390 protein-coding genes, 9 tRNA genes, 2 pseudogenes and 1 riboswitch (2 of these 402 running past the window's edge) are annotated in these 461373 nt (G+C 72.0%); of the genes and pseudogenes, 181 read left to right on the plus strand and 220 right to left on the minus strand.

The window, feature by feature from the left end; translation table 11 throughout:
- The 4 genes from AB0411_RS07680 to AB0411_RS07695 form a co-directional block, all read left to right on the plus strand.
- Positions 1-670, plus strand: the 3' portion of a protein-coding gene (locus AB0411_RS07680; protein ID WP_366416360.1) for an ABC transporter permease. The gene continues 149 nt to the left of window position 1, outside the view; 670 of the gene's 819 nt are visible here — the last part of the coding sequence; the start codon falls outside the window, past its left edge; its stop codon occupies positions 668-670.
- Positions 671-754: 84 nt separating this feature from the next.
- Positions 755-2107: a sensor histidine kinase gene (locus AB0411_RS07685; protein WP_366416914.1), complete on the plus strand. Its 1353-nt coding sequence runs from the start codon at positions 755-757 to the stop codon at positions 2105-2107.
- Positions 2108-2126: 19 nt separating this feature from the next.
- Positions 2127-2729: a response regulator transcription factor gene (locus AB0411_RS07690; protein WP_366416915.1), complete on the plus strand. Its 603-nt coding sequence runs from the start codon at positions 2127-2129 to the stop codon at positions 2727-2729.
- A 53-nt stretch (positions 2730-2782) separates the two neighbouring features.
- Positions 2783-2855: transfer RNA gene (locus AB0411_RS07695), tRNA-Gly, on the plus strand.
- 322 nt (positions 2856-3177) lie between these two features.
- Here the strand turns inward: AB0411_RS07695 and AB0411_RS07700 are convergent.
- The 4 genes from AB0411_RS07700 to purD all read right to left on the minus strand — a co-directional run bounded on the left by AB0411_RS07700 (position 3178) and on the right by purD (position 10294).
- Positions 3178-4077 (minus strand): phosphoribosylaminoimidazolesuccinocarboxamide synthase, encoded by a 900-nt coding sequence (locus AB0411_RS07700; RefSeq protein WP_366416361.1) that lies wholly within the window; start codon positions 4075-4077, stop codon positions 3178-3180.
- 827 nt (positions 4078-4904) lie between these two features.
- Positions 4905-6386: a N,N-dimethylformamidase beta subunit family domain-containing protein gene (locus AB0411_RS07705; RefSeq protein WP_366416362.1), complete on the minus strand. Its 1482-nt coding sequence runs from the start codon at positions 6384-6386 to the stop codon at positions 4905-4907.
- A 246-nt stretch (positions 6387-6632) separates the two neighbouring features.
- The gene (locus AB0411_RS07710) at positions 6633-8441 is read right to left on the minus strand and encodes a hypothetical protein (protein ID WP_366416363.1); all 1809 of its coding nucleotides are present in this window, start codon (positions 8439-8441) and stop codon (positions 6633-6635) included.
- 578 nt (positions 8442-9019) lie between these two features.
- Positions 9020-10294, minus strand: coding sequence for a phosphoribosylamine--glycine ligase (purD, locus tag AB0411_RS07715; RefSeq protein WP_366416364.1), 1275 nt, complete (start codon positions 10292-10294; stop codon positions 9020-9022).
- A gap of 513 nt (positions 10295-10807) precedes the next feature.
- Here purD and AB0411_RS07720 point away from each other — a divergent pair.
- Positions 10808-11572: an SLATT domain-containing protein gene (locus tag AB0411_RS07720; protein ID WP_366416365.1), complete on the plus strand. Its 765-nt coding sequence runs from the start codon at positions 10808-10810 to the stop codon at positions 11570-11572.
- A 295-nt stretch (positions 11573-11867) separates the two neighbouring features.
- Here AB0411_RS07720 and AB0411_RS07725 read toward each other — a convergent pair whose 3' ends face one another.
- The 4 genes from AB0411_RS07725 to AB0411_RS07740 all read right to left on the minus strand — a co-directional run bounded on the left by AB0411_RS07725 (position 11868) and on the right by AB0411_RS07740 (position 15802).
- A complete protein-coding gene (locus tag AB0411_RS07725; RefSeq protein WP_366416367.1) occupies positions 11868-12518 on the minus strand; it encodes a hypothetical protein in 651 nt (216 codons plus the stop codon).
- A gap of 95 nt (positions 12519-12613) precedes the next feature.
- Complete coding sequence (locus AB0411_RS07730) at positions 12614-13291, minus strand: GntR family transcriptional regulator (RefSeq protein ID WP_366416368.1); 678 nt, start codon at positions 13289-13291, stop codon at positions 12614-12616.
- Positions 13292-13455: 164 nt separating this feature from the next.
- Positions 13456-14826 carry an aspartate aminotransferase family protein gene (locus tag AB0411_RS07735; protein ID WP_366416369.1) on the minus strand — a complete coding sequence of 457 codons (1371 nt, stop codon included), beginning with the start codon at positions 14824-14826 and terminating at the stop codon, positions 13456-13458.
- 181 nt (positions 14827-15007) lie between these two features.
- Entirely contained in the window at positions 15008-15802 is a 795-nt protein-coding gene (locus AB0411_RS07740) for a VTC domain-containing protein (protein ID WP_366416370.1), read from the minus strand.
- A gap of 448 nt (positions 15803-16250) precedes the next feature.
- Between AB0411_RS07740 and AB0411_RS07745 the strand changes: the two genes are divergently transcribed.
- Both AB0411_RS07745 and AB0411_RS07750 read left to right on the plus strand, forming a co-directional pair.
- Positions 16251-17861, plus strand: a complete 1611-nt coding sequence (locus AB0411_RS07745) for a serine/threonine-protein kinase (RefSeq protein ID WP_403145439.1) — start codon at positions 16251-16253, stop codon at positions 17859-17861.
- Positions 17862-18080: 219 nt separating this feature from the next.
- Positions 18081-19892 (plus strand): serine/threonine-protein kinase, encoded by a 1812-nt coding sequence (locus tag AB0411_RS07750; protein ID WP_366416371.1) that lies wholly within the window; start codon positions 18081-18083, stop codon positions 19890-19892.
- A gap of 71 nt (positions 19893-19963) precedes the next feature.
- Here AB0411_RS07750 and AB0411_RS07755 read toward each other — a convergent pair whose 3' ends face one another.
- Positions 19964-21250, minus strand: coding sequence for an adenylosuccinate synthase (locus tag AB0411_RS07755; protein ID WP_366416372.1), 1287 nt, complete (start codon positions 21248-21250; stop codon positions 19964-19966).
- 206 nt (positions 21251-21456) lie between these two features.
- Here AB0411_RS07755 and AB0411_RS07760 point away from each other — a divergent pair, with 206 nt between their 5' ends.
- Positions 21457-22434, plus strand: a complete 978-nt coding sequence (locus AB0411_RS07760) for a hypothetical protein (RefSeq protein ID WP_366416373.1) — start codon at positions 21457-21459, stop codon at positions 22432-22434.
- A gap of 15 nt (positions 22435-22449) precedes the next feature.
- Here the strand turns inward: AB0411_RS07760 and AB0411_RS07765 are convergent, their stop codons facing one another.
- Positions 22450-23007 (minus strand): GbsR/MarR family transcriptional regulator, encoded by a 558-nt coding sequence (locus AB0411_RS07765; RefSeq protein WP_366416374.1) that lies wholly within the window; start codon positions 23005-23007, stop codon positions 22450-22452.
- Positions 23008-23100: 93 nt separating this feature from the next.
- Here AB0411_RS07765 and AB0411_RS07770 point away from each other — a divergent pair, with 93 nt between their 5' ends.
- The 3 genes from AB0411_RS07770 to AB0411_RS07780 all read left to right on the plus strand — a co-directional run bounded on the left by AB0411_RS07770 (position 23101) and on the right by AB0411_RS07780 (position 26420).
- Entirely contained in the window at positions 23101-24048 is a 948-nt protein-coding gene (locus AB0411_RS07770; RefSeq protein ID WP_366416375.1) for an ABC transporter ATP-binding protein, read from the plus strand.
- Positions 24045-25682: an ABC transporter permease gene (locus AB0411_RS07775; RefSeq protein ID WP_366416376.1), complete on the plus strand. Its 1638-nt coding sequence runs from the start codon at positions 24045-24047 to the stop codon at positions 25680-25682. Before AB0411_RS07770 ends, AB0411_RS07775 begins: the two co-directional genes overlap by 4 nt.
- 273 nt (positions 25683-25955) lie before the next feature.
- Complete coding sequence (locus AB0411_RS07780; RefSeq protein WP_366416377.1) at positions 25956-26420, plus strand: BP74-related protein; 465 nt, start codon at positions 25956-25958, stop codon at positions 26418-26420.
- Between the two features lie 76 nt (positions 26421-26496).
- On the opposite strand, the gene AB0411_RS07785 is transcribed toward AB0411_RS07780, so the two are convergent.
- The 14 genes from AB0411_RS07785 to AB0411_RS07850 form a co-directional block, all read right to left on the minus strand.
- Entirely contained in the window at positions 26497-27153 is a 657-nt protein-coding gene (locus AB0411_RS07785; protein ID WP_086717218.1) for a response regulator, read from the minus strand.
- Positions 27150-28517 (minus strand): sensor histidine kinase, encoded by a 1368-nt coding sequence (locus AB0411_RS07790; RefSeq protein WP_366416378.1) that lies wholly within the window; start codon positions 28515-28517, stop codon positions 27150-27152. Before AB0411_RS07790 ends, AB0411_RS07785 begins: the two co-directional genes overlap by 4 nt.
- Positions 28518-28585: 68 nt before the next feature.
- The gene (locus AB0411_RS07795) at positions 28586-29362 is read right to left on the minus strand and encodes an alpha/beta hydrolase family protein (protein ID WP_366416379.1); all 777 of its coding nucleotides are present in this window, start codon (positions 29360-29362) and stop codon (positions 28586-28588) included.
- Positions 29359-30705 (minus strand): kynureninase, encoded by a 1347-nt coding sequence (gene kynU, locus AB0411_RS07800; protein ID WP_366416380.1) that lies wholly within the window; start codon positions 30703-30705, stop codon positions 29359-29361. The genes AB0411_RS07795 and kynU overlap by 4 nt, the downstream gene beginning before the upstream one ends.
- Positions 30698-31606, minus strand: coding sequence for a tryptophan 2,3-dioxygenase family protein (locus AB0411_RS07805; protein WP_366416381.1), 909 nt, complete (start codon positions 31604-31606; stop codon positions 30698-30700). The genes kynU and AB0411_RS07805 overlap by 8 nt, the downstream gene beginning before the upstream one ends.
- Positions 31607-31837: 231 nt before the next feature.
- Positions 31838-32251 (minus strand): DUF3151 domain-containing protein, encoded by a 414-nt coding sequence (locus AB0411_RS07810; RefSeq protein ID WP_086717222.1) that lies wholly within the window; start codon positions 32249-32251, stop codon positions 31838-31840.
- Between the two features lie 201 nt (positions 32252-32452).
- Entirely contained in the window at positions 32453-34018 is a 1566-nt protein-coding gene (locus AB0411_RS07815) for an MFS transporter (protein WP_366416383.1), read from the minus strand.
- Between the two features lie 143 nt (positions 34019-34161).
- Positions 34162-35184 (minus strand): class II fructose-bisphosphate aldolase, encoded by a 1023-nt coding sequence (fbaA, locus tag AB0411_RS07820; RefSeq protein WP_086717224.1) that lies wholly within the window; start codon positions 35182-35184, stop codon positions 34162-34164.
- Positions 35185-35411: 227 nt separating this feature from the next.
- Positions 35412-35954 (minus strand): orotate phosphoribosyltransferase, encoded by a 543-nt coding sequence (pyrE, locus tag AB0411_RS07825; RefSeq protein WP_366416385.1) that lies wholly within the window; start codon positions 35952-35954, stop codon positions 35412-35414.
- A gap of 54 nt (positions 35955-36008) precedes the next feature.
- The gene (locus AB0411_RS07830; protein WP_366416387.1) at positions 36009-36872 is read right to left on the minus strand and encodes an aldose 1-epimerase; all 864 of its coding nucleotides are present in this window, start codon (positions 36870-36872) and stop codon (positions 36009-36011) included.
- 77 nt (positions 36873-36949) lie between these two features.
- Complete coding sequence (locus tag AB0411_RS07835) at positions 36950-37912, minus strand: SRPBCC domain-containing protein (RefSeq protein WP_366416388.1); 963 nt, start codon at positions 37910-37912, stop codon at positions 36950-36952.
- A gap of 160 nt (positions 37913-38072) precedes the next feature.
- Entirely contained in the window at positions 38073-39797 is a 1725-nt protein-coding gene (locus AB0411_RS07840) for a polyamine aminopropyltransferase (protein WP_366416389.1), read from the minus strand.
- A gap of 267 nt (positions 39798-40064) precedes the next feature.
- Complete coding sequence (locus AB0411_RS07845) at positions 40065-40586, minus strand: DUF2617 family protein (RefSeq protein ID WP_088798590.1); 522 nt, start codon at positions 40584-40586, stop codon at positions 40065-40067.
- A 322-nt stretch (positions 40587-40908) separates the two neighbouring features.
- Positions 40909-41178 (minus strand): hypothetical protein, encoded by a 270-nt coding sequence (locus AB0411_RS07850; protein WP_366416390.1) that lies wholly within the window; start codon positions 41176-41178, stop codon positions 40909-40911.
- A 197-nt stretch (positions 41179-41375) separates the two neighbouring features.
- On the opposite strand from AB0411_RS07850, the gene AB0411_RS07855 reads away from it, so the two are divergent.
- Positions 41376-42554 (plus strand): pyridoxal phosphate-dependent aminotransferase, encoded by a 1179-nt coding sequence (locus AB0411_RS07855; RefSeq protein WP_366416391.1) that lies wholly within the window; start codon positions 41376-41378, stop codon positions 42552-42554.
- Positions 42555-42597: 43 nt separating this feature from the next.
- Here AB0411_RS07855 and AB0411_RS07860 read toward each other — a convergent pair whose 3' ends face one another.
- The 3 genes from AB0411_RS07860 to clpB form a co-directional block, all read right to left on the minus strand.
- Positions 42598-42948 (minus strand): hypothetical protein, encoded by a 351-nt coding sequence (locus AB0411_RS07860; RefSeq protein ID WP_366416392.1) that lies wholly within the window; start codon positions 42946-42948, stop codon positions 42598-42600.
- A 106-nt stretch (positions 42949-43054) separates the two neighbouring features.
- Complete coding sequence (locus tag AB0411_RS07865) at positions 43055-43591, minus strand: YbjN domain-containing protein (RefSeq protein WP_366416393.1); 537 nt, start codon at positions 43589-43591, stop codon at positions 43055-43057.
- Between the two features lie 168 nt (positions 43592-43759).
- Positions 43760-46390 (minus strand): ATP-dependent chaperone ClpB, encoded by a 2631-nt coding sequence (gene clpB, locus AB0411_RS07870; protein WP_366416394.1) that lies wholly within the window; start codon positions 46388-46390, stop codon positions 43760-43762.
- Between the two features lie 485 nt (positions 46391-46875).
- Here clpB and AB0411_RS07875 point away from each other — a divergent pair, with 485 nt between their 5' ends.
- Positions 46876-47280, plus strand: a complete 405-nt coding sequence (locus AB0411_RS07875) for a pyridoxamine 5'-phosphate oxidase family protein (protein WP_366416395.1) — start codon at positions 46876-46878, stop codon at positions 47278-47280.
- Positions 47281-47761: 481 nt separating this feature from the next.
- Positions 47762-48166: a hypothetical protein gene (locus AB0411_RS07880; protein ID WP_366416396.1), complete on the plus strand. Its 405-nt coding sequence runs from the start codon at positions 47762-47764 to the stop codon at positions 48164-48166.
- Between the two features lie 123 nt (positions 48167-48289).
- Here AB0411_RS07880 and AB0411_RS07885 read toward each other — a convergent pair whose 3' ends face one another.
- The 4 genes from AB0411_RS07885 to dnaK are packed head-to-tail and all read right to left on the minus strand — an operon-like array spanning position 48290 to position 52468.
- Complete coding sequence (locus AB0411_RS07885; RefSeq protein ID WP_086720322.1) at positions 48290-48742, minus strand: heat shock protein transcriptional repressor HspR; 453 nt, start codon at positions 48740-48742, stop codon at positions 48290-48292.
- A 1-nt stretch (position 48743) separates the two neighbouring features.
- The gene (dnaJ, locus tag AB0411_RS07890; RefSeq protein ID WP_366416397.1) at positions 48744-49916 is read right to left on the minus strand and encodes a molecular chaperone DnaJ; all 1173 of its coding nucleotides are present in this window, start codon (positions 49914-49916) and stop codon (positions 48744-48746) included.
- A gap of 45 nt (positions 49917-49961) precedes the next feature.
- Positions 49962-50615 (minus strand): nucleotide exchange factor GrpE, encoded by a 654-nt coding sequence (grpE, locus tag AB0411_RS07895; RefSeq protein WP_366416398.1) that lies wholly within the window; start codon positions 50613-50615, stop codon positions 49962-49964.
- A complete protein-coding gene (gene dnaK, locus AB0411_RS07900) occupies positions 50612-52468 on the minus strand; it encodes a molecular chaperone DnaK (protein WP_159744689.1) in 1857 nt (618 codons plus the stop codon). The genes grpE and dnaK overlap by 4 nt, the downstream gene beginning before the upstream one ends.
- A gap of 289 nt (positions 52469-52757) precedes the next feature.
- Here dnaK and AB0411_RS07905 point away from each other — a divergent pair, with 289 nt between their 5' ends.
- The 4 genes from AB0411_RS07905 to AB0411_RS07920 all read left to right on the plus strand — a co-directional run bounded on the left by AB0411_RS07905 (position 52758) and on the right by AB0411_RS07920 (position 58191).
- On the plus strand, positions 52758-55025 hold the full coding sequence (locus AB0411_RS07905; RefSeq protein WP_366416399.1) for a (Fe-S)-binding protein: 2268 nt from the start codon (positions 52758-52760) through the stop codon (positions 55023-55025).
- 165 nt (positions 55026-55190) lie between these two features.
- Positions 55191-56513 carry an FG-GAP repeat domain-containing protein gene (locus AB0411_RS07910; protein ID WP_366416400.1) on the plus strand — a complete coding sequence of 441 codons (1323 nt, stop codon included), beginning with the start codon at positions 55191-55193 and terminating at the stop codon, positions 56511-56513.
- A 73-nt stretch (positions 56514-56586) separates the two neighbouring features.
- On the plus strand, positions 56587-57150 hold the full coding sequence (locus AB0411_RS07915) for a GNAT family N-acetyltransferase (RefSeq protein WP_366416401.1): 564 nt from the start codon (positions 56587-56589) through the stop codon (positions 57148-57150).
- A gap of 99 nt (positions 57151-57249) precedes the next feature.
- Positions 57250-58191 (plus strand): Yip1 family protein, encoded by a 942-nt coding sequence (locus AB0411_RS07920; protein ID WP_366416917.1) that lies wholly within the window; start codon positions 57250-57252, stop codon positions 58189-58191.
- Positions 58192-58303: 112 nt separating this feature from the next.
- Here AB0411_RS07920 and AB0411_RS07925 read toward each other — a convergent pair whose 3' ends face one another.
- From AB0411_RS07925 to AB0411_RS07940, 4 genes are all read right to left on the minus strand, one after another.
- Positions 58304-59788 (minus strand): ricin-type beta-trefoil lectin domain protein, encoded by a 1485-nt coding sequence (locus AB0411_RS07925; protein ID WP_366416918.1) that lies wholly within the window; start codon positions 59786-59788, stop codon positions 58304-58306.
- 311 nt (positions 59789-60099) lie between these two features.
- Positions 60100-60597 carry a phosphoribosyltransferase gene (locus tag AB0411_RS07930; protein WP_086719339.1) on the minus strand — a complete coding sequence of 166 codons (498 nt, stop codon included), beginning with the start codon at positions 60595-60597 and terminating at the stop codon, positions 60100-60102.
- Between the two features lie 84 nt (positions 60598-60681).
- Positions 60682-61257, minus strand: coding sequence for a dCTP deaminase (gene dcd / locus AB0411_RS07935; RefSeq protein WP_086719340.1), 576 nt, complete (start codon positions 61255-61257; stop codon positions 60682-60684).
- 185 nt (positions 61258-61442) lie between these two features.
- Positions 61443-61565 (minus strand): hypothetical protein, encoded by a 123-nt coding sequence (locus tag AB0411_RS07940; RefSeq protein ID WP_267908576.1) that lies wholly within the window; start codon positions 61563-61565, stop codon positions 61443-61445.
- A gap of 316 nt (positions 61566-61881) precedes the next feature.
- On the opposite strand from AB0411_RS07940, the gene AB0411_RS07945 reads away from it, so the two are divergent.
- A tRNA-Gly gene (locus AB0411_RS07945) sits at positions 61882-61955 on the plus strand.
- A gap of 248 nt (positions 61956-62203) precedes the next feature.
- Here the strand turns inward: AB0411_RS07945 and AB0411_RS07950 are convergent.
- A pseudogene (locus AB0411_RS07950) lies at positions 62204-62871 on the minus strand (response regulator).
- A 741-nt stretch (positions 62872-63612) separates the two neighbouring features.
- Between AB0411_RS07950 and AB0411_RS07955 the strand changes: the two are divergent.
- Positions 63613-63951 (plus strand): MerR family transcriptional regulator, encoded by a 339-nt coding sequence (locus AB0411_RS07955; protein WP_366416402.1) that lies wholly within the window; start codon positions 63613-63615, stop codon positions 63949-63951.
- A gap of 216 nt (positions 63952-64167) precedes the next feature.
- Here AB0411_RS07955 and AB0411_RS07960 read toward each other — a convergent pair whose 3' ends face one another.
- The 9 genes from AB0411_RS07960 to AB0411_RS08000 all read right to left on the minus strand — a co-directional run bounded on the left by AB0411_RS07960 (position 64168) and on the right by AB0411_RS08000 (position 76485).
- A complete protein-coding gene (locus AB0411_RS07960) occupies positions 64168-64476 on the minus strand; it encodes an SCO5918 family protein (protein ID WP_366416403.1) in 309 nt (102 codons plus the stop codon).
- A gap of 249 nt (positions 64477-64725) precedes the next feature.
- Positions 64726-66231, minus strand: a complete 1506-nt coding sequence (locus AB0411_RS07965) for a DEAD/DEAH box helicase (RefSeq protein ID WP_366416404.1) — start codon at positions 66229-66231, stop codon at positions 64726-64728.
- Between the two features lie 345 nt (positions 66232-66576).
- Positions 66577-66780 carry a cold-shock protein gene (locus tag AB0411_RS07970; RefSeq protein ID WP_006604711.1) on the minus strand — a complete coding sequence of 68 codons (204 nt, stop codon included), beginning with the start codon at positions 66778-66780 and terminating at the stop codon, positions 66577-66579.
- Positions 66781-67731: 951 nt separating this feature from the next.
- Complete coding sequence (locus AB0411_RS07975; RefSeq protein WP_366416405.1) at positions 67732-68061, minus strand: hypothetical protein; 330 nt, start codon at positions 68059-68061, stop codon at positions 67732-67734.
- A 461-nt stretch (positions 68062-68522) separates the two neighbouring features.
- Positions 68523-70031: a serine/threonine-protein kinase gene (locus tag AB0411_RS07980; protein WP_403145533.1), complete on the minus strand. Its 1509-nt coding sequence runs from the start codon at positions 70029-70031 to the stop codon at positions 68523-68525.
- Positions 70032-70451: 420 nt separating this feature from the next.
- Entirely contained in the window at positions 70452-73028 is a 2577-nt protein-coding gene (locus AB0411_RS07985) for an ABC transporter permease (RefSeq protein ID WP_366416407.1), read from the minus strand.
- Positions 73029-73104: 76 nt separating this feature from the next.
- Positions 73105-73887 carry an ABC transporter ATP-binding protein gene (locus tag AB0411_RS07990; protein ID WP_366416409.1) on the minus strand — a complete coding sequence of 261 codons (783 nt, stop codon included), beginning with the start codon at positions 73885-73887 and terminating at the stop codon, positions 73105-73107.
- A 209-nt stretch (positions 73888-74096) separates the two neighbouring features.
- The gene (locus AB0411_RS07995) at positions 74097-74795 is read right to left on the minus strand and encodes a response regulator transcription factor (RefSeq protein WP_366416410.1); all 699 of its coding nucleotides are present in this window, start codon (positions 74793-74795) and stop codon (positions 74097-74099) included.
- On the minus strand, positions 74788-76485 hold the full coding sequence (locus tag AB0411_RS08000) for a sensor histidine kinase (protein WP_366416411.1): 1698 nt from the start codon (positions 76483-76485) through the stop codon (positions 74788-74790). The genes AB0411_RS07995 and AB0411_RS08000 overlap by 8 nt, the downstream gene beginning before the upstream one ends.
- Before the next feature lie 279 nt (positions 76486-76764).
- On the opposite strand from AB0411_RS08000, the gene AB0411_RS08005 reads away from it, so the two are divergent.
- The 7 genes from AB0411_RS08005 (at position 76765) to AB0411_RS08035 (ending at position 84498) form a co-directional block, all read left to right on the plus strand.
- A complete protein-coding gene (locus AB0411_RS08005; protein WP_366416412.1) occupies positions 76765-77112 on the plus strand; it encodes a PadR family transcriptional regulator in 348 nt (115 codons plus the stop codon).
- Positions 77109-77441, plus strand: coding sequence for a hypothetical protein (locus tag AB0411_RS08010; RefSeq protein WP_366416414.1), 333 nt, complete (start codon positions 77109-77111; stop codon positions 77439-77441). The genes AB0411_RS08005 and AB0411_RS08010 overlap by 4 nt, the downstream gene beginning before the upstream one ends.
- A gap of 4 nt (positions 77442-77445) precedes the next feature.
- A complete protein-coding gene (locus tag AB0411_RS08015; RefSeq protein WP_366416416.1) occupies positions 77446-77853 on the plus strand; it encodes a hypothetical protein in 408 nt (135 codons plus the stop codon).
- A 610-nt stretch (positions 77854-78463) separates the two neighbouring features.
- Positions 78464-78763, plus strand: coding sequence for a WXG100 family type VII secretion target (locus AB0411_RS08020; protein ID WP_366416417.1), 300 nt, complete (start codon positions 78464-78466; stop codon positions 78761-78763).
- A 75-nt stretch (positions 78764-78838) separates the two neighbouring features.
- Positions 78839-79153, plus strand: coding sequence for a hypothetical protein (locus AB0411_RS08025; RefSeq protein ID WP_366416418.1), 315 nt, complete (start codon positions 78839-78841; stop codon positions 79151-79153).
- 31 nt (positions 79154-79184) lie between these two features.
- Positions 79185-79910 (plus strand): hypothetical protein, encoded by a 726-nt coding sequence (locus AB0411_RS08030; RefSeq protein WP_366416419.1) that lies wholly within the window; start codon positions 79185-79187, stop codon positions 79908-79910.
- 10 nt (positions 79911-79920) lie between these two features.
- Complete coding sequence (locus tag AB0411_RS08035) at positions 79921-84498, plus strand: DUF6531 domain-containing protein (RefSeq protein WP_366416420.1); 4578 nt, start codon at positions 79921-79923, stop codon at positions 84496-84498.
- Positions 84499-84622: 124 nt separating this feature from the next.
- Here AB0411_RS08035 and AB0411_RS08040 read toward each other — a convergent pair whose 3' ends face one another.
- On the minus strand, positions 84623-89002 hold the full coding sequence (locus AB0411_RS08040) for an FtsK/SpoIIIE domain-containing protein (RefSeq protein WP_366416919.1): 4380 nt from the start codon (positions 89000-89002) through the stop codon (positions 84623-84625).
- Between the two features lie 260 nt (positions 89003-89262).
- Between AB0411_RS08040 and AB0411_RS08045 the strand changes: the two genes are divergently transcribed.
- A complete protein-coding gene (locus AB0411_RS08045; RefSeq protein WP_366416421.1) occupies positions 89263-90204 on the plus strand; it encodes a hypothetical protein in 942 nt (313 codons plus the stop codon).
- Between the two features lie 3 nt (positions 90205-90207).
- Here the strand turns inward: AB0411_RS08045 and AB0411_RS08050 are convergent, their stop codons facing one another.
- The 3 genes from AB0411_RS08050 to AB0411_RS08060 all read right to left on the minus strand — a co-directional run bounded on the left by AB0411_RS08050 (position 90208) and on the right by AB0411_RS08060 (position 93074).
- Entirely contained in the window at positions 90208-90792 is a 585-nt protein-coding gene (locus AB0411_RS08050; protein WP_366416423.1) for a sigma-70 family RNA polymerase sigma factor, read from the minus strand.
- Between the two features lie 144 nt (positions 90793-90936).
- A complete protein-coding gene (locus AB0411_RS08055; protein WP_366416424.1) occupies positions 90937-91716 on the minus strand; it encodes a LamG domain-containing protein in 780 nt (259 codons plus the stop codon).
- Between the two features lie 278 nt (positions 91717-91994).
- A complete protein-coding gene (locus tag AB0411_RS08060; protein WP_366416425.1) occupies positions 91995-93074 on the minus strand; it encodes an alkene reductase in 1080 nt (359 codons plus the stop codon).
- Positions 93075-93376: 302 nt separating this feature from the next.
- On the opposite strand from AB0411_RS08060, the gene AB0411_RS08065 reads away from it, so the two are divergent.
- The 3 genes from AB0411_RS08065 to AB0411_RS08075 all read left to right on the plus strand — a co-directional run bounded on the left by AB0411_RS08065 (position 93377) and on the right by AB0411_RS08075 (position 97255).
- Positions 93377-93910: a MarR family winged helix-turn-helix transcriptional regulator gene (locus AB0411_RS08065; protein WP_366416426.1), complete on the plus strand. Its 534-nt coding sequence runs from the start codon at positions 93377-93379 to the stop codon at positions 93908-93910.
- 1058 nt (positions 93911-94968) lie between these two features.
- Positions 94969-96171 carry a hypothetical protein gene (locus tag AB0411_RS08070; protein WP_366416427.1) on the plus strand — a complete coding sequence of 401 codons (1203 nt, stop codon included), beginning with the start codon at positions 94969-94971 and terminating at the stop codon, positions 96169-96171.
- 397 nt (positions 96172-96568) lie between these two features.
- Positions 96569-97255 (plus strand): DUF4097 family beta strand repeat-containing protein, encoded by a 687-nt coding sequence (locus AB0411_RS08075; RefSeq protein WP_366416428.1) that lies wholly within the window; start codon positions 96569-96571, stop codon positions 97253-97255.
- A gap of 159 nt (positions 97256-97414) precedes the next feature.
- Here the strand turns inward: AB0411_RS08075 and AB0411_RS08080 are convergent, their stop codons facing one another.
- Positions 97415-97780, minus strand: a complete 366-nt coding sequence (locus AB0411_RS08080) for a hypothetical protein (RefSeq protein ID WP_366416429.1) — start codon at positions 97778-97780, stop codon at positions 97415-97417.
- Positions 97781-98608: 828 nt separating this feature from the next.
- Here AB0411_RS08080 and AB0411_RS08085 point away from each other — a divergent pair.
- On the plus strand, positions 98609-98839 hold the full coding sequence (locus tag AB0411_RS08085; protein WP_366416430.1) for a type A2 lantipeptide: 231 nt from the start codon (positions 98609-98611) through the stop codon (positions 98837-98839).
- A 117-nt stretch (positions 98840-98956) separates the two neighbouring features.
- On the opposite strand, the gene AB0411_RS08090 is transcribed toward AB0411_RS08085, so the two are convergent.
- Positions 98957-101071 (minus strand): TerD family protein, encoded by a 2115-nt coding sequence (locus AB0411_RS08090; RefSeq protein WP_366416431.1) that lies wholly within the window; start codon positions 101069-101071, stop codon positions 98957-98959.
- A 454-nt stretch (positions 101072-101525) separates the two neighbouring features.
- On the opposite strand from AB0411_RS08090, the gene AB0411_RS08095 reads away from it, so the two are divergent.
- Positions 101526-102494, plus strand: coding sequence for an SCO2400 family protein (locus AB0411_RS08095; RefSeq protein ID WP_366416432.1), 969 nt, complete (start codon positions 101526-101528; stop codon positions 102492-102494).
- A 69-nt stretch (positions 102495-102563) separates the two neighbouring features.
- Here the strand turns inward: AB0411_RS08095 and AB0411_RS08100 are convergent, their stop codons facing one another.
- From AB0411_RS08100 to AB0411_RS08140, 9 genes are all read right to left on the minus strand, one after another.
- Entirely contained in the window at positions 102564-104183 is a 1620-nt protein-coding gene (locus AB0411_RS08100; protein ID WP_366416433.1) for a protein kinase domain-containing protein, read from the minus strand.
- 178 nt (positions 104184-104361) lie between these two features.
- Positions 104362-105615, minus strand: coding sequence for a cytochrome P450 (locus tag AB0411_RS08105; protein WP_366416434.1), 1254 nt, complete (start codon positions 105613-105615; stop codon positions 104362-104364).
- 165 nt (positions 105616-105780) lie between these two features.
- Complete coding sequence (locus tag AB0411_RS08110) at positions 105781-106578, minus strand: ABC transporter permease (protein ID WP_366416435.1); 798 nt, start codon at positions 106576-106578, stop codon at positions 105781-105783.
- Complete coding sequence (locus AB0411_RS08115) at positions 106575-107573, minus strand: ATP-binding cassette domain-containing protein (protein WP_366416436.1); 999 nt, start codon at positions 107571-107573, stop codon at positions 106575-106577. Before AB0411_RS08115 ends, AB0411_RS08110 begins: the two co-directional genes overlap by 4 nt.
- Positions 107574-107631: 58 nt before the next feature.
- The gene (locus AB0411_RS08120; RefSeq protein WP_366416437.1) at positions 107632-108468 is read right to left on the minus strand and encodes a DUF4097 family beta strand repeat-containing protein; all 837 of its coding nucleotides are present in this window, start codon (positions 108466-108468) and stop codon (positions 107632-107634) included.
- 173 nt (positions 108469-108641) lie between these two features.
- Entirely contained in the window at positions 108642-109178 is a 537-nt protein-coding gene (locus tag AB0411_RS08125; RefSeq protein WP_366416920.1) for a hypothetical protein, read from the minus strand.
- A 91-nt stretch (positions 109179-109269) separates the two neighbouring features.
- The gene (locus tag AB0411_RS08130) at positions 109270-110658 is read right to left on the minus strand and encodes a glycosyltransferase 87 family protein (RefSeq protein ID WP_366416439.1); all 1389 of its coding nucleotides are present in this window, start codon (positions 110656-110658) and stop codon (positions 109270-109272) included.
- The gene (locus tag AB0411_RS08135) at positions 110655-111386 is read right to left on the minus strand and encodes a class I SAM-dependent methyltransferase (RefSeq protein ID WP_366416440.1); all 732 of its coding nucleotides are present in this window, start codon (positions 111384-111386) and stop codon (positions 110655-110657) included. Before AB0411_RS08135 ends, AB0411_RS08130 begins: the two co-directional genes overlap by 4 nt.
- A 41-nt stretch (positions 111387-111427) precedes the next feature.
- Positions 111428-112543 carry a glycosyltransferase family 4 protein gene (locus AB0411_RS08140; protein ID WP_366416441.1) on the minus strand — a complete coding sequence of 372 codons (1116 nt, stop codon included), beginning with the start codon at positions 112541-112543 and terminating at the stop codon, positions 111428-111430.
- A gap of 74 nt (positions 112544-112617) precedes the next feature.
- On the opposite strand from AB0411_RS08140, the gene AB0411_RS08145 reads away from it, so the two are divergent.
- Positions 112618-113442, plus strand: a complete 825-nt coding sequence (locus AB0411_RS08145; RefSeq protein ID WP_366416442.1) for a PIG-L deacetylase family protein — start codon at positions 112618-112620, stop codon at positions 113440-113442.
- Positions 113439-114473 (plus strand): lysylphosphatidylglycerol synthase transmembrane domain-containing protein, encoded by a 1035-nt coding sequence (locus tag AB0411_RS08150; protein WP_366416443.1) that lies wholly within the window; start codon positions 113439-113441, stop codon positions 114471-114473. The genes AB0411_RS08145 and AB0411_RS08150 overlap by 4 nt, the downstream gene beginning before the upstream one ends.
- Here the strand turns inward: AB0411_RS08150 and mptB are convergent.
- The 4 genes from mptB to AB0411_RS08170 all read right to left on the minus strand — a co-directional run bounded on the left by mptB (position 114406) and on the right by AB0411_RS08170 (position 119590).
- A complete protein-coding gene (gene mptB / locus AB0411_RS08155; RefSeq protein WP_366416444.1) occupies positions 114406-115863 on the minus strand; it encodes a polyprenol phosphomannose-dependent alpha 1,6 mannosyltransferase MptB in 1458 nt (485 codons plus the stop codon). The genes AB0411_RS08150 and mptB overlap by 68 nt on opposite strands.
- 98 nt (positions 115864-115961) lie before the next feature.
- Positions 115962-117467: an alpha/beta hydrolase gene (locus AB0411_RS08160; RefSeq protein ID WP_366416445.1), complete on the minus strand. Its 1506-nt coding sequence runs from the start codon at positions 117465-117467 to the stop codon at positions 115962-115964.
- Between the two features lie 127 nt (positions 117468-117594).
- The gene (locus AB0411_RS08165; protein ID WP_366416446.1) at positions 117595-118335 is read right to left on the minus strand and encodes a PP2C family protein-serine/threonine phosphatase; all 741 of its coding nucleotides are present in this window, start codon (positions 118333-118335) and stop codon (positions 117595-117597) included.
- 124 nt (positions 118336-118459) lie between these two features.
- Positions 118460-119590 (minus strand): site-2 protease family protein, encoded by a 1131-nt coding sequence (locus AB0411_RS08170; protein WP_366416447.1) that lies wholly within the window; start codon positions 119588-119590, stop codon positions 118460-118462.
- 175 nt (positions 119591-119765) lie between these two features.
- Between AB0411_RS08170 and AB0411_RS08175 the strand changes: the two genes are divergently transcribed.
- Together AB0411_RS08175 and AB0411_RS08180 are read left to right on the plus strand one after the other, a co-directional pair.
- Entirely contained in the window at positions 119766-120053 is a 288-nt protein-coding gene (locus AB0411_RS08175) for a hypothetical protein (RefSeq protein ID WP_366416448.1), read from the plus strand.
- 206 nt (positions 120054-120259) lie between these two features.
- Positions 120260-120658 (plus strand): hypothetical protein, encoded by a 399-nt coding sequence (locus AB0411_RS08180; RefSeq protein ID WP_403146136.1) that lies wholly within the window; start codon positions 120260-120262, stop codon positions 120656-120658.
- Positions 120659-120835: 177 nt separating this feature from the next.
- Here the strand turns inward: AB0411_RS08180 and AB0411_RS08185 are convergent, their stop codons facing one another.
- From AB0411_RS08185 to AB0411_RS08195, 3 genes are all read right to left on the minus strand, one after another.
- The gene (locus AB0411_RS08185; protein WP_313772086.1) at positions 120836-121207 is read right to left on the minus strand and encodes a hypothetical protein; all 372 of its coding nucleotides are present in this window, start codon (positions 121205-121207) and stop codon (positions 120836-120838) included.
- Between the two features lie 210 nt (positions 121208-121417).
- On the minus strand, positions 121418-122068 hold the full coding sequence (locus AB0411_RS08190; RefSeq protein WP_366416450.1) for a transglycosylase family protein: 651 nt from the start codon (positions 122066-122068) through the stop codon (positions 121418-121420).
- A 287-nt stretch (positions 122069-122355) separates the two neighbouring features.
- Positions 122356-123117 (minus strand): hypothetical protein, encoded by a 762-nt coding sequence (locus AB0411_RS08195; protein WP_366416451.1) that lies wholly within the window; start codon positions 123115-123117, stop codon positions 122356-122358.
- A gap of 362 nt (positions 123118-123479) precedes the next feature.
- On the opposite strand from AB0411_RS08195, the gene AB0411_RS08200 reads away from it, so the two are divergent.
- Positions 123480-124625 carry a sensor histidine kinase gene (locus AB0411_RS08200; protein ID WP_366416452.1) on the plus strand — a complete coding sequence of 382 codons (1146 nt, stop codon included), beginning with the start codon at positions 123480-123482 and terminating at the stop codon, positions 124623-124625.
- A 133-nt stretch (positions 124626-124758) separates the two neighbouring features.
- Positions 124759-125421 (plus strand): response regulator transcription factor, encoded by a 663-nt coding sequence (locus AB0411_RS08205; protein ID WP_366416921.1) that lies wholly within the window; start codon positions 124759-124761, stop codon positions 125419-125421.
- Between the two features lie 36 nt (positions 125422-125457).
- Here AB0411_RS08205 and AB0411_RS08210 read toward each other — a convergent pair whose 3' ends face one another.
- From AB0411_RS08210 to AB0411_RS08230, 5 genes are all read right to left on the minus strand, one after another.
- Positions 125458-127278 carry an FAD/NAD(P)-binding protein gene (locus AB0411_RS08210; protein WP_366416453.1) on the minus strand — a complete coding sequence of 607 codons (1821 nt, stop codon included), beginning with the start codon at positions 127276-127278 and terminating at the stop codon, positions 125458-125460.
- Positions 127279-127362: 84 nt separating this feature from the next.
- Positions 127363-127482 (minus strand): class III lanthipeptide, encoded by a 120-nt coding sequence (locus AB0411_RS08215; protein ID WP_208629161.1) that lies wholly within the window; start codon positions 127480-127482, stop codon positions 127363-127365.
- A gap of 528 nt (positions 127483-128010) precedes the next feature.
- Positions 128011-130740, minus strand: a complete 2730-nt coding sequence (lanKC, locus tag AB0411_RS08220; RefSeq protein ID WP_366416455.1) for a class III lanthionine synthetase LanKC — start codon at positions 130738-130740, stop codon at positions 128011-128013.
- A complete protein-coding gene (locus AB0411_RS08225; RefSeq protein ID WP_366416457.1) occupies positions 130737-131483 on the minus strand; it encodes a GNAT family N-acetyltransferase in 747 nt (248 codons plus the stop codon). Before AB0411_RS08225 ends, lanKC begins: the two co-directional genes overlap by 4 nt.
- A gap of 15 nt (positions 131484-131498) precedes the next feature.
- Positions 131499-132758, minus strand: a complete 1260-nt coding sequence (locus tag AB0411_RS08230; RefSeq protein WP_366416459.1) for a beta-ketoacyl-[acyl-carrier-protein] synthase family protein — start codon at positions 132756-132758, stop codon at positions 131499-131501.
- 540 nt (positions 132759-133298) lie between these two features.
- Between AB0411_RS08230 and AB0411_RS08235 the strand changes: the two genes are divergently transcribed.
- Positions 133299-133478: a DUF5708 family protein gene (locus AB0411_RS08235; protein ID WP_088798687.1), complete on the plus strand. Its 180-nt coding sequence runs from the start codon at positions 133299-133301 to the stop codon at positions 133476-133478.
- Between the two features lie 60 nt (positions 133479-133538).
- Here AB0411_RS08235 and AB0411_RS08240 read toward each other — a convergent pair whose 3' ends face one another.
- The gene (locus tag AB0411_RS08240; protein ID WP_366416460.1) at positions 133539-134786 is read right to left on the minus strand and encodes a helix-turn-helix domain-containing protein; all 1248 of its coding nucleotides are present in this window, start codon (positions 134784-134786) and stop codon (positions 133539-133541) included.
- Positions 134787-135159: 373 nt separating this feature from the next.
- Between AB0411_RS08240 and AB0411_RS08245 the strand changes: the two genes are divergently transcribed.
- Positions 135160-135813 carry a DUF1707 SHOCT-like domain-containing protein gene (locus tag AB0411_RS08245; RefSeq protein WP_366416461.1) on the plus strand — a complete coding sequence of 218 codons (654 nt, stop codon included), beginning with the start codon at positions 135160-135162 and terminating at the stop codon, positions 135811-135813.
- A gap of 14 nt (positions 135814-135827) precedes the next feature.
- Positions 135828-136664, plus strand: coding sequence for an ABC transporter permease (locus tag AB0411_RS08250; RefSeq protein ID WP_366416463.1), 837 nt, complete (start codon positions 135828-135830; stop codon positions 136662-136664).
- A gap of 282 nt (positions 136665-136946) precedes the next feature.
- Here AB0411_RS08250 and AB0411_RS08255 read toward each other — a convergent pair whose 3' ends face one another.
- Both AB0411_RS08255 and AB0411_RS08260 read right to left on the minus strand, forming a co-directional pair.
- Positions 136947-138671 (minus strand): thiamine pyrophosphate-binding protein, encoded by a 1725-nt coding sequence (locus AB0411_RS08255; protein ID WP_366416464.1) that lies wholly within the window; start codon positions 138669-138671, stop codon positions 136947-136949.
- Positions 138668-139909 (minus strand): aldehyde dehydrogenase family protein, encoded by a 1242-nt coding sequence (locus AB0411_RS08260; protein WP_366416465.1) that lies wholly within the window; start codon positions 139907-139909, stop codon positions 138668-138670. The genes AB0411_RS08255 and AB0411_RS08260 overlap by 4 nt, the downstream gene beginning before the upstream one ends.
- A 414-nt stretch (positions 139910-140323) precedes the next feature.
- On the opposite strand from AB0411_RS08260, the gene AB0411_RS08265 reads away from it, so the two are divergent.
- Positions 140324-141562 carry a helix-turn-helix transcriptional regulator gene (locus AB0411_RS08265; RefSeq protein ID WP_366416466.1) on the plus strand — a complete coding sequence of 413 codons (1239 nt, stop codon included), beginning with the start codon at positions 140324-140326 and terminating at the stop codon, positions 141560-141562.
- Here the strand turns inward: AB0411_RS08265 and AB0411_RS08270 are convergent.
- Complete coding sequence (locus AB0411_RS08270) at positions 141552-142121, minus strand: 4'-phosphopantetheinyl transferase superfamily protein (RefSeq protein WP_366416467.1); 570 nt, start codon at positions 142119-142121, stop codon at positions 141552-141554. The two genes, AB0411_RS08265 and AB0411_RS08270, sit on opposite strands and share 11 nt — an antisense overlap.
- Before the next feature lie 584 nt (positions 142122-142705).
- Positions 142706-142969, minus strand: coding sequence for an acyl carrier protein (locus AB0411_RS08275; protein WP_366416469.1), 264 nt, complete (start codon positions 142967-142969; stop codon positions 142706-142708).
- Between the two features lie 174 nt (positions 142970-143143).
- Between AB0411_RS08275 and fabI the strand changes: the two genes are divergently transcribed.
- The 3 genes from fabI to AB0411_RS08290 are packed head-to-tail and all read left to right on the plus strand — an operon-like array spanning position 143144 to position 145905.
- On the plus strand, positions 143144-143914 hold the full coding sequence (gene fabI, locus AB0411_RS08280) for an enoyl-ACP reductase FabI (RefSeq protein WP_366416470.1): 771 nt from the start codon (positions 143144-143146) through the stop codon (positions 143912-143914).
- 6 nt (positions 143915-143920) lie between these two features.
- Positions 143921-144409, plus strand: a complete 489-nt coding sequence (locus tag AB0411_RS08285) for a MaoC family dehydratase (protein WP_366416471.1) — start codon at positions 143921-143923, stop codon at positions 144407-144409.
- Positions 144406-145905 carry a class I adenylate-forming enzyme family protein gene (locus AB0411_RS08290; RefSeq protein WP_366416472.1) on the plus strand — a complete coding sequence of 500 codons (1500 nt, stop codon included), beginning with the start codon at positions 144406-144408 and terminating at the stop codon, positions 145903-145905. Before AB0411_RS08285 ends, AB0411_RS08290 begins: the two co-directional genes overlap by 4 nt.
- 509 nt (positions 145906-146414) lie before the next feature.
- Here AB0411_RS08290 and AB0411_RS08295 read toward each other — a convergent pair.
- The 5 genes from AB0411_RS08295 to AB0411_RS08315 form a co-directional block, all read right to left on the minus strand.
- Positions 146415-146987 carry a DUF6344 domain-containing protein gene (locus AB0411_RS08295; RefSeq protein ID WP_366416473.1) on the minus strand — a complete coding sequence of 191 codons (573 nt, stop codon included), beginning with the start codon at positions 146985-146987 and terminating at the stop codon, positions 146415-146417.
- A gap of 393 nt (positions 146988-147380) precedes the next feature.
- Positions 147381-147812, minus strand: coding sequence for a DUF5994 family protein (locus AB0411_RS08300; RefSeq protein ID WP_366416474.1), 432 nt, complete (start codon positions 147810-147812; stop codon positions 147381-147383).
- Positions 147809-148795 (minus strand): acyl-CoA desaturase, encoded by a 987-nt coding sequence (locus AB0411_RS08305; RefSeq protein WP_366416475.1) that lies wholly within the window; start codon positions 148793-148795, stop codon positions 147809-147811. The genes AB0411_RS08300 and AB0411_RS08305 overlap by 4 nt, the downstream gene beginning before the upstream one ends.
- Positions 148792-149007, minus strand: coding sequence for a hypothetical protein (locus tag AB0411_RS08310; RefSeq protein ID WP_366416476.1), 216 nt, complete (start codon positions 149005-149007; stop codon positions 148792-148794). The genes AB0411_RS08305 and AB0411_RS08310 overlap by 4 nt, the downstream gene beginning before the upstream one ends.
- 264 nt (positions 149008-149271) lie before the next feature.
- The gene (locus AB0411_RS08315) at positions 149272-149847 is read right to left on the minus strand and encodes a TerD family protein (protein ID WP_366416477.1); all 576 of its coding nucleotides are present in this window, start codon (positions 149845-149847) and stop codon (positions 149272-149274) included.
- A gap of 200 nt (positions 149848-150047) precedes the next feature.
- On the opposite strand from AB0411_RS08315, the gene AB0411_RS08320 reads away from it, so the two are divergent.
- The 4 genes from AB0411_RS08320 (at position 150048) to AB0411_RS08335 (ending at position 153525) form a co-directional block, all read left to right on the plus strand.
- Positions 150048-150563: a BlaI/MecI/CopY family transcriptional regulator gene (locus AB0411_RS08320; protein ID WP_366416922.1), complete on the plus strand. Its 516-nt coding sequence runs from the start codon at positions 150048-150050 to the stop codon at positions 150561-150563.
- Positions 150564-150566: 3 nt separating this feature from the next.
- Positions 150567-151529, plus strand: a complete 963-nt coding sequence (locus tag AB0411_RS08325; RefSeq protein WP_366416478.1) for a M56 family metallopeptidase — start codon at positions 150567-150569, stop codon at positions 151527-151529.
- 142 nt (positions 151530-151671) lie between these two features.
- Complete coding sequence (locus AB0411_RS08330; protein WP_366416479.1) at positions 151672-151920, plus strand: hypothetical protein; 249 nt, start codon at positions 151672-151674, stop codon at positions 151918-151920.
- A gap of 276 nt (positions 151921-152196) precedes the next feature.
- Positions 152197-153525 (plus strand): LCP family protein, encoded by a 1329-nt coding sequence (locus AB0411_RS08335; RefSeq protein ID WP_366416923.1) that lies wholly within the window; start codon positions 152197-152199, stop codon positions 153523-153525.
- A gap of 84 nt (positions 153526-153609) precedes the next feature.
- On the opposite strand, the gene AB0411_RS08340 is transcribed toward AB0411_RS08335, so the two are convergent.
- Positions 153610-153882: a DUF1876 domain-containing protein gene (locus AB0411_RS08340; protein WP_366416480.1), complete on the minus strand. Its 273-nt coding sequence runs from the start codon at positions 153880-153882 to the stop codon at positions 153610-153612.
- 234 nt (positions 153883-154116) lie between these two features.
- Entirely contained in the window at positions 154117-157719 is a 3603-nt protein-coding gene (gene cobN, locus AB0411_RS08345) for a cobaltochelatase subunit CobN (protein ID WP_366416481.1), read from the minus strand.
- Between the two features lie 56 nt (positions 157720-157775).
- A riboswitch (cobalamin riboswitch) is annotated at positions 157776-157848 on the minus strand.
- A 180-nt stretch (positions 157849-158028) separates the two neighbouring features.
- Between cobN and cobG the strand changes: the two genes are divergently transcribed.
- The 3 genes from cobG to AB0411_RS08360 are packed head-to-tail and all read left to right on the plus strand — an operon-like array spanning position 158029 to position 161760.
- Positions 158029-159387 carry a precorrin-3B synthase gene (gene cobG, locus AB0411_RS08350; RefSeq protein ID WP_366416482.1) on the plus strand — a complete coding sequence of 453 codons (1359 nt, stop codon included), beginning with the start codon at positions 158029-158031 and terminating at the stop codon, positions 159385-159387.
- 55 nt (positions 159388-159442) lie between these two features.
- Positions 159443-160120, plus strand: coding sequence for a precorrin-8X methylmutase (locus AB0411_RS08355; protein WP_366416483.1), 678 nt, complete (start codon positions 159443-159445; stop codon positions 160118-160120).
- Positions 160117-161760: a precorrin-2 C(20)-methyltransferase gene (locus AB0411_RS08360; protein ID WP_366416484.1), complete on the plus strand. Its 1644-nt coding sequence runs from the start codon at positions 160117-160119 to the stop codon at positions 161758-161760. Before AB0411_RS08355 ends, AB0411_RS08360 begins: the two co-directional genes overlap by 4 nt.
- A 120-nt stretch (positions 161761-161880) precedes the next feature.
- On the opposite strand, the gene AB0411_RS08365 is transcribed toward AB0411_RS08360, so the two are convergent.
- Both AB0411_RS08365 and AB0411_RS08370 read right to left on the minus strand, forming a co-directional pair.
- On the minus strand, positions 161881-162090 hold the full coding sequence (locus AB0411_RS08365) for a DUF397 domain-containing protein (RefSeq protein ID WP_366416485.1): 210 nt from the start codon (positions 162088-162090) through the stop codon (positions 161881-161883).
- Positions 162087-162911: a helix-turn-helix domain-containing protein gene (locus AB0411_RS08370; protein ID WP_366416486.1), complete on the minus strand. Its 825-nt coding sequence runs from the start codon at positions 162909-162911 to the stop codon at positions 162087-162089. Before AB0411_RS08370 ends, AB0411_RS08365 begins: the two co-directional genes overlap by 4 nt.
- A gap of 136 nt (positions 162912-163047) precedes the next feature.
- Here AB0411_RS08370 and AB0411_RS08375 point away from each other — a divergent pair, with 136 nt between their 5' ends.
- Positions 163048-163275, plus strand: a complete 228-nt coding sequence (locus AB0411_RS08375) for a hypothetical protein (protein WP_437041476.1) — start codon at positions 163048-163050, stop codon at positions 163273-163275.
- Between the two features lie 135 nt (positions 163276-163410).
- Here AB0411_RS08375 and AB0411_RS08380 read toward each other — a convergent pair whose 3' ends face one another.
- Positions 163411-164208, minus strand: coding sequence for a cobalt-precorrin-6A reductase (locus AB0411_RS08380; RefSeq protein WP_366416488.1), 798 nt, complete (start codon positions 164206-164208; stop codon positions 163411-163413).
- A 17-nt stretch (positions 164209-164225) separates the two neighbouring features.
- Between AB0411_RS08380 and AB0411_RS08385 the strand changes: the two genes are divergently transcribed.
- The gene (locus tag AB0411_RS08385) at positions 164226-165431 is read left to right on the plus strand and encodes a cobalt-precorrin-5B (C(1))-methyltransferase (RefSeq protein WP_366416489.1); all 1206 of its coding nucleotides are present in this window, start codon (positions 164226-164228) and stop codon (positions 165429-165431) included.
- A gap of 25 nt (positions 165432-165456) precedes the next feature.
- Here the strand turns inward: AB0411_RS08385 and AB0411_RS08390 are convergent, their stop codons facing one another.
- From AB0411_RS08390 to AB0411_RS08405, 4 genes are all read right to left on the minus strand, one after another.
- On the minus strand, positions 165457-165807 hold the full coding sequence (locus AB0411_RS08390; RefSeq protein WP_366416490.1) for a hypothetical protein: 351 nt from the start codon (positions 165805-165807) through the stop codon (positions 165457-165459).
- Between the two features lie 159 nt (positions 165808-165966).
- Entirely contained in the window at positions 165967-166758 is a 792-nt protein-coding gene (cobM, locus tag AB0411_RS08395) for a precorrin-4 C(11)-methyltransferase (protein ID WP_366416491.1), read from the minus strand.
- On the minus strand, positions 166755-168089 hold the full coding sequence (gene cbiE, locus AB0411_RS08400; RefSeq protein ID WP_366416493.1) for a precorrin-6y C5,15-methyltransferase (decarboxylating) subunit CbiE: 1335 nt from the start codon (positions 168087-168089) through the stop codon (positions 166755-166757). The genes cobM and cbiE overlap by 4 nt, the downstream gene beginning before the upstream one ends.
- Before the next feature lie 165 nt (positions 168090-168254).
- Complete coding sequence (locus AB0411_RS08405; protein ID WP_366416494.1) at positions 168255-168524, minus strand: hypothetical protein; 270 nt, start codon at positions 168522-168524, stop codon at positions 168255-168257.
- A 225-nt stretch (positions 168525-168749) separates the two neighbouring features.
- Between AB0411_RS08405 and AB0411_RS08410 the strand changes: the two genes are divergently transcribed.
- The 3 genes from AB0411_RS08410 to AB0411_RS08420 all read left to right on the plus strand — a co-directional run bounded on the left by AB0411_RS08410 (position 168750) and on the right by AB0411_RS08420 (position 171713).
- Positions 168750-169769, plus strand: a complete 1020-nt coding sequence (locus AB0411_RS08410; RefSeq protein ID WP_366416495.1) for a cation diffusion facilitator family transporter — start codon at positions 168750-168752, stop codon at positions 169767-169769.
- A gap of 124 nt (positions 169770-169893) precedes the next feature.
- Positions 169894-170556 carry a hypothetical protein gene (locus tag AB0411_RS08415; RefSeq protein WP_366416496.1) on the plus strand — a complete coding sequence of 221 codons (663 nt, stop codon included), beginning with the start codon at positions 169894-169896 and terminating at the stop codon, positions 170554-170556.
- A gap of 176 nt (positions 170557-170732) precedes the next feature.
- The gene (locus AB0411_RS08420) at positions 170733-171713 is read left to right on the plus strand and encodes a hypothetical protein (RefSeq protein ID WP_366416497.1); all 981 of its coding nucleotides are present in this window, start codon (positions 170733-170735) and stop codon (positions 171711-171713) included.
- Positions 171714-171720: 7 nt separating this feature from the next.
- Here AB0411_RS08420 and AB0411_RS08425 read toward each other — a convergent pair whose 3' ends face one another.
- Positions 171721-172662 (minus strand): NADP-dependent oxidoreductase, encoded by a 942-nt coding sequence (locus AB0411_RS08425; protein ID WP_366416498.1) that lies wholly within the window; start codon positions 172660-172662, stop codon positions 171721-171723.
- 211 nt (positions 172663-172873) lie between these two features.
- Here AB0411_RS08425 and AB0411_RS08430 point away from each other — a divergent pair, with 211 nt between their 5' ends.
- Positions 172874-173629 carry a response regulator transcription factor gene (locus tag AB0411_RS08430; RefSeq protein ID WP_366416499.1) on the plus strand — a complete coding sequence of 252 codons (756 nt, stop codon included), beginning with the start codon at positions 172874-172876 and terminating at the stop codon, positions 173627-173629.
- An 88-nt stretch (positions 173630-173717) separates the two neighbouring features.
- A complete protein-coding gene (locus tag AB0411_RS08435; RefSeq protein WP_366416500.1) occupies positions 173718-174875 on the plus strand; it encodes an ABC transporter ATP-binding protein in 1158 nt (385 codons plus the stop codon).
- Between the two features lie 138 nt (positions 174876-175013).
- On the opposite strand, the gene AB0411_RS08440 is transcribed toward AB0411_RS08435, so the two are convergent.
- From AB0411_RS08440 to AB0411_RS08450, 3 genes are read right to left on the minus strand one after another with little or no spacing between them, the layout of a single operon-like run.
- Positions 175014-175961 carry an ABC transporter substrate-binding protein gene (locus AB0411_RS08440; RefSeq protein WP_366416501.1) on the minus strand — a complete coding sequence of 316 codons (948 nt, stop codon included), beginning with the start codon at positions 175959-175961 and terminating at the stop codon, positions 175014-175016.
- On the minus strand, positions 175958-176632 hold the full coding sequence (locus AB0411_RS08445; protein WP_366416502.1) for an ABC transporter permease: 675 nt from the start codon (positions 176630-176632) through the stop codon (positions 175958-175960). Before AB0411_RS08445 ends, AB0411_RS08440 begins: the two co-directional genes overlap by 4 nt.
- Positions 176629-177378: an ABC transporter permease gene (locus AB0411_RS08450; protein ID WP_366416503.1), complete on the minus strand. Its 750-nt coding sequence runs from the start codon at positions 177376-177378 to the stop codon at positions 176629-176631. The genes AB0411_RS08445 and AB0411_RS08450 overlap by 4 nt, the downstream gene beginning before the upstream one ends.
- 311 nt (positions 177379-177689) lie before the next feature.
- Between AB0411_RS08450 and AB0411_RS08455 the strand changes: the two genes are divergently transcribed.
- Positions 177690-178559: a polysaccharide deacetylase family protein gene (locus AB0411_RS08455; RefSeq protein WP_366416504.1), complete on the plus strand. Its 870-nt coding sequence runs from the start codon at positions 177690-177692 to the stop codon at positions 178557-178559.
- Positions 178560-178645: 86 nt separating this feature from the next.
- Here the strand turns inward: AB0411_RS08455 and AB0411_RS08460 are convergent, their stop codons facing one another.
- Both AB0411_RS08460 and AB0411_RS08465 read right to left on the minus strand, forming a co-directional pair.
- A complete protein-coding gene (locus AB0411_RS08460) occupies positions 178646-179218 on the minus strand; it encodes a VanZ family protein (protein ID WP_366416505.1) in 573 nt (190 codons plus the stop codon).
- A 185-nt stretch (positions 179219-179403) separates the two neighbouring features.
- The gene (locus AB0411_RS08465) at positions 179404-180720 is read right to left on the minus strand and encodes an alpha/beta hydrolase (protein WP_366416506.1); all 1317 of its coding nucleotides are present in this window, start codon (positions 180718-180720) and stop codon (positions 179404-179406) included.
- Positions 180721-181534: 814 nt separating this feature from the next.
- Here AB0411_RS08465 and AB0411_RS08470 point away from each other — a divergent pair.
- The 3 genes from AB0411_RS08470 to metG all read left to right on the plus strand — a co-directional run bounded on the left by AB0411_RS08470 (position 181535) and on the right by metG (position 187043).
- Positions 181535-183355: a vWA domain-containing protein gene (locus AB0411_RS08470; protein WP_366416507.1), complete on the plus strand. Its 1821-nt coding sequence runs from the start codon at positions 181535-181537 to the stop codon at positions 183353-183355.
- 252 nt (positions 183356-183607) lie between these two features.
- Positions 183608-185197, plus strand: coding sequence for an MFS transporter (locus AB0411_RS08475; protein WP_366416509.1), 1590 nt, complete (start codon positions 183608-183610; stop codon positions 185195-185197).
- A gap of 127 nt (positions 185198-185324) precedes the next feature.
- Positions 185325-187043, plus strand: a complete 1719-nt coding sequence (gene metG / locus AB0411_RS08480) for a methionine--tRNA ligase (RefSeq protein WP_366416511.1) — start codon at positions 185325-185327, stop codon at positions 187041-187043.
- Between the two features lie 206 nt (positions 187044-187249).
- On the opposite strand, the gene AB0411_RS08485 is transcribed toward metG, so the two are convergent.
- Together AB0411_RS08485 and aspS are read right to left on the minus strand one after the other, a co-directional pair.
- Positions 187250-188974 carry a hypothetical protein gene (locus tag AB0411_RS08485; protein WP_366416512.1) on the minus strand — a complete coding sequence of 575 codons (1725 nt, stop codon included), beginning with the start codon at positions 188972-188974 and terminating at the stop codon, positions 187250-187252.
- A 219-nt stretch (positions 188975-189193) separates the two neighbouring features.
- Positions 189194-190990: an aspartate--tRNA ligase gene (gene aspS / locus AB0411_RS08490; protein WP_366416513.1), complete on the minus strand. Its 1797-nt coding sequence runs from the start codon at positions 190988-190990 to the stop codon at positions 189194-189196.
- A 277-nt stretch (positions 190991-191267) separates the two neighbouring features.
- Between aspS and AB0411_RS08495 the strand changes: the two genes are divergently transcribed.
- The gene (locus AB0411_RS08495) at positions 191268-193418 is read left to right on the plus strand and encodes an ATP-binding SpoIIE family protein phosphatase (RefSeq protein ID WP_366416514.1); all 2151 of its coding nucleotides are present in this window, start codon (positions 191268-191270) and stop codon (positions 193416-193418) included.
- On the opposite strand, the gene AB0411_RS08500 is transcribed toward AB0411_RS08495, so the two are convergent.
- From AB0411_RS08500 to AB0411_RS08510, 3 genes are all read right to left on the minus strand, one after another.
- Positions 193358-194494 carry an AI-2E family transporter gene (locus AB0411_RS08500; RefSeq protein ID WP_366416515.1) on the minus strand — a complete coding sequence of 379 codons (1137 nt, stop codon included), beginning with the start codon at positions 194492-194494 and terminating at the stop codon, positions 193358-193360. The genes AB0411_RS08495 and AB0411_RS08500 overlap by 61 nt on opposite strands.
- Before the next feature lie 93 nt (positions 194495-194587).
- Positions 194588-195544, minus strand: a complete 957-nt coding sequence (locus tag AB0411_RS08505) for a pirin family protein (protein ID WP_366416516.1) — start codon at positions 195542-195544, stop codon at positions 194588-194590.
- Between the two features lie 207 nt (positions 195545-195751).
- Complete coding sequence (locus AB0411_RS08510; RefSeq protein WP_366416517.1) at positions 195752-196225, minus strand: SseB family protein; 474 nt, start codon at positions 196223-196225, stop codon at positions 195752-195754.
- Between the two features lie 164 nt (positions 196226-196389).
- Between AB0411_RS08510 and AB0411_RS08515 the strand changes: the two genes are divergently transcribed.
- From AB0411_RS08515 to AB0411_RS08535, 5 genes are all read left to right on the plus strand, one after another.
- On the plus strand, positions 196390-198216 hold the full coding sequence (locus tag AB0411_RS08515; protein WP_366416518.1) for an acyl-CoA dehydrogenase: 1827 nt from the start codon (positions 196390-196392) through the stop codon (positions 198214-198216).
- A gap of 334 nt (positions 198217-198550) precedes the next feature.
- On the plus strand, positions 198551-199846 hold the full coding sequence (locus AB0411_RS08520) for a M18 family aminopeptidase (RefSeq protein ID WP_366416519.1): 1296 nt from the start codon (positions 198551-198553) through the stop codon (positions 199844-199846).
- Position 199847: 1 nt separating this feature from the next.
- Positions 199848-201953, plus strand: coding sequence for an AfsR/SARP family transcriptional regulator (locus AB0411_RS08525; protein ID WP_366416520.1), 2106 nt, complete (start codon positions 199848-199850; stop codon positions 201951-201953).
- A gap of 160 nt (positions 201954-202113) precedes the next feature.
- Positions 202114-202923 carry a DUF4232 domain-containing protein gene (locus tag AB0411_RS08530; RefSeq protein WP_366416521.1) on the plus strand — a complete coding sequence of 270 codons (810 nt, stop codon included), beginning with the start codon at positions 202114-202116 and terminating at the stop codon, positions 202921-202923.
- Positions 202924-203211: 288 nt separating this feature from the next.
- Positions 203212-203868 (plus strand): DUF4232 domain-containing protein, encoded by a 657-nt coding sequence (locus AB0411_RS08535; RefSeq protein ID WP_366416522.1) that lies wholly within the window; start codon positions 203212-203214, stop codon positions 203866-203868.
- A 141-nt stretch (positions 203869-204009) separates the two neighbouring features.
- On the opposite strand, the gene AB0411_RS08540 is transcribed toward AB0411_RS08535, so the two are convergent.
- Positions 204010-205818, minus strand: a complete 1809-nt coding sequence (locus AB0411_RS08540) for an NHL domain-containing thioredoxin family protein (protein WP_366416523.1) — start codon at positions 205816-205818, stop codon at positions 204010-204012.
- A gap of 64 nt (positions 205819-205882) precedes the next feature.
- Between AB0411_RS08540 and AB0411_RS08545 the strand changes: the two genes are divergently transcribed.
- Both AB0411_RS08545 and AB0411_RS08550 read left to right on the plus strand, forming a co-directional pair.
- On the plus strand, positions 205883-206413 hold the full coding sequence (locus AB0411_RS08545) for an LURP-one-related/scramblase family protein (protein WP_366416524.1): 531 nt from the start codon (positions 205883-205885) through the stop codon (positions 206411-206413).
- A 151-nt stretch (positions 206414-206564) separates the two neighbouring features.
- Positions 206565-207389 carry a maleylpyruvate isomerase family mycothiol-dependent enzyme gene (locus tag AB0411_RS08550; RefSeq protein WP_366416525.1) on the plus strand — a complete coding sequence of 275 codons (825 nt, stop codon included), beginning with the start codon at positions 206565-206567 and terminating at the stop codon, positions 207387-207389.
- Positions 207390-207541: 152 nt separating this feature from the next.
- Here AB0411_RS08550 and AB0411_RS08555 read toward each other — a convergent pair whose 3' ends face one another.
- From AB0411_RS08555 to AB0411_RS08565, 3 genes are all read right to left on the minus strand, one after another.
- Positions 207542-208795: an MFS transporter gene (locus AB0411_RS08555; protein ID WP_366416924.1), complete on the minus strand. Its 1254-nt coding sequence runs from the start codon at positions 208793-208795 to the stop codon at positions 207542-207544.
- Between the two features lie 89 nt (positions 208796-208884).
- Positions 208885-209562 carry a GntR family transcriptional regulator gene (locus AB0411_RS08560; protein ID WP_366416526.1) on the minus strand — a complete coding sequence of 226 codons (678 nt, stop codon included), beginning with the start codon at positions 209560-209562 and terminating at the stop codon, positions 208885-208887.
- Positions 209563-209731: 169 nt separating this feature from the next.
- On the minus strand, positions 209732-210598 hold the full coding sequence (locus AB0411_RS08565) for a GNAT family N-acetyltransferase (protein ID WP_366416527.1): 867 nt from the start codon (positions 210596-210598) through the stop codon (positions 209732-209734).
- A 210-nt stretch (positions 210599-210808) separates the two neighbouring features.
- On the opposite strand from AB0411_RS08565, the gene AB0411_RS08570 reads away from it, so the two are divergent.
- The gene (locus AB0411_RS08570) at positions 210809-210985 is read left to right on the plus strand and encodes a hypothetical protein (RefSeq protein WP_366416528.1); all 177 of its coding nucleotides are present in this window, start codon (positions 210809-210811) and stop codon (positions 210983-210985) included.
- 26 nt (positions 210986-211011) lie between these two features.
- On the opposite strand, the gene AB0411_RS08575 is transcribed toward AB0411_RS08570, so the two are convergent.
- The 4 genes from AB0411_RS08575 to pdhA (AB0411_RS08590) all read right to left on the minus strand — a co-directional run bounded on the left by AB0411_RS08575 (position 211012) and on the right by pdhA (AB0411_RS08590) (position 215404).
- On the minus strand, positions 211012-211434 hold the full coding sequence (locus AB0411_RS08575) for a VOC family protein (RefSeq protein WP_366416529.1): 423 nt from the start codon (positions 211432-211434) through the stop codon (positions 211012-211014).
- Positions 211435-211686: 252 nt separating this feature from the next.
- On the minus strand, positions 211687-213180 hold the full coding sequence (locus tag AB0411_RS08580; protein ID WP_366416530.1) for a dihydrolipoamide acetyltransferase family protein: 1494 nt from the start codon (positions 213178-213180) through the stop codon (positions 211687-211689).
- A 23-nt stretch (positions 213181-213203) separates the two neighbouring features.
- Complete coding sequence (locus tag AB0411_RS08585) at positions 213204-214187, minus strand: alpha-ketoacid dehydrogenase subunit beta (protein ID WP_086719021.1); 984 nt, start codon at positions 214185-214187, stop codon at positions 213204-213206.
- A 2-nt stretch (positions 214188-214189) separates the two neighbouring features.
- Positions 214190-215404 carry a pyruvate dehydrogenase (acetyl-transferring) E1 component subunit alpha gene (gene pdhA / locus AB0411_RS08590; protein ID WP_366416531.1) on the minus strand — a complete coding sequence of 405 codons (1215 nt, stop codon included), beginning with the start codon at positions 215402-215404 and terminating at the stop codon, positions 214190-214192.
- Between the two features lie 327 nt (positions 215405-215731).
- Here pdhA (AB0411_RS08590) and AB0411_RS08595 point away from each other — a divergent pair, with 327 nt between their 5' ends.
- From AB0411_RS08595 to AB0411_RS08605, 3 genes are all read left to right on the plus strand, one after another.
- Positions 215732-216391, plus strand: coding sequence for a response regulator transcription factor (locus tag AB0411_RS08595; protein WP_366416532.1), 660 nt, complete (start codon positions 215732-215734; stop codon positions 216389-216391).
- 116 nt (positions 216392-216507) lie between these two features.
- On the plus strand, positions 216508-216924 hold the full coding sequence (locus AB0411_RS08600) for a pyridoxamine 5'-phosphate oxidase family protein (protein WP_366416533.1): 417 nt from the start codon (positions 216508-216510) through the stop codon (positions 216922-216924).
- Positions 216925-216976: 52 nt separating this feature from the next.
- On the plus strand, positions 216977-218020 hold the full coding sequence (locus tag AB0411_RS08605; RefSeq protein WP_366416534.1) for a phosphotransferase: 1044 nt from the start codon (positions 216977-216979) through the stop codon (positions 218018-218020).
- 17 nt (positions 218021-218037) lie between these two features.
- Here the strand turns inward: AB0411_RS08605 and AB0411_RS08610 are convergent, their stop codons facing one another.
- The gene (locus AB0411_RS08610; protein ID WP_366416535.1) at positions 218038-219648 is read right to left on the minus strand and encodes a protein kinase domain-containing protein; all 1611 of its coding nucleotides are present in this window, start codon (positions 219646-219648) and stop codon (positions 218038-218040) included.
- A gap of 313 nt (positions 219649-219961) precedes the next feature.
- On the opposite strand from AB0411_RS08610, the gene AB0411_RS08615 reads away from it, so the two are divergent.
- Positions 219962-221665: a protein kinase domain-containing protein gene (locus AB0411_RS08615; protein ID WP_366416536.1), complete on the plus strand. Its 1704-nt coding sequence runs from the start codon at positions 219962-219964 to the stop codon at positions 221663-221665.
- Between the two features lie 169 nt (positions 221666-221834).
- On the opposite strand, the gene AB0411_RS08620 is transcribed toward AB0411_RS08615, so the two are convergent.
- The 3 genes from AB0411_RS08620 to AB0411_RS08630 form a co-directional block, all read right to left on the minus strand.
- Positions 221835-222398 carry a bacterial proteasome activator family protein gene (locus AB0411_RS08620; protein ID WP_366416537.1) on the minus strand — a complete coding sequence of 188 codons (564 nt, stop codon included), beginning with the start codon at positions 222396-222398 and terminating at the stop codon, positions 221835-221837.
- A 136-nt stretch (positions 222399-222534) separates the two neighbouring features.
- Entirely contained in the window at positions 222535-223470 is a 936-nt protein-coding gene (locus AB0411_RS08625) for a hypothetical protein (protein WP_366416538.1), read from the minus strand.
- 154 nt (positions 223471-223624) lie between these two features.
- Positions 223625-224602, minus strand: coding sequence for an NAD(P)H-quinone oxidoreductase (locus AB0411_RS08630; protein ID WP_366416539.1), 978 nt, complete (start codon positions 224600-224602; stop codon positions 223625-223627).
- Between the two features lie 502 nt (positions 224603-225104).
- Between AB0411_RS08630 and AB0411_RS08635 the strand changes: the two genes are divergently transcribed.
- Positions 225105-226214 (plus strand): potassium channel family protein, encoded by a 1110-nt coding sequence (locus tag AB0411_RS08635; RefSeq protein WP_366416540.1) that lies wholly within the window; start codon positions 225105-225107, stop codon positions 226212-226214.
- A gap of 134 nt (positions 226215-226348) precedes the next feature.
- Here the strand turns inward: AB0411_RS08635 and AB0411_RS08640 are convergent, their stop codons facing one another.
- The 5 genes from AB0411_RS08640 to pdhA (AB0411_RS08660) all read right to left on the minus strand — a co-directional run bounded on the left by AB0411_RS08640 (position 226349) and on the right by pdhA (AB0411_RS08660) (position 233286).
- Positions 226349-228130: a molybdopterin molybdotransferase MoeA gene (locus AB0411_RS08640; RefSeq protein WP_366416541.1), complete on the minus strand. Its 1782-nt coding sequence runs from the start codon at positions 228128-228130 to the stop codon at positions 226349-226351.
- A complete protein-coding gene (locus AB0411_RS08645; RefSeq protein ID WP_366416542.1) occupies positions 228127-229104 on the minus strand; it encodes a DUF6457 domain-containing protein in 978 nt (325 codons plus the stop codon). Before AB0411_RS08645 ends, AB0411_RS08640 begins: the two co-directional genes overlap by 4 nt.
- 320 nt (positions 229105-229424) lie before the next feature.
- A complete protein-coding gene (locus AB0411_RS08650; protein WP_366416543.1) occupies positions 229425-231059 on the minus strand; it encodes a dihydrolipoamide acetyltransferase family protein in 1635 nt (544 codons plus the stop codon).
- Positions 231059-232096 carry an alpha-ketoacid dehydrogenase subunit beta gene (locus tag AB0411_RS08655; RefSeq protein WP_366416544.1) on the minus strand — a complete coding sequence of 346 codons (1038 nt, stop codon included), beginning with the start codon at positions 232094-232096 and terminating at the stop codon, positions 231059-231061. The genes AB0411_RS08650 and AB0411_RS08655 overlap by 1 nt, the downstream gene beginning before the upstream one ends.
- On the minus strand, positions 232093-233286 hold the full coding sequence (pdhA, locus tag AB0411_RS08660) for a pyruvate dehydrogenase (acetyl-transferring) E1 component subunit alpha (RefSeq protein WP_366416545.1): 1194 nt from the start codon (positions 233284-233286) through the stop codon (positions 232093-232095). Before pdhA (AB0411_RS08660) ends, AB0411_RS08655 begins: the two co-directional genes overlap by 4 nt.
- Before the next feature lie 224 nt (positions 233287-233510).
- On the opposite strand from pdhA (AB0411_RS08660), the gene AB0411_RS08665 reads away from it, so the two are divergent.
- Positions 233511-234035, plus strand: coding sequence for an Lrp/AsnC family transcriptional regulator (locus tag AB0411_RS08665; RefSeq protein ID WP_086719477.1), 525 nt, complete (start codon positions 233511-233513; stop codon positions 234033-234035).
- A gap of 172 nt (positions 234036-234207) precedes the next feature.
- Here the strand turns inward: AB0411_RS08665 and AB0411_RS08670 are convergent, their stop codons facing one another.
- Both AB0411_RS08670 and AB0411_RS08675 read right to left on the minus strand, forming a co-directional pair.
- Positions 234208-234798, minus strand: coding sequence for a TetR/AcrR family transcriptional regulator (locus tag AB0411_RS08670; protein ID WP_366416546.1), 591 nt, complete (start codon positions 234796-234798; stop codon positions 234208-234210).
- Positions 234799-234800: 2 nt separating this feature from the next.
- A complete protein-coding gene (locus AB0411_RS08675; protein ID WP_366416547.1) occupies positions 234801-236321 on the minus strand; it encodes a 3-hydroxyacyl-CoA dehydrogenase in 1521 nt (506 codons plus the stop codon).
- 146 nt (positions 236322-236467) lie between these two features.
- Here AB0411_RS08675 and paaN point away from each other — a divergent pair, with 146 nt between their 5' ends.
- On the plus strand, positions 236468-238150 hold the full coding sequence (paaN, locus tag AB0411_RS08680; protein ID WP_366416548.1) for a phenylacetic acid degradation protein PaaN: 1683 nt from the start codon (positions 236468-236470) through the stop codon (positions 238148-238150).
- Positions 238151-238222: 72 nt separating this feature from the next.
- Here the strand turns inward: paaN and AB0411_RS08685 are convergent, their stop codons facing one another.
- From AB0411_RS08685 to AB0411_RS08695, 3 genes are read right to left on the minus strand one after another with little or no spacing between them, the layout of a single operon-like run.
- Positions 238223-238897, minus strand: coding sequence for a TrmH family RNA methyltransferase (locus AB0411_RS08685; RefSeq protein ID WP_366416549.1), 675 nt, complete (start codon positions 238895-238897; stop codon positions 238223-238225).
- On the minus strand, positions 238894-240309 hold the full coding sequence (locus AB0411_RS08690; protein ID WP_366416550.1) for an HTTM domain-containing protein: 1416 nt from the start codon (positions 240307-240309) through the stop codon (positions 238894-238896). Before AB0411_RS08690 ends, AB0411_RS08685 begins: the two co-directional genes overlap by 4 nt.
- Positions 240306-240977 carry a DUF5819 family protein gene (locus AB0411_RS08695; RefSeq protein WP_366416551.1) on the minus strand — a complete coding sequence of 224 codons (672 nt, stop codon included), beginning with the start codon at positions 240975-240977 and terminating at the stop codon, positions 240306-240308. The genes AB0411_RS08690 and AB0411_RS08695 overlap by 4 nt, the downstream gene beginning before the upstream one ends.
- 167 nt (positions 240978-241144) lie before the next feature.
- Between AB0411_RS08695 and paaA the strand changes: the two genes are divergently transcribed.
- The 6 genes from paaA (at position 241145) to AB0411_RS08725 (ending at position 246061) form a co-directional block, all read left to right on the plus strand.
- Entirely contained in the window at positions 241145-242098 is a 954-nt protein-coding gene (gene paaA, locus AB0411_RS08700) for a 1,2-phenylacetyl-CoA epoxidase subunit PaaA (RefSeq protein ID WP_366416552.1), read from the plus strand.
- Positions 242095-242433, plus strand: a complete 339-nt coding sequence (paaB, locus tag AB0411_RS08705) for a 1,2-phenylacetyl-CoA epoxidase subunit PaaB (protein ID WP_366416553.1) — start codon at positions 242095-242097, stop codon at positions 242431-242433. Before paaA ends, paaB begins: the two co-directional genes overlap by 4 nt.
- Entirely contained in the window at positions 242433-243149 is a 717-nt protein-coding gene (gene paaC, locus AB0411_RS08710) for a 1,2-phenylacetyl-CoA epoxidase subunit PaaC (RefSeq protein ID WP_366416554.1), read from the plus strand. The genes paaB and paaC overlap by 1 nt, the downstream gene beginning before the upstream one ends.
- Entirely contained in the window at positions 243143-243640 is a 498-nt protein-coding gene (gene paaD / locus AB0411_RS08715) for a 1,2-phenylacetyl-CoA epoxidase subunit PaaD (protein WP_366416555.1), read from the plus strand. The genes paaC and paaD overlap by 7 nt, the downstream gene beginning before the upstream one ends.
- Positions 243640-244683, plus strand: a complete 1044-nt coding sequence (gene paaE / locus AB0411_RS08720) for a 1,2-phenylacetyl-CoA epoxidase subunit PaaE (RefSeq protein ID WP_366416556.1) — start codon at positions 243640-243642, stop codon at positions 244681-244683. The genes paaD and paaE overlap by 1 nt, the downstream gene beginning before the upstream one ends.
- A gap of 244 nt (positions 244684-244927) precedes the next feature.
- Positions 244928-246061 (plus strand): acyl-CoA dehydrogenase family protein, encoded by a 1134-nt coding sequence (locus AB0411_RS08725; RefSeq protein WP_366416557.1) that lies wholly within the window; start codon positions 244928-244930, stop codon positions 246059-246061.
- Between the two features lie 220 nt (positions 246062-246281).
- Here the strand turns inward: AB0411_RS08725 and AB0411_RS08730 are convergent, their stop codons facing one another.
- The 4 genes from AB0411_RS08730 to AB0411_RS08745 form a co-directional block, all read right to left on the minus strand.
- On the minus strand, positions 246282-246626 hold the full coding sequence (locus AB0411_RS08730; RefSeq protein ID WP_366416558.1) for a rhodanese-like domain-containing protein: 345 nt from the start codon (positions 246624-246626) through the stop codon (positions 246282-246284).
- Positions 246627-246636: 10 nt separating this feature from the next.
- Positions 246637-247716 carry a J domain-containing protein gene (locus AB0411_RS08735; protein WP_366416559.1) on the minus strand — a complete coding sequence of 360 codons (1080 nt, stop codon included), beginning with the start codon at positions 247714-247716 and terminating at the stop codon, positions 246637-246639.
- 503 nt (positions 247717-248219) lie between these two features.
- Positions 248220-249659 (minus strand): DUF2252 domain-containing protein, encoded by a 1440-nt coding sequence (locus AB0411_RS08740; protein ID WP_366416560.1) that lies wholly within the window; start codon positions 249657-249659, stop codon positions 248220-248222.
- Positions 249660-249990: 331 nt separating this feature from the next.
- The gene (locus AB0411_RS08745; protein ID WP_366416561.1) at positions 249991-251391 is read right to left on the minus strand and encodes an ABC transporter permease; all 1401 of its coding nucleotides are present in this window, start codon (positions 251389-251391) and stop codon (positions 249991-249993) included.
- A gap of 120 nt (positions 251392-251511) precedes the next feature.
- Here AB0411_RS08745 and AB0411_RS08750 point away from each other — a divergent pair, with 120 nt between their 5' ends.
- Positions 251512-251946 (plus strand): MarR family winged helix-turn-helix transcriptional regulator, encoded by a 435-nt coding sequence (locus tag AB0411_RS08750; protein ID WP_086715089.1) that lies wholly within the window; start codon positions 251512-251514, stop codon positions 251944-251946.
- A gap of 331 nt (positions 251947-252277) precedes the next feature.
- On the opposite strand, the gene AB0411_RS08755 is transcribed toward AB0411_RS08750, so the two are convergent.
- Positions 252278-252640, minus strand: a complete 363-nt coding sequence (locus AB0411_RS08755) for a winged helix-turn-helix transcriptional regulator (protein WP_260636769.1) — start codon at positions 252638-252640, stop codon at positions 252278-252280.
- A 123-nt stretch (positions 252641-252763) separates the two neighbouring features.
- Here AB0411_RS08755 and AB0411_RS08760 point away from each other — a divergent pair, with 123 nt between their 5' ends.
- Entirely contained in the window at positions 252764-253414 is a 651-nt protein-coding gene (locus AB0411_RS08760) for an FMN-dependent NADH-azoreductase (protein WP_366416562.1), read from the plus strand.
- A 642-nt stretch (positions 253415-254056) separates the two neighbouring features.
- On the opposite strand, the gene AB0411_RS08765 is transcribed toward AB0411_RS08760, so the two are convergent.
- A tRNA-Leu gene (locus tag AB0411_RS08765) sits at positions 254057-254140 on the minus strand.
- 535 nt (positions 254141-254675) lie between these two features.
- Here AB0411_RS08765 and AB0411_RS08770 point away from each other — a divergent pair.
- The 6 genes from AB0411_RS08770 to pknB all read left to right on the plus strand — a co-directional run bounded on the left by AB0411_RS08770 (position 254676) and on the right by pknB (position 262752).
- The gene (locus AB0411_RS08770; protein ID WP_366416563.1) at positions 254676-255506 is read left to right on the plus strand and encodes a DUF3662 and FHA domain-containing protein; all 831 of its coding nucleotides are present in this window, start codon (positions 254676-254678) and stop codon (positions 255504-255506) included.
- A gap of 10 nt (positions 255507-255516) precedes the next feature.
- On the plus strand, positions 255517-256044 hold the full coding sequence (locus AB0411_RS08775; protein WP_244413578.1) for an FHA domain-containing protein FhaB/FipA: 528 nt from the start codon (positions 255517-255519) through the stop codon (positions 256042-256044).
- Positions 256045-256176: 132 nt separating this feature from the next.
- Positions 256177-257751: a PP2C family protein-serine/threonine phosphatase gene (locus AB0411_RS08780; RefSeq protein ID WP_366416564.1), complete on the plus strand. Its 1575-nt coding sequence runs from the start codon at positions 256177-256179 to the stop codon at positions 257749-257751.
- A 23-nt stretch (positions 257752-257774) separates the two neighbouring features.
- Positions 257775-259157, plus strand: coding sequence for an FtsW/RodA/SpoVE family cell cycle protein (locus AB0411_RS08785; protein WP_086718446.1), 1383 nt, complete (start codon positions 257775-257777; stop codon positions 259155-259157).
- A complete protein-coding gene (locus AB0411_RS08790; RefSeq protein ID WP_366416565.1) occupies positions 259154-260623 on the plus strand; it encodes a peptidoglycan D,D-transpeptidase FtsI family protein in 1470 nt (489 codons plus the stop codon). The genes AB0411_RS08785 and AB0411_RS08790 overlap by 4 nt, the downstream gene beginning before the upstream one ends.
- A 146-nt stretch (positions 260624-260769) precedes the next feature.
- Positions 260770-262752, plus strand: coding sequence for a Stk1 family PASTA domain-containing Ser/Thr kinase (gene pknB / locus AB0411_RS08795; RefSeq protein ID WP_366416566.1), 1983 nt, complete (start codon positions 260770-260772; stop codon positions 262750-262752).
- A 150-nt stretch (positions 262753-262902) separates the two neighbouring features.
- Here pknB and AB0411_RS08800 read toward each other — a convergent pair whose 3' ends face one another.
- From AB0411_RS08800 to AB0411_RS08825, 6 genes are all read right to left on the minus strand, one after another.
- On the minus strand, positions 262903-263643 hold the full coding sequence (locus AB0411_RS08800) for a class E sortase (protein WP_366416567.1): 741 nt from the start codon (positions 263641-263643) through the stop codon (positions 262903-262905).
- 25 nt (positions 263644-263668) lie between these two features.
- Complete coding sequence (locus AB0411_RS08805) at positions 263669-265132, minus strand: class E sortase (RefSeq protein WP_366416568.1); 1464 nt, start codon at positions 265130-265132, stop codon at positions 263669-263671.
- Positions 265129-265785, minus strand: coding sequence for an aminodeoxychorismate/anthranilate synthase component II (locus AB0411_RS08810; RefSeq protein WP_086718579.1), 657 nt, complete (start codon positions 265783-265785; stop codon positions 265129-265131). The genes AB0411_RS08805 and AB0411_RS08810 overlap by 4 nt, the downstream gene beginning before the upstream one ends.
- Positions 265782-265958: a hypothetical protein gene (locus AB0411_RS08815; protein ID WP_033266980.1), complete on the minus strand. Its 177-nt coding sequence runs from the start codon at positions 265956-265958 to the stop codon at positions 265782-265784. Before AB0411_RS08815 ends, AB0411_RS08810 begins: the two co-directional genes overlap by 4 nt.
- Positions 265959-266033: 75 nt before the next feature.
- Positions 266034-266774 carry a class E sortase gene (locus AB0411_RS08820; RefSeq protein WP_366416569.1) on the minus strand — a complete coding sequence of 247 codons (741 nt, stop codon included), beginning with the start codon at positions 266772-266774 and terminating at the stop codon, positions 266034-266036.
- A 37-nt stretch (positions 266775-266811) separates the two neighbouring features.
- A complete protein-coding gene (locus AB0411_RS08825) occupies positions 266812-267582 on the minus strand; it encodes a DUF881 domain-containing protein (RefSeq protein WP_366416570.1) in 771 nt (256 codons plus the stop codon).
- A gap of 183 nt (positions 267583-267765) precedes the next feature.
- Between AB0411_RS08825 and crgA the strand changes: the two genes are divergently transcribed.
- Complete coding sequence (crgA, locus tag AB0411_RS08830; protein ID WP_086718576.1) at positions 267766-268020, plus strand: cell division protein CrgA; 255 nt, start codon at positions 267766-267768, stop codon at positions 268018-268020.
- A gap of 236 nt (positions 268021-268256) precedes the next feature.
- Here crgA and AB0411_RS08835 read toward each other — a convergent pair whose 3' ends face one another.
- Positions 268257-269174 carry a rhomboid family intramembrane serine protease gene (locus AB0411_RS08835; protein ID WP_366416571.1) on the minus strand — a complete coding sequence of 306 codons (918 nt, stop codon included), beginning with the start codon at positions 269172-269174 and terminating at the stop codon, positions 268257-268259.
- A gap of 147 nt (positions 269175-269321) precedes the next feature.
- Positions 269322-269849: a peptidylprolyl isomerase gene (locus AB0411_RS08840; protein ID WP_086718574.1), complete on the minus strand. Its 528-nt coding sequence runs from the start codon at positions 269847-269849 to the stop codon at positions 269322-269324.
- 389 nt (positions 269850-270238) lie between these two features.
- Here AB0411_RS08840 and AB0411_RS08845 point away from each other — a divergent pair, with 389 nt between their 5' ends.
- Positions 270239-270952, plus strand: coding sequence for a DUF5324 family protein (locus AB0411_RS08845; RefSeq protein ID WP_366416572.1), 714 nt, complete (start codon positions 270239-270241; stop codon positions 270950-270952).
- Between the two features lie 172 nt (positions 270953-271124).
- Here AB0411_RS08845 and AB0411_RS08850 read toward each other — a convergent pair.
- Positions 271125-271197: transfer RNA gene (locus AB0411_RS08850), tRNA-Ala, on the minus strand.
- 127 nt (positions 271198-271324) lie between these two features.
- Between AB0411_RS08850 and AB0411_RS08855 the strand changes: the two genes are divergently transcribed.
- Both AB0411_RS08855 and AB0411_RS08860 read left to right on the plus strand, forming a co-directional pair.
- On the plus strand, positions 271325-271873 hold the full coding sequence (locus tag AB0411_RS08855) for a helix-turn-helix domain-containing protein (protein ID WP_086718572.1): 549 nt from the start codon (positions 271325-271327) through the stop codon (positions 271871-271873).
- Between the two features lie 41 nt (positions 271874-271914).
- Positions 271915-273513, plus strand: a complete 1599-nt coding sequence (locus AB0411_RS08860) for a serine/threonine-protein kinase (protein ID WP_366416573.1) — start codon at positions 271915-271917, stop codon at positions 273511-273513.
- Positions 273514-273602: 89 nt separating this feature from the next.
- Here AB0411_RS08860 and AB0411_RS08865 read toward each other — a convergent pair whose 3' ends face one another.
- The 11 genes from AB0411_RS08865 to dnaA form a co-directional block, all read right to left on the minus strand.
- Positions 273603-275087, minus strand: a complete 1485-nt coding sequence (locus tag AB0411_RS08865; protein ID WP_366416574.1) for a hypothetical protein — start codon at positions 275085-275087, stop codon at positions 273603-273605.
- Between the two features lie 550 nt (positions 275088-275637).
- Complete coding sequence (locus AB0411_RS08870) at positions 275638-275772, minus strand: DLW-39 family protein (protein WP_003958712.1); 135 nt, start codon at positions 275770-275772, stop codon at positions 275638-275640.
- Between the two features lie 189 nt (positions 275773-275961).
- Positions 275962-276035 (minus strand) — tRNA-Ile (locus AB0411_RS08875).
- 88 nt (positions 276036-276123) lie between these two features.
- The gene (locus tag AB0411_RS08880; RefSeq protein WP_366416575.1) at positions 276124-276801 is read right to left on the minus strand and encodes a DUF3566 domain-containing protein; all 678 of its coding nucleotides are present in this window, start codon (positions 276799-276801) and stop codon (positions 276124-276126) included.
- A gap of 15 nt (positions 276802-276816) precedes the next feature.
- Positions 276817-279441, minus strand: a complete 2625-nt coding sequence (gyrA, locus tag AB0411_RS08885; protein WP_366416576.1) for a DNA gyrase subunit A — start codon at positions 279439-279441, stop codon at positions 276817-276819.
- Positions 279442-279491: 50 nt separating this feature from the next.
- Positions 279492-281546 carry a DNA topoisomerase (ATP-hydrolyzing) subunit B gene (gyrB, locus tag AB0411_RS08890; RefSeq protein WP_366416577.1) on the minus strand — a complete coding sequence of 685 codons (2055 nt, stop codon included), beginning with the start codon at positions 281544-281546 and terminating at the stop codon, positions 279492-279494.
- A 298-nt stretch (positions 281547-281844) separates the two neighbouring features.
- On the minus strand, positions 281845-282375 hold the full coding sequence (locus tag AB0411_RS08895; protein WP_366416578.1) for a DUF721 domain-containing protein: 531 nt from the start codon (positions 282373-282375) through the stop codon (positions 281845-281847).
- Complete coding sequence (gene recF / locus AB0411_RS08900; protein ID WP_366416579.1) at positions 282372-283508, minus strand: DNA replication/repair protein RecF; 1137 nt, start codon at positions 283506-283508, stop codon at positions 282372-282374. Before recF ends, AB0411_RS08895 begins: the two co-directional genes overlap by 4 nt.
- 62 nt (positions 283509-283570) lie before the next feature.
- Positions 283571-284449 carry a phosphogluconate dehydrogenase (NAD(+)-dependent, decarboxylating) gene (gene gnd / locus AB0411_RS08905; protein WP_366416580.1) on the minus strand — a complete coding sequence of 293 codons (879 nt, stop codon included), beginning with the start codon at positions 284447-284449 and terminating at the stop codon, positions 283571-283573.
- Between the two features lie 181 nt (positions 284450-284630).
- Complete coding sequence (dnaN, locus tag AB0411_RS08910) at positions 284631-285761, minus strand: DNA polymerase III subunit beta (RefSeq protein WP_366416581.1); 1131 nt, start codon at positions 285759-285761, stop codon at positions 284631-284633.
- A 1092-nt stretch (positions 285762-286853) separates the two neighbouring features.
- Positions 286854-288821, minus strand: coding sequence for a chromosomal replication initiator protein DnaA (gene dnaA, locus AB0411_RS08915; protein WP_366416582.1), 1968 nt, complete (start codon positions 288819-288821; stop codon positions 286854-286856).
- Between the two features lie 379 nt (positions 288822-289200).
- Between dnaA and rpmH the strand changes: the two genes are divergently transcribed.
- The 9 genes and pseudogenes from rpmH to AB0411_RS08960 all read left to right on the plus strand — a co-directional run bounded on the left by rpmH (position 289201) and on the right by AB0411_RS08960 (position 296063).
- Positions 289201-289338 carry a 50S ribosomal protein L34 gene (rpmH, locus tag AB0411_RS08920; RefSeq protein ID WP_003949374.1) on the plus strand — a complete coding sequence of 46 codons (138 nt, stop codon included), beginning with the start codon at positions 289201-289203 and terminating at the stop codon, positions 289336-289338.
- 24 nt (positions 289339-289362) lie between these two features.
- Positions 289363-289731, plus strand: a pseudogene (gene rnpA / locus AB0411_RS08925) (ribonuclease P protein component); the annotation flags it as partial.
- 86 nt (positions 289732-289817) lie between these two features.
- Positions 289818-290135, plus strand: a complete 318-nt coding sequence (gene yidD, locus AB0411_RS08930; RefSeq protein WP_006604423.1) for a membrane protein insertion efficiency factor YidD — start codon at positions 289818-289820, stop codon at positions 290133-290135.
- Between the two features lie 3 nt (positions 290136-290138).
- Positions 290139-291281: a membrane protein insertase YidC gene (gene yidC / locus AB0411_RS08935; protein WP_366416583.1), complete on the plus strand. Its 1143-nt coding sequence runs from the start codon at positions 290139-290141 to the stop codon at positions 291279-291281.
- Between the two features lie 14 nt (positions 291282-291295).
- On the plus strand, positions 291296-291802 hold the full coding sequence (locus tag AB0411_RS08940) for a protein jag (protein WP_366416584.1): 507 nt from the start codon (positions 291296-291298) through the stop codon (positions 291800-291802).
- Between the two features lie 135 nt (positions 291803-291937).
- Complete coding sequence (rsmG, locus tag AB0411_RS08945; RefSeq protein WP_366416585.1) at positions 291938-292663, plus strand: 16S rRNA (guanine(527)-N(7))-methyltransferase RsmG; 726 nt, start codon at positions 291938-291940, stop codon at positions 292661-292663.
- Positions 292664-292972: 309 nt separating this feature from the next.
- Complete coding sequence (locus AB0411_RS08950) at positions 292973-294043, plus strand: AAA family ATPase (protein WP_366416925.1); 1071 nt, start codon at positions 292973-292975, stop codon at positions 294041-294043.
- Positions 294040-295137 (plus strand): ParB/RepB/Spo0J family partition protein, encoded by a 1098-nt coding sequence (locus AB0411_RS08955; RefSeq protein WP_366416586.1) that lies wholly within the window; start codon positions 294040-294042, stop codon positions 295135-295137. Before AB0411_RS08950 ends, AB0411_RS08955 begins: the two co-directional genes overlap by 4 nt.
- Positions 295138-295445: 308 nt before the next feature.
- Positions 295446-296063, plus strand: a complete 618-nt coding sequence (locus tag AB0411_RS08960; protein WP_030075726.1) for a GNAT family N-acetyltransferase — start codon at positions 295446-295448, stop codon at positions 296061-296063.
- An 82-nt stretch (positions 296064-296145) separates the two neighbouring features.
- Here AB0411_RS08960 and trxA read toward each other — a convergent pair whose 3' ends face one another.
- The 7 genes from trxA to AB0411_RS08995 all read right to left on the minus strand — a co-directional run bounded on the left by trxA (position 296146) and on the right by AB0411_RS08995 (position 305910).
- Positions 296146-296472 carry a thioredoxin gene (trxA, locus tag AB0411_RS08965; protein WP_030615259.1) on the minus strand — a complete coding sequence of 109 codons (327 nt, stop codon included), beginning with the start codon at positions 296470-296472 and terminating at the stop codon, positions 296146-296148.
- 46 nt (positions 296473-296518) lie between these two features.
- Positions 296519-297490, minus strand: coding sequence for a thioredoxin-disulfide reductase (trxB, locus tag AB0411_RS08970; protein WP_366416587.1), 972 nt, complete (start codon positions 297488-297490; stop codon positions 296519-296521).
- 114 nt (positions 297491-297604) lie between these two features.
- The gene (locus AB0411_RS08975; protein ID WP_366416588.1) at positions 297605-298549 is read right to left on the minus strand and encodes an anti-sigma factor family protein; all 945 of its coding nucleotides are present in this window, start codon (positions 298547-298549) and stop codon (positions 297605-297607) included.
- On the minus strand, positions 298546-299247 hold the full coding sequence (sigM, locus tag AB0411_RS08980; RefSeq protein ID WP_366416926.1) for an RNA polymerase sigma factor SigM: 702 nt from the start codon (positions 299245-299247) through the stop codon (positions 298546-298548). The genes AB0411_RS08975 and sigM overlap by 4 nt, the downstream gene beginning before the upstream one ends.
- A gap of 300 nt (positions 299248-299547) precedes the next feature.
- Positions 299548-301260, minus strand: a complete 1713-nt coding sequence (locus AB0411_RS08985) for a protein kinase family protein (RefSeq protein WP_366416589.1) — start codon at positions 301258-301260, stop codon at positions 299548-299550.
- A 107-nt stretch (positions 301261-301367) separates the two neighbouring features.
- A complete protein-coding gene (gene murJ, locus AB0411_RS08990) occupies positions 301368-303596 on the minus strand; it encodes a murein biosynthesis integral membrane protein MurJ (protein ID WP_366416590.1) in 2229 nt (742 codons plus the stop codon).
- Between the two features lie 46 nt (positions 303597-303642).
- Positions 303643-305910 (minus strand): DUF6049 family protein, encoded by a 2268-nt coding sequence (locus AB0411_RS08995; protein WP_366416927.1) that lies wholly within the window; start codon positions 305908-305910, stop codon positions 303643-303645.
- Positions 305911-306171: 261 nt separating this feature from the next.
- On the opposite strand from AB0411_RS08995, the gene AB0411_RS09000 reads away from it, so the two are divergent.
- The gene (locus tag AB0411_RS09000; RefSeq protein ID WP_366416591.1) at positions 306172-307647 is read left to right on the plus strand and encodes a CCA tRNA nucleotidyltransferase; all 1476 of its coding nucleotides are present in this window, start codon (positions 306172-306174) and stop codon (positions 307645-307647) included.
- A 110-nt stretch (positions 307648-307757) separates the two neighbouring features.
- Here the strand turns inward: AB0411_RS09000 and AB0411_RS09005 are convergent, their stop codons facing one another.
- From AB0411_RS09005 to AB0411_RS09020, 4 genes are all read right to left on the minus strand, one after another.
- Positions 307758-308345: an LppU/SCO3897 family protein gene (locus AB0411_RS09005; RefSeq protein ID WP_366416592.1), complete on the minus strand. Its 588-nt coding sequence runs from the start codon at positions 308343-308345 to the stop codon at positions 307758-307760.
- Positions 308346-308455: 110 nt separating this feature from the next.
- The gene (locus AB0411_RS09010; RefSeq protein ID WP_366416593.1) at positions 308456-309715 is read right to left on the minus strand and encodes an MFS transporter; all 1260 of its coding nucleotides are present in this window, start codon (positions 309713-309715) and stop codon (positions 308456-308458) included.
- A 78-nt stretch (positions 309716-309793) separates the two neighbouring features.
- Positions 309794-310876 (minus strand): inositol-3-phosphate synthase, encoded by a 1083-nt coding sequence (locus AB0411_RS09015; protein ID WP_366416594.1) that lies wholly within the window; start codon positions 310874-310876, stop codon positions 309794-309796.
- Positions 310877-310922: 46 nt separating this feature from the next.
- A complete protein-coding gene (locus tag AB0411_RS09020; protein WP_366416595.1) occupies positions 310923-311603 on the minus strand; it encodes a PadR family transcriptional regulator in 681 nt (226 codons plus the stop codon).
- A 361-nt stretch (positions 311604-311964) separates the two neighbouring features.
- Between AB0411_RS09020 and AB0411_RS09025 the strand changes: the two genes are divergently transcribed.
- Positions 311965-314631 (plus strand): transglycosylase domain-containing protein, encoded by a 2667-nt coding sequence (locus tag AB0411_RS09025; protein ID WP_437041507.1) that lies wholly within the window; start codon positions 311965-311967, stop codon positions 314629-314631.
- Between the two features lie 124 nt (positions 314632-314755).
- Positions 314756-316240: a glycosyltransferase family 87 protein gene (locus tag AB0411_RS09030; RefSeq protein WP_366416596.1), complete on the plus strand. Its 1485-nt coding sequence runs from the start codon at positions 314756-314758 to the stop codon at positions 316238-316240.
- Positions 316241-316332: 92 nt separating this feature from the next.
- Here AB0411_RS09030 and AB0411_RS09035 read toward each other — a convergent pair whose 3' ends face one another.
- The 3 genes from AB0411_RS09035 to AB0411_RS09045 form a co-directional block, all read right to left on the minus strand.
- Positions 316333-317364, minus strand: coding sequence for an alanine racemase (locus AB0411_RS09035; RefSeq protein WP_366416597.1), 1032 nt, complete (start codon positions 317362-317364; stop codon positions 316333-316335).
- Between the two features lie 64 nt (positions 317365-317428).
- Positions 317429-318547: a lipid II:glycine glycyltransferase FemX gene (locus AB0411_RS09040; protein WP_366416598.1), complete on the minus strand. Its 1119-nt coding sequence runs from the start codon at positions 318545-318547 to the stop codon at positions 317429-317431.
- A gap of 123 nt (positions 318548-318670) precedes the next feature.
- Entirely contained in the window at positions 318671-318988 is a 318-nt protein-coding gene (locus tag AB0411_RS09045; RefSeq protein ID WP_366416599.1) for a hypothetical protein, read from the minus strand.
- Between the two features lie 228 nt (positions 318989-319216).
- On the opposite strand from AB0411_RS09045, the gene rpsF reads away from it, so the two are divergent.
- The 4 genes from rpsF to rplI all read left to right on the plus strand — a co-directional run bounded on the left by rpsF (position 319217) and on the right by rplI (position 320993).
- Positions 319217-319507, plus strand: a complete 291-nt coding sequence (gene rpsF, locus AB0411_RS09050; RefSeq protein ID WP_006604399.1) for a 30S ribosomal protein S6 — start codon at positions 319217-319219, stop codon at positions 319505-319507.
- 82 nt (positions 319508-319589) lie between these two features.
- Positions 319590-320180 carry a single-stranded DNA-binding protein gene (locus AB0411_RS09055; protein WP_366416600.1) on the plus strand — a complete coding sequence of 197 codons (591 nt, stop codon included), beginning with the start codon at positions 319590-319592 and terminating at the stop codon, positions 320178-320180.
- Positions 320181-320291: 111 nt separating this feature from the next.
- Complete coding sequence (gene rpsR / locus AB0411_RS09060) at positions 320292-320528, plus strand: 30S ribosomal protein S18 (protein WP_003978893.1); 237 nt, start codon at positions 320292-320294, stop codon at positions 320526-320528.
- 18 nt (positions 320529-320546) lie between these two features.
- Complete coding sequence (rplI, locus tag AB0411_RS09065; RefSeq protein ID WP_366416601.1) at positions 320547-320993, plus strand: 50S ribosomal protein L9; 447 nt, start codon at positions 320547-320549, stop codon at positions 320991-320993.
- Positions 320994-321072: 79 nt separating this feature from the next.
- Here rplI and AB0411_RS09070 read toward each other — a convergent pair whose 3' ends face one another.
- The gene (locus tag AB0411_RS09070) at positions 321073-321942 is read right to left on the minus strand and encodes a trypsin-like serine peptidase (protein ID WP_366416602.1); all 870 of its coding nucleotides are present in this window, start codon (positions 321940-321942) and stop codon (positions 321073-321075) included.
- A 41-nt stretch (positions 321943-321983) separates the two neighbouring features.
- Entirely contained in the window at positions 321984-323321 is a 1338-nt protein-coding gene (locus AB0411_RS09075; RefSeq protein WP_366416603.1) for an MATE family efflux transporter, read from the minus strand.
- Between the two features lie 476 nt (positions 323322-323797).
- On the opposite strand from AB0411_RS09075, the gene dnaB reads away from it, so the two are divergent.
- Positions 323798-325255, plus strand: coding sequence for a replicative DNA helicase (gene dnaB, locus AB0411_RS09080; RefSeq protein WP_190842458.1), 1458 nt, complete (start codon positions 323798-323800; stop codon positions 325253-325255).
- Between the two features lie 240 nt (positions 325256-325495).
- On the opposite strand, the gene AB0411_RS09090 is transcribed toward dnaB, so the two are convergent.
- Positions 325496-326461 carry an NADP-dependent oxidoreductase gene (locus AB0411_RS09090; protein WP_366416604.1) on the minus strand — a complete coding sequence of 322 codons (966 nt, stop codon included), beginning with the start codon at positions 326459-326461 and terminating at the stop codon, positions 325496-325498.
- A gap of 145 nt (positions 326462-326606) precedes the next feature.
- On the opposite strand from AB0411_RS09090, the gene AB0411_RS09095 reads away from it, so the two are divergent.
- The 4 genes from AB0411_RS09095 to AB0411_RS09110 all read left to right on the plus strand — a co-directional run bounded on the left by AB0411_RS09095 (position 326607) and on the right by AB0411_RS09110 (position 331785).
- Complete coding sequence (locus AB0411_RS09095) at positions 326607-327581, plus strand: GlxA family transcriptional regulator (protein WP_366416605.1); 975 nt, start codon at positions 326607-326609, stop codon at positions 327579-327581.
- A 211-nt stretch (positions 327582-327792) separates the two neighbouring features.
- Complete coding sequence (locus tag AB0411_RS09100) at positions 327793-329241, plus strand: serine hydrolase domain-containing protein (protein ID WP_366416606.1); 1449 nt, start codon at positions 327793-327795, stop codon at positions 329239-329241.
- Positions 329242-329342: 101 nt separating this feature from the next.
- Positions 329343-330479 (plus strand): pyridoxal-phosphate-dependent aminotransferase family protein, encoded by a 1137-nt coding sequence (locus AB0411_RS09105; protein WP_437041611.1) that lies wholly within the window; start codon positions 329343-329345, stop codon positions 330477-330479.
- A gap of 559 nt (positions 330480-331038) precedes the next feature.
- The gene (locus AB0411_RS09110; protein ID WP_366416608.1) at positions 331039-331785 is read left to right on the plus strand and encodes a TetR/AcrR family transcriptional regulator; all 747 of its coding nucleotides are present in this window, start codon (positions 331039-331041) and stop codon (positions 331783-331785) included.
- A 31-nt stretch (positions 331786-331816) separates the two neighbouring features.
- On the opposite strand, the gene AB0411_RS09115 is transcribed toward AB0411_RS09110, so the two are convergent.
- Both AB0411_RS09115 and AB0411_RS09120 read right to left on the minus strand, forming a co-directional pair.
- Positions 331817-332269 (minus strand): GNAT family N-acetyltransferase, encoded by a 453-nt coding sequence (locus AB0411_RS09115; RefSeq protein WP_366416609.1) that lies wholly within the window; start codon positions 332267-332269, stop codon positions 331817-331819.
- Positions 332270-332359: 90 nt separating this feature from the next.
- The gene (locus AB0411_RS09120) at positions 332360-332896 is read right to left on the minus strand and encodes a MarR family winged helix-turn-helix transcriptional regulator (RefSeq protein WP_366416610.1); all 537 of its coding nucleotides are present in this window, start codon (positions 332894-332896) and stop codon (positions 332360-332362) included.
- A gap of 145 nt (positions 332897-333041) precedes the next feature.
- On the opposite strand from AB0411_RS09120, the gene AB0411_RS09125 reads away from it, so the two are divergent.
- Both AB0411_RS09125 and AB0411_RS09130 read left to right on the plus strand, forming a co-directional pair.
- Positions 333042-334262, plus strand: coding sequence for an MFS transporter (locus tag AB0411_RS09125; protein WP_366416611.1), 1221 nt, complete (start codon positions 333042-333044; stop codon positions 334260-334262).
- A gap of 163 nt (positions 334263-334425) precedes the next feature.
- Complete coding sequence (locus AB0411_RS09130) at positions 334426-334872, plus strand: GlcG/HbpS family heme-binding protein (protein WP_366416612.1); 447 nt, start codon at positions 334426-334428, stop codon at positions 334870-334872.
- Between the two features lie 36 nt (positions 334873-334908).
- Here AB0411_RS09130 and AB0411_RS09135 read toward each other — a convergent pair whose 3' ends face one another.
- The gene (locus AB0411_RS09135) at positions 334909-335466 is read right to left on the minus strand and encodes a DUF2269 domain-containing protein (RefSeq protein ID WP_366416613.1); all 558 of its coding nucleotides are present in this window, start codon (positions 335464-335466) and stop codon (positions 334909-334911) included.
- A gap of 240 nt (positions 335467-335706) precedes the next feature.
- Between AB0411_RS09135 and AB0411_RS09140 the strand changes: the two genes are divergently transcribed.
- The 3 genes from AB0411_RS09140 to AB0411_RS09150 all read left to right on the plus strand — a co-directional run bounded on the left by AB0411_RS09140 (position 335707) and on the right by AB0411_RS09150 (position 339667).
- On the plus strand, positions 335707-336342 hold the full coding sequence (locus AB0411_RS09140) for an HAD family hydrolase (protein ID WP_366416614.1): 636 nt from the start codon (positions 335707-335709) through the stop codon (positions 336340-336342).
- A gap of 450 nt (positions 336343-336792) precedes the next feature.
- Positions 336793-338676, plus strand: a complete 1884-nt coding sequence (locus tag AB0411_RS09145; RefSeq protein ID WP_366416615.1) for a globin domain-containing protein — start codon at positions 336793-336795, stop codon at positions 338674-338676.
- Positions 338677-338725: 49 nt separating this feature from the next.
- Positions 338726-339667: a pyridoxamine 5'-phosphate oxidase family protein gene (locus tag AB0411_RS09150; protein WP_366416616.1), complete on the plus strand. Its 942-nt coding sequence runs from the start codon at positions 338726-338728 to the stop codon at positions 339665-339667.
- A gap of 39 nt (positions 339668-339706) precedes the next feature.
- Here the strand turns inward: AB0411_RS09150 and AB0411_RS09155 are convergent, their stop codons facing one another.
- The 5 genes from AB0411_RS09155 to AB0411_RS09175 form a co-directional block, all read right to left on the minus strand.
- A complete protein-coding gene (locus tag AB0411_RS09155; protein WP_366416617.1) occupies positions 339707-340186 on the minus strand; it encodes an NUDIX hydrolase in 480 nt (159 codons plus the stop codon).
- A gap of 48 nt (positions 340187-340234) precedes the next feature.
- The gene (locus tag AB0411_RS09160) at positions 340235-341131 is read right to left on the minus strand and encodes a LysR family transcriptional regulator (RefSeq protein WP_366416618.1); all 897 of its coding nucleotides are present in this window, start codon (positions 341129-341131) and stop codon (positions 340235-340237) included.
- Positions 341132-341436: 305 nt separating this feature from the next.
- Positions 341437-342564, minus strand: coding sequence for a cystathionine gamma-lyase (locus AB0411_RS09165; RefSeq protein ID WP_366416619.1), 1128 nt, complete (start codon positions 342562-342564; stop codon positions 341437-341439).
- Positions 342561-343163 carry a low molecular weight protein-tyrosine-phosphatase gene (locus AB0411_RS09170; RefSeq protein WP_366416620.1) on the minus strand — a complete coding sequence of 201 codons (603 nt, stop codon included), beginning with the start codon at positions 343161-343163 and terminating at the stop codon, positions 342561-342563. The genes AB0411_RS09165 and AB0411_RS09170 overlap by 4 nt, the downstream gene beginning before the upstream one ends.
- Positions 343164-343165: 2 nt before the next feature.
- Positions 343166-343543, minus strand: coding sequence for a phage holin family protein (locus tag AB0411_RS09175; RefSeq protein WP_366416621.1), 378 nt, complete (start codon positions 343541-343543; stop codon positions 343166-343168).
- A 49-nt stretch (positions 343544-343592) separates the two neighbouring features.
- Here AB0411_RS09175 and AB0411_RS09180 point away from each other — a divergent pair, with 49 nt between their 5' ends.
- The 3 genes from AB0411_RS09180 (at position 343593) to AB0411_RS09190 (ending at position 345541) form a co-directional block, all read left to right on the plus strand.
- Positions 343593-343910, plus strand: coding sequence for a cupin domain-containing protein (locus tag AB0411_RS09180; RefSeq protein WP_366416622.1), 318 nt, complete (start codon positions 343593-343595; stop codon positions 343908-343910).
- Positions 343911-344137: 227 nt separating this feature from the next.
- On the plus strand, positions 344138-344362 hold the full coding sequence (locus AB0411_RS09185) for a DUF5326 family protein (protein WP_366416623.1): 225 nt from the start codon (positions 344138-344140) through the stop codon (positions 344360-344362).
- A gap of 756 nt (positions 344363-345118) precedes the next feature.
- Positions 345119-345541, plus strand: a complete 423-nt coding sequence (locus AB0411_RS09190) for an SsgA family sporulation/cell division regulator (RefSeq protein WP_366416624.1) — start codon at positions 345119-345121, stop codon at positions 345539-345541.
- Positions 345542-345751: 210 nt separating this feature from the next.
- Here AB0411_RS09190 and AB0411_RS09195 read toward each other — a convergent pair whose 3' ends face one another.
- Entirely contained in the window at positions 345752-347158 is a 1407-nt protein-coding gene (locus AB0411_RS09195) for a YibE/F family protein (RefSeq protein WP_366416625.1), read from the minus strand.
- Positions 347159-347379: 221 nt separating this feature from the next.
- On the opposite strand from AB0411_RS09195, the gene thiC reads away from it, so the two are divergent.
- Together thiC and AB0411_RS09205 are read left to right on the plus strand one after the other, a co-directional pair.
- Positions 347380-349173 carry a phosphomethylpyrimidine synthase ThiC gene (thiC, locus tag AB0411_RS09200; protein WP_366416626.1) on the plus strand — a complete coding sequence of 598 codons (1794 nt, stop codon included), beginning with the start codon at positions 347380-347382 and terminating at the stop codon, positions 349171-349173.
- A gap of 146 nt (positions 349174-349319) precedes the next feature.
- Complete coding sequence (locus AB0411_RS09205; protein WP_366416627.1) at positions 349320-349991, plus strand: DUF5701 family protein; 672 nt, start codon at positions 349320-349322, stop codon at positions 349989-349991.
- Positions 349992-350153: 162 nt separating this feature from the next.
- Here AB0411_RS09205 and AB0411_RS09210 read toward each other — a convergent pair whose 3' ends face one another.
- The 3 genes from AB0411_RS09210 to AB0411_RS09220 form a co-directional block, all read right to left on the minus strand.
- Positions 350154-351038, minus strand: a complete 885-nt coding sequence (locus AB0411_RS09210; RefSeq protein ID WP_366416628.1) for a hypothetical protein — start codon at positions 351036-351038, stop codon at positions 350154-350156.
- A 229-nt stretch (positions 351039-351267) separates the two neighbouring features.
- Positions 351268-352383 (minus strand): metallophosphoesterase, encoded by a 1116-nt coding sequence (locus tag AB0411_RS09215; RefSeq protein ID WP_437041614.1) that lies wholly within the window; start codon positions 352381-352383, stop codon positions 351268-351270.
- A 251-nt stretch (positions 352384-352634) separates the two neighbouring features.
- Positions 352635-353735 carry a LacI family DNA-binding transcriptional regulator gene (locus tag AB0411_RS09220; RefSeq protein WP_366416630.1) on the minus strand — a complete coding sequence of 367 codons (1101 nt, stop codon included), beginning with the start codon at positions 353733-353735 and terminating at the stop codon, positions 352635-352637.
- A gap of 406 nt (positions 353736-354141) precedes the next feature.
- Here AB0411_RS09220 and hisC point away from each other — a divergent pair, with 406 nt between their 5' ends.
- The 5 genes from hisC (at position 354142) to AB0411_RS09245 (ending at position 363778) form a co-directional block, all read left to right on the plus strand.
- Complete coding sequence (hisC, locus tag AB0411_RS09225) at positions 354142-355221, plus strand: histidinol-phosphate transaminase (protein WP_366416631.1); 1080 nt, start codon at positions 354142-354144, stop codon at positions 355219-355221.
- Positions 355222-355542: 321 nt separating this feature from the next.
- Positions 355543-357051 carry a cytochrome ubiquinol oxidase subunit I gene (locus AB0411_RS09230; RefSeq protein WP_366416632.1) on the plus strand — a complete coding sequence of 503 codons (1509 nt, stop codon included), beginning with the start codon at positions 355543-355545 and terminating at the stop codon, positions 357049-357051.
- Between the two features lie 9 nt (positions 357052-357060).
- On the plus strand, positions 357061-358062 hold the full coding sequence (cydB, locus tag AB0411_RS09235) for a cytochrome d ubiquinol oxidase subunit II (protein ID WP_366416633.1): 1002 nt from the start codon (positions 357061-357063) through the stop codon (positions 358060-358062).
- A 37-nt stretch (positions 358063-358099) separates the two neighbouring features.
- Entirely contained in the window at positions 358100-361879 is a 3780-nt protein-coding gene (gene cydD / locus AB0411_RS09240) for a thiol reductant ABC exporter subunit CydD (protein WP_366416634.1), read from the plus strand.
- A gap of 219 nt (positions 361880-362098) precedes the next feature.
- Positions 362099-363778, plus strand: a complete 1680-nt coding sequence (locus AB0411_RS09245) for a sensor histidine kinase (protein WP_366416929.1) — start codon at positions 362099-362101, stop codon at positions 363776-363778.
- A gap of 61 nt (positions 363779-363839) precedes the next feature.
- Here the strand turns inward: AB0411_RS09245 and AB0411_RS09250 are convergent, their stop codons facing one another.
- The gene (locus tag AB0411_RS09250) at positions 363840-364838 is read right to left on the minus strand and encodes an HAD hydrolase family protein (RefSeq protein ID WP_366416635.1); all 999 of its coding nucleotides are present in this window, start codon (positions 364836-364838) and stop codon (positions 363840-363842) included.
- A gap of 157 nt (positions 364839-364995) precedes the next feature.
- On the opposite strand from AB0411_RS09250, the gene AB0411_RS09255 reads away from it, so the two are divergent.
- The 3 genes from AB0411_RS09255 (at position 364996) to pspAB (ending at position 367729) form a co-directional block, all read left to right on the plus strand.
- A complete protein-coding gene (locus AB0411_RS09255; RefSeq protein WP_366416636.1) occupies positions 364996-365895 on the plus strand; it encodes an LLM class flavin-dependent oxidoreductase in 900 nt (299 codons plus the stop codon).
- A 277-nt stretch (positions 365896-366172) separates the two neighbouring features.
- Positions 366173-367072 carry a zinc metalloprotease HtpX gene (gene htpX / locus AB0411_RS09260; protein WP_366416637.1) on the plus strand — a complete coding sequence of 300 codons (900 nt, stop codon included), beginning with the start codon at positions 366173-366175 and terminating at the stop codon, positions 367070-367072.
- A 93-nt stretch (positions 367073-367165) separates the two neighbouring features.
- The gene (pspAB, locus tag AB0411_RS09265) at positions 367166-367729 is read left to right on the plus strand and encodes a PspA-associated protein PspAB (protein ID WP_366416638.1); all 564 of its coding nucleotides are present in this window, start codon (positions 367166-367168) and stop codon (positions 367727-367729) included.
- Between the two features lie 100 nt (positions 367730-367829).
- Here pspAB and AB0411_RS09270 read toward each other — a convergent pair whose 3' ends face one another.
- The gene (locus tag AB0411_RS09270; RefSeq protein ID WP_366416639.1) at positions 367830-368372 is read right to left on the minus strand and encodes an RNA 2'-phosphotransferase; all 543 of its coding nucleotides are present in this window, start codon (positions 368370-368372) and stop codon (positions 367830-367832) included.
- A 178-nt stretch (positions 368373-368550) separates the two neighbouring features.
- A complete protein-coding gene (locus tag AB0411_RS09275; protein WP_366416640.1) occupies positions 368551-369135 on the minus strand; it encodes a PadR family transcriptional regulator in 585 nt (194 codons plus the stop codon).
- Positions 369136-369272: 137 nt separating this feature from the next.
- Between AB0411_RS09275 and AB0411_RS09280 the strand changes: the two genes are divergently transcribed.
- Complete coding sequence (locus AB0411_RS09280) at positions 369273-369863, plus strand: hypothetical protein (protein WP_366416641.1); 591 nt, start codon at positions 369273-369275, stop codon at positions 369861-369863.
- Positions 369860-371209 (plus strand): carotenoid oxygenase family protein, encoded by a 1350-nt coding sequence (locus AB0411_RS09285; protein ID WP_366416642.1) that lies wholly within the window; start codon positions 369860-369862, stop codon positions 371207-371209. The genes AB0411_RS09280 and AB0411_RS09285 overlap by 4 nt, the downstream gene beginning before the upstream one ends.
- Before the next feature lie 493 nt (positions 371210-371702).
- Here AB0411_RS09285 and AB0411_RS38090 read toward each other — a convergent pair whose 3' ends face one another.
- The 3 genes from AB0411_RS38090 to AB0411_RS09305 all read right to left on the minus strand — a co-directional run bounded on the left by AB0411_RS38090 (position 371703) and on the right by AB0411_RS09305 (position 376418).
- A complete protein-coding gene (locus AB0411_RS38090) occupies positions 371703-372872 on the minus strand; it encodes a MerR family transcriptional regulator (protein WP_437041518.1) in 1170 nt (389 codons plus the stop codon).
- 721 nt (positions 372873-373593) lie between these two features.
- Positions 373594-375324: an SDR family oxidoreductase gene (locus tag AB0411_RS09300; RefSeq protein WP_437041520.1), complete on the minus strand. Its 1731-nt coding sequence runs from the start codon at positions 375322-375324 to the stop codon at positions 373594-373596.
- A 227-nt stretch (positions 375325-375551) separates the two neighbouring features.
- Entirely contained in the window at positions 375552-376418 is an 867-nt protein-coding gene (locus AB0411_RS09305) for a M24 family metallopeptidase (protein WP_366416644.1), read from the minus strand.
- Positions 376419-376626: 208 nt separating this feature from the next.
- Here AB0411_RS09305 and AB0411_RS09310 point away from each other — a divergent pair, with 208 nt between their 5' ends.
- From AB0411_RS09310 to AB0411_RS09325, 4 genes are all read left to right on the plus strand, one after another.
- The gene (locus AB0411_RS09310; protein ID WP_366416645.1) at positions 376627-377682 is read left to right on the plus strand and encodes an ABC transporter ATP-binding protein; all 1056 of its coding nucleotides are present in this window, start codon (positions 376627-376629) and stop codon (positions 377680-377682) included.
- Positions 377672-378598 (plus strand): ABC transporter permease, encoded by a 927-nt coding sequence (locus AB0411_RS09315; RefSeq protein ID WP_366416646.1) that lies wholly within the window; start codon positions 377672-377674, stop codon positions 378596-378598. Before AB0411_RS09310 ends, AB0411_RS09315 begins: the two co-directional genes overlap by 11 nt.
- A 79-nt stretch (positions 378599-378677) precedes the next feature.
- Positions 378678-379589 carry an ABC transporter ATP-binding protein gene (locus AB0411_RS09320; RefSeq protein ID WP_366416647.1) on the plus strand — a complete coding sequence of 304 codons (912 nt, stop codon included), beginning with the start codon at positions 378678-378680 and terminating at the stop codon, positions 379587-379589.
- Positions 379590-379668: 79 nt separating this feature from the next.
- Positions 379669-380388 (plus strand): ABC transporter permease, encoded by a 720-nt coding sequence (locus AB0411_RS09325; RefSeq protein ID WP_366416930.1) that lies wholly within the window; start codon positions 379669-379671, stop codon positions 380386-380388.
- Positions 380389-380462: 74 nt separating this feature from the next.
- Here the strand turns inward: AB0411_RS09325 and mltG are convergent, their stop codons facing one another.
- The 5 genes from mltG to AB0411_RS09350 all read right to left on the minus strand — a co-directional run bounded on the left by mltG (position 380463) and on the right by AB0411_RS09350 (position 385851).
- Positions 380463-381308: an endolytic transglycosylase MltG gene (gene mltG / locus AB0411_RS09330; protein WP_366416648.1), complete on the minus strand. Its 846-nt coding sequence runs from the start codon at positions 381306-381308 to the stop codon at positions 380463-380465.
- A gap of 358 nt (positions 381309-381666) precedes the next feature.
- A complete protein-coding gene (locus AB0411_RS09335; protein ID WP_366416649.1) occupies positions 381667-382974 on the minus strand; it encodes a CynX/NimT family MFS transporter in 1308 nt (435 codons plus the stop codon).
- Between the two features lie 162 nt (positions 382975-383136).
- Positions 383137-383847, minus strand: a complete 711-nt coding sequence (locus AB0411_RS09340; RefSeq protein ID WP_366416650.1) for a FadR/GntR family transcriptional regulator — start codon at positions 383845-383847, stop codon at positions 383137-383139.
- A gap of 152 nt (positions 383848-383999) precedes the next feature.
- On the minus strand, positions 384000-385496 hold the full coding sequence (gene lysA / locus AB0411_RS09345) for a diaminopimelate decarboxylase (protein WP_366416651.1): 1497 nt from the start codon (positions 385494-385496) through the stop codon (positions 384000-384002).
- Positions 385497-385512: 16 nt separating this feature from the next.
- Positions 385513-385851, minus strand: a complete 339-nt coding sequence (locus tag AB0411_RS09350; RefSeq protein WP_366416652.1) for an SAV_915 family protein — start codon at positions 385849-385851, stop codon at positions 385513-385515.
- Between the two features lie 253 nt (positions 385852-386104).
- Here AB0411_RS09350 and AB0411_RS09355 point away from each other — a divergent pair, with 253 nt between their 5' ends.
- Positions 386105-387166: a MerR family transcriptional regulator gene (locus tag AB0411_RS09355; protein WP_366416653.1), complete on the plus strand. Its 1062-nt coding sequence runs from the start codon at positions 386105-386107 to the stop codon at positions 387164-387166.
- Here AB0411_RS09355 and AB0411_RS09360 read toward each other — a convergent pair.
- Positions 387156-388076, minus strand: a complete 921-nt coding sequence (locus AB0411_RS09360) for a LysR family transcriptional regulator (protein WP_366416654.1) — start codon at positions 388074-388076, stop codon at positions 387156-387158. The genes AB0411_RS09355 and AB0411_RS09360 overlap by 11 nt on opposite strands.
- A 442-nt stretch (positions 388077-388518) precedes the next feature.
- Between AB0411_RS09360 and AB0411_RS09365 the strand changes: the two genes are divergently transcribed.
- Together AB0411_RS09365 and AB0411_RS09370 are read left to right on the plus strand one after the other, a co-directional pair.
- A complete protein-coding gene (locus AB0411_RS09365; protein ID WP_366416655.1) occupies positions 388519-388695 on the plus strand; it encodes a hypothetical protein in 177 nt (58 codons plus the stop codon).
- Positions 388696-388703: 8 nt separating this feature from the next.
- Positions 388704-389450 (plus strand): rhomboid-like protein, encoded by a 747-nt coding sequence (locus AB0411_RS09370; RefSeq protein WP_366416656.1) that lies wholly within the window; start codon positions 388704-388706, stop codon positions 389448-389450.
- On the opposite strand, the gene AB0411_RS09375 is transcribed toward AB0411_RS09370, so the two are convergent.
- From AB0411_RS09375 to AB0411_RS09415, 9 genes are all read right to left on the minus strand, one after another.
- Positions 389438-390253, minus strand: coding sequence for an HAD family hydrolase (locus tag AB0411_RS09375; protein WP_366416657.1), 816 nt, complete (start codon positions 390251-390253; stop codon positions 389438-389440). The genes AB0411_RS09370 and AB0411_RS09375 overlap by 13 nt on opposite strands.
- Positions 390250-391539 carry a serine--tRNA ligase gene (gene serS / locus AB0411_RS09380; protein ID WP_366416658.1) on the minus strand — a complete coding sequence of 430 codons (1290 nt, stop codon included), beginning with the start codon at positions 391537-391539 and terminating at the stop codon, positions 390250-390252. The genes AB0411_RS09375 and serS overlap by 4 nt, the downstream gene beginning before the upstream one ends.
- 750 nt (positions 391540-392289) lie before the next feature.
- Entirely contained in the window at positions 392290-393216 is a 927-nt protein-coding gene (gene pheA, locus AB0411_RS09385; RefSeq protein WP_366416659.1) for a prephenate dehydratase, read from the minus strand.
- A 136-nt stretch (positions 393217-393352) separates the two neighbouring features.
- On the minus strand, positions 393353-394714 hold the full coding sequence (gene efeB / locus AB0411_RS09390; RefSeq protein WP_366416660.1) for an iron uptake transporter deferrochelatase/peroxidase subunit: 1362 nt from the start codon (positions 394712-394714) through the stop codon (positions 393353-393355).
- Entirely contained in the window at positions 394714-396978 is a 2265-nt protein-coding gene (locus AB0411_RS09395; protein ID WP_366416661.1) for a copper resistance CopC/CopD family protein, read from the minus strand. Before AB0411_RS09395 ends, efeB begins: the two co-directional genes overlap by 1 nt.
- A 69-nt stretch (positions 396979-397047) precedes the next feature.
- A complete protein-coding gene (locus AB0411_RS09400) occupies positions 397048-397497 on the minus strand; it encodes a copper chaperone PCu(A)C (protein ID WP_366416662.1) in 450 nt (149 codons plus the stop codon).
- Positions 397494-398138 (minus strand): SCO family protein, encoded by a 645-nt coding sequence (locus AB0411_RS09405; RefSeq protein WP_366416663.1) that lies wholly within the window; start codon positions 398136-398138, stop codon positions 397494-397496. The genes AB0411_RS09400 and AB0411_RS09405 overlap by 4 nt, the downstream gene beginning before the upstream one ends.
- Positions 398139-398226: 88 nt before the next feature.
- Entirely contained in the window at positions 398227-398994 is a 768-nt protein-coding gene (locus AB0411_RS09410) for a YcnI family copper-binding membrane protein (protein ID WP_403146150.1), read from the minus strand.
- A gap of 157 nt (positions 398995-399151) precedes the next feature.
- Positions 399152-400009 carry a hypothetical protein gene (locus AB0411_RS09415; RefSeq protein WP_366416665.1) on the minus strand — a complete coding sequence of 286 codons (858 nt, stop codon included), beginning with the start codon at positions 400007-400009 and terminating at the stop codon, positions 399152-399154.
- A 246-nt stretch (positions 400010-400255) separates the two neighbouring features.
- On the opposite strand from AB0411_RS09415, the gene AB0411_RS09420 reads away from it, so the two are divergent.
- The 3 genes from AB0411_RS09420 to AB0411_RS09430 all read left to right on the plus strand — a co-directional run bounded on the left by AB0411_RS09420 (position 400256) and on the right by AB0411_RS09430 (position 403149).
- Positions 400256-400750 carry an ATP-binding protein gene (locus AB0411_RS09420; protein WP_366416666.1) on the plus strand — a complete coding sequence of 165 codons (495 nt, stop codon included), beginning with the start codon at positions 400256-400258 and terminating at the stop codon, positions 400748-400750.
- 134 nt (positions 400751-400884) lie between these two features.
- Entirely contained in the window at positions 400885-402228 is a 1344-nt protein-coding gene (locus AB0411_RS09425; protein ID WP_366416667.1) for a diacylglycerol/lipid kinase family protein, read from the plus strand.
- Between the two features lie 273 nt (positions 402229-402501).
- Entirely contained in the window at positions 402502-403149 is a 648-nt protein-coding gene (locus AB0411_RS09430; RefSeq protein WP_366416668.1) for a TetR/AcrR family transcriptional regulator, read from the plus strand.
- Between the two features lie 127 nt (positions 403150-403276).
- On the opposite strand, the gene AB0411_RS09435 is transcribed toward AB0411_RS09430, so the two are convergent.
- Complete coding sequence (locus AB0411_RS09435) at positions 403277-404737, minus strand: aminopeptidase P family protein (protein WP_366416931.1); 1461 nt, start codon at positions 404735-404737, stop codon at positions 403277-403279.
- Positions 404738-404936: 199 nt separating this feature from the next.
- Positions 404937-406520, minus strand: coding sequence for a PP2C family protein-serine/threonine phosphatase (locus AB0411_RS09440; protein WP_366416669.1), 1584 nt, complete (start codon positions 406518-406520; stop codon positions 404937-404939).
- 693 nt (positions 406521-407213) lie between these two features.
- On the opposite strand from AB0411_RS09440, the gene AB0411_RS09445 reads away from it, so the two are divergent.
- The gene (locus tag AB0411_RS09445) at positions 407214-407924 is read left to right on the plus strand and encodes a bifunctional DNA primase/polymerase (protein WP_366416670.1); all 711 of its coding nucleotides are present in this window, start codon (positions 407214-407216) and stop codon (positions 407922-407924) included.
- 261 nt (positions 407925-408185) lie between these two features.
- Complete coding sequence (locus AB0411_RS09450) at positions 408186-408818, plus strand: hypothetical protein (protein WP_366416671.1); 633 nt, start codon at positions 408186-408188, stop codon at positions 408816-408818.
- A 252-nt stretch (positions 408819-409070) separates the two neighbouring features.
- Here AB0411_RS09450 and AB0411_RS09455 read toward each other — a convergent pair whose 3' ends face one another.
- The 3 genes from AB0411_RS09455 to AB0411_RS09465 all read right to left on the minus strand — a co-directional run bounded on the left by AB0411_RS09455 (position 409071) and on the right by AB0411_RS09465 (position 411758).
- A complete protein-coding gene (locus AB0411_RS09455; RefSeq protein ID WP_366416672.1) occupies positions 409071-410039 on the minus strand; it encodes a DUF5926 family protein in 969 nt (322 codons plus the stop codon).
- A 145-nt stretch (positions 410040-410184) separates the two neighbouring features.
- Positions 410185-410859: an ATP-binding protein gene (locus AB0411_RS09460; protein ID WP_366416673.1), complete on the minus strand. Its 675-nt coding sequence runs from the start codon at positions 410857-410859 to the stop codon at positions 410185-410187.
- Positions 410860-410912: 53 nt separating this feature from the next.
- Positions 410913-411758, minus strand: coding sequence for a glycerophosphodiester phosphodiesterase (locus AB0411_RS09465; protein ID WP_366416674.1), 846 nt, complete (start codon positions 411756-411758; stop codon positions 410913-410915).
- Positions 411759-412330: 572 nt separating this feature from the next.
- Between AB0411_RS09465 and AB0411_RS09470 the strand changes: the two genes are divergently transcribed.
- Both AB0411_RS09470 and AB0411_RS09475 read left to right on the plus strand, forming a co-directional pair.
- The gene (locus AB0411_RS09470; protein ID WP_366416675.1) at positions 412331-413833 is read left to right on the plus strand and encodes a S1C family serine protease; all 1503 of its coding nucleotides are present in this window, start codon (positions 412331-412333) and stop codon (positions 413831-413833) included.
- 52 nt (positions 413834-413885) lie between these two features.
- Positions 413886-413972 (plus strand) — tRNA-Ser (locus tag AB0411_RS09475).
- Between the two features lie 464 nt (positions 413973-414436).
- Here AB0411_RS09475 and AB0411_RS09480 read toward each other — a convergent pair.
- A complete protein-coding gene (locus tag AB0411_RS09480; protein ID WP_366416676.1) occupies positions 414437-414781 on the minus strand; it encodes a peptidase inhibitor family I36 protein in 345 nt (114 codons plus the stop codon).
- Positions 414782-415420: 639 nt separating this feature from the next.
- Between AB0411_RS09480 and AB0411_RS09485 the strand changes: the two genes are divergently transcribed.
- Entirely contained in the window at positions 415421-416059 is a 639-nt protein-coding gene (locus AB0411_RS09485) for a hypothetical protein (RefSeq protein ID WP_366416677.1), read from the plus strand.
- 334 nt (positions 416060-416393) lie between these two features.
- Here AB0411_RS09485 and AB0411_RS09490 read toward each other — a convergent pair whose 3' ends face one another.
- Both AB0411_RS09490 and AB0411_RS09495 read right to left on the minus strand, forming a co-directional pair.
- Positions 416394-417695 carry a VanZ family protein gene (locus AB0411_RS09490; protein ID WP_366416678.1) on the minus strand — a complete coding sequence of 434 codons (1302 nt, stop codon included), beginning with the start codon at positions 417693-417695 and terminating at the stop codon, positions 416394-416396.
- 37 nt (positions 417696-417732) lie between these two features.
- Entirely contained in the window at positions 417733-418110 is a 378-nt protein-coding gene (locus tag AB0411_RS09495) for a hypothetical protein (protein ID WP_366416679.1), read from the minus strand.
- A 519-nt stretch (positions 418111-418629) separates the two neighbouring features.
- On the opposite strand from AB0411_RS09495, the gene AB0411_RS09500 reads away from it, so the two are divergent.
- The 3 genes from AB0411_RS09500 to AB0411_RS09510 all read left to right on the plus strand — a co-directional run bounded on the left by AB0411_RS09500 (position 418630) and on the right by AB0411_RS09510 (position 420585).
- Entirely contained in the window at positions 418630-419034 is a 405-nt protein-coding gene (locus tag AB0411_RS09500; protein ID WP_366416680.1) for a DUF4186 domain-containing protein, read from the plus strand.
- Positions 419035-419233: 199 nt separating this feature from the next.
- Positions 419234-419761: a GNAT family N-acetyltransferase gene (locus tag AB0411_RS09505; RefSeq protein ID WP_366416681.1), complete on the plus strand. Its 528-nt coding sequence runs from the start codon at positions 419234-419236 to the stop codon at positions 419759-419761.
- 65 nt (positions 419762-419826) lie between these two features.
- Positions 419827-420585: a class I SAM-dependent methyltransferase gene (locus AB0411_RS09510; RefSeq protein WP_366416682.1), complete on the plus strand. Its 759-nt coding sequence runs from the start codon at positions 419827-419829 to the stop codon at positions 420583-420585.
- A gap of 223 nt (positions 420586-420808) precedes the next feature.
- Here the strand turns inward: AB0411_RS09510 and AB0411_RS09515 are convergent, their stop codons facing one another.
- Positions 420809-421624, minus strand: a complete 816-nt coding sequence (locus AB0411_RS09515; RefSeq protein WP_366416932.1) for a bifunctional DNA primase/polymerase — start codon at positions 421622-421624, stop codon at positions 420809-420811.
- 967 nt (positions 421625-422591) lie between these two features.
- Between AB0411_RS09515 and AB0411_RS09520 the strand changes: the two genes are divergently transcribed.
- The 6 genes from AB0411_RS09520 (at position 422592) to AB0411_RS09545 (ending at position 428319) form a co-directional block, all read left to right on the plus strand.
- Positions 422592-422897: a hypothetical protein gene (locus AB0411_RS09520; protein WP_366416683.1), complete on the plus strand. Its 306-nt coding sequence runs from the start codon at positions 422592-422594 to the stop codon at positions 422895-422897.
- A gap of 208 nt (positions 422898-423105) precedes the next feature.
- Positions 423106-424275 carry an acyl-CoA dehydrogenase family protein gene (locus AB0411_RS09525; protein WP_366416684.1) on the plus strand — a complete coding sequence of 390 codons (1170 nt, stop codon included), beginning with the start codon at positions 423106-423108 and terminating at the stop codon, positions 424273-424275.
- Positions 424272-425573, plus strand: a complete 1302-nt coding sequence (locus AB0411_RS09530) for a bifunctional MaoC family dehydratase N-terminal/OB-fold nucleic acid binding domain-containing protein (RefSeq protein WP_366416685.1) — start codon at positions 424272-424274, stop codon at positions 425571-425573. Before AB0411_RS09525 ends, AB0411_RS09530 begins: the two co-directional genes overlap by 4 nt.
- Before the next feature lies 1 nt (position 425574).
- On the plus strand, positions 425575-426777 hold the full coding sequence (locus AB0411_RS09535; protein ID WP_366416686.1) for an acyl-CoA dehydrogenase family protein: 1203 nt from the start codon (positions 425575-425577) through the stop codon (positions 426775-426777).
- Positions 426764-427156, plus strand: coding sequence for a MaoC family dehydratase (locus AB0411_RS09540; RefSeq protein ID WP_366416687.1), 393 nt, complete (start codon positions 426764-426766; stop codon positions 427154-427156). The genes AB0411_RS09535 and AB0411_RS09540 overlap by 14 nt, the downstream gene beginning before the upstream one ends.
- Positions 427153-428319, plus strand: coding sequence for a lipid-transfer protein (locus AB0411_RS09545; protein ID WP_366416688.1), 1167 nt, complete (start codon positions 427153-427155; stop codon positions 428317-428319). Before AB0411_RS09540 ends, AB0411_RS09545 begins: the two co-directional genes overlap by 4 nt.
- 55 nt (positions 428320-428374) lie before the next feature.
- On the opposite strand, the gene AB0411_RS09550 is transcribed toward AB0411_RS09545, so the two are convergent.
- The gene (locus tag AB0411_RS09550; RefSeq protein ID WP_366416689.1) at positions 428375-429382 is read right to left on the minus strand and encodes a hypothetical protein; all 1008 of its coding nucleotides are present in this window, start codon (positions 429380-429382) and stop codon (positions 428375-428377) included.
- 406 nt (positions 429383-429788) lie between these two features.
- On the opposite strand from AB0411_RS09550, the gene AB0411_RS09555 reads away from it, so the two are divergent.
- The 5 genes from AB0411_RS09555 (at position 429789) to AB0411_RS09580 (ending at position 432689) form a co-directional block, all read left to right on the plus strand.
- Entirely contained in the window at positions 429789-430325 is a 537-nt protein-coding gene (locus tag AB0411_RS09555; protein ID WP_366416690.1) for a SigE family RNA polymerase sigma factor, read from the plus strand.
- Between the two features lie 535 nt (positions 430326-430860).
- A complete protein-coding gene (locus AB0411_RS09560) occupies positions 430861-431220 on the plus strand; it encodes an RNHCP domain-containing protein (RefSeq protein WP_366416933.1) in 360 nt (119 codons plus the stop codon).
- Between the two features lie 253 nt (positions 431221-431473).
- Positions 431474-431935: a hypothetical protein gene (locus AB0411_RS38095; RefSeq protein WP_437041535.1), complete on the plus strand. Its 462-nt coding sequence runs from the start codon at positions 431474-431476 to the stop codon at positions 431933-431935.
- Between the two features lie 195 nt (positions 431936-432130).
- Positions 432131-432490, plus strand: coding sequence for a hypothetical protein (locus AB0411_RS09575; RefSeq protein ID WP_366416691.1), 360 nt, complete (start codon positions 432131-432133; stop codon positions 432488-432490).
- A 16-nt stretch (positions 432491-432506) separates the two neighbouring features.
- A complete protein-coding gene (locus AB0411_RS09580) occupies positions 432507-432689 on the plus strand; it encodes a hypothetical protein (protein ID WP_159482010.1) in 183 nt (60 codons plus the stop codon).
- 122 nt (positions 432690-432811) lie between these two features.
- Here AB0411_RS09580 and AB0411_RS09585 read toward each other — a convergent pair whose 3' ends face one another.
- A complete protein-coding gene (locus tag AB0411_RS09585; protein WP_366416692.1) occupies positions 432812-433396 on the minus strand; it encodes a carboxymuconolactone decarboxylase family protein in 585 nt (194 codons plus the stop codon).
- Between the two features lie 98 nt (positions 433397-433494).
- Here AB0411_RS09585 and AB0411_RS09590 point away from each other — a divergent pair, with 98 nt between their 5' ends.
- Entirely contained in the window at positions 433495-433851 is a 357-nt protein-coding gene (locus AB0411_RS09590; RefSeq protein WP_366416693.1) for a winged helix-turn-helix transcriptional regulator, read from the plus strand.
- Between the two features lie 55 nt (positions 433852-433906).
- Here AB0411_RS09590 and AB0411_RS09595 read toward each other — a convergent pair whose 3' ends face one another.
- Positions 433907-434824 carry a response regulator gene (locus tag AB0411_RS09595; RefSeq protein WP_366416694.1) on the minus strand — a complete coding sequence of 306 codons (918 nt, stop codon included), beginning with the start codon at positions 434822-434824 and terminating at the stop codon, positions 433907-433909.
- A complete protein-coding gene (locus tag AB0411_RS09600) occupies positions 434821-439062 on the minus strand; it encodes a HAMP domain-containing protein (RefSeq protein WP_403146154.1) in 4242 nt (1413 codons plus the stop codon). Before AB0411_RS09600 ends, AB0411_RS09595 begins: the two co-directional genes overlap by 4 nt.
- 298 nt (positions 439063-439360) lie before the next feature.
- Here AB0411_RS09600 and AB0411_RS09605 point away from each other — a divergent pair, with 298 nt between their 5' ends.
- On the plus strand, positions 439361-441187 hold the full coding sequence (locus AB0411_RS09605) for a SpoIIE family protein phosphatase (RefSeq protein ID WP_366416696.1): 1827 nt from the start codon (positions 439361-439363) through the stop codon (positions 441185-441187).
- Between the two features lie 36 nt (positions 441188-441223).
- Here AB0411_RS09605 and AB0411_RS09610 read toward each other — a convergent pair whose 3' ends face one another.
- Positions 441224-441466 (minus strand): hypothetical protein, encoded by a 243-nt coding sequence (locus AB0411_RS09610; protein ID WP_366416697.1) that lies wholly within the window; start codon positions 441464-441466, stop codon positions 441224-441226.
- A gap of 184 nt (positions 441467-441650) precedes the next feature.
- A complete protein-coding gene (locus tag AB0411_RS09615) occupies positions 441651-441923 on the minus strand; it encodes a hypothetical protein (protein ID WP_366416698.1) in 273 nt (90 codons plus the stop codon).
- 500 nt (positions 441924-442423) lie between these two features.
- Here AB0411_RS09615 and AB0411_RS09620 point away from each other — a divergent pair, with 500 nt between their 5' ends.
- A complete protein-coding gene (locus AB0411_RS09620; protein WP_366416699.1) occupies positions 442424-444076 on the plus strand; it encodes a long-chain fatty acid--CoA ligase in 1653 nt (550 codons plus the stop codon).
- 119 nt (positions 444077-444195) lie between these two features.
- Here AB0411_RS09620 and AB0411_RS09625 read toward each other — a convergent pair whose 3' ends face one another.
- The gene (locus tag AB0411_RS09625) at positions 444196-448518 is read right to left on the minus strand and encodes a response regulator (protein WP_366416700.1); all 4323 of its coding nucleotides are present in this window, start codon (positions 448516-448518) and stop codon (positions 444196-444198) included.
- A 192-nt stretch (positions 448519-448710) separates the two neighbouring features.
- A complete protein-coding gene (locus AB0411_RS38100; protein WP_437041540.1) occupies positions 448711-449751 on the minus strand; it encodes an SSI family serine proteinase inhibitor in 1041 nt (346 codons plus the stop codon).
- 164 nt (positions 449752-449915) lie between these two features.
- Here AB0411_RS38100 and AB0411_RS09635 point away from each other — a divergent pair.
- Together AB0411_RS09635 and AB0411_RS09640 are read left to right on the plus strand one after the other, a co-directional pair.
- Positions 449916-450006: transfer RNA gene (locus AB0411_RS09635), tRNA-Ser, on the plus strand.
- An 845-nt stretch (positions 450007-450851) separates the two neighbouring features.
- Positions 450852-450924 (plus strand) — tRNA-Arg (locus AB0411_RS09640).
- Positions 450925-451107: 183 nt separating this feature from the next.
- Here AB0411_RS09640 and AB0411_RS09645 read toward each other — a convergent pair.
- Positions 451108-451977 (minus strand): NmrA/HSCARG family protein, encoded by an 870-nt coding sequence (locus tag AB0411_RS09645; RefSeq protein WP_366416701.1) that lies wholly within the window; start codon positions 451975-451977, stop codon positions 451108-451110.
- 68 nt (positions 451978-452045) lie between these two features.
- Between AB0411_RS09645 and AB0411_RS09650 the strand changes: the two genes are divergently transcribed.
- Together AB0411_RS09650 and AB0411_RS09655 are read left to right on the plus strand one after the other, a co-directional pair.
- Complete coding sequence (locus tag AB0411_RS09650) at positions 452046-452495, plus strand: MarR family winged helix-turn-helix transcriptional regulator (RefSeq protein ID WP_366416702.1); 450 nt, start codon at positions 452046-452048, stop codon at positions 452493-452495.
- A 214-nt stretch (positions 452496-452709) separates the two neighbouring features.
- Positions 452710-452783 (plus strand) — tRNA-Met (locus tag AB0411_RS09655).
- Between the two features lie 103 nt (positions 452784-452886).
- Here the strand turns inward: AB0411_RS09655 and AB0411_RS09660 are convergent.
- A complete protein-coding gene (locus tag AB0411_RS09660) occupies positions 452887-453678 on the minus strand; it encodes an NAD(P)H-dependent oxidoreductase (RefSeq protein ID WP_366416703.1) in 792 nt (263 codons plus the stop codon).
- Between the two features lie 71 nt (positions 453679-453749).
- Between AB0411_RS09660 and AB0411_RS09665 the strand changes: the two genes are divergently transcribed.
- The 3 genes from AB0411_RS09665 (at position 453750) to AB0411_RS09675 (ending at position 457300) form a co-directional block, all read left to right on the plus strand.
- Entirely contained in the window at positions 453750-454829 is a 1080-nt protein-coding gene (locus AB0411_RS09665; protein WP_403145911.1) for a GlxA family transcriptional regulator, read from the plus strand.
- A 222-nt stretch (positions 454830-455051) separates the two neighbouring features.
- A complete protein-coding gene (locus AB0411_RS09670; RefSeq protein WP_437041543.1) occupies positions 455052-455909 on the plus strand; it encodes a DUF2797 domain-containing protein in 858 nt (285 codons plus the stop codon).
- Between the two features lie 500 nt (positions 455910-456409).
- Positions 456410-457300, plus strand: a complete 891-nt coding sequence (locus AB0411_RS09675) for an amidohydrolase family protein (protein WP_366416935.1) — start codon at positions 456410-456412, stop codon at positions 457298-457300.
- Between the two features lie 21 nt (positions 457301-457321).
- Here AB0411_RS09675 and AB0411_RS09680 read toward each other — a convergent pair whose 3' ends face one another.
- Positions 457322-457888 (minus strand): NADPH-dependent FMN reductase, encoded by a 567-nt coding sequence (locus AB0411_RS09680; RefSeq protein WP_366416705.1) that lies wholly within the window; start codon positions 457886-457888, stop codon positions 457322-457324.
- 609 nt (positions 457889-458497) lie between these two features.
- Here AB0411_RS09680 and AB0411_RS09685 point away from each other — a divergent pair.
- The 3 genes from AB0411_RS09685 to AB0411_RS09695 form a co-directional block, all read left to right on the plus strand.
- Positions 458498-459199, plus strand: coding sequence for a response regulator transcription factor (locus AB0411_RS09685; RefSeq protein WP_366416936.1), 702 nt, complete (start codon positions 458498-458500; stop codon positions 459197-459199).
- 193 nt (positions 459200-459392) lie between these two features.
- Positions 459393-460988 carry a sensor histidine kinase gene (locus AB0411_RS09690; RefSeq protein ID WP_366416706.1) on the plus strand — a complete coding sequence of 532 codons (1596 nt, stop codon included), beginning with the start codon at positions 459393-459395 and terminating at the stop codon, positions 460986-460988.
- A 26-nt stretch (positions 460989-461014) separates the two neighbouring features.
- Positions 461015-461373 carry the beginning of a glycosyltransferase gene (locus tag AB0411_RS09695; RefSeq protein WP_366416707.1) on the plus strand. It continues 964 nt past the right edge of the window, so 359 of the gene's 1323 nt are visible here — the first part of the coding sequence; its start codon is at positions 461015-461017; the stop codon falls past the right edge of the window.

Genomic DNA, 461373 nt, shown 5'->3' on the forward strand with positions numbered 1-461373 from the left:
CCCGATCGCCATGGCGTTCGCCATCAAACAGGCGGTCGGTTCGATGAACCTCGCCGGCACGGGGCTGTCGGTCGGCACGGTGATGTTGCCCGGCACCCTCGGCTGCGTTCTGGTCTTTGCCGTCTACTCCAACGTCACCGGTGCCTATGTCGCCCGGCGCGAGGAGCTGGTGCTCAAGCGCCTGCGCACCGGAGAACTGCGGGATCAGGAAATACTGGCCGGCACCGCGCTGCCTTCGGTGCTGATAGGGCTGGCGCAGTGCGCGCTCCTCGCCGTCCTCGGCAGTGTGGCGCTGGACACCGACCTGCCCACCGCGCCGCACCTCCTGATCGCCGGGGTGCTGCTGGGCATGGTCACGGTCGTCGGGCTGGCGGCGGCGACCTCGGCCTTCGCGAGGTCGAGCGAGGCCGCTCAGCTCACCGTGCTGCCCTTCATGCTGCTGTCGATGGCCGGCTCCGGGGTGATGGCCCCCTTGGACCTCTTTCCGGAGAAGATCGCCACGGTCCTCGGGTTCCTGCCGCTGTCCCCGGCGATGGAGCTGATACGGGAGGGCTGGACCGGCGGCGGGGACGTCAAGGAGACGCTGGGGCAGCTGATCACCGGCTTGGCCTGGGCCGGGCTCGCGCTGTTTGCTGTGCAGCGGTGGTTCCGGTGGGAGCCGCGGCGCTGACGACGCAGGAGATCGGACAACGGGGGCGGGCAGCACATGATCGGGCGGCTACGGGCGATGTGGCGACGGCGGAGCCAAGTGGGGATGGTCGAGGCGTACTTCCGCTGGACTCTGTACGCCATACCCTGGCTTCCCGTGTTCGGCGGGGTGCTGCCCGTGATGGGCACCACCGGCAGCCGTCCGGCACCGGTCGCCCTGGCCCTCGTCGCCGGCGGGCTGAACGTGGTGCACGGGGTGCTGGCCGTTCCGTTGCTGAACCGGTCGTTGAACCGCTATCTGAAGCTGGGGGCGACACCGCGCGGCCTGCTGCTCGCCTCGGGTGTGCTGACGCTCGCGTCCGAGATCGCGTTGCTCGCGCTGATCGCGGTCCAGGGCCTCGGCCACGGCGAGCACGTGGCCACGGTGCTCATCGCGATCGGCGCCAGCCTCACCACCTACTTCATGGCGCTGTGCCTGGTGATGTCCAAGCGAAGGTTCCTGGCGGGGATGGCCGCCGCCACGGCGGGGATGATCCTGCTGTTCGGGCTGTTCACGGGCTCCTGGCTGGGGTCGGTGGCGATGGCGTGTCTGCTGCTCTTCGCCGGCGTGTGGAGCTTCGTGATAGCGCGGCCCACGGGCTGGCTGCTCGGTGTGGTCCGGAAGCTGGATGCGGCGCGCAGCACGGAGGCACGGCTCGCGGTCGCCGAGGAACGGCTGCGGTTCGGCCGGGACCTGCACGACGTCATGGGCCGGAATCTGGCGGTGATCGCCCTGAAGAGCGAGCTGGCGGTCCAGCTGGCCCGGCGGGAACGGCCGGAGGCCGTGGAGCAGATGGTGGAGGTGCAGCGGATCGCCCAGGAGTCCCAGCGGGAAGTGCGGGAGGTGGTGCGCGGTTACCGGAAGGCCGATCTGCAGGCGGAGTTGGCCGGGGCCCGCTCCATCCTCCGGGCGGCCGGGGTGGACTGCCGTATCGACGGCGAGGACGAGACGCAGCTGCCGCCGGAGGTGGAGTCGGCGCTCGGCTGGGTCGTACGGGAGGGCACCACCAACATCCTGCGGCACGCCGCCGAGGTGCGGCACTGTGCGCTGCGGACCCTGATCGATCCGCACCGCTCGGTCCTCGTGATGACCATGGAGAACGACGGTGTCACCCCTCAGCCGGCCACCGCCATCACCGGCTCGCTGCCCGGCAGCGGCCTCAAGGGGCTGCGGGAGCGGCTGCACCCCTTGGGCGGCACCCTGACGTCGGGCCCGGTGCTGCAGAGCTCCTACCGTCTGACGGTCGAACTTCCGCTGGGGCGGGGACCGGATGGCGCGGGTACGTCCTCGGGGCGGGGACGTCCGGCGGACGGGGGCGCGTCGTGGGCAGGGCGCCTGGTGGACGGGGAGGCCCCGGGGGCGGGGGGCCTGGTCAATGCGGAGGCGCCATGGGTGAGAGGTGGGGTGGCGGGTGAGTGACGGGGTGCGTCGCGAGGTGATCCGGGTGTTGCTCGCGGATGACGAGCATCTGATCCGGGGAGCGCTGGCGGCGCTGTTGTCGCTGGAGAACGATCTGCGGGTGGTGGCCGAGGCGGCGTCGGGGCCCGAGGCGCGGGCGATGGCCCGGGCGCACGGGCCGGATGTGGCGGTGCTGGATCTGCAGATGCCGGGGGCGGACGGTGTGGCGGTGGCCACATCCTTGCGGGCCGAGGTGCCGGGGTGCCGGTCCATGATCGTGACGAGTCATGGGCGGCCGGGGCATCTGAAGCGGGCGTTGGAAGCCGGGGTGCGGGGGTTCGTGCCGAAGACGGTGTCGGCGCAGCGGCTGGCGGAGATCATACGCACGGTCCATGCCGGAAACCGTTATGTGGACCCGGAGTTGGCGGCGGACGCGATCAGCGCCGGGGAGTCGCCGTTGTCGGTCCGGGAGGCGGAGGTGCTGGAGTGCGCCGAGGACGGGGCGCCGGTCGCGGAGATCGCGGAGCGGGCGTCGCTGTCGCCGGGGACGGTGCGGAACTACCTCTCCTCGGCGACCGCGAAGCTGGGCGCCGAGAACCGTCACGCCGCGGCGCGTCTCGCCCGCGAGCGAGGTTGGCTATAGTGGTGCCCGCACCGCGCGGCGGCGACTGGTTCCAGGAGCCTTGCACGGAGCATGCGGACGTAGCTCAGTTGGTAGAGCGCAACCTTGCCAAGGTTGAGGTCGCGAGTTCGAGCCTCGTCGTCCGCTCAGAAGGAGAAGGCCCCGGCCGGCAGTGATGTCGGACGGGGCCTTTTCGTGCGTCTGCGGGTCCGATTGCTGTCCGTGCGGGTCGTGTCCGGGCGCGGCCTGCCCGTACCCGTGGGGGCCTTCCGTACCCGTGGGGGCTTGCCATACCCGGGCCCGGCAACTCGCGCCCCGGCCCGGCAACTCGCGTCCCCGCCCGACACCTGGCGCCGCGGCCCGACACCTGGCGCCGCGGCCCGGCACCTGGCGCCGCGGTTTCAGTACCTGGCCGGCACCCCGCTCCTCACGGTCCCGGCCCGGGTCCGCACCCGGGCCGGGGGCGGGGTCATGACCAGCTGAGGCCCGTGAGGCGCTCGTAGGCCTCGACGTACTTGGCGCGGGTGCTCTCGACGATCTCGTGCGGGAGGGCGGGCGGCGGCAGGGTGCCCGTGCGGTCCCAGGCCGCGGCCGGGGAGGTCAGCCAGTCGCGGACGAACTGCTTGTCGAAGGACGGCTGGGCGCGGCCCGGCTCCCACAGGTCGGCGGGCCAGAAGCGCGAGGAGTCGGGCGTCAGGACCTCGTCGGCCAGGGTCAGCTGCTCACCGTCGAAGCCGAACTCGAACTTGGTGTCCGCCAGGATGACGCCGCGCTCGCGGGCGATGTCGCGGGCCCGGCTGTAGACGGCGAGGGTCGTCTGCCGCAGCTGGGCGGCCACCTCGGCGCCGATCTGGTGGACGACCTCCTCGTAGGAGACGTTCTCGTCGTGGTCACCGACGGCGGCCTTGGTGGCCGGGGTGAAGATCGGCGCGGGGAGCTCGGAGCCGTCGACGAGGTTCTCGGGGAGGGCGAGTCCGCAGACGGTGCGGGTCTGCCGGTATTCGGCGAGGCCGGAGCCGGTGAGGTAGCCGCGGGCCACGCACTCGACGGGGACCATCCGCAGCGACTTGCAGACCAGGGTGCGGCCCGCCCAGTCGGCGGGGGCGCCGTCCGGGACGTCGGTGGAGAGGACGTGGTGGGGCGCCAGGTCGGCGAGCTGCTCGAACCACCACAGGGACAGCTGGGTGAGGATGCGGCCCTTTTCGGGGATCTCGGTGGGCAGCACCCAGTCGTAGACGGAGGTGCGGTCGCTGGCGACCATGATCAGGTCGCCGGCGGCGTTCTGGTAGAGGTCGCGCACCTTGCCGGTGTGAAGGTGGGTGAGCCCGGGAACCTCCACCGGCTCAGGCTTTTCTACAAAACCGGGCACGCTTCCTCCGCGTAGGTTGATCCAGGAGTCGTACCGATTCTCCCCTACGCGGGCCGGTGCTGACGGACGGGGGCCGGATACGCGGGCGGGGGCGGGCGCCAGGCCGTAGGGCGGGGCGCTCCGGCGGGCGATCGACGCACGGGAAGCAGCGGCCGGGAACGCCACCGCGAGCGGCCCCGTGGCCGGGGCGAACGGGCCGCTGAGCGGCGTGATCGCGTGCGGGGGCTCGGGTGCGGAAGTCCGGGTGGCGCAGAGCCCGGAAAGCAGGCGGTGAGGCGGGCCGGCCGGTCCGGGGGCTCGCGGGCGATGCCCCCGGTAGGTGCCGTACGCCACCTACCGGAGCCGTCCGGCACCGAGTACGGCGGCGAGCGGGGGCGGCATGGGCCGGCAGCCGACCCCAGCGAGCGGAGTGGCATCAGGCCGGATGGAGTGGCATCAGGCCGGATGCGGTCGCCGGCCGGGACGAGGAGCAGGCCGAGGACGACGACGGCGGGTCCGGCCACCGCGGCTTATGGCGGTGCCGGGCGGTCTGGCGATATCGGGCCGCGTGGCGAAGCCAGGCCGCATGACGGCGCCGGGCCGCGTGGCGAAGCCAGGCCGCATGACGGCGCCGGGCCGCGTGGCGAAGCCGGGTGGCGAGAGTCGGTCGGGCGGGCGGACCTTCCGGGCGCCGGCGGTCGCGGCGGCAGGGGGACGGGTGCACCGGCCACGGGGCTTGGACTGGCCGCCGACCCGGGACGGAAGAGGATCACGTCGGCACGGGAGTGGAGGCCCGCCGGCACCCCGTGGCGGACGACAGCGAGCACGCCCACGGGCAGGCGGTGGGATCAGTCGCGTTTGCAGATGCGGTCGAGGAGGTTGGCGGTGGCGCGTTGGATGCGTTCGTCGACGTGGCCGGGGCGGTCCAGGGCGGGGGACCAGGCGAAGGTGCCGGAGGCGAAGACCCAGGCGCCGCTGGGGGCGCGGTAGAGGGAGGTCTCCTGATGGCGGCGAGTGCCTTCGCTGTCGTGGTACGGGGAGTGGGCGAGGAGGGTGCGGCTGGTGTGTTCGGGGAGGCTGGTGCGCGGGAAGTAGCGGTCGGCCTCGCCGGCGACCAGGCCGGGGAGCTCGTCGCCCTCATGGGCGCCGGTGGCGTCCCACAGCCAGTGCTCGCCGTTGCGGACGACCAAGGGGGCCGGTTCGGGGACCCGGCCGGCGTACTGGATGCCCATCAGCCGCTGTTCGGGTTCGCCCAACTCCCGCCAGAGTGCGGGGCGTCCGGGGCCCTGGCGCTTGCGGCAGTGGAGCAGGGCCTCCGGGCCCGAGGGCGACGGGGAGAGTTCGACCTGCCAGTACATGGTGTTGGCGGAGAGGAAGACGAGGGAGGTGCCGGTGTCGCGGGCCCGCTCGACCGTGCGGCGCATGGGCACCGACCAGTACTCGTCGTGGCCGGGGAAGACCAGGCCGCGGTAGCGGGACGGGTCGACGCGGCCGGCGTGCAGATCGCGGGCGTCGGCGTAGGCGAGGTCGTAGCCGTAGCGCTCGGCCCAGCGGATGAAGTCGTAGGCGTGGCCGACGTGGAGGGGCAGTCCGGCGCCGGCGTAGGGGCGGTCGAAGGAGACGGTGGTGGCGGCGTCGCCTTCGCCGAGCAGCGCGCCCTCCTCGTCCCACGCGTGGTAGAGGCTGGCGCCGGTCCGGCCGTCCTCGGGGTAGAGGTTGTAGGCCTGCCAGGTGATGTCGGGCAGCAGCAGGAGGAGGTCGGCGGGCTGGTTGTCGCGGACCGTGAAGGGGATGTGGGAGCGGTAGCGGCCGTCGGCCGTGGTGAGCACCGCGACATAGGCGCCGAGCTGCCAGAACGTGGGGACCTGGAGGCGCCAGGAGAGCCACCAGTGGTGGCAGGAGGCCGTGCGGTCGGCCGTCAGCGGGGGCGGCTGGACGATGCCGGCCAGGCGGGGACTGTTGGTGATCTTGGAGGCGCCGGCGCCCGCGTAGTGGCCGATGCGGTAGATGTCGATGTTGAACGGCTGGGGCGGGTCCACCGAGACGCGGAAGTCGATGGCCTCGCCGGGGGCCACCGCGCCGGGTCCGGCGAAGCCCTTGATCTGGCGGTGGACATCGTCGGCGGTGCGCGGGCCGTTGTGCTTGCTGGGGGCGGGCACGGCCAGGTCGCCCTGGGCGACGGCGGGGTCGACGTACCAGGGGATGATGCGGCCGGAGTCGAAGTAGTTCTCGCTGCCGCGCAGCCAGGGCAGCGGGCCCTGGCCGAACGGATCCGTGACCGCGTGGGCGAGCGCGCCCGACTCCCAGCGCCTGATCTGATCCGTCGCCACCTTCCACTCCCCTCCCGCGTCCCCCATCGGTCTCGGCCGATCGGGCCGGTGCTGCGTCCGGTCGGGCTAACCCGGCCGGCCATCCCCCAGCACATCACATTACGCACTCACTTCGTCACCCTTCGTCGTGAATTTAGAGGGCACCGCCCCCGAAATGCGAACTGGAAGGGAACATTCAGCCGGTGGTGCGGGAGGTCCGGGGCTGGACGCCCGGCCCCCGCTCGGCGAATAAATGCGGCTTTCCGGTCATACCAACCTGACCGGTTTCTCGGGGCGCACCCCGACCGTCGTCAGCCAGCCGCGGAGCGGCTCGGCATCGCCGTCGTCGACCAGGCTGAGCACCGGGCGGCCGAGGTCGGCGCGGCGGGCGCCGTCGACCAGCAGCGCCGGGCCGTCGAGCCAGTCCAGGCCGGGGGCGGCACCGGCGGTGTCGACGGCGGCGCAGCAGACCATGGCGGTGACGTGGTCGGCGAGGAGTTCGCGGCCGGTACGGGGCGGCTGCAGCGGGAACAGCGGCAGGCCGCCCTCGGACACCAAGCCGTCGCCCCAGGCCACCCCGATACCGGCGTCCTGCGCCGCGCCGCCGCGGGCGGCCTGGCGGGCCGCCTCCTCGCGTTCCTCGCGCTCGACCTCCGCGCCCAGCCCGGCGGCGACCAGATCGCCCGCCCGCTCGTCCTGCGCGAGCCGGTCGATCACCCGGGCCAGCGTCGGGCCCGGGGCCGGTGCGGCCGGCGGATCGTCGTGGCGGCCGGCGGACGGCGGGCCGCCGGCCGGGCGGTCCGGAGGGTGGCCGGGGGCGGAGCGGGCGTACGAGAGGTGCGGGGCGCAGGCGTCCGTGGGGGCAGGCGCGGGCGGGGACGCCGGGAGCGCGGTCGCCGGGAGGTTGTCCAGAACGCGGTGGAGGCGGGCGGCCTCCAGGCGCCATTTCCGGTCCACGACCTCTTCCGGGTACTGGCTCCAGCCGACCGGCGACCAGTCGGGTCCGGGCTCGGCCGGGCCGCCGTGGAAGAGGCGGGCGGCCAGCAGGGAGGCGGCGCGGTCGATGGTGCCCGGCTCCTCCAGGAGGTCGCAGGCGGGGCGCTCGCCCAGGCGGGAGGCGAAGCCGTTGGCGAGGCGGTCGCGGCGGGAGAGCTCGGTGAGCGCGGAGACCACCCCGGCGTCCAGCCGGGACGGCCAGCGGCCCATCCGCCAGGCGGGCAGCGCGACCCGGGTCAGCAGCCGGTCCCAGCCCGCGTAGGCGAGGCCGACCTGCTCCTGGGCGACGATCCGCAGGCCGTAGTCGACGCTCTGGGCGCGCTCGGACGCGGCGGCCGCGACGGCACGTTCCATGATCGTGGCGTGTTCGCGGCCGGCGCGCAGCAGCAGCCGTGCCACCCGGCCGACGAAGCGCAGCGGGAGCGCGCGCAACGGGCCGCGGGCGCGGGCCGAGACGGCGACGGCGGCGTCCAGGCCGCGGATGAAGCGGCGGGCGGCGGCTATGTCGGGGTGGGCGGAGGGGCCGGTGCCGGCGACGACGGGGGCGAGCAGGGCGCGCAGCTCGGCGACCCGCATCCACCACAGGAACGGTGAGCCGATGACCAGGACGGGGGCCTCGGACGTGCGGCGCCCTTCACCGGCTGCCGCTCCCCCGCGGCGCGGCGGGCCGTGGGCGCGGTGGGTGCGGTCCTCCAGCCAGCTGTCGCAGTCCGGGGTGAGCGCTATGGCCGAGGGCGCGGGGACATCGAGGCGGTCGGCGAGGTCGCGGACGAGGCGGTAGAGATCGGGGGCCGACTCCTCGGCGATCGGCACGGACGGGCTGAGCGCGGGTCTGGCGCGCGCGACGACGAGGGAGACCAGCGTGGCCAGGAGCAGGCTGAGCACCGCGAGGCCGCCGGCGATCCAGCCGGCGAGCTCCCAACCGGGACCCGTGCCGAGGCGGCCGGTGGCCCGGCCGGCGAACAGCACCACGGCCACGGCCGCCGGCAGCAGCGCGACGGCCAGCGCCGTGCTGCGGATCCGCAGCACGGCAAGGGCGCGGGCACGCGCCGCCAGGACGCCTGTTTCCGGACTTGCCACGAGCCTGTACACCCCCTGCTGTCCTGCTGGAGCCGGACGGAGAGAACACGGGACGGACGTACGAGAAATTGCGCGGTGGGTGGAGCATGGGGCACTCCACCACCACTGTGGCACCGGCCACTGACATCGCAATGCCGGTGAGCCACTTGCCGGACGCCGCCGCGGCAACCGCGCCGGAATCCGGCCCGGCGACCACAGGACGCTTGCGCGGCACCCTAGTTGGGGCTGCGGGCCCCGTCAGCCGTATACCTGGTGCGGTCACTCGATGGAATGGCTTTGGGGAAAGCCGGGAACCGGTGCCGGGCAGGTGTGGGCGATGGACACGTCGGCCCGGTCGGCACTCGCAGGACTGGGGCATATGTCACCGTATGTGGCATATGCCCCAGCAGAGATGTCACCGACCGCAGCGACCGCGCCGAGCGCTGAGTGAATGCCGAGCGCAGGGTGAACGCCGAGCGCAGGATGCGCGCCGACGGCGTCCGCGCGCACTGCGCGGGCCGCGCCCCGTGTGGCGGGGCACGGCCCGGGAGGTCGTACGGACGGTGAAGGTCCTACCGGCCGCGAAGGCCGTACGGGTCCTAGGCGCCCGGTGCCCGTGCCGCGTCGGCCGCGACCTTGGCGGCGATGTCCGTGCGGTGCTGGGAGCCGTCCAGGGAGATCCGGCCGACGGCGTCGTAGGCACGCTGCCGGGCGGCGGTGAGGTCGGAGCCGGTGGCCGTGACGGACAGCACCCGGCCGCCCGCGCTGAGCACCGCGCCGGAGTCGTCGCGCTTGGTGCCGGCGTGCAGGACGTACGCCTCGGGGCCGTCCTGCGCCGCGACGTCGGCGAGGCCGTCGATCGGGTCGCCGGTGCGCGGGGTGTCCGGGTAGTTGTGCGAGGCGATGACGACGGTGACCGCCGCGCCGTCGCTCCAGCGCAGCGGCGGGAAGGTGGCGAGGGTGCCGGTGGCCGCGGCGCGCAGCAGGCCGGCGAGCGGGGTCTTGAGGCGGGCGAGGACGACCTGGGTCTCCGGGTCGCCGAAGCGCGCGTTGAACTCGATCACGCGCACCCCGCGGGAGGTGATCGCCAGGCCCGCGTAGAGCAGCCCGGAGAACGGGGTGCCGCGGCGGCGCAGCTCGTCGACGGTGGGCTGCAGGACGGTGGCCAGGACCTCGTCGACCAGCTTGGGGTCGGCCCAGGGCAGCGGGCTGTACGCACCCATGCCGCCCGTGTTGGGGCCCTCGTCGCCGTCGTAGGCGCGCTTGAAGTCCTGGGCGGGCTGCAGCGGGACGACGCTCTCGCCGTCGGTGACCGCGAAGAGGGAGACCTCGGGGCCGTCGAGGAACTCCTCGATGACCACGCGGTCGCAGGCCAGGGCGTGCGCACGGGCCGCCTCGACGTCGTCGGTGACCACGACGCCCTTGCCGGCCGCCAGACCGTCGTCCTTGACGACGTACGGCGCGCCGAAGGCGTCGAGGGCCGCGTCGACCTCGGCGGGCGTGGTGCAGACGTAGCTGCGGGCGGTCGGGACGGCCGCGGCGGCCATCACGTCCTTGGCGAAGGCCTTGGAGCCCTCCAGCTCGGCGGCCCGGGCCGAGGGGCCGAAGACCGGGATGCCGCGGTCGCGCACGGCGTCCGCGACGCCCGCCACCAGCGGGGCCTCGGGGCCGACGACGACCAGGTCGGCCTGCAGGCCGACGGCGAGTTCGGCGACGGCCGCGCCGTCGAGGGCGTTGACCCCGTGCAATTCGGCCACCTCGGCGATGCCGGCGTTGCCGGGAGCGCAGTGCAGCGCGGTGACGTCGGGGTCGAGGGACAGAGAGCGGCACAGGGCGTGTTCGCGGGCGCCGCCGCCGATGACGAGGACCTTCACGGTGGCAGCCTAGACGAGAGTCCCCGCCGCCCCGACGTCGGCCGGGCCGGGGCCGGTGTACCGGCCCGGGGCGGCCGGAAACCGTGCGTCGTCGCGGTGGCAACTCTTTCGGGTGAGGCGGTCGGCCGCCTTATATCCGATCACGCACCACTTCCGGGCGGAAAGAGCGTGATCGTGGGGCCGACGCCAGCCGTTCGGCGGTAGGAAGGGGCGGGGCGCGACGGCCGTCTCGTACGTCACGCGTGCCTCGGATGTACTCGGATGTACTCGGATGTATGCGTCTGCGGCACGTGGGGACCGGGCGAATGCGTCTCGTCCGGGTCCCGCTGTTGTCCCGCGAGCGGCCGCGTGCACGTCGCACAGGCACCGTGCGTGTACGTCACGCGGGGGCACCGTGTGTACGTCACGCGGGCACCGTGCGGGGACGTCGCAGAGCACCGCGGTGCGCGTCACGCACCACACGGTGCCCGTGGATGGCCACGGAGGCCGTAGGAACAGAGAGGGAGTGCACGGGTGAGTCATCCGGAGATGCAGCCCGAGGGGCCCCCTCGGGAGGGCGGCAGCCCCACCCGGGAGAACGGCAGCCGGGGCCGCGCCCGGAGGGATCTTGCGGGGCGGGTCTTCCCGCTCGGCGACTGGGGGGAGCCCGCCGACCGCCTGGACGCGCTCTACCTCTGGTGCGAGGAGGGTGCGCTGCGCAGCGCCGACTGGTACCTGCGGGGCCGGCTGGCCAAACGCCGCGGCGCGCGGGCGCTGCGGCTGGGGGCCGCCGCCGGGGCGACGGCGGGCGGGACGCTCCCGCTGCTGGACCTCGCCGGGTTCTGGGCGGGCGGGGCGCCCTGGGGCGCGCTGTCGCTGCTGCTGGCGGCGGTGTGCGTGGGCTGCGACCGGTACTTCGGGATGACCGCCGGCTGGATGCGGGACCTGGCGACCGCCCAGGCGATCCACCGGCGGCTGGAGGCGCTGCAGTTCGACTGGGCGGTGGAGAGCGTGCGCGAGGTGCTCGGGCCCGCCGAGGGCACCGCGGGCGAGGCGGCGGAGCGGTGTCTGGGCGTGCTGCGGCGGTTCAACGAGGACGTCGGAGAGCTGGTACGGGCCGAGACCGCCGACTGGATGGCGCAGTTCCGGGCCGATGCGCTGCGGTGTGCCGCGGTGCGCGGGGGCGGCTTTGCCGCCGTGGGGGCGCGGCAGGAGGAGCCGGGGGTGTCCGGGCGGTTCGCGATGCCGCAGTTGCCGCGGGCGAACATGCCGCGGCAGCGGCCGCCGGAGGCGCGCTGAGCGGGTGGGGTTCCGCGAGTTCGGGTTTCCCGGCGTGGGGGCTCGCTGCGCCTTGCTTGCGGCCCGCGATTTCGGCATTCCCGCCGTGGTTGGTGCTCGCCGTTGCGCCTGCGGCGGGCCAGGTCCGCTGCGCGGGGCTGTGGGTGCGGTGACGGGCCTCCGGGGCAGGGGTGTGGGACTGCTTCGCTTTACGTCCCACACCCCTGCCCCTCCGGCCCGTCCCCTCCCGTGGGTGGGTGGGATGAGGTGGTGGGTGGGCGCCGTGGGTGGGTGGGAATCAGGTGGTGGGTGGGGGTCAGCTGAAGACGATCATGGAGCCTTGGCTGAGGCTTCGGGTGGCGGCGGCGTGGAGGCCGAGCCAGACGTGGCGTTCGCGGGCGAAGGGGCTGTCGTCCTGGGGGGTCGCGCCGGAGCGCTCCTCCAGGGAGGTGGGGCCGGCCGGGGGTGCGGGGGCGGCGGGGGGATTGGCCGGATCGATACCGAGGGATGGCGCAACCAGTTCGAGGTCGCGGAGCAGGCCGTGCGAGGAGCCCAGCGGGCCGCCGCCCTCCAGGAGTTCGTCGTTGGCGAGCGGGTGCGGGAAGTCGACCGGGACGTAGGCGCCGGCGTGGTCGTAGTGCCACACCAGGTGGGACTGCTGCGCGGTGGCCTCGAACATCTCCAGCAACTGCTCGTAGTCGCCGCCCAGTTCGTCGACCGGAGTCACCTCCAGGCCGCACAGGCGCAGCAGGTAGGCGCGGCGCAGGAAGTGCAGGGCGTCGTAGTCGAAGCCGGCGACCGGGGCGACGTCGCCCGACAGGCCGGGCATGTAGCTGAAGACCGGGACCGGTGGCAGGCCCGCTTCCGTCAGGGCCTCGTCGTAGGCGGCGATCTCTTCGGAGAACGGGTTGTCGGGGCTGTGGCACAGCACATCGACGAGGGGTACCAGCCACAGGTCACATGCCACGAGTGTGGGCTCGCTTCCGGTCGGGGACGGGGACACCGGCGCACGTACAGCTACGGGTACGGCCCATTACGGCCGATGGTCGGGACAGCGTAGTGCTAGCCGCGCGTTCCGACGAGAGCGAGGGAGTGCTCGTTGTACTCGGCGATCAGCCGCTGGGCGGTGGCCAGGTCGTGCTGGAGCAGGGCGTCGGCCAGGGCGCTGTGGTCGTGCCAGAGCAGCCCCCTGAGGTCGGGTTCGCGGCGCAGCAGCGGGACCGCGAACATCCAGGTCTGGACGCGGATCCGGTCGAGGAAGTCGCTGATGTAGGCGTTGTTCACGATGCTGCTCAGTTCGCGCCAGAACCGCAGGTCGTAGCCGATCAGGACGTCCAGGTCGCCGCCCCGCGCGGCCCGTTCGGCCTCGTCGGCGCGGCGCCGGATGGAGATCAGGACCCCGGCGGGGGTCTCCCGCAGCGCCCGGTCGGCGCCGCTGCGGAAGATGCCCTCGATGATCAGGGTGCGGGCCTCGACCATGGCGCGGAAGTCGTCGGCGGTGAAGGCGTGCACCTTGAAGCCGCGGTGCTGTTCGACGTCGAGCAGGCCCTGGGCGCAGAGGTCGAGCAGCGCCTCGCGCACGGGGGTGGCGGAGACGCCGTACTGCTCGGCGATCTCCTTGACGGTGAAGGGGTGGCCGGACGGCAGCCGGCCGGCCAGGACCTCGTCGCGCAGCGCGTCGGCGATCTGCTGGCGCAGGGTGCTGCGTCGTATGACTGAGCTGTCTCCGCCGGCGGCCATCGTGTGCGTCTCCTTCGACGTCCCTGACCGCGCAGGTGGGAGCGGCCCCCGCCCACGATAGGCGAGGGCCGTACTCCGGTGCCGCCCGAGGTTACCGTCGGTCTGCCGAACGGCACGTCCGTGACCTGCGGTTCCGCTCCCCCGGCGGCGTCGTCGGCGGAGGCTCAGACGGTGTGGGCGTCGGCCGCCGCAAGGGCCTCGTCGAGGGCGGCCAGGCCCTCCTTGGCCTCGGCCTCGGTGATGGTGCAGGCCGGGACGACGTGCGTCCGGTTCATGTTCACGAACGGCCACAGACCGCCGCGCTTGCAGGCCGCGGCGAATTCGGCCATCGGGGCGTTGGCGGCGCCCGCGGCGTTGTAGGGGACCAGCGGCTCGCGGGTCTCCTTGTTGCGGACCAGGTCGAGCGCCCAGAAGACGCCCAGGCCGCGGACCTCGCCGACGGACGGGTGGCGCTCGGCGATCTCGCGCAGCGCGGGGCCGATGATTCGCTCGCCGATGTCGGCGGCGTTCTCCACGATCCGCTCCTCGGCCATCGCGTTCATGGTGGCGACGGCGGAGGCGCAGGCCAGCGGGTGGCCGGAGTAGGTCAGCCCGCCCGGGTAGGGGCGCTGGTCGAAGGTCGCGGCGATCTCGGCGCTGATCGCGACGCCGCCCAGCGGGACGTAGCCGGAGTTGACGCCCTTGGCGAAGGTCAGCAGGTCGGGGGTGACGCCGAAGTGGTCGGCGGCGAACCAGTGGCCGGTGCGGCCGAAGCCCGCCATGACCTCGTCGAGGATGAAGACGATGCCGTGGCGGTCGCAGATCTCGCGGACCCCGGCGAGGTAGCCGGCCGGCGGGACCATGATCCCGGCGGTGCCGGGGACGGTCTCCAGGATGATCGCCGCGATCGACTGCGGGCCCTCGAAGGCGATGGTCTGCTCCAGGTGCGCGAGCGCGCGCTCGCACTCCTGCTCCTCCGTCTCGGCGTGGAAGGCCGAGCGGTAGAGGAACGGGCCCCAGAAGTGGATCACGCCCGCCGAGGCGGTGTCGGAGGGCCAGCGGCGGGGGTCACCGGTCAGGTTGATCGCGGTGGCGGTGGCGCCGTGGTACGAGCGGTAGGCGGAGAGCACCTTGGCGCGGCCGGTGTGCAGCCGGGCCATGCGGACCGCGTTCTCCACGGCCTCCGCGCCGCCGTTGGTGAAGAAGATCTTGTCGAGGTCGCCGGGGGTGCGCTCGGCGACCAGCCGGGCGGCCTCGGACCGTACGTCCACGGCGAATCCGGGCGCGATGGTGCACAGCTTCGCGGCCTGCTCCTGGATCGCCGCGACGACCTTGGGGTGCTGGTGGCCGATGTTGGTGTTGACCAGCTGCGAGGAGAAGTCGAGGTAGCGGTTGCCGTCGTAGTCCCAGAAGTACGAGCCCTCGGCGCCGGCGATCGGCAGCGGGTCGATCAGGCCCTGCGCGGACCAGGAGTGGAAGACGTGCGCGCGGTCGGCGGCCTTGACGGCCGCGCCGGCGGCAGGGTCGGCGGCGGAGGCGGAGGGCGTCGTGGTCACGGTCAGTACCTCGGATCGGGTCGCTCGGGTCCGCCGTGGAACGGTCGCGGCGAACGCTCTCAGCGTAGGGATCACGGTCCGCCGGACGGTACCGACACTGTGTGTGACTCCACCCACGACGCGCGGACATTCTGTCCAGAATCGCGGGGCGTCCGGAGCGGCGGCGGCACCGTGCACGCCGTCAGGCGGCCGCCGGGAAGGCCGTCCGCACCGCCCGCCGCCAGTGCTCGGCGGCCAGGTCCGGGCGCAGCGCCGACAGTCCGCCGCAGTACCGGGTGAAGGCGGCGGCCGGGACGCCGTGGCCGCGCAGCAGCCGGTCCGCCTCGGTCGGGCGGCCCGTGGTCCGGGTCTCGACGAGGACCAGCCCGCCGTCGGCCTGCACGGTGCGGCCGGAGGCCAGGTCCCGGCAGCGCAGCGCCGCGTCACAGGTGATGCGCTGGCCGTCCGCGACGAGAGTGGCGCGGGTGTAGTCGGTCTCCAGGGCACCGTCGAGGTCGGTGGGGGCCGGGAGGCCGTAGGCGCGGTCCAGTACGACGGTGAGGAAGCCGCGCGGGGCCGCGCCGAGGGCGGGGGCGTCCGGGAGCAGCGGCCGGCGGTGCTTGACGGTTTCGCCGCGGCGTCCCTGGAGCTTGATCTCCAACTGCCGCTCCCCGGTGTCCTCGTAGCGCCGTTCGCGGATGGTGTAGCGCAGCGGCAGGCCCTGCCGGTGGTCGTGGAAGGACCGCAGGTCGGGGGTGTCGTAGTGGACGGAGCGGTAGTGGAACCAGCGGCGTCCGTTGATGCACAGCACAGCGAACGGGCCGCCCGGCCTGCGGCGGTCGGTGAGTTCGGCCGCGACGGCGGCGAAGACCTCGACCGGGACGAGGTAGCGGCGGTCGAAACGGGCGAGTAATTCGGCCCGCGCCTGGACGTCGGCGAGCGGGACGGGGCGCGCGGCCATGGCGGCACGGGCGAGGGCGCGTACGGCGGGGATCACACGGTCTCCTTGGCGGTCGGGCGGGGACGGGAGAGGGGGCGTGCGGGGCCGGGGGGCGCTGTTCCGTTGCTGTGCGGATGCTGTTCCGTGGGTGTGGTGCCGGGGTGGTCCGGGTACCCGCCGTGGGCGTGGTGGGCACCGGGGTACGCGTACGACGATCCTCGCTCCCGGAAAGTTCCGGGACGCGGAAAAAGACATCCGGGACCGTCGCATCCCGGCCAGGGGCGGGCGGGACCGGGACACCCCGGCGCAGCCCCCAGCGGAGCCGGGGGTGTCCCGCCCTCCAGGACACCCCCGGCCGTGGGGGCGGGACCGGCCCGCGGCCTGCCGGGGCCCGCGGCGCCCTCGCTATCCTCACGGCGGAGGAGGGGGCGTGGGCAGCCGGGTGCGGAGGCGGCCCGCCCACTCGTCCGCAGGGGGCGGATTCGGGGGGAAGGGGTGGCGGATCGTGGAACAGCCAGGACAGCCGGGGCGGCAGGGATGGCAGGGGCGCGCGGAAGCGCCCGCGGGGCTGATGCCGCTGAGTGCGCAGGACCCGCCGTGGATCGGGGACTACCGCCTGATCGGGCGGCTCGGCGAGGGCGGCATGGGGCGGGTGTTCCTGGCCCGTTCGGACCGCGGCCGGACCGTCGCGGTCAAGCTGGTGCGGGCGGAGCTGGCCGGTGAGGAGGAGTTCCGGGCGCGCTTCCGGCGGGAGGTGCGGGCCGCGCAGCAGGTCGCCGGGGAGTGGACCGCCCCCGTACTGGACGCGGACACCGAGGCCCGGACCCCCTGGCTCGCCACGGGCTATATCGCGGGCCCTTCCCTGCAGCAGGTCGTCGGCCGCGGCGGCCCGCTGCCCGAGCGGACGGTACGGATCCTGGCCGCCGGACTGGCCCGCGCGCTGGAGTCGATCCATGCCGCCGGCATCGTCCACCGCGACCTCAAGCCGTCCAACGTGCTGCTCACCATCGACGGGCCGCGGGTCATCGACTTCGGCATCGCGCGGGCCCTGGAGGCGGTGTCCGGCAACGGCGTGACGCATACCGGCGCGGCGATCGGCTCGCCGGGCTTCATGTCGCCCGAGCAGGTGCGGGGCACGCCGCTCACCCCGGCCTGCGACGTCTTCAGCCTCGGTTCCGTGCTGGCGTACGCGGCGACCGGGCGGCAGCCGTTCGGAACGCCCGACAGCATCGCGCACGCGGTGATGTTCCGCGTCGCCCAGGAGGAGCCCGATCTTTCCGGGGTGCCCGAGGGGCTGCGCGAGCTGATCGTCGGCGCGCTGGCCAAGGACCCCGCACAGCGGCCCACGCCCGCGCAGTTGGTGGCGCAGGCGGAGGGCGGCGCCGGGCCGGGGGCGGACGACGAGCCCTGGCTGCCGGGGGCGTTGACCGCCCGGCTGGGGCGGCACGCCGTGGAACTGCTGGCGGCCGAGCACCCCGGGGACCGGGACCGGGCGCACGGCGAGGGCGGTGCCGCCGGCGACACCGGGCCGCCCGCGCCGCTCACCGCCGTCGTGCCCCCACCCGCCGCCCGCACCCGCCGCGGTGACGCGGCGTCGGCCACCGGCCCGGCCCGCAGGCCGTCGCGCCGGCGGGGTGCCGCCCTGGCCACCGCGGCCGCGCTGGTGCTCGCCGGGGCCGGCGCGAGCACCGCGTACACCCTGATGAGCGCGGACGGCGGCGGTCTGCGGTCGACGGACGCCCCGGTCGACGGCGCGGACCGCACCAGTGCCAGGGCGGCGGGGCTCCCCGCGGACTACCTGGGCACGTGGGAGACGACGCTGGGTCACTCCTCCGACGAGGTCCGGCGCTTCACCCTCCGGCAGGGCAGGGCCGGGGACATCGTGCTGACGATGACGGCGACCGGGGACACCTACCGCTGCGAGTTCGCCGCCGCCCTCGCCCATAGCGGGCCCCCGGTCCGCCTCGGCCCGTCCACCGTGGTCTCCGGACAGTCCGACAGCTGCAGTCCGGGCCCGCCGAGCACGCTGGAGATGGTGCACGGCAAGCTGCGCCGCGTCTTCGACGACGGGAAGGCGCTGTCGTACCGCAAAGTGCCGGACGGCAGGAGGAGCTGACGGTCCGGGGGACGGACGACTCGGGCAGCCGACGGTCCGGGGAGCGCTCGGCCGCTCCCCCGCGCGCCCGGCGCGCTCCTCGTTCCCCGCCGGGAGCCGATTGTTCCCCCGTCGTGACGGTCTCTCGGCCGTGGCTCGATCCGCGGCCGCCTAGGCTCACGGGGACGCCTGCTGCCGGAACGCGCCTCAGGCACGGAACGAGACGGGGAGGGCGCACGGATGGACGGCCTGCGGGAGCTGACGGCCGACGATCCGCAGTGGATCGGGGACTACCGGCTGCTCAGCCGTCTCGGCAGCGGCGGGATGGGGCGGGTCTACCTCGCCCGTTCGGAGGGCGGCAGGACCGTCGCCGTGAAGCTGGTGAAGGCCGAACTCGCCGCGGAGGAGGAGTTCCGGGACCGCTTCCGCGCCGAGGTCGCGGCCGCCCGGCGGGTCGGCGGGCGCTGGACCGCCCCGGTGCTGGACGCCGACACCGAGGCCGCCGTCCCGTGGGTCGCCACCGGCTACATCGCGGGCCCCACGCTGAGCGAGGTCGTCGGCGGCACGTACGGCCCGATCCGGAACCCGGGCCCGCTGCCGGAGCATTCGCTGCGGCGGCTGGCGTACGGGCTGGCCTGCGCGCTGCGCGACATCCACGGCGTCGGCCTGGTGCACCGCGATCTCAAACCGTCCAATGTGCTGGTGACCATCGACGGGCCGCGGGTCATCGACTTCGGCATCGCGCGGGCCCTGGACGCGGTCGGGGAGAAGACCCGCACCCGTACCGGCACGGTCCTCGGCTCGCCCAGCTTCATGTCGCCCGAGCAGGTCAGGGGGCGTCGCGCCGGCCCGCCCAGCGACGTCTTCTGCGTGGGGTCGGTGTTGGCGTACGCGGCGACCGGGCGGCAGCCGTTCGGCAGCCCCACCTCGGGATTCCACTCGGTGATGTTCAAGATCGCCGTGGAGGACCCCGAGCTGACGGGGGCGCCGGACGGCATCCGCGAACTGATCCAGGACTGCCTCGCCAAGGACCCGGCGGCGCGGCCCACCCCCGGGGAGATCGCCGACCGCACGGGGCCGGTGCCCGGCGGCTCCTCGGCCGCCCCCTGGTTGCCGGCCGAGCTGATCGCGCGCCTGGGACAGCACGCCGTACGCCTCCTGGACACCGACACCCCGCCCGGAGGCCAGCCGCCGACCCTCGCCTCCACCAGGGTCGCTCCCCTGCCCGACCCGGCGCCCCCGGCCGGGGCGGCACCGTCGCGCCGCCGCCGCTGGCTCCCCCTCCTCGCCACCGCCGTCGTCGCGGCCGCCGCCACCGCCGTCGCGGTCCCGCTGCTGAGCGGCGGCGCGGATGCCGGCGAGAACCCGTCCGACATCCCCGCCCGCTTCCTCGGCACCTGGTCGGGCCCGGTGCTACGGGACGGGGAGCCCACCGGTGGGCAGCGCCGGTTCGTGATCACCAATGGCAAGGCCGGCGAGGTGGTCGCCAACAGCACCAGCCTCGGCACGACCTATGAGTGCCGCAGCGACGCCAAGCTGGTGTCCGTCACGGAGCACGACGGGCACCCGGCGCTCCGGCTGGACACCACGGTCGTCCGCTCCGTTCCCGAGGGCCGCTGCGCCGCGCTGGGCGAGCACACCCTCCGAGCCGGCCCCGGCCACACCCTGACCTGGGCGGCGGCCGGCCGCACCGCGACACTGCACCGCACCGGCCCGTCCGAGGAGTCCGTCCCCGCCGGCTACCTCGGCACCTGGCAGCGGCCGGACGACGACGGCTCCGGCAGCCAGCGGCTCACCCTCAAGCGGGCCCCGGCGGGCAGCACGGTGCTCACCACCGTCGTCATGGGCAGCGGCAGCCGCTGCACGACGCATGCCGACCTCTACGCCGCGGAGGGCGGCAGGCTGACCGTCGGCCCCTCCGTCGTCGACCGGCCCGCCCCCGGCTGCGCCCCGAGCAGCACCTCCGTCCTGCGCCTGAACGGCGACGGCACCCTGCGCCGCGAGTTCCTGGGCGACGACACACAGCCGCGTACCTACTCCAGGGCGGAGTAGGTACGCGGCTGCCGTGCTGCGGTGTCCCCGGGGCCGGTCCTCGCAAGGACGCCCCGGGGAGCGCGGGGTCCCTACGACAGGAACGAGTTGATCTCGATCGTCTCGTCGCGGCCGGGGCCGACGCCGATCGCGGAGATCGGGGCGCCGGACATCTCCTCCAACGCCTTGACGTACGCCTGTGCGTTCTTCGGCAGGTCGGCGAAGGACTTCGCCTTGGTGATGTCCTCGGACCAGCCCGGCAGCGTCTCGTAGACCGGCTTCGCGTGGTGGAAGTCGGACTGGCTGTAGGGCAGCTCCTCGACGCGCTTGCCGTCGATCTCGTAGGCCACGCAGACCGGGATCTGCTCCCAGCCGGTGAGGACGTCGAGCTTGGTGAGGAAGAAGTCCGTCAGGCCGTTGACGCGGGTGGCGTAGCGGGCGATCACCGCGTCGAACCAGCCGCAGCGGCGGTCGCGGCCGGTGGTGACACCGCGCTCGCCGCCGATCCGGCGCAGCGCCTCGCCGTCCTCGTCGAACAGCTCGGTCGGGAACGGGCCGGCGCCGACGCGCGTCGTATAGGCCTTGAGGATGCCGATGACGCGGTTGATCTTCGTGGGGCCGACGCCGGCGCCCGTGCAGGCGCCGCCCGCGGTCGGGTTCGAGGACGTGACGAAGGGGTAGGTGCCGTGGTCGATGTCCAGCAGCGTGCCCTGGCCGCCCTCGAAGAGGACCACCTTGTCGTCGTCGAGGGCCTTGTTGAGGATCAAGGTGGTGTCGGCGACATAGCCCTTGATCTTGTCGGCGTAGCCCAGCAGCTCCTCGACGACCTGGCCGGCCTCGATGGCGCGGCGGTTGTAGAGCTTGGTCAGGAGCTGGTTCTTGACCTCCAGGGCCGCCTCGACCTTCTGGACGAGGATCGACTCGTCGTAGAGGTCCTGCACCCGGATGCCGACGCGGTTGATCTTGTCGGCGTAGGTCGGGCCGATGCCGCGCCCGGTCGTGCCGATCTTCCGCTTGCCGAGGAACCGTTCCGTCACCTTGTCGACGGTGATGTTGTACGGCGTGATCAGGTGCGCGTTACCGCTGAGCAGCAGCTTGGACGTGTCGACGCCGCGCTCGTTGAGTCCGCTCAGCTCGGAGAGCAGGACCGCCGGGTCGACCACGACACCGTTGCCGATGACCGGGGTGCACCCCGGCGAGAGGATTCCGGAAGGGAGAAGGTGCAGCGCGTACTTCTGGTCGCCGACGACGACCGTGTGGCCGGCGTTGTTGCCGCCCTGGTAGCGCACCACATAGTCAACGGACCCACCGAGCAGATCGGTGGCCTTTCCCTTGCCCTCATCACCCCACTGAGCACCGAGCAGCACAAGTGCGGGCACAGGCGTACACCCCTTCCGGGCGGGGCATGTCCAACGTGCGTGGACGGCGTCGGCATGCGTGTTCACGCGGACGTCATCGCTAGAGCCGTCGGACCGGTGCCCCGGAATAGACGAAGCCCCTGGCGCAATAGCGCAAGGGGCTCTTGCACCGAGATGCTACCTGAGGAAGGACCGAGGTGTCGGCGCAGCCTTCTGGGCACTCTCCCGTGGACTCCGTTCGGGGGCACCCCCTGCTCGTGGTCATCGACCCGGTCGCCCGCAGTACGGACGGCGAGTCCGTGCGGATCGCGAAGGATGTCCTGTGCGCGGGCGCGGGGGCGAAGATCTGCCTGCCGGACGGGCCGGAGGAATTCGCGCGGATCCTGGCCCGGCGCGGCCACCGGCGGCCGGTGGTGATCGGCGACGACCGGGCGCTGCTGCGGGTGGTGGGCCTGCTGCACAAGGAACGCGAGCTGGCCGCGGTGCCGCTGTCGATGGTCCCGGTGGGCACGCCGTCGGCCGTCGCGCTGAGCCGCGCCCTGGGCATCCCCACGGACACGGTCGCCGCCGCGCGCACCGTCCTGGACGGCGGCGAGCGCCCGCGGGACCTGCTCACCGACGACAGCGACGGCATCGTGCTCGGCGCGCTGCGGATCCCCTGCGGGAGCGCGGCGACCCGGCAGGGGATCGGCGCGTACGTGCCGGCGGCGGCCGCCGCGGTGGCACCGGCCGGCCCGCGGGACGCCGCGGAGGGGCCGGACGGCCCGGCGGGCGGCCCCGACGGGCCCCGGCCGTGGTGGCAGCCGGCCGCGCGGACCGCCCGCACGGCGCTGTCGCTGCTGGCCGCGCCGGCCGCCGGGCTGGGCGGGCGGCGCGCACGGGTGCCGGGGCAGCGGCTGCGGATCGAGGCGGACGGGGTGCTGCTGGCGGATCTGGACCGGCCGGTGCGCGGGGTGTCGGTGGTGCCCGGCGGACGGCCCGGGGCGGACGGGCCGCGGCCCGGGGCCGGGGACGGCGGGGCGCTGGCCGAGGTCGTGGTGCACTGGCCGGGCGGGGGCCGCCCGGTGCGGACCCGGGCGCGGGCGGTGACGGTGTCCGGCGCGGACTTCCACTACCGGGCGGACGCGGTGGTCGGCGGGCCGGTCAGGACCCGGACCTGGACCCTGCAGCCGGGGGCCTGGCGGCTCCAGCTGCCGCGGGGGTGAGCGCCGGCGGGCGCCTCAGCGTCCCGCGGCGTCGAACTCGGCCCGCATCTCGTCGCGGTGCTCACGCCAGCGCTGCAGCAGCCCGGCGAGTTCCTTCTGCAGGAACTCGAAGAAGACGAGCGTCTCGCCCACCCGGCGGCCCGCCGGGGAGTCCTCGCCGAGGCTCTCGACGCCGTCGCGCAGGGTGCCCTCCCAGCGGGTGAGGATGTTGTCCCGGCGCGCCATGGCCTCGTACCACTGGTCGCTGTGCACGCGGTAGCGGTCGCGGCGGGAGCCCGGCTCGCGCTCCCGGCTGACCATGTCGACCTGGGAGAGGTAGCGGATCGCGCCGGAGACCGCGGCGGGGCTGACCTGGAGGCGCTCGCCGAGCTCGGCGGACGTCAGCACGCCGGAGTCGGAGGCCAGCAGGCAGGCGAAGACGCGGGCGGACATCCGCTGCATCCCGGCGTCGACGAGCTGTGCGGCGAACCGTTCGACGAACTGCGAGACGGCCTCGTCGTCGCGGGTGCCCTCGCGCGACTCCCGGGGTGGTGGGGCGGTCCGGGCCGCGCTCTGCTGTTGCTGCTCGCTCATGTCCGCATCATCTCCCCTGATCAGAGCCACCCACTCAAGTTTATACGGTTTCTTAACTTCACAAATTTGTGAAACTAGCGTAGCTTCCAAAGCATGACCACGGCACTGTCTCCCGCTCCCGCGATCCGGATCGACGGCCTGCACAAGGCCTTCGGCCGCACCCACGCGCTGGACGGCCTCGATCTGCGGGTCGAGGCCGGTGAGGTACACGGCTTCCTCGGACCCAACGGCGCCGGGAAGTCCACGACGATCCGCGTCCTGCTCGGCCTGCTGCGCGCCGACGGCGGCACCGCCCGGCTCCTGGGCAAGGACCCCTGGCAGGACGCCGTCGAGCTGCACCGCCGCCTCGCCTACGTCCCCGGGGACGTCACCTTGTGGCGCAACCTGTCCGGCGGCGAGGTCATCGACCTCTTCGGCCGGCTGCGCGGGGGGCTGGACGGCACCCGCCGGGCCGAACTCCTGGAGCGGTTCGAACTCGACCCCACCAAGAAGGGGCGGACGTACTCCAAGGGCAACCGGCAGAAGGTCGCCCTGGTCGCCGCCTTCGCCTCCGACGTCGATCTGCTCATCCTCGACGAGCCGACCTCCGGGCTGGATCCGCTGATGGAGGAGGTCTTCCAGAGCTGCGTCGCCGAGGAGCGCGACCGCGGCCGGACGGTGCTGCTCTCCAGCCATGTGCTGTCGGAGGTCGAGGCGCTCTGCGACCGCATCAGCATCATCCGCAAGGGGCGGACCGTCGAATCCGGCTCGCTGGGCGAGCTGCGGCATCTGACCCGCACCTCGGTCGTCGCCGAACTCGCGGGCCCGCCCGGCGAACTGGCCGCCCTCCCCGGCGTCCACGGCCTGACCACCGGGCCGATCCGGGGCAGCGCGGGCCACCGTGTCGAGCTCCAGGTCGACACCGACACGCTCGACGCCGTGCTGCGCTCGCTCACCGCCTCCGGCGTCCGCAGCCTCACCAGCACCCCGCCCACCCTGGAGGAGCTCTTCCTGCGCCACTACCAGGACGACACCCGCGGCGCCGCGGCGGTCGCGCGATGACCGCCGTGGCCGCGGCGCTCCCCGCACCCGCCGCCCGCGCGGGTCATCTGGCGGGCACCGGCGCCCTGTTGCGTCTCGCGCTGCGTCGCGACCGGGTGCTGATCCCGGCCTGGGCGTTGACCCTCGGGCTGGTCGTCACCGCCATGGGCCCGTCCTTCGAGGCGGTCTACGGCACCGCCGCCGAGCGCGCCCGGCTGGCCGCGTCGATGAACGCCAACGGCTCGATGCGCGCGCTGTACGGACCGGTCTTCGGCGACTCCCTCGGCGGCCTGGTCGCCTGGCGGATGGCCGGCCTCGGTGCCGTCCTCGCCGCGGTGATGAGCCTGCTGATCGTGGTCCGGCACACCCGCGAGGAGGAGGAGACGGGCCGTCAGGAGCTGGTGTCCGCCGGCGTGGTCGGCCGCCGCGCGCCGCTGACCGCGGCCCTGCTGACGGCCCTGGCCGCCGATGCCGGGCTCGCCGTCGTGATCGCGGGCGGCCTGGCCGCCTCCGGCCTGCCGGGCGCCGGCTCGCTCGCGCTCGGCACCGCCATCGGCGGCACCGGCCTGGTCTTCGCCGGACTGGCCGCCGTCGCCGCCCAGTTGACCGAGAGCGCCCGGCTCGCCAGGGGCCTGACCGGCGCGACCCTCGGCCTCGCCTTCGCCCTGCGCGCCGCGGGCGACGCCGCCGGCCCGGCGGCGTCCCCGCTCACCTGGGCCTCGCCGATCGGCTGGGCGGAGAACCTCCGGCCGTACGCGGGCGAGCGCTGGTGGGCCGCCCCGCTCTTCCCGGCGGCGGCCGCACTGGCCGCCGGCGCCTCCTACGCGCTGGCCGCCCGCCGCGACGTCGGCATGAGCTTCCTGCCGGCCCGCCCCGGACCGCCGCGCGCACCGCGCTCCCTGAGCGGCGCCTTCGGCCTCGCCCGGCGGCTCCAGCGCGCCACCCTGCTGGGCTGGACCCTCGGCTTCCTGTGCGCCGGCGCGCTCTTCGGCCGGCTCGCCGAGGGCGCCGCCGACCTGGTCGGCGGCAACCGGCAGACCCGGGAGATCGTCGAGCGGATGGGGGGTCAGCAGGGCCTGACCGACGCCTTCCTGGCCACGATGACCGGCCTGCTCGGCATGGTCGCGGCGCTCTACGCGGCCGGTGCGGTGCTGCGGCTGCGCGGCGAGGAGACCGGCGGGCGCGCGGAGCCGGTGCTGGCCTGCGCGGTGGGGCGGCTGCGCTGGGCCGCCGGGCACCTGGCCTTCGCGTACGGGGGCACCGTCGTCATCCTGGCCTCCGGCGGTCTGGCCCTGGGGGCCGGCTACGGCCTCGCGGCACACGACCTCGGCGGTGCGCTCGGCCCGGTCCTGGCCGCCGCCCTCGGCCAGGTCCCGGCCGTGTGGACGCTCACCGGCCTGGCGGTCCTCGTCGTCGGCCTGGCGCCCCGGGCCACCGGCGCCGTCTGGGCGCTGACCGGCGGCTGCCTGGCCCTCGGCTGGATCGGCCCCGCCCTGCGGCTCCCCGCGTGGGCGATGGACCTCTCCCCGTACAGCCACCTCCCCAAGCTCCCCGGCGGCGAGGCCACCGCCGCCCCGTTCGTCTGGCTGACGGCCCTCTCCGCCGTCCTCGCGCTCGGGGGCCTGGCGGGTCTGCGGCGACGCGACCTCGGCTGACTCCCCGGCGGCCGGTCCCCGCGGCCGGCCGCCCCGTGGACGTGCGCCGCCGGAGCCGTAGCGGACTCCGGCGGCGCACTCGCGTCACGAGGCGGTCGCCCGCCGCCGTCCACAGGGTGTGGACACAGCACAGCAACCGCCCGGGCGTGCGTCACTCCTCGCCATTTCACCTGCCCGCGCGATAACCCGCAGTAACGCTGGAGCGGTGGGTGAGTGCGCCATTACTTTCCGCATGCACGGTCGTGTCCACGACCCGCGGCACCGGAGGGGTTCATGCGACGTATCAGCACCAGGATCGGGATGCTCGCGGCGGCGGCGCTGCTCGCCTTCGCGGCGGCCGGGCCCGCCCAGGGCAGGCAGGCGGGCGGCGCCGCGCACCGCGCCCCCGCCGAGTCGGCGGCCTACTTCGTGATGACCGACGTCACCCGCGCGGAGTTCGTCATCAAGCTCACCGACCCGCACAAGATCCGGCACGCCCGGGAGCTGCTGAGCGGCGCGTCCCACTCGGAGCCGCACGTCGTCGGCAGGATCGACAAACGCCCCGTCCCCTACAACTGGCGCTGGAGCTTCCACCTCCGCCCCGAGACCATCGACTTCTTCGACTTCGCCATCGAGGTCTGCGACGCCACCACGCCCTACGTCGAGGAGCACCTGGACGAGGCCGGCGGCGCCTTCCTGCCGGGGCTGGTCTGGTGCCCGTGGACCTCGAAGCTGGTGCGGGAGGTGCCCCAGCCGTAGGGCGCGGCGCGGGAACGGCGGCCGGGCCCCGCCCGCCGCCGGTCCGCGCCGCGCCCCCGCCCCGCGAGCGGCGGCCTCAGCCCCCCGGCGTCACCAGCCGGGCCTCGTACGCGAACACCGCCGCCTGGGTGCGGTCGCGCAGCCCCAGCTTCACCAGGATGCGGCTGACATGGGTCTTCACCGTGGACTCGGCGACGACGAGATGCTCGGCGATCTCGCCGTTCGACAGGCCCTGGGCGACCAGCACCAGGACCTCGGTCTCGCGCTCCGTGAGGTCGGCGATCCGCTCCTGGGCGGGGGCCCGGGGGGTGCCCAGCCGGGAGAACTCGGAGATCAGGCGCTTGGTGACGGTGGGGGCGAGCAGCGCCTCGCCGGAGGCGACGATGCGCACGCCGTCGGCGAGCTGGCCGGCCGAGGCGTCCTTGAGCAGGAAGCCGCTGGCCCCGGAGCGCAGCGCCTGGTAGACGTACTCGTCCAGGTCGAACGTGGTCAGTACCAGCACCTTGGCGTCCGCGTCGGCGGCCACGATCTCGCGGGTGGCCTCCAGGCCGTTCATCTCCGGCATCCGGATGTCCATCAGGACGACATCGGGCTTGAGCACCCCGACCTTGTGCACCGCCTGGCGGCCGTCCACCGCCTCCCCGACGACCTCGATGTCCGGCATGGCGTTGAGCAGGACGGAGAAGCCCTCGCGGACCATCACCTGGTCGTCGACGATCAGTACCCGGATCATGCCCTGCCCCCCGTGGTGGTCTCGCCCGCCGTGGACGACACCGGAATGAACGCGGCGACCTCGAAGCCGCCGTCCTCGGTGTGGTCGGCGGTCATCTCGCCGCCCAGCATCTGTACCCGCTCCCGCATCCCCAGGACACCGTGCCCCGCGCCCGGGGACGGCTTGGCCAGCCGGCTCGGCGGTCCGTTGACGATCCGCACGCCCAGCCCGCCCAGCACGTAGGAGATCTCCACCCGGGCATCGGCGCCCGGCGAGTGCCGCAGCGCGTTGCTCAGCCCCTCCTGCACGATCCGGTACGCGGACAGCTCGACGCCCTGCGGCAGCGGCCGCGGCGCGCCGGTGACCACGGACTCGACGGTCAGACCGGTGCTGCGGAGGCTCTCGTACAGCGCGTCGAGGCCGGCGAGCGTCGGCTGCGGGGCCTCCGGGTCGTGCTCGACGAAGGCGTCCGGGTCCTCGGAGCGGACCACGCCGAGGATGCGGCGCAGCTCGGCGAGCGCGGCGACGGCGTTCTCCCGGATCGTCGAGAAGGAGGTGGCGAGTTCGGGCGGGGTGTCCTTGACGCGGTAGGGCGCGGCCTCGGCCTGGATGGCGATCACGGACATGTGGTGCGCCACCACGTCGTGCAGCTCGCGGGCGATCAGCGCGCGCTCCTCCAGCAGCGTGCGCCGGGAGCGCTCCTCGGCCGTGACGGTCTGCGTCTCGACGACCTGCCGGCGCTCCTCGCGCCAGGCGCGGACCGCGGCGGCGGAGACCAGCACCACCCCGCAGAACACCGCGACCGGCGGCAGATCGCCCGCGTCCCTCCCGAGCAGCGCCGTCAGCACGGCCGCCGTGGCGAAGGTGACCACCCACATCTCGATGGCCAGCCGGGGCCGGGTGCGCAGCACCACGAGGACCATCACGGCGAGGTGCGCGGGGAAGGCCAGTTCCCCGAAAACGCTGCTGAACGGTGACGAGAAGCCCGCATGGACGACCACCGACACCACGAACGCGCAGAGCGACAGCCAGTAGGCGCCCACCGGGCGGAAGAGGGTGAGCAGCGGTCCCGCGGCGACCACCGCGCCGAAGCCGGTGGTCAGAAGGCCGCGCAGCGAGCCGCCCCCCTCGATGTCGGCGAGGGTCGCCAGGAAGACGCAGAACGCGAAGAAGCCCACGGCGAAGTGCGGCAGCCAGCGCGCCCAGTACCGCAGCCGTTCCGGGAGCCAGGGCACCCATCGGGACACCTTGGCGTCCTCCAGCGGCGGCATCGGGCGGAAGGCGAAGGCGCCGATGAACAGGTCTTGGCGCAGCCGGTGCAGCGCGCCATGGGCTATCCGGGCCTCCGAGCGCAGGGAGCCCTGCGTCTGGGTCGTCTCGTTCACGCTGACAACGGTAAGCAACGGCAGCCCCCTCGGGCGTCCTCATCAGTGGGGATCTGCCGGCGTCCGCCTCAAGTACTACGTGGTGGGAGCAGGTGACGGAACAGCGTGTGACAGCTGGGGCTGCCGGGAGTGACGGGGCCGTAGTGACCGACGCCTGGCAGCTCGTGCAGCTCGGTGCCGGGGCTGTGCGCGACGTAACGGCGGGAGAGCTCCAGCGGGACGTCCCCGTCGTCGGTGCCGTGCAGGATCGTGACCGGGACGCCGGCCGGCGGATGGCGCACCGGGTCGGCCGCCGCGAGGCGCTCCGCGAGGCCGGGCCCGTCGCCGAGCAGCTCGGCGACCGCGCCGCCGCTCAGGCCCAGCGCATGGGCGCGGGCGAGGTCGGCGACCGGCGAGACGGCCAGCACCCGGCTCACGGGGGCGCCGGGGCGGGCGGCGGCGAGCAGCGCGAGATGGCCGCCCGCGGAGTGCCCCGCCAGGACCGGCGCCCCCTCCCCGGGCAGCTCGCGCACCGCCGCCGCGAGGCCCGCCGCGACGTCCTCGAACGTCCCGGGCGCCCCGCCGCCCGCCCCGACCCTGCGGTACTCGGCGAGCGCGACGGGCAGGCCCCGCGCGGCGAGGGCGGCGGCGAGCGGCGACAGGTGGCGGCGGTCGTAGGCCGCGCGCCAGAAGCCGCCGTGCAGGAGGACGACCCGCGGGCCGGCCGGCGCCGGCCGCCCGCCGCCGGCCGCCCGCGGCAGGTACAGGTCGACGAGCTGGTCCGGATGCGGCCCGTACGCCACCGTCCGGTCCGGCGCCACCGGGTCGAGCCCCAGCAGCGCCGCCTCCTCGTCCGCGGCGCTCACCCGCCGGTCCCGGCCGCGCCGGTCCCGACCTCGGGCAGCGCCCCCAGCACCTCGCCGAGCACCCGTGCCGCGCGCTCCGCGTCCGCGAAGGAGGTGTAGAGCGGGGTGAAGCCGAAGCGCAGCACATCGGGCCGGCGGAAGTCGCCGACCACCCCGCGCCGGATCAGCTCGTCCATCACCTCGCCCGCGGTGGGGGCACCTCCCTGCTCGGCTGCGGTGGAGAGCTTGGGGGAGCACTCCAGCGACACCTGGCTGCCGCGCCGCTGGTGGTCGTACGGCGTGACGGAGCGGGCCCGCTCCGGCGGCACATAGGCGCTCACGCACTCCAGGAAGAAGTCGGTCAGGGCGAGGCTCTTGGTGCGGACGGCGTCGATGGAGACGCCGTCCCAGACCTCCAGCGCCGCCTCCAGCGCGAGCAGCGACAGGATGTCGGGGGTGCCGACCCGGCCGCGCGCAATGCCCTCGGCGGGGGCGTAGGCGGGGTCCATGGCGAACGGGTCGGCGTGCGAGTTCCAGCCCGGCAGCGGGGACTCGAACCGCTCCTGGAGGCTTTCGCGGATGTAGAGGTAGGCGGGCGCCCCCGGGCCGCCGTTGAGGTACTTGTACGTGCAGCCGACAGCGAGGTCGACGTGGTGCGCGTCGAGGCCGACCGGCAGCGCGCCGGCGCTGTGGCACAGGTCCCAGACGGCGAGCGCGCCCGCGGAGTGCAGCGCGTGGGTGATGCCGGGCAGGTCGTTGAGCCGGCCGGTGCGGTAGTCGACGTGGTTGACCAGCGCCAGCGCGGTCCGCTCGGTGACCTCGTCGGCTATCCGCGCGGGCTCGACCGGGCGCACCGCGAGGCCGGTCATCCGGGCCGCCGAGCGGGCGATGTAGCCGTCGGTCGGGAAGGTCGTGGCGTCGACCAGGATCTCCGTACAGCCCTTGCCGGCCATCCGGACGCCGCCGACCACGGCTTTGAAGAGGTTGACGCTGGTCGAGTCGCCGACCACCACCCGGCCCGGGGCCGCCCCGATCAGCGGCGCGATCTTGTCACCGACCCGCTCGGGCGCGGTCCACCAGCCCGATTCGGTCCAGGACCGGATGCGCAGCTCGCCCCACTCGCGGGCGATGACATCGGCGACCCGGCCGGCGACCGTACGGGGCAGCGCGCCCAGGGAGTTGCCGTCGAGGTAGACGGCGGCGTCACCGGAGGCGTGATCGGGCGCGGCGTCCAGGACGAAGCGGTCGCGGACCGCGGCGAGCGGGTCGGCGGCGTCCAAGCCGGCGGCACGGGCGGCCAGTTCACGGGGCCCGGAGGGCTCGTGGGGGCCGGTGGCGGCGGGGAATTCCGGGGTCTCAGACATGGCTGCGCGCCGTCCACAGCTCGGGGAAGACGTTCTTGCGGGCCCGCTTCTCCAGCCAGGCCACCCCCGCGGAACCGGCGGTCCCCACCTTCGCGCCCATGGCCCGCCGGGTCGCGACCAGATGGTCGTTGCGCCAGCGCCAGACCAGCTCGGCGACGTCGGTCAGCGCCTCGCCGAGCCGGACGAGGTCGGACTCCTGCGGCCCGGCGTAGACGGCGGACCAGACCTCCTCCACGGCCGGGTCCGCCTCGTAGCGCAGCGCCGGGTCCCGCCGGAGCACGGCCTCGGGCACCGGGTGGCCGCGGCGGGCGAGCAGCCGCAGCACCTCGTCCCACAGGCTCGGCTCCTGGAGGGCCTTTTCGAGTTCGGCGTGCTCGCGCGGGGCGCCGCGGTGCGGCACCAGCATCGAGGCGGACTTCTCGCCCAGCAGGAACTCCATCCGCCGGTACATCGCGGACTGGAAGCCGGAGCCCTCGCCGAGCGCGCTGCGGTAGGAGTTGAACTGCGCCGGGGTCAGCCGGGCGAGCGGCTTCCAGGCGGCGTTCAGCGCCTCCAGCTCATGGGTGGAGCGGTGCAGCGCCGCCATCGCCTCCGTCAGGTCGTCGCGGCGCAGCGCCTCGGCGGCGGTGCTCCACTCATGGACGATGACCGTGAACCACAGCTCCATGACCTGGGTGGTGACCAGGAAGACCATCTCGCCGGGGTCGTCGGAGAGCGGGTGCTGCAGGTGGGTGAGGACGTCCGCCTGGACGTAGTCCTCGTACGGGGTCGTGCTGCTGCTGCCGATGCTGAGATCCGGGGCGAACGGCGGGTCGGGCTCGGCGGCCTCCGCCGGTGCGGGGCCCGCTGCGGGGGCGGTCGGCATGCTCTCGACGGGGTCGACGGGAGACGGCTGCGACATGAGGGACTCCTCAAGTGCGAACTACCGGGTAGCGGTCCGCCCCTTCCTCGTCGGCTCGGGAGCCCCGGTCCCCTCGGGCGCGGGATGACCCGGCCCACTGGAAATCATCCGTGCCGACAGGCGACCGCGCAAGGGCCGACCGCGAGCACGCGGCCGGCCCTTGCTCCCGCCCGGCGCTCCCCGCAGCGGGAGGGCCGCTCTCCCGCTGCGGGGAGAACCGGCGGCGGCGCCTCAGGTGAGGGTGTCGGCCGCGGTCGGCGAGGAGTCCCGCAGGAAGGCCGCGCAGCGCTCGTACTCCTCCTGCTCACCGATCGCCTGGGCGGCGCGGGCGAGGGCGTGCAGCGCCCGCAGGAAGCCGCGGTTGGGCTCGTGCTCGAAGGGCACCGGGCCGTGGCCCTTCCAGCCGGCCCGGCGCAGCGCGTCCAGCCCGCGGTGGTAGCCGGTGCGGGCGTAGGCGTACGACTCGACGACCCGGCCCTGTTCGAAGGCGTCGTCCGCGAGCTGGGCCCAGGCCAGGGAGGAGGTCGGGTACTTCGCGGCGACGTCGGACGGCGCCGTGCCGGCGGCGAGCAGCTCCCGGGGTTCCGGGTCGTCGGGCAGATGGGTCGGGGGCGGTCCCCCGAGCAGGTTCTCGTGAATGGCCATGGTTCCCAGTCTGCCTGGTCGTGCGGGCCGGGTGGGGGGCGGCCGGGATCATGCGCCCGGTGGTACGACGGGAGGGAGGGCGGATACGGGCCGGCGGCCGCCCCCACCAGGGGCCGCAGGGCTCTGAGGGACCTCGGGGCCGGTCACCCGAGGTCCCCTATGCAGGTGCCGCCGACCGGCCGCCGGGTCCACCGCGGCTTCTCACGTCTCCTCGGCCGGCCGCCCCGGCCCCCTGCCTCCCGGCGGCGGCACCGTCCTGGGGGCCTTGGCCTCGCCCGGGTCCAGCGGCGGCGCGCTCACCCCGCAGTGGTAGGTCGTCTCCGCGTGGCACGGCTCCTCGGCACCCGCCTCGGCGCGCAGCACGTTGGTGCGCACGGTCAGCAGGGCGATCAGCGCGCCGATCACCAGGATGCCGGCGCACAGCGGCATGGCGCGCCGGAAGGCCGCGCCGAACTCGTCCGCCGACCGGTAGGCCTCCGGGCCGATGCCCGCCAGCAGCGGCAGCGCGGCCACCGCCATCAGGCTCGCCGCCCGTGCCGCCGCGTTGTTGATGCCGCTGGCCAGGCCCGCCCGGTCCACGTCCACCGACGCCAGCACGGTCGAGGTGAGCGGCGCGACCAGCGTCACCATGCCGGCGCCCAGCACCACCAGCGCGGGCAGCACATCGGCGAAGTACGAGGCGCCCCGGCCCACCCGCAGCATCAGCAGCATCCCCCCGGCACACAGCAGCGGGCCGACGGTGAGCGGAATGCGCGGCCCGATGCGCTGCCCCAGCTGCCCGGAGCGGGCCGACAGCAGCAGCATCAGCAGCGTGGTGGGCAGCAGCGCGGTACCGGCCTGCAGCGCCGAGTACCCGACCACGACCTGGAGCTGGAGCACGGACAGGAAGAAGAACCCGCCGAACGCGGCGTAGACGCACACCGTCACCGCGTTGACCGCCGAGAACAGCCGGATGCCGAAGATGGCCGGCGGCAGCATCGGATCCGGGCGCCGCCGCTCGACATGGACGAAGAGCACCCCGAGCAGCACCCCGGCCACCGCGGGCACGATCACGCCGATCCCGGCGCCCCCGCCCGGCGCGGCGATCAGCGCATAGGTCACCCCGGCCAGCGCCAGCGCCCCCAGCACCGCGCCTTGCACATCGAAGCCGGCGCGCTCGCGGGCGTCCCGCTCCCGGGTCTCGGGGACGTGCCGCAGCGCCACCGGCACACACACCGCCGCCAGCGGCACGTTCAGGAAGAACACCCAGCGCCACCCGGCGCCGTCCACCAGCCAGCCGCCGATGAACGGGCCGACCGCCGCGGCCACTCCGCCCAGGCCCGACCAGGCACCGACCGCCCGCGCCCGGTCGTCGGGGTGGAAGACGGCCTGGATCAGGGCCAGCGAGCCGGGGGTCAGCAGCGCCCCGCCGACCCCCTGCAGCGCCCGGGCCGCGATCAGCACCCCGTCGTCCGGCGCGAGCCCGCACAGCAGCGAGGCCGCGGCGAACCACACCACCCCGATGACGAACACCCGGCGCCGGCCGAAGCGGTCGCCGAGGGCGCCGCCCAGCAGGATCAGCGAGGAGAGGGTGAGCATGTAGGCGGTGACGGTCCACTGGAGGACCGCCAGATCCGCATCGAGGTCCTCGCCGATCCTGGGCAGGGCGACATTGACGACGGTGCTGTCGAGCATCGCCATGCCGGACCCCAGCACGGCCGTCGCCAGCACCCACCGTCCCTGTGCCGAGGCCATCCGGACCGCGCCGGGCGCGCTCGGTTCGCTCATACCGCGAGCATGCCCGTATCCGCGGCCGCCCGCCCGCCCTGCGCCCTCCGGCGGCCCACGAGCCCGGGCACGCAGAAGGCTCCGCATCCCGGCGGATGCGGAGCCCTGTGCGCAACGGGACCGGCCGGGCGGCCGGTCCGCGATTACTTGATCTTGGTGCCGGTGGAGCGCAGGTTCTCGCAGGCCTGGGCGACCCGCTGGGCCATGCCGGCCTCGGCCAGCTTGCCCCAGCTGCGCGGGTCGTAGGCCTTCTTGTTGCCGACCTCGCCGTCGACCTTCAGCACCCCGTCGTAGTTGCGGAACATGTGGTCCGCGACCGGGCGGGAGAAGGCGTACTGGGTGTCGGTGTCCAGGTTCATCTTGACCACGCCGTTCTCCAGCGCGGTGGCGATCTCCTCCGGGGTGGAGCCGGAGCCGCCGTGGAAGACGAAGTCGAAGGGAGCGGTCTTGCCGTACTTGGCGCCGACGCCCTCCTGCAGGTCCTTCAGCAGCTCGGGGCGGAGCACGACGTTGCCCGGCTTGTAGACACCGTGGACGTTGCCGAAGGAGGCGGCGAGCAGGTAGCGGCCCTTCTCGCCCAGGCCCAGCGCCTCGGCGGTGCGCAGCGCGTCGTCGACCGTGGTGTAGAGCTCGTCGTTGATCTCGTGGGTGACGCCGTCCTCCTCGCCACCGGTCGGGGTGATCTCGACCTCGAGGATGATCTTGGCGGCCGCGGCCTTGGCGAGCAGCTCCTGGCCGATCGCCAGGTTGTCGGCCAGGTTCTCGGCCGAGCCGTCCCACATGTGGGACTGGAACAGCGGGTTCTGGCCCTTGGCGACGCGCTCCGCGGAGATGTCCAGCAGCGGGCGGACGTAGCCGTCGAGCTTGTCCTTGGGGCAGTGGTCGGTGTGCAGCGCGACGGTGACGTCGTACTTCTCGGCGACGACGTGCGCGAACTCGGCGAGCGCGACGGCGCCGGTCACCATGTCCTTGTTGTACTGGCCGCCCAGGAACTCCGCACCACCGGTGGAGATCTGGATGATGCCGTCGCTCTGAGCCTCGGCGAACCCACGCAGCGCGGCGTGCAGCGTCTGCGTCGAGGTGACGTTGATGGCCGGGTAGGCGAACTTTCCTGCCTTCGCCCGGTCAAGCATCTCGTTGTAGACCTCGGGGGTTGCGATGGGCATCTGTCCGCTCCTTCAGGTATGCGGGTGTGCTTTCTTGGCCCTGACCAGGGGGCGAGGACTTCGCCGAGCACATCTTCCCAGACTCGGCGGATTGCTCCACATCCCGCGCCCGGCCGTCCCGCAGTGTGGGCGGCCGGTTTCACGTGAAACCAGCCGCCCCTCGGCAAAGCCCCAGCTCAGCACCGCTTTCCCGATTCCGCGCGGCCCCTCGGCCCGTCGGCCCGAGGTCAGCCGAGGCCGAGGTCGCCGAGCTGGTAGCCGGTGAGGTATGGGAGCCCGGCCTCGGCGATCGCCGACGCGGCACCGCGGTCCACGATCGTCGCCACCGCGACGACCTCGGCGCCCGCCTCGCGCGCCGCCTCGACGGCGGTCAGCGGGGAGCCACCGGTGGTGGAGGTGTCCTCGACGATCAGGACCCGGCGGCCGGTGATGTCCGGACCCTCGATACGGCGCTGCATACCGTGCGCCTTCTGCGCCTTGCGGACGACGAACGCGTCCAGCCGGCCGCCGCGCGCGGCGGAGGCGTGCAGCATCGAGGTCGCGACCGGGTCGGCACCGAGCGTCAGCCCGCCGACCGCGTCGTAGTCGAGATCGGCGGTCATCTCCAGCATCAGCTGACCGACCAGCGGCGCGGCCTGGCCGTCCAGGGTGATCCGGCGCAGGTCGATGTAGTAGTCGGCCTCCTTGCCGGAGGAAAGCGTCACCTTGCCGTGCACCACGGCCTTGTCCTTGATCTGCTGCAGCAGCTCGCCGCGCACGTCGTCACTCATGCGCACGAGCTTACGGGCTGCCCCGCACGCCGCCGCAGGCGCACGACGGCGGGCTCAGGCGGTGTCCCGCGCCAGGTTCCGCCAGCTCCAGGTCATGGAGATCTCCAGCGGGTCGATGGGCGTGACCAGGCGCGGCAGGGTGTTGAGACCGTTCGGCGGGCCGGACTGCGGCTCGACACAGACCGCGGCCTCCTGCTCGTCGTAGACCACGACCCACTCGGCGCGGCTGCCGACCTCCAGCTCCAGCCGGCCCGGCCAGGTGAGGGTGGCGCCGACCCCTTGCGGCATCCCGAAGCAGTCGTCCCAGGGCCCCGGCCGCGGCGGGATCCGCCGGCCGGTCGGGAGATGGTCGTCGCCCCGCTCCTCCTGCCACTCGGGCGCGAAGTCGAGGCGGACGTCCTCGCCGCCCTCGCCGAGGTTCCGCAGGAACCAGGGGTGCCATCCGGCCTGCGCGGGGAACGAGTCGCCGGTCGCCTCGACGCACAGGGTCAGGGTGAGCGAGCCGCCGTCCGCGGCCAGCTCGACGAGCTGGGTCACCCGCCCCGGGTACGGCCAGGGCGCCGCCGGATCGGCGAGGTCGTAGGTGAAGACCGCGTCCGTGCCGCTCGCCCGCGCGGTCCGCCAGCGGAGGTTGCGGCCGGTGCCGTGGATGGCGTGCGGCGCGGCGTTGAGGGGCATCTGGTGCAGCTCGCCCCCGTTGCGGAACTGCCCGTGCGCGATCCGGCCGCACCACGGGACCATCGGGAAACAGCCGTACTTGTCGCCCTGCCGCAGCAGCTCCGTACCGCCGACGCGCAGGCCGGCGATCCGGCAGCCGTTGTCCGGACGGACGGTCACTTCGGTGTCCCCCGCGGCCAGTCGTACGCCGGGGGACACCGGCGCGGGCGCTGCGCTCTGCGTGGTCTCGTCGGTACTCACGGGACCGACCCTAACGGTGCACCGGCGCCCGGCGCGGGACGCCGGGACGGGGCGCGGGCGGCCGGCGGACGACGGGGTCAGCGCCGCCGGCGCAGCACCCGGCCGACGACCACGGCGGACGCCAGCACCACCGCGGCGGCGGGCGCCGCCCAGCGCAGGACCGCCGAGGTGCCGCCCGGCTCGGGCGCGGGCACCGGCGCGTAGCGTCCGCGCGGCGGCGCGTGGTCGACCTCCTCCGCGCTGCGCCCGATCATCGTCCGGCGGGCGTGCGCGGCCTCGGCGGGGGCGAGGCCGTCCGCGTCGTGGCCGTAGGCGTGCTCGGGGTGCAGGGCGTGCGCCGCGTGGAACGCGTCCCCGGCGTCGCCCGCACCGAGGTCCTCGACGCCCTCGGCCCCGTCGTCGTCCGCCGCTGCTTCCGCGTCCGCGTCGCGGTCCGGAGCCGGTGGCATCCCGTCGCCGGCCGCTCCCGGCCCGGCCGCCCCGGCCGGGTCCTGCGCGGGACCGCTCTCCGCCGGACCGCCTTCCGCAGTGCCCTCGCCGTCCTGTCCCGCCGGCGGCCGGCGGCGCAGATCGGCCGCGAGGTTCTCCGCGAAGCGGTCCAGCAGCCGGCGGCCGGCGGATGCGGCGGACTGCTCGCCGGCCTCGGCGAGCCGGCCGTCGCCGTGGACCGTGCCGGTGCAGGTCAGCGTCGTGCCGGGGCCGGGCTCGGTGGCCGGAGCGAGGCGTACGGCCAGGGTCACCACGACCGATCCGTCGCCCCGTACCTCGCTGCCCTTCGCCTCGACGGTCACTACGGCGGCGCCGTCCTCGCCGGGTCCGTCGTCGCCGGGTCCGTCGTCCGCGGCCGCGCCGACCGTCAGCGTCCCGCGGTAGGTGATGGTGGAGCTTCCGACGCGCAGCCGCAGCCGGCCGACCGGCGACCGGGGGGCCGCGTCGGCGTCGAGCTGGACTCCCGGGACGCAGCGCGCCACCCGCTCCGGCTCGGTCAGCGCCTGCCGCACGGTCCCGACGGGAAACGGAACGTACACCTCATGCTCCATGGCATAGGAGCCTACCCAGCGCCCCCGCACCCCGTGCCCGCGCACACAGACTTTCTGCGCGGCGGCCCCGGCCCCGTACCGCCCCGCGCCCTTCCTCCGTCCGCCCCGCGCCCTTCCTCCGTACCGGCCCGCCCGGCCCGCCCGGTCGGGACAGCGCGGATCAGCCGAGATAGCGCGGGTGCATCAGCGTCGACGGCGGCAGGCCCGGCATCCGGTCGCGGGCCTCCCCGCGCCGCCCGGCCTGCAGCTCCGCGCGGGTGAGACCGGCCGGCGGCGGCGCATCGGGCGCCAGGCCGAACCGCGGGCGGTGCCGGGCGGCGAGTACGAAGCCCCAGTACCGGCCCCGGCCGGCGGACGGCGCGGCCGCGGGCACCTCGGCGTCCACCGTCGGAAGGGGGCGGGCCGCGCGGTCCGGGCCGCCGTAGAACGACGCGGGCCGGCCGGCCAGGCGGTAGGGCACGGTCTCCAGGCCCACCGACCGGACCGTCGACTCCACCGTCCAGTACAGACGCGCCCGTTCGACCGGTGGCCCGGCATGCACCACCAGCCGCCCGCCGGGCGCCAGCAGCCGTGCCGCGAGGCCGTAGAACTCCTGCGAGTAGAGCTTGGTGCTGGCGGCGATACCCGGGTCGGGAAGGTCGGAGACGATGACGTCGTACGGCGCCTGCCGCCGGCCGCGGCCGCGCAGGCCCTGCCGGCGCAGCCAGTCGAAGGCGTCGGCGGTCACCACCCGCACCCGCGGATCGAGGAGCGAGTGGTGGTTGAGGCGGGAGAGGCCGGGATCGGTGCGCGCGAGCCGCAGGACACCGGGGTCGAGTTCGACGACGGTGACCGAGCGGACCGCGCGGTGGCGCAGGATCTCGCGCACCGCGAGGCCGTCGCCGCCGCCGAGGACCAGCACCCGGCCGTGCGGGCCGCCCGCCATCGCCGGGTGCACCAGCGCCTCGTGGTAGCGGTATTCGGTCTCCGCGCTGACCCGGAGCCGGCCGTCCAGGTAGAGCGCCAGCGGTCCGCCTAAACCTTTCCTCCCCCGCCCCGCACCGCCTCCGGCGCCCGTGCCGCCGGTCATCACCACCTCTTGGATGCCGGTCTGCACCGCGACCCGCGCCGAGGAGCCGTACACCGCCTGCCGGGCGGCGCGTTCGAACGGCGCGGCCAGCAGCACGCCCGCGGCCAGCAGCACGAGGACCACGGCATTGGCGGCGAGCAGCGTCCAGCGGGCGCGGGCGCTCAGATCGTCGCGGAAGAGCCAGAGCACCAGCACGCCGCCGGCCACCGCGTTGACCCCGCCGGTGAGCAGGGCGCCGGTCAGCTGGCCGAAGCCCGGCAGCAGCAGAAAGGGAAAGGCCAGGCCCCCGACGAGCGCGCCGACGTAATCGGCGGCGAAGAGGTCGGCGACCGCGCCGCCCGCGTCCTGCCGGCGCACCCGCTGGATCAGCGTCATCAGCAGCGGCACCTCGGCGCCGATCAGGATGCCGATGGCCAGGGAGAAGCCGACGAGCGCGGAGCGGGACTGGCCGAACCAGGCGAAGCAGGCGTAGAGCGCCATCGCGGAGCTGCCGCCGACCAGCGCCAGGCCGGCCTCGACCGCGCCGAAGCCGACCGCCGCCCGGCAGCGCAGCCGCTTGGCGAGCAGCGCCCCGACACCCATCGCGAAGACCATGACGGACAGCACGATCGACGCCTGGGTGACGGAGTCGCCGACCAGGTACGTGGCGAGCGCGACCAGTTCGAGTTCGTAGACCAGGCCGCAGGCGGCGCAGACGAAGACGACGGCGAGGACGAGCAGCCGGCCGGGCCCGGCCGGCACGGGCAGTCGCGCCGGTGTCATGGCCTCCGGCGGCCCGGGGACGCCGGTGAGGGCGGGCTCTGGCGGGTCGATCATAAAGTGAACGCTACGTGACGGTTCCGTGGCGCTCCGTCACCCACACGGGTGCAGTCTGCCCGCTACACGCGCCCGTCGGGGCACGGCCCTCACGAGGGGCGCGCGGGGCACCTCCACACCCCACCGGCCACCCGGACCGCGCACACCACGTCGCCCACGCTCCGCCGGGCACCCACACCCCGGCGCACACCCGCCCGCACGCCCCTCGCGCCACCCATGCCCCCACACCGCCCCGCCGACCGGACCGGCCCCTTTCGCCCGCCCCCGCTAGACCGCCGCGACCGCCGCCCGTACGCCCACGCGGGTACGGGTGGCCACCAACCGGCCCTCCTGGGGGTACGCGTGCCAGGTCCGCCAGCGCACCTGCCCCTGCTGGCACTGCGCCAGCATCGCGGTGAAGGCGTGCGGCGACCCCGGGAACGTCCCGGCGAGGCCGTGCGGATGCTCGGCCACCAGCGCGAGCAGTTCCTGCGCCCGCCCCGCGAACGAGCCGCGCGACAGCGTCTCCACATGGGCCGCGAATTCGTATTCCCAGTCGCCGAGCCGCTTCGCCACGCCCAGCGGCAGCGGTGTGCTGCTGCCCGGCATACAGGCGACGGTCTCGGAACAGGTGCCGCGCTCCTCTTCGAGAAGCACCTGGTGAGAGGCGCCGAGCAGCCTCAACTGCAGTTGTGCACCGTGGAGTTCGAGATCGAGTACGGCAAGGGCCGGCAGGGGTTCCCTGCCCAGCGCCCAGGCCAGGTCGGAGGCACGGGTATCGGTGTACGCCGTCTGCAAAGTGGTGAGCATGGGTCGGCTCCGCAAGCACGCAGTGGAATGGTGGGCCGGCCCGCCCGTTGAAGGCCTGGGATGTCCGAATGCCTGCCGGCTCGTGCCCACGTGGGAACGGAGAACGTGGGGGATTCTCCAGGGAGAGGGAATCATGAAAGCCCTGTCGCCCACAGCGCTTTTACCCATCTTCTCCGGGTTTCCATCCGCCCGGGGGCCTTGCAGTTCAACTGTTCAACAACCAAGCGTCCAGCGGGTGTTGATGCATTCACCAGCACCCGCCAGACGCATATGCGGAAAGCAACACCCCTTCCACACCAGTGGAGTTGGCGCAGCCGTGGGCTCAGGAGCCGCCGCCACCACCGCAGCCACCACCGCCGCCGCAGCCGCCGCCACCACACGAGGAACCGCCGCCACAGCCGCCGCCCCCGTGGTGCCCACCGCCCAGGCTCGAACCGCCGTCACCGCCGGCCCACCAGCCGGCGCCGCCCGCGCCGGCCGAGCTCCGGCCGAGGCCGCGGCCGGAACCCCGTCCGCCGGCGCCGCCCCGCGAGGCCAGGGCCACCAGGCCGATCACCGCCGCGCAGACCACCAGGAAAATCACGATCCCCATCTGCCTCACATTCCTTTCTTCCCCCGAAGCGAGGCACCCGCTCCGTCCGGCGCCCGGTGCGCCGTTCCGGCGCCGTCCCGCGCCGTGGCCGTCCTCGTCGACGGCCGTCTGCATCCTTTGTGCCGGGCTGATGCCCTGGCCCCGCGATCTCAAAGCACAGTTGAGGAACTCCAGAGGTTCGACGGAGGATGGCGCCCATGGACCGACCGCTGCTGAACCGCCGCCTCGCCGAATTCGGCACCACGATCTTTGCCGAAATGTCGGCACTCGCCGTACGGACCGGCTCCATCAACCTCGGCCAGGGCTTCCCCGACGCCGACGGACCGGAAGAAGTCAGGGAAGCGGCGGTGCGCGCCCTGCGCGACGGCCGTGGCAACCAGTACCCGCCCGGCCCCGGCGTCCCCGAGCTGCGCACCGCCGTCGCCGCCCACCAACAGCGTTTCTACGGACACCTCGGCCTCTCCTACGACCCCGACACCGAGGTCCTGGTCACCGCGGGCGCCACCGAGGCCCTCGCCGCCTCCCTGCTGGCGCTGCTGGAGCCGGGCGACGAGGTCATCGCGCTGGAGCCGTACTACGACTCGTACGCGGCCGGAATCGCGCTGGCGGGCGGCCGTCGCGTCCCGGTCACCCTGCGCGCGGACCCCGAGTCCGGCTCCTACCGCCTCGACCTGGACGAACTGCGCGACGCCGTCACCGACCGCACCCGCCTGATCCTCCTCAACACCCCGCACAACCCCACCGGCACCGTGCTCACCCGCGAGGAGCTCGCCGAGATCGCCCGCCTCGCCTGCGAGCGCGACCTCCTCGTCATCACCGACGAGGTCTACGAGCACCTCGTGTTCGAGGGCGAGCACGTCCCCCTCGCGTCGTTCCCCGGGATGCGCGGGCGCACCGTCACCATCGGCTCCGCCGGCAAGACCTTCTCCTTCACCGGCTGGAAGGTCGGCTGGGTCACCGCGCCCCCGGAACTGGTCGGCGCCGTCCGCTCCGCCAAGCAGTTCCTCACCTACGTCTCCGCCGGACCGTTCCAGTACGCCGTCGCCGAGGCGCTCGCCCTCCCCGACAGCTACTACACCGGGCTGCGCGACGACCTGCGCTCCAAGCGCGACGTTCTGGCCCGCGGCCTGACCGCGGCCGGCTTCGGCGTCTTCCGCCCCTCCGGCACCTACTTCATCACCACCGACATCCGCCCCCTCGGGCACGACGACGGCTTCGCCTTCTGCCGCGCCCTCCCCGAACGCGCCGGCGTCGTCGCCATCCCCAACGCCGTCTTCTACGACCACAAGGACCAGGGCGCCCCCTACGTCCGCTTCGCCTTCTGCAAGCAGGAGTCGGTCCTACGGGAGGCGGCGGACCGGCTGCAGAAGCTCTGACGCGAGGTGCCGCCGGACGCTCTCCGGTCCGGGTCGCCCGCCCTCACGTCCAGTACTTCCCGGGCGGCGGCGCCTCCGGATCCGGGGCCACCGGCGGTTCCTTCCGGTCACCGTAGAAATAGTCGTAAAGGTCCTGGAGATAGCCGTAGAGGTGGTCTTCCTCCCAGAAGGAGACGCCGGTCATCAGCGCCCACTCCCTCGAACCGGCGGGCCGCTCCCTCAGCAGGTACTCCAACGCCTCCTTGAGATGCCGGGCGTACGGAGTCTTTCTTGTCGCTCCCACTTTCATCGTGTGGATTTCATCGATGAATTCGACATTCAGAGCACCGCTGAAGAACCCGGCCACCTGCCGGTCCGAAGCGTAGTGAGGAACAACGGTATCCGGGAAGCTCACGGCTTCTCTCTTTCTCCGTGCCTCGTCCCGCCACCGGACGGACGCGGGCCCCGGAGCCGAAAGCTCCGGGGCCCGCGCAGCAGGGTGGGTGTGGGACGGACGGGGCTCAGGCCTCGTCGTCGCCCGGCTTCTGGTCGGAGTCGCCTTCGATCTCGGCTTCGAGGCCGAGCTGCTCGACGATCCACTTGTCGAATTCGATCGAGGCGCGTACCCAGCTGACCGTGCTCGACACGAAGTGTTCGAGCGAGACACCGGTGCCGATCAGCATCGATGCTTCACCGATCAGACGGACCGTGCCGTCGTCGTGGGTGTGGGTGTATGCCTTGGGCCACAGCGTCCGGCGGTTCCAGTCGTCGATCGCCTCCAGCAGCTTCGACTTGTCGTCGATGCCGTGGGCACGGTCGTAGAACGTACGGACGGAGAAGATCTGCTGCTCCTCCTCGCCCCGGAACATGAAGTACGTGCGGAACTGCTCCCACGGAGCGGCGAGGTCACCCTCCTCGTCGACGACGTACTTCAGCTCCATCTGGTCGAGGAGCTGCTTGACCAGGTCCTGGTCAGGCACGACGGGACCCTCAGGCCCCGAGGGCTCGGGTTCGGGCTGGCCCCCGAAATTCGGAATCGAGGACGGGTCGATGCTCACCGTGGAATTCCCTTCGTATGGTCCCTGCCATCCTCCCCCACATCCGCCCCGTCCTGGCAACCCGGGACGGAGCGGATGCGGGCAAGGTGTCGGTCAAGGTGTCGGTCAAAGGAAAGGATCACGGACGGGGGCGGGCGGCGCAGCCGTACGCCCGGATTGCAGGGCCGGTCAGCCCGCGGTCCGTCCGGCCGGCTCCACCGACAGCTGGTCGCCGTCCACGTCCACCCGCACGGTGTCCCCGTCCAGCACCTCGCCCGCCAGGATGGCGCGGGCGAGCGGGTCGCCGATGGCCGTCTGGACCAGCCGGCGCAGCGGCCGGGCACCGTAGGACAGGTCCGGCGCGGGGGCGTCGAGGACCGGTTCCTGGCCCAGCCAGGCGAGCCAGGTCAGGGCACGGTCGGTGACGTCCAGTGTCAGACGGCGGTCGCCGAGGCGGCGCTGCAGGTGGTCGAGCTGGATCGCGGCGATCCGCTGGAGCTGGTCGGTGCCGAGCGGGTGGAAGACCACCACGTCGTCGAGCCGGTTGAGGAACTCGGGCCGGAAGGCGGCCCGGACCGCCTCCAGCACCCTCTCCTTCTTCTGGTCCTCCTTGAGCAGCGGGTCCATCAGGAAGGTGGAGCCGAGATTGGAGGTCAGGATGAGGATGGTGTTGCGGAAGTCGACCGTGCGGCCCTGGCCGTCGGTGAGCCGGCCGTCATCGAGGACCTGGAGCAGGATGTCGAAGACGTCGTGGTGGGCCTTCTCGACCTCGTCCAGCAGGACGACGGAGTACGGGCGGCGGCGGACCGCCTCGGTCAGCTGGCCGCCCTCCTCGTAACCGACGTAGCCGGGCGGCGCGCCGACCAGCCGCGCGACGCTGTGCTTCTCGCCGTACTCCGACATGTCGATGCGGACCATCGCCCGCTCGTCGTCGAAGAGGAAGTCCGCGAGCGCCTTGGCCAGCTCGGTCTTGCCGACGCCGGTGGGGCCGAGGAAGAGGAACGAGCCGGTGGGCCGGTCCGGGTCGGCGATGCCGGCGCGGGTGCGGCGCACCGCGTCGGAGACGGAGCGTACGGCCTCGGTCTGGCCGATCAGCCGCTTGCCGAGCTCCTCCTCCATCCGCAGCAGCTTCTGCGTCTCGCCCTCCAGCAGCCGGCCGGCCGGGATGCCGGTCCAGGCGCCGACCACATCGGCGATGTCGTCGGGGCCGACCTCCTCCTTGACCATGGACTCCTTGGACGCCTCCTGCTCGGCCTCGGCGGCGGCGGCCTCCTCCAGCGCCTGCTCCACGCCCGGGATCTCGCCGTAGAGCAGCTTGGAGGCGGTGTCGAAGTCGCCGTCGCGCTGGGCCCGCTCGGCCTGGCCGCGCAGCTCGTCGAGCCGCTCCTTGAGCGCGCCGACCCGGTTGAGGCTCTCCTTCTCCTTCTCCCAGCGGGCGGTCAGGCCGCGCAGCTCCTCCTCCTTGTCGGCGAGGTCCTTGCGCAGCTTCTCCAGGCGCTGGAGCGAGCCGGCGTCGGTCTCGTTGCGCAGCGCCAGCTCCTCCATCTTGAGGCGGTCCACGGCGCGCTGGAGCTCGTCGATCTCCACGGGCGAGGAGTCGATCTCCATACGGAGGCGGGAGGCGGCCTCGTCGACCAGGTCGATGGCCTTGTCGGGCAGGAAGCGGGAGGTGATGTACCGGTCGGAGAGGGAGGCGGCGGCGACCAGGGCGGAGTCCGCGATCTGCACCTTGTGGTGGGCCTCGTAGCGGCCCTTGAGCCCGCGCAGGATCGCCACCGTGTCCTCGACGGTCGGCTCGGCGACCAGCACCTGCTGGAAGCGCCGCTCCAGCGCCGGGTCCTTCTCGATCCGCTCGCGGTACTCGTCCAGCGTCGTCGCGCCGACCATCCGCAGCTCACCGCGGGCCAGCATCGGCTTGAGCATGTTGCCGGCGTCCATCGAGGAGTCGCCGCCGGCGCCCGCGCCGACGACCGTGTGCAGCTCGTCGATGAAGGTGATGATCTGGCCCTCGCTGGACTTGATCTCCGCCAGGACGGTCTTCAGCCGCTCCTCGAACTCACCGCGGTACTTCGCGCCCGCGACCATCGCCCCCAGGTCGAGCGCGACCAGCCGCTTGTTGCGCAGCGACTCGGGCACATCGCCCTTGACGATCCGCTGCGCCAGCCCCTCGACGACGGCGGTCTTGCCGACGCCGGGCTCGCCGATCAGCACCGGGTTGTTCTTCGTCCGGCGGGAGAGCACCTGCACCACGCGCCGGATCTCGTGGTCCCGGCCGATGACCGGGTCGAGCTTGCCCTCGCGGGCGGCCAGCGTGAAGTCCGTGCCGAACTTCTCCAGGGCCTTGTACGTGCCCTCCGGGTCGGCGTTGGTCACCCGCTGGCCGCCCCGGCTCGCCTCGAAGGCCGCCAGCAGCTTCTTGGCGCTCGCGCCCTGGTCGGCCAGCAGCTCACCGGTGCGCCCGCCCTTGGCGGCGATCCCGATGAGGAGGTGCTCGGTGGAGACGTAGGCGTCACCGAGCTCCTTGGCGCGCTGGGTGGCGTCCGCGATGGCGGCGAGCAGGTCGCGGTCGGGCTGCGGCGGCGCGACCGTCGAGCCCTGCACGCTGGGCAGCCCGGCGAGCTGCCGCTCGGCGCCGTTGCGCAGCACGGCGGCGTCCGCCTCCACGGCGGACAGCAGGTCCATGATGTTCTCGTTGTCCTGCCCGGCCAGCAGCGCGAGCAGGAGATGCGCGGACGTCATGTCCGCATGCCCGGCGGTCACCGCCCGCTCGTTGGCGGCGCTCAGCGCCTCCCGGCTCTTGTTGGTCAGCTCGGCGTCCACGTCCTCGCGATCCTCCTCGACTCGTCCTCAACAGCCTCTGCGGGCCCGCTCCGGGCCCGTCCATGCGCCCGTACGGCACCCACCCTGCTCATGCCAACGTGCGATAAGTTGAGTCTATTCCACTCAAGGTTGTTCCGGGAGCCCCGCCCACCCCACCCTCGCTCACTCGTGCGAGGTAATCCCGTCCAACGCGCCGTCGCGGGCCACCCCACCCGGCCGCACTGGCCTTCGACCTCAGGAGGTGCAGCATGACGGCTCTGGCACACGCGCCCGTGCCCACCGACGAAGAAACCTCCTTCCAGGCCGGGAGCACGCTGTTCAGCGAGCCCTCCGGGGACGACCGCGCGGAGCACGACACCGCTCCGGCCGGCAGGCCCCTCCCCCCTCCCCGCCCCCTTCTCCTCACGAGCTGGACACCGCTCTCCTCACGAGCTGGACACCGCCGGCTTCCTCCGGCCCCGGGGCCCCGGCCTACCCTTGCCCCCATGGCCCATGACCTCAGTGCCCTCAGCCCGGAGTACCTCGCCTTCTGGCGCGAGTACCTGATGCCGACGCTCACCACGCTGCGGACCGACGGGACGCCGCACGTCGTCCCCGTGGGCGTCACCTACGACGCCGGGCAGCGGATCGCGCGGATCATCACCCGCAAGGACAGCGCCAAGGTCAAGAACATCGTCGCCGCCGGGACGGACGGCGCCACCGTCGCCGTGTGCCAGGTCGACAAGGGCCGCTGGGCCACCCTGGAGGGCATCGGACGGGTGCGCACGGACAGCGAGTCGGTGGCCGACGCGGTCCGCCGGTACGCCGAGCGCTACGGCCGGACCCCGACGCCCAACCCCGATCGCGTCATGATCGAGATCGCGGTGACCAAGGCGATGGGGCGGGCCTGAGCGCGGACCGCCGCCTCCCCCTGCCCGCTCCGCCGCCTCCTCCGCCCGCCGGACCTCCGTCTCCCCGCCCCATCGGGCCGCCGGCTCTCCGTCCCGCCGAGCCGCCGGCCCCCTGGCCGAAAACGGACCCTTCCGCTCCGCCACGGGCCCGCCACCTGGTACTCAAGAGCGACGGGAACCGAACAGCTCCGTGCAATGACGGACGGCATCGGGCCTGCCCCAGGCAAAAGACGGCAGCTGGAGGCCGCATGGCGTCGGCAGTGCGCATCGTGACGACCGCTCCGCGCCGTCCGCCCCCCACCCGGCCGCACCCGCACGCCGAGCTCTGCCCGCGCTGCGGCGGCCAACTGGCCGTCAATCAGGACGGCTGGAAGATCTGCCACGCCTGCGGTTACGCTTCGCCGCCCGGTACAGCCCCTCCTCCACGGGCCACCCGCGGGGGTATCGTCGCCCCCACAGTCGCCACGCCCCGGAGGGCACGATGAACTCGGTCCGAGTGACGGCGATCGCCTGCCTGATGCCGCTGTCCGAGCTCGACGAGGATCCGTTCCTGGTCGACGACCGCGGCCAGCACGACATGTGCAAACAGTGGGCGGCAGCCCGTGACTACCACCTGACCTGCCAGCTCAGCCTGCACCACCTGCGGGCCGACCACAGCGCACTGTGGCGCGACGTCGCGGCGGGCCTGGTGGACGTGTTCGTGGCGCCCAACCGCCGGGCGCTGGAGAACGCCATCGACGGCACCGCCGAGTTCACCGCACGCTGCGCCGAGGCCGGCGTACGCCTGGAGACCACCGACCTCGACGAGCCCGTCTACACCCTGGCGATGAAGTCGCAGGTGCACCGCCGGCTGTCGATGCCGACGGCGGGGTACAACGGCTGCTGAGCGGGCCGCCCCAGGGCGGAGGGCGCACGGCGGCGGGCAGCGCCCGGGAAACGCGACGAGGGCCGGGTTTCCCCGGCCCTTCGCCATGTCACACGCCGGCGGTCCGCGCCCCGGCGGACCGGATCACTCCGGCCGCTTGGGCCGCCACACCACCAGCGCGCTGCTCTGCTGCACATCCTGATACGGCACCAGATCGCGCCGGTAGGAGGCGTGCACCGCCGCCTCCCGTTGCTGCATCGCGCTGGCCGCGCCCTCCAGGGCGCCCTGGAGCTCGACGAGCCGCTGCTGCAGCGCCGTGACCTGGTTCTCCAGCTCGATGATGCGCTTGATGCCGGCGAGGTTGATGCCCTCGTCCTGGGACAACTGCTGCACGGTACGGAGCAGTTCGATGTCCCGGGCCGAATAGCGGCGGCCCCGCCCGGCCGTACGGTCGGGCGAGACCAGCCCCAGCCGGTCGTACTGCCGGAGGGTCTGCGGATGCAGGCCGGAGAGCTGAGCCGCGACGGAGATGACGTACACCGGCGACTCATCGGTCAGTTCATAGGGGTTACGACGCTGCCCGCCCCGGCTGTCCATCTCAAGCTCCCTTCGCGGCCTGGAACAGCTCCGCCCGCGGGTCCGTGCCCGCGGTCGCCTCGCGATAGGACTCCAGCGACTCCCTCGCCTTGTCGCTGAGGTCACCGGGGACCAGCACCTCTATGGTGACCAGCAGATCCCCCCGTGTCCCGTCCTTACGGGTCGCGCCCTTGCCCCGGGCGCGCATGGTGCGTCCGTTGGGGGTGCCGGCCGGCAGTTTCAGCGTGACCGGCGGGCCGCCCAGCGTCGGCACCTTGATCTCACCGCCCAGGGCGGCCTCCGGGAAGGTGACCGGCACCGTGACGGTGAGGTTGTCGCCCTTGCGGCCGAAGACCGGGTGGGCGTCGACATGCACGACGACGTACAGATCGCCCGCCGGGCCGCCCTGCTCGCCCGGAGCGCCCTTGCCGCGCAGCCGGATGCGCTGCCCGTCGGAGACGCCCGCGGGGATGCGGACCTGCATCGTGCGGGCGCTGGTCGCCCGGCCGCTGCCCTTGCAGACGTCGCAGGGGTCCTGGGCGATCAGGCCCCGGCCCTTGCAGTCGGCGCACGGGTCGGTGAGCGAGAAGCCGCCGCCCGCGCCCCGGCTGACCTGGCCGGTGCCGACACAGGTCGGGCAGACCCGCGGGGTGCCGTTCTTGTCGCCGGTGCCCGAACACGCCTTGCACGGCGCCTGGCTGGACATCCGCAGCGGGACCGTGGCCCCGTCCACCGCCTCGGTGAAGCTGAGCGTCACCTCGGACTCGATGTCCTGGCCACGGCGCGCGTGGGTGCGCGTCCCGGCGCCGCCGCGGTTGAACAGGCCGCCGAAGACGTCCCCGAGCCCGCCGCCGAAGCCGCCGCCGCCCGCCTGTCCCTGGGTGCCCCCGAAGAGGTCGCCCAGGTCGAAGTTGAACGAGCCGCCGCCGCCGGCCGGGCCCGGCCGGTAGCCGCCGTTGCCGAACAGCGTGCGCGCCTCGTCGTACTCCTTGCGGCGCTTGCTGTCGCCCAGGACGTCGTTGGCCTCGGAGATCTCCTTGAAGCGCTCCTCGGCCTTGGCGTCGCCCTTGTTGGCGTCCGGGTGGAACTCGCGGGCGAGCTTGCGGTAGGCCTTCTTGATCTCCGCTTCGGTGGCGTCCTTCGGGACGCCGAGGACCTTGTAGTAGTCCTTCTCGACGAAGTCCTTGGTGCTCATCCCCGACGTCCCTCCTCCCGCGCGGATTTCCTGTCTGTCCTCACGTCAGCCCTCGTCCGGGCCACCGCTCTCCTCGTCCGAAGCCTTGGCACCCTTGACCTCGTCATCGGACTTGGCGCCCTGCGCGCCCGGCTGCGGCTCGGCGACGGCGACCCGCGCGGGGCGGATCGTTCGCTCACCGATGCGATACCCGGGCTGCAGGATCGCCACGCACGTCGTCTCGGTGACATCCGGTGCGTACGAATGCATCAGCGCCTCGTGGATCGTCGGGTCGAAGGGCTCGCCCTCCTTGCCGAACTGCTGCAGACCCAGCTTGGCGACCACGGTCTCCAGCGATTCGGCCACCGACTTGAAGCCGCCGACCAGTTCGCCGTGCTCACGGGCACGGCCGACGTCGTCGAGGGTGGGCAGGAGCTCGGACAGGAGGTTCGCCGCGGCGATCTCCTTGACCGTCACCCGGTCCCGTTCCACCCGGCGGCGGTAGTTCTGGTACTCCGCCTGGAGCCGCTGGAGGTCCGCCGTGCGCTCGTTGAGCGCCGTACGCACCTGGTCCAGCTGCGCCTGGAGTGCTACGTCCGTTACGTCCCCGGCCGGGGCCGAGCCCGCCTTGTCGGCGGACTCGGCCTGCGCCGCGTCTTCGGGAGCGGCGTCGGAAGGGACGTCGGGCTTCTCGTCGAAGCCCGGGGTCTCCTCCGTCACGCGGCACCGTCCTTCTTCGGCTTCTCGTCGTCGACGATCTCGGCGTCCACGACATCGTCCTCGGCCTTGGCCTGCTCGGCGCCCTCGGCACCCGCGGCGCCCTCGGCACCGGCCGCACCCTGGGCGTCGGCGTACATGGCCTGGCCCAGCTTCTGGGAGACGGCCGCGACCTTCTCGGTGGCCGTGCGGATCTCGGCGGTGTCCTCGCCCTTGAGCTTCTCCTTCAGCTCGGTGAGGGCCTCCTCGACCTCGGTCTTGACCTCGCCGGGAACCTTCTCCTCGTTGTCCTTGAGGAACTTCTCGGTCTGGTAGACGAGCTGCTCGGCCTGGTTGCGGGTCTCGGCGGCCTCGCGGCGCTTGGTGTCCTCGTCCGCGTACTGCTCGGCCTCCTGGCGCATCCGGTCGACCTCGTCCTTCGGCAGCGAGGAGCCGCCGGTGACGGTCATCTTCTGCTCCTTGCCCGTGCCCAGGTCCTTCGCGGTCACGTGCATGATGCCGTTGGCGTCGATGTCGAAGGAGACCTCGATCTGCGGGACCCCGCGGGGGGCCGGCGGCAGACCGGTCAGCTCGAACATCCCGAGCTTCTTGTTGTACGCCGCGATCTCGCGCTCGCCCTGGTAGACCTGGATCTGCACGGACGGCTGGTTGTCCTCGGCCGTCGTGAAGATCTCGGAGCGCTTGGTCGGGATCGTGGTGTTGCGCTCGATGAGCTTGGTCATGATGCCGCCCTTGGTCTCGATACCGAGGGACAGCGGGGTGACGTCCAGCAGGAGGACGTCCTTGACCTCGCCCTTGAGGACACCGGCCTGGAGGGTGGCGCCGATGGCGACGACCTCGTCCGGGTTGACGCCCTTGTTGGCGTCCTTGCCGCCGGTCAGCTCCTTGACGAGCTCGGCGACGGCGGGCATACGGGTCGAGCCGCCGACCAGGACCACGTGGTCGATCTCGGACAGGTTGATGCCCGCGTCCTTGATCACGTTGTGGAACGGCGTCTTGCAGCGGTCCAGGAGGTCCGAGGTGAGCTGCTGGAACTGCGAGCGCGTGAGCTTCTCGTCCAGGTGCAGCGGGCCCTCGGCGGAGGCGGTGATGTAGGGAAGGTTGATCGTCGTCTCGGTGGAGGACGACAGCTCGATCTTCGCCTTCTCGGCGGCCTCGCGCAGGCGCTGGAGCGCCATCTTGTCCTTGGCCAGGTCGACGCCGTGGCCGTTCTGGAACTGCTTGACCAGGTAGTCGACGACGCGCTGGTCCCAGTCGTCACCACCGAGGTGGTTGTCACCGTTGGTGGCCTTCACCTCGACGACGCCGTCACCGATCTCCAGCAGCGAGACGTCGAAGGTGCCGCCGCCGAGGTCGAAGACCAGGATGGTCTGGTCGTCCTTCTCCAGGCCGTAGGCCAGGGCGGCCGCGGTGGGCTCGTTGACGATGCGCAGGACGTTGAGGCCCGCGATCTCACCGGCCTCCTTGGTGGCCTGGCGCTCGGAGTCGTTGAAGTAGGCCGGAACGGTGATGACCGCGTCGACGACCTTCTCGCCGAGGTACGACTCGGCGTCGCGCTTCAGCTTCTGCAGGATGAAGGCGCTCATCTGCTGCGGGTTGAAGCCCTTGCCGTCGATGTCGATCTTCCAGTCGGTGCCCATGTGGCGCTTGACCGACCGGATGGTCCTGTCGACGTTGGTGACCGCCTGACGCTTGGCGACCTCGCCGACCAGCACCTCGCCGTTCTTGGCGAAGGCGACAACGGACGGCGTGGTCCTGGCGCCCTCGGCGTTGGTGATGACGGTGGGCTCACCGCCTTCGAGAACACTGACGACGGAGTTCGTCGTGCCCAGGTCGATGCCGACCGCACGTGCCATTTCAATTCCTCCAGCTGACTTGAGTGGAACAGGCTCAAGAGTGCAGCACGGAGGAAAACCTGTCAACAGAGCTGAGTCGGGGGCACTCAAGTTTTATAAGGCGCTTATCGTCACCGGCTGTGCGGCGAAAGACGTACGGGCCGCACAGAGGGTTGCCTTGGCGACGCAGATCACCGGCCGGGCGGCTTCATGGCGCAGAGGAGAATGGGTAACCTCAGCGGCAGACCCAAAAAGTTACCGCTTAGTAGACCTCTCCCCTTTCCGCTCTCGCAGGTACGAGGAGCCTCCCATGCAACTCGCCGCGATCATCGTGTCGCTGGTGCTCATCGCGGTCGCCGTGGCGCTGTTCGGCCGCGCCCTCCTGCAGATCTACCGCCAGATGCGACTGGGCCAGCCGGTGCCCGCCGGCACCCGGACCGATGCCCCCGCCCAGCGGACCGTGACGGTGGCCAAGGAGTTCGTCGGCCACACCCGGATGAACCGCTGGGGCATCGTCGGCGTCGCGCACTGGTTCGTGGCGGTGGGCTTCCTCACCCTGCTGCTGACGATCGTCAACGCCATCGGCCAGCTCTTCAAGGCCGACTGGCTGATCCCGTTCCTCGGCGACTGGCTGCCGTGGGAGATGTTCGTCGAGGCGATGGGCACGATGACGACCCTGGGCATCATCGTCCTGATCGTCGTCCGGCAGCTGAGCCGGCCCGGCGGCGCGGGCCGCAAGTCCCGCTTCGCCGGATCCAACACCGGCCAGGCGTACTTCGTCGAGACCGTCATCCTCATCGTCGGCATCTGCATCGTGACGCTGCACGCCCTGGAGGGTGCCCAGCACGGCGTCGACCACTACGAGCCGGCGTTCTTCGTGTCGTACCCGCTGGTCGCGGCGTTCAAGGGCATGAGCCTCGGCACGGTGCAGAACCTCACCTACTTCTTCGCCGGCCTCAAGATCGCGACGTCCTTCATCTGGATGATCACGGTCTCGCTCAAGACCGACATGGGTGTGGCCTGGCACCGCTTCCTGGCCTTCCCCAACATCTGGTTCAAGCGCGAGGCGGACGGCGGCGTGGCGCTGGGCGCCCTGCAGCCGATGACCTCCGGCGGCAAGCCGATCGACTTCGAGGACCCGGGCGAGGACGACCAGTTCGGCGTCTCGCAGGTCGAGCACTTCTCCTGGAAGGGCCTGCTCGACTTCTCCACCTGCACCGAGTGCGGCCGCTGCCAGTCGCAGTGCCCCGCCTGGAACACCGGCAAGCCGCTGTCGCCCAAGCTGCTGATCATGTCGCTGCGCGACCACGCGCACGCCAAGGCGCCGTACCTGCTCGCGGGCGGCGGCAAGGACGAGGAGGGCAACGAGAAGGCGACCGCCGAGCAGCTCGCCGGCGTCCCCGCGTCCGCCCTGGCCGAGGCCGAGCGCCCGCTGATCGGCACGCTGGAGGAGAACGGCGTCATCGACCCGGACGTCCTGTGGTCCTGCACCACCTGCGGCGCCTGTGTCGAGCAGTGCCCGGTCGACATCGAGCACATCGACCACATCGTCGACATGCGCCGCTACCAGGTCATGATCGAGTCCAGCTTCCCCAGCGAGGCGGGCACGATGCTCAAGAACCTGGAGAAGAAGGGCAACCCCTGGGGCCTGGCCAAGAAGCAGCGTCTGGCCTGGACCAAGGAGGTCGACTTCGAGGTCCCGATCGTCGGCCAGGACATCGAGGACCTCACCGAGGTCGAGTACCTCTACTGGGTCGGCTGCGCCGGCGCCCTGGAGGACCGCGCCAAGAAGACCACCAAGGCCTTCGCGGAGCTGCTGCACATCGCCGGCGTGAAGTTCGCGATCATGGGCGGCGACGAGAAGTGCACCGGCGACTCGCCGCGCCGCCTGGGCAACGAGTTCCTCTTCCAGCAGCTCGGCGCGGAGAACGTCGCCACGCTGAACGCCGCCTTCGGTGAGGACGACGAGGACGAGTCGACCAAGAAGCCGAAGTCGTCGAAGAAGATCGTCGCGACCTGCCCGCACTGCTTCAACACCATCGCGAACGAGTACCCCCAGCTGGGCGGCGAGTACGAGGTCATCCACCACACCCAGCTGCTCCAGCACCTCGTCGACGAGGGCAAGCTCACCCCCGTCACCCCGGTCGAGGGTCTGATCACCTACCACGACCCCTGCTACCTGGGCCGCCACAACAAGGTCTACACCCCGCCGCGCGAGATCATCGCCAAGGTGCCGGGCCTGCGGAACGAGGAGATGCACCGCCACAAGGAGCGCGGCTTCTGCTGCGGCGCCGGCGGCGCCCGGATGTGGATGGAAGAGCGCATCGGCAAGCGCATCAACAACGAGCGCGTCGACGAGGCCCTGTCGCTCAACCCCGACATCGTCTCGACGGCCTGCCCCTTCTGCCTGGTGATGCTGACCGACTCGGTCAACGGCAAGAAGAACGACGGCAAGGCGAAGGAGTCCGTCCAGGTCGTCGACGTGGCCCAGCTGCTGCTGGACTCCGTCAGGACGCCGGTCGACCCGGCGGGCGACGAGGAGCCGGAGGACGCGCCGGAGCCGGAGCCGGTGAAGTAACGGCGCGGACACCCGCATTGGCCGACGGCCGGTCCCTGTTCGGGGGCCGGCCGTCGGCGTGCGGGGCGGGCATTGCGGCATCGCGGGCCACCGGAGAGCATCGGGGCCGCGCACGACGACAGCACGACACCACGACACCAGCGAGACGGGCGGGGCGGGGACGGCATGGGACGACGGATCGTCACGGCGGCGGGCCTGGGGCTCGTCCTGCTCCTCACCTCCTGCGGGCCGCTCTCCGGCTCCGGCGACGCGCGCCGCGCCGCCCGCCACCGTGCCTCCTCGCTGCCCGCCGCCCGCCCGGTCCCGGCCGGCCACGGCAGCAAGACGGCCGGCGACTTCAACGGCGACGGCCACCCCGACCTCGTCCTCGACCGCCTGCTCGCCCCCGCCGGCGGCCGCGACGACGACCCGGGCATCGGCATCGTCTACGGCTCCGCGCACGGACTCGCCCCGGCCGCCCGGGAGTTGCTCACCCCGGCCCGCAACGCCGCCCCCACCGGCAGCGCCGTCCCCGCCGCCTTCGACGCCGAGGCCGTCTGCGACCTCGACCGGGACGGCTTCAGCGATCTCGTCGTCACCACCGACCCGCCCTACGACGGCGTGGGCCGCCCGCCCGTCCCCGTCCAGCTCCTCTTCGGCTCGCCGCGGGGCCTCGGCCCGGCCCGCGCCGTGCGGCTGCGCATCCCCGCCCGGGCGCGGTTCGGCAACGAATGGCCCGACCAGCCGGTCTGCGGCGACTTCGACGGCGACGGGGCGGCCGACCTGGCCGTCACCGCCTCCGGCCCCCGCATCAGCTACCTGCGGGGCCCGTTCACCCGCACCGGCGCCCCCGAGGCGGCCGGCGCGCCCCTCGCCGTCCCCGGCACCGCCCTCGCCGCCCCCGGCCCTCTCGCCCCGTCCCCCGACGTCGACGACGACGGCGCCGACGACCTCCTCGTCCGCTCCGACGCCCCCGGCCGCCGTGCCCGCGCCCGGCTCGCCCTCGGCGGCCCCCGGGGCCCGCTGCGCGCCGGCCCGGCCGCCTACCCGCCCGGCTACGCGACGGTCTTCGGCCGCTTCGCCGGGGCCGGCCGGGGCGTGACCTCCGTCACCGCCGACACCGGCGCCCTGCTCTCGGTCGGCGGCCGCCCCGGCACGATCCGCACCGGCACGGGCGGAGTACCCACCCTCGCCGCCGGTGACGCGGACCACGACGGACACCCGGACCTCGTCGTCGGCGGCACCCGCCCCGCCCTGCTGCGCGGCACCGCGCACGGGCTCTCCGGCACCGCCCGCCACCTGCCCGCACCCCGTCTCCCCGGCCCCGGACGCCCGCACTCCACGGTTCTCGCCCTCACCGACCTCGACGGCGACCAGCGCGCCGACCTCGTCCTCCTCACCCGGCGCGGCCGCACCCACGACCGGGTCACGGTCTGGCCCGGCACCCCGTCAGGACTCGCCGCGCGGCCCGCCCGCTCCTTCACCACGGCGGATTTCAGGGCCCCCTGACGGACCGCCAGGCACTTGTGGTCCGTGGCTAATACAGTTGTCCCGGCGCCGGGACGCATCCCAGCATGACGCCATGAACACAGACACGGGCAGGGGTACGGCAGACGATCCGAGCGCCCCGGAGCGCCCCGCCCCCCGCGAGACGCCGCCCGCCCCGCCCGTCACGGTCCGGCTCGCCCTCCCCACCGACGCCCCCGCGATCGCCGCCGTCCACCAGGCATCACGGCAGGTCACCATGCCCTACCTGCCGCCCCAGCGCCGCACCCACGCGGAGGTCACCCGCTGGATCAGGGAGATCGTGCTGCCGCAGTGTCACACCCTGGTCGCCGTCCGTGGCACGGAGCTCCTGGGCTACGCGGCCCTCCAGGGCGAGCTGCTCGAACAGCTCTACCTGCGCCCGGACGTCCGGCGCACCGGCATCGGCTCCCGCCTCCTCGCCGAGGCGCGACGCCTGCGCCCCGGCGGCCTGTACCTGCACGTCTTCCAACTCAACACCGGCGCAAGGGCGTTCTACGCCCACCACGGCTTCCGGGTCGTGGCCGTCAACGACGGCAGCTCCAACATGGAGAACCTGCCGGACCTCACCCTCCGCTGGACCCCGCCCCCGGCCCCCCGGTCCCCTCGGGGAACCCCCTAGGGGATGTCACAGGTCAGATGCAAACCGGGCCCCGATCCCCCTGCTCCGCCACCGGATCCGCGCGGACCAGGTACTTTCGAGTACGTGGCTGGATTCAGGATGGGTCGCGGACGGGACACCCGCCCCGCGCAGAACGGACAGCAGGGGCACCAGGGGCAGCAGGCTCCGTACGGGCAGCAAGGGCCGTACGGGCAGCAGCCCCCACCGCCGCACGGGCAGTGGCAGCAGGCACCGCAGCAGTACGGCGGCATGCCGCAGGGGCAGCCGCAGCCGCACGGGCAGCACGGCGAGCCCGAGTACTTCGGCGACGGCGGCTATCAGCCCCAGCAGTCCTTCGCGCCGTATTCGAACGACAACAACCCGGGTCACACCCAGCAGTTCAGCGTCGGCGACGGCCCGGACGCCTACGGTGCGCCGCAGGGCCAGTACGACGACGGCGCCGACGGTGCGTACGCGTCCGGCGGCACCTACCGCGCCGGCCAGGCCGGCGCGCCGGCCGGACCCCGGCTGCACTGGAAGCAGCTGCTGTCCGGCATCGTGCTGCGCCCCGACGCCACCTTCTGGCAGATGCGCGACCACGCGGTGTGGGCCCCGGCGCTCATCGTCACCTTCATCTACGGTCTGCTCGCGGTCTTCGGCTTCGACAAGGCCCGCGAGGACGTGCTGAACGCCACCCTCTCCAACAGCATCCCGTGGGTGCTGATCACCGCTGTGATGTTCATCATCGGCAGCCTGATCCTGGGCACGGTCACCCACACCCTGGCCCGCCAGCTCGGCGGCGACGGCGCCTGGCAGCCGACCATCGGCCTGGCCATGCTGATCATGACGATCTCGGACGCGCCCCGGCTGCTGTTCGCGATGTTCCTCGGCGGCGACAGCACCCTGGTCCAGGTCCTGGGCTGGCTGACCTGGCTCGCCACCGGCTACCTGCTGACCTCCATGGTCAGCAAGTCGCACGATCTGCCGTGGCCCAAGGCCCTGGGCGCCTCCGCGATCCAACTGGTCGCCCTGCTCGCCCTGCTCAAGCTCGGCACCCTGTAAGGGTCCGTCCCGGCCACCGCGAGGGGCCCGCCCCGGAGCACCAGGCTCCGGAGCGGGCCCCTCGCCGTACGGCGGGCCGGCCGCCCCGCGGATCCGGCCCGGTGCGGCGGAGTCAGGCGGCCCGGACGAACCGCTGCCCCGCCGACCCGTCGCACCCCTGCAGCCGCAGCGCTTCCTTCGCCGCCCCGAGCGTCAGACACAGCGTCGGCGCGGCGGCGGGCCGGATCGTGCCGCCGCCGTCCCGTACGAACTGCTGGTTGGCCGCGCCCGAGCAGTTCCACAGCACCAGCCCGGCCCCGGCCCGGTACTGCGCGCCCGGCACGTCCAGGCACCGGTCCTGGGTCAGGCCCACGTGCACCGACCGCTGCCCGTCGTCGTACCACCAGTCCTGGTTGCGCTGGCCGTGGCAGTCCCAGCCGCCGACCGCCGTCCCGTTGCGGCTGGCCCCGCCGGTCGCGTCCACACAGCTCCCGGTGCCGGCGTTCTTCAGCGGCCGGTACGCCTCGTCCCAGGCCCCCGCGTACAGCGCCGGCCGCCCGGTGCTCGCGGGGTCGGCGCAGGAGGCCTCGCGCAGTCCCGTGGCGTAGAGCTGGGTCAGGCACGAGGCGAAGGCGCCGTGCCCGCGGGCGTTGGGGTGGAAGGACTGCCGTACGGAGTTCGAGTCCGGCGGAATCGGGTTGGTGAGGTTCACATACAGCCCGCGGGCCCAGGTGTCCTCCATGCACACCTCGTGCCCGTGGAACAGCCGCGAGGCGTCGAGGTAGGTCGCCCCCGCGTCCAGCGCGGCCCGGCGCATGCCCCGCTCGAAGGCCGGCACGGCGGTGTTGCGCCCCCAGCCGGCGTCGGAGGTGTAGCCCGTGCAGCCGCCCAGCAGCTTCCCCGGGTAGTGCGGGTTGTCCTCCACGTCCGGCCCGATCGGGCTCGGATACGACATCACCACGAGCCGGTAGTCGCCGTCCGCGTAGCCCGCGTCCCGCATCACGGTCCGCAGGTCGCCGACCGTCCGCTCGACCTTCGGCACCAGCCCCTCGACCCGCGCCTGCCACCCCGGCTGGTACTTCGGCTCACAGGTGCCCTGCAGCAGGAACCAGCGCACCACGCAGTCCGTCATCACCGGCCCGAACTGCAGATCGTCGTTGGCGCCGGCCACCAGCAGCACCATCTTCAGCCGGGTGTTGCGGGCCGCGATCGCGAGCGCGTCGCTCTGCACCAGCTCGTCGCCGTACTGCTTGCTGCCCCCGATCACGATGTTGCCGGTGCCCGCGCCCGAGCAGGCGGCGTTGTACGTCACGTCCGCCGCGATGCCGGTCCGGTGGATCGCCGCGTCCGGCGACCGGTGGCACCAGTTCGTGGGGCCGTCCGTGCCGGGCTCGTACGTCCCGACGCCCTCCCCCGAGATCTCGCTGTCCCCCAGTGAGATCAACGAGGTCTTCCGCTCCCCGAGGGGCCGCTCGGCCGGATCCCCGTAGAGCTTCACCGCCTCCCGCGCCCGGATCTCCTCCAGCCCGCCCGCCAACGGCTTGGCGACCGGGGCCGGCCCACGGCTCCCGCCGGCGGCACTCGCCCCGCTCACCGCCCCGGAGAACACCACGGCCAACGCCACCGCCGAGACCGTCACCGCGCCCCGCAGCCGCCGCCCGCGTCCCGCCCTGCCTCCCGCCCGCGCCCCTGTTCCCTTACGGGACCCTGCTCCCGCCGGCCGCCCACGTAACGCCCACCGCCCGCGTCTCGCACGCACCATGAGGCCTCCCCTCCGGTCTGCTGTTACCGCGGGTTGTACTCGCAGGTAGCCCACAGCGGAACACCCGGAACGGAATTGGCCGGAACCAGCACGGCACAACGCACCGACCGCCAACTCCCGTACCAGGAGCGGCGGTCGGTGAAACGGTTTCGGGGCCCGCGGGGCCCTCAGGCGTCGAGAACCTGCCCCTCGCGCCGCACCACCGGCGGCTCGACGCTCCACGGGAAGTTGATCCACTCGTCCGTGCGCTTCCACACGTACTCGCACTTCACCAGCGAGTGCGGCTTCTCATAGATCACCGCGCTGCGGACCTCCGCCACGGTCCCCTGGCAGAAGTCGTGCACCAGCTTCAGCGTCTTGCCGGTGTCCGCGACGTCGTCGGCGATCAGCACCTTCTTCTCCGAGAAGTCGATCGCGTTCGGCACCGGCGCCAGCATGACCGGCATCTCCAGGGTGGTGCCCACCCCGGTGTAGAACTCCACGTTCACCAGGTGGATGTTCTTGCAGTCCAGCGCGTACGCCAGGCCGCCCGCGACGAAGACGCCGCCCCGGGCGATGGACAGCACGACATCGGGCTCGTACCCGTCATCGGCGATCGTCTGCGCCAGCTCACGGATCGCCCCGCCGAACCGCTCGTACGTCAGGTTCTCCCGCACGTCACTCACGTATCTCTCTCAGACCTTCTGTGTCCCTGCGCCCTGCCACGCGCCCGCCCTGTCGAACGCGCCCCCCGCACCGGAGCGGCTGTGTCATACCTGCGTCCGGTGAAAGTTCCTGAACGACCGGGACGGCGTCGGACCGCGCTGCCCCTGGTAGCGGGAGCCGTACTTCTCGCTCCCGTACGGGTGCTCGGCCGGCGAGGTCAGCCGGAACATGCACAGCTGCCCGATCTTCATGCCCGGCCACAGCTTGATCGGCAGCGTGGCGACATTGCTCAGCTCCAGCGTCACGTGCCCGCTGAACCCCGGGTCGATGAACCCGGCGGTCGAGTGCGTCAGCAGCCCCAGCCGTCCCAGCGAGCTCTTCCCCTCGAGCCGGGACGCAAGATCGTCGGGCAGCGTGATGACCTCGTACGTCGAGGCCAGCACGAACTCGCCCGGGTGCAGGATGAACGCCTCGTCGCCCTCGGGCACGACCTCACGGGTCAGGTCGGTCTGCTCGGTGGCGGGGTCGATGTGCGGGTACCGGTGGTTCTCGAACACCCGGAAATAGCGGTCGAGCCGCACGTCGATGCTGGACGGCTGCACCATCGACTCGTCGTAGGGGTCGATGCGCACCCGACCAGCATCGATCTCGGCCCGGATGTCCTTGTCTGAGAGAAGCACGCAGATGAGGATACGCGCCCGCACCACCCCCTCCACACGACGAGGGGCCCGGCCCCCACCGGGGGAGCCGGGCCCTGATCACTCCTCGCTTCTGCTGCCTGCCGCCGCGTCTCCTACGACGTACCGCTGCGTCTCTGCCGGCGTACGGCTGCGTCTGTCGCGACGTACCGCTGCGCCGTGGACCGCTACCGCTTGGCGTGCTCGACGGGCACCGAGTGCCGCAGCCGAGCACAGCGCGGGCAGCGCAACAGCCGTCCGGGACCGAGCCGGTCGGTGGTCTGCATCGGGAACGAAGCGGTGCTGAACACGTGGCCCTCGGCACAACGTACGACGGTGCGCTCCATCAAGTCCCTCTCCCAACTGCGTGGACAACAAAAGCCACATTAGGGGATGAACTGGGCGCCTCTGCACGCGGCACTCCGACGCCCCACGGTACGCCTCAACTCCCGCACCCCGCACCCGCATCCCGGCCCCGCGCACCCCCGCACCACACGCCCCGGAACACCCCCCGACACCCCCGCCGGACCCCCCGGACACCCCACCCGGGCATGCCAAATGCACCGCGACGCGGCGATGGGGTAGAGTGTGCGACGATGTTCCGCCCTCGATCCGAGGCGGAGTCACGCGGGTGTAGTTTAATGGTAGAACATGAGCTTCCCAAGCTCAGAGCGCGGGTTCGATTCCCGTCACCCGCTCCATAGATGAAGGCCCAGGTCAGTGACCTGGGCCTTGTTCGTTGTCCAACCCGCTTACAGGCCCGCGCACCACTTTCGCACCGCTCACCATCGCGACCGTCGCGCGCGTCGTAGCGGCCGATCGGGAAGCACTGGGCTGACGCCCCTCGACCGACCGGATGCCATGAAGCCGCGGCCCGTCCACACGGCCGCGTCGGACCGGTCGGTGTCAGAGGTGGTGGGCCCGGCAACGGGTGGGCCAAGTGCGGTGCTCAGTAGACCAGTCCGGCGCGGTAGGCGTAGCGGACGGCTTGTGCGCGATCGCATACGCCGGCCTTCGCGAAGATGCGGTTGATGTGCGTCTTGACCGTGGCGCGGCTGAGGTAGAGGCGTTCACCGATCTCTGCGTTGGACGGCCCCTGCGCGATCAGTGCCAGGACCTCTGTCTCACGGGCGGTCAACGGCTCCGGCAGTGGGGCGGGGACGTCCCGCATCGGCTGAGCCCGTTCGGGAGTTGCGGTCGGAAAGGCCGACGCCTCGCGGTCCGGAACTGACGCGGACTGTGGCAGCAGGCCCGATGTGACGGTCGCGACCAGACGTTCCTGCACTACCGGATCCATCCACGTCAGGCCCTGGTGCACGGCGCGGATCGCCCGTTCGAACTCGTCCGCACCCGCGTCCTTGGTGAGATATCCCTTCGCACCCGCTCGCAGTGCGGGAAAGACCGACCTGTCGTCCGCATAGGTCGTCAGCACCAGCACAGCGATCCGCGGGGCTTCCTGGCGCAGCGTCCGGGTTGCGGCGAGGCCGTCGGTGCCGGGCATCGCCAGGTCCATCAGCACGACATCGGGACGGTGTTCGTGGGCCATCGCCACCGCCTCGGCGCCCTCGGCCGCACCCCCACGACCTCCATGCCCGCATTCAGGCCGACCAGCAACATCAGGCCCTCGCGGGCCACCCGCTGGTCATCGACGACCAGCACCCTGACAGGTGCCAGAGAATCGCTCACGCCGGATCTCCCTCTCCACGGTCCAGCCCTGCCCGGCGGGTCCGGCACCGATGCGGCCCCGACCCGCGTGTCCGGGCCGGCAGAGAGGTGGCGGGTGTACCGGCCGCTGCCACTTCCTGGTGCAGCTTCCCTCGGATCTGGACGACAGAAGCTCGGTCATCGCCTTCAGAGAAAACCTGTCACGGCGGTGGTAGACATGCCACCCCCCGAGGGTTAGGCTTTTGCTCGTAGCCAAGAGATCGAAAGGCACGGCAGGGGTCGAACTGCCGTGCGTGCAGTGTCAGAAGAGGCACGGCAGTGGAGTAGCGGGGCCGAAAGGTATGCAGGTGGGCCCCGCGACTGGCTGCCGGGCCGGGCGGCCCCTGGGGCCGCGAGCGGGATCTCAGGATCCCGAGTAGCAAGCAGGCCGGCAGAAGGACGAGAAGGAGGCAGACGCCATCAGGATCGCCCGGGCGAGGAAGTGAGTCCGCTCGGGTACCGCAGGCCCCGGATTGGAAGGTGGTCCCCGGTCACGCATCCGCGATCCCCGCACTCCCCGCCCTCTCCCGGGCGACGATGCGGAAACAGAAAGCCGGCACCGCAGTAAGCCGGCAGATGGTGTTCAATCCCTCGGGGCCCTGGTGCGTGTTCGGCACCAGGGCCCCACGACGCATTCCCCCATCAGAGGTGCAAATGACCGCAGAAATCTCTCACGACCGTCTCAACGACGAGGACTATCCCGCCTACACCATGGGTCGAGCCGCCGAAATGCTCGACACCACCCCCGCCTTCCTGCGGGCCCTCGGTGAGGCCAAGCTGATCACGCCGTTGCGTTCCGAGGGCGGCCACCGCCGCTACTCCCGCTACCAGTTGCGTATCGCCGCACGCGCCCGCGAACTCGTCGACCAGGGAACCCCCGTCGACGCCGCCTGCCGCATCATCATCCTCGAAGACCAGCTCGACGAAGCTCAGCGCATCAACGAAGAACTGCGCACTTCGCCCTCCGGGCCCCGCCTCGAGACCGACGGCTGAAGTCCGTTTCCGCGCCCGCGCACGGCGGCCGCGCCGGGGACGTTCAGTCGGCGTCGGACAGGCCGGCGTCACAGCTGACCCGCAGCAGCCACGCAGACGAGCTCCGTCGATATCGTCGCCGGAGCTCTTCGCCGTCATCCTGACGCCAACCGGGCTGAGCACCGCGGTCGAGATGTCCCCTGATCCGGCGGCAGTCCGAGGCTCCGCGCCGTCCGGTCAGTCCCGGGCCGGGTGCCCCAGCAAGGCCGACGCCGTCTCCAGTGGTGTGAGACCGGTCGGCGGCACGAGCGCGGCAGACGGGCGGCACACGAAGCCGAGGCGGCTCAGAGCTCGGGTCACTTCACCGGCGGAGAAGTCCCGGCGGTCCTGCCGGGTGATGACCTCCCCGACCTGCTTGACGGGGTAATGGCGGCGACCGATGAGCACGGACTCACCCGTAACGGGTTCGGGTTTGATGCCCTTCATCGCATCCTGCACCTCGGTCTTGAGCAGGTCGAAGGGGAAGCGGGCGATGACGACGCGCATAGTGCCTCACAAGGTCGAAGAGAAGCCGGAAACGGATCGCCGGACCGGGCGGGAGCGGTATCAACGGGTGAGGACGACGACGCCCAGGGCGTGCCCGTCCTCACCCCTCACAGGTGAGACCCGCAGCGCGCGTTCCGTCGCCGGCTGTCTTGCCGGAACGGTCCGCCTGGGGGCGGCGCTGAAGCATCGACGAAAGCCTCCGTGACGAGGGTGATCCGACGAGCTGAGCCTGATTGTCCGTGGACCGGCCTAGGTGGCCGGGGCCGAGGAGGTCTGCCGCGCAGTCGGTGTCGCGGTTCGGGCTGATCCGGCGGCACGGCGGGCCTGGGCGGGGCGGCTGCGGCGGCCGCGCGTGGAGGAGCCACTGCGCTTGGCGCGTTCGACGACCGGTGCGGCAATGGTGACCGGGATGCCGGAGGGTGCCTGGGCGCCGGTGATGCGGCTCAGTTCGGCCTCGCCGGAGCGGACCTGGGTGGACTGCGGGGTGATGCCCGCGTCCGCCATCAGGCGATTCATGGTGCGGCGCTGGTTGGGCAGGACGAGAGTGACGACGCTGCCGGACTCGCCGGCGCGGGCGGTGCGTCCCCCGCGGTGCAGGTAGTCCTTGTGATCGCTCGGCGGGTCGACGTTGACGACGAGGTCGAGGTTGTCGACGTGGATGCCGCGGGCGGCGACGTTGGTGGCCACCAGGACGGTGACCTTGCCGGTCTTGAACTGGGCCAGGGTGCGCGTGCGTTGGGGCTGGGACTTGCCGCCGTGCAGGGCCGCGGCGCGCACGCCGCTGTTCAGCAGGTGTTGGGTGAGGTTGTCGACCGCGTGCTTGGTGTCCAGGAACATGATCGACCGGCCTTCGCGGGCCGCGATCTCGGTGGTGGTGGCGTGCTTGTCGGCACCGTGGACGTGCAGCACGTGGTGCTCCATCGTGGTCACGGCGCCCGCCGAGGGATCGACGGAGTGGACCACCGGGTCGGTGAGGTAGCGGCGGACCAGGAGGTCGACGTTGCGGTCCAGGGTGGCCGAGAAGAGCATGCGCTGCCCCTCGGGCCGGACCTGGTCGAGGAGGGCGGTGACCTGGGGCATGAAGCCCATGTCGGCCATCTGGTCGGCCTCGTCCAGCACGGTGATGGCGACCTGGTCGAGGCGGCAGTCGCCGCGCTCGATGAGGTCCTTGAGCCGTCCCGGCGTGGCGACGACCACTTCGACGCCGCCGCGCAGTGCGCTGGACTGGCGGCCGATCGACATACCGCCGACGACAGTGGCCGTCCGCAGCTTCAGCGGCCGGGCGTAGGGGGTGAGTGCGTCGGTGACCTGCTGGGCCAGCTCCCGGGTGGGGACCAGGACCAGGGCCAGCGGCTGGCGGGGCTCGGCGCGCTGTCCGGCGGTGCGGGCCAGCAGAGCCAGACCGAAGGCCAGAGTCTTGCCCGATCCGGTGCGTCCGCGGCCGAGAACATCGCGTCCAGCCAGCGAGTTCGGCAGCGTGGCGGCCTGGATGGGGAACGGGGCGGACATGCCTTCCGCGCTCAGGGCCGCCCGCAGCGCCGACGGCATGTCCAGCTCGGTGAAGGTCTCGGCCGGGGGCAGGGCGGGAGTGTGGGTGACGGGCAGGGCGAACTCTCCCTGCAGTGTCGCGGGACGCCGTCCGGGGCCCCCGGAACGGCCCGTGCCCGAGCGGTTCGGCCCGCCGGAGCGGTAGCCGCCGCGGCCTGAGCCGGACGAGCGGGAGTAGCGGTCATTCGTGCGAGCTGTGCGGTTCAAGGAGAACCTTCCTCGATGCGGTACGTCGAGGAATTCTCGGCGACAATGAGCCGCACACAGAGAACCGCAAGAACGAACCGATGAATTGAGATGAAACGAAGCGGGGCGGAAATAAGTCGACCCTGCACCGCCAAAGCGGGACGGCAACGCCGCAAAGAAGAGCGAAACAGTTGCCGGAGCATGAATCCGGGCGGATTGCCCGCCGCGTCATAGCGGTCGGGACGTCGAACCGGCTGCCCGCACGCCGCGTGTGCGGCCGTGGTGGGGCACACGGGAAACACGAAAAGCAACGAGCTGGGGCCCGCACCCAAGGTGCGGGCCCCAGCTACGGTGTACGCGTCAGCGTCAGGCGGGAACGATGTTCTCGGCCTGCGGGCCCTTCTGGCCCTGCGTGACGTCGAAGTTCACCTTCTGGCCCTCCTGCAGCTCGCGGAAGCCCTGGGCGGCGATGTTCGAGTAGTGGGCGAAGACGTCGGCGCCGCCACCCTCCTGCTCGATGAAGCCGAAACCCTTTTCCGCGTTGAACCACTTCACGGTGCCAGTAGCCATGTCATATCTCCTTCGGGGCAGTGCCCGGAGCCCACACCGTGCGGGCTCCGTATCGCTGCGTTGATTACCCGTCCGGAAACACACACCGGAAATACGAAAGCGCTCCGCCATGTACGACAGCGAGCACGCTTGAAGTCTTGGGAACCACAACTGCAACTGAGATCGACGGTAGCACGGTACTGGCGGCCGTGCGCGGCACATGATCCCGACGCTTTCGAGAGGGTAAAAAACAACTACCGCCCCCGTGGCCATTTCTGCAGTTGCGGCATGAGATATTCAGCACCGGCGCTCGCCTCTATTCGACCGGAAATGCGCCGCCCTCCTCGGCCACCGCCCAGGCGCCGCAGGCACGGGCCGGCACCATCTGTGCCTGACCGCACCGCACCGCACCGGGTGCAGTTCGTGCGCGCCGCGATGTGGCCCTCACGTTGGGGGATCCGTCCGGCCCTGCCTGAGGCAACCCCGACGAACCTTTACAAGCCGGGTGGCGAGCACGCCGGCCCTGCACACGTGCACCGGCAATCCCGCCGCGGGTTCCCACGTACCCCTCTCTTCCACCTGCGTGCAAGGGAATCTTGACGGCGAGCAGTCGCCTCCCGAAGAGGCCCGTGCCCTCCGCATGCCCCAACGAGCCGTGCATCACGGTCAGTACGGGTCCCCACCGACCCTCTTCCCTCCGCCCACGGCACGCGTGTGCACAGGTCAGATCCACGATGGCGCGTACGCGCCCCGTTGACTCCCAAGCCCAGAGCGCGGGTTCGATTCCCGTCACCCGCGCCATAGTTGAGGCCCAGGTCGGCGACCTGGGCCTTGTTCGTTGTCTGGGCCGGGCCGGGCGTCGCGCACCGGGTCCGCACCGCTTTCCCCTCATGCGACGGGAGGGAGGGCGGTCGCGGCGTTCAGGCGGTCACGCTGCTCGGTGTTCCCGCCCGGCCTGGCGAGTGCTCGCCGTCAGGTCGCGCAACGGGCGAAGGCCTGCACCCGGCCGGATTGGTTCGCCTCGTTTTCGAATCGAATCGTCCACCGTCTGTCGCTCACCGCGCGGTTGCCCGTCACGTCGATGCTGGCGGAGGACACGAGCCAGCCGCCGCTGACGGCAAAGGTGCCCCTGGGGCAGGTGACCGTGACGGTCTCGGTCTGGTTGGCCCCGATGGACCGGACCGGGCTCTCTGCGGTGACGACGCGGGGGTGGGGGGTTTCGTCATCGGCCAGTGCGGGGGACGCCAGGGTGACGGCCAACGCGGGTGCAGCGGCCAGGGCGAGGAGCTTGGTGCGGGACATGCTGTGACCTCTCTGAGTGGTTCGTGCGTTCTCTGCGAATCGAGCGCACCCGCCCAGGCTAGGAAGGGGGCGGTCGGAACCGCCATCCGATGCACCCCATCGGAGTGACGGAATGTCCAGCATCGATTACTGATCGTGGTGGCGCTGTCCGGGGGGCCGGCCGCCAACTGGCCGACGCACGCGGTCTGTTGACCAAAGCTCAGCGACCGTCGCGTCCAATGGGTCGCACCGAGGGGGGCAACGGCTTCCCCTCGGGCCGTGTGCGGGCCGCGAAAGGGCACGCAGGGGCACGCAGGGGCGACCAGCGCTGACCACCGATGGCCGGTCCATCGCAGGCCGGAGCATTGATCGATGGCGTGACCACGGAGCACAGCGGCGGCGCGTCACTGCTTCCCGGCATGCAGGTGGATCAGCGGCCGCCGGCGGGCCTCAGCTCTCGGGGCCGCGGAGCGCTGTGCTGCTCACAGTGGTTTTCGGGCCTTGCCGGAAGCGGCGGGAGGTGTGTAGCGGCTGCCCGCGAAATGACGCAGGGCGGTATCGAGGCCGTCCAGGCGGGTGCTCGTCTCGTCCTTCGCGGGGGAAACGACCGTGCACTTCAGCACCCCCGTACCGGCGCGGAGCGGGGAGGGGATACGGGCGTCCGTTCCTTCCTGCAGGGCCGCTGTCAGGGCGATGCTGCGCCTGTTCCGCTTTCCGGTGAGGGTGACGGAGGCGACGTCCCGCCAGGGGACCGAGAGCGTGTGCGGGCCGTGGTGCACGGAGAGCCCGTCCGCGCCGACCCGCAGCGCCCTGGCCCTGACCGGCAACGAGACCTTCAGCCCGTAGAGCACATGCAGCAGCGTCGAGAGGAATGCGGGTACCAGCGCGGCCCGGGTCTCGCCGACGACCAGCCCGAAGCAGCAGAAGATGCCGGCGATCGTCAACGCCGACACGGCCGGCCGTCGCAGGCGGCGCCGGAACTCCGCAAGGCCCCAGGTGTCCACCGTGAAGGGGGAGAGGGCCGGCGGTTCATCGACTGGCCGGTGCCGACGCGGTGGCGAGACGGGCGGCTCGGCCGCGGGCGTGGGGCCGCTCCCCAGCCGGGGCCCGGTGGCCGCCGGGACATCCGCGGCGGAAACGCTCTGCCGCACGGTGTCGGGAGCGATGCGCGGATCGGGGAGCGTCGCCCGCGGTGCGTCCGCGAGGCGTGCGAGGAGTTCATCGGCGGTGGGGCGGCCCTGCGGAGCTTTGTGCAGGCAGTCCTGCACCAGGCCCCGCAGACCGTCCGGCACCGCGCTGAGATCGGGCGCCTCGTACACCACCCGGAACAGCAGCGCGTGGGAGGTTCCGTCGCCGAAGGCTCCGGCGCCGGTGGCGGCGTAGACGAGCAGTGAGCCGAGGGAGAAGACATCCGAGGGCGGGCCGACCGGCTGTCCCAGTGCCTGCTCCGGCGACATGAAGCCAGGTGTCCCCATGACGGTCCCGGCTTTGGTCAGATCGGTGCCGGCGGTGGTCTCCAGGGCCTTGGAGATGCCGAAGTCGATGACCCGCGGCCCGTCGTCGACGAGCAGCACGTTGGAGGGCTTGAGGTCGCGGTGCACCAGGCCGCTTCTGTGGAACGAGGCGAGCGCTTCGGCCAGTCCTGAGCCGAGCCCGCGCACCTCTCCCTCGTCCAACGGGCCCTGCTGAATGACGCGGGTGTCGAGCGAGGGGCCGTCGACGTACTGGCTCGCGATCCATGGCATGCCGGCGTCCGGGTCGGCGTCGACGACCGGCGCGGTCCAGAAACCGCCCGCCCGCATCGCGAGCTTGGCCTCGCGCCGGAACCTGTCGCGGAAGCCGGGCGTGGCCGCCAGGTCCTCCCGTACGAGTTTCACGGCGACCCGCCGCCCCGTCCCGGACTCGCCCAGGAACACCCGGCCCATCCCGCCCGAGCCCAGTCGGCCCAGCAGCCGGTAGGGTCCGGCGGCCCGCGGGTCTCCAGCTGCCAACGGCTCCATCGCGCTCCCCACACTTCCGTGGTCTCACCCTAGGGGCTGTCCGTAAATGACCTTCAGCGAGGTGAAGGGGGTGGCGTCCGCCGTGGAGCGGCCCGCTCATCCCGTGATCACGAAGACGTCCGTCCCGCGGTCACGAAGGCCTCCGGACCCTCAAGGGAGCAGCGTCTGCCCGCGTCAGACGCCATCCGGCCGCCCGGGGCCCTCCGATTCCCCAGCTCAGAGGGCGCGTTCGGTCCCCGTCACCCGCTCCAACGGGCCAGGCCCAGGTCTCGGACCTGGGCCTGGTGGGTCGTCCCGTCTTTCCGGCGACGCCCGGACGTCCGGCGGTGCCGTCACCGAACGTCCCTGCCCGGTCCGGTTGCGTGCGGACGCGCGCCAGGAGTTGCTCGCGGCGGCCGAGGCCGCCCGGGCTCAACTCGACTGGATCGAGCCGAGCATGTTCAGGCGGGCCGCCCGGCGGGCCGGCCAGATCGCGGCCAGGACGCCGATCAGCAGCGCCAGCGCCAGGAGGATCCCCAGGTCCCGCCACGGCAGGACCGTCTCGTACGCGCTCATCGACGAACTCGCCATACCGCTTCCGGCCCAGGCCAGGAAGATGCCGGCGCCGATGCCGAGCACCGCGCCGAACAGCGAGATCACCACCGACTCCAGCCGGACCATCTGCTTGATTCCGGTGCGGTCGAGGCCGATGGCCCGCAGCATCCCGATCTCGCGGGTGCGCTCGAAGACCGCCATGGCCAGGGTGTTGACGACGCCGAGCACCGAGATGAGGACGGCTATGCCGAGCAGCCCGTACATCATCTTGAGGACGAAGTTGATGGCCCCGCCGCCGCCGTTGATGACCTGCTCGTGGCTTTCGACCTCCATCAGCGGGCTGTCGCCGAGCGCGGCACGGATCTTCTTCTCCAGGCTCGCGGTCTGGCCGGGCTCGGCCTCGACCAGCACGTTGTCGAGCTTGTTGTTCTCGGTGTACGGGAGAACGTCGGTGAGCGTGCCCAGTGCGTCGTTCGTGGTGAGGGTCTTGGCGTAGACGCCGACGACCGTCAGTTTCTTCTTCCGCTGGTTCGCGGCGCCGTCGGCGACGGGGCGCGCGTCGAGAGTGCTGCCGACGTCGAGCTCGGCCTCGGCGGCGAACTCGTCGGAGACCGCGATCTTCCCGGGGCCGACGTCACGCAGCGAGCCGGCGCGGAAGCCGAGCTTCGCGGTCCCGCCGTACGTCGTGGGGTCCGTGCCGGTGATCGAGATGGGCTTGCCCGCGTGGTCGAAGAACCCCACGGCGGTGGGGACCGCCACGGCGACCCCGGGCACTCGCGCGATCTTGGCGGCCGCGCCCGTGTCGAGCCCGGCGGAGTCGCTGTTGGAGACGTTGTAGTCGGCGGTCATGCCCTTGTTCGCCTCCGCGACCAGAGCGCTCTGGGCGGAGTGCCCCACCACGGTCAGACCGGTGACCAGGGCGAGCCCGATCATCAGGGCCGAGGCGGTGGCGGCGGTGCGGCGGGGGTTGCGCAGCGAGTTCTCCTTGGCCAGCTTGCCGGTGACGCCGAAGAGCCGGGTGGTGACCTTGCCGGCCAGGGCGATCAGCGGCCGGGAAAGCAGCGGTGCCATCACGATCAGGCCGACGAGCAGCAACGCGGCGCCGAACATCGCCGTCATCAGGTTGCGCGGGTCGCTGGATCGGAAGCTGGCGACGTTCAGCATCACCAGCACCCCGGCTCCGGTGAACAGGGCGCCGAGCACGTTGCGGACCACCAGGGCGCGGACGGGCGGTGCCTGGTCGATGCTGCTGAGCGCCGTCACGGGGGCGACCTTCGCGGCCTTGCGGGAGGGCAGCCAGGCGGCGAGCACCGTGAAGAGGACGCCGACCACGAGCGACCAGACACACGTCGCGGGCAAGACGACCAGCGGCCCGTCGGGCAGTCCGGCGCCGCTGAGGTTGACGAGCGGGCGCATGACGGTGGCGAGGCCGAGACCGACGGCGAAGCCGGCGGCGGAGGCGCCGAGCCCGACCAGGGCGGCCTCGACGAGGACGGAGCGCACGACCTGGCGGCGCGAGGCGCCCACGGCCCGCATCAGCGCGATTTCCCGGCTGCGCTGAGCGATGAGCATGGTGAAGGTGTTGGCGATGATGAAGGCGCCGATGAACAGCGCGATGCCGGCGAAGCCGAGCAGCGCCTTGGTGAGGGACGTGGTCTGCTCGGTGGCCGTTTTGGCCTCCTCCGCGGCCAGGGCCGGGCCGCTGGTGGCCTTGGCACCCTTCTCGGGGAGCAGTGCCCGCACCCGGTCGGTCAGTTCGCCGGCGTCGACACCGTCCTCGGCCACGACCGCGATCTCGTGGAACTGGCCGGGGTGGAGGAGGAGCTTCTGTGCGGTCCTGGTGTCGAAGAGCGTGAGCGTGCTCCCGGCGACGACCCGCGGATCGTCGGTGGAGACGGTGCCGACCAGCTTCTTGGTCAGGGCGGGACCGTCGACGGCGAAGCGGACGGTGTCGCCGATCCGGTAGCCGGCCTTCTCGGCGGTCTCGGCGTCCAGCGCCAGTTCGCCCTCGGCGGCGGGTCCGCGGCCTGCCGTCAGCGCGAGGCGGCTCTCCTTGCCGGGCAGGTAGTTGGTGGCCAGGTTCCGCCGGGCCTTGTCGGTGTTGACCGGCAGGCCGTCCTTGCCGGCCACGGTGGCGTCGCCGTCGACGGTGGGGTGCACCGCGGCGACGCCGGGCAGCGCGCGGATCTTGTCCGCCAGCGCGGTGTCGAGGGCGCTGGCCGGCTTGCCGTCCGGGCCGTCCGCCGTCCCGGCACCGCTGGACGGCGGCGCGGACCGTACGGCGACGGCCACCCCCTTGAGGCTTTCGCCGGAGGCCTTGCGGAAGGCGTTCACGGTGGTGTCACCGAAGACGAGGGTGCCGGAGACGAAGGCGACACCCAGCATGACCGCGAGCGCGGTCATGATCAATCGGGCTTTGTGCGCAAAGACGTTGCGCAGAGCGGTACGCAGCATGGTCGGAACCAGTCCTGGAGAGATGCCGGGAGGGGGGAGAGGCGATGAGGGAGGGATGCCGTGCGGGAGGAGCGGGTCAGCTCGTCCGGTCCGCGGCGTCGAAGTGCCGCATGCGGTCGAGCACGGTCTCGGGGGTGGGGGCGGCGAGATCGTCCGTGAGCCGCCCGTCGGTGAGGAAGACCACCCGGTCCGCGTAGGAGGCGGCCACCGGGTCGTGAGTGACCATCACCACCGTCTGTCCCAGCTCGCGGACCGAATCCCGCAGGAAGTTCAGGACCTCGGCGCCGGAACGGGAGTCGAGGTTGCCGGTCGGCTCGTCCGCGAAGATGATCTCGGGCCGGCCGGCCAGCGCGCGGGCCACGGCGACGCGCTGCTGCTGGCCGCCGGAGAGCTGCGAGGGGCGGTGCGCCAGCCGCCCGGAGAGGCCGATGGTCGCCACGATCAGGTCCAGCCACGCCTGGTCGGGCTTGCGGCCGGCGATGTCCATCGGCAGCGTGATGTTCTCGATGGCGTTCAGCGTGGGCAGCAGGTTGAACGACTGGAAAACGAAGCCGACCTTCTCCCGGCGGAGCTTGGTGAGCTGCTGGTCGTCCAGGCCGGACAGCTCGGTGTCACCGACGTAGGCATAGCCCCCGGAGAAGGAGTCGAGCCCCGCGATGCAGTGCATCAGCGTCGACTTGCCGGAGCCGGACGGGCCCATGATCGCGGTGAAGCGCCCGCGCCCGAACTCCACGGAGACGTCGTCGAGGGCCACGACGCGGGTGTCGCCCTCGCCATAGATCTTGGTCAGTGCCGTGGCGCGGGCGGCGGCGCCGGAGGGTGCCCTCAGGCCGAGGGTCGGGGTGGCGGACTGCGACATGGTTGCTCCTGGAAGGGGTGCGGGACTCCCGACCATCGTGGCCGCGGCGCACCCCCGTGGGCGTCGCCCCCAGGGCGGGGATCCCCCCTCTTCCGCAGGTCAGAGCCGCCGCGGCCGGGTCATCCGCACGGCCCACGGGTCCTCTGACCAAAGGCAGAGGTCCCAGGGTCCTCGGCCCGAAGGCAGACCCGACGGCTCCCCGTCCGGAGCTAGCGCATGAGCCCGGCCTGGTGCGCCAGCAGCGCCGCCTGCACCCGGCTTTCGCACTGCGTCTTCCCCAGGATCGACCCGACGTGGGTCTTGACCGTCCCCACACCGATACCGAGCCGCGCGCCGACCTCCAGGTTCGACAGCCCCTCGCCCAGCATGACCAGCACCTCCCGCTCCCGGTCCGTCAGCCCCGCCACCCTGCTGTCCGGGGCGGCGGCCGCGGCACCGGCCGGGCCGCCGCTCAGCATCCGGCGGATCACGGCCCCGGTGACGCCCGGGGAGAGCACCGCGTCCCCCGCGGCCGCGGCCCGTACCGCGCGGATCAGCTCCTGCGGCCCCTCGTCCTTGAGCAGGAAGCCCGTGGCACCCGCCCGCAGGGCGCGGGTGACGTTCTCGTCGTCGCCGAAGGTGGTGAGCATGACCACCTTCGGCGCGGGAGCCAGGGCGACCAGCGGTCCGACGGCCGCGAGCCCGTCGTGTACCGGCATACGGACGTCGAGGAGCACCACGTCGGGCCGGTGCTCGGCGGCGAGCCGGACGGCCTCGGCACCGTTGGCCGCCTCGCCCACCACCTCGATGCCGTCGGCGTGCTGGAGGATCACCCGGACGCCGTGCCGGATCATCTGCTCGTCGTCGGCGAGCAGCACCCGGACCACGGAATTTGCCCAGGGGCGCACGGAGTTGGCCTGGTCAGTCATGTGTCGTGTTCCTCCGGGGCGGTTCGGTCGTTTTCTCTGTCACCAAAGGGACCGTGAAACGGTCGATCGCGATCAACGTGCCGGACCGGAAGCAGTAACGGACCATCTCCAGCCGCCTGCCCCGGGGCTCCTCATCCGGGCGCGGATACAGGCAGTCCGTGGCGGAACCCGGCCGCGGCGGCTCGCGTCCGGCGGCGGCCGCGCGCACCTCGTCGCTGTCCGCTGCCACGATGTCCTCCACCCGCTCCCTCGTCATCCCGAGTCGGGGCTCTTCCACGTCCCGGTGGGTCGCATCGGGCAGGGCGGATGCCACCAGCACAATCCCGAATCCCATCACCACCCCTACTCCCAACAGTCCCAGTAGTCCGGTGACGGCTCCGGCCAGCCGTCGCGGCATCACCGACAGGCCGCCACCGGGCTCTTCGAGGGCCGCCCCCTCCTGCCCGTCCGGTGCCGCGTCCGTGGCCTCCGCTGCGGGGCCGGGCTCGGCGGGGATGTCGGCCACCACGGCGAAGCCGCCACCGGGCTCCCGGTGCGCTTCCAGGGCTCCGCCGAGCAGCGCCACCCGCTCCCGCAGCCCGGTCAGCCCTTGGCCGGAGCCGAGCCCCGTCGAGGCGGCGGGCGGGGCGGGCGGAACGCCGTTGCGCACCCGGACCGTCACCCGCTCGCCGGTGTGGCGGACGTCGACGGTCACCTGTGCCCCGGCCGCGTACCGGTGGACGTTGGTGAGCGACTCGCGCACCACGCGGTGCACCGCCCGCCGCACCCGGGCCGGCCGAGCGTCGAGATCCGCCCCCGCCCAGCACAGCTCGACGGGAATGCCGCCGCTGCGCGACTCCTCGACCAGCGCCTCGACGTCCGCGCGGGTACCCGTCGCGTCGGTCAGCGCCTCCGCACCGGTGTCCCTGCCCAACGGGCCGAGGACCCCCAGCGCCTCCCGCAGCTCCTGCATCGCGTCACGGGTGGCACTGCGCACCAGAGCGGCCTCGTCCCGCAGTTCGGGCGCCGCCTTGTCCAGCGCCATCTCCAGCCCGCCCGCATGCAGCGAGACCAGGCTCAGCCGGTGCCCCACCAGATCATGCATCTCCGCCGCGATGCGCGACCGCTCACGCATCCGCGACTCGCTGTCCGCCAGCCGCCGCGCCTTCTCGGCGGCGGCCGCCCGCTCCCGCCACGCGCGCACCAACCGGTCCTGCTGCCCCCGGGCCACGCCCGCCAGCCCGGGCACAATGACCGCGGTGAGAGCCAGCACCGCACCGAGCGCGAGCCCGAACGTGCCGCTGCTCACCCCCGACAGGGCCCCGAAGGCCGTGCTCGTCACCATCGCCGCAGCAGCCGCCACCAGCAGCAGCCCGGCCCACCGCCGCACCGTCTCCGCCTGCCGGACCGCCGTGTAGCCGGCCACCGCGGTCAGCAGCGCCACTGCGGGCTGCAGCCCCGTCAGCGCGGCGAGCGCAACCGCACAGGCCGCCGGAAACCGGCGCCGCACCAGTACCACCGCGATACCGATGGCCTGCGGGCCGCCTTCCAGGCCGAGCTGCGACACGCCCTGGGGGACGAGCAGCACCAGCATCCCGGCCAGGACCGCCTCGCCCACCGCCCTCCGTACCCGCCACCCGCACTCCCCGGGACCCGCGAAGGGGCTTCGGGCCGGCCGGTTCTCGATGGCGGGCGGTGCGCTGGACGGCATGACGCCGATTATCGCCGTCCCGTCACAGGAACTCCCTGGTCCTTGAGGGGGACCCCGCCTCTGCCCGAAGACAGAGACGGCCGAGGCGAAGCGCACGGATACCCGCGGGACGAGGAGGCGCACGTGGCTGCCGGCACCGGCGAAGACGATCCGGTGCCCGGCGACCGGGCGGCGGCACCCTCGGGCACCGCACTGGCTTGCACCGCACTGGCTTGCAGTGCACTAGCTTGCACCGCACTAGCTTGCAGTGCATGACTCATGCTGTGTACGGTACTGGCCATGGAGGAAAGATCCACCCCACGCGCCCAGTGGCTACGGGGGGTGCTGGACATGTGCCTGCTGGCCCTGATGGCGGAAGGACCGGTCTACGGGTACGAGATGACCGTCCGGCTCGCAGAGGCCGGGCTCGACGTCGCGGACGGCTCGATCTACCCGGCGCTGGCGCGGCTGCGCAAACGCGAGTTGGTCGAGATCGAACGCCGCAGCGGGGACGGGGGACCCACCCGCACCTACTACAAGCCCAGCGAAGCGGGCATGCGGATGCTCCGGTCGTGGAGCCGCGACTGGAACGCCTTCGCCACGAGCATCGGCTCCATCACCAGCCAGATCACGCGGGAGGAATCATGACGCTGACGGTCGAGGACGCGATACACGAGGCCATGGAGACATGGCGCCGCCTCGGACTGGAACCGGACACGACCGACGAGATGGCCGAAGAGCTGGCAGCCGACCTGACCGCCGCCGCCTTCGACGGCCGGTCGGTCACCGACTACATCGGCGGCGACATCGACGCGCTGGCCACCTCCTGGGCGATCGAACGCGGTCTGCTGCCCACCCCGCCCGTACCTCAAGGAGACCGCCCTCGCGGCGGCCAAGGGCGCGGCCCTACCCGCCGTGGCCGCCGTCGTCCTCTGGCTGGCGGGCACACCCGGCGGCCTCCTCGACCGCAACAGTGAACTCATGCTCACGCAGCCGGACGGACCGCCGCTGGTGGAGGTCCACCACTACCCCAATCCCGGCGTCCCCTTGATGTGGGTGGGCTGGGCCGTGTGCCTGGTCGGCGCCTTCTTCCTCATCCGGCGCACCGTGGCCACGAAGCTCCGGGCCCAGCACGACCCCGCACACGAAGAGACCCTGCGGGCCGTGACCAAGGCCCTTCCTCTCCTTCTCCTGGCAGCGGCCCTGGCAGCCACCGGGCTCAACTTCATGGGTGCTTACGCGTTCGAGTACTTCCAGGGCATCGTCAACGTCCTGGTCGGGCCGTTCGCCATGGTCGGCGTCGTCGCGGCCGGCACCGCCTGGGTCCGGGACCGCACCTGCCCGCCCCTGAACGTGTCCCGGCTGAAGTACCGGACGCCGGGCCTCTAGCCGCGGCTCCCCGCCGTCGAAGGGTGCCGGCGCCCGGCCGGCAGAGCCCGGCACCCCGGCAAAGAGCGCTCCATCACCAGCCGTCCGCCGGGGCCCGTGCCCTCCGCGTACCCCCACGGGCGGTACCGCACGGCCGACGCGGGCCCCACTGCACTTCTCCGCCTGCCTCGCCGCCCACCTCTGCGCAGGCCAGGCGCGCGACGATCCCTGCACACCCCGTTGCTTCCCCAGCTCAGAGCACGGGTCTGATTCCCGTCCTCCGTACCGCAGTTGAGGCCCAGGTCAGTGACCTGGGCCTTGTTGTCGTCCGGGCCGGACCGGACAGGTGCAGCCGTCCCGCACCACCTTCGCGCCGGATCCGCGGCTGAAGACTTCTGGTCGTGCCGCCGCTCCGGGGCCCGCGGGGCCACGGCTTCCGGGTGGCGAAGGACGGCGGGCGGCGGCGCCCGGTACGGATCGTTCATGAAGGCTGCCCTGCTGGTCAGCGGCGTCGCCCGCGATTTCGTCACCGTTCCGCAACAGGCGTGAACCGGGTTGGCGGGTGGCCCGTACAGCCCCGTGTGTGCGGCCCAGTTGGCCGCGGCGATACGCAGCGAGGGAAGGAATCGGCATGGCCGGCGGCAACATCCAGATCAGCCCGGACGAGATGCGGGAGGCGTCGACCTGGCTGCAGAACCAGAAGGAACTGATGCAGCAGAGCCTGCACGAGGCCAACACCAAGATGGACGAGATGGTCGAGGCGGCCTACGCCACCCCCGGTTCGGAGACCAAGTTCCGCCCGTACTGGGAGGAGTACAAGAACGGCACCGAGAAGGCGATCGAAGGCCTCCAGGGTGTCAGCGAGTTCATCAAGCAGGTCGCCGACGCGTTCGTCGACACCGACGACCAGACGTCCGGCTCCATCGGCTGACGTGCCCCGCCTCGTCCGGCCCCGTCCTCCCGGTGAGGGCGGGGCCGGACGGCCGGAGCAGGAGAGGAGACACCGATGGGGCGCATCAGCGTGCCCGTGCAGGACCTGAAGGACACGGCCAGGGAACTCCAGAACATCGGGGATCTGATCGGCGATTCCGCGACGCTCTACCACGCCACGGGTGAGTCCGGCTCGTTCAAGAGCGCCGCCGGTGACTCCCGCCTCGCCGAGGCCCTCGACGGGTTCGACAAGGCATGGGTGGCGGGTCACGAGCGGGTCCACGACAACGTGAAGACGTTCTCCGAGAACACGGACAAGATCGCCGAGAACTTCACGAAGACGGACGAGGACAGCGCCGACTCGCTGGAGAAATCGAAGAAGGACGCGTGACAGGAGACGTCGTGCGGAAGGGAAAGGCGTCATGACGCAGCCGGTCACGGAGCAGCCCGCGGGCGCGCCCACGGGCTACACACTGAGGTTCCCCGACTCCTGGTGGCATCTCGACCTCGACCCGAGCACCCGGGACGCGTCGATCCGCCGCCGTATCGAGTCCGAGGTGGAGAAGGCCCCGCAGCTCTCCCGCGAGCGGGTGGACGCGCTGATCCGCAGTACCCGGCACGCCGCCCGCGAGGCGCACGCGCAGGGCGCGCTGCGGGCGGCGGGGATGGTCAGGATCCTCCGCGCGGGCAGCGGCCCCCTGGTGCTCAGCGCCACGACGGTGGTGCTGCGCATCTCCGTTCCCGAGGACCAGTCCGAGGACCTGGCGGACCTCGTCATGGCGGCCGGGATGCAGCTGGGCACCGCGGCGGAGGGCACCGGACTGCCGCCCGGCGAGGTGGAGTTGGTGGACCTGCCGCACGTCGGGGCGGTCGGGCGGATCAGCAGGATCGAGGAGGTGGACCACCGGGGGACGCCGGTGCCCACCGCGGTGCGGCACACCCTGATCCCGGTGCCGAACAGCCGGGACTACCTGGTGCTCGCCAGTTCCACCCCCAACGTGGATCTGGCCGACCAGTTCTACGACGTCTTCGACGCGGTCGCGGAGTCGTTCCGCTTCGAGGACCCGGCCGGCACGTCCGGCGCAGCGGATCCGGCGGCAGAAGCGGCCGGCGCAGGCCCCATGGGCGAAGCAGACAAGGGAAAGTGAGGTAGCGGCCATGGCGCGTCCAGCGGTGTCCGAATGGGAATCGGTCTTCGGGTTCGAGGACGACCCGACTCCGGGTGATGCGGAGGTGCTCGGACAACTCGCGCGCAGCTACCGTTCCGTGGCCGACAACGCGGGCGACGCCCTCCCCCTCGTCTCCGGGCTGGAGAACCAGCAGGTGGGCGAGGGCAAGACGATGGACAAGCTCCGGGACAAGCTCGGTGACCTGGCCGAGCAGGTGCGCAAGCTGCACAGCTCCTACGACCAGGCGGCCGGCGCCCTGGACACGTATGTGCACTCGCTGCGCGACCAGCAGCGCAACGCCGACAACGCCCTGGAGAAGGGGCGCGACGCCAAGGAACGGCTGGAGTCCGCCACCGAGGTGGTGCGGGCGGCCGGGGCCGACATCGGCCGGCTGGACGCGGCCACCCACCCTCCCGACGACCACGAGGCGCGGGCGAGCACCCGGCGCGCGCTGGACGAGGCCCACAGCAAGCAGTCCACGGCGCAGGGCCACGCCGATGACGCACAGGCCGATCTCGACGCCGCCCGCATGCTGGCGGAGGACGCGCGGCAGGTGCGGGAGGAGGACGCCTCCACGGCGGCGCAGAAGCTGGACGACGCCAAGGACGAGTCCGTCGCGGGCTACAGCCTGTGGGACAAGATCAAGAAGGCGTTCAGCACGGCCCTGGGCATCATCAGCGCGGTGCTGGGCGTGCTGGCGATGCTGGTGCCCGGCCTCCAGGGCATCGGCATCGCCCTGACGATCGGCAGCATCGTGGCCGGCGCGGCGTCGCTCGGCATCAACATGTCGATCATGGCCGAGACAGGCGAGTGGAACGTCCTGGAGGTCGTGCTCGGCGTGGTGGGACTGGTCGGGGGCGGGGCCGCAGCCCTCAAGGGCCTCGGGGGGATCGGCTCGGTCCTCAAGGGGAGCAAGCCCAACTCGATCACGTCGCTCAACAACCGCATCAACGTCCGAGACATCGAGAACCGCACCTGCGCGACCGACCCGGTCGATGTGGCCAGCGGCGAAATGCTGCTCCAGCAGACCGATCTGACGCTGCCCGGCGTGCTGCCACTGGACCTCCGGCGCACGCATCTGTCGACGTACCGCTACGGCCAGTTCTTCGGTCCCTCCTGGGCCTCCACCCTGGACGAGCGCCTCGAAGCCGACGACCGGGGACGGATGTGGTGGGCCCGCGAGGACGGCTCGATCCTGACCTACCCGAGCCTTCCCGCCGCCGACGCGGACGAGCCGGTGTGGCCCGAGGAAGGCCCCCGCCTGCCGCTGACCTGCGCGGGAACCGGCACCACGGGCGAGGTCAGCTACCGCATCGCCGATCCGCACTCGGGCCTCGTCCGCACCTTCGCGGACCACCCCGACGACAACAGCGGCCTGTACTGGCTCACCGGGTGGCAGGACCGCAACGGCAACGAGGTCGGCGTCTCCCGGCTGGCGGACGGCACCCCGACGACGCTGATCCACTCCGGCGGCTACCACGTCACCCTCGAGTGCCCCATCGGCCGCGTCACACGGCTGACGGTCACCACACCCGACGGTCCCGTCGAGGTCATGTCCTACGGATATGACGACGCCGGGAACCTCACCCACGTCACCAACTCCTCCGGCAAGGCGCTGGAGTTCACCTACGATGACCGGTCCCGCATCACCGCCTGGACGGACCGCAACGACTCCACCTACCGCTACGTCTACGACGACGACAACCGCGTCACACAGACCATCGGCCCCGAGGGCTACCTCTCCTCACGCTGGAACTACGACCCCGACCAGCAGCAGACGCACTACACCGACGCCTGCGGCGCCACGACGGTCTACCAGCTCAACGACCTGTACCAGGTCACCGCCGTGACCGACCCCCTCGGCAACACCACCACCTCCGAGTGGGACCGCTACGACAACCTCCTGGCCCGCACCGACGCCCTCGGCCACACGGTCCGGTACGAGTACGACCTGGCGCACAACCCCACCGCCGTCCAGCTACCGGACGGCAGCCGGTCCACGGCGACGTACAACGCACTGAACCTTCCACTCTCCTCGACCGGTCACGACGGGACGACGTGGCACTGTGCGTACGACGAGCGGGGCAATCCCACTGCCTTGACCGGGCCGGACGGGGGCACCCTCAGGTTCACCCACGACCGCGCAGGTGCCATCGCGACCGCAACTGACGCCTCGGGCGCAGCAGCCACGTATGACAACGACGCCGCCGGTCTGCCCCTCTCCGTCACGGATGCCTCCGGCGGAACCGCCCTGCTCGAACGCGACGCGTTCGGCCGCCCCACCGCCCTCACCGACCCACTGGGTGCGATCACCCGCACGGTATGGACCGTCGAAGGCCGCGTATCGGAGCGCACAGCAATCGATGGCCGCACCGAACGCTTCACCTGGGACGGCGAGGGCAACTGCCTCACGCACACCAACCCCGCAGGCGCCACCACCCGTTTCGAGTACACGCATTTCGACCGGCTCGCGGCGCGTACCGACCCCGACGGCGCCCGGTCCACCTTCGTCTACGACGCCGAGCTCCGCCCCACCCGAGTCACCAACCCGCAGGGCCTGCACTGGGATTACACCTACGACCGCGTCGGCCGTCTCATCAAGGAGGCCGACTTCGACAACCGCGAAATCCGTTACGCCCACGACGCGCTGGGCCGGGTCACCTCCCGCACGACACCGCTCGGCGAGGAGATCGGCTACACGTACAACGAACTCAGTCAGCTGACGTCCAAGGACGCGGCCGGGGTGCGGACCGACTACACCTATGACGCCGCAGGCGCGCTCCTCCGCGCGGTGTCCCCCACCTCCACGCTCACTTTCGAGCGGGACATCACGGGGAACCTGCTGTCGGAAACCGTCGACGGACGCACCACCCGCTACACCTACGACTTCATGGGGCGTCGCACCTCCCGCACCACGCCCACCGGCGCGTACACCGAACTCGCCTACGACCAGGCAGGCAGCCGTACCTCCCTGACCTCCGACGGCCACCGGATGGAGTTCACTCACGACCTCCTCGGCCATGAACTCGTCCGCGCACTGGGCACGACCGCCTCGCAGGTCGCCATGACCACAACCTGGGACATGGCTGGTCGCCCCGTCGCACAGGGGCTTACCACCCCGGGCGGGGTCGTTCGGGCCGGCACCTACGCGTACCGGGCGGACAACTACGTCTCCGCCATCACCGACGAGGTGACGGGGACGAGCAAGGCGATGGAACTGGACCGGGTGGGACGCCCGTTGACGGTCACCGCCGAAGGCTGGACCGAGTCCTACGCCTACGACCAGGCAGGCAACCAGACCGAGGCCAACTGGCCCGACAAGGCGCCGCGCACCGAGGCACGAGGCTCCCGGACCTACACCGACACCCGTCTGCTCTCCGCCGGCACGGTCCGGTACGAATACGACGACGCGGGCCGCATGGTGCTGCGACAGAAGCGCCGCCTGTCGAAGAAGCCCGACACCTGGCGCTACGAGTGGGACACCGAGGACCACCTCGTCGCCTGCGTCACGCCCGACGGCACCCGGTGGCACTACACCTACGACCCGATGGGCCGCCGCACCGCCAAGTACCGCATGGCGGAGGACGGCGTCACGGCGGCCGAAGCCGTGTACTTCACCTGGGACGAAACACGCCTGGCCGAGCAGACAGACAGCACCACCGGCGTCATCCTCACCTGGGACCACGAGGGCCACCGCCCCCTCACGCAGCTGGAGCGCAAGCCGAGGAGCGAGGACGAGTTCGACTCCCGCTTCTTCGCCCTCGTCACCGACCTCGTCGGCACCCCCACCGAACTGGTCGATGAGCAGGGCACCATCGCCTGGCGCTCCCGGACCACGCTGTGGGGCGTCACCACACGCAACCGGAACGCGATCGCTCACACACCGCTGCGTTTCCCGGGGCAGTACGAGGACCCCGAAACGGGCCTGCACTACAACTACTTCCGGCACTACGACCCCGAGACGGCCCGCTACACGACGCCGGACCCGCTCGGCCTCAAACCCGCCCTCAACCACCACACCTACGTCAAGAATCCCCTGGCGTGGACCGACCCCCTCGGCCTCGCGCCCTGCACTGCGACGTACGGCCCGCTGACCAACGGCGCCGGCAGCTCCATGAAGGTCAAACTGGGGCCCAACTCCAACTTGACCGGAAAGTCCCCGTCGGTCAAGCCCGCCTGGTGGCCGACCGGAAACGGGCCCACGGCGCTGTGGTTCCAGAAGCAGATGGTGCAAGGACATCTGCTGAACGAGCATCTCGGCGGGCCGGGCAACACCCTGAGCAATCTGACCCCGTTGACGAAGACCGGAAACCTGAACCACCTCAACTCCATCGAACGGACCGTGAAGAAGGAAGTGGCAGCAGGAAACACGGTGGAGTACGAGGTCATCGCGCACTACGGGAAGGTCACCGGGGCGGACCTGGGGGCCACTGGCCAGGTTGCCGCCGACATCGATCGGAACTACTCGTCGCTGATTCCCGAGTACCTCTCGTGCTACGCCACGGTGTACAACAAGCAGGGCGCCCACATGTACGGAGAAGGCTGGCAAGTACGCAACACGAAGTGACTCGGGCGACAGAGTCGACGTTCGACGCCGGCGCATCGCGCAGTGGCGAACGCCGTCCGCACACCACAGAGGGCTCCCGCCGAACGCGTCGGCGGGAGCCCTCTGTCGCGCAACCGCGCGGGGATCAGCCCTCGGTCGCCGGGAGCACCGTCTCCGGGACCTGCACGGTGCGCAGCACGCCGTCGCCCAGGTGCAGGATGGCCCGCCCCGGGCGGGTCGCGCCCAGGCGGCTGCGGGGGACCTTGACGCCGATCAGTTCGCCGTCGCTCATGTTCTGCGGCTTGAGCAGCAGCCCGCACCGGTTGCGGCGGGCCTCGGTGTGCCAGCCGGAGAAGCCGGAGGAGAGGCGGTCGGTCTGGCCGGCGATCACCAGGCCCCGGCCGGTCTCGGCGCCGGACTTGGCGATCTGGGTGAGGACCGGCTCGGCCTTCGTCTTCAGCAGCAGGTCCGCGTCGTCGAGGAGCACCACCGCCCCGTCGGGCGCGGAGGCCAGGGCCGTCTCCAGGGCCGTGGGGTCGAGGTCGGCGTCGTCGAACACCGCGAGCACGCCGGGCCGTCCGGCGAGGCGGCGCAGCGGCGAGCGGGCGGGGGCCCCGACCACGACCGGGGTGCCGGCCGAGAGCAGGGCCAGCGCCAGCGTCGACAGGACGGTGCTGCGGCCCGAGCGGGCGGGACCGGCGACGAGGAACGTCGGGGTGACGGTGAAGTCCGCTCCGAGCGCGGTGAGTTCGTCGCCGCCGACGCCGGCCAGCGCCCAGCGCGCGGAGCGCCGGGCCGGGACGAGGCGGGCGGCCTCCTCGAAGGTGAGCCGGTCCGGCAGGGTGTCGACGCGGAACGGCCGGGTGGCGGCGGGTAGGTGAGCGGCCCGCTGCCGGCACTGCTCGGCGATCTGCTGGAGCGCCGCGGCCTGCGCCTGGCCCTCCGGGTTGCCGGTGAGGAGCGCGATCTGCACCTCGGCCTTGTCGGCGCCGCGGAAGGCGCGGCCCGGCGGGATCTCGTCGGGCACGTTCCGCTGGGTGATGCCGATCATTCCGTACTCGGACTTCTCGTTCAGCTTCAGCACGAGCTTGTCCTCGGTGGAGTTGTTGACCTTGCTGGAGAACAGCGCCCGGTCACCGGTCATCACCAGGTGGATGCCGGCGCTCGCGCCGTCCCTGAGCAGGGTCAGCACCGAATTCAGCAGGTTCCCGGCGTCGTACTCGCCGAGCTGCTTGTCGAAGACCTCCCACCGGTCGAGGAACAGCACGAGGTGCGGCGGCCGTTCGTCCTCGGGCAGCGCGCGGCGCAGCTCCGTCAGGTCGGCGCTGCCGCGGGCGGCGAGCATCTCCTGCCGCCGGGTGAGCTCCGCCGTCAGCCGGGCGAGCAGCCGGGCCACCCGGTCGGGCTGGGTGCGCTGGGTGACGGCGCCGCAGTGCGGCAGCCCCTCCATGGCCAGCAGCGCGCCGTTGCCGCAGTCGATGCCGTACATGTGCAGCTGGGCCGGGGAGTGGACGCTCGCCAGCGTGCCGGCGAGGGTGCGCAGCGTCTGCGAACGGCCCTGCCGGGGCGAGCCGACCACGTGCAGGTGCCCGAGCGTCGCCGGGTCGATCACCAGCGGGAGCCGGGCCTGCTGTGCGGGCAGGTCCACCACGCCGTACGCGACGGGCGCCAGGTCGTAGTCCGAGGGCGGGACCGGGGGCAGGTCGCCGACGACCAGCTTGTCGGGCAGCGGCGGCAGCCAGGGGCTGTGCTGCGCGGGGATGCCCATCTCCCGGTCCGCGGCGCGGATCGCCGCGACGAGCCCGGTGAGGTCCGTCTCCGCCTCGGCGGGCGCGGCCGCGGCGCGCGGCCGCGCCGGGAGCGGCTCGCCGAGCCGCTCCCAGCCGACCGCCACCGCCCAGGGCGCCGGCAGCGAGGCGGCCGCGGCGCCGGGCCGCCGACCGCCGACCCGGCCGGACTGGAACGGCACCAGGGAGTTCTGGCCCAGGCGCACATAGGCCCGGCCGGGTGTGCTCTGCGAGATCCCCGCGGCCTCCGGGGAGTTGAGGACGTCCTGGCTCTCGCCGGCGTCGGTGACCCGCAGCGCGATGCGCAGGTTGGTGTTGGCGCGGATCTCCGAGGAGACCACGCCGCTGGGGCGCTGCGTCGCCAGGATCAGGTGGATGCCGAGGCTGCGGCCCCGCTGCGCGATGTTGACCAGGCCCTTCACGAAGTCCGGCAGATCGCGCACCATCGAGGCGAACTCGTCGATGACGATGAGCAGCCGGGGCATCGGGGGGCGGCCCGCCGCCGGCTCGCGCTCCAGGAGGTCGACGTAGTCCTCGATGTCCTTGGCGCCGGCCGCGGCGAGGATGTGCTCGCGCCGGGTGAGTTCCGCGGTCAGCGACACCAGGGCGCGCTCGACGAGGTGGGCGTCGAGGTCGGTGACCATGCCGACGGTGTGCGGCAGGTGCACGCAGTCCTTGAACGCGGAGCCGCCCTTGTAGTCGACGAGGACGAACGTCATCGCGTCCGGGCGGTTGGCCACCGCGAGCGAGGCGACCAGCGTCTGGAGGAGTTCGGACTTGCCGGAGCCGGTGGTGCCGGCGACCAGCCCGTGCGGGCCGTCGCGCCGCAGGTCCATGAAGAACGGGCCGTCCAGGGAGACGCCGACGGCGGCCCGGGTCGAGCGGCCGCCGGCCGTCCAGCGCGCCCGGATGCCGTCGGCGCGCGGCGGGTCGAGGGCGAGGACGTCGAGCAGCCGCGCGGACTGGGGGAGCACCGCGGCCTCCTCGTCGCCCCCGCCCGGGTCGCGCAGCGGGCCCATCGCCCGGGCCAGCGAACGGCACCAGTCCGGGGACACCTCGTCGGGCCGGATGCCCCCGACGGTGCCCCGGCCGGAGCGTCCCACCCGCACGGTTCCGCCGGGCTCCTCGGCGACGACGGCGAGGCACTCCTCGGGCAGCAGCCGCTCCTCGGCGTCCAGGCAGACCGCGCGGACGCCGACGGACGGTCCGTCGCGCAGGATCTGCGCCACGCCGGGCAGCGAACGCAGCCTGCGGGCCCCGTCGAGGACGACCAGCACGTCGGGCCCGGCGGTCCGGCTCCGCCGGTCCTCCCGTCCGGCGCGCTCGGCGATCAGCGCGTTCAGTTCGGCGACCCGCCGGGCGCAGGTCTCGGTGCCGTAGCCGATGCTCGCCGGGGTGTCGCCGGACTTCTTGCGCACATGCGGCAGCCAGCGCAGCCAGGACCAGCCGTCCCGGCCCGGACCGCCGGTCGTCAGCAGGTGGATCTGGAGGTCACGGGGGCTGTGGAGGACGGCGGCCTGGGCGATGGCCCACCGGGCCACGGCGCGCGCGGCCGGGCCCTCGCCGGCGATGCCCAGGACGTCGTGCTCGCGCAGCGGCACGGTCACCGGGACGTCGTACGCGGTCCACGGGTCCTGGCGGCGGTGTTCGTCCTTGGTCGGGTCCGTCAGCACCACGTCGGAGGGCAGGTCGGCGGTCCCGATGCGCAGTTCCAGGAAGTCGGCGTCCGAGGTGCGGCGCTCCCACAGGCGGCGCCGGGGGCCGACGGCGGTCAGCACGACCTCGGCCGGGTCCGGGAAGCCACGGCGCCGGGCGGTGCGTTCGGCCGCCAGGGCCTGCTCCGCTTCGCCCTCGATGCGCGCCTTCTTCTCCTCGTAGGCGGCGACCTCGTCGGAGTGCGATTGGCGTCCGTTGCGCCGGCTCATCAGGTAGTTGCCGACGATCACGACCGGGGAGAGCAGCCCGAAGAACAGCATCTGCATGCGGCCGAAGGCCAGCGCCCCGACGCCCGCCATCACCAGCGGGGCGGCCGCGGTGATCCACGGGAGCGGCCGGGCGGCGGGCGTGGCGGGCGGGGAGGGCAGGGTGAAGCGGGTGGCGTTCTCGGCCGGCCGCAGCCGCGGCGGCCGGTTGTAGTCGCGGCCGGTGCCGTCCTCCGAGGGCTGCAGGGCCGCGTCCGGCGTCTGCGGGAGGGCGAGTTCGAGCAGGCAGCCGCCGACGAGGAGCTGTGCGCCGGCCGGCCAGGCGGTGGCCCCGGCGAGGTCCTCGCGGTCCAGCTGCAGGGGGCCGTCCGGCGCGGCCGCGTCGGGCGCCACGCGGCAGCGTCCTCCGGGGCCGACGGTCAGGACGGCGAAGGGACGGTGCGGTACGGCGCGCAGCACCTGGGCGGTGCCGTCGTGCGCCAGTCCGATCCGGTACTCGCCGATGTCGAGCCGGTGCACCGCGCCCGCCCCGGTCCCGCCGACCGCACGGACCTCCACCAGCCCGTCCGGTTCGGCCGACGCGGTGCCCGCCGGGCGCCCCAGGCCCACGACGGCCGCGTGATGCAGCGGCACGTCCCGCAGCCGCAGGTCCGCGGGCAGCAGCCGGTCACCGGCGTACAGGCCGAGGCCCTCCGGGGGCCGGGGGACGCCGCCCGCCCCGGCCAGCGCCTCCGCGACGGCCCCCACGGGCGTGTCGGGGTCGGCGTCGAGGTGGACGTCGAACGCCTCACCGCCCCCCTCGACCACGGTCAACATCAACGACACGAAAACGTCCTCCAGCCGGCGCGAATGGGGGGCCGCGGGAGTCCTGCTCGACGGCTCCCGTGCCACTGAGGGGACCTACGGCGCCCGCCCGCGGATGGTTCACGGGCCCGTCCGCCCCGCGTCCGTGAACCATCCGCGGGCGGGCGCCGTAGTGGCCTTCAGGTACCCGGCACCGCGACGCGCCGCGGTGCCGCCCCCGCTTTTGCCCGTCCCGGCCCCGCCGCCGGGGCGACCCGACAAGGAGTCAGAAGATGATCTGGTACGTCCTGGCCGTGGTGCTGGGGCTGGCGCTGATCGGGGCGGTGGCCGCGCTGATCGTCACCGAGCGGCGGCCCCGCCCGCCGAAGCCCGCCGCCGCCTCGGCCGCCGTCGTGGGGCGCGAGGCGCTGGACGTGGTCGACGCGGGCCTGCGCCGGCTGACGGGCGAGTGCCTGCGCTCCGGCCGGTCGCTGCCCGACCTGTACGCCGTCGTCTACTCCGAGGAGCGCCTCGGACTGCTGCTGGCCGGCCGGGAGGAGTCCGCCCCCGCGCCCTGGGCCGCCGAGGCGGACGGCGAGCGCTGGACGATCTCGCCCGACGACCTGCACCGCCCCGGCCCGGAGGGCGAACCGGCCCTGCCGTACGCGCTGACGGTGACGGTGGGCCTGGACGGCGCCGACCGGGTGCTGGTCGACCTCTCCCGGGCGGCGGGGCCGGTCGCCGTGACGGGCCCGGACGAGGAGGTGCGCGGCCTGGCCGAGGCCGTCGTCGCCGAGGCGCTGGCCGGCCCGGTGGGCGCGCTCGCCGAGGTCACCCTGGTGGGATCCCTGGCCGGTGACGGGTTCCTCGCCGGCGCCGCGCCGCGGACCTCGCGGCTGCACTCCGCGGCCAGCCTGGAGGAGGCGTTCGCCAGGGCGGCGTCGGCGGCCCCGGGAGCGCCGGAGCCCGGCTCGTCCGAGGTCACCCAGATCTTCCGGCTGATCGAGGGCAGCAGCCGGATCGCCGTCCAGGGCGAGGCGCCCCACCTGTTCGTCGTGGACGCCTCACAGCTGCCGCGGCGGGAAGGGGCGTTGGACGGCCTGCGGCGCGGGGACGCGCTGCTGGTGCTCGGCGACGCGCCTGCCGCGTGGCCCTGGCGGGCCGGTGCGGACGGATCGCTCGACACCGGACCACTCGGTCTGGCGATCACCCGGCACGCGGGGCGTTTCGCATGAGTCTCATCCGGCGGCCCGGTCCTGGCCGCCCGCGTGCAGGCCGCGGCTGTGCAGCGCCTCCCGCAGGGCGCGGGCGGCGTAGTACGTGCGCGACTTGACCGTGCCCGGCGGCACGCCGAGGACCCGGGCCGTCTGGTTGACGCTGCGCCCCAGGTAGTGCACGTGCAGCAGGACCTCGCGCTGCGGCGGCCGCAGATCCCGCAGCGCCTCGATGAGCACCTGGGAGGTGAGGATGTGGTCCACCTCGTCGGACACCGGAAGGTGGGCGAGTTCCGGGTCGCCGGTCTCCGGCGGTCTGGCCTGGCGGGCCCGGTGACCGTCGATGACGAGGTTGCGCAGCACGGTGAACAGCCACGGCCGCGCCGAGTCGGCGGTCGGGTCGAGCTCCCCGGCGTGGCGCCAGGCGCGTATCGCGACCTCCTGGAGGACGTCCTCGGCGCGGTGCCAGTCGCCCCCCAGCCGCCGCGCGGCGAACTGCAGCAAGGCGCTGCCGTGGAAGTGGTAGAGGGCTCTGAGGAACTCGTCGGGGCGGAGTTCCGCGGGGCAGGGGCGGGATATGCAGTCTTCGGTCGAAGCGCTGGCCGACAAAGGCCTTTTCCTCTCCGGTCGTCTGTGGGGAAGACGGGTGCGGCCGGCCGCGGGCACGCCGACGGGCGCCGCCGCGAGCGGTCGTCCGCTCCGTACGGCGTGCCCGCCGGCCCGCGGCGGCGGTGAACCCGCCCGGTACCGCCGTCAGCCCGGTTCGCGGGAGGAGAGCGAGCGCACCTCGCGAGCCGTCAGTTCCCGGTCGTAGAGGTGCACATCGGATACCTCGCCCTTCCAGGGGTCGGCCGCCTTCCCGTCGAACCTGCCGCGTCCGATCACCACGGAGCCGGTGGGCCGCACCGTGCTGGTGGCCGTCCTGCTTCCCGCGAGCCGGCCGTCCACGTAGATCCGCATCCGGTGGTCCTTCTGCCGGTAGGTGCCGGTGAGGTGGTACCAGCGGCCGGCCTGCGGCTGCTCGGCCCGGTCGGCGACGGTACGGGCGCCGGTGAAGCTGAACGCGAAGTTCTGGTCCTGGCCGGAGTACTGGAGGTAGAACGTGCTGGCCCGGTCGCCGTCCTGGGACAGCACGGTGTGGAAGCCGTTCATGTCCTCGGGGGCGAGCCGCACCCGTGCGGCGACCGAGTAGTCCTTGCCGGCGGTGTCGATCCGGGTACCGGTGTCCGCGTAGCCGCTGGTGCCGTCCAGCCGCAGGGCGCCGCCCCAGGGGCCGTCGCTCCACTGCCCGCCGTCCTTGACGACGGCGTCGTGCTCACCGGCCTTCGCGGTGCCGGACCGGTGCAGCGGCCACCACCCGACGCCGCGCAGCGACCCGCCACCGGCCCCCGGGCCCGGCGTGGCCGAGCTTCCCCCTGCCTGGTCCTTCCCGGACTTCTCGGCCCCCTGTCCGCGCACCAGTTGGGTGACGACGAAGGCCAGCGCGACGGTCAGTACGGCGATGGTGGTGATGAGCGACCATCTGCGCGTCATGGATCTCCCCGGGACGTACGGCATACAGGTGTCACTGGTGACCACGTGTCCGTTCCGGAAGTGGTTCAACGTTCCCGCAAAGTCTGACAGGCCGTCGGGTGGCCGGACGTGGGCGCCCCTTAATGTGCGGGGCTGCGGGGGAACGTGCGGGGGCAGGCGTTATGGGCGCATCCAGGTGGTTGATCGGGGTGCTCCGGCCGTCCCGGTCCACCGGCGTCGCCCCGGCATGACGAACGGGCCCGGCGGGTGCGCCGGGCCCGTCGTCGGGTGGTGGCCGGTCAGGCGGGCAGGGCCGGGTAGTCGGTGTAGCCGCGCTCGTCGCCGCCGTAGAAGGTGGTGCGGTCGGGCTCGTTGTAGGGGCCGCCGGACGCGAGACGGCGGGGCAGGTCGGGGTTGGCCAGGAACAGCGCGCCGAAGGCGATCAGGTCCGCGGTGCCGTTCTCGATCAGGCCGAGGGAGTCGTGGCCGGTCGGCTCGGGGTGCGTGAAGGGGTTGAGGACGAACGTGCCGGGCCAGTTCTTGCGCAGGCGCTCGGTCAGGCTCCGGTCGGGGCCTTCGAGGACGTGCAGGTAGGCCAGGTCCAGCGGGGCGAGTGCGGCCACCAGGTCCGTGTAGGTCTCCTCCAGGTCCGCCGGGTCCGTCTCGGCGATGTCGTTGAAGGGGGTGCCGGGGGAGATACGGATGCCGGTGCGGTGCGCGCCGATGGCTTCCGCGACGGCGCGGGCGACCTCGACGGCGAAGCGCGTCCGGCCCGCGGCGTCGCCTCCCCAGGCGTCGGTGCGCTGATTGGCGTTCGGGGCGAGGAACTGGTGGATCAGGTAGCCGTTCGCCCCGTGCAGCTCCACCCCGTCGAATCCGGCGGCGACGGCGTTGCGCGCGGCGTCGGCGAAGTCGGCGATCGTCCGCACGATCTCGTCGTGCTCCAGCTCCTTCGGCGTGACGAAGTCCTGGGGGCCCTGGTGGGTGTAGACCTGGCCCTTCGCGGCGACGGCGGAGGGGCCCACCGGGATCAGGCCGTCGGGCAGCAGGCTGGGGTGGCCGATGCGGCCGGTGTGCATCAGCTGCGCGAAGATCACTCCGCCCTCGCGGTGGACCGCGTCGGTCACCTGCCGCCAGGCCGCTACCTGCTCCGCGGAGTGCAGGCCCGGGGTGTCGGGGTAGCCCTGGCCGACCACCGACGGCTGGACGCCCTCGGTGATGATCAGGCCGGCGCCGGCCCGCTGGGCGTAGTAGGCCGCCATCAGCTCCGTCGCGCCGGCCCCCGGCCCGTAGGCGCGGCTGCGGGTCATCGGCGCCATCGCGATGCGGTTGGCCAGGCGCTTGCCGCCCAGCTCGATCGGGTCGAACGCGGTCGTCATGATCATTCCTTTCGTGGCGAACGGGAGGCCGCCCGGCCTGGCGGCGCGCCCTCGGTGTGCGGTGCCCAGCACACCATTACCTGTCCGAACAAGTAAAGCGCCCGCGGTCATCCCGGCCCCGGCGTGAACCACGTCACCCGTCGCTCCACTCCCCCGAAAACCCCTGTTTGACGTACAGATTCCGCCCGGCGGGCACAAGGGGGCCACGGAGCGCGAAGGATGGCTATCCTGGCTGTATCGGCGCCATGGGAGCCGGATCACTGTCCGGCAAAGTTCAGCCGGGAAGGGACAATGACGATCAGATGAGCCGGACGACCAACGGGGACACACCGAGCAAGCCGTCGACATCCGCACCCGCCGAGGCCACGGTGCCGGTGCCCGCCGCCGCCCACGCGGGGCCCGTCAGCCACGCGATCTTCCGCGTGGCCCGCCTGCACCGCATGATCGCCGGGCAGCTCCTGCGCCCCCTCGGCCTCCACCTCGGCCAGGAGCTGGTCATGATGCACCTGTGGGAACTCGGCCCCCAGCGGCAGACCGACCTCGTGCGCCTGATCGACTCCGATGCCGCCACCATGACCCGCAGCATCAAGCGCCTGGAGAACGCCGGCTTCGTCCGCCGCCGCCCCTGCCCCGACGACAAACGCGCCGTCCTCATCGAACCGACCGCCGCCAGCCAGGCGCTGCGCCGCGAGGTCGAACGCATCTGGGCCGAACTCGAAGACGCCTCCGCGGGCGGCCTCACCCCCGACCAGCAGACCGAAGCCCTGCACACCCTGCGCCGCATCGAGGACAACCTCGCGCGGGTGGCGGCCCGTTCGGGGGAGGGTGCCCCGTAGCGGCCCGTTCGGGGAAGGACGCCCCATCGCGGCCCGCCGCGGTCGGCCGGTGCGGTGACGGACCAGGGCGGTGCCGGCGGCGGAACCAGGGCGGTGCCCGCGGCGGTGCCGAGCAGCGCGGCCTTGCGCCATCGGGAAGGGGGACGCGCGCGGGACGTGCTGGACCGCGGGTTGCCGCAGGCGCTGCAGATAGCCACCCGTCGGCATCCGGAGCCCCAGGCCACGGACCCGGGGCGTGGTCGTCGGCGGGAGCACCGCGGGCCGCATGCGCCGGCCCTGCATCGCGTGCACCCGGCCGGCTCGGGCGGCCCTCGCGCAGGGCGCTCGATCGGGCCGCGAACGGCTCCGGGGAATCCGAGCTGCCGCCGCACACCCCCGTCGCGACACCTCCGTTCACCCGACACGCGCCTCGCCCCCGCGATTTCCACGGATGTTTTCGCGAACACCCCGCGCCCGCATTCCGGTTGAGGAAAATGGTGGGCCTCGGCCGAGCGCAGCACCGGCCCGCGGCCCCCGGCGCGCCGCCAAGACCGCCGCTCTGCGGGCCGGTTGCGCTTCTCCTTGCTGCGGAGCCCCTTGTTAGTGAGGCGTTAATGGCTCGCTAGCGATCCCCGACAGAGTCATGTGCGTCCAAGGGCGTCGCTCGGGGGGCGGTGCGGCCTTCGGAATTCGCCCCGCACCACTCATAGGGGAGCACACGATGCAGGAGATGACGCCGGACAGCAGGGGCCGTCGCGCCGGAACAGCCGCCTAGGCGACGCCCCGGGTGAGCCCTGGTACGCCCGGCCCGGCACGGCGCGGATCGGGCAGCCCTGGCACGGGTCGGGCTCCACCGGCAGCGGGAGGCCGAGGAGCACCGGCAATCCGCCGCGGACCGCCGCCGCCCGGGGTCAATTCCGGGGAATTCGGAGCGTAAGCAATGCACAACCCTCCGTGGAAAATTCCGCTTCTCGTGGCCGGAATGGAACCCCGGGGTCTGTCTTCTCATCTCTCTGGGCGTCCCGCTTCTCCGGGCGCCCCGCTCACCAGAACTCCGAACGAATGCAATGGGGACCGTCATGCGTGAAATCAGCCGCCGAGGGATATTCGGGCTCGGAATAGGGGCGGCAGCCGCTCTCTCCGTCGCCGGCTGCACCTCTTCCGGATCGTCGGGCTCCGGAAAGGTCGGCACCAGGCCCGGCCAGACGAAGCAGGGCAAGCCGATAGGCGACGGCTCCACGTCGTACACCGGAAAGCAGCCCAACCAGCCGTCCGCGCCGGAGAAGCTGGAGCCCGGCCAGAAGCCGCCGCAGTTCGTCGTCTTCTCCTGGGACGGCGCGGGCGAGGTGGGCAACGGGCTCTTCCCCCGGTTCCGGAAGCTCGCCAAGGACCACAACGCCTCGATGACCTTCTTCCTTTCCGGGCTGTACACGCTGCCCGAGTCGAAGAGGCGCATGTACCGCCCGCCGAACAACCCCGTCGGCCACTCCGACATCGACTTCCTCACCGACGAGCACATCAAGGCGACGCTGAAGAACGTGCGCGCGGCGTGGCTCGAGGGCCACGAGATAGGCACCCACTTCAACGGCCACTTCTGCGGCGAGAGCTCGGGCTCGGTGAAGCACTGGACCCCCGCCCAGTGGGACGACGAGATCGAGCAGGCCATGTCCTTCGTCACCAAGTGGCGGACCAACACCGGCTTCACCGACGTCGAACCGCTGCCCTTCGACTACACCAAGGAGCTGGTCGGCAGCCGTACGCCGTGCCTGCTCGGGCAGGAAAACCTGCTGCCCACGGCGCGCAAGCGCGGCTGGCGGTACGACGCGAGCTCCCCCGGCGGCCTGCAGGTCTGGCCCGGCAAGAAGCAGGGCCTGTGGGACTTCCCGCTCCAGGGCATGCCGTTCCCCGGCCACACCTTCGACGTCCTCTCGATGGACTACAACATCCTGGCCAACCAGTCGAAGAACTCCACCAAGGCCCCGCCGGCCAACTACCCCGCCTGGCGCAAGCAGGCCACCGACGCCTACATCGGCGGCTTCAAGCGGGCCTACGAGACCAACCGGGCGCCGTTCTTCGTCGGCAACCACTTCGAGCAGTGGAACGGCGGCATCTACATGGACGCCGTCGAGGAGGCGATGAAGCACATCGCCGATGCCAAGCACAAGGACGTCCGGATGGTCTCCTTCCGCCAGCTCTGCGACTGGCTGGACGCCCAGGACCCGAAGGTCCTCGCCGACCTGCGCCGGCTCGGCGTGGGACAGCAGTTCACCGGACGCGGCTGATTCGACGGCGAGGGGCGGCGGGACGGCGGACGGCTGGACAGCGGCACGGCAAAGGGCGCCGTGGGGGCGAGGCGATTTCGCCGGGACGCAGCGGGTGTCACGAGGGTTGCCCTGGAGCCGTTATTTCGATTGGCGAGTGACAGAAAGTCCCGAACTTCCTGGCAGGGCACCGCTTTTCGGTCATAGCGGAGAACGCGGGTACCGGTGCGCGTAGAGTGAATTGGCCGGTGCACGGTCCCGGAAGACCGGACCGCTGCAACGAAATGACGGGATGCCATGCCGTAAGGGGCGGGGTGTATCACCGTCTGCCGAAGGGGGAACGATGGTACATCGCGCGCGTGTGATTCCCGCTGTACTGGGAGCGTTAGCCGTATCTCTTGCGGTGAGTTCGTGCGGCATGACGGCCGAAGAGAAAAGCACAAGCGAAAAGCGGGACTTCTCCTACCCGGGCAAGAAGCTCGCCATCAGGGCGACCAACTCATCAGTGCAGCTGCAGGCCGGCACCGGTGACGGCAAGGTGCGCGTGGAGCGGACGCTGAAGGGGAAGGCCGCGGATCCGGGCAACTCCGCGTGGTCCCTGGACGGGTCCACGCTGACCCTGCGGACCGAGTGCAGCGGTATCTCCCTTTCCTGTGAGGGGAGTTACACGGTGTTCGTGCCGAAGAGCGCGGCCGTGGCGCTGGAGAGCACCGCGGGCCCGGTCCGCGCGCAGGGTCTCGCGCGGCCGCTGGAACTCCATGTCAAGGACGCCTCGGCGGAGGTGACCAACGTTTCCGGGAAACTGGGGATGACGGTGTCGAGCGGCAATGCGTCGGCGACCGGCATCACGTCGGAGGAGTTCTCCGCGACAACGTCCAACGGGCGCGTGAAGGCCACGTTCGGGGCGGCACCGCGGACAGTCACCGCGTCCGCCGCCAACGGGAATGTGAACGTCACGCTGCCGAAGGGCGGAGACAAGTACCGGGTGACGACCAAGGCGACGAACGGGCAGGCGCATTCGTCGGTGCCGAACAGCAAGGGCAGCGACCGGAAAATCGAGCTGACGAGTCAGAACGGCAGCGTGCGGGTGGACCGGGCGGAGTAACGGAGCACAGGCGGGGGCGCGGCAGCCTCCGCAGGAGTGGATGAAGGGCAGGCCGGGGACCGGCGGCGGGTGGCCGGCGGGGCGCCTGCCCTTCGCGGCACTCGTGGGTGGATGGCGCCCGGCATCGCCTCCGCCGGAGGCCGCGCCCCGCACCCTCGTTCAGAGCCGGCGCAGACGCGCGGCGATGCCGTGCCCGACCAGCAGGTAGATCACGGCCGGAAGGCCGTAATTGAGGAAGACCCGAAATCCTTCCGCGTCCATGGTGAAGATGTCCTGTGACCACCAGGCCAGAAAGTCCGCCACGCCTTGCACAAAACCGACGAAGACATTGGCCCGGTTCGCTTCGAGAAGGTAGAGCAAGATCCACAGGCCCAGGAACACGGCGGCGATGTCGGCGATCGTGTGAATGATCAGCGCTGTCCGCCTGGCGGCGGAGCCGTCCCGATGGCGTTCGGAGCGGTAGGGGTCGCTCGGGGCGTAGTAGTCGAAGGGCTGGTTTCCCGGCAGGGGTTCGATGTTGTTCACGGCTTCCCAATCTGACGCGTACGAGACCTTGGCAGCGAGGTGGACACGGCCGGGCGGTTTCGTTTCCTCCTCCTCCAGGGGCATTACGTCGATGGCCGCATACGGGTCACAGGGCACACCCGCATTCCCTTCTGCGCCATGAGTACGTCATTGCGTTACCCGGCCGCCGGAACAGATCCGATATGCCCCGCGAAGGCATTCCCGCTCCACCTGCTCGACCTGCGGAAAGGGGGAACGGCCCACTCCCGGACCGCCGGCCCGCCCAACTCCCGGGCCGCCGGCCCCCCGACGCCCCACCGGCGGCGAAACCCCCGCGAACGCCCCAACCCGAAAGGGAGCCCCTCCGACCGCGACACAGCACGTGAAACCGAAATTCTGCGACACATTCCCTCGGCACGGCGGTCCGGCAACTCTGCGCATTCTCCACACACAAAGGGCACACTCGCAGGTCCGGCGCACACAGGTCACGGGCTGCACACCGCATTTGGGGCTGTTATGCCCTCCGCGCGACCACACCGGCTCCCGCCGCAAGCCGCGGCCTCGGAAAAGTACGTGAAGGAGTTGTCACCATCCGGTCGAAAATCCGGCTCGCCGACATGCCGCGATACCGAAACGTCTGCAGAAATTTCGGACGGATCAGGGTGGCCGAGTAGCCGTGGACCATGGTTTGATCCGCGTCATTCGGAAGTTGCACCTCCGCCGTCCAGGCGGGAGTTGCTCCTTCGCTTCCGGATGTCGGACGACCGTCGAACCGGTTGCATCAGCTCGTCGCCGGGTCGCTCGATATGGCTCAGGATCACCGCACGAAACGAAAGGGAAGGGCCTGCCATGCGTAAGGACGCCATGCCCCAGAACGAGACTCGCGAGATCGCCGACAGCGACCTGGAGAACGTCTCCGGCGGAATTCTCGGCACCGAAAACCTCACGAGCGGTGCGGCCTCCGCGCTGCCCGGCCTGCCCGCCCTGCCCTCCGCGAGCGGCTCGGTCGCGGGTGGCCTGAACGCCAACGTGGGCCCCGTCTCCGGCAACGCGGGCTTCTCCGGCGGCCTCACCGTCTGAGACACCACGCACCAAGGACCACCCGGTCCGCGTGACCCGCCCTACCGGCCCCCTCCAATACCGGCAGGGCCGCCCTGGGCCCCGGCGCTTCCGCTCCGGGGGCCAGGGCGTTTCGCGTTATCGGCGCCTGGTCCCCGACGTGGCGCCGGACTGCGGTTCGGCGTTCTGGGCGCGACGGGGCGTGCGCCGGTCCAGGTGGGTGATGACATGGGCGTGGAAGCGGTCCACGACGTCGTCGACGCTGCGGATGAACCCGGTCTCGGCACTGCCGCGGCCGCTGCCCATGCTCCGGAACAGGGACAGGCGGAAGCCGGTGATCTGCGCACCGTCCTTCGGGAGGATGTCGGCCGGCTCGGGGCGCAGACGTTCCAGGGTTCCGCGCGGTCCCGCTCCGGGGCCGTCGACGAGGGCTTCGACGTGCAGGTCCGCCGGCGCCGCGGCGAGTTGGCGGATCAGGCGCTTGGCCCAGGTGAGCGGGTAGCCCTGCTCGGACGCCGGCACCTCGATCGACGAGCGCAGCTTTCCCGTGCGCAGATCCGCCGTGAGGGCGAGGGTCCCGGGTGTGCCCTCGATGCGGAGTTCGGCATGCAGCCGTCCCTGGGAACAGAGCCGGTCGGCCAGCGCGGCACGACGGGCATGAGGATCGGTGCCACGCCGGGCGCGCTGGACGGGCAGCACCTTCTGCCCGAGCTCACCGCCCAGACGCAGGCACACCTGCCGCACCAGCCGCTCCCAGTTCTCGACGACCTCGACGGCCCGCGGGTCCCCTTGGCACAGGGTCTCGTCGTCGATCCCGTTGCGTACGGGCACCCAGGCGGAGCCCATGTTCTGGAACCCGTGGCAGCCGGAGTTCTCGTGCTGGAGGTAGTGGAGCAGCTCCTGCAGCAGCCATGCGTGGGCGGCGTTGCCCACGCCCTCGTGGCGGATGAGCATCTGCGCCTGGTGCACCACTTCCGCCCACGACAGGTGCCACAGGGCGACCTTGTGTTTGCGCCGGCCGTCCAGCTTCACGTCGACCAGCGGGCGGCCTTCCAGCGCCACATCGTTGGACAGCGTGATCACGGCCTCGTAGCCGCGCCGGGCGGCGATGTCCATGTATGCCTGGACCTGATCCGCCTTGAGCGGGTGGCCGTTCGTCTTCGTCTCGATCAGCGCGGTCCACAGCTTGCCGGCGCGCTCCACGCGGACCACGCCGTCCGGGCGCCTGGGGGAGTCGCCGTGCGGCAGCGACACCTCGGTGAAGGTCTCCATCCGGCCGGCGGGCGCGCCGAAGGCGGCCGTGAGACGACGGCCGAACTCCGGGACCTGGGCCATGACCGACAACAGGACCGAGGTGGCGCGCATTTCGCGCTCCCGGTCGTTCCTGAGCGCGGAGACCGGGAAGAGGCGGGCCGCGCGCCAGGACTCGTTCTCGGCGAGCGACTGCTTCGCCGTCCTGGGAAGCGTGACCTTCTTCCGGGCGGTACGCGGTCGTGCGGCCGGTTTCCTCGCGGCCGGCGCGGCGTCCGAGGCGCTCCCGGACGCCCTGGGGGCGGGAATCGACTGCGGCTGCACCGCGGCGGACGGCGCCCGCGCGGCGGCCGTCTCCTGCGTCCGGTCCTGCCTCTGCTCCGGCTCCTCCGGCTGCTGTTCCCGGTCCGGCTCCCGCTCCTGCCCGGCCTCCTCGGCTGTCGTTTCCTCGGCGGCATCGTCCTCGATGTTGACGCCGAAGTCCGTCGCCAGACCGGCCAGGCCGGATGCGTACCCCTGGCCGACGGCTCGGAACTTCCACTCGCCGGAACGCCGGTAGAGCTCACCGAAGATGAACGCGCCGACCTCCCCGGCGTCCTCTGCGGAGAACTGGAGCAGGCTCTCGCCGGACGCATCGGCCAGCGTCAGACCCAGGTCGTCGAGATCCCCGAACCGGGCGCCGCCGTAACGGCTCGCGGCCACCACGGCCCGGTCGATGTCCGGTGCGATCGCCTCGAGGTCGAAACTGATGCGGTCCTCGTTGCCGTCGGCCGTCGGTGTCTTGCCGAGGAGTTGGACACTTCCGTTCTCCGCGACGGGGTTGTTGTAGAAGTAGAAGTCTGCGTCGCTGCGCACTTTTCCGTTTTCGTCCAGGAGGAGCACGGAGACATCCGCGTCGCCCTCACCGGTGGCGCTGCTCCACGCCAGGCTCAACACCACAGAGCCGGTGTGGTCACTCAGCGCCCGCAGGCTGACATTTGCCCCTTTGACCAACTTCCGCATGCGGCCCCCAGATGTACACAGACGCTCCGGCACGCACCCCGGCAGCCCCTCGCGTGACGTGTGCGGTGCGTCACACCTTCCCCTGCGGGGCACCTTAGCGGGCGAAACGGGTGAGAGGGGCACGTTCCGAAAGGTCGTGAGCATGACGGAGTGCCCGCGCATTCCGCGGTCGCCCCGCGCCCGACCAGCGGCCGCCTCGGCGCCGCCCCCGACGGGTCGTCCCAGCGGTCGCGTGCGGGCCATCCGGTGGGCGTCCAGTGTCGCATCGCCGGATTCCTCGGCGTATGTCCGGAACGGTGGGGTCCGTTGGTGAGGGATCTGCACGGAAGCGTTACACCATCTTCGCTTTGCCCGACGGGGGTGCGGTTAGCGTTACAGCCCGCTCGATCCCGCGTGCGAACTTGATCAGGTCGCCGGCGTCCTTGGCGGCGCAGTCAGCACAGAAAGATCGCAGATGGACTACTGCACCTCGTGCCGCCGCAACCTCAACGGGGCCCTCGTGTGCCCCGGATGCGGGGACTACGCGCCCGACATAGCGCCGCCCTCCCACCGCCGGGAGCGCGCGATGTCCGCTGCCGAGAAGTGGGAGGCATGGCGTGCGGAGGAGGACGCTGCGGGGTTCTCGCAGGGTGCTCGGCAGCATGCCGCCGCTCAGCCGGCCGGGGCGACGGCGTTCGGAGCCGGGGCGTTCGGGGCCTCGGCGTTCGGGAGCGGTGCGCCGGAGCCGGAGGGTGAGGTGCGGGCGGATGCCGCGGACGACGAGTCGTCCGAGGGTGCCGCCGGAGTCACCGGGGCCGCCGCCGGTACCGGGCAGGGCCGGGCGGCTCGGCGCCGGCAGTTGGCGCGGTGGAAGAAGCATCGGCGGCGGGCCGCGGCCGCTACGGCCTTTGCCCTGGTGGGCGGCGGTCTGACCGTCTCGCTGCTGCAGAACAAGCCGTCGAACGGCCATGCGCAGGCGGCCTCGTCGCCGGAGCCGGGGAGCGTGGGCACGCCCCGTACGGAGGCCGCCGCCTCCTCGTCGGAGCAGCCGGACGCCGAGGCGTCCCGGCACTCCCCGGCGCGTCCGCACAAGACGGACCACCGGCCGGACAGCGCCGCGGCCACGCCGCCCGCCGCCACGCCGGCGCCCCGGCAGCAGCCGCACCACGACGCCCCGGCGCAGCAGCACGTCTCCTCGGGCACGACGCAGCACAGCACAACGCCCGGCTCGTCCGGGCAGACGCACACCGGCCACACCGACGCCGCCACGCCGCCGGCGTCCGCCCCCGCTTCCGGCGGGCACGCGAACGACGGCTCGGGCATCACGGCGCCGTCGGACAGCGCGCCGGCCACGTCGCCCGCGCCGAGCGCCCCGACGACGCCGGCGGCCGAGCCGACCTCACCGTCGCATGTGTGCCTGCTGGGGCTGGTCTGCGTCGAGTGAGGGCCTAGGCCGCGGGCGGCCGCTCGCGGCCCGTCCCGACGAGCGGTCACGGACCCGTGGGCGCCCGGCTCATGCGGTGTCGGGTGTGCGCCGTGGCGCGGGCTGTGCCTGGGCTGAGGCCGGCGGTGCCGGGAGCGGGTGGCGCGGGCGGGTGCGGGACTTGAGCACCTGGGCGCCGATGGCGAGCGGGACGGCGAGGAGCAGGACGTAGAACACGCCGATCTTGCGGAGGTCGTCCAGGAAGAACCAGACCGCGGCCAGGGCGGTGAACCAGAACGCCACGAGGGCGAACCCGCCGGTCTCCTCGTCGCGGTAGCCGGCGATCAGGCACAGGGCGGCGACGATGCCCAGGACCAGGGCGATGACGACGTAGTGCGTCTCCCAGCCGACGTTGGCGCGGGCGAGCTCGGACCAGGTGGCGACGGCCTCCGCCACCGGGCCCCAGGCCACCGCGCAGGCGAGCCGCGCCGACCAGAGCAGGAGCACCGCGCCCGCCACGGCGGCGAGCAGCGCGACCCGGTTGAACTGGCCGGCCTCGATCATGTCGGTCCGGGATATCACCAGGGACAGGAAGCAGCCGAGCAGGGCGACCGCGCCCTCGGCCGTCGGGCGGAGGACCACCCGCGCCGGTTTCCGGCGGGGCGCTGCCGCGTCCCGGCCGCCGCTCGGGGTCGCGGGCGAGCTGCCCGGCACGGAAGAACCTCCCGGCACGGGCGAACCGAACCGCCCCGCCACGACCGGCCGCCCCGCTACGGGATCGGCCGTGCCCGGACCGGGTGTGGCGAGGTCGGGCGGGGCAGGGGCGGCATGGCGGGCCGGCGCCGGGTCGACGGTCGTAGGGGTCCGGACAAGGGGTGCCGGTGCGGCGGGGGCGCGGGAGGCCGCATCGAGCGCCCGGTGCATCTCGGACGCCTGGGTGAAGCGGTCCTCCCGGTCCTTGCGCAGCGCGCGGGCGATCACCGCGTCGACGGCGGGCGGCAGCTCCGGGCGGAGCTGGGAGGGGGGCACCGGTTCCGCGGCCAGGTGCTGGTGCATGACGGAGAACGGGGAGTCGCCGGTGTACGGGGGACGGCCGGTCAGCAGCTCGTAGAGCAGGCAGCCCACGGCGTAGAGGTCCGTGCGGTGGTCGGTCGCGGCGCCGTTGATCTGCTCCGGGGCCAGATAGGCGGGGGTGCCGACCGCCACGCCCGTGCCGGTCAGCCGGGTGGCCGCCTCGGTGAGCGCCTTGGCGATGCCGAAGTCGACGACCTTGACCTGGCCGGTGCCGGTGAGCATGACGTTCGCGGGCTTGATGTCGCGGTGCACGATGGCGTGCCCGTGGCTGTGCTCCAGGGCCTCCAGCACCTGGCCCGCGATGCCGACCGCCTGCGCGACCGGCAGTGCGCCGTCCTTGAGGACGTGGCCGAGGCTGCGGCCCGCGACGAACTCCATGACCAGATACGGCTCGGCTGCGCCGCCGTCGGCGTCCTCGCCCACGTCGTGGACGGTGGCCACCTTGGGGTGGTTGAGCGCGGCGGCGGCGCGCGCCTCCCGCTGGAAGCGGGTGAGGAACTCGGGCTGCAGCGCCAGCTCGGCGGAGAGGGTCTTCACGGCGACGGTGCGGCGCAACCGGTGGTCGACCGCCCGGTACACCGTGCCCATCCCGCCGTGCCCGAGCCGCTCCACCAGCTCGTACCGCCGGCCCAACATCCTGTGCTCCACCGGGTTCCTCCAGGGACCGTCGACGCCAACACGCACGCGGGAAGACGTACTGGAGTGCGAACGGGTTCCTCCACGAGCGGGCGGCGGGCGCGGCCGCGCTCGTGGCCGCGGTCGCGGCCGCCCCCGTGGCGGCCGCGACCGCCGTGTGCCGCGCGCCTCGTGACGGCTACGCCGCGTCCCAGGTGACGGGGAGCCGGTGCACCCCGTTGATGTTCATGCCGTCGCGCAGGGGCACGTCCTCCGGCGGGACCGCCAGCCGCAGCGTCGGGAAGCGGGTGAACAGCGCGGGGAAGGCGACCTGCATCTCGACACGGGCCAACTGCTGGCCCAGGCACTGGTGGATGCCGTGGCCGAACGCCAGATGCCCGGTGGCCCCGCGGCGCAGATCGAGGGTGTCGGGGTCGGGGAACCGTGCCGGGTCGCGGTCGGCTGCCTCCAGGGAGAGGGTCACCGTCTCGCCCGCCCTGATGAGGTGGCCCGCCACCTCGACGTCCTCCAGCGCGGTCCGTGCCCCGGTGTGGGCGATGGTCAGGTAGCGCAGCAGCTCCTCGACCGCCGGGGCGGCCAGGCCAGGATCGGCGCGCAGGGCGGCGAGCTGGCCTGGGTGGGACAGCAGCGCGAAGGCGCCGAGCGCGAGCATGTTGGCGGTGGTGTCGAGGCCGGCGGCGAGCAGGAAGCTCCCGATGCCGGCGAGTTCCTCGTCGGTCAGGTCGGTGGTCGTGAGGTCGCTGAGCAGGTCGTCGGTGGGGGCGGCGCGCTTGGCCGTCACCAGCGCGGCCAGGGTGTCCTGCAGCGCGGTCATGGCGGCGACCACCTCCTCCTGGGTGGCGCTGCGGGTCATCAGCGTCGCCGTATGACGCTGGAAGACCTCCTGGCCGGCGTGCGGGACACCGAGGAGTTCACAGATCATCAGCGCCGGCAGGGGCTTGGCGTACGCCTCCACCAGGTCCAGCGTCGGACCCCGGCGCTCCATGGCGTCCAGGTGTCCGTCGGTGATCTCCTCGAAGCGGGTGGTGAGCGCGCGCATCCGGCGGACGGTGAACTTGCCCATGAGCAGCCGTCGGTAGCGGGTGTGCTCGGGTGCGTCGAGCCCGGTGAGGTCACCGACCGGGGCCGGGGGCAGGGGGCCGGCGGGGCCGCCCTCGAACGGGTTGTGCAGGAGCTCGTAGCGGGAGCTGAAGCGGGGGTCGGCGTGTATCGCGCGGACCGCGGAGTAGCCGGTGGCCAGCCAGCCCAGGTGCCCGTCGGGGTAGCGCATCCGGGCGAGCGGCCGCTGGGTGCGCAGCCGGGCCAGCTCGGCGGGCGGGTCGAAGGGGCAGCCCGCGGTACGGGCCGTCGGGAGCGTGACGGGGGCGGGGTCGGGGTCAGCGGCGGGGATTTGGCCGTGGGCGCGGGAAGGGGTCGGCGGTTCGGGATGCATGGGTGTCCTCCAATACGGAGTGCGGAGTGCGAGGCACGGGGTGCGAGACGCGAGATGCGGGACGCGAGATGCGCAGGCGGCGGACCGGGCGGGCGGCGGCGCGCCGGGCGGGCGGCGGCGGCCCGTGGAACGTGGCGCGCCCGTGGCCCGTGGGCCGCGCGCCGGTCAGCGCGTGGCGCCGCGGCGGAAGGCCGCGCGGGCCCACAGGTAGCCCGCCAGGGAGAGACCGACGCCCCACGCCACGGCGATGAGTCCGTTGTTGCCGATCTCGGTGCCCAGCAGGAGGCCGCGGAGCGTCTCGTTGACGGGGGTGAAGGGCTGGTACTCGGCGAACCAGCGCAGGCCGGCCGGCATGGAGTCGGGGGTGACGACGGCGCTGCCGAGGAAGGGCAGGAAGGTGAGCGGCATGGGGGCGTTGCTGGCGGACTCGACGGTCTTGGCCACCATGCCCATCGCGGCCGCCAGCCAGGTGAGGGCGAAGGCGAGCAGGGTGAGGAGGCCGAGGGCGGCGAGCCACCCGGCAAGAGTGGCGTGCGGCCGGAAACCCACCGCCAGCGCGACGGCGACGACCAGGACCAGGCTGACCATGGTCTGGATGACGCTGCCGACCACATGACCCGTCAGCACGGAGGCACGGGAGATCGCCATGGTGCGGAAGCGGTTGATGATGCCTTCGGTCATGTCGAGGGAGACGGACACGGCCGTCGAGATGGCGCCGGAGGTCACGGCCATCAGGATGATGCCCGGGGTGACGTAGTCGACGTAGGCGCCGCGGTCGTTCGCCGCGCCCGGCAGGCCGATGCCGTTGCCGAGCGCGCCGCCGAAGACGAAGACGAAGAGCAGCAGCATCACGATCGGCATGGCGACGACCTGAAGCGTCAGGGACGGGTAGCGACGGGCGCGCGTGAGGTTGCGGCGCAGCATCGTCATCGAGTCGCGCAGGGCGTGGGCGTGCGTGCTCATCGGGCGTTCTCCTGGAGGGAGTTGACCGCGGCGCCGGACTGCGGGGTCCGGCCCGTCAGGGTGAGGAAGACCTCGTCGAGGCCGGGGGTGTGCACGGTGAGCGCCTCGGCCCGGACCGATGCGCGGTCGAGGGTGTCGAGGACGGCGCGCAGCGCCGGGATGCCGCTGTCGCCGGGGATGTCCAGGGTGAGCGCGTCGTCGTCGCGCGCGGCGGAGGGGAAGAGGGCGGCGGCCGCGGCGAGTTCGCTCGGGCCGGCGAGCCGGAGGCGGAGGTGGCCGCCGGGGATCTGCCGCTTCAGCTCGTCCGCGGTGCCCTCGGCGACCAGCTTGCCGTGGTCCAGGACGGCGATGCGGTCGGCGAGTTGGTCGGCCTCCTCCAGGTACTGCGTCGTCAGGAAGACGGTGACGCCGTCGTCGGCGACCAGGCTGCGGATGATCTCCCACATGGTGCGCCGGCTGCGCGGGTCGAGGCCGGTGGTCGGCTCGTCGAGGAAGATCAGGCGCGGCCGGCCGACCAGCGTCATCGCGAGGTCGAGCTTGCGCCGCATGCCGCCGGAGAAGGTGGCGACGGGCCGGGCGGCGGCCTCGGTCAGCTCGAAGCGGTCCAGGAGCGCGCCGGCGCGCCGGCGGCCCTCGCGGCGGTCCAGGTGGTGCAGGTCCGCCATCAGGAGCAGGTTCTCCCGGGCGTCGAGCAGGTTGTCCACCGCGGAGAACTGGCCGGTGACGCCGATGGCGGCGCGTACGGCGCCGGCCTCGCGGAGCAGGTCGTGGCCCGCGACCCGGGCCCGTCCGGCGCTCGCGGGGATCAGGGTGGAGAGGATCTGGACGGTGGTGGTCTTGCCGGCGCCGTTGGGCCCGAGCAGGGCGAAGACCGTGCCCTGGGGGATGTGCAGGTCGATGCCGTCGAGCACGGCCTTGTCGCCGTAGGACTTGGCCAACCCCTCCGCGGTGACGGCCTCGGGGCGGGGGCGGACCGGAGCGTTGATCATGATCATGACACTTCCTGTCTCGAAGAGGGGCGGTGGCCGGCCGGGAGCGGCCGGCGGCCCGTGGTCAGGCGCGGTGGATCACGATGTCGCCGAGGCTGGTGTGGGCGCGCACCTCGACGGTCTCGGCGGCGTCACCGGGGCCGTCGGACGGGCCGAGGGCGTTGTGCACGCTGCCGACGCCGGTGGCCACGTCGAGCCACGCGGCGGTGGACTCACGGATGCCGACCTCCAGGTCGCCGGCCGCGGCCCGCAGCACGACCCGGCCGCGGGCCACTTCACCGATCCGGATGGCGCCGTTGGCGGACTTGGCCTCGACCCCGGCGTGGGCGACGCCGACGGAGATCAGGCCGTTGGACGCGCTCGCCCGCAGCGCGCCGGTGACCTCGCCGATCGTGGTCGCGCCGTTGCCGTTCTTGACCACCGCGGCCCCCGCGATCTCACCGGCCTCGATCCGGCCGGCGGCGACGAGTTCGGCGTCCCCGGCCGACCGGGCCAGCCGGATGTCGCCGTAGTCGGTCCGCAGGTTCACGGCCTGCGCCTCGTCGACCTGGAGGTCGCCGAGCGAGGTCTTGAGCCGGCACTCGCCGAGGGGGCCCGCGCAGGTGAAGTCCGCCATGGGCGAGGTGCCCAGGACGTCCGAGCCGGCCGGCAGCTCGATGGTGATGTCGAGCGAGCCGCACTTGCCGAAGAGGGAGCGCTTCTTGGGGCCCTTGACCACCAGCCTGCCGCCGGAGCAGGTGACCTTGGTCTGCTGGGCGGCCCGTACGTCGACGTCCGCGGTGGCGTCGGCCGGGCGCACCTCGACGACCGTGTCGGTGCGCTTGCCCGCGGTGATCCGGGCGGTGCCGAGGTCGAATTCGAGGGTGACGCTGATCGGTTCGGGGGTGTCAAAAGCAGGCATGGCTGTCCCGTCCTCATGGCTGTGGAGTCCTCCCCGCCGGTGGGGCGGGTGAGGTGAAGAGTGGTGCGGTGTGCCGGGCGCGCGGCCGGGGCCGGCCACCTGACGACCGGGGCGGGGCCCGGCGGCCGGGGCGGAGCCCGGACTGCCGGGGGCCCGGCTGCCCGGGCAGGCGCCTAGCGGACCCAGCCGGTGTACCCCTGCCGGCCCCCATGGCGGCTGCGGCCGGCGGGGCGGGGGCCCTCACCCGGTTCCAGGGCGCCGGCGACGGCCCGTACCAGCCAGGCGTTGACCGACAGGCCCTCCTGGCCCGCGGCGTCCTCGACCCGGGCCTTGAGCGGGGCCGGCAGGCGGAAGTTGATCCGGGCGGTGCCGCCCTCGTCGCCGTCCACGGGAGCGGCGGGCGCCGGCGCCCGCGGGCCGGCCGGTGCGCCCTCGGGCGGCCCGGTCTCCCCGTACGACTCCGGGGCCGGCGACGGTGTCACCACGAACTCGGGGTCGAGGCCGCGCAGCCGGACGTCGACCGAGCCCGGTGCCAGCTCGCGGGTGACCTCGGCCATGGCGGAGGACAGGGCGTTGAGCAGGGTCAGCCGGGCGGCCGATTCCAGGGGCGCGGTGAGCCGTTCGGCCAGGGCGCGGGCTTCCTCCCCGCCCGCGTCGGCGGCGACCGCGAGCTCGTTCCGGAGGGTGTCGACGTACGGCGTGAGGTCCATGTCCGTCATAGTGGCACCATCATGGCGCCACCGCAAGCTCATATGGCGCCACCTAGGCGCCGCGTGCTGCCACGGTGGCGGTATGCGTCGTCTAGGTGGCGCCATCCGGGTGCGGCCGGCGGTCGGCCGCCGGCACCCGCTCCGGCCTCCGGCCGCCCCGGCCGCCCCGGCCCCCGGGCCTTCCCGAAGTGCTCCCCGAGGTGCTCCCCGGGTGGCTCCCCGCGCGCTCGCCCGCCGTGGGCAGCAGCAGTGTGACGAGGGTGAGCGCGGCGCAGGCGGGATAGCCCCAGCCGAGCGCGGCGAGGTACCAGGGGCGGCCGAACCGCCAGATGTCCGGCTGGGCCAGCGCCAGCCAGTGGACGAGGTGCCCGCCCAGGACGAGGCCCCACGCGGTCAGTGCCGCGGTCCGGCCCCGGGTGCGGTGCGGGGCGTGGGCCAGCCACAGGACGGCGGCGACGGCCCAGACCCAGTGGTGGCACCAGGAGATGGGGCTGACCAGGAGGCCGAGGACCTGCACGGCGAGCAGCGCGCCGAGCGGATCGGCGCGGCGGACGGTGCGCGCCACGGCCGCCAGCGCCAGCAGCACGGCCGGGATCGCGCAGGCCCACCACACGGCGGACCAGCCGGCGTCGTGGCCGAGGGTGCGCGACAGCGCCCCGCGCAGCGACTGGTTGAGCACCGAGCCGACCGGCCCCACCCGGGCCGCGTCGCCGACCGCGTGCAGCCAGAAGTCGGCCGCGGCCCGGGGCGCCGCCCACCAGCCGGCCGCGACGGTGGCGGCGCCGGCCGCGGCCGACCAGCCCGCCGCCGCCCAGCGCCGGTGCGCCAGGAAGTAGACGCCGGTGACGGCCGGGACCAGCTTCACGCCGGCGGCGAGGCCGACCCCGAGCCCGGCCGCCGCCGAGCGCCGCCCGACCGCGTACGCGACGCCCGCTGCCAGCAGCAGGTTGATCTGCCCGAGCGCGAGGGTGACGGCCACCGGCTCGGTCCACAGCAGGGCGGCGCTCCACAGCAGGACGCGCCGGCGGTGCCGGGCGGCCGGCGCGTCCGGGTCGGCCATCCGCAGGCAGCAGTGGACCAGGACGCAGAGCGCCAGGATCGAGGCCGCGGTCCAGGCGGCGCTCACCGGCGGCCACGGCATCCAGGAGAGCGGGAGGAACAGCAGCGCGGCGAAGGGCGGATAGGTGAACGGCAGCGGGAAGAGGTCGGGCCCCGGCAGGTCCAGGCGGAAGGCGTACAGGTCGCCGCCGAGCAGGTGCGGGGCCGCGCTCCGGTAGACCCGCAGATCCACCATGCCCGGCTGCAGGCAGGCCGGGATCCAGGTGAGCAGCAGCATCGCCGCGGCGGCGACGAGCAGCACCGTGCCCGGACGGCGGGCCAGCAGGCGGCGCGCCCCCTCGATGCGGCGCCGGCCCGGCCGCGTCCCCGGCGGACCGGCGGGCGGCGGGCCGGCGGCCGGGGCGCGCAGCGCGGGGCTCACGCTCCGCGGCCCGGTTCCGCACCGGCGCACTCGTCCCGGGGGTGCCCGGGACGGGGCGTGGCGGGCAGCTCGTAGACGGTGACGGCGAACGGGCGGAAGGAGTCCGGTTCCACATGCTCGATCACGCGGTGGAGCCCGGCGACGGCCTCGAAGTACGCACAGAACCTGCGGGACTCCGGCCAGGGGTGCACCAGGACCAGCAGCCCGCCGGGGGCCACGGCCCGGGTCAGATGGGCGCAGGCCCGCCGCAGGTGCTGCGGCCGGCCCAGGTAGTAGAGCAGCTCCGCGCAGAAGACGAGGTCGAACCGCTCCTGCGGCGGCGCGGTGAGGATGTTGAGCCGGGTGAACCGGGGCGCGGGGGTGCGCCCTTGCACGGGGGTGCGGGCGCGGGCGAGCGCGCGCTCCGAGATGTCCACCCCGGTGATGTCGGCCTGCGGAAACGCCGCCGCGAGGCGGTGGGTGAAGGTGCCCTCGCTGCAACCGACGTCCAGGATCCGCCGGTAGGGGCGCCGGGGCAGCAGCCGCAGGGTCGTCGCGTACTTGAACTGCTCGTAGTCGTCCACGGCCAGCCCCCACGGGTCGGGCCGCCGGTGCCACCAGTCGAAGTACCAGTGCAGGACCCGCCCCTGGCCGCGGAGGCCGATGAGGGAGAGCGCGGCGAAGAGGGCGCGGTGCGCGCGGTCGAGGAGGCGGTGCATGAGAACCTTCCGGGCCGTTGCGGTGGCCATGCTTCCGGGAGGCCGCCGGACGTATGCGGGATGACGGGGCGTCAGCGGGTGACGTCGTCGTAGGCGTGGGCGAACGCTTCGGTGACCACGGGCCAGGTGCAGTGCACCGGCTCGGTCTCCCAGTTGTGTGCGGCCAGGCTGCGCCGGGCCCCGGGGGTGCGGGCCAGCCAGAGCACCTCGTCGGCCAGGGCGAAGGCCGAGTGGCCGCACAGCGCGCCCTCGCGGTTGTGCCGTACGAAGTCGGCGACGCCGGTGTGCGCCCGGGCGAGGACCGGCAGTCCGCTGGTGCGCGCCTCCAGGGCGGCGATCCCGAAGGACTCCCGCCGGCAGGGGTTGACGAACAGGTCCGCCCCGGCCAGCAGCTCCCGCACCTCCCCGGGCTGCAGCCGGCCCGCGAGGCGGATCCAGCTGTCCATCCCGTTGCGGCGCAGATAGCGCTGTATCGGGCGCACGCTCGGCCCGGCACCGGCGAACGTGGCGCGCAGCGCGGTGCCCCCGCGGGACATCCGGGCATGGGCGGAGTGCAGCGCCGCCAGCAGCTCCATGGGTTCCTTGCGCGGCACGAGCCGGCCGACGGCGACGACGTGCACCCGGCCGTCCTGGCGCTCGACCGCGCGCTTCGGGCTGCGCCACCACGCGGCGTCGATGCCGTTGGGGATGACGCGCGGGCGGACGTCCGGCAGGGCCTGCCGGATCAGCCGGGCGGCCGAGGTGCTCACGGTCGTCACGGCCACCGGAGCGGTGGGCCCGTGCCCGGTCCGGCTCAACAGCCGGTAGAGGGCGCGCACCACCGGGTCCCACATGCTGTGGACGGTGGCCACGGCGGGGATGCCCCGCCGCCGGGCGCAGGCCAGCGCGGCCCAGGCGAACGGGGAGGCCGCACCCAGGTGGACGTGCACCACCCGTGGGTGACGCTCCGTCAACAGCCGGTCGATGGCGTGTCCCGCCCTGGGGTGAACGGGCAGTTGCCCGGGCAGCCGCGCGCTGATCCTGTGCACGGGGTACGGCCATGCGGCCGCCGCCCCCGGGGCGGCGGGTGTCGCGGTGACGACCTCGGCGGCCTGGCCCGCCCGGTGCTGCGCGGCAGCCAGGGCGGCGACCTGGATCTCGATACCTCCCGTCCGCGGAGCAAAGCAGTCTGAAATGTGAAGGATCATGGCTGCACTTCCGACATGGGGCGTGAAGTTCCCCAGTATGGGGTGGTAAAGCATGGTTCGTGAGACATACGTGCTTGTTCTTTCATGCGCATCCGGACGACGAGGCGCTGCTGACCGCCGGGACCATGGCGCGCCTGGCCGGCCAGGGACACCGCGTGGTGCTCGTGCTGGCCACGTCGGGCGAGCGCGGCCTGGCCCCCGATGCCCTGCGCGAGCGCGGCCTGGGCGCGGTGCGCCGCGCCGAGGCGCACGCCTCCGCCCGGATCCTGGGCTGCTCCCGGGTCGCCTTCCTCGGCTACGCCGACTCCGGGCACGAGCCCGCCCCGGCCCCCGCCCGCGCCGGCGCCGAGCCGTTCGCCGCGGCGGACGTCGACGAGGCGGCCGCCCGCCTGGCGGCCCTGCTCACCGAAGAGCGCGCCGACCTGCTGACCGTCTACGACCCGGCGGGCGGCTACGGGCACCCCGATCACGTACAGGTCCACCGGGTCGGCTACCGCGCCGCCCGCATGGCGGGCACCCCGGTGGTGCTGGAGGCCACCGTCGACCGCACCCTGCTGCTGCGCGGACTGCGCGCCGCCTCCTGGGTCCACCGCTTCCCGCCGCAGTTCGACCGGGACTCCTTCCGGCAGGCGTACGGCGCACGCGCCGAGATCACCCACCGGGTACCGGTCAAACGCCACTGGCGGGCCAAGCGCGCCAGCATGTCCGCGCACCTCAGCCAGGCCCGCGGCGGCGACTCCGAACGCACCCTGGCCGCCCTGGGCCGGCTGCCCGGACCGGCCTTCCGCCAGGTGCTGGGGACCGAGTGGTACATCCAGCGCGGGCTGCCCGCCGGGCCCGTCCTGCGCGATCCGCTCGCCACCCTGCCGGGCGCCGGGGCGGCGGCGCGCGGCCGATGACACCGCGCACCGTGCGGCTGCCGAAGTCCGCCCTGCGGCTGCTGGGCCTGCTCTCCTCCGCGGCCGGCCTGGTCCTGCTGGCCCTGGCCCTGCCGCGGGCGGCCGGCACGGACTGGGCCGCCGTCCGCACCCAGCTCGGGCACGTCGGCGGCCCGCAGGTGGCGCTGCTGTGCGCCCTGGCGGCCGCCGCGCTGTGGAGCTACACCTACGTCCTCAGCGCCGCACTCCCCGGACTGACGCTTCGTCAGGCGCTGCTGGTGAACTGCACCGGCAGCGCGGTGAGCAATCTGCTGCCGCTCGGCGGCGGTGCGGGCGTCGCGGTCACCTACGCCATGACGCGCCGCTGGGGGCATCCGCCGGGGGCCGTCGCCGTGTGCGTCGCGCTCACCGGGGTGTGCAACGTGGCCGCCCGGCTGGTGCTGTCGGCGGTGGGCGCACTGCTGCTGGCGGGCAGCCCCGTCCCGGGCATCGGCTGGGCGGCGGCCGCGGGCGGCGTGGTCCTCGCACTGCCCGTGGCGCTCGCGGCCGGGTGGCCTGCCCTGCGCCACCGCCGACGGGCACCCGGCACCCGCCGGCCGACGGCCCCGGCCGGCCCGCTGCGGCACACCGCCCGGCGGGCCCGGCAGCTCGCGGTGCGGCTGCGCGACGAGAGCCGGGACGTCGTCCGCCGTTCCTGGGTACGGCTGGTGTGCGGCATGACCGCCACCCTGGCGGCACAGGGCGCCCTGTTCCTGGCCTGTCTGCAGGCGGCGGGCGCCGGGACGGGCCCGGGAGAGGCACTGGCGGTGTTCGCGGCCAGCCGGCTGCTGACCCAGATCGCGGTGACCCCCGGCGGCATCGGCGTGACCGAGTGCGCCGCCGCGCTCGCGCTGGTCGCCCTCGGGGGCGCGCCCGCCGCCGTGGCCTCCGCCATGCTGCTGTTCGCCACGTTCACGCATCTGCTGGAGATCCCGCTCGGCGCGCTCACCGGGGCGCTCTGGCTGCTGCGCGCGGGACGACGGCGTCCGGCACCGGCCCCGGCCGCTCCCTAGCCGCCCACCGCAGCACCGCCGCCAGCGCCACCGCTCCCCCGGCGGCGGCCGCCAGCCCGCTCGCCCAGGTGGGCCCCTGCCCCGAGGGCATCACCGCCAGCGTCAGCGCCACCACCGCCGCCTTGGCGCCGCCCCCCGCCAGCCGCCGCCAGGACACCGCCGCCAGCGGCACCAGCGCCCACAGCGCGTACCAGGGCTGCGCCACCGGAGCGGCGGCGACCAGCACCAGCAGCGCCGTCCCCGTCGCCCGCTCGGCGCCGGCGCGCGGGGCGCACCGCACCCAGTAGCCCACCGCGCCCAGCCCCACCAGCAGCCCGGCCAGCCGCGCCGCGGTCATCGCCCCGGCCGCCGTGCCCCACCCCAGCCCCTGCGCGAGCCACCCCAGCAGATGGCCCGCGTCCGTGCTCAGGGACAGCAGGGTGTGCACCGCGGCGGGTGTGCGCAGGGTCCACAGCCACCCCCAGCCCTGGCCGCAGAGGAACACCCCCGCCACCAGCGCGGCGGCGGCCAGCGCGGCGATGCCCGCCGCCCGCCGTACCCGCCGCCCGGCACCGTCGCGCCCCGCCACGGACACCGCCGCCGCGCACAGCAGGGCCACCGCGGCGGGCGCCTTCACGAGCACCGCCGCGGTCAGCACGACGGTCCCCACGGCCCAGCGCCCCCGCCGGAACGCCAGCAGACCGGCCGTCAGCAGCCCGAGCATCAGCGCTTCGTTGTGCGCCCCGCCGACCAGGTGCAGCAGCACCAGCGGGCTGAGCGCACCGGCCCACAGCGCACCGGCCGCGCCCGAGTCCGACGCGGCCGCCAGCCGCCGCAGGGCCCACACCATGAGCACCAGCCCGGCCACCGCCACCAGCCGCAGGCCCAGGGCCCCGGCCACCACGTGCTGCTCCCCGGTGACCGCCACCACGGCCCGCGCCGCGGCGACGGACAGCGGGCCGTACGGGGCCGGGGTGTCGTGCCACATCCCGGGCACATTGGCGGCGAGCGGGCCGCCCAGCGCCGCCGGGCCCAGCGCGTACACATCGCGCCCGCGGCCCGCCAGCGCGCCCTGGGCGAGGTAGCTGTAGGCGTCGCTGCTGCCCAGCAACGGGCCCGGCAGCAGCGGCAGCACCCAGCACCACAGCGCCGTGCGCAGCGGCCGCCACCCGCCGGCCGTCCCGTCCGCGACGCGGGTGCCCAGCCGCCACCACGCGGCGATCAGCAGCACCAGCCCCGCGTACGACACGGCGACGCCCGCGCACCGCAGCACCTCGCCGGGCCGTCCCCACAGACCGTCGGGCACGCCGTGCGGCAGTGCCCCCGACCCCCATCCGCCGACGCCCAGCAGCACGGATCCCAGCGTGCCCAGGAGCACCTCGCCCCGGACGGTGACCCCTGCCGCGCTCATCCGGCCAACCTAGACGCGGGGGCGGCCCGTACGGCGCACGCGGCCGGACATGTCGCCCGTCCGCGTGTGCCGTGCGGGGCCCGTTCACCGGCGCCGGGTCAGTCGGTGCAGCGCACGTCCCGCCGCGGGCGGTGGCCCGTCGTCAGGAAGGCGGTGACCGCCCGGTCGCCGCAGGCGGTGCCGTTGGCCAGGTAGGCCCCGTGGCCACCGTGCTCCAGGGTGACCAGGCGGGCCCGGCCGCCCAGCGCCTGACGCATCTTCAGGGCGCCGGTGTACGGGGTGGCCGGGTCCCGGCGGTTCTGGAGCATCAGGATGTTGGACGGGCCCTGGTCGGTGATCCGCGCGGGCCGCTCCGCCGGCGCCTCCTTCCAGAAGGAACAGGGCGTGAGGTTCGCCGGCATCCCGGCCGTGAGCGGGTGCCGTACGCGGTCGGCGGCCACCGCGCGCCGGTGGGCGGGGACCGACGCCGGCCAGCGCACGTCGTTGCAGAGGGTGACCAGCACGGCCGCGGCGCTCTCGTCGGGCAGGGGCCCGGCGAGGGCACCGGGCAGCACCGGCGTCGCGTCCGGGTCCTGGGCCTGGCGGACCAGCCGGGCGAACCCGGGGAAGGAGGCGTCGCTGTACAGGGCGTCCAGCAGGGCCTGGCGCAGCAGGTTGCCGGTCAGCGGGACGCCCTTCGTGGCGGACTCCTTCGGCGTCCGGTCGAGCTCCGCCGCCAGCGCGAGGACCAATGGCCGTACGTCCTCGGGGCGTTCGGCCAGCCGCAGCCCCTCGTCCTTCCGGGCCGGGTCGGCGGCCCAGGCCGCGAAGTCGGGGAACCGGTCTTCCGTGCCCACCGCCAGGTTCGCCAGCCAGCCCCGCTCCACCCGGGACGGGTCGGGGTCGCCGGAGCTGTCCAGCACCCAGCGGTCGGTGTGCCGCGGGTACTTCTGCGCGTACACCGCCCCGACGTACGCCCCGTACGAGGCCGCCCAGGCCGACAGTTTCTCCTCGCCCAGGGCCCGGCGGAGGCGGTCGATGTCGCGCGCCTCGTTCGCGCTGGACAGGCTGCGCAGCACGGCACCGCCGTGACGGGCGCAGGCGGCGGCGATCCGCCGGGCCCGGGCGGCGTTCTCCGTGATGCCGCCGTCCGGCGCGGGCCACGACCGCAGGGCCACCAGGTGCCGGTCGTCCGCGGCGAGCGCACAGCCCGCCGCCGAACTGCCGCCGGTGCCCCGCGGATCGAAGGTGACGAGGTCGTAGGCACCGGCCAGCTCCTTGCCCAGCGCCGCCCCCTTCGCCGTCAGCCGCGGCACCCCGGAGCCGCCCGGCCCGCCGGGGATCATCAGCAGCGTGCCCCGCCGCGCCGCGGGCCGGTCGCTGCGCACCCGGGACACGGCGAGGGTGAGCTGCGGGCCATTGGGGTCGCGGTAGTCGAGCGGTACGGGCAGCCGCGCGCACTCCTGCCGGGGAAGACCGGGAGCGGCGCACGGCCCCCAGGAGAGGGCGGGCACCGTCGTGCCGGGAGCCTGGGCGCGGGCCGTCGGGGCGAGGGCGGCCAGGGTGGCGGCGACGGCCGCGGCGGAGAGGGTGAGCGCCAGGGCGCGATGCGGGTAAGTCGTCATGGGCCAAGGCTTGTTGAGTGGCCGGCCGCTGCCCATCCGGCTGCCGGTAGCACCGCGGTGGGGTTCTCCCGAGGACCCGCCGGTGGCGCCCCTCGCCGGGCGGTCGCGCTCCCCGGAGGTGAGCGGGTCACTCCCCGATGGTGAGCAGGGCCAGCGTGATGTTGTCGGGACCGCCCGCCTCGATGGCGGACTTCCACAGCTCGAAGGCCGCCCGGCCGCCGCTGTGGCGCCGCAGCAGGTCGGCGACCTCGTCCTCGGGGACGGGGTCGGTCAGCCCGTCGGTGCACACCAGGTAGCGGTCGCCCGCCGCGAGCGGCGCGGTGGTGAGGTGCGGGGTGACGGCACTGAACTCCGGGGCGCCGCCCAGCGCCTGGGTGACGAGGGAGGTGGTGCGCCGCCCCGGCGGGAGCGGCGGGCTGTCGTCCACGCTCACCCGGCGCAGGTCCTCCCCGGCCCCCTCGAACACCCGGCTGTCGCCGACGTTGAACACCACCACGGACTTCTCCCGTACGACCGCGCCGGCGACGGTGGTGCCCATGGTGGTCAGCTCCGGGTCCCGCTCGGCGGCCGCGTACACCGCCCGGTTGCAGAGCTCGACGACGTCGTGGACCGCGTCGTCGGTCTCCAGCGACGGGCCGAGCGCGGCCAGGTGCCGGACGACCAGCGCGCTGGCCACCTCCCCGGCCGGCTGCCCGCCGATGCCGTCGGCGACCGCGACGACCAGCGGGGTGCCGACCGGGAACACCAGGGTCTGCGGGTTCTCGGTCACCGTGCCGCAGAGCGTCCAGGGGCCGGCCACCAGGCTGTCCTCGTTGTGCTCGCGGATCAGCCCGGTGTGGCTCAGTGCGGTCACGGTGACGTAGGGCATCTCCCGCTCCGGTGCTCCGCTGCGGCAGGCCCCGCGGTCCCCCGTGGCGTGCCGTACCCCCATTGTGGCCACCGGCCGGCCCCGCGCGCCCGCCGACGACACCGCCGCCGGCGGCGCGGGCCGGTCAGCCGGTCCCCCGGCCGCTCAGGGTGGTGCGCCGCATCAGCCGGGCGATGTCCTTCCCGGTGACGATCCCCACCAGGTGCCCCGCGTCCACGACGAGGAGCCGCGCGCCGGTACGCAGGTTGATCCGCTCCAGGGCCTCGCTCAGCAGGTCGTCCGGAGCGGCCGTCGCGCACTGGGACAGCGGGACGGCCGCCTCGCGCACCCGCACCGTCTCCCGGCTCGGCCCCGGCACCGCCGCGAGCCGGCTGAGCTGCACGATGCCGCTGGGGCGGCCCTCGAAGTCCAGCAGCGGCAGCGCGGAGTGGCGGGCGTGCACGGCCACCTCGTCGATGAAGCGGCCGACGGTCAGCCAGTCGGCGCCGGTCACCACCGGGCTCGACATGGCATCGGCGACCCGGATCCCGCGCAGCGCGGTGTGCACGGCGGCGCGGCGCCGCTCCGCCCCGGCGACGATCAGGACGAACAGGCCGATGAAGACGATCCACAGCCCGCCCGGTCCCCCGCGGAGCACCGAGATCCAGCCGGCGGCCACCAGCAGCAGCCCCATGATCTGGCCGCCCCGGGACGCCGCCAGATCCGCCCGGTCGCGGTCCCCGGTGCGCCACCACAGCACCGCCTGCAGCACCCGCCCGCCGTCCAGCGGCACCGCGGGCAGCAGGTTGAACACGCCCAGGAACAGGTTCGCCCAGCCCAGCCATGCCAGGACGACGGAGGGCACCGCCCAACCGGACAGCCCGTGCAGCCCGAACCCGGCCCCGAGCGCGACACCCCCGATGACCAGGCTGGTCAGCGGCCCGCTGACGGCCACGGCGAAAGCGGCCGCCGCGGACTGCGGCCGCCCCATGCGGGTCGTGCCGCCCAGCGCCCACAGCGTCACGTCCTGGACCGAGATCTTCTTGCGCAGCGCGGTCGCGGCATGTGCCGTCTCGTGCAGCAGCAGGCTGCCCATGAGCAGCGCCGCCCCGACGACACCGGCGAGCGCGTAGACCCCGTCCGAGCGGCCCGGCGTCCAGACCGGAAGGCCCTGATGGCCGAGCCCGTACGCGAACAGGCCCACCAGCAGCGGCACGCTCCAGTGCATGCGCAGCGGCACCCCGACCACCTGTCCGACACGGACCGAGCCGTTCATCGTCGTCTCCTGCCGGCCCGGCGCCCGGCCCGCGGGCGGGCCCTGGCGGCCCGCACTCCGTGCTCCGGCGCCCACCACAATTGTCGCTCGCCCGGACCGCACCGGCGGTACGGAAGGCCCGCCCGCGGTCCCGGTGGCACGCTGGGGGTACGGACCGAACCGCCGGAGGTGCGCCATGGGACACAGCCACCACTTCCACCTGGACCAGGGGGATCACTCGATCACGGTGAACGTCGGGCCCGGGTGGTCCGGGGAGATCGAGCTGCTGGTCGACGGCAAGGTGGTCGCGTACCGGAAGCACCACAGCCCCGGCATGAACGTGCTCACCGGCGAACTCCCCGAGGAGCCCGCCCACCCCTTCCGCGTCCTGCTGCGCCAGCCGCACCTGGTCCCCTCCATGCCCCGCTGCACGCTGGAGCTGGACGGTGTGGAGCAGCCGATGCCGGAACGGCTGGTGCTCTAGTCCCCGGTCGGGCCCGGCCCGTCGGCATGCCCCGTACGCCCCGGCGCCGCCCCGGACACCCTCGCGAATTGTTGGGCCACCCGACTGATTATCGCCGACGAGCGTTTTGCTCCCCGCGGGTTGAACGACGATGCGGGCCGCCACCGGCAGCACGATACGTCTGGCATCAGAAGGACGAATCGGCGAGGAGCGACGTGAGAAAAATCGTGAAGGCGGGAAGTGTCGTCGGGGCGTGCGGGCTGGTGCTGTTCGGCGGCGGGGTGGCCGGTGCGCAGAGCATCCCGGGCGAGTCGCTGCTCGCGGCCGCTGTGGGCGCCGACCTCGGCACCGTGACCGGCATGGTCTCCGGAGTGGTCTGCAACAACCGCCTGGCCGACTTCAACTACAAGTCCCCGGTGGTCAAGTCGCCGCACCCCTGCATCAACGGCCCGGTCCACAGCGGCAACAGCCTCAACAGCGGCAACTTCCTCAACCACGGGAACCCGAACAACAGCGGCAACATCGCCAACACCAACGGGTCGACCAACAGCGCGAACTCCGCCACCGGCGCCCAGTCGGCCAGCAACAACAGCATCCAGCGCATCCTCGGAGGCTTCCTGCACTGACCGGACCCTGACCCCCCATACGGCTCCGGCCACGACCGGAGCCGTCCGGCGATCGCCCGGCGGACCATCCGCCGGGCGATCGCCGTGTCCGGACGCGGCGGCCCGGGAAGACGGAAGCCGCCGCACACGCCTCCGGCCCCGGACGAGCCGGGGCCGGAGGGTCGGATCAGCGTCGGATCACAGGATCTGCCGGCCGCCGCGGCCGATGTGCTGGATGTCGTTGCTGGTCTTGTTCTCGGCTCCGGTGGTGCCGCCGGCGTCGTCGTTGGTGTTGCCGTTGACGTTGGTCGGGCTACCGCTGTTGCTGTTGTTGCCGGACAGATGGACGTTCTGCGAGTTCGAGACGTTGCCGCTGTTCAGCGGGCCGTTGATGCAGATCCTCGCCCGGTTGCGGCAGCTGAAGCCGGCGTGGAAGCTCGCCACGGTGTCGCTGTTCCACACCCCGTCGAGGCCGTACGGTCCCCCGTCCCATGCCTGGGCGGGCGACGCCGCCCCGGCCGCCAGGAGCAGGCCGCAAGCTCCTGCGATCACCAAATTGACGCGTGCCATGTTCTTCACTGTGTGCTCCTGCACCTCGCGGTTGGGTACCCCGCGGTCTTGCTACCGGGCGTCGCCCCTTCCACCAAGCCTGAGCAACGGCCCGTCCCGCTCATTCACCCTGAACGATCAGTGGATTCACCGTGACGGCTCTCTCCGCCGGCGTCGTGACGGTCCCCGCCCGCGGTGTGCGCCCGCCGCCCGCGAAGGCGGCGTTGCTCCTCACCCCCGCAGCCGCAGCCGCTGTCCCGGATAGATGTGGTCGGGGCCCTGGTCGAGGTGGTGTTTGTTGCGGACGTAGAGGCCCTTGGTGCCGCCCGGGGCGTGGGTGCGGTGGGCGATGGCGGAGAGGCAGTCGCCGGGCCGGACGACATAGCTGCGCGCCTTGGAGCCGGCGGGCGTGGTGCGGGCGCGCGGGGCGGAGTCCCCGGCGGCCGCCGGCGCCTGCCGGGCCTCGGGGGCGGAGCTGCCCGCGGAGCCGTTCGTGGCCGTCCGGGCGCAGTTGGGCCAGGCGGACAGGCCGCGGTCGCGGGCGATGCGCTCGCCGACGGCGATCTGCTCGGCGCGGGTGGCGAGGTCGGCGCGCGGGGCGTAGCGGCTTCCCCCGTAGGCGCGCCAGGTGGCGGGGTCGATCTGCAGGCCCCCGTGGTAGCCGTTGCCGGTGTTGATGTGCCAGCGGCCGCTGCTCTCGCAGGCGGCGATGCGCTCCCAGTCGGGGCCGGGCGAGTCCGCGGACGGGACGGTGTCCGCGGCGTTCGGGCCGGCCGCCGCGGCGCTCGGGCCGGTGAGGGAGGCCAGGCCCACGACGCCGAGGAGGACCAGCAGCACGGACAGGAGTGGTTCGACGGACCGTTTGGCGAGGGGCGACGGCATGACGGGAATCCTCCGCGGTGCTCCGGCAACGCCGTGACGGAGTACTCGCCACGACCGGTGGGCACGCACCAACTAACCCGGCAATATGGTTTTCCGTGGCCCCGGGGAGCGCGACATGCGCGAGTTTCACCCGGGTGGGCGCAGCGCCGGATCCCCGCCTCTCAGGGACCGTCGGCCCGTGATTGCGCCGCACATTTCCGCGCCGCCGCCCCGCGTCAAGGTCCGAATTCCGGCCAGCCGCGGCAATTCCGGTCCGGTGCCCCCGCCGCCCCTGTGGGAACGGGCATTTACCTGACCGAATAGGCGAATGAGGGGGTGAGGGCGAGGGGTTCCGGGACGGCGACGGCGAACTCGTAGGAGGAGGAGAAGGAGAAGTTCCGCACGTAAACGGGGACTTCGGTGCCGTACGGTCCGGGGACGGTGACCGTTCCGCGGTCGGCGGGGAATCCGGCCTCGATGCGTTCCGGCGCGATGGACAGGCCGCGGCCGACGGCCTGCAGCGCGGCGTCCTTGCGGACCCAGAAGCGGGTGATGAGGCGCTCGCGCTCGGCGGACGGACGGCCCGCCGCGGTGCGCGCTTCCTGGGCCGTCAGCACCTCGCAGGGGGTGTGCGGCGGGGACGTGGGGCGGACCGACTCCACCGAGAATCCCATCCGGCGGGCGTCGTCGCCGCAGGCCACGACCAACAGGCCACGGGTGCCGTACAGCTCCCAGTGGGGGGCGGCGGCCATCGCGGCGCTCACCCGGTCGGGGAGCCGGGCCAGCAGCCAGCTGCGGCACGCGCCGTCGAGCGTCGCCCTGGAGTGGCCGTTGAGGCCCAGGCAGCCGTCGGGGGACAGGGCCGTTCCCGCGCCGCGGGACGGGGTGGATCCCATGGGGACGACGAAGATCGGAACGGGGGTGGACAGGACGTCCGGGTGGTCGTGAGCGGGGCTGGGTGCGGCGGCGAGCGGTGCCGGGCGGGCCCGGCCGGGGCGGGACAACTGGCCGGGAACACCCAGGTCGAGGGGCTCCGGACAGAGTTCGAGAAGAGCGGCGTTCGTTTCCACGTACTTTCCGTCCTCCACAGGTGAGCGGTACCAAGGCCGCACTGGGTGAGTGGCGGCCTGTCATGCAGTGGATCTCTCCCCCTTTTTCGCCTACATCGATCGATACAGACAGCCCAAGGTTTGCAGATCCTCCGGAAGCTTCGGGTCATCCCTCCTGCTGATGTACGGCTACATACTTCGATGTACGAGAGCCCTCCCCAAATTCGGGCGCCAGGGCCAGGAGAACGGGCAACGCACCGAAGTACTGTCCTCATGTGTGGTTACGTCTTTTCCCAAGTACGCACGCGCGCCGCCGCCCCGTCCCGCTCCGTGACCTCAGATTGGCAGTGGGTTTCTTCGCCGGCTGTCTGATTCTGTATGTCGTGGGCGGCTCCCAGGTGATGGGGGGCGATATCCCCGTTTGGCAGGCCGTCCTGCCGGTCCTCGTGCTGTGCACCGCGACCGCCCTGCGCAGCGTGGCCCCGCCGGCCGCGGTCGCCGTCGGGACCCTCACCGTGACCGTGGAGACCACGTCCAGCGGCGGTCTGGGCCCCGTCCTGATCTACACCGACCTGCTCTACGCCGCCGCGCTGTACGGCGCCCCCTGGCTGTGCCGGCTGCTGCAGGTCGGGACCGTCACGGCCACCCTCGCCACCACCGTCGTCCTCGTCCTCACCGGCGACCGGTCGGAGGGAGTCACGACCGGTGTCATCGTCGCGCTGCTGCTCATCTCCCCGGTGTGGACCGGGGTGTTGATACGGAACCACAAGGAGCGGGCGGACACCGAACGGCAGCGCGCCGCGCAGATCAACCGGCTGGCGGAGCTGGACCGCAAGACCGTGCTGCAGACCGAGCGCACCCGGATGGCCCGTGAACTGCACGATCTGGTGGCCAACCACCTCAGCGCCATCGCCATCCACTCCAGCGCCGTGCTCTCCCTGACCGAGTCGAAGGGGTCCGGGGAGGGCGCCGCCGAGGACCCGGTGCTGCGGGCGCTCGCCGTGATCCGTGAGAACAGCGTGCAGGGGCTGGCCGAAATGCGGCGCATGGTGGTGCTGCTGCGGTCCGACCGGGGGGTGGACGACGACTGGGACCGGCCCCAGCTGAACGCCCTGGGGGCGCTCGTCGAGCAGGCCAGGCCGGCGGCCGACGCGGCGGCGCTGACCTTGCACACCGAGTTCCCCGAGAGCTTCCCCGAGGTGTCGTCGGTGATCGAGGTGACGGCGTACCGCATCGTGCAGGAGGCGCTGACCAACGTCCTCAAGCACGCCTCGTCGGGGCGGGTGCGGATCCGCTGCGAGGCGGGCGCCGAGCAGTTGACCATCTCGGTCGACAGCCCCCTGACCCTCCCCGACGGCCGGGCCCGGCACCGCCCCGTGGAACAGCTGACCACCGGAGCGGGCGCCGGGCTCACCGGGATGTCCGAGCGGGCCGCGCTCGTCGGCGGCATCTTCGACGCGGGGCCCGACCGCACCGCCCCCGGACGCTGGCGGGTGCGGGCCGTGCTCCCGCTGACGCAGAACTCCTAGGCCGTTTCCAGAGATTCCGACGAGAAAGGTGGCGCAGCCAGTGGAGGAGCTAGTGGACGAGCTGGTGGCGGGCGAGCGCGGGGGGTGGCCGGCCCAGGACCCGGCCCCGGACCCGGTGGAGCGACCCGAGTGCATACGGGTGCTGGTGGCCGACGACCAGGCCGCCGTACGGTCCGGACTCGTCCTGGTGCTGCAGACCGATCCGGGCATCACGGTGGTCGGCGAGGCCGGTGACGGTGCGGCGGCGGTGCGGATGGCCGCCGAACTGCGGCCCGATGTGGTGCTGATGGACGTCCAGATGCCGCAGCTCAACGGGGTCGCCGCCACCCGCAGGATCGTGGAGCGCGGCCTCGCCGAGGTGCTGGTGCTGACCACCTTCGACCTCAACGAGTACATCTTCGGGGCGCTGCGGGCCGGCGCCGGCGGCTTCATCCTCAAGAACGCGGAGCCGGCCGTGCTGGTCGGCGCGGTACGGGAGGTGGCGCACGGGGACGGCTTCCTCACCCCGGCCATCGCCCGGCGGCTGATCACCGAGTTCGCCGGCCGCCCGCCCACCGCCGGGCCCACGCTGCCGGAGGGCGCCGCGCAGGCCCTCGACACCCTCACCAAGCGGGAGTTGGAGGTGCTGGCCTGCATCGCCCGCGGGCTGGCCAACAGCGCCATCGCGGAGACCCTCAACCTCGCGGAGGGCACCGTGAAGACGCACACCAGCCGCATCCTGTCGAAGCTGCACCTGCGCAGCCGGGTGCAGGCCGCGATCCTGGCGCAGCAGCACGGGATCGCCCTGCAGGGCTGAGCGGGCCGGGCACGGGGGGTGCGGCCCCCGGCGGCCTCACCCGTCGGTGAGCAGCAGGCGCGCCAGGGCGTCGTTCTGGCGGAAGTAGACCGCGTTGGTGTGCGGACGGGGGAACTGCGCCGGCCCGGCGACGATCCGGTCCCGGTGCACGGTGCCGGAGGCGTCGACGGGGTGCAGACCGGCACCGGACAGCCGCAGCATGCCGCCCGCGCCGTCCTCGGCGCCCTCCACCGCGAGCTCGCCGCGGGAGTACAGGGCGCGCAGCAGGGGGTCGGTGACCCGGTCGGGGCCGGGGGCCGCCAGGCGGGCGTCGAGGAGCACGGCCGCCTCGTGGACGGCCCCCGGGGCCGCGGGCCCGGACGCCCGGAAGACGGCGCCGCCCGACGCCCCGTCCCCCTCGACGACCTCCACCCGCATCCCGGGCCCCACGAACGTCACGATCCCCGCCTCGGCGAGCGCCAGCAGCTGTTCGGCGCGCAGCGGCGGCGGGCCCGAGCTGAGGTAGGTGCCGAGCGCGAAGCGGTCCAGCGCCTCCGCGACCTGGGCGGGGTCCAGGACGCCGGAGCGCCACAGCTCCTCGATCACGGAACCGACCCGCTGCAGGCCGTCGACCAGCGCGGTGTCCACGCCGCGCGCCGGGCCGGTACGGCGGTGCAGCACTTCGGCGAGGTGGCCGCGCAGCCGCCGCTGGAGCGCGTCGGCGTCGGCGAAGCGCAGGCCCGCGAGCGGGGCGGCCAGCCGGTCCAGGTCGAACCGGTCGGCGGGATCGGGCACCGCCGACCGGGCGAGCTTGGCCAGCCCGTCGGGGTCGGTGAGCAGCAGGGCGTACTGGGCGTCGAAGTCCTGCCAGGTCGTACGGGTCCGGGCGGGCTGCCCGGCGAAGAGCGCGCGGTAGTGCCACCAGCCCAGTTCGGCCACCACCAGCGGCCAGACCTCGCGGCCGAAGGAGGCACCGGGCCCGGACAGCCGGGCCCGGCAGGCCTCGACGGTGGCGAAGCGCGGGGCGGCGGGCGGGGCCGGGGCGCCGGCCGGTGCCGGGTAGGCCGGTTTCGGCGGCAGCGGGACGCCGCGCCGGGAGCCGGCGTACAGCCGGGGTTCGCGCCCGGACGGCAGGTAGCGCAGCGCGCCGCCGGGGGTGCGCACGAAGCGTCCGCCGCGGCCCTCGGTCAGCAGCGCCAGGCAGTCGATGAAGACCAGGCCGAGGCCGCGGACGACGACGGGGGCGCCGGGCGGGATGCGCTCCAGCGCGTCCGGGTCGGCGGGCCCGGGTCCGATCCGGGTCAGGCCGGCCGGGACCGGGGCGGCGAGGACCGGGGTGTGGCCCTGGGCGAACACCACCCGGTCGGCGAGGAAGGGCGGTTCGCCGGAGTCGAGGATCACCTGCTGGCGGCCCCGCCCGTCCGGCGCGTCGGCGCCGCCGGTGCGCCGCAGGTCGACCGCCCGGGCGCGGTGGACGAACAGCCGTACTCCGGGGGGCAGTTCGCGGGTCACGGTCTCGAAGAAGTGGCGCAGATAGCGGCCCTGGTCGCGGCGGGCGGCGTAGGCGCCGTCGTGGAGGGGGGAGCCGAGCCAGGCCGCGGTGGTGGGGCCGGGGCGCGGGGGCCCGGCGCAGTCCACGCTCTCGTCGGGGTACATCGTGACCTGCTCGGCGGCGGAGTTCATCCACAGCAGGCCGGGCTGGTCGGTGCGCCAGGTGCGGCCGGCACCCGGCGGGCAGGGGTCGACGATGTGCAGGTCCAGGGGCCGGCCGCCGTACAGGGCGGGGACGTTGGCGAGGATCCGCTCGACGATCGAGGCGCCGCGCGGGCCGCAGCCGATGAGGCAGAGGGTGCGTGCCGCGCCCGCTTGGTCGTTCAACTGGCCTCCTTCCATGGGCCTTCGTCCGGAAAAACACAGGGGCCCGGTGGCCCGTGCCGCAGCACGGGACCACCGGGCGCCGTGTCAGCAGCCGCCGCTGATCGTGGAGCCGAGCGCCTGGGCGTCACGCTCGCCCGGCACCTCCAGACCCTGAAGATCCATGATGGTCATCTCGACACCTCCCTTCCGCGGATCGGTGGACATGTGTACGGTGAATACACGGCGCGTGGTGGAACACCCACACCGTGTGGCCGGCTGCGTCAGCAGCCGCCGCTGACGGTGGAGCCGAGCGCCTGAGCGTCACGCTCGCCCGGCACCTCCAGGCCCTGAAGGTCCATGATGGTCATCTGACGACACCTCCTTCCGAGGACTCGTCGTGGCGGGGGAACACGGTGGTGACGTGCCAGGTGCCGTTGCGGGACACCTGGAGCCGGTGGGACTGTGCACCAGAGGTGCACGGTCCACCCGGCGTCGCGTCAGCAGCCGCCGCTGATCGTGGAGCCGAGCGCCTGAGCGTCACGCTCGCCCGGCACCTCCAGGCCCTGAAGGTCCATGATGGTCATCTGACGACACCTCCTTCCGAGGACTCGTCGTGGCGGGGGAACACGGTGGTGACGTGCCAGGTGCCGTTGCGGGACACCTGGAGCCGGTGGGACTGTGCATGAGAGATGCACGGTCCACCCGGCGTCGCGTCAGCAGCCGCCGGAGACGGTCGAGCCGAGCGCCTGGGCGTCACGCTCGCCCGGCACCTCCAGGCCCTGCAGGTCCATGATGGTCATCTGACGACACCTCCCTTCCGCGGTGCGCAGTGCCCGCTGCCCCGGACGGGGCGGTGGGGGTGGCGGCGCTCGTGGCGCCGCCGGCGCGTCCCGGGGCGGCCGGCTGAACGGCCGCCGCGGAGCGCGAGTCGGTGAGGAACGGGAGCAGCGGGGTGCCCCGTTCGGTGGCGGACAGCGCCAGCAGCACTCCGGCGCCGCCGCCGGCCAGGTCCATGGAGATCCGGGCACGGCCGTCACAGGGGAAGACCGTCGCGCCCCGCCATGTCATGGCGTGCTGGCCGAGGTTGGTCAGATGGCGGCGCAGATGCCGCTCGGTCGCCTCCGGGGGCAGGGGCACCCGTCCGCGCAGCGCCGCCAGCGTGGCGAGCAGTCCCGCGCGGCCGCCCAGCAGCCCGGACTCGATGACGAAGTCGGCGGCGCAGGCGCGCAGCAGCGCGGGCAGCGCCTCGCGGATCCGGTCGTCGTCGCGGTGGTCCAGCAGCTCGGCCGCGACCAGGGCGATCCCCGCGCTGCCGTTGTCCAGGTAGGGGAGCAGCCGGAATCCCTCGTCGACCTGGAGGGTGTCCTGGGGGCCGGGGGAGCAGCGGTCGAGGTCGCGGTGGACGGCGTGTACCGCCTCGTCCAGCAGACCCGGGTCGCCGGTGGCCCGGTGGGCGCGCAGCAGGAAGAGCGCGGCGCCCGACCAGCCGTACATCAGCCCGGCGGCGTCCTTCGAGCCGTGCCGGCGCCTGCGGGCGACCGGTTCGCCGCGGGCCGCGGTCAGCTGCCCGGTGACGCGGTCGGCGAGGCCGAGGGCCTGCCGGCGCAGGGTGTCGCTGCCGAGTGCGGCGGCGAAGTGCAGGAGGTTGAGGCCGACGCCGGACAACCCGCGGTAGAGGCTGGGGCAGTGGCGTACGGCGAGGCCGTCGGCGGCCCGGTCGAGGGCGTGCAGCGCGGCCTGTTCGTCGCCCAGCTCGTGCAGGACGTAGGCCATGCCGTGCAGTCCGTCGTAGAAGCCGATCCGTTCGGCGGGTACCCGGTCGACGGCGGCGCGCAGCCAGGCCGCGCCCTGTTCGTCGTGCTCCCCGAGCGCGGTGTGCCGGGCCCACAGGACGCCGGCGGCGCCGTGTCCGAAGCCCGCGCCGCCCTCGATGAACTGCTCGAAGTCGCCGGGGTGGAGGCGGTCGGTGCGGTCCGGGGTGGCGCTGGCGCGCAGCCCGCGGCCGAGGGAGGCGAGCAGGCCGGAGGGCGGCCACGGTCCCGGTGGCGAGGCGAGTTCGGAGGTCGTGTCGTCGTTGGGGGCCAGCTGCGGCGCCAGCCGTGAGACGAGGTGGTCCGGCAGCCCGTACCGCTCGGCCGCGGTGGCCAGCAGCGCGGGTGCCTTGTCGGGGGCGAGCCCGCCGAGCGCGGCCAGCGGCAGGAACAGCCACAGTCCGATGGCGGCGAGCGCATAGTGGTCGCCGTCGGTGCCGGTGGCGTCGGCCCGGTGGAAGCCGGGGGCGCCGAGGCTGCTCGGGGTGGCCCGGTCGGCCTCGTCGGCCACCTCGAAGTCGATCAGGACGGGCTCGTCGCCCGGCCGGATGATGAGGTTGCCCGGGTGCAGGTCGCCGATCCGGATGCCGCGGGCGTGGACCGAGGCGACCAGCGCCTCGATCCGGCCGAGCAGGGCCAGCGCACGGTCCCGGTAGGCCGCGACGGCCCGTTCGTCGGGATCGGGGACGGTCAGCGGGTGGTGGGCGGCGAGCCAGGTCTGGAAGTCCTGCCCTGCGATGTCCTCCAGGACCAGGAAGAGGTGGTCGCGGACCTGGAGGGTGCCGAAGGTGCGCGGGATCCCGGGCAGTCCGGCCAGCCGCTCCAGCATCCGGTGCTCGTGGGCGAGCCGGCTGACGGCGTCGCGGCCGACGCCGTCGGTCCCGGAGAAGGGCCGGCCCTCCTTGAGGACGACGCTTGCCTCACCGGCGCCGAGGGCCTCGTCGCCGACGGGGGCGGCGCGGTAGACGCCACCGCCGTTGGAGAACTGCAGCGCCCCGGTGATCCGGTACGGGAAGTCGTCCACGGCCTGCCGGGCGGCCAGCGAGTCCTTGAGGACGTCCGGCACCGTGACCCAGTCGGGGGTGTGGAAGACCGGGGTCCTGCGGTCCGGTTCCGGTGTGCCGTCGGGCCGCCGGAAGGCCGTGACCAGCTCGCCGTGGTCGTCCTCCATGTAGCGGGTGCGGAAGCCGCCGTAGCGGACGTAGAGCGGGCCCTGACGGAAGCGCAGGTCGGTCAGGACGTACGGGCCGGGGCGGCCGCCGACGAGCGCGTCGAGCTCTTCGAGGGTGCGGGCGAACTCGGCCTCGTCCACCGGGTAGACGGTCAGCAGCTTGCCGGCCGAGGAGCGCTGGGCGTACTTGCGGCTCAGGGCGCGCAGGACGTTGGCGCTCTTGAGGTACTTGAAGGCGATGCCGTGCGCGGTGCAGTGGGCGGCGACGTCGGCGAGGGTGCGGCGGGCGTCGTCGGGGGCCGCGCTGACGTGGATCTTCCAGCCCTGGTCGGGGAGGCGGTCCTCGGCCGGGCGGCAGAACGTCCAGGCCTCGTTGTCCTCGCGGCTCCAGCCGTCGGGCAGCGGCGGGGCGGGGAAGCGGGTGGCCGCCAGGTCCCAGTTGCCGGGCCAGTCGAAGAAGGTGCGGTCGGCCAGGGCGAAGCTCTCGGCGCCGTCTCTCATGCGGCACCTCGCGCGGGGGCGGCGGCCGGGACGGTCTCGGGGACCGGGCCGGACCCGGGGGCGGGGGCGGCGTCGTGGTCGCGGGCGGCCCCGTCGTCCAGGTACCCGGCGAGCGCGGTGCGGCGGGTGGCCGCCAGGTGCTCGGTGAGGATGGCGCGCGCCTGGATCTTGTCGTCCTCGTCCACGAAGTCGGCCAGTCCCACGGCCAGTACGCGGTTGTCGGCGCTGGGCTTCAGCGAGGCGTAGTGCTCGTCGCGCAGCAGCCCCCACACGATCGAGTCGTGGTACGCGCCGTCGAGATAGCAGTGGTCGCGCAGGATGCCCTCGACCACGAACCGGGTCTTGGTCATCAGCCGGATGATGCCCTTGTTGTAGCCGGCGGTGGTGACCTGCACGCGGTGCGCGTCCAGTTGGTGGAAGAGGTAGTCGACGAGCAGCACGACGGCTTCCGCGCCGTACCCGCGCCGCCACAGCTCGGGGGAGCCGATCGCGCCCCCGACGGTGAAGCCGCCGATCCGGCCGCTGCGCTGGTAGCTGACGGTGCCGATGCCCGCGCCGTCCTTCGTCCGGATCACCAGGTGGTGGACCCGGCCCGAGCGGTTGGCCTGCTCGACCTCGGCGGCTCCCAGCAGTTCCCAGTCCCCGCTGAGCACGGCGGCCGGCGAGCCGGGCCGCAGCCAGGAGGCGATCGCGGCCCAGTCGTCGTCCCCGGGCCATTCCAAGGTCACCAGTCGTCCCTGCACGGTGCGTCTCCCTCCTCAGCCGGTGTAGCGGGTCAGTACGAGAACGGCGTTGTGTCCGCCGAATCCGAAGGAATTGCTCAGGACCACGTCGCCGTCCCAGTCGCGGGCGCCCTTGACCACCAGGTCGAGATCGGGTTCCTCGGGGTGGTCGCAGTTGCGGATCGGCGGGATCCTGCGGTCGCGGAGCGAGAGCACCGCGGCGGCGGCCTCGGCGGCTCCGGAGGCGCCCAGCATGTGCCCGGTCATGCTCTTGACGGCGGTGACCGGGGTACGGCGCAGGTGGTCGGGGCCGAGTACCTCGCGCAGCGCGGCGGCCTCGATGCGGTCGTTGAGCACGGTCCCGGTGCCGTGGGCGCTGATCTGCCCGACGTCCTCGGGGGCGCGCCCGGCGTCGGCGAGTGCGCCGCGCATCGCGCGGACGGCTCCGGCGCCGGTCGGGTCGGGGGCGGTCGCATGGTGGGCGTCGGTGGTCGCGGCGTACCCGGCGACCTCCGCGAGGACCGTGGCGCCGCGGCGCTCGGCGTGGCCCGCCTCCTCCAGGGTCAGGACGGCGGCGCCGGCGGCCATCACGAAGCCGTCGCGGTCCCGGTCGAAGGGCCGGCTGGCTCCTTCGGGGTCGTCGTTGCGGCGCGAGAGGGCCTGGGCGTTGGCGGTGCCCGCCAGGTCGACGGCGGTGAGCGAGTCGTCCGCCCCGCCGGCCAGCACGATGTCGGCGCGGCCGTGGCGGATCAGCTCGGCCGCCTCCCCGATGGCCACCGCGCCGGTGGCACAGGCCGCGGAGACCGCGCAACTGGGGCCGCCGATGCCGTACTTGATGGACAGCAGGCTCGCCGGGTGGTCGATGGCGGTGAGGACGGAGTGGTAGGGGGAGACCCGGCGCGGCCCCTGTCCCTTGAGGACGTCGTACTGCTGCTGGATCGCGGAGGCGGCGCCGTAGCCGGAGCCGATCACCGCGGCGAAGCGGTACGGGTCGATGCCGGCCGGCGGTTCGAGGCCGGCGTCCCGCAGGGCCTCCGCGGCGGCGACCACCGCGTACCGGGTGAAGCTGTCGCTGCGCCGGGCCTCCTGGGGGGTGAGGCAGCCGGACCAGTCGAAGCCGGTGACCTCGCCGCCGATCCGGACCGGGAGGCCCGAGGCGTCGAAGCGGGTGACGGGGCCCACGCCGCTGCGGCCGGCCAGGAGGGCGTCCCAGAAGTCCGCGGTGGTGTTTCCCACGGGGGACACCACGCCGCAGCCGGTGACGACAACGCGCCGCCGCTCCTCGCGCATCTCCATGAAACCCGCCTCCTACTTTCTGCCCCGTTGTCACGCTCGGGGCGTCCTCATGACCAGAAACATGACAGGTGAGTCATTGCAGTGTCAACAGGCTTCCTCGAACAGGATCCGTCGACCCCCTCGACGACCGCACGACTCCAGGCCCCGCACCAGCGGAAACGCTCTCAGCGACATGACTCAGAGAGTCATGAAAATTGACTGTGGCGGCCATGCGAGGGACGTTGACGGGGAGGCCGGGGCCCGTGCCCAGGGGGCGGCCGGGGCGGGGCCGAGGCTCCGCCGGCTCACCACAGGGCCGGTGCCGCGCCCTCGTCGACCCCTGCTGAGACGGCCCCCGGTCGGTCCCGACGGCCCCTCGGCGCCCCGCCCGGCTCCCCGCCCGGCGCCTCGTGGCCGCCGCCAGGCCGGGCCGGGCGTACATAGAAAGTGACAGACGGCGGGGCGGAAAGTGCCTACCTGCGGATGATCCGAATGCGCCGGCCGCACGGGACGCTGGTCCGTACAACGAGCTCCGACCCATCACACGGAACGAGGGGAATCATGAAGGGTATTGCCGTCGGCATTGTTCTGGCGATCGCAGGTCTGGTCCTGTGGCTGACCACAAAGGAAGTGGAGACCCCGATCGTCTCGCTTCACAAGGCCGGTCTCATCCTGGCGATCATCGGCGGCGCGGAGGCCTTGTTCGCGCTACTGGGATTGGGAAAGAAAGCTAATAAATAAGCGCGCATTGCTCGCAATAACGGCATCCGCGCCGCGGCGGCACCCGCCGCCCGGCGGTCCTCAGTCCCGCTTTTCGAGGAGATCCGTCAGCCGTTCCCGGGCCCGCTCGGCGTGCCGGTACGCCTGGGCCCGCCGGAACAGACCGGCGGAATGCCGGAAGTACCCGGCCGCCCTTTCCCGGTCCCCCACCCGCTCACATGCCGCCGCGATCTCCCAGAGCGCGGCGGCTTTCTCATGGCCGCGGCCGGTATCGGGCAGCGCGGCCAGCCGCTCGCCCAGCGCGAAGAGGCGGCCGGTGTCACCGGCCGCCTCCGCACCCACCGCGTCCGCGGTGGTCAGCCAGAGCGGGAACGCCGGCTCCTGCGCGACCGAGGCCACCACCAGGCCGCGCTCGACGACGCTGCGGGCCCGGTCCGTCTCGCCGCCGTGCAGCAACAGCAGGGCGTACCGGCCGTTGATCTTCTCCCAGAGCGGGAAGCCGGCGGCGGGGGCGACCCGGCGCGCGCACTCCCCCAGCAGGGCGGCGGCGCGCTCCGTCTCGCCCCGGTCGTGCAGATCGAGCGCCCGGTGCAGATCGATGGCGGCCCGCGGCCCGGGGAGCACCCCGTCCGCCGGGGGCCGGCCGTGGTCGCCGTCGGGCGCCCAGTCGGGGCAGCCGCTCCAATAGGCGCAGCGGGTGAGCACCTCGTGGACCAGCAGCGAGTGGAACCCGGTACCGGGCTGCCGGCCGGCGCATTCGAGGAAGGCGGTGAGCGCGTGGCGCAGCCCGTCCTGGACCCGGCCGGCCGACTCCAGCAGGTCGGCGAGGGCGATCAGGGCGCGCAGCCGGGGCTCGGCGTACGGCGCGGGGGCCGGCGCGTCCAGCATCCGCAGCAGGACCTCGGCGCCCTCGTCGGCGCGGCCGAGTGTGCCCAGTATTTCGGCAATGGCGAGCTGCGCCTCGGTAAATACGTCGTCCTGCCGGCCGGAGGGGTCCATCTCGGCCAGTGCGCGGAATTCCGACAGCGCCCCCTCGGCGTCGCCGCCGTCCCATTGCCTGCGGGCCGCCACCAATCGCCCGACGAGGTCGAGCCTGCGGACCCGGCCGGTGGTTTCGGCCGGCTCGGCGGCGCCGGATATTTCGTCGACGCCGACCCCGAGGCGTTCCGCGAGGATCTTGAGTGCCCGGCCACTGGGAATACGCTTCCCGCGTTCCACCAGCGAGATGTAGCTGGACGACATGTCGGAACCGGCGAGGTCGTGCTGCGTCATTCCAGCGCCGACCCGGAGCTCTTTGATTCTCCTCCCGGTGTCCGCCAGCTCAGGCATTCGACAAGCCCTCCGGATTTCGAACAGTGGATGACCCCGGCCGGCTGCTTCAAAACGCGCCGAGTCACAATGAGTGCTCGGCACTTTACCAACTAGTCAAGAAGAAGTCGACCGATATTCGGATTCCTCCCACCGTTCTTCACCGGGCCCGCCGAGATCATTTTCGGGGACCGCCGCATTGCACCCGACGGTTCGCGAGAGTCCGGTGCGCACACCGGATAACCGGCCGCCGGGTACACCGAACTGTGTGCGCGCCGCCCCCGGGTCAACCTTTCGATGTACTACCGCGCGGCGATGCACACCCCGCGGCGACGTGGTCGGATGAGGCAGCACGCGCCCCCACCACCGCCGGACTCCGCGGAGGCACCACCCCATGACGCAGCCCCAACGCCCCGATCTGCACAAGGATCCGGCGTCCCTCGCCACCTCGTCGCCCGCGGTGCTGGCCTCGGACGCCGAGCGGGAGAACATGGTCGAACAGCTCCGAGAGGCCACCGCGGAGGGCCGGTTGACCCTGGAGGAGCTGGCCGAGCGGTCCGAGGCGGCCTATCTGGCCCGTACCCGCGCGGAGTTGCTGTCCGTCGGCGAGGACCTGCCGCATGTGACGCCCCCCGCCCCGGCGGGCCCGCCCGGACAGCGCACCTTCCGCGCCGCCTTCGGCGACCTCGTCCACCACAGCCCCGTCCTGGAACACGGCATCGAGGCGACCGCGGTCTTCGGTGACCTCACCCTCGACCTGCGCTCCTCCCCGGCACCGTCCACCGGCGAACTGACCATCGTGGCCCGCGCGATCGTCGGCGATGTGCACCTCCTCCTCCCCGAGGGCGTCCGGGTCGAGATGAACTGCAGCAAGGTCCTCGGCGATCTGCGCGACCTGACCCGCGAGCACGCCGGCCCCGAGGCCATCACCCCGCTCGTGCGCATCACCGGCTCCGCCGTCCTCGGCGACATCGTCGTCGCCCACCCCGACAGCGACCGGCGCACGTACTGGCAGAAGTGGCTCGACGAGCGCCGCAAGCGGGCCTGACCGGAGGAGAAGCCATGACGTCCGCCCCGGCCCTGCCCCGCCCCGCGCCGCCCGCCGCCGTCCTCGACGAGCGCCGGATCGGTCTGCGGGCGAGGCTGCGGCACACCGGCGCGCTGTCCCGCCGCAACGTCCTGCAGATCCGGCAGAACCCGACGGCGATGACCGACGCGCTGCTCACGCCGATCGTGCTGACCGTGCTGTTCGTCTTCGTCTTCGGCGGCTCGATCGGCGGTGCCGGAGGGCGGGCGCAGTACACCGCCTTCCTGGTGCCGGGGCTGATGGTGATCCTCGGGTTGACCATCGCGATGGCCGTGGGCGTCGGCGTCCACGACGACTTCCGTACGGGCGTGATGGACCGCTTCCGCGCGATGCCCATCGGCCGCTCCTCGGTGCTGGTGGCCAAGCTCGTGGTGGAGACCGGCCGGATGCTGGTGGCCATCACGGTGCTGCTGGCGGTCGGCGCGCTGCTCGGCTTCGACGTCGCCGGGCACTGGCCGGGTCTGCTGGCCGCGGTCGGCCTGACCGCCGTCTTCGGCACCTCCCTGGTGTGGAGCTTCATGCTGCTGGGCCTGACCCTGCGCACCGCACAGGCCATCCAGGGCCTCTCGGTCCTGGTGCTGACCCCGCTGGAGTTCGGCTCCTCGATCTTCGTACCGACCTCGACCATGCCGGACTGGCTGCACACGTTCACCCGCTTCAATCCCCTGACCCATATGGCCGACGCGGCCCGCGGACTCGCCCTGGGCGAGGGCCCGGTGGCCGGCCCGGTGTTCTGGACGCTGGTGTGGTCGGTGGGCCTCACCGCGCTCACCGCCCCGGTAGCCGTCGCCAAGTTCCGCACCAAGACCTGACACCGATCCGTACGGAGCGGAGAACCTCCCCCGGCACGCCCTCGGCGTGACTCCCCCGTACGAAGAAGACGTGCCCGGCCTCCTCCGGCCGCCCCCGGGCCCGAGGAGGGCCGGGCACGCGCATGCTCCGGGGCCGCGCACCGGGCAGGCGCACGCGCCCGGACCGCCGCCCCACACAACGGACCCGCACCGCCGTGCTGCCGCGCCGTCCGGGGAAGTTCTTCCGCCGCGACGGCGACCGGCCACCACAGGGGTGCGGGTCCGAAGGGGGGCTGCGGGGTGTCACTCGTCCTGGGGGGACTCCCGCTCCGGGAAGTCCCCCGCGGCGGCGGTCATCCCCGGCGGGAGGTCGGCGAGCGCGGCCGCCACCTCCACCACGGCCGTGGTCCCGGCGGCGACCTGTCGCCAGGCGTCCGCCAGCGCCGCCGGCAGCGCGTCGGCGTCCGTCACCCGCCGGTGGCCCAGGCCGTGGGCGGCGGCCAGGCCCTCGGTGCCGGTCGGGCGGGGCCGGGTGAAGGCGAAGCGCGAGCCGCCGGGGGAGACCCGGTCGAGGTTGGACTGCAGCCAGCCGTAGCCGCCGTTGTCGAGGACGACATAGAGCACGGCGACGCCCGCGTCGGCGACGGTCGGCAGCTCGCCGCGGAAGAGGTTGAAGGCGCCGTCGCCCACCACCGCGACCACCGGCCGCCCGGCCGGTTCGGCCAGCCGGACGCCCACCGCGGCGGCCGCGCCGAAGCCGAGCGGAGTCTGCTCACTGGGCACCACCGAGCCGCCGCCGGACCCCAGCGACCAGTGCGGGAAGTAGTACGACCACATGTCCTGCAGGCCGTTCTCCTGGACCAGGACCCGGTCGGCGGGGACGGCGCGGTCCAGGGCGGCCAGCACCCGGGCGACCGGCACGGCCCCCTCGGTGACCGTCTTGGCGGCCTCCTCGGCCCGGTCGGCGGCGCGCCGCGCCAGCGCGGCCCGCGCGTCGCGGACCCGGGCCGGCCAGGCCGGTCCGGGCCGGTGACCGGCCAGCAGCTCCGCCCAGCCGTCGACGATCCGCCCGGCGTCGCCGAGCACATGGTCGCCCGGCCGCTCCATGGCCAGGTTCTCCTCTCCCAGCACCGCCTGGATGACGGGCAGTTGGGACATCTCCTCCGGCCAGCCGAAGGTGGCGGTCTCCTCCAGGCGGCTGCCCAGCGCGATGACGAGGTCCGCCTCGCGCCACAGGGAGTCCATCGGCGCGACCGTGTAGAGGCCGCTGACGCCGCAGTGCAGCGGATGGTCCTCGTCGACCGTGCCGCGGCCGGAGGCGGTGCTGAAGAGCCCGGCGCCGAGCAGCTCGGCGAAGCGCTCGATGCGGCGGCCGGTGTTGCGGTGCCGCGCGCCGCCGCCGACCAGCAGCAACGGCCGCTCGGCCGCGGCGATCCGGGCGGCGGTGGCGGCCAGCGCGTCCGGGTCGGGGGCCGTCCGCTGCGGCCCGACGGGGCGCCACGGCCCGACCCGGGTGACCGGTTCGGCGGCGATCTGTTCGGCGAGCTCCACGTAGACCGGCCCCGGGGCGCCGTTGACGGCGAGCGCGGCGGCCTTCTCCAGGGCGCCGGGCAGCCGCTCGGAGTGGTCGACGCGGGTAGCCCACTTCACGTAGGGGCGGATCGCGGTCAGCTGGTCCAGCTCCTGGAAGGCGCCGGTGCCGAGCCGGTCGAGCCGGGTGCCGTCGGCGACGAGGATCAGCGGCGCGGCGGCGGAGCGCGCCTCCAGCACACCGGTGAGCGCATTGGTCAGCGCCGGTCCCTTGCCGATCACGCAGACGCCGGGGCGGCCCGCGGCGAGCGCGTAACCGGTCGCCATGAACACGGCGTTGCGCTGGTCGCGGCAGAGCACCACCGTGGTGTCGGACCGCTCCAGCTCGCCGAGGAGCGCCATGTCGTCGCCGGGCAGCGCGAACACCACGTCGGTGCCCAGGTGCCGGAGGTGGTCGGCGAGGGCGGCCCAGGCGGTGGGGTGGGTGGTGGGGGTCATCGTCCGGCTCCCGGTCGGTGGGCGGCGACGGCCTGGGAGATCAGGACGGGTTCGGCCCGTACGTCCTCGCCGTCGGCGATGTAGTTGGCCATCCGGCCGTAGCCGCCGAACGGGGCGTTGCCGTTGTCGATGGACAGCAGGGTGGTGTCGAGGGTGACGGTGGTGCGCCGGCGCAGCGCCTCGACGAGGCGGGGGGCGTGGCCGTAGACGCTGGAGCCCAGGGCGCGTTCGGTGAACATGCCCGTGGTGAGGGTCGCGGCGAGCGTGTCCTGGTCGCGGTAGCCGGCGATGTTGAAGATCGGGGCGAAGAACTCCGGCACGTGGGTGCGCGGGGTGACCTCCGCGCCGACGACGACGGTGGGATCGAGCCGCCGGCCGCGGAAGTCGACGTGTCCGCCGTGCACGATGCCGCCGTGGTTGCGGGCGAGGAACTGTGCGCCGTCCTCCAGCGCGCTCTCGTAGAAGATCGGCCCGAAGTCGGCGTCCGGGTCGGTGTAGGGGCCGTAGCGCAGCCCCTTCAGCTCGCTGACCAGCGCGTCGACGAACGGGTCGAGCAGCGACTCGTGGACGGTGAACAGGTCGGGGCCCAGGCAGTCCTGGCCGGTGTTGAGGACCCGGATGGCGATGGCGTCGCGGGCCGCCTGCTCGACGTCGGCGCCGGGGGCGACGACGAACGGGTTGACGCCGGAGCCGAGGAAGAGGAAGAGCTGCCCGGGGGCGAGCCGGGCCCGGATCTGCTCGGCGTTGGCGTAGGCGCCGGTGAAGACGACGACATCGGCGGGGCGCACCTGCTCCTGCAGGAACTCCCGCTGGCTGGCGCCGGAGAGGGTGATGGGCAGGCCGTGCCGCTCCGCGAGCAGGGCGTGCAGCCGGCCCATCTGGTCCTTGACCCGGCTGGAGGGGCGGAAGACCAGCCGGTCCGTGTAGAGCGCGGGGACCAGCAGGTAGAGGGCGTAGGAGTAGAGGATGACGTTCGACGGCATGAAGGCGGCCAGCTGAGGCACCCGGCCGGGCCGGTGGGCGGCCACCTCGTCCAGGGCCCCGTCGAGGGTGGCGATGGTCGACTCGATCTCGTAGGCCGCGGCGCGGTGGGTGGAGATCTCGCACAGCAGCTCGTGCACGGTACCGGCGTCGTTCACCAGGAAGTCCCGGACCCGGTGCACGGCTGCCGCGCGCCGGATGTCGGTGCTGTCCTCCGGCTCGGCGGCCACGGTCGGCCATGCGGGAGCGGAGCTCATATGTCCCTCCTCGGGGCGTAGTCCATGGAGGGTCAGCGTCAGCCAATTGTCATTTATTGTCAAGTAAAGTCATTGCACTCGACTGGCTCATATGACAAGCGGCCCCGCCCCCGGCCGGTCCGCGAGGCCACCCTCGCCCCTGCTCTCCGGGGCCGCCACCCGCGAGGCGGCTTCCCAACTGTCGCAATACCCCCGCACAGGCAAAAGGAATGCCATGCTCCGAACGTGACAAAAAATGACTGCCCGCCGGGAGCCGGGCCGTCCACAGGCCCCCCTCGGCGGCCCCGCGATGAGTAGAATCGCGGTCATCAGTGCCCCCTGTCCGCAGCGTCCGCGCGCCCGTCACCGTCCGTCCGCCCCACTCAACTGCGAGCGATTTTCTTGACGATTGAGCAGCCTGCTTTCGGTAAGCGAGTGCGGGAGGTCCGGCGCGCCCAGGGTCTGTCCCAGGGGGACCTCGCCGGGGACGACCTCTCCCCCAGCTATGTCTCGCTGGTCGAGAACGGCCGCAGAATCCCCGGCGCCAAGATCGCCCGCTCCCTCGCGCAGCGCCTCGGCACGACGGTCGAGGCGCTGTCCGCCACCGACGAGCCCGGCGACCGGCTGACCCGGCGCCTGGGCCTGGTCGGCCAGTTGGTGGCCGCCCGCGCCAGCCAGCTGGCCGGGGACTGGCCGGCGGCCCGGCGGCAGCTGGAGTCGGTGGTGGCGGAGGCCGGCGCCGGTCAGGACGAGGTGCGCTGGGAGGCCCGCTGGGAACTCGCCACCGTCCTGGGGCGGCTGGACGACGCGGCGCGCCATGAGGCGGCGCTGCGGCAGCTGCTCGACGATCCGCTCACCCGCTCCGCGCCCGTGCTGCACGCCCGCGTCGCCGTCGAACTCGCCCAACTGCTGCGCGCCGCGGGCCGCCTCGCGGACGGTGTCCGCTTCGCGGAGGAGGCGGTCCGGGTCACCGGCGAGCTGGAGCCCGGCCGCCCGGAGCGGGCCCAGGCCCGGGTGGCGCTGCTGTCCGTGTCCGTCGACAGCGGGGAGTGGAGCCGCGCCGAGCAGCTCGGGGCGGAGCTGCAGGAAGAGGTGGCACCGCTCCCGGCCGGTGAACTCCGGGCGAGCGCGCTGTGGGCGGTGGCCGGCGCGCAGTACCTCGGCGGGCATCCGGACCGGGCGCTGGAGCTGCTGGCCGAGGCGGAGCAGCTGCTCGCCGCGACGGACGGGATGCGGCTCCGGCTGCGGCTGGCCCGCGCCCGTACCCTGCTGGCGCTCGCGGCCGGTCCGCAGGACCAGGCCGACGCCCTGCTGGAGCGGGCCCGGCAGGCCGCCGCGCTCGTCGACACCCCGTCCACCCGGATCTGGCTGGCCGTCCTGGAGACGGCCGCGGCGCTGCGCCGGCAGCAGCCGGCGGCGGCCGCCGGGCACGCCGCCGCGATCGACCCCGACGCCGGCGCGCTGACGCCCCTCGACCGGGCCCGCTGCCTGCTCCACCTGGCCCGCGCCCGTCGCGCGGACGGCGCGGGGGAGGCCGCGGAGGCCGACTTCAAGAAGGCCGCCGAGGGCTACGAGCAGGCCGGCGCGTTCCGGCTGGCGCTGGAGAGCTGGCGCGAGCTGAGCGCCGGCCGGACCGGCGAGGGGCCCGACCCGCACGCCGTACTCATGCCCTAGCGGAGTCCGCGGCCCGGGGGCCGCCCGTTCCGGACGCCGGGCCGCGGTCCGCACCGTCCGGCGCGTCGGGGGCCTGCGCCCGCCAGATCCGGACGCCGGGCACCGGGGACGAGGTCGCCGCGCAGGCCACGGTCTGCGGACCGGCGGGCAGTTCGCGGACGTAGGCGGTGCCGCCGGGGCGCGCGGGGGAACCGGGGCCCGCGGGGGAACCGGGGATCTCGACCCGGCCGTCCCGCGCGCCGCTCAGCGCGTCGATCGCGTCGGCGGCGGCCAGCTCGCCCCGGCCGGTCAGCCGCAGCGCCGCCTCCTTACGGGTCCACAGCCGGGCCAGCCGCCGCGCCCGCAGGTCCACCGGGGCCTCCTGGACGTAGCCGCGCTCCAACGGGGTGAAAGGCAGCAGCAGTTCGCCGACCGGCCCGCGCGGCACGGTGTGCACGGACAGGGCCACCGGGAGGTCCCGGATCAGGGCCAGGAACTGCCGGCCCGTGTCCCCGCCGGCGGCGAGGCAAAGGCGGGCTCCCGCAGTCCGGCCGACGGTGGCGGGCGGTTCCGCGGACACCGGACGTCCGAAGCCGTCCCGGGTCACCCGGATATCGCCCGGTGAACACCGCAGAAGCCGTCCCAGGAATTCCGTCAAACCGTGGGTGCGGCGAATGTCGACGGGGATGTTCGTGAATATGTGTAAACAACCGTCCGCTAATTCGGAGGAGCGGGACGGTTCCCAACTGCCGCCCTCTTCCTGCACGTCGGCGGGGCTGTCGTCATGGTTGAGCGAATGCGCGCCACAGGAATGCTGGTCCCCCCGCATAGATCCCCTCGCACCATGTCTCCTTTCCGGAATGGTCACATCCGAGAAAGCAGTGCCTCGAGTAGATTTGATTTATCCTCCGGAGATCCTCAAGGTAACCCTGGTCTATGCCTGCGTCAACAAGGGACGACCGAAAATCAACTACGGTTTACCCGGGGACATTACGAGTTTTCGCCAACGCGGGACGGGGCGCACGGCGCCGAACCCCTGGCGACCGCAAGTCGGGGCGGCCGCTCTTCCGCTGACAAGAATCTGACTGCTCTTCACATCCCTTGCACGGATGCGCTTCTGCCGGTGTGACGGCGCCGGCAGAAGCACACCTGCCGGGGCCGCCCTCAGGACGCCGCCTGCTTCTCCACCCGGATCACAATGTCCAAAACCGTGCGCATGTCCTTCATCTCCTCTTCGGGCAGTTCGACCCCGAAGCGCTCCTCCGCGACGACGATGACCTCGGCCATCGCGAGCGAGTCCACGTCCAACTCCTCGACCAGGGACTTCTCCTCGGTCACCTCGGCGGGTACCACGCCGGCCACCTCGTGCAGGATCTCGGCGAGTTGAGCAACGATCTCTTCGCGGGTCGGGACGGTCGGGACGGTCATGACGCTCACCTCTCCGTGACATCAGAGTCATTCCCATGACTACACTTGACTGTTCTAGTCAACTGGAGGTCCGATATGTTGTCAACGACTTCCTTTCAAGACCAAGCCAGGACAATGCTTCTGAGTTGAGTTCAGTGACTCCGAAGTCGAGAACGCGTCAGACGGAGGAACCGCATGAGCGGTCTGCTCGACGGAAAGCAGCTGGTCATCACCGGCGTGATCACGGAAAGCTCGATCGCCTACGCGGTGGCCAGGCTCGCCCAGGAAGAGGGCGCCAAGATCGTCCTCACCGCCTACGGGCGGCCGAGCCTGGTGGCCCGGCTCGCCCGGCGGCTACCGGAGGAACCCCCCGTGGTGGAGCTGGACGTCACGGACGACGAGCAGCTCAGTACCCTCGCCGAGCGGGTCGGCGAACACCTCGACGGCATCGACGGCGTGCTGCACTCGGTCGCCAACGCCCCGGCCGCCTGCCTCGACGGCGGCTTCCTGACCGCACCGTGGCGCGATGTGTCCGCCGCCCTGCACACCTCGACGTACTCCCTGGTGGCGCTGACCACGGCCTGCCGGCCGCTGCTCCGCCCCCGGTCCTCCGTCGTCGGCGTCGACTTCGACGCCTCCCGCGCCTGGCCCGGCTACGACTGGATGGGCGTCGCCAAGGCCGGACTGGAGGCCTGCTCCCGCTATCTGGCGCGCGACCTCGGCGCACACGGCATACGGGCCAACCTCGTCGCGGCCGGTCCCCTGCGCACCCTGGCCGCGCGCGGTATCGGCGGGGACGGCCCGTCCTTCGAGAAGAGCTGGGCGACCCGCGCCCCGCTCGGCTGGGACCCGCAGGACGCCGAACCGGTCGCCCGTACCTGTGTGGCGCTGCTGTCGGACTGGCTGCCCGCCACCACCGGCGAGATCGTGCACGCCGACGGCGGCCACCACATGATCGGCGACTGAGCGGCGATGACGGACGGAGCGGCGGCGCCCACCACCCTGCGCTGCGGGCCGTACCGCATCGAGCGGGCGCGGATCGCCGCCTTCGCCGCCGCGCTCGGCGACCCCCACCCCGCCCACACGGACCCGGCCGCCGCCCGCGCCCTCGGCCACCCGGACGTCATCGCCCCGCCCACCTACCTGGCCACCCTCGCCGGCGAGGCCGAGGACCGGCTCCTGGCCGCCCGGCCCGAATGCCCGGCCACCGAGGGCGTCGTGCACCGCGCACAGACACTGCGCCACACCCGCCCCGCCCACGCCGGCGACCTGCTGCACGCGACCGTGCGCCTCGCCGCGGCCACCACCCTCGCCGGCCGCCCCCTCCTCACCCTCGACTGCGAGTTCCGGGACGCGCACGGGGCCCCGGTGGCCACCACCACGTCCACGCTGCTGTGCCCGGCCACCGCGCCGCCGCCCGCCCCACGCCCGCTCGACACCACGGGATCGGAACACCCATGACCGACACCATCGCCCCTCCGGTCGCCGCCGCCCGGCTCGTCGACGGCACCGCGGCCCCGCTCGGCGGCACCGGCCGCCTCGACGGCCCCGCCCTCGACCGCCGCATACGCGCCGCCGCGCACGCCTTACGGCAGCGCGGCCTGCGCACCGGCGACCGGGTCCTGGTGCAGGGCGACAACAGCGTCGACTACGTCGTCACGCTGCTGGCCCTGATGCACCTCGACACCTCGCTCATCCCGCTCGACCACCGGCTCTCCCCCGCCGACGCCGCCGCGGCCGGCCGCCAGGCCCGCGCCCGCTGGCTGGTCACCGCCGCCGACCGCGCCACCGCGTTCCCCGGCCTCCCCGACGGGCGCATCGTCCCCTACCCGCGGCCGTCCGCCGACGCACCGTCACCGTCCGACGCGGTCGACCTGGCGCCGTGGTTCCGCCGCCCCGACGCCCTCGTCCTGTGGTCCTCGGGCACCACCGGGCGGCCCAAGGGCATCATCAAGCCCGGCGGGGCCGTCCTCGACAATTCGGTGCGCACCCTGCAGGCCATGGGCTACCGGGCCGACGACGTCCTCGCGCCCCTGCTGCCCTTCTCCCACCAGTACGGGCTCTCCGTCATCCTGCTGTGGTGGCTGGCCCGTTGCACCCTGCTGGTCACCCCCTACCAGCGGCTCGACGCGGCCGCCGGGCAGGCCGCGGCCCATGGCGCCACCGCCGTGGACGCCGCCCCGTCCACGTACCACTCGCTCCTCGGCGTGGTGCGCCGCCGCCCGGAGGTACGCGCCGGGCTCGCGGGCGTACGACTCTGGGGCGTGGGCGGCGCGCCGCTGCCCGCCCCGCTGGCCGAGAACTTCCACCGGACCATGGGCCGCCCGCTCCTGGACGGCTACGGCCTGACGGAACTCGGCAATGTCGCGCTGGCCACCCCCGAGGCACCGCACGGCTGCGGGCGTCCGCTGCCCGGCGTACGGCTGCGCGTCATGCGGCCCGACGGCACCCCTGCCGCGCCCGGCGAGCTCGGCGGCATCGAGGTGCGCTCACCCGGGCTGATGGCCGGCTACCTCCAGGAGGACGGCTCGCTCACGCCGGTCGACCCGGACGCCTGGTATCCGACGGCCGACCTGGGCAGCGTCGGCGCCGACGGCACCGTACGCGTGGTGGGCCGCAATCAGGCCGTGCACCGGCTGGGCTTCACGCTCTACCCCGAGAGCCTGGAACGCCGTGCCGAGGCCTGTGGCCGGCCGGTGAAGGTACTGGCGGTCGAGGACCAACGCCGTGGCAGTGCACTCCACTTCGTGGTCGCCGATCCGGAAGGGGCGGCACCCCTCACCTGGCGCCGGCGGCTCGCCGAGCACCTGGCGGAGTACGAACAGCCCAATGCGGTCCATGTCGTCGACCACTTCCCGCTCACGGCCAACGGAAAGCCCGACACGCGTGCGCTGCGTGCGGAGCTCGGGCTGGAGCTGGGAGGGGGTCCGGGGACCGGCGCCCCGGTCGGGGGCTGAGCCGGAGAACTCCGGGTGAGGGACGGGTGGTTCAAGTCTGTGGGTGATGTTTCACGTGGAACATGCCGACCGGTGCTTCATCGTCGGCGCCGCTCCGTCATCCGCGTCGCTTCCTCGTCTGCGCCGGCGCCGGTGACGGCGTCGGCATCTGTGCCTGCGTCTGTGCCTGGGCCTACGTCTGTGCCTGGGCCTACGTCTGTGCCTGGGCCTACGTCTGCTTCTGCTTCTGCTTCTGCTTCTGTGTCTGCGTCCGCACGGGCATCTGTGCGGATGTCCGAGCGGGTGTCTTCGTGGGCATCTGCGGGGGCGCCTGCCTGAACGGCCGGGTCACCGTCCGCTCCGCGGGGGTGCCTGCTCCGGTTGAACCGCCGCTGCGTGCTCCCGGTGGGACCGCGTCGGCGTCCGGTCTCCTGGGCGCGGAGCGATCACGCGCCACTGCGCCCTTTTTCAGGGCCGGTTCGGAGCCGATTCAGGGCCGGGTGCCGGCTCGGGAACGACGGCCGCCCGGTTCAGACGGCACGAGCGGTGTGCGCATGGCGGCGGGCCGCCGGAATCGCCGCGGAACGGGCGTCCGCCTCGGCACCGGCGTCCGGTGCGGTCCCGGCGGGTGCAGTCCCGGCGGGTGCAGTTCCGGCCGATGCGGTTCCGGCCGATGCGGTTCCGGCCGGTGCGGCGAGTTCATCGGCCGACCGCTCGGTGCGGGAGCGCAGGCGGGTGCGCAGACCGGGCGAGGTGCCGTGCGCCTCGGCGCTGATGCGCTGCTTGATCGTCGGCGGCAGCTCGGGCCGGGCGAACAACCGCCGGGCGGGGGCGGGGTGGCAGTACTGCGGTACGGCGCGCGGAGCGGGCACCGCAGGGGTTCGGGTCCCCGGCCCGCGGTCCGGTGCGGCGCAGCGCACCTCCTCCGGGGCGTCGGCACCCGGAGCGTCGGTGCCCCCGTTCTCGTTGCCCAGGGTCCGCTCGTACAGTGCGGCATCCCGGCGCGCGGCCGAGGCCGTCGCCGAGACACCCAGTGATGCCAGCAGCTTGCCCAGCACGGCAAGGCACACCGCCCAGAACTTCATGACCTTGGTCGCAGCCATGGCCCCTCACTTTCGGTCGGGATCTCCCCGAGAGATCCGTTGCGTCTGCTTCCGTTGTGCTTCCTCGATTGCTTCGCATCAGTTGCGCCGCTTCCGGTGCACCGCTTGGATGGCGTCACTTCTGTTGCGTTTTCTTATGATGAGTACGCAATGGGAGGATTCACGGACCGACGCCCCCGGATCGGCGTTCTTCCGATGAACACCACCCGTACGCAGTAGCCACAGCCGTCGGAGGCCGGGCCGGCAGCGTCCCGCGGCACCGGTCGGCCCGTCGATCGCCACCGCTTCGAGCGGGAGGGGCGAGCTGCCACCGGGTGCGTCGGGCCGATTCCCGGGTTATGGCCCTCGGGCAGGCGCCCTCCCCCTGGCCCCTCCCCTGTTACCGAAGCCCCCTCAGGCCGGTGTCAGCTCCCCCGTGCGCGCCATCTCCGCCATCATGCGGACGGCCTCCGGCTCGGGGGTGCCGGGCGGGATGATCAGCAGGTCCCAGCGACCGTGGCCGGGGGAGACCAGGCAGACGGTGTCCGGGCCGGGGCGGCCGGTGGTCCTGCGGAGGCGGACGACATGGCCCTCGACGAGGATGTGGGCGGGCAGCGGGGGCCAGGGCGCGCCGTTCACCGTGGCATGGGTGATCCGGGGCCAGTCGAAGGGCAACGCGGCCAGCAGTTCGGGGAGTTCGGCCAGCAGGTCGGCCGAGTGCGGCCACCAGACGCCGTCGATGCGCCGCACCGTGCCGGTGTGCGGCGCGATGGTCAGGCGGGCGACGGGGGGCGGCGCGTGGTGCGGGGGAGGGGCGGGGCGGGGGCGGTCCCCGGCGGTGGTCATGCGGTGCTCCTGACGCGGCGGTCCGCCACCCGTGCGGGGTCGGGCCAGCGCACGTCCCAGACCCAGCCGAGGCGTTCGAAGAGCCGGATGACGGCGGCGGACACGTCGACCTGACCGCGGTCCACGCCGTGCCGGGCGCAGGTCGGGTCGGCGTGGTGCAGGTTGTGCCAGCTCTCGCCGAACGAGAGCAGGGCCAGGGGCCACAGGTTGGTCGCCCGGTCGTGGCGCCGGGTGCGGAACGGCCGCTCACCGATGACATGGCAGAGCGAGTTGACGCTCCAGGTGACGTGGTGCAGCAGCGCGATCCGGATGAACCCCGCCCACAACAGCGCCGTCAGCCCGGTGACCCAGGAACCGCCGAGCACCCAGCCCAGCGCGAACGGCAGGCCGAGCGTGAGCAGGCACAGCACCGGGAACGCCCGGTCGACCGCGCGGATCTTGGGGTCGGCGAGCAGATCGGGCGCATAGCGGCGGTGCGAGGTGGGGTCGTTGCCGAACAGCCAGCCGATGTGCGAGTGCACCAGTCCGCGCAACTGACCGCGCAGGCTGGTCCCGTAGCGGTAGGGGGAGTGCGGGTCGCCGGGCCGGTCGGTGTAGGCGTGGTGGCGGCGGTGGGTGGCGACCCAGTCGATGACGTCGCCCTGGAAGCTGAGCGAGCCCGCGAGGGCGAGGGCGACGCGCAGTGCGGGGGCGGCGGTGTAGCTGCCGTGGGTGAGGCCCCGGTGGAAGCCGATGGTGACGCCCAGGCCGCTGATCACGTAGAAGACGGCCAGCAGGACGAGATCGGTGAGGTGGACGACGCTGCCCCACAGGAGCGGGATGGCGACGGCGAGGCCGACGAACGGGGCGATGACGATGAGGGCGGTCACCGTGACGTACATCCGGCGGCCGGCGGTCGGCAGGGGCTCGGCGCCGCTGTCGGGGAACGGTGAGATCCCGTCGTAGTCGGGTGCCGGCGAGCCGCCTCGCGCGGTGGACGTCACGGGTCACCACCCGCCCTGTCCGGGGGCACCGGCGGCTCGGGGCGGGTGTCGTCGTCCGGCCGCTTGTGCCTGCGCTCCCGTATCGACTGCTTCCAGTCCTCGTACCGGTGGGTGGGCATCCGTCCCGTTCCCTGGGCATTGACCCGGGCGATGAACAGCGCCCCCAGCCCGACCAGCGCCAGCAGCACGACCACGGTCCACAGAGTCTGCACGGTGCTCACCTCACCGAATACGCGGCATCCCCAGGTGTCCCTGGGCATCCGTCGGTGTTCCGGTGATTCCAAGGTACCCCGCGGTGGGCGGGTATCTCCCGTTGTGGGGGGATATGGGGTCGAGGCCCGCGGCGGCGGGCCGGGGATGCGCCCTCGCACCCTCCGCCCCGACCCTCCTCGCCGCCGAAGCCCCTGGGCGGACGCCGCCGCCGCTCGGACGCCGACGCCGCTCGGACGCCGACGCCGCTCGGACGCCGCCGCCGCTCAGACGTTGACGCCGAAGTCCGCCGCGATGCCCGCCAGGCCGGAGGCGTAGCCCTGGCCCACGGCGCGGAACTTCCACTCCGCGCCGTGCCGGTAGAGCTCGCCGAAGACCATCGCGGTCTCGGTGGAGGCGTCCTCGCTCAGGTCGTAGCGGGCCAGCTCCGCCCCGTCCGCCTGGTTGACGACACGGATGAAGGCGTTGCGGACCTGGCCGAAGCTCTGTCCGCGGCTCTCCGCGTCGTGGATGGAGACCGGGAAGACGATCTTTGCGATCTCGGCGGGCACGGTGGAGAGCGCCACCTCGACGGCCTCGTCGTCCCCCTCGCCCTCGCCGGTCAGGTTGTCGCCGGTGTGCCGCACCGACCCGTCCGGGCTGGTCAGGTTGTTGTAGAAGACGAAGTGGGCGTCCGAGACGACCTTGCCGGCCTCGGTGCACAGCAGGGCGCTGGCATCCAGGTCGTAGTCCGCGCCCGTCGTCGTCCGTACGTCCCAGCCGAGGCCGACCGTGACCGCGGTCAGTCCGGGCGCTTCTTTCGACAGCGAGACGTTGCCGCCCTTGGCCAGCGAGACTCCCATGGCTTCCCTCCAGGTGTTGCCTGCGTTCCGGGTGAGCCTCGAAATCTACAGGAGTGTAGAAGTTAGCGGCCGGGATCCGCGGCGTCCGGCCACCGCGCGGGCGGAGCGCCGCCCCGGCCAGGGCGCTCAGTAAGATGCCCGACGTCAAGATGCCCGACGTCCCGGCCGGCGGGACGCCCGGCGCGACGGGAGGCGACGGCATGGGCGGGAAGTCCTTCGGGAGCTTCGGCGGCTCCGGGCGCGAACGCGCCCGCAGGCGGGGGCAGGGCCAGCTGGAGTCCCAGGTGCTGGCCGCGCTGCACCACGCGCCGGGACCGGCCACCGCCGCCTGGGTGCAGGACCGGCTCGGCGGCGACCTCGCGTACACGACCGTGATGACCATCCTGTCCCGGCTGCACGCCAAGCAGGCCGTCACCCGCGAGCGGTCCGGCCGCGCCTACGTCTGGACGCCGGCCGCCGACGAGGCCGGGCTCGCCGCGCTGCGGATGCGCCGCGTCCTGGACGGCGAACCGGACCGGGACGCCGTCCTGACCAGCTTCGTCTCCGCGCTCTCCCGGCACGACGAGCAGTTGCTGCGCACCCTGCTCGACCGCGACGCGGCCGACACGAACGGGCCGGCCGACGCGAGCGGGCCGGCCGACGCCCCCACGCCCGCCGACGGCCCGGCCCCCGCCCCCGGCCGGCACCACCGCCCGGACGAAGCGCACGGAGCCTGACCGGTGGGCGTCTTCGTGTTCCTGCCGCTCGTCCTGCCGCTCACCGCCCTGCCGATCGCCCGGCTCGCCGAGCAGCACCTCCACCCCCGCGCCACCACCCGCCTGCTGACCCTGCTCGCCGCCGTCCTCGGCCTGTGCAGCACGCTCTGCCTGGGTCTGCTGGTGGTCGTCGGCACCGCCCAACTGCGCGGCAATCCGCTGCCGGACGGCTGGTCGGACCCGGAGGTGCGGGCCGCGGTGCCGTTCGCCGAGGTCGCGGGCGTCGCCGCGATCCCGCTGCTGGCCGCCGCGCTCACCGTGTGCGGCACCGCGCTGCGCCGGCACCGGCGCATCCGGGCCCGTACCCACCGCGCGCTGGACGGGCTGCCGGCCGGCGCGGACCCCGCGGTGCTGCCGGACGACGAGCCCTACGCCTACGCCGTGCCCGCCACCCCGGCCCGCCCCGGACGGCCCGCCAGGCCCGGCCGGGTCGCGGTCTCCCGCGGGATGCTGCGCAGCCTGGACGACGACGAGCGGCGCGCCCTGTTCGCCCACGAGCGCGCGCATCTGCGCTGCCGTCACCACCGCGCCCTGCTGACCGTGCGGCTGGCCGGCTGCGTCAACCCGCTGCTGCTGCCGCTGCGTTCCGCGGTCGCCTTCGCCGCCGAGCGCTGGGCGGACGAGGAGGCGGCGCAGGTGGTCGGCGACCGGCGGCTGACGGCGCGTGCGGTGGGCAAGGCGGCGCTGGTCACCCGGCGCGCGGCCCCCGGGCTGGCGCACTTCGCGGCGCCCGAACCGGGGCCGGTGCCACGGCGGGTGGCGGCGCTGCTCGGGCCCGTGCCGCCGGCCCGCCACTGGCCGCCGACGCTGACCCCGGCCGGTCTGGCGGCCCTGGTCGCCGCCGCGGGCACGGCCGCCTCCGCGCTCTCCGCGCTCAACGCAGCGGTAGCCCTGTTCGTTGTTCTGAAGGCGGCAACGCCGCTCTAGGGGCACACTGACCCTTGACCCTCACCGGGCACACACGGCGCACGCGCCGTGGTCCGCCCGCGCCAGGCAACTTCTACGCCCCTGTAGATCTTCCCGGTAGAGTGGCCGCCCACATGCGCAACAGGCGCGGCCGGAGGGGGAGATGGCGACGAGGTGCGGACTCCTGACCTGGGACTGCCCGCCCCCGGAGGCGGAGGTGCGATGGGTCTATCAGCCGGTGGAGGTCCAATACCCGGACGGCGGATGGGCGTTGGGGCGGATCAACGCCTGGTGGACGGACGGTACGGGCGAGTTGTGGTGCCGGCTGCGCACCCTGCCCGGCAGCGCGCGTGCGCAGTGGCTGCGTTACGACCCCGAGTCCATCCTGCTGCTGCCCAGCACCGGCATCTGACCCGCCCGCTCCCGCCCGCCACCGCCCCCTCCCCGGCAGCGCACCCCCAGCATCAGAAGGACCAGAAGGGCCACCGGCGTGCATGACAGGCAGACGCACCAGCAGACGGCCCGACGGGGCACCGGCGGCGCACCCGGACCGTCCCGTACCCGCGGCGACGCCTCCTCCGAGGCCGCCGGCTCCCGCGCCTCCGGCGGCGGCGCGCGCCGCCGGCCGCCGGGCTCCGCCCGCAGGTCCGGCGACGGCTCCCCGGCGGGCGGCACGGGCAAGCTCCGGATGACCCGGCGCGGCCGCATCCTCGCCTGGACCGGCGGCGCCCTCGGCATCGTGCTGCTCGGCACGGCAGGCGTCGGGGCGTGGGTCTACCAGCACCTGGACGGCAACATCCACGGCGCGGACATCCAGGTCGACGGCGCCCGGCCGGTCAACCTCAGCCCCGGCTCCAAGAACATCCTGGTCGTCGGCTCCGACAGCCGCGCCGGCGCCAACGCCAAGTACGGCAAGGGCCTGACCACCATGCAGTCGGACACGCTGATGGTGGTGCACATCGCGGCCAACCGGAAGTGGGCGACCGCGCTGTCCTTCCCGCGGGACTCGTGGGTGCAGATCCCCGCCTGCACCCGCGGCAACGACACGAAGTCCTCCCCGCACCACTTCAAGATCAACGAGGCGTTCTCGATCGGCGGCGACTCCGGCGACATCCGCAAGGCCGCGGCCTGCACGATCAAGACCGTCGAGAAGAACACCGGACTGCGCATCGACCACTTCACCTCGGTCGACTTCCAGGGCTTCAAGGGGATGGTCAACGCGCTGGGCGGCATAGAGGTCTGCCCCGAGCACGCCATCCACGACAAGAAGGCCCATCTGGACATGGACGCGGGCTGCCAGACCGTCCGGGACGAGAAGGCGCTCGGCTACGTCCGCACCCGCTACAGCGTCGGCGACGGATCCGACCTCGGCCGCATCGGCCGCCAGCAGGAGTTCATGAAGGCGCTGGCCGCCAAGGCGCAGTCCAAGCTCACCAGCCCCGGGGAGCTCTACGACTTCCTGGACTCGGCGACCAAGTCGATCACCACCGACAAGGACCTCGCCGGTCTCAAGCCGCTCTACGACCTGGCCTCGACCGTCAAGGACATCCCCACCGACCGCCTGACCTTCCTGACCGTCCCCAACTACTACCGCGAGGCCGACGTCCCCACCGACAAGGCCAATGTCGTGTGGCAGTACCCGCAGGCCGGTCAGCTCTTCAGCGATCTCGCGCACGACCGAGAGATCGGCGCCGCGGGGAAGAAGAAGCTCGCCGAGGCCGCCAAGAACCCGGTGACCGCGCGCTCCGTGCAGGTCCGCGTCCTCAACGGCACCGGCATCTCCGGCCGGGCCGCCTCCGCCGCCGAGCAGCTGCGCAAGCTGGGCTTCACGGTCGTCGGCACCGGCAACGCCCCGGCCGCGGACAAGACCACCGTCAGCTACCCGGCCGCGCTCAAGACGCAGAGCGAGGTGCTCGCCTCCCGCCTCCCCGGCATCAAGGCCACGGAGTCGGCCGGGGCGGCACCGGGCGCGGTGACGCTGACGATCGGACCGGACTTCCCGGCCGAGATGCCCTAGCCGGCCGCCCCTGGGGGCGGCCGCGGCCGTACTGCTCCCCCGGGCGACCGGACCCGGCCGCCCGGTCCCTGCCGGCCGGTGGTCTCAGGCGCGCAGGCGTTCCACCGGCCGGGCCGTGTGCACCTCGATGTCGTGCGCGGCGCGCTGCACCAGCTGATGGCTGAGGTCCGACATCGCCCGGGCCACCGCCAGCTCGTCGCCGATGGCCGGGACGTTCTCGTCGGCGGGGTTGCAGCGGGCCTCCCCCTGGCCGACCATCTGCCCGCCCGTCTTGCCGCGCAGCCTGGCCTCGGCCCGGACCTCGCTGCCGGTCTCGGTGATGCTGATCTCGGCGTTCCATGTCTTCGTGGCAGTCACCGGAAGCCTCCTCGTTCACCCCCGAGCAGCTCATGAACCGCCCCCAGGAAAATCCTCGCACCGGCCTCCGCGGGCCGCACCCGGGCCTGCCGCACCGGCACGGGCGTCACCGCACCCCGGCCGCGGGGTGCGTCCGCCGGGGGCCGGTGACGGCAGGGACAGCGACGGCGGGGTCAGTGACGGCAGGCCGGGACGGCAGCGCCGGCGGGGCGGACGCGCCGCCCCGCCGTGGCGTCAGTCCTCCCCCTCCAGCTCCCCTTCGGTCTCCAGGAACGCCTGCCGCAGCGCCGCCAGCGTCTCGGCGTCCGGCTTCTCCCACATCCCGCGCGACTCGGCCTCCAGGAGGCGTTCGGCGATGCCGTGCAGGGCCCAGGGGTTCGCCTGCTGGAGGAAGTCGCGGTTCTCGGGGTCGAGGACGTAGGTCTGCGCGAGCTTGTCGTACATCCAGTCCGCGACCACGCCCGTCGTGGCGTCGTAGCCGAACAAGTAGTCCACGGTCGCGGCGAGTTCGAAGGCGCCCTTGTAGCCGTGGCGGCGCATCGCCTCGATCCAGCGGGGGTTGACCACCCGGGCGCGGAAGACCCGGGAGGTCTCCTCGACGAGGGTGCGGGTGCGGACCGTCTCGGGGCGCGTGGAGTCCCCGATGTACGCCTCGGGGGCCTTGCCCTTGAGCGCCTTGACGGTGGCGACCATGCCGCCGTGGTACTGGAAGTAGTCGTCGGAGTCCGCGATGTCGTGCTCGCGGGTGTCGGTGTTCTTGGCGGCGACCGCGATGCGCTTGTAGGCGGTCTCCATCTCGTCGCGGGCCGGGCGGCCCTCCAGGCCCCGGCCGTAGGCGTAGCCGCCCCAGACGGTGTAGACCTCGGCGAGGTCGGCGTCGGTGCGCCAGTCGCGGGAGTCGATCAGCTGGAGCAGGCCCGCGCCGTACGTCCCCGGGCGGGAGCCGAAGATGCGGGTGGTGGCGCGCCGCTCGTCGCCGTGCTCGGCGAGGTCGGCCTGGGCGTGGGCGCGGACGAAGTTGGACTCCGCCGCCTCGTCCAGGCCGGCGACCAGCCGGACGGCGTCGTCGAGCAGGCCGATGACGTGCGGGAACGCGTCCCGGAAGAAGCCCGAGATGCGCAGCGTGACATCGATACGGGGGCGGCCGAGCTCGGCGAGCGGAATCGGCTCCAGCCCGCTGACCCGGCGCGAGGCGTCGTCCCACACGGGGCGGACGCCCAGCAGGGCGAGGGCCTCGGCGACGTCGTCGCCGCTGGTCCGCATCGCGCTGGTGCCCCACAGCGACAGTCCGACCGACTGCGGCCAGTCGCCGTTGTCGCCGCGGTAGCGCTCCAGCAGCGAGTCGGCGAGCGCCTGGCCGGTCTCCCACGCCAGGCGGGAGGGGACGGCCTTCGGGTCGACGGAGTAGAAGTTCCGGCCCGTCGGCAGGACGTTGACCAGGCCGCGGAGCGGGGAGCCGGAGGGACCGGCCGGGACGAAACCGCCGTCGAGGGCGTGCACCGCGTGGTCGATCTCGTCGGTGGTGGCGGCGAGGCGCGGCACGACCTGGCGGGCGGCGAAGTCGAGGATGTCGGCGACCGCGGACGGGTGGCCCCCGGCGACACCGGACACCGCGGCCGGGTCCCAGTCCGCGTCCTCCATCGCCTGGACCAGCGCGCGGGCCGTGGCCTCGGCCTCGTCGGCGCTGGTCCGGGTCGCGGCGGACTCGTCGAGGCCGAGCGCCTCGCGCAGACCGGGCAGGGCGGAGGTGCCGCCCCAGATCTGGCGGGCGCGCAGGATGGACAGGACGAGGTTGACGCGCGCCTCACCGGCCGGGGCGCCGCCCAGGACGTGCAGACCGTCGCGGATCTGGGCGTCCTTGACCTCGCACAGCCAGCCGTCGACGTGCAGCAGGAAGTCGTCGAAGCCCTCGTCGTCGGGGCGCTCCTCCATCCCCAGGTCGTGGTCGAGCTTGGCGGCCTGGATCAGCGTCCAGATCTGGGCGCGGATCGCGGGCAGCTTGGCCGGGTCCATGGCGGAGATCGCCGCGTACTCGTCGAGCAGTTGCTCCAGGCGCGCGATGTCGCCGTAGGACTCGGCGCGGGCCATCGGCGGGACGAGGTGGTCGACGAGGGTGGCGTGGACCCGGCGCTTGGCCTGGGTGCCCTCGCCGGGGTCGTTGACCAGGAAGGGGTAGATCAGCGGGAGGTCGCCGAGGGCGGCGTCCGGGCCGCAGGCCGCGGACAGGCCGGCGTTCTTGCCCGGCAGCCACTCCAGGTTGCCGTGCTTGCCCAGGTGGACCATGGCGTCCGCGCCGAATCCGCCGTCGGCCGCGGAGGCGGCGATCCAGCGGTAGGCGGCCAAGTAGTGGTGCGAGGGCGGCAGATCGGGGTCGTGGTAGATCGCGATCGGGTTCTCGCCGAAGCCGCGCGGCGGCTGGATGAGGATGAGCAGATTGCCGCGGCGCAGGGCGGCCAGCACGATGTCGCCCTCGGGGTTGCGGCTCTTGTCGACGAACATCTCGCCGGGCGGCGGGCCCCAGTGCTCCTCGACGGAGTCGCGGAGTTCCTGCGGGAGCGTGGCGTACCAGCGCTTGTAGTCGGCGGCCGGGATGCGGACCGGGTTGCGGGCGAGCTGCTCCTCGGTGAGCCACTCCTGGTCGTGGCCGCCGGCCTCGATGAGGGCGTAGATCAGCTCGTCGCCGTCGCCGGAGGCGAGGCCGGGCACCTCTTCGGTGCCGAAGTCGTAGCCCTCGGCGCGCAGGCGGCGCAGCAGGGCCACGGCGCTGGCCGGGGTGTCCAGGCCGACCGCGTTGCCGATCCGGGAGTGCTTGGTCGGGTAGGCGGACAGCACCAGTGCGAGGCGCTTGTCCGCGGCCGGGATGTGGCGCAGCCGGGCGTGCCGGACGGCGATCCCGGCGACCCGGGCGGCCCGCTCGGGGTCGGCGACGTACACCGGCAGCCCGTCCTCGTCGACCTCCTTGAAGGAGAACGGCACGGTGATCAGCCGGCCGTCGAACTCGGGGACGGCGATCTGCGAGGCGGCGTCCAGCGGCGAGAGGCCCTCGTCGTTCTCCTCCCAGGCGCTGCGCGGCCCGGTCAGGCACAGGGCCTGCAGGATCGGCACGTCGAGGGCGGCCAGCGCGCCCGCGTCCCAGGACTCGTCGTCGCCGCCGGCGGAGGCGTCGGCGGGCTTGCTGCCGCCCGCCGCGAGGACGGTGGTGACCAGGGCGTCGGCGGCCCCCAGCTCCTCGATCAGCTCCGCTTCGGGGGTGCGCAGGGAGGCGACGAACAGGGGGCGGGCACGGCCGCCCGCCGCCTCGATCTGCTCGCACAGAGTCCGTACGAAGCCGGTGTTGCCGCTCATGTGGTGCGCGCGGTAGTAGAGCACGGCGATCAGCGGGCCGGTCTCGTTGCGGGGCTCCCAATCGAGCGGTCCCCAGCTCGGGGCGGGGGCCGGCGGCTCGAAGCCGTGGCCGGTCAGCAGCACCGTGTCGGACAGGAAGCGGGCCAGCTGGTCGAGGTTGGCGGGCCCGCCGTGCGCGAGGTAGGCGTGCGCCTCGGCCGCGATGCCGACCGGGACCGTGGACTGCTCCATGAGCTGGGCGTCGGGGGCCTGTTCACCGGTCAGCACGACCACCGGCCGGTGCTGGTCCTCGGCGAGCAGCACCTCCAGGCCCTCCTCCCAGGCGCGGATGCCGCCGAGGAGGCGCACGACGACGAGGTCACAGCCCTCCAGCAGGGCGGGCAGCTCGGCGACGTCGAGACGGGCGGGGTTGGCGAGCCGGTACGGCACGGGGCCCGTGGCCGCGCGGGCACTGAGCAGATCGGTGTCGGAGGTCGACAGCAGCAGAAGCATGCGAGCGCAGGCCTTCCTCGGGGTGTCCGCGCCCCGGGTGGTCGTAAGGACGGCGGGAGTTCCTGGCTCGCCCGGCAGCTGCCGGGTTCACAGTGGCGGGACCGCGCCGGATTCTCACCGGGCTTCCTCCCCGGGGCCGTGGCCCCTGCGCCGTCGCTGGCGTCCGGCGGGCCAGCCGACCCACCGACCTGCATAGTAAGGGCTGTGGCCGGGCGAGGTAAGCGGGCCTTCGGACCGGCCGCGGCGGCCCGGGCGCATGGCCGGATCCGGCCCGGATCGGCGCCCGCCGCCGTGGGTATGCTCGCGGCCATGCCGCCCTCCCCCTCGACACGGCCCCAGGCCGCCGCACCGCTTCCGCGGGACCGCGGTGACGCCTGCCCGGGAGCGCTGCGACTGCATCCGGCCGCGGACGGCGGGCTCGCCCGAGTCCGGCTGCCGGCCGGTGATGTGACGGCCCGTCAGGCAACTGCCCTGGCCGACGCCGCCGAGCTGCTCGGCGACGGCCACCTCTCCCTCACCTCCCGCGGCAACGCCGAACTCCGCGGCCTCGCGGAGGGCTGCGGCGCCCACCTCGCCGGTCTGCTGCGCGACGCGGGGCTGCTGCCCTCCGCGGCCCACGAACGCATCCGCAACATCCTCGCCTCGCCGCTGGCCGGACTGGACCGGCACACCCCTTCTGACGTGCGACGGTGGGCCCGTGAGCTGGACGCGCTGCTCTGCGCGAGCGCGTTCGCGACCGCCCTCTCCGGCCGTTTCCTGTTCGTCCTGGACGACGGACGGGGCGATGTGGCGGCGCTCGGCGGAGATGTGAGCTTGCTCGCAGAACCGGCCGGGGACGAGGCCGGCCCGGCGGGCAGCGCCCTGCTGCGGGTCGGCGACGATCCGGGCGCCCTGCGGATCGCCGGCCCGGACGCACCGCGCGCCGCGCTCGCCGCCGCCGAGGCCTTCCTGACCGCCGCCGGGGCGAGCGGCAGCGGCGCCTGGCGGGTCCGCGAACTCCCCGACGCGCACGCGCTGCGGGCCCGGGACGTCGCCGACGCCCTGCGGTCGGCGGGCATCGAGGCCGCGTACGTGGCCGAGCCGCCCGCACCCGGCGCCCGCACCTGTCCGCCGTACGCGGACTCCTCCGCCCCCGGCATCGTCGAGGGCCCCGGCGGCGAGCGGGCGCTCTCGGTCCTGGCGCCACTGGGCCGGCTGACGGCGGCCCAGTGGCGGCTGCTGGCCGCGATCGCGGCCGACGACGGCGCCGGCGCGCTGCGCCTCACCCCGTGGCGCGGCATCGTCCTGCCCGGACTGCCGGCCGCCGCGGCACCGGACCGGCTGGCGCGGCTCACCGCCGCCGGCCTGGTCACCGACCCGGCCTCCCCCTGGCACCGCCTCGGCGCCTGTACCGGCCGCCCCGGCTGCGCCAAGTCCCGCACCGACGTACGCGCCGACGCCACGGCCGCCGTCGCCGCCGGCACGGCCGTCCCCGACGAGGCACCCGCCGGCCGCCCGCCCGCGGGCCTGCCCGTGTACTGGTCCGGCTGCGAACGCCGCTGCGGTCACCCGCACGGCACCTGGGTCGACGTACTGGCCACGGCCGAGGGCTACCGGGTAGCCCTGGTACGCCCGGACACCGAGCCGCCCGCCGCCCCCGGCACGACGGCCCCGCCCCCGGCCCCATGACCCGACCGGGCCGCCGCACCGACCCGAACCGCCCCGAAGCCCCGTGCACCACCCCATGAACCACCCGAGCCCTCCCGCACCCGACACCCCCGAGGCCAGAGTGACCGCGTTCGACTACGAGAAGGACGGTGCGGCGATCTACCGCCAGTCCTTCGCCACCATCCGCGCCGAGGCGGCCCTCGACGGCCTGCCCGCCGACGTCAGCCAGGTCACGGTCCGCATGATCCACGCCTGCGGCATGGTCGACCTGGTGCGCGACCTGGCCTACACCCCCGACGTGGTGGCCGCCGCCCGCAAGGCACTGCACGCCGGCGCCCCGATCCTCTGCGACGCCAACATGGTCGCCAGCGGCGTCACCCGCAAGCGGCTGCCGGCGAACAACGAGGTGCTGTGCACCCTGGCCGATCCCTCGGTCCCCGACCTGGCCGCCCGGATGGGCACCACCCGCAGCGCCGCGGCCCTGGAACTGTGGCGGGACCACATGGAAGGCGCCGTGGTCGCGTTCGGCAACGCCCCCACCGCCCTCTTCCGGTTCCTGGAAATGATCGAGGAGGGCGCGCCCCGCCCGGCCGCCGTCATCGGCATACCCGTGGGCTTCATCGGCGCCGCCGAGTCCAAGGACGCGCTGATCGCCCATCCGTCGAAGCTGGACCACATCGTGGTGCGCGGCCGCCGGGGCGGCAGCGCCATGGCCGCGGCCGCGATCAACGCCATGGCAAGCGAGGAAGAGTGAGCGTGAGCGAGCAGCAGGCAACCGGTGACGGCAGCGCCGCGACCACGGCCGGCCCCGGCCGCCTCTACGGCGTCGGCCTCGGCCCCGGCGACCCGTCCCTCATGACGGTCCGGGCCGTCCAGGTGATCGCCCGGGCGGACGTCATCGCGTACCACAGCGCCCGCCACGGACGGTCGATCGCGCGCTCCATCGCCGCCGAGCACCTACGCGCCGACCACATCGAGGAGGCGCTGGTCTACCCGGTCACCACCGAGTCGACCGACCACCCCGGCGGCTACCGGGGCGCCCTGGACGAGTTCTACGAGTCCGCGGCGGCCCGCCTCGCCGCCCACCTCGACGCCGGCCGCACCGTCGCCGTCATCTCCGAGGGCGACCCGCTCTTCTACGGCTCCTACCAGCACATGCACAAGCGGCTGGCCCACCGCTACCCGACCGAGGTCGTCCCCGGCGTCACCTCCATCAGCGCCGCCGCGGCCCGCCTGGGCAAGCCGCTCGCCGAGGCCGACGAGGTGCTGACGATCCTCCCCGGCACGCTCCCGGAGGAGGAGCTGACCGCCCGCCTGGCCTCGACCGACACCGCCGTCGTCATGAAACTGGGCCGCACCTTCCCCACCGTCCGCCGCGCCATGGAACGCTCGGGCCGCCTCTCCGAGGCCCACTACGTCGAGCGCGCCACGATGTCCGGCGAGCGCACGCAGAAGCTGGCGGACATCGACGCGGACACCGTCCCGTACTTCTCCGTCAGCGTCGTCCCGAGCCGCATCGCGGACCTCCCGCCGGCGACGCCCGGTGCCGCTGCCGCCGCGACGCCCGCCGCACCGACCACCGACGCCGACACGGCGCCGGCGTCCCCCGCCCTCCCCGGCGAGGAAGCCGCACCCTCCGGCCTCCTCGGCGAGGTCGTGGTCGTCGGCACCGGCCCGGCCGGCCCCCTCTGGCTGACCCCCGAGACCCGCGGCGCCCTCGCCGCCGCCGAGGACCTCGTCGGCTACACCACCTACCTGGACCGCGTCCCGCCGCGCCCCGGCCAGCGCCGCCACGCCTCCGACAACAAGGTCGAGTCCGAACGCGCCGAACTCGCCCTCGACCTGGCCCGCCGCGGCCGCCGGGTGGCCGTGGTCTCCGGCGGCGACCCCGGTGTCTTCGCCATGGCCACCGCGGTCCTGGAGGTCGCCGCCCAGGACCCCTACCGTGCGATCCCCGTCCGCGTCCTGCCGGGTGTCACCGCCGCCAATGCCGCCGCCGCCCGCGCCGGCGCCCCCCTCGGCCACGACTACGCGGTCATCTCCCTCTCCGACCGCCTCAAGCCCTGGGAAGTCATCGCCGAACGCCTGCACGCGGCGGCCTCCGCCGACCTGGCCCTCGCCCTGTACAACCCCGGCTCCCGCAGCCGCACCTGGCAGGTCGGCAAGGCCCGCGAACTCCTCCTGGAGCACCGCGCCCCCGACACCCCGGTCATCCTCGCCCGCGACATCGGCGGCCCCGAGGAATCCGTCCGCACGGTGCACCTGGCCGACCTCGACCCGCACCAGGTCGACATGCGCACGCTCCTGATCGTCGGCTCGTCCCAGACCCAGGCGGTCCGGCGCGACGACGGCACGGAGGTCGTGTGGACGCCGCGGAGGTATCCGGAGGGGTGAGCCGGGGCGGGACGGCCGGGGCTCACGAAGGCCCCGGCCGACCCGCGCGCTCGCGGGGCGCGGTCAGGCGTTGTGCCGGCCACCAGGGGTACGCGACCCCCGTACCCCTGGCGCTCCGTCTCACCTGAGCCGACCGCCCTTCACGCCACCTATGAAGGCCGCCCAGGCAGCGGCCGGGAAGAGCAGCACGCCGCCGGTGGGGTTCTTGCTGTCACGCACCGGGACGACACCGGGGAAGCCGGCGGAGACCTCGACGCAGTTATCAGCCCCACCGTCGCTGTAGCTGCTCTTGCGCCACACGGCTTCGACCAGGTCGGGGATGCTGTTCATGGTCTGCTGTCCTCCACCAACTGCCGGATGAAAACTGCTGAATCAGGCGGCGAGAGTGCCGCGTCGCGAAGCTGATCGTAAGACAGGCGGTAGCGCTCAACATCCGCTGGCTCTTCGAGCAGTTCGCCTGACTTGTTGCCTTCCAGGTAGGCAACAGCACCACCGTCCGCCGCCCACAAGAGCCAGAGTGAACTACCCATCAGGCTATGCACTCCGGCGGCGAAGGGAAGCACCTGGATGGTCACATGCTGAGCCTCGGCGGCCTCTGAAATGCGCATCAACTGGTCATGCCAGATCCTGGGATCGGGCACCGGGCGGCGCAATACCGACTCGTCAAGGATGACTCGGACATGCGGCGGCCGGTCACGCCGCAGCAACTCCTGTCGTCCCAGTCGTGCGGCAACAGATTCTTCGAGTTCATCGGGGTCTATGGGCGTCGGCGAAGACGACAGCGAGTACGTGGCGAAGTCCTCGGTCTGCAGCAGGCCAGGAACTGTGATCGCATACGAATGCAGGATCGTCGCCTTCGCTTCCAACTGCATGAACTCCCGGTACTTGTCCTTGAAGGCATCCAGCCGCGCCAGCCCCCACAACCGCACCAGCAGCTCACCCGTCCCGTAGACCCGGTCCAGCGCCTCCATGACCGGGAGCTTGGAGAGGCGTTCGCCGGTCTCCAGGCGGTGCAGGTAGGTGCGGTCGTAGTTGGTCTCCTCGGCGAGCTGGGCCAGCGACTTGCCCGACGCCTCCCGTAACCGCTGGAGTTCGCAGGCGAGGACCCAGCGGGCCGAACCCTCGTACTCTTCGGAATTCCTTTCGACCATTCCCCGATCCCCTTGTTGTCCTGTCCCGACGACAACGCCAACGCCCTTTTGGCGGCTGCCTGTTGTGACGACTCTAGGACCGTGAAAGGGCTGTCGCAGCCCAGTCAGGACTCGAACCGAGAAAGAGGAAATGAGAATGGGAATGACGGAGCGCAGCCCGGCGGCCGGGAAGCTCAGGGACGCGGAGCAGGCGTGCGGCGAGCTGCGGACGGCGCTGAAGGGGGCGGGCATCACCCTTCCGTCGCTGGCCGTGGACCCGGTCTCGCTGGCGGATCACTTTCCGCGGCCGCTCGTGGAGCTGGGCCGGTGTACGCCGGAGGTGGCGCGGCGGCTCGCGGACGCGGTACGGACGTCCGCCCCGTGAACGCAGGGGCGGGCGAATCCGCGAGTGCCCGTGATTCCGACGGTGAAGACGCGGACGCCCGCCGTGACGACGAGCCCGCAAAATCGGCACAGCGCCGCGGAGAATTAGCGGAAAGGGTCCGCGAGGCCAATCACTTCAGTGAGATATGGCCTCGCTGAAAATGCGGCCGAGCCACTGTGCGGCCTCGTCCGGGTCCGCCGCCACCGGCACGCCCTCCGGCAGCGGTGGGCGCCGTACGACCACCACGGGGACCCCGGCCTCCCGCGCCGCCGTCAGCTTGGCGGCGGTGGCGGCCGCCCCGCTGTCCTTCGTCACGAGGACATCGATGCGGTGGTCGCGGAGCAGGGCGCGCTCGCCCTCCAGCGTGAACGGGCCGCGGTCCAGGAGGGTCGTCATCCGGGGCGGGTACGGGGGCTCGGGGGCGTCGACCGAGCGGACCAGGAACCAGTGGTCGGTGAGGTGGGCGAAGTGGGCGAGGCCCATGCGGCCGGTGGTGAGGAAGACGCGGGTGCCGAGGGCGGGGAGGGCGGCGGCGGCCTCGTCCAGGGAGGTGACCTGGTGCCACGTGTCGCCGGGTCCCGGCACCCAGCCGGGCCTGCGGAGGGCGAGCAGGGGAACATGGGCGGTGGCGGCGGCCAGGGCCGCGTTGTGACTGATCGTGTCGGCGAAAGGATGGGTGGCGTCGATGAGCGCGTCCACCGCGTGCTCGCGCAGCCAGCGGGCGAGGCCCTCGGGGCCGCCGAACCCGCCGATGCGGACCTCTCCGGCGGGCAGCCGCGGCGCGGCGACCCGGCCGGCGAGCGAGGTCGTCACACGCGGCGCGGCCCCCGGCACCATGGCGGACTCCGGTGCCAGGGCGGCGGCCAGGCGGCGGGCCTCCGTGGTGCCGCCGAGGATCAGGACGTGGCGTGGCGGGCGGGCTGCGTCGGGCATGGGATGTGGGTTCCTCCGTGGCTGAAGCGCAACCGCAGGGTACGGGGCGGCAGGGTACGGGCAAGGCCGCGGGCGGGCGCAGCGCGCAGCTCGCGCACACCGGGCTGCGGCCCGGCTGGACGACCGGGGCCTGTGCGACGGCGGCGAGCACGGCCGCGTACACGGCGCTGCTGAGCGGGGAGTTCCCGGATCCGGTGACGATCACCCTGCCGAAGGGGCAGACGCCGTCCTTCGCGCTGGCGGTGGAGGAGCTCGCGCCGGGGCGCTCGGCCGCCATGGCGGGCGTGGTGAAGGACGCGGGCGACGATCCGGACGTGACCCACGGGGCACTCGTCCGGGCCACCGTGCGGCCGCTGCCGGCCGGGGCGGGGGTCGTGTTCCGGGCGGGGCCGGGAGTCGGGACGGTGACCCGGCCCGGGCTGCCGCTGGACGTGGGGGAACCGGCGGTCAACCCGGTACCGCGGCAGATGATGCGGGAGCACCTGGCCCGGGTCGCGGCGCGGTACGGCGGCGCGGGGGCGGTGGCCGACGTCGAGGTGGAGATCTCCGTCGATCACGGCGAGGAGATCGCCCGCAGCACCTGGAACCCGCGGCTGGGGATCCTGGGCGGGCTGTCGATCCTGGGGACCACCGGGATCGTGGTGCCGTACTCCTGCTCGGCCTGGATCGACTCGATCCGGCGGGGCGTGGACGTGGCGCGGGCGGCGGGGCGGCGGCATGTCGCCGGGTGTACGGGGTCGACGTCGGAGAAGGTCGCCGTCGCCCTGCACCACCTGCCCGAGGACGCGCTGCTGGACATGGGGGACTTCGCGGGGGCGGTGCTGAAGTACATCCGGCGCCATCCCGTGGAGCGGCTGACCATCTGCGGCGGGTTCGCCAAGCTGTCGAAGCTGGCGGCCGGGCATCTGGACCTGCACTCCGCGCGGTCCCAGGTCGACAAGGGCTTCCTGGCGGAGCTGGCCCGGCGGGGCGGGGCCGGCGAGGCGCTGGCGCAGGCGGTGGCCGAGGCCAACACGGGCCTGGCGGCGCTGCAGTTGTGCGCGGCGGCGGACGTCCCGCTGGGGGATCTGGTGGCGGCGACGGCGCGGGACGAGTCGCTGGCCGTGCTGCGGGGGGCGCCCGTCGCGGTCGACGTCATCTGCATCGACCGGGCGGGCATGGTGGTGGGGCGGGCGGAGCCGCGGGGACCGGGGGACGCCCGTCAGGGCGGCCCGCTCAGGTGACGGGCTCCCCCCACCTGTGCACCCGTCAGGTACGCAGCCCGTACCGGGTGGCCACGCAGTCGTTGCCGCGGCCGGTGAGCCGTCCCAGCGCCGTGCCGAGGGCGCAGGTGGTCAGCTGCAGCGGGTTGTCGCGGAAGCGTCCCATGCTGTCGAAGCCGGCCTGCCGGCGGTCGTTGCGGCCTGCCGGGCGGGTGTTCAGCCGGACCGGGCTGTCGTTCGTCCACGGCGAGCTGTCGTGCGTCTGTGCCGGCGTCTGTGCCGGGGCGTTCGTCGCCTGCGTGGTGTGGTCCCTGCCGTCGGCTCCGGCGACGCCGCCGCCGAAGAGCGTCAGCAGGACGGCGGCGCCGACCGCACCGGCGGCCAGTCTGGTACGCATCGTGGCGCACTCCTTTGCTTCGGCCCCCCTGGGGTGTCGCAGCTTCCTTACCGGCCCCCGCGTGCCGCGTAACAGACATTCACCCCGATGCGTCCCGCGGTCAGCCGGACGGGCCCGGGGCCGCCCGCCGGGCCCCGGTCCCGGGGTTCCGCGCGCCGGTCACGGGTTCTCGGGGGTCTCCGCCGGAGCCGCCGTCCCGCACGGCGCGTGCGGCCGCTCGCGGTCCGCCGAGTAGAGGTGGCTGTCGCGGAACTGCTCGGCGCCCAGGGTGCGGCCGACCATGATGACGGCGGTGCGGACCACGCCCGCGGCCTTCACCTGGCCGGCGATGTCGGCGAGGGTGCCGCGCAGGACCAGTTCGTCGGGGCGGGAGGCCAGGGCGACGACGGCGGCCGGGCAGTCGGCGCCGTAGTGCGGCAGGAGTTCGCCGACGACCCGGTCGACGTACATCGCCGCCAGGTGGAGGACCAGCAGCGCGCCGCTGCGGCCGAGGGTGGCGAGGTCCTCGCCCTCGGGCATGGGGGTGGCGCGCTGGGCGACCCGGGTGAGGATGACGGTCTGGCCGACGGTGGGGACGGTCAGTTCGCGCTTGAGGGCGGCGGCCGCGGCGGCGAAGGCCGGGACGCCGGGCACGACCTCGTACGGCACCCCGGCCGCGTCCAGCCTGCGCATCTGCTCGGCGACCGCGCTGAAGACGGACGGGTCGCCGGAGTGCAGCCGGGCGACGTCGTGGCCCTCCTCGTGGGCACGGACCATCTCGGCGGTGATCGTGTCGAGGTCCAGCTGCGCGGTGTCGACGAGCCGGGCGCCGGGCGGGCACTCGGCGAGCAGCTCGCGCGGCACCAGGCTGCCGGCGTAGAGGCAGACCCCGCAGGAGGCGAGCGTGCGGGCGCCGCGCACGGTGATCAGGTCGGCGGCGCCGGGACCCGCGCCGATGAAGTGGACGGTCATGGTTGCTCGGTCTCCTGGGGGAGGTCGGACGGGGACGGGGAGGCGGCGGGCGGCTTCACGGCCGACCACTGGGTGACCGGCATCGCCTGCCGCCAGCCGGTGAAGCCGCCGACCGGCACCGCGTGGGAGACCGCGAGCCGGACCAGTTCGCCGCCGTGCTGCCGGTGGCAGTCGGCGAGCAGCGCCTCGGACTCCAGCGTCACGGTGTTCGCGACGATCCGGCCGCCCGCGGGCAGCACCGCCCAGCACGCGGCCAGCAGGCCGGGGGCGGTCAGCCCGCCGCCGATGAACACCGCGTCCGGCGTGGGCAGCCCCTCCAGGGCGGCGGGCGCCGACCCGTGGACGACGCGCAGCGCAGGGACGCCGAGCGAGCGGGCGTTGCGGCCGATCCGCTCGGCGCGTACGGCGTCGCGCTCGACGCTGAGGGCGCGGCAGGTGCGGTGCGCGCGCAGCCATTCGACGGCGATGGAGCCGGAGCCGCCGCCGATGTCCCACAGGAGTTCGCCGGGGGCGGGCGCCAGCGCGGCGAGGGTGGCGGCGCGGACATGGCGCTTGGTGAGCTGGCCGTCGTGCTCGTAGGCGGCGTCGGGAAGGCCGGGGACGGTGGCCAGGGGCGGGGTGCCGGGCGCGCGGCGGCAGTCGAGGGCGATGACGTTGAGGGGGTCGGCGGGCGGGGCGTCCCAGTCGGCGGCGGTGCCCTGGGCCGTCCGTTCGCGGGGGCCGCCGAGCTGCTCCAGCACCCGCATCCGGGTCGGGCCGAAGCCGCGGTCGCGCAGCAGGGCGGCGACCTCGGCGGGGGTGGCGGCGCCGGCGGACAGCACCAGCAGGCGGTGGCCGTCGTACAGCGCGCGGGCCAGGTTCTCGGTGGGCCGCCCGACGAGCGTGACGACCTCGGTGTCCTCCAGCGGCCAGCCGAGGCGGGCGCAGGCGTAGGAGACGGAGGACGGGTGCGGGAGGATCCGCAGCCGCGGCGTCGGCGGGCCGTCCGCCACGGCCTGCTCCTGCTCCTGTTCCTGCTCCGACAGCACCTCGGTCAGGGTCCGTCCGATGCCGTGGAACATCGGATCGCCGCTGGCCAGCACGCATATCCGGCGCCCGGCGTGGGCGGCGAGCAGCCCGGGGACGGCGGGGCGCAGGGGCGAGGGCCACGGCACGCGCTCACCGGCGCACTCCGCGGGCAGCAGCGCGAGCTGGCGGGCGCCGCCGATCAATACCTCGGCCGTCCGCAGGGCCTGCCGGGAGGCGGCGGGCAGGCCGTCCCAGCCGTCGGCCCCGATGCCGACGACGGAAACGGGTTCAGGAGCGGCCGGGGCGGGTGGTGCGGGGCTCACTGCCGAGTACCTCAGAGGTCGGGAGGGCCGGACCCGAGGCACCCGACGAGGGGGCACCGGTCCGGGGGACGGGAGCCGAACTTTACTGACCGGTCGGGTCGCGCCGTCCCGCTGCCCCCGTGAACCCGCGCTCCGCGGCGCCCGCGGGCGCTGCCGGCTCCGGCCTCAGGACAGCAGCGCGACGAGGAACTGCCCCGCGAACAGGAACGCCGCGCAGAAGCCCACGCCAGCCGGCAGCCACTGCCAGATGCCGCGCGGGGAGTCGAAGCAGACCAGGTAGCCGAGCACGGAGACCACACCGGTCAGGGCGCCCAGCCAGAAGGGGAGGCCGTCGTGCTGCCCGTACAGGACGGCGACGGCGGCCAGCAGGCCGAGCACCGTCAGGATCTGGCCCTTGCCGGGGGCGGGCCGCGCGGTGACGCCCGTAGCGCTCATAGCGCCGGATGCTACCCGGGCGCCGGGGCCGCGCCGGCTTCCCACGCCCGCCGCGAGCGGACATCCGCGCTCCGCTTCCCACCAAAGCCCCTTCCTCGTTCGCACCGCTCTGACCAGGCACGATGGGCCGTTCGACGGTAATGACAACGGTCACCGATGCAGCCTTTGGATCTTTCGCCGAAGTGCGGTTTGCTTCGCAGAGAGGAGCCAGGAAGGAGCGCGCCCATGACCGAGCACGCCCACAGCCACGGGCACAGCCACAGCCACGCCCACGGGGTCGCACCGGACGCCGACCGGCGCTGGCTGCGCAGCGCGCTCATCCTGCTCACCGCGTACATGGCGGTCGAGGTCGTCATCGGCGTCGTGGCGCAGTCCCTGGCACTGATCTCGGACGCCGCCCACATGCTCACCGACGCGGTCTCGATCGTGCTGGCCCTGGTCGCGATGCGGCTGGCCGCGCGGCCCGCACGCGGCGGCTACACCTACGGCCTCAAGCGCGCCGAGATCCTCTCCGCCCAGGCCAACGGCATCACCCTGCTGCTGCTGTCCGTCTGGCTGGCGTACGAGGCGGTCCAGCGGCTGATCTCGCCGCCCGCGGTGACCGGCGGGCTGGTGCTGGTCACCGCGCTGTCCGGGATCGTGGTGAACCTGATCTGCACCTGGCTGCTGTCCCGCGCCAACCGCTCCAGCCTCAACGTCGAGGGCGCCTACCAGCACATCCTCACCGACCTGTTCGGCTTCGTCGCCACCGCTCTCGCCGGTCTGATCGTGCTGACGACGGGCTTCGAGCGGGCGGACGCGATCGCCTCGCTGGTGGTCGTCGTGCTGATGCTGCGGGCCGGTACGGGGCTGGTGCGCGAGTCCGGGCGGATCTTCATGGAGGCCGCGCCCGCCGGCGTCGACCCGGACGCGCTGGGCGAGCACCTGGTCGCCACGGACGAGGTCGTCGAGGTGCACGACCTGCACATCTGGCAGATCACCTCCGGACAGCCGGCGCTCTCCGCGCACATCCTGGTGGCGCCGGGCGGCGACTGCCACAAGGTCCGCCGCAGCCTGCAGGAGCTGCTGAGCGGGGAGTACGGCATCAGCCACGCCACCCTCCAGGTCGATCACGTCGGTGAGCAGGGCGCGCAGGACGACGTGCTGACCCTGGGACCGCGGCCCGCGGCCGAAGCGGAGCAGCAGGCCGGCCACTGCGAGGACGCCCATGGTCCGGTGCACCGGTCGGGGCCGCGCCGGCGCTGAGGGACCGGCGGCCGCGGACCGGAGCGCCGCCCGCGGGCGGCGCCGCCCCCTCACTCGGGTGAACCCGGGCCGGGCGGAGGCCGCCTGCCGCCGGTGACGGGCACCGCGATGCTCGGATGACGGCATGAGAACCGCCGTTGTCTGCGCACTGCTGTGCGCCGCCGCGCTCCCCGGACCGTCCGCCGCGTACGCCGCGCAGGCATCGCCCGCCGCCCGGCACCTCCCCCAGGCTCCGCCCGCCGCCGGGCACGCCCCGCAGGCACCGCCCGCCGTCTCGGTCACGGTGGCGGTCACCGACGGCCGCGACGACGCCGAGGCCGGCAAACGGCTCGACTACCGCATCACCGTGCACAACCTGGGCGCCACCGCCGTCCGCGGGGCCCGCATCGAGCAGGAGATGCCGGCCACCACGATCTCCGCCACCGCGCCCGGCGCCACCGTCGAAGGGCGCGGCGAGCGGGAGCAGAAGGCGATCTGGCGCGCCGACCTGCCCGCGCACGACATCCAGGTGTTCACCGCCTCGGCCGTGCTCGGCGACCGCACCCGGGACACCGGCAGCGCCGCCCCCGGCACGCTGCGCGCCGCCTCCACGGTCTGTGTCTACGTCGGCGGCTCCTACGCGCCCACGGCCTGCTCGGGCGATCTGGACGACCTGCCGGAGACGCACGCGGAGGCCGCGAGCGGCGGCGGCTGGGTGGGGTGGGCGGTGGCCGCCGCGGTCACCGCGCTGTTCGGGCCGGGAGTGGTGCGGGCGGTACGCCGGCGGCGCACCGCGCGGGCACGCTGAGCCCCGGTCCGGCGGTCCGGGCCGCGCGCGGTCACCCATTGGCACCGGTCCCGCTCGCGGGCCGCGGGGGTTCGCCCTTGCCTGGAAGGAGGCCATGGGGCACGTCGTGAGGGTCCTCCCGGTCCGGCCGGTCCCCGGACGCGCCCGCCGTCCGCCGGGCAGGAAGGACCCACGCGATGCCAGCGAGCGCCCCCGTGTCCCCGGGCGGACGGGCGGCGGCGCGGGCACCGTGGCGGCGCGGGCGGGCGGTGGCCGGCGGGGTGCTGCTGCTGGTGGGGGTGGTGCTGCTGCCGCTGGGTCTGGCCGCGACCTGGGCGCGGGCCGAACTGTCCGAGACCGACAGCTATGTGGCGTCGGTGGCCCCGCTGGCCGGGAACACCGCCGTCCAGGACGCGGTCGTCGACGACGTGACGGACGGGGTGATGGCGCACATCCGGCTGGACGGGCTGCTGGACGCCGTACCGCGCGCCGAGCGGCCCGCGCTGCGGCGGCACTTCACCCGCGGCCTGCGCGCGTTCGTGGACAAGCAGGTGCGGCAGGTCGTCACCGGGCGGGGCTTTCCCGCGATGTGGAACGGGGTGCACCGGGCCGCCCACCGGACCCTGGACGGCAGCCTGGCCGCGTCCGGCCGCTCCCCGGTCACCCTGGACCTCACCCCGGTCGTGGACCGCGTCAGGCATCAGCTGTCGCACAACGGCATGGGGCTCGACCTCGTCCACCGGGTGCCACGGGCCGGGGTGGAGATCGTGCTGTTGAAGGCGCCGGACGTGCCGCGGGTCCGGGCCGTCTACCGCGTCGTGCACACCGGGGCGCTGCTGCTGCCGCCCGCCGCGGTGCTGTGCCTGGCCGGCGGGCTGCTGCTGGCGCGGCGCCGGCGACGGGCGCTGATCTGTACGGGGCTGGGCTGCGCGGCCGCCGCCGCCCTGCTGGCCGCCGCGCTCGCGCTGGTACGCGGCCGCGCCCTGGACGCGCTGCCGGCCGTGGTCTCCCGGCCCGCCGCGGGCGCCTACGCCGATGCGCTCACCGGGCCGTTGCTCGGCGGGGTCTGGCTCCTCGCCGGCGCGGGCGCCCTGACCGCGGGGCTGGCCGCGGCGGGGCCGCCGGCGGCCCGGGCGCTGCTCGCCCGCCGCCTCGCCCGCGCCGCCGCCGGGTCCTGAGCTGCGCTCAGATCGCCAGGACCGTCTTGCCCTGCGACCGGCCGGTGCGGCTGGCCTCCAGGGCCTCCGGTGCCTCTTCGAGGGGGACCTCGCGTCCCACGAGGACCGTCAGCCGGCCCGCGTCGACGTGGCCGGCGAGGATCTCCAGCAACTGCGGGGAGGGGCGGTTGACGAAGTTGAAGCCGCGCAGGTTGTTGTCGGTCAGCTCGTCGGCGTCGGCCGAGCCGATGAGCGAGACGGCGATGCCCCCGTCGCGTACGGTCCGGGTCAGCTCGGCGAACTCGGCGGGGCCGCCGATCATGTCGATCAGCACGTCGACGCCGTCCGGATGGGCCGCGAGGACCTGGTCGGCGAGCGGGCCCGCGGTGTGGTCGACGGTCTCCGCGGCGCCCAGCGTCCGCATCAGTTCCGCCTTCGACGGGCGCGCGGTGGCGATCACTTCGGCGCCGCGGCCGGCCGCGAGCTGGGTGACGAAGGTGCCGACGCCACCGGTCGCGCCGACCAGCAGCACCCGGGTGCCCTCGGTGACCCGGGTCTCCTCGACCAGGTTGTACGCGGTCATGCCGGCCGTCGGCAGCCCCGCGGAGGTGGCGTAGGTGACGCTCCGGGCGGCGTGCGCGAGGCGACCCTCGTCGGCGACGGCGAGTTCGCAGTACGAACCGCCGCCCTGCTCCGGCCGCTGGAACTGGCCGAACACCGCGTCGCCGACGGTGAACCGCCGCACGCCGTTCCCGATCGCGAGCACCTCGCCCGCCCCGTCCGTCCCCAGGACGAGGGGGAAGGCCGCCGGCACGGCGTCCCCGAACATGCCGTCGGCGATCTTCCAGTCGACGGGGTTGAGTCCGGCGGCGGACAGCCGCACCAGGACCTCACCGGGCCCTGGTTCGGGCTGTGGCAGATCCATGAGCTGCGGCTTTTCACCGAATGCGCTGACTGCTACGGCTCTCATCGTGGCGTTCCCTTCCACCCTTCCGACCGGTGGCCGAAGGGGATCGTAAGCACGCGGGTGGGGCCGGATGCGGCAGGAGGAGAGGCGGTGCGGCGGAAGCAACTCGTACGGCCCCGCGCGCCGGGTCCGTACGGCCCTCCCCGCGGCGGGACACGGCCGCACGGGCCCTGGCTCCGGCCCCGTGCGGTCCGCCTCGGGTAGATATGACGCCATGCGCGTACTGGTGGCGGAAGCCGAGGATCGGGTCGCGGAGGGAGTCGCCGCGGCGCTGCGCCGTGCGGCGCTCACGGTGGACACCGCCCATGACGGGAGTACGGCGCTGGCCGCCCTCCGGCAGGGCGTCTACGACGTGCTCGTCCTGGACCAGGAGCTGCCCGCCCCGCACGCCGACGAGATCTGCCGGCACCTGGCGGAACAGGGCCGGCCGACGCGGGTGTTGCTGCTCACCGCACCCGGCACCGGACAGGAACGGGCCGAGGACGCGGGGCCGGGCACCGACGACCAGCTGGCCAGGCCGTTCGCGCACGAGGACCTGCTCGGCAGGGTGCTGATGCTGGGCCGGCCCGGCCGCCCCGTCCGGCCGCAGGTCATCGAGCGGGCGGGGGTCAGCGTCGACACCGCGCGCCGGCTGGCCCTGCGCGACGGCCGGCCGCTGGCGCTGTCCCGCACCGAATTCGGGGTGCTGGAGGTGCTGTTGCGCGCCCAGGGCGCACCGGTCAGCGGCGACGAGCTGATCGAGGAGGTCTGGGAGGAGCACACCAGCTACCGCACCAACGCCGTGCGCGTCACGCTCGGCAGGCTGCGCGCCAAGCTCGGCGACCCGCCGGTGATCGAGACCGTGCCGGGCGGCGGCTACCGGATGGGCGACGGGTCACAGGCGGAAGACGGGGCCGGGGCGGGCGACGGCGCGGCGCCCGGGGGCGAGGCCGCGGGCGTGGCGCCGGGAGCGGAAGCCGAGGGCCCGTGATCCGCCGGGGGGCGTAGGGCGCCGTCGCTCGCCCACCCGATTGCCCGCATGACGGGTCCGGTCCCAGGTCGCGGGATTCAATGGCGCAATGATCCGGTTCGACTCCGTCACCAAGCGCTACCCCGACGGAACCACCGCCGTCGACGACCTCTCCTTCGAGGTCGGCGAGGGCGAGCTGGTGACGCTGGTCGGACCGTCCGGCTGCGGGAAGACGACGACCATGATGATGGTCAACCGGCTCATCGACCCCACCCACGGGCAGATCTACGTCGACGGCGCGGACGTCGCCGGTGTCGACCCCGTCGCCCTGCGCCGCCGGATCGGCTACGTCATCCAGCAGACCGGCCTCTTCCCCCACCGCACCGTCCTCGACAACACCGCCACCGTGCCCTTTCTGAGCGGCTGGAAGAAGGCCAGGGCGCGCGAGCGGGCCGCCGAACTCCTGGATCTGGTCGGCCTGGACCCCGCGGTCCACGGTTCGCGCTACCCCGACCAGCTCTCCGGCGGACAGCGGCAGCGGGTCGGGGTGGCCCGGGCGCTCGCCGCCGACCCGCCGGTGCTGTTGATGGACGAACCGTTCGGTGCGGTCGACCCGGTCGTCCGCGACCGGCTCCAGAAGGAGTTCCTGCGGCTGCAGGCCGGTCTGCACAAGACGGTGCTGCTGGTCACCCATGACATCGAGGAGGCCATCCGGCTCGGCGACCGGATCGCGGTCTACGGCGAGGGCCGGATCGAGCAGTACGACACCCCGGCGAGCGTCCTCGGTGCCCCCGCCACGTCCTATGTCGCCGAATTCGTCGGCACCGACCGCGCGTTGAAGCAGCTCTCGGTCACCGGGATCGACCGGGGCGACCTCGAACACCCTCCGCTCGTCCGGCTCGGCGAACCCGCGGCGGACGCCGGGAGACGGCTGCGGACCGAGGGCGCCCGCTGGGCCGTGGTGCTCGACGAGGAGGGCGCACTGCACGGCTGGGCGGGCACGGAGGAGCTGGCCGGGGTGGCGGGCACGGTGGCCGGTCATGCCCGCCGGATGGAGGCCTGGGTCCCGGTGACCGGCACCCTCAAGGCGGCCTTCAGCGAGATGCTCAAGCACGACGCCGGCTGGATCGCGGTCCTGGACGGCCACCGGTTCCTGGGCGTGCTCACCCCGACCAAGCTCCACGAGGCCCTGCGCCGCACCATCGGCTCCGACGAGCGGGGGGTGCCCCGTGAGCGGGCCGAGGTGGATTCCGTTCCGACGGAGTGAGCACGCGGGACGACGCGACGCGGGCCCCTGGGCGCCGGGGTGGGGCGGTCCGGGACAGGCTGTTTCACGTGAAACGCCTGCCCTGCCTGCCTGCGGGGCGTTTCACGTGAAACAGCCCGCTCCACCCACCGGCAGAGCTCAGTCCTTGGGCAACAGCCCTTTGGACTGGAGGTAGTGGCGGGCCACATCCGCCGGCAGTCGCCGCCAGCTGTCCACCTGCTCATTGAGGTGCGCCAGATCGGCCGTGGTCAGGACCTTGTTGAGACGGTCGAGCGCGGCGGCCGCCCGTGCGCCGCCCGCCCGTGCGCGGTTGACGACGGGGACGACGTAATCGGCGTTCTGAAGCTTCTTGTCGTCGGCGAGCAGCACCAGCCCGAACTGGTCGAGGGTGGCATCGGTGCTGGTCGTCAGCACCATCTGGTCCTGCCCGTTCTGGACGGCCTGTTTGGCGGGCGTGGTGCCGACGCCCTTCGGGTCGACGGCGGTGATGTCGATCCCGTACGTCTTCTTCAGCCCCGGTGCGCAGAACGGCCGCTGGACGCACTCATCGCCCGCCGCCAGCCGCACCGGCAGCTTGGCGCGTCCCAGATCGCCGAGGGTCGCGAGGTGGTGCTTGCGGGCGTAGGCGGCGCTCACCGCGAAGGCGTTCTGGTCGACGGCCCGGCCGGCCGGGAGCACGGTCAGACCGCGGGGGCCGGCGAGCCGGCGCAGCGCGGTCATGGTCGCGCCGAGGTCCGGCGAGGCGACCGGGGCCGCCTTGGCCCCCTTGCCCTTGGCGTTGAGCCAGTCCGCGAAGGTCGCGGCGTACTCGGGGACGACATCGATCTGCCCGGCCTCCAGGGCCGGTTCGTACAGCTCACGGTTGCCGACCGTCAGGACATGGGTGCGGTATCCGGCGTGCCGGAGCAGCGCCGCATACATCTGGGCGAGCAGCTCGCTCTCCGTGAAGCCCGCCGAACCGATGGCCAGGTCGTGGCTGTCCCCGGGGGAGGCGGTGATCGCGGAGCGGTTCTCCAGAGAAGGACCGCCGGCGCAGGCCGAGAGCCCGAGGGCCGCGAGAACCGCCAGCGCCGCGACCGCCCTCACCGGACCGGCCCCCGTGCCCAGTCCGGCGCGCACCGCCGCGCCAGCTCGAAGGCGCCCTCCACCAGCAGTGCGAACACCGCGACCAGCACCGCCCCGGCGACCACCTGGGGGGTGCTGGCCAGGTTGAACCCCGCGGTGATGATCCGGCCGAGGCCACCGCCGCCCACCAGCGCGGCGAGCGTGGCGGTGGCCACCAGCTGGACCGCGGCGATCCGGATGCCGGTCAGGATGAGCGGAAAGGCGAGCGGCACCTCGACCCGCCACACCAGCTGCGTCCCGGTCATCCCCATCCCCCGCGCGGCCCGCACCACGCTCCGGTCCACCTCCCGCATCCCGACATACGCATTGGTCAGCAGCGGCGGGATGGCGAACAGCACCAGCGCGATGATCGTCGGCCACTGCCCGTGCCGTCCGAGCGGGGTCAGCAGCAGCAGGACGAGCACGGCGAAGGTCGGCACCGCACGGCCGACGTTGGCGAGGTTGATGGCCAGCGCGCCACCGCGGCCGAGGTGGCCGAGGGTCAGCGCGACCGGCAGGGCGATCAGCGCGCTGATGACCAGACAGGCGAAGGTGAGCACGAGGTGCTGTTCGAGGCGGTGCCAGACCCCGTTCTCACCGGACCAGTTGGCGGCGGTGGTCAGCCATGTCCAGACCGCGGACAGGGTGTTCATGTCCGCCGCCCGGCGGCCGTGACCAGCCGCTTCGCTCCCGCGCCGGCCCGCGTGCGCACCCGCGTCCGGCGTCCGGCCCGGCGCCAGGGGGTGAGCAGCCGTTCCGCACCGAGCAGCAGCAGGTCGAGGACGACCGCGATGATCACGCACAGGACGGACGCGGTGAGGACCTGCGCCTTGAAGAAGGAGTTCATCCCGGCATAGATGAGGTTTCCCAGCCCGCCGTACCCGACGATCGCCCCGACCGTGGTGAGCGCGACCGCGGAGACGGTGGCGATCCGCAGACCGGCCATCGCGGCCGGCAGAGCCAGCGGCAGTTCGACGGTCAGCAGTTGGCGCATCGGCCCGAACCCCATGCCGCGGGCGGCTTCCCTGGCCTCGGCGGGGACCCCGTCCAGCCCCGCCAGGATGTTCCGTACGAGCAGGGTCAGGGAGTACAGGGCGAGGCCGACCACCACCAGGGTGGCGGACAGCCCGTAGACCGGCAGCAGCAGCGAGAACATCGCCAGCGACGGGATGGTGTAGAGGACCGTCGTGATGCCGAGCACCGGTCCGGCCGTCCAGCGCCTGCGGCGGGCCAGCAGCGCCAGCGGCACCGCGATCACCAGGCCGAGCGCCACCGAGATCACCGTCAGCTGGAGGTGCTGGCCGACCGCGTCGAGCAGGATCTGCCGACGGGTGCTCAGGTAGTCGCCGCAGATCCAGTCGTTGCGGGCCAGACAGTCGTCCGGCGGCGGTGCGGTCACGGTACGAGTCCACCCCGGCGGGCCCGGCGTGTCGCGGCGGACGCGTCCGATCGGGGCGACCGCGGACGGCCGTCCCGCCGGCCTCCGCACCCGCCCGCTCCCTCTCCCCGCCCCACCTGTGCAGCCCTCTGCACACCCCACGTATACATGCAGTGTGTACTACCTATGTATAGTCCCTCTCGGTCTGTTCGACCCCTGTGACCGAAGGGCGGCGCGAGGTGGTGACACCGCCGTACGCGTCAGCTGCGCCATGCGCAAAAGCGCAGGTCATGGGCTCGCCGTTGCCCGCACGCGCCCGAAGAGAGGCTCGCATGCCGAAGCAGATGTCCACGGCCCGCCGTACGTCCATAGCCGGGCTGCTGGCGGCCACCACCCTGACCCTGGCCCTCAGCGGCTGCGCCACCTACGACGTCACCGCCCCGGCCGACGCCCGCGCCGACGCACCGGCCGCCGACGTCAAGGCGAAGGACGCCCGGCTCGCCGCGGCCGGCGATGCCAAGAACCCGGACGGCAAGAACGGCAAGAACGGCAAGGACGGCAAGGACGGCAAGAACGGCAGCGGCGACGACGTCGACTGCCGCACGGCGAAGTGCGTCGCGCTCACCTTCGACGCGGGCCCCAGCGAGCACACCAACCGGCTGCTGGACATCCTCAAGAAGGAGAAGGTGCACGCGACCTTCTTCCTGCTCGGCCGGAACCACGTCGACAAGCGCCCCGCCGAGGTGAAGCGGATCGACGCCGAGGGGCATGAGCCGGCCAACCACACCTGGTCGCACCAGATCCTGACCGAGATCGCGCCCGGCGAGGCCAGGCGCGAGCTGTCCCGCGTCCAGGAGGCGGTCCGCGAGATCACCGGTAGGACGCCGAAGCTGATGCGCCCGCCGCAGGGCAGGACCGACGGAGAGGTATCCGAGATCAGCAAGGATCTCGGCCTGGCCCAGGTCCTGTGGAGCGTGACCGCCAAGGACTACCAGACCAACGACTCGGCCCTGATCACCAAGCGGGTGCTCGAACAGACCGAGCGCGACGGCATCATCCTGCTGCACGACATCTACCAGGGGACCGTGCCGGCCGTCCCCGGCATCCTCAAGGAGCTGAAGAAGCGCGGCTACACGGTCGTCACGGTCTCCCAGCTGCTGTCCCCGGCGAAGCCGGAGCCGGGCATGGTCTACCGGCCGTAGCGCCCGCAGACCCGGGGAGGCGGGCAGCGCCCGTAAGCCGACGCCGTCGCGCGACGGCCCCTACGGAGCGGCCCCATGAGGCGGTCCTACGGGGTGGACGCCTTCGAGGCCCCGGGGCTCCCCACGACCGCCCCCTTGCCGGTGAGCCGGTGCCACCAGTGCCTGCGCCGCGGATGCACCGCTCGGCCCAGCCGGAGCCCCAGCAGCAGATAGCCGAGCAGCGCGCCGGCGCAGTTGAGGATCACATCGTCGATGTCGAACGCCCGGCCGGTGATCAGCGCCCCCTGCACCAGCTCCACCAGCAGCATCACCACTGCCGTCGCCACGCCGACCCGGAGCAGTCCCCGCGCCCGCGGCACCAGCACCGGCAGCAGCACCCCGAACGGCACCCCCAGCAGGACGTTGCCGCCGAGCTGCTTGACCGTGTCGGCCAGGTGCGGCTGCGCCAGGTAGCTCCGGATCGAGTCACCGGGGCGGAGATTGGGATGGGTCAGCGGCACCGAGGCCGCCGACGGGGTCAGCGTGACCCGCGCCAGCGCCACCGCGAAGGCCACCATCGCGGCGAACGCCAGCACCAGCAGAAGGATCCGGACGGCCAGCGGGGCCCGCGCGGCCACGGGTGACCACACCGCCTCGTCGCCCTGTTGCGTACGCGCCATGAGGTCACTCCCCGGTGTGCGAGATGCGCAGTGCGCCGATGGGAAGTGCGGTTACCCGGGGTCCGGCGAATCATGTGGCGGACGCCGGACGGCCACCGCGGGCCCGCGCCACGGCCGCACACACGCCACAGGGGCGCCGGACCACTCCGGCGCCCCTGCGCAGTACTGCTCGGCTCCGCCGCGGCTCACCCCCGGGGGCGCTCCGCCTCCACCCGCCGGCGACCCTTGTCGTCGGACGTCGTCGGCGCCTTGGACGGCCCGGTCCGCTGCCCCGGACCCGGGGCACCGCTCTTGCCCGGCGCCCCCGCATTCGGCTTGCGCTGCGGGGCGACCGCCTCGGTGTCCTGCGGGAAGGTCAGCTGCTGGCTCTGCCACTCCAGGGCCGGCACGACCTCGCGGCGCCAGGTCGCGAACTGGTGGCTGCCCTGCGGCAGGATGATCGAGTCCACCGACATCGGCGACTTGGCGGCGTGGATGAACTTCATGGTCTCGCCGTAATCCGCCTCGCCCTTACGGCTGCTGGCGACCAGCGCGGAGATCTGCGGCGCGGGAAGGTTCTTCAGCCGCCACAGCAGATCGTGCTCGCGCTCGCGCTGGGCGCCCTGGGCGCCGGGGCCGAAGAGGCTGCCGGTGGTCAGGTCGTCCTTGATCGCGTAGTCGCCGGAGAGCGAGACCGCGGAGGTGTAGGCATGCGGGTTGCGCATCGCCAGCTGCAGCGAGCACGTACCGCCGGACGAGTACCCGAACGCGCCCCAGGCACTGGGGTCGTGGCCCACCCGGTAGGCCGACTTCATGGCGTCCGGCAGGTCCTTGGTGAAGAACGTCTCGGCCTGCGGGCCGCCCGGTACGTCCACGCACTCGGTGTCCCGCGGCGGCGCGATCGTCGGCCGGACCATCACGATCACCGTCGGCTGCATCCGGCCCTGCGCGATCAGCCGGCCCGCGTTCTGCGGCACCTGGAGGTGCTGCGCGAGGTTCATGATCCCGCCCGGGTAGCCGCTGATGACGACCATGACGGGGAACCGCTGCCGGCGGAACTGCTGCTGGAAGTACTGCGGCGGCAGATACACGAAGCCGGGGTTGATGGCCCGGGTGCGCCGGCCGACGATCCGTACGGACTCGACCTTGCCCACCTTGTCCGCGGGCCCCTTGGGAAGCCCGGTCACCCGATCGAGGCCCTGCGGACCGGCCGGTTGGACCAGTCCGCCCTTCATGTTGCCGACCGAGGCGTACTGCCCGCCGCCCTCGCTCACGGAGACCGGGGCCTTGTCGTTGTTGCCGAGCAGCTCGTCCCAATTGCCGTAGAACTCGAAGTTCGTGTTCACGGCGAGGGCGAGCGCACACACGATCGACACCTGGGTGGCCAGGATGGCGCCCAGTCTGCCCAGGACGGGGCCGACCCCGCGCCTCGACAACCGGGGCCAGAGCCACACCGTGGCGGCGACACAGGCCACCGCCAGCACGATCACCGTGTACTCGAGCGACTGACTGGTCAGCCCCATGCGCCCACATCTCCCGTCACCCTCGCGAGGGTTCTTGCCTTCTCAACGGCCGCCTAAGGCACAACGGGCGGCTCCGGACAATGGTCACCGGAGAAGACGGGCACACCTGCGCATCGGATACCTGAGCGACTCACTTCTTACCCAGCTCTTGCCACATCGTTTCCGCGGCGTGATGTGGGCAGGGGGCGCCCGTGGGACGAGGAGAACCGTCTGCGCCCGTGGGGCCCCGGACCTCTCGCGCCCTGATGTCCCGTTACGTCCTCCCGCTCCACACCCACCACACAGGAGCGCATCAACTCGCCTTCCGTGTCCGGCCCTTGCGCCGCGGGCTCCTGCGCCCGCACCCCGTCCGCGTCACCCGGACGCCGTACGGGGCAGGGCGGCGTCCGCTGTGCGGGGCGTGCGGTGCGAGGCGCGGGGCAGGGGCCGGTGCACGGGGCCGGGGCGGGCGGTGCGTACGGTCGGGGCAGTCGGTGCGGGCTGCTGTCCGGGGCGGACGGTGCGTGCTGCCCGCGGGGCAGGACGGCGATACGCCGCGGCAGGGCACTCGTACGGACTGCGAGGAGGTTTTGTGGACGGCCGGGGAACCGGTGCGGGCGGCCGGACAACCTCGTACGCAGGGCGAACGCGGCCGGGCCCGGTCGGCTGAAACCATCCGCCTCCGCAACACCCCCGGATGGCCCACCACACAAGGCGCGGGGTCCCACTGTGAGGCCGGTCCCGGCCGCTACCCTTACGTATCCGTCCTGGTCAGGGACATGTCCGTGCTTCACGGACATACGCCGCACCCAGCACACGCAAGAGAGGTTCGCCGATGGGCATTCGGAGTCTGCTGCGCAACGCTTTCGGTCGCTCCAAGGCGACCCGTGAAGAAACCGGCGCGGCCCCGAGCGGCGCCGACAAGCCGGAGTCCGCGACCATCCCGGAGGCTCGCGAAGAGTCCGCCCCGGGTGCCGCCACCCCGGAGGCCGAGGTTCCGGCCGCCCGGACGGCTCCCACGGAGACCCCGGACACGGACCCGGCGCCCGCTCCGACGACCCCGACGCTGCCGGCCCAGGGCGGCCGCGCGGACCGGGGCGAGCGGGGAGACCAGGCGGACCGGGCGGAAAGGACCTCCGCGGGGCGGGACGACGCCACCGAGGCCGAGGCCCCTGAGGCTGCCGCCCCGGCCGCCGCCGACCTCGTGAGCCAGGCCTTCGACAACCCGGCCCAGACGCCGGCGGCCGACGCCGAACCGACCGCCGAGGCCGCTGAGCCGCAGGCGGAGCCGGAGCCGGTGGCCGAGGTGGAGGAATCGCCCGCGGCGGAGCCGGTGGCCGAGGCCAGGACGACGGCTGACGCGGAGCCGGTGGCCGAGGTGAAGGCGGCGGCTGACGCGACGGAGCCCGAGGCCGAGCCCGCGGCGGAGGTCGTCGCGGAGCCGGCGGCCGCCGAGGTCGTCGCGGAGCCCGCCGACGCGGCAGTCGCCGAGGCCGAGGCCAAGCCTGCGGCCGAGCCCGCGACCGCAAACGAGCCGGAAGCGGAGGCGGCGGAGCCCGCCCCGGAGGCCAAGGCCGACGCCGGGACGAAGGCCGCGGACCAGCCGGCAGCGAAGGCGGCGGAGGCGGCGGAGGCGGCGGCAGACGTCGAGGCGAAGCCCGAAGCCCCGGCGGCCGAGGCCAAGCCGAAGGCGGACGCAAAGCCGAAGGCGGACGCAAAGCCGAAGGCGGACGCAAAGCCGAAGGCGGACGCAAAGGCGGAGGCCAAGCCGGCAACGAAGGCGGCCGAGGCCAAGCCGAAGGCCAAGGCGGAGGCGAAGACCGAAGCAGCCCCCGCCCCGTCGGCCGCCCCCGAGCCCGACACCGACCCCAAGGCAGCCACCCAGGCCAAAGCCCCGGCAACGGCAGAAGCGGAGCCCCAGCCCGAGACCCCCGGCTCCGAGACCCCCGGCTCCCTCCCGGCGGTCGCCCCCGCGCTCCTCAGCCTCTACAAGTCCGCGGCCGCCACCCTGGACAAGCACGGCCTCGCCACCCAGCGCGCCGCCGTCTACCTGGTCCTCGACCGCTCCGGCTCGATGCGCAACTACTACAAGGACGGCACGGTCCAGAACCTCGCCGAGCAGGCCCTCGGTCTCGCCGCGCACTTCGACGACGACGCCACCGTCCCGGTCGTGTTCTTCTCCACCGACATCGACGGCACCGCCGACATCGACCTCACCAACTACGAGGGCCGCATCGCGGAACTGCACGCCGGTCTCGGCCACATGGGCCGTACGAACTACCACTGGGCCGTCAACGCCGTCGTCGACCACTACAAGAAGTCCGGTTCCACCGCGCCGGCCTTCGTCATCTTCCAGACCGACGGTGCCCCGACCTCCAAGCCGGCCGCCGAGAAGGCGCTCTGCGAGGCGGCGGGACTCCCGATCTTCTGGCAGTTCATCGGCTTCGGAGACCCGGACGCCAAGGGCTTCGACTTCCTCCGCAAGCTCGACGACCTGACCGTCCCGGAGAAGCGCGTCGTCGACAACGCCGGCTTCTTCCACGCCGGCCGCGACCCGCGCGGCCTGTCCCACGACGAGCTCTACCAGCAGCTGATGGTCGAGTTCCCCGAGTGGCTCGCCGAGGCCCGCACCGCGGGCATCGTCAAGGACAACTGACCTCCGGCCCCCGGGCCGCTCGTCCGTTCCTCCTCCCCTGCGCACCACCTGCTGACGACACCCGACCGGCCGCGGCGGCCCCGAGCCCGCCGCGGCCGGCGCCTTTCCCGGCCCCGCCCGGCACAGCAGGCGCCGCCCCGCCCCACTGCCTAGGCTGAATGGATGAAGCGCCCCGTTTCCTCCCGGTAGCGCCCGTTCCGGTCGGCCGGGGCGGTGCCGGGTGGCCGGAGCAGCCGAGCGAGGTGGGTCGTGATGGGTGAGGCGAGCCGAGAGGGGGGCGGCGAGCCGCCTCCGGCACCGCGCAGGACCACCACGCCCAGCTGGGCCCTCCCCGCCGAGCCCGATCCGCGGCGCTGGTGGGCGCTGGTGGTGATCGCCATCGCGCAGCTGATGGTGGTGCTGGACGCCAGCATCGTGAACATCGCGCTGCCCTCGGCCCAGCGGGACCTGGGGATGTCGGACGCGAACCGCCAGTGGGTGATCACCGCGTACACGCTCGCGTTCGGCGGGCTGCTGCTGCTCGGCGGCCGGATCGCCGACCTGGTGGGGCGGAAGAAGACCTTCATGATCGGGCTGGTGGGCTTCGCGATCGCGTCCGGGCTGGGCGGCGCGGCCACCGGGTCCGGGCTGCTGTTCGGCGCGCGGGCGCTGCAGGGCGCCTTCGCCGCGCTGCTGGCACCGTCCGCGCTGTCCCTGCTGACCACCACCTTCACCATCGGGAAGGAACGGAGCAAGGCGTTCGGGATCTACGGGGCGATCGCGGGCGGGGGCGCGGCCATCGGACTGATCGCCGGCGGGTTGCTGACCCAGTATCTGAACTGGCGCTGGTGCCTGTATGTGAACGTCCCGATCGCCGTGATCGCGTTCATCGGCGCCGCGGTGTTCCTGCGCGACCGGCCCGAGCGGGGGCGCGTCTCCCTGGACGCGCCGGGTGTGGTGCTGGGCTGCGGCGGCCTGGTCGCGCTCGTCTACGGGTGCAGTGAGGCGGAGCCGCGGGGTTGGGGGGACGGGCTGGTTCTCGGGTTGCTGGTGGGGGGCGTGGTGCTGCTGGCCGCCTTCGCGTGGTGGCAGTCGCGGGCGCGCCACCCTCTGCTGCCGCTGCACATCGTCCGCGACCGGAATCGCGGGGGCGCCTTCCTGACCATGGCGCTGGCGGTCATCGGCCTGTTCGGAATGTTCCTGTTCATGACCTATTACCTGCAGACCGTGCTCGGGTATTCACCGGTCAGGACCGGCGTGGCCTTCCTGCCGATGGTGGTCGCGATCATCGTCGGCTCGACGCAGATCTCCGCACGGCTGCTGCACCGGATCCCGCCGCGGTTCCTGATGGTCCCGGGCGCCGTCCTCGCGTCCGCGGGGCTCTTCACCCTGACGTTCCTGACGGCCGAGCCCGCCTACGTCTCCCATGTGCTGCCGGCCATGCTGCTCGTCGGCCTCGGCATGGGCCTGACCTTCATGCCGGTGATGGCGACGGCCACGTCCGGGGTGGCGCCGCACGACTCCGGCGTCACCTCCGCGACGGTCAACACGGCGCAGCAGGTGGGCGGTTCGATCGGTACGGCGCTGCTGAACACCATCGCGACCTCGACCAGCGCGACGTACATCGCGGGTCATCTGGCGGACGCGGCCCGCAGGGGCGGGGCCCTCGGCCTCACCCCGGCGGTGCGGGACGGGATCGTGAAGAGCGGGGTGGTGCACGGGTTCACCGTGGCCATCGGGGTGGGCTCGGCGATCATGCTGCTGGCCGCGCTGGTCGCCGGGCTGCTGGTCAACGGCCGGGCCCCGCGACAGGGCCGGGCCCCTGCGGCGGACAGCGCGGAGTCGGCCGACGCGGCGGCCTGAGAGGGCGGAGCGGGCGGGCCGGTCGCCCCGGAAAAGGCCGCGCGGGCACCCCCGGCCCGTCCAGTACGATATTGACGTTCCGTAAAGCAAATCCTCACTCACCGTAGCGACTTGGGAGCAGCCGGCAATGGCTCGACACCTCATCACCAGCGCCCTTCCGTATATCAACGGGATCAAGCACCTGGGCAACATGGTGGGGTCCATGCTCCCGGCCGACGTCTATGCGCGCTATATGCGCCAGCGCGGCCACGATGTGCTCTACATCTGCGCGACGGACGAGCACGGCACCCCCGCCGAGCTCGCGGCGAAGGACGCGGGCCAGTCGGTCGACGCGTTCTGCGCGGAGCAGCACGACAAGCAGAAGGCGATCTACGAGGGCTTCGCCCTCGACTTCGACTACTTCGGGCGGAGCTCGTCGCGGGAGAACGTGGAGCTGACGCAGCACTTCGCGCGCAAGCTGCACGAGAACGGCTTCATCGAGGAGCGGGCGATCCGCCAGGTCTTCTCGATCGCCGACGACCGCTTCCTGCCGGACCGCTACATCGTCGGCACGTGCCCGCACTGCGGCTACGACAAGGCGCGCGGCGACCAGTGCGAGAACTGCACCCGGGTGCTCGACCCCACCGACCTGATCGACGCCCGCTCGGCGATCAGCGGCAGCGGTGACCTGGAGGTGCGCGAGACCAAGCACCTCTTCCTGCTCCAGTCGAAGCTGCAGCACGAGGTCGAGGGCTGGCTGGAGGGCAACGGCAGCAAGGAGTGGCCGACGCTGGCCTCGTCCATCGCGCACAAGTGGCTGACCGAGGGGCTCCAGGACCGGGCGATCACCCGTGACCTGGACTGGGGCGTGCCGGTACCGGCCGATGTGTGGCCGGAGCTGGCGGCCGAGGGCAAGGTCTTCTACGTCTGGTTCGACGCGCCGATCGAGTACATCGGGTCGACGAAGGAGTGGGCGGACGCCGTCTCCGACGGCAGCCGCGACTGGAAGTCGTGGTGGTACGAGGCCGACGACGTCCGGTACACGGAGTTCATGGCCAAGGACAACGTGCCGTTCCACTCCGTGATGTTCCCGGCGACGCAGCTGGGCACCCGCGAGCCGTGGAAGAAGGTCGACTTCCTCAAGGCCTTCAACTGGCTCAACTACTACGGCGGGAAGTTCTCCACCTCCCAGCGGCGCGGCATCTTCACCGACGCCGCGCTGGAGCTGCTGCCCGCCGACTACTGGCGCTACTTCCTGATCGCCAACGCCCCGGAGTCCGACGACACCTCCTTCACCTGGGAGCTGTTCTCGGCGTCGGTCAACAAGGACCTGGCGGACACCCTCGGCAACTTCGTCAACCGGGTGCTGTCGTTCTCCCGGAAGCGGTTCGGTGACGAGGTGCCCGCGGGCACCGAGGCCGGGGCCGCGGAGCAGAAGCTGGGCGAGGAGATCGCCGGGCTGCTGGCGGAGTACGAGGGCCACATGGAGGCCCTGCAGTTCCGCAAGGCCGCGGCCTCGCTGCGCGCCCTGTGGAGCGCGGGCAACTCCTACCTGGAGGAGAAGGCCCCGTGGCTGGAGATCAAGACCGACAAGGACGCGGCGGCGCTGACGCTGCGTACGGCGATGAACCTCATCCACCTCTACGCGATCGTCTCCGAGCCGTTCATTCCGTCGTCGGCCAAGGCGATGCGGGGGGCCTTCGCCCTGGAGAACGACACCGCGGTGTGGGTCTCGCCGGAGGAGGCCAAGGCGCTGGCCTCGGTGCCCGCCGGGACGCCCTTCACGGTGCCGCCGGTGCTCTTCGCGAAGATCACCGAGGAGGACCTGGAGTCCTACCGCGAGCGCTTCGGCGGCGCGGAGCAGTAGGCCCGGCCCGCCGGCCGGCGTCACCGCCGGCCGGAGCGGTGGAGCAGTAGATCCGTCCTCGCGCCCGTCCAGCCCTTGCGGCCGGACGGGCGCGAGTGCGTTCGGGGGCCGGGCGTGCCGTGGCCGGGGACCGGTCGGTCCCCGGGCAGGGCCGGACGGTCGCCGCCCCGGATGGGCGCTCACCCGTCCGGGACGGCGAGCGCCGGTCAGGGGCGGGCCCGCGGGGACAGGTAGGCGTGCAGCAGCCGGAAGTCCGGTACCGGCGGGAGGGTCACCCGCCGCCAGCCACGGGCGTAGGCCGGCGGCCGCTGCCCGCCCGCGACGATCACGGCGACCGGACGGCCCGCGCCCAGCCGGGCCAGTGCTGCGGGGGTGATGCTGGCGTCATGGCCGCGCGGCTGGCGGGACGCACAGCCCGCCAGGTACCCCACCCGTACCGCTTCCTCACCGCTCACCACACAGGGCGGCCGCACCCCGGCCGCACGCAGCGACGCGGTGATCCGCTCGATACCGGCCTGCGAACGGGCGGTGCTCCGCACCATCTTCTGCCAGACCACCAGTTGGACGACCTGGTGGCTCAGCAGCACGAGGACCAGGAGGGCCACCGCCCAGGCGTGATGGCGGCGCGGCAGGAGGGTCAGCCAGTACAGGAACCAGGCTGCGGGCATCATCAGCAGCGCGTAGGCCGGCAGCAGGAAGCGGGGGGCCGCGTAGTTCACCGTCAGGAGGTAGGGGGCGGCGAGACAGAGGCCGACCAGCGCCGGGAGGACGACGGGGGCCGGTCCGTACCGGTGCAGCGGGCCGCGGGAGTCGCGCAGCCGCACCAGCGGCCAGCCGGGTCCGTAGCCGTTCCGCCCGCCGCCGGGCGCGGCATCGTCCGCCGGGTCGGGGCCGAGGCTGCCGGGCCGGATGGGCGCCAGCCCGAGCGGGTGCCGGGCACCGCTGCGCGCCGCCGGCCCGTAGCCGTGCAGCTCGCCACGGGGCTCCCGGGCGCGGAGCGCCGCCCACACGGCCCCGGCGACCGCCAGCGGCAGCACCAGCCACCACACCGCCGTCACCGGGTGATCCCAGGTCAGATGGCAGGGGCGGCACAGGGTCTTGCCCTGGAGCGCCCGTGCGTGGTCGTCGAAGGACAGATGCCAGCCCAGTCCGCCCTGGATCTGCGCGGCCCTCCGCAGCCGGGCCAGCAGCCCGCCGTAGGACAGATACGCCTCCACGACCCACTGGGCGCACCCCAGGACCAGGCCCACCGGCAGCGCCAGCAGCACGGCGGGGCGCCGCCAGGAGGGGACGCACACCGCCGCGGCGACGAGCGGCACGGCCAGCCAGACGGCGTCGGTGGGACGCATCAGCGCGGCCACGGCCACCGCGACGGCGAGTCCCGCGGCGGCCCGCCGGTCGGCGCGCGGGGCCAGTTGGCGGGACGGCTGCCGTACGGCCCGCAGGAAGCAGCCGGTGGCGGCGAGCGCGGCGTAAGCGGCCCACAGGTTGGGCATCGCCTGCGGACCGTAGAAGAGGGTGATCCACAGCCCGGCGAACAGCGCGCCGCCCAGGGCCGGCACGGGAGCGGGCAGCAGGCGCCGCCAGACGCACAGGGTGAGCAGGAGCGCGGCGCCGGAGAGCACCGCCAGGTAGCAGTGCAGCACGGTCGCCGAGGTCGTCAGGGCGGCCATCGGGGCGAGCAGGAGGCTGACCCCGCGGGCGCGCGGGGCACTGAAGAACGCGCCCGGCACATGGCGGTCGACCTGGCTGAGGTAGACCGTCTCGTCCCACCCCAGGCCGGGGACGGCGACGGCGGAGGCGAGCAGGCAGGCGGTGAAGAGGACGGCCACGGCGGTGAGCCACCACAGGTCGCCGCTCGGGACCGGACGCATCTCACGGGCCTGCGGCCCCAGGGCGGACCTGGCGGAGAGGAGACTGGCTTGCTGCATGGGCACCACAGTGCGTGCCGTACCGGAACACGGCCACACGGATGGGGCGGTCGGGGCACGCGGGCCGGATCGGGAACCTCTTCCGGCGGACGGACGCCCGCCGCCCGGCGGCTCCCCCCGCTCGCCGAGCCCGCCCCGGGCCCGCATACGGACGGGGGCGGCGTTTCACGTGAAACGCCGCCCCTCGGCCCTGTCGGGGCTACCGCCCCCAGGCGATGCCTACTTCACCTGCGGCTTGCGCAGGGCGAGGTGCAGCTCCTTGAGGCGTGCCTCCTCGACCTCGCTCGGAGCGCCCATCAGCAGGTCCTGGGCGTTGCCGTTGAGCGGGAAGGCGATGGTCTCGCGGATGTTGGGCTCGTCGGCCAGCAGCATCACGATGCGGTCGACGCCGGGGGCGATGCCGCCGTGCGGCGGGGCGCCGAACTTGAAGGCGCGCAGCATGCCGCCGAACTCCGCCTCGACCGTCTCCTTGTCGTAGCCGGCGATCGCGAAGGCCTTGTACATGACCTCGGGCTCGTGGTTACGGATGGCGCCGGAGGACAGCTCGGTGCCGTTGCAGACGATGTCGTACTGCCAGGCCAGGATGTCCAGCGGGTCCTTGGTCTCCAGCGCCTCCAGGCCGCCCTGCGGCATGGAGAACGGGTTGTGCGAGAACTCGATCTTGCCGGTGTCCTCGTCCTTCTCGAACATCGGGAAGTCGACGATCCAGCAGAAGCGGAACTCGTCCTCGACGAAGTGACCGGCACGCTTGGCGGCCTCGACGCGGACCGCACCCATGATCTTGGAGACCTCGTCGAACTCGCCGGCGCCGAAGAAGACGGCGTGGCCGGGCTTGAGGTCCAGGGCGGCGACCAGCGACTTGATGTCGTCCTCGGTGAGGAACTTGGCGATCGGGCCGGTCAGCGCGATGGGGGCACCTCCCTGACCCTCAAGGTCTTGGGGGACCTCGCCGACCCGGACCCAGGCCAGGCCCTTGGCGCCCTGCTGGACGGCGAAGTCACCCAGCTGGTCGAAGAACTTGCGCGGCTGGTCGGCGGTGTCCGGTACGGCCAGGGCGCGGACGTGCTTGTCGGCGAATGCCTTGAAACCGGAGCCCGCGAAGACGTCGGAGACATCGACCAGCTCCAGCTCGGCGCGCAGGTCCGGCTTGTCGGAGCCGTACTTGACCATCGCCTCGCGGAACGGGATGTGCGGGAAGGGGGAGGTGACCTTGCGGCCGTTGCCGAACTCGGTGAACAGCTCGGTCATCAGCTTCTCGACGGGCCGGAAGACGTCTTCCTGCTCGACGAAGCTCATCTCGATGTCGAGCTGGTAGAACTCGCCCGGCGAGCGGTCCGCGCGGGCGTCCTCGTCGCGGAAGCAGGGCGCGATCTGGAAGTAACGGTCGAAGCCGGCGATCATCAGCAGCTGCTTGAACTGCTGCGGGGCCTGCGGCAGGGCGTAGAACTTGCCGGCGTGCAGACGCGAGGGGACCAGGAAGTCGCGGGCGCCCTCGGGCGAGGTCGCGGACAGGATCGGGGTCGCCATCTCGTTGAAGCCGAGGGCCACCATCTTGTGACGGATGGCGGAGATGACGGCGGTGCGCAGCATGATGTTGCGGTGCATCCGCTCGCGGCGCAGGTCGAGGAAGCGGTACTCGAGGCGCTTCTCCTCGTTGACGCCGTCGTCCGCGTTGATCGTGAAGGGGATCTGGTCGGCGGCGCCGAGCACCTCGACGGCGGACACCTCGATCTCGATCTCGCCCGTCGGCAGGTCGGGGTTGACGTTGTCGGCGCCGCGCGCGCTGACCTTGCCGTCGATGCGGACGACGGTCTCCTTGGTCAGGGAGCCGAGGGCCTCGTTGGCGGGGGTGCCGGGGCGGGCGACGAGCTGAACGAGACCGTAGTGGTCGCGCAGATCGATGAAGAGGATGCCGCCCAGGTCACGTCGATTGTGCAGCCAGCCGCTGAGGCGGACGTCGGTGTCGACGTCCGCGGCTCGGAGCTCGCCGCAGTTATGGGACCGGTACCGATGCATCGCTCATCCAAGTCGTCGCGAGGTCGAGGTGAGGAGTTGTCGGGAGAGGGAGAGGAAAAGGAGTACGGGCTCGGATGCCCGGTCGCTCTCCCCGTGGATCACCCGAAAGGCCACCCCAGGATTGACATAACCGCTCCAGGTTACCGTCCCGGCCCGCACGCCTTCGTTGACATATACGCATCAGCGTCGCGGGGCCCGGAACCCGGCGCCCCGACTGGGACGATGGTCACGTCCCGCTCGCTGGTGGAGCCTCGCCAAAGGCACATAAAGTGAGGCAATGCGCACCGAGGATCTCCTGGCCGCCATCGCGACCGGCCTGTGGCGCTGGGACAACGCATCGGGACGGGTGACCCTCGACGCCGAAGCGGCCCGGCTGCTCGGGCTGCCCGCCGCCCCGGCGGAGCTGACCGAAGCCGCGGTGCGCTCCCGGTTCCATCCGGTCGACTTCGCCGAGATCAACGGGATCGTGCAGCTCGCGCTCGCCGAGAAGACGCTCGCCGAGGCCCGGCTGCGCATCGTGGACGAGCGCGGGCGGGTGCAGCGCATCGTCCGCTCCCGTTCCCGCCCCCGGGTCGTCGACGGCGGCTTCGAGCTGGTCGGCACCCTGCAGGAGGTGCCGGAGCCGCAACCGGGAACCTCCGCCGCCCACACCCCGATCACCGGCGACTGGCGCCGCTCGCGCGAAGCGTTCCTGCTGGACGCGGGCCGGGGGCTGGCCGAGGCGCGGTCCACCGCCGAGGTGCTGCGGGTCGCGGCCGGGCTGTCCATGCCCGGGTTCATGCCCGACGGGCTGGCGGTCTTCGGCATCGAGGGCGACCGGCTGTCGGTGATCGGCCATCACGGCCACCACGGCGACGACGAGCGGCCGTTCGCCGCCATGCCGCTGGCGGCCGACTACCCGGCCGCCGAGGTCATCCGCACCGGCCGGGCCATCTATCTGCCCACGCCCGAGGAGTACAGCCGCCGCTACCCCGGCACCTGGCCGCTGGCCGCCCGCTTCGGCCGGACGTCCTGGGCGTTCCTGCCGCTGGTGAACGCGGGCCGGACGATCGGCGCCTGGATGGCGGCGTTCGCCCAGCCGGTGGGCTTCACGCCCGACGAGCGCTCGGTGCTGACCACCGTCGCCCGGATGCTGGCGCAGGCGCTCGCCCGGGCCGGAGTGCAGGAGGAGCAGCAGGAACTGGCGCTGGGGCTGCAGCGCAGCATGATGCCGACGGTGCAGCCGGACATCCCGGGGATGACGGTGGCGGCCCGCTATGTCCCGACCGGCGGCGGGCTGGAGGTCGGCGGCGACTGGTACGACATGATCCCGCTGCCGTCCGGCCGGATCGCGCTGGTCATCGGGGATGTCCAGGGACACGACGTACGGGCCGCCGGCCTGATGGGGCAGCTGCGGATCGCGCTGCGGGCCTACGCCTCCGAGGGCCACCACCCCGATGCGGTGCTCTCCCGCGCCTCCCGGTTCCTGGCCGGGATCAACGAGACCGAGCTCCGCGGGCACGGCGAGGACCAGCGCTTCGCGACCTGCCTCTACATCGAGGTGGATCCGGCGACGGGGCTGCTGGACATCGCCCGGGCCGGCCACCCCGACCCGGCGATCCGGCTGAGCGACGGCACCATGCTGATCCGGCAGACCGCGGGCGGGCTGCCGCTGGGCATCGTCCCGGACACCGACTACCCCACCACCCGGCTCGTCCTGGAGCCCGGCGAGACGATGATGGTGTGCACCGACGGGCTGATCGAGACCGGCGGCCACGATCTGGAGACCGGCTGGGCGCGGCTGCGCGGCGTGATCGAGGCGCACGAGAGCGGCGAGGACGGCGAGAGCCTGGAGCAGCTCGCCGACGCCCTGGTACAGGCCGTGCACGGGCCCCCCTCGCACCACACCACCGGGCCGCTGGTGGACCGCCGCGAGGACGACATCGCCGTACTGCTGCTGTGCCGTGAGGCGGCCGGCTGCGGGGTCGGGACCGGCGGCCCGGAGCCGCGGCCGGTGCGGCGCACCGTGCTCTCCATCGCGCAGGCCGAGCCGGAGCGGATAGCCGAGGCGCGCCGGCAGGTCCGTGACGTGCTGCACGACTGGGCCGATCCGGACCAGGTGGACTCGGCGGTGCTGATGGTCTCCGAGATGGTCACCAACGTCCTGCTGCACACCGACGGGGACGCGCTGCTGGTCGCCGAGATCACCGGTGCGCCCGGCACCCGGCGCATCCGCGTCGAGGTGGCCGACGGCAGCGACGAACTGCCGCACCGCCGCTGTCCCGGCGAACTGGCGTCGTCGGGGCGCGGTCTGATGCTGCTGGAGCTGCTGGCCGGGGCGTGGGGAGTGGACCCGCGCGGGGACGGCAAGTCGACGTGGTTCGAGCTCTACGAGGACGCGGCGGACGCGGCGGGTCCGGGGTCGTCGGAGTCCGGGCCCGCGGCGTAGTGGTCCCGCAGCTCGTGGAGCACGCCGGTGACGGCCGCGGTCAGCGGTACCGACAGCAGCATGCCGAGGATGCCGGCGACGCTGGCGCCCGCGGTGATCGCCAGCAGCACCGTCGCCGGGTGCATCTTGACCGTCCGGCTCTGGATCATCGGTTGCAGCACATGCCCCTCCAGCACCTGCACGGCCAGGACGACGCCGAGCGCCCAGAGGGCGATCACAAAACCGCGGTCCGCCAGCGCCACCAGGATCGCCACGGCGCCGGAGATGAAGGCACCGAGGTAGGGGATGTAGGCGCCGACGAAGACCAGCGCGCCCAGCCCGACGGCGCCCGGCACCCGGAGGATCAGCAGTCCGATGGTGATGCAGATGGCGTCGATCAGCGCGATGAAGGTCGTCCCGCGCATGAAGCCCTCGATGGAGTGGAAGCCGCGGCGGGCCATCCGCTCCAGCTGCGGTGCGGAGCTGCCGGGTGCCCAGTCGTTCAGTGCGCGTACGGCCTTGTCGGAGTCGCGCAGGAAGAAGAAGGTCAGCAGCAGGGCCAGGACCGAGGCGGCGAGGAACTGGCCGACCGCACTGACCCCGGTCAGCAGCCCCGAGGCCGCGGTGCCCCCGAACTTGGCGACGAGCCCCTTGGACTTGGAGGCGAGATCGTCGAGCGAGGTCCCGGCCGCACCGAAGTGCTGGGAGAGGTCCTTCGCGGCCTGCCTGAGCGAGGAGATGATCTGGTCACCGGTGTCGACCAGCGCGCTGACGACGATGTACCCGGCGCCGCCGACCACCAGCACGAGGACCGCGCAGGTCAGCCCGGCCGCCAGTGACCGGTTGAGCTTCATCGCCACCAGCCGCCGGTAGAGCGGCCCGAGCAGTCCGCTGCCGAGCAGTGCCAGCAGCACGGGCGTGACCGCCGCGCTCAGTTCGACGCACAGCCACACCACGAGGGCCACCACGGCTGCGATCAGCAGCCCCACCAGGCACCAGGCCGCGGCACGGCGGGCCTGGACCGGCAGCAACGGCCGCGAGGGCAGTGGCCGTTCAGGCTCGGCGTCGCGCCCTTTTCCATCCGAGTCGTTTTGCACGTCGACAGTCCACCACGACCGAAGTGCCCGGCCCCCGAAACGGGTCAGGGGCGGCGTTTCACGTGAAACGCCGCCCCTGCCGCCGACGTGGCGTCAGCTCTCGTCGGCCGGGATCGTCCCGAGCCGGCCGGCCTGGAAGTCCTCGAAGGCCTGCGCCAGTTCGGCGTGGGTGTTCATCACGAACGGGCCGTAATGCATCATCGGCTCGCGGATCGGAAGCCCGCCGAGCAGCACCACCTCGAAGTTCGGGCTGCGCGACTCCTGGGACTCGTCCGCCCGGATGGTGAGCGAGTCCCCTCCCCCACCGAACACGACCGCCTGCCCCATACGGAACGGGCGCCCCTCCGCACCGGCCGCACCGCGTCCGGCCAGGGCGTAGGCGAGGGCGTTGAAGTCCTTGCGCCAGGGGATGGTGAGCTCGGCGCCCGGATTCACCGTCACATGCATCATCGTGATCGGCGTGTGCGTGATGCCCGGACCCTGGTGGCCGTCGAGGTCACCGGCGATCAGCCGCAGCAGCGCGCCGCCGTCAGCCGAGGTCAGCAGCTTGACCTGCCCGCCGCCGATGTCCTGGTAGCGCGGGGCCATCATCTTGTCGCTCTTCGGCAGGTTCACCCACAGCTGGAGGCCGTGGAAGAGACCGCCGGACAGCACGAGCGACTCCGGCGGTGCCTCGATGTGCAGCAGCCCCGAGCCCGCCGTCATCCACTGGGTGTCGCCGTCGTTGATGACGCCGCCGCCGCCATGCGAGTCGCGGTGCACGAAGGTGCCGTCGATCAGGTAGGTCACCGTCTCGAAGCCACGGTGCGGGTGCCAGGGCGTGCCCTTGGGCTCTCCCGGCGCGTACTCCACCTCGCCCATCTGATCCATCATGATGAACGGGTCGAGGTGCTTGTAGTCGATGCCGGCGAACGCCCGGCGCACCGGAAAGCCCTCGCCCTCGAAACCGCTCGGAGCGGTGGCAACGGCCAGCACGGGACGTGCGTGCGCCGCGACGGGCGCCGCCACACGCGGCAGGGTCAGCGGGTTCTCTACGGTCACAGCGGGCATGACGCCTCCTCGGTCGTTCCCCAACTTAGTTGAATGGTGAACAACATGCAAGGCGTGCGGCATTCCCGAGCGCGTTTTCGCAGGTCGAAGAGGATGCGCCGGGCCGGAATGACCCGGACCAGGACACGCATCGGGCCGGCCCCCTCCCGGGACCGGCCCTCGGATCGGCCGCGGCGGCGACTCTCGGCCCGCCGCGCGGCAGCGGCGTCAGCCGTACATGCGCCGCATCGCGAAGTCGACCATCTGCTCCACGGCCTTCGCGTCGAAGACCATCCGGTGATCACCCTCCATGTCGAGGACGAAGCCGTAGCCGGTCGGCAGCAGGTCGAGCACCTCGGCGCCGGTGATCACGAAGTACTTGGACTCCTTGCCCGCGTACCGCCGCAGCTCCTTGAGGGAGGTGAACATCGGGATCACCGGCTGCTGGGTGTTGTGCAGCGCCAGGAAACCGGGGTTGTCACCGCGCGGGCAGTAGATCTTGGACGTGGAGAAGATGCCCTGGAAGTCCTCGGCCGACATCGAGCCGGTCGTGAAGGCGCGCACCGCGTCGGCGAGCGAGGGCGGGGACGGCTCGGGATACAGCGGTGCTTCGCCATAGCCCCCGGGGGCCGGTTGCTGCGGCGGGGGCGGCGCTCCGTATTGCTGCTGCCCGGCACCCGCGTTCTGGTCGTAGCCGTACATGCGCCACAGCGTACTGAGTCGGCGATTCGCCGGGGGACGCTCGTCACAGATGGGCGGTAGGGGTTGATTCTTATTACCGGTGGGTAGCATCATCGTAGGCACTTGCTACTTGCTGGTATTTGCGTTTGAGGTCCTCCCTCCCGAACCCTTACGGAGCCGTATCCATGGGGCACTACAAGTCGAATCTCCGCGACATCGAGTTCAACCTCTTCGAGGTGCTCGGCCGTGACAGCGTGTACGGCACCGGACCGTTCGCGGAGATGGATGTCGACACCGCCAAGAGCGTGCTGTCCGAGATCGCCCGGCTGTCGGAGAACGAGCTGGCGGAGTCGTTCGCCGACGCCGACCGCAACCCGCCGGTCTTCGACCCCGACACCAACACCGCGCCGGTGCCGGACACCTTCAAGAAGAGCTACCAGGCCTTCATGGACGCCGAGTGGTGGCGGCTGGGCATCCCGGAGGAGCTCGGTGGCACCACCGCGCCGCGCTCCCTCCTGTGGGGCTTCGCCGAGACGATCCTGGGCGCCAACCCGGCCGTGTGGATGTACGCGTCCGGCCCCGCCTTCGCCGGCGTCCTCCACGAGGAGGGCACCGAGGAGCAGCACCGCATAGCCCAGCTGATGGTGGACAAGCAGTGGGGCTCCACGATGGTGCTCACCGAGCCGGACGCCGGTTCGGACGTCGGCGCCGGCCGCACCAAGGCCGTGCAGCAGGAGGACGGCACCTGGCACATCGAGGGCGTCAAGCGCTTCATCACCTCCGGTGAGCACGACATGTCCGAGAACATCGTGCACTTCGTCCTCGCCCGCCCCGAGGGTGCCGGTCCGGGCACCAAGGGCCTGTCGCTCTTCATCGTGCCGAAGTACGACTTCGACTGGGAGACCGGCGAGCTGGGCGAGCGCAACGGCGCCTACGCCACCAACGTCGAGCACAAGATGGGCCTGAAGGCCTCCAACACCTGCGAGATGACCTTCGGCGCCAACCACCCGGCCAAGGGCTGGCTGCTCGGCGAGAAGCACGACGGCATCCGCCAGATGTTCAAGATCATCGAGTTCGCCCGGATGATGGTCGGCACGAAGGCCATCGCCACCCTCTCCACCGGCTACCTCAACGCGCTGGAGTACGCCAAGGAGCGGGTGCAGGGTCCGGACCTCGCGGCCTTCACCGACAAGACCGCCCCGCGCGTCACCATCACCCACCACCCCGACGTGCGCCGCTCGCTGATGACGCAGAAGGCGTACGCCGAGGGCATGCGCGCCCTGGTGCTCTACACCGCCACGGTCCAGGACGAGATCATCGTCAAGGAGGCCGCGGGCGAGGACGCGAGCGCCGCGATCCGCCTCAACGACCTGCTGCTGCCGATCGTCAAGGGCTACGGCTCGGAGAAGTCCTACGAGCAGCTGGCGCAGTCGCTGCAGACCTTCGGCGGCTCCGGGTACCTCCAGGAGTACCCGATCGAGCAGTACATCCGGGACGCCAAGATCGACACCCTCTACGAGGGCACCACCGCGATCCAGGGCCAGGACTTCTTCTTCCGGAAGATCGTCCGCGACCAGGGCCAGGCGCTCACCGCCCTCTCCGACGAGATCAAGAAGTTCCTCGCGGACAACATCGGCGGCGAGGAGCTGGAGCAGGCCCGCGGCGAGCTGGCCAAGGCGGCCGCCGACCTGGAGGCGATCGTCGGCGCCATGCTGACCGACCTCGCGGCGACCGAGAAGGACGTCAAGTCCATCTACAAGGTCGGCCTGAACACCACCCGCGTGCTGCTGGCCTCCGGTGACGTCGTCATCGGCTACCTCCTGCTCAAGGGTGCGGCGGTGGCCGCGGAGAAGCTGGCCGGCGCCTCGGCGAAGGACAAGCCCTTCTACACCGGCAAGATCGCCGCGGCGAAGTTCTTCGCGCACAACGTCCTGCCGGGCGTCGGCGTCCAGCGCGGTCTGGCCGAGTCCGTCGACCAGTCGCTGATGGAGCTCGACGAGGCCGCGTTCTAGGAGCGCACCTGCGCAGCGTGCCGCGACGGCGCGGCTGTGGGGTCTCCCGGACGAGCCGTCCGCACTGACGGTGCCCGCCTCTCTTCCCCCGGAGAGGCGGGCACCGTCATGTCCCGGGGAAGCAGGGCAACCGGCCGCCGTGGCCGAGACACAGGGGGCGGACGGTGCCAGTGGGGTGGAGGTGGCGGCTGCCACCGGGGCATCGGAGTGGAATCCCGGAATCGCCCGCTCCAGCGGGCTATCGGTCCCGAATACTGAAATCCTGACCGGAAGGGAGCGGAGTCACCATGCAGGCGCACGAGGAATGCGGGCTCCGGCTCCTTATGCTGAATCCATGACCAACTCCGCCCGCTTCGATCGCGGCCACACCGACGACCTGATGTCCTTCCTCGCCGCCAGCCCGTCGCCCTATCACGCGGTGGCGAATGCGGCGGAGCGGCTGGAGAAGGCCGGGTTCCGGCAGGTCGCCGAGGTCGATGAGTGGGACGGCGGGACCGGCGGGAAGTACGTGCTGCGCGGTGGCGCGATCATCGCCTGGTACGTGCCGGAGGGCGCGAGCGCCTCGACTCCGTACCGAATTGTCGGTGCTCACACCGACTCTCCCAATTTGCGGGTCAAGCCGATTCCGGACACCGGTTCCCGCGGCTGGCGGCAGGTCGCCGTGGAGATCTACGGGGGCACGCTGCTCAACACCTGGCTCGACCGCGACCTCGGTCTGAGCGGGCGGGTGACGCTCGCGGACGGCAGCCACCGGCTCGTCCATGTCGACCGGGCGTTGCTGAGAGTGCCTCAACTGGCCGTGCACCTCGACCGCTCGGTGAACGCCGACGGCCTGAAGCTGGACAAGCAGCGCCACATGACGCCGATCTGGGGCCTGGGCGAGGTGGCCGAGGGCGACCTGATCGCCTTCGTCGCCGAGGAGGCCGGTGTCCCGGCCGAGGACATCAAGGGCTGGGACCTGATGGTGCACAGCATCGAGGCGCCCGCCTATCTGGGCCGCGACCGCGAACTGGTCGCCGGCCCGCGGATGGACAACCTGCTGTCGGTGCACGCCGGCACGGCCGCGCTCACCGCGGCGGCGGCCGCCGGGAGCGACCTGACCAGCATCCCGGTGCTGGCCGCCTTCGACCACGAGGAGAACGGCAGTCAGTCCGACACCGGCGCGGACGGACCGCTGCTCGGCACGGTGCTGGAGCGCTCGGTCTTCGCCCGCGGCGGCTCGTACGAGGACCGGGCGCGGGCCTTCGCCGGCACCGTCTGCCTGTCCTCCGACACCGGCCACGCCGTCCACCCCAACTACAGCGAACGGCACGATCCAGGGCACCACCCGATGCCCAACGGCGGACCGATCCTCAAGGTCAACGCCAACCAGCGCTATGCGACGGACGGCAGCGGGCGGGCCGTCTTCGCGGCGGCCTGCGAGCGGGCCGGGGTGCCGTGGCAGAGCTTTGTGTCCAACAACTCGATGCCGTGCGGCACCACCATCGGTCCGATCACCGCGGCCCGGCACGGCATCGCCACGGTCGACATCGGCGTGGCGATCCTTTCCATGCACTCGGCGCGCGAGCTGTGCGGCACCGAAGACCCGTACCTGCTGGCAAATGCCCTGACGGCCTTCCTGGAGGGCTGAGTTGGAATTCTCACTGCTCGGTCCGATCTCCGTGACGACCGGCTCCGCGGAGCTGTCGCTCGGACCCGCCAAACGGCGCAGTGTGCTTGCGCTGCTCCTGTTGCAGCCCAACACCACCGTCCCACTGGAGCAGTTGATCGACTCCCTGTGGGAGGACGAGCCGCCCGAACACGCCCGCACGGTCGTCCAGGGGCATGTCTCGCGGCTGCGCGCCACGCTCGCCGAGGGCGGCGCGGAGGCGTACGGCATCGAGCTGACCACCCATGGCTCGGCCTATCTGCTGCGGCTGCCGGAGGAGTTGATCGACGCCCACCGCTTCGGTGAACTGGTGGCCCTGGCACGCCCCGAGGCGGCGCCGGCCGATGCCGTACCGCTGCTGCGCGAGGCGCTGGGGCTGTGGCGCGGTCCCGCGCTGACCGGCACGGTCACCAGCCCGCCGTTCGCGGCCGCCGCGCATGCGCTGGAGGAGCGCCGGCTGACGGCCGTGGAGGCGCTGGGGCGGGCGCACGGCGCGCTCGGCGAGCACGAACAGGCCGCCGCCATCCTCTACTCCGCCGCCGTCAACCACCCCTTGCGGGAAGGGCTGATCGCCGGGCTGATGCGGGCGCTGTTCCATACGGGGCGGCAGTCCGACGCGCTGGAGTGGTTCCACCGCACCCGGCGGCTGCTCAACGAAGAGCTGGGCGTCGATCCCGGCGAACGGCTGCGCGGCGCCTACGAGGAGATCCTGCGGGCGGAGGCGGCCGGCGCCCGGCCCGCCGCGGCGAAGCCTGCGGGCGGGGCGCGCGCAGCGGGCTCGGCTCCCGGTGGTGCGCCGTCGGCAGCGACCCGCTCCGGGGCGGCTTCCGGAGGCGGCCGCCCCGGCTCCTCCGGCGAGGCCCCTTCCGCAACGGGCACCGGGGCGCCCCCCGTTGACGGGGAGACGCGGGTGCCCGTCCAGGGGATCGCCGGCCATGCGGAGGCGCCCGGGGGTCCTGGTGCGCCGGGTGCGGGCCGGACGGGTTCCGGCCCGGCGGACGGCGCACGGGACGGCTCCGGCCGGGCCGGTACCGGACCGCGGCTGCTGCCCCGGCCGCCCGCCCGCTTCCTGGGCCGGGAGGACCAGCTCTCGGCGCTCACCTCGGTGCTGACGGACCGTACGACGGGCGAGAGCCCGCTCGCGGTGGTGACGGGGCCGGCCGGTGTCGGCAAGACCGCCTGCGCCGTGCAGTGGGCGCATCTGCAGGCCGGGGCGTTCCCCGACGGGCAGCTCTTCGCCGATCTGCGCGGCTTCGGCGAGGGCGACGAGGCGCCGCCGGCCGAGATCCTGCGCGACTTCCTGCTGGCGCTCGGCACTCCGCCGGAGCGGGTGCCCGGCTCGGCGCAGGCCGCCTCGGCCCTGTTCAGGTCGCTGGTGGCGGAGCGCCGGCTGCTGGTCGTGCTCGACAATGCGCGCAGCTCGGCACAGGTGCGGCCGCTGCTGCCCGGCGGCCCGCACTGCGCCACGGTCGTCACCAGCCGCAGCCGGCTCGACGGTCTGGTCGCCACCGACTGCGCCCGGCCGGTCGGCCTCCAGACGCTCGGCCACGAAGAGGGCGTGGCGCTGCTCGGTGCCATGCTCGGCCCGGACCGCGTCGCCGAGGATCCGGCCGCGGCGCGCGAACTGGTCGACCTGTGCGACGGTCTGCCGCTGGCGCTGCGGGCCGCGGCCGCCCAGCTGACCGCCCGGCCGCGCTGGCGGCTGGCCCGGCTGGCGGCAGCGCTGCGCGACGAACGGCGGCGGCTGGCGCTGCTGTCGGCGGAGGACACCGGCATCGCGGCGGCGCTGCGGATGTCCGTCGCACGGCTGTCGGCGGACGACGCACAGCTCCTCAGCGCGCTGGCGACCAGCGCGGACGGGCACCTCAACGCGTCGTTGGCGGCGGCGCTCGCCGGGTACGACCCGGAGCGCACCCAGGACGGCCTGGACCGGCTCACGGAGATGCACCTGGTGGACGAAGAGGCCACCGACGTCTACACGATCAGCACGCTGACGCAGCTGTTCGCGCGCGACGAGCGCGGTGAGAGCGGCGAGGGGGGCACGGACGAGACGGACGACGGGAGCAAGGGGAGCGGCGGACGCGGCTGATCCGTGGCCGGGCGCCCCGCCCCGGGCGCGGGAGCGTTAGGCGCACGTTAGTGGCACGGCAGCGGCGGGCGGCAGTCTGGTGGCCGACGCAGGACAGACCAGGCAGGACCGCAGGACGTACCGCAGGGGCGGTGCGGCCACCGACCGGGGGAGACCGGACATGCCGCGCAGCCACACCCGCTCCGAGGCCGTCGCCGAGACCGCCGCCCGTGCCCCGCGTGGGCCTCGTGGTGTGCGCCGCCGGGCGCTGCGGATCGCTGCGGCCGGGCTGACCGCCGGCGCGGCGCTCGCCCTCACCGCCTGCGGTGGCCAGGACAACCCGCTCCAGACCAGCGCCGCCAAGCCGTTCCACCCGGCGCACCAGGTCTCCCGGACCCCGGCGGCGCAGCCCGAGGAGGACGCGCAGGGCGGCACACGGACCGACGGCGGCCGGACGGAGCAGGCGTCCGCGGGGCACGGCGGCAACCGCATCGGCACGGTGGCGAGCACACGGACCGACGGAGCGGGCACCCGCGACACGTCCGGCGGCGCCCCCGGCGTCCGCCACACCGCCTGCGACGCCGCGAAGGTCCGCCTCGTCGCCCGGCCGCTGAGCCGGCCGGTCAACCACCTTCTGCTGACGGCCACCAACACCTCCGGCACCACCTGCGACCTCTACTCCGTCCCCAACCTGCGGTTCGGCGGGGCCCGGTCCCTGCTCCCCGAACTGCCGGACAGCAAGCCGCAGTCCACGGTCACGCTCGCCCCCGGCGAGTCCGGGTACGCCGGCGTGCTGACCTCGTCCGCCGACGGCTCCGGCCGCAACGGCCGCACCACGACCTCGCTGACGGTCGGCCTCCCCGGCCGTGACGGCAAGGGCAGCATCGGCGGCCCGGCGGCGGTGGCACTGCCCGGCGGCTCGGTGTACGCCGACGACAGCGCGTGGGTGACGTACTGGCAGCCGGACGCGAACCAGGCAGCGGCCTGGTGAGCCGCGTCCGGTAGGCCGACGCGACCCCACCCGGCCGGCTCCGGCCGACGCGACCGAGGATCGCGACCGACGATCCCCTGAACCAGGGCGCCCGCATCCCCCAGCGGGCGCCCTTTCGCGTGCCCGGCGCCCCGCGTCATGTCCCGCACAGCGGCCCGCGCCGTCCCGGGCTCCCTCGGCCGGGGCCCGGTGAACCCGCCCAGGCACATCGGCCGGCCATCGATATCGTGTCCGTGCCATGACAGGCACCACCGCGCTGTCTGCAGCACTCCACTGGGGGAACCACCCATGACCGCACACCGCTCCCGCAGCCGTTCCGCCGCGTACGCCGCGCTGGCTCTCGGCCTGGCCGGCTCGCTCGCGCTGACCGGCTGCAACAGCCACTCCTCGAAGTCGAAGAAGTCGAAGAAGTCCTTCTCCTCGTCCTCCAAGAGCACCAAGCGCAGGTTCGCCGGCGGGGGCGCGGCAGGGACGGGCGCGGGAGCGACGGCGTCCCGGCGGGTGCCCGACTGCTACCCCAGTACGTACAAGGTCACGTTCTCCCAGCAGACCGGCCCGAAGAGCCATGTGGCGGTGAAGTTCAAGAACACCGGCAGCCGCGACTGCACGCTCCACAACGCGCCGCTGCTGCGCTTCGACAAGGCCAAGGACCCGCTGCCCCTGCTGCAGGGCACCCCCGGCCACCTCGACGGCACCCGCGTCACCGTGCCCGCCCACGGTTACGCCTACGCGGTCGTCCCGACCCGCACCCCGGCCACCAAGGGCACCGCGCGGAAGTCGGTGACCGTCGACTTCATGGGCGTCTCGGCGAACTCCGCCACCCATGGTCCGGTCACCGTGGACTTCGCGGAGAAGCGGCTCCGTCTCTCCGTCGGCAAGAGCAAGGTCACCAACTGGAGCTCCAGCCTGCACGGCGCTCAGCTGGCGGGCGGCGTCGGGAACTAGCCCGGACCAGGGACGGTCCGACGGGCTCAGCTCCGCAGGGGCCGTTGCCCCTCGGACCGCCCCTGACGCAGGCGCGCAGCCCCCGCCCGCCCGTCGGCCGCCCCGGTCCCGGGCCGGGCCGACGGGCCCGGGGGTTCGCTGCTACTCGGCGTCCAGCCCCGCCAGGACGAGGCCCAGCCGGGCCACCCCGCCCTCGGCGACCTCGACCGGGACGCCCCAGTCCTGCTGGTGCACATGGCAGGCGGGGTACTCGATGTCCGGGGCGTCGTCGCAGGACGCGGCCATCGCCGAGACATGCAGCACGCCTTCGGTCACCCCGTCCGCGAGCACCAGGTCCCGGGCGAGATCGGTGCCCGCGCCCGCGCCCTCGGCGAGCAGTTCCGGCGGCGTCGCGCTGACCACCAGCCGCGTCGAGGGGCCGTACCGGGTGTCGAGCTTCTGGCCGGCCGGCGCCTGGAAGACCACGTCCAGCCGCAGCGCGCCCGGGGCGACCTCGGTGGCCGCGCGCTGGGTGCGGTGCGCCACCGACTCGACCCGGACCGCCTCCTCGGGCAGCCGCAGCCGGGTCAGCCGGTGCCGCGCCGACTCCACGACCACGATGTCGTCGTCGACGAGCACCGCGGCGGACGGCTCGCGCAGGTCCGTGGCCAGCGTCGTCACCTCGCCGGTCGCGGGGTCGAAGCGGCGCAGTGCGTGGTTGTAGGTGTCCGCGACGGCGACCGAGCCGTCGGGCAGGGCGGTCACGCCCAGCGGGTGCTGCAACAGCGCCTGGTCGGCGGCGCCGTCGCGGTGCCCGAAGTCGAAGAGGCCGGTGCCCACGGCCGTCCGGATGACGTAGCCGTCGCCCGCTTCGGCGCGCTCCGCCCAGCGGACCGCGCTGGTTTCCGAGTCCGCGATCCACAGCCGGTCGCCGGCCGCCGCGAGGCCGGACGGCTGGGCGAACCACGCCTCGGCGGCCGGGCCGTCCACCAGGCCCTCGTTGGTCGTGCCGGCCGCGACCTCGACCGTCCCGGCGGCCGGGTCATAGGTCCACAGCTGGTGCACCCCGGCCATCGCGATCCACAGCCGCTCCTGCCACCAGGCGAGGTCCCACGGCGAGGAGAGATCCACATCCCGCGCCGGCCCGGAGGCCGGCGAGCCCTGCCACCACTGCTTGCCGGTGCCGGCCACCGTCTCCAGCGCCCCGGTCTCCGGGTCGAGGACGCGGATGGCGTGGTTGACGGTGTCCGCGACGGCCACCCGTCCGTCGGGCAGCAGTGCCAGGCCCTGCGGTTCGTTGAAGGTGTCCGGGGTCAGGCCGCGCTCGCCGGTGCCGAACCGCCGCAGCACCCGCTCACCGTCCGCGGCCAGCTCCACCAGCTGGTGCCGGGTGGTGTCCGAGACGAGGAGGCTGCCGGTGGGGAGCCGGACCGCCTTGCCGGGGAAACGCAGATCGCCGGCGACCGGCTCCGGCGGGACATAGGGACCGTCGCCGCGGCGCAGCGTGCCCTTCGCCGCGTGCTCGGCCTCCAGCTCCTCGACGAGCTTCTCGATGGCGTGCGCATGGCCCTCACCGGCGTGCTGGGCGACGACATACCCCTCGGGGTCGATCACCACGAGCGTCGGCCAGGCCCGTACCGCGTACTGCTTCCACGTGGCGAGCTCGGGGTCGTCGAGGACCGGGTGCTCGACGCCGTAGCGCTCCACGGCGTCCACGACCGCCTGGTGCTCCGCCTCGTGCACGAACTTCGGGGAGTGCACGCCGATGATCACGACGGTGTCGCGGTGGCGCTCCTCCAGCTCCCGCAGCTCGTCCAGGACATGCAGACAGTTCACACAGCAGAACGTCCAGAAATCCAGGACGACAATGCGTCCTCGCAGGTCGGAGAGGGTGAGATCCTTGTTACCGGTGTTCAGCCAGCCGCCCTTGCCGATCAGCTCGGGGGCCCGGACGCGTGCACGTGAAGCCATGTGCACATTCAACGTCACTCCGGTGCGTGCACATTCCGCAGGTCCCCGGGGGAACACGTCAGCCATGCAGCAATCTCCCGGGGGAGGACCCCCGCATTCGGGCAAGTACGTGGTGCGCGACCGGATCTTCGGCATCGGCGACGACTACTGGATCGACGACGAGCACGGGCGGCACGCCTTCCTCGTGGACGGGAAGGCGCTGCGGCTGCGGGAGACCTTCGAGCTGAAGGACACCGAGCGGCGGGTGCTGATCACCATCCGCAAGAAGATGCTCAGCGTGCGCGACACCATGACCATCGAGCGGGACGACAAGCCGCTGGCCACCATCAAGCGCAAGCGGCTCTCGCTGCTGCGCAACCACTACCGCGTCGCGCTGGTGGACGGCACCGAGCTGGATGTCAGCGGAAAGATCCTGGACCGCGAGTTCGCGATCGAGTACGACGGCGAACTACTGGCGGAGATCTCGCGGCGCTGGCTGACCGTACGCGACACCTATGCGGTCAACGTCGTACGGGACGATGCCGATCCGGCGCTGCTGATCGCCGTCGCGGTGTGTGTGATCCGGCTGGCGGAGCGGGAACGCGGCGGGGACTGAGGATCGGGCCTCGCGGGCGTCCGGCGCACCCCTCTGCGGCCCGGAGGCATCGGCCTACGATGGTCGTCCGAAAGCACTGCCGGGGTGCCCGTGCGCAGCGTAACTTAACTGCACAGACAGCAGCCCGCGTACGAACCGTCCGAGGGGTCCCGTGACCGTCCATCCCAGTCTTCAGTCCTCCGTCGATGCCTGGACTCACTCCATAGAAGCGATAACCGAGCTGGTCACTCCGCTCGTCGAGGGCGAGTGGAGCAGGGCGACGGGCCTCCCAGGATGGTCTGTTCGCGATGTGGTCTCCCATGTCATCGGCCTGGAATGCGAAATGCTGGGCGACCCGCGGCCGATCCATACGCTGCCGCGCGACCTCTACCACGTACGCAGCGAGTCGGCGCGGCGCATGGAGGTGCAGGTCGACGTCCGCCGGCACCACACCGCGCCGGAGATGCTCAGCGAGCTCGAATACACCGTCATCCGCCGCTCCCGGCAGCTGCGCAACGAGTCCCGTCAGCCGGACGCCGTGGTGCGCAGCCCGCTCGGTGAGGACCGTTCGCTGGAATTCGTCCTGCAGCAGCGGGCCTTCGACGTCTGGGTGCATGAGCAGGACCTGCGCCGGGCGCTCGGCAAGCCCGGCAATCTCGATTCCCCCGGCGCGTATGTGACCCGCGATCTGCTGGTGAAGGTGCTGCCCGGCATCGTGGCCAAGAGGGCCCAGGCGCCCGCCGATTCGGCCGTGGTCTTCGATGTCAGCGGGCCGCTCGAGTTCCTGCGCACGGTCCGTCTCGACGCCGAGGGCAATGCCACCATCGACGGCAGCGTCTCGCTCGGCCCGACCGTGACGCTCGCCCTGGACTGGGACACCTTCCACCAGCTGGCCTGCGGCCGGGTCCGTCCGGCAGCGGTCGCCGAGCAGATCAAGATCGACGGCGATCAGGAGCTGGCCCGGGCCATCCTGGACAACTTCGCCATCACGCCGTAGCGGGACGGTTCCGGTGGGGGCCGCCTCACCCGATGCCCCGACCGTCGGCCGGCCCCGAACAGGTGGCCCCGGAGTGTGCCGTTTCACGTGAAACAGCCCTGTCCGTTCCACGTGAAACGGACCCGGCCGCCGCCCGCGCGTTCCCGCGGGCCTCACGCGGGAACGTGGACCGCCTCGACCCGGCTGACGACCAGCCGCTCGCGCTCGCGCCGCGCCGCGCGCCGCCGCAGCCGCAGGATCTGGGAGACCCCGGCCGCTTCCAGCACGAAGATCGAGGCAAAGGCGATCCGGTAGTTGTCGCCGGTCGCATCCAGCAGGACACCGATGGCGAACAGGGTCGTCATCGAGGCCGTGAAGCCGCCCATGTTGACGATGCCGGAGGCGGTGCCCTGGCGCTCCGGCGGGTTGGCGGGCCGCGCGAAGTCGAAGCCGATCATCGAGGCGGGGCCGCAGGCGCCCAGCACCGCGGACAGCACGATCAGCAGCCCCATCGGCGCATGATCGGCCGGCCAGCACAGGACGACCGCCCACAGCAGTGCCGTGGCGCCGACGGTGCCCAGCGCCAGCGGCATACGGGCCGCATGGTGGCGGGCGATGACCTGGCCGTAGATCAGGCCCACGGCCATGTTGGAGAGCACCACGAGGGTGAGCAGTTCACCGGCGGTGCCACGCGACAGCCCCTCCGCCTCGACGAGGAACGGCAGGCCCCAGAGCAGCAGGAAGACCATCGCGGGGAACTGGGTGGTGAAGTGCACCCACATGCCCAGCCGGGTGCCGGGCTCCCGCCAGGCCTCCACGATCTGCCGGCGCACGAACCCGCCGCCGGTGTGCTCGGCGGGTGCGGGCGGCGGCTCGAAGCCCTCGGGGTGGTCCCGCAGGAAGACCAGCAGCACGATCAGCACGACGATGCCGCCGGCGGCGCTGGAGGCGAAGGTCGGGGTCCAGCCGAAGCTGTGCAGGAAGCGGGCGAGGATGAGGGTGGAGATCAGATTGCCCGCCATCCCCACCAGCGCGGCGATCTGGGCGATCATCGGGCCGCGGCGGGCCGGGAACCACCGGGACCCCAGCCGCAGCACGCTGATGAAGGTCATCGCGTCACCGCAGCCGAGCAGCGCACGGGAGCCGAGCGCCATGGCGTACGACGAGGAGAGCGCGAAGCCGAACTGGCCGACGGTGTAGAGCACCACGCCGAGGGTCAGCACCTTCTTGGGGCCGAGCCGGTCGACCATCAGGCCGACGGGGATCTGCATCCCCGCGTACACCAGCAGCTGGAGGATGGAGAAGGTCGACAGCGCCGAGGCGTTGATGTGGAAGCGCTCGGCGGCATCCAGGCCCGCCACGCCGAGGCTGGTGCGGTAGGTGATCGCGACGAAGTAGACCGCGACGCCGATGCCCCAGACGGCCATGGCCTTGCGGCCGCCTGGCGGATCGGCGGGCAGCAGCCGTGCGGAGCCGCCGCCTATGCCGGAGTGCCCGGCACTGTCGGTACCACCGCTCATCGCACGTCTCCCTGCGCGAGGTTACGGACCCAGCTGACGTGCCGCTGCACGGCGTCGGTCGCGGCGTCCGCATCCCCTGCCCGCAGGGCCTCGAGGATCTCCGCGTGTTCGGCGATGTTCTTGGCGATCCGGTCCGGGTGGGCGTGCATCACCGCGACCCCCATCCGCAGCTGGCGGTCGCGCAGCTGCTCGTAGAGGCGGTCCAGGATCTGATTGCCGGCGCTGCGCACGATCGCGGCGTGGAAGGCCCGGTCGGTGACGGAGACGGCGGCCAGATCACCGGATGCGGCCTGTTCCCGCATCGTCTCCAGCAGCCCGGTCAGCTCGCCGATCAGCGACTCGCTCACGGGCACCGCCTTGGCCGCGGCGTGCTTCTCCACCAGCAGCCGGGTCTCGACGACATCGGCGATCTCCTGTGCGGAGACCGGCAGCACCAGCGCGCCCTTCTTCGGGTAGAGCTTGATCAGCCCTTCGACCTCCAGCCGCAGCAGCGCCTCCCGCACCGGCGTCCGGGAGACCCCCACGGCATCGGCCAGCTCGCCCTCGGTGAGCAGCATCCCGCCCTCGTAGCGGCGGTCCAGGACGGCGTCCTTGATGTGCGCATAGACCCGTTCGGCGGCGGGCGGCTGCTTGGCGGGCTCTCTGACGGGAGCGGTGGGCGTGGAGGAGGGCATGCGCACAGGATAGATACAACAGGTATGCGTCCGACACTTCATTCCGCGATGCGGACATCGATGCGGACAGCTGCCCTGGTGGAGGCGCTGCCGGGACCGTGGGCCACGGCTGGCCGGCGGCCGTCCGGGCGGCGGCCGGGCCCGTCCCGACCGCCGCCCGGACGCGCCCTCAGCCCGGCATCCGCCCCTGGGCGATCAGGCGGTTCACGACCTGCGCATGGGCGGGGGCACAGCGCTCACGCGCCTCCCGGCGGTCGAACCAGGCGAACTCGGCGATCTCCCGGCCGGGGGCCGGCGCGATGTCCTGGGGCCCGCCGGTGAAGCAGGTCATATGCAGCCGGCGTCCGTTCTTGCCGTGGGCGACGTCATGGACGACGAACGCCTCCGACAGCTCCTCGGCGGGCACCACCAGACCGAGCTCCTCACCGAGCTCACGCGACAGCGCCTCCCGCGCGGTCTCCCCGGGCTCGTACTTGCCGCCCGGGAGATAGAACGTGTCGTTCCCCCGCGTCCGTACGCTCAGCAGCCGCCCGTCGCGCACATGCAGCCAGCTCACCGACTTCAGCGGTGCGGCCCGCTCCAGGGCGATCAACGGCCGGCCGGTCTCCTCGTCCGTCCGCCGTCCCCGCTCCGTGAAGCCCAGATGCGCGAAGAAGCGGCGGGCGGCGTCGTTCCCCTCGAAGACCTCCAGCGACAGCGCTCCGTGCAATGCCGCCGCATGCTCCAGCAACTCCCGTCCCACACCCCGTCCTTGGGCCTCCGGCGCCACGAACGGCCCGGTGACCACGGTCCCGTTGCCGTCCCCGCCCCCGGCCCCGTCGCGTAACGGTCCGAGGAGCCCGACGACGACGCCCGCACGCTCGGCGACCCAGCTCTCCGTCTCGGCGAGGTCCATCTCACGGAGGATCCGGGCCCGTTCGCCCCGGCCCTCCCCGTCGAGGAACGGATGTGCCCGCTCCACCGCCCGCGACCACAGATCGATGACCACGCGCTGGTCGGAGGCCTGGTAACGCCGGATGATCATTTCGCTGCTCATTTCGCCGACCGTAGGCAGCACGGCCGACCGCGGCAAATCCTTTCCCGCCGCGGGTCCGGCCTCTGCCGAAAGAGGGACCCCGGGCTGATGCCGGGTCCGCCTCAAGTCGGACAGGACTCCATACCTGCCGCGTACGGATCGGCGCGGATCCCATGGGTGAATAGAGGCAGGGAGCCGGGGAGGGCTCCCACACCCAAGGGGGAGTTGACCATGCAGCCCAGGACGAACGCCGGCCGCCGTACGCGGAATTCCGTCGTGCTGGCATTGATCGTCGCCGGCCTGTGGGCGGGCTTCGCACTGACCCGCGGCGCCACCCACCCCGACGAGTCCGGCCCGGTCGGGCCGGTGGCCCACTTCAGCCGCGCGGTGGAGCTCATCCGCGGCTGACCGGCCCCCGCGGCGCCGGGCGCCCGCTACGCCTTCCGCGGCTCGCCACGATAGGTACCGAACGACCAGCGGTTGCCCTCCGGGTCGCGGGCGCCGAAGCCCCGCGACCCGTACCCGGTGTCGGTGAGCTCATCGGTGATCTCCGCGCCCGCCGCCCGGGCGCGGGCACACAGCTCGTCGGGGTGGTCGGTGACCACATAGGCGCCGAACGTCCCCGGCCGCAGTGGCCAGCGGTCCTCGTCCGCGTCCCGGACGGAACCGAGCATGATCCCGCCGCCCTCCGGCCAGGAGAGCTGAGCGTGCGCGACGTGGTCCCCCTCGCCGTGGACCACGGTCTCCTCGAAGCCGAACGCCTCGACCAGGAAACGGATCAGGGCCCGGGCGTCATGGGCCCGCAGCGTCGGCCATACCTGCGGTGCGGGGGTGGTGTCGGACTGGTTCTGGTTCATGATCGCCGGACCTCCTCGATCGCGTCGGATCTGCGCCCCTGGCGGGCCGCTGACCTCAGCTTTCCTCGATGGCGTCCAAGGGGCTCGGACGTTTCGGAACTCCTCGGCGAGCCATGGGGGCGGGCAGCCGGCATACGGCCGCAGCGGAGGCGCGGGGCGGGCGAGCGGGTGCTCGTCCACGGCGTCCGGGCGGTCCCGAGGCGGCGTTTCACGTGAAACACCGCTCCGAACCGCCCGGCTCCGCATTCCGGCTCATCCCCAGGTGATCAGGCGCTTGGGCCGTTCCAGCAGGGCCGCGACATCCGCGAGCAGCTTGGAGCCCAGCTCGCCGTCGATGAGCCGGTGGTCGAAGGACAGCGCGAGGGTGGTGACCTGACGCGCCTTCACCTTGCCCTTGTGGACCCACGGCTGGAGCTTGACCGCTCCGAAGGCGAGGATCGCCGACTCCCCCGGGTTGAGGATCGGCGTACCGGTGTCGACGCCGAAGACGCCGACATTGGTGATGGTGACCGTGCCACCGGTCATCGCCGCCGGGGACGTCTTGCCGTCGCGGGCGGTGGCGACCAGATCGCCCAGGTCCGCGGCGAGCTGGGGGAGCGTCTTGACCCCGGCGTCCTTGATGTTCGGGACGATCAGCCCGCGCGGGGTGGCCGCCGCGATCCCGAGGTTGACGTAGTCCTTGTAGACGATCTCCTGCCGCGCCTCGTCCCAGGCGGCGTTGACCTCCGGGTGACGCTTGATGGCGACCAGGAAGGCCTTGGCGACGAGCAGCAGCGGGTTGACCCGCAGCCCGGCCATGTCCGGGTCCTGCTTGAGCTCCTGGACCAGCTTCATCGTGCGGGTCACATCGACGGTGACGAACTCCGTGACGTGCGGCGCGGTGAAGGCGCTGGCGACCATGGCCTGCGCGGTCGCCTTGCGTACGCCCTTGACCGGCACCCGCCGCTCGCGGGCGGCGGCATCGACGACGCCGGGCTCGGCCGGGACGCTCTGCGGGGCGGCGGAGACCGGCGCCGCGGGCTCGGCCGGTGCGGCCACGGACGCCGCTGCCGGCGCGGCGGCCGCATGGACGTCCTCACGGGTGATGAGGCCGCCCGGGCCGGTCGGGGCGACCGCTGCCAGGTCGATGCCGAGGTCCTTGGCGAGCTTGCGCACCGGCGGCTTGGCCAGCGGCCGGCCGGTGTGCCCGGCACCCGTACCGTTCGCGACCGGTGCCACGGGAGCGGCCGCGGCGGGAGCGGCCACCGGGGTGGCTGCCGCCCGCCCGTTCAGCTCCGCCTGGAGCGCGGCGCGCGCGGGCTCCGGCTGGGCCGGCACCCCCGCCTGGGGCTTGCGCGCCCGGCGCTTGGTCGAGGACGGCGCGGCGCCGTAGCCGACCAGCACCGCCTGCCGGCCCTGCGGCTCGGCCTCCTCGTCCGGGGAGGCGGCGGTCTCCTGCGGTGCCGGCTGTGCCGCCGGTGCCGCGGCGGGCCCGGCTCCGGGGTCGGTGTCCACGGAGATGATGACGGTGCCGACGTCGACGGTGACGCCCTCGCCGAAGTTCAGCTCGTGCACCACCCCGTCGTAGGGGATGGGCAGTTCCACGGCGGCCTTGGCGGTCTCGACCTCACAGACGACCTGGCCGTCGGTGACGGTGTCGCCGGGCTGGACGTACCACTTGAGGATCTCCGCCTCGGTGAGCCCCTCGCCCACGTCGGGCATCTTGAACTCGCGGAAGCGCTGGGCGTGGGCGGTACTTGCAGTCATGGTCACGAACTCTCCTCAAACCCTCAGTACGCCAACGCACGGTCGACGGCGTCGAGCACCCGGTCCAGCCCCGGGAGGTACTCGTCCTCCAGACGGGAGGGCGGATACGGGGAATGGAACCCGCCGACCCGCAGGACCGGGGCCTCCAGGTGGTAGAAGCACCGCTCGGTGATCCGGGCGGCGATCTCCGCACCCGCGCCGAAGAAGACCGGGGCCTCGTGGACGACGACCAGCCGGCCGGTCTTCTCCACCGACGACTGCACGGTGTCGAAGTCGATCGGGGAGAGCGAGCGCAGGTCGACGACCTCGAGCGACTTGCCCTCCTCGGCGGCGACGTTGGCGACGTCCTGGCAGACCTTCACCATCGGGCCGTAGGCGGCCAGGGTGAGGTCGGTGCCGGTCCGGGCGATCCGGGCCTTGTGCAGGGGGTCGGGGATCGACTCGGTGTCCAGCCGCGACTTGTCGTGGTAGCGGCGCTTGGGCTCGAAGTAGATGACCGGGTCGTCACCGGCGATGGCCTGCTGGAGCATCCAGTAGGCATCCGAGGAGTTCGAGGGGGTGACGATCTTGAGGCCCGCGACATGCGCGAACAGCGCCTCGGGGGACTCGGAGTGGTGCTCGACCGCGCCGATGCCGCCCGCGTACGGGATGCGGATGACGACCGGCACCTTGACCTTGCCCAGCGCGCGGGCGTGCATCTTCGCGAGCTGGGTGACGATCTGGTCGTAGGCGGGGAAGACGAAGCCGTCGAACTGGATCTCGACGACCGGGCGGTAGCCGCGCAGCGCCATGCCGATCGCGGTGCCGACGATGCCGGACTCGGCGAGCGGGGTGTCGATCACCCGCTCCTCGCCGAAGTCCTTCTGCAGGCCGTCGGTGACACGGAAGACGCCGCCGAGCTTGCCGACGTCCTCGCCCATGACGAGGACCTTGGGGTCGGCCTCCATGGAGGCGCGCAGCGATTCGTTGATCGCCTTGGCAATGGTGATCTTCTCGAAGACGGCCATGGTCAGTTCCCCTCCGCGACGGGGGCGTCGGCGAACGACGCCTGGTACGCGGCGAACTGCGCGCGCTCCTCATCGACGAGCGCATGCCCGTCGGCATAGACATTCTCGAAGATCGCCATGTCGTCCGGGTCGGGCATGGCACGGACGGCGTCGCGGACCCGCTTGCCCAGGGCCTCGCTCTCCTCGTCGATCGAGGCGAGGTACGCCTCGTCGACGATGCCCTCGGCCTCCAGATACGTCCGCAGCCGCAGGATCGGGTCCTTGGCCTCCCAGGCCGCCCGCTCCTCGTCCTCCCGGTACTTCGTCGGGTCGTCGGAGGTGGTGTGCGCACCCATGCGGTAGGTGAACGCCTCGACGAGCGTCGGGCCCTGGCCGGTGCGCGCCCGCTCCAGCGCCGCCTTGGTCACCGCAAGACAGGCGAGTACGTCATTGCCGTCGACCCGCACACCGGGGAATCCGTAGCCGCGGGCGCGCTGGTAGAGCGGCACCCGGGTCTGCTTCTCGGTGGGTTCGGAAATCGCCCATTGGTTGTTCTGGCAGAAGAACACGACGGGGGCGTTGTAGACCGCGGAGAAGGTGAAGGATTCCGCGACATCTCCCTGGCTGGAGGCGCCGTCACCGAAATAGGCGATGACCGCGGAATCCGCGCCGTCCTTCTGCACACCCATCGCATAGCCGGTCGCATGCAGCGTCTGCGAACCGATCACGATGGTGTAGAGGTGGAAGTTGTTGCTGTTGGGGTCCCAGCCACCGTGATTGACCCCGCGGAACATGCCCAGCAGGTTCGTCGGGTCGACGCCGCGGCACCACGCCACACCGTGCTCGCGGTAGGTCGGGAAGACATAGTCGTCGTCGCGCAGCGCGCGCCCGGAGCCGATCTGGGCGGCCTCCTGGCCCAGCAGGGAAGCCCACAGACCCAGTTCGCCCTGGCGCTGGAGGGTGGTCGCCTCGGCGTCGAACTTCCGCGTCAGCACCATGTCGCGGTAGAGCCCGCGCAGCTCGTCGGCGGAGAGGTCGATCGAGTAGTCGGGGTGCTCGACCCGCTTCCCCTCGGGGGTCAGCAGTTGTACGAGCTGGTCCTGCTCCGCCTGCTCGGGCCGACCTGAGGTCCGGGTCTTGGCCGGGGACGCCTTCTTGGCCGACGTCGCCTTTTTGGCGGTGGTGCGCTTGCTGCTGCCGCGGGCGTTTTTCCGCTGCGCAGTGCCTTCCACGGTCACGTGCTGCTCCTCCGTCTGTCCGACCCCCGGGGTCCGCCGGTGGCCGTATTGCGGCTCACCCGGTATCCGATACGGCGCACGGGGTGTGTGCGAACGCGGCCGGATCCGGGTGGAACAAAGCTCCCGGAAGGTGGCCTGCTCATTGCACGTTACCCATTGTCAAAGCCGAAGTGGAAACGGCGCTGACCTGCGATTTTGCTTGGATTTCCAAGTAAATCGCTAAGGCTTGGAACAACTCCTGGTCACAGCGTTGCAGGCCGCCGGGACAACGGCACGTTATATCGCTGACCTGGAGCACGGGAAGGGTTGATGTGTGAGACTGGTGTGGTGCGCGAAGACGGAAAAATCACGGTATTCCTGCTCGACGACCACGAAGTGGTCCGGCGTGGCGTTCACGAAATGCTCTCCGTCGAGGACGACATCGAGGTGGTCGGCGAGGCCGGTACCGCCGCAGATGCCCTGGTCAGGATCCCGGCGACGCGTCCGGACGTCGCGGTGCTCGATGTCCGGCTACCGGACGGGAGCGGTGTCGAGGTCTGCCGCGAGATCCGTTCGCAGGACGAGGACATCAAATGCCTGATGCTCACCTCGTTCGCGGACGACGAGGCCCTTTTCGATGCGATCATGGCCGGTGCGGCCGGATATGTCCTCAAGGCCATCCGGGGCAACGAACTGCTCTCCGCGGTCCGCGAGGTCGCGGCCGGGAAGTCCCTCCTCGACCCGGTGGCCACCGCCCGGGTGCTGGAGCGGCTGCGCGACGGCAAGGCCACGAAGAGCGACGACCGGCTGGCGAGCCTCACCGAACAGGAACGCCGGATCCTCGATCTGATCGGCGAGGGGCTGACCAACCGCGCCATCGGCGAGCGGCTCCACCTCGCCGAGAAGACGATCAAGAACTATGTCTCCAGCCTGCTGTCCAAGCTCGGCATGGAGCGCCGCTCCCAGGCCGCCGCGTATGTCGCGCGCAGGCAGGCGGAGCGGCACTGACGAGCCGGCGCCGGCGGCCGCCCTGCCCGGCTGGTGGTGATTCGGGACCATCGACCCGGTCCCCTCGGGGCTGGCGGCCCCTACTTCCGGCCGGGTCCGCCCGGCATGGTGGCCGCATGCCCACCGACAACTTCCGTGCGATCGAGCTGCTCAGCCGCACGCCGTACGGGCGCGTCTCGGCCAGCCGGCGGGCGCTGCCCTTCACCACCGTCACCCGCCATCTCTTCCTGGACGGGCGGCTGGTCCTGCGGCTGCACCGCGGCTACGGCTACCACCAGGCCCTGGACGGCAGCGTGGTCGCCTACGAGGCCGACAACGTCAACAGCGGCGAGCGCGACACCTGGTCGGTGCAGTGCACCGGCACCGCCCGGGTCGCCGAGCCCGCCCCCGCCGAGCGCGAGCTCTTCGGCCGCACCCCGCTGCTGGCCGACGGCGCCCCCTTCGACCCGGTCTTCCTGCGGATCGAGCCGGAGTTCGTGACCCTGCACTGCCTCAGCGATGCGCCCGTCTTCCACTACGCACACTCTGCGTAAGGCTTTCCTCCGCACCCACTCCGACGGGCGCAGTTGATCTAACATCTGGCGCGTGCTGCGCTCATCTGTAGTCCGGACGGCGGCAACGCCCGACAAAGACGCCCTCGGATCCCTGCTCCGCCACTACACCGGCGCCGGCGCGCCGCTGTCCTGCGAGCCCGTAGCCGAGGGTCTGCTCAACCACGGCTACTTCCTCGCCACCACCCGCGGCCGCTACTTCCTCAAACACCACCTCGACGGCGACCGCGCGGCCCTCACCCGCCAGCACCGCGCCACCCGCCGGCTCGCCGCGCTCGGCCTGCCGGTCGCCCCGCCCGTCGCCGACGCGGACGGCCGGACCGTCACCGTCCTCGACGGCCGCTGCTACGCCCTGCACCCCTGGGTCGAGGGCCGGCACCTGAGCGGCGCCGCCCTGACCCGCGGCCAGTCCTGGCAGCTCGGCGCCCTGCTCGGGCTCGTCCACACCACGCTGGAGCAGGTCATGGCCGATGAACCACATCCGCCCCGGCCGCCCTGCGCGGACGCCGGAGCCGACCCCGAGCGGACCTTCGAGACGATCGAGGAGCTGCTGGCCCTGGCCCGCGGCGCCCGGCCCCGCACCAGCTTCGACGAACTCGCCGAGCACCGTCTGCTGGAGCGCCGGACCCTGCTGGCGCAGCTGGCGCACCACCGGCCGGCCCCCGGAGCGGAACCCCCGGCGGGCTGGGTGCACGGCGACTTCCATCCGCTGAACGTGCTCTACCGCGACGCGGAACCGACCGCGATCGTCGACTGGGACCGGCTGGGCGTCCAGCCCCGTGCCGAGGAGGCGGTGCGCGCCGCCGCGATCTTCTTCGTCCGCCCCTGCGGCACGCTGGACCTGGCGAAGGTGGCGGCGTACGCGGGCGCCTACCGCCGCACCTGCCACGCCGGCGCCGACGAGCTCGCGGCGGCCGTCCACCGGGTGTGGTGGGAGCGGCTGAACGACTTCTGGATGCTCACCTGGCGCTACCAGCTCGGCGACCGCCGCACCGATCCGCAGTTCCCGGCAGCGGCCGCCCTGGCCGTGTGGTGGACCCGCGAATACCGGGCCGTGCAGCGCGCGTTCACCCGCTGAACCCGGGCGCGCGCAGGTCAGCCGTTCGCGCCGAGCGTGGTGTTGCCGGCGTCCGTGCCGGCGGTGGCCCCGCCGTCCGCGCCGGCGGTCGCCCCGCCGTTGTCGGTGCCCCCGTTGTCGGTGCCCCCGTCGTCGGTGCCCCCGTCCGTGGGGCCGCCGTCGGACGTCCCACCGGTGTCGGTGGGCGGCTCGGACGTGGGCGGCTCGGACGTCGGCGGCTCGGACGTCGGCGGCTGCGAGGTCTCCGGCGTGCTGGGCTGCGCGGTGGGCGGCTGGCTGTACGTGCTGTCGTCGCCGCCGGTGCCGCCGGGGTCGGTCTGCGGGGTGCTCGGCTCCTCGCTCGGCTCCTCGCTCGCCTTGTCGTCCTTGGTCGGCTTCGGCGACTGCGTGGTGGGGGTGTTGTGCTTCTTGTCCTGGCCACCGGTGTTCTGCAGCGCGAAGGCCACGCCCACGGCGATGGCGATCACCGCGAGCGCCGCGATCAGCCAGATCTTGCCGCGGCCGCCCCTGGCCGGCCGGGGGCCGCCCTCGAAGCCGCCGTCGTCGTCCCGCATGCCGGGGGTCAGGATCGGCTGCGCCGTGGTGCGCCCGGCGTCAGGGTGCGGCAGCGCGGTGGTGGCGGCGGTGCCCAGCGCCGAAGTGTGACCACCCTCGTGCATGGCGACCGGGCCGGTGCTCCAGGTGCCGGTGTGACCGCCCTGCTCGTGCAGCATCTGCAGCGAGTACTGGACCAGGCCGCGCATCTCCTCGGCGGACTGGAACCGGTCGTCGGGGTCCTTCGCCAGCGACCGCATGACCAGGCCGTCCAGCTCCGGCGGCACCGCGTCGGCGACGCCGGACGGCGCCACCGGCATGTCCTGCACGTGCTGGTAGACCACCGAGAGCGGGGTCTCGCCGGTGAACGGCGGCCGCAGCGTGAGGAGTTCGTAGAGCAGGCAGCCGGTGGCGTAGAGGTCGGAGCGGGTGTCGACGGTCTTGCCGAGCGCCTGCTCCGGGGAGAGGTACTGGGGGGTGCCCATGACCATGCCGGTCTGCGTCATGGTGGACTGGGCGCCGTGCAGCGCACGGGCGATGCCGAAGTCCATGACCTTCACGGCGCCGCTGTTCGTGATGATCACGTTCGCGGGCTTGATGTCACGGTGCACGATGCCGTGCTGGTGGCTGTAGGCCAGCGCCTCCAGCACGCCGGAGACGATGATCAGCGCCTGGTCCGGCGGCGGGGCGTCGGCGTTGAGCAGCAGATCGCGGATGGTGTGGCCCTCGACCAGCTCCATCACGATGTACGGCACGGTGTTGCCGCCGACCAGGTCCTCGCCGGAGTCGTACACGGCCACCACCGCGTGGTGGTTCAGCCCGGCCACGGACTGTGCCTCCCGCGTGAACCGGGCCTTCGAGACCGGGTCCTCGGCGAGGTCGGCACGCAGCAGCTTCACGGCGACGGTACGGCCGAGACGGACGTCCTCGGCTGCGAACACCTCCGCCATGCCGCCGCGGCCGAGCCGTCGCGTGAGCCGGTAGCGGCCATCGCCGACCAGCCCGCCGTTGCCCCACATCTCCGGTGCGTCGGGGATATTGGAGCCGGTGGCCTCAGGGTCGGACGGGCCCTGGGGGCTCTGCGTCGGTGCCATCGGTCCTCGCCGTCGAATCGATCCGCATGAGAGCGGTAAGGTCATCGGTCTTCGCTAGAGCACGCTACAGGCTCCGCGGCACTCGCCGGTCCGTCGTGGACCGGCCATCAAACCCGGCGGAAGCGAAATGCCGCAAGCTCACCTGGGGTAATGGGACGCACAAAAGTCTCCTGGCCGTGACGGGATCTTGCACATCTGGTCACGGAACGGGCACACAGCTTGACGTGTCCGGGGCCTGGGGCAGACTTGGCTGCGGAATTCCAGATTTTGATCGCTATACATACGAGTATGGCGCCTAGGGGGAAGCGGAACGATGAGCCAGGACGGCGCTCAGGGCCAATTCGAGGGCCGTTCGGTCGGCGGTGGACGTTACCAGCTTCGTGATCTTCTGGGCGCCGGCGGCATGGCCTCCGTGCACCTCGCCTACGACAGCGTGCTGGATCGCGAGGTCGCGATCAAGACCCTGCACACCGAGCTCGGCCGCGAGCAGGCGTTCCGTGAGCGCTTCCGGCGCGAGGCCCAGTCCGTGGCGAAACTCACGCACACGAACATCGTCTCGGTCTACGACACCGGCGAGGACGAGCTCGACGGCGGCATGGTGCCGTACATCGTCATGGAGTACGTCGCCGGCCAGCCGCTGCGCTCCGATCTGGACAACGACATCGCCCGGCATGGCGCGATGCCGACGGAAAAAGCCTTGAAGATCACGGCCGATGTGCTGGCCGCGCTCGAGGTCAGCCATGAGATGGGCCTGGTCCACCGGGACATCAAGCCCGGCAACGTCATGCTGAACAAGCGGGGCGTCGTCAAGGTCATGGACTTCGGCATCGCCCGCGCCATGCAGTCCGGCGTGACGTCCATGACCCAGACCGGCATGGTCGTCGGCACGCCGCAGTACCTCTCGCCCGAGCAGGCCCTCGGCCGCGCTGTGGACGCCCGCTCCGACCTCTACTCCGTCGGCATCATGCTCTTCGAGCTGCTGACCGGCCAGCTGCCGTTCGACGCGGACTCCCCGCTCGCCATCGCCTACGCCCACGTCCAGGAAGAGCCCCCGGTCCCGTCGAGCATCAACAGCTCGCTGCCGCCGGCCGTGGACGCGCTGGTGGCGCGTGCGCTGAAGAAGAACCCCAACGAGCGCTTCCCCACCTCCGAGGCGATGCGGGACGAGTGCCTGCGGATCGTCGGATCCGGGCAGTCCGGTGCGACGCCTCTGATCATCGGGGAAGGCCCGCGGGCGCGCACCAGCGGCTCGTCGGTCTCCTCCGCGGTGTTCCCCACCGCCTCCGGCAACCTGCAGACCCCGGTGCCGCCGAACGTGCAGCAGCCGTACCAGCCGACCCAGGCGGCCGGGTTCGGCCCGTCGACGCCCCCGCCGCCGAACAACACCTACCCGACGCCCGCTCCGGGGCCCGTGCCCGGGCCTGTGCCGGGGCCCGTGCCCGGGCCTGTGCCGGGGCCGGCGCCCTTCAACTCGGGTGGCTACCAGCCGCCCCCGCCGGCGTACACCCCGCCGCCCGTGACGGCCTCGATGGCGTCGACCGGCGGTCCCCGGCGGAAGAGCAACACCGCCGTGATCGTCGTCTCGGCGATAGTCGGCGTGATCGTGGTGACCGCGATCGCGATCGGCATCGGCCTGAGCGCCGGCTCCAGCGACGACGAGGGCGGTGACCTCAGCCCGACGTCGGCGTACTCCGACTCCACGTCGGCGTCGCCCACCGAGAGCGTCCGGCCCGAGGACAAGACCGCGACGATCCTGGCGTCCGAGTGCACCAACCCGACCAAGAGCTTCAGCGAAAAGGGCAAGGTCCTCATGCCTTCTTTCCGCTTCAAGAACCTGGAGTCGGTGAAGAAGTGCATCGCGGCCGCCGGCTGGAAGTACAAGATCGTCGGCCAGGAGGACAGCGCGATCTGGGGCAAGAACACCGTCACGAGTCAGACGCCGGCCGGCGTCAGCTGGTGGTACCCGAGCAAGGACACCACCATCGAGCTGACGATTTCGACCGGTCGTAGCGGCTGACGGCAGCGGGCCCACCCGGGCCACCGTGAACAGCGGAGGGGCCGGCACGCGGAATGCGTGCCGGCCCCTTCTTTCTGCGTCTGTCTGTTCCGTAGGTGGTGCGGCGGCTCGACCGTGACGGTCCTGGGACAGCGGGAGAAAAGACCCGGGTGAGAGGTAAGGGACCGGGTCAGAGGTACGGCCCCGAACGGGCGCCGCCCTGGCCGGGCTTGCCCTCCTCGCCCTCCATCGGCATGGCGCCGGGCGGCAGTGCACGCCGCATCGACTCCAGCTGCGCGCGGGCGGCCATCTGCTGGGCGAAGAGTGCGGTCTGGATACCGTGGAAGAGGCCCTCCAGCCAGCCCACCAGCTGCGCCTGGGCGATCCGCAGCTCGGCATCCGTCGGCACCGATTCCTCGGTGAACGGCAGCGACAGCCGCTCCAGCTCCTCGACCAGCTCGGGCGCCAAGCCGTCCTCCAGCTCCTTGACCGAGCTGGAGTGGATCTCCTTCAGCCGGACCCGGCTCGCCTCGTCCAGAGGAGCGGACTTCACCTCTTCCAGCAACTGCTTGATCATGCTGCCGATGCGCATGACCTTCGCAGGCTGTTCGACCATGTCCGTCACGGGTGTCTCACGGGACTCGTCGCCGTCGTCCCCGCCACCGGAGCCGGTACCGCCGAGCGCCATGCCGTCCGGGCCGACCACCAGGACGTGCGGATTCTCCTGCGACCGTTCATTCATCGGCATATCCATGCCGCCATTCTCTCGTACGAGGGGTTATGAAAGGTGGTGCCCCTGAGAGAAGGTGATCCACCCTTCTGGGCGGACCGGCTGCCGTCGTTTCACGTGAAACGACGGATTCCCACCGTTTCACGTGAAACCAGCGACCTCAGCTCCGGCGCAGCCGAAGGGCGAAGAAGGCCAGCCCCAGGCCGGTGAGCGCGAGACCGGCGCCCAACGGAAGGACCCGCTCGACCGGTGCGCCCGGGGATTCCAGGGCGTAGGGACTGGCCGTAGCGGCCGCGTCGCCATCCGTGCTGTCCGGCCCGGAGCGCGTGCCCTTGTCCGGCGCGGCAGGGGTCGGGAGCGGCGGCAGCGCCTCGTAGGGGTGCTGAGTGAGCCGGTCCGCGACGTCGAAGCGACCCGAGGAGGACGACCGCGCCGGGCTCTCCCCTGTCGCGGGTGTTGCGGGCGCCGAGGGCCTGTGGTGCTTCGGCGCCGGGGTGCGGCGGCCGGGACGCTGGTACGCACGGTCGGCGTCGGGAGAGCTCGCCCCTGCGGACGGCCCGTGATGGCCGCGCCGCGGGAAATCCACGCTGCCGTAGTCCGACCCCGGGAGGGGGTAGGGCGGACCGGCCGGCCCGATGAAGGCAGGGCCGAACGGGTGATGCGGGCGCTGGTGCCACCGCCCGTGCACGCGAGGGCCACCGAAGTGGCGCGAGGGCCGGTGCGGGAAGTCCGGGAAGGCCTCCGGCATACCGGCGAAGCGAGGCGGCAGCTCGGGGAAGCGCGCCGGGGCGCCCGGGTGGCCGTGGCGGCCGTGGTGCCTCCGGCGCCCGTCGCCGCCCCGGACGTCGACCGGACGACGGTCGCCTGCGAAGTCGTCGGTCCCGTCACCGTCGAACGCGTAGTCCTCGGCCCCGGCTTCCTCCTGCACAAAGTCGTCCTCGGGCTGATCGCCCGGGTGGACGAAATGCGGGGGACGGTCGGAAGGTGCCCGCCGGTCCGCCGCCGCCGCTGAGGTCGCCCCTATCGGCACGGGCAGGACGACGGCGGCCACCAACAGACCGGTGGCAATGCGCGAACGGAAACCTGGAGCGACCACAGTGCCCCTCCCGTGCCGAGCCGTCGAGTGACCACCCCAGCGTCACATGCGATGAGATTCATGGCATCTCGGACATATCAGGCGGGTTACCTGACGCAACGCGGGAGGGCGGCCGCGGACGGCACGGGCTACGGGAGCGGCCTGGCGGGCCTGTTCAGACCGTCAGCACGACCTTGCCGACGTGCGCACTGTCGTCCACGACACGGTGCGCCTCGGCGGCCTCGGACATCGGGAGCGTACGGTCCACGATCGGCCGCACCTGGCCGTTGCCGATCAGCGGCCAGACGTGCTCCCGTACGGCGGAGACGATGGCCGCCTTCTCGTTCAGCGGGCGGGCGCGCAGCCCGGCACCGGTGATCGCGGCGCGCTTCGCCATCAGCGCGGCGAGGTTCACCTCCGCCTTCACCCCGCCCTGCAGCCCGATGATGGCCAGCCGCCCGCTGACCGCCAGCGCCTTGATGTTCCGCTGCAGGTACTTCGCGCCGATGATGTCGAGGATGACGTCCGCGCCCTTGCCGTCGGTGGCCTTGCGGATCTCCTGGACGAAGTCCTGCTCGCGGTAGTCGATGAGAATGTCCGCGCCCAGCTCGGCACAGCGGGCCAGCTTGTCGGGGCCGCCCGCGGTGACCGCGACCCGCGCACCGACCGCCTTGGCGAGCTGGATGGCCATGGTGCCGATGCCGCTGGCACCGCCGTGGACCAGTACCGTCTCACCGGGCCGCAGATGCGCGATCATGAAGACGTTCGACCAGACCGTGCAGGTCACCTCGGGCAGCGCGGCGGCCGAGACCAGATCCAGACCGCTGGGCACCGGCAGGACCTGCCCCGCCGGGACGGCGACCTTCTCCGCATAGCCGCCGCCCGCCAGCAGCGCGCACACCTCGTCACCGACGGCCCAGCCGTGCACGCCGGGACCGACCTCGGCGATCCGCCCCGCGCACTCCAGCCCCGGGTAGAGGGAGGACCCGGGCGGCGGGTCGTAGAAGCCCTGGCGCTGGAGCAGGTCGGCGCGGTTCACGGCACTGGCCACGACCTCGATCAGGACCTCGCCCTCGGCGGGCTGCGGATCGGGCACATCCGCCCAGACAAGTGCTTCGGGTCCACCGGGCTCCGGGATAGTGATCGCTCGCATGGGCGCGAGGCTACTCGTCGTCCGCGCCCGGAGCGACGGTGCGGGGTCCCTCGGCCACCGCCCGGTCGGCCACCGGCCCCCGGATGAAGTGCGGTTATGCCTCGGGGCCGGTGCCCGGACGGCCCCGGTGCGGCCGGCGGGCGGCGCCTCGGCGAGGTGCCCGGGCAGGCCTCGGTGCGGCGGTGCGGGGGCCGGCCGGGGCGCGGCGCCCGGACCGCGGCAACGGCGCCCAGGCAGGGCCCGTGCCCGGCTCCCCGGTACGACTTGCCACTCCACCGGGTGAGCACCCCGGCATCGGCCCACGGCCGCCCCGCCGGCGCCGATATCAACGCCCCATGATCAAGAAGACGGTCCGCCCCTTCGCCGATGCAGCGGAGTCCTGCCACCGGCCGCCGACTCCCGCCGCGGCCACGCCCGCCCGGGTGCCGCGATCCCGGAGCATGGGAGGCATGACTCCTTCACCGACCCCCGCCGCTCCGGCCGTTCCGGGAGCGCCGACCGGATGAGCGACGAGCAGCAACCGCGCCGCAGGACCGGCCGATTCGTCACCCTCCGCTCTCTTTGGTCCCGCACCCGGACCGAGGCCAAGGACGACACCGAGGCCGGCCGCTCCATCGTCATGCCCGCCCAGGACATGGCGCCGCCCCTCCAACAGGTCCTGCGACGGCTGATGATGGCGCTCGGCGTCCTGGCCCTCACGACGTTGATCGTCTGGGTCGACCGCGACGGATACCGCGACAACGCCCACCGCACCGTCGATCTCCTCGGCGCGGCCTACTACGCGACGGTCACCCTCTCGACCACCGGCTACGGCGACATCACCCCGGTCAGCGACAGCGCACGGCTGACGAACATCCTGGTCATCACGCCGCTCCGCGTACTGTTCCTGATCATCCTGGTCGGCACCACGCTCGAAGTCCTCACCGCGCGCACCCGGTACCAGGTGCGCATCCACCGTTGGAGGTCCCGCATGCGAGATCACACCGTCGTCATCGGGTACGGGACGAAGGGCCGGCACAGCATCGAGACCCTGATCGGTCAGGGCGTGCCGAAGGAGAAGATCGTCGTCGTCGATCCGCAGAAGGCCGCCGTGGACGCCGCGAGCAGTGACGGCTTCGTGGGCGTGCACGGTGACGCGACCCGTTCCGACACCCTGACCAGGGCCGAGTTGCAGCGTGCCGCGCGCGTCGTCGTGGCCACCCAGCGCGACGACACCGCGGCCCTGGTCACGCTGACGGCACGGCAGCTCAACAAGCACGCCTCCCTCGTGGTGGCGGTCCGGGAGGACGAGAACGTACCGCTGCTCAAGCAGAGCGGCGCCGACCTGGTCATCACGAGTTCCAGCGCCGCGGGCCGGCTGCTCGGTATGTCCATGGCCAGCCCGTACGTCGGCACGGTGCTGGAGGATCTGCTGACCTACGGCAGCGGGCTGGATCTGGACGAACGGCCGGTGACGAAGAGCGAGGCGGGCCGCTCCCCCCGTGAGCTCGACGACCTGGTGGTGGCCGTCGTACGGGGACACCGGGTGCTGAATTTCGGCGACCCGCAGGCCGCGACGCTCGAACTCACCGACCGCGTCATCACCATCAGCCAGGCGGTGCCGAGCGCCTGACGCCGTCGCGGCCGAGGCCGCGACGGGGACAGGGGCCCTGCGGACGCCGAGCATCCGCCTGCGGGCGAGGCGACGGCGGGCGAGGCGACGGCGAAGGGCCGGCGGCGGGCCAAGCAGCGGCCGGACCCCCGGTCCTACGCGCCCCCGGGGGCGGTCCAGCCCGTCGACGAGCCCGGGGACCAGCCTGCCGACAGGCCGGCCGCCCAGGGAAGTTCCAGGAGTTCGATCTCGGTGCCGCGCTCCGCGCCACCGGGCGGGACGACGGCCAGCGCATCGGCGGAGGCGATGCCGCGCAGCATGGCGGGGCCGTGGAAGTGCAGCGGCATCGCCATCAGGCCGTGCCGATCGTCCTCGCGGTAGGCCACCGGAACGAGCCGGGTGTCCTGCGGATGCCCGTGGACGGGGGCGGCCAGCGGGGCATGGAACGGCGCGGCGGGCCGTCGGGCGGCGAGCGTACGGAGCAGCGGTTCGGCGAGCGTGACCAGGCCGGAGACGGCGGCGAGCGGGTTGCCGGGCAGGCCGACGAGGTGCCGGTGCGGGGCCAGGCGGGCGAGCAGCATGGGGTGCCCGGGGCGCACCGCGACGCCGTCGACCAGCACCTCTGCCCCCAGCCTGCGCAGGGTGGGGTGCACATGGTCGACGGGGCCCGACGCGGTGCCGCCGGTGGTGATCACCACGTCGGCGGTGGACCGGTCGACGGCGGCGTACAGCGTGTCGGCGTCGTCGGCGAGATGGCGCGGCGCGGCCGCTTCGATGCCCAGCGCATGCAGCCACGGAGCGAGCATCGGGCCGAGCGCGTCCCGGATACGCCCCTCCCTGGGCGGGCCCTGGTCCAGCAACTCATCGCCCAGTACGAGGACTTCGGCGCGCGGCCTGGGGTACGCGGTCAGCTCGTCGTAACCGGCCGCGGCCGCCAGACCGAGTACGGCGGGCGTCACCAAGGCGCCGACGGGCAGCAGCTGGTCGCCGCGCCGGCACTCCTGGCCCCGCGGGCGGATGTCCTGGCCGGGCGGCGCGGGCCGCGGTGCGTACAGCCGCCGCTCGCCGTCGCTCAGCTCACGGACCTCGCCGTGCTCGCTGCGGAGCACGGCGGTGGCGCCGGACGGCACCCGCGCACCCGTGGCGATCGGGATCGCATGGCCGTCGCGGAGCGTCTCGGCGGGGGTGTGACCGGCGAGGATGCCGGGAGGGGCGCCGGATGCGGCCGTGCCGGCGGGGTGGTCGAGGCGCCAGGGGCCGGGGCCGGAGACCGCCCAGCCGTCCATCGCGGAGGTGTCGAACGACGGCAGGTCGGTGAGCGCGACGAGCGGCGCCGCGAGCGTACGGCCGAGCGCGTCGCCGAGCACCGAGGTCCCTGGCTCGGGCGGACCGGATACGGCGCGCTCGGCGATCTCCCGGGCGGAGTGCCAGGGGAGGGCGCCCGGACCGGCCTCGGGGCGGTGGGCGTGGCCGGGGTCGGGGCCGGTGGGTGCCGAGAGGCCGTGGGGGCCGGACGGCTCGGGTGAGCCGGAGGGCTCGGAAGGGCGGGAGGAGTCTGGGGAACCGGAGGAACTTGGGGAACCGGAGGCGTTGGAAGAGCTGTTCCCGAAAGCGGTGGGGTCGTCGAGGGAGAAGGGATCGTCCGGCGTGTAGGGAGCGTCGCGGCCGCCTCCGTCGGCGGAGGAGCGGGCTGCCGCAGCCTGGCGGTCGGCAGGCGGCACCCTGACGGTCGTGGGCCCGGCTCCGGCCCCGGCTCCGGCCCTGGCTTCGGGCCGTACGCGCGCCCGCGTGGAGGCGTTGGCCAGCGCGAGCGCCTCCTCGAACGGGTCGTCAGGCCTCGCGTCCCCTGTTGCCTCGCCCCTGGTCCGGCCCGCCAGGCCGCCGGGCTCCGCACCGACATCGCCGACGAAGTCGCCGTCGAACTCCCCGACCGTCATTCGGCGGGCTTCGTTTCGGCACCCGTGCCGCCGCCCGCCCCGGCCGGACCGGCGGACTGCTCGGCCTCCGCCGCCCAGCGGTTGGCCAGCGCGGTGGCCCGCTCGGTCAGCTCCTGCACGTCCCGGCCCTGCTGACCCGCCGCGTAACCGATCAGGAAGGTCGTCAGCGGTGCGGCCGGGCGGGCCACGCCGTGCGCCGCGTCCCGCGCGAGATCGAGAAGCGCCGCCGTGTCGACATCGAGATCGATGTCCAGTTCGGCCTTGACTGCGGTGATCCATTCATCCAACACGTTTCCATGCTCCCTGATACGGGCGCGTGCCGCGCTGATGTCCTCCCAGGTGTCGCAGTCGAAGGACGCCGCGGCCGTGGGGTCCGGGACCCGTTCGAGCAGCAGCCCGTTCACCAGGGCGCGCAGCGGCAGACCGGCCAGGGTGCCGTGTTCGGCCCGTACCCGCGCCAGCCCACGGCGGAGCGGCTCGGTCCGGTAGGCGGCCACCAGCGGCTGGTCCCGCCCCGAGGCGTCCCGCAGCATCGCCCCGTCGCGAGCCGCGTCGGGGCCGGGGAGCACGGCATCCTCACGTGACGCGGCACCGTCATGCGCACCGTCGCCCGATTCCGCGGCACCGGACGTTCCCGTCGCCGCCGCCAACAGGGTGTGCACGGTCGCGGCGGTCAGGAACGGGAGATCGGCGGAGAGGACGAGCACCGTCGGGGCGGTGGTGTGCCGCAGGCCGGCGTCCAGTGCGGCGAGCGGACCGCCGCCGGGCGGGTCCTCCAGGGCGCGGACGACGGTGCGGGCGGTCGGGCGGTGCGGGCCGACGACGACGGTGATCGCTGCACCGGGGCAGGCCGCGAGCACGCGGTCCAACAGGGGGCGACCGCCGACGGACAGCGCGGGCTTGTCCGCCCCGCCGAGCCGCCGGGCCGCGCCTCCGGCCAGCACGATGGTGTCGTAGTCGGTGAGGGCGTCCACCCCTTGAGTATCGCCGGGGGCGAGCGGATCACACCGGTCCGCAGCCGCCTCCGCTGTCGGCTCCGCCACAGCGGACGCGACGGCAACGGGTGGGGCGGCAACGGGTGGGGCGGCAACGGCAGGGCGGCAACGGACGACCACCTGCTGCACGGCTTCCTGGCCAAGGCCTCCCGCTGGTTCGACTGGTACGACGCGACTACGGCGAACGCCTCGGCCACCGGGTGGGGCAACCCGCGGTGGGTCGCCGCACCCGCTACGGCTGCCCCCGCCTCCCGGAGGCCGGCGCCCTCACGTCCTCGCCCCTGCCCGCCGCACCGCCGTCACATCCTCCGCAGCAACAGCGCGGGCTGTTCCACACAGTCGGCCACATGGCGCAGGAAGCCTCCGGCGGTGCCGCCGTCGCACACCCGGTGGTCGAAGGTGAGCGAGAGCTGGACGACCTGCCGGACGGCCAACTCCCCGTTGTGCACCCAGGGTTTGGCGGCTATCCGGCCGACGCCGAGCATCGCCGCCTCGGGGTGGTTGATGATCGGCGTGGAGCCGTCGACGCCGAAGACTCCGTAGTTGTTGAGGGTGAAGGTGCCATGGGTCAGCTCGGCCAGGGAGAGCCCGCCGGCCCTGGCGGTCTCGGTGAGCCGGGTGATCTCGGCGGACAGCCCCTCGACCGTACGGGCATGGGCGTCCCGTACGACCGGCACGACCAGCCCGCGGTCGGTCTGCGCCGCGAAGCCCAGATGGACGGCGGGCAGCCGGACGATCTCCTGGCTCTTGGTGTCGACGGTGGCGTTGAGCTCGGGGAACCGTGCGAGCGCCGCCGTGGTGATCCGCGCCAGCAGGGCGAGCAGCGACACCTTGGGGGCGCCCGGGACGTTCATCGCCCTACGGGCGGCGAGGAGTTCGGTGGCGTCGGCGTCCACCCAGCAGGTCGCCTCCGGGATCTCCCGGCGGCTGCGGCTGAACTTCTCGGCGGCCGCACCGAGCATCCCCCGCAGCGGGATCCGCTCCTCGACCGCCGCAGTACCGGCTCCCGCGGCTCCGAGGGGCCGTATGTCTCCGGCAGCTCTCGCGGCCCCCGCCGCGTCCGTCATCCCGGCACCGACGATCCCGGTGGCACCGCTCATCCCATGGGCACCCGCCGAGGTCACCGGCCCGGCGACGCCCGCGGAATCCCGCTCCTGACGTGCCCGGATCGCACACTCGACGTCCGTGCGGAGAATCAGCCCGTCCCGCCCGGAACCCGTCAACTCCCGTAGATCCAGCCCGTGTTCCCGCGCCATCCGGCGCACCAGCGGGGAGATGACGGCCACCGTACGACCGCCGGCATCCGCCGCACCGGCCCCGGCCGACCCGCCCGCCACAGCCGCTTCGGCGCCGACCGCCCCCACAGCCGCCGTCCCGGCATCGGCCGCCCCCGGTCCGCCAGGCGCGCCCTCTGCCGTCCCGGCTCCGGCCGGGCCGTCCGCCGCTCCTCCGGGCATCCGCGGCGCCGCCGCCCCGGGGGCCGTCCCGCTCCCCGGACGGATCCGGCGCCGCCGTGCCGCCGCCGTGCTCGTGCCGTACCCGACGAGGACGTTCCCGGACCCGGCGTCCGCCGAGCCGTTCGCCGCCGGCGCGGAGGCACCCGCGGAGGCCGGCGCCTCCGCGCCGGGTGCGCCCGCTGCCGCTCCTGCCCCGGAGCCCGGGCCCGCTCCCGCCAGGTCATCGGGCACGGCCCCCACCGCGACCGTCACCAGCGGCGCCCCCACGGGCACCTCTTCCCCCTCCGCGCCGAAGCGGGCGGTCACCACGCCCCCGTAAGGGCACGGCACCTCCACCATCGCCTTGGCGGTCTCGACCTCCACCACCGGCTGGTCGACGGCCACCACCTCGCCGACCTCGACCATCCAGTGCACGATCGTCGCCTCGGTGAGGCCTTCGCCCAGGTCGGGCAGGGTGAATTCGCGGACCACGGCCATCACGCACCACGTCCCTCGGTCCAGTCCGACTCCCACTGGAGGCGGGCGACGGTGTCCAGGATCCGGTCCACGCCGGGCAGATGGTGCCGCTCCAGCATGGGGGGCGGATACGGGATGTCGAACCCGGCGACGCGCAGGACCGGCGCCTCCAGGTGGTGGAAGCAGCGCTCGGTGATCCGTGCGGCGATCTCCCCTCCGGGACCGCCGAACCCGTTGGACTCATGGACGACCACGGCCCGTCCGGTGCGCCGCACCGACGCGCAGACCGTGTCCTCGTCGAACGGCATCAGCGAGCGCAGATCGACCACTTCCAGGTCCCAGCCCTCGGCAGCGGCGGCCTCGGCGGCCTCCATGCAGACCGGCAGCGACGGCCCGTACGTGATCAGCGTGGCGCTGCTGCCGCGGCGCCGGACCGCGGCACGGCCCAGGGGCGCCACCTCGGTCGGCGCGTCGGGCGACCAGTCGGCCTTGGACCAGTACAGGCGCTTGGGCTCCAGGAAGACGACCGGATCGTCGGAGGCGATGGCGGCACGCAGCAGCCCGTAGGCGTCCTCGACGGTCGCCGGGGTGACGACCTGGAGCCCGGGGGTGGCGAGGTAGTACGCCTCGGAGGAGTCGCTGTGGTGCTCCACGCCGCCGATGCCGCCGCCGTACGGGATGCGGATGGTCAACGGCATCGTCAGCGCGCCGCGGGTGCGGTTGCGCATCCGGGCGACATGGCTGATCAGCTGCTCGAACGCGGGGTAGGCGAAGGCGTCGAACTGCATCTCGACGACCGGCCGCAGCCCGTACATCGCCATGCCGACGGCCGTGCCCAGGATGCCTGCCTCGGCGAGCGCGGTGTCGGTGCAGCGGTCCTCGCCGAACTCCTTGGCGAGGCCGTCGGTGACCCGGAAGACACCGCCGAGGGTGCCGACGTCCTCGCCCATGATGTGCACGGACGGGTCGTCGGCCATGGCGTCGCGCAGCGCGCGGGTCAGCGCCTGCGCCATGGTGGCGGGCTTGCGCGCGGTCGCCGGAGCGGCGGTGGTGGTCATGGCCTGGCCTCCTCGGCGGAGCCCTCGGCGCCCGCTGGGTCGTCGGTGTGTCCGTCGGCCTCGGCGTCCAGCTCGGCGCGCAACTGCGCCGCCTGGGCGCGCAGTTGACTGGTCTGCTCGGCGAAGACGTGGGTGAACAGGTCCATCGGGTCCAGCTCCGGGTCGGCGTTCATCCGCTCCCGGAGGTCGGCCGCCATCTGCTCGGCGCCGTCGCGGGTGTCGGAGACGAATGCGTCGGTGAGCAGGTCTCGGGCGGCCAGCTCATGCTCCAGAAGGGCTATCGGGTCGTGGGCCCGCCAGGTCTCGACCTCGGCATCGCTGCGGTAGCGGGTGGCGTCGTCGGCGTTGGTGTGTGCCTCGATGCGATAGGTGACCGCCTCGACGAGGGTGGGGCCGCCGCCCCTGCGGGCCCGCTGCACGGCCTCGGTCAGCACCTCGTGCATGGCGGGCGCGTCGTTGCCGTCGACCAGGCGCCCCGGCATGCCGTATCCGACCGCCTTGTGGGCCAGGGACGGCGCGGCGGTCTGCTTGGCCAGCGGCACGGAGATCGCGAAGCCGTTGTTCTGGACGAGGAAGACCACCGGCGCCTGCCAGACCGCCGCGAAATTCAGCGCCTCGTGGAAGTCGCCCTCGCTGGTGCCGCCGTCGCCCACCATGGCCAGCGCCACCACCTCGTCGCCCTTGAGGCGGGCGGCGTGCGCCAGGCCCACCGCGTGCGGGAGCTGGGTGGCGAGCGGGGTGCACAGGGGGGCGATGCGGTGTTCGTGCGGGTCGTAGCCGTTGTGCCAATCACCGCGCAGCAGGGTCAGCGCCTCTACGGGGTCCAGGCCGCGGGCCACGGCGGCGAGGGTGTCGCGATAGCTGGGGAAGAGCCAGTCCCGCTCCTCCAGGGCCAGCGCCGCGGCGACCTCGCAGGCCTCCTGGCCGGTGGAGGACGGGTAGACCGCCAGGCGTCCCTGCCGGGTCAGGGCGGTGGCCTGCGCGTTGTACCGGCGGCCACGCACCAGCTGGGCGTACAGCCGGGTCAGCAGTCCGGAGTCGAGCCGGGCCGCGGCGTCCGTGCCCAGGAGGCGGTACGGCTCCTCGTCGGGCAGGAGAGGCGCGGGATCGACGCGCGGCCGCCAGGAAGGCGGCGGGCCGGCCAGGCTGCTCTTGCTCCTGCTGCTGCCCGGCTGCTCAAGGACCGTCATGTCGAGCACCTCCTCGGATCGAAGGGGTGGCGCGATGCGCCTCATGTGGGTGGTGGGCGGACGGCGGATGGGCAGGATGGAATCGGCCAGGGCGGGTACGCCCTGCCCTACCGATTGTTCGGTCGCCGATGCATTTTGGCTACAGGCGGGCTCAGCCTGTGGACAAACGGTTCTGCACAGCTTGAGATGAAGACAGGGCGTCCACAAAGGGGAGGCGGGACCATATGCCGGACGAACAGATGGCCAATTCCGGCGGGCAGCCGCCCGCGGCGCCCGCCCCCGCCCCGCCATCGCCGGCCGCACGCCCGCTGGACACCATCGACCGTTCGATCCTGCGCATGCTGCAGACCGACGGCCGGGCCTCGATACGCTCCGTGGCCGAGCGCGTCCATGTCTCGCGCGCCAATGCCTACGCGCGGATCAACCGGCTGATCGACGACGGCGTGATCCGCGGCTTCAGCGCCCTCATCGATCAGGAACGCGCAGGTCAGGGCGCCTCTGCGTACATCACGCTGAAGATCGTGCAGAACTCCTGGCGGACCGTGCGCAAGCAGCTCACGGCGCTGCCGGGCGCCACCCACATCGCGCTCGTCAGCGGCGACTTCGATGTGCTGCTACTGGTCCACACCAAGGACAACCGCGAGCTGCGGGAGCTGGTCCTCACCCGGATCCAGTCGATCCCGGAGGTGCTCAGCACCCGCACCCTGCTGGTCTTCGAGGAGACCGATCTCGGGCCCGAGGAGGACTGATCCGCGCCGGTCGGCGGATCCCGTCCGGGGCGCGGAGACCGTCCCTGCCGGGCGCGGACCACTCGCGGGACCGGACCGCGGCCCGCCCGGCCACAGGGCCCGCACAAGGGGGCGGCGGCGCGCGGACCGGCACCGCCATCGGTCAGGGCCGATCAGGGCCCATCGGGCCGCGTCAGGGCTTGCGCAGCCCCGCGAACGCCGTGCGCACCACGGCCTCGGCCACCTCGTCACGGCTCACCGCGCCGCCCCGCCCCGGCCGGTACCACTCCACAATCGAGTTGATCATGCCGAAGAGCAGACGGGTGGCCAGCCGGACGTCCACGTCGTCGCGGAGGTCGCCGTCGGCGGCGGCCTGCTTGAGCAGGTCGGAGACGTTGTGGTCGAACTCGCGGCGGCGCTCCATGGCCCACCGCTCGGTGTCCGTGTTTCCGCGCACCCGCAGCAGCAGCGTCACGTAGGGGAGTTCGTCCATCAGCACCTCGGCCACGCGCCGGGTGACATGCTCCAGCCGCTCGATCGCCCGCCCCTCCAGGGCGCCCGGCTCCTCCAGCACAGCGAACAGCCCGTCCAGGGCGCGGCTTATGGCGCGGTGCAGCAGCTCGTCCTTGCTGCGGACATGGTGGTAGATCGAGGACTTCGAGATGCCGGCCGCTTTGGAGAGGTGCTCCATGGACGTGCCGTCGTAGCCGCGCTCGATGAACACCTCGACGGCGACCGCGAGCAGCGAATCGGGCGTATAGGTGTCGCGCTTGGCCATGGTCATGATTAGAGCACCTGTTCCTCGAGGTCCGCACGGCGCCGGAGCGCCCAGGACGGTACGTAGCGTCCACCGGGATTCTGGTGGTGCATCGAATCCAGCAGATCCCATACCCACTGGGCACCGAGCTGCTCGGCCCACTCCATGGGGCCGCCGGGATAGTTCACGCCCAGCCGCATGGCCGTGTCGATGTCCTCGGGGGAGGCGACCCCGCGGGCCGCGGCGTCCACGGCGAAGTCGATGATCATCGCGATGGTCCGGGCGGCGATCATCCCCGGTACGTCCTCGATGACGCTGACCTGCTTGCCCAGCGCCTGGAACAGCCCGACCGCCTCGGCGAGGTCGGCTTCGGAGACCGCCGCCGAGGCCGCCAGGGCGATCCGGGTGGCGGCGCGGTAGTCCAGGGAGAGGTCGAAGCGGATGTACTTCCCGTAGGCGTTGGACGTCGCCGGATAGCCGTTGGTCAGCGCCAGACACGCCCCGCCGGGCAGCCGGAGGAAGCCTTCCGACTCTCCCGGCGTCCGGTCCCGGGTGACCTTGATGCCCGCCTCCTCGATGAGCTCGCGCAGCACCACCGCGGGACCGGGGAGCTTCGCGTGCAGGCCTACGGACGCGGGGGCCGGGCAGGGCGCGGCGGTCCGGGGTTCGGGCCGGGCGGCCCCCTCGGAGTAGTCGAACCAGCCCCGTCCCGCCTTGCGGCCGTGCAGCCCGGACTCGACCAGCCGGCGCTGCGCCAGGGAGGGGGTGAACTTCGGGTCCTGGAAGAAGGCCTGCCACACGGAGTGGGTGACCGCCTCGTTGACGTCCTGCCCGATGAGGTCGGTCAGCTCGAAGGGCCCCATCCTGAAGCCGGTGCCGTCCCGCAGCACCGCATCGATGGTGGCCGGGTCGGCGACCCGCTCCTCGTAGACCCGCAGGGCCTCGGCGTAGAAGGGGCGGGCGATGCGGTTGACGACGAAACCGGGGGTGTCCGTGCAGCGCACCGGCGTCTTGCCCCAGGCCGCCGCGGTGTCGTACGCGAGGGCGGCGGCGGCCTCGTCGGTGGCGAAGCCGCTGATCACCTCGACCAGGGGCAGCAGCGGCGCGGGGTTGAAGAAGTGCAGGCCCACGCAGCGGCCGGGGTGGCGCAGCCGGCCGGCGACCGCCGTCACGGACAGCGAGGAGGTGTTGGTGGCCAGCAGGCAGTCCGCCGCCACGATGTCCTCCAGGGCGGTGAAGAGCTCCTGCTTGGCGGGGAGTTGCTCCAGGATCGCCTCGATGACGAGTGCGGCGTCGGCCAGCTCCGCGAGGGAGTCGGCGGGGGAGAGGCGCGTGCGGGCGGCATCCCGCGCGTCCGCCGTGATCCGGCCTTTTTCGACGAGGCGGTCCAGCCGCCGCACGATCTCCTCGGCGGCCTGCGCGGCGCGCCCGGAAGCGGTGTCGTAGAGGCGTACCGGATGGCCCGCGACCAGCGCCACCTGCGCGATTCCCTGCCCCATGGTGCCGGTGCCCACCACTGCCACGGTGCTGCTGGTTCCGATTGCCGTCATGCCAGCTGATCCTCCCCGACCGACTTTTCCACAGGCGGGCCGGGCCCTCTTGCCCCGACCGATCGTTCGGTTACTCTAACTCTGTTGCCTGTCCGCTCCCAGCCCTTATCCGCTCTCCGCCCAGCTCGACGAGGAGTTGGTCATCGATGGCCGCCGAAATGACCGCAGCGCAGTTGATCGAGAAGCACCGCCCGACGCTCGACCAGGCGCTGGAGGCGATCCGCACCCGCGCCTACTGGTCCCCGCACCCCGAGCACCCGAAGGCGTACGGCGAGACCGCCGCGCCCGACGGGCTGGCCGCCTTCGAGGCACTGCGCGGGCAGCGGTTCGAGCTCGACCAGCCCGGCACCGACGACTGGACGGGCGAGGAAGTCTCCCCATACGGCCTGAAGTTGGAGATCACCTACCCGCACCCGGACGTGGACGTGCTGCTGCCGGCCATGCGCGCCGCGCTCCCCGTCTGGCGGGACGCCGGCCCCGAGGCGCGTGCCGCGGTGTGTCTGGAGATCCTGGCCCGCATCAGCGCCCGGACCCATGAGTTCGCGCAGGCCGTGATGCACACCAGCGGCCAGGCCTTCATGATGGCGTTCCAGGCGGGCGGCCCGCATGCCCAGGACCGCGGCCTGGAGGCCGTGGCGTATGCGTACGCCGAGCAGGTCCGCGTGCCGGAGCAGGCGCCGTGGTCGAAGCCGCAGGGCAAGCGCGACCCGCTCGAACTGAGCAAGAGCTTCACGGCCGTGCCGCGCGGCGTCGCCCTGATGATCGGCTGCAACACCTTCCCGACGTGGAACGGCTACCCGGGCCTGTTCGCCTCTCTGGCGACCGGCAACCCGGTGCTGGTCAAGCCGCACCCGCGCGCCGTGCTGCCGCTGGCGCTGACCGTCAGGGTGGCCCGCGAGGTGCTCGCCGAGGCCGGTTTCCCCGCGGACCTGGTGTGCCTGGCCGTGGACAGGCCGGACGAGGGCCTGGCCAAGACGCTGGCCGTCCGCCCCGAGGTCCGCGTCATCGACTACACCGGCTCGACCGCCTTCGGCGACTGGCTGGAGACGCACGCCCGGCAGGCGCAGGTCTTCACGGAGAAGGCCGGCGTCAACACCGTCATCATCGACTCCACCGATGACTACAAGGGCATGCTCGGCAACCTCGCCTTCTCGCTGTCGCTCTACAGCGGCCAGATGTGCACCACCCCGCAGAATCTGCTGATCCCGCGCGACGGCATCACCACGGACGCCGGTCCGAAGTCGTACGACGAGGTGGTCAGCGATCTGGCGGGCGCGGTGAGCGGCCTGCTGGGCGACGACGCACGGGCCAACGCCCTGCTGGGCGCCATCGTCAACCCGCAGGTCAAGGAGCGGATCGACGCGGCCGCCGGGCTCGGCGAGGTGGCCCTGGCCTCCCGTGAGGTCGCCAACCCCGAGTTCCCCGGCGCCACGGTCCGGACGCCAGTGATCGTCAAGCTGGACGGCGCCGCGCCGGACTCCGAGGCGACCTGCCTGGAGGAGTGCTTCGGCCCGGTGTCCTTCGCGGTGGCCGTCGGCTCCTCGGCCGACGCGGTGGATCTGCTACGGCGCACGGTCCGAGAGAAGGGCGCCATGACGGTCGGCGCGTACACCACCTCCGCCGAGGTCGAGCAGCTGGTGGAGGAGGCCTGCCTGGAGGAGTGCGCCCAGCTGTCGCTGAATCTGACCGGCGGGGTCTATGTGAACCAGACCGCCGCGTTCTCGGACTTCCACGGCTCGGGCGGCAACCCGGCGGCCAATGCGGCGCTGTGCGACGGCGCCTTCGTGGCCGGCCGCTTCCGGACGGTGGAGGTGCGACGGCCCGCGTGATTGGCCAGGGCACCGGGGCCCGGCAGGTTTTTCCGGGCCCCGCGCCGGGCGGCCGGCGGGGCGCAAGCCCCCTCAGAGGCCGTCCGGCCCCTCGATCCGCGCATGGCGGCCGATCCAGGCATGCATCGCGATGGCGGCTGCGGCCCCCGCGTTGATCGAGCGGGTGGAGCCGAACTGCGCGATCGAGCAGACCAGTGAGGCATGCCGGCGCGCTTCCTCGGTCAGCCCCGGCCCTTCCTGGCCGAACAGCAGCACACAGCGCCGCGGCAGCGCGGTGGTCTCCAGCGGCACGGAACCGGGGAGATTGTCGATCCCGATGATCGGCAACTCCTCGGCCGCCGCCCAGGCGGTGAGGTCCGCGGTGTCCGGGTGGTGGCGGACGTGCTGGTAGCGATCGGTCACCATCGCGCCGCGGCGGTTCCAGCGGCGCTGCCCGACGATGTGGATCTCCTTGGCCAGGAACGCGTTCGCGGTCCGCACGACCGAGCCGATGTTGAAGTCATGACCCCAGTTCTCGACCGCCACATGGAAGTCATGGCGACGGGTGTCGAGGTCGGCGACGATCGCCTCGCGCGTCCAGTAGCGGTACTGGTCGACGACGTTGCGGCGGTCGCCGTGCGCGAGCAGCTCGGGGTCCAGGCGGTCGTCCTCGGGCCAGGGCTCCGGATGCGGTCCCACACCGATCTGGGTGCCGAACCCCTCGTCGTACTGGAGGGGCTCGGCGGGGGCGGTTTTCTCGCTGCTCACCCCACGAGCGTATGGCCATCGCCGTCGTGCCCCGTACGGGCCGCCGGCCCGCCGCCCCCGCCACCGTCGCCCCGCCGGGCCGCACCGCCCCGCGGGAAGAGCCGTTCGCGCAGGTCGGAGAGGCGCCGGGAGAGCCAGGTCAGGAAGTTCGTCGGCAGGAAGACCGCGTCAGCGGCGACCATCGCGAGCGAGAAGAACGGCAGTCCCAGCAGGAACGCGATCGAGAGGTGCTCGCAGATCATCGCGACCAGCAGCACGTTCTTCAGCCGGCGGTTGAAAAGGGTGAACGGGAAGGCGACCTGCACCATCACCGTCCCGTAGGTGATCAGCATGACCATCACGCCGTTGCTGCCCAGCAGCTCGGACAGCGCCGGCCAGGGGGAGAAGTAGTCCAGGTGCATCGGGTAGTAGACCGCGGTGCCGTCCTGCCAGCGCGAGCCCTGGATCTTGTACCAGCCGGCGGTGGCGTAGATCAGGCAGACCTCGACCACGATCACCAGCAGTGCGCCGTTGTGGGCGAGCTTGGCGAGGGTGTCCAGGACGGTGCGCGGCTCACCGGGCGCGTAGCGCTGCACCGCCCACCACAGGCCGTGCGCCAGCCACAGGCCCCACAGCACCACGCTCCAGCCGAGGTGCGGGAACGGGCCGCCCTCGGACCAGTCGAGACCATAGCTGCCGCTCAGCTGGGCGACGGCCAGGGTGAGGCCGAGCACGGCCCACAGGACGACGCCGGGCAGGTCGCGGGAGACGGCGGGGCCGCCCTCACCGGAGGCGGCGGCCTTCGCACGCCTCGCCCGGCGCGCGTCCAGCGACCAGACCTGCCCGCACCGGGTCAGCACCAGATACATCGACATCAGGTGGATGACGTTGTCGCCGCCGTCGCCTATGAAGATGCTGCGGTTCTGCAGCGAGAGCACGCCCACCATGAAGAGCACCGACATGGTGCGGGTGCGCCAGCCGAGCATCAGCAGCGCGCTGGCCACGACGGCCACCAGGTAGACGCACTCGAACCAGCCGCGGCTGTCCGACCAGGGGAGCACGGAGAAGGCGTGGTTGCCGTCCAGGAGGCGGCGCGCCATGTCCAGGTTCCAGGGGCTGTCGGGCCCGTAGAGCACCGCGCGGTGCGGCCACTCGCGCAGCAGGAAGAGCAGCCACGTCGCCGAGAAGCCGATCCGGATCACGGCCGTCTGGTACGGGGCGAGCGCCCTGCTGGTGACCCGTCCGAAGCCGCGTCCGATGGCGCGCTCGATGCGGGTCTCCTGGTAGGGGGCGGGCTCCGGGGAAGTCTGTAGTGCCTGCGCCTGCCGCGGCACATCGGCCGGGTCCGTGGTGTGGCCGGCCGGGTCCGTGGTGTGCGGGGCCTGCTGAGCGCCCGGCGTCGGCTGAGGCTGGTGGGGCGTGGGTGACGTCACTGGTTGTTCGCCCCCTCGGGCAGGTCGTCTGCGGTGACCTGCCACCAGGGCAGCACGCGGTACACGGGCTTTTCGCTGATCTTCTCGGAGCTCCACGGCGGCGGGCAGACCGGCGTCGTCTGCGAGCGGACCTGGACCTGTTCGACCCTGCTGCCGCCCTTCGTCCACTCGCCGTCCATCCGGAGCAGCACGATCCGCCGGATGTAGCGTTCGGACAGCTCGCCGCGCAGGCCGACGGGGCGGTTCTGCGCGTTGTGGGTGTTGAGGAAGAGCTCCCAGCCGCGGCGCAGCTGGTTCTGCTGGGTGTGACTGGGCAGCGGGTTGTGGAGGATGCCCTGGCCGTCGCGGGCGGTCAGATCGGTCCAGCCGGTGGTCCGCGAGGCGCCGTCCTCGGTGCGCAGCTGGGCACGGACCTGGACCGCGATGTTCTGCTGGAGCGGGTTGGGTGCGAACAGCTTCCAGTTCTGCTCGTACTCGGGGTAGACATAGTCGCTGATCAGGGCGCCCTGCTGTTTGCTGAGCGTGTTCGACGGCGCGACGTGCAGGAACATCATGGCGATGTGGATCGCGACGATGACCGCGACGGCACAGGCCGCCACCCCTATGACGATCCGCGAGGGCAGCGAGAGCGCGGACAATGGCCGCGTTTCGTCCCCGTATGACTGCATTCCCGCCCCGTTCCCAGAATCCACACGGTCAACTCCGCCCCGGAACCGTACCTACGCGGCCGCACCGGGCACACCCTCCCCTGGGTTATCCACAGGCTTGACACCCGGGGCCCGCCCACTCACCATTGAACCGAACGATCGGTCGGTCGGGAGCGAGGGGGCACCACATGACGACGATCGCGCCGGAAGAGACGGCGGCCCGCGAGGCCGTCTTCGACGCCACCGTGGCCGCGGAGGAGCGCATCGAGCCGCGGGACTGGATGCCGGACGCCTACCGCTCGACACTCGTGCGGCAGATCGCGCAGCACGCCCACTCCGAGATCATCGGCATGCAGCCGGAGGGCAACTGGATCACCCGGGCGCCGTCCCTGCGCCGCAAGGCGATCCTGATGGCGAAGGTGCAGGACGAAGCCGGCCACGGCCTGTATCTCTACAGCGCCGCCGAGACCCTGGGCACCGGCCGCGACGAACTGCTCGACAAGCTCCACTCCGGCCGCCAGAAGTACTCCTCGATCTTCAACTACCCGACCCTGACCTGGGCCGATGTCGGAGCCGTCGGCTGGCTGGTGGACGGCGCCGCGATCACCAACCAGGTCCCCCTCTGCCGCTGCTCGTACGGCCCCTACGCCCGCGCGATGGTCCGCATCTGCAAGGAGGAGTCCTTCCACCAGCGGCAGGGCTACGAACTCCTGCTGACCCTCAGCCGCGGCACCGAAGCACAGCACGCCATGGCGCAGGACGCGGTGAACCGCTGGTGGTGGCCGTCGCTGATGATGTTCGGGCCGCCGGACGACGAGTCCTCGCACTCCGCCCAGTCCATGGCCTGGAAGATCAAGCGGCACTCCAACGACGAGCTGCGCCAGCGCTTCGTGGACATCTGCGTCCCCCAGGCGGAGGCCCTCGGGCTCACGCTCCCCGACCCGGACCTGACGTGGAACGACGAACGCGGCCACTGGGACTTCGGCCCGATCGACTGGGCCGAGTTCCGCGAGGTCCTCAAGGGCAACGGCCCCTGCAACGAACAGCGGATCAACCGCCGCCGGCAGGCGCACGAGGAAGGCGCCTGGGTGCGCGAGGCAGCCGCCGCACACGCGGCCAAGCACGGGGAGGCCACCCGATGACGACTCCACACCCCGCCGAGGCCCCCGCGCCCACCGCGGACACCTCCGCCCGGCCCGCCGACTGGCCCCTGTGGGAGGTCTTCGTCCGCAGCCGCCGCGGCCTCTCCCACACCCACGCCGGCAGCCTGCATGCGCCGGACGCCGCGATGGCGCTGCGCAACGCCCGCGACCTCTACACCCGCCGCTCGGAGGGCGTCTCCATCTGGGTGGTGCCCTCCGCCGAGGTCACCGCCTCCTCACCGGACGAGAAGGACTCCTTCTTCGAACCGGCCGGTGACAAGCCCTACCGCCACCCGACCTTCTACGAGATCCCGGACGGGGTGCATCACCTTTGATGAACGTCACCGCCACCCCGGCCCTGCCCCTCGGGGACGACGCCCTGATCCTCTCCCACCGCCTGGGCGAGTGGGCCGGCCACGCGCCCGTCCTGGAAGAGGAGGTCGCACTGGCCAATATCGCGCTGGACCTGCTCGGCCAGGCCCGTGTGCTGCTCTCCCTCGTGGGCGATGAGGACGAGCTGGCCTACCTGCGCGAGGAGCGGCAGTTCCGCAACCTCCAGCTCGTCGAGCAGCCCAACGGCGACTTCGCCCACACCATCGCCCGCCAGCTCTACTTCTCCACCTACCAGGAGCTGCTGTTCGGCCATCTCGCCGCCACCGACAGCGAGTTGGCACCGCTGGCGGCCAAGGCCGTCAAGGAGGTCGCCTACCACCGCGACCACGCCCATCAGTGGACGCTGCGCCTGGGCGACGGCACCGACGAGAGCCACACCCGGATGCAACGTGCCCTGGACGCCCTCTGGCGCTTCACCGGCGAACTGTTCGAGCCGGTGGAAGGCCTGGATACGGTGCCCTGGCCGGCCCTCCACGACAGCTGGACCGCGCGCATCACCGCCACCCTGGAGCAGGCCACCCTCACCGTCCCCGAAGGCCCCCGGCACGGCGCCTGGAGGGCCGGCGCGGGCCGCCAGGGCCTGCACACCGAATCGTTCGGACGGCTGCTCGCCGAGATGCAGCACCTCCACCGCAGCCACCCGGGGGCGGCATGGTGACCACCACCGCCCTCGAAGAGGAACTGCGTGCGCTGGCCGGCTCCGTTCCCGACCCGGAACTGCCGGTGCTCACCCTCGCCGAACTGGGTGTGCTGCGCGACGTCCAACTGATCGCGCCCGGCCGGGTCGAGGTGCACCTCACCCCCACCTACACCGGCTGCCCCGCCATCGAAACGATGTCGGCCGACATCGAGCGAGTACTGCACGACCACGGGATACCCGAGGTCGAGGTGCGCACGGTCCTCAGCCCGCCGTGGACCACGGACGCGATCAGCGCCGAGGGCCGCCGCAAGCTCGCCGAATTCGGCATCGCGCCCCCGCGCCCCACGGGACCGGCCGGCGGCCCGGTCGCCGTCGACCTCGCCATCCGCTGCCCGCACTGCGGATCGACCGACACCACCCTGCTGAGCCGGTTCTCCTCCACGGCGTGCAAGGCACTGCGCCGCTGCGAGTCCTGCCGCGAACCCTTCGACCACTTCAAGGAGTTGTGATGTTCCACCCGCTCCAGGTCCGGGAGATCGAGCGGCTCACGGACGACGCGGTGGCCGTCACCTTCGAGGTCCCGCCCGAGCTGCACACCACCTTCCGGCACACTCCCGGACAGCACATCGCGCTGCGCAGATCCGTCGACGGCCAGGAGATCCGCCGTACGTACTCCATCTGTGCCCCCGCCACCGACCGGCCCGTCCTGCGGGTGGGCATCCGCCTCGTCGAGGACGGCGCCTTCTCCACCTACGCGCTCAAGGAACTGGCCGTCGGCGACACGGTGGACGTGATGGCCCCGGCCGGCCGGTTCACCCTCGAACCCCGCCCCGGACACTTCGTCGGCATCGTCGGCGGCAGCGGCATCACCCCCGTGCTGTCCATCGCCGCCACCCTGCTCGACCGGCAGCCGGACGCCCACTTCTGCCTCATCCGCAGCGACCGCACGGCGGCATCGACGATGTTCCTGGAGGAGGTGGCCGACCTCAAGGACCGCTATCCCCAGCGCTTCCAGCTCATCCACACCCTCTCCCGCGAGGAACAACAAGCCGGACTGCCCTCCGGCCGCCTGGACGAGACCCGGCTGCGCTCCCTCCTGCCCGCACTCCTGAAGGTCGACTCCGTCGACGGCTGGTACCTCTGCGGCCCCTACGGCCTGGTCCAGGGCGCCGAACGCGCCCTCCGCGCCCTCGACGTGCCCCGCACCCGGATCCACGAAGAGATCTTCCACGTCGACAACGGCACCCCGACGGCCCCCGCCGCCGCCACCCCCGCACACAGCACCGTGACCGCCACCCTCGACGGCCGCTCCGGCACCTGGCCGGTCCACGACAGCGAGTCGCTGCTCGAGGCCGTCCTGCGCAACCGCGCGGACGCCCCGTACGCCTGCAAGGGCGGCGTCTGCGGCACCTGCCGCGCCTTCCTGGTCTCGGGCGACATACGCATGGACCGCAACTTCGCCCTGGAATCCGACGAGGTCGACGCGGGGTACGTCCTGGCCTGCCAGTCCCACCCGGTCACAGAGAAGGTCGAGCTGGACTTCGACCGGTAGATCCGGGGCGGGACCGGATCGGCGGCAGGGGGGCGGCGGTATCGCGCCGGGCACCAGGAACCGGCCTGCTCCCTCCCGGGCCGGGACCAGCGCCAGGGCTGGAACCCGCCGCCGGGCAGTCTCCAGCTGCCGCCCACGCCCCCGACTCCCTCCGCTCTTCCCCGCTTCCGCCATTCCCAATTCCTGCAACCTGTTCTACCTTGACGCATCGTCAGTTCGAGGCGACGCCTGGGAGGACAGAGCAATGGACTTCACCTTCACCGAGGAGCAGCAGGCCGCCGTCGAAGCGGCCAAGGCCGTCTTCTCGGGGGTCGCTCCGGACAGCGTGCCGAGCCCGGCGCTCACCGCCGGTGCGGTCGCCGACGACTTCGACCGCACGCTGTGGCGCAAGCTCGCCGACGCCGACCTGCTGAGCCTGCCGATCGCACCCGAGCACGGCGGCGCGGGCCTGGACCCGATCGCGCTCTGCCTCGTACTCCGCGAGTCGGCCAAGGTACTGGCGAGGGTGCCACTGCTGGAGGCCGGTGCCGCCGCACTCACCCTCCAGCGGTACGCCGCCGACGAGCTCTCCGCGGAAGTGCTGCCCCTCCTCGCGGCCGGCGACCTCGTCGTGACCGTCGCCGCCGCCGGCCGCACCGGGCACGAACCGGCCGAACTCGCCGTAACCGCCGGCCAAGAGGGCGGCGAATGGATCTTCGACGGGGTCCAGACAGCCGTTCCCTGGGCCCAGGCAGCGGACCGCATCCTGCTCCCCGCCCACACCCCCGACGGCCGAGCCGTACTCGCCCTCGTCCCCCGCACCCACCCGGGCATCACACTCGACGACCAGATATCCACCACCGGGGAACGCCTCGCCGAGGTCCGGCTGAATTCGGTACGCCTCAGCGCCCCGGAAACGATCACCGCCCCGCATGCCTGGGAGTCGCTGCGCAATGTGCTGACCACCGGGACCTGCGCACTCGCCCTGGGCCTGGGCGAGAGCGTCCTCGCCATGACCAGCGACTACACCAGCAAGCGCGAACAGTTCGGATTCCCGGTGGCGACCTTCCAGGCCGTCGCCGTCCAGGCGGCCGACCGCTTCATCGACCTGCGCGCCATGGAGGCCACTCTCTGGCAGGCCGCCTGGCGCATCACCACCGACGCGGCCGGTCCGCTACCGCCCGCCGGGGACGTCGCGGTCGCCAAGATCTGGGCCTCCGAAGGCGTACGCCGCGTCGTCCAGACCGCCCAGCACCTCCACGGCGGCTTCGGCGCCGACACCGACTACGCGCTGCACCGTTACCACGCCTGGGCCAAACAACTGGAACTCTCCCTCGGCCCCGCCGCCGCCCACGAGGAGGCCCTCGGCGACCTGCTCGCCGCGCATCCGCTGCGCTGAGGGCGAGGGCAGGACAGTAGGGAAGCCACGGCCGGTATCCGCCTTCGGCGTCGAGTCTCGGATTCCTGCTCGGCGGCCATCTCACGCCCGACCGCAGCAGGCCGCCCGGCGGCCTCAGCCACCGAGCAGCCCCAACCGACCGGCTCCCGGCTCCCGGCTCCCGGCTCCCGGCTCCCGGCTCCCGGCTCCCGGCTCCCGGCTCCCGGCTCCCGGCTCCCGGCTAGATAACCGCGCCGGGGCCGCCCTTGCCATCCGACACGGGGCGACCGGCGGCCTCCCAGGCCTGCATACCGCCCGCGACGTTCACCGCGTCGATGCCCTGCTGGACCAGATACTGCGCCACCTGCGCCGAGCGCCCACCGACCCGGCACAGCACGTACACCTTGCCGTCCGCGGGGGCCGCCTCGGTCAACTCGCCGTAGCGCGCGACGAATTCACTCATCGGGATGTGCAGCGCGCCGTCGGCGTGCCCCGCCTCCCACTCGTCGTCCTCACGCACGTCGAGGAGGAAGTCCTCCGACGTCAGGGCGTCGACACCGACCGTGGGCACAGAACCAAATTGCATGGTCCCGACGCTACCCGACCAGCTGCGCGAGGTAGGTCTCACGTTCCGCGACATCGGCGAGCAGCTTCTCGGCGATCTCGTCCAGGAGCGCGTCCGGATCCTCCGGCGCCATCTTGATCATCGCGCCGATCGCGCTCTCCTCCAGCTCGGAGGCCGCGGCGGCCAGCAGCTCCTTGCGCTCGGCCAGCCACTCCAGCCGGGCGTAGAGCTCCTCGCTCTCGCTGAGCCGCTCCTCGGCCGGCGCGGGACCGGCCTCCCACTCCTTCGCCAGCTCCCGCAGCGCGGCCTCGTTGCCCTGGCCGTACGCCGCGTTGACCCGCGCGATGAACTCGTCCCGCCGGGCCCGCTCCGCGTCGTCCCGCGCCAGGTCCGGATGAGCCTTGCGCACCAGGTCGCGGTAGACCTTGCGGGCCTCCTCGCTGGGCCGCACCTTCTGCGGCGGCTGCACCGGCTGCTCGGTGAGCATCGCCTGCGCCTCGGAGAACAGTCCGTCCGAGCCCATCCAGCCGTGGAAGAGCTCCTCGACCTCCGGCATCGGCAGCACCGACGCACGCGCCTCCTGCGCCTTGCGGACGTCCTCGGGATCGCCCGTACGCGCCGCCACCGCCTCGGCGATCTGCGCATCGAGCTCGTCCAGCCGGGCGTACATGGGGCCGAGCCGCTGGTGGTGCAGGCGGGAGAAGTTCTCCACCTCCACCCGGAAGGTCTCCACGGCGATCTCGAACTCGATCAGCGCCTGCTCCGCGGCCAGCACCGCCTTCGCCAGCCGCCGGGTCGCCCCGGCCTCAGCCGCCTGATCCTGAGACGCCTGGTCCTGAGTCCCCTGGCCCTCCGGCGCGCGACCCTGCTCGGGCCCGGCCTCCGCCTGACCGGTGGGCGAACCACTTTGAGCGCCCTGAGCGCCCTGGTGGGCATCCGTCTGCTCGGGGCCCCGGGTCCGATCTCTCAGGTCCGCGTCCTGCCCGGCCTGGGCTCTCTGACCGCCGCCGCGGGCGTCCGGTGCCTGCGGCTCGGCCGAGGCGTCCGGGATACCCGGTACGTCCGGTCGGTGCTGACCGTCCTGCGTGTTCTCCGCGTGCGAGTTCGTCACCCGGTCAGCGTACGGCCCACACCGGGCCCGGCCCTCCGCGGCCATTCCCTCGCTTGCTACGGGGGGCCTCCCCCTCCCCCCCCAGCCCCCCTCCCCCTCAGCCAACCCCTCCGCTCATCGGCCAGCCGCGCCGTGGCCCCCACCCCCGGCCCACACCCACACCCCGCTCCCCACTCCGGCTCCGGGCTCCCCACTCCCGGCACCCGGCACCCGGCACCCGGCACCCGGCAGAGGCTCACGCCCGCCACTCCCGGTAAACACGCACGCACGCACCGCCCCTCGCGCACACCGCGCGCCAGCACGCGCATCCGGCTGCCAGACCGCCGCGCCACAGCCCCGATCGCGTCAGAGCGTCCGCCCGCTACCCCGCTCTCCGGCCCAGAAGCCGACCACGCTCCGACGCCAGGCCGCGCGCCCACGCCCACCCCAGCTCCGGCCTCCCGAACCCAGCCACAGCCCCAGCGCCTCTTCCCGCTCCCGCGCCCCGGCTCCTTCCCTCTCCCTCACACCCCCGTCTCGGCCGGAATCCGCCCGTTCTTCACTGCTGCGGCCAGTTCCGCATGGTCCGCCTCCGTGCGGTCCGCGTACGACACCGCGAACTTCCCGATCGCCTCGTCCAGTTCCTCGTTCTTGCCGCAGTAGCCGGCCAAGAGCCGCGGGTCGGCGCTGTGCGCATGGGCCCGGGCCAGAAGTGCGCCGGTCATACGGGCGTAGTCATCCATCTGATCGCCGGACAACTGCGCCGGGTCCACGCTGCCCTTGCGGTTCCGGAACTGGCGGACCTGGAACTCCCTTCCCTCCCGTCGACCGTTCCCCGCGATCGCGCCACCGCCCGGCGCCGCAGCGTCGTGCACCGTCGTCCAGCCCAGCAGAATGTCGCTGACCACCTGCATCCGGCGCTGCCCGAGCACCACCCGACGCCCCTCGTGCACCACCGGCGGTACAGGGAAGCCGACCTTCGCCACGAACGGCACCAGCACCGAGGCACGCGCCTCCTTCACCTGCAGGACGAGCGGCTCGCCCCGGTGGTCCAACAGCAGCACCACATACGACCGCAGGCCCACGCTGCCCGTGCCGACCACGCGGAAGGCCACATCGTGTATCGCGTGCCGAGCCACCAGCGGCAGCAGGTCCTCGGGGAGCGTCTCCAGGTAGCCGGCGAGAGAAGCAGCCACGGCTGCCGCTTCCGCATCGGGCACCCGCCGCAGCACCGGCTGAGCGTCCACGAACCGGCGGCCACCGTCCGGCGTCTCCTCCGTCGCCTTCGCCGCGAACCGTGCGCTGGTGTTCTTGCGCGCCTTGTCCGCGACCCGCTCCAGCGTCCCCACCAGGTCCTTGGCGTCGGCGTGCGAGACCAGCGCCTCGTCGGCGATCGCGTTCCATGCCTCGGTCACCGGCAGCTTCGCCAGCAGGCGCATCGTGCGCCGGTACGCGCCCGCCGCGTCCTGCGCCGCCTTGCGGCAGGCGTCCTCGTCCGCGCCCGCCTCCCGGCCGGCCAGCACCATCGACGTCGCAAGCCGCTTCACGTCCCACTCCCACGGTCCGTACAGGGTCTCGTCGAAGTCATTGAGATCGATGACCAGTTGGCCGCGGGCGTCGCCGTAGAGTCCGAAATTGGCGGCGTGGGCGTCTCCGCAGATCTGCGCGCCGATGCCGGTCACGGGGCTGCCCGTCAGGTCGTACGCCATCAGGCCCGCTGAGCCGCGGAGGAAGGCAAAGGGGCTAGCGGCCATCCGGCCGACCCGTATCGGCGTCAGGTCGGGCAGCCGGCCGGCATTGGACTGCTCAACCGCCGCCACCGCATCCGGCCGCCCGGCCACGACCGTCAGCGCGGCCTGCTCGGCACGCGGAACGCGCTCCCGCAACGCCCGCCCGGCCGCCTTGGGCGACGCGACCTGCGCATCCGCCTTCGCAAACCCCGGTACGTACGGCACACGCGGCATAGCGGGCCACCTCCCCCTTCACGACCTGCGTTCTTGTGTCCTTGTCCACTGCGTCCATCAACCTGCCGAGCAAACCCGGCCCGCCGACGAGCAATGACGTTACCGAGATCCCGTCACACCCCGCAGAGCCTGTGGATAACTCTCCGGATCTCGCACCACGAAAGCCCGGAACACGGAATCTCCGGATCGCCCAGCACCCACTGCCCGGAGCCCCCGAGCCGAGGGCCGGGCACGAGCCGGCCCCCAGACCAAGCACCGAGCCCGCCCCCACCACCCCACTCCCTACGACGCCTCACCCCCGCCCCGACGCGCCACCGCCCCGCATCAACCGCTAAACCCCCACAACCTCCTCCATCTCCACCTCCGCCTCCGCTGCGTCCGCCACGTCCGCCTCCACAACCCCATCGCTCTCCATAGCCCCTGCCGTGCCGGCCGACCGCGCCGCCCGGCTCCCCCGCTCCGGCATCGGCTCCGGCACCGTCGCCGCCACCGCGGCCGCCGCCACCGCCGTGGCATTGGCCGCCGCCTCCGCCTCCACGGCACGCCGCCGCCTCTCGGCCAGTGCCGCCACCCCGACCATCAGCAGGCCGGCGACCAGCCACCACACCAGCGTCCAGACATGCCCCGGCAGGCCGAAGTCGTCGAAGTAGACGTGGCTGCGCGTGCCCTCCACGAAGCCCGCGCCGTTCCAGAAGGAGTGCAGTGCCGCGAAGAAGCCGTTCTGCATCTCCGGGCGGAAGATCCCGCCGGAGGACGTGAAGTTGAGCATCACGAAGAGGGCCATCACGCCGAGCGTGGTCCAGCGCTTGAGGAACGTGTGCAGGCCGGTGCCGATCAGCAGGATGCCGGCGGAGTAGAGCCAGGCCATGCCCCACAGGCCCCGGAGTCCGTGGTCGACGAGGTGGAAGACCGGACCTGCGAACGCCGTACCGATGAGGCTGACGACGAAGGACGTGCCGATCGCCAGCGCCGCCCGCAACCGGACCGGCAGCACGGCCCCGGCACCGCCGATCACCGCAACCGAGGCGTACGAGCCGATGCTGATCGCGACCAGCAGGAAGAAGATGCCCTGACCGGTCGGATCGTCCTCGGCCGGCGGCGCCACGTCCGTGACCTTCAGCGGCGCGCCCTGGTGCGCCGCAATCGGGGTGAAGACCTTCTGCACGACGGAGGCGCTGGTATCGGACCCGGCGGTCGCCACCAACAGCTCGGGCACCCGCTTCGCCGAGCCCCCTGCGGCTCCGGCGCCACCGGCCCCTTCCGCCGCGCTCTTCCTCGCACTCTTCGTGTGCGTCGCCCCCTTTGACACCCCATCAGCCGACGCCTCGTTAGCCGACGCCCCCTTCACTGACGCCCCCTTCGCCGACGTCCCGACCGTCGCACCCTGCGCATGGATCACATACGCGCCAAAGATCTCCTGGTGCTTGAGCCGGTCGACCGCCGCAGACCGGTCAGCGACGGTCCGCACCTCCAGGTCACCGTCCGCCTTGTCGTTGATCGACTGGGCGAGCAGCTGGGCGCTCCGGCCCGAGCCGACGACCGCGACGGGCAGGTGATGCGGTGCGGGGTTCGCGAAGGCGCCCAGGTACGCCAGGCCCATCCCGATGCACATCAGCAGCGGAGTGATCAGGTGCGTCAGCACATGACGCAGCCCGGCGGAGTGGGAGGAGCGCGCGGAACGGTGGCTGCCGTGCTGCTCGCTTCGGTGGTCGGGACGTCGGACCGTACTCATGGGCCGCCCTTCTCAGCTCGTCGGCTCAGCTGTCGCCGGCTACTGACCGGAATCAGTAGTTGGCAAATACAACTCACGATATGCGTTGTACTATACAACTACCTCTGCGAAAGGCAACTCGTGACCCACCGCGACGACTCCGTCGAGACCATCCAGCAGGAGATGACCGCATTCGCCCGCCGGGCCCGCGCGACCGCCGCCCGGATGCACCCCGAGCTGTCACTGGTCTCCTACACCCTGCTGGCACACCTCGATGACCAGCACGGATGCCGCGCCACGGACCTCGCCGCGCACTACCTCCTGGACAAATCCACGGTCAGCCGGCAGATCGCCGCACTGGAGAAGCTCGGCTTCGTCGAGCGCCGTGTCGACCCGGAGGACCACCGGGTCCAGGTGCTGCACCCCACCGAGAAGGGCGCCCAGGTTCTCGCCAACGTCACCGCCAGCCGCCGCAAGGCCTTCCGGGAGCGCCTGGCCGACTGGGACGAGGACGATCTCGACCGCTTCGCCGCCTACCTGCTGCGCTACAACGCCGCCCAGGAACGGCTGGGATAAAGGAACCGACACCGGGGACAGCGCAACTACGGACGCGGCCACCCACGCCCCACTCGACCCCTACCCGGAGTCGCCTCCCCGCAGCCCCGCACACGCCCGGAACCGCCGGCGCCCGGAACCGCCCACCCCATGGAACCGCCCGCCCCCTGGAGCCACCCCCGCACCACCTGCGCCGGGGATCGCTCACCCACAGAACCGGCTACCCCGAGGACCGCCCGCTCCCAGAACCGCCCACCCCGAGAACCGCCCGCTCCCGGACCCGTCGGCCGCCGGAACCACCTGCCCCAGAGCCGCTCACCCCCACCACTGCCCCGGCACGGCTCCCGGCGGCTCACTTCCGGAACTGCTCCGGACACTGCCCGCCGTCGGCGAGATAGGTCTCCGCCCAGCGCGCCAGCTCCTTGAGCGCGGGCTCCATCGCGAGGCCGGCCTCCGTCAGCCGGTAGGAGACGCGCAGCGGCGGCCCCGCATCCACCTCGCGTACGAGCAGGCCGGTCGCCGCCAGCTCCATGAGGCGGTCGGAGAGCATGCGCTCGCTGATGCCGGGGATGGCCCGCCGCAGATCGGCGAAGTGCACCGGGGCCGGCATCAGAGTGGCGACGATCAGCCCCGTCCATCGCTTCCCGAACAGCTCGAAGACGCGCGTCATGCCGCCGTCGACCTGCCTGCACGTCGCCTCGCCATGGTCCGCCATACAGCCAGAGTACCGCCCTCTCGTTGGCTACTGTAGAAAAGTAAGCTGCTGTGCTATTAATAGGGACGTACGGAATTCAACCACTGGTCGCGCCTCGCCGGCCATGCATCGAAGGACACCCCCATGGCCACGCTCCTGCTCATCGACTCCTCCCTCTTCCCCGAGGGCGGCTCCGCCTCCCGCTCGGTCACCGCGGCCTTCCGCAAGGCCTGGGAGGAACAGCACCCCGACGGCACCGTGATCCACCGCGATCTGGCCGCCGACCCGCTGCCGCACCTCGACACCACCGGCGCCTCCGCCGGCTTCTCCGACCCGGCCGGCCACACCCCCGAACAGCAGGCGGCCTTCGCGCTGCGCGTGAAGCTGGCCGAGGAACTGGAGCAGGCCGACGCGATCGTCATCGGCGCCCCGATGTACAACTTCACGATTCCCTCCACGCTCAAGGCGTGGCTCGACCAGGTGATCATCATGGGCCGCACGTCGGGCGCGGAGCCGTCCGCGAAGGGCACCCCGGTCACCGTCGTCGCCAGCCGCGGCGGCTCGTACGCGCCGGGCACGCCCCGTGAGCCCTTCGAGTACGTGCAGAACTACCTGGAGGCCGTGCTCAACGGCGCGCTGGGGCTCGACGTCGACTTCATCGTCCCCGAGCTGACCATGGCCCCCAGCAACCCGGCGATGGCCGAGCTCGTCCCGCTGTACGAGACCTCGCGCGACAAGGCCCACGAGGACGCGGCGGCCAAGGCCAAGGCCCTCGTCGCCCGCTTCGCCGCCTGAGGCCGCCGGACCCCTCTCCCGAGGAGTACCGCCTGACGCCGCCTCACATGGGCTCGTACGGCCTCATGCGGCCACGCACGGCCTCCCTGCGATCCCGCACAGCACCACCCGGTCCGCCACCCCACGAGGCGGGCGCCGCCCCACCGCGGCGTCCGCCTCGTGGCGTACGCCACACCCAACTCCCCGGTTCACGCAGCGGATTGCCTCGCACCTCCCGTACGACCCGACAGCCGCGCCGGCCACCCAGGGGAGGGGCAACGCACCCGACGCCCCGGAGCGCACGGCGAAGACGAGGGCCACCCGGGGCACACACGGTGACAATCGCGTCACAAAAGGCAACAGCAGTCACACCCAAGCCCCCACCCACCACGCCTGTGACGCACCCCTCAAGCCCCCCGCCCCACCCTTCGGGCCACCCCTCCCAACGGAGCGACCACCAGCGGCAGCGGACCAACAAGCCATCGGACCAACGACCCCTCGGCCCGCCAAGCCCACAAGCCAACAGACCGCAAGCAGCCGGACACCCAGGCCCCGAGATCACCCCGCTCCGCCCCACCACCCCGTGACATACACAACAACGTGACAAACACAACGAAAGACCCCCGGTCTCCGGATTTCTCCGGAGACCGGGGGTCTCATCTGTGCGCGAGGGGGGAGTTGAACCCCCACGCCCTTTCGGGCACTGGAACCTGAATCCAGCGCGTCTGCCTATTCCGCCACCCGCGCATGGGTGCTGCCGGTTGATTTTCTCACATGATCCGGGGTGTTCCGCCCGGGTCTTGTGCGACCGCCTTCCGACATCCAGAACACTAGCACGCTGTCGGGGGTGGGTTCACATGCCTTTCCCCCGGTCCCCGCCCTGCGGCAGCCCCGGGCCGCACCCCTCCGTGCCTCGGACATTCGCCGAGCACTGCCCAAAGGGTTCACACTCGCGGTAGCCGCAACAGGAGCGGAGCCGTCCGGACCGCCTCCGAGCCGGCCGGACCGGGCCGGCGCATGCGTCCTGTCCGACTCCGGCCCCCGCCCGGCGGGAGTGCCCGGCGGTTGCGGGACACTGTCTTCGGGGCACATCTACGATCGCAGTGCACGAGCAGTGGGCAGGAGCAAGCAAGCACCGGGCAACCCTGTGAGGGGCGACACTCGTCCTCAAGGCGGGAAAGGGGAACCAGCCGATTTCCCGACGCGTGGATACGATCAGTAAGCAGTATCAGGACGACTCGATCAGGACGACCCCGACGAAGACTGAGGAAGGAGGTGCCCCGTGGGAGTACTGAAGCGTTTCGAGCAGCGTCTCGAAGGTCTCGTCAACGGCACCTTCGCCAAGGTGTTCAAGTCCGAGGTGCAGCCCGTTGAGATCGCCGGTGCGCTGCAGCGCGAGTGCGACAACAACGCCACCATCTGGAACCGCGACCGCACGGTCGTCCCCAACGACTTCATCGTCGAGCTGAGCACCCCGGACTACGAGCGGCTGAGCCCCTACAGCGGGCAGCTCGGCGACGAGCTCTCCAGCATGGTCCGCGACTACGCCAAGCAGCAGCGGTACACCTTCATGGGCTCGATCAAGGTCCATCTGGAGAAGGCCGACGATCTCGACACCGGCCTGTACCGCGTGCGCAGCCGCACGCTCGCCTCCAGCTCGTCCCAGGACCAGCCCGGTCCCGGGGCCTCCCAGCGCGCCGCGGCGCCCCGCGGCGGCCGCCCCGGCGGCGGCCACGTGAGCCCGCCCCCCATGCCTTCGTCCCCGCCTCCCGGCGGCGCACAGCCCGTACCTCGTACGGCACCGCCCGGTGCAGGACCGCAGCCCCACGCACAGACCCGGCGCTGGATCGAGATCAACGGCACCCGCCACCAGATCTCGCGCGCCACGCTCGTGCTGGGCCGCAGCACCGACGCTGACGTACGGATCGACGACCCGGGTGTCTCCCGGCGTCATTGTGAGATCCGGGTCGGAACGCCCCCCACGATCCAGGATCTGGGCTCCACGAACGGCATCGTGGTAGACGGGCAGCACACCACTCACGCTAATCTCCGCGACGGCTCGCGGATTGTCGTGGGCAGTACCACCATCGTTTACCGGCAAGCCGAAGGGTGAAGCGGGGGCAATGTCAGAGCTGACCCTCACGGTCATGCGGTTGGGTTTCCTCGCCGTACTGTGGCTGTTCGTCATCGTGGCCGTTCAGGTCATCCGCAGCGATCTGTTCGGCACGCGCGTCACACAGCGCGGTGCCGCCCGGCGCGGCGGACAGGAAGCACGTCCGCAGCGGCAGGCTGCGGCACCGCAGCAACAACAGCGCCGCCAGGAAGGCGGCCGCGGCAACAACCGTCAGCGGCGCGGAGCACCCACCAAGCTGGTGGTCTCCGAGGGCTCGCTGACCGGCACCACCGTCGCCCTCCAAGGCCAGACCATCTCCCTGGGCCGTGCACACGACTCCACGATCGTGCTGGACGACGACTACGCGTCCAGCAGGCATGCCAGGATCTACCCGGACCGTGACGGCCAGTGGATCGTCGAGGATCTCGGTTCCACCAACGGCACGTACCTGGACCGGACCCGACTGACGACCCCGACACCGATTCCGCTGGGAGCCCCGATCCGCATCGGCAAGACCGTCATCGAGCTGCGGAAGTAGTACGACAATGAGCGAGCGGAGCGAGCGAGCCGCGACGGTCCACTCGGCGGACCCGGGCGTGCTCCCGACCGGAGGGTGGGCAGTGTGGCTCGACGAGACCGGCTGTACCCCGAGCCGACGGGTGAGGTGCACATGAGCTTGTCACTGCGCTTCGCCGCCGGATCGCACAAGGGCATGATCCGCGAGGGCAACGAGGACTCCGGCTACGCCGGGCCGCGGCTGCTCGCCATCGCCGACGGCATGGGCGGCCAGGCCGCCGGTGAGGTCGCCTCCTCCGAGGTGATCTCCACACTCGTCCAGCTCGACGACGACGTCCCCGGCTCCGACCTCCTCACGTCGCTGGGCACGTCCGTCCAGCGCGCCAACGACCAGCTGCGGGTGATGGTCGAGGAGGACCCCCAGCTGGAGGGCATGGGCACGACCCTGACCGCCCTGCTGTGGACCGGCCAGCGCCTCGGCCTCGTGCACGTCGGCGACTCGCGTGCGTACCTGCTGCGCGACGGCGTGCTGACCCAGATCACCCAGGACCACACCTGGGTGCAGCGGCTGGTCGACGAGGGCCGGATCACCGAAGAGGAAGCCACCACCCATCCGCAGCGGTCGCTGCTGATGCGGGCGCTGGGCAGCGGCGACCACGTCGAGCCCGACCTGTCGATCCGCGAGGTGCGGGCCGGCGACCGGTACCTGATCTGCTCGGACGGCCTGTCCGGGGTGGTCAGCCACCAGACGCTGGAAGAGACCCTCGCCAGCTACCACGGGCCGCACGAGACCGTGCAGGAGCTGATCCAGCTCGCACTGCGCGGCGGCGGACCCGACAACATCACCTGCATCGTCGCCGACGTCCTGGACGTGGACGGCAACGACACCATGGCCGGGCAGCTCAACGACACCCCGGTCGTCGTCGGTGCCGTCGCGGAGAACCAGCACCAGCTCAGCGACCCGAGCACGCTGCAGACCCCCGCGGCGCGGGCCGCCGAGCTCGGCCGGCCGGGCGGCGCACCGGCCGGTCCCGGAGGTGCCTTCGGGCCGCCCGGCAGCGGTGAGCACGAGGTCGGCGGTCCGCCGCAGGGCTCGTTCGGCGCGTTCATGGACGAGGACTTCGTCAAGCCGCGCCGGCGCGGGCGGTGGCTCAAGCGGTCGCTGTTCCTCGCGCTGGCGCTCGCCGTCGTGGGCGGCGGGTGCTACGCGGGCTACAACTGGACGCAGACCCAGTACTTCGTCGGCGCCAAGGACGACCACGTCGCGCTCTACCGGGGCATCAGCCAGGACCTCGCGTGGATAAAGCTCAACGATGTCGACGAGGACCACCCCGAGATCGAACTCAAGTACCTGCCGCTGTACCAGCGCAACCAGGTCAAGGAGACGATCGCGGTCGACAGCCGAACCCAGGCCGGCGAAAAAGTCACCGAACTGAACAAGCAGGCCAATGCCTGCCGTAGTAAGGAGCAGCGGGAGGCAGCCGAACGCGAGGCGGCGCGTCACCCGGGCAAGGGTCAGGCGGGCACGCCGTCCAAGCCCGGTACCCCGTCGAAGTCCGGTACGCCGAGCACCCGGCCCGGCTCCACCGGCAAGGCGGGCAACGACAGCGGCACCGGTGCGGCCGGCACCCTGGCGGCGACCGTGACTCCGAAACCCACACCCACCACCAGCCAGGCCCCCTCCGAGGACCAGCAGAAGCTGGAAAAAAATTGCAGCACCCAGCAGTGAGGGCGTAGGGGGCCGGAGATTTCATGAGCAGCACCACCAACACCACCACCATTGGCACCATCGGGGCCCCGAGCCGCCGCAACACCGAGCTGGCGATGCTCGTCTTCGCGGTGCTGATTCCGGTGTTCGCGTACGTCAACGTCGGTCTGGCGAAGGACGGTTCGGTACCCGCCGGCGTGCTGGGCTACAGCCTCGGCCTGGGCCTGCTGGCCGGCGTCGCCCACCTCGTCGTCCGCAAGTGGGCGCCGTACGCCGATCCGCTGATGCTGCCCATCGCCACCCTGCTCAACGGGCTGGGACTGATCTTCATCTGGCGGCTGGACCAGGAGCCCTCGCTCGGCAAGGCGATGGCGCCCAACCAGCTGATGTGGTCGACCCTCGGTGTGGCCTTCTTCCTCGCCATCCTGATCTTCCTCAAGGACCACCGCGTCCTGCAGCGCTACACCTACATCTCGATGGTCGTCGCGCTGATCCTGCTGGTCGCGCCGGTGTTCTTCCCCGGCGTGAACGGCGCGAAGATCTGGATCACGATCCCGGGTCTCGGCTCGCTCCAGCCCGGTGAGTTCGCAAAGATCATCATCGCGATCTTCTTCGCCGGCTACCTGATGGTGAAGCGGGACGCGCTGGCGCTGGCCAGCCGCCGTTTCATGGGGCTCTACCTCCCGCGCGGCCGTGACCTCGGACCCATCCTCGTCATCTGGGCGCTCAGCCTGATGATCCTGGTCTTCGAGACCGACCTGGGCACCTCGCTGCTGTTCTTCGGCCTGTTCGTCGTGATGCTGTACGTGGCCACCGAGCGCACCAGCTGGATCGTGTTCGGTCTGCTGCTGAGCGCCGGCGGCGCGGTCGCGGTGGCGACGTTCGAGTCACACGTCCAGACGCGTGTGCACAACTGGCTCAACCCGCTGGAGCTGTCCAACGGCGGTGTCACCGAGACCGCCCAGGCCATGTACTCCTTCGGGTCCGGCGGCATCCTCGGATCCGGTCTGGGCCAGGGCTACTCCCGCCTCATCCTGGGCATCGCGCCGAAGAGCGACTACATCCTCGCCACGGTCGGCGAGGAGGTCGGGCTCGCCGGGTTGATGGCCATCCTGCTGCTGTACGGCCTGCTGATCGAGCGCGGTATCCGTACGGCGCTGGCCGCCCGTGACCCGTTCGGCAAGCTGCTGTCGATCGGCCTGTCCGGCGCCTTCGCGCTGCAGGTCTTCGTCGTCGCCGGTGGTGTGACGGGCCTGATCCCGCTGACGGGTATGACGATGCCGTTCCTCGCCCAGGGTGGCTCGTCCGTGATCGCCAACTGGGCACTGGTCGCGATCCTGCTCCGGATCAGCGACACCGCGCGCCGCCCGGCGCCGGCTCCCGCCCCGTCCACCGACGCCGAGATGACTCAGGTGGTCCGCCCGTGAACAAGCCCCTGCGCCGGGTCGCGATCTTCTGCGGCCTGCTCGTCCTCGCTCTGCTCGTCCGCGTCAACTGGGTGCAGTTCGTCCAGGGTGACGCGCTCAAGAACGACCCGCACAACCGCCGGGTCGCCATCGAGCGCTACAGCACCCCGCGCGGCAACATCATCGTCGACGGCAAGGCCATCACCGGCTCCACGACCACCGACAGCGGCGACTTCAAGTACAAGCGCACGTACAAGAACGGCAAGATGTGGGCGCCGGTCACCGGCTACGCCTCGCAGGCCTTCGACGCCAACCAGCTCGAGAAGCTCAACGACGGCATACTCAGCGGCACCGACGACAGGCTCTTCTTCAGCCGCACGGTCGACATGTTCACCGGCGGCAAGCAGAAGGGCGGCAACGTGGTGACGACCCTCGACGCCAAGGCCCAGAAGGCCGCCTACGACGGCCTCGGCACGCAGAAGGGCGCGGTCGCCGCGATCAACCCGGAGACCGGCGCGATCCTGGCCCTGGCCAGCACCCCGTCCTACGACCCGTCGACCTTCGCGGGCATGAGCAACAAGGACGCCGAGGCGTACAACGCGCTGCAGAAGAAGAGCGACCCGGACGAGCCGATGCTCAACCGGGCGCTGCGCCAGACCTACCCGCCCGGCTCCACCTTCAAGGTCGTCACGGCCTCGGCGGCGCTGGAGAACGGGCTGTACCACGACGTCAACGCCAAGACCGATTCGCCGCTGCCCTACACGCTCCCCGACACCTCGGGCCTCCCGCTGAAGAACGAGGGCAACATCCCCTGCGAGAACGCCACCCTGCGCGAGGCACTGCGCTGGTCGTGCAACACGGTGTTCGGCAAGATCAGCGCGGACCTCGGCAACAAGAAGATGAAGGCCGAGGCGGAGAAGTTCGGCTTCAACAACCCGGGGATCAACACTCCGGTCCGCGCCTCGGAGAGCATCTACCCCACGGACAACCGGCCGCAGAACGCCATGGCGGGCATCGGCCAGGCCTCCAACCGCGCCACGCCGCTGCAGATGGCCATGGTCGCCTCTGCGGTCGCCAACGGCGGCAAGCTGATGAAGCCGTACATGGTCGACCAGCTGGTCGCGCCGAACCTCAATGTCGTGCAGCAGCACACGCCGCAGGAGATGAGCCGGCCGCTCAGCGCGGAGAACGCGCAGAAGGTCCAGAGCATCATGGAGACCGTGGTCAAGGAGGGCACCGGAACCAGTGCCCAGATCCCGGGCGTCACAGTCGGCGGAAAGACCGGTACCGCGCAGCACGGCGAGAACAACAAGGACAACCCGTACGCCTGGTTCATCTCCTACGCGAAGACCGACAAGGGCACCCCCGTCGCCGTCGCCGTCGTCATTGAGGGATCCGACACTCTTCGCGACGACATCGCCGGCGGAAAGCTCGCAGCTCCGATCGCGAAGCGCGTCATGCAGGCGGTACTCGAAGGCGAGAAGTGACCCGGATCATGCCAATACCGGTCACGTATCAGGTTGCGGCTCCGGCCCGGTCCGCCACGGCGTGCCGGGTACGGTATGCCCGGACAGCACACCGCCGGACCACACACCGGTGCGGTCGGGACTGACGGAGAGGGCTGGAGAAGCTTATGGAAGAGCCGCGTCGCCTCGGCGGCCGGTACGAGCTGGGCTCGGTGCTCGGCCGCGGTGGCATGGCCGAGGTGTACCTCGCGCATGACACCCGCCTGGGCCGCACCGTAGCTGTGAAGACGCTGCGGGTGGACCTCGCCCGTGACCCGTCCTTCCAGGCCCGGTTCCGCCGTGAGGCCCAGTCGGCCGCCTCGCTGAACCATCCGTCGATCGTCGCGGTCTACGACACCGGCGAGGACTACGTCGACGGTGTCTCGATCCCGTACATCGTCATGGAGTACGTCGACGGCTCCACGCTGCGTGAGCTTCTGCACTCCGGAAGAAAGCTGCTGCCCGAGCGGTCGCTGGAGATGACCACCGGTGTCCTCCAGGCGCTGGAGTACTCCCACCGGGCCGGCATCGTCCACCGCGACATCAAGCCGGCCAACGTCATGCTGACGCGCACCGGCCAGGTCAAGGTCATGGACTTCGGCATCGCCCGCGCGATGGGTGATGCCGGGATGACCATGACGCAGACCGCCGCGGTCATCGGCACCGCCCAGTACCTCTCGCCCGAGCAGGCCAAGGGCGAGCAGGTCGACGCCCGCTCCGACCTGTACTCCACCGGCTGTCTGCTCTACGAGCTGCTCACCGTGCGGCCGCCGTTCGTCGGTGACTCACCGGTCGCGGTGGCCTACCAGCATGTCCGCGAGGAGCCGCAGAAGCCGAGCAACTTCGACCCCGAGATCACGCCGGAGATGGACGCCATCGTCCTCAAGGCGCTGGTCAAGGACCCGGACTACCGCTACCAGTCGGCCGACGAGATGCGGGCCGACATCGAGGCGGCACTGGACGGCCAGCCGGTCGCGGCGACCTCCGCCCTGGGCGCGGGCGGCTACGACCAGGACCAGCCGACCACCATGCTGCGGCCGCAGGACCCGGCCGGCCAGACCTCCATGCTCCCGCCGATGAACTCGGACGACGGGGGCTACGACGACCGCGGCGACCGGCGCCGTGGCGGCGGCCAGAAGAAGAGCAACACCTCGACGATCCTGCTGGTGCTGGCGGCCGTCCTCGTCCTGGTCGGTGCGATCTTCATCGGCAAGGCGATGTTCACCGGCCACAACAAGGGCGGCAAGATGCCCGTGCCCAACCTCGTCGGCAAGACCCTGAAGGAAGCCAAGGAGTTCGGCAGGAACGGCAGCTTCCAGGTCTCCGAGGGGGGCCGCAAGGCCTGCGACAACGTCAAGAAGGGCCAGGTCACCGAGCAGGACCCCAAGGCGGGCGGTGATATCAACAAGAATGACACGGTCAACGTGACCGTCTGCACCGGCGCCGTCAAGGTCACCGTTCCGGACGTGGAGGACCTTTCGTTCGACAATGCTGTCGACCGCCTCGAACGCAAGGGCTTCAAGAACGTCAAGAAGGTCTCTCAGGAGTCCGACCGGACGCCGGGCACCGTGCTCAAGCAGAGCCCCGCAGGCCAGAGCGAGGCAGCCAAGAGCACAGTGATCGTCCTCACCGTCGCGCAGGAGGCCCCCAAGCAGACCGTCCCCTCCGTCACGGGACAGGACTTCGAGACAGCCCAGCGGCAGTTGCAATCTCTGGGCTTCGAGGTCAGCAAGACCGAGCAGGAAGTCCCCGACCCGAACCAGGTCGGCAAGGTGCTCAAGCAGAGCCCCGACGGCAACACCCCGGCCAAGACGGGATCCACGGTCACCCTCACGGTCGGCAAGGCAGGGGCGCAGACACCGGTTCCGGGTGTGGTCGGCCAGACCCTGAAGGATGCGAAGAAGGCGCTTCAGCAGGCCGGCTTCACCAACCTCCAGCTCGCCGGGGGCAGTTCGCAGGAGGACAACGCCCGCGTCATCAGCCAGGACCCGCAGCCCAACACACCGTCCGATCCCAAGACCACCACGGTGACGCTGACCACCGTCGGCGGTGGGAACGGAGACGGTGGCGGCGGCGGCTTCATCGGCGGACCGTTCGGCGGAAAGAACTGACCGTCCGTACGACGAGCAGCACAGAGCCCCGGCACCCTTGAGGGTGCCGGGGCTTCTTCGTGCCTCTGCGTCCCGGGCGCCGGGAGGCAGGTCCCCCAGGGCCGGACGGGAGCTCGGACGAGTCCAGCCGGCCCGTCCCGTCCGGCCCGGCTAGCGGAGTTCCTTCGGGGGTGTGCGCTTCGCGTCGACCTTCTCGGTGCGCTCCAGCTCTCCCCAGACGATGTAGCGGTAGTTCGAGGTGTAGACCGGGGTGCAGGTCGTGAGGGTGATGAAGCGGCCCGCCTTGTGCTTGCCGGATTCCTTCGGGACCTCGTCGAGGACGTCCACGTTGAACTTCGAGGTCTCGGGAAGCGACGCGAACACCTTGTAGACGTACCAGGTGTCCTTGGTCTCGAAGACGATCGGGTCGCCGTCCTTGAGCTTGTCGATGTTGTGGAACTTCGCGCCGTGGCCGTCGCGGTGCGCGGCGAGGGTGAAGTTGCCCTTCTTGTCCTCCGGCAGCCCCGACTTGACCGGCTTGGTGTAGTAACCGGCCACGCCCTCGTTGAGGATCTCGGCGTCGGTGCCCTTCTTGACCAGCACCTCACCGTTGTCCATCGCCGGGACGTGCAGAAAGCCGATCCCGTCCTTGGTGTCCAGCTTCCCCGGCCCCTTGGGTCCGGTGCTCGCCCAGTGCTTGCGCACCTGGTCGCCCTGCTGGTGTGCCGCGCGGTCGGCGAGGACGTTGGTCCACCACAGCGAGTAGGCGACGAACAGGCCCAGGATCAGCCCGGCCGTGATCAGCAGCTCACCGATGACGCTGACGACGGCGGCGAGGGTCCTGCGCACGCGGCGCGGCTTGGGCGGCGGCGCGGACCGGTCGCATTTCTCGTCGGTTCCGGTTGCTGTCACCGCGTAGCACCCCTCTTATGTTCGCTCAGCCGGCGAGCGCATCCGGTTTGCCCTTGCTCCGCGGCCGCTCGTCGACCATCTTGCCCCAGACGATCATCCGAAAGGTACTGGTGAACTCCGGGGTACAGGTCGTCAGGGTGATGTAGCGGCCGGGCTTGGTGAAGCCCGAACCGGGCGGCACGGGGCCGATCACACTGGTGTTGCTCGGAGACGTCTGCGGGAGGATGCTCTCCATCTCGTAGGTGTAGTACGAGCTCTGCGTCTCGACGATGATCTTGTCGCCCTTGGTGAGCTTGTTGACGTAGCGGAACGGCTCGCCGTGCGTGTTGCGGTGCGCCGCCACCGCGAAGTTGCCCTTCTTGTCCCAGGGCATCGCGGTCTTGATCCCGCTGTTCTTGTCGTAGTGGCCGACCATGCCGTGGTCCAGCACGCGGTGCTTGTCGATGCCCTCGGCTATCGGCGCCTTCACATCCAGCTTGGGGATGTACATGATCCCGAAGCGCTCGCCGTCCGCGAGGTTCTTCTTCTCGCCACCGCCCTTGTCCCACTCGTGCTGCAGGTTGGTGGCGGCGCCGCCCGCCTCCTCTTCGGCCATCACATTCGTCCACCACAGCTGATAGGTGACGAACAGCAGCATCAGCACACCGAGGGTGATGAACACTTCGCCCAGGGCACGGCTGGCGATCAGGCTGGGGCTGTCCTTGGCGGCTCGCGCGGCCTGGCGGGCCTCCAGCCGGGACATGGGGGCGGAGGCCGCTTCCGAGGCCGTCGCAGCGGCCTCTGTGGCGGCGGCCGCACCGCTGTGGCGCCGGCGCCTGCCGCCCCGCTTGGCGGCCTCCTGAGCGGCCTTGCGCCGGGCCGCGCGGCCACCCGAGGACGGTTCCTCGGTTTCACGTGAAACCGAGGTGCCGGTTTCACGTGAAACGGTCTCACCATCGGGCTGCTCCGCCTGACGCAGCGCCATGGTCTCGTTGTCGTCCAGCCACGGAGTGGCGGCGGCCGGAGCGGGGCTCACGGCAGGAGCAGGGCTCACCCTCGGCGCGGGGCTCACACGCGGCGCGGGGGCGGGCGGTGCCGGCGTCTCCGGCGCGGCATAGGGCTGGGATATCGCCTCGGGCGCCGCGGGGCGGGAGTCGTGGCCGTGCGCCTGGCCGTAGCGGGGCGTCTCGGCGCCGTACGACTGCCGGTCCGGCCGGGATGCCGCTTCCGGCTCCAGGTGCGGGCGGAACCACGGGGAGCCCTGTCCCCCGCCTTCCTGGGCCGCCTTGCCCCGCCGCCGACCCCGGCCCGGCTGCCCGTACGCAGCGGGCGTGGATGCCGGCGGCGCCTGGCCCGGCAGCGGATCGTTCAGCGGGTCGTCGAGCTGCTCCACCGCCGCCTCGAACGCATCGGGGTACCCGTACGGATCCTTTTCCTGCGGTCCGTGCGACTGCTGCGAGTCGTCCGGCTCGTAGGATCTCCCCTCCCGCCCGGGGCGTAGGTCGGTCACGCGCCGGCCTTGCCGACCACCGGGGCCAGCCCCGTGGAGCGCTCCACCGCCCTCTCGTCGCCGCATTCGACGAGCCAGTTGGCCAGCATCCGGTGCCCCCACTCCGTCAGTACCGATTCGGGGTGGAACTGCACGCCCTCGACGGGAAGTTCACGGTGCCGCAGCCCCATCACGATCCGCCCGCCGGGGACCTCGTCGGCCTCCGTCCAGGAGGTGACGATCAGTTCGTCGGGGACGGTGTCCGGTTCCACGGCCAGCGAGTGGTAGCGGGTGGCGGTGAACGGGGAGGGCAGGCCGGAGAAGACGCCGGCCCCCTCGTGGAGGACCGGCGAGGTCTTGCCGTGCAGCAGCTCGGGCGCCCGGTCCACCACGCCGCCGTACGCCACCGCCATCGACTGCATGCCCAGGCACACGCCGAAGACCGGGACGCCGGTGTCCGCGCAGTGCCGCACCATGTCGACGCAGACACCGGCCTGCTCGGGGGTGCCGGGGCCGGGCGACAGCAGCACACCGTCGAAGCCGTCCTGGGCGTGCCGCGGCGCGACCTCGTCGTTGCGCAGCACCTCGCATTCAGCGCCCAGTTGATAGAGGTACTGCACGAGGTTGAAGACGAAGCTGTCGTAGTTGTCGACAACGAGAATCCGTGCGGTCATCGGACGGCTGCCATTCCTTGGTCGACAGTGACGTCATTGAAGGGGAGCAACGGCTCCGCCCACGGAAAGACGTACTGGAAGAGTACGAAGACGACCGCCAGCACGAGCACCAGGGAAATCAGCGCCTTCACCCATGTGTTGCCCGGCAGATGCCGCCAGATCCAGCCGTACATGCTGTCGCTGTCCCCTTGCCGATGACGATGACGGTTGCGAGACCAGAGTAAGGGGCGAGGGCGGGCCCAGGTGGGTCAGCCGGTCAAAGCCGATGGCCGTCCCTGTGCCACCGGTTGGGTGGAATCCAGGTGTGCCCAGGCGATCAGCCGGTGACTGTGGCCCCATTCCGGCTCGCAGGTGGTCAGCGTGAGATAGCGGCCGGGGCCGTTGAACCCGGACTTCCGCGGTACGGGGTCGATCACCCCGATGTCGCCGGGCAGCGTCGTATAGGGCCGGTTGTCGATGCGGTAGGTGAACCAGGTCGCGCCGTCGGTCAGCACCACGGCGTCACCGGGGCGCAGCCGGGGGAAGTCCTTGAAGGGGTCGCCGTAGGTGCGGCGGTGGCCGGCCACGGAGAAGTTGCCGGTCTCCCCCAGGTGCGCGGTGCGGTCGTAGTGGCCCAGGCCGCGCTGGAGGACGCCGGTCGTGGTGCCCTCGAGCACCGGCTTGGCCCAGTCGGCGCCCAGCCGCGGGATGTGCATGACGGCGAAGGACGCTCCCGCGGTGTAGGGGCGGGGCCGTGCATCGCGGGTGGGTCCGCGGCCGGGGGCCCGCTTCCCGTCCGGGGGCGGGGTGCCGCCCGGGCCAGTGGTCTCGCCCGTGGCCCACTGGTGCCGGAGCTTGCCGATCTCGCCGTCCATGGCGCTGTCGGCCCGTACCCCGGTCCAGAAGAGGAGGTAGACCACGAACAGCACGATCAGTGCACCGACGGTGAGGCAGGTCTCGCTGAGCGTGCGCACGGTCCAGCGCACCGCCGTCCGGCCCCGCAGCGTCATCCGGCCCCGCCCCTCCCGCCGCCCCGCGGCGCGCGGACTACGGCTTCACAGGCTGTGCGTAGTGCAGATCCACTGTGCCGGAGTAGCCGGGAAGAGTCACCGCCTCGTGCTGGTCGACTTTCCATCCCAGGCCGTAGGCGTTCACGTACTGGAGGTAGTTCTGGATGGCGGGGGAGGCGGTCAGCGCATTGGTGAGGGCCTCGCGGTCGCCGACGGCGGTGACCTTGTACGGCGGGGAGTAGACCCGGCCCTGGAGGATCAGGGTGTTGCCGACGCAGCGCACCGCGCTGGTGGAGATCAGCCGCTGGTCCATGACCTTGATGCCCTTGGCGCCCCCGTGCCACAGGGCGTTCACCACGGCCTGGAGGTCCTGCTGGTGGATGACCAGGTCGTTGGGCTGCGGCTGGGGCACGCCGGGGATCTTGGCGGTGGCGTTCGGCGGGGCGTCGGTCAGGGTGACCGTCAGGCCCTGGCCCTTCAGCGGCTTGGTGCCGGCGTTCTTCTCCAGCGCCCTGACCTTGGCTTCCTCGGCCTTGGAGCTGCCGTTGTCGCGCCGTGCGAGGGAGTCGACCTCCTGCCGCAGGAGGGCGTTGCGGTCGTCCTGGGAGCCGTTCTTGTGGCTGCGCTCCTGGATCAGGTCGGACAGCCGCAGCATCGAGTCGTCGGAGCGCAGATTCGTGCCCCGCGCGGTGTCGAAGCTCAACCAGAACAACAGGCCGGCGAGCGCGAATACGATGAGGGTGAGAAACCGCACGGGCCGAAGGCGGGACCGAGTGGGGCTGTCGGGGGAGTCAGCGGAATTGCTCAACGTACCCTTACTCCTTACGGCGCCGCGGAAGCACTACGCTAACGGACGCCCGGGAAAAGGAATCCGCTCCCCACCGCGTCCGTGCCCCCGGCACACACCACGTACCTCCCCCGCGGATGGGGGCACCGCCCGCTCGCGCCGACCCGAGAGCGGGGGAGCAGCGCATCGACAGGAGAGTTCCTCGTGCCGAAGTCACGGATCCGCAAGAAGGACGACTTCACGCCGCCGCCGGCGAAGACCACCAACCTGAAGATGAACTCAGGTCGCGGTTGGGTGGCGCCCCTGATGCTGGCGATGTTCCTCATCGGGCTGGTGTGGATCGTGATGTTCTACGTGTCCGAGGGCGATCTGCCGATCGCGGCCATGGGCAACTGGAACATCGTGTGCGGCTTCGGGTTCATCGCGGTGGGCTTCGGCGTATCCACCCAGTGGAAGTAGCGCAAGCCCTGCCCAAGGCCATCCACACGGTTATCCACAGCCGGGGAAAACTTCAGAAGATCTGTGGATAACCTTCCGGAGGTTGACGCCGGTGTGATCGGCGGCCCTGTCTCCCGGCCTGCGTCTCCCCGCATCCTTACTGGGGAAACGCAGGTCAGGACGGCCCGGAGCGGACGTCCCGCACAGCTTGCACAAGATCGGCCACGTACTGTGGACAACGTGCCGGAACAGGCCCCTCAGCCCAGCAGCTGAAGGGTCCGTACCCACACCACCGCGACGATCGCGAGCCCCGCGACCGCACAGGTCGCGACGTGCACCAGAGTTCGGCGGTCACGCGGCGCGTGCACCATTCCGAACGCCACCGCGGCGCCCACCACCAGGCCGCCGACATGGGCCTGCCAGGAGATGTTCGGCCACAGGAACGTGAAGGCCAGGTTGAGGCCGAGCAGGATCAGCACCGGCTTCATGTCGTAGTTCATCCGCCGCAGCAGCACCGCGGTCGCACCGAGCAGCCCGAAGATCGCGCCGGACGCACCCAGCGAAGGCTGGTTCTGCGCGGCGAGGAGGTACGACAGGGCGCTGCCGCCCAGACCGGCGAGCAGGTAGAGCGCGATGTACCGCAGCCGGCCGAGCGCTGCCTCCAGCGGAGGCCCCAGCCACCACAGCGAGAGCATGTTGAACGCGAAGTGGGCGATCTGCTGGTGCAGGAACATCGCGGTCAGCAGGCGGTACCACTCGCCCTCCGCGACCCCGACCAGCTGGAACCGGCTCGGGTCCGCGGCCAGCCCCACCAGGTCGAGCCGGCCGATCAGCGGGCTCGTGCCGCCGCCGGTCGCCCATACGGCGAGGAAGACGGCGGCGTTCAGCCCCAGCAGGATCTTGGTGACCAGCCGTGGGTCGGCGGCGATGGTGCCGCCCGCGAGGGTGCGCGGCGTCGTCGCGTGCGGCGCATGGCCGGTGCCGCTGCCGCCGCGCACACAGGTCTGGCACTGGAAGCCGACCGACGCGCTGACCATGCAGTCCGGGCATATCGGCTTCTCACAGCGGGTGCAGCGGATGCCGGTCGGACGGTCCGGGTGGCGATAGCAGCCGGGCAGACCGTCGTCACCCTGCGCGTCCTGCGGCGTGTGCGGGCTGCCTGGCACCTGGTCCATCGTCCCCTCGTCCTCTTCTCCGTCCGGGCGCGTCGGCGCTTCACCTCGCCCGGCCGTCCCGATTCCGGACGAGCTCACGCCCCGCCTGATGTACGACCGGGCGGGGCGTAATGGTTCCCCGGACCCGGCCGGGGCGCAAGACGCGGCTCAGCGGGTCTCGACGACCACCGACTCGATGACGACGTCCTGGACGGGACGGTCGGTGCGCGGGTTGGTCTGGGTGCCGGCGATGGCGTCGACGACCTTCTTGCCGGCCTCGTTGCTGACCTCGCCGAAGATGGTGTGCTTGCCGGTCAGCCACGCCGTCGCGCCGACGGTGATGAAGAACTGCGAGCCGTTGGTGCCCGGACCGGCGTTGGCCATGGCCAGCAGGTACGGCTTGTTGAAGGCCAGGTCGGGGTGGAACTCGTCCGCGAACTCGTAGCCGGGGCCACCGGTGCCGTTGCCCAGCGGGTCGCCGCCCTGGATCATGAAACCGCTGATCACCCGGTGGAAGACGGTGCCGTCGTACAGCCGGTCCGTGGACTTCTTGCCGGTCGCCGGGTGGGTCCACTCCCGCTCACCGTTGGCGAGCTCGACGAAGTTCTTGACCGTCTTGGGTGCATGGTTCGGCAGGAGCCGAATCTCGATGTCGCCCTGGTTCGTCTTCAGGGTGGCGTAGAGCTGCTCAGCCACGATCAACCTTCCATAAGTCTTCACTGACGGTTCCCGATCCTCGCATGGAAGGGCCCTCCCATGGCTCGACCACGGAGCCGTGCCGAGCTGCGCGCGGCGTTTCGCCGGCGCCCCGCCACGGCCGCTCATCGGGCCTTCGGCCGCGTCGCGCGCGCCGTCCGCCCCTCAGCTCGTGGTGGCTTTCGTACTGATTTCCTGCGCCTGAAAGGGGAAATCGTGGCATTGTCGTTCACAAGGCTCCGGAAGGTCCGCAATGACCCGGTTGCCCGCTCGCACATGCCGTACCAGGCATGAGCGGGCATGATCTTCAAACGGGTGGACAGGCGATAGAGCAAGACACGGGGGACCAGCCCCCAAGCCCCGGACACGCCACCGAGGAGGAGGATCCCGTGACCCGCAAGGACAGCGTGCGCGCCGCGACCGGTACGGCCAAGGACAGCGTGCGGCACGCCGCGGAGGTGGTGGCTCCATATGCCGGTACGGCCAAGGACGCCGCCGTGCACTTCGCTCACGAGGCCCGGACGCGCGCGGCTCCCAAGGTGGCGGAGGCCGCCCACCAGGCACGTACGCAGTACGACACCCATCTGCACCCGCGCATCGAGCACGCCCGTGGCACGCTGCCGCCCAAGGTGGACGCGGCGGCCACCCGTGCGGCCTGCCGGACCCGTAAGGCGGCCCGCCAGGCGGCCGACTACACGGCACCGAGACTGGAGAACGCGGTGACCCATGCGCGCGCCGCGGCCGAACCGGTGCGCGAGGAGGCCCTCGCCCGCGGCACCGCGGCCCTCGCCGCCCTCCGCGGCCAGGTGACGGCCGCCGAGATCGCCAAGCTCCAGAAGAAGCACAGCCGGCGGGCCAAGTGCGGCAAGCTCGCCAAGCGCCTTGCCGTGCTGGGCATCCTGGCCGGCGGTGCGGTCGCCGCATGGAAGTGGTGGGACAAGCAGGCCAACCCGGACTGGCTGGTCGAGCCGCCCGCGCCCACCGAGGTCAGCGACCGCGGACGGCTGAGCGCGGTCGACGGCAGCGACGGCGCTTCCCTCGACCCCGAGGTCCAGGCCAAGCAGACCGAGGCCGACGACCACGGCGGCGGCACCACGGCCTGACCGCGGACCCAGGCGTTCCACGGGCCGTGTCCCCACCCCCTACGAGGGGCGGCGGGCACGGCCCGTTCGCGTACGGGGTCCGACACCGCCACAGCCGGCGGGCCAACACCCCGTCAGGAACCACAAAAGCCCCCCTGACCAGCGGTGACGCCGATCGGAAGGGCTTGGGGAGTGGAGCCTAGGGGAGTCGAACCCCTGACATCTGCCATGCAAAGACAGCGCTCTACCAACTGAGCTAAGGCCCCTTCGCGCACCAGGGTACCCGGTGTCCGACCGCTTTCCCGACCGGGTATCGCCGCACACCGTCGCTCTCCGTAGGATGCTTCGCGAGATTCGCGGCAGCGAAGCGACCGGGGAGACAGGGGAGACGGTATGGACACGGCACAGCAGGAAGCCACCGCGCGGGCCCGGGAGCTGCAGCGCAGTTGGTACGGGGAGCCTCTGGGTGCACTGTTCCGCCGTCTCATCGACGATCTCGGCCTCAACCAGGCCCGGCTCGCCGCTGTGCTCGGCCTGTCGGCCCCGATGCTGTCGCAGCTGATGAGCGGGCAGCGCGCAAAGATAGGCAACCCGGCCGTGGTGCAGCGGGTGCAGGCGCTGCAGGACCTGGCCGGCCAGGTCGCCGACGGCAGCGTCAGCGCCGCCGAGGCCACCGACCGCATGGAGGAGATCAAGAAGACGGCAGGGGGTTCGGTGCTCAACAACACCGCGCAGCAGACGTCGTCGACGGGGGCGACCACGGTCCGGCGTGTGGTGCGGGAGATCCAGTCGCTGCTGCGGTCGGTCTCCGATGCCGGGGACATCATCGATGCGGCGAACACCCTCGCCCCCGCTCACCCCGAACTGGCAGAGTTCCTCCGGGTCTACGGTGCCGGTCGCACCGCGGACGCGGTCGCCCACTACGAGGCGCACCAGAGCTAGCCACAGGGGACCTTGCGAGTTCGGGAAGCGGACGGGGCGCCATGGGTGAGATCTTCGCCGGCCGGTACGAGCTGGTCGACCCGATCGGGCGGGGCGGGGTGGGCGCGGTCTGGCGCGCCTGGGACGCCCGGCGCCGCCGCTACGTCGCCGCCAAGGTGCTGCAGCAGAGCGACGCGCACACCCTGCTGCGCTTCGTCCGCGAACAGGCACTGCGGATCGACCATCCGCATGTGCTCGCCCCGGCGAGCTGGGCCGCTGACGACGACAAGGTCCTGTTCACCATGGACCTGGTGCACGGCGGCTCGCTGGCCCATCTGATCGGGGACTACGGCCCGTTGCCGCCGCGGTTCGTGTGCCTGCTCCTGGACCAGCTGCTGGCCGGGCTGACCGCGGTGCACGCGGAGGGTGTGGTCCACCGCGACATCAAGCCGGCGAACATCCTGCTGGAGGCCACCGGCACCGGCAGGCCGCATCTGCGGCTGTCGGACTTCGGCATCGCGATGCGCAAGGGCGAGCCGCGGCTGACCGAGGCCAACCTCGTGGTGGGCACGCCCGGTTACTTCGCGCCGGAGCAGTTGCAGGGCGCCGAGCCGGACTTCCCCGCGGACCTGTTCGCGGTCGGCCTGGTCGCGCTCTACCTGGTCACCGGCACCAAGCCGGACGCCGACGCCTTGGTCCAGCACTTCACCCGGCACGGCATCCCGAACGCGCCCGAGGGGGTGCCGGAGCCGCTGTGGCAGGTGCTGGCGTCCTTGGTGCACCCCGACCCGGAAGCGCGGTTCAGGACGGCCACGGGGGCCCGCAAGGCGATCATCTCGACGGTCGAACTGCTGCCGGACACGACGATCGAGGACGAGATCGTCGAGGTCTTCGACCACATAGGCCCGCTCCCGGCCGGCTTCGGGGCGGACGGGCCGCTGCGGAACCGGGCGGCCGACGGGCCCGTGACGGCCGGTGCCGCCGCGGGCACCGGGACCACCGGGCAGGTGTCCATGTCGGACACCGGGAGCTTCCAGCTCGCCCCGCCGGAGCCGGGCACCTCGCCGACGCCGGCCCCGCGGCCGATGCCGGGCGGGGCGCCCACCGGCCCGGTCGGTGCGCCTACGGGGCATGGGGCGGTGCCCACCGGGCACGGGGAAGTGGCCACGGGACAGGGGCAGGCGTTCACGGGGCAGGGAGAGGCGCTCACCGGCCGGCGTGCCGCGCCCCCGGACCACGGCGGTCCGTCCACCGGCCAGGGTCGTACACCCACCGGCCACGGCAGTACGGGCAGGGGACACGGCAGTTGGCCCACGGGCCACGGCAGTACGGGCACGGGACACGGCAGTTCCCCCACGGGACAGGGTGTCTGGGCCGGGGCCGGCGCGGCGTCCGGCCCGCCCCTGATTCCTCCCCCGCCCCCGGTGCCCGCGTATGTGCCCACGCCCGCCACCCACCCGGAGCAGTCCGCGACCCGCCCCTATACGGCGCCGCACCCGGTCCCCGGGCAGCCTTCGGTCGGCGCCGCCGTCGCCGCACCGGCCATGGTGGCTCCGGTCGCGCACCGGAGACCGGGACCGCCCGCGAAGGTCGCGATCCCGGTGCTGATCGTGGCGTTGCTGTGCATCGCGGTCGGCGTCTGGGCACTGATCTCCGCCTGAGGCGGCACGGCGGGCCGACCGGGCGCCCGGCCAGGCGGGCGCTGAGCGGTCCAGGAACCACAGCCCCCTGCCTCGACCCGTACCGCCCGCTACCAGCCCTGCGGCGGGCCGAAGGGAGGCTTCTGCCGGGCCTGTTGGGCCGACTGTGTCTCCTGTCCCGGCAGCGAGGGCTGATCGCCCGGACCGCCCACTGCGCCCGGAGTACCCGCCGCCCCCGGCGCGACCGCCGGGACCGCGCCGCCGGCGGCGACCCGTGCGCCGGCCCGGAGGGACCGCCGTGCCATCAGCGTCCACACCCCAAGTCCCGCCAGCAGCACCACCCCCGTACCGATCCCGGCGTAGGCCACCGTCATCAGGGTGCCGCTCTTCGCCGCCTCCTGTTCCGTCTGGCCCTTCCGTGCCGTCTCCTGGTCGTCGGGCGTGACGGAGAAGGTGCCGGTCGGCTCGGCGTAGCCCGGACCGGCCTTGGCGGTGCCGCGGACGTCCACCCGGAGAGTGAGCTCCACGCCCTTGGGGAAGTACCGCTCGGCGTCGGGATGCAGGCTGACCTCGAGGTAGTACCAGCCCGCGAACCGCATCGCGCTGACCGAGTCGGTCGGGTTGAAACGGTTGCCGTACTCGACGGGCGCGGTGAACTCCTTCGCGGCGGCCGGCTTGCCGGTGTACGAGACGAAGCGGAGGTCGCCGACCGCCCCGCGCGCCGGGTTGTAGACGCCCAGACCGAGCATCCGGGCGAGGAAGCCGGAGGACCGGGAGGCCCCGGTGACCCCGGAGGCCCCGGAGGGCGCATTCGGCAGCTCCGCGCTCAGATTGAGCCGCTGTCCCCAGTCCACCGGTACGCGGTAGAAGCGGGTCTCGCCCGGTGTGATCCGGTCCTTCCAGACCCCGGTGCCGACCGAGCCCGCGTCGTTGAAGCCGGTGCCGCCCCTGGCGCTGCGCTTGGTCGCGTCCGTACGCGGTGCGGGCGTGGTGGTGCTCCAACTGCCCTGGGCCGGCCGGGCGGGGGTGGTGCCCCGGAGCGGTGGCTCGTCGAGGTAGTCGATTTCGAGCGGCCAGCTGTCGGCGCCGGAGGTCGCCGACCCCTCGCGGCTGATCACCAGGTAGTACAGGCCGGCCTTCTGACACTCCGTACGGTCGGTGCCGATGCGGCGGCTGGCGTAGTCGGCGATCGGGTACGCCATGCCGCCGCCGTTGAACGACGGACGGGCCTGTGCACCGCAGGTCGTGCCGTCGCTGGCCTGGACGGTGAGGGTCAGCTTGTCGCCGTAGTCCTTGACCTTGGTGCCGGGCCGGGGAGCCGCGACGGCCGAGAAGTACGCGCTGGTCCGGTCGTCCAGGGTGACGGCGTAGTACTTCTGCTCACCGCGCTTGATGGAGTCGGTGTGCAGTCCGGGCTTGAGCCGCGGCGCCCGGCCGGAGTTGGAGGTGCCCTTGGTCGCCGTGGCACCCTCCCCCGTCCGGTAGCGGTGGACGCTGTCGGCCGAGGCCACGCCCACCGCCCCCGGCAGGATCGTCACCGCGGCGAGCGCCGTCAGTGCGGCTATGCCCCTGTGCGTCGTGCGCCCCGTCACCACGAGCCACCCCTCATCGGATCGGAATTCCCGGACCGGACCGTGGCCTCCCGCGGGCCCCGCAGGAAGCCGCGAGACCGGCCGGCAGCACTACACCCACCCCGCCGATGGCGACGGCCACCACGCGTCCTGTGGACCATCCTCCACCGCCGTCCTGCGCGCCGTCTGCCGAGGCCCGGGAATCGACCTGCGGGACATCGGCCGGCACGTCGGACACGACGTGACGCCCTCGCTCACCTGATGTTCCACGTGAAACATCAGCTCCATCGACCACCGTGCGGCATCCGAGCCCAGGGCCGCCTTGCGCTCGACGACCAGCCAGTACATCCGCCGCCCATCACGAATACTTTGCCATTGCAAGCAAATGGTGTGCTTTTGCAAACCCAAGAGGGGTCCCGCCACGATCCACCAACGACATCCAGCCACCCACCCGGACACCGCGACCACCACCTCCGGCCGCCCCCTCCGCCCCGTCGGCCCCCCGGACGCACGAAACCCCGATCACCCAGGGGGCAATCGGGGTCCGTACGAACCTGCTGTGCTGTGAGGGGTCTCAGACACCCGAACCTGCGGGCACGGAGTCGGTCGCCTCCGTCCACAGATCCTGCTCGGCGCGATCCGCCTGGATCTGGCGGTACACGAGGAGCCCGCCGATGGCGGCCAGTGCGACCAGGAGAAGCTTCTTCACCGCGCGACCTCGTCTTTCGTTGACGTAGGGGACCTATGTCGGCCGATGATACACACCGGCCGATACCGATTGGTTACCTAGCCCGCGGCCGGCAACACCTCATCCGAGGCCGCTGCCGCGAGCCAACTTCCGCCTCCGTACAACGAATCGGCCCGGCCGGGGAGTTCCCCGGCCGGGCCGATTGTGCAGTGCGGCTACCAGGACTTGAACCTGGGGCCTCTTCCTTATCAGGGAAGCGCTCTAACCGTCTGAGCTATAGCCGCGCGTTCGCTGCACCGAAAGATTAGCGCACTTCAGAGGCGTTCCCAAAATCGGTTCCCGGAGCCTCCCGAACGCCCTCCCATGAGGGGGTCACTCGTCCTCGGCAAGGGTGAGTTCCACACCGCCGACGAAGCCCGCCGACAGGTTGTAGATGAACGCGCCGAGCGTGGCCAGCGCGGTCGCCAGCACCACGTCGATCACCGCGATGATCGACGTGAACAGCAGCACCCGCGGCAGCGACAGGAACGACTGCAGATCGAAGCCGCCGCCGTCGCCGGAGCCGGTGGCCTCGCTGATCGTCCCGCCGACCGTGGAGAAGACACCCATCGCGTTCATGACCATCCACAGCACCGCGGCGGCCACGACCGTGCAGATGCCCAGCGCGATGGAGAGCAGGAAGCTGACCTTCATGACGGACCACGGATCGGCCCGCGCCACCCGCAGCCGGGCCTTGCGGGTCCGCGGGGCCGTACGGGCGCCCGTACGCGGCAGGCGCACCGCCTGCCCGCCGCCCTTCCCACCACCGGTGGGATACGCCTGAGGCGGCTGGTACGGCTGCTCGGCGCCGCCCCCGGCCTTCCCCTGGGGCTGCGGTTGCGGCTGACGGGTATCGGTCACGGGTCCCCCCTCGTGCGAGCCCTCGTCCCGGGACCCGCTGTCGGAAACGGCGGAGCCACGGGCGCTGTCCTCCGTCACGGTTGCGGGTCCGGACGGGGAATCCTTCCCGGCTCCCGATCGACCCGCCGCAGCGCCCGTGGCTCCACTCACGACCTACTCCTCGTGCTACTCCGCCGCGGGCTGCTCGCCCTCGGCCGCCGTGGGCACGGTCTCCTCGGCCGCGTCGGCCTCGTCGGGCACCGCGCCCCCGTCGACCTCTTCGGCTTCACGACCGGCCTCGGCGTTCCATGCGATGCCGACCACAGCATCACGCTTGCCCAGGTTGATCAGTTGAACGCCCATGGTGTCACGGCCGGTCTCCCGCACCTCGTTGACCCGCGTACGGATCACGCCACCGCCGAGTGTCACCGCGAGGATCTCATCGGTCGCCTCGACGACCAGCGCTCCGACCAGGGAGCCCCGGTCCTCCACGATCTTCGCGGCCTTGATCCCCAGACCGCCGCGGCCCTGGACGCGGTACTCGTCGACCGCGGTGCGCTTGGCGTACCCGCCGTCGGTGGCGGTGAACACGAAGGTGTTGGCACGGACCACGTTCATCGAGAGCAGCTCGTCGCCCTCGCGGAAGCTCATGCCCTTCACACCGGACGTGGCCCGGCCCATCGGGCGCAGCGCCTCGTCCGTCGCCGTGAACCGGATCGACTGGGCCTTCTTGCTGATCAGCAGCAGGTCGTCGTGCTCCGACACCAGCTCGGCGCCGATCAGCTCGTCGTCGGTGCCGTCCTCCTGCTCGCGCAGGTTGATCGCGATGACACCGCCGGAGCGCGGCGAGTCGTAGTCCTTGAGCGGCGTCTTCTTCACCAGGCCGGCCTTGGTGGCGAGCACCAGGTACGGCATGGCCTCGTAGTCGCGGATCGCCAGGATCTGCGCGATCTGCTCGTCCGGCTGGAAGGCGAGAAGGTTGGCCACATGCTGACCCCGGGCGTCGCGTCCCGCGTCGGGGAGTTCGTACGCCTTGGCGCGGTAGACCCGGCCCTTGTTCGTGAAGAACAGCAGCCAGTGGTGGGTGGTGGAGACGAAGAAGTGGTCGACGATGTCGTCTTCCTTGAGCTTCGTGCCCCGTACGCCCTTGCCGCCGCGCTTCTGCGAGCGGTAGTCGTCGGTCTTCGTCCGTTTCACATAGCCGCCACGGGTGATCGTGACGACGATGTCCTCCTCGGCGATCAGGTCCTCGATGGACATGTCGCCCTCGAAGGGCACCAGCTTGGAGCGCCGGTCGTCGCCGAACTTGTCGACGATGGCGGCGAGTTCCTCGCTGATGATCTGGCGCTGGCGCTCCGGGGAGGCCAGGATCGCGTTGTACTCGTTGATCTTGCGCTGCAGCTCGTCGTGCTCGGCGGTGATCTTCTGGCGCTCCAGGGCGGCCAGCCGGCGCAGCTGCATCTCCAGGATCGCGTTCGCCTGGATCTCGTCGATCTCCAGCAGGCCCATCAGGCCCTCGCGCGCCACCTCGACCGTCTCACTGCGCCGGATCAGCGCGATGACCTCGTCGATGGCGTCCAGCGCCTTGAGCAGGCCGCGCAGGATGTGCGCCCGCTCCTCGGCCTTGCGCAGCCGGAACTTCGTCCGGCGGACGATGACCTCGATCTGGTGCGTCACCCAGTTGCGGATGAACGCGTCCAGCGAGAGCGTGCGCGGCACCCCGTCGACCAGCGCCAGCATGTTCGCGCCGAAGTTGGTCTGCAGATCGGTGTGCTTGTAGAGGTTGTTGAGGACGACCTTGGCGACCGCGTCCCGCTTGAGCACGATGACCAGACGCTGGCCGGTGCGCGAGGAGGTCTCGTCGCGGACGTCCGCGATGCCGCCGATCTTGCCGTCCTTCACCAGGTCGGCGATCTTCTGCGCGAGGTTGTCCGGGTTGACCTGGTAGGGCAGCTCGGTGACCACCAGGCACTGGCGGTTCTGGATCTCCTCGACCGCCACCACCGCGCGCATCGTGATCGAGCCGCGGCCCGTGCGGTAGGCCTCCTCGATGCCCTTGCGGCCCACGACCAGCGCGCCGGTGGGGAAGTCCGGGCCCTTGATCCGCTCGATCAGCGCGTCCAGCAGCTCCTCGGAGGAGGCCTCGGGGTGCTCCAGCGCCCACTGGGCACCGGCCGCGACCTCGCGCAGGTTGTGCGGCGGGATGTTCGTCGCCATACCGACCGCGATACCGGCCGAACCGTTGATCAGCAGGTTCGGGAAGCGCGCCGGCAGGACCGTCGGCTCCTGGTTACGGCCGTCGTAGTTGTCCTGGAAGTCGACGGTCTCCTCGTCGATGTCCCGGAGCATCTCCATGGACAGCGACTTCATCTTGCACTCGGTGTACCGCATGGCCGCGGCCGGGTCGTTGCCCGGGGAGCCGAAGTTGCCGTTGGAGTCGACCAGCGGCATCCGCATCGACCACGGCTGCGCCAGGCGCACCAGGGCGTCGTAGATCGAGGAGTCGCCGTGCGGGTGGTACGTACCCATGACGTCGCCGACGACGCGGGCGCACTTGTAGAAGCCCTTCTCGGGGCGGTAGCCGCCGTCGTACATCGCGTACAGGACGCGGCGGTGGACGGGCTTGAGGCCGTCCCGGACGTCCGGCAGCGCACGCGAGACGATGACGGACATCGCGTAGTCGAGGTAGGAGCGCTGCATCTCCGTCTCGAGCCCGACGGGCTCGACACGCATCCCGACGCCTTCGATGGCGGCGGGCGCGCCCTCGGCGGTCACGCCGTCCGGGGTCACAGGGGGGTTCTCGTCGGCCATGGTGGTTCAAAGTCCTTTCGAGCTGCGGCTGTTGTTCGGGCCGACAGGGCTCAGATGTCGAGGAAGCGGACGTCCTTGGCGTTGCGCTGGATGAACGAGCGGCGCGCCTCGACGTCCTCGCCCATCAGCACGGAGAACAGGTCGTCCGCACGGGCCGCGTCGTCCAGCGAGACCTGACCGAGGACCCGGTGGTCGGTGTCCATGGTCGTGATGCGCAGCTCCTCGGCGTTCATCTCACCGAGACCCTTGAACCGCTGGATCGAGTCCTCGCGGATCCGCTTGCCGTTCTGCTTGCCGAGCTCGATCAGCGCGTCCCGCTCCGCGTCGGAGTAGGCGTACTCGAAGTCGTCCCGGCCCCACTTGATCTTGTACAGCGGCGGGCGGGAGAGGTAGACGTGCCCGGCCTCGACCAGCGGACGCATGAAGCGGAAGAGGAAGGTGAGCAGCAGGGTGTTGATGTGCTGACCGTCGACGTCGGCGTCCGCCATCAGGATGATCTTGTGATAGCGGAGCTTCTCGATGTCGAAGTCCTCGTGCACGCCGGTGCCGAACGCCGAGATCAGCGCCTGGACCTCGTTGTTCTGCAGGATCTTGTCGACCCTGGCCTTCTCGACGTTGAGGATCTTGCCTCGGATCGGCAGGATCGCCTGGTACTCCGGGTTGCGGCCGGACTTGGCCGAGCCGCCGGCGGAGTCACCCTCGACGATGAAGATCTCGCACTTGGTCGGGTCGTTGGACTGGCAGTCGCTCAGCTTGCCCGGCAGCGACGCCGTCTCCAGCAGGCCCTTGCGGCGGGTCAGATCCCGCGCCTTGCGGGCCGCCACGCGCGCGGTCGCGGCCTGGATGCCCTTGCGGATGATGTCCGCGGCCTCGTTGGGGTTGCGGTCCAGCCAGTCCGTGAGGTGCTCGTGGACGATCTTCTGCACGAAGGTCTTGGCCTCGGTGTTGCCGAGCTTCGTCTTGGTCTGGCCCTCGAACTGCGGCTCGCCGAGCTTGATCGAGATGATCGCCGTCAGACCCTCGCGGATGTCCTCGCCCGTGAGGTTGTCGTCCTTCTCGCGCAGCAGCTTCTTGTCGCGCGCGTAACGGTTGATCAGACCCGTCAGCGCCGCGCGGAAGCCCTCCTCGTGGGTACCGCCCTCATGGGTGTGGATGGTGTTCGCGAAGCTGTAGACACCCTCGCTGTACTGGGTGTTCCACTGCATCGCGAGCTCGACCGAGAGCAGCCGCTCCTTGTCCTCGGCCTCCACCGCGATCACCGTCGGGTGCACCAGCTCGCCCTTGCGCGAGTTGAGGTACGTCACGAAGTCGACGATGCCGCCCTCGTAGTGGTACCGCACCGAGAGCGGCTTGCCCTCCTCGTCCACATGGTCCGGACGCTCGTCCGTCAGCGAGATCGTCAGGCCCTTGTTGAGGAACGCCATCTCCTGGAAGCGCCGGGAGAGCGTCTCGAAGGAGTACTCGGTCGTCTCGAAGATGTCGCCGTCGGCCCAGAAGGTGACGGACGTGCCGGTCGACTCGACCGCCTCGTTCTTCGCCAGCGGCGCGGTCGGCACACCGAGCTTGTAGTCCTGCGTCCAGCGGTGGCCCTCCGTGCGGACCTCGACCGACACCCGCTGCGACAGCGCGTTCACGACGGAGACACCCACGCCGTGCAGACCACCGGAGACCGCGTAGCCGCCGCCGCCGAACTTGCCGCCGGCGTGCAGCACCGTCATCACGACCTCGACGGCCGGCTTGTTCTCCGACGGCACGATGCCGACCGGGATACCGCGGCCGTTGTCCACGACGCGCACGCCGCCGTCCGGCAGGATCGTCACCTCGATGGTGTCCGCGTGCCCGGCCATCGCCTCGTCGACGGAGTTGTCGACCACCTCTTGCACGAGGTGGTGCAGACCCCGCTCGCCCGTCGAGCCGATGTACATGCCGGGGCGCTTGCGGACCGCGTCCAGGCCTTCGAGGACGGTGATCGCACTGGCGTCGTACGACTTCTCCACCGCGGAGTCGCCCACGGCGCCGGCAGGAACCCCCTCTTCAGTAGAAGTCGTGTTGTTCTCGTTGAGGTCGCCGGAGTCGGCCACGAAGCGCCCTTTCTGGCACAGCACGAGCCCTTCCGCGCCTGCGGGGGTCACCCCTGGGAAGACAGGCGGGCGGGGCTGCGTCGTTCGACATGTTCCGCGAGTGGGCGGGATTGGCACCAGTCTACCGGTAGCGCCGACACTCATGGGGGTTTGCAGGCACCTGAGTCGTCATGTGCCGCCCTGAACTGGCGTCCGCCGACTCCCCATATTCGAGCAGGGGCCTCAGGACGCTCACACGGGCACTCAGCGCTTCGGACTGTCAACCGGCGGCTACCGTGAGCGGGGTCTCATCCGCCTCACCCGTTAAGGGGCGTCCCAGGGGTCAGCCGTAGGTGTCGCCGGGGCCCTTGCTGCCCGGTGCCCGCAGCGATCCGTACCGGCGCGCCGGGCCTCCGGGACCCAGCACCTTGATCATCTTTACGGTGCCGTGGCCGAGGTCCTCGTTGAGGCGGGCCACCAACGTCGGGGCCAGCAGCCGCAGCTGCGTCGCCCAGGCCGTCGAATCGCACTGGACCGTCAGGACCCGGGCGTCCTCGTCGTACTTCTGCGGCTCGCAGTGCTGCGCCACCTCGGGCCCGACCAGCTGCGGCCAGCGCCCCATCACCCCGCCGACCGCGGCCGGGGTCTCCCAGCCGCGCTCCGTGATCAGCCGGTTGATGGCCGCACCGAGCGGCAGCGGGTCGCGGCCGTCCGCCCGCGCTCCGGAGCGCAGCCCCCCACGCCTGGCCTGCTTCTTCTGCTGCGCGGCCGCGCCCCGCGCACGCGCCTGCTCCTTGGCGGCCACCAGCGCCTGCCGGGCCAGGTCCACACCCGAGAGCTCGGGGGACGGCCGGTCGGGCTGCTCCTCGCTCACGAGGTCACCTTCTCCGCGGTGCCGTCGGACACCGCATAGCGCGCCCCGGCCAGGACGCCCGGCACATCGTCGTCCACCGCGGCCGTCACCAGCACCTGCTCGCCCGGCGCCACCAGCTCCGCCAGCCGCTCGCGGCGCCGCGCGTCCAGCTCGGCGAAGACGTCGTCGAGCACGAGCACCGGTTCGTTGCCCTCGGCCCGCAGCAGGTCGTACGAGGCCAGCCGCAGCGCCAGCGCATACGACCAGGACTCGCCGTGGCTGGCGTACCCCTTCGCCGGGAGCTGCCCCAGCTTGAGCACCAGATCGTCGCGGTGCGGGCCGACCAGCGTCACCCCGCGCTCGATCTCGCCCTTACGGGCCTCGCCGAGCGCCGCCAGCAGCACGCCGTACAGCTCCTCGCGGGTCGCGGCGGCGGCCATCGCCTCGCCCGCCGAACCGCGGTACTCCAGCGCCAGCGGCCCGCCGCCCGGCGCCAGCTGCTCATAGGCCTTGTCCGCGAGCGGCTGCAGCGCGGCGATCAGGTCCAGCCGCTGCGCCAGCAGCTCGGCGCCCGCGCGGGCCAGATGCTGGTCCCACACGTCCAGTGTCGACAGGTCCATCTGCCGCCCGCCGTGCCTGCGCGCCAGCGCCGCGGTCTTCAGCAGGGTGTTGCGCTGCTTGAGGACACGGTCGTAGTCCGAGCGCACCCCGGCCATCCGCGGCGAGCGCGCGGTGATCAGCTCGTCCAGGAACCGCCGCCGCTCGCCCGGATCGCCCTTGACCAGCGCCAGGTCCTCCGGCGCGAACAGCACCGTCCGGACGATCCCCAGCACGTCCCGCGGCTTGACCTGCGACGACCTGTTGATCCTGGCGCGGTTGGCCTTGCCCGGATTGAGCTCCAGCTCGACCAGCTGCTGCCGCTCGCCCTGGACGACCGCGGCCCGGATGATCGCCCGCTCGGCGCCCATCCGCACCAGCGGGGCGTCCGAGGAGACGCGGTGGCTGCCGAGCGTGGCGAGGTAGCCGACCGCCTCGACGAGATTGGTCTTGCCCTGCCCGTTGGGGCCCACGAACGCCGTGACGCCCGGGTCGAGCGGAACCTCGACCCGGGCGTACGAGCGGAAGTCGGCGAGGGACAGATGCGTGACGTGCATGGCTGGGCGCCGACCTCCCCCGGCTGTTGCTTGTGCTTGCTGACGGTGTGTGCGGTGGTCCGCTACTTCTTGCTCTCGACCGCGTGGCCGCCGAACTGGTTGCGGAGCGCGGCGATCATCTTCATCTGCGGGGAGTCGTCCTGACGGGACCCGAAGCGCGCGAAGAGCGAGGCCGTGATCGCGGGCAGCGGCACGGCGTTGTCGATCGCGGCCTCGACCGTCCAGCGGCCCTCACCGGAGTCGGCGGCGAAGCCGCGGAGCTTCTCGAGGTGCTCGTCGTCGTCGAGGGCGTTGACGGCCAGGTCGAGCAGCCAGGAGCGGATGACCGTGCCCTCCTGCCAGGAGCGGAAAACCTCGCGCACATCGGTGACGGAGTCGACCTTCTCCAGCAGCTCCCAGCCCTCGGCGTAGGCCTGCATCATCGCGTACTCGATGCCGTTGTGGACCATCTTGGCGAAGTGGCCGGCACCGACCTTGCCGGCGTGCACGGAGCCGAAGTCGCCCTCGGGCTTGAGCGCGTCGAAGATCGGCTGCACCTTCGCGACATCGTCCTTGTCGCCGCCGTACATCAGGGCGTAGCCGTTCTCCAGGCCCCAGACGCCGCCGGAGACGCCGCAGTCGACGAAGCCGATGCCCTTGGCCTTCAGCTCCTCGGCGTGCTTCTCGTCGTCGGTCCAGCGGGAGTTGCCGCCGTCCACGACGATGTCACCCGGCGAGAGCAGCTCGGCCAGCTCGTCGATCGTGGACTGGGTGGCGGCACCGGCCGGCACCATGACCCAGACCACCCGCGGACCCTTGAGCTTGTCCACAAGCCCCTGGAGGCTGTTGACATCCGCCACGTCGGGGTTGCGGTCGTATCCGATGACGGTGTGGCCGGCGCGGCGAATGCGCTCGCGCATATTGCCGCCCATCTTGCCGAGACCGACGAGACCGAGCTCCATCAGAGACCCTCTTTGCACGTAGTGGTTGCTGTTCGTACCCGGGTCCGAGCCTACGCCCGCAGGTCCGCGCACACCTGTGGGCTCAGCCGCTCATCAGGGCCCTTCAGCCGGTCGCCGCAAGGTCCGTGGCCAGGGCGCTGTCCGGTGTCCGCCGGACAGCCGCCACCCTGCCGTCCGGCCGTCAGCCCGAGAGCCGCACCGGCATGATCAGGTACTTGTACGCGTCGTCCGCCTCGGCGTCCTTGTCCGGCCGGCCGCTCAGCAGCGCGGGCTTGGTCGAGGTCGTGAAGGACAGCTGCGCCACCGGGGAGTCGATGGCCGACAGTCCCTCCAGGAGGAAGCCGGGGTTGAAGGCGATCGAGATGTCGTCGCCGTCCAGGTCGGCGTCGACCCGCTCCACAGCCTGTGCGTCGTCGCTGGAGCCGGCCTCCAGGATCAGCACACCCTGCTCGAAGCTCAGCCGGACCGGGGTGTTCCGCTCGGCCACCAGCGCCACACGCTTGACGGCCTCGACGAACGGGGCGGTCTCGATCACGGCGACCGAATTGAACTCGGTCGGGAAGAGGGTGCGGTACTTCGGCAGATCGCCTTCCAGCAGACGCGTCGTCGTCCGCCGCCCGGCGCCCTCGAAACCGATCAGGCCCTCGCCCTGGCCGGAGCCGGACAGCGCGAGCGTGACGGTGTCGCCGCTGCTCAGGGACTTGGCGGTGTCCAGCAGCGTCTTGGCGGGGACCAGCGCGACGGCGGAGGCGTCCGGGCTCTCCGGCTTCCACAGGAACTCGCGCACGGCGAAGCGGTAGCGGTCGGTGGAGGCGAGGGTGACGGTGTCGCCCTCGATCTCGATCCGTACGCCGGTGAGCACCGGGAGGGTGTCGTCACGGCCGGCGGCGATGGCGACCTGGGCGGCGGCCGCGGCGAAGACCTCACCGGGGACGGTGCCGGTGGCGGTGGGCATCGTCGGCAGGGACGGGTACTCCTCCACAGGCAGTGTGTGGAGGGTGAAGCGCGAGGAGCCGCAGACGACGGTGACCCGTACACCGTCGGTGGAAATCTCCACCGGGCGGTTGGGGAGCGCACGGCAGATGTCGGCGAGCAGGCGGCCGGAGACGAGGACCGTTCCCTCTTCGTCGATCTCTGCTTCCACCGAGACCCGCGCGGAGACCTCGTAGTCGAAGCCGGAGAGGCTCAGCGCGCCGTCCTCCGCCTTCAGCAGCAGGCCCGCGAGGACGGGCACCGGCGGACGGGCCGGGAGGCTCTTGGCCGCCCAGGCCACTGCCTCCGCGAGTACATCGCGCTCCACCCGGATCTTCACCGGAAACCGCCTCCTGCTGTTGCTGGCTCTCGCCCTGCTGGCCTTCGTCGTCGGCTGGGTTGCCGGAGACCAGTCTGACGCACGCCACCGACAGTCGGTGCGGCTCGGGGTCAAGTCGACTCGACCGGTGCCGGACGCTCGGCGGCCAACTTGTGCACAGGCCCCGTTTCCGAGCGAGTTCCCCGGTAGATATCCGTGGTCGTAGTAGTAGGGGCTGTGGAAACCGTGGACAACTGCTTTTGCGCAGGTCAACACGGATTTTTTGTCCACCGCTCCTGTGGGCGGAGGTCGTGGAAAAGCCGGCGTCTCTGTGGACCGCCGGAAGTTCTGCACACCCGGTGCACAGGGGGCAGCCACTTCTCCCCAGCGCCATCCCCAGCTTTACCCACGTTCCCCACAGCCCAATCAACCACCTTGGTGTGACCGCTTTCACTCGGCCCGGTGAGAGCGGGTGTCGCGTTGCCGAACAGTGGACAGCGGTGTGGAGAAGCTGGGGATTGCTGGGGACAACAGCGGCTTGCCTGTGGGCGGGCGGTGGACAAGCCGCGGCCCCTCCTGTGGACGGATTCTTTGTCCACACCCTGTGGAGGAGGGTTGACCACAAATCCACACGCGGCTGACCTCCTCCGATGCTCCGTCAGAACACCGGCCTGTGGATCCCACAGGGATAACTTTCCCCTCCCCAGCGTGTGGACGGAAGATTCTTGCCCAATCTGTGGAGAGAAGCCGTGACCGGCCGCGGAATCGAACACTGTCGGCGCGCTCCACAGGTTTGGGACGGTGGCGGGACGGATCGGAGTGGTCTTCGGAGGGGGCGGGAGCGGCTCTGATCGGGGTGGGGAGAGGGGCGTGATGCGTTCAGGAGGGCTCGGAGCGCTGGGGGACGCTCGCCCAGTGGGCGTTGCGCGCTGGCCGGACCGGACCTGCCCGGTGCGGGAGTCGGACGAGGAAGGGCGGTGACACGGGCGCCTCGCCGCACGGGCCGTACGACACGACTGAGGGCGCTGCCGGAAAAGGATCCGGAGCGCCCTCGGACGTCCTGCGGTGGCGGTGAGCCGGAGTGGGGGCCCGTTGGACCGGCGGTGGCCGGCCTCAGCCGTTCTTGATGCGGTTGGTGAGCTCGGTGACCTGGTTGTAGATCGAGCGCCGCTCGGCCATCAGCGCGCGGATCTTGCGGTCGGCGTGCATCACGGTCGTATGGTCCCGGCCGCCGAACTGCGCGCCGATCTTCGGCAGTGAGAGGTCGGTCAGCTCCCGGCACAGATACATGGCGATCTGGCGGGCGGTGACCAGCACCCGGCTGCGCGACGAGCCGCACAGGTCGTCGATGGTCAGCCCGAAGTAGTCGGCGGTCGAGGCCATGATCGCGGTCGCGGTGATCTCCGGGGCGGCGTCCTCGCCACCGGGGATCAGGTCCTTCAGCACGATCTCGGTCAGCCCCAGGTCCACCGGCTGCCGGTTGAGCGAGGCGAACGCGGTGACCCGGATCAGCGCACCCTCCAGCTCGCGGATGTTGCGCGAGATCCGGGACGCGATGAACTCCAGCACCTCCGGGGGCGCGTTCAGCTGCTCCTGGACCGCCTTCTTGCGCAGAATCGCGATCCGGGTCTCCAGCTCGGGCGGCTGGACGTCGGTGATCAGGCCCCACTCGAAGCGGTTGCGGAGCCGGTCCTCCAGGGTGACCAGTTGCTTGGGCGGCCGGTCACTGGAGAGCACGATCTGCTTGTTGGCGTTGTGCAGCGTATTGAAGGTGTGGAAGAACTCCTCCTGCGTCGACTCCTTGCTCGCCAGGAACTGGATGTCGTCGACCAGCAGGATGTCCATGTCGCGGTAGCGCTTGCGGAACGCGTCCGCCTTGCCGTCGCGGATGGAGTTGATGAACTCGTTGGTGAACTCCTCCGAGCTCACGTACCGCACCCGGGTGCCCGGATAGAGGCTGCGCGCGTAGTGGCCGATCGCGTGCAGCAGGTGGGTCTTGCCGAGACCGGACTCCCCGTAGATGAACAGCGGGTTGTACGCCTTGGCCGGCGCCTCGGCGACGGCGACCGCGGCGGCGTGCGCGAAGCGGTTGGAGGCACCGATGACGAAGGTGTCGAAGAGGTACTTCGGGTTCAGCCGCGCGGTCGGCTCCCCGGGGCCGGTCGCCGGCGCGGGCTGCGCGGCGAGGGGACTGGGCGCACCGCTGGGCGCGGGCAGAACGGCGCCGGGGCCCGAAACGCCCGTGCGGCCGTTGTGCCCGCCGGGCTGGTGCTCGGAGAGGTCACGGCGCGGCTGGTCATAGGGGGAGCGGCCGTCGGAGTGCTGCGGCGGCCCGCTGCGGTCGGGCGCCTGCCCGCGGTAGTCGTTCTGCCGCTGCTGGTGCTGCCCTCCATGGGACGACGGGCCGGCATAGGGGTCGCGCTCGGGGAAGCCGCCCAGGTGCTGCTGCTGCCAGCCGTAGTCCTCGCGCGGGCCGGGGCCGCCGGCCATGCCGGAGGAGTGCTGCGGCCAGCCGCCTGGCTCGTGCCGGGGCTGCTGGTAGTCCGGATAGGCGGGGCGGACGCCGGGCAGGTCGTCGCCCTGGTGCCCGTAGCCCTGCCGGTTCTCGTGACGGCTGTCGTGCCGGGGCTCATGCCGGTTGTCGTGCCGCGCTTCGTAGCCGTCGTAGGCATCGTGCTGCTGCTGGGACTGATGCGGCTGTTGATGGAGCGGCGCGTGCTGCTGGGGCGACTGGTGTTGCTGCGACTGGTGCTGCGGCGACGGCTGGTGCTGGGGCGCGGGCGGCGCGGAGTGCGCCGGGGGCTCCTCGGAGGAGTCGTCGACGGTGATCGCGATCCGGATCGGGCGGCCGCACTCATGGCTGAGGGCCTCCCCGATCAGTGGCGCCAGCCGGCCTTCGAGCACACCCTTGGCGAACTCGTTGGGGACGGCCAGCAGTGCGGTGTCGGCGACCAGTGCCAGAGGCTGAGTGCGCTTGAGCCAGTCCTGGTCCTTGGGCTTGAGGCCGTCGGCCTCCGCGCGAAGGAGATGGTCGAGCACGCGCGGCCACACTGCGGCAAGATCGGCAGGTACATCAGCCACGGGGCACGCTCTCTCAGCAGTCCCACGAATGTGTGATTCTCAGGACGGGCGGGAAGGAATCGGGGTTCAGCCACGGTAGTCAGGGCGGGCCTGGGGATTCAAGTTGTTGTCCACAGGCTGTGCATAGTGTGTCCTGACAAGGTGCCGGTCGGCGCTGCCGAAGAGCCGGTTTGACCGGATGGCGTAGCCGCGCGTACCGTGACCAGGTCGAGTTGTCGATGGCTGCTGCCGCCTGCCTCCGATGGGCAAAGATCACGCTCGAGTGATCGTGTAGCGGTGCACTTAGGCGTTGCGAGCTACTCGTGGGCGCACGGTGACAGCCAATCGACGCCCCACATCTGTCTCTTTTTGAGACAACAAGCATTCCTGGAGCCCCCGAGTGAGCAAGCGCACCTTCCAGCCGAACAACCGCCGCCGCGCGAAGACCCACGGCTTCCGCCTGCGCATGCGGACCCGCGCCGGCCGCGCGATTCTCGCGTCCCGCCGTGGCAAGGGTCGCGCCCGCCTGTCGGCCTGAGCAGCCAGAACCTAGGTCCATGACGTGCTGCCTACCGAGAATCGGCTGAGGCGGCGCGAGGACTTCGCGAACGCGGTACGCCGGGGACGCAGGGCTGGTCGCCCGCTCCTTGTCGTTCATTTCCGCAGCGGCTCAACGGACCCGCACGGGTCGGGGGAAAGTGTTCCCTCGGCACGTGCGGGTTTCGTCGTGAGCAAGGCAGTGGGCAACGCGGTCGTGCGCAACAAGGTCAAGCGCAGGCTCCGGCATCTCGTGCGCGACCGGCTGGACCGGCTGCCCGCCGGTAGCCTGGTTGTCGTACGGGCCCTGCCCTGCGCGGGTGATGCGGATCACGACCAGCTGGCCCGCGACCTGGATGCCGCCCTGGAGCGGCTGCTGGGAGGGGTGCCGAGAGGCTGCAATCCCCCGGGGGCTGTGACTGGCGGCGGCATCGCCGCGGGCCCCCGGAACCCCGGACGGGACCCGGGAGGGAGCGCACAGTGAAGTACCCGCTGCTGCTTTTGATCAAGATCTACCAGTGGACCATCAGCCCCTTGTTGGGACCGGTCTGCAAGTACTACCCGTCGTGCTCGCACTATGGCTACACGGCCATCGACCGGCACGGCGCGGTGAAAGGGACTGCGCTGACAGCCTGGCGCATCCTGCGATGCAATCCGTGGTCGCTCGGTGGCGTCGACCACGTCCCTCCCCGGAAGCGTCCGGTTTGGCATCAGCGGCTGAGGAGCCGCCTGGGCGGGCCCACCGTCCCTGAGCCTGTCGCCCAGCCCGAGACTCAGCCCAACGCCCAAGGAGCCTGATTCGTGGACACGATCCTCGGTCCCCTCTATATCGCTGTTTCCTGGATCATCGTCCAGTTCCACTCGTTCTACAGCCTGATCTTTGACAAGAACAGTGGCGCGGCGTGGGGTCTGTCCATCGTCTCGCTGGTGGTGCTGATCCGTATCTGCCTGATCCCGCTCTTTGTGAAGCAGATCAAGTCGACGCGGAACATGCAGGCGCTCCAGCCGAAGATGAAGGCGATCCAGGAGCGCTACAAGAGCGACAAGCAGCGCCAGTCCGAAGAGATGATGAAGCTCTACAAGGAGACGGGCACCAACCCGCTCTCGAGCTGTCTCCCGATTCTGGCCCAGTCGCCGTTCTTCATCTCGCTGTACCAGGTCCTGAGCCACATCGCGCAGAACAAGACCGTCGGCGTCATCGACCAGCCGCTGCTGGAGAGCGCACAGAAGGCGCACATCTTCGGTGCGCCGCTGGCGGCGAAGTTCATGGACAGCGCGGAGAAGATCCAGAGCCTGGGCGCTTCCGTGGTCGACGTCCGCGTGGTCACGATCATCATGATCGTCCTGATGTCGGCGTCGCAGTTCTACACGCAGCGCCAGCTGATGACCAAGAACGTCGACCTCACGGTGAAGACGCCGTTCATGCAGCAGCAGAAGATGCTGATGTACGTCTTCCCCATCATGTTCGCCGTCTTCGGCATCAACTTCCCCGTCGGTGTTCTCGTCTACTGGCTGACCACCAACGTGTGGACCATGGGCCAGCAGATGTTCGTCATCCGCCGTAACCCGACCCCGGGCAGCAAGGCCTTCGAGGAGCGCCAGGAGCGGCTGCGGGCCGCCGGCAAGCTCGTCGAGGACCCGGCCGCCGTCGAGGCGAAGCAGGCCGCCGAGGAGGCGCGCCAGAACCGCCAGCAGCCCAAGCGTCAGTCGAAGTCCCAGCGGCAGACCGGCGGCGCTGCCCCGGCCGGCGGTGCGCAGAACCGTACGCGAGCCGGATCCGCGTCGGGCGGCACGGGCGCCGGACAGGGTGCTGCGAAGAAGCAGTCGCTGGAGAAGAAGGACGCGCAGGACGGCAAGGAGAAGGGCGGCGCCTCCGGGTCCCGCACGACCAAGTCCGGCCAGCGCAAGGGCCAGCAGCGCCCCAAGCACCCGTCCAAGAAGTAAGAAGGAGTCCTTTCGTGACGGACACGACCCCTGCCACCAAGGGCACCGACACCCTGACGCGCCTGGAGCAGGAAGGCGAGATCGCGGCCGACTACCTCGAGGGTCTGCTGGACATCGCCGACCTCGACGGTGACATCGACATGGACGTCGAGGCCGACCGTGCCGCTGTGTCGATCATCAGCGAGTCGACCAGCCGTGACCTGCAGAAGCTGGTGGGCCGCGACGGTGAGGTGCTGGAGGCCCTGCAGGAGCTGACCCGGCTGGCCGTTCACCGTGAAACCGGTGACCGCAGCCGTCTGATGCTGGACATCGCCGGCTTCCGGGCGCGTAAGCGCGAGGAACTCGCGGAGATCGGCGCGAAGGCGGCCGAGGAGGTCAAGGGCACCGGCAAGCCGGTGAAGCTCGACCCCATGACCCCGTTCGAGCGCAAGGTCGTCCACGACGCGGTGGCAGCGGCCGGGCTCCAGAGCGAGTCCGAGGGCGAGGAGCCGCAGCGCCGAGTGGTTGTTCTCCCGGCCTGACCGCTCAGCGCTCCCGTTTTCCTTTGGCCCCGTCTGCTCGCAGGCGGGGCCAAAACTTGTCAGCGTTCTGTGTTATCCCGGGTGCGGAACCCGGGTTCCCGACAGGAAAAGCAGTCCAGAGGAAGGGCGGTTCCCGTGACGGAGGCAGCAGCGGAGCTCCCTCCTGCGCCGAAGGCGGCGGAGGAGGTTTTCGGCGAGCGCTTTCCGGAGGCCGTGCGGTACGGCGAACTGCTCGCCGATGCCGGCGTGCGGCGTGGGCTCATCGGCCCGCGCGAGGTGCCGCGGCTGTGGGAGCGGCATCTGTTGAACTGTGCGGTGCTCTCCGAGGTGGTGCCCGAAGGCGTCTCGGTCTGCGATGTGGGCTCGGGGGCCGGACTGCCGGGTATCCCGCTGGCCCTCGTGCGTCCGGACCTGAAGATCACCTTGCTGGAGCCGCTGCTGCGGCGCACGAACTTCCTTCAGGAGGTCGTCGAGCTGCTGGGGCTGGACCATGTCACCGTCGTGCGCGGGCGCGCCGAGGAGGTCATGGGCAAGCTGCCCCAGGTGCATGTGGTGACGGCGCGGGCTGTCGCCCCGCTCGACCGGCTGGCCGGCTGGGGGGTTCCGCTTCTGCGTCCTTACGGCGAGATGCTGGCGCTCAAGGGCGATGCCGCGGAGGAGGAGCTCAAGGGCGCCCGGGCGGCGCTGAGCAAGCTGGGCGTGGTGGAGACGTCCGTGGTGCACGTGGGCGAGGGTGTGGTGGATCCGCCGTCGACCGTCGTGCGGGTCGAGGTGGGCGAGAGCCCCGGCGGTGTGCGCTTCGCGGCCAAGCGGGCGAAGGCGGCCCGGGTGGGTCGTGCGTCGAGGGGCCGCCGGCGCTGACGCCCCGGTGCCGGAGCACCACCACAGACCGGCAGGGAGACGAAGGGGCGCCGTTCCGTAAGGAATAGGAGCGGACGAACTTCCTCAATGCCACCAAAACGACACAAGACGGAGTGTCGCGGCTTATTCAGGCGTGACGCTGGCATCGTGTTTCACGTGAAACGTCGTTCTCTGCTGCAAGGGATCATCGATCGTGGTCGTGCGGCCGCCGCGCCGCGCGACCCTAGGCCCACAAGGGTGAGCGAAGTATCCACAGAAGTGGATTCGTCCACAGGAGAACGGACCTCACTGGTTCACGACGCCGAAAGCATGGCAGGCTCTGAACATTGCGAGCCTGATGTCGAGGAGAGTGAATCCTTGCGGTCCGACGCCAACATCGCGGGACCGATGACCGATCCGGTCCCCGGTCCCCGTAGCGAGTCGTTCGGGGACGACGTTTCACGTGAAACGCCGCCCCCGATGGACGACACCCCGATCGGTCGTGCAGCTCAGCTGGCGGTGGAGGCACTTGGCCGCGCGGGTGAGGGGCTGCCCCGGCCTGAACAGACTCGGGTCATGGTGGTTGCCAACCAGAAGGGCGGGGTCGGCAAGACCACGACCACGGTGAACCTGGCAGCCTCATTGGCCTTGCACGGTGCGCGGGTTCTGGTGATCGATCTCGATCCCCAGGGCAACGCGTCGACGGCACTGGGGATCGACCATCACTCCGAAGTGCCCTCCATCTACGACGTGCTGGTGGAGAGCAAGCCGCTCTCCGATGTGGTGCAGCCGGTCGTGGATGTGGAGGGCCTGTTCTGCGCGCCTGCCACGATCGATCTGGCCGGTGCGGAGATCGAGCTGGTCTCCCTGGTGGCCCGTGAGAGCCGGCTCGACCGCGCCATCAAGGCGTATGAACAGCCACTGGACTACATCTTCATCGACTGCCCGCCCTCGCTCGGCCTGCTGACGGTCAACGCTCTGGTGGCCGGCGCCGAGGTCCTGATCCCGATTCAGTGCGAGTACTACGCGCTGGAGGGGCTGGGCCAGCTGCTCCGGAACGTCGATCTGGTGCGAGGGCATCTCAACCCCAAGCTCCATGTCTCGACGATTCTGCTCACCATGTACGACGGCCGCACCCGGCTGGCCTCTCAGGTCGCCGACGAGGTGCGCAGTCACTTCGGCCACGAGGTGCTCCGTACGAGCATCCCCCGCTCGGTGCGTATCTCCGAGGCACCCAGCTATGGGCAGACAGTGCTCACCTATGACCCGGGATCCAGCGGCTCGCTCTCCTACCTCGAAGCGGCCCGAGAGATCGCGTTGCGTGGGGTCCCGCAGACCGGGGGTCAGGGCCTCAACGTGAACTATGAAGCACAGCACAGCATCCCGGAGGGGACTCAGTGAGCGAACGACGTAGAGGCCTGGGCCGTGGGCTCGGTGCGCTGATCCCCGCCGCACCGCAGAGCACGGACCATGCTGGGCCTGCCGGGCAGGGGGCGGCGTCGCCGTCGTCCGCGCCGGTATTGGCCCCGGAACGAGGAGTGGCGGCCGCCAAGGTCACGTCGCTGCCGACGCGCGGTGTTTCACGTGAAACGGAAGCGCAGGCCGGGACGGAGGCATCCTCGGCGGGCGTCTCGGAGGTGGCAGGCGCGCACTTCGCAGAGGTGCCGCTGGACGCGATCCGGCCGAACCCGCGACAGCCGCGAGAGGTCTTCGACGAGGACGCCCTTGCCGAGCTGGTCACCTCCATCAAGGAGGTGGGCCTGCTCCAGCCGGTGGTGGTCCGTCAGACGGGACCGGGGCGGTATGAGCTCATCATGGGTGAGCGCCGCTGGCGGGCCTGCCGGGAAGCCGGCCTGGAGAAGATTCCCGCGATCGTGCGGGCCACGGACGATGAGAAGCTGCTGCTCGATGCGCTTCTGGAGAACCTCCACCGGGCACAGCTCAACCCGCTGGAAGAGGCAGCCGCCTACGATCAGCTGCTGAAGGACTTCAAGTGCACGCATGACGAGCTGGCCGACCGGATCGGGCGTTCGCGCCCGCAGGTCTCCAACACGCTGCGGCTGCTGAAGCTCTCGCCGTCCGTCCAGAAGCGGCTCGCCGCGGGTGTGCTCTCCGCGGGACACGCGCGCGCTCTGCTGTCCGTGGAGGACTCGGAGGAGCAGGACAACCTCGCCCGCCGCATTGTGGCGGAGGGGCTGTCGGTGCGTTCCGTCGAGGAGATCGTCACGCTGATGGGGTCCACCCCCAAGAGCGCGAGCAAGGCCAAGGGGCCCCGTGCGGGCGCCCGGGTGTCCCCCGCGCTCACGGGTCTGGCCTCCAGGCTGTCCGACCGCTTCGAGACCCGGGTGAAGGTCGACCTGGGCCAGAAGAAGGGCAAGATCGTCGTCGAGTTCGCCTCGATGGACGACCTGGAGCGCATCCTCGGCACGCTCGCTCCTGGTGAGGGGCGCGTCCTGGGCGATTCGCTGGCCGAGGAGCACGACGAGGAAGAGTGAGCTGACGCTCTCGGCTCCTGGGCGGGCCGTGTTCCGGAACTCGAACCGGAACACGGCCCGCCCTTTGCTCTCTTGCGGTACCCGTGCCCGTAAAGGGTGGATACGATGCGATCGGGTATGGCACGCATCCATCTGGAGAGACCTCACACCGAGGAGAGGGCCATGCAATCGGTGAGCCGCACCGGACTGTTGGCAGCGGGGTTCGGCCTCGCAGCTCTTGGAGGGTTCGTCGGTGGTCTGCTCAGGGAGCAGGCGGCGCTGACGGGGCTTCGTGGTGCGGCGGGCGAGAGAAGTGAGGACCTGGTTCCATGGGCCGTCGGCTCGTACCGCTCACGTTGGACAACCTTCCAGACCTCCCCAAGCGTTGCCGCTCCTGTGTCTTCTGGGAGCTCGACCCCGTCAGCGGTGAGGCCGCGGTAAAGGCGGGGCGCCCGGAGCTCGAAAAGGAAGCCTGGATCTCGGCAGTACTGCTGGAGTGGGGGTCCTGCGGACGGGTGGTCTATGTCGACGAGGTGCCCGTCGGGTTCGTGATGTACGCCCCGCCGGCCTATGTGCCGCGCTCCACGGCCTTCCCCACCAGCCCGGTCTCCCCGGATGCGGTGCAGCTGCTGACAGCGTGGCTGATCCCCGGCTATCAAGGTCAGGGGCTCGGTCGGGTGATGGTCCAGACAGTCGCCAAGGACCTCATCCAGCGCGGCTTCAAAGCGATCGAGGCCTTTGGCGACGCCCGCTGGAGCGAGCCGGCGTGTGTGCTGCCCGCCGATCATCTCCTCGCGGTCGGCTTCAAGACCGTACGACCCCACCCCCGCTTCCCCCGGCTGCGCCTTGAGCTGCGGACCACGATCTCGTGGAAGGAAGACGTCGAGCTGGCCCTCGACCGCTTGCTGGGAGCGGTCCAGAAGGAACCGGCGCTGCGGCCGCTGTAGGGCGCTTGGTTTCCCGTGAAACAGAGAACGGGCCCACCCCTCAAGGGGCGGGCCCGTTTCCCGTGAAACGTAGCGGTGTGACTCAGGCGAGGTAGTCCGCCAGGTCGCGCTCGATCGCGGCCTTCGGCTTGGCGCCGACGATGGTCTTCACGACCTCGCCGCCCTGGTAGACGTTCATGGTCGGGATCGACATGACGCCGTACTTGGCGGTGGTGGCCGGGTTCTCGTCGGTGTTCAGCTTGGCGATGACGATCTCGTCGTGCTCAGCGGCAATCGCCTCAAGGGACGGGGCGACCTGGCGGCACGGGCCGCACCAGGTGGCCCAGAAGTCCACGAGGACGGGCTTGTCGCTCTTGAGGACGACCTCTTCGAAGTTGTCGTCCGTGACGGTCACCGTGGCGCCGGCCATGGCAATCTCCTTACTCGGTGGGTGGTGGGAAAGCTGGGTGAGCGGATCAGACGGAGGCGGTCTTGTCCGGCTCGGACGCCTCGCTGTCCGACAGCGCAGCGAGGAACCGCTCGGCGTCGAGGGCGGCGGAGCAGCCCGTGCCGGCCGCGGTGATCGCCTGGCGGTAGGTGTGGTCGACAACATCGCCGGCGGCGAAGACGCCCGTGAGGTTGGTCCGCGTGCTGGGCGCGTCGACCTTGAGGTAGCCCTCGTCGTCGAGCTTCAGCTGCCCCTTGAACAGCTCGGTCCGCGGGTCGTGGCCGATCGCGATGAAGAGGCCGGTGACGGGGAGCTCGGAGGTCTCACCCGTGGTGCGGTTGCGCAGCGTCAGACCGGAGAGCTTGCTCTCACCGTGGATCTCAGTGATCTCGCTGTCCCACACAAACTTGATCTTCGGGTCGGCGAAGGCGCGCTCCTGCATCGCCTTGCTGGCCCGCAGGGTGTCGCGGCGGTGGACCACCGTGACCGACTTGGCGAAGCGGGAGAGGAAGGTGGCCTCCTCCATCGCGGTGTCGCCTCCGCCGATGACGGCGATGTCCTGGTCCTTGAAGAAGAACCCGTCGCAGGTGGCGCACCAGGAGACGCCACGGCCGGAGAGCTCGTCCTCACGGGGGAGGCCGAGCTTGCGGTGCTGGGAGCCGGTGCTGACGATCACGGTCTTTGCCCGGTGCACATTGCCGGCGGTGTCCGTGACGGTCTTGATCTCCTCGGAGAGGTCGACCGAGACAATGTCGTCCGGCACCAGCTCGGCGCCGAAGCGCTCCGCCTGGGCGCGCATGTTGTCCATGAGGTCCGGCCCCATGATGCCGTCGCGGAAGCCGGGGAAGTTCTCCACGTCAGTGGTGTTCATCAGCGCGCCTCCGGCGGTGACGGCACCTTCGAAGACCAGCGGCTTCAGGGACGCGCGGGCGGTGTAGAGCGCTGCGGTGTAGCCCGCGGGCCCGGAGCCGATGATGATCACGTTGCGGACGTCGCTCACGGGTGTCTTCCTTGTCTCTGCCGACTGCTTGCTGGGGCTCTCGGAACTCTCACCCCACCCAACGGATCCTACGGGGCGAGCATTCCCGGAGTGTCACAGCGCACTGCTCGTCGTTCAGTCTCGCTGGTACGAGTGAGACAGCAGGACCTTTCCGGGAGCCGGTGGCGTGGCGGAGACGCAGGAGGCGGAGACGACGTACGCGGAGACGCGCTTCGGGTCGGCCGGATCCGGCAGCACCACGAGGTAGGCGTCCTTGCCCTGGTAGCGCGTGTGGCTGGACGCCAGAGGGGCCTCCGTGCGCCCGGTGCCCTGGCGTACGCAGGAGGGGACGGTGTCGGCGCTTCCGCTGAGCGGGGTGTCGGGAGTGCTTCGGGTGCCGAGGTCCGGGGATTTGTGCGCGTGCTTGGACGCCAGCAGCTCCTGGACATGCGAGCCGAGGCTGGCGGCTGTCAGGGCGTCCCCGCCTCCGGTGCTTCGCTCGGTGGCAGTGCCCCGGCCAGGCTTGCCCGCCTGGGGGCTGTCCACAGTGGCGTTCTGGATGAGCAAGCCGCCGACGCTGAGGACAGCCGCGGCCGCTGCGGTACCGAGCAGGACCCTGGGCCAGCGCCGTGTGCGGGCGGAGCGGCCGCCCGGTGTCCGGCGGCCCGGCCCCGTGGACCCGCGGGGGCGTCCGGAGGGTCGGGTCGATGATGCTCCCCGGCTGGGCGCCTCGTTCTCGGTTTCACGTGAAACCGAGACGGGGATGGTGGCTGTTTCACGTGAAACTTGGGCCCCGGCGGACGGAGTGGTGGCATCCAGCAGCGCTTCGGCCGCGAGGGCGGCATCGATTCGGCCGGCCACATCGGCCGGCATGCGCAGCGGGCCGGGGAGGGTGCCGAGCAGCGCCCGGATTTCTTCCAGGGAGGCATAGACGTCGGCACAGAGGGCGCAGCCTGCGAGATGGGTGCGCAGTTCCGTGGTGCGGGATGGGGAAATCAGCCCGTCGGTGAGTTCAGAGATCTCGGAGACCTCCGGGTGCTCACCTGTGGGGTGCTCACCCGTGTCGGTTGTCGACGTCACGCTCGCCCACCTCCGCCCTTCACGGCACCTGTGTCCTTCGGCCCTGCCGTCGGTGGGACGGATGTCCCCTGCGCCCGGTTCCTTCCCCTGACCGGGGCTTCGCTATCCCCGGCATCGGCGCGCAGATGGGTGACCAACGGAAGGAGCCGGGCACGGCCTCGTGCGCAGCGGCTCTTCACTGTTCCGGTAGGGATCTCGAGGATCGCCGCCGCTTCCGCCACGGGGTAGCCCTGCATATCGACGAGGACGAGCGCGGCACGCTGTTCCTCGGGGAGCGTGCGCAGCGCCCCGATCAGCTCCCGGTGGAGATCCTGACGCTCTGCAGGTGCCGAGGCGGACTCCTCGGGGTCGAGGAGCTGTTCCAGCCGTTCGGTCTCGGCAACGGGTGAGGTGCGCCGTGAGGCGGCCTTACGGGCCCGGTCCAGACAGGCATTGACCGTGATGCGGTGCAGCCACGTCGTCACCGCGGACTGGCCGCGGAAGGTATGAGCGGCGCGGTAGGCGGACACCAGGGCGTCCTGGACGGCGTCGGCGGCTTCTTCGCGATCACTGAGGGTGCGCAGCGCCACTGCCCAGAGCCGGTCACGGTGACGTCGGACGATTTCCCCGAACGCTTCGGGGTCGCCGGCGACGTGGCGAGTGAGGAGATCTTGATCGCTGCAGTCGTCCAACGAGCTCACGGAAAGACCCCCTCCCATTCGGACTGACTTGATCTCACCAAGATCGTTCCTCGGTCGCAAGGCCCGCTGCTCAGCTTATGACACCGCCCACATCCTCGGGCCTGAGCAAGGGGCCTGAGGCATCAACTACCCCGGAACGCCGTGGAGAAGAGAGTTTCTGAGCGCAGCGAGCGCTTTGTCCCGCTGTGTCTTCTATCTGAGCCGACTGATCGGTCGCCGCGCTCCCGCTGCTTCGGAAACGAGTCCGGCGCCGAGTCACAGGGACTCGGCGCCGGTCATGGCCGCGGGCGGGCCGTATGCCGTGGGATCAGCGGCAGGTCAGCCGGTCACCTTCACTTCGGAGATGCCGCCGCGGTACCCGTCCGAGTTCCCGTCGCTCGGCAGCTCCGTGATGTGGATCAGGACGTACCGCGTCTTCACGGGCTTGTCGGGCGTCACCGACAGCTTGTCTCCGGCCTTCGAGAGCTTGGAGAGCCGCTGGGGGAAGTCGCTGAGCGCTCTCGGGCTCGAAGCGGACGGGTCCGCAGCCAGCACTTCCGCGGTCTGTCCTGGGCGGTACATGCTGACATCGACGCCGGAGACCTCCTTGGTGCTCCCGAGGTCTATGACGACGCCGCTGCCCTCCTTGCGGTTCGGCAGGTTTCCGAAGTTCGGCCAGCCCAGGAAACGCAGGGTCACCCACGCCGTCGACGGGTCGCCGTCCGACACGCTGGATGCCTTGTTGCTGTGGAAGGGCTCCCCGAGCGGCGAGAACTCGGTGACACCGGCGATCGACAGAGGCTTGGCCGGCTTCTTCTTCGCGCCGTCGTGCGTCTGCGAGTTCCGCGGGTCCTCCTGGTCCTTCTCCCGCTTCAGCAGCGTGTCCGCCAGCTGCCAGCTGCCCAGTCCCAGCGCCGCGATCAGCAGTGCGGAGACGGACCACTTCAGCGCCCGCCCGGTGCGGCTCTGCAGCGGGGGCGGCGGAGTGGCGACGGGCTGGGTCACCCGGGCCGCCTGGGTGGCGCGAGCCGGCGACTGCCCGTAGCTGCCCTGCTGGTAGCCCGTGCGCTGGTAGGGCGGCGGCTGGGTGAAGGCGGTCTCCGGAGGCCGGATGCGCGGCATGGCCGCCACGGCCTTGGCCAGCTCCTCCGGGGTGGTGCACGGCTGCTCCTGGCGGGAGGCCGTGGCGCCGTCGTTGATCAGAGCCCGCATGGCGAGCTCGGAGAGCCCGCGGTGCACACCGGCGCGCACCTGGTCGGGTGCGATCAGCCCGACACCCTTGGGCAGGCCGGTGAGGCCATGGGCATCGTTCTCGTACGGCCAGCGCTGGGTCAGCGCGGCGTAGAGCAGCGCCCCGATCGCCTCGGTGTCCGTGCGCTGCGGGTGCTCGCAGGTGATGCCGCGCAGCGCCGCCATGACGGCCAGACCGCGGATGCGGTACTGCCCGGACTCCGTGCGCAGGACCGAGCCGGGGGTGATCCGCAGATGGGACAGGCCCTCGCGGTGCGCGGCGGCCATGGCCTGGGAGACCTGGCTGACGAGCTGGTAGGCGTCGTGCGGCTCCAGCGGGCCATTGGCGAGCACCGTGGTGAGCTCGGTGGCGTCCGGCAGCCACTCGTGGACCACGTAGACGAGGTCGTTCTCCTCGACGGCGTCCAGGACCTGAACGAACCGGGGGTCGCCCAGCAGCGCCGAGGAACGGGCGGCGGAGAGCACCGGCCGAGCGCGCGGGTGGTCGGCCGGCAGGATGTGCACGCCGACGGCGCGGCGCAGTTTTTCGTCGACCGCACGCCAGCTGCTGAATCCGTCCAGACGGGTGACGCACTCCTCGAGGCGGTAGCGTCTGGCAAGCTTGTGGCCGCTGTGCAGTTCCGGTGGCTGGGCTTCGATCGCCGCGGCACGCTCCTCGTCGGTGCCCTCGGCGTCGTTTTCCCTGCCGGATACCTTCTCGGCCTTAGCACCGTCGTCCGTGGCCTTACCCGCCTTGGCGGTCAGCGGTTCCTCACCGCTCGTGTCTGCCACGTCGACGGCAGCCGTGCTCCGTTCCGCCACCGTCGTTCCTGCCTCCCCATCCGTTGCAGGCTCAATGAGCCAAGACAATTGTGCCCACAGTCCGCCACTATGCACGACACACGGTGGCAGTCGATGGTTGTGCTCAATCAACGCCCAAGCTTCGACCGGACCATGCCGACCAGGGCGTTCAGTTCCTCGATGCGCATTTTGCGTGCAGCCACGTAGAACACGCCCAGAAGTGCGGCGGCACCGGCGATCAGAGCGGCCAGCGACCCGAGGACACCTGTGCCGAGTGACTGCATGATGCCGTACACCGCGGCTCCGGAGATGATCGTGGCCGGGATGCTGGCACCGGCCAGCCGTGCGTAGGTCCGCACGACGTGGGCGGTGTCGAGGTCGCCGTCCATCCGCTTGCTCAGACGCCGCCAGGCCACACCCACGCCGATGATGTACGCCAGGCCGTAGGAAGCCGCCATGCCGACCACGGCCCAGCGGGCGGGCAGGACCAGGAAGCACAGACCGGAGGCCGCGGCGTTGACGGCCGCGACGATCACCGTGTTGTAGAAGGGCGTACGGGTGTCCTCGTAGGCGTAGAAGGCGCGCAGCACGACGTACTGCACCGAGAACGGGATCAGCCCCACACCGAAGGCCATCAGCATGTAGCCCATCGGGACGCCGGCGCCGGACGAGCCGTAGACCAGCGTGCACAGCGGAATGCCGAGGGAGAGGAAGCCGAACGAGATCGGGACGATCGCGACGGCGGACGTGCGCAGGCCCTGCGACATGTCGTCGCGGACGGCACCGGTGTCACCGTCGTGCGCCGAGCGCGCCAGCCGCGGCAGCAGCGCGGCCATGACGGAGACGGTGATGATCGCCTGCGGCATGTTCCAGATCAGCTGGGCGCTGGCGTACGAAATGAAGCCCGTGCCCGGGTGCCCCTGGTCGTTGGCGGTGTTGCCCGCCCAGGTGGAGAGCTGGGTGACGACGAGGACGCCCGCCTGGTTGGCGAGTACGAACAGCACGGTCCACTTGGCGAGCTTGGCGGCCTTGCCCAGGCCGTGGCCGCGCCAGTCGAAGCGCAGCCGGAGCTTGAACTCGGCGTCGCGCAGGTAGGGAATCATCGCCAGGGCCTGGACGACGAGCCCGAGGAGGGTGCCGATGCCCAGGAGCCGGATGCCTTCGTCGGGGATGGTGGTGACGCCGATGTGCGAGGTCTTCGCCGTGCCGTAGACCCAGATGAACAGGCCGAAGGTGGCGATCATGACGATGTTGTTGAGGACGGGAGTCCACATCATCGCGCCGAAGCGGCCGCGGGCGTTGAGGATCTGTCCCATCACGACATGCAGACCCATGAAGAAGATCGTGGGTACGCAGTAGCGGGTGAACGCGACGGCCACTTCGTTGGCCGCCGGGTCACGGGAGATGTCGAGCGAGACCAGTTTCACCAGGAGTGGCGCCGCCACGACCGCCAGGACCGTGAGCACGCCGAGCACGACGATCACCAGCGTCAGCAGCCGGTTGGCATAGGCCTCGCCGCCGTCCTCGTCCTCCTTCATCGCGCGCACCAGCTGCGGGACGAAGACGGAGTTGAGACCGCCGCCGATGGTCAGGATGAAGATCATCGTCGGCAGCTGGTAGGCGACCTGCCAGGAGTCACCGAGGACCGCGCCGCCGAGGGCAGCGACGATCAGCGCCGAGCGGACGAAGCCCGTGAGGCGCGACACCATCGTGCCGGCGGCCATCACCGCGCTGGACTTGAGCAGGCCGGAGGCTCGGCCGCCGGAGGGCTTGCCGGCCGCTGCCACCGGAGCCGGCTCCGGCTCCGGTGCGGGCTGCTGCGGCACGACCTCCGGTCCGGGCACCGCACCGGCCACCGCGGGGCCGGCCGCTGCCGCAGCGGGCTGCTGGGCCTCGTAGGACTGCTGGTCGCGGAAGAGATGCGCGAAGGCGTCCGGCTCCGGCCGCTCGTCGGCCGCCTGGGTGATCAGGTCGTCCACGCCCACGAACTGGGTCGTCGCGGCGGCGTCGCCGTACGGAAGATTGCGGGTCGGGCCCTGCGGCTCGGGAGGCGGGGGTGTGGCCCACAGCTGCGGGTCCGGCGTGTGGTGGCCCGCGGCGGGCTGCTGATAGAGCGGATGCGCGGGCTGCCCCGGGGGCGGCGGAGGGTGCGCGGCGCGGTCGTAGAGCGCCTCCGTCACCGGGTCCTGAGCCGTCGGGTCCTGGGCGCGGTGCGGGTCGTTGCGGTAGGCGTCCTGGACATAGGGGTCCTGGGCGTACGGGTCCTGGTCCGCGGGCGGCGGGGGCGTCGGAGGGACCGGCCCCGCGGGATCGCCGTTGGCGCCCCGGCCCCGGTCACCGTCGTACGGCGCATTCATCGCTGCCCCACCTCATCCGTCGCCGGCCATCCGGCCCCGCCATCTATCAACGGTCCACCTTCTCACCTGAGCCGGACGGGTCGGAGCTTTCCGATCCGGTGTCCGGCGTGGGGTCACTCGGCTGCTCCGGCTCGTCGCCATCGGTGCCGCCGTCGTCGCCGTCCGTGCCGGCGCCGTCATCCGGCTCGTCGCCGTCGGACCCGTCCTCGGCCCGCCGGGCGGCCGCCCGCTTGCGCTGGAGGTAGATCCGCACACCGGCGAGGACGAGCAGCAGCACGCCGCCCGCGATGACGAGCATCACCGTTGCGGTGATCTCCGTGACGTTCACCTGGAACATCATCGGCTCACCGTAGGGCCTCCCGTCCGCCGTGTAGAGCTGGGCGGTCACCCATGCCCGGCCATTGGCGTTCGCCGTGGTGTCGAACTTGAACGACTGGCTGTGCCCGCCGTCCACCGTGATCTGCTGCGACTTCCCCGCGTCCAGACGGTTGGGCTGCGACGAGGTCAGCTTCAGCGTCATGTCCTTGACGCCCTGGACCAGGTTGTTCTGCACCGTCACCGGAATCGTGGCGCTGCGCCCGGAGAGCGTCGCCCCCGACTTCTGGATCAGGTGGACCTTCTTGGTCAGGCCGTCCAGGTAGTTGCGCACGGAGTGCCGGTACGTCCTGGCGCCGGTGGCGTTGCCCCGCCACTCCGTCGACATCTCCCGCATCATGGCGTTGCCGAACGGGGTCACCACGCGCTCCGGCTGGGCCAGGATCACCTGGAAGTCGTCCAGGGCGGACTGGGTGCCCTGGATCTGCCGGAAGGCGCTGACGGGGAGTTCCTGCCTGCGCAGCGAGGACGGATAGGCGGCGCCGCTCGGCACCCGGCGGCTCGCCGAGGGGTCGGGCTTGGCCTTGGCCGCGCCCCCGAGGTTCAGCGACTGGGTCCAGCTGCCGGACTCGTCCAGGTTCCGTAGGGCGGTGGCCATGGCGTGGGCCTGGCTGACCGACGGCATGCGCTGCGGCGCGACCACGATGCTGCGCTGCCGGCCCGGGTCCTCAAGGTTGATCATCTGTGTCTGGGCGAGGAACTCCTGGACCGCGTGGGCGGAGCTTCCGGCCTTCGACATATCGCCCTCGAAGGCCCGTGAGAGCTGCGTGTCCGCGACGACGGCGGTATTTCCGCCGCCGATGGGGCGGGCCGCCGTCGGGGTGTAGGAGAGCCGGTCGGCGTCCCGCAGGCTGTCGCTGCGGGTGATCACGTTGTGTGCGCCGGCCGAGGTCGCGACATCCACGATGGACGAGTCGATCACTCCGTCGACGGGCCAGGCGAAGTCCGTGCGGGGCTTGACGCCGAGGATCGTGTCCACGGTCTTGTCGGCGAGGTCGGTGGCCGGGCCGAGGTGGCTGAGCGCGCTGGGCACGTGCCTGCCGTGGTGGGCGAGCGAGGCCAGGTCGGGGTCGGCGAAGGGCAGCGCGACGACCTCGTGCGTCTTGACCGCCTCTTCGAGGTCGTGCAGCCACTGCTTGGCGACCGCCTGGTTCTTGCCCATCGGGCCGTCCGGGCCGTTCACCCGGTACGACTTGGTCATCGCGTCGACGGTCGCGAGCAGATCGGGATCGATGACGAAGGTCACCGGCAGGTTCTTGCCGAGCGCGACCATCTGCTGCAGCCGGCCGCCGGGCGCGAGCTCGGCAGCGAGGTCGTCGTTGCGGAAGACCGGCGTCTGCTGGGCGTCGGCGTCCGTCTCGGCGGTGAGGTGGGTGGGGGAGATCAGCGGCCACATGTAGGTGAGCTGCGTCTTCTTGCCGCCGCCGGCCGTCTGCCAGGGCAGGAAGGTCCGGTCGAAGCCAAGGACCTGTCCGTAGGGCTCCGCCTGCGAGCGCCCTGACAGAGAGATACCGATCTGGTACACACCGTTGTCGTCGAGGCCGAGGTCCTTGACGGGCACGCTGATGCTGAAGGGCCGGCTGGCGCCGGGCTCCAGCTTGCCGATCTTCTCGGTGTGCCCCTTGATCTCCTTGCCGTCCGTGCCCGGCAGATAGCCGGTACGGCGGGACGCATTCTCGATGGAGCTGCGGCCGCCGAGCGGGGTTCCCCGGTGCATTCCGACATGCGCGTCCGTGATCGTGCTGCGGCCGTCATTGGTCAGCGTGCCGGAGACGGAGACCGTGTCGCCCTTGGCGGGAGTGGAGGGGGACATCGAGTCGATGGTGACGTCGACGGTGCGGGAGCCGGTCGGGGCCGCCTGGGCGGAGGAGGCCTGCGGAACCTGGAGCAACCCCACGAGAAGGAGCACTCCAGTGAGCAGTGTCACGGTCCGTCGCAGCCATCGACCACGCGGCCGTTCAGTCCGCTGGAACCCTGCCGCCTCGGCCACGCGCTCGCCCGTCCCTCGTCGTCGTCAGTGGTCGTTCGGAATGTGCGTCCACGAATGGTAACGAGGCGCGAAGCGACGGCGTGCCAGGGACTGCTCCACATGATCTCGGCGCAGAGGGGCAAGCGCCCAGGCCGTCCCCGTTTTCGGGCCCGGCCTGTCCCCTTTATTACGTGACGCTTTGCACTGCGCGGCCACGTACCCTGTTTTGTTGTGCCGAACGCCAACAATGACCTCCCCGCCCCGACCGCCGAGCGGACCCCGCAGTCGACGAACGCGCTGAACCATGTGCAGCGCCGTGCCGTGAGCGAGCTGCTGAGGGTGTCCCCCGTCGCGGATGACCTGGCCCGCCGCTTCCAGGAGGCCGGGTTCACGCTTGCCCTGGTCGGTGGCTCGGTCCGGGACGCACTGCTGGGCCGGCTCGGCAACGACCTCGACTTCACCACCGACGCCCGCCCCGAGGACGTGCTGAAGATCGTCCGGCCGTGGGCGGACGCGGTCTGGGAGGTCGGCATCGCCTTCGGGACGGTGGGCTGCAAGAAGGAATCGTTCGACATCGAGGTCACGACCTACCGCTCCGAGGCGTACGACCGCACCTCCCGCAAACCGGAAGTGTCCTACGGCGACTCCATCGAGGACGACCTGGTGCGTCGGGACTTCACGGTGAACGCCATGGCGGTGCTGCTGCCGCAGAAGGAGTTCGTCGACCCGCACGACGGCCTGGAGGACCTGGCGGCGCGTGTGCTGCGCACGCCCGGGACGCCGGAGGAGTCCTTCTCCGATGACCCGCTGCGGATGATGCGCGCAGCCCGTTTCGCCGCTCAGCTGGACTTCGAGGTGGCCCCGGAGGTCGTCGCCGCGGTGGAGGCGATGTCGGACCGCATCGAGATCGTCTCCGCGGAGCGGGTGCGGGACGAGCTGAACAAGCTGGTTCTGTCGGCGCACCCGCGCGAGGGGCTGCGACTGCTCGTCGACTCGGGCCTGGCCGACAAGGTCCTGCCCGAGCTGCCCGCGTTGCGACTGGAGAGTGACGAGCATCACCGCCACAAGGACGTCTATGAGCACTCGCTGACGGTCCTGGAGCAGGCGATCGACCTCGAGGAGAACGGGCCCGATCTCGTCCTGCGCCTGGCGGCCCTCCTGCACGACATCGGCAAGCCCCGGACGCGGCGCTTCGAGAAGGACGGTCGGGTCTCCTTCCACCACCACGAGGTGGTGGGCGCGAAGATGACCAAGAAGCGGATGACCGCCTTGAAGTACTCCAATGACATGGTCAAGGACGTCTCGCGACTGGTGGAGCTCCATCTGCGCTTCCACGGTTACGGGACGGGCGAGTGGACGGATTCCGCCGTCCGGCGGTATGTGCGGGACGCCGGCCCGCAGCTGGCGCGGCTCCACAAGCTGACGCGATCGGATTGCACCACGCGCAACAAGCGCAAGGCCAATGCTCTGTCGCGTGCCTATGACGGGCTGGAGGAGCGCATCGCGCGCCTGCAGGAGCAGGAAGAGCTGGAGGCGATCCGCCCGGACCTGGACGGCAACGAGATCATGCAGATTCTGGGGATCCGCCCGGGTCCCGAGGTCGGCAAGGCCTACAAGCAGATGCTGGAGATCCGGCTGGAGCACGGGCCGATGGAGCGAGATGCTGCGATTGCCGCTCTGAAGGAGTGGTGGGCCACCCAGGGCTGATGTTTCACGTGAAACCGGCGGCTGGCGAACCGCCACGTTTCACGTGAAACGTGGGGCGGTGTTTCACGTGAAACACCGCCCCACGGCGTATCCAGGGTGTGTGCCGCGTGCTACTTCGTCGAGGTCAGGCAGAGCACCATGTGGGTGTCGGAGCCCCTGCGCCGATGCACGTTCTTGGTGTACGCCGATTCGTTGGCGGGGCACACGGACGGGTCCGAGGTGTCATCGTGCACCGCGGTCACCTTGTACTGGGCCCCCGAGGTGCCGCAATCAACCACCTCGAGGCCGTCGTCGAGCGAACTGCTGGACTTCTTCACGCAGTCGCCGACTTCAGCGCTGCTCGCGTCGTCCATGCTGCTGATCCAGGCGACGACGAGGAAGATCGCCCCGAGGGCGGCTCCGATGATCCTCAGGATCGTCTTGGGGGAACGGCGCTTGGCGGGCCGGGGCGGCGGGACGGGAGATCCGCCCTGCATGAAGGGCTGCTGCGGCGGCGCGGGGTAACCCGGCTGAGGCTGTCCGTACGGAGCCTGGGGCTGCTGGGGGTAGGCGTATCCGCCCTGGGGCTGGCCGTAGGGGGCCTGGGGCGCCGGCGGTGCCTGCGGGTACGGGTGCTGTCCGTAGGGCGGTTGCCCGTAAGGCTGCTGTCCGTAGGGTGCCTGGCCGTATGGCTGTTGGCCCTGAGGCGGCGTCGTCATGGATCTCCCCCGATATTGATGTGTACAGGCTGGTGTAGGACGTCCGTAAGGTATCTGGTCCGGCTGCCTCGCCGCAGAGGCCTCATCAGCTCGGGAGAGAGGCGGGGCGCTCAGCCGCGCCGGAAGCGGACCAATGCCACGGTGACCCCCGCGTAGAGGACGGTCACCACACCGAGCAGCGCAGGCGATCTTCCGTCCGGAGGCAGCATGAGGGCGGCGACCCCGGCCGCGCCGACGAAGGCGGCGTTGAAGAGAACGTCGTAGAGGGCGAAGACCCGGCCGCGAAAGGCATCGTCGACCGACGACTGCACGATCGTGTCGGTGGAGATCTTGGTTCCTTGGGTGCCGAGACCGAGTACGAACGCGGCGGCCAGCATCGGCCCCGGGGCGAAGAACAGCCCGAGAGACGGCACCAGCACGGCGCCCATCGCGGCACAGCAGGCGATCCAGCCGAACGCGGTGAGCCCGGCCACGGCCCAGGGCGTGACGACAGCGGCCGTGAAGAAGCCCGCTCCTGACACCGCGACAGTGATTCCGAGCAGTGCCAGGCCCTCCGACTCGGTGGTGGACCAGGAGTACCGGCACAGCATCAGCACCGTGACCGTCAGGGCTCCGTAGCAGAAGCGGACCAAGGTCATGGCGATCAGCGCCCGTGCGGGAGTGCGCCGCTCGGCGAGGTGGCGCAGCCCGTCCACGAGTCCTCGCACCGTGCTCAACAGGGCCTCGCGTACATGAGGTTGCAGGCGTGCGGGGTCGGGGCCGAGCAACTGGGGCGCCATGCGCAGGGCGGTGAGGGCCGAACAGAAGTAGAGCAGGGCGGCGAGCAGCACGACATACGCGTCGACATCCGAGCCGGCCAGCCGGACGGCGAAGGCGAGCCCGCCACCGGCGGTCGCGGCGAGCGTTCCGGCCGTGGGAGCCAGGGAGTTGGCCATGACCAGCTGCTCTTCACCGTCGACCACGCGTGGGAGCGCCGCCGAGAGCCCGGCCAGGACGAAGCGGTTGACGGCGGTCACGGACAGGGCCGAGGCGTAGAAGAGCCAGTCGGGGACCTTCGACACGATCAGTGCCGCTGTCCCCATGGCCAGCAGGGTGCGCAGCAGATTGCCGTACAGCAGGACCTGCCGCCTCCGCCAGCGGTCGAGCAGCACGCCGGTGAACGGCCCCAGGAGCGAGTACGGGAGCAGCAGGATCGCCATGGCGGACGCGATGGCCGCGGGCGAGGTCTGCTTCTCGGGCGAGAAGACGACGAAGGTGGCGAGCGCGACCTGGAACACCCCGTCGGCCGCCTGGGACAGGAGCCGTGCGGCAAGGAGCGAACGGAAGTCGCGTAGCCGGAGTAATACGCGCAGGTCGCGCACAGCATGCATGAGGCACAGCCTCACACAGCCCGCAGGCCCCCGGGGTGAATACCCGGGGGCCTGCGCTGCGAGGGTACGTCGGGCGTCTCAGCGCTCGACTTCGCCGTTGATGAACTTCTCGACGTTCTCCCGTGCCTCGTCGTCGAAGTACTGCACCGGCGGGGACTTCATGAAGTACGAGGACGCGGAGAGGATGGGGCCGCCGATGCCCCGGTCCTTGGCGATCTTCGCGGCGCGCAGCGCGTCGATGATGACACCCGCGGAGTTCGGGGAGTCCCAGACCTCGAGCTTGTACTCCAGGTTCAGCGGGACATCACCGAAGGCACGGCCCTCGAGGCGGACGTAGGCCCACTTGCGGTCGTCCAGCCAGGCCACGTAGTCCGAGGGACCGATGTGGACGTTGTCCTCGCCGAGTTCACGGTCCCGGATCTGGGAGGTGACCGCCTGCGTCTTGGAGATCTTCTTGGACTCCAGGCGCTCGCGCTCGAGCATGTTCTTGAAGTCCATGTTGCCGCCGACGTTGAGCTGCATCGTGCGGTCCAGGATGACGCCCCGGTCCTCGAACAGCTTGGCCATCACGCGGTGCGTGATCGTGGCGCCGACCTGCGACTTGATGTCGTCACCGACGATCGGGACACCGGCCTCGGTGAACTTGTCCGCCCACTCCTTGGTGCCGGCGATGAAGACCGGGAGGGCGTTGACGAACCCGACCTTGGCGTCGATGGCGCACTGGGCGTAGTACTTCGCGGCGTCCTCGGAGCCGACGGGGAGGTAGCAGACCAGGACGTCGACCTGCTTGTCCTTGAGGACCTGGACGACGTCGACCGGGGCCTCGGGGGACTCCTCGATGGTCTGGCGGTAGTACTTGCCCAGGCCGTCGTGGGTGTGGCCGCGCTGGACCGTCACGCCCGCGTTGGGCACGTCGCAGATCTTGATGGTGTTGTTCTCGCTGGCGCCGATGGCATCCGCGAGGTCGAGCCCGACCTTCTTGGCGTCGACGTCGAAAGCCGCCACGAACTCGATGTCACGCACGTGGTAGTCGCCGAACTGCACGTGCATGAGGCCGGGCACGCGGCTCTTCGGGTCGGCGTCCTTGTAGTACTCGACGCCCTGTACCAGCGAGGCGGCGCAGTTGCCCACGCCGACGATGGCTACGCGAACCGAACCCATTCCGGTTGCTCCCTGTGTTCTCGATGAGGCCCTGCGCAGCAGGCCCTCATGTGGTGGTGTCATCGGACGGATCCGGCCGGGAACCACCCCGGTGCCGGGGCAGGCCGCCCGTATCTCCTGACTGGTTCTTCTTGTCCTGTGCTGCCGGACCGGGTGGACGCTGGTCACGCCCGGCGCGCTCACTCTCGATGAGCTCGTTCAGCCAACGGACTTCGCGCTCCACGGATTCCATGCCGTGCCGCTGCAGTTCGAGGGTGTAGTCGTCCAGCCGCTCGCGTGACCTGGCCAGGGAGGTGCGCATCCGCTCGAGGCGCTCCTCCAGCCGGCTGCGGCGGCCTTCCAGCACACGCATCCGCACGTCCCGAGAGGTCTGGCCGAAGAACGCGAAGCGGACGCCGAAGTGCTCGTCCTCCCAGGCATCCGGTCCGGAGTGGGCGAGCAGCTCCTCGAAGTGTTCTTTGCCCGCAGCGGTCAATCGGTAGACGATCTTGGCTCGGCGCCCCGTCAGCGCCGCGGGCGGTACGCCCTCCGCGGAGCCGTCCGGCTCCTCGATGAGCCAGCCGTTCGCGACCAGCGCCTTGAGGCAGGGATAGAGGGTGCCATAGCTGAACGCACGGAAGACCCCGAGCGAGGTGTTGAGCCGTTTTCGCAGCTCATAGCCGTGCATCGGGGATTCGCGGAGCAGGCCGAGGACGGCGAACTCGAGGATGCCGGAACGCCTGCTCATCCTCCGCCTCCTTGGTCCTGTGCGCTCTTTATGTCGTGCTGATGTATCGACTCGATACATCCAGACGATAGAGCGGTCACCGGGGTGGAACAAGTGGGGGGACGGTGAACGGCATCACATCACCGAATCGTTCTCATCAACCTGACTGATTTGGAGTGAATTTCAACACTGGGCAGGTTTTGGCCGTGCGTAGTCTGTGCGGCATGCAGACTGCCGGGAACCGTGGGCCGATATCTGGCGTCCCCATCCTCGGTGTAGTGCGGCTCGCGCCTCAGGAGCGAGTCGTGCATCGGGGGGACCTGAAGACAACTGCCGCCTTCAGGCGACGAGATAGCGCGCCTGCCCGAGGAGTATTCGTTCCATGAGCGAGCACCGTCGCAAACCGCCACAGCCGCAGAGTGGCGGACGTGCCGCGGCCCGACGCGCCGCACAGCAGCCACCGGGGCGCCGATCCGCCTCATCGCGTGGCTCCGCAGCCGGTCCCGACTCGCACTCCGAGCCGACCGGTCATGAGCCGCGGCAAGGAGGACGTGCCGAGGCCCGCAGAGCTGCCCAGCGCGGCGGCCGCCGCCGGGGGGCCGATGCCTCCGCGGTGGCTGCCGGTGACGGCGCCGGCGGCCGTGGTGGTGGCCGGCGTGGCGGCGGCGGTGGCGGTGGCCCCGAGGGGGGCCGTGGACGCGGCCGCGGGGGCGGGCAGCCCGCCAAGCGGCGTCTGATCGACTACCCGCGCGCCAACCGCGTCGGGTGGCGGCGCTTCGTGCCGTCCTGGAAGCAGGTCGCAACCCTGAGCGTCGGCTTCATAGGGCTGATCGTGGGTGCCTCCGGCGTCGCACTGGCGTTGGTGCAGGTTCCCGACGAGAGCCTGGCCGCCAAGTCGCAGAACAACGTCTACCTCTGGGCCAATGGCAAGGTCATGGCGCGCGACGGTGAGACGAACCGGCAGAACGTCACGATCAACGAAATTCCGACGTCGATGCAGAATGCGGCGATCGCCGCGGAGAACGCATCGTTCCGGACGGACTCGGGCGTCGACCCGATGGGCATCGCACGTGCGGTGTTCAACATGGCCAAGGGTGGCGAGACCCAGGGCGGCTCGACCATTACCCAGCAGTACGTGAAGAACGCGATGCTGAGCCAGCAGCAGACCCTTGACCGCAAGTTCAAGGAACTGTTCATCGCGATCAAGGTCGGCTGGTCGAAGACCAAGAACGAGATCCTTCAGGGGTATCTCAACACCAGCTATTACGGTCGCGGGGCCTACGGAATCCAGGCCGCGGCTCAGGCGTACTACGGAGTGGACGCCGCCAAGCTGAACCCGAACCAGAGCGCCTTCCTTGCCACCGTGCTCAAGGGCGCCGACCTGTACGACCCCGCGGGCGGTACCAGCCCGGGAGCGACGAGGGCGGCAAACACCGCGCGCGCCAAGGCGCGGTGGTCCTGGATCCTCGACCGGGAGGTCGAGAACCACTTCCTGTCGAAGGCGAAGCGGAAGCAGTACGCGGGGCACTTCCCCACGCCGAATCTGCCGAAGCCGGTGGCCAGCAAGAGCGGCCAGATCGGCTACATGATGGACACCGCGAAGAAGTACGTGCTGAAGCACACGGATGTCAGCGAGGCCCAGTTCGACAAGGGCGGCTACACGATCCGGACGACCTTCGACGCGAAGAAGACCAGTGACCTCGAGAACGCGGTCAAGAAGGTCAACAAGCGGTACATCGACCCGAAGAAGCGCGCAAAGGACAAATACGTCCAGTTCGGCGGCGCTTCCGTGGTGCCGGGAGACGGCAAGATCGTCGCCTTGTACGGCGGCGAGGGATACGACAAGGGGCACTTCAGCAACAACGCCGACACCTTCGGCGTTCCGGTCGGCTCGACCTGGAAGCCGTTCGTGCTCGCCGCGGGGATGAAGTACGGAACGGCCAAGAGCGGTGGGCCGATCTCACCGGACAGCCGTTACAACGGTGACGACCACCTGAAGGTGAAGAACGCCGACGGTAGCTACGTCACAAAGCGGGATAACTCGCCCTTCTACCAGGAGAACGAGAGCAACCACCCCTGGGGCTACATCCCCTTGACCAAGGCGATGGAGCAGTCCGTCAACACCCCCTTCGTGCAGCTCGGCATGGACGTCGGGATGCGCCGGGTCCGGGACATGGCACAGGCCGCGGGTATCGCGCCGACCAGCTTCGACAAGAACCTGAACCCGTCCTTTGCGCTGGGAACCTCCACACCGAGCGCGATTCGTATGGCCGATGCCTATGCGACGTTCGCCCAATCGGGAACGAAGGTGGAGCCGTATTCGGTGACCAAGGTGACGTTCGAGGGCGAAGACCTGCAGGGCTTCGACAAGCCCAAGCAGGAGACGGCGATGGATTCCAACATCGCTAACAACGTGACCAAGGTGCTGGAGAACGTCATCCAGAACGGCACGGGCAAGCTGGCCCGTCGGCTGAACATGCCGGCGGCGGGCAAGACCGGCACCACCGACGAGAACAAGTCGGCCTGGTTCGTCGGCTACACCAAGCAGCTGTCGACCGCCGTCACCATGTTCCGCGAGGACGCAAAGAACCCGCGTCAGCTGTCCATGAACGGTGTCGGTGGCTTCGACTCGATCCACGGTGGTGCACTGCCCACCGAGGTGTGGACCGAGTACATGCTGAAGGCGATGAACGGCGTCACAGGGCAGCCGTTCCCGGCTGCCACGCCCATCGGGCGACGGGTCGACGAGCCCGGGATGCCGTCTCCGACGCCGACTCCCACCCCGTCGGACACGCCGTCGGAGACTCCGTCGGGAACTCCCAGCGACTCCGCTTCCCCGTCGGACAGTCCCAGCCCGACCCCGACGGATACCTGTGCTCCCTGGGACGTCAACTGCAAGAACAGTGGCGGTACCGGTAACGGCGGAGCCAACGGTGGTGGACCGGGCGGACCGGGTGGACCCGGCGGTGACACCGGAGGCACGAGTCCGACACCTGATCCGACGGACGCGAACGGTGGTGGAGGCCTGTTCGGCGGCCCTAACGGCTAGCGGACCGTTTCACGTGAAACGCTGAACGTTTCACGTGAAACGCGGAGCCACGAAGCCCCTGCCCGGCATGACCGGGCAGGGGCTTCGCCGTCTTCCGCACAGGGGCGTACGGCAGGATGGGCCCATGACGAGCGTGCGACGGGACGAGTCGGTACGGCCGACGAGGCGGGATGAGGTGGCGGCGGCCGGCAGCGAGCTGATCGGCGGACCGATCGGCCGACGCGCACTGCTCGGGACCAGCAGGCTGACCCCGGTGCGGGTCATCGCGCTCGTCGCCATCGGCATGTTCGCGCTGGGCATGGTGCAGAAGCTGCCTTGTTACAACGGTGGCTGGTTCTTCGGTGCCACGAGCCAGTACATCCACGCCTGCTACTCGGATATCCCCCATCTCTACGCCGGGCGGGGCTTCGCTGACGGGCTGATCCCGTATTTCGACCGGTTGCCCGGCGATATGGAGTATCTCGAGTACCCCGTGCTCACCGGTGTCTTCATGGAGGTCGCCTCCTGGATGACACCGCACGGCGGAGGGATCCAGCAGCGCGAACAGATCTACTGGCTGGTCAATGCCGGCATGTTGATGATCTGCGTCGCGGTCCTCGCGGTGTGCGTGACCCGCACCCACCGGCGACGCCCCTGGGACGGCCTCCTCGTCGCCCTGGCGCCGGCCGCCGCCCTCACCGCCACCATCAACTGGGATCTGCTGGCGGTCGCCCTGACCGCCGCCGGGATGCTGATGTGGTCACGCAGCCGCCCGCTGGCGGCCGGTGTCCTCATCGGGCTGGCCACCGCGGCCAAGCTGTACCCGGTGCTGCTGCTGGGCCCCCTGCTGGTGCTGTGCTGGCGCGCGGGAGCCTGGCGCGCGTACGGCAGGGCGCTGGCCGGTGCCGTCGCCTCCTGGCTGGTGGTCAACCTGCCGGTGATGATCACGCACGATGGCGCGGGATTCCACATCAGGGAGGGCTGGGCGAAGTTCTACACCTTCAGCCAGGAGCGGCCCATCGACTTCGGTTCGCTCTGGCTCCTGATCTCGCAGCGGACCGGCAATCCCCTGGAGAACGCCAATACCTATGCCACGCTGCTGATGATCCTGGGCTGTGGCGCCATCGGCCTGCTGACTCTTTATGCACCGCGCCGGCCACGCTTCGCGCAGTTGGCGTTCCTCGTCGTCGCGCTGTTCATCCTCACCAACAAGGTCTACTCGCCGCAGTACGTCCTGTGGCTGACCCCGCTGGCCGTGCTGGCCCGGCCGCGCTGGCGGGACTTCCTGATCTGGCAGGCCTGCGAGGTCATGTACTTCCTGGGCATCTGGATGTACCTCGCCTACACCGGCAACGGCGACAAGCACCAAGGTCTGCCGCCGGAGGGCTACCAGCTGGCCATCGTGCTGCACCTGCTGGGGACCCTCTACCTGTGCGCCGTGGTCGTACGGGACATTCTGCTGCCGGAGCGCGATGTGGTCCGCAGGGACGGGGACGACGACCCGTCGGGCGGAGTCCTGGACCGCAGCGCCGATGTGTTCGTGCTCGGCCGGGCACACCACCGCCCCCGGCACGCGGTGCAGTTCGAGGGGGCGCCACAGGTGCGCTGGGGCGCCGCCGTACGGGAATGAGCCGGCACCGGCCCTCATACGCCGGGGCCCGGTGCCGCAGACGTCATCTGCGGCACCGGGCCCCGGCGCGTTCCGGGCGGAGCGCTACCGGCTCAGCGGTCCACGAGGCGGTCGAACTGCGTGGTGGTGTGCCGCAGATGGGCCACCAGTTCCTCCCCGACCTGCGGCTGCGGTGCGTCGCTCGGCACGAACAGGATCGACACCTGCATGTGCGGCGGCTCCGCGAACCATCGCTGCTTCCCGGCCCACACATACGGCGCGAGGTTGCGGTTGACGGTTGCCAGGCCGGCCCGGGCCACGCCCTTGGCGCGCGGCATCACGCCGTGCAGCGCCTTGGGCGACTCCAGGCCGACACCGTGCGAGGTGCCGCCGGCCACCACGACCAGGTAGCCGTCGGAGGCCGCCTTCTGCTGCCGGTAGCCGAAGCGGTCGCCCTTGGCGACCTGGGTGACATCGAGCACCGAACCGCGGTACTCGGTGGCCTCGTGGTCGCCGAGCCACAGCCGCGTACCGATCCGCGCGCGGAACCGTGTCTGGGGGAACTGCTGCTGGAGACGGGCGAGTTCATCTGCCTTGAGATGGCTGACGAACATGGTGTGCAGCGGGAGGCGGGCGGCGCGGAGCCGGTCCATCCAGCCGATGACCTCCTCGACCGCGTCGGACCCGTCGGTGCGGTCCAGCGGCAGGTGCAGCGCGAAGCCCTCGAGGCGAACGTCCTCGATGGCCGCGGCCAGCTTGGGCAGGTCCTCGGGCCGGACGCCATGGCGCTTCATGCTGCTCATGACCTCGATGACGACCCGGGCGCCGACCAGGCCGCCCACGCCTTCGACCGAGGAGACCGAACGGATCGCCCGGTCGGGCAGCGGCACCGGCTCTTCACCGTGGCGGAACGGCGTCAGGACGAGCAGGTCGCCGCTGAAGAAGTCCTTGATGCGGGCCGCTTCGTAGGTCGTGCCGACCGCCAGGATGTCGGCACCCAGGCGGGTCGCCTCGTCGGCGAGGCGCTCATGGCCGAAGCCGTAGCCATTGCCTTTGCAGACCGGGACCAGCCCGGGGAACTGCTGGAGAACGCTCTGCTGATGCGCCCGCCAGCGCGCGGTGTCGACGTAGAGGGTGAGCGCCATGGCCGGGCCCGGAACCTTTCTCGTGGCTGGGTGTGTCAGGAGTACGGACGGTGCGGTGAAGCGGTCAGCGACGCGACATATACATGTCGAGCGCCTTGTGCAGCAGCTTGTTGAGCGGGAAGTCCCACTCGCCGAGGTACTCCGCTGCCTGCCCACCCGTACCGACCTTGAACTGGATCAGGCCGAAGAGATGGTCGTTCTCGTCCAGCGAGTCGCTGATGCCGCGGAGGTCGTAGACCGAGGCACCCAGCGCATAGGAGTCCTGCAGCATCTTCCACTGCATCGCGTTCGACGGCCGGACCTCGCGCTTGTGGTTGGCGGAGGCGCCGTAGGAGTACCAGACGTGGCCGCCGACGATCAGCATCGTGGCCGCGGCGACGTTCTCGCCCTCGTGGCGGGCGAAGTAGAGCCGCATGCGGTTGGGGTCCTCGGAGTTGAGGGCCGTCCACATGCGCTGGAAGTAGCCCAGCGGCCGCGGCCGGAAGCGGTCACGCTCCGCGGTGACCTCGTAGAGACGCTGCCACTCGGCCAGGTCCTCGTAGCTGCCCTGGACGACCTCGACGCCGGCCTTCTCGGCCTTCTTGATGTTGCGGCGCCACAGCTGGTTGAAGCCCTTGTGGATCTCCTCCAGGGAACGGTCGGCCAGCGGCACCTGGAAGACATAGCGGGGCTGCACATCGCCGAAGCCGGCGCCGCCGTCCTCGCCCTGCTGCCAGCCCATGCGCCGCAGCCGGTCCGCCACCTCGAAGGCGCGGGGCTCGATGTGGGTCGCCTCGACGTCCCGCAGCCGCTTGACGTCGGGGTTCTGGATGCCGGACTTGATCGCGGCGGCGTCCCAGCGTCGGATGATCACCGGCGGGCCCATCTTCACGGAGAAGGCGCCCTTCTGCTTGAGGTGGGCGAGCATCGGCTGCAGCCAGTCCTCGAGGTTCGGGGAGAACCAGTTGATGACCGGGCCCTCGGGCAGATAGGCGAGGTAGCGCTTGATCTTGGGCAGCTGGCGGTAGAGCACCAGGCCCGCGCCGACCAGCTGGCCGCTCTCGTCGAACCAGCCCAGACTCTCCGAACGCCATTCGGCCTTGACGTCCGCCCACGCAGGAACCTGCATGTGGCTGGCCGCGGGCAGGCTCTGGATATATGCCAGATGCTGCTCTCGGCTGATGGTCCTCAGGGTCAGGCTCATGCGGGGCGCTCCTCGGCAGGTGTGTCCCCATGGTCGGGGCTCCGGCTCTCGCGCCGAAGCCTACTGTGACCGTGGAGCGCCCCGTCTGGGCCATACGGGCCGGGGCCCCGTATGCCGTAGCGGCTAGCCGATGACACCGCCGAAGAGGCCGCCGTGAGCCAGGCCGAGGTAGAAGCCGACGGCCGCTGCCCCGAGGCCGATGATCAACAGGAAGCGTTCACCCGTCGTCGACGAGATGAACTGTCCCCACAGGCCGGTGCCGATGCCGATCAGGCCGACCCATGAGCTGACCAGGTGCAGGCGGGGAGAGAGCGTGGTGAAGATGGCGATCGCGCCGAGGACCACGGTCACGATGGCGATGGTGTTCTCGACGGGATGGCTCTTGCCGTCGCTGTTGAGGAGCGAGAGCAGGTTGCGCTGGGTCCGTGCTGCCTGTGCCATGCGGCACCTCCGATGACAGGGCGGCGCACTGTAACGCCGCTCACACCCGTTGTGTTCCAGATTGAGGGGTGCGGTGGGCGGATTTCAACCGGAAGGCTTCATGCAGGTACTCTGTACGGTCTGCGCCTATGTCTGCCCGGAGGACCGGACGGACACGGTGCGGAACGCATACGACCCTCCTGCCACGGAACGACCGTGGCCGCTGAGTCCAAAGGAGGTGGGTTCTACATGCGTCACTACGAGGTGATGGTCATCCTCGACCCCGATCTCGAGGAGCGCGCTGTCTCCCCGCTGATCGAGAACTTCCTCTCCGTCGTCCGTGAGGGCAACGGAAAGGTCGAGAAGGTCGACACCTGGGGCCGTCGTCGTCTCTCTTACGAGATCAAGAAGAAGCCCGAGGGCATCTACTCGGTCATCGACCTGCAGGCCGAGCCTGCGGTCGTCAAGGAGCTCGACCGTCAGATGAACCTGAACGAGTCGGTCCTCCGGACCAAGGTCCTTCGTCCCGAGACCCACTGAGCGCGCAAGCGTCCAGCGGTAACCGGGTCCGAGTAGCAGCAACACCAGCAGCCAGCAGCACACCCGCCGAGAGGTTCCCCTAATGGCAGGCGAGACCGTCATCACGGTTGTCGGCAATCTTGTCGACGACCCCGAGCTGCGCTTCACCCCGTCCGGTGCGGCGGTCGCGAAGTTCCGCGTCGCGTCCACTCCCCGCACGTTCGACCGTCAGACCAATGAGTGGAAGGACGGCGAGAGCCTGTTCCTGACCTGCTCGGTGTGGCGTCAGGCGGCGGAGAACGTCGCCGAGTCCCTGACGCGGGGTACCCGCGTGGTCGTCCAGGGCCGCCTCAAGCAGCGGTCGTACGAGGACCGCGAGGGCGTGAAGCGCACGGTCTACGAGCTCGACGTCGAGGAAGTCGGCGCGAGCCTGAAGAACGCCACGGCCAAGATCACCAAGACCACTGGTCGTGGTGGCCAGGGCGGTGGCTTCGGCGGCGGTCAGCAGGGCGGTGGCCAGGGTGGCGGCGGCTGGGGCGGCGGCCCCGGTGGCGGCCAGCAGCAGGGTGGCGGCGGTGCTCCCGCCGACGACCCGTGGGCGACCAACGGTCCTGCCGGCGGTGGTCAGCAGGGTGGCGGCGGTGGCTGGGGCGGCGGCTCCGGCGGTGGCTACTCGGACGAGCCGCCCTTCTAGGTCCGGACCACCGGCTCGGCTCCGCGCTGTTTCACGTGAAACGGCGCTGTGAGACGGCCCGGGGCCTTGAGGGCGTCAGCACAAACTTCTTGAACTCATTGGAGAGAGATAATGGCGAAGCCGCCTGCTCGCAAGCCTAAGAAGAAGGTTTGCGTGTTCTGCAAGGAGAAGATCTCCTACGTCGACTACAAGGACACGAACCTGCTGCGGAAGTTCATCTCCGACCGCGGCAAGATCCGTGCCCGCCGAGTCACCGGCAACTGCACCCAGCACCAGCGTGACGTCGCCACGGCCGTGAAGAACAGCCGTGAGATGGCGCTGCTGCCCTACACGTCCACCGCGCGATAAGGGAAGGGTGACCGAATCATGAAGATCATCCTCACCCACGAGGTCTCCGGCCTCGGCACCGCCGGCGACGTCGTTGACGTCCGCGACGGGTACGCCCGTAACTACCTGGTCCCGCGTGGTTTCGCGATCCGCTGGACCAAGGGTGGCGAGAAGGACGTCGAGCAGATCCGCCGCGGTCGCAAGATCCGCGAGATCGCCACCATCGAGCAGGCCAATGAGGTCAAGGGCCAGCTCGAGGGCGTCAACGTGAAGCTGGCCGTCCGCGCCGGCGACGCGGGCCGCCTGTTCGGCTCCGTCACCCCGGCCGACGTCGCCTCGGCGATCAAGGCCGCCGGTGGTCCGGACGTCGACAAGCGTCGTGTCGAGTTCGGCTCGCCGATCAAGACCCTGGGCGCGCACCAGATCTCCGTGCGTCTGCACACCGAGGTCGTTGCGAAGCTCGGCGTCGAGGTCGTCGCCGCGTAATTCCGCACCACGCCGAAGGGCCGCATCCCGTCACCGGGGTGTGGCCCTTCGCCGTGTCCGGGACACCGACGGCCCGCGCTCAGTCCTCGTCCTGGGCGCGCCGGTAGAGCTTGGCGATGTCGTCGTCGAAGTACGCGGCGTAGGAGACATCGTCTTCGTCGCCGCCGCCTTCATGGCCGCCGAGCACGCCGATGACCGTACCGGTGTGGCTCCTGGGGTCGTAGTCGGCCAGCCAGGGACTGCCGCTCGTCCCGCCTTCGAAGTCGGTGCACTGGATGCGCAGCTGGGTATCGCTGTACTTCGTGGTGCGGTTCTGGCAGGAGATCGGGGTGTCGCGGCTGGTCGGATAGCCCGTGATCTTGACGTCGTTGTCGAAGCCGCGGTCGATGCCGAGGGTGTTGCCGCCCAGGACGTCCTGGATCTCCTTGCCGTTCTTCTTGTCGAGCACGAGGAAGGCGACGTCGAGATCCTCGTCTTGCGACTTGGCCCAGCGGTCGTCGACGATCACCTTCTTGACCTTCCAGAGGCCGGTGGGCTCGTCGCCGTCGCGGTAGTCGGGGGCAAAGACAAGATCGTCCACGGTCGCCCCGGCGTCCGCGTCGAAGGCACAGTGCGCCGCGGTGATGAGCATGTTCCGGCCCGGGCTCTGCACCACGCTCGCCGTGCAGAAGTGGTCGCCGGAGTCGTCCTTCTCGAAGACCGCGCCGACCCGGGCGTTCTGCTCGGTTCTGCGCGGGGTGTACGCGCTGCCGTCGTCGGCCGGGGCCGTCGCGGCGGGATCCTGGTCCTGGGGATCTTGGCCGGCCTCGCCGGACTTGCCGAAGCTGCTGTGACCGCTGACGGGGCCGCGGCTGGTATCGGCTTCCTCCGAGGCGTAGCCCACCACGGCAGCAGCCACGATGACGATGAACGTCAGGGGCAGCACGGAATTCCTGGCAAGCGAGCGCACACGGTCATTATTGACACGCGCTGCGTATTGCGGGAGATGGTTCAGCGGGAGGCCCCGGTCACAATCCACCGGCCCGAGCGGGTGCGCAGCCACAGGGTCAGCATGCGGACGGTCATCATCAGCGCCATGGCCCACCACAGCGCCACCAGTCCGCCGCCGAGGGCGGGCACCGCGAGCGCCGCCGGAGCGAACAGCGCCAGGGTCACGACCATGGCCCACGCGAGATACCGGCCGTCTCCCGCGCCCATCAGTACGCCGTCGAGGATGAAGACGATGCCGGAGACCGGCTGTGTCACGGCCACGACCAGGAGCGTGCTCAGCAGCGGGCCCTGTACGGCGGGGTCCGAGGTGAACAGGGGGATGAACAGCGGGCGGGCGAGCGCGACCAGGACGCCGAGGACCAGGCCGGCGGCGATGCCCCACTGGACCATGCGGCGGCAGGCGGCCCGGGCGCCGTCGCGGTCCTCGGCGCCGAGGTAGCGGCCTATGATGGCCTGCCCGGCGATGGCGATGGCGTCCAGCGCGAAGGCCAGCAGGGACCACAACGTGAGCACGATCTGGTGAGCGGCGACCTCGGCGTCGCCGAGCCGGGCGGCGACGGCGGTGGCGATCATCAGCACAGCGCGCAGCGAGAGCGTACGGACCAGCAGCGGGACGCCGGCCTGGGCCGAGGCGCGAATGCCCGCGGCGTCGGGGCGCAGCGAGGCGCCGTGCCGGCGGGCGCCGCGGATGACCACGGCGAGGTAGACGGCGGCCATGCCGCACTGGGCGACGACCGTGCCCCAGGCGGAGCCCGCGATGCCGAGCCCGGCGCCGTAGACCAGGCAGACGTTGAGCACGGCGTTGACGGAGAAGCCGCCGATGGCGACGTAGAGCGGGGTCCGGGTGTCCTGGAGGCCGCGGAGCACGCCGGTGGCGGCCAGCACGACGAGCATCGCGGGGATGCCGAGTGCGCTGATGCGCAGGTACGTCGTCGCGTGCGGGGCGGCGGTGGCGGAGGCTCCGAAGGCCTCGACGAGCCAGGGGGCAGCGGGGAGCACGGTCACGATGACGGCGGCGCCGAGCAGAAGGGCGAGCCAGATGCCGTCCATGCCCTGGCGGATGGCGGCGGGCAGGTCGCCGGCACCGACCCTGCGGGCGACCGCCGCGGTGGTGGCGTAGGCGAGGAAGACGAAGACGGAGACGGCGGTGGTGAGCAGGGCGGCGGCGACTCCGAGGCCGGCGAGCTGAGGGGTGCCGAGGTGGCCGATGACGGCGCTGTCGACCATGACGAAGAGAGGTTCCGCGACCAGTGAGCCGAAGGCGGGCAGGGCGAGGGCGATGATCTCGCGGTCATGGCGGCGGCCGGTGCGCCGCAGGGTCGCGGGAGCCTGGGTCATGCGCTCAATGTAATCGTCCACAGGTAAGAGATGCAAACCCCTTGCAGTCCTTACTTTCCGCTGTGTGGAGGTACCTCCCCTGTGCCGTTTGTCGTGATCTTGAGCCCTGGGCGGAAGTTTTTCTTCCCCACAGCCTATGGATGACAAAGGTGCAGGTCAGGGGTGTGTGGACAGGGTGATTGTGTGCTTGTCCACAGAAGTTTCCCCCGTGCCGTGCACAGGATCCGGGGACTTCTCCACAGCTGAAGGGCAGTCATCCACATGGCCTGTGGATAACCAGATTGGCGGACGGTGCCCACGGGCCTACCGTGGTCCGGCACCCGCCGCCTGTTCCGGCTTGAGAAATCGTCCGAACTCGACGCGCCGTAACCGGAGTCGGGCGTCTCGATTGTCAGAGCTGTGCCGTAAGAAAGAACAGCACAGCAAGGTCCGCGCCGCGGACGGGAGGAGGTGCCGGGGTGAGCATTCCCGAGCCCATGGAAGACCCCTGGGCGGACTCCGGTCCCAGCGACCTGCTGCCGGCCGCCCGCTCCCGGCGGGGCGAGGGCAAGGGACGCGGCCGCGGCGACCGGCAGGACCGCGACGACGACGGCGGCTCCTGGACCGGTGGCTTCGAGCGGGTTCCCCCGCAGGACCTGGACGCCGAGCAGTCCGTGCTCGGCGGCATGCTGCTGTCCAAGGACGCGATCGCGGACGTCGTCGAGGTCCTCAAGGGCGAGGATTTCTACCGCCCCGCCCATGAGCTGGTCTACCAGGCGATCCTCGACCTGTACGCCAAGGGCGAGCCGGCCGACCCGATCACCATCGCCGCGGAGCTCACCAAGCGCGGCGAGATCGCCAGGGTCGGCGGCGCCTCGTATCTGCACACCCTCGTCCAGTCCGTACCGACCGCGGCGAACGCCGAGTACTACGCCGAGATCGTCCATGAGCGTGCGGTGCTGCGCCGGCTGGTCGAGGCCGGGACCCGCATCACGCAGATGGGATACGCCGCGGACGGCGACGTGGACGAGATCGTCAACAGCGCCCAGGCGGAGATCTACGCCGTTACCGAGCAGCGGACCAGTGAGGACTACCTTCCGCTCGGCGACATCATGGAAGGCGCCCTCGACGAGATCGAGGCGATCGGCTCGCGCCAGGGCCAGATGACGGGTGTGCCGACGGGCTTCACCGACCTGGATTCCCTGACGAACGGCCTGCACCCCGGCCAGATGATCGTGATCGCGGCCCGTCCCGCCATGGGTAAGTCGACCCTTGCGCTGGACTTCGCGCGGGCCTGCTCGATCAAGAGCAATCTGCCGAGCGTGATCTTCTCGCTGGAAATGGGACGCAACGAGATCGCCATGCGTCTGCTGTCCGCCGAGGCACGGGTCGCGCTGCACCACATGCGCTCCGGCAGCATGACGGACGAGGACTGGACACGGCTGGCGCGCCGGATGCCGGATGTCTCCGCCGCGCCGCTGTACATCGACGACTCGCCGAACCTGTCGATGATGGAGATCCGCGCCAAGTGCCGCCGGCTCAAGCAGCGCAACGAACTGAAACTGGTGGTCATCGACTACCTCCAGCTGATGCAGTCCGGCGGCTCGAAGCGGGCCGAGAGCCGCCAGCAGGAGGTCTCGGACATGTCCCGTAACCTCAAGCTGCTGGCGAAGGAGCTGGAGCTCCCGGTCATCGCGCTCTCCCAGCTGAACCGTGGCCCCGAGCAGCGCACGGACAAGAAGCCGATGGTCTCCGACCTCCGTGAATCCGGCTCGATCGAGCAGGACGCCGACATGGTCATCCTGCTGCACCGCGAGGACGCCTATGAGAAGGAGTCCCCGCGCGCCGGCGAGGCCGACCTGATCGTGGCGAAGCACCGTAACGGCCCCACGGCGACGATCACGGTCGCTTTCCAGGGCCACTACTCGCGCTTTGTGGACATGGCGCAGACGTAGGCGGAGCCGCGGGCCCCGCCTCTCGCACCTGGCGGGCCCTGCCCGAGCCGTGCGCGCGAGGAGTTCCAGCGGGAATTGAGCCCCTGTGCGACGGCTTGCCCGGGGGCTCGATAGGCCCGCGGCCCACGCCTGGGACATCCGAGGAGCCCAGGCGGTGGGCATGCGAACCGTGCAGCGACCGGGCGGGGACGTCCCGGCGCCTGGCGGAGGGACGGCCGGGCGCGGCCGCGGCCGGCACCGTCAGGGTGCGACGGACAGGACGATCTTGCCGGTGGTGCGGCCGGTCTCGCCGAGGGCGTGCGCCTTTGCGGCCTCCTCGAGAGGCAGCACGGTGTCGACGTTGACCTGCAGCTTTCCGCTGTTCACCAGGTCGGCGACGGCGCGCAGTCCGGTCTGGTCGGGCTCGACGAGCATGAACCCCGCACGGATCCCTGCCTCGCGCGCCTGCGCGGCCGGGAAGGAGTCGTCCAGCGGCAGGATCGACACCAGCGTGCCACCGGGGCGCAGGGTGCGCAGCGAGCGGGCGCCGTAGTCGCCCCTGATGGTGTCGAGGACGACGTCGATGTCGCGCACCGTCTCCGCGAAGTCCTGCGCGGTGTAGTCCACGAGTTCGTCGGCGCCCAGGCCGCGCAGGAAGTCGTGCTTGGCCTGCCGCGCGGTGCCGATGACGTAGGCGCCGCGGGACTTGGCGATCTGCACGGCCAGGTGGCCGACTCCGCCCGCCGCGGCGTGGATCAGCACCCGCGCGCCCGGCTGGACGTTCGCGGTGTCGACCAGGGCCTGCCAGGCAGTCAGCGACGCCAGCGGGAGAGCGGCACCCTGAAGGTGGTCCAGGCCCGCCGGGAGGGGCGCGAAGTGGCGCGCCGGGGCGGTGACGTACTCCGCGTAGGCCCCGGCGGGGTGCGGGAAGCGGGGCATGCCGAAGACCTTGTCGCCCGGCGCGAACACGGTCACCCCGGGCCCGACCTCCTCGACCACGCCGGACACGTCGAAGCCCAGGGTGAACGGCGTCTCGGCGCCGGTGAGGAACGCGCCCTCGGTACGGGTCTTCCAGTCCGTCGGATTGACGCCCGCGGCGTGCACCCGGACCAGGATCTCCGTCGGGCCCGGTACCGGCCGGTCAGTGGTGATCATCTTCAGGACGTCGGGTCCTCCGGCGGTGTCCTGGCTGACGGCGCGCATCTGCGGGATCCGGGTCTCGGGCATGGGGTCTCCTTGGTACTGGTGCCTACGGCGATGGCCGGGCGTTCCGCGCCGCTGGGCGGCCGGGTTTTCCGGGGTGCTGTCAGCTTTGCGCGGCCGGCGGGGGCGCAGCGGTGTCCTGATGGCCAACGTTTGAAAGAATCGGGTCATGCATCGCGTTGGAGTTCTTGCCCTGGACGGCGTCGTCCCCTTCGAGCTCGGCATCCCCGCGCGCATCTTCGGCGCCGCGCACAGCGCCGACGGTGAGCCCCTCTACACCGTGGTGACCTGCAGTCCGGACGGGCGCCCGGTGCGCGCCGAGGCCGACTACGACATCGCGGTCGCCGAGGACGCCTCCGTGCTCGCGAGTGTGGACACCGTCGTCATTCCGCCCTCCCACGCGCTGGCCACCATCGCCGAGGACGGCCGGCTGCCCGAGGAACTGCGCAAGGTGCTGGAGTACGTACGGCCCGGCACCCGCATGGTGGCGATCTGCACCGGCGCGTTCGTCCTGGCCGCCGCCGGGTTGCTCGACCACCGACCGGCCACCACGCACTGGAAGGAGGCCCTGCAGCTGCAGCGCCTCTTCACCACGGTCCGCGTCGACCCCAATGTGCTCTTCGTCGACGACGGTGACGTCCTCACGTCCGCGGGAGCAGCTGCCGGTGTGGATCTGTGTGTGCACCTCGTGCGCCGGGACCACGGCAGCGCTGTCGCCAACGAAGTGGCCCGCACGTGTGTGGTGCCGCCCTGGCGCGACGGCGGTCAGGCCCAGTTCATCCGGCTGCCCGTCCCCGAGCCCTCGGCGGGCGGCACCGCGGCCACCCGCGCCTGGGCCCTGGAGCGTCTCGGCGAGCCGCTCACCCTGAACGCCCTCGCCGCCCACGCCCAGGTCAGCGTGCGCACCCTCACCCGGCGTTTCCGCGACGAGGTCGGCATGAGCCCCGGTCAGTGGCTGGCCGGCCAGCGCATCGAACGCGCCCGGCACCTGCTGGAGACCACGGACTGGTCCATCGACCTCGTCGCCCATCACGCCGGCTTCGGCACCGGCACCTCCCTGCGCCAGCATCTGCACGGTGCGGTGGGGGTGTCACCGCAGACGTACCGGCGGACGTTCCGGAGCGCTGCGGCGCTGACCGCCTGAGGATGCGCCGGGCGGGCGGTCCGGTCGGCTGAAGGGGATCGGGTTGGCGGGCCCGTTCGGTGGCTCGGAACGGGGAGAGCCGTTCGGCGTGCGGGGCGTTGGTTGCCACCGGATGAGCAGACCGAACTCTGCGCGGCGATCGGCGCAGCAACTCTGCGGTGATGCGGCGAGGATAGGGCCCGGCCGAACGGATCCGCTGCTGAGGAGCGCCATGACCATCGGAGAGTCCACGCAGTCCCACGAGCCGGGGGCGGCGGACCCTCTGCCGCAGGTGGCCGCCACGCCCGAGGAGTTCGCGGAACTGCTGCCCCAGACACGGCGGGCGTTGCTGCGCCGGCTGGCGGTCGGGCAGGCCGAGGGGCGGGCGCCCTCCATGACGGGGGCGGTCGTCCGCGCCCGGCGGACGGTGTGGACGGCCGGCCGCGGCTCAGTGGAGGGGGAGGCGCCGCACAGTGATGTGCAGTACCGGATCGGTTCGCTGACCAAGACCTTTGTCGCCGTGCTGGTCATGCGGCTGCGGGACGAGGGGCTGCTGGACCTGGCGGACCCCGTCGGCAGGCATCTGGACGGGACCCCGGTGCCGGACGCGACGATCGCTCAACTGCTCGCGCACAGTTCGGGGCTGGCGGCCGAGGCACGGGGCCCGTGGTGGGAGCGGACCGCGGGAGCGCTGCGCCCCGAGCCGGCCGACCTCTTCGGCGAGCGGCCGCAGCGGCACCCCGCCGGACGGCGCCACCATTACTCCAACCCCGGCTATGCGCTGCTCGGCGCGCTGGTCGAACGGCTGCGAGGCGGGACCCCGTGGGACGAGGTGCTGCGCAACGAGGTCCTGGAATTCCTGGGCATGAGACGTACGACGCTGGGGCCGGCGGAACCGCACGCGCGCGGCTGGGCGGTCCATCCGTGGGCCGACGCCGTGCTGCCCGAGCCGGCCGAGGACACCGGGTTGATGGGCCCGGCGGGGCAGTTGTGGTCGACGCTCGACGACCTGTGCCGGTGGGCGGCGTTTCTCCTGCGGGGCGACGGGCGGGTGCTCGGGGCGGCGAGCCTGGCCGAGATGCGGACACCGGCCGTACCGCCGGAGGGGAACGCATGGGACGCGGGGTACGGACTGGGGATGCAGCTCGTACGACGTGAAGGACGGCTGCTGGCCGGGCACGTCGGCTCGATGCCCGGTTTTCTGGCGGCGCTGTGGACCGATCCCGAGGAGGACGTGGCCGGGGTCGTGCTCGCCAACTGCACCTCGGGCCCGGCGGTCGCGGCCCTCGCCGCCGACCTGACCACGCTCGTGAGCGAACACGAGCCCCGGATCCCCGAGCCCTGGCGTCCGCTGCCCGGGCCACTGGATCCCGAACTGCTGGCGCTGACCGGGCCCTGGTACTGGGGCGCGAACCCGCACGTACTGAGGCTGCGGGCCGGCCGGGAGCTGGAACTCACGCCGCTGTCCGGGACGGGGCGGCTCTCGCGGTTCCGGGCCGAGACGGACGGCACCTGGACGGGGCTGGACGGCTATTACGCAGGCGAGACGCTGCGCGTGGTGCGGGAGCGGGACGGTTCGGTCAGCCACCTGGACCTCGGCACCTTCGTGTTCACCCGCGGTCCCTACGCGCCGTCGGAACCGGTGCCCGGTGGGGTGGATCCGGAGGGTTGGCGGGTGTGAGGCCCGTACGGCGGGCGTCCGGAGAGCGGACGTACAGTCGGACCAGATGTCAGGAGCCGCGCCGAGTCGGCTCGCTACCGCTGGAAGGCCCTGTGACTGCCGTGTCTGACTCGACCGCGAACGCCGCCGCCCCGGATCTGCTCGACCTGCCGCCGCTCACCGCGGCCCACTTCGCGCGGATCGAGGACAAGGTCGCCGCCCTGATGCGCACGCGCTGCGACGTGGTGGCGATGCAGGGCGAGGCACTGCTGCCCCTGGAGGCCTGCATCCGCTCGGCGGTGCGGCCCGGCAGCACCGCGCTCAACATCATCACCGGGCCGTACGGCGAGACGTTCGGCGGCTGGCTGCGGTCCTGCGGAGCCGAGGTCGTCACCCTCACCGCGCCGTTCACGGGTGCGGTCGACCCGCGCCAGGTGGCGGAGGCCCTGCGGGAGCACCCCGAGATCGACTTTGTGAGCCTGGTGCATGCGGAGGCGGCCACCGGCAACACCAACCCCGTCGCGGAGATCGGCGCGGTGGTGCGGGAGCACGGCGCGCTGCTGATGCTGGACGCGGTCGCCTCGGTGGGCGCCGAGCCGCTGCTCACCGACGAGTGGGGCGTGGACCTGTGCGTGATCGGCGGGCAGAAGGCGATGGCGGGGCCGGCCGGGGTGTCGGCGGCGTCGGTCAGCGCCCGTGCGTGGGAGCGGATCGCCGCCAACGAGCAGGCCCCCCGCCGCTCCTATCTCTCGCTGCTGGACTGGAAGGAACGCTGGATCGACGGCGGCCGCGCGGCACTGCCGCATGCCCCGGCGCAGCTGGAGATGCTCGCGCTGGAGCAGGCCGCGGACCGTATCGACACCGAGGGCCTGGAAGCCGTCATCACCCGCCACCGGGCAGCGGCCGCGGCGATCAGGGCCGGTGTGCAGGCACTGGGCGGGCTCACCCCGTACGTGGTGCGTGACGAAGACGCGGCGCCGGCCGCCACGACGCTCCGGGCACCGGAGGGAGTGGATGCCCGGGAGATCGTGGCCGCCGCGCTCGCGGTGGATGCAGCCGTACCGGTGCAGGCTGCGGCGGGTGCGCTGGCCGAAGAGATGATCCGGGTCAATCACTATGGCCGCGCCGCCGACCGGGCAGTGGTCACGGCCTCGCTGGCGGCGCTGGCGGGCGGACTGCGTGCGCTGGGTGCGTCCGTGGATGCCCCAAACGCGGCTCTGGCGGCGGGCGCGGCATGGGACGCCGTGGCTGCCGGCTGAGGAACATCGACGCCCAGTCATAGGGCGGCGGGCCGTGTGGGGTCGCGTTTCACGTGAAACGCGACCCCACACGCATGTCTGGAGGCGACGTCGTTTCACGTGAAACGGTCATGCGGCGGATGGGTTTTCGCGAGCGACTCGACGTCTCCAAACCCCTTTATTCGTAGGCAAGTTGACGTTGTCGGTGGAGGGGAGGACGCACGATGCGTACGTCCACGGCAGCAGCGTCGGCGACCTTGCGGCCGACGGTGATCCCGCCCGTCGCCTGTCAGGAATCGTCCGGTGGCATGCCCGGGGGCCCAGAGGCAGGCTGGATGGGGAAGGCGTCGTGGGCGCCGGCGCTCGTGGGTCCCCGGTACGGGAAGGCGCCACGGGCGGCAGCGTCGATGAGGCGCATGCTCGCGGCACCCCTCCTCCGGTCGGTCCGATTTTCCGGCCGACGCGTCGCCGGGGCATTTAACGATCTTGTTTGAAGCCTCCCATAGAATCGGAACGAGCGACCCGTTTGCTGTAGCGGTGCGCGCCTGGGGGGTGGCGACGTTTTTCAGGAGGTCCGGCGGTGCTCGAGGGTGATGTCACGCGCTTCCGCGCGGATGCGCGGCGCAACCGGGCGCTGGTGCTCCAGGCGGCTCGATTCGCCTTCGAGGAACAGGGGTTGGGCGTCCCGCTCGGGGAGATCGCGCGCCGTGCGGGCGTCGGTGCGGGAACCGTCTACCGCCACTTTCCTTCCAAGGAAGCCCTGTTCAGGGCGACGGTGGTGGAGCGGATCGAGCTTTTCACCGACACCGCAAGGGACTTGGCCGAGTCACCGGACCCTGGCCCGGTGTTCTTCCGTTTCCTCTCCTCCGTGGTGCGGCTCGCCTCGCGCAACAAGGCGTTGTGTGACGCGTTGGAGGCAGCCGGCGCGGGCCGTTTCGAGCCGTCGCCGGGGGTCGGCCAGGACTTCGACGACGCGCTGGAAGTCCTGCTCAGCAGGGCCCAAGAGGCGGGTGCCGTACGGCAGGACGTCGGGATAGCGGACCTCAGAGCCCTGCTGGTGGGCTGCCTCTCGATGGAACGGGCCAGAGCGGGAACCGGCACGGAGGCCGGGGACCAGGGCCGGATGACGGCGCTGATGTGCGATGCACTGCGGTCCCGGCAGGGCGTAACGAAACTCGACGATCTTCCCGGGAACCGTAACGGATCGCAGTGCGAGGTGTGCGGCGCGGCCCTCGCGACGGCGCGTACGGGCCGGCCCGCGCGTTATTGCGGTGGTGCGTGCCGGCAGAAGGCGCACCGGGTGCGGGGGCGGACGCGGCAGGGGTGAGCGGACGCGGCCGCACCGGCCGCCGTGTATGTCACAGCTGGAGCTTGAAGCCCAGGTGGGAGGCCTCGAAACCCAGGCGCTCGTAGAAGCGGTGGGCGTCGATGCGGGTCGCGTCCGAGGTGAGCTGCACCATCTGACAACCGAGAGTCCGGGATTCCGCGACCGCCCACTCGATGAGCAGGCTGCCGAGACCGCTGCCGCGTTCGTCGCTGTGGACCCGTACCCCCTCGATGATCGCGCGGGTGGCGCCGCGCCGGGACAGGCCGGGGATCACCGTGAGCTGGAGCGTGCCGACCGCCCGTCCCGCCCGGACGGCGACGATCTGGTGCTGTTGCGGGTCGGCGGCCAGCTTTTCGAACGCGGCGCGGTACGGAGCCAGGTCGTCCGGTGATTCGCGGGTGGCGCCCAACGGGTCGTCGGCGAGCATGGCGACGATGGCGGGCAGGTCGGCCTCGGTCGCGCGGCGTATCTCGATATCGCTCATGGGCGCGACCCTATGCCGAGTGATCGCAAGGGCGGCAGAGGCACCGTGCCGCCCCTTCGGCCATCGGCTCGTCCCTTCGTGCCGCCGATGTCACCGCGGCACGAGCGTCTCGACGGCGGTGACCAGCGGCGCCAGCTCGGGGCGCTGCGCGGCGTCCTGGAGAGCTTCGCTCAGCGCGCCGTCGTGGGTCGGCCGGGCCTCCACCAGGAGCGCGAGGCCCTCGGGCGTCACGTCGGTGTAGATACCGCGCCGGTCGGTCGGGCACAGGTAGCGCGAGAGCAGCCCCCGCTCCTCGAGCCGCGTGACCAGGCGGGTCGTGGCGCTCTGGCTGAGGACGACGGAGTCCGCGACCTGGTGCATCCGCAGATGGCCGCCGGGGCCGTCGTGCTGCTCGCTGAGCACATTGAGGACCGAGAACTCGCGAACGCTGAGGTCGTGCGCCTGCAGGGCGCGTTCGATGTGGGACTCGATGCGGCTGTGCAGCGCGGAGAGTGCGCACCAGCCCTGTGCCAGCCCGGGCGGCGGCGCCGGCGGGCAGCCGGGATCGGCCGGTGCGGCCGCCTGCGGTGCCTCCACCGCCTCCTGCGTGTCCCGCTTCTCCTGCATCTCCCGCGTCCGCTGCGTCATCGACGACCTCCTCATGGGCGCACCGCATGGGCGCACCACCCAGGATAGGGCACCTGCGAAATATCCCGCGCTTGCAATTAACCCGCGTCTGCAATTATTGTCTACGCTCGTAAGGGACGGGCGCAATGATCTGAAGGGATCCGTCATGCCTCTCGCACTCCTGGCTCTCGCCATCGGTGCCTTCGGGATCGGAACGACCGAGTTCGCGGTCATGGGCCTGCTGCCCGACATGGCGGCAGGCTTCGGCGTCACCATCCCGCTCGCCGGCTACGCGACCACCGTCTACGCCCTCGGCGTGGTCATCGGAGCGCCGTTGATGACCGCCGTCGGCACGCGCTTCACGCGCAAGCAGATGCTGATGCTGCTGATGGGCCTGTTCATCGCGGGCAACCTGCTCACGGCCGTCGCACCCAGCTTCTGGATCATGCTCGTCGGGCGGATCGTGGCCGCTTTCACGCACGGCGCGTTCTTCGGCATCGGTGCGCTCGTCGCTGCCGACCTCGTCGCGCCCCAGAAGCGCGCCACCGCCATATCCCTGATGTTCAGCGGCCTGACCATCGCGAATGTGGTGGGCGTACCGGCCGGCACCCTGCTCAGCCAGCAGTTCGACTGGCGCACCACCTTCTACGCCATCACCGCGCTCGGCGTGATCGGCCTGTTGGGCATCGTCAAGCTGGTCCCGGCGCAGCAGGCGAAGGCGGCCTCTCCGCTGGGCAGCGAACTCGCGGTGTTCCGCAACCCGCAGGTCGGCCTCGCGATGCTGATGACGGTCCTGGGCTTCGGCGGTGTCTTCGCAGCCGTCACCTACCTCGCCTCGATGATGACCGAGGTCACCGGCTTCGCGCCGTCCTCCGTGATCTGGCTGACGGCCGTCTTCGGCCTCGGCATGGTCGGCGGGAACCTGGTCTCCGGCCGCTTCACCGACCGCGCCATGATGCCGATGCTGTTCGTGTCGATGACCGGTCTGGCGCTGTCACTGGCCGCGTTCAACTTCACCGCGCACCACAAGACCGCCGCCATCGTCACCATCGCGCTGATCGGCATCTTCGGCTTCGCCACCGTTCCCCCGCTCCAGAAGCGGGTGATGGACCAGGCGGCCTCGGCGCCCACCCTCGCCTCGGCCGGCAATATCGCGGCCTTCAACTTCGGCAACGCGCTGGCCGCTTGGCTCGGCGGGATCGTCATCTCGGCCGGCCTCGGCTACACCGCGCCCAACTGGGTCGGTGCGTTGATGACCGCCGCGGCGCTGGCGGTGGCGATATTCGCCTCCGCTCTGGAGCGGCGCCAGACGGGCCGTGGCCGTGTGGTCGCCGCGGGCGGAGCCGCCACCACTGCCGACGAGCCCGTAGCGGCGGCGCACGGCTGACGTATCCGGCCGTACCGCACCCCCGGACAACCGGCGCCAGGCCCCTCACCGACCGACGCGTACCTACCAGCCACCACTCCACCCGCGCACCACGCGCCACGTACCTCCAGCACCACGCGCAGCCCGCACCACCAGCACCACTACGCCCCAAGGAAGAACCCTCATGAGCACCACCACCTCCGCCCCGACCGCCCCCGCTGTCCGGCCCCTCACCACGCGTGACGCCGAACTCCTCATCGACGCCGCCGTCCGTGCCGCCGAAGACCTCGACGTCCGGGGCAGCGTCACCGTTCTGGATGCGGGCGGTCAGCTGCTCGGCTTCCGGCGGGACGACGCGGCCGTGCTGATCTCGGGGGAGACCAGCACCCGCAAGGCGTACACGGCAGTGCAGCTCGACACCCCGACCGCCGACCTGGTCGAACTCGTACGGCCCGACGGCCTCTTCCACACCCTGCCCACGGCGTTGGACCGGCCGCTGCTCTTCCTCGCGGGCGGTGTGCCGCTGCACCGGGACGGCCGGCTGATCGGCGCACTCGGCTTCGGCGGCGGTGCCCCCGAACAGGACCACCGGATCGCCACGGCGGCAATAGCGGAGGTCGGCCTCGCCTGACGGGCGCCCGGCCTGACATCGCCCCGCCGCTGTCCGTTAGCCGAGGCCCGCGCCCTCGATGCCGTTCCTTCGTGCCCGGCCGGCGCGTGCCGTGGCCGACTGCGCCTCGCGCAGTCGGCTGCCGCGCTTGGTGGGACCCCACGGCTTGAGGACGGAGATCGCGGTGATGAAGAGGTAGGTGGCCGTGGCGACCGCCGGTGCGACGAGGAGACCTACCTCCGGGCGCGGGGTGCCCGCGGCGGCCTCGGCGGCGAGGCGGTTGATACCGGGCCGGAGTGAGAAGACCGACAACAGCACGGTGACGAGCGTCAGCCAGAATTTGGCATAGACCCAGCGGTACCGGGCCAGCCCCCAGGCGGTGCGCAGCGACAGCACCAGTCCGCTGACCAGGGAGGCCAGGGCGACGGGGAGAACCAGCCAGTCACCGAAGATCTTCATGGCCTGGTAGGCGACGCCGGCCATCTCGGGGGAGTCGGCCGTGTAGCCGGTGATGCTGAGCGCGAGCAGCCCGACGGTGAGGCCGAGCCAGCCGACGGAGACGGCGACATGAAGGACGAGGAGGGCCCGGCGGGCGGGCCGGCTGAGCTGCTGCATGGTGTCCACGGTCGCGTCCGGTGCCCCGCGGTACATCTGCCCGCGGGAGTATCCGCATGTACGCGGACGTGAGTAGGTCCCGACATGCGGCGCGGACCACCGCCCGCACTCCCACACCCAGGACAGGCAGTTCTACGAGCCCGGCCGCATCCTCTCCGGCCCCACCGGCGTGCGGACCGGATGCACCTCCCCGCGGTGCCGCCCTCGCCTGCCGCGATCGTGCCTCCTAGGCTCCGGGGCATGGGCAAGCTGCATCTGTTCGACATGGACGGGACCCTGCTCCATGGGTCCGCCGCCGCCATTGAGATCTCCCGGCAGCTCGGACTGGACCGGGAGATTGCCGAGTTGGAACGCGCATTTGCCGCGGGTGAACTGACTCCCCCGCAGTTCGCTCAACGCGCATGTGATCTCTGGGCCGCCGAGTTGACCGAACTCACGGTGGCCGCGGCATTTGACGGCGCGCCCTGGCTCGCCGGAATCCAGGAAGTCTGGGCGGATATCCGGGCGCGTGGTGAACGGTGCGCGGTGATTTCTCTCTCGCCGGGTTTCTTCGTCGAACGGCTGCTGGACTGGGGCGCCGACGCGACGCACGGTTCCCGCTGGCCCGCGTTGCCGATCCGGGAGGCGGTGGAGCCGGCCGGCATCCTCTCGTCGGCGGCGAAGGTACGGATCGCGGATGAACTCTGCGTGCAGTACGGGCTGACGCGGGCCGACTGTGTGGCGTACGGCGACTCCATGTCGGACACCGAACTGTTCGCGGCAGTACCGCAGTCCGTGGCCGTGAATGCCGATCACCATGTCAGTGGACTGGCCTCATATGTGTATGCGGGCAGGGATCTTCGCGAGGCATACGAACTGGTCCGTACTGGCGGGTAATTCCGAACTCCTCCGGCGGATTCGTCCGCTGTGGCGCTGAAAAGGAAGTCTGTGGGGAGGATCACTGTTATCGGAAGGCCCGTGCGGAGTGTTCCAAGATCAGGGCTTGTGGTTTTAACTACTGCCGGTATGGTCGAGTCCGGCTTGGCGGAGGTAGGGCTTCCGTGGGAGCGCGAGGGGTGGGCTCAAAGCTCGTCAGCCTAGCGGCGAAGCGGCCCTCAGGACCCGGACTTCCGACTATTTGTCCGATGTGATGAGCGGGAGTGGCATGCTGCTGACGCGGCATCTGCTCCGCATTGTCGCAAGGGAGTGAGATTTGTCCGCTTTGGAGGGTGTTGCCGGAGTCGCATGAGGCGATGAAGGGTTCGGGGGCAGGACGGGGGAATTCCGGGCAGTTCCGATCAACGGAAGTGCGAAGACAACCGAAAGACGTTCGAGGCGAGGCAGACCATGGACGCTCCGACCACCACGTCGGCCGATAACGGCTCTTCCGGCGGGAGCAGTGGCGATTGGGGTTGGTTCACTCCACCGGCGAAGAAGTCCTCCGGAGAACAGCAGGAGCAGCACCACAGCCAGGACCGGCAGCAGGACCACGACGGCCCGGCCGAACCGGGCGACGGGAGTGCCCACCACGACCGCGGCGACCGCAGAGACCACCACGAGTGGGACCAGAGAGAGGGGCGGAACGACCGGGAACCGATACCCAGCCGACCGGTCAACCCGATCCGTCCCGTAGGCACCGCCGCCGCGCGCGAGCGCGAGACGGAGCCGTCGCAGGCCCCGTCGCCGCCCTATGAAGCAGGCCGTCCGTCCGCGGCAGCCGGCTCCGCCGAACAGCAGCAGGCCCCGGCGGCCGCCTACTCCGAGCAGCCCGCCGCAGCCCCCGGCTATGCCGCCGCAGCGCCGCGCCGCGGGACCGAGCCCGCCTGGGGCGGTGCGTCACCCGCGCCCCGCCCGCCGGAGTGGGAGCGCGTATCGGCCCCGGGCCGGGAGCCCGAGCCCGTACACGAATCGGCGCGCGGCACGGGAGCGCCCGCGAGTGCCCCTGCCGGCACCGCGCCCGCCACGGAACCGGCTGCCCAGAGCCAGGGCCCCGCCCCCTCGGTCTTCACGCCCCAGGCGCGTCCCGCCGCCCCCGGTCCGGAGCCCACTCTCGACGCCCTGCAAGCCTCGGCCGCTTCCGCCACACCCGCCTCCCCCGACGCCGTTCTCATCCGTCGCACCATGGCGGAGATCGAGCCCGTGGCCGACAAGGTCACCTCGTACTTCTACGCGCTGCTCTTCGTGCAGTACCCCGACCTGCGAGCGCTGTTCCCCGCCGCGATGGACACCCAGCGCGACCGGCTGTTCAAGGCGTTGCTCACCGCCGCCCAGCACGTCGACGACGCCGAGGTGCTCACCGCCTACCTGGCGAACCTCGGCCGCGGGCACCGCAAGTACGGCACCCAGCCCGACCACTACCCGGCGGTCGGCGAATGCCTGCTCAACGCGCTCGCGCGCTATGCGACGTCCAGTTGGGGGCCGGAGACCCAGGCCGCATGGGTGCGGGCCTACACCGCGATCTCGCAGATCATGATCGATGCGGCAGCCGAGGACGAGGCCGTGGCCCCCGCCTGGTGGCAGGCCGAGGTCGTCTCGCACGAGCTGCGCACGCCCGATATCGCGGTGGTGCTGGTCCGCCCCGACCAGCCCTACCCGTTCCTCGCTGGCCAGTACGCCAGCGTGGAAACCCCCTGGTGGCCGCGGGTCTGGCGGCACTACTCCTTCGCCTCCGCGCCGCGCTCCGACGGCCTGCTCTCCTTCCACGTCAAGGCGGTCCCGGCCGGCTGGGTCTCCAACGCGATGGTCCACCGCGCCCGTCCCGGCGATGTCATCCGGCTCGGGGCCCCCGGCGGCTCGATGACCGTCGACCACAGCAAGCGCAGCGGTCTGCTGTGCGTCGGCGGCGGTACCGGCATCGCCCCGATCAAGGCACTGGTCGAGGATGTCGCGGAACACGGCGTCCGGCGCCCGGTCGAGGTGTTCTACGGCGCCCGCAGCGACCACGACCTCTACGACCTCGACACCATGCTGACCCTTGAACAGACCCACCCCTGGCTCTCCGTCCGCCCGGTCGTCGCCAACGGACCCGCGGCCCGCGGCGGAACGAGCAGCGAGACCGGTCAACTGCCGGACGCGGTCCGTCAGTACGGGCCGTTCCGGGAGTACGACGCCTATCTTTCCGGGCCGCCGGGGTTGATCCGCAGTGGTGTGGACGCTTTGGTGGGGGTCGGTATCCCGACCGAGCGCATACGGCACGACTCCGTGGAAGAGCTCGTCTCGGCAGGAGATTGAGATCTTGGCAGCGCAGGCCGGCAACGGCCCGACAGGGGAGGGGTGGGGCATGCCACGGCAAGAGCGCCCCGGGAGCGACGGCGAGCACCTGGTGCAGCAGCGGCTCGGTACGACCGAGCGCGCCGACCGCTTCTACGGGGACCAGGTACTGGACCATCTCAATGCCCGGATGCAGGAGTTCGTGGCCCGTCAGGAGATGTTCTTCCTGGCCACGGCCGACCGGCACGGCGAATGCGATGCGACGTTCCGGGCCGGCCCGCAGGGGTTCGTCCAGGTGCTCGACGCCCATACGCTGGCGTATCCGGAATACCGTGGCAACGGTGTCATGGCCTCCGTCGGCAACATCTCGGAGAACCCGCGTCTGGGCATCCTGATGATCGACTTCACGCGTGACCGCATCGGGCTGCACATCAACGGCCGCGCGCGGGTCGTCATGGACGAGGACATGCGGGCGCAGCACCCCGGTCTACCGGTCGACCCGGTCCCCGGCAGGCGTGCTCAGCTGTGGGTCACCGTCGAGGTCGAAGAGGCGTACATCCACTGCGCCAAGCACATTCCGCACCTGCAGAAGGTCCCGGCCCAGCAGCGCGGGGCGCGGGCCTGGGGCACCGACGACGTCAAGCGCAAGGGCGGCGACTTCTTCGGCGCGGCGGCGGAGGCGGGGCAGCGGCCGCCCTTCCGGCGCGCGGAGCGCGGGAACGAGCACCTCCGGGGCGGACTGCACGAGGACACGGACGACGCGGTGTACCAGGCCGCGGCCCCGGTGTACGGAGGCGACCCGGCGTACGGTGCGGGCCCGGCCCCTGCCGCGCCGGCCGGTCCCGCGTACTCCGGCGCGCCTCGCGTTCCGCGCCGGGACGATTTCGTGGAGGAGCTGAACGCGGAGTTCCTCGACCGGGTCGAGCGGGTGCTCGCCCGCGCCCGGCCCCGCCGTCCCGCCGAGGACGCTCCCGCGTTCCGCGGTTGGTTCGACGACCGGCGCGACGGCTGACCCGGCGCCCGCCGCAGGGGCGGGCCCGCGGAAGCCCGCTCAGCCCAGGTCAGGGGCGTGCATGGCCCACACGCCCTCGATGTTGCCGTCCAGATAGTGCCGCAGGGACAGCGGCACGACCTCGACCGAGGCGATGCCGACGCGGTTGAAGGGCACCCGCACGATCTCGTACTCCCCGCAGGGTTCCTCGACCTCGGGTCCGTGCCGGCGCGAGACGTCCATCGAGTCGAGCCGGCAGACGAAGAAGTGCTGGACCTTCACGCCGTCCACCCCGCCGTCGCTGAAGTGCTCGACGGTGTCGACGAAGACCGGCACCACGTCCTTGATCTTCGCGCCCAGCTCTTCGTCCAGCTCACGGTGGAGGGCGTCGATGACGGTGGCGTCCTCGGGCTCCACGCCGCCGCCGGGAGTGATCCAGTACGGGGCCCGCCCCGGTTTGGTGCGCTTGATCAGAACGAGGTCCGCGCCGTCGAGCAAAATCGCGCGGGCGGTGCGTTTGACGACTGGCCGTACGTTCATAGGGGACAGATGCCGCAGTCATGGCCCGGTGAAACCCACGCCTCTCGGTCACCAGTCGACAGCGGTTCGCAACAGCCACTCGTGCGCCCGGGCGATGTGCGGCAGGCCGAGCGTCCCGGTCCGGACGGCCAGGAAGTACGTCCGCAGCGGGGGCATCGGCGGGTCGAGCAGGGCCACCACGTCGCCGTTGTCGAGCGCCTCGGCGCACAGATAGCGGGGCAGCACGGCGAGCCCCGCCCCGGCTGTCACGCACGACAGCACGGCCCGGAGATCGGCGGCGATCACGGCGGCGGAGGCGGCGGGCTTGGCGTCGAAGACCGCGGACCAGTAGCGGGCGATCAGCGGCAGGCTTTCATGGACCTCGACGAGCGGTACGGGGTCCAGCACGCGGACTCCCCGGGCCTGCAGCACGGTGCTGCCGCCCAGCTCGGCGGCCCAGTGCGGTGCGGCGATCAGGACATGTTCCTCGTCGCAGAGCGTGGTGGCGGTGAGCAGCCCGCCGCGCGGGCGGGTGGTGGTGACGGCCAGATCGTGGTGGCCGGCTGCCAGGCCGCTCAGCAGCTCCTCCGCGGGGCCGAAGGCGGTGCGTATGGACAGGCCCTGGGCGACCAGCGGGGTCAGCGCCGGGAGCGCGCGCTCGGCGAGGAACTCCGGTGGCCCCGCGAGGTGGAGAGTGCGGGTGACGGAGTCCCGGTCCTGGTCGGCCTGTGTGATCTCGGTGAGCGCGTCCAGGTGGGGTGCCACTTTGTGGGCGAGTTCATCGCCGATGGTGGTGGGGGTGACGCCACGGGCGCAGCGGAGGAAGAGGGGGCGGCCCAACTGGCGTTCCAGCGCCCGGATCTGGCTGGTCACCGCGGGCTGGGAGAGGCCGAGTAAGGCCGCGGCGCGGGTGAAGGAGCCGGCTCGGTGCACGGTGACGAAGGTGCGCAGCAGAGCCAGATCCATCGCGTACCCCCTGCGCCTCTCGGAAGCCTGGTCGCCAGCCAACTATAAATTTGTCGATAGGGCTGTGTCGCTGGCGTGATTGGACAATGACGCTCAGTCAACTAGCCTTGTTCGAGCGGTTCGTTTCACGTGGAACATCGAGTTTCACGTGAAACGCGTGGACTCGGGGCCATGGGGAACCGCAGGCCGGCAGGGCGACGAGGGGGGATGCCCTGCCGGCCCATTAGTCGCTTCCGACGTCTCGGGCTGGGGTACGCGCCGCTTGTTCGACCCGGCCCCCGCTTCGGTGCAGCCCGGCCGTCCGGTCAGATCTGTGCGGCCACGTCCAGGGCCCGGATGACATCCGCGACCAGATCCTCCGGCTCCTCGATGCCGACGGAGAAGCGGATGAAGCCCTCCGGCACGGCGTCGCCGCCCCAGCGGGCACGTCGCTCGGCGCTGGACCGTACGCCTCCAAAGCTCGTCGCGTCGTCCACCAGGGTGAGAGCGGCCAGGAACCGCTCTGCGTGGGCCTTGTCGGGCAGAGCGAAGGACACCACGGAGCCGAAGCGGCCCGGGCGCATCTGCCGGGTGGCGAGCTCATGGGACGGGTCGGTCGGGAGGCCCGGGTGGCGCAGGCCGGTGACCTCGGAGCGGTCGGCCAGCGCCGCAGCCAGGGCCCTCGCACCCTCCGACTGCTGGCGGACCCGCAACGCGAGAGTGGCGAGCGAACGGTGCGCGAGCCAGCTCTCCATCGGGCCGGGGATCGCCCCCACCGTCTTGCGCCACAGCCGTACGGAATCGGCCAGCGCGGCATCCCGGGTGCTGGCGTACCCCAGGAGCACGTCGCCATGGCCGGTCAGCGCCTTGGTGCCGCTGGCGACCGTGAAGTCCGCGCCGAGGTCGAGCGGCCGCTGCCCGAGGGGGGTGGCGAGGGTGTTGTCGACGGCCACCAATGTGCCGCGGCGGTGCGCTTCGTCGGCCAGCCGCCGGATGTCACAGACATCGAGGCCGGGATTGGAGGGCGTTTCGATCCACAGCAGCCGGGCGCCGTCCAGCACATCGAGCTGTGCGTCGTGCGCGGTCGGAGCCGTACGGACCTCGATGCCGTAGCTCTCCAGGCGGGTGCGGACGGCCGGCAGGAGCTGGTATCCGTCGCTGGGGAGCACCACGGCGTCGCCGGTGCGCAGCTGCGAGAACAGCACGGCGGTGATCGCGGCCATCCCGGAGGCGAAGGCGACGGTGTGGGCGCTTTCGTCCGGTGATTCGAGCTCGCCGATGGCCTGTTCCAGACGGGTCCAGGTCGGGTTGGCGTCACGGCCGTAGGTGTACGGGCCGACGGCATCGCCGGGGAGGTGGAAGTGCGCCGCGAACACCGGCCCCGGGAGGGCCGGCTCATAGGCCTCGGGCTCCGGAAGCCCGGCGCGCACGGCGCGGGTGCCGTCGGCGGTCATGCGCTCTCCTTCTCCCGCGGCTGGTGCGGGTCCTGTGATGCGTCGCGGGCGGTTGCCGGGGCGGTGATCGCGGCGCGAACGGCTGCCAGCAGGCCGTCGCTCGCCTCCTCGATCATCTCCAGGCACTCCTCGAAGCCGGCGGCATCGCCGTAGTACGGATCGGGCACGTCGAGGCCGTCGATGAGTCCGGGCCCGGACGTGAGGCCCGACCCCGGCCCCGCCCCGGCGTCGGCCGCCGGGCCCGTGCCGTACGAGCGCAGCAGACGGACCTTGGCGGCGTCCGCCGCGGTCGGGGCCAGACCGCGCAGCTCGCGCAGATGGCCGGAGTCGAGCGCGATGACCAGGTCGAGGTGGTCGAACCAGGAGGCGTGGAACTGCCGGGCGGAGTGGACGTGTCCGTAGCCGCCCGCGCGCAGCACGGCGACCGTACGCGGGTCGGCTCCGGCGCCCTCGTGCCAGCCGCCGGTCCCCGCGCTGTCGACCTCGACCAGACCGTCGAGCCCGTCCTCCGCGAGGCGGGCGCGGAAGACGGACTCCGCCATCGGCGACCGGCAGATGTTGCCGGTGCAGACGAAGCAGATGCGGAAGGGGGCGGTCAAGGTCAGTCCTCGTCGGGAAGGATCATGTGCATCGCCCAGGCGACGATGGAGATGATCACGCCGCCGAGCAGTGCCGTCCAGAAGCCGTCCACATGGAAGGCGAGATCGGCCTTCCCGGCGAGCCAGGAGGTCAGCAGCAGCATCAGCGCGTTCACGACCAGTGTGATCAGGCCGAGCGTGAGGATGAACAGGGGGAAGGAGAGCAGCTTCACCACGGGCTTGACCAGGAAATTGACCAGCCCGAAGATCAACGCGACGAGGATCAGGGTCAGTATTTTGCGGCCGGTGTTCTCACCGGTGAGCGTGATGTCCTTGAGCAGCCAGATGGCCACGGCAAGCGCCGCGGCGTTGGCGATCGTCTTGACCAGAAAATGCTTCATGGTGAGATCGTCGCAGACGAGTCTGAATCATCAGAGGGGTGCGATCGGCATGAAGGCTTTCAGACTGGACGAGCTGGAAGCGGAACGGGCCGCGAACGACGGTGCGTATCTGCAGTTCCTCCGGGAACGCAACATGTCGGTCGGGCTGTACGCGCTGGATGCCGGCAGCAGCGATCCGCAGCAGCCGCACGCCCAGGACGAGGTCTACCTCGTCGTCAGCGGCCGGGCGGCGATCACTGTCGGGACGGAGACGCAGTCGGTGGCGCGGGGCAGCGTGGTCTACGTGCCGGCCGGGGTGCCCCATAAGTTCCATCACATCAGCGAGGACCTCCGGGTGATGGTGGTCTTCTCTCCTCCTGAGAGCTAAGGGTCCAGCCCCGGAACCCGTAGGGGAAGGGTCAGGGAAGGGCCGGGGCTGCGAAGCCCCCACGGCCGCGGTCCGCGTCCTAGCATCGTGGGTGCAGGGGGAACCAGAGGCGTGAGGCGGCAGATGCGCCGCACGCGGACGGCGCCACCACCGCGACAACAGCGCAGCAGACGGACAGCGCGGTACGGACAGCGACAGCGTAAACAGACAGAAAGCAGGGCAGAGCAGTGGCTGGTAAGGGGATATTGGCAGGACTTCCGTGGTGGGTCACCTGGGTCGTGGTGCCCGTCGTCCTGATCGTGGTCTTCGGCGGACTGATCACCACTGCGCTCGGCTTCCTGATCAGCGTGCTGTTCAAGGTCCTCATAGCGGCAGCCCTGATCGCCGGAGTCATCTACCTCGTCCGCAGGTCCAGCGGCTCGTCGTCGTCCTCGTCGAAGAGCGACTGGTAGGCCAGGGCCTTCCGCCGGCCGGCCCCCGCGCCCCGCTGTGAGAGCGGACCCGGGGGTTCGGTGTTGGCAATCGTGAACGGCGAAACCGCCTCGCGTGCGGGGTGGCGTCCGGCCTGAAGTGCGAACGCCGCCGACGGCCCCGGGGGCGCCGAGCCGCCGGGGTGTGACGAGGGAGTCCGCGCAGCCGTCTACTTCGCCGTCTACCGGGAGGGTGAAGTCGAGGCGGCAGTGTCTGCCGACGGGCCGGTGGCGGCCGCCGGCGGAGGAGCAGGCTTGCTTCCGTGCCACCGTGCCCCGGCCGCGCGGTCGGCCAACGTCTGCGCGGCCAGTTCGACGACGCCCCGAGCGGAGATCGACTCGCGCGCCACACCCACCCGTTGATCCCGTTGATATCGCCCTTTTCCATGCGATCTGAGGACGAATTGCTGCACTGTTTGGATACGGTGCGTGGCAATCGCCGGCCTTTCGAGCGTCGGAAATATGCCCTGGGCACGGCGTGTACGACTTCCCCCGTCCAAGTGGAGGCGGGCGCCGCGGTGTCGGTGGTTTCCCTGCGGGTGGACGAACTGCGCCGATTGCGGTCCGTTACAGACCGGCTACGAAGAATGGCGGAGGCGACACTAACGACACTCGCTTTCTCTGTCAGTATCTGAAAACTCACTCCTTGTGATCTGCTGGTGCGTGGCAGACGATGGCGCCAATAGGGCTACGGGGATGTTTCCCGGCCATCTCCGATCAAGTGCGGGGCAGTGGTTGATGACCGACACAGTTCAGGCCGAAGTGATCATGAGCTTCGTCGTCTCGGAAGAGCTCGCGTTCCGGATTCCGGTGGAGCTGGACTTCGCCAGCGCCGATCCGTACGCCGTCCGCCTCACCTTCGATCTGCCCGGCGACGCGCCCGTCACCTGGGCGTTCGGTCGGGAGCTGCTGCTGGACGGGCTGAGCCGGCCCTCCGGTGAGGGCGACGTGCGTATCGAGCCGGCCTCCCCCGCGCACCTCAGCGACGTCTTCATCAGCCTTCAAGTCGGCTCCGAGCGTGCGCTGTTCCGGGTGAGCGCGGCGCCGCTGGTCGCCTTCCTGGACCGTACGGACCGGCTGGTGCCGCTGGGCAAGGAAGAGGTCTGCGACACCCTGGAGGCCGTACTCGACCAGATCCTCACGGAAGCGCCGGCCGGCTGACCCTGCCCCCCGGTCGGGCCCTCCGGCCGACGCCATGACGGGTACGCCGATCATCCCGCGTACCCGTGCACTCTGCCCTGCCCGTGCATCTCTGCCCGTGTGTCCCTCCCCGACCGGGCCGCCGGCCCGCCACCTCGCTCGTCCCCGTCCGCCGGCAGCTCTCGCGGTCGACCAGCCCGGCGTGCCGGAAGACGCCCGGTGTGCCCCACGTCACCGCTTACGGCGCCTGCCGCGTCCCCCGCGACGCCCCGGACGGCTCTCCGCGGTGCCGGTCGGCATGTCGGCGCCCACCCCGGCCATGGGCCCCGCCCCGGCTAGCTCCCCGGTAGCTGCCCCGCCGTCGCTCGCCGGTGTGCCCGGGACCTTCCGGTCCGCCGAGACGACCAGGGCTGCCAGCAACGTCGTCAGCGGCACCGCGGCGACCAGTCCGATGCTGCCCACCAGCGTGCGGATGATCTCCTCCGCGACCACCTCGCTCGTGGCGACCGTGCCGACACTGCTCTGTGCGATCGAGAACAGCAAAAGCAACGGCAGCGCGGCGCCCGCGTAGGCCAGTACCAGCGTGTTGACGACGGACGCGATGTGATCCCGGCCGATCCGCATCGCGGCGCCGTACAGCTTGCGCCAGCCGGCCGACGGGTTCGCCTCCTTGAGTTCCCACACCGCCGCGGTCTGGGTCACCGTCACATCGTCGAGCACACCCAGCGACCCGATGATGATCCCTGCGAGCAGCAGTCCGCGGATCTCGATGTCGGGGTAGAGCCCGTGCACCAGCCCGGTCGTGTCGTCCGTATTGCCGGTCAGCAGCGCCCAGTTGATGAACGCCGATCCGAGCAACCCGATCAGCAACAGCGAGGCGAGGGTGCCGAGGACGGCCACCGAGGTGCGGGCCGTCAGCCCATGGCACAGGTACAGCGCGATCAGCATGATCGCGCTTCCTCCGACCACCGCCACCACCAGCGGATTGGAGCCCTGCAGGATCGCCGGGAGGATGAACAGCGTCAGGACCACAAAGCTGGCCGCCAGCGCCACCAGCGCCAGCACTCCCCGCAGCCGGCCGACGATCACTACCGCGAACGCGAAGATCGCGGCCAGTATCCACATCGGGAGCGTCCGGTCGACATCGCTCACCGCATACTGCAGCTCCTTCGGAGCCTTGGGGGAGTACGAGACCACCACGTCCTGGCCGGTGGTGTAGTGGCGCAGGGCGTCCGGCGTCACCACCGTCTGGAAGGTGCGCCCGGCGTTCTTTCCCGTGGTGACTTTGATCGTCGTCTGTTGACAGGGCTTGCCCTTGTCCGCTCCCCCGGCCGGTGGCTGTCCGGTCGGGGAGGGCGGCTGGGGTTGCTGCTCGGCGTGAACATCAGCGCAGTTGACCTCTGCCACCTTGATGACTCGGGCCCGCTCCGTGGGCTGGTCGAAGCCGACGCCGGACGGCTTGTGGGGTGGTGCGCCGCCCGGCCAGAGCACGACCAGGCCGACCGCCACCGCGGCCGCGAAGGGGATCAGCACTGCCGCGATGACCTTGCGCAGATGCCGGGAGACGGGCGCGGCCGGGCCATGGCCGTGCGCATGGGAGTGCGTGGCGGAATGGTGGTGGTGCTCGTGAGGGCTCACCGCCCGATCATCGCAAGAAGCTCGGGGCCCCCTGTTCACTCCGCCGTATCGGCCGCTACCGTGGTGCCACCTTTGCAATCGCGGGAGCTCGGAGCACCGGGCTGAGAGGGCGCTGACCTTCGTCCCAGCGGCGTTTCACGTGAAACGCCCATGGACGGAAGCCGCTGCGTCGACCGCCGAACCTGTTACCGGGTAATGCCGGCGTAGGGAGTTGGGGTCTCATGACTCTGCAGGATGCACGCACGCCCGAAAACGGAAACGGTGCCAGCGGCAGCAGTGAGCCGCAGATCGGCTGGCACAAGGGCTATGTCTCCGGATCGCGCCCGGACCTTCGGGTCCCGGTCCGGCGGGTGCACCTCACCAACGGCAAGGACGTGACGCTCTACGACACGTCAGGGCCGTACACCGACCCGCATATCGATACCGATGTCCGCCGCGGTCTGGCGCCGCTGCGGGAGAACTGGATCATCGCCCGCGGCGACACAGAGGAGTACGCGGGCCGTCCCATGCGGCCGGAGGACGACGGCCTCAAGCACACGTCGCCGCGCGGTGGTCTCAAGAACCTCGACGCGGTGTTTCCGGGCCGCCCCCGCCAGCCCCGCCGCGGCCGTGAGGGCGCCGCGGTCACCCAGCTCGCCTACGCCCGGCGTGGCGAGATCACCGCGGAGATGGAGTACGTCGCCGTCCGCGAGAACGTGACGCCCGAGTTCGTCCGCGACGAGATCGCAGCCGGCCGTGCGGTGCTGCCGTCCAACATCAACCACCCGGAGATCGAGCCGATGATCATCGGCAAGAACTTCCTGGTGAAGGTGAACGCCAACATCGGTAATTCGGCGGTCACTTCCTCCATCGAGGAGGAGGTGGAGAAGATGACCTGGGCGACCCGCTGGGGTGCCGACACGGTCATGGACCTCTCCACCGGCCGCAACATCCACACCACCCGCGAATGGGTGCTGCGCAACTCCCCCGTCCCCATCGGCACGGTCCCCCTCTACCAGGCACTGGAGAAGGTCGACGGCAAGGCCGAGGAGCTGACCTGGGAGATCTACAAGGACACCGTCATCGAGCAGGCCGAACAGGGCGTCGACTACATGACGGTGCACGCCGGTGTGCTGCTCCGTTACGTCCCGCTGACGGCCCGCCGGAAGACCGGCATCGTCTCCCGCGGCGGCTCGATCATGGCCGCCTGGTGTCTGGCGCACCACAAGGAGTCGTTCCTCTACACGCACTTCGAGGAGCTCTGCGAGATCCTCGCCTCGTACGACGTCACCTACTCGCTCGGTGACGGCCTGCGCCCCGGGTCCATCGCGGACGCCAACGACGAGGCGCAGTTCGCCGAGCTGCGGACGCTCGGCGAACTGAACACCATCGCCAAGCGGCACGGCGTCCAGACGATGATCGAGGGCCCGGGACACGTCCCGATGCACAAGATCAAGGAGAACATCGACCTCCAGCAGGAGATCTGCGAGGAGGCCCCGTTCTATACGCTCGGCCCGCTGACCACCGACATCGCGCCCGCCTACGACCACATCACCTCCGGTATCGGCGCGGCGATGATCGCGTGGTGGGGCACCGCCATGCTCTGCTACGTCACGCCCAAGGAGCATCTGGGCCTGCCCGACCGCGACGACGTCAAGACCGGCGTCATCACGTACAAGATCGCGGCCCATGCGGCGGACCTGGCCAAGGGCCACCCGGGTGCCCAGGAATGGGACGACGCGCTCTCCGACGCCCGATTCGAGTTCCGCTGGGAGGACCAGTTCAACCTGGCCCTCGACCCGGACACGGCCCGCGCCTTCCACGACGAGACGCTGCCCGCCGAACCGGCGAAGACGGCCCACTTCTGCTCCATGTGCGGCCCGAAGTTCTGCTCGATGAAGATCAGTAGGAGCATCACGGAGCAGTTCGGCGGCGACGAGGGAGCCACCCCCGGGGAGATCGAGGCCGGGATGCTGGAGAAGTCCAAGGAGTTCGCGGCCGCGGGCAACCGTGTCTATCTGCCGATGGCCGACTGACTCTGCCGTGCACGGACGAGGGGCGGCGGAGGCCCGGACGGGCCTCCGCCGCCGCTGCGTGCGTGGGGGAGGACCGGCGGCGGGAATGTTCCCGCGGGCCCTTTCGTTGCCCCTGGGCCCATCACGCCGCCGTCCCTGGGAGCCTCGTGCCCGAAAACACCACTGCCACCGCCCTCCCCTTGCTGCCGGCCCTCACCGCGCAGGCCGAGCGACTGATCGAGCTCGGGGTGCACACGATCGCCGGGCTGCCCGCCGCTGAGGTTCGTAGCTTCGCCGCGGCAGCCGGCACCCCCGCCGGCCACAGCGCCCTGCTCGCTGTGCATCCGGACCGGGCCCCGGCCTCCGCCCTCGCGCCGCTGCTCCACCGCGACGGCAGGCCCGGCTTCGTCGTCACCGACATGACCGATGCCGATCTCTTCTCCCCGCTCGACACCATCGAACTGCCCGACGCCCCGCTCTACTTCCTCACCGGCCTCGACCGCGGCGACCGGATGGCCAACTGGAGCCCGGACGAGGCCCTCCCCGCTCTCGCCGCAGAGGCCCGCACCCCGTTGCTGCTCACCGAGGGCATCCACTGGGTGATGCAGCAGCCCGCCGCCCTGGAGCGCAACCACTGCTTCATGACCATCGGCTCCCGGCTGCGCAAGGACAACGGCGCCCTGGACGCGCGCACTCCGGCGATCTGGATCAGCAACGGCACCGGGCGGGACGGCCGCGAGCGTCGCAACGCGCCCAAGATCGGCTGGTGCTGGGCGGGCAACCGGCACACCTGGCTCGGCTTCGCCTCGGCCACAGACCGGCGGGGCCAGCACCTCTGAGGAGCCGTGCGCAGGAGGCGGGGTGGAGGCTGCGCGGCGCGACGAGCGAGCCGCTGCGCAGCCGACCCCCGCCAGACAGCCGGCCGCTGCACCCAGCCGACAGCCCCGGCAGCCGGCCGCTGTCCCCCGCCGTCCCGCCCGTCCCGCGGCAGGCCCCACGCACTAATCCGCCTGGTGGTCGGACCCCCCGTAATCCGGGCTGGTGAAGTCCGGGCTGGAGTACCGCGGGCGGGACCCCGAGGAGCCGCTGTCGGGGCTGGTGAACTCGGGGCGGGTGTAGCCGAGGGTGGGAATCCGGCTCTCCGGCGGCGGGGTCCGGCGGGGGACATAGCGGGACGGGTCGTCGTCGGGAGTGGCCGCGGGGTCGGTGAGGGCCTCGCGGAGAAAGGGCAGCACGCCGCGCTCCAGGAGGGCGCGGCGCCACACCTCACGGGCGGTGTCGAGCGCCTCGCCCAGTTCGTCGGCTCTGGCGGCCTGGGCGGACGAGCCGTTGCGCAGCGCCGTGATGACCAGGCCGGCCATCGCGACGAGGGCGCCCGCCGCGGTCAGTACCGCGAAGATCCAGCCGACGCTGATCAGCGGCTGCGCCAGCGACTTGTCGGGGCTGATGGCGCCCAGCACATAGCCGATGAGGAGGAAGAGAACCGCGGCGATGCCGGCGAGGACGGGCGCGAGGACGGCGACCATGGCGGTGAGTCCGGCACCGGTGGATGTGGCCTCGCCCAAAGCGAGTTCACTGGCCGGTCCTGCACCCTCGCCGGCCTCCGGGCTCAGCTCCTCGTCGTCCACCGCGCCACGGGGCGGTACGGGCCCGGGCGCGCGCAGCTCGGCGCGGAGCTGCACATAGCGTTGGTATTCGGCCGTGGCGCAGGCGGCAATGGCGGTGGTCGCGCTGAGCGCCATCGTGCGCAACTGCTCGGTGTTGAGATGGTTTCCCGCGACGGTGGTGAAGTCGTCCGGACGGTATTCGGCGGTGCGCAACGCCTCATCAAGGATCCGCGCGAATTCCGCGCGGTCCTCGTTCAGCAGGTGCGGAGCGCTGTTCATGTGGATCCCCCGATGCTCCGTAGGGCCGTACGGCCGGCGTTGGCCGGGCAGTGGGCGGAAACGGAGGAGAGCCTGCTACGGATAGTCCGATGGTAGAGCGACTCCGGCGCGGGGTGACAGAGAGTTTACGGAATTTGAGTAATGCCGCGACCGGATCCCGCTCGTGCGTCCCTCCGGCGGCGCGCCGGCCGCTTGCCCCCGGCCCGGCGCGCGCCCGCCGCGATAACGCTCAGCCCGCCAGCGGAAGTTGAACGACCAAAAGCTTTCCGGCCATCGTGATACCGCCGTCCATGGCGATGGCCAGACCGTCCGCGTAGACATGCGGACCGTCCACCGCCACGCCCTCGCTCTCGCCGTCCTCGGCGCCGACCTCGCCCAGCAGATACGGGATCGGACTGTGGCCGTGGACGACGCGGTCGCCCCCGTAGGCGTCGAGGAGTTCGCGCACGGCCTGTGAGCCGGACTCGTCGCGGAAGGCGAACCGCTTGGTGAACTTGCGGAACAGGTCCCAGACTTCGTCCGCTTCGCTGCGGGTGAGCACGTCGTGGACGGTGTCGTTGACGGCCTCGATGGAGTCGCCGTATTCGAGGTAGGCGGTGGTGTCGGAGTGCACGAGCAGATGCCCGTCCTCCTCCATCACGGCGTCCAGGCGGGACATCCACTGGAGGTGGTGGTCCTCCAGGCGGTCCATGTCGGTCTTCTGGCCGCCGTTGAGGAGCCAGGCGGCCTGGAAGGAGGCGGTGCCGGCGCCGGACTGCACGGGGGTGTCGCCGAACCTCTTGGCGCCCAGCAGCAGGAGTTCGTGATTGCCCATCAGGGCCTTGCAGTAGCCGCCGGCGGCCGCGGCCTCGGCGGAGAGCTGCATGACGAGGTCGATGACGCCGATGCCGTCCGGGCCGCGGTCGGTGAAGTCGCCGAGGAACCAGAGCCGGGCGTTGCCGGCCGCCCAGTTGCCGTCGGCGTCGATCAGGCCCTCGGCGGCCAGCGCCTCGCGCAGCTCGTCGTAGTAGCCGTGCACATCGCCGACGACGTACAGCGGGCCCATGCCCTCGGGCGCGTCGGGGTCCTGGGCGGGTTCGGGCACCGGGACGACGGCCGGGCGGTCGATGAGGGTGTCCGTGCGGCCGGGCTCGATGACCGGGAGGTCGCGCGCGGTCGGTGTGTACTCCTCGGGCAGCTCGGCCGGCGGCACCACAGGGGGCGCGGCGGGAGGTGCGGCCGGGGCGCCGGCGGGCAGGTGGAGCGGCGGGCCGGCAGGCGGCACGGGGGACCCTGCGGACGCGCCGGAAGGCACTCCGGGCGGCGGAACAGACGCCGGAGTTTCTCCCGCCATGGTCCACACCATGGGTCCCTGACTGGCCCCCTGAGTCATCGACCCCTCCACCGTCGCGCCGCCGTGCACCTCTCGGACCTTTGCCTGGTCGACGGCGGTCCGCGGTGTCGTGCGCCCATCATAGGAATGCCGATCGCGGGTTGTGACGCACCCGGGGGTGGTCAATCCGCCGAAGCCCGGCATTCACGGCGGATTTCTCCCGGGATCGCCCTGTTTTTTCCTCGTAGAAGTGATCACACCGTCGCTCGTATGTGGGAGTGCGCTCAGTCGCCGGAGGGTCCCCGTGGTGGGCTGACGGTCGTTCTCGGGGGGCGTCGCTGGGACGAGGCCCGGACGATCAGGTCGGTCGGTATGACCTGTTCCACGGGCCGGCCGTTGTCGAGCCCCTCGATGGCGTCGATCAGGATCTGCACCACGGCGGTACCGATCCGGCGCGGCTTGAGGGACAGCGTGGTGACGGGCGGCTCGGTGGCGGCGTAGAGGGTGGACTCGCTGCAGCAGACCAGCAGCAGGTCCTCCGGCACGCGCAGGCCGTAGCGCCGGGCGGCGGCGAGCAGGTCCGTGCCGTTGGGGTCGAAGAGTCCGTAGACGGCGTCCGGGCGGTCCGGGCGGGCCAGCAGCCGGTCGGCGGCGACGGCGCCGGCGCACGGGTCGTGTGCCGGGTAGGACTCGTACACCGGGTCCTGGCCGACGCGCTCGCACCAGTGCAGGTAGGCGGTGGTCGACAGGCGGGTGTAGGTATCGGTGGTGTTGCCCGTGAGCAGCCCGATGCGGCGGGCGCCGGCGTCGGCGAGGTGGTCGAGCAGGCCGAGGACGGCCGCCTCGTGATCGTTGTCGACCCAGCCGGTGACGGGCAGCGCGCCGCCGGGGCGGCCGTCGGAGACGACGGGGATGCCGTGCCGGACGAGCTCGGTGACGACGGGATCGCCGTCCGCGGGGTCGATGACGACGGTGCCGTCGAGGGCGACGTTGGACCACACGTCGTGGCGGGAGGTCGCGGGGAGGATGACCAGCGCATAGCCGCGGGCCAGGGCCGCGGAGGTGGCCGCTCTGGCCATCTCGGCGAAATAGGCGAATTCGGTGAAGGTGAAAGGTTCGTCCCCGTAGGTGGTGACGGTCAGGCCGAGGAGCCCCGACTTGCCGGTACGGAGGGTGCGGGCGGCTGCGGACGGGCGGTAGCCCAGCCGGTCGGCCACCTCGCGGACATGGCTACGGGTGGCATCCGGAAGCCGGCCCTTGCCGTTGAGCGCGTCGGAGACAGTCGTGATCGACACTCCGGCTGCGGCGGCCACGTCCCGGATGCCCGCCCGCCCCAGCCGGCGGCCGGTCGACCGGCTCACCTGGTGCTTCCCTGCTGCTGTCATGGCGAGCCGATAGTAGGGCTCATTGGGTCCATTCGCGGGGTCTTGGTGACCGTGGTGAGGAGGTACGTTTCTGCATGGTGGGCGACCCTCAATTGCCTGGAAAGGCAAGGGAGTTGGCGTGATGAATGATCATTCCGGTGGAGAAGTGGGGCCTTCGCCTGTCGATCAGTTCAGGTCGCGAAGCGGCCTCAAGTCACCTTGACGGGGGACGCGCGCCACGGCGTAAGCCACCGGCGCACGCCGGATCGAACGGCGCCCCCTGGGAGCTCTGCGCGGGGCTGCCGGGCAGTGGTCCGGCGGCATGGGGTCGGGCCCGTCGGAGGGGCGGGGGCTGCCGCCGAACGGGTCAATCCTCATAAGGTGTGCAGTATTGGAGAAGGAGCAGGACGGTCGAGGAGGACCTGCGGTGAGCGAGAAGACCCCGAAGCTGCGTGCTGCGCTGGACGGCATCCCCACCTACAAGCCGGGCCGGCCGGCGGCGGCCGGCGGCCCCGTCACGTACAAGCTGTCCTCCAACGAGAATCCCTATCCGCCGCTGCCGGGCGTCCTGGAGCGTGCGGTGGCCGCGGCCGGCTCCTTCAACCGCTACCCGGACATGGCGTGCACGGGCCTGATGGCGGAGCTGTCCGAGCGGTTCTCGGTGCCCCTGGAGCATCTGGCGACCGGCACCGGCTCGGTCGGTGTGGCCCAGCAGCTGGTCCAGGCGACTGCCGGCCCCGGCGATGAAGTGATCTACGCATGGCGGTCGTTCGAGGCGTACCCGATCGTCACCCAGGTCTCCGGCGCCACGTCCGTGCAGGTGCCGCTGACCTCCGGTGAGGTGCACGACCTGGACGCGATGCTCGCCGCGGTCACCGACCGGACCCGGTTGATCTTCGTCTGCAACCCCAACAACCCCACCGGCACCGTCGTGCGCCGCGCGGAGCTGGAGTCCTTCCTGGACCGGGTGCCGAGCGATGTGCTGGTGGTGCTGGACGAGGCGTACTGCGAGTTCGTGCGCGACCCCCAGGTGCCGGACGGCATCGAGCTCTACCGGGACCGGCCCAATGTGTGCGTGCTGCGCACCTTCTCCAAGGCGTACGGCCTGGCGGGGCTGCGGGTCGGCTTCGCGGTGGCCCATGAGCCGGTGGCCGCGGCGCTGCGCAAGACGGCGGTGCCGTTCGGAGTGAGCCAGCTGGCGCAGGAGGCGGCGGTGGCGTCGCTGCGCAGCGAGGCGGCGCTGCTGGAGCGGGTCGATGCCCTGGTGACCGAGCGGGCGCGGGTGGTGGACGGCCTGCTGGGGCAGGGCTGGACGGTCCCGGAGACGCAGGCGAACTTCGTCTGGCTGCGGCTGGGCGACCGGACGACCGACTTCGCGGCGGCCTGCGAGCGGGCCGGGGTGGTCGTGCGGCCGTTCGCCGGGGAGGGCGTACGGGTCACGATCGGCGAGAGCCCGGCGATGGACCTGTTCCTGCAGGCGGCGGAGGAGTTCCGCAAGGCGTTGTAAGACGTCGTCGACGTTGTACAGAGGCCGTGGGTCCCCCGACCCACGGCCTCGTGCGTGAGGTGCTGATTTGCGCCCCCGCGGACGGGAGTCGGGCGCGCCGGCCGTCGCGCCCGGCTCCGGGATGTGGCAGGTAGGGGGCGTTCCGGCCCCTGGAATCGGGCGTGACCGCGGTCACGTACCCCCCGGCAGAAATGGCTGAGACCCATAGGAGATAATTGCTTGTGAATGTGAACGCGTTCACAAGCGCGTCCCTGTATGGACCACTTTATGTGGTGCATACAGGGCATTGCCGCAGTGCAACGGCGACGTAAGGAGCACGGCATGGAACTGGCGATGGCGCCAGAGACTCTGGCGCGATGGCAATTCGGCATCACCACCGTCTACCACTTCCTGTTCGTCCCCCTGACGATCTCCCTCGCCGCTCTGGTGGCCGGACTCGAGACCGCATGGGTACGCACGGCGAAGCAGAAGTACCTCAAGGCGACCAAGTTCTGGGGCAAGCTGTTTCTGATCAACATCGCGATGGGTGTCGTCACCGGCATCGTCCAGGAGTTCCAGTTCGGTATGAACTGGTCCGCCTACTCGCGGTTCGTCGGTGACGTCTTCGGCGCCCCGCTGGCCTTCGAGGCGCTGATCGCGTTCTTCTTCGAGTCCACCTTCATCGGACTGTGGATCTTCGGCTGGGACAAGCTGCCGAAGAAGATCCACTGCTTCTGCATGTGGATGGTCTCGATCGGCACGATCTTGTCCGCGTACTTCATCCTCGCGGCGAACTCCTGGATGCAGCACCCGGTCGGCTACAAGTACAACGCCGCGAACGGCCGGGCCGAGCTGACCGACTTCTGGAAGGTGCTGACGCAGGACACCACCCTGGTCGTCGTCTTCCACACGCTGACCGCGGCCTTCCTGACCGGCGCCGCGTTCATGGTCGGTATCGCCGCCTTCCACCTGATGCGCAAGAAGCACATCAAGGTGATGCGGACGTCGCTGCGGCTCGGGCTGATCACGCTGGTCATCTCGGGCATCCTCACCGCGGTCAGCGGTGACTCGCTCGGCAAGGTCATGTTCAAGCAGCAGCCGATGAAGATGGCCGCAGCTGAAGCGCTGTGGGACAAGGAAGAGCCGGCGCCGTTCTCGGTCTTCGCCTACGGCGATGTCGAGAAGGGCCACAACACGGTCGCCATCGAGATACCCGGCCTGCTGTCCTTCCTCGCGCACAACGACTTCCGCTCGCCGGTCCCCGGCATCAACGACGTCAACAAGGCCGAGCAGCAGAGGTTCGGGCCCGGGGACTACCGGCCCAACATCCCGGTCGCCTACTGGGGCTTCCGCTGGATGATCGGCTTCGGCATGTCGTCCTTCGCCATCGGGCTCGCCGGGCTCTGGCTCACCCGTAAGAAGTTCTGGCTGGCTCCGGGGCTGCGGACGGGGGACGACGAGCCACCGCACCTCGCGCTCACCAAGAACAAGGTGCTCGGTGCCCGCCTGAGCAAGTGGTACTGGTCGCTGGCCTTCGTCACCCTCGGCTTCCCGCTGATCGCGAACTCGTGGGGCTGGATCTTCACCGAGATGGGCCGCCAGCCCTGGGCCGTCTACGGCGTGCTGCGCACCTCGGACGCGGTGTCCCCGGGCGTCTCGCAGGGGGAGGTCCTCACCTCGATGATCGTCTTCACCGCGCTCTACGCGATCCTCGCCGTGGTCGAGATCAAGCTGCTGGTGAAGTACATCAAGGCCGGACCGCAGGAGCTCACCGACTCCGACCTCAACCCGCCCACCAAGATCGGCGGCGACAGCACGGACGCCGACCGGCCGATGGCCTTCTCGTACTAGGAGGCGACTGTGCAACTCCACGACGTCTGGTTCGTCCTTATCGCCGTCCTCTGGACCGGGTACTTCTTCCTCGAAGGGTTCGACTTCGGGATCGGCGTCCACACCAAGCTCCTCGCCCGCGACCGGCAGGAGAAGCGCGTACTGATCAATACCATCGGCCCGGTCTGGGACGGCAACGAGGTCTGGCTGATCAGCGCGGCCGGTGCGACCTTCGCGGCCTTCCCCGACTGGTACGCCACCCTGTTCTCCGGCTTCTACCTGCCGCTGCTGCTGATCCTCGTGTGCCTGATCGTGCGCGGGGTCGCCTTCGAGTACCGCCACAAGCGGACCGAGGAGCGCTGGCAGCGGAACTGGGAAAACGCGATCTTCTGGACCTCGCTGCTGCCCGCGGTGCTGTGGGGCGTCGTGTTCGGCAACATCGTGCACGGCGTCAAGATCGACGCGCACAAGGAGTACGTCGGCAGCGTGCTCGACCTGCTGAACCCGTACGCGATCCTGGGCGGGTTGGTCACGCTGACGCTGTTCACCTTCCACGGCGCGGTGTTCGCCTCGCTCAAGACGACGGGCGACATCCGGGAGCGGGCGCGCAGGCTGGCGGCCGTCCTCGGAGCGCTCACGCTGGTGCCGACGGTCGGCTTCCTCGGCTGGACCCAGGCCGACAAGGGCGATGCCATCAGCCTGACCGCCGTGATCGTGGTGGTGGCCGCACTGGTCGCCGCGCTCGGGGCCAACCGGCTCGGCCGTGAGGGCTGGGCGTTCGCGTTCTCCGGTCTCGCCGTCGTGGCCACGGTCGCGATGCTGTTCCTGACGCTCTTCCCGAACGTGATGCCGTCGACGCTGAACGAGAGCTGGAGCCTCACGGTCGGCAGCGCCTCGTCCAGCCCCTACACCCTGAAGATCATCACGTGGTGCGCAGGTTTCGCCACACCGCTGGTGATGCTCTACCAAGGGTGGACGTACTGGGTGTTCCGCAAGCGCATCGGCACCCAGCACATCGCCGATGCCCACTAGCTGAGCCGCCGCCTCGCCGGCGGCCTCGGCAGGATGGATGTTTCACGTGAAACCGGTCGACCCGCGTCTGCTCCGCTACGCCCGTGCCACCCGCGGCTTCCTGGTCGCGGTGGTGGTGCTCGGGCTGGCCGGAGCGGGCCTGGTCATCGGCCAGGCGATGCTGATCGCCGAGATCGTCGTCGGGGCGTTCCAGCACCACCTCGATGCCGGCGCCCTGGCCACCCCGCTGGCACTGCTCGCCGCGGTCTCCGTCGGGCGCGGCCTGGTCTCCTGGCTCACCGAGCTGGCCGCGCACCGCGCCGGCGCGGCGGCCAAGTCCGAGCTGCGGATGCGGCTGGTCGAGCGGGCGGCTCGGCTGGGGCCCGGTGCGGTGACCGGCCGCACGGACACCGCAGCGCAGGCCGCCGAGCCCCCTGGTTCCGGCGAGGGAGTGCGCAAGGGTGCGGGGCCAGCCGCCGGTGCGGGCACCCTGGAGATGCGCACCGGCGAACTCACCACCCTCGCCACCCGTGGCATCGATGCCCTGGACGACTACTTCGCCCGCTATCTGCCGCAGTTGGGGCTGGCCGTCGTCGTCCCCCTCGCGGTGCTGGCCCGGATCGTCACGGGCGACTGGATCTCGGCGCTCACCATCGTCCTCACCCTCCCGCTGATCCCGCTGTTCATGGTCCTGATCGGCTGGGCCACCCAGGCGCGGATGGACCGCCAGTGGCGGCTGCTCGCCCGGCTGTCGGGCCACTTCCTCGATGTCGTCGAGGGCCTGCCGACCCTCAAGGTCTTCGGCCGGGCCAAGGCCCAGGCCGCCGCCATCCGTGCCATCACCGGCGCCTACCGCCGGGCGACGCTGCGCACCCTGCGGATCGCCTTCCTCTCCTCCTTCGCACTCGAACTCCTCGCCACGATCTCCGTGGCGCTGGTCGCGGTCGGTATCGGCATGCGGCTGGTGCACGGCGAACTCGACCTCTCCACCGGCCTGATGGTGCTGGTGCTGGCGCCCGAGGCCTATCTGCCGCTGCGGCAGGTCGGCGCGCAGTACCACGCGGCGGCCGAGGGGCTCGCGGCCGCGGAGGAGGTCTTCGCGGTGCTGGAGACGCCGTTGCGCACGCCCGGCACCGCGGCCGCGCCCGAGGGCACCGCGCTGGCCGTGGAGGACCTGGTGGTCCGCCACCCCGGGCGGAGCGCCGACTCGCTCCCCGCGACCTCGTTCGAGGTCCGGTCCGGCGAGACCGTCGCACTGGTCGGCCCCTCCGGCGCCGGCAAGTCCACCCTGCTGAGCGTGCTGCTGGGCTTCACCGAACCGTACGCGGGCCGGGCCCTCGTCGACGGCCGGGACATCGCGTCGCTCTCCCCCGACAGCTGGCGGCAGCGGATCGCCTGGGTGCCGCAGCACCCGCATCTGTTCGCCGGCACCATCGCCGAGAACGTACGGCTGGCGCGGCCGGACGCGGACGACGCCGCGGTGCGCGCGGCGCTGGGCGACGCGGGCGCGCTGGACTTCGTCGACGCGCTGCCGGACGGCACGGCGACCCGGCTCGGTGAGTCGGGTGCCGGGCTCTCGGCCGGCCAGCGCCAGCGTCTCGCGCTCGCCCGCGCCTTCCTCGCCGACCGGCCGATCCTGCTCCTGGACGAGCCCACCGCGAACCTGGACGGCGCGAGCGAGGAGGCGATCGTGGCCGCGGTCCGGCGGCTCGCGGTCGGCCGTACGGTCCTGCTCGTCGTCCACCGGCCGGCGCTGCTGGCGGTGGCGGACCGGGTGGTGCGGCTGCCGGATCCGATGGGCCCTGCGGACGTGGCGGATGCGATGGGCGCAGCGGACGCGCTGGACGCCGGGGCGCGTGCCGGTACGGCGGGGACCGCGTCTGCGGGGCAGGTGGTGGCTGCGGAGACGTCCGCCGAACCGGCCGCTCGCGACGTGGATTCCGAGGCGGCAGCCGGGGGCCCGGCCCCGGAGGAGGACAGCGGGCCCGGCGTCCTTCCCGCCGGCGCCCGGGGTTCGGCGCTCACCCGGCTGCGGCGGACGGCCCGTGCGCACCGGGCGCAGTTCGCGGTGGCGCTGCTGCTGGGGAGCCTCGCGCTGGGCAGCGCGGTCGGGCTGATGGCGACCTCGGGATGGCTGATCTCGCGGGCGGCGCAGCAGCCGCCGGTGCTGTATCTGATGGTGGCGGTGACCGCGACCAGGGCGTTCGGTATCGGCCGTGCGGTGTTCCGGTACGCCGAGCGGCTGGTCGCCCATGACGCGGTGTTCCGGATGCTCGCCGAGGTGCGCGTCGCCGTCTTCCGGCGGCTGGAGCGGCTGGCGCCGGCCGGGCTCAAGGAGCGCAGCCGCGGCGATCTGCTGTCGCGGCTGGTGGCCGATGTCGACGCGGGGCAGGACTACTTCCTGCGCTGGCTGCTGCCCGTGGGAGCGGCGGTGCTGGTCGGCGCGGGCACGGTGGGCTTCACCGGATGGCTGCTGCCGGAGGCCGGGGCGATCCTCGCCGTAGGGCTGCTGCTCGCGGGCGTGGGAGTCCCGATGCTCTCAGGAGCGCTGGCCCGGCGGGCGGAGCGTCAACTGGCGCCCGCCCGCGGTCGGCTCGCGACCCGGGTCGTCGATGTCCTCACCGGCACCGCCGAGTTGACGGTGGCCGGCGCCCTTCCCGCCCGTACGGAAGCGGTGCGGCACGCCGACCGGGAGCTGACCCGGATCGCCTCCCGTTCGGCCACCGTTGCCGGGACCGGCGCCGGGCTGTCGGCGCTGCTGTGCGGGCTGACCGTCGCCGCGGCGGCGATGGCCGGCGTCCAGGCGGTGGCGGCGGGCCGGTTGGAGGGCGTGGCACTGGCCGTGGTCGTGCTCACCCCGCTCGCCGCCTTCGAGGCGGTGGCCGGGCTGCCGCTCGCCGTGCAGTACCGTCGGCGCACCCGGCACGCGGCCGAGCGGGTCTTCGAGGTGCTGGACGCCCCGGTCCCGGTGCAGGAGCCGGCCGCACCGGCCGACGCTCCCGAGACGCCGTTCCCGCTGGCCGTACGGGACCTGACCGCACGCCACCCGGAGGCGGACCGCCCGGCGCTGGACGGCGTCGGCTTCACCTTGACGGCCGGCCGCCGGCTCGCCGTCGTCGGGCCGTCCGGCTCCGGCAAGACCACGCTGGCGCAGGTGCTGCTGCGCTTCCTGGACCAGGAGTCGGGGACGTACCTGCTGGCGGGAACGGACGCCCGGACGGTGGACGGTGACGCGGTCCGGCGGCTGGTGGGGCTGTGTGCGCAGGACGCGCACCTCTTCGACAGCTCGCTGCGGGAGAACCTCAAACTCGCCCGCCGGGACCGGCGCAGCACCCCGGACGACGCCGACCAGGACCTGTGGGACGCGCTCCGCCGCGCGCGGCTCGCGGACTGGGTGCGGGGGCTGCCCGACGGCCTGGACACCATGGTCGGCGAGCACGGCGCCCGGCTGTCCGGGGGCCAGCGGCAGCGGCTGGCCCTGGCGCGCGCCCTGCTCGCCGACTTCCCGGTGCTCGTGCTGGACGAGCCCGCCGAGCACCTCGACCTGGCCACCGCCGACGCGCTGACCGCCGACCTGCTGGCCGCGACCGAGGGCCGCACGACGGTACTGATCACCCACCGGCTCACCGGCCTCGACGCGGTCGACGAGGTGCTGGTCCTGGACGAGGGCCGGGTCGCGCAGCGCGGGACGTACGGGGAGCTGGCGGCGGCCGACGGCCCGTTCCGGCGGATGCTGGAGCGCGAGCGGGCGGTGGACTCGGCGTACGGGGAAGCGCGGCCGGTGGCCCGGGACGACGTACAGCCGGTGATCCAGAGCGGCCCGCAGCCCGTGGCGTAGGGCGCGCGGCCGATCGCGTGCGGGGTCGCGGCATCGGCGGCGCGGGACGGCCGCACGGTCACGTACCCGCCCCCGGTGCTGCCCCGCGCGCGACCTTCCCGCATAACTGGACTTTCCCAAGAAAACAGCCCTTATTAGGCTCATTGCATGGCAGTCACGGCAGAACCCCCGCCCTCGGACCCCGGGGACCCCGGGAGCGACGCTGCGATCCCCGACCCCATGGACGCCGCGACCGAGGCGACCCGGAGTCTGCAGGGCCTGTCGTCCGAGCTGACCGCCCGGGTGCCGCAGCTGCTGGAGGCGATGCGCACGGTCGGCGCGGGGCTCGATCTGCACGTCACCCTGGACCGGATCGTGGAGACCGCCGCCGAGCTCGCCGACGCCCGCTATGCCGCGATCGGGATCATCGACGACGCCCGCGAGGGGCTGTCGGACTTCGTGACGTACGGCGTGAACCGGGAGCAGCACCAACGGATCGGTGCGCTGCCCGACGGCCACAAGGGCCTGCTCGGCGCGCTCGTCCACGATCCCAAGCCGCTGCGCCTCCGCGACCTCACCCAGGACCCCCGCTCGGCCGGCTTCCCGGCCGGGCACCCGCCGATGCGGACGTTCCTCGGGGTGCCGATCCGCGTCCAGGGCGAGATCTTCGGCAACCTCTATCTGACGGAGAAGCGCGACGGCGGAGAGTTCAGCGAGGAGGACCTGCACATGGTGCGGGTGCTGGCCACGGAGGCCGGTATCGCGATCGGCAACGCCAGGGTGCATGCGGCGACCCGCCAGCGGGAGCGGTGGATCGACGGCTCCGTGGCGGTGACCACCGAACTCCTCGCCGGCAGCGATGTCGACGATGCGCTCGCGGTGGTCGCCGAGCAGGCCCGCAAACTGGCGGACTCGGCGGCCGGCATCGTGCTGCTGCCCGACGAGGAGGGCGGCCTGGAGATCGTCGCGGTGTCCGCGGACGACCCCACCGGGATCATGGGAACGCAGATTCCGCCCCACAGCCCGGTGGTCGAGCAACTCCTCGCCGGGGAGCCGGTGTTCGTACACGACTCGGCCAGCGATCCGCGGATGATCACGGATATCGCGGCCCGCTTCGGCCCCAGCATGATGCTGCCGCTCAAGAGCGGCGGACGGGTGCTGGGCACCCTTGCGGTCCCGCGGTCCAGGGGCGCCCGCCCGTTCACCGACGCCGAGCGGACGCTCGCCATCCAGTTCGCCGCCCAGGCCGCACTGGCGCTGGTCCTGGCGGACGCACAGCGCGACCGCGAGCGGCTCGCCGTCTACGAGGACCGCGACCGGATCGCCCGTGACCTGCACGATCTCGTCATTCAGCGGCTCTTCGCGACGGGCATGATCCTGGAGAGCGCCCAGCGCAGGACGATCGTGCCGGAGGTGGCCCAGGGCGTCGGCAAGGCCGTCGACGAGCTGGACGTCACCATCCAGGAGATCCGCACCGCGATCTTCGCCCTCCAGCAGGGCCCGGCCGAGGCACCGTCCGGGCTGCGGACCCGGGTGCTGCGGGAGATCGGCACCGCCGCCGTGCCGCTGGGCTTCCAGCCGTCGGCCGGCTTCATCGGCCCGGTCGACTCCCGGGTCGGCGAGCTGACCGGCAAGAATCTGATCGCCGCGCTGCGCGAGGCGCTGTCGAACGCCTTCCGGCACGCCCAGGCGTCCCGGATCGAGGTCGTCGTCGACGCCACGATCCGGCTCCCGGACGGCGCCGACGGCGTCCGGCTGACCGTCGCCGACGACGGCGTCGGCATCGCGGACGGCGGTCGCCGCAGCGGCCTCAAGAACCTCGCCCAGCGCGCGGAGTCACTGGGCGGCTCCAGCTCGTTCGGCCCGGGGCTGGGGGAGAACGGCACGGGGACGACGGTGCGGTGGGAGGCGCCGCTGTGAGGGGAGACGGCCGGTGCGGGGGGTGCGCCCTCAGGCCGTCCCCCACCGCCGTCTCCTCCTGCTACCGGTCGTCCCGTGCGGTGTCGTCGTGCAGGATCCGCTCGATGACGGCCGCGACGCCGTCGTCGTTGTTGGACGCGGTACGGCCCGTTGTGGCGGCCAGCACGTCCGGGTGCGCGTTGGCCATGGCGTACGAGGTGCCCGCCCAGGTCAGCATCTCTATGTCGTTCGGCATGTCGCCGAACGCGACGACCTCCTCCGGGGAGATGCCGCGCTCCGCACAGCAGCGCGCGAGGGTGCCGGCCTTGCTGACGCCGGGGCCGCTGATCTCCAGGAGGGCGGTGGGGCTGGACCGGGTGAAGGACGCGAGGTCGCCCGCGGTCCTACGGGCCAGCGTGAGGAACGCGTCGGGGTCCATCTCGGGGTGGTGCGCCAGCAGCTTGATCACGGGCTGGTCGGGGAAGGCGGGGCCCTCGGGGCCGGTGGGGTCCACGGGACCGGTGGAGCTGTGGGTGCCGCGGGGCGTGCCGTCCGGCTCCGGGGTGCCGTCCCGGCGCCCGGGCGTGTGCGGACACAGCGTCGTGACGAAGTCCTCGGCGAGCAGCTTCTCGGCCGGCGCGACGACCGCGGCCGGGTCCAGGAGGAGGGGCGGGTACTGCGGCTCGTAGTGGATGCCGCCGGTGCGCTCGACCGCGAACGAGGTGCCGGGCGCGGCGCTGCGCAGCGTGTCCACGACCGCGAGCGCGACGGTGCGCTCCAGCGGGCTGACCTCGACGATCCGGCCGCCGCGGTGCAGATCGACGACCGCGGCGCCGTTCGCGCAGATGGCCAGGCCGTGACCGTGCACATGGTCGCTGACCACGCCCATCCAGCGGGCCGGGCGTCCGGTGACGAAGAACACCTCGATGCCGGCCCGCTCCGCGGCGGCCAGCGCGGCGATCGTCCGGTCGGAGACCGTCTTGTCGTCGTGCAGCAGCGTGCCGTCGAGGTCGGTGGCGATCAGCCGGGGCGCAACGGCCGTATCGGGCGCCCGTGGTGGCGTGGCGGGGGCATCAGTCACGGGGCCATCTTCCCGTACCGCCGTGCACAGGCGTGCGGTGGGTTGCGCGTCTGAGCCAGTGGGGCGGGGCCGGTGGCGTACGGACGCGCGGCTGCGGAGCCGCCGGCGGCACCGCGCGGATCGTGGGTGCCGGCCGGACGCCCGTACGCTCGGGGGTATGCGACTGAGCACCGTGATACTCCCCGTCCACCGTTGGTCCGAAGGCGGACGGGAGGCATGGCAGCGCGCCGAGGAACTGGGGTTCCACGCCGCGTACACCTATGACCACCTTTCGTGGCGGAGCTTTCGCGACCAGGCCTGGTTCGGCGCTCTCCCGACGCTGACCGCGGCCGCGGCCGCGACCTCCCGCCTGCGGCTGGGCACCCTCGTGACCTCGCCGAACTTCCGGCACCCGGTCACCCTCGCCAAGGAGCTGATCTCGCTCGACGACATCAGCGAGGGCCGGATCACCCTCGGCATCGGCGCCGGCGGCAACGGCTTCGACGCCACCGCGCTGGGCCAGGAGCCCTGGGCGCCGCGGGAACGCGCCGACCGCTTCGCCGAGTTCGTCGGGCTGCTGGACCGGCTGCTGTCCCAGGATGTCGTCTCCTACGCCGGTGACCACTACTCCGCGCACGAGGTGCGCAACATCCCCGGCTGTGTGCAGCGCCCGCGGCTGCCGTTCGCGGTGGCGGCCACCGGGCCGCGCGGGCTGCGGCTGGCCGCCCAGTACGGCCAGGCCTGGGTGACGACCGGTGACCCCAAGGTCTCCAACGGGGGCGGGACGTCGGACGAGTCGCGGGAGGCCGTCCGCGGGCAGATCGAGCGGCTGGGGAAGGCCTGCGCCGATCAGGGCCGGGAGCTCGCCGACCTGCAGAAGATCATGCTGACCGGCTTCACCCCGGACCGCCCGCTGGACTCCGTGGACGCTTTCGTCGACTTCGCCGGACGCCATGCCGAGCTGGGCATCGACGAGCTGGTCCTCCACTGGCCGATCGCCGATTCGGTCTTCGAGGCCGACGTCGCGGTCTTCGAGCGGATCGCCACGGAGGGGGCGGCGCAGCTCGCCGCCCGGTAGGCGGCACACGGTCCGGCGGTCCGATACGGGCCGCCGGTCGTCTCCGCTCCTCAGGCGTCGTCACGGCCGCGCCGGCGTGGCTCTCGGACCCGCTGGCGTGGCGGGTGCGCCGCCGCCCGACGCGCCCGACAGTTCTCTGGCCTGGGCTTTACCCCACATATAGCCCTCAAGAGGGAGAATCGGGACAGCGGCGCAGTGTGCGGCCGCGCGGCGTCGTGCGAGGACGGCGTGCGAGCGGTGGGCGCACTGCGCGAACTGCGGCGCTTGCGGAGGAGCCATGGCACAGACCCGATTCGCCCCGGACCGCGGGCTGACCACACGCATGGTCACCACGATGTTCTTCATCGGGCTGCTGTACGTCGTGGTCGTCGGCGTGCTGGTGGTGCTGCTCAAGGGCGCGTGGGTGGTGGTGCTGCTGATCTCGGGTGCCCTGTTCGTCGCGCAGTTCTGGTTCAGCGACCGGATCGCGGCGTTCAGCATGGGCGCCCGCGAGGTCACGCCGGAGCAGGCACCCGAGCTGCACGGCGCCGTCGACCGGCTGTGCGCGCTGGCCGACATGCCCAAGCCGCGGGTCGCGATCGCCGAGTCGGACGTGCCGAACGCCTTCGCCACCGGACGCGGCCAGAAGAACTCCCTGGTGTGTGCCACCACGGGGCTGCTCAGGCGGCTGGAGCCGGAGGAGCTGGAGGGGGTGCTGGCCCACGAGCTCTCGCATGTCGCGCACCGCGATGTCGCGGTGATGACCATCGCGTCCTTCCTCGGCGTACTGGCCGGGATCATCACCCGGGCCGCCCTGTGGAGCGGCATCGGCCGCAACAACCGGGACCAGAACGCGGCCATCGCCGTGCTCATCGTGACCGCCGTGAGCGTGGTCGTCTATGCGATCAGCTTCCTCCTGACCCGGCTGCTGTCCCGTTACCGCGAGCTGTCCGCCGACCGGGCCGCCGCGCTGCTGACCGGCCGCCCCTCCGCGCTGGCCGCCGCACTGACCAAGGTCACCGGCCAGATCGCGCGGATCCCGACCGAAGACCTGCGCAAGGCCCAGCCGTTCAACGCCTTCTACTTCGCCCCGGCGTTCAACAAGGAGAGCTTCAGCCGGCTGCTGTCCTCGCACCCGACGCTGGAACAGCGGCTGGACCAACTGGCCAGGATTTCGGCGCAGCTGGGCCGGGCGTGACGGAGGGGGCGGCCAGGGCGGTCATGGCGCCGGGTGCGGACGTGCCGACCGCCCCCACGGGGCCGGACGAATCGAGCAAGGAGTAAGTCGCGCATGGGATTTCTCGACGCCATCCTCGGCCGCAGCAAGCCGGTACGCCCCGATCTCGACCGGCTCTTCGCGCTGCCGTCCGCGGCCGTCACCCTCCAGGCCGCCGCCGGATTCGAACCCACCGGCCTGGGGTCGGTGTGTTTCGCGAGTGTCGAGGGCGGGACGTTCGCGCGCATCCAGGAGGAGGCCCGGTCCCTGCTGGACGGTTCGGTGGAGTTCACACAGGACGCGTACGGCTATACCTGGCTGCTCGCACGGCATGCGCCACAGGACGTGGCGGGCCTGGTCAACGACCTGCACGCGGTCAACTCCTCGTTGGAGGAGGCGGGATTCGGCCCGCAGCTGCTCTGTTCGCTGGTCGGCTTCCGCGATGAGCGTCAGCGCTCGCTGGCGCTGGTCTACCTCTACAAGCGCGGCACGTTCTACCCCTTCTCCCCGAAGGAGGGCGGCACCGAGAAGCGCGACAACCCGCTCGAACTGGAGGTACGGGCGATGCTCGGGGACGACCTGACGATCGAGCAGGATCTGGCGCGGTGGTTCCCGGTGTGGGGAGCGCCGGGGCTCTGAGGCAGCGGCTTCGGGGCCGGGCCCTGGGACCTACGGGGCGGCGGTCCGGCCTGTCCCCTCTGGGCACCGTGGACTGTGCCGGTCCCACGGGGCGAGGGGCTCAGCCCGGGAAGCGGAGGAATCGCGCCGGTACCCGGCTGGTGAGCCAGACGCCGTTCCCGCTGACGCGGAAGACATGGCCGGCGCGGTGCATCGCCCCGGCGTCGACGGTCAGGACGACGGGCTTCCCGCGCCGCGCGCCCACCCGGGTCGCGGTCTCGCGGTCCGGCGAGAGATGGACGGCATGCCGCGCCATCGGCCGCAGCCCCTCCTCCCGGATGGCGGCCACACTGCGGGCCACCGTGCCGTGGAAGAGATGGGCAGGGGGTACGGCCGGCGGCAGATCGAGGTCGACACGGACCGAGTGGCCCTGCTGGGCACGGATCCGGTCGCCCTCGATGGCGTAGCGCTGCTTGTCGTTGCCGGCGACCACCGCGTCCAACTCCGCGCGGGAGAAGCGGAATCCGTGCCGTGCGGCCGCCGCCATGAGCTCGTCGACGGAAACCCATCCCCGGGCGTCGAGGGTGAGGCCGATCCGCTCCGGTTCATGGCGCAGATGTTTCGCCAGATACTTCGAGATGCGCACGGAGCGCTGGTTGTCCATGTCTCCAGAGTGCCGCGCACGGTGTACGACGGCACCTGAATTGCTGGCCCGGGGAGGCTGCGGGCTCTTGCCGGGGGCAGGGCGCTGGGTGGCAGGCCGTGGGGCGGGGCGGACGGCGCTTCACGGCTCGTGCCCCGCGGGCCCGCGGGGCCGCCGCCTCGGGCCGTCGCCCGGCCCGTCACTCCCCTTCGTGCTGCCGTTCTTCCGTGTGCTGCGCCCTGGCGAGTTCGCTCGCCTTCCTCGCCTTTGCGCCGGTCACCTCCTCGGCCGCCCAACGGGCCCATTCCTCCTGGGTCGCCGAGATCCGCAGGCCGTACTCCAGCGCGATCCGCCCGTAGACCGAAATCATGTCCTCGTCCCACTCGGCTGTCTCCTCGACGTGCTCGAGCGCGGTGCGGGTCTGTGCGGCGCGCTCGGCCTGATGCAGGAGGAACGTCTGCGCCTCGAGGGGCGTGACGATGCCGAGGAAGAAGACGCGCAGCAGGCCGTCATGACGCTGGGGACCGCTGGGTTCGACCGCGGTGAGCCAGTGGCGCAGTTCCGTCAGGCCGTCCTCGGTGATCGCGTATTCCTTGCGGCCGCGGGGGCCCTGTGCGGCGACCTCGACGAGTCCGGCGGTCGTGAGCTTGGTGAGCTCGCCGTACACCTGGCTCTGGGTGGCCGGCCAGACATTCGAGAGCGAGGCGTTGAACAGCTTCATCAGGTCGTAGCCGCTCGCCGGGGATTCGGCCAGCAGACCCAGCACGGCATGTTTCAGGCTCATGGTCCGCACTTTACCTTCCACTGTTGACATGTCAAAGATGGAGGTTCTATGTTCGACATGTCGAAGTTGGAATGTGCGGCGTTGCGGCGGCTGATCCCGGTGCCGAGGCGCGCGGTCGTGCATGAAGAGGGGGAATCATGAACTACCTGCGGAGCTTCATTCCGTGGCTGGTCTTCGCGGCGGTGTCCTCCGCCGGTTGGCAGTGGGGCGCGCTGGCGGGCCTGGTGACAGCGGCGGCGCTGCTCGTCGCCGACCGTGCCGCGGGTCTTTCGCTCGGCCACCGACTGCTCGAGTACGGCACGATCCTGTTCTTCGCCGCTCTCGGCGTGCTGGCCTTCGCCCGCCCCGACAGCGGTCTCCGGATGTACGGCAGCGCCCTGTCGACGGGCTGGCTGGCACTCATCGCCTGGGCGTCGATCGCCGCGCGGCGGCCCTTCACGATGGCGATCGCGCGACGGATGGCCCCGCCGGAGGTCTGGCACACCCCGCTGTTCCGCCGCATCAACGTCGTGCTCACGGCGGCGTGGGCGCTCTCCTTCACTCTCACCGCGCTCGCCCAGACCGCCCTCTCCGCCTACCACCCCAACGTCATCTACTCGATCGTCATCCAGATCGCCGGATTCGTCCTTCCCATCCGCTTCACCGCCGCCTACCCGGAGCGGGCCCGTGCCCGCTTCATGAAGAACTCCGGCGCGCGGAACGACATTCAGGGAGGCCTGGCCTCATGACCACCTCATCCCCGACCACCGCCACCGCATCGCAGACCCCCGCGCCCCATATGGCCGGCAACTTCGCCCCGGTGAAGGAAGAGCTGACCGCCTACGACCTCCCGGTCACGGGCACGATCCCGCCCGAACTCACCGGCTGGTTCCTGCGCAACGGACCCAACCCGCGGGACGCCGCCACTCCGCACTGGTTCTTCGGTGACGGCATGGTCCACGGCCTGCGCCTGGAGGGCGGCCGGGCCGTCTCCTACCGCAACCGCTGGGTCCGCACCTCCGCCTTCACCGAGGGCGCGCGGGCGGTGGACGCGCAGGGCCGCCGCGATCTGGCGGCAGGCGTGGCCAACACCCATGTCGTCCGCCACGCCGGACGCACCCTCGCCCTGGTCGAGTCGTCGTTCCCCTACGAGATCGACTGCCGCCCCGGCCATGAGCTGGAGACCCTCGGCGTCCATGACTTCGGGGGCCGGCTCACCACCGCCATGACCGCTCACCCCAAGACGTGCCCCACCACCGGCGAGCTGCACTTCTTCGGGTACGGCGGCCCCACCCCGCCCTACCTCACCTACCACCGTGCCGACGCCTCGGGGGAGTTGGTGATCTCTCGCCCCATCGACGTTCCGGGGCACACGATGATGCACGACTTCCACCTGACCGCCGGCCATGTCGTCTTCATGGACCTCCCGGTCGTCTTCGACCGCAGCCACCCCGGCATGCCGTACCGCTGGAACCCGGAGTACGGCGCCCGGCTCGGGGTGCTGCGGCGTGACGACCCCTACGGCGAGGTCCGCTGGCTGCCCATCGACCCCTGCTACGTCTTCCACGCGCTGAACGCCCACGACGAGGGCGACCAGCGGATCGTTCTCCATGTCGCCCGCTACGCCGACTTCGGCGATATGACCCCGGCCCACCTCTGGCGCTGGACCCTCGACCTCACGACGGGCACGGTCACCGAGGAACAGCTCGACGACCGGCTCTGCGAGTTCCCCAGGGTGGACGACCGGCTCGCCGGACTGCCGGCCCGCTTCGGTCATGTCACCACCGGCGAGCTGCCGGGCACCGGCCCGATACCCGGCGCCCTGGTCCGGTATGACCTGCAGACGGGTGCGGTCGTCCAGCACGACTTCGGCCCGGGCCGCACCCCGGGCGAGGCCGTCTTCGCCCCGGCGGACGACCGGCCGGGAGGCCCGGGCTGGCTGATCACCTACGTCTACGACGCCTCCAAGGACACCAGCGATCTCGTCGTACTCGACACGGAGGACATATCCGCCGACCCCGTCGCCACGGTCCATCTCCCGCAGCGAGTGCCGTACGGCTTCCACGGCAACTGGCTGCCGGATCCAACTGGTTGAGGTTCCGAAGGGCGCGGTGGGGCCGCGGACCGCTTGTTCTTTGACAACTCAAGAGTGGTGCGGGGAGGCGGGTGGGCTGCCGACGGGGTGGCAAGCGGTGCGTACCTGTTGCGGGCGGGCTTCGGGCCGGCAGGCCCTCTGTGACGTGAGCGGCCGCGGGGCGCGGGCCGCGCATGGCCGGCGCCCGTGCCGCGCAGGGCACGGTCTCCGTGCCGTTGGGTGCGGCAGAAGCTGTTGCCGTGCTCGCGGGCGGAACTGGGGGCGTTCGGGTGGCCGCGGCGCCGGAGCGGTTTCGGCGCATCGGCGCGGGGCTCACACGCGGCGCCGGAGCCGTTTCGGCGCCGGACCGGTCTCGGCCGCGGTCAGCCGGTGCGGCCGTCGTGGGAGCGGGAGCGGCCGCGGCAACCTGTGGGGCCGCAGCCGGACCAGGACTCGTTGCCGCCTTGATGGTCCGGGGCGGCCCCGGTCGTGAGGCCCGCGGCGCCGTCCCGCTTCAGCCCGATGACGCCGTCCCGCTTCCACCCGAGGCCAGGGCGTCCATGGTGCGGGCCTGCACCTCACGCCGAGCGGCGGCGGCAATGAAGGCTGCCGTGTTCTCCGCGCCCACCAGGGCCCGCACGGCCTGCACGGCTTCGGCGGGGAGCGCCACCGTTTCCGGCACCGCACCGGGGCCGGGTGTGGCACGGGGGTCCGCGCCCGGACCGGGGCCGGGCGACGGTACGACCGGCAACGACCCGGGGGCCGGACGAGGCCCGGGCACGCTCCCGGCCTCCGCCTCGGCCGGTGTTCCGGCCCCGGCCGACCCGGCCCGTTCCCACTCGGCGTTGTCCCCTGCCGACCGCCCCGGGGACCGCGCCTCGACGGAGCCCGCTGCCACAGTCGGCGGTTCCTGTGCCGACTGTGCTTCTACCGGGGGCAGTGCCTCGCTGAGGTGGTGGCGGAGGTACCGGGTGGCCAGGGTGCGCATGGCGCGGGCGAGTTCGGCGTCGATGGTCTGCTGGGCCAGGGGGCGCAGCCGGCGCACGAGGGCGGCGGCTTCCGCAGCTTCGGCCTCGGTGGGCGGGTGGTCCAGGAAGGGCTGGAAGACATGCTCGGTGGTGAAGTCCAGAAAGCGGGCGGCGATGTGCTCGACCTGGCCCCGGACTTCCCGCAGATGATCGGAGATCGCCAGGAGCGGGACGCCGGCGGAGTGCAGTTCGACGGCGACGGCGAGTTCCTGCGGGCTGGGCACGAGGAACTCGTCGTCCTCGCCGGGGATCCGCTCCAGGACGCCCAGTTCGACGGCTTCGGCGATCGCTTCCTCGTCGGAGGTGCCCCCGAAGGCGGCGTCCAGGTCCGGGCGGCTGATGCGGGACGCCTCCTCGTCGGTCCACGGCCCGTCGATCTCGGCGACCAGCCCCAGGACCCCGCCGAGGTCGAGGCCCGCGTCCCAGGCCTCGAGGAGTTCCTTGATGCTGGCGAGGGTGTAGCCGCGGTCGAGCAGACCGGCGATCTGGCGCAGCCGGGCCAGATGGGTGCCCCCGTAGACATTGGCCCGGCCGCGGCGTTCCGGGCGGGGCAGCAGCCCGCGGTCCTGATAGGCGCGGATCGTGCGGACCGTGGCGCCGCTGAGGTGCGCCAGGTCCTCGATGCGGTATTCGGCCGTCGGCGGCTGCTGGTTCACTGGGGTGCTCCTTACGACGGGCCGTGCGCTACGAGAGGGCCGCGCGGCCCATCGCGCACGCCGCGGCCCGTGCGGCCGGGGAGGACGTCGGACAGGCGACGGCCGTGCGCGGCGACCCTTCCTGCGAGGGATGGTACGACCGCCGCAGATACCGGGAATCGCCGCTCCCGGCTCACACCGACTGCGCAGCAGCCCGGTGTGGACGGCGCGGCGGCACCGACGGGCGCCGGCCGATGCTGCCGGCCGGAGCAGCGGCGTCTCATGCCCGTCGGACGAGACCCGGCGCGGCGAGATCGGGCGGTGCTCCCCGGCCGGGGGAGCCGGGGCGGATGGGGGCGCGAGGGGAAGGGCGAGGTGCTCATGGGCGGATCCTGACGTGTGCAAGTTCTCCGTTCAGGGCGGCGGGGAGCCGGCCAGTCCCGCGGCGGAGGCGCCTCCCTCCCCCGTGCCCGCTGGGCAGGCCGTACGACGGTGGATTCGGCCGGACGCCCGCCCGGCCGAGCCCTGGAAGAAGGCCCGCCCGGAGCGTCGGCTACAGCTGCCGCCCGAGCCCCGAGCCCCGAGCCCCGAGCCCCGAGCCCCGAGCCCCGAGCCCCGAGCCCCGAGCGCCCGAGCCCCGAGCGCCCGAGCCCCGGCCGCTGCCAGCGGGCCTCACGTGCCGCACCTCCCGTCCTGACCCCCCGTCCCAACCTCCCGGCCCGACCCCCAGCCCACCTCCCGGTTACAGCCGAGGCTCGAAGCGGGCGAGGGCGCGCAGTGCGCGTGGGGTGAAGCGGGACATCAGGCGGGCGCCGCGGGCTTCGGGGGTGACCGGTACCACCGCCTGATTGCGGACCACCGCGCGCAGGATGGCGTCGGCGACCTTCTCCGGCGGGTAGTTGCGCAGCCCGTACATCCGCGCGGCCTTGGCCTGGCGGCGCTTCTCCTCGTCGGCCGAGACACCGGTGAAGCGGGCCGTGGTGGTGATGCCGGTGTTGACGAGCCCGGGGCAGATGGCCGAGACGCCGATGCCCTGGCCCGCCAGTTCGGCACGCAGGCACTCGCTGAGCATCAGGACCGCCGCCTTGGACGTGCTGTAGGCGGGCAGCACCCTCGACGGCTGGAAGGCGGCGGCCGAGGCGATGTTGACGATATGGCCGCCCTGTCCGCGGTGTGCCATCCGCGTGCCGAAGATCCGGCAGCCATGGATGACGCCCCACAGGTTGACGTCCAGCACCTTCTTCCAGTCCTCGGCGCTGGTCCGCAGGAAGGGGCCGGACAGGCCGATGCCGGCGTTGTTCACCAGGACGTCGACGGTGCCGTACTCGGCGTCGGCCTTGTCGGCGAGCTTCTCCATCGCCATCTCGTCCGAGACGTCGACGACCTCCGCCCAGGCCGCCGGCGCACCGATCAGCCGGGACATCTCGGCGGTGCGCGCCGCGCCCTCGGCATCCCGGTCGACGGCGATGATCCGCGCGCCGGCCTCGGCGAAGGCGAACGCCGTCGCCCGGCCGATGCCGCCGGCCGCACCGGTCACCAGCACCAGCTGGCCGCCGAACCGGTCGGCGTGCAGGCCCGACGCCACGACCCGCTTCGCCGGATCCCCCTCTTCCTTGGCGGTGACGAACTCGCCGATCCAGGAGACGAGTTGATCGGGACGGGTACGGGGTACCCAGTGCTTGGCCGGCAGGGTGCGGCGCACCAGCTGCGGCGCCCACTGCTCCAGGTCGTCGTACAGCCGTGGGGAGAGGAAGGCGTCCCCGGTCGGGGTGATGAGCTGGACGGGGCAGTGCGCGTAGGCGTCGGTGCGCGGACGGCGGAGCCGGGGGAGGACGTTGTCGCGGTAGAGCCAGGCGCCGTGGGCGGCGTCGGTCGGCAGCGAGGCCGTCGGGTAATCGCCGTCCGGTACCTTCTCCACCCGCTGCAGGATCTGTGGCCAGCGGGTGCCGAGCGGGCCCTTCCACGCCAGCTCGGGCAGGACGGGCGTGTGCAGCAAGTAGACGTACCAGGACTTGGCGCTCTGATTGAGGAGCTGGGCCGCGCGCCGGGGGGTGGGGCGGGCCATGCGCTTCTTGATCCAGTGGCCGAAGTGGTCCAGGGACGGGCCCGACAGGGAGGTGAAGGAGGCGATCCGGCCCTCCGTACGGCGCACGGTGGCGAACTCCCAGGCCTGTACCGAGCCCCAGTCGTGGCCGACCACATGGACCGGGCGGCCGGGGCTGACGGCGTCGGCGACGGCCAGGAAGTCGTCCGTCAGCTTCTCCAGGGTGAAGCCGCCGCGCAGCGGTCGCGGAGCGGTGGACCGGCCGCACCCGCGGACGTCGTAGAGCACCACATGGAACCGGTCGGACAGACCGCGGGCGACCTCGGACCACACCTCTTTGCTGTCCGGATAGCCGTGCACCAGCATCACCGTGGGCCGTGCCGGATCCCCCAGCTCGGCGACGCACAGCTCGATGCCACCGGTCCGCACCCAGCGCTCCCGCGCCCCGTCGAGCCCCGCACCGCTCCCGGCCCCGGCCCGCGGCACCCGGTCCGGTCGCCGCCGATCGGCCTGCCGCCGCCGATCCGCCCGCCGGCCACGCGCCTTCCCCCGCACGGGCCCGCGCACAGGTGAAGGCGCCTGCCCCTGCCCCTGCCCATGCCCTGGCTCCTGCCCCGGCTCCTGTCCCTCTTCCGGACCTTGATCACGTCCCGTGTTCACGCTGCCTTCTCCTCCTGCCAGCGCCGCACATGCGGCAGATCGTCGTCCAGCCAAAAGGCGCTCTCCTGCGGGTCCTTGGAGTCCGTGACGACCAGGAGCTCCTCGAACTTCGCACCCGTACCCCGGAACCCGAGGTGGGGTTCGACCGCCCACAGCCCGGGCTGCGGCGGGTGGTCGGAGAAGGTGTAGGGGCTCCACAGCGGGGACCAGCCCTCGCGGTGGCCGTGCAGTGCGTCGGAGGCCAGGCCCTTGAGGGCCTGGGTGCCGAACCCGAAGAGGGTCGGGGACCAGCGGCGCTGCCCGACCCGGTCGACCTTGTGCGCGATGACGCCGAAGGGGTAGGCGCGGTGGCGGTTGGCGTAGCCCTGCCGCGCCATCAGCCGGTCGACGTCCTCATAGATCTCCCGCAGCGGGCGCCGCTCGCGGACCTCGCGCAGGATCAGCTCCCGGTGCGCTTCGAGGTCGGCGAGCAGCCGGTCGTGCACGGGGTTGAGGCCGAGACACCCGGAGTAGCCGATGTCGGCCGTGAAGCCCCGGTGGACCGGTGCCATGTCGAGGATGAAGGGCATCCCCGGCTCCAGCTCGCGATGGGTGGGGAAGAACTGCAGCGGAATCCGGAAGTTGGCGAAGGCGGTGCGGTCGCCGAACCAGGCGAACGGCAGATGGAACCAGTCCCGCACCCCGCGCTCGCGCAGCCACTCGCGCTGCATCCGCGCCGCCGCCCGCTCGGTGACCCCGGGCTTGAGCTGCGCGGCCACCGCCTCCGCGCAGGCGTAGGCGAGCCGCTGGACCTCTCTGAATCCCCGTAGCCCGGCGGTGAGTTCTCCGGCGCGTGATGAGGTCGCTGAGGTGACTGGAGCCATCGCCAACCGTCCGTCCGTGAGCGGTGCATCGCGGTACGTGCCCGTAACTTGACATTGATGAATGTGACAATGACCGGAGGCTGCGTCAAGAGGGCCGTCCGGATGCGCACCGCAACCCCGAGACCATGGCGACTCGGAGAAGGAGACCCCTACGGGCACGTAATACCGCAGGGGGAGGAACATCCCATCGTCTGGTCTGACGACCGCTGTGGCCGACGCCACTACCGTCGAGGACGTGACTGTGATCGTGACCGAAAGCCTGAGCAAGCGGTTCCCGCGGGTGACCGCCTTGGACCGGCTCTCCCTTGACATCGCCCCCGGCGTAACGGGCCTGGTGGGTGCCAACGGTGCCGGCAAGTCCACCCTGATCAAGATCCTCCTGGGGCTGGCCCCGGCCACCGAAGGGACGGCCCACGTCCTCGGTCTGGACGTGACCAAGGACGGCGGCACCATCCGTGAGCGGGTCGGCTACATGCCCGAGCACGACTGCCTGCCGCCGGACGTCTCGGCCACCGAATTCGTCGTGCACATGGCCCGGATGTCCGGTCTGCCGCCGGCCGCCGCCCGCGAGCGCACCGCGGACACCCTGCGCCACGTCGGCCTCTACGAGGAGCGCTACCGCCCCATCGGCGGCTACTCCACGGGCATGAAGCAGCGGGTGAAGCTGGCCCAGGCGCTGGTCCACGACCCGCAGCTGGTGTTCCTCGACGAGCCCACCAACGGCCTCGACCCGGCCGGGCGGGACGAGATGCTCGGCCTGATCCGGCGCGTGCACACCGACTTCGGGATCTCCGTCCTGGTGACCTCCCACCTCCTCGGTGAGCTGGAGCGGACCTGCGACCACGTCGTCGTCATCGACGGCGGGAAGCTGCTGCGCTCCTCGTCGACCGACGAGTTCACCCAGGTCACCGCTTCGCTGGCGGTCGAGGTCACGGACACCGAAGCGCACCCGGACGGCACTCGGGCGCTGCGCGCGGCCCTGACCGCCGCCGGAGCCACGGTGACCACCGGCGCCGCCGGTGCGGAGAGCCTCGCCTCCGCCGGGCACCTCCTGTATGTCGAGGCGGCCGGGGAGGAGACCTACGACCTGGTGCGGGACACCGTCGCCGGACTCGGCCTCGGCCTGATCCGGATGGAACAGCGCCGGCACCGGATCGCCGAGGTCTTCCGCGAGGCGGACGAGGCGGCCGCCACCCCCGCCACCGCAGGCGCCCCGAGCGCCCCGTATGCCACCCAGGACGGAGGCGCCCACGATGTCGCCTGAGCCCACGACGCCCGCGTCCGCGGCGCCGGTATCCGCCGCGCCGGGCGGCGCCTACATCCACAACATCGGCTACCGCCACTACGACGGCCCCCGCCTGGGCCGCGCCTACGCCCGCCGGTCGCTCTTCTCGCAGAGCCTGCGCGGCGCCTACGGTCTGGGCCGTTCGGCCAAGAGCAAGGTGCTGCCGATGCTGCTCTTCGCGGTGATGTGCCTGCCCGCCGCGATCATGGTCGCGGTAGCGGTGTTCACCAAGGCCTCCAGCCTCCCCGTCGACTACTCCCGCTACGCCGTCTACCTCCAGGCCGTCATCGGCCTCTATCTGGCCGCCCAGGCCCCGCAGTCGGTCTCACGGGACCTGCGCTTCAAGTCCATCCCGCTGTACTTCTCCCGCCCCATCGAGCGGGTCGACTACGTGGTCTCGAAGTTCGCGGCGATGGCCGGCGCGCTGTTCATCCTCACCGCCGCCCCGCTGCTGGTCCTCTACATCGGTGCGCTGCTGGCGAAGCTGGACTTCGGCGACCAGACCAAGGGGCTGGCTCAGGGACTGGTCTCCGTGGTGCTGCTGTCGCTGCTGTTCGCCGGGATAGGCCTGGTCGTCTCCGCGGTCACGCCGCGCCGGGGCTTCGGTGTCGCCGCCGTGATCGCCGTGCTCACGATTCCCTACGCTGCCGTGAGCGCCGTCCAGGGGATCGCTTTCGTCCAGGGCAACGAGGCCGCCGTCGGGTGGCTGGGGCTGTTCTCCCCGATCACGCTGATCGACGGGGTGCAGTCGACCTTCCTCGGCGGCACCAGCTCCTTCCCCAACGGCCTGGAGCCGTCGACCGGGGCCGGATTCGTCTACCTCTTCGTCACGCTGGCCGTCATCGCCGGCTGCTACGCCCTGCTGATGCGCCGCTACCGGAAGGCCGGACTGTGACCGCCCCCTGCCGCAGGCTCCCGGCCGCCCGCCTCTCCGGCCCGACGACCACCACCCTCCTAAGGAATGGGCTGCTCCCATGAGCACTCTCACCATCGACCACGTCTCGCGCTGGTTCGGCAACGTCGTCGCCGTCAACGACATCACCATGACCATCGGCCCCGGCGTGACCGGCCTGCTCGGCCCCAACGGCGCCGGCAAGTCCACCCTCATCAACATGATGGGCGGCTTCCTCGCGCCCTCCAGCGGCTCGGTCACCCTCGACGGGACGACCATCTGGCGCCAGGCCGGCAACTACCGCCACATCGGCGTGGTCCCGGAGCGCGAGGCGATGTACGACTTCCTCACGGGGCGCGAATTCGTCCTCGCCAACGCGGAGTTGCACGGCCTCGGCCGGGCGGAGGCCGCCAGGGCGCTGGCCACCGTCGAGATGGAGCACGCCCAGGACCGCAAGATCTCGACGTACAGCAAGGGCATGCGCCAGCGCGTGAAGATGGCCTCCGCGCTGGTCCACGACCCGTCCGTGCTGCTGCTCGACGAGCCGTTCAACGGCATGGACCCCCGCCAGCGGATGCAGCTGATGGAGCTGCTGCGGCAGATGGGCGACGAGGGCCGTACGGTCCTGTTCTCCTCGCACATCCTCGAAGAGGTCGAGCAGCTCGCCTCGCACATCGAGGTGGTGGTGGCCGGGCGGCACGCCGCGTCCGGAGACTTCCGCAAGATCCGCCGGCTGATGACGGACCGCCCGCACCGCTATCTGGTCCGCTCCGACAACGACCGGGCGCTGGCCGGCGCGCTGATCGCCGACCCCTCGACGGCCGGCATCGAGGTGGACCTCGCCGAAGGCGCCCTGCGCGTCCAGGCGGTCGACTTCGGCCGGTTCACCGAACTCCTCCCGCGGGTCGCCCGCGACCACGGCATCCGCCTCCTGACGGTCTCGCCCTCCGACGAGTCGCTGGAATCCGTCTTCTCCTACCTCGTAGCGGCCTGAGGCCTGAAAGGAGCCCTGACGCATGTCCACGACCTCCCCGACCGCCCCGGCCGCGCCCTCCGGCGCGCCGAAGGCCTCGCTGTTCCACCCCACCGTCGCCCGGCTCACCTACCGCGCCCTGCTCGGCCGGCGCCGGGCCCTGATCCTCTTCGTGCTGCCCGCCCTGCTGGTGGTGCTCGCGGTGGCCGTCCGCGTGCTGGCCGGCGCCGACGACTCCACCGCCGGCGGCATCCTGGGCACCTTCGCGCTGGGCACGATGGTCCCGCTGATCGGTGTCATCGCCGGTACGGGCGCGATCGGCCCCGAGATCGACGACGGCTCGGTGGTCTATCTCCTCTCCAAGCCGGTGTCCCGGTCGACGATCATCTTCACCAAACTCGGGGTCGCGATAGGCGTCACGGTCGCCTTCTCCGCCCTTCCCGTGCTGCTCGCCGGCTTCCTCCTCAACGGCAACAGCCAGCAGATGGCGGTGGGATACGCGGTGGCGGCGGCCGTCGCCTCGGTGGCCTACAGCGCCCTCTTCCTCCTGTTCGGCACGATCACCCGTCACGCCGTCGTGTTCGGCCTGGTCTACGCCCTGGTCTGGGAGGCGCTGGTGGGCACCCTCGTCCCGGGCGCGAAGACGCTCAGCGTCCAGCAGTGGGCGCTGGCGGTCGGCCAGAAGGCCGCCGCGGAGGGCGCGATCACCTCCGATGTCCAGCTGCCGCTCGCGATCGGCCTGTTGGTGGTCCTCACGGCCGCCGCCACTTGGTACGCCGCCCGCCGCCTGAAGGCGCTCACGCTGGCCGGCGAGGAGTAACGACGCCCGGGGCGCGGCGCGGCCGGACGGACCGCGGCGCGCCCGGTGGGGGAGCGGGCGCGAGGGGGTTCCCCCTAAGCCCCGCCACCGCTGCTTCCGCCACTGCCGCTTCCACCGCTCCCCGCGCCCTGCTGCCGGCTGTTGAACTCCCGGACGTTGCGCAGATGTTCCTGGTAGTCGGCGGTGAAGCGGGTGTCGCCCGGTTTGACGGTGACGAAGTAGAGCCAGTCGCCCGCGGGCGGCGCGCCGGCCGCCTTCAGCGCGTCGGCCCCGGGGTTGTCGATCGGCGTCGGCGGCAGCCCCGGGTACCGGTAGGTGTTGTACGGGTTCTTGGTCCTGGTGTCGGCGTGCGTGGTGTGAAGGGTGCTGCGGCCCAGCGCGTAGTTGATCGTCGAATCCATCTGCAGCGGCATATGGTGCGCCAGCCGGTTGTCGATGACCCGGGCGACCTTGCCCATGTCGGCCGGCCGGTCCGCCTCGGCCTGCACGATGCTGGCGATGACGACCGTGCGGTAGGAGCCGATGCCGTCGGCGGCGAGCCGCTGCTTGGCCGTCTTGACCATGTAGGAGAGCAGCGACGACGGGGTGGTGTCCGCGTCGATGGGGTAGGTCGCCGGGAAGAGGTAGCCCTCGGGATTGCCCTTCGCCCCGGCCGGCAGCGCCAGATGCGCGCTCCTGGCGGCCTTCGCGGTGGTGCCCGCGGGGCGGCGTAGGGCCTTGTCGGCGGCCGCGTAGACCTGGGAGGCCCGCTGCCCCTCCGGGACGGTCAGCGTCTGTCCGGGCCGCACCCCGCGCAGCAACCGCGGCAGCAGCAGCGCCGCAAGGACCACCAGCACACACAGCACCGCCACAAGAACGAGCCGGCCGGTGCGGGAGAGCCGCGGTCCTGGCCGGCGAACGGTGCGCTCAACATCGCTCATGGGGGCACGGTAGGCGAGACCACGGGGGCGCGAGGCCGCTGCTTTCCTGATCGTTGCCGACGGCGGAGATCATTCACCAGCTCGCCATCCACCGGCCACACGTTGCGGTGGACCCGGCTCGTACGTGCGGCCGGTGCCGGCCTTCCTGTGCGCCCACTCCCAGCCCGTACGTGCGTGCGTCAACGGGGCCGAGGAGCCGGGGCGAGCCCTGCGCCCGCCGGGCCGGCTGCGGATCCCGGCCCCGGCCCGACGACTGGGATGTCACGCCCCCCGGCCCGACGACACCGGCCCCGCCCCGGCCACATCGGCCCGTCCCGACCGCTCCGGCCCGGCCCCGCACGCTTCCCGTCCGGCTCCCCTACCGGCCGGTCGCCGCACCGATCCGCTGGTCCCGTCCCGCGCCCATGCCGACCAGGGACAGTCCGACGCAGACGGCGATCAGCAGCGCGAGGGGGACGGTCCAGCCGTGGGTGGCCTGGTGGACGGCGCCCAGGACGAGGGGCCCGGCGGCGGCCAGGAGGTACCCGCCGGTCTGGGCCATGCCGGAGAGGCGGGCGGCGGTGTGCGCATCGCCGGAGCGCAGCACCATCATGGTCAGGGCGAGCCCCAGCGCACCGCCCTGCCCGACGCCGAGGAGCGTCGCCCACAGCCAGGCACCCGCCACCGGAGCCAGCAGCAGACCGACGACGCCGCAGGCCATCAGCCCGGACACCGCCACGGCCAGCAGCCGCTGACGCCGCATCCGCCCGGCCAGCATCGGCACGATGAACGAACCGACCATCTGCACCAGCGTGCTGAAGGCGAAGACCAGACCCGCCTCGCCCTTGCCCATGCCGTGGTCGGTGAAGATCGTCGGCATCCAGGCGATGGTCACGTACGCGATCAGCGACTGCGAGCCCATGAAGAGCGTGACCTGCCAGGCCAGCGGGGAACGGCTCAACTTCGGCCCGTCCTCGTCGCGGTGCAGGGGAGTTGCCGCGGCCGCGCCATGACGGGTGCCGCGCCGGGCGATGAGCGTCTGCGGAATCCAGACGACCGCGGCGACGGCGGCCAGCAGCGCCCAGGAGACCAGCGCCCCCTGCCAGCTGCCGAGCGCACTCTCCAGCGGGACCGCGGAGGCGGCCGAGACGGTCGCGCCCAGGATCATCGCGGTCGAGTAGAGCGCGGTCATCCCCGCGGCCCGCTCCGGGAAGTCCCGCTTGATCAGGCCCGGCATCAGCACGTTCAGCAGGGCGATGGAGGTGCCGACCACCGCACATCCGGCGAACAGCGCGACCACCGGCGGGGCGACCCGCAGCACGATGCCGCCGCACAGCGCCACCAGCGCCCCGCACAGCGCCGCCTCCGTGCCCCAGCGGCGGGCCAGCTTGGGCGCGGCGATCGAGCCGAGACCCATGAAGATCAGCGGGATGGTCGTCACCAGACTGCTGGCCGTCGCGGTCAGCCGGAAGTGCCCGCCGATCTCGCCGAGCAGCGGCGAGACCCCGGCCAGCGCCGTGCGCATATTGAGCGCGGCAAGGACGATGCCGGCCATGAGGAGGGCCGGGTGGGCCCGCAGCCGTCCGCGGGCCGCGGCCACCGGCGGTGCCGCGACCAGGTCCTCTTCCGCGTCGATCAGGGGTGCCGCGGAGTCGATCAAGGATGCTTCGGACCTGGGCCCTGCCATACGTGCGTACCTCGCCAAGAGAAGAAACGGAACGGGAAAGAAACAGAAGAGAGGAGGAGACGGAACGAGCGATGAGGGCAGCGCGGGAGGGGAAGGGGGACGGCAGGCCGGAAGACGGTGTGGGGGAAGGAACCGTGCGGGAAGCGGCGGCGGCCCCGGGCCTCAGCGACCGGCCAGCAGGGCCTCCACGGCCTGTTTCGGCTTCTCCAGTACGACGCGGATGCTCCGCGCGGCCGCCTCCGGGTCGCCCGCCGCGATGGCCTCCATGACCGCGACATGATCGCCGTGCACGACCTTCGGCATCGCCCGGTCGCCGAGATAGCCGACCAGCGCTTCCCGTACGGAGCTGCTGAACCAGCCGTAGGTCGCCGTCAGCGCGGTGTTGTGCGCGGCCTCGACGACGGCCCGGTGGAAGGCGACGTCATGATCGGCGTAGAGCTCCAGGCTGCCGGAGGCGGGCTGCCCCTCCGCGTCCGCCAGCTCGGCCTGGGCCTCCAGGGCCGCCCGCATCCGCTCCAGGTCGGCGGGCTGGCGGCGCAGCGCGGCCAGCCGGGCGGCCTCCGCCTCCAGGGCGATGCGCAGCTCCAGTACGTCGCGGATACCGGCCCGTTGGACGCCGCGCATGATGTCGCCCGGGTCCGTGGTGGAGACGACGAAGGTGCCCTCGCCCTGCCGTGAGCGCAGCATCCCGGCGTGTACGAGCACCCGCACCGCCTCACGGACGGTGTTGCGGCCGACCTGGAGCTGTTCGGCGAGCGCATGCTCGGTGGGGATACGGGACCCCACCGGCCACTCGCCGGCCGTCAGCTGGGCCCGCAGGGCCTCGACCACGGTGTCCACGAGGGAGCGCCGTCCCGCCGCCCGCAGTGCCATCTCCGACGCGCCTCCCTCTTGCCCGGTCATCCTACAACTGATGCCTTCATCGTACACGGAAGTGAAGGGACGAGGGCCGCGGGGACGTGGCGGGGGCGGGGACGTGGCGGGGCGGGCCCGCGGGTTCCGTCGCCCCCGCGGGCCCGCCCGTCTCACAGCCCGATGTCCCGCTCCTGGATGTCCGCGAGGGATTCGCGCCGTACGAGGAGGCGGGCCCGCCCTCCGGCAACGGCGACGACCGGCGGCCGGCCGACGAGGTTGTAGCCGGAGGCCATGGAGAGGTGGTACGCGCCGGCCACGGGGACGGCCAGCAGATCGCCGGGACGCACGTCACCGGGCAGCGGGACGTCCGCGGCGAGCACATCGCCGGCCTCGCAGTGCCGTCCGACCACGGTGACCGGCTCCGGTGCGGCGGTCGGGCGGCGGCCGATCAGGCGCGGCGCATAGCGCACCCCGTACAGCGCCGGCCGCGGGTTGTCGCTCATCCCGCCGTCCACCGCCACGAAGGTGTGCGCACCGGTCCGTTTGACCGACAGCACCCGGTAGAGGACGACACCGGCCGGGCCCACGATGGCGCGGCCGGGTTCGACGGCGAGCCGGGGCACGGGCAGTCCGGCCGCCGCGCAGCCGCGGGCCAGTTCGGCGCGGATCCGGTGGCCGAGCGAGGCCAGGTCGAGCGTGGGCTCGCCGGGGCGGTAGGCGATGCCGTGGCCGCCCCCGAGGTCCAGCTCGGGCAGGGTGAGCCCGTGCTGCTCGTGAATCCGGGCCAGCAGCCCTATCAGCCGTCGTACGGCCGACAGATAGGGCTTGACGGTGGTGATCTGCGAGCCCAAGTGGCAATGCAGGCCGACGAGTTCGAGGCACGGCTGGCCGAGCACCCGCGTGATGGCGTGCTGCGCGGAGCCGTCGGCGAGGGACAGTCCGAACTTCTGGTCGTCGGTCCCCGTACGGATCTTGGCGTGGCCGCCGGCGGCGATGCCCGGCACGACCCGGACGAGCACCCTCTGCCGGCTGCCCGCGGGGACCGCCGCGGCCAGCCGGGCGATCTCCGAGGTGCTGTCGATGACGATCCGGCCGACGCCGAGCCGCAGCGCGGCCTGCAGGTCGGCCGGGCTCTTGGCGTTGCCGTGCAGCACGATCCGTTCGGGCGGGAACCCGCTGGTGACGGCCAACTCCAGCTCGCCCGCGGAGCAGACGTCCAGGCCGAGCCCCTCCTCCCGCACCCAGTGCACCATGGCGCGGCACAGGAACGCCTTGGCCGCGTAGCAGACGTCGGTGCCGGGGAACGCCCGGAGATAGGCGCGGCAGCGGTCGCGCACCTCGGCCTCGTCCAGGACGTAGGCCGGGGTGCCGAAGCGGTCGGCGACCTCGGTGAGCGGGACGCCCGCCACGGCGAGGTCGTCGTCGACCGCCGCGGTGGACCCGGGCCAGACGGACAGCGGATCGGTGGGGGACGGCGGATCGGCGGCGGGCGGTGACGGGGCGCCGGACGGCGACGCGGTGACGGACGGCGGCGTGCCGGCGGTCGGCGACGCGGTGACGGACGCGGCGGCCGGGGACGTGGTCGCCACGGCAGCCGTCGCCACGAGGGCGGTCGGCGACGGGGCGCCCGGTCTGGGGGCGGTCCGGGGCAGGGCGCGATGGCTCATGACGGTGGCTCCTCCCTCAACCGGCCCGTAGGTGCTGACCGGCGACGGCCCGTAGGTGTGGGACACCGGGGGTGCCCGGGGCGAACCGCGGATCGACGGTCAGGACCCTCGCTCCGACGGGTTCGGCCAGCGCACGCAGCGCGGGCTCGGAGAGCCTGATCCAGGGCTGGTCGCTGCCGAGGGCGGCGGCGAGCCGCTGGAGCGAGGTGAAGCCGACGGCGGTACGGCCGCCGAGCGGAGTGCGGAACAGGCGGGCCGTGCAGCCCGCGGGGCCCGACCGGACAGGGACGAAGAGAAGTCCGGCCGGGACACGATCGGCAGGTTCGGGGTCTTCCGCGTACAGAAGGTGGGACACGGCGTTGCTCCTCGCACGGGACCACGGCCCCGGACCAGTGGGAATCGCGTATGCCGGGGCTCGGCCCTGACGCTATTCCCGGGGAACGGGGGACCCGGACGGCCCCTGACGCGTCATTGACGGGTTGTGGGCGCTACTTGACGCGATGCTGCTGCCCGGTGGCCGACTGTGCGGCGGTGGTGACGCCGGGCGCGGTCCATGGCATGCCGCCCTTGACCTTGACACTGTGGAAAGCACTCCACTGGAAGGCGTCATGTTCAGCATCGGAGATTTCGCCCAGTACGGCCGTGTGTCGGCCCGCATGCTGCGCCACTACGACGCGATCGGACTGCTGCGTCCGGCCCGTACCGACCCCGTCAGCGGCTACCGCTTCTACGAGGCGGCCCAGCTCGCCCGGCTCAACCGCATCATCGCGCTCAAGGACCTCGGATTCAGCCTTCAGCAGGTGCGGGCGATGCTGGCCGAGGAGGTGAGCGTGCCGGAGCTGCGCGGCATGCTCCGGCTGCGCCGGGCGGAGCTGGAAGCCGCGCTGACGGCGGCGGGCGCACGGCTGGCCCAGGTCGAGGCGAGGCTCCGGACGATCGAGAGCGAGGGACGCATGTCTGCCGACGATGTGGTGGTCAAACGCACCGAGACGGTACTGCTCGCGGAGCTGAGCGGGCGGGCCGCCGGTTACGCACCCGAGGAGATCGGGCCGGTCATCCAGCCGCTCTACGGCGAACTCTGCCGACTGCTGGAGTCGGCCGGGGTGACCCCCGCGGGACCGGGACTGGCGTACTACGAGCCGGCCCCGACGCCACCGGAGACACCGGAGACGTCTGCGACACCACCGACACCACCGACACCACCGACACCGGACCCAGCACCAACGAGCCCGGCGACCGCCCCCACCCCACCAGAGAACAACCCCACCAACCCCACCGACGCCCGCAACGCCCCCTGCGACCACGGCACTCCCCCCACCACCGAAGCCGTCCTCGTCCACGCAGGGATGGTCATCACCCAGGAAGCGCTGGCCAGGGCCGGCGTCACCCTCGACGCCCCATCAGCCTCCGGCACCCCTACGTCCTCCACCACCCCCACACCCACCGGTCTCGGCTTCGACGTCGTCACCCTCCCCGCCCTCGACTGCGCCGCCACGGTGGTGCACCGCGGCCCGATGAGCCGGATCCTGCCGACCGCCCAGAACCTCGCGCACTGGATCGACGCCAACGGCTACCGCTCCGCCGGATACGCCCGCGAGCTGTATCTGGAGTGCCCGCCGGACCAGGAGGACTGGGTCACCGAGATCCAGGAGCCGGTGGTCAGGGCCTGAGGCGCTCCCTGCCGTCGCCGCCCAGGCACGCCGTGACCGTCTCGGCGAACGCCACCGCCGCCGGGCTCAGCGCCTCCCACTGGCGTACCGCCCAGCCGGTGGCCAGTGGGGGCAGCGCGGCGATCGGGACCAGCCGCAGCGCCGGATGGGCGGAGGCGTGCAGGCCCGGCAGTTGGGGGACGACCGCAGGGCCGACGCCGAGTTCGGCGAGCAGCAGGGCGGTGTCCCAGTCGGCGACGCTGGTGGTGCTCGGCGGCGGCACGGGACCGGCTTCCCGGTGGCCGAGGTGACCGTCGAGGCGCATACGGGAGGTGGAGTTCTCCGGCAGCCGGATGTGCCGGATGCCGGCCAGTTCCTCGGGCTCGATCCGCTCCCGGCCGGCGAGCGGGTCGTCGGCACGTACGGCGAGCACCCAGGGCAGCCGGACCACCGGATGCTGCTCGATGCCGCGCACCGGCGGACCGAGGGTGATCCAGGCCAGCTCGGAGCTGCCGTCCGCGACGGCCTCGAAGCAGCGGCGGCTGGAACTCTCCGTCTGGAACTCCAGGTTGACCTGCGGATGGCGGGCGCGGAAGGCGACCACCGCGTCGGCCATGAAGTGCCGGACGGTCGTGGCGCCGGTGGTCACCCGGACCGTCCCGCCGTCCCCCGCGCGCAGATCGGCCAGCCGGCGCAGCGCCAGGTCGAGCCCGTCGATGCCGTCCGAGGCGGCGCGGTGCAGGATCCGGCCCGCCTGGGTCGGCGCCACCCCGCGCGGCCGGCGCTCCAACAGGCCGATGCCCGCCTCCCGTTCGAGGCGCCTGACGCGCTGGCTCACGGCCGACTGGGTGCATCCGAGGTCGCGGGCGACGGCGCTGAGACTGCCCGCCTCGCACACGGCCACGAAGACGCGCAGATCATCGAGGGTCACCCGGGTACGGTAGCCGCCAACCCAAGCTCTTCCTAAGGGATTTGGAAGGAAACCCGAGGATTGACTTGGGTATACGGACACCGCGAAGATCGCTGCAGGGCCCAGGGCGGCAACCCGGAACCACACACGGCCGTACGGTTCCGGGTGCCGACCCGCGCAGCGCAGCACCGACCCACGCCGGCCGTGCCCGGCAGTGGCTTCGCCCCGCTCGCGCGTCCTCCCTGCCACAGCCGCCACAGCCGCCACAGCCGCCGCAGCCGCCGCAGCCGCCGCAGCCGCCGCAGCCGCCGCAGCCGCCGCAGCCGCCGCAGCCGCCGCAGCCGCCGCAGCCGCCGCAGCCTCCGTGGCCTCCCGAGCCGCCGGGCCACGAGCCGCCGCGCCGCCCGTTCTCCCGGCCGCCGAACTCCCTGCGGGGCCGTCCGGCACGCGTTAGCCTCGAATGGTGACAACAGACGGGATGTCCGGCAGGCCGGTACGGGGGAGAGCCACCGGCCACCCCGTCCATGGCTCCCGCTCCGCCGGCTTCGATGCGCTCGGCCGGCGCCGCCTGGACGCGCTCGGCCGTGCCGGCCGGACGCCGCCCGAACTCGCCCCCGTCGCCCCCGGACGCCGCCCGTGAAGCCGCTGATGCAGCCACCGCGCGGCGGCTGCCGGCCGTACAGCGGCAACCCCGTGGCCTGGGTGAAGGACTGGGTGCGCAGCAGTCCGGGGACCCACATCTGGCTGTTGGTCATCGGTGTCACCAGCCTGGTGATCGCGTCCGCGTCCGAGGGGCTGGGGCAGTTCCTCGTCCACCGCACCAGCAGCAACATCCACGAGCTGAACGAGCATCCGCTGCCGTCGCTGCTGATCAGCGGCTTCTGGATCGAGCGGCCCGGGTCCTTCGTGCTCTATGCGGCGCTGTTCGAGCTGGTGCATGCCAACGTGGAGCGCTGGATGGGCAGCGGGCGCTGGCTGCTGACCGTCGGCGGCGCGCACATCGCCGCGACCCTCGCCAGCCAGGAACTCGTCCTGCTGGCCATCGAGGGGCACCGGCTGCCGCGTTCGATGACCCATGTCGTGGACATCGGGGTCTCCTACGGGCTGGCCGCGGCCGCCGGTGTGCTGACGTACCGGCTGCGGCCGCCCTGGCGCTACGGCTACCTCTGCGGTGTGCTGGTCTTCTTCGCCGTCCCGTTGCTGACCGGGGCTTCCTTCACCGACTTCGGTCATGCCATCGCCCTGGTCATGGGCTTTGCGGCCTGGCCGCTGACCCCGGCGGCGGCCGTCGGGGAGCAACCGCGGCACGACGAGCGGCCCGTGGGACCGGGCCGACAGGCCGCGCAGCCGCCCCCGGATCCGGAGCCGGACCCGGGGAGCCGTCAGGAGCGGTAGAGGCGCTCCAGCACCACCGCGACGCCGTCCTCCTCGTTGGAGGCGGTGACTTCGTGCGCGACGGCCTTCAGTTCGTCATGGGCGTTGGCCATCGCCACCCCGCGGGCGGCCCAGGCGAACATCGGGATGTCGTTGGGCATGTCGCCGAAGGCCACGGTGTCCTTGGCGGTGACGCCCAGCCGGCGGGCGGCCAGGGACAGCCCGGTGGCCTTCGTCAGGCCCAGCGGCAGCAGTTCGACGATGCCCTCGCCGGCCACCGTCACGCCGACCAGGTCCCCGGCGACCTGACGCGCGGCCAGCGCCAGCGCGTCGTCGTCCAGGGTCGGATGCTGGATGTAGACCTTGTTGAGCGGGGCCGCCCACAGCTCGCCGGGGTCGTCCATCAGGACGTTCGGCAGCGGGCCCTCCTGGACGCGGTAGCCGGGGCCGACCAGCACCTCGCCCTCCAGGCCGTCCCGGCTCGCCGCCAGATGCAGCGGACCGACCTCCGCCTCGATCTTGGCCAGCGCGAGACCGGCCAGCTGGCGGTCCAGCGTCACCGAGGTCAGCAGGCGGTGCTCACCGGCGTGGTAGACCTGGCCGCCCTGTCCGCACACCGCGAGGCCCCGGTAGTCCAGGAGGTCGAGGATGTGCCGGGTCCAGGGCACGGCCCGGCCGGTGACGACGATGTGTGCCGCGCCCGCCGCGGTGGCCGCGGCGAGCGCCTGGCGGGTGCGCTCGGAGACGGTCTCGTCGTGGCGCAGCAGCGTCCCGTCGAGATCCGTCGCGATGAGCTTGTACGGCAGCGGAGCAGGTGCGCTCACTTGGCGACGGGCTCCAGGATCTCCCGGCCGCCCAGGTAGGGGCGGAGCACCTCGGGGACGCGCACGGAGCCGTCCGCCTGCTGGTGGTTCTCGAAGATCGCCACGATCGTGCGCGGGACGGCGCAGAGCGTGCCGTTGAGGGTCGCCAGCGGCCGGACCTTCTGCTTGCCCTCGACCGTCTCGCGCATCCGCACGGACAGCCGCCGCGCCTGGAACTCGTCACAGTTCGAGGCGGAGGTCAGCTCGCGGTACTTGCCCTGGGTGGGGATCCACGCCTCGCAGTCGAACTTGCGGGAGGCCGAGGCGCCGAGGTCGCCGGTGGCGACGTCGATGACCTGGAACGGCAGCTCCAGGCCGGTCAGCCACTGCTTCTCCCAGTCCAGCAGCCGCTGGTGCTCGGCCTGGGCGTCCTCCGGCGCGACGTAGGAGAACATCTCCACCTTGTCGAACTGGTGGACCCGGAAGATGCCGCGGGTGTCCTTGCCGTAGGTGCCGGCCTCGCGGCGGAAGCACGGGGAGAAACCGGCGTAGCGCAGCGGCAGCTTGGCGCCGTCCACGATCTCGTCCATGTGGTACGCGGCGAGCGGGACCTCGGAGGTGCCGACCAGGTAGTAGTCGTCCTTCTCCAGGTGGTAGACGTTCTCCGCGGCCTGGCCGAGGAAGCCGGTGCCCTCCATGGCGCGCGGGCGCACCAGGGCGGGGGTCAGCATCGGCGTGAAACCGGCCGCGGTGGCCTGCGCGATGGCGGCGTTGACCAGCGCGAGCTCCAGCAGCGCGCCGACGCCCGTGAGGTAGTAGAAGCGGGAGCCGGACACCTTGGCGCCGCGCTCGACGTCGATGGCGCCGAGCAGCTCGCCGATCTCCAGGTGGTCCTTGGGCTCGAAGCCCTCGGCGCCGAAGTCGCGGATCGTGCCGTGCGTCTCGAGGACGGTGAAGTCCTCCTCGCCGCCGACGGGGACGTCGGGGTGGACGAGGTTGCCGAGCTTCTGCAGCAGCGCCTGCGTCTCGTCCTTGGCCTCGTCCTGCGCGGCGTCGGCGGCCTTGACGGCGGCGGCCAGCTCACCGGCCTTCTTCAGCAGCACGGCCTTCTCGTCGCCGGCGGCCTTGGGGATGAGTTTGCCGAGCGCCTTCTGCTCGGCGCGCAGCTCATCGAAGCGGACGCTGGACGACCTGCGCCGCTCGTCGGCGGAGAGAAGCGCGTCGACGAGTGCGACGTCCTCTCCACGGGCGCGCTGGGACGCGCGCACACGGTCGGGGTCCTCACGGAGCAGGCGAAGGTCAATCACCCCACCAGGCTACCGGGCCCCGCCCCGCCCCTCGACGCGATATTCCCCGGCATGTCGTTTTGCCCGTTTTGAGCCGTTTATTCCTCTGGGGGCGGGAGAAGAAAAGGCGGGGGAATTCGCGTCCATTCCGTGCTGCGGGGTGGCCGGGAAGGGAGTCTTCGGGGGGCGGTCGGCGGGAGACTTCCCGGCGGGCGGCGGAGGTCTTCGCGGTGTCCGTCACGAGATCTTCGCAGTGTCCGTGATGGGGCTTTCGCGGCCGGGGCCCGGGTGATCCACGGTGTGGAAAGCGGGAGTTGGGCGGGCGTCGGGCGGGCCCCGGAGCGGCCCGCGGGGCTCCGGTTATCCCCGGGGAACCCCTGGTTGTCCACAGGGGGCGAGGGATTCCGGATTGTTATCCACAGGCTGTGTGTGAGATCTGTGGAAGTCGGAGTAGATCATTCCGCTCCCGAAATGCTCGGCTATGGAATCCCTGTCCAAACCCCGTTCACGCACTCTTTCGTGTGGGATTACCTCGCCCTAAAGGATTGATCGCGCGAATTGTGCTGACGGTGTCCGACGTGGGGCACTGTGGAGGGGTGTGCGGTCAGTAGGGCGATATGTCGACTCTGTCCGATTCTCATGTCGACTTACCCACAGGTCGAGAACCGGGCCTGTGGATAACTTTGTGGATAACCCACAGCCCTTCCAAAGCCGCAGGTCGTGCTGTTCCGCAGGGCCCGCCGACGGGGCCGCGGAACGCCGGTGTCCGGCTCAGCCCCGCCCGTCCATGCAGCGCGCCAGCCAGTCCGACGCCTCGCTGAACGCCGTGTCCGTCATCGTCCGCCGCACGGCCGGCGGCACCTCGTCGGCGCGCGGGTAGGAGCCGAGGAACCGCACCTCGCGGCAGATCCGCTTGAGGCCCATCAGCACCTCGCTGACCCGGCGGTCGGTGACATGCCCCTCGCAGTCCACGGAGAAGCAGTAGCGGCCGATGCCCTCGCCGGTCGGCCGGGACTCGATCCGCATCATGTTCACCCCGCGCACCGCGTACTCCTGCAGCAGTTCGAGGAGCGCGCCGGGGTGGTCCTCGGCCAGCCACAGCACGACCGAGGTCTTGTCGGCGCCGGTGGGCGACGCGGGCCGGGCCGGGCGGCCCACCAGCACGAAGCGGGTGGCCGCGTTCTGCGCGTCATGGATGTCGGTGACCAGCGGCTCCAGCCCGTAGGTCGCCGCCGCGAACTCGCCCGCGAAGGCGCCGTCGTAGCGGCCCTCCTGCACCAGCCGCGCGCCGTCGGCGTTCGAGGCCGCCGACTCCCATACCGCCTCCGGGAGTTGGGCCGCCAGCCACTTGCGCACCTGCGGCTGGGCGACGGGGTGCCCGGTCACCGTCTTCACGTCTCCGAGCGGAGTGCCGGGGCGCACCAGCAGCGCGAAGGCGATCGGCAGCAGCACCTCGCGGTAGATCATCAGCGGCTCGCCGGAGGCCAGTTCGTCGAGGGTGGTGGTCACCCCGCCCTCGACGGAGTTCTCGATCGGCACCAGCGCGGCGGCGGCCTCACCGGCACGCACCGCGTCCAGTGCGGCCGGCACCGACACCATCGGCACCAGCTCGCGGGTCGCCGCCTCGGGAAGGGTGCGCAGCGCAGCCTCCGTGAACGTGCCCGCGGGGCCGAGATAGGTATAGCGGCTGGCCGACATGGATGAGGACTCCCTCGCGTGACTGCGGGGGCACCCCGCCGATCTTCTCCCTGTCCTGCCACGATACCCAGCCCGGCGGAGCCCGGGGCGGGTCTTCCCCGCCGGCCCCTCCCGGGGCCGCACGCCGGGGCGGCCCTCAGCCCTCCAGCAGCGGCCGGCCCACGTAGTCGCCCGGATCGGCGGCCGGGGGCACCGCGTACAGCCCGCTCGCCTCGTGCCGCAGGAACGGCGACAGCGCGTCGCCGCGGTCCAGCTTCCGCTGGATCTGGGTGAAGGCACGCAGCGGGTCGGCCTGCCAGCAGACGAAGAGCAGTCCGGCGTCCGGGGCGCCGTCCTCCCGGAACCCGTCGTGGAAGGAGAAGGGACGGCGCAGCATCGCCGCGCCCTGGTTGGACTCCGGGGCCGCGATCCGCGCGTGCGCATTGGCCGGGATGACCGGCTGCCCGTCGGGGCCGCTCGCGTCGAGCCGCATCGGGGTGGTCTCGGAACCGCCGGTCAGCGGCGCACCGCTGTCCTTGCGGCGCCCGATGACCCGCTCCTGTTCGTGCCGGGAGCGCTTCTCCCAGTCGTCCAGCAGCATCCGGATCCGGCGGACGACGGCGTACGAGCCGCCGCGCATCCACTCCTGGTCGGCGTCCGGGCCCACGAAGATCCGCTCGTCGAAGTCCCGGTCCGACGGCTCGGGGTTGTTGGTGCCGTCGATCTGGCCCATCAGATTGCGTGCGGTCATCGGGCGCGCGGTGGCGCCCGGCGTGCGGTTGAAGCCGTTCATCTGCCAGCGCAGCCGCGCGGTGCCGGCCGCGTCCTTCTGCAGCGCGCGCAGGGCGTGGAAGGCGACCAGCGCATCGTCGGCGCCGATCTGTATCCACAGGTCACCGTTGCTGCGCCCGGGGTCCAGCGCGTCGGCCGAGAAGTCGGGCAGCGGGTCGAGCTGTACGGGGCGCCGCTTCGTCAGGCCCGTACGACCGAAGAAGCTGTGGCCGAAGCCGAAGGTGACGGTCAGCGAGGAGGGGCCCGCGTCGAGCGCGACCCCCGTGTCGGCGTCCGGCGTGCGCCCGGCCATCAGCTCCTCGGCCGTCCGCGACCAGCGGCGCAGCAGCGCGGCGGCCGTCTTGCGGTCCGCGTCCGGCGCCAGGTCGAAGGCGACGAGATGCCCCGTGGCCTGCAGCGGGGTGGTGATCCCCGCCTGCTGCCCGGCGCGCGCCGTCCGGAAGGGGACCTCGGTCGAGCCGATGCTGGTCAGGGCCTTGGCGGCGTCCTTCGGGGCGGACTGTGCCGCGGAGACGCCGAGGGCGCCGCCGGCCCCGCCGGCGACCAGCCCGGCCGCGCCCGCCGCGCCGACGGTGCCGAGCAGCCGGCGGCGGGAGAACTCCGGGGAGGGGGAGCCGTCGGCCCCGGGCGCCGGTGCGGGCACGGCCGCCGCCCCGCCCTGACCGGCGGACCGGGCGCCCGGGGCCTTCTTCCCGGGTGCCTTCTTGCTGGACGTCTGCTTGCTCATCAGCCGATCTTCACGTTCTTGAACTCGGTCACCTGGTCGATGTCGGAGGTCCGGACGAGCAGCGAGAGCCGCCACTGCCCGGGGACCGGCAGCTGGACGCCGTCCGCGCGCCAGTGTCCCTTGCCGACGTGCTTCGGGACGATGGGCAGCGGCCCGATCTTCTTGGCCTTCTGGGTGAAGGAGACCTTCACCTCGGGCACGTCGACCGCCTTGCCCGACGCGTCCGAGATCCGCAGCCGCAGCGCGTTGGCGCTGCCGCTGCGCCCCGGGTCGAGGTCGAGGCGGGCGGTGCCCTTGCCGTCCTGCCCGCCGGTGTCGAACGGGATGGTCAGCACCTGCGGCCGGTTGGCCGCGGTGGACTGCCCGCCCGAGGTGGCCTTGACCGCCTCTTCCGTACGGGCCGGTTCGGTGGCGGTCAGCACCGTGGTCACCACCAGTAGGACGGCGGCGACCGACGCCTCGGCCAGCACGGACCGGCGCAGCCCCAGCCGCTCCGGATCGGCATCGCGCTCCCGCTTGGCCCGCGCGGTGCGCAACGCGGCCTGCTGACGGGCGAGTTGGGCGGCGCGGGCGGGGTCGGGACTCTCGTCCGGGGCCGGTGCCTTGTCCGCTGCCCGGTCCGGCGTTCCGTCCGGGGCCGGGGCCGGCGTTCCGTCCGCTGCCCTCTCCGGCGTGGCGCCGGGGTGCTGCGCGGGGGCGGAAGGGGCGGCGGCAGAAGCCGAAGGCGAAGCGGACGCCGCGCCGGCCGTGGCCGAGGCGCCGACGGCCGCCTTCTCCGCTTCCCGGTCCCCGTCCGCCGCGGCGCCTTCCTCGGCCCGGGCGTCCGACTCGGCCTGCGTGCCCTTGCCGGCCTGCGCGTCCGTGACGTCCTCGGCCTCCTGGGCCGCCGGGGCCCGCGCCTCCTGGGCCCCGGACGAACGGTCAGCGGCCGCCCGGGCCTCCGCCAGCCGCCCGGTCCACCGCCGCGACACCCAGGCGAGCCCGACGAGCACCACGACCAGGCCCACCTTGAGCAGCAGCAGCTTGCCGTACGTGGTGTCGGTCAGCGCACGCCAGGTGCCGACCTGCCGCCACGACTGGTAGAGGCCGGTGGCCACCAGCACCAGCACGGAGCCGAACGCGATCCGCGAGAAGCGGCGTACGGCGGTCCGCTCGACGGGCGGGCCCCAGTACAGGGACACCAGCAGCGCCGCCAGCCCGCCGAGCCAGGTGGCGACCGCGAGCAGGTGCAGCACATCGACCGGCATCGCGACGGCGGACTGCAGACCGGTCGAGGCGTGTTCGGCCAGCGCCCAGGTCGCGGCGAGCCCGCCGCCGACGAGCACCCCGCCGCACGCGAGCCCGAAGGTGAGGTCCCGGTGCCGCCTGGCGCGTTCGGCGGCGTCCCCCACCGCCTCCCCGGCGGCAGCCGCCTCCCGCTCCCCGTCGTCCGCGTCCGCCACCGGCTCCTGCAGCCGCGCGTACGTCCCGAAGAGCACCGCCACGAACAGCGCCGCCGCGGCGAGCAGCAGCAGCCGGGAGACCAGGGCCGCGCCCGGCTTGGTGACCAGGACCTGCTGGAGGCCGCCGAGGTCGAAGACGTCGGTGAGGTCGCCGGACCCGGTGTACGGGGAGCGCAGCAGCAGCATGGCGACGGTGGTGCCGGTCAGCAGCGCCCACCCCTGGACCACCAGCCGCTGCACGGACCGTACGAGGGACGCGGCGGGCCGGCAGGCCACCACGAAGGCGGAGCCGCCGACGAGCAGCACGAATCCGGCGTAGGCGAGGTAGCGGGCGACCCCGTAGAGCGCCCCGACCGGACCGCCGCCGGCCTGCTGCTGGGACACCGCCGCGCTGGTCTTGGAGGGCGCGCCGACCGAGAAGGTGAAGGCGCCGGAGACGGGGTGGCTGTCGGCGGAGACCGCCTGCCAGGAGACGGTGTACGTGCCGTCGCCGAGCCCCGGCGGCAGCCCCGCGCCGTATTTGACGACGCTGTCGCTGCACAGGTTGCGCAGCTTGCCGCGGTCCACCCGTTTGCCCCGCGGATCCAGCACCCGGATCGAGTCGTCGCCCATCGCGACGCCCTCGGAGAAGGTGAGCGTCACCTGCTCGGGGGCGTGGTCCACCACCGAGCCCTGCGCCGGGGTGCTCCCGGTCAGCGCGGCGTGCGCCGAGGCCGGAGCGGCGCCGCCGAGCCCGCCGATCAGCGCGCCGGCCAGCGCCACCGCGACGACCAGCAGGCGCAGCACGGCGGACCGTCGCGGCCCGAGCCCGGTGGTGACCATAGTGATCGCTCCCCTTACTCCCGTTGTCCGTTGTCCCTGGAACCGGTGCGGTTCTTCTCCGGCCCCCTGCTACTTCTTCGGCGCGTAGGTGACGGCCTTCACCGGGACCGTGACCTTGACCGGCCCGGCGGTGGCGAAGTGCAGTTCGAGGGTCACCTTGTCGCCCTCGGCCGGCTTCTTCTTCAGCCCCATGAACATCAGGTGGTTGCCGCCGCGGCTGAGCCGGAGCTCGCCGCCCGCCGGTATCGCCAGCGAGTCGACCTGCTCCATCTTGGTGCCGACCGTCTTGTGGAGCGTGATGTCCTTGGACAGGTCGCTGGTGACCGAGGTGAGCTTGTCCCCGGTGCCACCGCTGTTCTTGACGGTGAAGTAGGCGCCGGCCATGTTCTGGTCGACGGGCTGCGGCATGTACGGGTCGGCGACCTTGAGCTGCGGTGCGCCGTCCGCACCACCGCAGCCCGCCAGCGCGAGAGAGGCGGTCAGGGCGAGGGCGGCGGCGAGGGTGGTGCGGCGGTTCACGGGTTCTGCCCCTTGACGATCTTCGGAAGTGCCTTGGTGTAGTTGTCGGAGGTCGCCTCCTGCATGCCCATCCAGTGGATCTTGTCGTCCTTGGGGGAGCTCAGCAGGACCTGCGCGCCGTGGGTGGAGACGACATCGCCGTTCTTCTTCTTGACCGGCTTCTCGATGCCGATGTTCACGCTGCGCGCGCCGGCCTGGATGGTGTCGAACTTGCCGGTCAGGCCGGTGAAGTCCTTGTCGATGCCGCCGAGCCACTTCTTGAGCGCGGCCGGGGTGTCCCGTTCCGGGTCGGAGGTGACGAAGACGACCCGCAGGTCCTTGCGTTCGGCCGGCGGCAGCTGCTTCACCGCGACCGCGATGTTGGCCATCGTCAGCGGGCAGACGTCCGGGCAGTTGGTGTAGCCGAAGTAGATCAGCGTCGGGTGGCCCTTGGTCTTCTCCAGCAGGTCGTACTTCTTGCCGCTGGTGTCGGTCAGGACGAGATCCGGCTTCTCGATGGGGCTGTCGAGGGTGACGATCGGCTTGGCGGTGGTGCCGCCGGAGACCTCGGCGGCGGGCTTGCCGTCGTCGTCGTTGCAGGCGGTCAGGCTGAGAGCCGCGGCCGCCGCGAGGGCGGACGCGAGCAGGGTCCTTCGGTGCATTGCAGATAAATCCCGTGTCTTTGTATCCCGTTTGTCCGGGAATGGGGTGGGCGGGCCGGCGTGGGTCGGACGCCGGCCCCGCCGGTGATCAGGCGCTGCGGCGCCGGCCGGCGAACACGCCGAAGCCGACTCCGATGATGCCGACGACGATGCCGATGGCGCCCAGAACGCGCGCCGTGGTGTCACTGGCGGACGCGTCCGAGGCGGCGGCCGTGCTCTTCATGCCGGTGGTGGCACCGCTCTTGTCGTCCGCGCCGGCGGCGCCGTGGCCGTCCTCCTCGGCCGGGCCGAGCTTGAGGACCGGCGCCGGGTTCTCCGGCTCCGGGCCGCCCTCCTTCGTCGGCTCGATCCAGCGCACGACCTCCTTGTCGTCGTACGTCTGGAGGGCCTTGAAGACGACCTGGTCGGCGTCCTTGGGCAGCTGGCCGACGGAGACCGGGAACTGCTGGAACTGGCCGGGCTCCACGCCCTTGCCGTCGGCGGTCCAGGTGATCTTCGAGGGCGCCTCGGTGATCTTCTCGCCCTCCATCTCGATCGGCTTGGCGAGCTTGGCCTTGGTGACCGAGACCTTCCAGCCGGGCACCGGCTGCGGCATCACGGACGCCAGCGGGTGGTCGGTGGGCAGCGTGACCTCGAGCTTCACCGTCGAGGCGTCGTCCTTCTCGTTGGGCACCTTGAAGTTGACGGTCGCAAAGCCGCCCTTGGCGGCCGGGCCCGCGGGCTGCACGCTGACGTGCGCAAAGGCCGGGCCGGCCAGCAGCAGCACACTGCCGGCCGCGGCGGCCCCCACGAGCGGCAGCCGCCGGGCGAGCCGGCGCCGGGACGACACGTCCGACTGCTGCTGCGACTTCGCCATCTTCGAAATCTTCGACATCGGAAAACACTCCACAGGGAGGAGAAGGTGCGGGTGACGGTTCGGTGGCGCACGTGCGACGACGGCGCGTGAGCCCGTACCCCCTCCTATGCCTGCAGGGCATGGGAGGAGCCCCCACGTGGGAGCGTGCTTCGCGTCGTCAGGCCGCGAGGGCCAGGGAGGCCAGGGAGGGGGGCCCTCGCCTGGTCACACTGTGGTGGAGTGCGAGGTTCTTCGGGCCGGGTTTGTCATCCCCGTACGAAACGGGGGCGCGCAGCGCATCGTCGTGCGCCGTTCCCAGGCCTGTGAGCAGGGCACGAACCAGGGCGAGTGCCCCGCGCACCGCGCCGATCAGCGCCTGCACCGCGAGCTCGTACGCCGGGGCCGACAGCCGGACCAGCCGCCACAGGGCGGCCTCGCCCCGCCGCAGCAGCCAGCCCACCGCGAGCGCGGCCAGCAGGTGTCCCAGCAGCATGGGCAGCGACGGCAGCAGACCGTGCGTCATCGCGGGGTCGGCGGCGGTCGCGCCACCGGCCGTCCCGGGCCCTGCCGGACCGGCGATCTTGGCGGCGGAGGCCGCGTCGAAGCCGCCCGAGCCCAGGATCCGCCGCGCCTCGGCGCCGTCCACCCGCCCGGCGCCGAGCCCGCAGCTCACATGCCGGGCGAGGGCGACCGCCGCCCGGTCCGAGAGCCCGCCGTCACCGGACCCGCTTCCTCCGCCGCGCGTCATGGCGGTCATCGGAAGCTGGCTCCAGGCGAACAGCGCGTGCAGGGCGAGCTGCCCGACGGCGAGACCCGCCGCGATGCCCGGCAGCGAGCGCTCCCGCCCGGCCAGCGGCGCCGCGACCGCGAACACCGCGGCCGCCGCGACCCCCAGCGTCCACAACGGGACGGTGGCGCACGAGGCGGCGATGTGGGCGCCCGTGGACAACGCGACACAGACCGCGGTGAAGACCGCGGCCCTCAACAGCCGGAGATCGGCGGCTGCGCGCGCTGTGGAGGCGGGCGGTGGAGTCATGGCCGCGCCATCATCCCACTGGCCCGGCGGGCGACCTACGGCAGGGCGCGCCGGGAGGGCGCCCCGCCCGGTGTCCAGGGAGGCCGGAGGGGCGCGCGGCAGCGCATGGGCGGCGCTCCGCCTACACCGATGCGCTCGTTGTTCGCATCCGCCGAATGAGCGGTATCACGTCCCGGACATGCTTACGGACCTTGGGGCGCGGCAATAGGTATCGATATGTCGAGCCGCGGCCAGGAGGCTGGAGCGATGAGCATCTGGTGGTCACTCCATTTGCGGCGTGAGGCTGCGAGCGTGCCGCTGGCCCGTCGTCTGCTGCTGGGCACGATGGAGACGGCGGGCGTCGACCCGGACATCTGTTACGACCTTGCGGTGGCCCTCTCCGAGGCCTGCGCGAACGCCGTCGAGCACGGCGGCGACGCCGCCACCGAGGACTACCGCGTCACGGCCTACATCGACGGCGACACCTGCCGCATCGAAGTCACCGACTCGGGCCCCGGCTTCCGCCACCGCCCCGCGTCCGCCGCTCCGCCCCATACCGCGGACCGCGTCCACCCGCCGGCCCCCGTGCCCACCCCCGCTCAGGCTCCCGCCTTCGCGGAGGACGGCCGGGGGCTCTTTCTGATCGAGGCGCTGACCGACCACGTCCGCTACCGCAACCGCACGGGCCGTCCCGGCGCGGTCGTCAGCTTCGACAAGATCCTCAAGTGGCGGGAGGGCGCGGCGCTGCCGATGGCGTCCTGACCGGCCGGGCGGGGGACGGCGGGCCCGGGGCCGGCCGGCACCACAGCGGAGGGGAACCGGAGCGGTGGCAGCCGAGCCCGCGCTCCCCGGGGCGCGCCCGGACCGCCCGGGCGCCATGACCGCCAGGAGTCCCCATGGGCACGGACGCCGCCGCACGCGACCGGAAGGCACAGCGCAGGGCCGCGCGGCTGGCCCTGGCCGCCGCGGCCGCGGCCGCCCTGGTCCTGCTGGTGTTCGCCGGGCTCAGCAGCCTCGTCCTTCTGGGCGCGGGAGCGGCCGGGCTCGTGATCACCGCCGCGGGCCTGTGGTGGGCGCTGGCGCGGCGCGGACTCCTGCGGCTGCTGGCGGGCACACTGGCCGCCGCGGCCCCGGTCGCCGTGCTCGCGCTCTACGTCTGGGCCGGTCTGCTGTGGGTGGTGGTCGTCTCGCTCGGCCTGTGGGCGCTGGCACTCTCCGCCGGAGGGGCCGCGCTCGGCCGGGACCCCCGGCCGGACCGCGCCCCCGAGGTCCGGGCCGCTCCGCCCCGGCGCCCGTTCCTGATCATGAATCCCCGCTCGGGCGGCGGAAAGGTGGGCGCCTTCCGCCTCAAGGAGCGGGCGGAGGAACTCGGCGCCCGGGTGCACCTGCTGGACACCGCCCGCCACGAGGACGTGGTCGCCCTCGCGCGCGGCGCCGTCGAGGCGGGTGCCGACCTGCTGGGCGTCGCGGGCGGGGACGGCACCCAGGCGAAGGTGGCCGGGGTGGCGGCCGAACACGGCATCCCGTTCATGGTGATCTCCGCCGGCACCCGCAATCACTTCGCCCTCGACCTCGGGCTGGACCGGGACGACCCCGCGAGCTGCCTCGACGCCCTGACCGACGGCGTCGAACTCCGCGTCGACCTCGGCTTCGTGGGCGGGCGGGCCTTCGTCAACAACGCGTCCTTCGGGACCTACGCGGCCGTCGTGCAGAGCCCCGCCTACCGCGACGACAAGGTGCGGACCGTCCTGGCGATGCTGCCCGACCTGCTGACGCACCAGCGCGGCCCGCGCCTGACCGTGCGCGCCGCCGGCACCGTCGTCGACGCGCCCCAGGCGATCCTGGTCAGCAACAACCCCTACCGCATGGGCGACCCGGCCGGGCTGGGGCGGCGGGAGGAGCTGGCTTCGGGCGTCCTCGGGGTCCTGGCCCTCACGGTCGACAACGCGGCACAGGCGGCCGGCATCCTGCGCGGCCGGCACGGGCGGGGCCTGACCGCGCTCACCGCCGGGGAGGTCGTCGTCGATGCCGACGAGCCCGAGATCCAGGCCGGTGTCGACGGCGAGGCCCTCACCCTGCCGGTCCCGGTGCGCTGCTGGATCAGGCCGCGGGCGCTGCGCGTGCGGGTACCGCGGCACCGTCCCGGGGTGCCGCGGGCGAAGCCCCCGATGGACTGGCGGCGGCTGCGCGGCCTCGCGCTGGGAAGGGAGCGGCCTGCCACGGGCCGGAGCGGCACCTAGGGGACGCGGCCGGACCGGGCGGCCAGGGCCGGGGGCATGCTGCGGGATGTCCGCGTATGAGGTGTCAATCCGGGCTAACATCAGCAGTCGGAAAACTGGCTGGAAACTGCCCCTGAGGATGGCGGGCAGCGCGGTCTCGCGGTGAGAGAACCTCCCCCGCGGCGTCCCCTGTCCCTGCGAGACCAGCGCGCACCATAACTAACGCGAAGTTGATCGCGTTAGTCTTTCCCGGACAATACTTGGCGTGAACCCGCACTGCAATACGGAGCCGTCGTGACGACAGCGCACCATGCCCCGGGCGAGACCAGACCCGGCGGTCGCACCGCCCGTACCCGCCAGGCCGTATTGACCGCTGTGTTCGAGGAGTTGGGCGACGGCGGCTTCGCCGGACTGACCATGGAGAAGGTCGCCCAGCGCTCGGGAATTCACGTCGCGACGCTCTACCGCCGGTGGCGCTGCACCGAGGGCCTGGTGTGCGATCTGCTGACCTACCTGAGTTCCGATGTGCCGCTGCCCGACTCCGGCACCCTGCCCGGGGACCTCCAGGAACTCGCCCGCTCGATAGCCGCCTTCTACGGGGAGGCGCGCAGGCGCCGGCTCATCGAGGCGGTGGTCTCCGCCGCGGCCCGCGACCCCCAGGCGGCGGGGGTGCTGCGGTCCTTCTTCGACGAACGGCTCGCGCTGGCCGGGCGGATGGTGCAACGGGCCGTCGAGCGCGGCGAGCTGCCCGCCGACACGGACCCGGAGAAGGTGATGTCGGCGCTCGGCGCGCCCTTCTACTACCGGATTCTGATCGCCCGTCGCCCGGTCGACCAGGACCTCGCCGCGTCCGCCGCCACCGCCGTCTGGGCGGCGGCCCGGGCCGGCGCCTACGGGCGCGCGGAGGACGGTCCCGCGAACGGCGCGTCCCCCGGCGGCTGATGCCACCGGGGGACGCGGGAGCGGGCAACGGGCGCCGCGCACCGGGCCGTTCGGCCCCGCGCGACGGGCGCGTGTGGTCCTCGCTCCCCGGGCTGCGGCGGGCGCACGGCCCGCCGCAGCCCGCCCGCTACCTGCCCAGCAGGCCCGCCATCCAGGCCTCGACCTCGTCCGACCGCCGCGGCAGCGCGGCCGACAGGTTCCGGTTGCCGTCGTCCGTCACGAGGATGTCGTCCTCGATCCGGACGCCGATGCCGCGGTACTCCTCGGGGACCGTCAGGTCGTCCGCCTGGAAGTACAGACCGGGCTCGACGGTCAGCACCATGCCGGGCTCCAGGGTGCCGTTGACGTAGTGCTCGGTGCGGGCCGCCGCACAGTCGTGGACGTCCAGGCCGAGCATGTGGCCGGTGCCGTGCAGGGTCCAGCGGCGCTGCAGCCCCAGCTCCAGCACGCGCTCGACCGGGCCCTCGACCAGGCCCCACTCGACCAGCTTCTCGGTGAGCACCCGCTGCGCCGCGTCGTGGAAGTCGCGGTAGGCGGCGCCCGGCTTGACCGCCGCGATGCCCGCCTCCTGCGCCTCGTACACCGCGTCGTAGATCGTGCGCTGGAGGTCGCTGTAGCGGCCGTTGACCGGCAGGGTGCGGGTGACGTCCGCGGTGTAGAGGGTGTGGGTCTCCACGCCGGCGTCCAGCAGGAGCAGGTCGCCGGAGCGCACCTCGCCGTTGTTGCGGACCCAGTGCAGGGTGGTGGCGTGCGGTCCGGCGGCGCAGATCGAGCCGTAGCCGACGTCGTTGCCCTCGACGCGGGCGCGCAGGAAGAACGTGCCCTCGATGTAGCGCTCGCTGGTCGCCTCGGCCTTGTCCAGGACCTTGACGACGTCCTCGAAGCCGCGGACGGTCGAGTCGACGGCCTTCTGCAGTTCGCCGACCTCGAACGCGTCCTTGACCGCACGCGCCTCGGAGAGGAAGACGCGCAGCTCCTCGTCGCGCTCGGCGGTGACCTTGTCGGTCAGCGCGGCCTCGATGCCGGCGTCATGGCCGCGCACCACGCGGACCGGGCCGGTGGCCTCCTTGAGCGTGCCGGCCAGCTCGCGGACGTCCTTGCACGGGACGCCGAGCAGCGCCTCGGCCTCGTCGAGGCTGTGGCGCCGGCCGACCCACAGCTCGCCCATGCCGTCGAGCCAGAACTCGCCGTTCTCGCGGTTGGAGCGGGGCAGCCGGTGGAGCGTCGCCCGGTGCCCGTCCTTCGTGGGCTCCAGGACCAGGACGCTGTCGTCGGTCTGGTCGCCGGTGAGGTAGACGTACTCCGTCGCGGCGCGGAAGGCGTACTCGGTGTCGTTGGAGCGGGTCTTCAGGTTGCCCGCCGGGATCACCAGGCGCTCGCCGGGGAAGCGCGCGGAGAGCGCGGCGCGGCGGCGGGCGGCGTGCGGGGCCTGCTCGATCGGCTGCAGGTCGCGCAGCTCGGTGTCGGCCCAGCCGCCCTTCATGTTCTCCGCGAGCTCATCCGAGACGCCCGGGTAAAGGCCGTTCTTGCGCTGCTTGATCGGCTGCTCGTCCTCGTCCGGGGTCTCCGGCGTGAGCTCGTCGGTCACCATGCCTCCTTTTAAGAGTGAACCGCATTCCATCGTATGTGCGGATCGAAAGCGGTCCAGGGGCAAAAAGGTGTGACCTGTCCGGCACGGCGGTTCCCGGCCGCACGGCGCCGGGCGGGGCGGACGGGCGGGGACGGGCGGTGTCCGGCGCGCGGCCCCTCGCCTGCCGTAGGCGAAAGCCGCACCCGGACCGGCGGCCCTACTCCTCGAAGTACGCCGCGAGCAGCACCACGTCCTCCTCCGACGAGGGATCGTCCAGGCCCTGCGGCAGCATCGTGCGCACGATGTGGTCGGCGACCGCCTCGGGATCGTGCCGGCTCGCCCGGGGGACGCTCGCGGCCGCCGCGTGCAGCCGGGTGAAGGCGCGGTCCATGGGTTCGCCGGTGCGGTGCAGCAGCCCGTCGCTGTAGAGCAGCAGGGTCTCCCCGCCGGCCGGTTCGATCTCCACGCTCGGCGCTTCCCAGCAGGCCAGCATGCCCAGCGGCGCGGACAGCGAGGTCTCCACGAACTCCGTCCGCAGATCGCCGAGGATCAGCGGCGGGCAGTGGCCGGCCCCGGCCAGCACCAGCTTGCGGGCGAAGGGGTCGGTGATGCCGCCGGGCAGCGCCGCCGGACCGCCGGGCGCGCCGGGCGGCGGCTCGGTGAAGGCGAACAGCGCGGTGGCGCTGCGGGCCGGCTCGGTCAGCCGCAGCAGCAGCTCCAGGTCCGAGAGGACCGCGACCGGATCCTCCCCCTCCATGACGGCGTAGGCCCGCAGGGACGCCCGCAGCCGCCCCATGGCCGCCACCGCGCTCGGCCCGGAACCGGTCACCGAACCGACCGCCAGGCCCAGGGCGCCGTCGGGCAGCGGCAGCGCGTCGTACCAGTCCCCGCCTCCGCGCGGCCCGGTGCTGTGCCGCACCGCGAGGCGTACGCCGGGGATCCGCGGCAGCCGCTGGGGGAGCAGCTCCTCGCGGAGCGTCTCGGTGGCCCGGCGGCTGCGGTGGAGCGCGAGCAGGAGGGCGAGGTGCTCGGCGGCGTGCGCGCGGTAGAGGCCGACGAGATGGCGCTGGCGCGCGGTGGGCTCGGCCGGTTCGTCGTAGAGCCAGACCGCGGCGCCGGTCCTGCCGATGGGGTCGGCGCAGAGCGGGACCGCGTAACTGGCGGCGTACCCGAGACGGGCGGCGACCTCGCGCAGGCGCGGGTCGAGGTCCTTCTCGCCGGGGATGTCGGGTTCGGCGATCTCGGTGCAGGGGCCCGCCGGTCCGTCGTGGCAGGGGCCGTCGAGCGGGCCGGTGCGGGTGTCGTCGGCGGTGGCCCGCTCCGGGAGGCCGTCCAGTATCCGCGCGTACGACAGGGCGCGGCGCGGGACGGTCTCGATGTGACCGATCTCGGCGTGGCCGAGGCCGAGCCCGACGGTGGTCTCCGGGCCGAGGCCGTCGGACGGGGCGAGGACGACCAGCCCGCGGCGCGCCCCGACCAGGGCGGCGCCGGCACGCAGCAGCTCGCGCAGGGCGTCCTCCAGCGTCCGGGTGCGCGCCAGCCGTTCGGTCAGGTCGTGCAGGGTGCTGAGGTCGGAGATCCAGCCGGCCAGCCGGTCCTGGACGGCGGCGAGTTGGTCGACGGCGGAGGCGTCGGGGACGGCGCCGGACGCGGCGTTCCCGGGGGTGCCGGACAGGCCGCCCGAGGCGGCGCCGGCGGCGGGGTCATCGGGGGCGTTCGGCCCGTGCGGGTCGACAGTGTGCGCGGGGGCGGGAAGAGCTGGTTCGATTCCAGCCACTTTCGGCACGTGCGGGGCGGTCATGGCCGACGGCTATCGTCGCGCCTGGTGTCGCCCCAGGTCAGGCCGCTATTTGGTAGGGAGTGCGGCATTTTGTTGAGTGACGTTGTGCGGTACGGATGGCCGCTCAATTTCCTCAATAGCATCGCAAACCCCCATGTCATGCTGCTCCGCTATTAATGCCTCCACATGTACACGGAGCAGCGATGCGATGTCCAGCATTGTCCTCATGGGGATTGTGGTGTCAACGAGGTCTGTAGATTGGCCTGAAAAAATCCCCCCGAACGTCAATTTGCGGTCGACTGACGGCGATCAGCAGCGCGTCATCACCACAGTGGCGGGTACGTACTCGGAAAGGTGCGGGTCGGTTGGTGCCGCACCGGAACTCTCCGGCGGGCACCGGCGTCTAACAAGCCGACGACCGCGACGCACTCCCAGAGGCGGGGACTGCACCACGGAAGCGCAAGCGCCAACGCACGCCACCCCTCGCCACGCTTCACGCCCGGCGTACGGCGTGATGCGCTGCTTTGTACACGCGGTGACCACCACGTGGCGTGATCGATGCGCGATCGACCCCGGGTTTCCACGGCCGGGCCGCAGGACACGCCCCACAACGGCATGAAGCGGCACGGCGCGGACGTTGGTGAACCGGGACATGTAGTGCCATGCAGTGCGATGGACAAAGCCCTCGGCGTTAACGGAAAGGAACGAGCGCTCATGCGCGAGATCCTCGGAAGGCGACGCAAGCTGCTGTTCCGACGCGGCAAGAAGTCGGCGCAGCTCGGTGCGGCGCTCCACTACGCCACCGAGTGGCAGTGGCCGGTGCTCCCCGGAGTGGGACTCGGGTCCCCCGGCCGCCCGCAGGCCGGCGCCCGGCTCGGCCTCGGCGAGCGGAGCGCCCGCCGGTGCAGCTGTCCGGACCCCGAGTGCGTGGTGCCCGGCGCGCACCCCTTCGACCCCGGTCTGCTGGCGGCCACCACCGATGCCCGGATGGTGCGCTGGTGGTGGACGAACCGCCCCGACGCCCCGGTCATCCTGGCCACCGGCGGCCGCGCGCCCTGCGCGGTGAGCCTGCCCGCCGTCGCCGGGGCCCGGGCCCTGGCGGCCCTGGACCACTTCGGCGTGCGCCTCGGCCCCGTGGTGGCCACGCCCACCCGCTGGTCGCTGCTCGTATCGCCGTACGGCCTCCCGGAGTTGGGCGAGCTGCTGCACTCCCAGGACTGGGTGCCCAGCTCGCTGCGGTTCCACGGCGAGGGCGGCTATGTGGTGCTCCCGCCCTCCCAGATCGGCACCGGCCGGGTCCGCTGGGAGCGGCCGCCGGCCCCCGTCCCCGCCGCGCCCCGGCTGCCGAAGGTGGCCACGATCGTGGACGCCCTGGTCACGGCGAGCACCAGCACCCCCGACGGCGGCAGCCGGCTCGCCTACTGACGCCCACGGATGCCCCGGGCGCCCGAAGTCTGCTCGGGCGCCCTCATGCTGTGCGGGCGACGGCCGTGGCCAGGCAGCCGAGGGGCGGACACCTGAGGGGCGAACACAAACGCCCCGCGGCGGATCACCCGTTCGGGTGTGGCCCGCCCCGGCCTCCCGGGGGAACCGGCGTCCGGGTGCCCGGGCGTCCCCTCGCCGGCCGATAGGTTCGGCCCACCGTCAAAGCCGTCGTCAGCGGCATCTCAAGTGCAGGTGGGGCCCATGCAGCGTGCGCAGAAATTCCGCATGATCGGGCTCGCCGGCGCGGCGCTGCTCGCCGTCGCCGTGCCCCTGGGCGCCGCGATGGCCGGCCCGGCCGGCACCTCGGCTCCGGCAGCGGGATCCGCGGACGCGGTCAAGGCCGAAAACAGCTCTCCGGAGGAAATGGGAAGAAGGGGCGATAACGGCGCCAAGGCGGGCAAGACGGCCGCCGCCACCGCCCCCGGCTCCCGGGGGCCGGCCGGCTCCTCCGACCGCCCCCGGCTGCCGCACCTCTCCGGCCGCACCTCCCGCTGCGGCCCCGAACTCACCGCTCCCCAAGGGGTCGAGGCCCAGACCTGTGTGCTCGCCGAGGGCGGGGCGACCTGGGGGCGTACGTACTACCGCAACCGCACCGGCGACCGGCTGCGCGCCGTCCTGACGCTGCTGCGGCCGGACGGCAGGACCGTCCAGGTGACGTGCGAGCTGTCGGCCGGCGGCGCGCCGGGCCTGTGCGAGACGCCGTCCGCCCCGACGGTGCGCCGGAGCCGGCCGCCGTACGCGGCGGTGGCGGAGATCGCCGATGCGGCGGGGGAGCGGCTGCTGCTGCGGTCCGGCAGCAACTCGCCGGTGGGAAGCGGCGGTTCGGACCGCTGACGGTGCGGGGCCGCCGGGGGCCGGAGGGGGCCAAGCGGAATGCCTGGTTCCGGACATGGAAGCGCCCGGTCGCTGGCGACGGGGGATGCACCAGCGACCGGGCTTCTAGAACCGTAACAAGAGATCGGCGGTTCGCAAATTCGATCGTGGATTTCCGGACGCCTATTTACCGGTAGGTACGGGGAGTTGTGACAGGTGTCACGCCCGGGATCCCCTGAGGCGTCCGGACCGCACGGCCGACGGCGGGCCCGGTCAGCTCAGCGTGACCTGACGGTTGGTGAGCCCGCCGCGCGCCCGGCGCTCCTCGGGGGTCAGCGGGGCGTCCGACGCCAGGGCCTCGGCCAGCCGCTCGGCGAACGCCGCGGCCGGCTTGGCGACCTCGTCGGCGCCCATCTCCGAGGGCAGGTCCCAGACCGGGACGACCAGGCCGTGGGCGCGGAACGAGCCGACCAGACGGGTGCCTTCGCCGAGCGAGGCCGCGCCCGCGGCGTGCAGCCGCGCCAGCGCGTCCAGCAGCCGCTCCTCGGGGTGCGCGGTGACCCAGCGCAGGTGGTTCTTCTCCGGCGCCTCGCACCAGTACGCGCCCTCCAGGCCGGGGATGCGGGCGGTCGGGATGGCCGCCGCGTTGGCCCGTTCCAGGGAGGCGGCGACCTCGCCGGTGGCGTGCTCGGCGTTCTCCACCCAGAACTCGAAGCCGGTGTGGACGGTCGGCTCAAAAGGCGCGTCCCCGTCGAGCAGATCCTGCAGCCGCGGGCCGTCGGCGGAGTGCCGCTCGGCGGCGACCGGGTTGCCGGGTTCCGTGGCCAGCGCGCGCTGCAGGGTGTCCGCGAGGTCGCGGCTGAGGTCGCCGGAGGCGGTGTCGTTCTGCAGGCCGAGCAGCACCTCGCCGTTGTCGCGGCGCAGTGCGGGCCACGCCATCGGCAGCACGGTCGCCAGGGTCACCGACGGGACGCCCTCGGGCAGCCCGCCCTTCAGCGTCAACTGGGCGGTGGCGGCGGGCACCAGCTCGCGCATGGCCACCCAGTCGCACTCGCCGGGCAGGCCCTCGAAGGGGCGCTGCACGAGCTCGGTGGCGGCGTGCGCCGCCTGCCGCCCGTGACAGGCCTTGTACCGGCGGCCGGAGCCGCACGGGCAGGGCTCACGAGCGCCGACGACCGGCAACTCGCCGTCCTGGATCTGCGGTGCTGCGGCCTGGGGCTGGGGGCGGCGCTTCTTGGCCATGGCGACGGGGTCTCCTGGTCGATCCTGGGCGTACGGACGCGTTTCGGCGCGAGCCTAGAGGATTGCGTCCGAGGCCGCGCCCGGTTGCGTACCGGGCCGTGTCCCGCCCTGGTGCCGGGGCGCGCCGGTGTGTCCCGGCGTGCCGCTACGGCAGGTCGTCGAAGTCCGGGAAGCCCGGAGCCAGTGGCCGGCCGCCCGGCACGCCCGCGCCCGTGGTGAGCGAGGGCGGCAGATCGGGCGTGAGGTCCACGCGCGTAGCGAACGCGCCTTGGAGCGAGAGGACCGCCCAGACCGTCACTTCGCCGCCGGCCGTGTCGCGCACGCCCCAGTCCTTGGCGAGCGACCGGATGATCGCCAGCCCGCGGCCGCCGCGCGCGGTGACCGACGGAGTGGCCGGAAGAGGCCGGGTCGGGCCGCCGCCGTCCGTGACCGCGACGGTCAGCCTGCCCTGGGCGTCGATACGCCAGGAGGCCCGGACCGATGCCGGTGTGTCCTTTGCGCCGGGCGTTACGAAATCCGGCGATCCGTTTTCGTATATCGGACGCGCATGGCGACACGAATTGCTCAACAGTTCCGAAAGGACGAGGACCGCGTCATCGACGACGGTGTCCTGAACTCCACTTGCCAACAGCTCTTCACGCATGCGTCGCCTGGCCATGCCCACACCCACTGGACCATGGGGTACGGCCATGATCGACGACGTCGGCACCTCTTGTGCCACCACCAACGCCACCCCCGAGACCTCCTTTGCCCCACGCCACGGGATGAATGCCCCAATGGACTGGACCGGAAACCGGCCAAGCGACACGCGGTGACGCACTGGACATAACCGAATACGGCCCGAATGCGCCGGTGCACACCCCGTGAAGGGCTTTAGCCAAGACCTAGTTGCTTTCGCACCTGCTTGGGACGATTTGTGATCACGGCATCCACGCCCAATTCCTGGCACAGCTCGACATCGGCGCTGTCGTTGACGGTCCAGACGTGCACCCGGTGCCCGGCGCGGTGCGCCTTTTCGACGTACTCGGGGTGCGCGCGGAGGATCCGCACCCCGGGGCCCGCGATGCCGACGCCGGGCGGGAGCCGGCCGTCGCGGTGCCGCGGGGTGAGGAACTGCATCAGATAGACCCCGGGGATGCCGGGCGCCGCGGCCCGTACGCGGTGCAGCGACCGCGCCGAGAAGCTCATGACGCGGACCGGGGAGGTCCAGTCGGTGCGCGGGGCCGGTCCGGCGTACCCGAACCGGGCGAGCAGCTCGACCAGCCGCTCCTCCACCTGTCCGGCCCAGCGGGTGGGGTGTTTGGTCTCGATGGCCAGTTCGACCCTGCGGTCGGCGTCGGCGACCAGCTCCAGCAGCCGCTCCAGCGTCAGCACCGAGGTCCGCTCGGGGTCCTCGTGCTGCCGGTCCGGCGCCTCGTGCCCGGCGCCCTCGTCCTTCCAGGAGCCGAAGTCGAGCGTGGCGAGGTCGGCGAGTTCGAGGGCGGAGACCGGACCGCGCCCGTTCGAGGTGCGGTTGACGCGCCGGTCGTGCACGCAGACCAGGTGGCCGTCGGCGGTCAGCCGGACATCGCACTCCAGGGCGTCCGCGCCGTCCTCGATCGCTCTGCGGTAGGCGGCGAGGGTGTGCTCCGGGGCGTCCTCCGAGGCGCCGCGGTGGGCGATGACGGAAATGGCATGACGGCCCGGACGGCCGTCCTGGGCGGGGCGCGCGTAGGTCACCGCGTTATCGTGCCATCCACCGTCGCCGGGCCGCCGGGCGCGTGCCCCGGGGTGCGGAACAGGGGATGCGCCGGTTTTGTCCGGCATAAAGGATGAGGGCAGAGTCACAGCCTCGGCTTACGGCGCTCTGACGCGCGGTGGGAAAGGCTGAAAGGGAGGCTCGCCCGTACCCTCCGGCCCGCGATGTCCGGGCCGGGGACGCGGACCGGGCCTCACGACAGCCGGGAGGCGCGGGCCGGGGCCTGCGGTTCATGGCCCGCGGATCCCGATCTGCGGACCGGGACTCGCCCGCACCGCCCGGATCCTTGATGCTGGGTACCGGATCGATCCCCCGTCCCGTACGGGAACGCTCCGGCCCGCAGGGCCCGCAAGGCCCCCGACCGCACCACCGGCGGACCGCCAGGCCCGCCGCCCGCACCACCCGGACGCACCCCCAGGGTCCGGCCCAACTGCAAGCCCCGGAAGAAACGGCACCGCCCCGGACACCGAGAGGTGGCCGAGGCACCCGGCGGAGGGAACATCCTCCCGTCGGGGCCGTGGGCGCCGACAGTCGTGAAGCTGAGGAGAGAGCTGTGAGCACCGAGAACGAGGGAGCCGCCGTCCCGTCGGAGGCCAAGCCGCCGACCGGGCCGCAGCCGGACCGCGCCTCCGCGTCCGCCTCCGGCGCCCAGACTCCCGGCGCCCCGCCCGCGGCGCCCCCGCCGCCGGACTTCGCACCGACGGTCGCGCCGGCCTCCGGCGGCTTCGACGACCCGGGCCGGATGCCGCCGTACCACGACGGACGCGTCCCGCAGCCCGGCTACGGCCACCCCGGCGACGACCCGACGGCCGACCGGACCGCCCAGTTCCCCGCCTACCCGGGAGCCGGAGCGGGCGGAGGCGGCTGGGGCCAGCAGCCTCCCCACGGTGGCGGCGGCGACCCCTGGGGCACGACCGGCAGCCCCGTCCCCAAGCGGCGCAACGGCGGCCTGATCGCGGCCGTCCTGGTGGCCGCGCTGGTCGCCGGCGGCATCGGCGGCGGCATCGGCTTCTGGGCCGCGGGCCAGAACGACAGCGCCTCGACGACGGTCTCCGCGTCCGGCGACCCCGGGGCGCTGAACCGCAAGCCCACTTCCGTCTCCGGGATAGCGCAGAAGGCGCTGCCGAGCGTCGTGACGATCGAGGCCCAGGGTGCCACCGGCGAGGGCGGCACGGGCACCGGCTTCATCTACGACAAGCAGGGCCACATCCTCACCAACAACCACGTCGTCGCCAGTGCGGCCGACGGCGGCAAGCTCACCGCGACGTTCTCCAACGGCAAGAAGTACGACGCCGAGGTCGTCGGCCACGCCCAGGGCTACGACGTCGCCGTGATCAAGCTGAAGAACGCCTCCGGCGCCTCGCTCAACCCGCTCCCGCTCGGCAAGTCCTCCAACGTCCAGGTCGGCGACGCCACCATCGCCATCGGCGCCCCCTTCGGCCTGTCCGGCACGGTCACCACCGGCATCATCAGCGCCAAGGACCGCCCGGTGGCCTCCAGCGACGGCGGCGGCACCAGCGCCTCGTACATGAGCGCCCTGCAGACGGACGCCTCGATAAACCCCGGCAACTCCGGCGGCCCGCTGATGGACGCCGCCGGCAACGTCATCGGCATCAACTCCGCCATCCAGTCGGCCGGCAACGGCGGCGGCCTGGGCGGCGAGTCCCAGCAGTCCGGCAGCATCGGCCTGGGCTTCGCCATCCCCATCGACCAGGCGGCGCGGGTGGCCCAGGACCTGATCAAGACCGGTAAGCCGGTCTACCCCCAGATCGGCGTCCAGGTCGGCATGCGGGACACCGGCAACGGCGCGACCATCGCCCGCACCGGCAACAACGGCTCCGACGCCGTCACCCCGAACGGCCCGGCCGCCAAGGCGGGCCTCAAGCCCGGCGACACCATCACCAAGCTCGACGACACGGTGGTCGACAGCGGCCCCACCCTCATCAGCGAGATCTGGCAGCACAAGCCCGGCGACCAGGTCACCCTGACCTACAAGCGCGGCGGCAAGGAGCACACCACCCGCGTCACCCTGGGCCAGCGCACGGGCGACAAGTGACGCGCTAGTCTGATCCCGCGACACCCCAGCGCCCCGTGCGCCGGTGCCGCGGGGAGGCTTGCCCGAGCGGCCTAAGGGAACAGTCTTGAAAACTGTCGTGGCGGCAACGTCACCGTGGGTTCAAATCCCACAGCCTCCGCAGAGGTCAGCGAATTAGCTGGTCAGAAGGGGTGTCCGAGTGGATCGGGCACCCCTTCTGTGCTGAGGTTGTCTCACCCCGGTTCGCCCCTCTCCCGGTTTTGACCAGGCTGTGTGGACGGGGCGTGGACGGAGATCGGGGCTTCCTCGATTTCCTGAGCGGCCGCGCGCATGGCCCTTTCGATCAGTGCACTGGCCTGGTCGCGCCTGCCGTCCAGCACCTTGGCGTAGAACTTGATCGACTCCGCGACTTTCGCCAGCCGCTTTCGGGCGCGTGTCCAAGATCATGGCCCCGACGTCGTGCCTCACCGGGCAGGTCCACACAAACTCCGACGCCCCGGAAACTTACGGGGCATGACCACTCGCCCCAAAGCAGCTCCCGGCGAGAGTCGCTCCATCGCTCACGTGGACACGCGCAAGGCCGACGATCCTGCCCACCTACCGCAGCCCATCGGCGCCCTGGGCCTAGTAGAAGCTCCTGACCACGTGCGGGAACGTAGTGTTGTTGAAGCCCTTGTGGACGATGTAGTACAGGCCGGTGCAGTTGCGCCCGGTCCACACCATGATGTCGTGCCTGGAGCTCTCGCCCTTCGCTGACCGCACCGGGAACTGCATGTTCATGCAGCTGGAAGGGTTGTCTATGGCGGATTCGCCCCTGCCCTTGAAGAAGGGCTTTTCATAGAAGCAGACCCCATTCTTGACGCACTTGGGAGCGGCAGCCTCGGCGGGTGCGGCCATGGCTGTGAGACCCATGCAGGTCGCCGCGAGGAACAGGCCCGCCGGGCGCGCAATACGCTTCGTTATGTTCATGATCATTTCCTATCACCCGCAAGCTGGCCATGAGCGGGAATCAGGCCAAAGCGGAGATGAGATCCCAGACGCCCTGCGCCCCTGCATATCCGATCGAGCAGCAATCGGCCGGCAACAATGGGGAACGGCGGCCAGCATCTGGAGAACGCACACGTCAGCGTCTCGCCAGGACAGCCGCGCTCCGGTTACGCGATCTGCCAAGTCGGGGACTCAATGAGCCGGCACAGTAACCACCGCATCCCTGACCGAGCGCACATAGCCCAGAAAGCTGTCTGACCCGCCCGGGAGACCTCAGCGACCGTTGTGCCGGTAGTTCGCAACAAGGGTCACCGTGCACCAGGATTCGAGGCGTCGGACAGCCGTCGAACTCCCCTTCCGCTTTTGCGCTGTCTCGCTCTCGGGTGCCTGTACGGCGGAGCTGACCGGGGCGTGCGGGCCCCAGGGGACTTGGTTCCGGTCCTCGTGATGCATCTGGAGCTCGCGTTCCTGGTCGGAGCCGGTCGAGGTGCGCCTACGAGAGGCGTGTCTACGAGGGGTCGCTGCACCGTATTAGCCGTCTGTTAGTGGAACGCCAACCCGGTCTCCGAAGCTGATCATCGTCAGGGAGCGAGACGAGAGAACAGTGCAACAGGAGACCCGATGAACACCGCTACCGCTACCGCTACCGCCGCCAGCCGCTTTCGTGGGCGCGCCGGTCGTCGTCTTGCCGCGGCCCTCGTTGCCGCGGCGGCGCTGGGGCTGGGGGCCACGGCCTGTGGGGAGGGTTCCGGGGCGGCGGCCGCTGCTGGCTCCTCGGGTTCTTCGGCTGCGAACGGCTCGCAGCACGCGTCGGACTCGGCACAGGCCACGGGCGGTTCCTCCGCGGCCAACTCCGGCTCGCAGGGCCAGGGCGGGGGCAAGTCCGCCGCGGCGTCGTCGGCCGCAAAGACCGCTGGCGGGTCCGCCTCCAACGGGGGCGGCGTCGCCCAGGCGGGTAACCACCGCACGATCGTCGGCACGTTGGAGTACCTCGCGCCCGGCAAGCTGATCGTCAAGCCCCAGGGCGGCGGCACGGACCAGGCGTTCTTTGTCGCCAACGCCACCACGGTCCTCGGCGCGGCCGCGATCTGCTCCGACGACGCGGGCAGCGTGTCCATCGGCGGTGACGGTTACGGCACCGCGAAGTGCACCGTGGACCAGCTGGAGAAGGCCGCGAAGACCGGCAGCGTGACCGTTCGCGTCACCATGGACCGCAAGTCCGGCGCCGGCGAGACGGTCGAGGAGAAGTACCACCCGTAAGCCCCGCGGCCCGGCGCGACGTGCGCCCGTGGGTCACTCCTGAACTGCCGGTGAACAAGCCGGCCTCGGTCTGGTAGCTCTTTAAGTGCCGTGGAGTGTCGACGAGTTGCCGTCGTTCGAGCGGCTTGGAGCGGCCTTGAAGACGGTCGTGGCGGCAACGCCACCGTGGCGGGCACCCCATAGCCTCTGCTGAGGCAGGAAAACTGGAGGCCGGAGCGGGCCCCGGAAGCTTCCGGGGCCCGCTCCGACTGCGTTGGCCGTCCGTCTCGCTTCGTGCGCCGAATCTCAGTCACGACCAGCGCGTCGGGTGTGGCCGGACTGCGGACAGGAATCCCTAGACGTCACCATCTCCCGTGGTTTCTGGTGACACCTCTGCGGCGGTCACAGCATCGATGAAGACGGTCGACTCCACTGTCTGCTTTGGCTCCCGCACGATGGAAACCATCCAAACGGGTCGCCATACGTGGTGGACTCGCTGAGCAAGCAGCTTGACTGGAATCGCGGTGCCGCCAGTTGCAGCGCGTTCCGCCTGCTTCTTCGCCTTGTCCTTCGTGACGACGGCTTTCGGGATGTTCGGGTCTTGCGTAGTTCGGGCAGCCAATCCCATCACTCGGCCGGACGCTGAGATGGTCATGTCCAGCCGCATCGGCATCATCACCCCGTCTACGTAACGGCGGTACGTCAGTATGCGCGGCCCCCGGTTTCCGTCAGGAGCTCGGTGAGTGACCTTGGCTCCCACTACATCCTTGGGAAACCACTTCTTGACGAATCGATCACCGGCAGTCTGGATTTCGGCCTCGGACAGTGTGCCGGGGCCGCTTCCATTCTGCAGAGCGAAACGCATGAGCTTTCGGTCCGGCCACAACGCGGCAACGTTTCCCCGTGCCGTCTCGGCACTCAAGCGCCAGCGCCCGTTCTTCAGCTTTTCACTCGCGGACTGAGTAATCCTCGTGTCCTTGCCGTACAGCTCATTCACCGTCTCTTGAAGCCAGGCATCTTGAGCGAGCATGTCGTGCATGTTCTCGCGCCTGTGCTGCGACGTCGCCTCCAAGTGGACCGGATCGACGGTAAAAGCGAACGATGCGGTAAGGACGAGGCCACCTGCCGCGCCGAAGCATGCACCCCACAGGGCGTCTCTCCGTGTGAAGGGAACGCGGCGCTTCCAGCCCCACAAGATCACGGTCCCGAGGAGGACACCTAGGAAGCCACCAAGTGCGTTGGCTTTGATGTCGTCGTAGCTGCACGCGCGCCCCAGGCCTGCCCATGACTGGAACAGCTCAACGCCGCATGTCAACATCAACGTCCCCGAAAGAGCCAGGATCGGCCTCTTGAAGAAGAGCACGGCGAGGCAACTCACGGGGACGAACAGCATGACATTGAGTCGGGCCGACTCCGAAGCCAGAAAGCCCTGCACGGGCAGGCCGACATCGCAGATGCCGGCCCGCCCTGAGCCCCCGTCACCTGGCATGAGAGTCACGGTCAGCACGCCGGCCAGAGCCGCAGCGAGCAGTAGCGAAAGGCCAACAGGCTTACCTTTGGCTTTAGCTCCTATCGCTGATGGAATTCCCAGTATCATCGCAATGATGAGAAATGCCGGGATCAGTCCAGGTAGCGCACCGATGGATGCTTCAATCACCAGGTATTTCCTTCAAGAGGGAGGGTGCAGGAGTTCCTCAGCAGAGATGGTCGATGGAAGGCGTCTCGTAGAACTTTCCACCCGATATCATCACGCCTACGGCGCTGCAGTCCGAAGCAACGCTCACGGGAACCGACAGCGAGTACTTGATGGACTGCCCCTTCTTGACAGCCTTCTCGGTGTCCTTGTAGAGCCCTCTCTCGAAGCTGACCCTCAGCTGCGCATAGACGGTGCCGCTTCCGCGGGTCTTCGTGTACTTATCGCCCGCGTAGACCTTGGAACTGGCCTGGCCTATTTCGCGCCCATTGTGAGCCTCGAAGTATAGCGTGCCATTGTCCAGCTTGGTGCTTGTGGATCCGCCTGCGTAGGCTGCGGTGGATCCCAGTCCAACGAGTAATGCCCCCGCAATCGCCATGCCCCGTACTGTATTACGCGAGATCTTTTTCACGCGTAAGCCCCCTCGTTTAATTCAGGCCTCCATGGGTCCAATGGAGGTTCCATTTGAGTATCGGCGAGAATCGCCAATGCTCGATGACGTGGTGACTTTAAGTGGCTTTAACTCCTGACGCAAGCTAGTTTTTGACGTCTCGAAGTTCTGTGGCTTGAATTGCACTATCGAGGGGGCTGGCTTCTTCCCGCTCAAGTCTGCTATTTCCGATTTGCGTCGGGTTTGGGGCTCCACTGCGCTCGCCGCACTCATTCCGTCTCGGCTCTTCGTTTGCTGTCGAGCTGCATCGCGTGGTGAGGGCTACGACTCCGTCTGCTCGGACCACTGCGCGGGCAAGGCGTAGCGGAAGGCGCAGGCCTAGGCGAAGGGCAGGCTTAGGCGAAGGGCAGGGAAAGGCCCCGGACTGCGGTTGTGCGGTTCGGGGCCCACTTGTGTCGGCTCGGTTATACGATCAGGAGAGAGCACTGTCTTTCCCTGGAACGATCGATGTCCGACCCCCCGCCCCGCTCGCTCGACCAGCGATTGGATGTCATCGCGCGGCATCCGTTTCGTGCGAAGTTTCATTTGCGCGGGCGGGAGCTGGCCACGGCCGAGCTGAGTGGTCCGTCGACGATGCGGTGGCACGCCTACGACCTCGTCGCCAAACGGCTGGCGCCGGCCGAGCCGTACAAGGACGGGAAGCAGACCCCTTACCGGGGCCACCCGGTCTTCGTCGCGCAACATGCGACGGCGACTTGCTGTCGTACCTGTCTTGAGCGGTGGCACGAGATCCCCAAGGGGCGGGAGTTGAGCCGTGCGGAGCGCGCCTATGTGGTGGGAGTGATCTGCCGCTGGATCGAGCGCGAGGTGGGGCGTTCTTCGGGGGCGAAAAATTCTGGGGAAAATATCTGACGGAATTCATGAGGTCTGGCTGAGTCTTGTTTGGTCTTGTTTGGCGGGGGATTTGTTGTGTTCCTCGTCGGATGGAAGATGGAAGATGGGGGAGGGGGGCGTGCTGGGGCGGGCTTTGGGGGTGGGGTAATGGTGATTGCTTTGCGCGGTAGGGTGGCCGGGGGAAGGTGAATGGAATTCTGGCTGTGCTGCGGGAAGAATGTGGGGCGTGGTCACTGTGGGTGTGCGGAGGGCGGGGGCGGCGAAGGCGGCTCGGCGGGGAAACGTGTTGATTCGGCGGGCCGTGGAGCGGGATGCCGGGCGGCTCACCCGGCTGGTGCGGAGTTCCCGGGCCTATGAGGGGCCCTATTCCTCGATGGTCGAGGGGTATCGGGTGGGGCCGGATTACATCGAGGCGCATCGGGTCTTTGTCGCCGTGGAGGAGACACCGGGGGACGGCGGCGGCGAGCGGGTGGTGGGGTTCTATGCGCTGGTGGTGGAGCCGGCCGAGCTGGACCTGATGTTCGTGTCGGACCAGGCGCAGGGGTACGGCATCGGACGCCGGCTGGTCGAGCACATGCGGGGCGAGGCGCGGCGCGCCGGTATCGACAGGGTGCGGGTGGTGGCGCACCCGCCCGCCGAGGGTTTCTATCGCAGCGTGGGCGCCCGGCCGGTCGGAACGGTGCCCGCGAGTCCGCCGGCGGTGAAGTGGGACCGTCCGGAGTTCGTCTTTCTGGTGGGCGAGTAGCCGGGCCGGAAGTGACCGGAAGAAATCCGTTGGCGATGCGGGTCGCCGGCGTTGAGGGTGGAGGGATGGAGCGTTCTTTTGAGGAGCTGGTGGCCGAGGCCGATGCCGTGTCGGTCGAGGGGTGGGATTTCTCGTGGCTGGCGGGGCGGGCCACGGAACAGCGGCCCTCGTGGGGTTATCAGCGGGCGATGAGCGCGCGGCTGGCGCGGGCGTCGGCGGCATTGGACATCCAGACGGGGGGCGGGGAGGTGCTCGCCGGGGCGGCGAAGCTGCCGCCGGTGATGGTGGCGACGGAGTCCTGGCCGCCGAACGTCGCCAAGGCCACTGCTCTGCTGCACCCGCGCGGCGCGGTCGTGGTGGCCGATGCGGACGAGCCGCCGCTGCCGTTCGGCGACGCGGCCTTCGACCTGGTGACGAGTCGCCATCCGGTGACCGTGTGGTGGGAGGAGATCGCCCGTGTGCTGCGGCCGGGCGGCACGTACCTCTCCCAGCAGGTCGGACCGGCCAGCGTGTTCGAGCTGGTCGAGTACTTCCTGGGGCCGCAGCCGGAGGACGTACGGCAGACCCGTCACCCCGATGACGCGCGCCGGGCGGCCGAAGCGGCGGGCCTGGAAGTGACCGATCTGCGTGCGGAGTCGCTGCGGACGGAGTTCTTCGACATCGGGGCGGTCGTCTACTTCCTGCGCAAGGTGGTGTGGATGGTTCCCGGGTTCACGGTGGAGCTATACCGGGAGCGCTTGCGGGAGTTGGACGCGCTGATCCGTGCGGAGGGGGCGTTCGTGGCGCATACGACCCGGTTCTTGATCGAGGCGCGGCGGGGCTGAGTGGCGTTGGGTGGGGCTGAGCGGTGCCGGCCTGGGCAGGGCGGAGCTGATCCGTCTGCGGTCGGCTCGGCTCTCTTCTGCGGCCGGATTCCCTGACCCGGCCGGGCTTCCTTACGCGGCCCTGTCCTCCTGCGCGTTGCCGCGGCCCCGTCCTCGTGCGGGGTGCCGCGGCCCCGTCCCCTACGGGTTGCCGCGGGCGAGGACCTTCCCCCTACGGGATCGGCTAGTTCTGCCGCCGGCGGGTTGCCGAGGCGATCGTGGCGCGGGCCTCCTGGGTGGTCAGGCCGGTGTGGCGGGCGGCTTCCGTCAGGCGGGCGGCGAGTTCCTGGCCGAGGCCGGAGTCGTCGGCGCGGCAGGCGGCCCAGTAGAGGCGGGCATTGCGCTGGCCTGCCGGGGAGGCGCGGACGAAGCGTACGAGCGCCGCGGCGGGCTGGGACGGGACGCCGTACGGGGGCTCCCGGTGGGCGCTCGGGGGCGGGGCGGTGAGGAGTGTGAGCAGGGTGTCCGGCACGGGGGCGGGGTGGTGCGGGGCGCCCGACTCCAGGAGGTAGTGCCCACGGGCGGTGAGCGAGCCGGGGCCGACGAGGTAGCCGCCGGCGCTGCGGATGTCGATGCCGGGGGCGAGCCGGCCGACGGAATTCGGGACGGTGGGGGAGGGCGGGCCGGTGAGCCAGAGGTGGCGGCCGCCGCTGGGAGTGAGGACCGTGACCGTGGGCGGGATCGGGAAACCGTGCTGTTCGGCGAGGAACCGGAGGGCGGTCAGGCCGTCGGCGCCGTTCTTGGTGTCGAGGTCGATGCCGATGAGGTGGTGCGGTGGCCGCCCGCAGGCGAGGCCGTAGCCGGTGGCCCAGGGGGCGGCGGCGAACATGCGGCGGACGGTGAGCGGGTCGGTGCTCGCGTCGTGTACGCCGTGCCCGAGCCGTCCGCACGCGCCGCGGCAGGGCGGGACCTCGGGATGCCCGCGGTGCGGGGAGCGGAGGGCCGGCAGCTTGTTGCGGGTCAGCGGGATGACGGGGTAGCCGCGCTCGGCTGCCCGCAGGGCGTGGGCGAGGGCGGCGGCGTGCGGATCCTCGGGCGGGGCGGGGTTGAGGCCGAGGTCGGGGCCGAGGGGTGGAGTGGAGCCGGAAGCGGGCCGTTGGGGGCGCGCGGCGGGCCCCAGGGGTTCGGGTTGGGGTTCGAACTCAGGCTGGGGTCTGGGCTCAGGGTGAGGTCTGGGCTCAGGCTCGGGTTCGGGCCCGTGGTGCTCTGCGGGTCGGCGCCCGGGGGCACCCTCACTCCAGGGTTGGGGCCGGTCTTCCGCCGACGTGCCGGTCGACCTTCCACCGGAGGGGCCGATCCATGACCCAGTGGGTGTCCCGGCAGACGTGCCGATCGGCGACCCACCCGATACCCCGCTCGACGTGCCGACCGGTCGCCCACTCGAGCCCTCGCCCGGCGTGCCGACCGGTCGCCCACCCGCCCCACCAGCCGATCCCCCGGTCGACGACCCGTCGCCCGCCCTTCCCCCCGACCCGGCGGGCTGAGCAGCAGGCTGCGTACTGGTTGGCGTGGTGGGCGGCGCACCGGCCGAGGCATCCGGCGGCGTGCCGGTCGGCGGTGTACGGGGCGGCGTGCCGGTCGGTGTTCCGGTATGGCGGCGGTGCAGGGCCATGGATCTATTTTCGTACGGATGTTCGACAAAGGGAAGGGGGGCGCGCCCGGAGCTGCTCGTGCGCCGGTTGTGGCAGCCGGGCGTGTGGGGCGCGCGGGGCCCACGGGGGGCGGGTTGCGGCGGGGTGCCGGGTGGTCGAGGCGGGTGCCGGCGGGCAGGTCGTGCGGGGGCCGGGGTTTACCCGGGGTTCCTCATGCTTGCGAGGGAATCGCCTCTTCGCGGTGGGTTCGCCGGGGATTCGTGGGCAAGCCTGAGTGCGCGACGTCGCAGCAAGCATCGTGGTGGTCGGCCAACTGCCCGGTGGACAAGCGGAGTTCCATCGCTCCAGAAGTCGTGTTCCGTAGGAGGAATAGACATGGCAAGCACCCGTACAGCCCGCGCCCTCGCCGTTGTTGCGGCGCTGCCCTTCGCGGCCGCACTCTTCACGGGCGTGGCGCAGGCCGACAACGGCGGCTTTGCGACGGGCGGGTCGAGCTCGGCGGCGACGAGCCAGACGGGGACCGGTGTCGGCGGCAGCAACCTCGGCAACTCGACGACCGGCCAGCAGGTCGCCAACGGCGCCGGCGCCTCCAACCAGAACAACACCGCGAGCGTGAACGGCTCCGGCCCCACGCGCATCGACCAGACCAACGCCACCGTCAACTTCACCAACCTCTGGTGAGCCGGCACGCCGCAAGGGGACAGCGGCGTGTGACCGAGGGGTGATACGTCAGGGCGGCACGGAGGAGGTGGGGCTCCTCCGGGGTTCACTGCGCCGACCTTGACAGCGAGCGGGTTTCTGACGGACAGTCAGAAACCCGCTCGCTCGTTCGTACGCCTGGCCCCCCTTGCGCACCGGGCGTACGGCCACCAGAAGGGGAGCCGCCGACGTGCACCTCGCCCCCACCGCGCGCCAGGAGCAGTTGCGCACCGAACTCCGCTCGTACTTCCGCCGGGTACTGCCGGACGGGCCGGTCGAAAACCCCGCGGAGCAGCGCGCGGTGCTCCGCCGGATCGGCGCCGACGGCATGCTGGGGCTGGGCTGGCCGACCGCGTACGGAGGGCAGGGGCGCGGCCCCGACGAGCAGTTCGTCTTCTTCGACGAGGCGTACCGCGCGGGCGCCCCGGTCTCGATGGTCACCCTGAACACCGTCGGCCCGACCCTGATGAAGTACGGCACCGCGCAGCAGAAGGGCTTCTTCCTGCCGCGCATCCTCAGTGGCGAGCTGGTCTTCGCGATCGGCTATACGGAGCCCGAGGCCGGTACCGACCTCGCGTCCCTCCGCACCCGCGCGACGAGGGAGCCGGGTGGCGGCGACGCGCACTGGCTGATCAACGGCGCCAAGAGCTTCACCAGCAATGCCCACCAGGCCGACTGGATCTGGCTCGCCTGCCGCACCGACCCCGACGCCCCCAAGCACCAGGGCATCTCGATCATCCTCGTGCCCACCGACGCCCCCGGGTTCTCCTGGACGCCGATCGAGACGGTCGGTGGGCTCACGACCACCGCCACCTACTACGACGGCATCCGCGTCCCGGCGGGGAACCTCGTAGGGGAGGAGAACGCCGGCTGGCAGCTGATCACGCATCAGCTCAACCATGAGCGGGTGGCATTGGCGGCCATCGGCATGCAGGCCGAGGACGCCTTCGACGCGGCGCTGGCCCATGCCCGTAGGCCGGACCCGGAGACCGGTGAGCGGCCCGCCGACCGCCCATGGGTGCGGTCCCGGCTCGCCGAGGCGCACGCCAGGCTGGCGGCCACCCGGCTGCTGAACTGGCGGTTGGTCGACGACGTGGGGGCCGGGACGCTCGGCCCCGGCGACGCCGCGGGGGTGAAGTTCGCCGGGACGGAGAGCACGGTCGAGGTGTACCGGCTGTGCCAGGAGGTGGTGGGCGCCGCCGCCCTGGTGCGGGCCGGGTCGCCGGGCGCCCACGGGGGCGGTGAGCTGGAGCGGATGAACCGGGCGGCGCAGATCAATACGTTCGGCGGCGGGGTGAGCGAGGTCCAGCGGGAGATCGTCGCGACGATGCGGCTGGGGATGCGGAGGGGGCGGCGATGAGCCCGGTACAGCTCACCCACGAGCAGCTCAAGGCCTACGAGGGGCGGTCGACCTCGGCGGCCGGAGTGGGCAAGGACCTGGTCAACGAGCCGATGATCCGGCACTGGTGCGAGGCCGTCGGCGACACCAACCCCGCCTACCGGGGGCCGGACGCCATCGCCCCGCCGACCATGCTGCAGGCCTGGACGATGGGCGGCCTCTCCGGCCACGCCGACCGTTCGGGGGCGTACGACGAACTGTCCGGGCTGCTGGACGGCGCCGGGTACACCTCCATCGTCGCCACCGACTGCGAGCAGGAGTACCTGCGACCGCTGCGGCCCGGCGACCGGATCACCTTCGACGCGGTGATCGAGTCGGTCTCGGAGCGCAAGACGACGAAGCTGGGGGCCGGGCACTTCATCACGACGCGGATGGACATCCGCGCGAACGGCGAGCCGGCCGGGACGCATCGCTTCCGGGTCCTCAAGTACGCGCCGGCCGTAAGGGATCCCAGGACGGCAGCGGGCATCCCTGAGGCGGCGGAGGGGAACCCCGAGTCGGGGGAGCGGACCCTTGAGGCGGCGGAGGGGAACCCTGAGTCGGGGGAGCGGACCCTTGAGGCGGCGGAGGGGAACCCTGAGTCGGGGGAGCGGACCCCTGAGGCAGCGCAGCCCCCCACGACGGCAGCGCAGAGCCCCAGGGCGGTCGGGCAGCCGCAGGCGTCCCGGAGGCCGGAAGGGTCCGAGCAGGCCGCCCGAGCCCGGCGCCCCCGCCCCGTCGTCAACCGGGACAACGCCGGATTCTGGGAGGGCGTCGCCGGGCACCGCCTGCTGATCCAGCGCTGCACGGGGTGCCGGACGCTGCGTTTCCCCTGGCTGCCGGGGTGCAACGCCTGCGGGGCACCGGACTGGGACACCGTCGAGGCGAGCGGCGCGGGCACGGTCTTCTCCTACGTCGTGATGCACCATCCGCCCTTCCCCGCCTTCACGGTGCCGGAGCCCGGCGCGGACGCGGCGGGCCTGCACGAGGCGAGCCCGCATGCGGCAGCCCCGCAAGTGGCAGCCCCGCAAGTGGCAGACCCGCACGCCGCCGCGACCGGACCGCACACGGCGGGGCCCGCTCCCCGTACACCCACCGGCCCCAGCCCCTACGCCGTCGGGCTGATCGAGCTCGCGGAGGGGGTGCGGATCATCAGCAACGTCGTCGGGGTCCCCTACGACAAGGTGCGGATCGGCCTGCCGGTGCGGCTCGCATTCCTGCGGGTCGACGAGGAGTGGGAGTTGCCGGTCTTCCGTGCGGCCGAGGGCGGTGAGGGGTGAGATGGACTTCACGCCCACAACGGAGCAGACGGCGGCCCGCGAACTGGCGGCGCGGATATTCGGCGACCTGTCCACGCCCGAGCGCCTCGCCACCTGCGGCAGCGGCACGGATGCCGCCCTGTGGAAGGCGCTGTGCGCCGCCGGTCTGCCGGGCGCGGCGGAGGAGACCGGTCTGCTCGGGCTCGTGCTGATGCTGGAGGAGCAGGGGCGGACGACGGCGCAGGTGCCGTTCGCGTCGACCTGTGTGTACGGGCTGCTGGCGATCGGCGCGCACGGCAGCCCGGAACAGCGGGCGCGGCTGCTGCCGCCGCTGCGGGACGGTGAGGCGGTCGCGACCGGGGCGTTTCCGGCGCGGCGCGGCGGCGTACGGAGCGAGCGCGCCGCGGACGGGACGGGGCGGCTGACCGGCACCGTGCCCGTGGTGCCGTGGCTGCGCGAGGCCACCCACGTCCTGGTGCCCGACGGGACGACGCGGACGCTGTGGCTCGTACGCACCGACGCCCCCGGGGTGCGGCGGGACCCGGTCGAGACCACCGCCCCCTGGTCGGCGGGCCGGCTCACCCTGGAGGACGCCCCCGCCGAGACGGTCGCCCCCGCCCCCGCCGCCGCCGACACCGAGACGGTCGCCGCCCCCGACCCCGACACCAGCCCTGACACCACCCCCGAGACCAACCCCGCCCGCGACACCAACCCCGACCCCAAGTCCGCCCCCGCCCCCGAGTCCGCCCCCGCCCCCGACCCCTACGCCGACGTCCTGGCCCTCGCCCGTACCGCCTTCGCCGGGCTCCAGGCCGGGGTCTGCGCCGGTTCCCTGGCCCGCGCGGTGTCCCACACCACCACCCGCGAACAGTTCGGCCGCCCGCTCGCCACGAACCAGGGTGTGCAACTGCGCGCCGCCGACGCCCACATGGACACCGAGGCGATCCGGGTCACCGCCTACGAGGCGGCCTGGCGCCGGGACGCGGGCCTGGACGCCGGGCCGCATGCGCTGACCGCCGCCTGGTGGGCGTCCGAGGCGGGCACCCGCGTGGTGCACAGCGGCCAGCACCTGCACGGTGGCATCGGCGCCGACCTCGACCACCCCGTCCACCGCCACTTCCTGTGGGGCCGGCAGCTGGCCGGCTATCTGGGAGCGGGTGCGGAAGTCCTCGACGAACTGGGCGAGTTGCTCACGACCGGAAGGAGCCCGGATGAAGGCCGGTGACGAGCTGCCGACGCTCACCATCCCTGTCACCCGCACCCTGATCGTCGCCGGGGCGCTCGCCTCCCGCGACTACCAGGACGTGCACCACGACACCGAGGCCGCCCAGCAGAAGGGCTCCCCGGAGATCTTCATGAACATCCTCACCACCAACGGACTCGTCGGCCGCTACCTCACCGACCACTTCGGGCCGCGCTGCACCCTGCGCAAGGTCGCCATCCGTCTCGGCGCCCCCAACTACCCCGGCGACACCATGGTGTTGAGCGGAACCATCACCGAGGTGACGGACGGTACGGCGGTGGTGCGGATCGTCGGCGCGAACGGCATCGGCCACCACGTCACCGGCACGGTGACCGTCAGCCTCCCGGAGGGCACGGCATGAGCGTCCACCGCCCCGACTCCCTCGGCGGCCGGGCCGCCATCGCCGGCATCGGCGCGACCGAGTTCTCCAAGGACTCCGGCCGCAGCGAACTGAAGCTCGCCGTCGAGGCCGTGCGCGCCGCCCTCGACGACGCCGGGCTGACCCCCGCGGACGTCGACGGCCTGGTCACCTTCACCATGGACACCAACCCCGAGATCACCGTCGCGCAGGCGGCCGGCATCGGCGAGCTGTCCTTCTTCTCCCGGGTCCACTACGGCGGCGGGGCGGCCTGCGCCACCGTCCAGCAGGCGGCCCTCGCCGTCGCCACCGGCATCGCCGAAGTCGTCGTCTGCTACCGCGCGTTCAACGAGCGCTCGGGCCGCCGCTTCGGCTCCGGCGTACAGCGGCGCGAGCCCACCGCGGAGGGCACGGCCCTCGGCTGGAACCTCCCCTTCGGCCTGCTCACCCCCGCCTCCTGGGTCGCCATGGCCGCCCAGCGCTACCTCCACACCTACGGCCTGACCCCGGACGCCTTCGGCCCGGTCGCGGTCACCGACCGGCGCCACGCCGCCCGCAACCCGGCCGCGTACTTCCACGACAAGCCCATCACCCTCGCCGACCACGCCGCCTCCCGCTGGATCGTGGAGCCGCTGCGGCTGCTGGACTGCTGCCAGGAGACGGACGGCGCCCAGGCGATCGTGGTGACCTCGCCCGAGCGGGCCCGCGCGCTGCCCCACCCGCCGGCGCTGGTCAGGGCCGCGGCGCAGGGCGCGGGCCGCGCCCAGGAGCAGATGACCAGCTTCTACCGCGACGACCTGACCGGCCTCCCCGAGATGAACGTGGTCGCCCGCCAGCTCTGGCGCACCGCCGGCCTCGCCCCCGCCGACATCGACGTGGCGATCCTCTACGACCACTTCACCCCCTTCGTGCTGATGCAACTGGAGGAGTTCGGCTTCTGCGCCCCCGGCGAGGCGCCGGACTTCGTCGCCGCGGACGCCCTCCCCCTGAACACCCACGGCGGCCAGCTCGGCGAGGCCTACCTGCACGGCATGAACGGCATCGCCGAGGCCGTCCGCCAGCTCCGCGGTACCTCCGTCAACCAGGCCGGCAGCCCCGCCCATGTCCTGGTCACGGCCGGTACGGGGGTGCCGACCTCGGGGCTGGTCCTCGGCGCGGACGGCTGAGGAGGGCGGTCGGACCGGGGACCGGCCCGACCGCGTACCGACGCCGGCTCTCGCCCTACTGCGCGGAACCGGCCCTGCGACGCCGCACGACGAGTACGGTGCCGACGCCCGCGAGGACCGCCGCGCCGCCTGTCGCGGCGACGGTCCGCAGCGCGTCGGAGGATCCGGTCTCGGCGAGCTTGCCGGAGACCGGGAGCTCGTCGAGTGTGCCCTGCGGCGAGAGGTGGTGCGCGGTCTTCTCCAGGGGACCGGCCGTCCCCCGCCCGCCGTCCTTCCCCAGCGGACCGGCCTTGCCCGGCTTACCCGGCCGCCCCTTGGCGTCCACGACCTTGCCGGGCCGGCTGCCGGCGGGCAGAACCGTGAAGTTGAACTGGCTGATCTTGTCGAACCCGCACTGGCCGTCCTCGCCGTACGAATGGCCGAGGGTGAAGAAGTAGCCTGCGCCCGCCTTCGCCTTCCCGCCGATCTTGATGCGCATCTCGGCGTCCGCGTACTCGCCCGGCTTCAGGCTCTTGATGGTGGCGAACTCGTCGTTGTCGCGGAACGCGGCGCCTTCGCCCTCGATGGGCTTCCACTTGCCGGTCGCCGGACTGAACCACTGGACCGTGACGGACAGTTCGGCGACGTCATCGATCTTCGGGTCGGCGGTGCCGAGCATGAGGGAGACATCGGTCTCCATCACCTTGATCGTGGAGACATTGGTGACGCGGTAGGTGAACCCGTGCCAGCCGGAGCCCGCGACGATCTTGCTCGGGAGTCCGCGCAGCCCCGTCTTGCCGCGGTCCTCGTCGGGTATCCCCGAGCAGAAGGCCGGGCGGGTGTAGGTGGCGGACGGCTCGGCGCCCGGCTTCGCCGACGCCTCGGAGGCGGCCGAGCCGGCTGCTGCGGCCGAGGGTGATGCCGATGCCGATGCCGATGCCGACGCGGTGGCGGCGGCCGCCGGGCGGCTTTCGGCGGCCGCGGGCGCCCCGCCCGCCGCGTATGCGCCCGGAGCCGAGAGCAGTGCCAGGGGGCCGAGGACAGCCGTGACAGCTGCGGTCGCCAGAACGGGGTGAAGCTTCATCGAGGCCCTTCGTACGGAGTGGGACGGCCGCCACGAGGGGCGGCGTGCGCGCTGTGACCGCGCATGATCGGATACGTGACCCGTGAACCGGTCGGAAGGTTGCTCACGGCAGGATCGCCCCCGCGCCGCACCCAGTACCCAGGGGGTACGCGCCGTCTCGACCCGCAGAGGGAACTCAGGGGAACTCAGGGGCACGCGCCGCCGCGCCCCGCAAAGTGAATTCCGGGAAATGCGGACGAACGAGCCGTCCCGACCCGCAGTGGGAACTCAGGGGAACTCAGGGGAACGCAAGGGCCCGTCCCCCCAGAGGAGGTGGAGCCGGCCCCACCCGTACAACTTGAGTCGGATAGCGCTTCGGCACCCTGGGGCGATCCGCCCGACGATCCTCGCTCCTAGCGTGGTCCACATGACCACGCCAGTGTGCACAAGCGCTTCGACCGCCGCTGTGTTCCCGACATTCTCGTCCTATGTACGGGCCCGGGGGCCGGTCCTGCTGCGCACCGCGCGGTCGCTGTCCGCCAACCCGAACGACGCCGAGGACCTCCTCCAAACCGCCCTGGCCAAGACCTTCGTGGCCTGGGACCGCATCGAGGACCACCGCGCCCTGGACGGCTACGTCCGCCGCGCGCTGATCAACACCCGCACCTCCCAGTGGCGCAAGCGCAAGGTCGACGAATTCGCCGTCGACGAACTGCCGGAGCCGGACCCGCTGCCCGCGCCCGACCCGGCCGAACTCCAGGGCCTGCGCGACGCGATGTGGCGCGCGGTGATGCGCCTGCCCGCCCGCCAGCGGGCCATGGTCGTCCTCAGGTACTACGAGGACCTGAGCGAGGCCCAGACCGCCGAGGTCATGGAGGTCTCCATCGGCACGGTCAAGAGCGCCGTCTCCCGTGCCCTGGCCAAACTCCGCGAGGACCCCGAACTCGGGATGCTCTCGGCCTGATCCGGCCCCGCAGTACCCGGTCGGGCGCCCCGCGCAGGCACCTCCTACGCGCCTCCGCCGCGTCTCGGGCCGCCCCTCCGCTCCCGCCCTGCACAAGCCGCCCGACCAGCACTCTTCCTCACGACCGCGGGCCCCCGAATACGATGGGGAGAGCCTCCGGGGCCACACCGACCGGCCACGGAGAACCAGCAGATCAAGGAGGTGGCGTGATCACGATCGAGCATGCCGCTGCTGACGCTGCCTGACGGGGGACGACGCCGACGGCAGTGAGACCGGACGGACACCTACCGGCGGCACGTGGCACACCCGCGTGACAGTGGCCGGGACAAATGCACAAACCCGGTCGTGGTCCGGATCCGGAGCTGCAAGCGCACTCCGGTGAAGCTGGAGCCGGAAGTAATCGCCCGCCTCAGAGCGGCGGTGAACCGCGTCACTCCCCGGTCAAGCCCGCGACCCCTGCTCCGGCAGGGGGAGAACGAACGGAACCCTGCGCCTCCGAGTTGAAGACCCCTTCGACTCGCTGAGGAGCAGCACCATCAGCAGAACAACCGAAAACACCGGCTTCACCTGCGAAAACTGCGGCAAGGCAGTCGCGCGGTTGGTCAACGGAAGCTACCGCAACCACTGCCCGCACTGCCTGCATTCGCTGCACGTGGACATCGTGCCCGGAGACCGTGCCCACGACTGTCGCGCGCTCATGCGCCCGGTCGCCGTCGAGCACCACTCCGCCAAGGGCTACATGATCGTCCACCGGTGCACCGGCTGCGGCGCCCGCCACCGCAATCGCATGGCCGACGACCCGCACCAGGGCGACGACCTCGACACCGTCCTCGCCCTCATGCGTCTCGGCCCTCCCGAAGCCGGCCACACCAACCGGCGCCAGGCACACACCTGACGTCCCTGCGGCTCCCGCCCACGGCGGGGGCCGCTCTTCTGCTACCGCAGGCGCTCCATACGCAGCACGGCCTCTGGGGGGCAATGCCTGGTGCTGCGCGACCGGCCCGCGTAGCGTGCCGGGGTCGTGCCCACGTGCCGGGGTCGCGCCCACGTGCCGGGTGAAGTGCCGGTGCAGAGGGGCTTGGTCATAAAAGCCCACGGTTGCCGCGACCTCGGCCGGGCGCCGGCCGTCGAGCCCCGTCGTACAGAAGATGACCGAGTGTCAGCATCCCGGCTACACGATCGTCGGCAACCACCTCACCCAGCACCGGTCCCTGTCCGGTCCGGCGATCGGGCTCGCCGCCCACACCCCGGCCGCCGCCCTTCTCGCCCACCTCCGCCACGACGATCCCCGCCTGCTGCTCTCCGTGCGGGACATCGAGCGGCTCACTCCGCCCGTCGCCGCCTGGCTGGAGTGCGGGGCCTCCCCGGAGGCCGTACGCGCCGCCCTGACGACCGGACTCCCGGCCACCCTGCGCCGGCCGGCGGCCCTGCTCGCCCGCGCCCGTCCGGCCCCGCTCACCGGGCCCGGACGGGCGAGGGGGGAGAGACGGCTCCGCCCAACTCGCCCGGGAGTGCGGGCAGCTCGTCGCTCCTCTCGTCACCCCACTCATCACCCGCTCGTCACCCGCTCGTCACCCCAGGCTTCGCCACTGCCCCGTGCCCGCCAATAATTGGACATTGAGTATCAGTCAGCCGAAAAGCGAAGATCGACTGCACGCGCGAGTTTCACAAAATCGTCAAGCTCAAGATCCGCTCAACCGGGTTTCCGGATGCCTAATACGGCTAGTACGTTTGTGCGTGGCAAAGAGAGCGCGGCATCTGACCAATGTCCGCGCCGAATAATGAAGTTGAATCGGGGAAATTCAATGAAGAGCCTTGTCTCGGGTGCGATGTCGGCCGTCATGCTGGGAGGCATCGTCCTCGCCAGTGGCACCGGCGTGGCCTACGCGGAGTCGAATCCGCGGCCCGTGGCTCAGTCGAACATGGTGAACCCCATCGAAGAAGCCCGTTCGATGTGCATCATGTCCAAGAGCAAGGACGACTGCGCCTACCTGATGCACAACACCAAGATGATCAAGATGGTGAAGAACTGTCTGATCAAGGGGGCGATCGGCGGGGCCGGTGCACTGATCGTCGGCCGGTACGTCAGCAAGGACGTGGCCAAGGACATCGCGAGCAAGACCGTGGTCGCCGGAGCCACCGGCTGCCTCTCGTCGCTCGCCTGAGGCTGAGGAAATTCTGATGGCCAAGATTGCATTTACTCTTCTCTGGGCCGGCGTGGTCATCGCGGTGAACCGAGCGCTCGATGACGTCATCTGGGCCCAGTATCTGGCGCTATTCGTCCTCGGGGGAATTTACGCCTTTACTGTCAACAAGGTGCCGGGGCCTCGTGGCAAGAGCGCTCACGAAGGCCCGGAAGCGTAGCTTTCTTGGCGTCACGCGTCCTGAATCGGGCCGTGTCGGCGGTGTCCATGGGGCGCCGTCGGCACGGCTTTTGGGTGGTGCCGCACGAAAGCGGCCGACGGGCCGGGCCGCCGGGGGTGTCGTCACGGTGCCTGGTGCGCCGGGCGCGGGAAATCATGGAACCGCGGTGCACCGGGTTCCGGGGCGAGCCGGGTGGCGCGGGCGGTGAAGCTGATCGCGTGGTACCAGCCGCACAGCATCAGCAGGTCCAGGAGCTGTTCCGGGTCGAACTCGGCCGCGAGCCGCTCCCACAGGGCGTCGTCGAGATCGTGGTGGGTGTGCAGCGCGTCGGCGGCGTCCAGGAGCAGCCGGTCGCGTTCCGTGGTCCAGCAGGGGTCCGCGCTCGATCCGTGCGTCAGTGAGCCGATCTGCTCGGGAGTCAGCCCGGCGCGCGGGGCGAAGCGCGCGATGTGCACGCCCCATTCGTACTCGCAGCCGCACAGGGCGCAGATGCGGTCGATGATGACCTCGCGGTCCCGCAGGCCCAGGCGGAGGCGCCGGCTGAGCTGGTACGAACCCCAGCCGTGCAGCGCCTCGGCCAGCGGCACATGGCGTGCGTACATCCGGAAGAGGGTGAGGGGCTCCTCCTCGCCGGGCATCATGCGGCGCAGTACGGCGGCGGCCTTGGCGGGGTATGGGGCGTCGAGCGGTGGTATCCGGGACGGCATGCGTCCTCCCTCCATCGCTTCGAATTTCGAAGCGCCTGCGGAAGGCTAATGTTTCTGAAACCGAAGCGCCACCCTCCCGGCGAAGGACGGCAACGACGATGACGGCAGCACCGAAACCCCGGCACCCCGTACGGGGCTCCACCACCGGCCGCCCGCTGATGGCCGCGCTCGACCTCTTCGGGCGGCGCTGGACCTTGCGCATCCTGTGGGAACTGCGGGGCGGGACCCTGGGGTTCCGCCCGTTGCAGCAGCGGTGCGACGGCATGTCCTCCAGCGTGCTGCGGCAGCGCCTCACCGAACTCCAGGAAGCCCGGCTGGTGGAGCGCGACGCCGAGGGCGGCTACGGCCTCACCCCGCTCGGCAAGGGCGCCTCCGACGAGCTACGGGGGCTGTACCGGTGGTCCGAACGCTGGGCGGCGGAACTCGACGAGGTGCCCGGCGGGAAGCCGGACTGAGGCAACGGCGGCCGCGGCCCTGCCCCGTCAGCGGCCCGATGCCGGGCGGCAGGCGTCACGTACCCCGGCTCACCATCAACCTGCCGACGGCCTCCTCCAGTTCGGTGATGCGGTCGGCGAGGCGCTCCTTGTCGGAGCCCTTCGCGTCGCGCAGGAGGAGTTCCACCTCGGCGAGCTGGCCGGCGATCTCCGCGAGGCGGGCGGCGTCACCCGCGGGCGCTGCCCCGGGCTGCGGGGGCGGCTCGGGGGGTGCGGGGGCGCCGGGGCCCTCCGGCGGCAGGGGCGGGTGCGCGGTGTGCTGCCCCGTCTGCTGCCCGGCCGTCTGCTGCCGGCCCTGCCCCTCGCTGCCCTGGGGCGCCGGTGGTGGAGCCGCCGCGGCGGACGGCGGGGCCGAAGCCGCCTCCGTGGTCGACGGTGTGGCCGGAGCCGAGGTCGACACCGCGGGCGCGGGAGGGGGAGCCGTTTCCGTATCGCCGGCGGCCGTCGTCGTGGCTGCCGGCGGCGGGCCCTCGCCCCCGGGGCGGTCCTCCGAGGTCAGCAGGCGCTTCAACTGTTCGGCCTGGGCCGCCAGTTGGCGGTTCTTGCGGTGCAGGTCCAAGAAGACGTTGACCTTGGTGCGCAGCAGCCAGGGGTCGAAGGGCTTGATGAGGAAGTCGGCGGCGCCGACCGTGTAGCCGCGGTAGGCGTAGTTCGGGTCGACCGAGGCGCCGGTGAGGAGGATGATCGGGACGTCCTTCGTCTGGTCCAGGCCCTTGATGTTGGCGGCGGTCTCGAACCCGTTCATGCCCGGCATCAGTACATCGATGAGGACGACCGCGAACTCCTCGCGGAGCATGGCCTTGAGGGCCTCTTCGCCGGAGCGTGCCCGGACCACCTTCTGGGCGAGCGAGCCCAGTACGGCTTCCAGCGCGACGAGGTTCTCCTCCATGTCGTCGACGATGAGGATGCTGGACGAGGTGTCCGGTGCGGTCATGAGGGCTCCCCCGTCGCTGCCTGGCCGTCGTCACCGGAGCCGCCGTCGTCATCGGAGCCGCCGGCCTCCCCGGAGTCGTCGCCGTCCCGGGCGCCGTCGCCCTCGCCGGGACCGTCGTCGTCCCGCGGCACCGGATTCGTGTCCTCCGGGTCCAGGAGCCCGCAGATCACGGTCAGCAGCCGGTCCACGTCCACCGGCTTGGGGATGTAGTCGTTGGCCCCGCTCTCGATCGCCTTCTCGCGGTCGCCCGGCATGGCCTTCGCGGTGAGCGCAATGACCGGCAGGTCCGCGAACCGTGGTGCTTGACGGATCGCCTTGATCATCTCGTAACCATCCATTTCGGGCATCATGATGTCCATCAGCACCAGCGAGACGTCCGGCGTCCGGTCGAGGACCTCCAGGCCCTCGCGGCCGTTCTCGGCGTACTTGACGCTGATGCCGACCCGGCCCAGTACGTGCGTGAGCGCGAAGACGTTGCGGATGTCGTCGTCGACGATGAGGATGCGGCGCCTGGCCAGTACCTCGCCGGGGCGTCCGCTGAGCCAGTCCTTGAGGCGGGTGGTCTCGGGCCAGGTGACATCACCGCCGTCGGGGGAGGCGGCGCCCAGGTGCGGTGCCTGTTCGTGCTCCTCCGTGGTGGGGAAGACATCGCCGGACGTGGGCGAGCCGCCGGAGGTGGTCGCGGGCGCGGGCGTGGCCGAGAGCTGCTCGGCCAGGACGGGGCGGGCGGGGCCGGCCTGTGCGGTGCTGTCCGCGGGGCGGGTCGCCGCGGTGGGGCTCGGCGCGGGGAAGGGGCCGGTGTAGCGCGCGGGCACGTACAGGGTGAAGGTCGAGCCGACGCCCGGCTCGCTCTCGGCGATGATCCGGCCGCCGAGCAGCGCGGCCATGTCGCGGCTGATGGACAGGCCGAGACCGGTGCCGCCGTATTTGCGGTTGGTGGTGCCGTCGGACTGCTGGAACGCCTCGAAGATGCCGTCGAGCTTCTCCGGGGAGATGCCGATGCCGGTGTCCTTCACGGAGAGGGCGATGACGTCGTCGGCGGTGCGCAGGGATTCCTCCTCGAAGTCCGTGCCCGGTACGCGCTGGACGATGAGTTCCACGCTTCCCGAGGAGGTGAACTTCACGGCGTTGGACAGGAGGTTGCGCAGGATCTGCTGGAGGCGCTGTTCGTCGGAGAAGAGTTCCTTGGGGACGTCGTCGCCGACCGTGACGTCGAAGGTGAGGCCGCGGTCGACGGTGAGCGGCCGGAAGGTGGCGCGCACGTAGTCGAGCAGCTTGATCAGCGGCAGGGTCTTGGGGTGCACGTCCATCCGGCCGGCCTCGATCTTCGACAGGTCGAGGATGTCGTTGATGAGCTGGAGGAGGTCGGAGCCCGCGCGGTGGATGGTGACGGCGAATTCGACCTCCTGGGTGGAGAGCCGGCCGTCGGGGTTGTCGGCGAGGAGGCGGGAGAGCACCAGCAGGGAGTTCAGCGGGGTGCGCAGCTCGTGCGACATGTTCGCCAAGAACTCCGACTTGTACTGCGAGGAGGTGGCCAGGAGCGCCGCTTTCTCCTCCAGCTCGGCGTTCGTCAGCTGGAGCTCGTCGGAGCGCTGGCGCAGCTCGGCGGTCAGCCGCTGGGACTCCGACAGCAGCGACTCCGTACGGGAGTTGGCGATGATGGTGTTGATCGAGACGCCGATGGTGTTCACGAACTGGTCGATGAAGGCGAGGTGGACCTCGCTGAACCGGCTGAAGGAGGCCAGCTCGATCACGCCGAGCACCTGGTCCTCGAAGAGGACCGGGAGGATCACGATGCTGGCCGGGGCCGCGGCGCCGAGCCCGGAGCTGATGGTGATGTAGTCGGGCGGGACGGCGTCGACGACGATGCGCTTCTTCTCCATGGCGGCCTGGGTGATCAGCCCCCAGCCGGGGGTGCCCAGCCGCAGCCGCGGCAGGGAGCGGCGGCCCTCGGGCTGGCCGGTGCCGTAGCCGGCGATCAGCTCCAGGCCCTCGCCCGGTTCGGCGCCCGCCTCGGCCAGGAAGAACGCGCCGAACTGCGCGTTCACCAGCGGGGTCAGCTCGCGCAGGATCAGGTCGGCGACCTCGACCAGGTCGCGGTGGCCCTGCATCAGGCTGGCGATACGGGCGAGGTTGGACTCCAGCCAGTCCTTGGCGCGGGTGGTCTCACGGAGGTTGGCGACCATCAGGTTGACGTTGTTCTTCAGGGCCGCGACCTCGCCCTGCGCGTCCACGGTGATCGAGCCGGACATGTCGCCCTGGGTGACGGCGCTGGCCACCTCGGCGATCGCGCGGACCTGCGTCGTCAGGTTCAGCGCCAGTTCGTTGACGCTGGTGGTCAGCCGCTTCCAGGTGCCGTAGACGCCCTCGACCCGGGCCTGGCCGCCGAGCTGGCCCTCGCTGCCGACCTCGCGGGCCACCCGGGTCACCTCGGACGAGAACGACGACAGGGTGTCGACCATCGTGTTGATGGTCGTCTTCAGTTCGAGGATCTCGCCGCGGGCGTCGACGTCGATCTTCTTGGACAGGTCGCCCTTGGCGACGGCGGTGGCGACCTGGGCGATGTTGCGGACCTGGGAGGTCAGGTTGTCGGCCATGGAGTTGACGTTGTCGGTGAGGTTCTTCCAGACGCCGGAGACGCCGTGGACCTGGGCGCGCCCGCCGAGCCGGCCCTCGGTGCCGACCTCGCGGGCCACGCGGGTGACCTCGTCGGCGAACGCCCGCAGCTGCTGGACCATCGTGTTGACGGTCTCCTTCAGCTCCAGGATCTCGCCGCGGGCGTCGACGTCGATCTTCTTGGACAGGTCGCCGTTGGCCACGGCCGTGGTGACCTGGGCGATGTTGCGGACCTGCGAGGTCAGGTTGAGCGCCATGAAGTTGACGTTGTCGGTGAGGTCCTTCCAGACCCCGGAGACGTCCCTGACCTGCGCCTGACCGCCGAGGTTTCCTTCGGTGCCGACCTCGCGGGCGACGCGGGTGACCTCGTCGGCGAAGGCGGAGAGCTGGTCGACCATCGTGTTGATCGTCGTCTTGAGTTCGAGGATCTCGCCCTTGGCCTCGACGGTGATCGTCTTGCCGAGGTCGCCCTCCGCGACGGCGGTGGCGACCAGAGCGATGTTGCGGACCTGGGACGTCAGGTTGTCCGCCATGAAGTTGACGCTCTCGGTGAGGTCCCGCCAGACCCCGGACACGCCCCTGACCTGCGCCCGGCCGCCCAGCCTGCCTTCGGTGCCGACCTCGCGGGCGACGCGGGTGACCTCGTCGGCGAAGGCGGAGAGCTGGTCGACCATCGTGTTGATCGTCGACTTCAGTTCGAGGATCTCGCCCCGCGCGTCCACGGTGATCTTCTGGCTCAGGTCGCCGTTGGCCACGGCCGTGGTGACCTGGGCGATGTTGCGGACCTGCCAGGTCAGGTTGGACGCCATGAAGTTGACGTTGTCGGTGAGGTCCTTCCAGACCCCGGACACACCCCTGACCTGCGCCCGGCCGCCGAGCTGCCCCTCGGTGCCGACCTCGCGGGCCACCCGGGTGACCTCGTCGGCGAAGGCCCGCAGCTGGTCCACCATCTTGTTGACGGTGAGCTTCAGCTCCAGCAGCTCGCCGGTGGCCTCGACCGTCACCTGCTGGGTCAGGTCGCCGGTGGCCACCGCGGTGGTGACCACGGCGATGTCGCGGACCTGCGCGGTCAGCCGCGACGCCATGGTGTTGACCGCCTCGGTCACATGGAGCCAGTCGCCGGAGAGCCCCTGGACCTTGGCCCGGCCGCCCAGCCGGCCCTCGGTGCCGACCTCGCGGGCGACCCGGGTGACCTCGCCGGTGAACAGCGACAGCTGGTCGACCATGCGGTTCACGCCGCTGCCCAGCCGGCGCAGATCGCCGCGGAGCTGGCGGTTGCCGTCGTGCAGGTCGACCCGCTGGGTCAGATCGCCGTCGGCCACCGCGTCCAGCACCCGGGTCGCCTTGGCGAGCGGGACCACCAGCGCCTGGAGCACGGTGTTGGCCGCCTCGATGTTCGTGGTCCAGGTCCCCTGGCCGGGGCTGGCGGAGATCCGCTCGTCCAGCCGCCCCTGCCGGATGATCTCGCCGCGGACGCGTTGCAGCTCGGAGGCCAGGTGGGCGTTACGGGCCACGACCTGGTTGAAGACGCCCGTCATGTCGGCCACCACGCCGTCCGCGGCGGAGCCGTCCTGCGGGATGTCCACACGTGCGCTGAAGTCCCCGTCGCGCAGCGCGTTCATCGCGGCGAGCAGCGGGCGCAGCTCACTGGTCCGCACCCACTGCCCGTCGTGCGGGGAGGCGGGCTGCGGGGGCCCCGTGGGCCCGGAAGGCTCTGGGGGCGGAGAAGCAGACTCGGGCCGGGACGGGTCGAGCGCCATGACACACCATCCCCCCAGTGATCGAAGCGGAGAGCGCCAGTCGTGCAGGGTGATCCATTTGGGCAGATATGACATAGTATAAAGCGCTTGTAATGAGTTTTTCCCGGCTTATTCAGGGGGCGCAGTGGTACCGCTGTCCTCCCCGCACACGACGGAATCCGTGTCCCGGAAAGGGCTGCCCGCGAACCAGCTCGCGGCCGCCGGTGCCCGGAAATTCGTGCGCGCCCTGCTCACCGAGCGGGCGACGGCGCCCTCCGCCACGGCCGGGCCCGGCGCGGCGGCGATCAGCGCGGAGCTCATCCACGACGCCGTCCTGCTCACCAGCGAGCTGGTCACCAACGCCGTGATGTACGCCGGCACCGATATCGACGTGACCTGCCGCCTGGAACACGGCGGGCCCGACCCCGAGGGAAACGGCGAGCGCCGCCCGGCCAAGGTGGGCGTGGTGGTCGAGGTCTCCGACCGCCACCCCGCCCGGGGCGTACGCGGCGGGGTCGACGCCCGCACCGGAGAGCCGGGGTACGGGCTCCAGCTGGTGAGCGCGCTGGCGGAGGCCTGGGGCGTGACCTACCGCCGGGCCGTGAAGACCGTCTGGTTCCGGCTGGAGGCCACCGAGGGCGAGCCGCTGCGCCCCCGCGCCGTGCCCTCGCGCGAGTCGCGCGCCCCCGCGATGCCCGTGGCCCCGGCCGGCCCCGCGGCCCCGCGCCGCCGCCCGCACGGGTTCGCCGCCGAGTGGGCCGACCGCGGCGGCCCGTCCTTCCTCGCCGAGACCAGCGAGCTGCTGGCCGGGCAGCTCGACCAGGACATGGTCACCGCGCTCGCCGCCCAGCTGCTGGTGCCGCGGCTCGCCGACTGGTGTGCCATCTGGCTGACCACGGAGGGCGGCGGCGTGCAGCTGTCGCGGGTCTGGCACGTCGACGAGCGGCGGATCGCCCCGCTCCGCGACGAACTGGAACGGGACCCGCCGTCCGACATCATCCGCACCGCCGGCACCCCCTGGCCCTGGCCGGAATGCGCCGGTGCGTCCCCCTCGGGCGGGTCGGCGCTCGCCTTCCCCCTCGTGGCCCGCGACGTCGATCAGGGCATGCTGCTGCTCGGCCGCGCGGGCCACCTCCAGATGACCGACACCGTGGTGCGGATGGTCGAGGACGTGGCACGCCGGGTCGCCCAGGCCGTGTACACCGCCCGCCAGTACACCCGGCAGACCACGATCAGCCTGGCGCTCCAGCGCCGGCAGCTGCCCGCGACGCTCGCCAGCATCGTCGGCGTCGACACGGCGATCGTCTACGAGCCGCACGGCGAGGGGCAGACCGTCGGCGGCGACTTCTACGACGTCTTCCCGATGGGCGAGCGCCGCTGGTGCTTCCTGCTCGGGGACGTACAGGGCAAGGATCCCGAGGCGATGTCCGTGACCGGTCTGGCGCGCCATCTGGTGCGGCTGCTGGCGCGCGAGGGCCATGGCGTCGAGTCGGTGCTCGGCCGGCTGAACCTGGCCATGGCCGAGGAGAGCGCGGAGGCGGTGGAGATGGGCGGCGAGCAGGCCACGTCCCGCTTCCTGAGCCTGCTGTACGGCGAGCTGGAGGTCGATCCGGGCGTCCCCGGCGCCCGCTGCACGGTCGCCACCGCCGGCCACCCGCCGCCGCTGCACATGTTCGTCGACGGCAGCGTCGAGGCGGCCTCCGACCCGCAGATGCTGCTCGGTATCGACGAGGGCACCGAGTTCCACGCCAGCTCCTTCGTCCTCGCGCCGGGCGAGACGCTGCTGTGCGTGACCGACGGGGTCACCGAACGCCGGTGCGGCAACTGGCAGTTGGACGACAACGACGGCCTGATCGAGGTGCTGCGGGACGGCATGGGGCTGGGCGCCAAGGCCCTCGCCGAGCACGTACGGCGCGCCGCGCACGACTTCGGCACCGGGCCCGTCGAGGACGATCTGTCGGTGCTGGTCCTCCAGGCGGTGACCCCGGCGGCCGACCGGCGCTCGTGAGCGGCCGGCCGGCGTGCCCGGGACGGGGCGCTCTGCTCAGGACCGGCCGTCGGCGTGGGTGTACACCGGCTTCCCGCCGCCGGAGATCACCCCGCCGCCCATCCCGGCCACCGGATCGAACTGCCCGCCGAACAGCGGCCGTACCAGGGACGGGCCGTCGCCGGAGGCCCGCGGGACCGGTGCGGCCTGCGACGCCGCCTGGGCGGCACCGGACGCCGCGAGCACACCGGCACCGCCCAGGGCGGCGGCGACGAGGAAACGGGTGAGGTGGGGGCGCATGGACGCTCCTTCGGTAGGGGTTCGTTCCGCGGAGCCGGTGACGTTGCACGGCCGGTAACCGGGTGAACGAGCAACCGGGGCGCGGGGTGACCGGGTAACCGGGTGACCCGCCGGGCGCGTGCGGGCATGCGAAAGGGGCCCGCTCCTGGCGGGCCCCTCCCCCTTGCTGTCCTGTGCTACCGCGTCAGCAGCCCGGGAACGTCGCCGACGGGGTCTCGAAGGTCCCCTGTCCCTGGACCTTGATCAGGCCGACGGCGCTCTTGCAGGGCCAGCTCATCTTCCAGGTCTGGGTGGCCCGGTCGCCCTTGCTGATGGTCTCCAGCCCGGCGTACGAGGACGAACCGCTCATCCGGTACCCGAGCTGCGCCTTGATGTCCGAGCCGCTCTTCTTGGTGTAGATGATGTCGATGGACTGGGGCCGGCTGTTCATGACGATGCAGAGCTGGCCGTTGCTCATGCTGGTGCACTTGACATGGTCCGACCCCGACGCCACCGCCTGCGACGCGCGGGCGGGCGCCGCCTCGGATCCGGCCGCGTGAGCCGGAACCGTGAGAAGCGAGAAACCAACGGCCGCACACGCGGCGGCGGCCAGTGAGGCACGACGAATCATGGAAATCCCCCCGTTCAGTGGTTTTCTGACCGTACAAAGGATCAATCACCGGCACGAGCTATTTTCGGACAAGCTTCCGCCTTGTTCGAGTCGAAGATGTGCGGAGAACGGGCCTACGGGTTTACCCGGCTGACGGCGACGGGGTGTCGGCAAGCTTCCTGTTCCCCTCGTGCGTCATGGCCCCGGTGCCGAAGATCACGAGAGCCGGATTCACCCCAGGTGGGAACCGGATCCGTGGGCGACACCGGAAGGGGCCGCGCTACCGCCGGGTAGTGACATACCGCCCGGTATGTGCGCAGAATCGTCCCACCGGTCGCGATGCGGCGACGGCACCCTCGGGAGGCTCTGTGTACAGCACCATGCAAGACGTACCCCTGCTGATCAGCCGGATTCTGGAGCACGGCCGGACTGTCCACGGACAGGCGACCGTGACGACATGGACCGGCGAGCCCGAACCCCATCGCCGCACCTTCGCCGAGATCGGCGACCGCGCCGCCCAGCTGGCCCATGCGCTGCGCGACGAGCTGTCCGTCGCCGACGAGGAGCGGGTCGGCACCCTCATGTGGAACAACGCCGAGCACCTGGAGGCCTACCTCGCGATCCCCTCCGCGGGGGCGGTGCTGCACACCCTCAACCTGCGGCTGCCCGCCGAGCAGCTGGTGTGGATCATCAACCACGCCGAGGACCGCGTGGTGCTCGTCAACGGCACCCTGCTGCCGCTGCTCGCCCCGTTGCTGCCGCAGCTGCCGCACCTCGCGCACATCGTGGTCGTCGGCCCCGGCGACCACTCCCTGCTGGCGGGCGGCCGGGTGCGGGTGCACGACTACGAGGAGCTGATCGCCGGGCGGCCGGAGACCTACGACTGGCCGGAGATCGACGAGCGGGAGGCCGCGGCCCTCTGCTACACCTCGGGGACCACCGGCGACCCCAAGGGCGTGCTCTACAGCCACCGTTCGCTGTACCTGCACTCGATGCAGGTCAACACCGCCGAGGCGTTCGCGCTCACCTCGCGCGACATCACGCTGCCGGTCGTGCCGATGTTCCACGTCAACGCCTGGGGCCTGCCGCACGCCGCCTTCATGGCCGGTGCCTCGCTGCTGATGCCGGACCGCTTCCTGCAGCCCGCGCCGCTCGCCGAGATGATCCGGACGGTACGTCCCACCATCGGCGCCGCCGTCCCGACCATCTGGCAGGGCCTGCTCGCCGAACTCGACGCCGGGCAGTACGACGTCGCCTGCCTGCGGACCGTCGTCATCGGCGGCTCCGCCTGCCCGCCCGCCCTGATGCGCGGCTTCGAGGAGCGCCACGGCATCCGTGTCGTGCACGCCTGGGGCATGACCGAGACCTCCCCGCTGGGCAGCGTCTCCCACCCGCCCGCCGGGGTCAGCGGCGACGACGAGTGGGCCTACCGCGCCACCCAGGGCCGCTTCCCCGCCTCCGTCGAGGCCCGGCTGATCGGCCCCGGCGGCGAACAGCTTCCCCACGACGGCACCGCGGCGGGCGAGCTGGAGGTCCGCGGCCCGTGGATCGCCGGCGCCTACTACGGCGGCGCCCAGGGCGAACCGCTGCGCCCCGAGGACAAGTTCAGCCCCGACGGCTGGCTGCGCACCGGCGACGTCGGCACCATCACCCCGAACGGCTATCTGACGCTGACCGACCGCGCCAAGGACGTCATCAAGTCCGGCGGCGAATGGATCTCCTCGGTCGAGCTGGAGAACCACCTGATGGCCCACCCGCATGTCGCCGAGGCCGCGGTGGTCGCCGTACCGGACGACAAGTGGGGCGAGCGGCCGCTGGCGACGGTGGTGCTCATCCAGGGCGCGACCATCGGCTACGAGGAGCTGAAGGCGTTCCTCGGCGAGCGGATCGCGCGCTGGCAGCTGCCGGAGCGGTGGGCGGTGATCCCGGCGGTGCCCAAGACGAGCGTGGGCAAGTTCGACAAGAAGGTGCTGCGCCGGCAGTACGCGGAGGGCGAGTTGGACGTCACGCTGCTGGCCTGAGCGGCAGGCCGGGCGCCCGCCACACGGGCGCCCGGCCCGCAGTTCCCGTTGCCCGGCCGGCCCCGGTCAGTCCCTGCCGGCCGCTGTGGCGAGCCCCCGCGGGCCGCCGCCGGCCGCCGTCAGTTCGTGCCGATCTTGGCGAGCAGGTCGACGATCCGGGCCTGCACCTCGGCGCTGGTGGAGCGCTCCGCGAGGAAGAGCACCGTCTCGCCGGCGGCCAGCCGCGGCAGCTGCGCCGGGTCCATGTCGGCGGAGGTGTAGACGACCAGCGGCGTGTGGTCGAGCAGGCCGTTGGCGCGCAGCCAGTCGACGATGCCGGCCCGCCGGCGGCGCACCTGCATCAGGTCCATCACGACGAGGTTCGGCCGCATCTGCGTCGCGAGGTTGACCGCGTCGGTGTCGCCGCCGGCCCGGGCGACCTGCATCCCGCGGCGCTCCAGCGACACGGAGAGGGCGCCCGCGATGGCGTCGTTCTCCTCGATCAGCAGCACCCGCGGCGGATGGACCTCGCTGTCGCGCGGGGCCAGCGCCTTGAGGAGGACGGCCGGGTCGGCGCCGTAGGCGGCCTCCCGGGTGGCCTGTCCCAGACCGGCGGTCACCAGCACCGGGACCTCGGCCGCACCCGCCGCCTGGCGCAGCGACTGCAGCGCGGTGCGGGTGATCGGCCCGGTCAGCGGGTCGACGAAGAGCGCCGCGGGGTAGGCGGCGATCTGGGCGTCCACCTCTTCGCGGGAGTTGACGATCACCGGGCGGTAGCCCCGGTCGCTCAGCGCCTGCTGGGTGGCGACATCCGGCGCCGGCCAGACCAGCAGCCGGCGCGGGTTGTCCAGCGGCTCCGGCGGCAGCTCGTCGTCCATCGGCATCGGCTGGCGGTCCATCACCTCTATGGCGCCGTTCGGGCCGTCCAGCGGCTCGGGACCCTCGCTGCCCTCGTCGGGCGCGGAGATGGCGAAAGCCCGGCCCTCGCCGGCGTCCATCAGATGCGGCTGCGGCGCGGACGGCGGCTGGGCCGGGGCCTGGTTCGGGGCCGGCGAACCGGGCTGCTGTTGCTGAGGCCGGGCACCGGGGTGCGGACGCGCCTCGGGCGGACGCGACTCGGCCGTGGCCCGCTCGTCCTCCTGCGGCGGCGCGGCGAGCTTGCGGCGGCGGCCCGAACCGGCGGACGTACCGCCGGGCGGGGTGCTGCCGGGCGGCACCGGCGGACGCTGCTGGTCGGCGATCTGCTGGGCGAACGGCACGCCCTGCCCGAGCGTGCGCACGCTGAACGCCCGCCCGTGGGAGTGTCCCGCGGCGTGCGCGTCGTCCTCGGCGGCGGGCGGCAGCGGCTGACGGTGCGGGCCGGGCCCGCCCTGCGGGGGCACCGGCGGCCCGCCCGCGGCCTCCTCGGCCGGGCTGGGGCGTCCGCGCCGACGGCCGGTGGGGGCGGGGGCGTTGGGGTCCTGGGGCGCGGCGGGTGCCTGCGCCGGCTGGGGCGCGGCGGGTGCCTGCGGCGCACCGGCGTCCGGGCCCGGGGCGATCCCGGCCGCCGTGCCGGTGGCCGTGCCCGTGGCTTCCGCCGGTTCGGTGGGCTGCGCCACCAGCCCCTCCGGGCCCGCGACGAACGTGCCGGACGACTCGGCATCGGCCATGGCGGCCGCCGCGCGCTCCTCGGCCGCCGCCCGTCTGGCCCGGCGCCGTCCGGTCGGCTCGCCGTCCCACTCGCCGTGCGCCGTACCGGAGCCGCCGGCCGCTTCCAGTTCGTGTCCCGGCTGCCCGCCGGACACCGGCTGCTCCGGGCCGTTGGCCACCGGCCGGCGCGCGCGACGGCGCCCCGTGCCGACGCCCTCCTGGGGACCGGTGCCCTGCGCGGGCACCTGGTCGGCGGTCTCGGGCGACGACTGCGCGGTCCGGTCCGCCGCGGCGGGCGGCAACGCAAAGGCGGTACGCGCACCGGCCTGCTGCTGCGCCCCGGAGGCGGCGCCCGCCGGGGCGCGATCGCGGTCACCCTGCGCGGTCCGCTCGGGTGCCTCGGCCAGCGCCCGCCGCGCCCGCCGGCCGCCCGGCTGCACGGGACCGAGGCCCTGCGGCCCGCCCGGCGCCTGACCGGGGACCTGCGGCTGTCCCGGAGCCGGGGTCTGACCCGACGCCGTGGCCTGCCCGGGAATCTGCGGACGGGCGGGAACCGGAGCCGCACCGGTCTGGGCGGCCGGTGCCTGCCCGTTGGGCGACGGCGTCGCCGCGGGCCCCTGCGCGGCGGCCGCCGGGCCGCCGGGTGCGTCCGCCGCGGGCCCGTGTCCCTGCTGCTGCCCGGAAGTCCGGTCCGTTCCGGAGGGGAGCGCGGGCAGTCCGCCGCCCTCCGGGGCACCCTGCCGGGCCCGGCGCCGGCCGGTCGGCGGCACCGCCTCGGCACCCGCCATGCCCGGCGGCAGCCCCGTACCGTCCGCGGCCGGCGCACCGCCCTGCGTTCCCTGCGCGGCGCCACCGTGCGACGGATGCGGCCCCCGGCCGCCCTCGGCCGCCCCGGGACCCGCTTCGCCCTGCGGGCCGTCGCCCACGGCACCGTGCGGAACGCCGGGCTCCGGCCCCACGCCCGCTGCCGTGGCCGGACCGCCCGGGTGGGCGCCCTGCTCCACGCCGGAGTGCCGCGCCCGACGGCGGCCGGTCGGCTGCGCGCCGCCCGCCTGCGCCGGCACCGCCGCACCGCCGCCACCGCCCACGAGCGGCTCACCGGACCCGCCGGTCCCACCGGAACCGCCGTCACCACCGGGGCGGCCGTCGCCGCCCTCCTGACCGTCGCCGTCCGGCCCCTGCTCGCCGTTGCCCGGCTCCGCCGCATCGCCCCGGGTGCCCCGGGCGTGGGCGGCCGGAACCGGCATCACCGTCGTCTCGTTGCCGGTCGGCCCGTCCGTCCGCTCCGCGGCGCTCGTCGCGCCGTCCACCGACGTACCGGCCGCCACCGGCAGCTCCAGCACGTACGAGCTGCCGCCCGCGCCGGGCCCGCCGCCGGGCACCTCGTGCGTCTGCATCAGCCCGCCGTGCTGCCGCACGATCCCGCGGACGATCGGCTCGTGCACCGGGTCGCCGCCGCCGAACGGGCCGCGCACCTCGATCCGTACGACATCACCGCGCTTGGCCGCCGCCACCACGATCGTCGAATCGCCGGGAATCGGCCCCGAACGCCCGCTCACGGCGGCCTCACCGGCCGGCATCCGGCCCGTCGAGTCCACCCCCGCGACATCCGCGATCAGATGGGACAGCGCCTGGGCGATCCGCTCCGCGTCGACCGTCGCCTCTATCGGCGGCGCATGCACGGCGAACTGCGCCCGGCCCGGACCGATCAGCTCGATCGCGCCCTCCACGCCGGCCGCGACCACGCCGTCCAGCGAGACCTTCGTGCGGTTGAGCTTCTCCTTGCCGGAGTCCAGCCGCTGATAGCTCAGGACGTTGTCCACCAGCGTCGTCATCCGGGCGTGGCCGGCCGCGAGGTGGTGCAGGATCTGGTTCGCCTCCGGCCAGAGCTGGCCGGCCGGGTCCGAGGCGAGCGTGCCCAGCTCGCCCTTCAGCTCCTCCAGCGGGCCGCGCAGTGCCTGGTCCAGCACCGCCAGCAGCTGGGTGTGCCGGGCCGCCAGCGCGTCGAACGCGCGGCGGTCGGTGAAGGTCATCACCGCGCCGACGAGCTGATCGCCGTCCCGCACCGGCGCCGTCGTCAGATCGACGGGCACCGCCCGGCCGTCCTTCGACCACAGCGCCTGCCCCCGCACCCGGTGCTTGCGCCCGGACTTGAGGGTGTCGGCCAGCGGAGTGTCGTCCCACGGCAGCGCCGAACCGTCCGCCCGCGAGTGGTGGATCAGCGGGTGCAGCTCCTTGCCGCCCAGCTCGCTCGCCCGGAACCCCAGGATCTGCGCCGCGGACGGATTGACCAGGACGACCTTGCCCTCGGCGTCCACCCCGACCACGCCCTCGGCCGCGGCCCGCAGGATCATTTCGGTCTGCCGCTGCTGGCGGGCCAGCTCGGTCTCGGTGTCCAGCGTCCCGGTCAGGTCGCGGACGACGAGCATCAGCAGCTCGTTGCCCGTGTAGCCATTGCGGTGATCGGCGTACGCGGCCTCGAAGGCGGACTCGTACGGGGTGCGGCCGTCCTCCAGGTTGGCGCTGGTCACCTCGACCAGCAGCTCGGTCCCGTCGGTGCGCCGCGCGACCATCCGCGTCGGCTTGGTGCGGGTGCGCTCCTCCTCCTCGTCCCGGCGCCGCATGGAGCCCGGGATCCGCTTGGAGTCGAAGGAGGGCAGCAGATCGAGCAGCCCGCGCCCCACCAGGGCCGTGCCCGGCGCCTCGAAGGTCTCCAGCGCGATGGTGTTGGCGTTGACGACCGTGCCGTTGCAGTTGACGAGCAACAGCGCGTCGGGGAGGGCGTCGAGTATGGCTGCGAGGCGAGCAGCGCCTCGGGATGGCCTGCTGCTCACGACGACGCTTCCTCCCTGTTACCGCACCTTGCCGACCCACCGTGGCGGATCGCTGGAATGGAGTCTACGGGCACTTGCCCCGGGCGCGGAGGCGGATGACGAGGAGGTAGTGCCACGGCCTTGTGCGACTCACCGCACGCCCGACATGTGCCCCTCGTCCTGACCTGGCGCGCTACTACGGCACGAACCGGGTCAGGAACCGGTCGGCGGGAGCAGGGGTTCGAAGCGGCTCCAGCGGCTGATCTCACACCCATTGGTGCGTCGGAAATCCGCGTTGACGGGCCGCCCCGCCCAGGTCCCGGTGACATGCGCGGTCGCCGGGCCGCCGTACATCATCGTGCAGTTCACCCCCTGCGGAACGGGCGCGAACGGGTCCTTCCCCCACTTCGTCATCCCGTCCAGCTTCGCGCAGGCCCCCTTGACGTGCCGGTGATTGCCCCCACCCGGATGGCAGTACAACTCGAACGTCCCGTCCCCCGCCGCCGAACCGGAGTGCAGAACGGTGACGGTGAGGTGGTCGACGGGGGCGTGACGACGGCCGGGGGTGTGGTGGGTGTGCGGCGCATGGTGAGTGGCGGGGGTGTGGTGGTGGCCGGTCGGCTCGTGGTGCTCGGCCGAGGTCCGGTGACGGGCCGGGGCGCTGTGGTGGACCGGGGTGCGGTGAGCGCCCGACGGGTGATGACCGGCCGGGGCGTGGTGACGGGCCGGGATGCGGTGACCGGAGGGTCTGCCGTGGTCGGCGAGAGCGTGGTGGCGGGGGTGGGCGTGGTGTCCGGCAGGTGCGTCGTGCCCGTCGGGCCCGCCGTGCCTGCGGAGCTCATGGGGGCCGGCGAGCGCGGCATGGCGTCCGACGGGGGCGTGGTGCCCCGGGTCGGGGATCCCGCCCCCGGACCAGTGGTGCGGCAGCGGAATCGGGGCGGCCGACGCGGCGGGCCCCGCCAGGACCAGCGCCGCGGTGACGGAGACGACGGACACGGCGGCGGTGACGGAGACCCGGCCCGCGGCCGCCGTGGTGGCGGCCAGACGGGTCATGACCGTGGCGGCGGCGCCGGCGACCCGGCGGCTCGTGCTCGTGGCGGCGGCCCGGCGGGCCGGGGTCGTGGTGGCGGGGCTGGCGGCCGAGGCGAGGGGGGCTGACGTCCGGCGGTGCGGCATCACGGGCTCCAGGGAGGCGAGTGCGGGGCGGTACGCGGCACGTACACGCCGGGGGCGCACGACGACGCCAGCCGCCACGGCCCCGACACTTCTAACGCGCCTTTGCCCCCGACGTTGCGCTGCAGGAACGTCTTTGCCGGGTGGCCCGCGCGCCTAGTACCGTAGGGGGCGATTGGTGACAGCCCTGGGGGCTGTGCCATCATCTGGACACACCACAGCGTGCCCGCACGCGTGGGGTGTGTGGAGGCGTCGCCTAGTCCGGTCTATGGCGCCGCACTGCTAATGCGGTTTGGGGCTTACCCCCCATCGAGGGTTCAAATCCCTCCGCCTCCGCTCTTCTTCGTTCAGGCCCCGGTCATCCCCGACCGGGGCCTGAACGCTTTCCCCACCCCCTGAGCAACCGCACCCCACGTCCCGCTTCTCCCCCTCCAGCCCCCGAAGCGATCTTCACGGCCCGCGCCTCGCCAACCGCGCCATCCACCCGACACGAAGCCACCCGACACGAAGCCACCCGACCCGGTCCCGAGCGCCCCGGACCTTGTCGCCGAGCGTCCCCATGGGCCCAGTCCCCACCGAGCCCATCGGCCCACCCACGCGCCGCCGGCTCCCTCCCCCGCCGCGTCGACCTTCCGACGCCCACCACGACCGCGGGCACGACCTGGACTTCGCCCCGGCCGCCGGGTCTGTGAGCCATCGCCCCGCCCACCGCCCCGGGATCCCCGACCACACGACCCCGAAGTGGCGCCCGTCACAACCGGCGTCGAACGTCACGACCGGCGTCGGACGTCACGACCGGCGTCGGACCGGACGTCATCGGCAGTGACGACACCATCCCCGCCCCGAAATCCGCGAGGCGCCCGCCGCCGTCCACCCGCGCCCCGACTCCACGCGCCACACCCTCCGCGCCGTCGAGCCGGCCCGGCTGACCGCCTCACCCCGCCGTGTCCATCGGCAACGTGAAGGCCGACGCCCCGAACCGCTCCGAAGAGGACTACCCCCGCCCGAACTTCGTCCAGACGAGCGAGGGCGCCCCCTGGCTCCAGTAGCCCCCGAACACCCTCAGGAGGGCGTTTTCGCAGGTCAGAGGCGCTACGGACAATGGATTTCGCGTGACGGCGCAGGTCATGTAATGTTGTTCCCGCAACGCCGACCGGCAAGAAAAACCGCCGGAAAGCCAAGCGCTCGTAGCTTAACGGATAGAGCATCTGACTACGGATCAGAAGGTTGCAGGTTCGAATCCTGCCGAGCGCACAGCAAGCCGAAGGCCCCCGGAACAGTGTTCCGGGGGCCTTCGGTGTCAGTGGGTGAGATGCGGGTGGGCGGTGCCGGGGCTTCGGGGGCGGGGGCGCTTTGTGGAGTGTGGTGCTGCTTTGTTCGGGGTGGGGTGTCGGTCGCCGGGGGTCGGCTTGTGGTCGGGTGAAGGCGGTGGCGGGCTCAGTTGACCGGCCAGTTGCGGTTGGTTGCCCAGGTGTCGAAGCGCTGCCAGGGGATTTCCGGGTAGGCGTGTCGTAGGCCGTTCACGTCGACGTCGAGGCCGACGTCGGTGAAGTAGCGGAACATCGCGGCGAGGTCGGCCGAGTAGGCCTCGGCGTGGGTGATCGGCAGGCGCTCGAAGGTGATGGGTCTGCCGCAGACGGCGGACAGTGTTTCCGCGATCTGGGGACAGGTCAGCTCGTCGGAGGCGATGTCGATGCGCCGGCCCGCGAACTCCTCGGGGCGGGCGAGCGCATGGGCGGCGAAGGCGCCGATGTCCTGTGCGGGAATCAGCGTCAGTGGCCGGTCGGGGGGCATCGGCAGGGCGAACCGGCCTTCGCGCAGGCTTTGGAGCGACCACTCGACGGTGTGGTTGTCCATGAACGCGGCCGGGCCGAGAACCGTCCACGGCACGCCCAGCCCGTGCAGATGGCGCTCGATGCGGTACTTGCTGTCGAAGTGCGGGATGCCCGTGTCGCGGTCGGCGTGCGCGGCCGAGGTGAACACGATGTGCCGCACGCCGCGGGCGGCCTCCAGTAGGGCGATGCCCTGGCGGACCTCGGTCTCGGGATCCGAGCCGAAGGGAGTGGACATGGCGAACAGTCCGTCGGCGTTCCGCAGTGCGGTCTCCAGCGACTCGCGGTCGTCGAAGTCGGCCGGGACCACCTCGGCGCCGAGGTCTCGCAGCGCCTGTGCGGCGGCCGAGTCGGGGGTGCGGGTCAGGGCGCGGACCTGGAAATCCTGGTCGAGCAGGGAGCGGGCGGCCGCGCCGCCCTGTGCGCCGGTCGCTCCGGCGACGGCCACCAGGGGCCGGTACGATTCCTTCGTCATGCTTCTACTGTATGGCGCAGTCACTGCGTCGCGCAGCTAATTATCCCGGAGGGGATGGAGGGGTGTCCATGCTGATCGACGATCTCCAGCAGGAGTCCCGTCGCTACCTGGCCTCGTACGTCATGTTCAACCAGGCGGTCGCGGACCATCTCGAGCTGCATCCGACCGACGTCCAGTGCCTCAATCTGCTGACCGCCGAGTCCGGCCCGTTCACCACCGGCCGGATCGCCGAACTCACCGGGTTGACCAGTGGCTCGGCCACCCGGCTGGTCGACCGTCTGGAGAAGGCCGGCTACGTGGTCCGGCGCCGCGACACGGCCGACCGCCGCCGGGTGCTGGTGGAGGCCGTGCCGGAGGCGATGCGGGATCTCATGGCGCTCTGGGCCGAACTGGGCGAGGGGTGGCGGGCGATGTTCGCCGACTACACCGAGGACGAGCTCGCCCTGCTGTACCGGCACATGCAGCGCACCGTCGAGCTCTCCCGGCAGCAGATCGCCCACCTGCGCGGCAAGGAGTGATGGCCGGCCGGGCTCGGGGGCGTGGCTCTTGCGGCAGGTGGTGTGAGGGGCGGAGGGCTCGGGTCCGGGTGCGTGCGGGTGGCGGAGTGGTTCAACCTGCTTGATGTGCGGGCGAGTTGAGCGGATGCGGGGCAGGGGCGAGGTGGGGGTGCGGTGGTGGGGAGGGAAACGATTAGGCATTGGTGGGGGAGTGGCGTAGTGTTCATTTCACCGACGCGGGGTGGAGCAGCTCGGTAGCTCGCTGGGCTCATAACCCAGAGGTCGCAGGTTCAAATCCTGTCCCCGCTACTGACGCCGCAGGCCCAGTGGAATTCGTTTCCACTGGGCCTGCGGCTTTTTTTGCGTGCGGGTGCGGGTGCGGGTGCGGGTGCGGGTGTGCGGGGCGCCGGACTCAGCCGCGGACCGGTGGGGGCGGGGTCGTGTAGTGGGCGGCCGGGCCGGTGTGGGGACGGGTCAGGTGGGGGTGGAGGAGCAGGTCGTCGTCGTAGTCGCCGTCGTTCTGGTGGCGGAAGGGGAGCGGGTCGGTGGTGGGGAGGGTGTGCAGGCGCTCGCGCAGGCGGGTGGCGGCGGTGGCGTAGGCGGTGGGGGTGGTGCGGTCCGCGCCGGGGATCAGGAGGGGCGGGACGACGGAGATCCCCGTGTACCAGAGGGTGCCGTGCTGGAGGGGGAAGAGGAGGTCGTTGAGGTCTCCGTTGACGCCGCGGGGGCCGAGGGTGGCGGCGCGGGCGCCGGCGGTGGTGATGACCATGGCGCGCTTGCCGGTGAGCCTGCCGTCGCCGTAGCGCCGGGGGCGGCCGGTGGCGGGGTCGGTGAGGCCGAAGGCGAAGCCCTTGACGAAGACGCGGTCGAACCAGCCCTTGAGGATGGCCGGCATGCCGTACCACCAGAGCGGAAACTGGACGATCAGGGTGTCGGCCCAGGTGAGTTTCTGCTGTTCGGCGCGGATGTCGGGGGCCAAGTGGCCGTCCGTGTAGGCGTGTTCCGAGGCCGCGCCGACGAGGAGGCGGTCGGCCGGGTCGTGGTCGTAGTCGGCGGCGTCGACCACCGGGTTCCACTTCATGGCGTACAGGTCGGAGACGCGGTACTGGTGGCCGTGGGCGTCGAGGGTGCGCAGTCCCTCGGTCTTGAGGGCGCCGCTCAGGGAGCGCTGGTCGGGGTGGGCGAACAGCCAGAGGACCTTCATGTCCTCCACTGTTCCGGCAGCGGCGGGCCGCATCGAGTGGCCCGATGGCCATGATGTGCAAGGATCGGGCCATGGGTGTGAGGGAGTGCGGCGGCCAGGGTGACGGGGGGAGCGGTGGCGGGCATGTGCCGGCCGTTCCGGGGGGTGCGCGGCCGCACCGGGTGGCGGTGCTGGTGCGGGACGGGATGCTGCCGATCGAGGTGGGGATCGTGCACCGGATCTTCGGCGAGGCCCGGTCGGCGGCGGGGGAGCGGCTGTACGAGCTGGTGACCTGCGCGTTGGAGCCGGGGGAGGTGCGTACGGACACGGATTTCACGGTGAATGTCGCACACGGTCCGGAGGCGCTGGCGGAGGCCGGCACCGTGGTCGTACCGGCGTCCGGGACGGACTACGGGCGGGGCGAGGGGTGGAGCGCCGGGCGGCTGAGCCCGGAGATGGCCGGGGCGCTGGGGCGGATCCGGCCCGGGACCCGGATCGCGTCGATCTGCACGGGGGCGTTCGTGCTGGCCGCGGCCGGGCTGCTGGACGGGCGGCGGGCGACCACGCACTGGCGGTCGGTGGACGCCTTCCGGCAGTTGTTCCCGGCGGTCGAGCTGGATCCGGACGTGCTGTACACGGACGAGGGCGAGGTGCTGACCGCGGCGGGGGTCGCCTCCGGGATCGATCTGTGTCTGCACATGGTCCGGTGCGATCACGGGGCGGCGGTGGCCAACGACGTGGCGCGGCGCACGGTCGTGCCGCCGCACCGGGAGGGCGGGCAGGCGCAGTACATCCGGCGGCCGGTGCCGGAGCCGCAGCTGTCCTCCACGGGGGTGGCGCGGGCCTGGGCGCTGGAGCATCTGGACCGGCCGCTGAGTCTGCGGGAACTGGCGGCGCGGGAGTCGATGAGCGTACGGACCTTCACCCGGCGGTTCCGGGAGGAGGTCGGGGTCTCGCCGGTGCAGTGGCTGACGCAGCAACGGATCGAGCGCGCACGGCAGTTGCTGGAGGAGACGGAGCTGACGGTGGACCGGGTCGCGGACGAGGCGGGCTTCGGGACGGCGGCCTCGCTGCGGATGCATCTGCACGCGGCGCTGGGGGTGTCGCCGCGGGCCTATCGGAGCACCTTCCGGGGGCCTGGGGGTGGGAGTGGGAGTGGGTTGGTGGGTTGAGGGGTGGGGGCCGGTGGCGTGGGCGGTTCGGTGAGGAGTTGGGGGCGGTATCGGCCTCGGGTGGGGGGCTGGTGCGGGGGCGTTGTCCGTGGGTGGTCGTACGCTGGCGGTGTGTGGCGATGTACGGGACCGCGCTGGTCAGGGGGCGGGCCGGGGTCCGGGCCCGAGGGGCGGTTCGGGCAGCGGCTCGGTTGGTACTGCGCCGAGCGGGGCGAGGAGCGGGTGAGCATGCTGCCCGCCGGCAAGGTGCTGGCGTTCGCCGCGCGGGGGGAGCGGTGCTGTCTGGGGGTGCGGCGGGCCGGCCGCTGGATCGTGTGCCCGTACGGTGCGGTGCTCGACGGGGCGGGCGCCAAGGACCAGTGCGCGCGCTGTGCCCAGCTGGACCGGTCGCGTTCGGTGGCCGCGGACACCATGGCCGACGATCCGCGCCCGTACGGCGTCTACCTCGCGTACTTCGGGCCCGGACTGCTCAAGGTGGGGATCACGGCCGTCGAGCGGGGGCCGGCCCGGCTGGTGGAGCAGGGGGCGGTGGCGTACGCGTGGCTGGGGCGCGGGCCCCTGATGGCGGCGCGGCGGGCGGAGGCGCTGCTGGGGAGCGCCCTGGCGGTCCCCGACCGGTTCGCCAAGGCGGCGAAACGGGCGGCTCGTGGTGCGCTGCCCCCGGTGGCGGACCGGTTTGCCGAGCTGGCGCAACTGCACGGGACCGCACAGGAGTTGCCGGGCTGGCCGGAGACCCTGGAGCCGGTGGAGTTCGCGGGGGCGGACCATTCGGAGCTGTTCGGGCTCGACCGGATTCCGGGGGAGGTGGCGGAGCTGGGCTCGATGACGTCCGGGGCGGAGATCCTGGCGGAGGTGCTGACCGGGGTGGGGTCCGATGTGTATCTGCGGTTGGCGGGTGGTGGCGACGGGGGTGGTGAGGCAGTCGCCGTGATGGATGCGCGGTTGTTGTCGGGGTGGGTGCTGGGGGCGGCCGTGGGGCGGGTGACGACGGTGCCGCTGCGGGGTGGGGTGACCGGGGCGGGGGAGCGGATGGGGGAGGGCAAGGGCAAGGGGGAGGGAGGTCAGCAGGGGTTGTTCTGAGGGGCGGGCTGCGGCTGCCCGGTGGGGGGCGCGGCTGGGGGCTGGGGTCGGGCCGGCCGGCCGGGAGGCGTTCCGGGGTTGGTGGGGGTTGTTCCGGGGCGGGCGGGGCGTTTGGATGCCGGGGGCAGGTGGATCGCGGGTGTCGGTGACCCTCCCGATGGCGGGCGCGTGGTTGCGGTTGCATCGGCGGGGTGCGGTGGTCGGGTGCCGTGTGCCGGTTGAGTGTGCGGTGGCGGCTGGGCGGTGTGCGGGCCGTGTGTGTGGTGGGGTGGCGGGCTGGGGATTGCTTCCGTGGTGTCCGGCTTGGGCTCCGTGGCGCCCGGCTCCTGGGAGGGCCGGGTGCGCTGGTTGCGGCTCTGGTGGGAGCCGGGTGCGCGGGGCCGCGGAGAGCGGGTGCCGGTGAGCGGGTGCCGGTGGGCGGTGCCGCAGTAATCGTGGCCGCGGTGATCAAAGCCGCGGGTCTCGGAGTCGTAGCGAGCGGAGTCGTGGTGGTCGAGCGGATGGAAGGGCCCGGCGTGGTGGAGGGGGATGGGCGGGTCGGGGAGTTCTGGCGGGGGCTGGGGTTGCCGGGGCTGATCGATGTGCATACGCATTTCATGCCCGAGCGGGTGATGGCGAAGGTCTGGGCGTACTTCGACGCGGCCGGGCCGCTGGTGGGGCGGGCCTGGCCGATCGCCTACCGGTTCGAGGAGGACGAGCGGCTGGCGGTGCTGCGCGGCTTCGGGGTGCGGGCGTTCACGTCGATGGTCTATCCGCACAAGCCGGGGATGGCGCAGTGGCTGAACGGCTGGGCGGCCGACTTCGCGTCCCGTACGCCCGACTGCCTGCGGACCGCGACCTTCTTTCCGGAGGACGGCGCCGCGGCGTATGTGCGTGCCGAACTGGCGGGCGGGGCACGGGTCTTCAAGGCGCATGTGCAGGTGGGCGGGTACGACCCGGCCGATGCGCTGCTCGATCCCGTATGGGGTGCCCTCGCCGAGGCGGGAGCGCCGGTGGTCGTCCACTGCGGGTCGGGGCCGGTGCCGGGCAAACACACCGGGCCCGAGCCGATCGGGCGGCTGCTGGCCCGCCATCCCCGGCTGCGGCTGATCATCGCGCACATGGGGACGCCGGAGTACGCCGACTTCCTGGACCTCGCGGAGCGCTACCCGGCGGTGCACCTCGACACGACGATGTCCTTCACGGACTTCTCCGAGCGGATCGCGCCGTTCCCGCCCGCGGAACGCCCGCGGCTCCTGGACCTCGGCGACCGGGTGCTGTTCGGCAGCGACTTTCCCAACATCCCCTATGGGTACGCGCATGCGCTGGAGGCGCTCGCCCGGCTGGAGCTGGGCGAGGAGTGGCTGCGGGGCGTCTGTTACGGGAACGCGGCGCGGTTGTTCGGGGTGTGAGCGGGGGCCGGTTCGGCGGGGTCAGGGCCGTTCGGATGTGACGGGTGCGGCCGGGGCGGCGGCTGCGGCCGCGGCCAGGTGGGAGAGGGCCGTGCGCAGGTCGGCGAGGGTGGCCTCGTCCGTCACCCGTTCCGTGGTGGGGTCGATCTTCGGGCCGATGGCGGGGACCTCGCGGCAGGCGGCCGTGATGATCTCGCCGGTCATCATGCCCAGGGTCTCGCGGAGCTGGGCGTTGGCGTGAGCGCCGCCGGTGGGGAACGGCGAGGCGGTGACCACCGCGACCGGCCTGCCGACGCATTCGCCGCTGCTGACCAGCCAGTCGAGGGCGTTCTTGAGGACGCCGGGGACGCCGTGTGCGTACTCGGGGCTGACGACGAGCAGGGCGTCGGCCGTGGCGACCGCGGTGCGCAGGGCGGCGACGGGGGCGGGGGGCGTGGCGTCCTCGCCGTCCAGGTCGGGGTTGAAGTGCGGCAGCGCGCCGATGTCCGCGGTGGCGGTCGGGCCGTCCCAGAAGGCCAGTGCGGAGCGCAGGACCGCGCCGTTGGAGGAGCGCGCACGCAGGCTGCCGGAGAGGGCGAGGAGTCTCATGGGGTGACGGTATCCGCGGGATGCGGTGGGTGATCCGCGGACGTGGGATTCGAGGTGCGGGGCGGCGGCCGTACGAGGCGGGGTGCGGGGCGGGGACGCGGGCTCGGTGGGCGGTTGCGGAGGGCGCGTGGGGGTCCCGGAGCGCGGTGAAAGTGCTGGTCAGAGCGATTGTCAGTGGCAGGTGCGATGCTTAGGAAGTGGTGATCGACCTGGACCGCGCGGGGGGCGGCCCAGGTCGGTCAAGAGGCGGGCGGCCAGGGCCGGGTGGGGCTCGGGAGAGGTCCGGAAGGGGGCCGGCGGGCAGGCAGCGCGTCGGGTCGGCGGGCCGTTGGGCGGGGGCCAACGGAGGCCGGTGAGCGGTGGGGTGGGGAGAGGTGGGTGGGGCGGGGCGGGAGCCCCCCCCGGGGGGAGGGAGGGGGGAAGAGCCCCCCGGCCGCGGCGCCGAAGCACGGGGAATTCTCAGGAGATTCACAGAAAGGCGCAAGGACGCTTTCACGGGAGCGGGTCAGGCTCACCGGCATGACCGTGACTTCGTCGTCCTCAGCGTCGCTTCGTCTGCCGGCTTCGGCCTCCTCCTCCCGGGGCGCGCCCGGAAAACAGCCGGAGCTGTTGCGGCCCGACGGCAGCCCGGTGCGGGTGCTGGTCGTGGACGACGAGTCCTCGCTCGCCGATCTGCTGTCGCTCGCCCTGCGCTACGAGGGGTGGGACATCCGCTCGGAAGGGGACGGCGCGGGAGCACTGCGCTGCGCCCGTAGTTGGCGGCCGGATGCGGTGCTGCTCGATGTGATGCTGCCGGACATGGACGGGCTGACGGTGCTCGGACGGCTGCGGCGCGAACTGCCGGACGTGCCGGTGCTGTTCCTGACCGCCAAGGACGCGGTCGAGGACCGGATCGCCGGGCTGACGGCGGGCGGCGACGACTACGTCACCAAGCCGTTCAGCCTGGAAGAGGTGGTGGCCAGGCTGCGGGGGCTGCTGCGCCGGGCCGGGGCGGCCGCCGCGCGGAGCGAGTCGCGGCTGGCGGTGGGCGATCTGGTGCTCGACGAGGACAGCCACGAGGTGTGGCGGGACGGGCAGGAGATCCATCTGACCGCCACCGAGTTCGAGCTGCTGCGCTATCTGATGCGCAATCCGCGGCGGGTGCTGAGCAAGACACAGATCCTCGACCGGGTCTGGAGCTACGACTTCGGCGGCCAGGCCAACGTCGTGGAGCTGTACATCTCGTACCTGCGACGGAAGATCGACGCGGGACGGGCACCGATGATCCACACCCGGCGCGGCGCGGGCTACCTCATCAAGCCGGGTGGGTAGGCCGGTGTTCCGCACCCCGTCCGCCGGTCGGTCCGGGCCGGGTGTCCCGGCCACTCCGGTCGCCCCGGCCGCCGCAGTCCGCACGCCCGCCCAGGCACCTTCTGCCGCCTCCGCCCCGCCCCTCACGCAGACCCCCGCGCCGAGCCCCGCCCCGAGCCCCCGCCGCCGGTGGTCGCTCCGGACCCGGCTCGTCGTGTCGGCGGTGGCGCTGATCGCGGTCGTCGGCGCCGTCATCGGCACGGTGACGACCATTGCGCTGCACTCCTATCTGCGCGGGCAGTTGGACCGGCAGCTGAAGGACTCCGTGCACCATGCCCAGGCCCCGCGGCCGTTCGATCCGCGGCGTGCGCAGGGCCTCGACTTCGTGGCGATGGGGGGCCAGCCCCTGGAGACGGTGGGGGCACGGTTCGGGCCCGACGGCATGGCCAAGGACGGTGCCAGGCTGAACAAGTCGACCAAGCGGCTGCCCGAGGACCGGCTGGCGCCGCTGTCACAGGGGCAGGTCGCGGCGCTGAACGCGGTGCCGCGGGACGGCCGGCCGCACACCGCCGAACTGCCCGGGCTCGGTGACTACCGGGTGGCGTCCGCCGGTGACGGCTCGCTGGTGCTCGGTCTGCCGCTCGGCAACGTGGAGGACACGGTCAGCCAACTGGTGGTCATCGAGGAGTGTGTGACGGTCGCCGGGCTGATCGCAGCCGGCATCGCGGGCTCCACCATGGTCGGCATCGCCCTGCGGCCGTTGCGGCGGGTCGCCGCCACCGCCACCCGGGTCTCCGAACTCCCGCTGCACCAGGGCGAGGTGGCGCTGCACGTCCGGGTGCCGGCGTCCGAGTCTGACGGCCGTACCGAAGTGGGGCAGGTCGGCGCGGCGCTGAACCGGATGCTGGGGCACGTCGGCTCGGCGCTCTCGGCGCGTCAGGAGAGCGAGACGCGGGTGCGGCGGTTCGTCGCCGACGCCAGCCATGAGCTGCGTACGCCACTCGCGTCGATCCGGGGCTATGCCGAGCTGACCCGGCGCGGGCACGAGCAGCCCGGGCCGGAGACCCGGCACGCCCTGGGACGCATCGAGTCGGAGGCGGAGCGGATGACGGGGCTGGTGGAGGACCTGTTGCTGCTCGCCCGGCTCGATGCGGGGCGTCCGCTCTCGTGCGAGAGCACGGATCTGTCGCCGCTGGTGGTGGATGCGGTGAGCGACGCGCGGGTGGCGGGGCCCGGCCACCGGTGGCGGCTGGAGCTGCCCGATGAGCCCGCGCTGGTGCACGGCGACGGCGGGCGGCTGCACCAGATCCTGGTGAATCTGCTGGCCAATGCCCGTACGCATACGCCCGAGGGCACGACGGTGACGGCCCGGGTGCGGGTGGCCGGTCGCACGGCCGGTGGTCCTGCCGGGCGTCCCGCCGAGGGTGGTGCCGCCGGTCGTCCTGCCGGTTCCCCCGACGGAGTGCGGCTCGAGGTGCAGGACGACGGGCCCGGTATCCCGGCCGCGCTCCTCCCGCATGTCTTCGAGCGGTTCGCGCGCGGGGACGCCTCGCGTTCGCGGGCCGCCGGGAGCACGGGACTCGGCCTGGCCATCGTGCAGGCGGTGGCTGCCGCGCACGGAGGCACGGTCGGGGTCGACAGCGTGCCGGGACGGACGGTCTTCACGGTGACGCTGCCGACGGCGGGGACTTCCGCACCGACGCCGACCGCACCGACGCCCACCGCACCGAAGGCGACCGCACCGAAGGCGTCCGTGCCGACGACACCGGATCCCTCACAGCCGGGACACAGGCTCAGCACACCGATGTGACAGGGCGGTTGGCGAGTGTCGTCGGCATGACGACGACACAGCCGCCCGGCACCCCGCTGGGCTCCCTGCCGCCGCGCGAGCATCTGCGGCTCGGGCAGATCACCACCGTCCTCGACGTGGTGATCCCGGTCCACAACGAGGAGCGCGACCTCGAACCCTGTGTGCGGCGGCTGCACGAGCACCTCGCCCGCACCTTCCCGTACGGCTTCCGCATCACCATCGCCGACAACGCGAGCACGGACCGTACGCCCGAGGTCGCCGCCCTGCTCGACGACGCTCTCGACGAGGTGACGGCGGTACGGCTGGAGCAGAAGGGGCGCGGGCGGGCGCTGCGCACCGTGTGGTCGCTCTCCGAGGCGCCGGTGCTGGCCTACATGGACGTCGA

This window comes from Streptomyces angustmyceticus (assembly GCF_040701845.1).
Classification (GTDB): Bacteria; Actinomycetota; Actinomycetes; order Streptomycetales; family Streptomycetaceae; genus Streptomyces; species Streptomyces angustmyceticus_A.

Coding starts and splice junctions, on each gene's coding strand:
- AB0411_RS08515 (WP_366416518.1), top strand. CDS start 196,390: ATGGGGCACTACAAGTCGAATCTCCGCGACATCGAGTTCAACCTCTTC.
- AB0411_RS08245 (WP_366416461.1), top strand. CDS start 135,160: ATGACGCAGCCCCAACGCCCCGATCTGCACAAGGATCCGGCGTCCCTC.
- AB0411_RS09280 (WP_366416641.1), top strand. CDS start 369,273: ATGAACTACCTGCGGAGCTTCATTCCGTGGCTGGTCTTCGCGGCGGTG.
- AB0411_RS08335 (WP_366416923.1), top strand. CDS start 152,197: ATGACCCGGCGCGGCCGCATCCTCGCCTGGACCGGCGGCGCCCTCGGC.
- AB0411_RS07885 (WP_086720322.1), bottom strand. CDS start 48,742: ATGGACAGCCGGGGCGGGCAGCGTCGTAACCCCTATGAACTGACCGAT.
- cydD (WP_366416634.1), top strand. CDS start 358,100: ATGTTTCACGTGAAACCGGTCGACCCGCGTCTGCTCCGCTACGCCCGT.
- AB0411_RS09595 (WP_366416694.1), bottom strand. CDS start 434,824: ATGACCGCACCGGACACCTCGTCCAGCATCCTCATCGTCGACGACATG.
- AB0411_RS09315 (WP_366416646.1), top strand. CDS start 377,672: ATGTCGCCTGAGCCCACGACGCCCGCGTCCGCGGCGCCGGTATCCGCC.
- AB0411_RS09160 (WP_366416618.1), bottom strand. CDS start 341,131: ATGGATCTGGCTCTGCTGCGCACCTTCGTCACCGTGCACCGAGCCGGC.
- AB0411_RS09340 (WP_366416650.1), bottom strand. CDS start 383,847: ATGGCACTGCGGGCGGCGGGACGGCGCTCCCTCGTGGACACCGTGGTC.
- AB0411_RS08000 (WP_366416411.1), bottom strand. CDS start 76,485: ATGCCGTCCAGCGCACCGCCCGCCATCGAGAACCGGCCGGCCCGAAGC.
- AB0411_RS08055 (WP_366416424.1), bottom strand. CDS start 91,716: ATGACGCGCAGATGGTCGCTCATCACCACCATCGCCGTACTGACCGTC.
- cobN (WP_366416481.1), bottom strand. CDS start 157,719: ATGCTTCTGCTGCTGTCGACCTCCGACACCGATCTGCTCAGTGCCCGC.
- AB0411_RS08740 (WP_366416560.1), bottom strand. CDS start 249,659: ATGCCGCGTGTGCCGTACGTACCGGGGTTTGCGAAGGCGGATGCGCAG.
- AB0411_RS08540 (WP_366416523.1), bottom strand. CDS start 205,818: ATGGCTTCACGTGCACGCGTCCGGGCCCCCGAGCTGATCGGCAAGGGC.
- AB0411_RS08125 (WP_366416920.1), bottom strand. CDS start 109,178: ATGGACCTCACGCCGTACGTCGACACCCTCCGGAACGAGCTCGCGGTC.
- AB0411_RS07855 (WP_366416391.1), top strand. CDS start 41,376: ATGGACCGACCGCTGCTGAACCGCCGCCTCGCCGAATTCGGCACCACG.
- AB0411_RS09175 (WP_366416621.1), bottom strand. CDS start 343,543: ATGAAGCATTTTCTGGTCAAGACGATCGCCAACGCCGCGGCGCTTGCC.
- AB0411_RS09220 (WP_366416630.1), bottom strand. CDS start 353,735: ATGACAGCAGCAGGGAAGCACCAGGTGAGCCGGTCGACCGGCCGCCGG.
- AB0411_RS09510 (WP_366416682.1), top strand. CDS start 419,827: ATGGAGCGTTCTTTTGAGGAGCTGGTGGCCGAGGCCGATGCCGTGTCG.
- AB0411_RS08240 (WP_366416460.1), bottom strand. CDS start 134,786: ATGCCTGAGCTGGCGGACACCGGGAGGAGAATCAAAGAGCTCCGGGTC.
- AB0411_RS09190 (WP_366416624.1), top strand. CDS start 345,119: ATGACCGACACAGTTCAGGCCGAAGTGATCATGAGCTTCGTCGTCTCG.
- rpsF (WP_006604399.1), top strand. CDS start 319,217: ATGCGTCACTACGAGGTGATGGTCATCCTCGACCCCGATCTCGAGGAG.
- AB0411_RS08745 (WP_366416561.1), bottom strand. CDS start 251,391: ATGAGTACGGTCCGACGTCCCGACCACCGAAGCGAGCAGCACGGCAGC.
- dnaJ (WP_366416397.1), bottom strand. CDS start 49,916: ATGAGCACCAAGGACTTCGTCGAGAAGGACTACTACAAGGTCCTCGGC.
- AB0411_RS08115 (WP_366416436.1), bottom strand. CDS start 107,573: ATGATCATGATCAACGCTCCGGTCCGCCCCCGCCCCGAGGCCGTCACC.
- AB0411_RS09115 (WP_366416609.1), bottom strand. CDS start 332,269: ATGAGCGATATCGAGATACGCCGCGCGACCGAGGCCGACCTGCCCGCC.
- AB0411_RS09420 (WP_366416666.1), top strand. CDS start 400,256: ATGAGCATCTGGTGGTCACTCCATTTGCGGCGTGAGGCTGCGAGCGTG.
- AB0411_RS08100 (WP_366416433.1), bottom strand. CDS start 104,183: ATGTTGGGCCGGCGGTACGAGCTGGTGGAGCGGCTCGGGCACGGCGGG.
- AB0411_RS08730 (WP_366416558.1), bottom strand. CDS start 246,626: ATGCAATTTGGTTCTGTGCCCACGGTCGGTGTCGACGCCCTGACGTCG.
- AB0411_RS09075 (WP_366416603.1), bottom strand. CDS start 323,321: ATGACCCAGGCTCCCGCGACCCTGCGGCGCACCGGCCGCCGCCATGAC.
- AB0411_RS08390 (WP_366416490.1), bottom strand. CDS start 165,807: ATGCGTACCAGACTGGCCGCCGGTGCGGTCGGCGCCGCCGTCCTGCTG.
- AB0411_RS08575 (WP_366416529.1), bottom strand. CDS start 211,434: ATGAACCAGAACCAGTCCGACACCACCCCCGCACCGCAGGTATGGCCG.
- AB0411_RS07785 (WP_086717218.1), bottom strand. CDS start 27,153: ATGATCCGGGTACTGATCGTCGACGACCAGGTGATGGTCCGCGAGGGC.
- AB0411_RS09530 (WP_366416685.1), top strand. CDS start 424,272: ATGAGCCCGGTACAGCTCACCCACGAGCAGCTCAAGGCCTACGAGGGG.
- AB0411_RS08495 (WP_366416514.1), top strand. CDS start 191,268: ATGCGCACCGAGGATCTCCTGGCCGCCATCGCGACCGGCCTGTGGCGC.
- AB0411_RS07905 (WP_366416399.1), top strand. CDS start 52,758: ATGCAACTCGCCGCGATCATCGTGTCGCTGGTGCTCATCGCGGTCGCC.
- AB0411_RS08675 (WP_366416547.1), bottom strand. CDS start 236,321: ATGACGGCAATCGGAACCAGCAGCACCGTGGCAGTGGTGGGCACCGGC.
- AB0411_RS09355 (WP_366416653.1), top strand. CDS start 386,105: ATGTTCAGCATCGGAGATTTCGCCCAGTACGGCCGTGTGTCGGCCCGC.
- AB0411_RS09215 (WP_437041614.1), bottom strand. CDS start 352,383: ATGGTGTGGACCATGGCGGGAGAAACTCCGGCGTCTGTTCCGCCGCCC.
- AB0411_RS09180 (WP_366416622.1), top strand. CDS start 343,593: ATGAAGGCTTTCAGACTGGACGAGCTGGAAGCGGAACGGGCCGCGAAC.
- AB0411_RS08560 (WP_366416526.1), bottom strand. CDS start 209,562: ATGCCCTCCTCCACGCCCACCGCTCCCGTCAGAGAGCCCGCCAAGCAG.
- AB0411_RS08580 (WP_366416530.1), bottom strand. CDS start 213,180: ATGACTGCAAGTACCGCCCACGCCCAGCGCTTCCGCGAGTTCAAGATG.
- AB0411_RS08020 (WP_366416417.1), top strand. CDS start 78,464: ATGGCCGGCGGCAACATCCAGATCAGCCCGGACGAGATGCGGGAGGCG.
- AB0411_RS08570 (WP_366416528.1), top strand. CDS start 210,809: ATGCAGCCCAGGACGAACGCCGGCCGCCGTACGCGGAATTCCGTCGTG.
- AB0411_RS09590 (WP_366416693.1), top strand. CDS start 433,495: ATGACGGCAGCACCGAAACCCCGGCACCCCGTACGGGGCTCCACCACC.
- AB0411_RS09055 (WP_366416600.1), top strand. CDS start 319,590: ATGGCAGGCGAGACCGTCATCACGGTTGTCGGCAATCTTGTCGACGAC.
- AB0411_RS08815 (WP_033266980.1), bottom strand. CDS start 265,958: ATGTACGGCTGGATCTGGCGGCATCTGCCGGGCAACACATGGGTGAAG.
- AB0411_RS08315 (WP_366416477.1), bottom strand. CDS start 149,847: ATGGGAGTCTCGCTGGCCAAGGGCGGCAACGTCTCGCTGTCGAAAGAA.
- recF (WP_366416579.1), bottom strand. CDS start 283,508: ATGCACGTCACGCATCTGTCCCTCGCCGACTTCCGCTCGTACGCCCGG.
- AB0411_RS09020 (WP_366416595.1), bottom strand. CDS start 311,603: ATGAGCAGGCGTTCCGGCATCCTCGAGTTCGCCGTCCTCGGCCTGCTC.
- AB0411_RS09610 (WP_366416697.1), bottom strand. CDS start 441,466: ATGCGCCCCCACCTCACCCGTTTCCTCGTCGCCGCCGCCCTGGGCGGT.
- AB0411_RS09600 (WP_403146154.1), bottom strand. CDS start 439,062: ATGAACGCGCTGCGCGACGGGGACTTCAGCGCACGTGTGGACATCCCG.
- AB0411_RS09230 (WP_366416632.1), top strand. CDS start 355,543: ATGGAACTGGCGATGGCGCCAGAGACTCTGGCGCGATGGCAATTCGGC.
- AB0411_RS08485 (WP_366416512.1), bottom strand. CDS start 188,974: ATGCAGCAAGCCAGTCTCCTCTCCGCCAGGTCCGCCCTGGGGCCGCAG.
- AB0411_RS08860 (WP_366416573.1), top strand. CDS start 271,915: ATGGGTGAGATCTTCGCCGGCCGGTACGAGCTGGTCGACCCGATCGGG.
- AB0411_RS08185 (WP_313772086.1), bottom strand. CDS start 121,207: ATGGCACGCGTCAATTTGGTGATCGCAGGAGCTTGCGGCCTGCTCCTG.
- paaN (WP_366416548.1), top strand. CDS start 236,468: ATGGCCGCCGAAATGACCGCAGCGCAGTTGATCGAGAAGCACCGCCCG.
- AB0411_RS09555 (WP_366416690.1), top strand. CDS start 429,789: ATGACCACGCCAGTGTGCACAAGCGCTTCGACCGCCGCTGTGTTCCCG.
- AB0411_RS09035 (WP_366416597.1), bottom strand. CDS start 317,364: ATGGCGCTCACCCTCTACGTCGACACCGCGCGCTGGCGGGCGCATCAG.
- AB0411_RS09245 (WP_366416929.1), top strand. CDS start 362,099: ATGGACGCCGCGACCGAGGCGACCCGGAGTCTGCAGGGCCTGTCGTCC.
- AB0411_RS09455 (WP_366416672.1), bottom strand. CDS start 410,039: ATGGCCAAGAAGCGCCGCCCCCAGCCCCAGGCCGCAGCACCGCAGATC.
- AB0411_RS09545 (WP_366416688.1), top strand. CDS start 427,153: ATGAGCGTCCACCGCCCCGACTCCCTCGGCGGCCGGGCCGCCATCGCC.
- efeB (WP_366416660.1), bottom strand. CDS start 394,714: ATGAGCAAGCAGACGTCCAGCAAGAAGGCACCCGGGAAGAAGGCCCCG.
- murJ (WP_366416590.1), bottom strand. CDS start 303,596: ATGAATGCGCCGTACGACGGTGACCGGGGCCGGGGCGCCAACGGCGAT.
- AB0411_RS08760 (WP_366416562.1), top strand. CDS start 252,764: ATGGCCACGCTCCTGCTCATCGACTCCTCCCTCTTCCCCGAGGGCGGC.
- AB0411_RS08780 (WP_366416564.1), top strand. CDS start 256,177: ATGAGCTTGTCACTGCGCTTCGCCGCCGGATCGCACAAGGGCATGATC.
- AB0411_RS09010 (WP_366416593.1), bottom strand. CDS start 309,715: ATGCATGCTGTGCGCGACCTGCGCGTATTACTCCGGCTACGCGACTTC.
- AB0411_RS09520 (WP_366416683.1), top strand. CDS start 422,592: ATGGCAAGCACCCGTACAGCCCGCGCCCTCGCCGTTGTTGCGGCGCTG.
- AB0411_RS08460 (WP_366416505.1), bottom strand. CDS start 179,218: ATGGCGCGTACGCAACAGGGCGACGAGGCGGTGTGGTCACCCGTGGCC.
- AB0411_RS09440 (WP_366416669.1), bottom strand. CDS start 406,520: ATGACCGCCCCGCACGTGCCGAAAGTGGCTGGAATCGAACCAGCTCTT.
- AB0411_RS09155 (WP_366416617.1), bottom strand. CDS start 340,186: ATGAACGTACGGCCAGTCGTCAAACGCACCGCCCGCGCGATTTTGCTC.
- AB0411_RS08545 (WP_366416524.1), top strand. CDS start 205,883: ATGCAGCAATCTCCCGGGGGAGGACCCCCGCATTCGGGCAAGTACGTG.
- AB0411_RS09100 (WP_366416606.1), top strand. CDS start 327,793: ATGACCATCGGAGAGTCCACGCAGTCCCACGAGCCGGGGGCGGCGGAC.
- AB0411_RS08555 (WP_366416924.1), bottom strand. CDS start 208,795: ATGGCCGTCTGGGGCATCGGCGTCGCGGTCTACTTCGTCGCGATCACC.
- AB0411_RS08670 (WP_366416546.1), bottom strand. CDS start 234,798: ATGACCATGGCCAAGCGCGACACCTATACGCCCGATTCGCTGCTCGCG.
- AB0411_RS07985 (WP_366416407.1), bottom strand. CDS start 73,028: ATGCTGCGTACCGCTCTGCGCAACGTCTTTGCGCACAAAGCCCGATTG.
- AB0411_RS08140 (WP_366416441.1), bottom strand. CDS start 112,543: ATGATCCTTCACATTTCAGACTGCTTTGCTCCGCGGACGGGAGGTATC.
- AB0411_RS08365 (WP_366416485.1), bottom strand. CDS start 162,090: ATGAACAGCATCCCCGACCTGGTCGAAGCCGTGTGGCGCAAGAGCAGC.
- AB0411_RS08455 (WP_366416504.1), top strand. CDS start 177,690: ATGCCGAAGCAGATGTCCACGGCCCGCCGTACGTCCATAGCCGGGCTG.
- AB0411_RS08090 (WP_366416431.1), bottom strand. CDS start 101,071: ATGCGGAAGTTGGTCAAAGGGGCAAATGTCAGCCTGCGGGCGCTGAGT.
- AB0411_RS09335 (WP_366416649.1), bottom strand. CDS start 382,974: ATGGCAGGGCCCAGGTCCGAAGCATCCTTGATCGACTCCGCGGCACCC.
- htpX (WP_366416637.1), top strand. CDS start 366,173: ATGGCACAGACCCGATTCGCCCCGGACCGCGGGCTGACCACACGCATG.
- pdhA (WP_366416545.1), bottom strand. CDS start 233,286: ATGACGGTCCTTGAGCAGCCGGGCAGCAGCAGGAGCAAGAGCAGCCTG.
- rpsR (WP_003978893.1), top strand. CDS start 320,292: ATGGCGAAGCCGCCTGCTCGCAAGCCTAAGAAGAAGGTTTGCGTGTTC.
- AB0411_RS08300 (WP_366416474.1), bottom strand. CDS start 147,812: ATGACCACCGCCGGGGACCGCCCCCGCCCCGCCCCTCCCCCGCACCAC.
- AB0411_RS08380 (WP_366416488.1), bottom strand. CDS start 164,208: ATGCCCGACGCAGCCCGCCCGCCACGCCACGTCCTGATCCTCGGCGGC.
- AB0411_RS08465 (WP_366416506.1), bottom strand. CDS start 180,720: ATGGGGCTGACCAGTCAGTCGCTCGAGTACACGGTGATCGTGCTGGCG.
- AB0411_RS08630 (WP_366416539.1), bottom strand. CDS start 224,602: ATGCGAGCGATCACTATCCCGGAGCCCGGTGGACCCGAAGCACTTGTC.
- AB0411_RS09150 (WP_366416616.1), top strand. CDS start 338,726: ATGCCACGGCAAGAGCGCCCCGGGAGCGACGGCGAGCACCTGGTGCAG.
- AB0411_RS09125 (WP_366416611.1), top strand. CDS start 333,042: ATGCCTCTCGCACTCCTGGCTCTCGCCATCGGTGCCTTCGGGATCGGA.
- AB0411_RS08585 (WP_086719021.1), bottom strand. CDS start 214,187: ATGGCCGTCTTCGAGAAGATCACCATTGCCAAGGCGATCAACGAATCG.
- AB0411_RS08175 (WP_366416448.1), top strand. CDS start 119,766: ATGGGACACAGCCACCACTTCCACCTGGACCAGGGGGATCACTCGATC.
- AB0411_RS09645 (WP_366416701.1), bottom strand. CDS start 451,977: ATGACGAAGGAATCGTACCGGCCCCTGGTGGCCGTCGCCGGAGCGACC.
- AB0411_RS09480 (WP_366416676.1), bottom strand. CDS start 414,781: ATGAACATAACGAAGCGTATTGCGCGCCCGGCGGGCCTGTTCCTCGCG.
- AB0411_RS08640 (WP_366416541.1), bottom strand. CDS start 228,130: ATGACGGTCGGGGAGTTCGACGGCGACTTCGTCGGCGATGTCGGTGCG.
- AB0411_RS09165 (WP_366416619.1), bottom strand. CDS start 342,564: ATGACCGCCGACGGCACCCGCGCCGTGCGCGCCGGGCTTCCGGAGCCC.
- AB0411_RS09535 (WP_366416686.1), top strand. CDS start 425,575: ATGGACTTCACGCCCACAACGGAGCAGACGGCGGCCCGCGAACTGGCG.
- AB0411_RS09135 (WP_366416613.1), bottom strand. CDS start 335,466: ATGCAGCAGCTCAGCCGGCCCGCCCGCCGGGCCCTCCTCGTCCTTCAT.
- AB0411_RS08820 (WP_366416569.1), bottom strand. CDS start 266,774: ATGACGCTGCGGGGCCGGACGGCGGTGCGCTGGACCGTGCGCACGCTC.
- AB0411_RS08110 (WP_366416435.1), bottom strand. CDS start 106,578: ATGAGCACGCACGCCCACGCCCTGCGCGACTCGATGACGATGCTGCGC.
- AB0411_RS09015 (WP_366416594.1), bottom strand. CDS start 310,876: ATGGGTTCGGTTCGCGTAGCCATCGTCGGCGTGGGCAACTGCGCCGCC.
- AB0411_RS08040 (WP_366416919.1), bottom strand. CDS start 89,002: ATGTTGACCGTGGTCGAGGGGGGCGGTGAGGCGTTCGACGTCCACCTC.
- AB0411_RS08520 (WP_366416519.1), top strand. CDS start 198,551: ATGACCAACTCCGCCCGCTTCGATCGCGGCCACACCGACGACCTGATG.
- gnd (WP_366416580.1), bottom strand. CDS start 284,449: ATGGAGCTCGGTCTCGTCGGTCTCGGCAAGATGGGCGGCAATATGCGC.
- kynU (WP_366416380.1), bottom strand. CDS start 30,705: ATGTCTGAGACCCCGGAATTCCCCGCCGCCACCGGCCCCCACGAGCCC.
- AB0411_RS07955 (WP_366416402.1), top strand. CDS start 63,613: ATGACCGCAGAAATCTCTCACGACCGTCTCAACGACGAGGACTATCCC.
- AB0411_RS09580 (WP_159482010.1), top strand. CDS start 432,507: ATGGCCAAGATTGCATTTACTCTTCTCTGGGCCGGCGTGGTCATCGCG.
- paaC (WP_366416554.1), top strand. CDS start 242,433: ATGAACGTCACCGCCACCCCGGCCCTGCCCCTCGGGGACGACGCCCTG.
- AB0411_RS08275 (WP_366416469.1), bottom strand. CDS start 142,969: ATGACCGTCCCGACCGTCCCGACCCGCGAAGAGATCGTTGCTCAACTC.
- AB0411_RS07815 (WP_366416383.1), bottom strand. CDS start 34,018: ATGAGCGAACCGAGCGCGCCCGGCGCGGTCCGGATGGCCTCGGCACAG.
- AB0411_RS08065 (WP_366416426.1), top strand. CDS start 93,377: ATGAGCCGGACGACCAACGGGGACACACCGAGCAAGCCGTCGACATCC.
- AB0411_RS08505 (WP_366416516.1), bottom strand. CDS start 195,544: ATGCCCGCTGTGACCGTAGAGAACCCGCTGACCCTGCCGCGTGTGGCG.
- AB0411_RS08810 (WP_086718579.1), bottom strand. CDS start 265,785: ATGACCGCACGGATTCTCGTTGTCGACAACTACGACAGCTTCGTCTTC.
- cobG (WP_366416482.1), top strand. CDS start 158,029: ATGCCGCCCTCCCCCTCGACACGGCCCCAGGCCGCCGCACCGCTTCCG.
- AB0411_RS09095 (WP_366416605.1), top strand. CDS start 326,607: ATGCATCGCGTTGGAGTTCTTGCCCTGGACGGCGTCGTCCCCTTCGAG.
- AB0411_RS09550 (WP_366416689.1), bottom strand. CDS start 429,382: ATGAAGCTTCACCCCGTTCTGGCGACCGCAGCTGTCACGGCTGTCCTC.
- AB0411_RS07805 (WP_366416381.1), bottom strand. CDS start 31,606: ATGTCGCAGCCGTCTCCCGTCGACCCCGTCGAGAGCATGCCGACCGCC.
- lanKC (WP_366416455.1), bottom strand. CDS start 130,740: ATGAGAGACGGCGCCGAGAGCTTCGCCCTGGCCGACCGCACCTTCTTC.
- AB0411_RS08510 (WP_366416517.1), bottom strand. CDS start 196,225: ATGTACGGCTACGACCAGAACGCGGGTGCCGGGCAGCAGCAATACGGA.
- AB0411_RS08005 (WP_366416412.1), top strand. CDS start 76,765: ATGGAGGAAAGATCCACCCCACGCGCCCAGTGGCTACGGGGGGTGCTG.
- AB0411_RS08725 (WP_366416557.1), top strand. CDS start 244,928: ATGGACTTCACCTTCACCGAGGAGCAGCAGGCCGCCGTCGAAGCGGCC.
- AB0411_RS09025 (WP_437041507.1), top strand. CDS start 311,965: ATGAGCGAGCACCGTCGCAAACCGCCACAGCCGCAGAGTGGCGGACGT.
- fbaA (WP_086717224.1), bottom strand. CDS start 35,184: ATGCCCATCGCAACCCCCGAGGTCTACAACGAGATGCTTGACCGGGCG.
- AB0411_RS07910 (WP_366416400.1), top strand. CDS start 55,191: ATGGGACGACGGATCGTCACGGCGGCGGGCCTGGGGCTCGTCCTGCTC.
- AB0411_RS08015 (WP_366416416.1), top strand. CDS start 77,446: ATGCTCACGCAGCCGGACGGACCGCCGCTGGTGGAGGTCCACCACTAC.
- pknB (WP_366416566.1), top strand. CDS start 260,770: ATGGAAGAGCCGCGTCGCCTCGGCGGCCGGTACGAGCTGGGCTCGGTG.
- AB0411_RS08535 (WP_366416522.1), top strand. CDS start 203,212: ATGACCGCACACCGCTCCCGCAGCCGTTCCGCCGCGTACGCCGCGCTG.
- AB0411_RS09270 (WP_366416639.1), bottom strand. CDS start 368,372: ATGGACAACCAGCGCTCCGTGCGCATCTCGAAGTATCTGGCGAAACAT.
- AB0411_RS07750 (WP_366416371.1), top strand. CDS start 18,081: ATGGACGGCCTGCGGGAGCTGACGGCCGACGATCCGCAGTGGATCGGG.
- AB0411_RS08295 (WP_366416473.1), bottom strand. CDS start 146,987: ATGGCTGCGACCAAGGTCATGAAGTTCTGGGCGGTGTGCCTTGCCGTG.
- AB0411_RS07765 (WP_366416374.1), bottom strand. CDS start 23,007: ATGAGCGAGCAGCAACAGCAGAGCGCGGCCCGGACCGCCCCACCACCC.
- mptB (WP_366416444.1), bottom strand. CDS start 115,863: ATGAGCGCGGCAGGGGTCACCGTCCGGGGCGAGGTGCTCCTGGGCACG.
- AB0411_RS38095 (WP_437041535.1), top strand. CDS start 431,474: ATGACCGAGTGTCAGCATCCCGGCTACACGATCGTCGGCAACCACCTC.
- AB0411_RS09445 (WP_366416670.1), top strand. CDS start 407,214: ATGCGCGAGATCCTCGGAAGGCGACGCAAGCTGCTGTTCCGACGCGGC.
- AB0411_RS07770 (WP_366416375.1), top strand. CDS start 23,101: ATGACCACGGCACTGTCTCCCGCTCCCGCGATCCGGATCGACGGCCTG.
- AB0411_RS09500 (WP_366416680.1), top strand. CDS start 418,630: ATGTCCGACCCCCCGCCCCGCTCGCTCGACCAGCGATTGGATGTCATC.
- AB0411_RS09045 (WP_366416599.1), bottom strand. CDS start 318,988: ATGGCACAGGCAGCACGGACCCAGCGCAACCTGCTCTCGCTCCTCAAC.
- AB0411_RS08030 (WP_366416419.1), top strand. CDS start 79,185: ATGACGCAGCCGGTCACGGAGCAGCCCGCGGGCGCGCCCACGGGCTAC.
- AB0411_RS08150 (WP_366416443.1), top strand. CDS start 113,439: ATGACACCGCGCACCGTGCGGCTGCCGAAGTCCGCCCTGCGGCTGCTG.
- AB0411_RS08060 (WP_366416425.1), bottom strand. CDS start 93,074: ATGACGACCGCGTTCGACCCGATCGAGCTGGGCGGCAAGCGCCTGGCC.
- AB0411_RS08070 (WP_366416427.1), top strand. CDS start 94,969: ATGCGTGAAATCAGCCGCCGAGGGATATTCGGGCTCGGAATAGGGGCG.
- AB0411_RS08960 (WP_030075726.1), top strand. CDS start 295,446: ATGGGCCGTCGGCTCGTACCGCTCACGTTGGACAACCTTCCAGACCTC.
- AB0411_RS07960 (WP_366416403.1), bottom strand. CDS start 64,476: ATGCGCGTCGTCATCGCCCGCTTCCCCTTCGACCTGCTCAAGACCGAG.
- AB0411_RS08255 (WP_366416464.1), bottom strand. CDS start 138,671: ATGACCCCCACCACCCACCCCACCGCCTGGGCCGCCCTCGCCGACCAC.
- AB0411_RS08430 (WP_366416499.1), top strand. CDS start 172,874: ATGCGCGTACTGGTGGCGGAAGCCGAGGATCGGGTCGCGGAGGGAGTC.
- AB0411_RS09615 (WP_366416698.1), bottom strand. CDS start 441,923: ATGAGCAACGGCCAGCTCTGCATCGTCATGAACAGCCGGCCCCAGTCC.
- AB0411_RS08330 (WP_366416479.1), top strand. CDS start 151,672: ATGGCGACGAGGTGCGGACTCCTGACCTGGGACTGCCCGCCCCCGGAG.
- aspS (WP_366416513.1), bottom strand. CDS start 190,990: ATGCATCGGTACCGGTCCCATAACTGCGGCGAGCTCCGAGCCGCGGAC.
- AB0411_RS09255 (WP_366416636.1), top strand. CDS start 364,996: ATGCGACTGAGCACCGTGATACTCCCCGTCCACCGTTGGTCCGAAGGC.
- gyrA (WP_366416576.1), bottom strand. CDS start 279,441: ATGGCCGACGAGAACCCCCCTGTGACCCCGGACGGCGTGACCGCCGAG.
- AB0411_RS08410 (WP_366416495.1), top strand. CDS start 168,750: ATGACCGAGCACGCCCACAGCCACGGGCACAGCCACAGCCACGCCCAC.
- AB0411_RS07730 (WP_366416368.1), bottom strand. CDS start 13,291: ATGGCCGCCGGCGGAGACAGCTCAGTCATACGACGCAGCACCCTGCGC.
- AB0411_RS08230 (WP_366416459.1), bottom strand. CDS start 132,758: ATGGAGATGCGCGAGGAGCGGCGGCGCGTTGTCGTCACCGGCTGCGGC.
- AB0411_RS09425 (WP_366416667.1), top strand. CDS start 400,885: ATGGGCACGGACGCCGCCGCACGCGACCGGAAGGCACAGCGCAGGGCC.
- AB0411_RS08250 (WP_366416463.1), top strand. CDS start 135,828: ATGACGTCCGCCCCGGCCCTGCCCCGCCCCGCGCCGCCCGCCGCCGTC.
- AB0411_RS07835 (WP_366416388.1), bottom strand. CDS start 37,912: ATGGAGCATGAGGTGTACGTTCCGTTTCCCGTCGGGACCGTGCGGCAG.
- AB0411_RS08785 (WP_086718446.1), top strand. CDS start 257,775: ATGAGCAGCACCACCAACACCACCACCATTGGCACCATCGGGGCCCCG.
- AB0411_RS08855 (WP_086718572.1), top strand. CDS start 271,325: ATGGACACGGCACAGCAGGAAGCCACCGCGCGGGCCCGGGAGCTGCAG.
- pspAB (WP_366416638.1), top strand. CDS start 367,166: ATGGGATTTCTCGACGCCATCCTCGGCCGCAGCAAGCCGGTACGCCCC.
- AB0411_RS08160 (WP_366416445.1), bottom strand. CDS start 117,467: ATGACGACTTACCCGCATCGCGCCCTGGCGCTCACCCTCTCCGCCGCG.
- AB0411_RS09410 (WP_403146150.1), bottom strand. CDS start 398,994: ATGGCGAAGTCGCAGCAGCAGTCGGACGTGTCGTCCCGGCGCCGGCTC.
- AB0411_RS08105 (WP_366416434.1), bottom strand. CDS start 105,615: ATGCATCCCGAACCGCCGACCCCTTCCCGCGCCCACGGCCAAATCCCC.
- dnaK (WP_159744689.1), bottom strand. CDS start 52,468: ATGGCACGTGCGGTCGGCATCGACCTGGGCACGACGAACTCCGTCGTC.
- AB0411_RS09285 (WP_366416642.1), top strand. CDS start 369,860: ATGACCACCTCATCCCCGACCACCGCCACCGCATCGCAGACCCCCGCG.
- AB0411_RS09575 (WP_366416691.1), top strand. CDS start 432,131: ATGAAGAGCCTTGTCTCGGGTGCGATGTCGGCCGTCATGCTGGGAGGC.
- AB0411_RS07920 (WP_366416917.1), top strand. CDS start 57,250: ATGGGTCGCGGACGGGACACCCGCCCCGCGCAGAACGGACAGCAGGGG.
- AB0411_RS08085 (WP_366416430.1), top strand. CDS start 98,609: ATGCGTAAGGACGCCATGCCCCAGAACGAGACTCGCGAGATCGCCGAC.
- AB0411_RS09305 (WP_366416644.1), bottom strand. CDS start 376,418: ATGGCTCCAGTCACCTCAGCGACCTCATCACGCGCCGGAGAACTCACC.
- mltG (WP_366416648.1), bottom strand. CDS start 381,308: ATGAGCGATGTTGAGCGCACCGTTCGCCGGCCAGGACCGCGGCTCTCC.
- AB0411_RS09395 (WP_366416661.1), bottom strand. CDS start 396,978: ATGGTCACCACCGGGCTCGGGCCGCGACGGTCCGCCGTGCTGCGCCTG.
- AB0411_RS08565 (WP_366416527.1), bottom strand. CDS start 210,598: ATGAGCAGCGAAATGATCATCCGGCGTTACCAGGCCTCCGACCAGCGC.
- AB0411_RS08170 (WP_366416447.1), bottom strand. CDS start 119,590: ATGAACGGCTCGGTCCGTGTCGGACAGGTGGTCGGGGTGCCGCTGCGC.
- AB0411_RS07990 (WP_366416409.1), bottom strand. CDS start 73,887: ATGTCGCAGTCCGCCACCCCGACCCTCGGCCTGAGGGCACCCTCCGGC.
- AB0411_RS09485 (WP_366416677.1), top strand. CDS start 415,421: ATGAACACCGCTACCGCTACCGCTACCGCCGCCAGCCGCTTTCGTGGG.
- AB0411_RS09540 (WP_366416687.1), top strand. CDS start 426,764: ATGAAGGCCGGTGACGAGCTGCCGACGCTCACCATCCCTGTCACCCGC.
- AB0411_RS08950 (WP_366416925.1), top strand. CDS start 292,973: ATGGCAGGCTCTGAACATTGCGAGCCTGATGTCGAGGAGAGTGAATCC.
- AB0411_RS08610 (WP_366416535.1), bottom strand. CDS start 219,648: ATGGCACCGACGCAGAGCCCCCAGGGCCCGTCCGACCCTGAGGCCACC.
- AB0411_RS09005 (WP_366416592.1), bottom strand. CDS start 308,345: ATGACGACGCCGCCTCAGGGCCAACAGCCATACGGCCAGGCACCCTAC.
- paaD (WP_366416555.1), top strand. CDS start 243,143: ATGGTGACCACCACCGCCCTCGAAGAGGAACTGCGTGCGCTGGCCGGC.
- AB0411_RS08260 (WP_366416465.1), bottom strand. CDS start 139,909: ATGAGCTCCGCTCCCGCATGGCCGACCGTGGCCGCCGAGCCGGAGGAC.
- sigM (WP_366416926.1), bottom strand. CDS start 299,247: ATGGGAGGGGGTCTTTCCGTGAGCTCGTTGGACGACTGCAGCGATCAA.
- AB0411_RS09585 (WP_366416692.1), bottom strand. CDS start 433,396: ATGCCGTCCCGGATACCACCGCTCGACGCCCCATACCCCGCCAAGGCC.
- AB0411_RS08695 (WP_366416551.1), bottom strand. CDS start 240,977: ATGCAGTCATACGGGGACGAAACGCGGCCATTGTCCGCGCTCTCGCTG.
- rplI (WP_366416601.1), top strand. CDS start 320,547: ATGAAGATCATCCTCACCCACGAGGTCTCCGGCCTCGGCACCGCCGGC.
- AB0411_RS08290 (WP_366416472.1), top strand. CDS start 144,406: ATGACCGACACCATCGCCCCTCCGGTCGCCGCCGCCCGGCTCGTCGAC.
- AB0411_RS07775 (WP_366416376.1), top strand. CDS start 24,045: ATGACCGCCGTGGCCGCGGCGCTCCCCGCACCCGCCGCCCGCGCGGGT.
- trxA (WP_030615259.1), bottom strand. CDS start 296,472: ATGGCCGGCGCCACGGTGACCGTCACGGACGACAACTTCGAAGAGGTC.
- AB0411_RS09320 (WP_366416647.1), top strand. CDS start 378,678: ATGAGCACTCTCACCATCGACCACGTCTCGCGCTGGTTCGGCAACGTC.
- AB0411_RS08405 (WP_366416494.1), bottom strand. CDS start 168,524: ATGAGCGCTACGGGCGTCACCGCGCGGCCCGCCCCCGGCAAGGGCCAG.
- AB0411_RS07780 (WP_366416377.1), top strand. CDS start 25,956: ATGCGACGTATCAGCACCAGGATCGGGATGCTCGCGGCGGCGGCGCTG.
- AB0411_RS08025 (WP_366416418.1), top strand. CDS start 78,839: ATGGGGCGCATCAGCGTGCCCGTGCAGGACCTGAAGGACACGGCCAGG.
- AB0411_RS08415 (WP_366416496.1), top strand. CDS start 169,894: ATGAGAACCGCCGTTGTCTGCGCACTGCTGTGCGCCGCCGCGCTCCCC.
- AB0411_RS07810 (WP_086717222.1), bottom strand. CDS start 32,251: ATGGCCATTCACGAGAACCTGCTCGGGGGACCGCCCCCGACCCATCTG.
- AB0411_RS09370 (WP_366416656.1), top strand. CDS start 388,704: ATGCAGCCACCGCGCGGCGGCTGCCGGCCGTACAGCGGCAACCCCGTG.
- AB0411_RS07995 (WP_366416410.1), bottom strand. CDS start 74,795: ATGACTGACCAGGCCAACTCCGTGCGCCCCTGGGCAAATTCCGTGGTC.
- AB0411_RS09450 (WP_366416671.1), top strand. CDS start 408,186: ATGCAGCGTGCGCAGAAATTCCGCATGATCGGGCTCGCCGGCGCGGCG.
- AB0411_RS08420 (WP_366416497.1), top strand. CDS start 170,733: ATGCCAGCGAGCGCCCCCGTGTCCCCGGGCGGACGGGCGGCGGCGCGG.
- AB0411_RS09275 (WP_366416640.1), bottom strand. CDS start 369,135: ATGAGCCTGAAACATGCCGTGCTGGGTCTGCTGGCCGAATCCCCGGCG.
- AB0411_RS08475 (WP_366416509.1), top strand. CDS start 183,608: ATGGGTGAGGCGAGCCGAGAGGGGGGCGGCGAGCCGCCTCCGGCACCG.
- AB0411_RS09505 (WP_366416681.1), top strand. CDS start 419,234: ATGTGGGGCGTGGTCACTGTGGGTGTGCGGAGGGCGGGGGCGGCGAAG.
- AB0411_RS09210 (WP_366416628.1), bottom strand. CDS start 351,038: ATGAACAGCGCTCCGCACCTGCTGAACGAGGACCGCGCGGAATTCGCG.
- AB0411_RS08035 (WP_366416420.1), top strand. CDS start 79,921: ATGGCGCGTCCAGCGGTGTCCGAATGGGAATCGGTCTTCGGGTTCGAG.
- AB0411_RS08615 (WP_366416536.1), top strand. CDS start 219,962: ATGAGCCAGGACGGCGCTCAGGGCCAATTCGAGGGCCGTTCGGTCGGC.
- AB0411_RS08755 (WP_260636769.1), bottom strand. CDS start 252,640: ATGGCGGACCATGGCGAGGCGACGTGCAGGCAGGTCGACGGCGGCATG.
- AB0411_RS09040 (WP_366416598.1), bottom strand. CDS start 318,547: ATGAGCCTGACCCTGAGGACCATCAGCCGAGAGCAGCATCTGGCATAT.
- pheA (WP_366416659.1), bottom strand. CDS start 393,216: ATGTCGGCCAGCCGCTATACCTATCTCGGCCCCGCGGGCACGTTCACG.
- AB0411_RS08470 (WP_366416507.1), top strand. CDS start 181,535: ATGGGCATTCGGAGTCTGCTGCGCAACGCTTTCGGTCGCTCCAAGGCG.
- AB0411_RS08635 (WP_366416540.1), top strand. CDS start 225,105: ATGAGCGACGAGCAGCAACCGCGCCGCAGGACCGGCCGATTCGTCACC.
- AB0411_RS07875 (WP_366416395.1), top strand. CDS start 46,876: ATGGCCCATGACCTCAGTGCCCTCAGCCCGGAGTACCTCGCCTTCTGG.
- AB0411_RS08135 (WP_366416440.1), bottom strand. CDS start 111,386: ATGGCCACCGCAACGGCCCGGAAGGTTCTCATGCACCGCCTCCTCGAC.
- AB0411_RS08370 (WP_366416486.1), bottom strand. CDS start 162,911: ATGGTCGAAAGGAATTCCGAAGAGTACGAGGGTTCGGCCCGCTGGGTC.
- paaE (WP_366416556.1), top strand. CDS start 243,640: ATGTTCCACCCGCTCCAGGTCCGGGAGATCGAGCGGCTCACGGACGAC.
- AB0411_RS08045 (WP_366416421.1), top strand. CDS start 89,263: ATGATCTGGTACGTCCTGGCCGTGGTGCTGGGGCTGGCGCTGATCGGG.
- AB0411_RS08120 (WP_366416437.1), bottom strand. CDS start 108,468: ATGCCTGCTTTTGACACCCCCGAACCGATCAGCGTCACCCTCGAATTC.
- AB0411_RS08320 (WP_366416922.1), top strand. CDS start 150,048: ATGGGCGGGAAGTCCTTCGGGAGCTTCGGCGGCTCCGGGCGCGAACGC.
- dnaB (WP_190842458.1), top strand. CDS start 323,798: ATGGAAGACCCCTGGGCGGACTCCGGTCCCAGCGACCTGCTGCCGGCC.
- thiC (WP_366416626.1), top strand. CDS start 347,380: ATGACTCTGCAGGATGCACGCACGCCCGAAAACGGAAACGGTGCCAGC.
- AB0411_RS07840 (WP_366416389.1), bottom strand. CDS start 39,797: ATGATCGACCCGCCAGAGCCCGCCCTCACCGGCGTCCCCGGGCCGCCG.
- AB0411_RS08445 (WP_366416502.1), bottom strand. CDS start 176,632: ATGAACACCCTGTCCGCGGTCTGGACATGGCTGACCACCGCCGCCAAC.
- AB0411_RS09680 (WP_366416705.1), bottom strand. CDS start 457,888: ATGAGACTCCTCGCCCTCTCCGGCAGCCTGCGTGCGCGCTCCTCCAAC.
- paaA (WP_366416552.1), top strand. CDS start 241,145: ATGACGACGATCGCGCCGGAAGAGACGGCGGCCCGCGAGGCCGTCTTC.
- AB0411_RS08375 (WP_437041476.1), top strand. CDS start 163,048: ATGGGAATGACGGAGCGCAGCCCGGCGGCCGGGAAGCTCAGGGACGCG.
- AB0411_RS08285 (WP_366416471.1), top strand. CDS start 143,921: ATGACGGACGGAGCGGCGGCGCCCACCACCCTGCGCTGCGGGCCGTAC.
- AB0411_RS07685 (WP_366416914.1), top strand. CDS start 755: ATGGTCGAGGCGTACTTCCGCTGGACTCTGTACGCCATACCCTGGCTT.
- AB0411_RS08010 (WP_366416414.1), top strand. CDS start 77,109: ATGACGCTGACGGTCGAGGACGCGATACACGAGGCCATGGAGACATGG.
- AB0411_RS08530 (WP_366416521.1), top strand. CDS start 202,114: ATGCCGCGCAGCCACACCCGCTCCGAGGCCGTCGCCGAGACCGCCGCC.
- AB0411_RS07915 (WP_366416401.1), top strand. CDS start 56,587: ATGAACACAGACACGGGCAGGGGTACGGCAGACGATCCGAGCGCCCCG.
- AB0411_RS09145 (WP_366416615.1), top strand. CDS start 336,793: ATGGACGCTCCGACCACCACGTCGGCCGATAACGGCTCTTCCGGCGGG.
- AB0411_RS08190 (WP_366416450.1), bottom strand. CDS start 122,068: ATGCCGTCGCCCCTCGCCAAACGGTCCGTCGAACCACTCCTGTCCGTG.
- AB0411_RS09660 (WP_366416703.1), bottom strand. CDS start 453,678: ATGAAGGTCCTCTGGCTGTTCGCCCACCCCGACCAGCGCTCCCTGAGC.
- AB0411_RS09415 (WP_366416665.1), bottom strand. CDS start 400,009: ATGACTCCACCGCCCGCCTCCACAGCGCGCGCAGCCGCCGATCTCCGG.
- AB0411_RS08095 (WP_366416432.1), top strand. CDS start 101,526: ATGGACTACTGCACCTCGTGCCGCCGCAACCTCAACGGGGCCCTCGTG.
- AB0411_RS09120 (WP_366416610.1), bottom strand. CDS start 332,896: ATGACGCAGCGGACGCGGGAGATGCAGGAGAAGCGGGACACGCAGGAG.
- AB0411_RS08355 (WP_366416483.1), top strand. CDS start 159,443: ATGAACCACCCGAGCCCTCCCGCACCCGACACCCCCGAGGCCAGAGTG.
- AB0411_RS09030 (WP_366416596.1), top strand. CDS start 314,756: ATGACGAGCGTGCGACGGGACGAGTCGGTACGGCCGACGAGGCGGGAT.
- AB0411_RS08215 (WP_208629161.1), bottom strand. CDS start 127,482: ATGTCCACCGATCCGCGGAAGGGAGGTGTCGAGATGACCATCATGGAT.
- AB0411_RS08835 (WP_366416571.1), bottom strand. CDS start 269,174: ATGGACCAGGTGCCAGGCAGCCCGCACACGCCGCAGGACGCGCAGGGT.
- AB0411_RS09090 (WP_366416604.1), bottom strand. CDS start 326,461: ATGCCCGAGACCCGGATCCCGCAGATGCGCGCCGTCAGCCAGGACACC.
- AB0411_RS08165 (WP_366416446.1), bottom strand. CDS start 118,335: ATGCCCTACGTCACCGTGACCGCACTGAGCCACACCGGGCTGATCCGC.
- AB0411_RS08620 (WP_366416537.1), bottom strand. CDS start 222,398: ATGGATATGCCGATGAATGAACGGTCGCAGGAGAATCCGCACGTCCTG.
- fabI (WP_366416470.1), top strand. CDS start 143,144: ATGAGCGGTCTGCTCGACGGAAAGCAGCTGGTCATCACCGGCGTGATC.
- AB0411_RS07845 (WP_088798590.1), bottom strand. CDS start 40,586: ATGCTCACCACTTTGCAGACGGCGTACACCGATACCCGTGCCTCCGAC.
- paaB (WP_366416553.1), top strand. CDS start 242,095: ATGACGACTCCACACCCCGCCGAGGCCCCCGCGCCCACCGCGGACACC.
- pyrE (WP_366416385.1), bottom strand. CDS start 35,954: ATGAGTGACGACGTGCGCGGCGAGCTGCTGCAGCAGATCAAGGACAAG.
- AB0411_RS08650 (WP_366416543.1), bottom strand. CDS start 231,059: ATGGCCGTGGTCCGCGAATTCACCCTGCCCGACCTGGGCGAAGGCCTC.
- AB0411_RS08775 (WP_244413578.1), top strand. CDS start 255,517: ATGTCAGAGCTGACCCTCACGGTCATGCGGTTGGGTTTCCTCGCCGTA.
- AB0411_RS09130 (WP_366416612.1), top strand. CDS start 334,426: ATGAGCACCACCACCTCCGCCCCGACCGCCCCCGCTGTCCGGCCCCTC.
- AB0411_RS08655 (WP_366416544.1), bottom strand. CDS start 232,096: ATGACCACCACCGCCGCTCCGGCGACCGCGCGCAAGCCCGCCACCATG.
- AB0411_RS08235 (WP_088798687.1), top strand. CDS start 133,299: ATGAAGGGTATTGCCGTCGGCATTGTTCTGGCGATCGCAGGTCTGGTC.
- AB0411_RS07850 (WP_366416390.1), bottom strand. CDS start 41,178: ATGGGGATCGTGATTTTCCTGGTGGTCTGCGCGGCGGTGATCGGCCTG.
- AB0411_RS07880 (WP_366416396.1), top strand. CDS start 47,762: ATGAACTCGGTCCGAGTGACGGCGATCGCCTGCCTGATGCCGCTGTCC.
- metG (WP_366416511.1), top strand. CDS start 185,325: ATGGCTCGACACCTCATCACCAGCGCCCTTCCGTATATCAACGGGATC.
- AB0411_RS08665 (WP_086719477.1), top strand. CDS start 233,511: ATGCCGGACGAACAGATGGCCAATTCCGGCGGGCAGCCGCCCGCGGCG.
- AB0411_RS09140 (WP_366416614.1), top strand. CDS start 335,707: ATGGGCAAGCTGCATCTGTTCGACATGGACGGGACCCTGCTCCATGGG.
- lysA (WP_366416651.1), bottom strand. CDS start 385,496: ATGAGCCATCGCGCCCTGCCCCGGACCGCCCCCAGACCGGGCGCCCCG.
- AB0411_RS09495 (WP_366416679.1), bottom strand. CDS start 418,110: ATGGCGATTGCGGGGGCATTACTCGTTGGACTGGGATCCACCGCAGCC.
- AB0411_RS07975 (WP_366416405.1), bottom strand. CDS start 68,061: ATGTCCCGCACCAAGCTCCTCGCCCTGGCCGCTGCACCCGCGTTGGCC.
- AB0411_RS08075 (WP_366416428.1), top strand. CDS start 96,569: ATGACGGCCGAAGAGAAAAGCACAAGCGAAAAGCGGGACTTCTCCTAC.
- AB0411_RS09650 (WP_366416702.1), top strand. CDS start 452,046: ATGCTGATCGACGATCTCCAGCAGGAGTCCCGTCGCTACCTGGCCTCG.
- AB0411_RS09675 (WP_366416935.1), top strand. CDS start 456,410: ATGGAAGGGCCCGGCGTGGTGGAGGGGGATGGGCGGGTCGGGGAGTTC.
- AB0411_RS08425 (WP_366416498.1), bottom strand. CDS start 172,662: ATGAGAGCCGTAGCAGTCAGCGCATTCGGTGAAAAGCCGCAGCTCATG.
- AB0411_RS09665 (WP_403145911.1), top strand. CDS start 453,750: ATGGGTGTGAGGGAGTGCGGCGGCCAGGGTGACGGGGGGAGCGGTGGC.
- AB0411_RS07970 (WP_006604711.1), bottom strand. CDS start 66,780: ATGGCTACTGGCACCGTGAAGTGGTTCAACGCGGAAAAGGGTTTCGGC.
- AB0411_RS08435 (WP_366416500.1), top strand. CDS start 173,718: ATGATCCGGTTCGACTCCGTCACCAAGCGCTACCCCGACGGAACCACC.
- cobM (WP_366416491.1), bottom strand. CDS start 166,758: ATGACCGTCCACTTCATCGGCGCGGGTCCCGGCGCCGCCGACCTGATC.
- AB0411_RS09405 (WP_366416663.1), bottom strand. CDS start 398,138: ATGCACCGAAGGACCCTGCTCGCGTCCGCCCTCGCGGCGGCCGCGGCT.
- AB0411_RS08600 (WP_366416533.1), top strand. CDS start 216,508: ATGCCCACCGACAACTTCCGTGCGATCGAGCTGCTCAGCCGCACGCCG.